The 461,373-nt window shown below is 44.6% G+C and carries 372 protein-coding genes, 22 pseudogenes, 1 riboswitch and 1 other annotated feature (2 of these 396 cut by a window edge); of the genes and pseudogenes, 301 read left to right on the top strand and 93 right to left on the bottom strand.

Annotated elements, in window-relative coordinates:
* The 3 genes from ACBP55_RS31130 to ACBP55_RS31120 all read left to right on the top strand — a co-directional run.
* On the top strand, positions 1–830 hold the 3' portion of the coding sequence (locus ACBP55_RS31130; RefSeq protein WP_464647203.1) for a DNA sulfur modification protein DndB. Its footprint begins 355 nt before the window's first position; only the last 830 of its 1,185 coding nucleotides appear in the window; its start codon lies off the left edge, out of view; the stop codon is at positions 828–830.
* A 402-nt stretch (positions 831–1,232) separates the two neighbouring features.
* Positions 1,233–1,511: a hypothetical protein gene (locus ACBP55_RS31125; RefSeq protein ID WP_029194099.1), complete on the top strand. Its 279-nt coding sequence runs from the start codon at positions 1,233–1,235 to the stop codon at positions 1,509–1,511.
* 13 nt (positions 1,512–1,524) lie between these two features.
* Positions 1,525–1,875, top strand: a complete 351-nt coding sequence (locus ACBP55_RS31120) for a spore coat protein (RefSeq protein WP_029194100.1) — start codon at positions 1,525–1,527, stop codon at positions 1,873–1,875.
* 313 nt (positions 1,876–2,188) lie between these two features.
* On the opposite strand, the pseudogene ACBP55_RS31115 reads toward ACBP55_RS31120, so the two are convergent.
* Positions 2,189–2,530 (bottom strand): annotated as a pseudogene (locus ACBP55_RS31115) (transcriptional regulator); the annotation flags it as partial.
* 117 nt (positions 2,531–2,647) lie between these two features.
* Here ACBP55_RS31115 and ACBP55_RS31110 point away from each other — a divergent pair.
* The 8 genes and pseudogenes from ACBP55_RS31110 to ACBP55_RS31075 all read left to right on the top strand — a co-directional run bounded on the left by ACBP55_RS31110 (position 2,648) and on the right by ACBP55_RS31075 (position 13,118).
* Complete coding sequence (locus ACBP55_RS31110) at positions 2,648–2,875, top strand: DUF7667 family protein (RefSeq protein ID WP_464647200.1); 228 nt, start codon at positions 2,648–2,650, stop codon at positions 2,873–2,875.
* Positions 2,876–2,958: 83 nt separating this feature from the next.
* A complete protein-coding gene (locus tag ACBP55_RS31105; RefSeq protein ID WP_464647199.1) occupies positions 2,959–6,135 on the top strand; it encodes a glycosyltransferase family 39 protein in 3,177 nt (1,058 codons plus the stop codon).
* Positions 6,136–6,193: 58 nt separating this feature from the next.
* On the top strand, positions 6,194–6,742 hold the full coding sequence (gene ssuE / locus ACBP55_RS31100) for an NADPH-dependent FMN reductase (RefSeq protein ID WP_464647197.1): 549 nt from the start codon (positions 6,194–6,196) through the stop codon (positions 6,740–6,742).
* 204 nt (positions 6,743–6,946) lie between these two features.
* Positions 6,947–8,764 carry a sensor histidine kinase gene (locus ACBP55_RS31095; RefSeq protein WP_464647195.1) on the top strand — a complete coding sequence of 606 codons (1,818 nt, stop codon included), beginning with the start codon at positions 6,947–6,949 and terminating at the stop codon, positions 8,762–8,764.
* Between the two features lies 1 nt (position 8,765).
* Positions 8,766–10,388 (top strand): response regulator, encoded by a 1,623-nt coding sequence (locus tag ACBP55_RS31090; RefSeq protein ID WP_464647193.1) that lies wholly within the window; start codon positions 8,766–8,768, stop codon positions 10,386–10,388.
* A gap of 126 nt (positions 10,389–10,514) precedes the next feature.
* Positions 10,515–11,360, top strand: a complete 846-nt coding sequence (locus ACBP55_RS31085) for a PstS family phosphate ABC transporter substrate-binding protein (RefSeq protein WP_464647191.1) — start codon at positions 10,515–10,517, stop codon at positions 11,358–11,360.
* Positions 11,361–11,412: 52 nt separating this feature from the next.
* Entirely contained in the window at positions 11,413–12,042 is a 630-nt protein-coding gene (locus tag ACBP55_RS31080; RefSeq protein ID WP_464647189.1) for a copper amine oxidase N-terminal domain-containing protein, read from the top strand.
* 175 nt (positions 12,043–12,217) lie between these two features.
* Positions 12,218–13,118: pseudogene (locus ACBP55_RS31075) on the top strand (5'-3' exonuclease).
* A 47-nt stretch (positions 13,119–13,165) separates the two neighbouring features.
* Here the strand turns inward: ACBP55_RS31075 and ACBP55_RS31070 are convergent.
* Both ACBP55_RS31070 and ACBP55_RS31065 read right to left on the bottom strand, forming a co-directional pair.
* Positions 13,166–14,140 carry an aldo/keto reductase family protein gene (locus ACBP55_RS31070; RefSeq protein ID WP_464647187.1) on the bottom strand — a complete coding sequence of 325 codons (975 nt, stop codon included), beginning with the start codon at positions 14,138–14,140 and terminating at the stop codon, positions 13,166–13,168.
* 101 nt (positions 14,141–14,241) lie between these two features.
* Complete coding sequence (locus ACBP55_RS31065; RefSeq protein ID WP_464647185.1) at positions 14,242–15,087, bottom strand: AraC family transcriptional regulator; 846 nt, start codon at positions 15,085–15,087, stop codon at positions 14,242–14,244.
* A gap of 176 nt (positions 15,088–15,263) precedes the next feature.
* On the opposite strand from ACBP55_RS31065, the gene ACBP55_RS31060 reads away from it, so the two are divergent.
* Complete coding sequence (locus ACBP55_RS31060) at positions 15,264–16,748, top strand: tagaturonate epimerase family protein (protein ID WP_464647183.1); 1,485 nt, start codon at positions 15,264–15,266, stop codon at positions 16,746–16,748.
* Between the two features lie 437 nt (positions 16,749–17,185).
* On the opposite strand, the gene ACBP55_RS31055 is transcribed toward ACBP55_RS31060, so the two are convergent.
* Positions 17,186–17,494, bottom strand: a complete 309-nt coding sequence (locus ACBP55_RS31055) for a hypothetical protein (RefSeq protein WP_464647181.1) — start codon at positions 17,492–17,494, stop codon at positions 17,186–17,188.
* A gap of 53 nt (positions 17,495–17,547) precedes the next feature.
* On the bottom strand, positions 17,548–17,841 hold the full coding sequence (locus ACBP55_RS31050; protein WP_029194108.1) for a DUF3055 domain-containing protein: 294 nt from the start codon (positions 17,839–17,841) through the stop codon (positions 17,548–17,550).
* 198 nt (positions 17,842–18,039) lie between these two features.
* Between ACBP55_RS31050 and ACBP55_RS31045 the strand changes: the two genes are divergently transcribed.
* A complete protein-coding gene (locus tag ACBP55_RS31045) occupies positions 18,040–19,053 on the top strand; it encodes an HRDC domain-containing protein (RefSeq protein ID WP_464647179.1) in 1,014 nt (337 codons plus the stop codon).
* Between the two features lie 72 nt (positions 19,054–19,125).
* Positions 19,126–19,378, top strand: a binding site (T-box leader).
* A gap of 55 nt (positions 19,379–19,433) precedes the next feature.
* Positions 19,434–20,690 (top strand): tyrosine--tRNA ligase, encoded by a 1,257-nt coding sequence (gene tyrS, locus ACBP55_RS31040; RefSeq protein ID WP_464653469.1) that lies wholly within the window; start codon positions 19,434–19,436, stop codon positions 20,688–20,690.
* Positions 20,691–20,764: 74 nt separating this feature from the next.
* Here the strand turns inward: tyrS and corA are convergent, their stop codons facing one another.
* Positions 20,765–21,700 carry a magnesium/cobalt transporter CorA gene (corA, locus tag ACBP55_RS31035; protein ID WP_029194111.1) on the bottom strand — a complete coding sequence of 312 codons (936 nt, stop codon included), beginning with the start codon at positions 21,698–21,700 and terminating at the stop codon, positions 20,765–20,767.
* 303 nt (positions 21,701–22,003) lie between these two features.
* On the bottom strand, positions 22,004–22,231 hold the full coding sequence (locus ACBP55_RS31030; RefSeq protein WP_029194112.1) for a hypothetical protein: 228 nt from the start codon (positions 22,229–22,231) through the stop codon (positions 22,004–22,006).
* 246 nt (positions 22,232–22,477) lie between these two features.
* A riboswitch (SAM riboswitch) is annotated at positions 22,478–22,606 on the top strand.
* Positions 22,607–22,708: 102 nt separating this feature from the next.
* On the opposite strand from ACBP55_RS31030, the gene metA reads away from it, so the two are divergent.
* From metA to ACBP55_RS30980, 10 genes and pseudogenes are all read left to right on the top strand, one after another.
* A complete protein-coding gene (gene metA / locus ACBP55_RS31025) occupies positions 22,709–23,653 on the top strand; it encodes a homoserine O-acetyltransferase MetA (RefSeq protein ID WP_029194113.1) in 945 nt (314 codons plus the stop codon).
* Between the two features lie 34 nt (positions 23,654–23,687).
* Positions 23,688–24,858: pseudogene (locus tag ACBP55_RS31020) on the top strand (aminotransferase class I/II-fold pyridoxal phosphate-dependent enzyme).
* Positions 24,855–26,027 (top strand): trans-sulfuration enzyme family protein, encoded by a 1,173-nt coding sequence (locus tag ACBP55_RS31015; protein WP_464647176.1) that lies wholly within the window; start codon positions 24,855–24,857, stop codon positions 26,025–26,027. Before ACBP55_RS31020 ends, ACBP55_RS31015 begins: the two are co-directional and overlap by 4 nt.
* A 136-nt stretch (positions 26,028–26,163) precedes the next feature.
* Positions 26,164–27,300 carry a cyclic dehypoxanthinyl futalosine synthase gene (gene mqnC, locus ACBP55_RS31010; RefSeq protein ID WP_464647174.1) on the top strand — a complete coding sequence of 379 codons (1,137 nt, stop codon included), beginning with the start codon at positions 26,164–26,166 and terminating at the stop codon, positions 27,298–27,300.
* A 496-nt stretch (positions 27,301–27,796) separates the two neighbouring features.
* Positions 27,797–28,738 (top strand): putative sporulation protein YtxC, encoded by a 942-nt coding sequence (locus ACBP55_RS31005; protein WP_464647172.1) that lies wholly within the window; start codon positions 27,797–27,799, stop codon positions 28,736–28,738.
* A gap of 374 nt (positions 28,739–29,112) precedes the next feature.
* Positions 29,113–31,047 carry a threonine--tRNA ligase gene (thrS, locus tag ACBP55_RS31000; protein ID WP_464647170.1) on the top strand — a complete coding sequence of 645 codons (1,935 nt, stop codon included), beginning with the start codon at positions 29,113–29,115 and terminating at the stop codon, positions 31,045–31,047.
* 188 nt (positions 31,048–31,235) lie between these two features.
* Positions 31,236–31,889 carry a 3D domain-containing protein gene (locus tag ACBP55_RS30995; protein ID WP_464647169.1) on the top strand — a complete coding sequence of 218 codons (654 nt, stop codon included), beginning with the start codon at positions 31,236–31,238 and terminating at the stop codon, positions 31,887–31,889.
* A gap of 82 nt (positions 31,890–31,971) precedes the next feature.
* On the top strand, positions 31,972–32,100 hold the full coding sequence (locus ACBP55_RS30990; RefSeq protein WP_268614266.1) for a hypothetical protein: 129 nt from the start codon (positions 31,972–31,974) through the stop codon (positions 32,098–32,100).
* Between the two features lie 147 nt (positions 32,101–32,247).
* Positions 32,248–33,771 carry a methyl-accepting chemotaxis protein gene (locus tag ACBP55_RS30985; RefSeq protein ID WP_464653468.1) on the top strand — a complete coding sequence of 508 codons (1,524 nt, stop codon included), beginning with the start codon at positions 32,248–32,250 and terminating at the stop codon, positions 33,769–33,771.
* 78 nt (positions 33,772–33,849) lie between these two features.
* Positions 33,850–34,227, top strand: a complete 378-nt coding sequence (locus ACBP55_RS30980; RefSeq protein WP_171646250.1) for a hypothetical protein — start codon at positions 33,850–33,852, stop codon at positions 34,225–34,227.
* Positions 34,228–34,267: 40 nt separating this feature from the next.
* Here ACBP55_RS30980 and ACBP55_RS30975 read toward each other — a convergent pair whose 3' ends face one another.
* On the bottom strand, positions 34,268–35,557 hold the full coding sequence (locus ACBP55_RS30975) for an ammonium transporter (protein WP_464647167.1): 1,290 nt from the start codon (positions 35,555–35,557) through the stop codon (positions 34,268–34,270).
* A gap of 269 nt (positions 35,558–35,826) precedes the next feature.
* Between ACBP55_RS30975 and liaF the strand changes: the two genes are divergently transcribed.
* From liaF to ACBP55_RS30860, 23 genes are all read left to right on the top strand, one after another.
* A complete protein-coding gene (liaF, locus tag ACBP55_RS30970) occupies positions 35,827–36,942 on the top strand; it encodes a cell wall-active antibiotics response protein LiaF (RefSeq protein WP_464647165.1) in 1,116 nt (371 codons plus the stop codon).
* A gap of 9 nt (positions 36,943–36,951) precedes the next feature.
* Positions 36,952–38,019, top strand: coding sequence for a HAMP domain-containing sensor histidine kinase (locus ACBP55_RS30965; protein ID WP_464647163.1), 1,068 nt, complete (start codon positions 36,952–36,954; stop codon positions 38,017–38,019).
* Positions 38,009–38,659, top strand: coding sequence for a response regulator transcription factor (locus ACBP55_RS30960; RefSeq protein ID WP_464647162.1), 651 nt, complete (start codon positions 38,009–38,011; stop codon positions 38,657–38,659). Before ACBP55_RS30965 ends, ACBP55_RS30960 begins: the two co-directional genes overlap by 11 nt.
* Positions 38,660–38,746: 87 nt before the next feature.
* Complete coding sequence (locus ACBP55_RS30955; RefSeq protein WP_173189009.1) at positions 38,747–39,160, top strand: YugN family protein; 414 nt, start codon at positions 38,747–38,749, stop codon at positions 39,158–39,160.
* Positions 39,161–39,302: 142 nt separating this feature from the next.
* The gene (locus tag ACBP55_RS30950) at positions 39,303–40,919 is read left to right on the top strand and encodes a S1C family serine protease (RefSeq protein WP_464647160.1); all 1,617 of its coding nucleotides are present in this window, start codon (positions 39,303–39,305) and stop codon (positions 40,917–40,919) included.
* 141 nt (positions 40,920–41,060) lie between these two features.
* Entirely contained in the window at positions 41,061–41,750 is a 690-nt protein-coding gene (locus tag ACBP55_RS30945; protein ID WP_464647158.1) for a response regulator transcription factor, read from the top strand.
* Between the two features lies 1 nt (position 41,751).
* Positions 41,752–43,224, top strand: a complete 1,473-nt coding sequence (locus ACBP55_RS30940) for a sensor histidine kinase (protein WP_464647156.1) — start codon at positions 41,752–41,754, stop codon at positions 43,222–43,224.
* A 47-nt stretch (positions 43,225–43,271) separates the two neighbouring features.
* Entirely contained in the window at positions 43,272–44,228 is a 957-nt protein-coding gene (locus ACBP55_RS30935) for a 4-hydroxy-3-methylbut-2-enyl diphosphate reductase (RefSeq protein ID WP_464647154.1), read from the top strand.
* Between the two features lie 60 nt (positions 44,229–44,288).
* On the top strand, positions 44,289–44,810 hold the full coding sequence (locus tag ACBP55_RS30930; RefSeq protein ID WP_464647152.1) for a DUF2062 domain-containing protein: 522 nt from the start codon (positions 44,289–44,291) through the stop codon (positions 44,808–44,810).
* A gap of 130 nt (positions 44,811–44,940) precedes the next feature.
* Positions 44,941–45,984 (top strand): 3-deoxy-7-phosphoheptulonate synthase, encoded by a 1,044-nt coding sequence (gene aroF / locus ACBP55_RS30925; RefSeq protein ID WP_464647151.1) that lies wholly within the window; start codon positions 44,941–44,943, stop codon positions 45,982–45,984.
* Between the two features lie 242 nt (positions 45,985–46,226).
* Complete coding sequence (glnA, locus tag ACBP55_RS30920) at positions 46,227–47,651, top strand: type I glutamate--ammonia ligase (protein ID WP_464647149.1); 1,425 nt, start codon at positions 46,227–46,229, stop codon at positions 47,649–47,651.
* Positions 47,652–47,832: 181 nt separating this feature from the next.
* Positions 47,833–48,387: an NADPH-dependent FMN reductase gene (locus ACBP55_RS30915; protein ID WP_464647147.1), complete on the top strand. Its 555-nt coding sequence runs from the start codon at positions 47,833–47,835 to the stop codon at positions 48,385–48,387.
* A gap of 246 nt (positions 48,388–48,633) precedes the next feature.
* A complete protein-coding gene (gene bioA, locus ACBP55_RS30910) occupies positions 48,634–49,965 on the top strand; it encodes an adenosylmethionine--8-amino-7-oxononanoate transaminase (protein ID WP_464653467.1) in 1,332 nt (443 codons plus the stop codon).
* Entirely contained in the window at positions 49,962–50,297 is a 336-nt protein-coding gene (gene bioD, locus ACBP55_RS30905; RefSeq protein WP_464647145.1) for an ATP-dependent dethiobiotin synthetase BioD, read from the top strand. Before bioA ends, bioD (ACBP55_RS30905) begins: the two co-directional genes overlap by 4 nt.
* Positions 50,272–50,700 carry an ATP-dependent dethiobiotin synthetase BioD gene (gene bioD, locus ACBP55_RS30900; RefSeq protein ID WP_464647143.1) on the top strand — a complete coding sequence of 143 codons (429 nt, stop codon included), beginning with the start codon at positions 50,272–50,274 and terminating at the stop codon, positions 50,698–50,700. Before bioD (ACBP55_RS30905) ends, bioD (ACBP55_RS30900) begins: the two co-directional genes overlap by 26 nt.
* Positions 50,701–50,753: 53 nt before the next feature.
* Complete coding sequence (gene bioB / locus ACBP55_RS30895) at positions 50,754–51,752, top strand: biotin synthase BioB (RefSeq protein ID WP_464653466.1); 999 nt, start codon at positions 50,754–50,756, stop codon at positions 51,750–51,752.
* A gap of 13 nt (positions 51,753–51,765) precedes the next feature.
* Positions 51,766–52,944, top strand: coding sequence for an 8-amino-7-oxononanoate synthase (bioF, locus tag ACBP55_RS30890; protein WP_464653464.1), 1,179 nt, complete (start codon positions 51,766–51,768; stop codon positions 52,942–52,944).
* A complete protein-coding gene (locus tag ACBP55_RS30885) occupies positions 52,941–53,714 on the top strand; it encodes an alpha/beta hydrolase (protein WP_464647141.1) in 774 nt (257 codons plus the stop codon). Before bioF ends, ACBP55_RS30885 begins: the two co-directional genes overlap by 4 nt.
* Positions 53,689–54,552 carry a malonyl-ACP O-methyltransferase BioC gene (gene bioC / locus ACBP55_RS30880; RefSeq protein ID WP_464647139.1) on the top strand — a complete coding sequence of 288 codons (864 nt, stop codon included), beginning with the start codon at positions 53,689–53,691 and terminating at the stop codon, positions 54,550–54,552. Before ACBP55_RS30885 ends, bioC begins: the two co-directional genes overlap by 26 nt.
* A gap of 112 nt (positions 54,553–54,664) precedes the next feature.
* Entirely contained in the window at positions 54,665–55,984 is a 1,320-nt protein-coding gene (locus ACBP55_RS30875; RefSeq protein ID WP_464647137.1) for a DUF1800 domain-containing protein, read from the top strand.
* A gap of 15 nt (positions 55,985–55,999) precedes the next feature.
* On the top strand, positions 56,000–57,229 hold the full coding sequence (locus tag ACBP55_RS30870; RefSeq protein WP_464647135.1) for a DUF1501 domain-containing protein: 1,230 nt from the start codon (positions 56,000–56,002) through the stop codon (positions 57,227–57,229).
* Positions 57,230–57,336: 107 nt separating this feature from the next.
* The gene (locus ACBP55_RS30865) at positions 57,337–57,858 is read left to right on the top strand and encodes a mismatch-specific DNA-glycosylase (protein WP_464653462.1); all 522 of its coding nucleotides are present in this window, start codon (positions 57,337–57,339) and stop codon (positions 57,856–57,858) included.
* Positions 57,855–58,475: an NUDIX hydrolase gene (locus ACBP55_RS30860; RefSeq protein WP_464647134.1), complete on the top strand. Its 621-nt coding sequence runs from the start codon at positions 57,855–57,857 to the stop codon at positions 58,473–58,475. Before ACBP55_RS30865 ends, ACBP55_RS30860 begins: the two co-directional genes overlap by 4 nt.
* A gap of 15 nt (positions 58,476–58,490) precedes the next feature.
* Here the strand turns inward: ACBP55_RS30860 and ACBP55_RS30855 are convergent, their stop codons facing one another.
* Positions 58,491–59,345, bottom strand: coding sequence for a DUF421 domain-containing protein (locus ACBP55_RS30855; RefSeq protein ID WP_464647133.1), 855 nt, complete (start codon positions 59,343–59,345; stop codon positions 58,491–58,493).
* A 101-nt stretch (positions 59,346–59,446) separates the two neighbouring features.
* On the bottom strand, positions 59,447–60,196 hold the full coding sequence (gene thpR / locus ACBP55_RS30850) for an RNA 2',3'-cyclic phosphodiesterase (RefSeq protein ID WP_464647131.1): 750 nt from the start codon (positions 60,194–60,196) through the stop codon (positions 59,447–59,449).
* A gap of 141 nt (positions 60,197–60,337) precedes the next feature.
* On the opposite strand from thpR, the gene serC reads away from it, so the two are divergent.
* The 4 genes from serC to nrdF all read left to right on the top strand — a co-directional run bounded on the left by serC (position 60,338) and on the right by nrdF (position 65,457).
* Entirely contained in the window at positions 60,338–61,426 is a 1,089-nt protein-coding gene (gene serC, locus ACBP55_RS30845) for a 3-phosphoserine/phosphohydroxythreonine transaminase (protein ID WP_464647129.1), read from the top strand.
* Positions 61,427–62,017: 591 nt separating this feature from the next.
* Entirely contained in the window at positions 62,018–62,377 is a 360-nt protein-coding gene (nrdI, locus tag ACBP55_RS30840) for a class Ib ribonucleoside-diphosphate reductase assembly flavoprotein NrdI (RefSeq protein ID WP_464647127.1), read from the top strand.
* Positions 62,364–64,448: a class 1b ribonucleoside-diphosphate reductase subunit alpha gene (gene nrdE, locus ACBP55_RS30835; RefSeq protein WP_464647125.1), complete on the top strand. Its 2,085-nt coding sequence runs from the start codon at positions 62,364–62,366 to the stop codon at positions 64,446–64,448. Before nrdI ends, nrdE begins: the two co-directional genes overlap by 14 nt.
* A 22-nt stretch (positions 64,449–64,470) precedes the next feature.
* On the top strand, positions 64,471–65,457 hold the full coding sequence (gene nrdF, locus ACBP55_RS30830; RefSeq protein ID WP_464647123.1) for a class 1b ribonucleoside-diphosphate reductase subunit beta: 987 nt from the start codon (positions 64,471–64,473) through the stop codon (positions 65,455–65,457).
* Between the two features lie 245 nt (positions 65,458–65,702).
* Here nrdF and ACBP55_RS30825 read toward each other — a convergent pair whose 3' ends face one another.
* From ACBP55_RS30825 to ACBP55_RS30805, 5 genes are all read right to left on the bottom strand, one after another.
* Positions 65,703–65,924, bottom strand: coding sequence for a hypothetical protein (locus ACBP55_RS30825; protein ID WP_464647121.1), 222 nt, complete (start codon positions 65,922–65,924; stop codon positions 65,703–65,705).
* Positions 65,921–67,111: a Ger(x)C family spore germination protein gene (locus tag ACBP55_RS30820; protein ID WP_464647119.1), complete on the bottom strand. Its 1,191-nt coding sequence runs from the start codon at positions 67,109–67,111 to the stop codon at positions 65,921–65,923. The genes ACBP55_RS30825 and ACBP55_RS30820 overlap by 4 nt, the downstream gene beginning before the upstream one ends.
* Positions 67,108–68,217: a GerAB/ArcD/ProY family transporter gene (locus ACBP55_RS30815; RefSeq protein ID WP_464647117.1), complete on the bottom strand. Its 1,110-nt coding sequence runs from the start codon at positions 68,215–68,217 to the stop codon at positions 67,108–67,110. Before ACBP55_RS30815 ends, ACBP55_RS30820 begins: the two co-directional genes overlap by 4 nt.
* A gap of 74 nt (positions 68,218–68,291) precedes the next feature.
* Positions 68,292–69,389, bottom strand: a complete 1,098-nt coding sequence (locus ACBP55_RS30810; protein ID WP_464647115.1) for a GerAB/ArcD/ProY family transporter — start codon at positions 69,387–69,389, stop codon at positions 68,292–68,294.
* Between the two features lie 19 nt (positions 69,390–69,408).
* A complete protein-coding gene (locus ACBP55_RS30805; protein ID WP_464647113.1) occupies positions 69,409–71,010 on the bottom strand; it encodes a spore germination protein in 1,602 nt (533 codons plus the stop codon).
* Between the two features lie 142 nt (positions 71,011–71,152).
* On the opposite strand from ACBP55_RS30805, the gene ACBP55_RS30800 reads away from it, so the two are divergent.
* The 6 genes from ACBP55_RS30800 (at position 71,153) to ACBP55_RS30775 (ending at position 80,152) form a co-directional block, all read left to right on the top strand.
* Positions 71,153–73,471: a helix-turn-helix domain-containing protein gene (locus ACBP55_RS30800; RefSeq protein ID WP_464647111.1), complete on the top strand. Its 2,319-nt coding sequence runs from the start codon at positions 71,153–71,155 to the stop codon at positions 73,469–73,471.
* 196 nt (positions 73,472–73,667) lie between these two features.
* On the top strand, positions 73,668–75,314 hold the full coding sequence (locus ACBP55_RS30795) for a type 2 periplasmic-binding domain-containing protein (RefSeq protein WP_464647109.1): 1,647 nt from the start codon (positions 73,668–73,670) through the stop codon (positions 75,312–75,314).
* A gap of 108 nt (positions 75,315–75,422) precedes the next feature.
* On the top strand, positions 75,423–76,379 hold the full coding sequence (locus ACBP55_RS30790) for an ABC transporter permease (RefSeq protein ID WP_464647107.1): 957 nt from the start codon (positions 75,423–75,425) through the stop codon (positions 76,377–76,379).
* Between the two features lie 15 nt (positions 76,380–76,394).
* Entirely contained in the window at positions 76,395–77,273 is an 879-nt protein-coding gene (locus tag ACBP55_RS30785) for a carbohydrate ABC transporter permease (RefSeq protein ID WP_464647105.1), read from the top strand.
* A gap of 13 nt (positions 77,274–77,286) precedes the next feature.
* Entirely contained in the window at positions 77,287–79,485 is a 2,199-nt protein-coding gene (locus ACBP55_RS30780; RefSeq protein WP_464647103.1) for a glycosyl hydrolase family 95 catalytic domain-containing protein, read from the top strand.
* 31 nt (positions 79,486–79,516) lie between these two features.
* Positions 79,517–80,152, top strand: coding sequence for an SGNH/GDSL hydrolase family protein (locus ACBP55_RS30775; protein WP_464647101.1), 636 nt, complete (start codon positions 79,517–79,519; stop codon positions 80,150–80,152).
* A gap of 96 nt (positions 80,153–80,248) precedes the next feature.
* Here the strand turns inward: ACBP55_RS30775 and ACBP55_RS30770 are convergent, their stop codons facing one another.
* Positions 80,249–80,962: a response regulator transcription factor gene (locus tag ACBP55_RS30770; RefSeq protein ID WP_029196820.1), complete on the bottom strand. Its 714-nt coding sequence runs from the start codon at positions 80,960–80,962 to the stop codon at positions 80,249–80,251.
* A gap of 143 nt (positions 80,963–81,105) precedes the next feature.
* Between ACBP55_RS30770 and trmL the strand changes: the two genes are divergently transcribed.
* On the top strand, positions 81,106–81,570 hold the full coding sequence (gene trmL / locus ACBP55_RS30765) for a tRNA (uridine(34)/cytosine(34)/5-carboxymethylaminomethyluridine(34)-2'-O)-methyltransferase TrmL (protein ID WP_029196821.1): 465 nt from the start codon (positions 81,106–81,108) through the stop codon (positions 81,568–81,570).
* A gap of 183 nt (positions 81,571–81,753) precedes the next feature.
* Complete coding sequence (locus tag ACBP55_RS30760; protein ID WP_029196822.1) at positions 81,754–82,008, top strand: AbrB/MazE/SpoVT family DNA-binding domain-containing protein; 255 nt, start codon at positions 81,754–81,756, stop codon at positions 82,006–82,008.
* Positions 82,009–82,311: 303 nt separating this feature from the next.
* On the opposite strand, the gene ACBP55_RS30755 is transcribed toward ACBP55_RS30760, so the two are convergent.
* Genes ACBP55_RS30755 through ACBP55_RS30730 form a run of 6 tightly spaced genes read right to left on the bottom strand, consistent with a single transcriptional unit; the run spans position 82,312 to position 87,325 of the window.
* On the bottom strand, positions 82,312–83,385 hold the full coding sequence (locus ACBP55_RS30755; RefSeq protein ID WP_464647098.1) for a phosphodiester glycosidase family protein: 1,074 nt from the start codon (positions 83,383–83,385) through the stop codon (positions 82,312–82,314).
* Positions 83,385–83,819, bottom strand: a complete 435-nt coding sequence (locus ACBP55_RS30750) for a hypothetical protein (RefSeq protein WP_464647096.1) — start codon at positions 83,817–83,819, stop codon at positions 83,385–83,387. Before ACBP55_RS30750 ends, ACBP55_RS30755 begins: the two co-directional genes overlap by 1 nt.
* Positions 83,820–83,871: 52 nt before the next feature.
* Complete coding sequence (locus ACBP55_RS30745; protein ID WP_464647094.1) at positions 83,872–84,144, bottom strand: helix-turn-helix transcriptional regulator; 273 nt, start codon at positions 84,142–84,144, stop codon at positions 83,872–83,874.
* Positions 84,059–85,501 carry a response regulator gene (locus ACBP55_RS30740; protein ID WP_464647092.1) on the bottom strand — a complete coding sequence of 481 codons (1,443 nt, stop codon included), beginning with the start codon at positions 85,499–85,501 and terminating at the stop codon, positions 84,059–84,061. Before ACBP55_RS30740 ends, ACBP55_RS30745 begins: the two co-directional genes overlap by 86 nt.
* A complete protein-coding gene (locus tag ACBP55_RS30735) occupies positions 85,498–86,484 on the bottom strand; it encodes a sensor histidine kinase (RefSeq protein WP_464647090.1) in 987 nt (328 codons plus the stop codon). The genes ACBP55_RS30740 and ACBP55_RS30735 overlap by 4 nt, the downstream gene beginning before the upstream one ends.
* Positions 86,408–87,325: a cache domain-containing protein gene (locus ACBP55_RS30730; RefSeq protein ID WP_464647088.1), complete on the bottom strand. Its 918-nt coding sequence runs from the start codon at positions 87,323–87,325 to the stop codon at positions 86,408–86,410. The genes ACBP55_RS30735 and ACBP55_RS30730 overlap by 77 nt, the downstream gene beginning before the upstream one ends.
* Positions 87,326–87,483: 158 nt before the next feature.
* Here ACBP55_RS30730 and ACBP55_RS30725 point away from each other — a divergent pair, with 158 nt between their 5' ends.
* The 5 genes and pseudogenes from ACBP55_RS30725 (at position 87,484) to ACBP55_RS30705 (ending at position 93,035) form a co-directional block, all read left to right on the top strand.
* Positions 87,484–88,368, top strand: a complete 885-nt coding sequence (locus ACBP55_RS30725; RefSeq protein WP_464647086.1) for a carbohydrate ABC transporter permease — start codon at positions 87,484–87,486, stop codon at positions 88,366–88,368.
* Positions 88,368–89,204 (top strand): carbohydrate ABC transporter permease, encoded by an 837-nt coding sequence (locus ACBP55_RS30720; RefSeq protein WP_464647084.1) that lies wholly within the window; start codon positions 88,368–88,370, stop codon positions 89,202–89,204. The genes ACBP55_RS30725 and ACBP55_RS30720 overlap by 1 nt, the downstream gene beginning before the upstream one ends.
* A 161-nt stretch (positions 89,205–89,365) precedes the next feature.
* Positions 89,366–90,685 carry an ABC transporter substrate-binding protein gene (locus ACBP55_RS30715; protein WP_464647082.1) on the top strand — a complete coding sequence of 440 codons (1,320 nt, stop codon included), beginning with the start codon at positions 89,366–89,368 and terminating at the stop codon, positions 90,683–90,685.
* Positions 90,686–90,786: 101 nt separating this feature from the next.
* The gene (locus tag ACBP55_RS30710; protein ID WP_464647080.1) at positions 90,787–92,016 is read left to right on the top strand and encodes an MFS transporter; all 1,230 of its coding nucleotides are present in this window, start codon (positions 90,787–90,789) and stop codon (positions 92,014–92,016) included.
* Between the two features lie 69 nt (positions 92,017–92,085).
* A pseudogene (locus ACBP55_RS30705) lies at positions 92,086–93,035 on the top strand (NAD(P)/FAD-dependent oxidoreductase).
* Here ACBP55_RS30705 and ACBP55_RS30700 read toward each other — a convergent pair.
* The gene (locus tag ACBP55_RS30700) at positions 93,032–93,778 is read right to left on the bottom strand and encodes a DUF2161 domain-containing phosphodiesterase (protein WP_464647078.1); all 747 of its coding nucleotides are present in this window, start codon (positions 93,776–93,778) and stop codon (positions 93,032–93,034) included. The pseudogene ACBP55_RS30705 and the gene ACBP55_RS30700 sit on opposite strands and share 4 nt — an antisense overlap.
* A gap of 144 nt (positions 93,779–93,922) precedes the next feature.
* Here ACBP55_RS30700 and ACBP55_RS30695 point away from each other — a divergent pair, with 144 nt between their 5' ends.
* From ACBP55_RS30695 to ACBP55_RS30575, 25 genes and pseudogenes are all read left to right on the top strand, one after another.
* Positions 93,923–95,245: a sn-glycerol-1-phosphate dehydrogenase gene (locus ACBP55_RS30695; protein WP_464647076.1), complete on the top strand. Its 1,323-nt coding sequence runs from the start codon at positions 93,923–93,925 to the stop codon at positions 95,243–95,245.
* Between the two features lie 531 nt (positions 95,246–95,776).
* A pseudogene (locus tag ACBP55_RS30690) lies at positions 95,777–97,162 on the top strand (family 4 glycosyl hydrolase).
* A 13-nt stretch (positions 97,163–97,175) separates the two neighbouring features.
* The gene (locus tag ACBP55_RS30685) at positions 97,176–97,415 is read left to right on the top strand and encodes an MATE family efflux transporter (protein ID WP_464647074.1); all 240 of its coding nucleotides are present in this window, start codon (positions 97,176–97,178) and stop codon (positions 97,413–97,415) included.
* A gap of 24 nt (positions 97,416–97,439) precedes the next feature.
* Positions 97,440–99,650, top strand: coding sequence for an alpha-galactosidase (locus ACBP55_RS30680; protein ID WP_464647072.1), 2,211 nt, complete (start codon positions 97,440–97,442; stop codon positions 99,648–99,650).
* A gap of 4 nt (positions 99,651–99,654) precedes the next feature.
* The gene (locus ACBP55_RS30675) at positions 99,655–100,026 is read left to right on the top strand and encodes a cupin domain-containing protein (protein ID WP_464647070.1); all 372 of its coding nucleotides are present in this window, start codon (positions 99,655–99,657) and stop codon (positions 100,024–100,026) included.
* Positions 100,023–101,801, top strand: coding sequence for a glycoside hydrolase family 36 protein (locus ACBP55_RS30670; protein ID WP_464647068.1), 1,779 nt, complete (start codon positions 100,023–100,025; stop codon positions 101,799–101,801). Before ACBP55_RS30675 ends, ACBP55_RS30670 begins: the two co-directional genes overlap by 4 nt.
* 571 nt (positions 101,802–102,372) lie before the next feature.
* The gene (locus ACBP55_RS30665; RefSeq protein WP_464647066.1) at positions 102,373–103,572 is read left to right on the top strand and encodes a glucuronate isomerase; all 1,200 of its coding nucleotides are present in this window, start codon (positions 102,373–102,375) and stop codon (positions 103,570–103,572) included.
* Positions 103,573–103,693: 121 nt separating this feature from the next.
* The gene (locus ACBP55_RS30660; protein WP_464647064.1) at positions 103,694–104,650 is read left to right on the top strand and encodes an ABC transporter permease; all 957 of its coding nucleotides are present in this window, start codon (positions 103,694–103,696) and stop codon (positions 104,648–104,650) included.
* 28 nt (positions 104,651–104,678) lie between these two features.
* The gene (locus ACBP55_RS30655) at positions 104,679–105,548 is read left to right on the top strand and encodes a carbohydrate ABC transporter permease (protein ID WP_464647062.1); all 870 of its coding nucleotides are present in this window, start codon (positions 104,679–104,681) and stop codon (positions 105,546–105,548) included.
* 87 nt (positions 105,549–105,635) lie between these two features.
* Positions 105,636–107,144 carry an extracellular solute-binding protein gene (locus ACBP55_RS30650; RefSeq protein ID WP_464647060.1) on the top strand — a complete coding sequence of 503 codons (1,509 nt, stop codon included), beginning with the start codon at positions 105,636–105,638 and terminating at the stop codon, positions 107,142–107,144.
* A gap of 383 nt (positions 107,145–107,527) precedes the next feature.
* Complete coding sequence (locus ACBP55_RS30645; RefSeq protein WP_464647058.1) at positions 107,528–109,102, top strand: type 2 periplasmic-binding domain-containing protein; 1,575 nt, start codon at positions 107,528–107,530, stop codon at positions 109,100–109,102.
* Positions 109,103–109,269: 167 nt separating this feature from the next.
* Positions 109,270–110,292: a glycoside hydrolase family protein gene (locus tag ACBP55_RS30640; protein WP_464647056.1), complete on the top strand. Its 1,023-nt coding sequence runs from the start codon at positions 109,270–109,272 to the stop codon at positions 110,290–110,292.
* A 23-nt stretch (positions 110,293–110,315) separates the two neighbouring features.
* The gene (locus tag ACBP55_RS30635) at positions 110,316–111,278 is read left to right on the top strand and encodes a Gfo/Idh/MocA family protein (RefSeq protein ID WP_464647054.1); all 963 of its coding nucleotides are present in this window, start codon (positions 110,316–110,318) and stop codon (positions 111,276–111,278) included.
* Between the two features lie 18 nt (positions 111,279–111,296).
* Positions 111,297–113,417 carry a TIM-barrel domain-containing protein gene (locus ACBP55_RS30630; RefSeq protein WP_464647052.1) on the top strand — a complete coding sequence of 707 codons (2,121 nt, stop codon included), beginning with the start codon at positions 111,297–111,299 and terminating at the stop codon, positions 113,415–113,417.
* 79 nt (positions 113,418–113,496) lie between these two features.
* A complete protein-coding gene (locus tag ACBP55_RS30625; RefSeq protein ID WP_464647050.1) occupies positions 113,497–113,619 on the top strand; it encodes a hypothetical protein in 123 nt (40 codons plus the stop codon).
* A complete protein-coding gene (locus tag ACBP55_RS30620) occupies positions 113,607–114,518 on the top strand; it encodes a response regulator transcription factor (protein ID WP_464647049.1) in 912 nt (303 codons plus the stop codon). Before ACBP55_RS30625 ends, ACBP55_RS30620 begins: the two co-directional genes overlap by 13 nt.
* Positions 114,515–116,329 carry a cache domain-containing sensor histidine kinase gene (locus tag ACBP55_RS30615; RefSeq protein WP_464647047.1) on the top strand — a complete coding sequence of 605 codons (1,815 nt, stop codon included), beginning with the start codon at positions 114,515–114,517 and terminating at the stop codon, positions 116,327–116,329. Before ACBP55_RS30620 ends, ACBP55_RS30615 begins: the two co-directional genes overlap by 4 nt.
* A gap of 33 nt (positions 116,330–116,362) precedes the next feature.
* Positions 116,363–117,385: a glycoside hydrolase family 95 protein gene (locus tag ACBP55_RS30610; RefSeq protein WP_464647045.1), complete on the top strand. Its 1,023-nt coding sequence runs from the start codon at positions 116,363–116,365 to the stop codon at positions 117,383–117,385.
* Positions 117,354–118,652 (top strand): glycosyl hydrolase family 95 catalytic domain-containing protein, encoded by a 1,299-nt coding sequence (locus ACBP55_RS30605; protein ID WP_464653460.1) that lies wholly within the window; start codon positions 117,354–117,356, stop codon positions 118,650–118,652. The genes ACBP55_RS30610 and ACBP55_RS30605 overlap by 32 nt, the downstream gene beginning before the upstream one ends.
* A 198-nt stretch (positions 118,653–118,850) precedes the next feature.
* Positions 118,851–120,746, top strand: a complete 1,896-nt coding sequence (locus ACBP55_RS30600; RefSeq protein WP_029196844.1) for a PrkA family serine protein kinase — start codon at positions 118,851–118,853, stop codon at positions 120,744–120,746.
* A 375-nt stretch (positions 120,747–121,121) separates the two neighbouring features.
* On the top strand, positions 121,122–126,275 hold the full coding sequence (locus ACBP55_RS30595) for a bacterial Ig-like domain-containing protein (protein ID WP_464647043.1): 5,154 nt from the start codon (positions 121,122–121,124) through the stop codon (positions 126,273–126,275).
* Between the two features lie 668 nt (positions 126,276–126,943).
* Positions 126,944–127,165 carry a hypothetical protein gene (locus ACBP55_RS30590; RefSeq protein WP_464647041.1) on the top strand — a complete coding sequence of 74 codons (222 nt, stop codon included), beginning with the start codon at positions 126,944–126,946 and terminating at the stop codon, positions 127,163–127,165.
* Positions 127,137–127,454 (top strand): hypothetical protein, encoded by a 318-nt coding sequence (locus ACBP55_RS30585; RefSeq protein ID WP_464647039.1) that lies wholly within the window; start codon positions 127,137–127,139, stop codon positions 127,452–127,454. The genes ACBP55_RS30590 and ACBP55_RS30585 overlap by 29 nt, the downstream gene beginning before the upstream one ends.
* Before the next feature lie 122 nt (positions 127,455–127,576).
* Positions 127,577–127,969 (top strand): hypothetical protein, encoded by a 393-nt coding sequence (locus ACBP55_RS30580; protein WP_464647037.1) that lies wholly within the window; start codon positions 127,577–127,579, stop codon positions 127,967–127,969.
* Between the two features lie 284 nt (positions 127,970–128,253).
* Positions 128,254–129,384 carry a glycosyltransferase gene (locus ACBP55_RS30575; RefSeq protein WP_464647036.1) on the top strand — a complete coding sequence of 377 codons (1,131 nt, stop codon included), beginning with the start codon at positions 128,254–128,256 and terminating at the stop codon, positions 129,382–129,384.
* A 1,246-nt stretch (positions 129,385–130,630) separates the two neighbouring features.
* Here ACBP55_RS30575 and ACBP55_RS30570 read toward each other — a convergent pair.
* The 3 genes from ACBP55_RS30570 to ACBP55_RS30560 are packed head-to-tail and all read right to left on the bottom strand — an operon-like array spanning position 130,631 to position 134,341.
* A complete protein-coding gene (locus tag ACBP55_RS30570) occupies positions 130,631–131,749 on the bottom strand; it encodes a Ger(x)C family spore germination protein (protein ID WP_464647034.1) in 1,119 nt (372 codons plus the stop codon).
* On the bottom strand, positions 131,746–132,852 hold the full coding sequence (locus ACBP55_RS30565) for a GerAB/ArcD/ProY family transporter (protein WP_464647032.1): 1,107 nt from the start codon (positions 132,850–132,852) through the stop codon (positions 131,746–131,748). The genes ACBP55_RS30570 and ACBP55_RS30565 overlap by 4 nt, the downstream gene beginning before the upstream one ends.
* Entirely contained in the window at positions 132,839–134,341 is a 1,503-nt protein-coding gene (locus ACBP55_RS30560) for a spore germination protein (RefSeq protein WP_464653458.1), read from the bottom strand. Before ACBP55_RS30560 ends, ACBP55_RS30565 begins: the two co-directional genes overlap by 14 nt.
* Positions 134,342–135,743: 1,402 nt before the next feature.
* On the opposite strand from ACBP55_RS30560, the gene ACBP55_RS30555 reads away from it, so the two are divergent.
* From ACBP55_RS30555 to ACBP55_RS30520, 8 genes are all read left to right on the top strand, one after another.
* A complete protein-coding gene (locus tag ACBP55_RS30555; RefSeq protein ID WP_464647030.1) occupies positions 135,744–136,775 on the top strand; it encodes an AraC family transcriptional regulator in 1,032 nt (343 codons plus the stop codon).
* 215 nt (positions 136,776–136,990) lie between these two features.
* On the top strand, positions 136,991–138,355 hold the full coding sequence (locus ACBP55_RS30550; RefSeq protein ID WP_464647028.1) for an MFS transporter: 1,365 nt from the start codon (positions 136,991–136,993) through the stop codon (positions 138,353–138,355).
* Between the two features lie 8 nt (positions 138,356–138,363).
* Positions 138,364–140,808, top strand: a complete 2,445-nt coding sequence (locus tag ACBP55_RS30545) for a glycoside hydrolase family 2 TIM barrel-domain containing protein (protein WP_464647026.1) — start codon at positions 138,364–138,366, stop codon at positions 140,806–140,808.
* 30 nt (positions 140,809–140,838) lie between these two features.
* Positions 140,839–141,024: a hypothetical protein gene (locus ACBP55_RS30540; protein WP_464647024.1), complete on the top strand. Its 186-nt coding sequence runs from the start codon at positions 140,839–140,841 to the stop codon at positions 141,022–141,024.
* Between the two features lie 699 nt (positions 141,025–141,723).
* Positions 141,724–142,647: an NAD(P)/FAD-dependent oxidoreductase gene (locus ACBP55_RS30535; RefSeq protein WP_464647022.1), complete on the top strand. Its 924-nt coding sequence runs from the start codon at positions 141,724–141,726 to the stop codon at positions 142,645–142,647.
* Positions 142,648–142,676: 29 nt separating this feature from the next.
* Positions 142,677–142,916 carry a glutaredoxin family protein gene (locus tag ACBP55_RS30530; protein ID WP_029196850.1) on the top strand — a complete coding sequence of 80 codons (240 nt, stop codon included), beginning with the start codon at positions 142,677–142,679 and terminating at the stop codon, positions 142,914–142,916.
* A gap of 36 nt (positions 142,917–142,952) precedes the next feature.
* Positions 142,953–143,519 carry a peroxiredoxin gene (locus tag ACBP55_RS30525; RefSeq protein WP_464647019.1) on the top strand — a complete coding sequence of 189 codons (567 nt, stop codon included), beginning with the start codon at positions 142,953–142,955 and terminating at the stop codon, positions 143,517–143,519.
* 120 nt (positions 143,520–143,639) lie between these two features.
* Positions 143,640–143,915, top strand: coding sequence for a hypothetical protein (locus ACBP55_RS30520; protein WP_464647017.1), 276 nt, complete (start codon positions 143,640–143,642; stop codon positions 143,913–143,915).
* Between the two features lie 73 nt (positions 143,916–143,988).
* Here ACBP55_RS30520 and ACBP55_RS30515 read toward each other — a convergent pair whose 3' ends face one another.
* From ACBP55_RS30515 to ACBP55_RS30495, 5 genes are all read right to left on the bottom strand, one after another.
* A complete protein-coding gene (locus tag ACBP55_RS30515; protein WP_029196853.1) occupies positions 143,989–144,228 on the bottom strand; it encodes an AbrB/MazE/SpoVT family DNA-binding domain-containing protein in 240 nt (79 codons plus the stop codon).
* 947 nt (positions 144,229–145,175) lie between these two features.
* The gene (locus tag ACBP55_RS30510; RefSeq protein WP_464647015.1) at positions 145,176–146,189 is read right to left on the bottom strand and encodes a S8 family serine peptidase; all 1,014 of its coding nucleotides are present in this window, start codon (positions 146,187–146,189) and stop codon (positions 145,176–145,178) included.
* Complete coding sequence (locus ACBP55_RS30505) at positions 146,155–146,631, bottom strand: hypothetical protein (protein WP_464647013.1); 477 nt, start codon at positions 146,629–146,631, stop codon at positions 146,155–146,157. The genes ACBP55_RS30510 and ACBP55_RS30505 overlap by 35 nt, the downstream gene beginning before the upstream one ends.
* Before the next feature lie 53 nt (positions 146,632–146,684).
* Positions 146,685–148,004, bottom strand: a complete 1,320-nt coding sequence (locus ACBP55_RS30500; protein WP_464647011.1) for a hypothetical protein — start codon at positions 148,002–148,004, stop codon at positions 146,685–146,687.
* 165 nt (positions 148,005–148,169) lie between these two features.
* The gene (locus ACBP55_RS30495; RefSeq protein WP_464647009.1) at positions 148,170–148,901 is read right to left on the bottom strand and encodes a hypothetical protein; all 732 of its coding nucleotides are present in this window, start codon (positions 148,899–148,901) and stop codon (positions 148,170–148,172) included.
* 246 nt (positions 148,902–149,147) lie between these two features.
* Between ACBP55_RS30495 and ACBP55_RS30490 the strand changes: the two are divergent.
* From ACBP55_RS30490 to ACBP55_RS30480, 3 genes and pseudogenes are all read left to right on the top strand, one after another.
* A pseudogene (locus ACBP55_RS30490) lies at positions 149,148–149,414 on the top strand (IS6 family transposase); the annotation flags it as partial.
* Positions 149,415–149,472: 58 nt separating this feature from the next.
* On the top strand, positions 149,473–149,661 hold the full coding sequence (locus ACBP55_RS30485) for a hypothetical protein (RefSeq protein WP_464647007.1): 189 nt from the start codon (positions 149,473–149,475) through the stop codon (positions 149,659–149,661).
* A 286-nt stretch (positions 149,662–149,947) separates the two neighbouring features.
* Positions 149,948–150,190, top strand: a pseudogene (locus ACBP55_RS30480) (transposase zinc-binding domain-containing protein); the annotation flags it as partial.
* On the opposite strand, the gene ACBP55_RS30475 reads toward ACBP55_RS30480, so the two are convergent.
* From ACBP55_RS30475 to ACBP55_RS30465, 3 genes are read right to left on the bottom strand one after another with little or no spacing between them, the layout of a single operon-like run.
* The gene (locus tag ACBP55_RS30475; RefSeq protein WP_464647005.1) at positions 150,156–151,025 is read right to left on the bottom strand and encodes a transglutaminase family protein; all 870 of its coding nucleotides are present in this window, start codon (positions 151,023–151,025) and stop codon (positions 150,156–150,158) included. The pseudogene ACBP55_RS30480 and the gene ACBP55_RS30475 overlap by 35 nt on opposite strands.
* Positions 151,022–151,981, bottom strand: a complete 960-nt coding sequence (locus tag ACBP55_RS30470) for an alpha-E domain-containing protein (protein WP_464647004.1) — start codon at positions 151,979–151,981, stop codon at positions 151,022–151,024. The genes ACBP55_RS30475 and ACBP55_RS30470 overlap by 4 nt, the downstream gene beginning before the upstream one ends.
* 31 nt (positions 151,982–152,012) lie before the next feature.
* Positions 152,013–153,470, bottom strand: a complete 1,458-nt coding sequence (locus tag ACBP55_RS30465; protein WP_464647002.1) for a circularly permuted type 2 ATP-grasp protein — start codon at positions 153,468–153,470, stop codon at positions 152,013–152,015.
* Between the two features lie 353 nt (positions 153,471–153,823).
* On the opposite strand from ACBP55_RS30465, the gene ACBP55_RS30460 reads away from it, so the two are divergent.
* The 21 genes from ACBP55_RS30460 (at position 153,824) to ACBP55_RS30360 (ending at position 183,972) form a co-directional block, all read left to right on the top strand.
* Positions 153,824–156,025: a methyl-accepting chemotaxis protein gene (locus tag ACBP55_RS30460; RefSeq protein WP_464647000.1), complete on the top strand. Its 2,202-nt coding sequence runs from the start codon at positions 153,824–153,826 to the stop codon at positions 156,023–156,025.
* A gap of 131 nt (positions 156,026–156,156) precedes the next feature.
* Positions 156,157–156,687 (top strand): hemerythrin domain-containing protein, encoded by a 531-nt coding sequence (locus tag ACBP55_RS30455; RefSeq protein WP_464646998.1) that lies wholly within the window; start codon positions 156,157–156,159, stop codon positions 156,685–156,687.
* Between the two features lie 300 nt (positions 156,688–156,987).
* Complete coding sequence (locus ACBP55_RS30450; protein ID WP_464646996.1) at positions 156,988–157,116, top strand: hypothetical protein; 129 nt, start codon at positions 156,988–156,990, stop codon at positions 157,114–157,116.
* 344 nt (positions 157,117–157,460) lie between these two features.
* Complete coding sequence (locus ACBP55_RS30445; RefSeq protein ID WP_464646994.1) at positions 157,461–158,138, top strand: GntR family transcriptional regulator; 678 nt, start codon at positions 157,461–157,463, stop codon at positions 158,136–158,138.
* Between the two features lie 51 nt (positions 158,139–158,189).
* Positions 158,190–159,158: an ABC transporter permease gene (locus ACBP55_RS30440; RefSeq protein WP_464646992.1), complete on the top strand. Its 969-nt coding sequence runs from the start codon at positions 158,190–158,192 to the stop codon at positions 159,156–159,158.
* A gap of 28 nt (positions 159,159–159,186) precedes the next feature.
* The gene (locus tag ACBP55_RS30435; protein WP_464646990.1) at positions 159,187–160,065 is read left to right on the top strand and encodes a carbohydrate ABC transporter permease; all 879 of its coding nucleotides are present in this window, start codon (positions 159,187–159,189) and stop codon (positions 160,063–160,065) included.
* Positions 160,066–160,124: 59 nt separating this feature from the next.
* Positions 160,125–161,651: an extracellular solute-binding protein gene (locus tag ACBP55_RS30430; protein WP_464646988.1), complete on the top strand. Its 1,527-nt coding sequence runs from the start codon at positions 160,125–160,127 to the stop codon at positions 161,649–161,651.
* Between the two features lie 37 nt (positions 161,652–161,688).
* The gene (gene dgoD / locus ACBP55_RS30425) at positions 161,689–162,849 is read left to right on the top strand and encodes a galactonate dehydratase (protein WP_464646986.1); all 1,161 of its coding nucleotides are present in this window, start codon (positions 161,689–161,691) and stop codon (positions 162,847–162,849) included.
* A gap of 31 nt (positions 162,850–162,880) precedes the next feature.
* Entirely contained in the window at positions 162,881–163,633 is a 753-nt protein-coding gene (locus tag ACBP55_RS30420; RefSeq protein WP_464646984.1) for an SDR family NAD(P)-dependent oxidoreductase, read from the top strand.
* 20 nt (positions 163,634–163,653) lie between these two features.
* A complete protein-coding gene (locus ACBP55_RS30415) occupies positions 163,654–164,505 on the top strand; it encodes a hypothetical protein (RefSeq protein ID WP_464646982.1) in 852 nt (283 codons plus the stop codon).
* On the top strand, positions 164,466–165,614 hold the full coding sequence (locus ACBP55_RS30410; protein ID WP_464646980.1) for a DUF6259 domain-containing protein: 1,149 nt from the start codon (positions 164,466–164,468) through the stop codon (positions 165,612–165,614). Before ACBP55_RS30415 ends, ACBP55_RS30410 begins: the two co-directional genes overlap by 40 nt.
* Positions 165,615–165,755: 141 nt before the next feature.
* A complete protein-coding gene (locus ACBP55_RS30405; protein WP_464646979.1) occupies positions 165,756–171,110 on the top strand; it encodes an Ig-like domain-containing protein in 5,355 nt (1,784 codons plus the stop codon).
* A 241-nt stretch (positions 171,111–171,351) separates the two neighbouring features.
* The gene (locus ACBP55_RS30400; RefSeq protein WP_464646977.1) at positions 171,352–171,768 is read left to right on the top strand and encodes a DUF6843 domain-containing protein; all 417 of its coding nucleotides are present in this window, start codon (positions 171,352–171,354) and stop codon (positions 171,766–171,768) included.
* Between the two features lie 207 nt (positions 171,769–171,975).
* The gene (locus ACBP55_RS30395) at positions 171,976–173,250 is read left to right on the top strand and encodes a response regulator transcription factor (RefSeq protein ID WP_464646975.1); all 1,275 of its coding nucleotides are present in this window, start codon (positions 171,976–171,978) and stop codon (positions 173,248–173,250) included.
* A gap of 22 nt (positions 173,251–173,272) precedes the next feature.
* Complete coding sequence (locus tag ACBP55_RS30390) at positions 173,273–174,997, top strand: sensor histidine kinase (RefSeq protein WP_464646973.1); 1,725 nt, start codon at positions 173,273–173,275, stop codon at positions 174,995–174,997.
* Positions 174,998–175,088: 91 nt separating this feature from the next.
* On the top strand, positions 175,089–175,991 hold the full coding sequence (locus ACBP55_RS30385) for an ABC transporter permease (RefSeq protein WP_464646971.1): 903 nt from the start codon (positions 175,089–175,091) through the stop codon (positions 175,989–175,991).
* Positions 175,992–176,002: 11 nt separating this feature from the next.
* Positions 176,003–176,929: a carbohydrate ABC transporter permease gene (locus tag ACBP55_RS30380; RefSeq protein WP_464646969.1), complete on the top strand. Its 927-nt coding sequence runs from the start codon at positions 176,003–176,005 to the stop codon at positions 176,927–176,929.
* A 117-nt stretch (positions 176,930–177,046) separates the two neighbouring features.
* Positions 177,047–178,573, top strand: a complete 1,527-nt coding sequence (locus tag ACBP55_RS30375) for an ABC transporter substrate-binding protein (protein WP_464646967.1) — start codon at positions 177,047–177,049, stop codon at positions 178,571–178,573.
* 92 nt (positions 178,574–178,665) lie between these two features.
* Positions 178,666–181,698, top strand: a complete 3,033-nt coding sequence (locus tag ACBP55_RS30370; protein WP_464646965.1) for a discoidin domain-containing protein — start codon at positions 178,666–178,668, stop codon at positions 181,696–181,698.
* A 34-nt stretch (positions 181,699–181,732) separates the two neighbouring features.
* On the top strand, positions 181,733–183,652 hold the full coding sequence (locus ACBP55_RS30365) for a glycosyl hydrolase family 28 protein (RefSeq protein ID WP_464646963.1): 1,920 nt from the start codon (positions 181,733–181,735) through the stop codon (positions 183,650–183,652).
* A gap of 134 nt (positions 183,653–183,786) precedes the next feature.
* Positions 183,787–183,972 carry a hypothetical protein gene (locus tag ACBP55_RS30360; RefSeq protein ID WP_464653583.1) on the top strand — a complete coding sequence of 62 codons (186 nt, stop codon included), beginning with the start codon at positions 183,787–183,789 and terminating at the stop codon, positions 183,970–183,972.
* A 5-nt stretch (positions 183,973–183,977) separates the two neighbouring features.
* Here ACBP55_RS30360 and ACBP55_RS30355 read toward each other — a convergent pair whose 3' ends face one another.
* On the bottom strand, positions 183,978–184,469 hold the full coding sequence (locus ACBP55_RS30355; RefSeq protein WP_464646962.1) for a TetR/AcrR family transcriptional regulator: 492 nt from the start codon (positions 184,467–184,469) through the stop codon (positions 183,978–183,980).
* A 683-nt stretch (positions 184,470–185,152) separates the two neighbouring features.
* On the opposite strand from ACBP55_RS30355, the pseudogene ACBP55_RS30350 reads away from it, so the two are divergent.
* Together ACBP55_RS30350 and ACBP55_RS30345 are read left to right on the top strand one after the other, a co-directional pair.
* Positions 185,153–188,842: pseudogene (locus ACBP55_RS30350) on the top strand (fibronectin type III domain-containing protein); the annotation flags it as partial.
* 3 nt (positions 188,843–188,845) lie between these two features.
* A pseudogene (locus ACBP55_RS30345) lies at positions 188,846–190,264 on the top strand (OmpL47-type beta-barrel domain-containing protein); the annotation flags it as partial.
* A 1,076-nt stretch (positions 190,265–191,340) separates the two neighbouring features.
* Here ACBP55_RS30345 and trhO read toward each other — a convergent pair.
* Positions 191,341–192,246: an oxygen-dependent tRNA uridine(34) hydroxylase TrhO gene (gene trhO, locus ACBP55_RS30340; protein WP_464646960.1), complete on the bottom strand. Its 906-nt coding sequence runs from the start codon at positions 192,244–192,246 to the stop codon at positions 191,341–191,343.
* An 86-nt stretch (positions 192,247–192,332) separates the two neighbouring features.
* Complete coding sequence (locus ACBP55_RS30335) at positions 192,333–196,088, bottom strand: response regulator (protein ID WP_464646958.1); 3,756 nt, start codon at positions 196,086–196,088, stop codon at positions 192,333–192,335.
* A gap of 162 nt (positions 196,089–196,250) precedes the next feature.
* Between ACBP55_RS30335 and ACBP55_RS30330 the strand changes: the two genes are divergently transcribed.
* The 8 genes from ACBP55_RS30330 to ACBP55_RS30295 all read left to right on the top strand — a co-directional run bounded on the left by ACBP55_RS30330 (position 196,251) and on the right by ACBP55_RS30295 (position 205,677).
* A complete protein-coding gene (locus ACBP55_RS30330; RefSeq protein WP_464646956.1) occupies positions 196,251–197,897 on the top strand; it encodes a methyl-accepting chemotaxis protein in 1,647 nt (548 codons plus the stop codon).
* Between the two features lie 169 nt (positions 197,898–198,066).
* Positions 198,067–199,200 (top strand): stalk domain-containing protein, encoded by a 1,134-nt coding sequence (locus ACBP55_RS30325; RefSeq protein WP_464646954.1) that lies wholly within the window; start codon positions 198,067–198,069, stop codon positions 199,198–199,200.
* A gap of 126 nt (positions 199,201–199,326) precedes the next feature.
* A complete protein-coding gene (locus ACBP55_RS30320) occupies positions 199,327–199,647 on the top strand; it encodes an SPW repeat domain-containing protein (RefSeq protein WP_029198434.1) in 321 nt (106 codons plus the stop codon).
* A 92-nt stretch (positions 199,648–199,739) separates the two neighbouring features.
* Positions 199,740–201,836 (top strand): class I SAM-dependent methyltransferase, encoded by a 2,097-nt coding sequence (locus tag ACBP55_RS30315; RefSeq protein WP_464646953.1) that lies wholly within the window; start codon positions 199,740–199,742, stop codon positions 201,834–201,836.
* Positions 201,837–201,948: 112 nt separating this feature from the next.
* On the top strand, positions 201,949–202,716 hold the full coding sequence (locus ACBP55_RS30310) for an NUDIX domain-containing protein (RefSeq protein WP_464646951.1): 768 nt from the start codon (positions 201,949–201,951) through the stop codon (positions 202,714–202,716).
* Positions 202,717–202,785: 69 nt separating this feature from the next.
* Positions 202,786–203,325 (top strand): cysteine hydrolase family protein, encoded by a 540-nt coding sequence (locus ACBP55_RS30305; protein ID WP_464646950.1) that lies wholly within the window; start codon positions 202,786–202,788, stop codon positions 203,323–203,325.
* 70 nt (positions 203,326–203,395) lie between these two features.
* A complete protein-coding gene (gene nadE, locus ACBP55_RS30300) occupies positions 203,396–204,229 on the top strand; it encodes an ammonia-dependent NAD(+) synthetase (protein WP_464646948.1) in 834 nt (277 codons plus the stop codon).
* 5 nt (positions 204,230–204,234) lie between these two features.
* Positions 204,235–205,677 (top strand): nicotinate phosphoribosyltransferase, encoded by a 1,443-nt coding sequence (locus ACBP55_RS30295; RefSeq protein WP_464646946.1) that lies wholly within the window; start codon positions 204,235–204,237, stop codon positions 205,675–205,677.
* A gap of 31 nt (positions 205,678–205,708) precedes the next feature.
* Here ACBP55_RS30295 and ACBP55_RS30290 read toward each other — a convergent pair whose 3' ends face one another.
* Both ACBP55_RS30290 and ACBP55_RS30285 read right to left on the bottom strand, forming a co-directional pair.
* Positions 205,709–206,503 carry a hypothetical protein gene (locus ACBP55_RS30290; RefSeq protein WP_464646944.1) on the bottom strand — a complete coding sequence of 265 codons (795 nt, stop codon included), beginning with the start codon at positions 206,501–206,503 and terminating at the stop codon, positions 205,709–205,711.
* A gap of 918 nt (positions 206,504–207,421) precedes the next feature.
* A complete protein-coding gene (locus ACBP55_RS30285) occupies positions 207,422–208,759 on the bottom strand; it encodes an S-layer homology domain-containing protein (RefSeq protein WP_464646942.1) in 1,338 nt (445 codons plus the stop codon).
* Between the two features lie 219 nt (positions 208,760–208,978).
* Here ACBP55_RS30285 and ACBP55_RS30280 point away from each other — a divergent pair, with 219 nt between their 5' ends.
* From ACBP55_RS30280 to ACBP55_RS30255, 6 genes and pseudogenes are all read left to right on the top strand, one after another.
* Positions 208,979–210,022: a BMP family lipoprotein gene (locus ACBP55_RS30280; protein ID WP_464646940.1), complete on the top strand. Its 1,044-nt coding sequence runs from the start codon at positions 208,979–208,981 to the stop codon at positions 210,020–210,022.
* A 94-nt stretch (positions 210,023–210,116) separates the two neighbouring features.
* Entirely contained in the window at positions 210,117–211,616 is a 1,500-nt protein-coding gene (locus ACBP55_RS30275; RefSeq protein ID WP_464646938.1) for an ABC transporter ATP-binding protein, read from the top strand.
* Positions 211,609–212,677 (top strand): annotated as a pseudogene (locus tag ACBP55_RS30270) (ABC transporter permease). Before ACBP55_RS30275 ends, ACBP55_RS30270 begins: the two are co-directional and overlap by 8 nt.
* A 28-nt stretch (positions 212,678–212,705) precedes the next feature.
* On the top strand, positions 212,706–213,584 hold the full coding sequence (locus ACBP55_RS30265; RefSeq protein ID WP_464653456.1) for an ABC transporter permease: 879 nt from the start codon (positions 212,706–212,708) through the stop codon (positions 213,582–213,584).
* 24 nt (positions 213,585–213,608) lie between these two features.
* Entirely contained in the window at positions 213,609–214,280 is a 672-nt protein-coding gene (locus ACBP55_RS30260; RefSeq protein ID WP_464646936.1) for a sulfite oxidase-like oxidoreductase, read from the top strand.
* 1 nt (position 214,281) lies between these two features.
* On the top strand, positions 214,282–215,010 hold the full coding sequence (locus tag ACBP55_RS30255; RefSeq protein ID WP_464646934.1) for a nucleoside phosphorylase: 729 nt from the start codon (positions 214,282–214,284) through the stop codon (positions 215,008–215,010).
* A gap of 463 nt (positions 215,011–215,473) precedes the next feature.
* On the opposite strand, the gene ACBP55_RS30250 is transcribed toward ACBP55_RS30255, so the two are convergent.
* From ACBP55_RS30250 to yhbH, 3 genes are all read right to left on the bottom strand, one after another.
* Positions 215,474–215,686, bottom strand: a complete 213-nt coding sequence (locus ACBP55_RS30250) for a hypothetical protein (RefSeq protein ID WP_029197871.1) — start codon at positions 215,684–215,686, stop codon at positions 215,474–215,476.
* Positions 215,687–215,869: 183 nt separating this feature from the next.
* Entirely contained in the window at positions 215,870–217,264 is a 1,395-nt protein-coding gene (locus tag ACBP55_RS30245) for a SpoVR family protein (protein ID WP_464653454.1), read from the bottom strand.
* A gap of 33 nt (positions 217,265–217,297) precedes the next feature.
* The gene (gene yhbH / locus ACBP55_RS30240; protein ID WP_029197873.1) at positions 217,298–218,455 is read right to left on the bottom strand and encodes a sporulation protein YhbH; all 1,158 of its coding nucleotides are present in this window, start codon (positions 218,453–218,455) and stop codon (positions 217,298–217,300) included.
* Between the two features lie 315 nt (positions 218,456–218,770).
* Between yhbH and ACBP55_RS30235 the strand changes: the two genes are divergently transcribed.
* From ACBP55_RS30235 to ACBP55_RS30200, 8 genes are all read left to right on the top strand, one after another.
* Complete coding sequence (locus ACBP55_RS30235) at positions 218,771–224,368, top strand: S-layer homology domain-containing protein (RefSeq protein WP_464646932.1); 5,598 nt, start codon at positions 218,771–218,773, stop codon at positions 224,366–224,368.
* A 232-nt stretch (positions 224,369–224,600) separates the two neighbouring features.
* Positions 224,601–225,776: a DUF4272 domain-containing protein gene (locus ACBP55_RS30230; RefSeq protein WP_464646931.1), complete on the top strand. Its 1,176-nt coding sequence runs from the start codon at positions 224,601–224,603 to the stop codon at positions 225,774–225,776.
* Between the two features lie 153 nt (positions 225,777–225,929).
* Positions 225,930–226,970 (top strand): Wadjet anti-phage system protein JetD domain-containing protein, encoded by a 1,041-nt coding sequence (locus ACBP55_RS30225; protein WP_464646929.1) that lies wholly within the window; start codon positions 225,930–225,932, stop codon positions 226,968–226,970.
* Positions 226,958–228,484 (top strand): replicative DNA helicase, encoded by a 1,527-nt coding sequence (locus ACBP55_RS30220; RefSeq protein ID WP_464646927.1) that lies wholly within the window; start codon positions 226,958–226,960, stop codon positions 228,482–228,484. The genes ACBP55_RS30225 and ACBP55_RS30220 overlap by 13 nt, the downstream gene beginning before the upstream one ends.
* Positions 228,468–229,229, top strand: coding sequence for a DUF6063 family protein (locus ACBP55_RS30215; RefSeq protein ID WP_464646926.1), 762 nt, complete (start codon positions 228,468–228,470; stop codon positions 229,227–229,229). The genes ACBP55_RS30220 and ACBP55_RS30215 overlap by 17 nt, the downstream gene beginning before the upstream one ends.
* Positions 229,213–233,643: a coiled-coil domain-containing protein gene (locus ACBP55_RS30210; RefSeq protein ID WP_464646924.1), complete on the top strand. Its 4,431-nt coding sequence runs from the start codon at positions 229,213–229,215 to the stop codon at positions 233,641–233,643. Before ACBP55_RS30215 ends, ACBP55_RS30210 begins: the two co-directional genes overlap by 17 nt.
* A 213-nt stretch (positions 233,644–233,856) precedes the next feature.
* Complete coding sequence (locus ACBP55_RS30205) at positions 233,857–234,243, top strand: MarR family winged helix-turn-helix transcriptional regulator (RefSeq protein WP_464646922.1); 387 nt, start codon at positions 233,857–233,859, stop codon at positions 234,241–234,243.
* Between the two features lie 58 nt (positions 234,244–234,301).
* Complete coding sequence (locus tag ACBP55_RS30200; RefSeq protein ID WP_464646920.1) at positions 234,302–235,387, top strand: saccharopine dehydrogenase family protein; 1,086 nt, start codon at positions 234,302–234,304, stop codon at positions 235,385–235,387.
* 81 nt (positions 235,388–235,468) lie between these two features.
* On the opposite strand, the gene ACBP55_RS30195 is transcribed toward ACBP55_RS30200, so the two are convergent.
* Positions 235,469–235,546, bottom strand: coding sequence for an SEC-C metal-binding domain-containing protein (locus ACBP55_RS30195; protein ID WP_464653453.1), 78 nt, complete (start codon positions 235,544–235,546; stop codon positions 235,469–235,471).
* Between the two features lie 114 nt (positions 235,547–235,660).
* Between ACBP55_RS30195 and ACBP55_RS30190 the strand changes: the two genes are divergently transcribed.
* The gene (locus ACBP55_RS30190; protein ID WP_464646918.1) at positions 235,661–236,476 is read left to right on the top strand and encodes an RQC-minor-1 family DNA-binding protein; all 816 of its coding nucleotides are present in this window, start codon (positions 235,661–235,663) and stop codon (positions 236,474–236,476) included.
* Between the two features lie 2 nt (positions 236,477–236,478).
* Here ACBP55_RS30190 and ACBP55_RS30185 read toward each other — a convergent pair whose 3' ends face one another.
* Together ACBP55_RS30185 and ACBP55_RS30180 are read right to left on the bottom strand one after the other, a co-directional pair.
* Positions 236,479–237,279: a WYL domain-containing protein gene (locus tag ACBP55_RS30185; protein WP_464653451.1), complete on the bottom strand. Its 801-nt coding sequence runs from the start codon at positions 237,277–237,279 to the stop codon at positions 236,479–236,481.
* Positions 237,254–238,579, bottom strand: a complete 1,326-nt coding sequence (locus tag ACBP55_RS30180; protein ID WP_464646916.1) for a helix-turn-helix transcriptional regulator — start codon at positions 238,577–238,579, stop codon at positions 237,254–237,256. The genes ACBP55_RS30185 and ACBP55_RS30180 overlap by 26 nt, the downstream gene beginning before the upstream one ends.
* Before the next feature lie 156 nt (positions 238,580–238,735).
* Here ACBP55_RS30180 and ACBP55_RS30175 point away from each other — a divergent pair, with 156 nt between their 5' ends.
* The 12 genes and pseudogenes from ACBP55_RS30175 (at position 238,736) to ACBP55_RS30120 (ending at position 255,259) form a co-directional block, all read left to right on the top strand.
* Positions 238,736–240,154, top strand: a complete 1,419-nt coding sequence (locus ACBP55_RS30175; protein WP_464646914.1) for an RtcB family protein — start codon at positions 238,736–238,738, stop codon at positions 240,152–240,154.
* Between the two features lie 501 nt (positions 240,155–240,655).
* Positions 240,656–241,771: a slipin family protein gene (locus ACBP55_RS30170; protein WP_464646912.1), complete on the top strand. Its 1,116-nt coding sequence runs from the start codon at positions 240,656–240,658 to the stop codon at positions 241,769–241,771.
* Positions 241,772–242,081: 310 nt separating this feature from the next.
* Positions 242,082–242,864 carry a nucleotidyltransferase domain-containing protein gene (locus ACBP55_RS30165; RefSeq protein WP_464646910.1) on the top strand — a complete coding sequence of 261 codons (783 nt, stop codon included), beginning with the start codon at positions 242,082–242,084 and terminating at the stop codon, positions 242,862–242,864.
* Between the two features lie 15 nt (positions 242,865–242,879).
* Positions 242,880–244,301, top strand: coding sequence for an RtcB family protein (locus ACBP55_RS30160; protein WP_464646908.1), 1,422 nt, complete (start codon positions 242,880–242,882; stop codon positions 244,299–244,301).
* A complete protein-coding gene (locus ACBP55_RS30155; protein WP_464646906.1) occupies positions 244,298–245,605 on the top strand; it encodes an AAA family ATPase in 1,308 nt (435 codons plus the stop codon). Before ACBP55_RS30160 ends, ACBP55_RS30155 begins: the two co-directional genes overlap by 4 nt.
* A 45-nt stretch (positions 245,606–245,650) precedes the next feature.
* Positions 245,651–245,884, top strand: coding sequence for an RNA 2'-phosphotransferase (locus ACBP55_RS30150; protein WP_464646904.1), 234 nt, complete (start codon positions 245,651–245,653; stop codon positions 245,882–245,884).
* A 57-nt stretch (positions 245,885–245,941) separates the two neighbouring features.
* A pseudogene (locus ACBP55_RS30145) lies at positions 245,942–246,752 on the top strand (TatD family hydrolase).
* Positions 246,753–247,364: 612 nt separating this feature from the next.
* The gene (locus ACBP55_RS30140) at positions 247,365–248,804 is read left to right on the top strand and encodes an SWIM zinc finger family protein (RefSeq protein WP_464646902.1); all 1,440 of its coding nucleotides are present in this window, start codon (positions 247,365–247,367) and stop codon (positions 248,802–248,804) included.
* Between the two features lie 24 nt (positions 248,805–248,828).
* Entirely contained in the window at positions 248,829–250,643 is a 1,815-nt protein-coding gene (locus tag ACBP55_RS30135) for a HEAT repeat domain-containing protein (protein WP_464646900.1), read from the top strand.
* A pseudogene (locus tag ACBP55_RS30130) lies at positions 250,619–251,711 on the top strand (ATP-binding protein). Before ACBP55_RS30135 ends, ACBP55_RS30130 begins: the two are co-directional and overlap by 25 nt.
* Positions 251,669–254,044 carry a DUF5682 family protein gene (locus ACBP55_RS30125; protein ID WP_464646898.1) on the top strand — a complete coding sequence of 792 codons (2,376 nt, stop codon included), beginning with the start codon at positions 251,669–251,671 and terminating at the stop codon, positions 254,042–254,044. The pseudogene ACBP55_RS30130 and the gene ACBP55_RS30125 overlap by 43 nt, the downstream one beginning before the upstream one ends.
* A gap of 3 nt (positions 254,045–254,047) precedes the next feature.
* On the top strand, positions 254,048–255,259 hold the full coding sequence (locus ACBP55_RS30120) for a VWA domain-containing protein (RefSeq protein ID WP_464646897.1): 1,212 nt from the start codon (positions 254,048–254,050) through the stop codon (positions 255,257–255,259).
* A 74-nt stretch (positions 255,260–255,333) separates the two neighbouring features.
* On the opposite strand, the gene ACBP55_RS30115 is transcribed toward ACBP55_RS30120, so the two are convergent.
* Positions 255,334–256,974, bottom strand: a complete 1,641-nt coding sequence (locus tag ACBP55_RS30115) for a PhoX family protein (RefSeq protein ID WP_464646895.1) — start codon at positions 256,972–256,974, stop codon at positions 255,334–255,336.
* A 271-nt stretch (positions 256,975–257,245) separates the two neighbouring features.
* On the opposite strand from ACBP55_RS30115, the gene ACBP55_RS30110 reads away from it, so the two are divergent.
* From ACBP55_RS30110 to ACBP55_RS30075, 8 genes are all read left to right on the top strand, one after another.
* Positions 257,246–257,590: a GNAT family N-acetyltransferase gene (locus ACBP55_RS30110; RefSeq protein WP_464646893.1), complete on the top strand. Its 345-nt coding sequence runs from the start codon at positions 257,246–257,248 to the stop codon at positions 257,588–257,590.
* Positions 257,587–257,886, top strand: a complete 300-nt coding sequence (locus ACBP55_RS30105) for a DUF6916 family protein (protein WP_464646891.1) — start codon at positions 257,587–257,589, stop codon at positions 257,884–257,886. The genes ACBP55_RS30110 and ACBP55_RS30105 overlap by 4 nt, the downstream gene beginning before the upstream one ends.
* Position 257,887: 1 nt before the next feature.
* Positions 257,888–258,388: a phage tail protein gene (locus tag ACBP55_RS30100; protein WP_464646889.1), complete on the top strand. Its 501-nt coding sequence runs from the start codon at positions 257,888–257,890 to the stop codon at positions 258,386–258,388.
* A gap of 20 nt (positions 258,389–258,408) precedes the next feature.
* Positions 258,409–258,909 carry a phage tail protein gene (locus tag ACBP55_RS30095; RefSeq protein WP_464646887.1) on the top strand — a complete coding sequence of 167 codons (501 nt, stop codon included), beginning with the start codon at positions 258,409–258,411 and terminating at the stop codon, positions 258,907–258,909.
* A gap of 12 nt (positions 258,910–258,921) precedes the next feature.
* On the top strand, positions 258,922–259,446 hold the full coding sequence (locus tag ACBP55_RS30090; RefSeq protein ID WP_464646886.1) for a phage tail protein: 525 nt from the start codon (positions 258,922–258,924) through the stop codon (positions 259,444–259,446).
* Positions 259,447–259,489: 43 nt separating this feature from the next.
* A complete protein-coding gene (locus ACBP55_RS30085) occupies positions 259,490–266,605 on the top strand; it encodes an Ig-like domain repeat protein (protein WP_464646885.1) in 7,116 nt (2,371 codons plus the stop codon).
* Positions 266,606–266,744: 139 nt separating this feature from the next.
* On the top strand, positions 266,745–267,920 hold the full coding sequence (locus tag ACBP55_RS30080; protein WP_464646883.1) for a stalk domain-containing protein: 1,176 nt from the start codon (positions 266,745–266,747) through the stop codon (positions 267,918–267,920).
* 96 nt (positions 267,921–268,016) lie between these two features.
* Complete coding sequence (locus ACBP55_RS30075) at positions 268,017–268,973, top strand: 3'-5' exoribonuclease YhaM family protein (RefSeq protein WP_464646881.1); 957 nt, start codon at positions 268,017–268,019, stop codon at positions 268,971–268,973.
* Between the two features lie 63 nt (positions 268,974–269,036).
* Here ACBP55_RS30075 and ACBP55_RS30070 read toward each other — a convergent pair whose 3' ends face one another.
* Positions 269,037–269,498, bottom strand: a complete 462-nt coding sequence (locus ACBP55_RS30070) for an Lrp/AsnC family transcriptional regulator (RefSeq protein WP_464646880.1) — start codon at positions 269,496–269,498, stop codon at positions 269,037–269,039.
* Between the two features lie 269 nt (positions 269,499–269,767).
* Here ACBP55_RS30070 and ACBP55_RS30065 point away from each other — a divergent pair, with 269 nt between their 5' ends.
* From ACBP55_RS30065 to ACBP55_RS30020, 10 genes are all read left to right on the top strand, one after another.
* Positions 269,768–271,153: an amidohydrolase family protein gene (locus tag ACBP55_RS30065; protein ID WP_464646878.1), complete on the top strand. Its 1,386-nt coding sequence runs from the start codon at positions 269,768–269,770 to the stop codon at positions 271,151–271,153.
* A gap of 57 nt (positions 271,154–271,210) precedes the next feature.
* Entirely contained in the window at positions 271,211–272,206 is a 996-nt protein-coding gene (locus ACBP55_RS30060; protein ID WP_464646877.1) for an aromatic ring-hydroxylating dioxygenase subunit alpha, read from the top strand.
* Between the two features lie 200 nt (positions 272,207–272,406).
* Positions 272,407–273,498, top strand: a complete 1,092-nt coding sequence (locus tag ACBP55_RS30055; protein WP_464646875.1) for an ABC transporter substrate-binding protein — start codon at positions 272,407–272,409, stop codon at positions 273,496–273,498.
* A 37-nt stretch (positions 273,499–273,535) separates the two neighbouring features.
* Positions 273,536–274,915: an amidohydrolase family protein gene (locus ACBP55_RS30050; protein ID WP_464646874.1), complete on the top strand. Its 1,380-nt coding sequence runs from the start codon at positions 273,536–273,538 to the stop codon at positions 274,913–274,915.
* 139 nt (positions 274,916–275,054) lie between these two features.
* Positions 275,055–275,876, top strand: coding sequence for a creatininase family protein (locus ACBP55_RS30045; RefSeq protein ID WP_464653449.1), 822 nt, complete (start codon positions 275,055–275,057; stop codon positions 275,874–275,876).
* A 47-nt stretch (positions 275,877–275,923) separates the two neighbouring features.
* On the top strand, positions 275,924–276,721 hold the full coding sequence (locus ACBP55_RS30040; protein ID WP_464653448.1) for an ABC transporter ATP-binding protein: 798 nt from the start codon (positions 275,924–275,926) through the stop codon (positions 276,719–276,721).
* Positions 276,722–276,742: 21 nt separating this feature from the next.
* Positions 276,743–278,080 (top strand): FAD-binding oxidoreductase, encoded by a 1,338-nt coding sequence (locus tag ACBP55_RS30035; protein ID WP_464646873.1) that lies wholly within the window; start codon positions 276,743–276,745, stop codon positions 278,078–278,080.
* 134 nt (positions 278,081–278,214) lie between these two features.
* Positions 278,215–278,994, top strand: coding sequence for an ABC transporter permease (locus ACBP55_RS30030; protein WP_464653446.1), 780 nt, complete (start codon positions 278,215–278,217; stop codon positions 278,992–278,994).
* Positions 278,995–279,047: 53 nt separating this feature from the next.
* Positions 279,048–280,274 carry an amidohydrolase family protein gene (locus ACBP55_RS30025; RefSeq protein ID WP_464646872.1) on the top strand — a complete coding sequence of 409 codons (1,227 nt, stop codon included), beginning with the start codon at positions 279,048–279,050 and terminating at the stop codon, positions 280,272–280,274.
* A gap of 168 nt (positions 280,275–280,442) precedes the next feature.
* Complete coding sequence (locus ACBP55_RS30020; RefSeq protein WP_464646870.1) at positions 280,443–281,774, top strand: hypothetical protein; 1,332 nt, start codon at positions 280,443–280,445, stop codon at positions 281,772–281,774.
* 102 nt (positions 281,775–281,876) lie between these two features.
* On the opposite strand, the gene ACBP55_RS30015 is transcribed toward ACBP55_RS30020, so the two are convergent.
* A complete protein-coding gene (locus ACBP55_RS30015; RefSeq protein WP_464644886.1) occupies positions 281,877–283,328 on the bottom strand; it encodes an IS1182 family transposase in 1,452 nt (483 codons plus the stop codon).
* Between the two features lie 115 nt (positions 283,329–283,443).
* Between ACBP55_RS30015 and ACBP55_RS30010 the strand changes: the two are divergent.
* Positions 283,444–284,037, top strand: a pseudogene (locus ACBP55_RS30010) (ATP-binding protein); the annotation flags it as partial.
* A 48-nt stretch (positions 284,038–284,085) separates the two neighbouring features.
* Here ACBP55_RS30010 and ACBP55_RS30005 read toward each other — a convergent pair.
* Both ACBP55_RS30005 and ACBP55_RS30000 read right to left on the bottom strand, forming a co-directional pair.
* Complete coding sequence (locus tag ACBP55_RS30005; protein WP_261302164.1) at positions 284,086–284,325, bottom strand: NHLP leader peptide family RiPP precursor; 240 nt, start codon at positions 284,323–284,325, stop codon at positions 284,086–284,088.
* A gap of 76 nt (positions 284,326–284,401) precedes the next feature.
* Complete coding sequence (locus ACBP55_RS30000) at positions 284,402–285,334, bottom strand: hypothetical protein (protein ID WP_464646867.1); 933 nt, start codon at positions 285,332–285,334, stop codon at positions 284,402–284,404.
* 159 nt (positions 285,335–285,493) lie between these two features.
* On the opposite strand from ACBP55_RS30000, the gene ACBP55_RS29995 reads away from it, so the two are divergent.
* The 6 genes from ACBP55_RS29995 to ACBP55_RS29970 all read left to right on the top strand — a co-directional run bounded on the left by ACBP55_RS29995 (position 285,494) and on the right by ACBP55_RS29970 (position 291,236).
* Positions 285,494–285,934 carry a MarR family winged helix-turn-helix transcriptional regulator gene (locus ACBP55_RS29995; protein ID WP_029194417.1) on the top strand — a complete coding sequence of 147 codons (441 nt, stop codon included), beginning with the start codon at positions 285,494–285,496 and terminating at the stop codon, positions 285,932–285,934.
* A 36-nt stretch (positions 285,935–285,970) separates the two neighbouring features.
* Positions 285,971–286,891: an AEC family transporter gene (locus ACBP55_RS29990; protein WP_464646866.1), complete on the top strand. Its 921-nt coding sequence runs from the start codon at positions 285,971–285,973 to the stop codon at positions 286,889–286,891.
* Between the two features lie 89 nt (positions 286,892–286,980).
* Positions 286,981–287,283, top strand: a complete 303-nt coding sequence (locus ACBP55_RS29985) for a hypothetical protein (protein ID WP_464646865.1) — start codon at positions 286,981–286,983, stop codon at positions 287,281–287,283.
* Positions 287,284–287,322: 39 nt separating this feature from the next.
* Entirely contained in the window at positions 287,323–287,685 is a 363-nt protein-coding gene (locus tag ACBP55_RS29980) for a DUF423 domain-containing protein (RefSeq protein WP_029194414.1), read from the top strand.
* Between the two features lie 135 nt (positions 287,686–287,820).
* On the top strand, positions 287,821–289,356 hold the full coding sequence (locus ACBP55_RS29975; protein ID WP_464646864.1) for a PAS domain-containing sensor histidine kinase: 1,536 nt from the start codon (positions 287,821–287,823) through the stop codon (positions 289,354–289,356).
* Between the two features lie 14 nt (positions 289,357–289,370).
* Positions 289,371–291,236, top strand: coding sequence for a sensor domain-containing protein (locus ACBP55_RS29970; RefSeq protein ID WP_464646863.1), 1,866 nt, complete (start codon positions 289,371–289,373; stop codon positions 291,234–291,236).
* A 44-nt stretch (positions 291,237–291,280) separates the two neighbouring features.
* Here ACBP55_RS29970 and ACBP55_RS29965 read toward each other — a convergent pair whose 3' ends face one another.
* A complete protein-coding gene (locus ACBP55_RS29965) occupies positions 291,281–291,778 on the bottom strand; it encodes a hypothetical protein (protein WP_464646862.1) in 498 nt (165 codons plus the stop codon).
* Between the two features lie 180 nt (positions 291,779–291,958).
* Here ACBP55_RS29965 and ACBP55_RS29960 point away from each other — a divergent pair, with 180 nt between their 5' ends.
* The 12 genes from ACBP55_RS29960 to ACBP55_RS29905 all read left to right on the top strand — a co-directional run bounded on the left by ACBP55_RS29960 (position 291,959) and on the right by ACBP55_RS29905 (position 305,115).
* The gene (locus tag ACBP55_RS29960; RefSeq protein WP_029194411.1) at positions 291,959–292,261 is read left to right on the top strand and encodes a YunC family protein; all 303 of its coding nucleotides are present in this window, start codon (positions 291,959–291,961) and stop codon (positions 292,259–292,261) included.
* A gap of 236 nt (positions 292,262–292,497) precedes the next feature.
* On the top strand, positions 292,498–293,286 hold the full coding sequence (locus tag ACBP55_RS29955) for a transporter substrate-binding domain-containing protein (protein ID WP_464646861.1): 789 nt from the start codon (positions 292,498–292,500) through the stop codon (positions 293,284–293,286).
* A gap of 82 nt (positions 293,287–293,368) precedes the next feature.
* The gene (locus tag ACBP55_RS29950; protein WP_464646860.1) at positions 293,369–294,016 is read left to right on the top strand and encodes an amino acid ABC transporter permease; all 648 of its coding nucleotides are present in this window, start codon (positions 293,369–293,371) and stop codon (positions 294,014–294,016) included.
* Between the two features lie 13 nt (positions 294,017–294,029).
* Positions 294,030–294,752 carry an amino acid ABC transporter ATP-binding protein gene (locus ACBP55_RS29945; RefSeq protein ID WP_029194408.1) on the top strand — a complete coding sequence of 241 codons (723 nt, stop codon included), beginning with the start codon at positions 294,030–294,032 and terminating at the stop codon, positions 294,750–294,752.
* A gap of 255 nt (positions 294,753–295,007) precedes the next feature.
* On the top strand, positions 295,008–295,676 hold the full coding sequence (locus tag ACBP55_RS29940) for an ABC transporter ATP-binding protein (protein ID WP_173187405.1): 669 nt from the start codon (positions 295,008–295,010) through the stop codon (positions 295,674–295,676).
* Positions 295,666–296,700: an efflux RND transporter periplasmic adaptor subunit gene (locus tag ACBP55_RS29935; RefSeq protein WP_464653444.1), complete on the top strand. Its 1,035-nt coding sequence runs from the start codon at positions 295,666–295,668 to the stop codon at positions 296,698–296,700. The genes ACBP55_RS29940 and ACBP55_RS29935 overlap by 11 nt, the downstream gene beginning before the upstream one ends.
* Before the next feature lie 20 nt (positions 296,701–296,720).
* On the top strand, positions 296,721–299,606 hold the full coding sequence (locus ACBP55_RS29930; protein ID WP_464646858.1) for an ABC transporter permease: 2,886 nt from the start codon (positions 296,721–296,723) through the stop codon (positions 299,604–299,606).
* 2 nt (positions 299,607–299,608) lie between these two features.
* Positions 299,609–300,487, top strand: a complete 879-nt coding sequence (locus ACBP55_RS29925; protein ID WP_173187290.1) for an ABC transporter ATP-binding protein — start codon at positions 299,609–299,611, stop codon at positions 300,485–300,487.
* Between the two features lie 193 nt (positions 300,488–300,680).
* Entirely contained in the window at positions 300,681–301,976 is a 1,296-nt protein-coding gene (locus tag ACBP55_RS29920; RefSeq protein ID WP_464646856.1) for a homocysteine synthase, read from the top strand.
* Between the two features lie 192 nt (positions 301,977–302,168).
* Positions 302,169–303,005 carry a M15 family metallopeptidase gene (locus tag ACBP55_RS29915; RefSeq protein ID WP_464646854.1) on the top strand — a complete coding sequence of 279 codons (837 nt, stop codon included), beginning with the start codon at positions 302,169–302,171 and terminating at the stop codon, positions 303,003–303,005.
* Between the two features lie 104 nt (positions 303,006–303,109).
* A complete protein-coding gene (locus ACBP55_RS29910) occupies positions 303,110–304,129 on the top strand; it encodes a Gfo/Idh/MocA family protein (RefSeq protein ID WP_464646852.1) in 1,020 nt (339 codons plus the stop codon).
* A 29-nt stretch (positions 304,130–304,158) separates the two neighbouring features.
* Positions 304,159–305,115, top strand: coding sequence for an AraC family transcriptional regulator (locus ACBP55_RS29905; protein WP_464646850.1), 957 nt, complete (start codon positions 304,159–304,161; stop codon positions 305,113–305,115).
* Positions 305,116–305,587: 472 nt separating this feature from the next.
* On the opposite strand, the gene mtnA is transcribed toward ACBP55_RS29905, so the two are convergent.
* Both mtnA and mtnK read right to left on the bottom strand, forming a co-directional pair.
* A complete protein-coding gene (mtnA, locus tag ACBP55_RS29900) occupies positions 305,588–306,679 on the bottom strand; it encodes an S-methyl-5-thioribose-1-phosphate isomerase (RefSeq protein WP_464646848.1) in 1,092 nt (363 codons plus the stop codon).
* On the bottom strand, positions 306,676–307,902 hold the full coding sequence (mtnK, locus tag ACBP55_RS29895; RefSeq protein WP_464646846.1) for an S-methyl-5-thioribose kinase: 1,227 nt from the start codon (positions 307,900–307,902) through the stop codon (positions 306,676–306,678). The genes mtnA and mtnK overlap by 4 nt, the downstream gene beginning before the upstream one ends.
* Positions 307,903–308,110: 208 nt before the next feature.
* Between mtnK and ACBP55_RS29890 the strand changes: the two genes are divergently transcribed.
* The 8 genes from ACBP55_RS29890 (at position 308,111) to sufB (ending at position 315,515) form a co-directional block, all read left to right on the top strand.
* Positions 308,111–308,563 carry a Dps family protein gene (locus ACBP55_RS29890; protein ID WP_464646844.1) on the top strand — a complete coding sequence of 151 codons (453 nt, stop codon included), beginning with the start codon at positions 308,111–308,113 and terminating at the stop codon, positions 308,561–308,563.
* Between the two features lie 100 nt (positions 308,564–308,663).
* Entirely contained in the window at positions 308,664–308,834 is a 171-nt protein-coding gene (locus ACBP55_RS29885) for a hypothetical protein (protein WP_464646842.1), read from the top strand.
* Between the two features lie 655 nt (positions 308,835–309,489).
* The gene (locus ACBP55_RS29880; protein ID WP_464646840.1) at positions 309,490–310,059 is read left to right on the top strand and encodes a DUF1802 family protein; all 570 of its coding nucleotides are present in this window, start codon (positions 309,490–309,492) and stop codon (positions 310,057–310,059) included.
* Between the two features lie 167 nt (positions 310,060–310,226).
* The gene (sufC, locus tag ACBP55_RS29875) at positions 310,227–311,057 is read left to right on the top strand and encodes a Fe-S cluster assembly ATPase SufC (protein WP_029194394.1); all 831 of its coding nucleotides are present in this window, start codon (positions 310,227–310,229) and stop codon (positions 311,055–311,057) included.
* Between the two features lie 54 nt (positions 311,058–311,111).
* On the top strand, positions 311,112–312,407 hold the full coding sequence (sufD, locus tag ACBP55_RS29870) for a Fe-S cluster assembly protein SufD (protein ID WP_464646837.1): 1,296 nt from the start codon (positions 311,112–311,114) through the stop codon (positions 312,405–312,407).
* Entirely contained in the window at positions 312,404–313,630 is a 1,227-nt protein-coding gene (locus ACBP55_RS29865) for a cysteine desulfurase (protein WP_464646835.1), read from the top strand. The genes sufD and ACBP55_RS29865 overlap by 4 nt, the downstream gene beginning before the upstream one ends.
* Positions 313,617–314,051: a Fe-S cluster assembly sulfur transfer protein SufU gene (gene sufU / locus ACBP55_RS29860; protein ID WP_056834496.1), complete on the top strand. Its 435-nt coding sequence runs from the start codon at positions 313,617–313,619 to the stop codon at positions 314,049–314,051. The genes ACBP55_RS29865 and sufU overlap by 14 nt, the downstream gene beginning before the upstream one ends.
* Before the next feature lie 66 nt (positions 314,052–314,117).
* Positions 314,118–315,515 (top strand): Fe-S cluster assembly protein SufB, encoded by a 1,398-nt coding sequence (gene sufB / locus ACBP55_RS29855; RefSeq protein ID WP_464646833.1) that lies wholly within the window; start codon positions 314,118–314,120, stop codon positions 315,513–315,515.
* Between the two features lie 64 nt (positions 315,516–315,579).
* Here sufB and ACBP55_RS29850 read toward each other — a convergent pair whose 3' ends face one another.
* Positions 315,580–316,008, bottom strand: coding sequence for a PH domain-containing protein (locus ACBP55_RS29850; RefSeq protein ID WP_464646831.1), 429 nt, complete (start codon positions 316,006–316,008; stop codon positions 315,580–315,582).
* A gap of 216 nt (positions 316,009–316,224) precedes the next feature.
* On the opposite strand from ACBP55_RS29850, the gene ACBP55_RS29845 reads away from it, so the two are divergent.
* The 6 genes from ACBP55_RS29845 to ACBP55_RS29820 all read left to right on the top strand — a co-directional run bounded on the left by ACBP55_RS29845 (position 316,225) and on the right by ACBP55_RS29820 (position 320,561).
* Positions 316,225–317,331, top strand: coding sequence for a C40 family peptidase (locus ACBP55_RS29845; RefSeq protein WP_464646829.1), 1,107 nt, complete (start codon positions 316,225–316,227; stop codon positions 317,329–317,331).
* A 114-nt stretch (positions 317,332–317,445) separates the two neighbouring features.
* The gene (locus ACBP55_RS29840) at positions 317,446–317,667 is read left to right on the top strand and encodes a hypothetical protein (RefSeq protein ID WP_029194388.1); all 222 of its coding nucleotides are present in this window, start codon (positions 317,446–317,448) and stop codon (positions 317,665–317,667) included.
* Positions 317,664–318,329, top strand: coding sequence for a hypothetical protein (locus ACBP55_RS29835; protein ID WP_464646826.1), 666 nt, complete (start codon positions 317,664–317,666; stop codon positions 318,327–318,329). The genes ACBP55_RS29840 and ACBP55_RS29835 overlap by 4 nt, the downstream gene beginning before the upstream one ends.
* Positions 318,330–318,355: 26 nt before the next feature.
* Positions 318,356–319,531, top strand: coding sequence for a glutathionylspermidine synthase family protein (locus ACBP55_RS29830; protein WP_464653442.1), 1,176 nt, complete (start codon positions 318,356–318,358; stop codon positions 319,529–319,531).
* The gene (locus tag ACBP55_RS29825; RefSeq protein WP_464646824.1) at positions 319,528–320,175 is read left to right on the top strand and encodes a signal peptide protein; all 648 of its coding nucleotides are present in this window, start codon (positions 319,528–319,530) and stop codon (positions 320,173–320,175) included. The genes ACBP55_RS29830 and ACBP55_RS29825 overlap by 4 nt, the downstream gene beginning before the upstream one ends.
* The gene (locus ACBP55_RS29820; RefSeq protein WP_029194385.1) at positions 320,172–320,561 is read left to right on the top strand and encodes a DUF350 domain-containing protein; all 390 of its coding nucleotides are present in this window, start codon (positions 320,172–320,174) and stop codon (positions 320,559–320,561) included. The genes ACBP55_RS29825 and ACBP55_RS29820 overlap by 4 nt, the downstream gene beginning before the upstream one ends.
* Here the strand turns inward: ACBP55_RS29820 and ACBP55_RS29815 are convergent, their stop codons facing one another.
* From ACBP55_RS29815 to ACBP55_RS29805, 3 genes are read right to left on the bottom strand one after another with little or no spacing between them, the layout of a single operon-like run.
* Positions 320,562–321,611 carry an HD-GYP domain-containing protein gene (locus tag ACBP55_RS29815; RefSeq protein ID WP_464646822.1) on the bottom strand — a complete coding sequence of 350 codons (1,050 nt, stop codon included), beginning with the start codon at positions 321,609–321,611 and terminating at the stop codon, positions 320,562–320,564.
* 44 nt (positions 321,612–321,655) lie between these two features.
* The gene (locus ACBP55_RS29810) at positions 321,656–322,714 is read right to left on the bottom strand and encodes a ThiF family adenylyltransferase (RefSeq protein ID WP_464646820.1); all 1,059 of its coding nucleotides are present in this window, start codon (positions 322,712–322,714) and stop codon (positions 321,656–321,658) included.
* A gap of 22 nt (positions 322,715–322,736) precedes the next feature.
* Positions 322,737–323,438: a molybdenum cofactor biosynthesis protein MoaE gene (locus tag ACBP55_RS29805; RefSeq protein ID WP_464646819.1), complete on the bottom strand. Its 702-nt coding sequence runs from the start codon at positions 323,436–323,438 to the stop codon at positions 322,737–322,739.
* 128 nt (positions 323,439–323,566) lie between these two features.
* Here ACBP55_RS29805 and ACBP55_RS29800 point away from each other — a divergent pair, with 128 nt between their 5' ends.
* From ACBP55_RS29800 to ACBP55_RS29745, 12 genes are all read left to right on the top strand, one after another.
* A complete protein-coding gene (locus tag ACBP55_RS29800) occupies positions 323,567–324,037 on the top strand; it encodes a hypothetical protein (RefSeq protein ID WP_464646817.1) in 471 nt (156 codons plus the stop codon).
* Positions 324,038–324,105: 68 nt separating this feature from the next.
* Complete coding sequence (locus ACBP55_RS29795) at positions 324,106–325,566, top strand: bifunctional metallophosphatase/5'-nucleotidase (protein WP_464646815.1); 1,461 nt, start codon at positions 324,106–324,108, stop codon at positions 325,564–325,566.
* A 112-nt stretch (positions 325,567–325,678) separates the two neighbouring features.
* Entirely contained in the window at positions 325,679–326,491 is an 813-nt protein-coding gene (locus tag ACBP55_RS29790) for an undecaprenyl-diphosphate phosphatase (RefSeq protein WP_464646813.1), read from the top strand.
* A gap of 118 nt (positions 326,492–326,609) precedes the next feature.
* On the top strand, positions 326,610–327,743 hold the full coding sequence (locus ACBP55_RS29785; RefSeq protein WP_464646811.1) for an HD-GYP domain-containing protein: 1,134 nt from the start codon (positions 326,610–326,612) through the stop codon (positions 327,741–327,743).
* A gap of 64 nt (positions 327,744–327,807) precedes the next feature.
* Positions 327,808–330,036, top strand: coding sequence for an MMPL family transporter (locus tag ACBP55_RS29780; protein WP_464646809.1), 2,229 nt, complete (start codon positions 327,808–327,810; stop codon positions 330,034–330,036).
* Positions 330,037–330,171: 135 nt separating this feature from the next.
* On the top strand, positions 330,172–331,293 hold the full coding sequence (yfkAB, locus tag ACBP55_RS29775) for a radical SAM/CxCxxxxC motif protein YfkAB (RefSeq protein WP_464653441.1): 1,122 nt from the start codon (positions 330,172–330,174) through the stop codon (positions 331,291–331,293).
* 25 nt (positions 331,294–331,318) lie between these two features.
* A complete protein-coding gene (locus ACBP55_RS29770; RefSeq protein WP_464646807.1) occupies positions 331,319–332,656 on the top strand; it encodes a hemolysin family protein in 1,338 nt (445 codons plus the stop codon).
* 14 nt (positions 332,657–332,670) lie between these two features.
* On the top strand, positions 332,671–333,717 hold the full coding sequence (gene ytvI, locus ACBP55_RS29765; protein WP_029194375.1) for a sporulation integral membrane protein YtvI: 1,047 nt from the start codon (positions 332,671–332,673) through the stop codon (positions 333,715–333,717).
* Between the two features lie 29 nt (positions 333,718–333,746).
* Entirely contained in the window at positions 333,747–334,448 is a 702-nt protein-coding gene (locus ACBP55_RS29760) for an HAD family hydrolase (RefSeq protein WP_464646805.1), read from the top strand.
* Positions 334,449–334,703: 255 nt separating this feature from the next.
* Positions 334,704–334,928, top strand: a complete 225-nt coding sequence (locus tag ACBP55_RS29755) for a spore coat associated protein CotJA (RefSeq protein WP_464653440.1) — start codon at positions 334,704–334,706, stop codon at positions 334,926–334,928.
* Positions 334,925–335,191: a spore coat protein CotJB gene (locus tag ACBP55_RS29750; RefSeq protein WP_464646803.1), complete on the top strand. Its 267-nt coding sequence runs from the start codon at positions 334,925–334,927 to the stop codon at positions 335,189–335,191. Before ACBP55_RS29755 ends, ACBP55_RS29750 begins: the two co-directional genes overlap by 4 nt.
* 15 nt (positions 335,192–335,206) lie before the next feature.
* On the top strand, positions 335,207–335,776 hold the full coding sequence (locus tag ACBP55_RS29745; RefSeq protein WP_464646801.1) for a manganese catalase family protein: 570 nt from the start codon (positions 335,207–335,209) through the stop codon (positions 335,774–335,776).
* Positions 335,777–335,937: 161 nt separating this feature from the next.
* Here ACBP55_RS29745 and ACBP55_RS29740 read toward each other — a convergent pair whose 3' ends face one another.
* From ACBP55_RS29740 to nagB, 3 genes are all read right to left on the bottom strand, one after another.
* Positions 335,938–336,696 carry a YdcF family protein gene (locus ACBP55_RS29740; protein WP_464646799.1) on the bottom strand — a complete coding sequence of 253 codons (759 nt, stop codon included), beginning with the start codon at positions 336,694–336,696 and terminating at the stop codon, positions 335,938–335,940.
* 521 nt (positions 336,697–337,217) lie between these two features.
* Positions 337,218–338,390, bottom strand: a complete 1,173-nt coding sequence (gene nagA, locus ACBP55_RS29735) for an N-acetylglucosamine-6-phosphate deacetylase (protein ID WP_464646798.1) — start codon at positions 338,388–338,390, stop codon at positions 337,218–337,220.
* Positions 338,387–339,115, bottom strand: coding sequence for a glucosamine-6-phosphate deaminase (gene nagB / locus ACBP55_RS29730; RefSeq protein WP_464646796.1), 729 nt, complete (start codon positions 339,113–339,115; stop codon positions 338,387–338,389). The genes nagA and nagB overlap by 4 nt, the downstream gene beginning before the upstream one ends.
* 265 nt (positions 339,116–339,380) lie before the next feature.
* Between nagB and ACBP55_RS29725 the strand changes: the two genes are divergently transcribed.
* From ACBP55_RS29725 to ACBP55_RS29710, 4 genes and pseudogenes are all read left to right on the top strand, one after another.
* The gene (locus ACBP55_RS29725) at positions 339,381–340,052 is read left to right on the top strand and encodes an HAD family hydrolase (protein ID WP_464646794.1); all 672 of its coding nucleotides are present in this window, start codon (positions 339,381–339,383) and stop codon (positions 340,050–340,052) included.
* A 74-nt stretch (positions 340,053–340,126) separates the two neighbouring features.
* Positions 340,127–340,351: a spore germination protein gene (locus ACBP55_RS29720; RefSeq protein ID WP_173187223.1), complete on the top strand. Its 225-nt coding sequence runs from the start codon at positions 340,127–340,129 to the stop codon at positions 340,349–340,351.
* Between the two features lie 211 nt (positions 340,352–340,562).
* Positions 340,563–341,562: pseudogene (locus ACBP55_RS29715) on the top strand (cation diffusion facilitator family transporter).
* A 29-nt stretch (positions 341,563–341,591) separates the two neighbouring features.
* On the top strand, positions 341,592–341,966 hold the full coding sequence (locus tag ACBP55_RS29710; protein ID WP_464646792.1) for an ArsR/SmtB family transcription factor: 375 nt from the start codon (positions 341,592–341,594) through the stop codon (positions 341,964–341,966).
* 47 nt (positions 341,967–342,013) lie between these two features.
* On the opposite strand, the gene ACBP55_RS29705 is transcribed toward ACBP55_RS29710, so the two are convergent.
* The 6 genes and pseudogenes from ACBP55_RS29705 to ACBP55_RS29680 all read right to left on the bottom strand — a co-directional run bounded on the left by ACBP55_RS29705 (position 342,014) and on the right by ACBP55_RS29680 (position 348,268).
* Entirely contained in the window at positions 342,014–343,159 is a 1,146-nt protein-coding gene (locus tag ACBP55_RS29705; RefSeq protein WP_464646790.1) for a YheC/YheD family endospore coat-associated protein, read from the bottom strand.
* A 6-nt stretch (positions 343,160–343,165) separates the two neighbouring features.
* On the bottom strand, positions 343,166–344,293 hold the full coding sequence (locus ACBP55_RS29700) for a YheC/YheD family endospore coat-associated protein (RefSeq protein ID WP_464646788.1): 1,128 nt from the start codon (positions 344,291–344,293) through the stop codon (positions 343,166–343,168).
* Positions 344,293–345,656 (bottom strand): annotated as a pseudogene (locus tag ACBP55_RS29695) (YheC/YheD family endospore coat-associated protein). Before ACBP55_RS29695 ends, ACBP55_RS29700 begins: the two are co-directional and overlap by 1 nt.
* A 97-nt stretch (positions 345,657–345,753) precedes the next feature.
* Positions 345,754–346,710, bottom strand: a complete 957-nt coding sequence (locus ACBP55_RS29690; RefSeq protein WP_464646786.1) for a YheC/YheD family endospore coat-associated protein — start codon at positions 346,708–346,710, stop codon at positions 345,754–345,756.
* On the bottom strand, positions 346,685–346,882 hold the full coding sequence (locus tag ACBP55_RS29685; protein ID WP_464646784.1) for a hypothetical protein: 198 nt from the start codon (positions 346,880–346,882) through the stop codon (positions 346,685–346,687). The genes ACBP55_RS29690 and ACBP55_RS29685 overlap by 26 nt, the downstream gene beginning before the upstream one ends.
* Positions 346,883–346,891: 9 nt before the next feature.
* Complete coding sequence (locus ACBP55_RS29680) at positions 346,892–348,268, bottom strand: YheC/YheD family endospore coat-associated protein (RefSeq protein ID WP_464646783.1); 1,377 nt, start codon at positions 348,266–348,268, stop codon at positions 346,892–346,894.
* A gap of 172 nt (positions 348,269–348,440) precedes the next feature.
* Between ACBP55_RS29680 and ACBP55_RS29675 the strand changes: the two genes are divergently transcribed.
* The 6 genes from ACBP55_RS29675 to ACBP55_RS29650 all read left to right on the top strand — a co-directional run bounded on the left by ACBP55_RS29675 (position 348,441) and on the right by ACBP55_RS29650 (position 355,169).
* On the top strand, positions 348,441–348,776 hold the full coding sequence (locus tag ACBP55_RS29675; RefSeq protein ID WP_464646781.1) for a YlbF family regulator: 336 nt from the start codon (positions 348,441–348,443) through the stop codon (positions 348,774–348,776).
* Between the two features lie 179 nt (positions 348,777–348,955).
* Positions 348,956–350,011 carry an acyltransferase gene (locus tag ACBP55_RS29670; RefSeq protein WP_464646779.1) on the top strand — a complete coding sequence of 352 codons (1,056 nt, stop codon included), beginning with the start codon at positions 348,956–348,958 and terminating at the stop codon, positions 350,009–350,011.
* Positions 350,012–350,447: 436 nt separating this feature from the next.
* The gene (gene ltrA, locus ACBP55_RS29665; RefSeq protein ID WP_464646777.1) at positions 350,448–351,860 is read left to right on the top strand and encodes a group II intron reverse transcriptase/maturase; all 1,413 of its coding nucleotides are present in this window, start codon (positions 350,448–350,450) and stop codon (positions 351,858–351,860) included.
* Positions 351,861–352,142: 282 nt separating this feature from the next.
* Positions 352,143–352,871 carry an oxygen-insensitive NADPH nitroreductase gene (nfsA, locus tag ACBP55_RS29660; RefSeq protein ID WP_464646775.1) on the top strand — a complete coding sequence of 243 codons (729 nt, stop codon included), beginning with the start codon at positions 352,143–352,145 and terminating at the stop codon, positions 352,869–352,871.
* A gap of 511 nt (positions 352,872–353,382) precedes the next feature.
* On the top strand, positions 353,383–353,661 hold the full coding sequence (locus tag ACBP55_RS29655) for a hypothetical protein (protein WP_464646774.1): 279 nt from the start codon (positions 353,383–353,385) through the stop codon (positions 353,659–353,661).
* A 179-nt stretch (positions 353,662–353,840) separates the two neighbouring features.
* Positions 353,841–355,169, top strand: coding sequence for a DRTGG domain-containing protein (locus tag ACBP55_RS29650; protein ID WP_464646772.1), 1,329 nt, complete (start codon positions 353,841–353,843; stop codon positions 355,167–355,169).
* On the opposite strand, the gene ACBP55_RS29645 is transcribed toward ACBP55_RS29650, so the two are convergent.
* The 3 genes from ACBP55_RS29645 to ACBP55_RS29635 form a co-directional block, all read right to left on the bottom strand.
* Positions 355,166–355,459 (bottom strand): YtpI family protein, encoded by a 294-nt coding sequence (locus ACBP55_RS29645; RefSeq protein ID WP_029197085.1) that lies wholly within the window; start codon positions 355,457–355,459, stop codon positions 355,166–355,168. The genes ACBP55_RS29650 and ACBP55_RS29645 overlap by 4 nt on opposite strands.
* Positions 355,460–355,551: 92 nt before the next feature.
* A complete protein-coding gene (locus ACBP55_RS29640) occupies positions 355,552–356,043 on the bottom strand; it encodes a hypothetical protein (protein ID WP_029197084.1) in 492 nt (163 codons plus the stop codon).
* On the bottom strand, positions 356,040–356,372 hold the full coding sequence (locus tag ACBP55_RS29635) for a YtrH family sporulation protein (RefSeq protein ID WP_464646770.1): 333 nt from the start codon (positions 356,370–356,372) through the stop codon (positions 356,040–356,042). The genes ACBP55_RS29640 and ACBP55_RS29635 overlap by 4 nt, the downstream gene beginning before the upstream one ends.
* Positions 356,373–356,496: 124 nt before the next feature.
* On the opposite strand from ACBP55_RS29635, the gene ACBP55_RS29630 reads away from it, so the two are divergent.
* The 8 genes from ACBP55_RS29630 (at position 356,497) to ACBP55_RS29595 (ending at position 365,745) form a co-directional block, all read left to right on the top strand.
* Positions 356,497–360,126 carry a DNA polymerase III subunit alpha gene (locus tag ACBP55_RS29630; protein ID WP_464646768.1) on the top strand — a complete coding sequence of 1,210 codons (3,630 nt, stop codon included), beginning with the start codon at positions 356,497–356,499 and terminating at the stop codon, positions 360,124–360,126.
* A gap of 71 nt (positions 360,127–360,197) precedes the next feature.
* Complete coding sequence (locus ACBP55_RS29625; RefSeq protein WP_173187199.1) at positions 360,198–360,698, top strand: phosphatidylglycerophosphatase A family protein; 501 nt, start codon at positions 360,198–360,200, stop codon at positions 360,696–360,698.
* A gap of 174 nt (positions 360,699–360,872) precedes the next feature.
* Positions 360,873–361,061, top strand: a complete 189-nt coding sequence (locus ACBP55_RS29620; protein ID WP_029197080.1) for a hypothetical protein — start codon at positions 360,873–360,875, stop codon at positions 361,059–361,061.
* 67 nt (positions 361,062–361,128) lie between these two features.
* Positions 361,129–361,995, top strand: coding sequence for an acetyl-CoA carboxylase, carboxyltransferase subunit beta (gene accD, locus ACBP55_RS29615; RefSeq protein WP_464646765.1), 867 nt, complete (start codon positions 361,129–361,131; stop codon positions 361,993–361,995).
* Positions 361,985–362,959, top strand: coding sequence for an acetyl-CoA carboxylase carboxyltransferase subunit alpha (locus ACBP55_RS29610; RefSeq protein ID WP_173187195.1), 975 nt, complete (start codon positions 361,985–361,987; stop codon positions 362,957–362,959). The genes accD and ACBP55_RS29610 overlap by 11 nt, the downstream gene beginning before the upstream one ends.
* The gene (gene pyk, locus ACBP55_RS29605) at positions 362,952–364,706 is read left to right on the top strand and encodes a pyruvate kinase (protein WP_464646763.1); all 1,755 of its coding nucleotides are present in this window, start codon (positions 362,952–362,954) and stop codon (positions 364,704–364,706) included. The genes ACBP55_RS29610 and pyk overlap by 8 nt, the downstream gene beginning before the upstream one ends.
* A gap of 164 nt (positions 364,707–364,870) precedes the next feature.
* Positions 364,871–365,335: an acyl-CoA thioesterase gene (locus ACBP55_RS29600; protein ID WP_464646761.1), complete on the top strand. Its 465-nt coding sequence runs from the start codon at positions 364,871–364,873 to the stop codon at positions 365,333–365,335.
* A gap of 14 nt (positions 365,336–365,349) precedes the next feature.
* The gene (locus ACBP55_RS29595) at positions 365,350–365,745 is read left to right on the top strand and encodes an FxsA family protein (RefSeq protein ID WP_464646759.1); all 396 of its coding nucleotides are present in this window, start codon (positions 365,350–365,352) and stop codon (positions 365,743–365,745) included.
* A 24-nt stretch (positions 365,746–365,769) separates the two neighbouring features.
* Here the strand turns inward: ACBP55_RS29595 and ytvI (ACBP55_RS29590) are convergent, their stop codons facing one another.
* Complete coding sequence (gene ytvI, locus ACBP55_RS29590; protein WP_464646757.1) at positions 365,770–366,906, bottom strand: sporulation integral membrane protein YtvI; 1,137 nt, start codon at positions 366,904–366,906, stop codon at positions 365,770–365,772.
* A 193-nt stretch (positions 366,907–367,099) separates the two neighbouring features.
* Between ytvI (ACBP55_RS29590) and ACBP55_RS29585 the strand changes: the two are divergent.
* A pseudogene (locus ACBP55_RS29585) lies at positions 367,100–369,231 on the top strand (RNA degradosome polyphosphate kinase).
* On the opposite strand, the gene ACBP55_RS29580 reads toward ACBP55_RS29585, so the two are convergent.
* Positions 369,197–370,729 (bottom strand): Ppx/GppA phosphatase family protein, encoded by a 1,533-nt coding sequence (locus ACBP55_RS29580; RefSeq protein WP_464646755.1) that lies wholly within the window; start codon positions 370,727–370,729, stop codon positions 369,197–369,199. The pseudogene ACBP55_RS29585 and the gene ACBP55_RS29580 sit on opposite strands and share 35 nt — an antisense overlap.
* A 300-nt stretch (positions 370,730–371,029) precedes the next feature.
* On the opposite strand from ACBP55_RS29580, the gene citZ reads away from it, so the two are divergent.
* From citZ to ACBP55_RS29545, 7 genes are all read left to right on the top strand, one after another.
* Positions 371,030–372,142 carry a citrate synthase gene (citZ, locus tag ACBP55_RS29575; protein WP_029197071.1) on the top strand — a complete coding sequence of 371 codons (1,113 nt, stop codon included), beginning with the start codon at positions 371,030–371,032 and terminating at the stop codon, positions 372,140–372,142.
* A gap of 345 nt (positions 372,143–372,487) precedes the next feature.
* Positions 372,488–373,786: an NADP-dependent isocitrate dehydrogenase gene (gene icd / locus ACBP55_RS29570; protein ID WP_029197070.1), complete on the top strand. Its 1,299-nt coding sequence runs from the start codon at positions 372,488–372,490 to the stop codon at positions 373,784–373,786.
* Positions 373,787–373,837: 51 nt separating this feature from the next.
* Positions 373,838–374,779 carry a malate dehydrogenase gene (mdh, locus tag ACBP55_RS29565; protein ID WP_029197069.1) on the top strand — a complete coding sequence of 314 codons (942 nt, stop codon included), beginning with the start codon at positions 373,838–373,840 and terminating at the stop codon, positions 374,777–374,779.
* Between the two features lie 337 nt (positions 374,780–375,116).
* A complete protein-coding gene (locus tag ACBP55_RS29560; protein WP_464646752.1) occupies positions 375,117–375,251 on the top strand; it encodes a hypothetical protein in 135 nt (44 codons plus the stop codon).
* Positions 375,252–375,347: 96 nt separating this feature from the next.
* The gene (locus tag ACBP55_RS29555; protein ID WP_464646750.1) at positions 375,348–375,848 is read left to right on the top strand and encodes a DUF421 domain-containing protein; all 501 of its coding nucleotides are present in this window, start codon (positions 375,348–375,350) and stop codon (positions 375,846–375,848) included.
* 265 nt (positions 375,849–376,113) lie between these two features.
* A complete protein-coding gene (locus tag ACBP55_RS29550) occupies positions 376,114–377,697 on the top strand; it encodes a DNA-binding protein (RefSeq protein WP_464646748.1) in 1,584 nt (527 codons plus the stop codon).
* Positions 377,698–377,912: 215 nt separating this feature from the next.
* Positions 377,913–378,347, top strand: coding sequence for a hypothetical protein (locus ACBP55_RS29545; protein WP_464646746.1), 435 nt, complete (start codon positions 377,913–377,915; stop codon positions 378,345–378,347).
* Between the two features lie 97 nt (positions 378,348–378,444).
* Here ACBP55_RS29545 and yfbR read toward each other — a convergent pair whose 3' ends face one another.
* Both yfbR and ACBP55_RS29535 read right to left on the bottom strand, forming a co-directional pair.
* A complete protein-coding gene (yfbR, locus tag ACBP55_RS29540) occupies positions 378,445–379,026 on the bottom strand; it encodes a 5'-deoxynucleotidase (protein ID WP_173187169.1) in 582 nt (193 codons plus the stop codon).
* Positions 379,027–379,072: 46 nt separating this feature from the next.
* Positions 379,073–380,209, bottom strand: coding sequence for a polysaccharide deacetylase family protein (locus ACBP55_RS29535; protein ID WP_464646744.1), 1,137 nt, complete (start codon positions 380,207–380,209; stop codon positions 379,073–379,075).
* A 116-nt stretch (positions 380,210–380,325) separates the two neighbouring features.
* Here ACBP55_RS29535 and ACBP55_RS29530 point away from each other — a divergent pair, with 116 nt between their 5' ends.
* From ACBP55_RS29530 to ACBP55_RS29520, 3 genes are all read left to right on the top strand, one after another.
* Positions 380,326–381,876 (top strand): fumarate hydratase, encoded by a 1,551-nt coding sequence (locus tag ACBP55_RS29530; protein ID WP_464646742.1) that lies wholly within the window; start codon positions 380,326–380,328, stop codon positions 381,874–381,876.
* A 147-nt stretch (positions 381,877–382,023) separates the two neighbouring features.
* Positions 382,024–383,820: a two-component system histidine kinase PnpS gene (pnpS, locus tag ACBP55_RS29525; RefSeq protein ID WP_464646741.1), complete on the top strand. Its 1,797-nt coding sequence runs from the start codon at positions 382,024–382,026 to the stop codon at positions 383,818–383,820.
* Between the two features lie 96 nt (positions 383,821–383,916).
* On the top strand, positions 383,917–384,633 hold the full coding sequence (locus tag ACBP55_RS29520) for a response regulator transcription factor (protein WP_029197063.1): 717 nt from the start codon (positions 383,917–383,919) through the stop codon (positions 384,631–384,633).
* 34 nt (positions 384,634–384,667) lie between these two features.
* Here ACBP55_RS29520 and ACBP55_RS29515 read toward each other — a convergent pair whose 3' ends face one another.
* Positions 384,668–385,768, bottom strand: coding sequence for a MerR family transcriptional regulator (locus ACBP55_RS29515; protein ID WP_464646739.1), 1,101 nt, complete (start codon positions 385,766–385,768; stop codon positions 384,668–384,670).
* A gap of 190 nt (positions 385,769–385,958) precedes the next feature.
* On the opposite strand from ACBP55_RS29515, the gene ACBP55_RS29510 reads away from it, so the two are divergent.
* A complete protein-coding gene (locus tag ACBP55_RS29510; RefSeq protein WP_464646738.1) occupies positions 385,959–387,041 on the top strand; it encodes a Gfo/Idh/MocA family protein in 1,083 nt (360 codons plus the stop codon).
* Between the two features lie 71 nt (positions 387,042–387,112).
* Here ACBP55_RS29510 and ACBP55_RS29505 read toward each other — a convergent pair whose 3' ends face one another.
* Positions 387,113–387,985 carry a helix-turn-helix domain-containing protein gene (locus ACBP55_RS29505; RefSeq protein ID WP_464646736.1) on the bottom strand — a complete coding sequence of 291 codons (873 nt, stop codon included), beginning with the start codon at positions 387,983–387,985 and terminating at the stop codon, positions 387,113–387,115.
* A gap of 174 nt (positions 387,986–388,159) precedes the next feature.
* On the opposite strand from ACBP55_RS29505, the gene ACBP55_RS29500 reads away from it, so the two are divergent.
* Together ACBP55_RS29500 and ACBP55_RS29495 are read left to right on the top strand one after the other, a co-directional pair.
* Positions 388,160–388,474, top strand: coding sequence for a hypothetical protein (locus ACBP55_RS29500; protein WP_464646734.1), 315 nt, complete (start codon positions 388,160–388,162; stop codon positions 388,472–388,474).
* Positions 388,455–389,009 (top strand): phytanoyl-CoA dioxygenase family protein, encoded by a 555-nt coding sequence (locus ACBP55_RS29495; RefSeq protein WP_464646732.1) that lies wholly within the window; start codon positions 388,455–388,457, stop codon positions 389,007–389,009. The genes ACBP55_RS29500 and ACBP55_RS29495 overlap by 20 nt, the downstream gene beginning before the upstream one ends.
* Positions 389,010–389,325: 316 nt before the next feature.
* On the opposite strand, the gene ACBP55_RS29490 is transcribed toward ACBP55_RS29495, so the two are convergent.
* On the bottom strand, positions 389,326–389,502 hold the full coding sequence (locus tag ACBP55_RS29490; RefSeq protein ID WP_464646730.1) for a hypothetical protein: 177 nt from the start codon (positions 389,500–389,502) through the stop codon (positions 389,326–389,328).
* 439 nt (positions 389,503–389,941) lie between these two features.
* On the opposite strand from ACBP55_RS29490, the gene ACBP55_RS29485 reads away from it, so the two are divergent.
* Positions 389,942–392,728, top strand: a complete 2,787-nt coding sequence (locus tag ACBP55_RS29485) for a glycoside hydrolase family 3 C-terminal domain-containing protein (RefSeq protein WP_464646726.1) — start codon at positions 389,942–389,944, stop codon at positions 392,726–392,728.
* A 163-nt stretch (positions 392,729–392,891) separates the two neighbouring features.
* On the opposite strand, the gene ACBP55_RS29480 is transcribed toward ACBP55_RS29485, so the two are convergent.
* The 5 genes from ACBP55_RS29480 to ACBP55_RS29460 all read right to left on the bottom strand — a co-directional run bounded on the left by ACBP55_RS29480 (position 392,892) and on the right by ACBP55_RS29460 (position 396,613).
* Positions 392,892–393,185, bottom strand: a complete 294-nt coding sequence (locus ACBP55_RS29480; RefSeq protein WP_464646724.1) for a helix-turn-helix transcriptional regulator — start codon at positions 393,183–393,185, stop codon at positions 392,892–392,894.
* Entirely contained in the window at positions 393,182–393,658 is a 477-nt protein-coding gene (locus ACBP55_RS29475) for an AraC family ligand binding domain-containing protein (protein ID WP_464646722.1), read from the bottom strand. The genes ACBP55_RS29480 and ACBP55_RS29475 overlap by 4 nt, the downstream gene beginning before the upstream one ends.
* A 136-nt stretch (positions 393,659–393,794) precedes the next feature.
* On the bottom strand, positions 393,795–394,079 hold the full coding sequence (locus tag ACBP55_RS29470; RefSeq protein ID WP_464646720.1) for a DUF6171 family protein: 285 nt from the start codon (positions 394,077–394,079) through the stop codon (positions 393,795–393,797).
* A 14-nt stretch (positions 394,080–394,093) separates the two neighbouring features.
* Positions 394,094–395,572: an alpha-N-arabinofuranosidase gene (locus tag ACBP55_RS29465; protein ID WP_464646718.1), complete on the bottom strand. Its 1,479-nt coding sequence runs from the start codon at positions 395,570–395,572 to the stop codon at positions 394,094–394,096.
* A gap of 9 nt (positions 395,573–395,581) precedes the next feature.
* Complete coding sequence (locus tag ACBP55_RS29460) at positions 395,582–396,613, bottom strand: GntR family transcriptional regulator (RefSeq protein ID WP_464646716.1); 1,032 nt, start codon at positions 396,611–396,613, stop codon at positions 395,582–395,584.
* Between the two features lie 178 nt (positions 396,614–396,791).
* On the opposite strand from ACBP55_RS29460, the pseudogene ACBP55_RS29455 reads away from it, so the two are divergent.
* Positions 396,792–397,145: pseudogene (locus tag ACBP55_RS29455) on the top strand (IS6 family transposase); the annotation flags it as partial.
* A 32-nt stretch (positions 397,146–397,177) separates the two neighbouring features.
* Entirely contained in the window at positions 397,178–397,297 is a 120-nt protein-coding gene (locus tag ACBP55_RS29450; RefSeq protein ID WP_464646714.1) for a hypothetical protein, read from the top strand.
* 144 nt (positions 397,298–397,441) lie between these two features.
* Here ACBP55_RS29450 and ACBP55_RS29445 read toward each other — a convergent pair whose 3' ends face one another.
* Positions 397,442–398,335 (bottom strand): carbohydrate ABC transporter permease, encoded by an 894-nt coding sequence (locus ACBP55_RS29445; RefSeq protein WP_464646712.1) that lies wholly within the window; start codon positions 398,333–398,335, stop codon positions 397,442–397,444.
* Positions 398,336–398,354: 19 nt separating this feature from the next.
* Complete coding sequence (locus tag ACBP55_RS29440) at positions 398,355–399,326, bottom strand: ABC transporter permease (RefSeq protein WP_464646710.1); 972 nt, start codon at positions 399,324–399,326, stop codon at positions 398,355–398,357.
* A gap of 178 nt (positions 399,327–399,504) precedes the next feature.
* Between ACBP55_RS29440 and ACBP55_RS29435 the strand changes: the two genes are divergently transcribed.
* The 4 genes and pseudogenes from ACBP55_RS29435 (at position 399,505) to ACBP55_RS29420 (ending at position 406,703) form a co-directional block, all read left to right on the top strand.
* Positions 399,505–401,055 carry a response regulator transcription factor gene (locus ACBP55_RS29435; RefSeq protein ID WP_464646708.1) on the top strand — a complete coding sequence of 517 codons (1,551 nt, stop codon included), beginning with the start codon at positions 399,505–399,507 and terminating at the stop codon, positions 401,053–401,055.
* Positions 401,033–402,811, top strand: a complete 1,779-nt coding sequence (locus ACBP55_RS29430) for a cache domain-containing sensor histidine kinase (protein WP_464646706.1) — start codon at positions 401,033–401,035, stop codon at positions 402,809–402,811. Before ACBP55_RS29435 ends, ACBP55_RS29430 begins: the two co-directional genes overlap by 23 nt.
* 130 nt (positions 402,812–402,941) lie before the next feature.
* Positions 402,942–404,568, top strand: a pseudogene (locus ACBP55_RS29425) (ABC transporter substrate-binding protein).
* A gap of 23 nt (positions 404,569–404,591) precedes the next feature.
* Positions 404,592–406,703 (top strand): alpha-galactosidase, encoded by a 2,112-nt coding sequence (locus ACBP55_RS29420; protein ID WP_464646705.1) that lies wholly within the window; start codon positions 404,592–404,594, stop codon positions 406,701–406,703.
* A 54-nt stretch (positions 406,704–406,757) separates the two neighbouring features.
* Here the strand turns inward: ACBP55_RS29420 and ACBP55_RS29415 are convergent.
* Positions 406,758–406,877: pseudogene (locus ACBP55_RS29415) on the bottom strand (helix-turn-helix domain-containing protein); the annotation flags it as partial.
* A gap of 187 nt (positions 406,878–407,064) precedes the next feature.
* Here ACBP55_RS29415 and ACBP55_RS29410 point away from each other — a divergent pair.
* From ACBP55_RS29410 to ACBP55_RS29400, 3 genes and pseudogenes are all read left to right on the top strand, one after another.
* Positions 407,065–409,122 (top strand): alpha-galactosidase, encoded by a 2,058-nt coding sequence (locus ACBP55_RS29410; RefSeq protein ID WP_464646704.1) that lies wholly within the window; start codon positions 407,065–407,067, stop codon positions 409,120–409,122.
* Between the two features lie 72 nt (positions 409,123–409,194).
* Positions 409,195–412,683, top strand: coding sequence for a discoidin domain-containing protein (locus ACBP55_RS29405; protein WP_464646703.1), 3,489 nt, complete (start codon positions 409,195–409,197; stop codon positions 412,681–412,683).
* A gap of 240 nt (positions 412,684–412,923) precedes the next feature.
* Positions 412,924–413,448, top strand: a pseudogene (locus tag ACBP55_RS29400) (IS6 family transposase); the annotation flags it as partial.
* A 133-nt stretch (positions 413,449–413,581) separates the two neighbouring features.
* Here ACBP55_RS29400 and ACBP55_RS29395 read toward each other — a convergent pair.
* The gene (locus ACBP55_RS29395; RefSeq protein WP_464646701.1) at positions 413,582–414,400 is read right to left on the bottom strand and encodes an AraC family transcriptional regulator; all 819 of its coding nucleotides are present in this window, start codon (positions 414,398–414,400) and stop codon (positions 413,582–413,584) included.
* A 198-nt stretch (positions 414,401–414,598) separates the two neighbouring features.
* Between ACBP55_RS29395 and ACBP55_RS29390 the strand changes: the two genes are divergently transcribed.
* On the top strand, positions 414,599–415,423 hold the full coding sequence (locus tag ACBP55_RS29390; RefSeq protein WP_464646700.1) for a phytanoyl-CoA dioxygenase family protein: 825 nt from the start codon (positions 414,599–414,601) through the stop codon (positions 415,421–415,423).
* Between the two features lie 64 nt (positions 415,424–415,487).
* On the opposite strand, the pseudogene ACBP55_RS29385 reads toward ACBP55_RS29390, so the two are convergent.
* Positions 415,488–416,979 (bottom strand): annotated as a pseudogene (locus tag ACBP55_RS29385) (NCS1 family nucleobase:cation symporter-1).
* Between the two features lie 616 nt (positions 416,980–417,595).
* Here ACBP55_RS29385 and ltrA (ACBP55_RS29380) point away from each other — a divergent pair.
* Complete coding sequence (gene ltrA, locus ACBP55_RS29380; protein WP_464646698.1) at positions 417,596–419,008, top strand: group II intron reverse transcriptase/maturase; 1,413 nt, start codon at positions 417,596–417,598, stop codon at positions 419,006–419,008.
* An 83-nt stretch (positions 419,009–419,091) separates the two neighbouring features.
* Here ltrA (ACBP55_RS29380) and ACBP55_RS29375 read toward each other — a convergent pair whose 3' ends face one another.
* On the bottom strand, positions 419,092–419,973 hold the full coding sequence (locus ACBP55_RS29375; RefSeq protein ID WP_464646696.1) for a glycosyltransferase family 2 protein: 882 nt from the start codon (positions 419,971–419,973) through the stop codon (positions 419,092–419,094).
* Positions 419,974–420,251: 278 nt separating this feature from the next.
* Entirely contained in the window at positions 420,252–420,365 is a 114-nt protein-coding gene (locus tag ACBP55_RS29370; protein WP_464646695.1) for a hypothetical protein, read from the bottom strand.
* A 641-nt stretch (positions 420,366–421,006) separates the two neighbouring features.
* On the opposite strand from ACBP55_RS29370, the gene ACBP55_RS29365 reads away from it, so the two are divergent.
* From ACBP55_RS29365 to ACBP55_RS29325, 9 genes and pseudogenes are all read left to right on the top strand, one after another.
* Positions 421,007–422,350: an extracellular solute-binding protein gene (locus ACBP55_RS29365; RefSeq protein ID WP_464646693.1), complete on the top strand. Its 1,344-nt coding sequence runs from the start codon at positions 421,007–421,009 to the stop codon at positions 422,348–422,350.
* 115 nt (positions 422,351–422,465) lie between these two features.
* The gene (locus ACBP55_RS29360) at positions 422,466–423,359 is read left to right on the top strand and encodes a carbohydrate ABC transporter permease (protein WP_464646691.1); all 894 of its coding nucleotides are present in this window, start codon (positions 422,466–422,468) and stop codon (positions 423,357–423,359) included.
* A 41-nt stretch (positions 423,360–423,400) separates the two neighbouring features.
* The gene (locus ACBP55_RS29355) at positions 423,401–424,228 is read left to right on the top strand and encodes a carbohydrate ABC transporter permease (RefSeq protein WP_464646689.1); all 828 of its coding nucleotides are present in this window, start codon (positions 423,401–423,403) and stop codon (positions 424,226–424,228) included.
* A 49-nt stretch (positions 424,229–424,277) separates the two neighbouring features.
* Positions 424,278–424,526: pseudogene (locus tag ACBP55_RS29350) on the top strand (alpha-amylase family glycosyl hydrolase); the annotation flags it as partial.
* 82 nt (positions 424,527–424,608) lie between these two features.
* A complete protein-coding gene (locus ACBP55_RS29345) occupies positions 424,609–426,342 on the top strand; it encodes a glycoside hydrolase family 66 protein (protein WP_464646687.1) in 1,734 nt (577 codons plus the stop codon).
* A gap of 51 nt (positions 426,343–426,393) precedes the next feature.
* The gene (locus tag ACBP55_RS29340; protein WP_464646686.1) at positions 426,394–427,455 is read left to right on the top strand and encodes a Gfo/Idh/MocA family protein; all 1,062 of its coding nucleotides are present in this window, start codon (positions 426,394–426,396) and stop codon (positions 427,453–427,455) included.
* A 100-nt stretch (positions 427,456–427,555) separates the two neighbouring features.
* Positions 427,556–429,376 carry a cache domain-containing sensor histidine kinase gene (locus ACBP55_RS29335; RefSeq protein ID WP_464646684.1) on the top strand — a complete coding sequence of 607 codons (1,821 nt, stop codon included), beginning with the start codon at positions 427,556–427,558 and terminating at the stop codon, positions 429,374–429,376.
* Positions 429,366–430,973, top strand: a complete 1,608-nt coding sequence (locus tag ACBP55_RS29330) for a response regulator (RefSeq protein ID WP_464646682.1) — start codon at positions 429,366–429,368, stop codon at positions 430,971–430,973. Before ACBP55_RS29335 ends, ACBP55_RS29330 begins: the two co-directional genes overlap by 11 nt.
* Before the next feature lie 27 nt (positions 430,974–431,000).
* Positions 431,001–432,281 carry an extracellular solute-binding protein gene (locus tag ACBP55_RS29325; protein ID WP_464646680.1) on the top strand — a complete coding sequence of 427 codons (1,281 nt, stop codon included), beginning with the start codon at positions 431,001–431,003 and terminating at the stop codon, positions 432,279–432,281.
* Between the two features lie 74 nt (positions 432,282–432,355).
* Here the strand turns inward: ACBP55_RS29325 and ACBP55_RS29320 are convergent, their stop codons facing one another.
* Positions 432,356–432,715 carry a helix-turn-helix domain-containing protein gene (locus ACBP55_RS29320; protein ID WP_464646679.1) on the bottom strand — a complete coding sequence of 120 codons (360 nt, stop codon included), beginning with the start codon at positions 432,713–432,715 and terminating at the stop codon, positions 432,356–432,358.
* Positions 432,708–433,226 (bottom strand): cupin domain-containing protein, encoded by a 519-nt coding sequence (locus tag ACBP55_RS29315; protein WP_464646677.1) that lies wholly within the window; start codon positions 433,224–433,226, stop codon positions 432,708–432,710. Before ACBP55_RS29315 ends, ACBP55_RS29320 begins: the two co-directional genes overlap by 8 nt.
* A gap of 140 nt (positions 433,227–433,366) precedes the next feature.
* On the opposite strand from ACBP55_RS29315, the gene ACBP55_RS29310 reads away from it, so the two are divergent.
* The 3 genes from ACBP55_RS29310 (at position 433,367) to ACBP55_RS29300 (ending at position 436,958) form a co-directional block, all read left to right on the top strand.
* Positions 433,367–434,140 (top strand): phytanoyl-CoA dioxygenase family protein, encoded by a 774-nt coding sequence (locus ACBP55_RS29310; RefSeq protein WP_173185422.1) that lies wholly within the window; start codon positions 433,367–433,369, stop codon positions 434,138–434,140.
* Positions 434,141–434,530: 390 nt separating this feature from the next.
* Entirely contained in the window at positions 434,531–436,081 is a 1,551-nt protein-coding gene (locus ACBP55_RS29305; RefSeq protein WP_464646675.1) for a phytoene desaturase family protein, read from the top strand.
* A gap of 265 nt (positions 436,082–436,346) precedes the next feature.
* Entirely contained in the window at positions 436,347–436,958 is a 612-nt protein-coding gene (locus tag ACBP55_RS29300) for a DUF975 family protein (protein WP_464646674.1), read from the top strand.
* Between the two features lie 323 nt (positions 436,959–437,281).
* On the opposite strand, the gene ACBP55_RS29295 is transcribed toward ACBP55_RS29300, so the two are convergent.
* The gene (locus ACBP55_RS29295) at positions 437,282–438,076 is read right to left on the bottom strand and encodes an HAD family hydrolase (RefSeq protein WP_464646672.1); all 795 of its coding nucleotides are present in this window, start codon (positions 438,074–438,076) and stop codon (positions 437,282–437,284) included.
* A gap of 221 nt (positions 438,077–438,297) precedes the next feature.
* On the opposite strand from ACBP55_RS29295, the gene pbfA reads away from it, so the two are divergent.
* The 7 genes from pbfA (at position 438,298) to ACBP55_RS29260 (ending at position 446,652) form a co-directional block, all read left to right on the top strand.
* Positions 438,298–439,659 (top strand): (R)-1-hydroxy-2-aminoethylphosphonate ammonia-lyase, encoded by a 1,362-nt coding sequence (gene pbfA, locus ACBP55_RS29290; RefSeq protein ID WP_464646670.1) that lies wholly within the window; start codon positions 438,298–438,300, stop codon positions 439,657–439,659.
* A gap of 35 nt (positions 439,660–439,694) precedes the next feature.
* Entirely contained in the window at positions 439,695–440,492 is a 798-nt protein-coding gene (phnX, locus tag ACBP55_RS29285) for a phosphonoacetaldehyde hydrolase (RefSeq protein WP_464646668.1), read from the top strand.
* Positions 440,493–440,509: 17 nt separating this feature from the next.
* Positions 440,510–441,616, top strand: coding sequence for a 2-aminoethylphosphonate--pyruvate transaminase (gene phnW / locus ACBP55_RS29280; protein WP_464653439.1), 1,107 nt, complete (start codon positions 440,510–440,512; stop codon positions 441,614–441,616).
* Positions 441,617–441,748: 132 nt separating this feature from the next.
* Positions 441,749–442,861 carry a putative 2-aminoethylphosphonate ABC transporter substrate-binding protein gene (locus tag ACBP55_RS29275; protein WP_464646666.1) on the top strand — a complete coding sequence of 371 codons (1,113 nt, stop codon included), beginning with the start codon at positions 441,749–441,751 and terminating at the stop codon, positions 442,859–442,861.
* 187 nt (positions 442,862–443,048) lie between these two features.
* Positions 443,049–444,095 carry a putative 2-aminoethylphosphonate ABC transporter ATP-binding protein gene (locus ACBP55_RS29270; protein ID WP_464646664.1) on the top strand — a complete coding sequence of 349 codons (1,047 nt, stop codon included), beginning with the start codon at positions 443,049–443,051 and terminating at the stop codon, positions 444,093–444,095.
* Positions 444,095–445,816 carry a putative 2-aminoethylphosphonate ABC transporter permease subunit gene (locus ACBP55_RS29265; protein ID WP_464646662.1) on the top strand — a complete coding sequence of 574 codons (1,722 nt, stop codon included), beginning with the start codon at positions 444,095–444,097 and terminating at the stop codon, positions 445,814–445,816. Before ACBP55_RS29270 ends, ACBP55_RS29265 begins: the two co-directional genes overlap by 1 nt.
* 50 nt (positions 445,817–445,866) lie before the next feature.
* On the top strand, positions 445,867–446,652 hold the full coding sequence (locus ACBP55_RS29260) for a DeoR/GlpR family DNA-binding transcription regulator (RefSeq protein ID WP_464646660.1): 786 nt from the start codon (positions 445,867–445,869) through the stop codon (positions 446,650–446,652).
* A gap of 163 nt (positions 446,653–446,815) precedes the next feature.
* Here ACBP55_RS29260 and ACBP55_RS29255 read toward each other — a convergent pair whose 3' ends face one another.
* Complete coding sequence (locus ACBP55_RS29255; RefSeq protein ID WP_464646658.1) at positions 446,816–447,256, bottom strand: hypothetical protein; 441 nt, start codon at positions 447,254–447,256, stop codon at positions 446,816–446,818.
* A 283-nt stretch (positions 447,257–447,539) separates the two neighbouring features.
* Here ACBP55_RS29255 and ACBP55_RS29250 point away from each other — a divergent pair, with 283 nt between their 5' ends.
* The 14 genes from ACBP55_RS29250 to ACBP55_RS29185 all read left to right on the top strand — a co-directional run bounded on the left by ACBP55_RS29250 (position 447,540) and on the right by ACBP55_RS29185 (position 458,861).
* Complete coding sequence (locus ACBP55_RS29250; RefSeq protein ID WP_464646656.1) at positions 447,540–447,995, top strand: DUF2798 domain-containing protein; 456 nt, start codon at positions 447,540–447,542, stop codon at positions 447,993–447,995.
* A gap of 13 nt (positions 447,996–448,008) precedes the next feature.
* Complete coding sequence (locus ACBP55_RS29245) at positions 448,009–448,209, top strand: hypothetical protein (RefSeq protein WP_464646654.1); 201 nt, start codon at positions 448,009–448,011, stop codon at positions 448,207–448,209.
* Between the two features lie 35 nt (positions 448,210–448,244).
* Positions 448,245–448,439, top strand: a complete 195-nt coding sequence (locus ACBP55_RS29240) for a hypothetical protein (protein WP_464646652.1) — start codon at positions 448,245–448,247, stop codon at positions 448,437–448,439.
* A 601-nt stretch (positions 448,440–449,040) separates the two neighbouring features.
* Positions 449,041–449,343, top strand: a complete 303-nt coding sequence (locus ACBP55_RS29235; RefSeq protein ID WP_464646651.1) for an ATP-binding cassette domain-containing protein — start codon at positions 449,041–449,043, stop codon at positions 449,341–449,343.
* Positions 449,343–450,545 (top strand): alpha-D-ribose 1-methylphosphonate 5-triphosphate diphosphatase, encoded by a 1,203-nt coding sequence (locus tag ACBP55_RS29230; RefSeq protein WP_464646649.1) that lies wholly within the window; start codon positions 449,343–449,345, stop codon positions 450,543–450,545. Before ACBP55_RS29235 ends, ACBP55_RS29230 begins: the two co-directional genes overlap by 1 nt.
* Positions 450,542–451,396 carry a PHP domain-containing protein gene (locus tag ACBP55_RS29225; RefSeq protein ID WP_464646647.1) on the top strand — a complete coding sequence of 285 codons (855 nt, stop codon included), beginning with the start codon at positions 450,542–450,544 and terminating at the stop codon, positions 451,394–451,396. The genes ACBP55_RS29230 and ACBP55_RS29225 overlap by 4 nt, the downstream gene beginning before the upstream one ends.
* Before the next feature lie 1,127 nt (positions 451,397–452,523).
* Positions 452,524–453,543 carry a hypothetical protein gene (locus tag ACBP55_RS29220; RefSeq protein ID WP_464646645.1) on the top strand — a complete coding sequence of 340 codons (1,020 nt, stop codon included), beginning with the start codon at positions 452,524–452,526 and terminating at the stop codon, positions 453,541–453,543.
* Entirely contained in the window at positions 453,543–453,986 is a 444-nt protein-coding gene (locus tag ACBP55_RS29215) for a putative periplasmic lipoprotein (RefSeq protein WP_464646643.1), read from the top strand. Before ACBP55_RS29220 ends, ACBP55_RS29215 begins: the two co-directional genes overlap by 1 nt.
* Positions 453,880–454,359, top strand: coding sequence for a hypothetical protein (locus ACBP55_RS29210; RefSeq protein WP_464646641.1), 480 nt, complete (start codon positions 453,880–453,882; stop codon positions 454,357–454,359). The genes ACBP55_RS29215 and ACBP55_RS29210 overlap by 107 nt, the downstream gene beginning before the upstream one ends.
* A gap of 277 nt (positions 454,360–454,636) precedes the next feature.
* Positions 454,637–455,302 (top strand): Crp/Fnr family transcriptional regulator, encoded by a 666-nt coding sequence (locus ACBP55_RS29205; RefSeq protein ID WP_464646639.1) that lies wholly within the window; start codon positions 454,637–454,639, stop codon positions 455,300–455,302.
* A gap of 26 nt (positions 455,303–455,328) precedes the next feature.
* A complete protein-coding gene (locus ACBP55_RS29200; protein WP_464646638.1) occupies positions 455,329–456,168 on the top strand; it encodes an ABC transporter ATP-binding protein in 840 nt (279 codons plus the stop codon).
* Positions 456,101–456,856, top strand: a complete 756-nt coding sequence (locus tag ACBP55_RS29195) for an ABC transporter permease (RefSeq protein ID WP_464646636.1) — start codon at positions 456,101–456,103, stop codon at positions 456,854–456,856. The genes ACBP55_RS29200 and ACBP55_RS29195 overlap by 68 nt, the downstream gene beginning before the upstream one ends.
* 34 nt (positions 456,857–456,890) lie before the next feature.
* Positions 456,891–457,919 (top strand): ABC transporter substrate-binding protein, encoded by a 1,029-nt coding sequence (locus ACBP55_RS29190; RefSeq protein ID WP_464646634.1) that lies wholly within the window; start codon positions 456,891–456,893, stop codon positions 457,917–457,919.
* 24 nt (positions 457,920–457,943) lie between these two features.
* On the top strand, positions 457,944–458,861 hold the full coding sequence (locus ACBP55_RS29185) for an MBL fold metallo-hydrolase (protein ID WP_464646632.1): 918 nt from the start codon (positions 457,944–457,946) through the stop codon (positions 458,859–458,861).
* A gap of 81 nt (positions 458,862–458,942) precedes the next feature.
* Here ACBP55_RS29185 and ACBP55_RS29180 read toward each other — a convergent pair whose 3' ends face one another.
* Positions 458,943–460,625, bottom strand: a complete 1,683-nt coding sequence (locus ACBP55_RS29180) for a DUF2339 domain-containing protein (protein ID WP_464646630.1) — start codon at positions 460,623–460,625, stop codon at positions 458,943–458,945.
* A 226-nt stretch (positions 460,626–460,851) separates the two neighbouring features.
* On the opposite strand from ACBP55_RS29180, the gene ACBP55_RS29175 reads away from it, so the two are divergent.
* The 3 genes from ACBP55_RS29175 to ACBP55_RS29165 form a co-directional block, all read left to right on the top strand.
* Positions 460,852–461,085, top strand: a complete 234-nt coding sequence (locus ACBP55_RS29175) for a hypothetical protein (protein WP_464646629.1) — start codon at positions 460,852–460,854, stop codon at positions 461,083–461,085.
* 16 nt (positions 461,086–461,101) lie between these two features.
* Positions 461,102–461,275, top strand: a complete 174-nt coding sequence (locus ACBP55_RS29170) for a hypothetical protein (RefSeq protein WP_464653438.1) — start codon at positions 461,102–461,104, stop codon at positions 461,273–461,275.
* An 84-nt stretch (positions 461,276–461,359) separates the two neighbouring features.
* Positions 461,360–461,373 carry the beginning of a hypothetical protein gene (locus ACBP55_RS29165; RefSeq protein WP_464646627.1) on the top strand. It continues 265 nt past the right edge of the window, so the window shows 14 of its 279 coding nt (coding positions 1–14); its start codon is at positions 461,360–461,362; its stop codon lies beyond the right edge, outside the window.

The raw sequence follows: 461,373 nt of genomic DNA, 5'->3' as shown, positions 1-461,373 counted from the left end.
ATGAGAAAAAATTAGTGGTTCTAAAGATCAAACAACGGAAGTTCCCAGAGGATGCTGAAATTAAGCAAGAGGTTGAGGAAACAGAAGGTACCATTAATCAGCTTGAGGGAAGACGTCTAGATTTGATGGAAACACAGCTTGCTGTACAAATCTATATTGGCTTAACCGAGGAAGAAGAGCAGCAGTTGTTCGGCGACATTAACTCTAAAGTCCAGCTGGTGAGTAAAGAGCTTGGTCATTCCTTCGATTCCATTGACCCGTTAAATCTGGTTATTCAACAAGTTGTCGATCATAATGTGTATCTCAAAGCAGCCGGTGTTGAGCGTCGCAACAACTTGACTTCGTTCAATCGGAACTTTACTTGCTTCAGCTGGTTATATGCGACGGCGACGATGCTCTTTTCAGGCAGAATGCAGCCATCTTATGAGCTTCAGCGTAAAATTCGCCACGATCCATCGACGTATGTAGAAATTTTGCACCAATTTTTTAATACGCTCCTGCCGATGATGCCAGAGCAACCAGGCTTGGCGCAGTATACATCTGCCAATCGTGTGATTCAAGAAAGTATCGCGCTGTATGCTAATCGCTTCTTATTCCCGAACGGGGAGTATAACGAGGAATGGACGAATGCCTTGCAGATTCTGGATGGCTTCGATTGGTCTCATGACAATGAGGAATTGATTTACGTATTTGGCGCGTTGGATAACGGTAAGATCAATCTCATCCACGAGAAATCGCTGAAAAAGCATGTAAAGCTTGTTCAATTCTTCCTTGAAGGCACGGATAGCGGAAGTGCAAATGAGGATGATGTAGCTTCGTCTGCTTCATAAAACATTAGACAAATGAGAGATTTGATCTCATTTGTCTTTTTTTTGTTTAAGGGGCTTGGGGGGAGAATGAATGCAAATGTGACTGACTTTTTCCCATTTTTGGGGAATTGTTGTATTTCCTGCAACATTCTCCCTGGACAGAGATGATTAGTTGAATAATGTTGTACAAAACACAACATTGCTTTCAGCCACAAAGTGGTCAAAATCCAAGGGTTCCCGCGTGAAACTGTTCACCTAAAAAGGTTGGGAAATGAACGGAAAGAAGCTGACTGTGCCTGTTTACACGAGAGTGATTTTAAATTTGAACTGGAAGAGGGCTGTTCCTGATTATCCAAACTTTGTCATAAAAATTTATTAATATGTGCATGCTATACGTATTCTCAAAAAAACAAAGGAGACAACATGCAAACTCAACAAGAACAACAACAAAACGCCATTATGCAGGTACCACCTCAGGTAATTACAACCAAGGACTCTCAGTATTTAAAGGACCAATTATCGTGGGAGCTCTTAGCCATGAAAAAATGCCGCCATTTTGCACAGGAATGCTCGGATTCAGAAATTAGACAATTGATTGATAAGGCCGGTCAAATGCATCAAAAACATTACATGCTCTTATTGAAACACCTGCAAAACAATAATACAGAGGAAATGAAAAAAGTTCCTCAAACACAACAATGAAGGAGGATCGTATATGAATCAGAATCCACAAGTCATCAAGAATCCTAAACCTGCCAATGAGCCGCAAGTCAAAGGTCCCGAATTGAATGATCGTGACCGGGTAAACGATATTTTGGCGACGGAAAAATACTTAACGGATAGCTTTAACGTATCTGCCAGAGAAGCAAGTCACACTTCCCTACACCAGGATATTATGACGATTTTGAACGAGACACATCAATGTCAATATGAACTATTTGAAATGATGTTCAGAAAAGGGCACTACAAATTAGAGGCCGAAGAACAAACGAAACTGGATCAAGCCTTTCAACAGTTTTCTAATTATTCAACGCAATTCCCATATCAAGGCACAACCATTCAGTAGAGGTTGCTTGCGGCAGGAATTGATGCTCTCATCGTGAACACAAAAAGACACCATTTTTGGTGTCTTTTTGTGTTCATTGGAAATGTGCTACTCCGATCTGTCTACGTCGAGTTTTCTTCGTCAGCCCCACTTGTAATGTCATTGCTAACGAACCGTATTGTACTTATACATGAGAATACACCTTCTCGATTGATTTAACGAACACCAGTGACGTTATGGAGTAGAGTATAGGCTGAATGCTAATCTTTTGCTTAAAATAGCGCATCTTGAATTCGTAACAACTCCAGATCTATGCTCTTTGATCAAATTAGAATTATTGAGTTCGTAAGGCGTAAGAACGATAACGTTGCCTACCGCTGGCTACAAACAGAAGTTGGTACTCAACTAACTTGTGAAGAATCCGCCTCGCATGCTGGTCTGTAATTCGTAAATGGGAAGACAACTCTGATGGCGTAAATGGACGAGGTATCTGTCTCGCGTAACGGATCGTTTCAGTTTCAAGCCAGGTCAAATTTTTAGGCACATCCATCGCAATGAACTTCCCACTAAAGGAAAGAACAAACTGCTGGCAACGTTTGGGTTCATCCGTAATGGAAAGATAGGCAATCGGCATAAAGATCCAATCGTCAAGTGCTAATCAACAATGCCGCCAACATTGCTTTTCCGAAGTTAGACCAGATGATCAAAATGCTGCACATATTGTTTCAGTCTTCCCATTTTTGACCATACTGCATAATGTAGCTACTCAACTAGCAGGAGGGTATCCCAGACCATGTTGGCCGTTCATCAACGTATGGCGGAGTTATGGACATTACGCAGAGCGCGAGAGTTAACACGAGCAGAGCAAGATGAATTACTGCTGTGTATGGAAGCTAACGCGACATATGTATGGCACCGTTTGAAACTGGAAAATTTATCGCTCTGTGCTTCGCTAACCGGAGACTATGATTGGCTGCATGAAATTTGCGAGCGCATCGAAAAGCTTGAACCCAAGCACTGACCTATCCGGTCGGTGCTTTTTTCCTTTTCTGCAAGAGAGTGGACAGGTATAATGGTAGTAGTCTAAATCTAAGGAGCTGTGACATGGTAAGCTGGTTCAAGCAATTGTGGGGGGCTCCCCATAAATTCTTTCTTCTGGGTTTACTGCTATTAACCGCGTTATTACTAAGATTATTTCTAGCACCTCTTTGGATGGGCTATGATACTGACGTACGAACGTTCCTAGCGTGGTCGGATCGCGCATATACGGTAGGCTTATCCGGATTGTACACGAACGCCAAAGATTACTTTCTCGATTATCCTCCTGGGTATATGTATGTCCTATACCTCGTTGGTTTACTGCACCACAAACTGTCAATTCCCTGGGAAAGCGCAGGGTCACTGGTCATTCTGAAGCTTCCTGCCATTCTGGCTGATATAGTCACAGCATACCTCTTATTTCAGCTAGCGATTAGCCGCCAGGGCGGGGCACGGACGTGGATACAAGCTATTCTAATTGCTGCTTTGTTTGCCTTCAATCCAGCGATTTGGTCGAACTCCGCAATATGGGGACAGGTTGACTCTTTTTTTATGTTATTTATTCTTGCAACTTTGTTGCTGCAACAGCGGGGGAAGCTCCCACAAGCCGCGGTTTTTATAGCGTTGGCCCTTCTTCTTAAGCCGCAAGCCCTTCTTTTCGGTATTTTTCTACTTATCGACGTAATACGAAAGCGGAGCATGATGGTATTGTTGCTCAGTGTTCTTAGCGGAGCTGCAACGATGGCCGTGATTTCACTCCCTTTTGCCGTTGGCAGAGGGTATGGCTGGTTGATCGGACTATACTCAGGCACCTTAGCTTCCTATCCATACGCCTCTTTGAACGCATTCAATCTTATGGCCCTCTTGGGCGGCAATTTTATCGATATGAATAGCAAGTTCCTGCACATCTCTTATCAATGGATTGGATGGGTGCTTATGGCGCTCTCCATCGTTTATGTTTGCTATTTATATATTCGCAGCAAAGATCAGCGTGGCGCCTTATTGTATGCGGCTTTCTTATTTATCACGGCCGTATTCATATGTATGACCAAAATGCACGAGCGTTATTTGCACTACGGATTATTGCTGGCGCTAACCAGCTTCATTTACATAAAGGATCGCCGAATTCTATGGCTCTTTATTGGTTTTAGCATCACTCATTTTATTAATATTGCCGATGTGCTGTTGCGCAGTTTTCATCAGGATTATCACATTCCGAGATATGATCCTCTGATGTTGGTCGTTTCGGCCATTAATGTTATGATGTTTGCCTATGCATGTTTATTGGGATGGAGGCTTTTCGTGGAATCACAACAAGAACAGAAGGTGGAGGAGCCAGTTCCGCTGCCAACCGAGCAAGAAATTGACGCAGAAATTCATACAGAGTCCGAACGGTGGAAGGCGATTTTCAAACCAAGTAGGGATGAGGTAGAAAGAAGCACAAAGGGACGTTTTTTCACCAAAAAGGATGCGCTTTATCTTGGCGCTTTAGTGTTGGTTTACACGATAATTGCTTTATTTCATCTAGGTGGGCATAAGGCTCCCACAACGTTCTGGAAGCCAACAAGCGCAGGAGAAACGGTCATTGCGGACCTTGGCAGCTCGCACAATATTACGAGAATTAACACCTTTGCAGGTGTAGGTGAAGGGGCTTATTCGTTCTGGTTTTCACAGGATGGTACACAGTGGCAGGATCAAATATCGGTAAAATCCGACCACACCAAGGTATTCACATGGAACACAGTCGAGCCTAAGAAAGATGCGCGTTACGTTAAAATGGTCATGGATGCGCAGGAAGGAGCGGCGCTTCATCTTCATGAAATTGGTATTTTCGGAGATGGCAGCACGGCTATCTTGCCGATTGCTAAGCTATCGGAACAAGATGTAAACGCGGCTGACGAAGGAACGACAGCTAATTTGTTCGATGAACCTGCCACAGTACCGTATACGCCTACGTATATGAACGGGTCGTATTTTGATGAGATCTACCACGCAAGAACCGCCTATGAGCATCTTCATCAAATAGAGCCGTATGAAAGCACGCATCCACCGCTTGGTAAAGTACTAATGTCGATTGGCATTTATGTGTTTGGCTTGAATCCGTTTGGCTGGAGAATCATCGGAACACTGTTCGGTGTTGGCATGATTCCAATCATGTATGTGTTCGCTAAGCGAATGTTCGGCCGTTCAGAATATGCCTTTATCGCTGCTTTTCTGCTTACCTTTGATTTCATGCACTTTGCGCAGACGCGCATCGCGACGATAGATGTTTACGGCGTATTCTTCATCATGCTGATGTTCTATTTCATGTATCGTTACACAACGCTTAGCTTTTACAGGGAAAAGCTTTGGACCACGTTAATCCCTTTAGGGCTATCCGGTCTTTTCTTCGGCATTGGAGCTGCATCCAAGTGGATTGTTATCTATGGCGGAGCAGGGCTTGCTGTGCTGCTGCTCTTATCCTTATTAGAGCGGTTCGGCGAATACCGATTCGCACGAAATTTGCTGCGAAAGGCGGAAATTGAGCCTCCACTTTCAGAACCGGAGCACACCCGTCTACAGCTTGTAGAGAAGCTTTTCATACGAAACACGCTGCTTACTTTGTTGTGGTGCGTACTCACCTTTATCATCATTCCGCTAGGTGTTTATACGTTATCCTATATTCCGTTCATGATGGTTCCCGGAACGGGGCACAATCTGAAGGATGTGGTCACCTATCAAGTGCACATGTACAAATATCATAAAGATTTGGTCGCAACGCATCCTTTCTCTTCCCCTTGGTGGGAGTGGCCGATGATGCTCCGTCCGATATGGTATTATCAAGCCAAGCTCATGCCGCAGGGCATGCTTTCGAGCATCGTCTCCTTCGGGAATCCGCTAGTATGGTGGCCGGGCTTCATTGCCGTTATCCTTTCGTTTTATGTGGCAGTTACACGTAAAGATAAGCGGCTGCGGATGCTGCTAATCGCTTACTGCTCGCAGTATTTACCGTGGATTTTAGTACCAAGGCTGACATTCATTTATCACTATTTCGCAATGGTTCCATTCCTTGTGCTGATCTTAACCTATTACATCAAAGAGTATTTAGAAGAAGGACCAATACATAAGAAAAGATGGGTCTACGGATATTTAATTGCCGTATTCGTTCTGTTTGTTCTCTTCTATCCGATTCTTTCGGGGATGATCATTCCATCTAAGTATTCCTTCTTCCTCCGGTGGCTGCCGGGTTGGAATTTCTTTTAAGCAAAAAGTATTGACGTTTGTCTTTTTTTCATCCAAACCCTAATGGAGAGTGAATCACATGGCTAAAGTGGTTATTATTTCAGGAAGTCCAACACCTACATCCCGTTTGCATGGCGTTATCGAGGTGGCAAAAAGTGAACTATTGAAAGCGGGCTTGGAAGTGGAATGGATTAAAGTACGTGACATCCCGGCAGAGGATTTGTTATACGCCAAATTTGACAGCGAAGCTATTGTGAAAGCAAATGCGCATGTTGCTGAGGCAGATGCCGTATTCGTCGCTACGCCGGTCTATAAAGCCTCTTACACAGGTGTGTTAAAAGCTTTCCTCGACCTGCTCCCGCAAAAGGGCCTCGATCGCAAAGTCGTGCTTCCGTTAGCCGTCGGAGGGACGATATCTCACTTGCTCGCGATAGATTACGCTTTGAAACCAGTGCTATCTGCATTAGGCGCGCAGAATATTCTGCAAGGTGTTTATGTACTTGATAAGCAAGTGACGTGGGGGGATCAAGGACAAGCCATACTGGACGATGACATTGCAGAACGACTGCAAGAATCCGTGACGGAATTTATTCAAGAAATTAAATGGCATACGAGCCGTAACGCGTAATACATGAATTTTTTAACCAACTACCGTCACTAGTAGCTTTTACCAGTGGCGGTTTTTTGCTGTTGAAGTCAGTTATCCTTGGACCGATTTGGGGAGTGATTGCTCTAGAATAAAGGAATCACTTACTTGAAGAAGAAATTAAGTAGATGTAAGGTTATAACTTTCAGATGAATAACTACCGTATCAAAGATCGGGGGAGCGAATTTGTTATACAAACTGGCCGATCATTTCCGATTTCGTCGATGGGGCATAGCCAAAATTATGTATATTTCCTTTTTCCTTATGATTTTGCTGCCTATTTTTCTAATAACCTTCATTTCAGCGACATTGTATCATTCCATTTTAATGGAAACGATTACTTCACGGGCTACGACGACGCTTGAACTCGTTTCCTCTTCCGTAGACAATGAAGCAGTTCGAATCAAGAAGACGATAGCCTCGTTCCTTGAAAATCATGAAGTTCGTGACAATATCTCACGCATTCAAGCGAGTGGAAACTCTTCGCAAAACAGTGACTATACACAAAAACTTGACCAGCAGTTGGCAAGTTATTTTCACCACTATGCCCCTGATTCAGTTTCGGTACTCTTTTTTTACAAAAATGAAGGAGCTTATTACGATCATCAGAATCTCGGCTTAAATGAGAAAGAAATTCGAGAAAGTTCCTGGTATAAGCAGGCATTAGACTCCAAAAATAAAGTGCATATATTTGGCGCTCAAGATCAGGGAATTAAGGCTGAAGGTCTGGGAACCTCCGTCATAGCTGCGATTTCCCCAGGAGGAGACAACCCGCTACTTGATGGTATTGATTTGATCTTGTTCGTTTTTGCGGACAAAACACTGCAACAGCATTTAGCATCTCAGGTAGCGAAGTCAGGTGAATTGCTTGTTTTGAATGAAAACGCTTCCTTTGTGGTGTCTGGAAATGATATTCAGAATGATCATGGATTTTTTGAAGATCCGTACTTATTGGAGGCAATAAAGAAGGAATCGGGTTATTATGTCGCTGAGATCAACCATCAAGAGTCGTTCGTCGTATATTTGACCTCGAAAATAGGGTGGAAGTATATACGTATTATCCCTTATGAACGCTTTATCAAAAAGGTAAAAGGCGTCTACGAACAAACAATTGTAATCGGCACTGTTGGAATTATTATTTTTATTTTACTCTCGATTGTTATCGTACACCGCATTGTGAAGCCGATTCTCTCTCTGGTGAAGCAAATGAGTATAATGAAAACCGGAAATCTCAATGTACAGATGGGAGAACGCGGCCCTTTGGAAATATTTTTATTGACCAAAACATTCAATCAGATGGTGCTGCGAATGAAAGAGTTAATTTTAGAGGTTGAAGAGAAAGAAAGACAGAAAAAGCATGCGGAAATTACAGCGCTTCAATCGCAAATTAATTCTCATTTTCTATTAAATACATTAAATACAATCAAGCTGATGGCGGTCATGTCCAAGTCGCAGCATATTCATAAAATGACAGAGTCGCTGACGAAACTGCTCTCTTTTACATTCAATCGTGGAGGAGCCTACATCACAATCGAAGAAGAAATCGGACTGTTGGGGCATTATTTGAATATTATGAAGGTTCGGTACGGTGATAGCTTCGACGTTGAGATTCAAGTAGAGGAGTGTTTAAAAAGACTGCATATCCTGAAGCTGCTGCTTCAACCAGTTATTGAAAATGCGGTCATACACGGCCTCCATCGTGTAGAAGGAAGAGGGAAACTTAGCATTACAGGGGCCTATATCAACGAAAAGCTCATATGCTTTTGCATTCAGGATAACGGAGTCGGCATGTCCGAGGAGGAGCTCGTAGCCATAGAACCCCAATTCCCTAAGAAAGAGAGTTTCAACGGAATAGGGCTGCAAAACGTGCATCAACGAATTCAATTGAATTATGGTTCTGAGTATGGACTTAAAATTTCTAGCATATCTGGCGCGGGAACAAAGGTAAAGCTCTATTTACCTTTATTAATGGCACCTTTGCACCTGACTTCAGGAGGCGATTAGTATGTTACGAGTATTAATAGCGGATGACGAGCCGTTGTTTCGAATAGCGATACGGGAAATCATTTCCTGGGAGGACTATGATTGTGAGATTGCAGCGGAAGTATCCAATGGGTTAGAAGCTTTACGATATATGGAGCGATATCCTGTAGATATCGTGATTCTGGATGTTCAGATGCCGATCGTGGGTGGAATCGGTTTTTTAGAGCAGCTGGAGGAATATGAAGTGAAGCATAAACCGACGGTGATCGTGCTCAGCGCGTATTCGGATTATAGCTATGTTCGGAAGGCCTTTTTATTGGGTGCAAGCGACTATATCGTAAAAGAGGATTTGGAGGAGGCGTATGCCGCACCTATTATTGCGAAGGCGGTTGCCCATCGGAAAGAACACATGGAAGAAACAGAGCAGCAGCTTCGAGATTCGCGAATTCAACATAAACGTATGAAGGAACAAGCCTTTTTACTGGCACTGCAAAATCAAACGGTATATGAAGGTTTGCCTGATGAACAAGTAAATATGATCACGGAGTGGCGCTCAGCTTCGTTTCAAACACGCCAGGTTGTGATAAGCTTATTGGTTGATAAAACGTTCTCTGAAGAATCGAAAGATCTCGACTCCCAGAAACTGAGGTATATTTCAGTCACGATCATGCAAGTATTGGAGGCCAACTATACGGAGTCCGTCATTATTTCCCTCAATAAGGCCGAATTTGCCATCTTGGTGGTTTATCCGGGAAACGAAGGCGTGCAGCATGCGAGGCACCGAATGATCGAAACGGTGAATAAGGTCAGCAATCATCTCAAACAGTATTTGAATATATCCGTTAGTATAGGCGTATCACTTCCTTGTGCGGGGTGGACGCAATGGTTTGAGCAATATCGTACTGGAAAGCAGCTGGCCTGCCTTCGTTTTTATAACGGACTCGGACACGTTTATTTCCCGGAGGATCATTCATACAAGGCTCAAAACACGGCAGTTCCGCCTCCATGCAGCACGGGAGAACTTCTATATAAACTTGAAATGGGGGCACCAGATTGGAAGGCGGAATTCCACAAATGGATTCAACAAATTAAATCCCTCGGGGTCGTTCAGATCGATGGCATAGATCAGCAGTACAAATCGTTTCTAAGAGAATTAAGTATGTTAATTCACGCTAAAGGCTTTGCTTGGACGGATATATTGGATCTTGCTCAGTCCCCGTATGAGCAACTGGAACAGTTGGAGTGGATGCCCCAAATCCATGATTGGCTTTTGGAGGTGGTCACGAAAACTTGTGAGGTTTTGGATCACGGTAAAAAAGCGGCGGAAAGTATGCCCAGGTTGATCGATAAAGCTAAAAAATTGATTGAACGCCATTATGCGGCACCAATTTCGCTTTCTTTGGTCAGTCAACAGGTGGGGGTCAGCGAAAGCTATCTAAGTAAAGTGTTTGTAAAAGAAACGGGGGAAAATTTTAGTGACTATGTGACTCGTATCCGAATAGAGAAAGCCAAACAAATGTTGTACAGTGGTATGAAAATTTATGAGGTCGGCGAGACAGTAGGTTACCCGAATCAGACGCATTTCAGCCGAATTTTTAAGAAGGTTACCGGTAAAACGCCCATTGAGTACAAAAATAGAAAATGACCCCATCTTATATGCTTCGTGCAAAAACAGAAAAGAAAAGGACAAAAATATGCATTTGAAAGCGTATTCAGCTGCGTTAGAATTTGCATGTAAGCACACAAGCACATAAGCGAAAGGGGTTAAAAAATGAAGAAACTGCTAAAAGGATTGACAATTTTTTCTGTTGCATCCACTTTTCTAGTAGGCGGTTACGGCCATAGTGCCAAAGCGGCTGATTCGGGCATGGCTGAATGGGCGATCCCAACTCTTCCAACAAACGTAAAGCAGACGGAGGAACAAGACGCTTTTAATAAAAAGAACGGCCGTCCGCTGCCTACGCCGGAAATTTTGCAGCCATCGCTTGATCCGGAGCTGCCATCTTATAAGCCGCGTAAGGATGTCGAGCTCTCCGGCAGCTTTAAGGGCGCTTCTTCCGACGTTTTACCCGGGCAAGTTAATCTCTGGATCGACGAATTTAAGAAGTACTATCCGAAAGTGAACATAGAAATCGTACCTCCCTATGCGGGCAGTCTTGGGGCACAAGAGCTGCTTAAGGAAACTGTCCAATTCGTCTTCGTATCTCGGGAGCTAAAGCCTGAGGATGTCACAGGTTTCAAGGGGAAGTATGGATATGATCCTCTGAGCGTACCCATCTCCGGAGCCTCCTACCGTCACTTTGGGTTTCTCGATTCGATGGGATTCTATGTGAACAAAGATAATCCGATTGAGAAGCTAACGTTTGACCAGATTGATGCGCTGTACTCGTCCACCAATTATCGAGGAGGAACGGCTGCCAAAACATGGGGAGATCTCGGAGCAACCGGGGACTGGGCGGATAAACCCATACATCTCTACGGGATAAAGCCTTGGAACGGTTTCGAGGAGTTCATTCGTCAAAGAGTTTTGAGCCGTGACGGGCAGCGGGGCGAATGGAATGAAAGCATCACATTTGACAAGCTAGTTTTCCCTGGCGGCTGGCCGGGTTGCGGATGATCCTTATGGTCTTGGATATTCAGGCCTTGCTTACATCGACAGAGGCGTGAAAATGATTGCACTCGGAGAAACGGAAAGTGGACCCTTCTTTTCTCCGACTTACGAGAATGTGGCAAGTAGCAAATATCCGTTAAGCCGCCTTATTTACTTTAATGCCAATAAGCAGCCAGGTAAGGAATTGGATCCGGTGCTTAATGAGTTTTTGAAGTTTATCTTGAGTAAGGAAGGACAGCAGTTGATTCTCAAACAGGCGATCTATCTCCCGCTACGTTCAGAGCAAGTAAATGATAGTATTGCTATGGTGACCGGTGTTCCGGAAGTGAAAGTATTAATGGATAATGCCCAACAAACCTTTGTCCAGGCCCCTGTCATCAAAGACGGCAATACGTTAGTACCGCTAGGAGATATCTTTGAAAAGTTTGGAGCCAACGTTACGTGGGACGACAGCAAAAAATCTGTAACGGCAAAGAAGGGGAACATACAGCTTAAACTAACCTTGGGATCCACAAAGGTTCTAATCAACGGGGTTGAAAAATCGCTTGAGGTCCCCGTCCAAATTGTTAGAAATCCATCGAACTACAATAGCACCATGGTTCCGGTAAGATTCGTAAGCGAGGCGTTTGGTGCCAAGGTAACTTTTGATAAAGCTGCCAAAACAGTTACTGTTATTACTCAAAAATAGGACACAAATAATAAGGCGGCGAATTGTAGCTCAAGATTTCAAGTAGCCTACAAGCCGCAAAATTGAATACATGCATTATTAACCATCTACCGTCACTAGTAGCTTTTACCAGTGGCGGTTTTTTGTGTCCTGAACAACCGTTCCCATGCTATACTACAGGTAGAACTTATACGTTATGATTTATAGAATAGGAGCGATTATTTTGTCTGAAACATCATCTGAATCTGTGCTGCTGGTCGATGGCATGGCTTTATTATTTCGTGGTTATTACGCCACTTCTTCCGGTGGTTACATTATGAGAACAAGCGCCGGCACGCCGGTTAACGGGGTTTATGGTTTTCTCAAATATTTGCTAGATGCGATTCAGACGTTCAAGCCTACACATGTTGTTTGCTGCTGGGATATGGGAAGTAAGACGTTTCGTACGGAGAAATTTGATAATTACAAAGCGAATCGCGGACCTGCTCCGGAAGCTGCTCCCTCAGTTTGATTTAGTGAAGGAAGTAACAGCTAGCTTCAACATTCCAAACGTAGGTGTAGTCGGATACGAGGCGGATGATTGCATAGGCACATTGGCAAGTACATATAGTCCATCTACGAAAGTGCAGATTCTCACAGGCGATCACGATATGCTTCAGCTTGTAAATGAGAATACGGAAGTTATTATTATGAAAAAAGGTCAATCCAACTATATGGTGTATACGCTGGAGACCTTGATGGAAGAGAAAAGTCTAACTCCTGCTCAAATTATTGATCTGAAGGGTTTAACCGGAGATACGGCGGATAACTATCCTGGAGTTAAAGGAATTGGTGAAAAAACAGCGACCAAGCTGCTCATAGAATATCAGGATATTGCCGGGATTTTGGAAAATTTAGCGGCACTTCCCAAAGGTGTTCGCGCTAAAATTGAGGCGGAGATCGACATGCTGCATTTATCACGTGATTTGGCTACGATTCGCTTGGATGCACCTGTCGCTTGTGCGCTTGAGGAATGCGGATGGTCGATGGAGCGGGAGAAGGTCATTAGCAAGTTCGAGGAATTGGAATTCAAAGGTTTGATGAGATTAATTGGATAAATTCATAAAGAAGGGACAGGGCTATTATTGGCCCTGTCCCTTTATTTTTAACGTGCAGGTGAGAAATTGGCTGCTTGTTTGAGGATGACTTCGATTTGTTCCAATGTCTCGGTTCCAAGCTCAACATCAACAGCTTTCACATTCTCTTCGATCTGTTCAGGTCTAGTCGCACCGATGAGTGCAGAGCTTACGCCTGGTTGACGGAGTACCCAAGCTAGAGCAAGCTGTGCGAGAGAGATATCGAGCTGCTGAGCAACCTGTTCCAGGTCATGAACAACCTGAAGCACCTGATCATTCAGATAGCTGTTAATGAAGCTATTCACAGAATCATTAGCGGCACGACTCTCAGTCGGAATCGGCTGTCCCAACTTGTATTTACCGGTTAAAATACCTTGAGCAAGCGGTGAGAACACGACTTGACCCAATCCTTTTTGCGCTGAAACAGGCAATACTTCCCGTTCGATATAGCGCTCAAACATATTGTAAATCGGCTGATTAGAGATCAGCGGTCGTAGGCGCAAACGTTCGGCAATGCCAGCTGCTTCGGTAATTTGAGCACCGTTCCACTCACTGACAGCGGCGTACATAATTTTGCCTTGGGCAACTAAGTCGTCCAAAGAGCGAAGCGTCTCTTCCAGCGGTGTATGGATGTCATAGCGATGGCAGAAGTACAAATCGATGTACTCGACACCTAATCGTTTTAAGCTCGCTTCACACTGTTCGAAGATGTGCTTGCGGGATAAACCTCGATCATTCGGACCCTCTCCCATCGGGAAGTAGACCTTTGACGAGAGCACATAGCTTGATCTCTCATAAGGCTTCAGCGCCGCCCCCATCGCTTTCTCGCCTTCACCACGATTATAAGCATTGGCCGTATCGAAGAAATTAATACCACTTTCGAAAGCTTGCGCGATGCATGCATCTGCTGCCTTTTGTTCGGCTGCTGTTCCGTAGGTAAGCCAGCTCCCCAAGCTAATTTCACTCACTTTTAACCCACTTCGACCCACGTTCCTATACTTCATGAAATGTTATCATCCTCTCATTATGCTGCTTTGAAGTCATTATAAGAGTGGAGAGGATAGCTTGACAATGACGCACTATTTGTTGACTTAGTTACTTCCACTTAAGTAACCGCCGATTGCCGGTAGCGAAGAGGTGTCGTTTTGGTCATTTGACGGAAAACACGTCCGAACTGCACAAGTGACCCGAAGCCTACCTGCTCAGCGATCAAAATAACTTTAAGTTTCGTTGTTGTCAGAAGTCGCTGCGCTTCTTGCACACGAACGAGATTCACATATTCAACCAGTGAAAATCCGGTAATTTCCTTGAACATTCGGCTTAAATAAGCCGGGCTGATTTCGAATTGCTCAGCGAGCTCTTCCAGACGGAGAGGTTCAGGATAATGCGTATTGATGAATCTCACGATGGTAGAAATTTTCCGGTGCAGAGGGGAAACGTGTTCGGGCGATGTGGATGGATGCAAAAGGACGAAGCGGGCTGTGAATAGCAGCAGCTCAGTTAAATATTGCCGCAAGGCGAAAGTTTGCCCAAGCTGGGGCTCCTTCGCTTCATGAATCAATTTACTAAGAATGTCTTCGACCAATCGCCGAGTAGGTAGATCCAGTCGTAGAACGGGTGAAGCATGCGTGAAAGCATCAAGAAGAAATGGAGCATCCTCTTTGCTTTTTGCTACAAAGCTATCATCAAAATTAATCACAACACGTGCATGTCCTAAGTTGCCCGAGTCCGATGTCGCATGAAGCTCACGCCGATTTATAAGCACAAGGTCCCCCGGAAGAATGAGATACGAGCGATCACGAATGAAATACATACGCTCACCTTCGTACAAATAGTAAAGCTCGTACATGTCATGCATGTGTTGAGTCCTCTCGAACGAACCTGATCGATGAATATGTTGGATATAAAAGGGGCCTTCTTCTTCATTGCCGAAGGTGACAGTTCGTGACATAGGTAAGACTCCTTAGGTTCTCTATGATTATTTGAAGTATAGCATGTATTTTGTGAAAAATATGAATAGTTTTTACGGGAAATAAGAAGAGATGATGAGAAAATTTTCGTACCTTGCGATATGATTAAGCTATGAGAAATGAGTAAACGCTTGCATAACAAGGGAGGATGTTCACAATGAAACAGCTTATCGAAGCTATAAAATCAGGAAATATAACTACATTTTCTTCACCGGATGTGAAAGTGTATGCATCATCGTACACGCTGGTAGGTAATACTTCCCTTGTAATGGTGCAAACAGCAGAAGGAAAGAAGCTTATCGCTGCAGGAGAGGGAGAACTCTACGACCAGCTCATTGGGGATAACGTAGACGGCGGCAAAGTGGCTGCTTTATCACACGAAAATCGTCTGACGATTAACCAATTTATTCCATATACAGTTCCACAGGCATTTGGTACACAAGTAGCTACAATGGGTTTAGGTGATCGACTTGGGATTGCAAGCCCTGGACATATTCAAACGATTCGGGGCAAGGACATTCGCCCTGTCCTAGCGCAGCAAAGTATTCGTGAGCTCGCGCTAACAGGTCGAACTTATGAGGATGTTTTGGATGCGGCTGCTTATGCTGTATTCCAAGAGGGCTATAAGGATGGGTATGGCGCAGACGGCGACCATTTGAAGAAAGAAGAGGACATCGAGTACGCGCTGCGTCTTGGTTTTACGATGTTAACACTGGATTGCTCGGAAAATATCGACAATACCATTGAATCTATGTCGGAAGCAGGAATCGCTGCAAAATATGAACAGCTGCCAGTTAGTTTGCGCAATCATTATGAAAAGCGTTACCTAGAGACAGCAGCTAATGTTCCCGGAGCAATGTTAGCGTATACGTCACAGGCGCTTAAGAAAGATGTGCTAATCTACGACGCAGCAATCAATTTCATGGAAGGCATCTTCCGTAAATATATCGCGCCGCTTGATCGCGCTGTCGATTTTGAAATCTCTATCGATGAAACGGCTACGCCGACATCGCCTGAAGCGCACTATTTGGTAGCTAATGAGCTTCGCGACCGCGGTGTTACGATTTTCAGCATGGCGCCGCGCTTCTGCGGGGAATTCCAGAAGGGCATTGACTATATCGGCGACATCGCTCAGTTTGAGCGTGAGTTAGCAAGCCATGCCGCGATTGCCGTGCATTTCGAATACAAGCTGAGTATTCATTCCGGCAGCGATAAGTTCAGCGTATTCCCGCTTATAGGGAAGTACACGAACGGCCTGTTCCATATCAAAACAGCAGGAACGAACTGGCTCGAAGCGGTACGTGTCGTAGCGAAGGTTAATCCTTTCCTGTACCGCCGCATGCATCAGTATGCGCTTGAGCATTTTGCAGAAGCAACTGCTTATTACCATGTTACGACAGACATCGGGGCTATCGCTCCACTTGCTGATGTGACGGATGCGGGTCTGCCGGATTATATGGAAGACAACAATGCTCGCCAACTGCTGCACATTACGTATGGCTTGCTCCTTCAAGCGAAGAATGCCGATGGTAGCAAGCAATTTGCGGACGAATTCTTCCAGACGCTAGCTGAGCAAGAAGAGACCTTCGCAGAAGGTCTTCGTTATCACATTGGCAGACATTTAGAGCTGTTGGGTAAATAGAGGGAATAAGCAGATTTTCTGATACATGGAGGGAATTTTAACCCTGCCCCGGCCGGGCAGGAAGTTTCGGTTGCTGTGGACCCTGCCAATGCTTCATTGGAGGTTAATCCCCGATGACTCATTTGCATTTCAGCACTCCCCTTTTTCAAGTAAAATATGTTAGATTGTTGTAGTAAATACAACAATAGCTCCCTCTAAAAGGGTAGAAGGTAAGAGATGTTATACGCCATACAACAATTTCTATTAAATCGAGTGAAATAACCCCTTTTTAGGTAAAAATGTTGCATTTTCTACAACTATGGTAAGCTTTACTCACTAAAGTGAAGAAAATTGTTGTACGTTTTGCAACTTGATGGGTTCTATCTCACATCTAATAAACAAAAAGCGAGCCAAACATTTGAAATTTCAACGTTTGGCTCGCTTATTTTTATAAGAGCTTACTCTTCATTTGTAAGCTCATTTCGATAATCGTCTTCACCTGGATAGTCCCGCTTAATGCCTTCATGCAGCTCGCGATTTTCGTAAGAAAATGGATTCGACGGACGTTGATCCTTGCGCCAGGGTGAGCTCTTTCCCAGCGATTCTGTATTTAGGCTAGTGCCATAAGGACCCTCTGGGAATTCCTCTGGAATTAAGTCATTACGCTGCGACTCAACCGTCTCCAGATCAATAAAGTCATCGCGGTATTCAGGGATGAAGCCTTTTGCTTCTGATTTCTTAGCTAGTTGGGGGGATTCGTCAATCATGGATAAAGCCTCCTTATGTTGCTATGCTTTTTCCAGTTTCCCCCGCAGACAGCTTAAATATCCGTGAAATGAATGGAACCAATAATTTGCGACAAGAATTCATTAAGTTCTTGCGCTTGTTCCTCATTCAGTTTATACACATGTTCTAAATACCCTTCTTCAGCCAGATCATCTGGACCAATAACAGCGCTGCGTCCGGATTGCAAATCAATAACAAGCTTCTTGCCGAAATAACGGGATGTAGTCATAATTGCAAGATCAAATCGGTGTAATGCGTTGCCAACAAAACAAACGAAACGCGTTGTTGTTTCTTCCTGATGGTCGTATAAAAAGTCATAATCAGACATGAGGGCCCTCCATTCACTTTCTAGTATGTACCCCATTATAACCGAAAAAAGCTCGTCAACAAAACATATCTTGCGCCCATCTGACAAACATGGTATGATTTGGATATTAGAAAAAGGGAAGCACCTTTTCAGCTAACGCTGAAGGGGTGCTTTTTCGTTTTTCTGAACTATTTTTAGTTACCGTTTGGAGGAGAAGGCATGAATATTGTATTTCTGAACACATTGGAGAAAGAAGCGGGGGATCATCGCGTTACATCGGCCCAAGTGTCGATTGGGGAAGAACAAGGCATTTGGAATGTTTATTGGAATGAGCCTGATAACGCTGGCAAAATTCAGCAAGATCAGTGGTATCAAGGGGTGAGCTGGGATGAGATGCTGAGTGCTTTCCGTCAGGGGCTGCGGGATAAAGTACGTTCCGGTTTCCGTCCGCTTGTTAGTACAGATTTGGAATCAGCGCAAGGACTGTCAGGCAAAGCTAGAATGACACAGATGCTGACCTACTACTGCGAAGAAAATCCAAGTGAGGAAGTGTACGAAACGCTCCGCGCTTGGCGGCGCGAACAAGCTGCTCGTGAGGGGAAAGCACCGTATATTCTCGCTACGAATCGTGTCCTTCGCATGATCTCCGTCTTCCTGCCTCAGAGCAAGGAAGAGCTGCAGCAAATTCCTGGCTTCGGCGAGCAGAAGACGACCATGTACGCAGCAGATGTGCTCAATCTCACTGCTGAGTATACACGTTCGAATGGCTTTCCGTTAGATTGGGTAGCTAAAAGCGTAGACACAGTGAAGTTCGAGGCTTGGCTCCACGCACAGAAGGAGCAAAAGCTGCGTACTGAGCTTGACCGCGAGGTTAGCAAGCGCAAACTTCTTGAGGTTGTTGCCGGCGGAGGAAGCTTGGCGGATTTGCAAGCCGTGCTAACGATGCCGCGCAGGGAACTGCTGCTTTGGGTGGAGGATTTGGAGCGTGAGGGATACGATATGGATCCGCTTGTAGAGGCGGAGCTGGCTTCGATCCCGGAAGAAGAACAAATCAAAGCCTGGAATGCCTTCGAATCGGAAGGTGATCGCTACCTGAAGCCGGTGCTGCAGCGCATCATCGGCACGGAGGAGCTCAAAGGCAAAGAACTCGACCGCGCCTATGAGTGGCTGCGCTTGCTTCGTTTGCGCTTCCGCAGGGAGAAGGAAAGGTTTGCTTCTCAAGCAGCGAGCTAGTTGGTGTTGACTTTGGTTAGGATTATATGATTAAATGGTCATTAATCTAAATATCAAGGAAAGCGATGACGAACATGGGCTATGCCCAAAGTAGGAGAAATGCCGCTGCTGCAGAGAGTCGGTGTAGGGTGCAAACCGATGCAAGTATGGCTCCGAATTACAGTTCTGAGTTGGTTAAGGGAACATGCTCGTTAGAGCATCAGTAGCTTTTACCCGGCATTCATTTGTCGTTATGAAACTAAGTGAAAGAGAAATTTGCGAATGAGAGCGCGAATCCTTCTCTTTAATTAGGGTGGTACCGCGAGACAACCTTCTCGTCCCTTTGTGGACGCGCAGGTTGTCTTTTTTGTTTTATCATGATGAGGAGGGATTAAACAATGTTGACATGGGATCAGCTTACCGAAATACAGCAGCAGGAAGTGGAACGACAATTGCTTGTCATTGGGCGGGGCGCTGCCGAAATTGTGCCAGAGGATGCACTAAAGCAAAAGATCATGCACGCTGTGGTTACCGGAAATCCGTTAAAAGTGAAGCTCGGCTTAGATCCATCTGCGCCCGATATTCACATTGGTCACACCGTTGTTTTGCAGAAGCTGCGTCAATTTCAAGATTTGGGACATGAGGTTCAACTCATTATTGGTGATTTCACAGGGCGCATCGGGGATCCAACCGGAAAGTCAGAGACTCGCAAACAGCTGTCAGAGGACGATGTTAAGCACAATGCGCAAACGTATCAGACGCAATTATCCAAAATATTAGATTTATCCAAGACCACCTTTTACTACAACTCATCTTGGCTTGGAGCGCTTAAATTCGATGATGTGCTGAGGCTGGCAGGTAAAGTAACTGTTGCCCGAATGCTGGAGCGGGACGATTTTGCCAAAAGGTACGCGGCTAATCAGCCGATTCATGTTCATGAGTTTTTCTACCCTTTAATGCAGGGCTATGACTCAGTTTCTCTAGAAAGTGACATTGAGCTAGGCGGAACGGATCAAACCTTCAATATTTTGATGGGCCGAACGCTCCAAAGTGCTTATGAGATTAAAGATGGACAAGTGGCGATTCTAATGCCGCTGCTCGAAGGCTTGGACGGTGTTCAAAAAATGAGCAAAAGCTTGCGAAATTACATTGGCATCGATGAGCTTCCTAACGAAATTTTCGGCAAAACGATGTCGATTCCGGATTCGCTTATGACCAAGTACTACGAATTAACAACATCCATCTCGAATGATTCTCTGGATGATCTCAAACGAGGGTTAGAAACAGGTGCCATCCATCCGAGAGATGCCAAGATGAAGCTGGCTAAGGAATATGTACAAATGTATCATGGTGCGCAGGCGGCAGAAGAAGCAGAGCAGCATTTCATTACTGTGTTCCAAAAGCGAGCTTTGCCCGAAGACATTGAAGAAATGACTCTAAGCATCAGCCAGTTGGAAGATGGCCAAATCTCCATCATTAAGCTTCTCGTCTTATTAGAACTCCAGACTTCCAACGGAGAAGCAAGACGCAGTGTGGAACAAGGGGCAGTGAAGATCAATGAACAGAAGATTATGCAAATTCATGAACAAATAACCCCAAAGGATGGGGATATTATTCAAGTGGGGAAACGTAAGTTTGTTAAATTGAAGCTGATTTAAATAAGCAAAAAGGGCTCCTTGATAGCAGCATTCTGCTCCAAGAAGCCCTCACTCTTTCCACGTTGAAAATGGATTTACAGCCATTCTTTTTTACGAAATAAGACATACATGCCTATGCCCAATGCGGCCATGAACGCCAATACAATTTCATCGCCATGAGGGACACGAAGCCCGAGAATGTTATCGAAATTCATTCCGAATACGCCTGTTATGAATGTCAATGGCATGAAGATGGTCGTGAGTGCGGTAAAAACGCGCATGATCTCATTCGCTCGGTTAGCGACGCTAGACTGATAGGCTTCTCGTAAGTTGCCCATGAGATCGCGCAGCGTATCAAAGGTATCCACGATCTTTACGGCATTTTCATAAATGTCTCCGAAATATTTTTGCAGCTGATGGTCAATCAGTCTAAGCTCTTTCTTGCCAAGTGTTCCAATGACATCACGCTGAGGAACAAGCACTTTTTTGAGCCATAGAATCTCTGAACGAAGCCCGATAATTTCATTCAAATGTGACTTTTTGGTTGCCACCAGGATATCTTCTTCCAGCTTTTCAATCTTGGCCTCGATACGGTCGCCGACCGCCACATAATTATCGACGACAAGATCGACCAGATGGTATAGGAAACGATCGGCGCTATTTACTTCCTCTTCCCAAAGGAAAGGTTTCAAAGCCCGAAGTTCATTTATTTTTTGCCTAGTAACTGTAATAATGACATGTTTGCTTAGAAATAGATTAAGTGCGCGAAGAAAAATTTCCTCATCATCAAATCGAATACTATTAATAACGATAAAATAATGGGAATCGTAGAACTCAATTTTGGGACGTTGTTCTTCTTCGCTTAAGCAATCCTCCACGGCCAAATCATGAAGATGGAACAAAGGTTGAAGGATCTCTAAGTCCTCTACCCCTGCATCAATCCAATAAAAGCCTCTTTCTGGAGGTGTAAGGGCGACAGTCACGTCATCAACCAACGTAAAAATGCCATTCTGAACCCACCGTGTTTTCATCTGATCCACCCCTTTGAATGGAATCAGTCGGTTAGTTCATCATTTTAGAGCAAGGCTCCGAATGAAGGAATAACCGACTGCATTCCTACACTATTAAATTGTTTAAGATCCTTGCAGGTTCTACTCCTCGGTTCTCCGTCCAAACGTATGCCCTCCTTTTTCGTCCGTGTCGAATACTTGTCTAGTATAACCCTTCATATATCACGTTTCAAGCTATAAAAGTTTGCAGAAACTGGGTAAATTGTTGTTTAGATAACGTATGGAAATAACGCTCAGTCGGTGTCAAAAAAATAGCCACCATGATTACATGGCGGCTTTCAAAATTTTGTTTTTAATTTCTTTGTAAATTTCAATTAATTCAGGATCACCGCGCTGCAGCAGTTCTTCTTCACTGTTAGCACCATAGATACGGCATAACAGGGCAGCAGCATCCTCTGCTTGTTGAATCGTTGGTTTTGTGGTTTCAATCAGGGTGAAAAAGCGATTTAATGAAGCAAAAGCGGAGAAGCTATCGATCGTTTGGGTTGACATAAATGACCTCTTTTCATGAAAAATGATTTTATCCACAGAGTGTTGTTATATATATGAACGATTTAATATCATATAACCCGTTTTTAATCGTGTTTAAACATATTTGTTTGATACATTTTGTATCAATGGTATCATAAGGGGACAAACTGTTGCAATTTCTTTGCCCGAATTTCTTTTGAGAAGCGTTTCATGCCTTGACTTTGGGTGAATTTATAGTATGATAATTTTAATCGCATACGTTACATTTTCTTATCAAGAGTAGGTGGAGGGACTAGCCCTATGACACCCGGCAACCGACAAACCTTTGCAAGCAAAGGGGAGCACGGTGCTAATTCTTGCGGAAACGCTGATTACAGCGAATCTGGGAGATAAGAGAAGGACATTGACTTTGATTTTCCATGGCCTTTCTCTGATTCCAGAGAAGGTCATTTTTGCATTTATTTTCCAAAATAAAACTTATGAAGAGGAGTGAACAGGATGCCGATCAAGATTCCTGACAACCTGCCTGCCAAAGAAATTTTAAACCAAGAGAATATCTTCACCATGGACGAATCTGTCGCGTATCACCAGGATATACGTCCACTTCGGATTGCTTTATTGAATTTGATGCCAACCAAAGAAACGACGGAGACGCAGCTGCTGCGCTTAATCGGGAATACGCCATTGCAGGTGGAATTCGTGCTTCTGCATCCTAAAACTCATACTTCTAAGAACACTTCCGTCGAGCATTTGGAAATGTTTTATAAAACATTTGACGATATTAAAGATGAAAAGCTGGATGGTATGATTATCACGGGTGCTCCTGTGGAACAGATGGAATTTGAAGATGTGAATTACTGGGAGGAATTGACGCAAATCCTGAATTGGAGTAAGAACAACGTCACTTCTACCTTGCATATTTGCTGGGCAGCACAAGCAGGCTTATATCATCATTTTGGTGTGCGAAAGTTTGCGCTCGATAACAAGATGTTCGGTGTATTTCCTCATACCGTTCAGGTACCGAATACTAAGCTGCTGCGCGGCTTTGATGAAGTATTTTATGTACCGCAATCTCGTCATACGGATATTCGTCGTGAAGACATTGAACAATGTCCAGATTTGGAGATTTTATCGGAATCTGAAGAATCCGGTGTTTATATCGCTGCAACGCGAGATGGGAAGCATATTTTCGTAACAGGACATTCCGAATATGATGCTTGTTCATTGAAATGGGAGTACGATCGGGATGTGAGTAAAGGGCTTTCGATTGATATCCCCAAAAATTATTATCCGAATAACGACCCGAGTAGACAGCCTTATAATACTTGGAGAGCGCATGCGAATCTCCTGTTCTCTAATTGGTTGAATTACTATGTCTATCAAGAAACACCATTTGAATTGAACGCTAATATCAACGAAAGCTTGGCAAGCTCGCAATTGTAATCAGAACCCATACCCTGAGGAGGAACTCCCTTTGTTGAAAATCGAAAGTCGTCTCGCCCAAATTGGCTCTATTCAAGAACCCGTTACTGGAGCTGTCAGCTTCCCAGTCTACCAAGCTACTGCGTTCCGTCATCCGAAGCTTGGGCAAAGTACAGGATTTGACTATGCACGTACCAAAAGCCCGACTCGCAAGGTGCTCGAGGATGCTATTGCTCAGTTGGAGTCAGGAGATGCGGGCTTTGCTTGTTCCTCAGGAATGGCTGCGCTGCAAACCATTTTCGCTTATTTCAGCCAAGGAGATCATCTGATTGTTTCCTTGGATCTATATGGCGGTACGTACCGTCTGCTTGAGAAAATCATGTCGCGCTTTGGTGTGACCGCTACTTATGTAGACACGAATGATTTAGACGGATTGGAAGCGGCTTATCAGCCGAATACCAAAGGGCTTGTCATTGAGACACCAACGAATCCGCTGATGATGATTACAGACCTTGAGCTTGTGTGTACTTGGGCTCGTAAGAAAGGCATCGTTTCAATTGTCGATAACACGTTATTAACGCCGTATCTTCAACGCCCAATTGAACTTGGTGCTGATATCGTCATTCATAGCGCAACCAAGTACCTCGGCGGTCATAATGACGTGCTCGCTGGTCTCATCGTGACCAAGGGCAAAGAGCTTTCGGAGCAGATGGCTTTCTTGCACAACTCCATTGGTGCTGTGCTTGGACCGCAAGACAAGCTGGCTCCTTATGAGGGGAATGAAGACGCTCGCACTTCGCATGGAGCGTCATGAGCAGAATGCAACGGCCATTGCGAAGTTCTTATTGGAACACCCGCTGATCGGTGAAGTTTACTACCCGGCGCTTGAAACGCACCCTGGTTATGCGATTCAAAATAAGCAGTCGAGTGGGAACACGGGCATTTTCTCCTTTAAAGTAACGGATGCAAGACTGATTGAACCGATTCTTCGTCACATAGAGCTTATTGCTTTCGCAGAAAGCTTAGGAGGGGTTGAATCGCTAATGACCTATCCGGCTGTACAAACCCACGCGGATATTCCACTCGAAATTCGTCAGCAGATCGGTGTAGATGACCGTCTTTTACGCTTCTCTGTTGGCATCGAGCATATTGATGATCTGATTGCGGATCTATCGAACGCCCTCAGCAAGGCGCAGGCCGAATTGGAAGGAGATTCGTTATCATGAGCCATCCACAAGATGATAAACGTAAGCCGCATGGCAAATTCGCAACGAAGCTCATTCATTTCGGTGGTGAGATCGATGAAGCGACAGGGGCATCCAGCGTGCCTCTGTACCAAGCTTCGACTTTTCATCAAGCGGACTTAGAGGTCTCGCCCGAATATGACTATACGCGTTCAGGCAATCCAACGCGCCAAGCTTTGGAAGACTACATTGCATTACTCGAAGGCGGTACGCGCGGATTTGCTTTCGCTTCGGGTATGGCAGCTATTTCATCAGCCTTCATGCTGTTATCGCAGGGTGATCATGTTATTTGTACCGAAGATGTGTATGGTGGTACCTATCGCTTGCTCACAACAATTATGAATCGTATGGGGGTTGAGTCGACATTCGTTGATATGACCGATATCGCCCAAGTACGTGCAGCACTGCGATCTAACACAAGAGCCGTATTTATCGAGACACCTTCGAATCCGACACTCCGGATAACAGACATCGCCGAAGTAGCGGCTTTTGCTAAAGAACACGAATTGCTTACGATGCTGGATAATACGTTCATGACACCTTACCATCAGCGTCCAATCGAGCTGGGTATAGATATTGTGCTGCATAGTGCAACGAAGTTCCTTGGCGGACACAGTGACGTTCTTGCTGGGCTGGCTGTGGTCGCAAACGACAGTCTAGGTCGCAGAATGAAACAAATCCAAAATGGCATGGGGAACGTACTAGGCATTCAAGATTCTTGGCTGTTGATCCGTGGTATGAAAACCTTGCGAGCTCGTATGGAAATGTCCGAAACAAGCGCCCGTAGATTGGCGCAGTGGCTTTCAGAGCAGCCTGATATTGATGTTGTTTATTACCCGGGACTTCCGAACCATCCTGGTAGAGACGTTCATGAAAAACAGTCTCTAGGCTATGGAGCCGTTGTTTCGTTCGATGTTGGTTCCGGCGAGAAAGCGAAAAAGCTATTAAGCAAAGTACGTATTCCACTCGTTGCGGTAAGCTTGGGCGCAGTGGAGAGCATCCTGTCCTATCCAGCTATGATGTCGCATGCCTCGATGCCGAAGGAAGTTCGCTTACTGCGCGGCATTACGGATGGTCTTGTGCGATATTCGGTAGGTCTTGAAGATATCGAAGACATTATTGAAGATTTGGAACAAGCCCTTCGCGGTTAGACCTCCATGAATTCGAAAAATAGTCATATTTGAAATGGAATACGCCTTGGTAAAAGCAGCATATTGCTGCTTTTTTGGCATGAATATGGTACGATGAGTGGATACAAGCCTTCAGAAAGTAAAGGAGTGAGTAGCTTTGAAACCGATTGATCGTATTTTAAATAAAGCACAGTCAGGCGGACGAATTGATATAGAAGAATGTATTACGCTTTTCGAGTCCGATCAAATAGAGAAGATTGGCGACACCGCCAATCAGATTATGAAGAAATGGCATCCCGATCCCATAACGACATTCGTCATTGGACGGAATATTAACTATACGAATATTTGTGACGTTTATTGCAGATTTTGTGCGTTTTACCGTCCACCCGGTTCATCAGAAGGTTACGTATTGCCGGATGAAACCATTTTCCAGAAGATCCAAGAGACTCTGGATGTTGATGGCACCGAAATCCTTATGCAGGGCGGCACGAATCCGAATCTTCCATTCAGCTATTACACGAATATCCTTAAAGAAATTAAGAAACGTTTTGACATTACGATGCATTCTTTCTCGCCAGCCGAAATTATGAAAATGAAAGATGTTTCAGACGGTTTATCTTTAGAGGAAGTCGTTCGTCAATTGCATGAAGCGGGACTTGATTCCTTGCCAGGCGGCGGTGCTGAAATTCTGGATGATCGCACTAGACGCAAAATTAGTAAGCTAAAAGGTTCATGGCGCGATTGGATGGACGTTATGCAAACCGCTCACAAAATTGGTATGCATACAACAGGTACCATGGTTATCGGTTTTGGCGAATCCATGGAAGAGCGCGCGCTTCATATGCTGCGTATCCGTGATGCGCAAGATGATGTTCTGTTCCAGAAGCTCAATACACCAGGCTTCCTAGCTTTTATTCCGTGGACATTCCAACCGGATAATACGAACATGAAGGCAGAGAAAGTCACGCCTGAGGAGTATTTGAAGACGCTGGCCATTAGCCGAATTATGTTGGATAACATTCCTAACTTCCAATCCTCGTGGGTGACGATGGGACCTGAAGTGGGCAAGCAAACGCTCAGCTACGGCTGCAACGACTTTGGAAGTACGATGATTGAGGAGAACGTGGTTTCCGCGGCGGGCACAACGCACAAGGTCAACGTTAACTCCACACTGCGAATCATCCGCGAAGCTGGCAAAATTCCAGCACAGCGGAATACGAAATACCAAACATTGCGTGTATTTGATGACGAGTCGCTCGTTATTGATAAGGATTTCGTGATGCAAAACTAACGAATAAAAGTTGGAGAGCAGCTTGCGGCTGCTCTCTTTTTTATTTCAAATTTTAATTGAACAAGTTATGAAAAAATTAATGTTATTTTCATGTTTTTTTCTGAAAAAGGAGTACAATTGAAGTAGTTCACAAATTAGACAAAAACGATAGGAGATGATTCTTGTGAAACTATTCAAAAATTTTCTTCAAGGATTTTTTTATGCTTTTGTCTCTATTGGTGCACTTCCGTTCTTACTTATCAAAAGTATTTTTGAATCATACTTAGGATAATACCTACAAAAAAGCCTCCAACTTGGAGGCTTTTTCTTTTAGGAAAAAGTAGAGTGGACCATTTTAACATCATGATTGAAATAAAATATCTGCGAGATTGGAATATATGAACGAAAGAATTGACAAAAAATTAATGAATGGAAATGGCAAATTGTTCGTTGTATATCTGATTCCTATCGACCATATACTCTTAGGAGGAGGACGATTGATGAAAGGAGTTAGTCTATGGAACTGTTTGCCATTGTTGTAATGAATGCCGATGAGGCCTATGTACGTTCGCTAAGCGCTCAGATAGAACGTGAGCTGCAGCTTTTACATATCGCTGAAAGTGGAGTAACAGCCCCTTTTGATTTACACGATACACATGCTTACATTCGAATAGAAGTGAGGATGAAGGATAGAGATATATCTTCCATTCACAAGGAAGTAAGGGAGGGACTAGCTAGCGTTTTGGCTGATCACATCATCGCAGAGAAAGAGTTGCCTATTTTGCGTGATTTGATCGTTAAAGAATTTAAATATGATGCCATAGACGATTTGGAAGCAATTGAAGGGTATTGTAAGCAATCCATGTGTGTGGAGACGGTCATTGATGAATTGCCTATTTTGAATGGCAGCTCAGCAAAACTTCGCCGCAAACAAATGTTAACGGAGCAGCTCGTGCAGTCTCTGGAGGAAACCCCTCGGCTAAGCTTGGATGGCTTTCTTACATTCCGTTTACAGGATTACACCGAGGAGCTGCGAGAAATAGCTGAGTATGCCATTGATGAATTTATGATGGATCGCCAGTATCAGGAGTTTATTTCTCTACTGCAGTACTTTGTTTATATTCAGGAAGCCAAAATACCCGTTGCTCATCTTATACATAAAGGCGGGCATGAGTTTGTCATTCTGAATGATCAGCTTGAACTCATAGACGCGAATGAATTCGATACAACCTTTAAGCTAGAAGTGCTTGAGAAAGATATTAATTTCGAGGATATGATTGTTAGCACACTCATTACGGTATCTCCGGCAAATATCTACATCCATACACGAGATCCCGAATTAACGATCATCAAGACGATTAGACAAATATTTGAAGATCGAACAACGGTCTGCTCCTATTGTCGGACTTGTGACATCTTCTTGGGTGAAGCCAAGAAGCAAGATCAACTGTCCCCTTGACCTTAAGTGAAGAGGCAATTATAATAGTGATCGAAGGCGTTAATATCAAAGACATGAACTTTCTGCAAGAACTGCTCAGAGAGAGGAGACTAGGCTGCAATCTCCTTCAGCTATTCAGATCGTTTACCCCTTTGTAGCCGTATTGTGGAATTCGACCTGATTTGCAGGATCGTTAGTATACAATACCGGAATCATTCCCGTTACCGAATGCTGATGAGGATTCGCCTTACCCGTGTGGGTATGCAGCGAATCGAACTAGGGTGGAACCACGAGCTGAGCGCACTCGTCCCTTTTGGGATGCAGTGTGCTTTTTTGCGTTCAAAAATAAGAGTACAGATAGCTATCCTAAGGATAAGCTCAGAGGAGGAACGAAGATGGTTGTTCAAGTAAAATTACCAGATGGCGCAGTTAGAGAGTATGCAGTTGGAACGACCATTGAACAAGTGGCGGAATCCATTTCATCCGGATTGAAGAAAAATGCCATTGGCGGTAAAGTAAACGGGAAATCGGTCGATCTGTCATTCGCTTTGGAAAATGATGCTGACGTTGAAATTCTTACGCTCGATTCTGAAGCAGGATTAGAGATGTATCGTCACAGCACAGCGCATTTGATGGCTCAGGCCATTAAACGTATTTATGGTGACAAAGCTGTTAAATTAGGGATTGGACCTGTTATTGAAGACGGATTTTACTATGATATCGATTTGGATACACCGCTTAATCCTGAGGATTTGGTAAAAATCGAGAAGGAAATGGAACGTATTTCCGGTGAGAACCTGGCGATTACTCGCCGCGTTGTTTCTCGTGAGGAAGCGATTCGCATTTTCACTGAAATGGAAGATCCGTTTAAGCTGGAATTGATTCGTGATCTACCGGAAGATTCAGTACTAACCATTTATGACCAAGGTGAATTCTTTGATTTATGCCGCGGACCGCATCTTCCATCAACAGGCCGAATCAAAGCGTTCAAATTATTGAGCGTTGCTGGTGCTTACTGGCGTGGGGATGCAAAGAACAAAATGCTGCAACGCATTTACGGCACAGCTTTCCCTAAGAAAGCGCAGCTGGATGAGCATTTGCATCTGTTGGAAGAAGCGAAGAAACGTGATCACCGTAAGCTGGGCAGAGAGCTTAAAATGTTTGCTTTTTCACGTGAGGTTGGGCAAGGATTACCGCTTTGGTTGCCGAATGGCGCTAAATTGAGACGTACAATGGAACGCTATATCGTCGACTTAGAAGAGCGTTTGGGTTACCAACACGTCTACACTCCTGTACTGGCTAATGTTGAGTTGTACAAAACATCGGGTCACTGGGATCATTACAATGAGGATATGTTCCCCAAAATGGTGATGGACAACGAAGAGCTTGTCCTACGTCCAATGAACTGTCCACATCACATGATGGTATATAAAAGCGATATGCGCAGCTACCGCGATCTGCCGGTTCGGATTGCTGAGCTTGGCACTATGCACCGTTATGAAATGTCAGGAGCTTTAACAGGTCTACACCGTGTTCGTGCCATGACACTGAATGACGCTCATATTTTCTGTCGTTTGGATCAAATTAAAGAAGAATTCTCCCGCGTTGTGAACCTGATTCGTCAGGTTTATGCAGATTTCGGAATTACAGAATACCGTTTCCGTCTTTCCTATCGGGATCCTAAGGATACAGAAAAGTATTTCCAAGATGATCAAATGTGGGAAACTTCCCAACGCATGCTGCGTGAGGTTGTTGAAGAGCTAGGACTTCCTTTCTATGAGGCTGAAGGTGAAGCTGCTTTCTATGGTCCTAAACTTGACGTTCAAATCAAAACAGCGCTCAAGAAAGAAGAAACACTTTCAACAGCACAAATTGATTTCTTGCTGCCAGAACGGTTCCAGCTTGAATACACAGGTGAAGATGGTCAAAAACATCGCCCAGTCGTTATTCACAGAGGGATTATCAGTACTATGGAGCGCATGACTGCCTTCTTGCTTGAGAATTTCGCTGGTGCGCTGCCAACTTGGTTAATGCCTGTCCAAGCCAAAGTTATCCCAGTATCTCCAGCATTCGAAGAATTCTCGAATCATGTGACTGAGCGTCTGCGCGAAGCCGGTATTCGGGTTGAAGCTGATAATCGCAACGAGAAGCTGGGTTATAAGATCAGAGAAGCGCAGCTGGAAAAGATTCCTTATATGCTAGTCGTCGGTGAAAACGAAGTGAAGAGCGAAAGCTTATCTATTCGAAAACGTGGTCAAGGGGATCTAGGTACCCATCCGATTGACCAAGTGATTGGCATGATTAATGAGGAAATAAGCAAGAAACTTTAAGCGCATAATTTATAAATGAAGCAGAGAAGATAATCTTCTCTGCTTTTTTGTGTTTTCAAATTCAGTTAATTGGGTATGTATAGGGGAGTGTGAATTGGACACCTTAAACAGTGAGTCTGCATCCGGAGGTTTAAAGGTGGTAGGTATTGGACAACCTGCAATAGTAGGGGAGGTATTAAATAATAGTAATGTTAACCAATTTTTTGACTCAGTCTAAATGGTTTAGTGCGTCGATCATCGTTGTTCTGATGGCACTTTTCGGACAAGAGACGACGGGCAAAAGCAACCAAAGCTACATGACGGCAAATACCGTCACCCATATAAAAGATCAGCAGCAAACGGTTATTCCGGCCAAAACGGCACCAGTTTCACAGCCGGTTGCGCAAGAAAACCTACAACAAATCAACTATCGTTATGTTCCGAAGTTAGACTCAGATTTGTCCAAGCTCAAGGCAGTCGAAGTGACAGCCACCGGTTATTTTGCAGGTAAGGAATCAACAGGGAAAAATCCGGATCATCCTGAGTATGGGATCACATATTCAGGTATTAAAGTAAGGCGGGATGATAAAGCTTTATCAACGATCGCAGCAGACACGAACGTTTTTCCGCTTGGAACTGTCTTGTTTATTCCCGGTTATGGCTATGGGGTTGTTGCTGATACAGGCAGTGCAATTAAAGGAAAGAAGATTGATCTTTATTTCGATACAAAGGATCAGGTTTATAAAGAATGGGGCAAGAAGACGGTTAAAGTATTTATCGTCAAAGAGGGAAATGGGAAAGTGACCGAACTCATCTGGAATCAACTAAAGGATGAGATCATCGCACCAACCAAAGCGCTTTAACGCGAGCTCATCACTAACCGAACATTTCCATCATAAAATCTCCTGTTTGGGAAATCCTATGTTTACAGGAGGTGATTTGAACATGGCTAAGAACAAGAACAACAAGAATAACAATTTGAGCTCTAAAACAGCTCAAGACGTAGAGTTTGCTGCGGAAACATCTGTACCGAGCAAACAGCAACAAACGAATACACAAAACCAAAATAAATAAGGCAAGATCAATAAGCTAAAAAGTGATGGAAGAACAGAGATCTGAAAAGGTCTCTGTTTTTTTATTTCTTTTCAACATCTCCTCTTTTCGTTATAATGTAACAAAAACTAACATTTAGGTTCCTTTTGGGAGGAGTTCCAATTGCTTATGCGCGCAGAAATGAAACACAAAGCTTGGTTGAATGCTCTTATTCTCATTGGTATTACGGTAAGTGTACTCGCGTTAATGACTTCTTCTCGATGGTTTACGGCTGCAAGTTTGGCTGTTTTTTTGTTTATAGGTATTCTTACTTGGCTTCGCACGAGATCAACAAAGTCATCAAATAGCCAAGATAATAATGGCCAACACGAACAATTCCGAACGTTTATACAAGAATCTCAGGTTGTTGCGGACAGATTGGCAGCTGCAGTTGAGGAAGTCAATCGCTCGATCGGACATTTGCTGCACATAGCTGATGCTTCAATCCAAGGAGAAGAGGATCTGAAGATTCGAAGTAATCATGCTGTCGGACAGCTGCAGGAAGCATTCGCTGCGATTCAGCAGGTAGCGGCTGCTGCAGACCAAATTCTAGACTCATCCTTACATATGCATCAAGAGAGTGAACAAACCAAAGATACAGTGGTTGATGTTTGCCGGTCACTGAATGCCACGGATGAAGTCATGAATGATCTACATATGAATAATGATACGATGCAGAAGAAGATTCAGGATTTGACAGGACATACTTCAAAGATTGAAGAAATCAATACCTTCGTTGCTGAAGTAGTTTCTCAAACCTCGCTGCTCGCGCTTAATGCATCCATTGAAGCGGCCAGGGCGGGTGAGCATGGACGAGGCTTTTCTGTGGTCGCTCAGGAAATAAAGAAGCTTGCTACACAAAGTCATGAAGCGGTTACGAAATCTTCCGAGCTATTGGCATCCATCGAGAGCGGAGTTTCCCAAGTTGTGACAGCGGTTGCTGAAGAAAAAGCATCTGTCGCTCATGGGATCGCTGAGATGAAAATAATTAAAGACAAGATCGATACCATCTTCGGGTTGATTATAAATGTCAATAATCTTGTATCGAGTACAACTAGCTCTACCCAGCATCAGTCCTCGCTTGTTTCAGGCACAAGAACATCACTCGCCCAAGTGGTTGATTTGATGAATGAGACGATGTCTAGTGTGGAGATGACCTTGGATCAAATGAAAAAGCAGCGCCATGAAGTATCGATGCTGCAGCTTATCAACCAAAATCTTGATCGTTCCTCTAAGGAATTGATACAAGCGATTCAAGCCGTAGGGATGCAAAATAAAGAAGGTACGATTCATGTAAATATCCAAGAAATGAAGCAACTACTTAGCTCACTTGTGGTAATACCTGACATAACTTCATTGCTTGATGTTAAGCATGCTTCCCATTTAGGCACTATCTTACAGAAAACGGCCGGAATTGAAGCAATTTGGTCTAACCGCGCAGATGGAACCTTCATTTATTCAATGCCTGAGGCAGGTCTAGTTAATGCTAAGGGCAGAGAGTGGTGGAAGCGTGCGATGGGGGGAGAACTCTTCGTTTCTCCGGAATACGTGTCAGCTATTACTAAAAAACCATGCATCACGATGTCAAAAGCGATAATAGATGACACGGGAACCCCTGTTGGTGTTATAGGAATCGATTTAATATTGAAATAAAGGTTCTCAAATCGCTTATTTTGGTGTAAAATAAGATTACTGTTATAAATCTTGACACGGGGAGATAGGTGAGTGATCATGCTGAATGCTTTGCGATTGGACGGAAAACCTCAAAGAACACCAAGGAAAGCTGCAGAGGTACTTCCTTTCTTGGAAGCTTACATTGTCCGCAAGGAACAGCAGGTCCTGGATATTGAGCAGGTAGTAGAGCGCTACGAAATCAAAAGAATGAAAGAAGAGCGCGCTTATCAGACGATGTCATCGTTGCGCCGCATGTTTTCTGGTAAGAAACCTGACCATCATCTTGCTGTCGAGTATATCCACTATGTGAAGAAACCTATGGAGCAAGTTAGGAAGCTTCGAGCTGAAATTGCCCATGCAAGACAAATTATGAATGAATCCAAACCAGGCGATGTGATCTCCGTACCGGATGAGATTGAAGAGCTGCTTTCTTAATACAAATAATAAAAAACCTTCCATTAGGAAGGTTTTTTGTTTATTGGCCTTTCTTTAGATGTTCTAAGTCCAGGAATCCATCCTCTTGGCTATAGGCTGGAACACCGTGGATACCGACGTCTAATCCAACTAATTCTTCATCTCTACTAACTCGCAGTGGAACAATAAGTTGAATTAGCTTCATGCAACCCCATGTTATAACGAATCCCCATATACAAATGGTAACAAGCCCTAACGCTTGAACACCTAGAAGGCTGAAGCCCCCGCCATAGAATAATCCAGCAGTGCCTTCTCGAATGGCGTCAGGCTGAGCGAATAAACCTACAGCGAGAGTCCCGATGCTGCCGCTAATACCATGAACGGGAAAAGCGCCGACGGGATCATCAATCCGTCTAGCTTCAAGCATTTCTGTTGCATAAACCATGGCGATCCCGCATACGGCTCCGATGAAAATGGCCGCAGCGTCACTAACGAATGCACAGCCTGCGGTAATGCCAACGAGCCCAGCAAGGGCGCCGTTGATAACCATGGGGGGATCGGCTTTGCGGTAACGCATCATGGTGAATAGAATGCAAGTTGCGCTGCCCGCTGCTGCTGCGAGCATGGTGGTTACGGCAATGTGGCCGATCGAAGTATTGGTGGCACTTAGCGTGCTTCCTGAGTTAAAGCCAAACCAACCGAACCAAAGAATAAATGCGCCTACCGAAGCAAGAGGCAAATTAGACGGTGGTACAATATTAGCCGTGCCGTTAGCGGAAAATTTGCCAATCCGTGGACCAATGATCATCGCTGCGGCAAGAGCAGAGAAGCCGCCAAGTGCGTGAATGACAGCGGAACCTGCGAAATCAACCATGCCTAATTTGCCGAGCCATCCATTAACGGCCCAAATCCAGTGGCCAGCAATCGGATAAATTAAACCAGTCATTGCGATGGTGTACAGAATGTAAGCACGAAAATTGATGCGTTCGGCTACAGCCCCAGAAACGATCGAGATCACAGCGATAACAAAGGCGCACTGGAATAGCCAATAAGTTTCATGTGAGATAGTTAAAACGATATGTGTTAAATCTCCTCCCATGAAAAAGCCGGTAGTTCCAAATAGTCCGGAAACATCTTTCCCATACATAAGGGCGAAACCGAATAAGTAAAAAATAAGTGCTCCAAAAGAGATATCAACAAACACTTTCATAATGATACTTACGGCATTTTTTTGTCTGACGAAGCCTGCCTCCAATAAAGCGAAGCCGCCTTCCATCAATAGAATCATGGCAGCTGTCAGAACCACCCATATGGTATCTAGGCCGCTAGAAAGCTGTTGGATTGCATCCATAAACTGATCTCTCCTTATGTTTGAGGAATTCTTTGCACCAATTATACGGTTCTGATGATAAGCATGTCAACGAAATGCGTAAGAATACATAACATCAAAGGGTTATTGTTCGTTTTTATTATTTTGATGTTAGTTATTCATCTGATTCTGCTAAAAACTCAGTCTCTAGACTGAGGTAGCCTTCAATCTCTCGTCTCTTTTCATTCAGGGCTGTATCTTATAAACTAGAAGTATCTTAACGACGTTGTACTCAAATGGAGGAAGAAAGTATGAATCCGCATATGTTTCAAAGAATAATTTGGGGGCTTGTCCTCGTAACGGCAGGTGTCCTTTTTTTACTTAACCAATTAGGGGTTATTGATATTGATCTTGCTTATATGTTTTCCACTTATTGGCCTGTCATTCTTATATTCTACGGTCTAGTTGGTTTTGTTTGGCAGCGTAAGTACCATTGGGGAGGTTCTATTTGGAGCTTACTCGTTTGCTGTATTGGAACGATCTTTCTCCTCAAAAATTTAAAGCTGACCGATCGATCGCTTGGAGAGATGTTTCAAATTTTGGGACCTATTGCCTTAATTCTGTTTGGTTTGAATGTGATTTTTAAGCCTAGCAAGAAAGAGTCACCGGATTGGCCCTCTATTAAAGAAGCGAAAGAGCAAGCAAAGCAGGCAAGACGTGAAGCTAGAAGATTGCAGCATGAAAAATACAGAAATCCATGGGATCAACCCAAGTGGAGTGATGGAGCGCCATCGCCTACAAAGGATAAGGAGCATAACAGTAAATCTACTTTTAATGAAGCAAAGCATGAACTCAGTGACGAGGAGAAAGCCGTACTCAAGGATATTCATGGCGAGTTTCATGATAAACATTTGTGGGATGTGCCTGAAGCACCGGGGGTACCCGATCTAAGTAAACCACCTCAGCCACCGGGACAACCGCAAACGCATGCTTTTAACCATCATGGGCATAAATACGATGATTTCGTACGTAACTTCGACTCTGGTGATGTACTTCATCGGCATGGATTTATCGGAGATGTGCATCTGGGACAAGAAGCTTGGGAACTAAAGCCGATTCAGATCTCACATTTCATTGGTGATTCCGTCATAGATCTTACTCGTGCAGCCATTCCCTTGGGAGAAACAACGATTCATGTTACAGCATTTATTGGTGATGTGAAAATATTCATTCCTAATGATATTGATGTTGAAGTTCGCGTAATGGCAAGTTCTTTTATCGGAGATATGAAAGTGCTTGATCGGCGGGAGAGCGGGTTTCTGCGCAGCGTGAGAACTCAGACCTCGCAATATGAAGAGGCTGAACGAAAAATTATTGTAACTACGAGTATGTTTATTGGTGACATTACAATTAAAAAGATAGGGTAAGGATGGAGCATGTACAAATTGCGAATGTTCAATATGAAGTGGCAGCTGCTGAATTACTTTCTGATCTCGAGTTTACTCACGGTATCTAGCATCTATATTGTGCTTGAATATTATAAGGATGAGCTTATTTCATGGCAGTTCCGCATGTGGTTCCTCATAGCCATTCTCTTGGTCTGTCTAACGGTGGGTTATGTTGCGACCAAAAGATGGCAGCGCAAAGTTGATGAACTTCATGTAGCCATGCTCGAATTGTCCAAAGGGAATTTCTCCAGTCGGATTGAAATGGAACCCGTAGAACCATTCTTGTATTTGTATGATGCTTTTAATAACATGGCCTCTGCCGTTGAAGAGCGTATTCAGCTGCTGCAAAAATTGGGTGAGGCCGAGGCCATTCGGGATCAGGAGCTCACGGAAAATGCTGTGCTTGAGGAAAGACGCAGACTCGCGCGGGATTTGCACGATACCGTTAGTCAAGAACTGTTCGCCATTCATATGTCAGCATCCTCTTTACCCAAGATTCTGGAGAGAAACCCAGATGCTGCACCAGGCGTCATGAATCAGCTTATTCAAATGTCTCACCATGCCCAGAAGCAGATGCGCGGACTCATTTCGCAATTAAGACCCATCGAATTGGGAGATATGAGCTTACAAGAAGCCCTGGAGAAATGGTTTCCGGAATATTGCCGAAACCATGAGCTGCAGGGCAAGCTTGATGTTTCACTGCATGAATCGATATCTGAAGCGATTGAACATCAATTTTTCCTCATTATACAAGAAGGTCTTGCGAACGTAGTTAAGCATGCTTCTGCCAAACAAGTTCGCCTAGCTATATATGAAAGAGAGCATCAGTATGTACTTCAGCTGCAGGATGACGGTCAAGGCTTTGAACGAAGAGACATTCCATCGGCTTCACATGGTTTATCGACAATGAGAGAGCGAGCGCAAAAGCTTGGTGGCGAAGTAGAGATAGACAGCAAATTAGGATCAGGAACACGAGTTAGAGTACGCATTCCGCGGTTTACGGGACAGTCGAGCTTGCTAATGAAGGAAAGAGAGGGAGAAACAAATGAACAGTAACATTAAAGTGATGATCGTCGATGATCACGATATGGTACGGGTTGGGCTTCGAACCTACATCTCGTTGGAACCCGGATTGGAAGTTGTAGGGGAAGCAAGCAATGGCCAGGATGCGTTCGATAAGTTAAATCAGGAACTCTCTCATCTTTTGCCGGATGTTATTTTGATGGATCTGACCATGCCGGTGCTGGATGGAATTGGTGCCACCAAGTTGATATGCGGAAAATTTCCACAGATCAAAGTAATTATGCTGACCAGCTTCTTGGAGGAAGCGAAGGTTCTCGAAGCTGTCGAATCGGGTGCCATCAGTTATATGCTGAAGACAGTTTCATCCGACCAATTGATTCATGCGATTATGAGCGCTTACCGCGGTATGCCGGTTATGAATTCAGAAGTGTCCTTGGCACTTACAAGAGGGATTAGACAGCGTAATAGTGTGCCTGAGGAAGAAGGGTTGACTTCGCGCGAGAGAGAAGTATTGCTTTTGATTGCAGAGGGAAAGAGTAATAAGGACATTTCAGAAGAGCTTTTTATTAGTATCAAAACGGTCAAAACACACGTCAGCAACCTCCTAATGAAGTGTGAATTAGAGGATCGGACTCAGCTTGCTATCTACGCACACCGCAAAGGCTTGGTTTGACAATAAGGAACGAAACACACATAAAAACTAGATTTTGACACATTCTATGCGTAAGTAAAATAATATGAGCGCTTAAGGAGTGTCTGAATGAAAACTTTATCATCATCTTTGGAGCAGGTTCAAGAATCTTTCGACAGTGTCCGTGAGCACCTGCATGAATTCGATTTTGCTTTGGGCGGCAATTGGGATTACGATCATGGCTATTTCGACCACTACTTAGATGAAGAGCATCTAGTTTGGCTGCGTATACCTTTTCAAGTTATCACAGGAAGGATTGATGGCGATTCCGAATCAACGGATGCGATCGTCGAAATGGGAACTCCTTTCGTGCTGAAGCATGTGTATAATGAAGGACTTAGCCAGGATGCGGAAGCAGAAACCTATGGCGCAATGATCGATCAATTCCAAACTCCGCTTGATCCTGATGCCAAAATCGAAGATAAATGGGTGAAAGAAGCAGCTGGGTTGCTCCACAAAGTGGAACAAGCTTGGATACAGTGAATTAGCCCTTTTTTTACCTCCATTTTATTGTTTTTTAATATTCGTTTAAGGTTGTAGGTGCATGATAGAACTACAGAGAACAAGACATAACCCTTCAAGAACATGCACTTATAACTTTATTAATCAAATGGAGGTAAGAACTATGGAAGACAACAAGAAAGATTATAGCGACTTCTTTAAGTCGCAGAACAACAATAGCAATAACAACGATGGCGTAAATCGAAATGATACTAATCATCAAGACCCGCAAGACCCACAAGATCCACAAGATCCTAACAAAGCAAGACCGTCCTACTATTATTCGTATGGCCCTTACAAGTCGGCTTTTAACGAAGAAAACGAAGGACATTCGCTAACAACTTCTGCGTCGGGTACTGAAGGAACTTCCAGTGTTGAAGTTACTCCTCCTAAGAACTTACGTCCTTTCAGTTTTGGACCGGAAGCAGGCGCTCCGCAAGGCTCGGGACCCTGGGATCCGAACGCAAAAAAGCGTTCATCTGTGAAAAGCATTTTCGCGGCTTTCATGGCAGGCGCCTTGGTCGTAGGTGCACTTATGTTCAGCGCTGATAAAATGAATTTGTTTACTGGCAATCAGCCTCTAGCTTCGGGCAGCTCCACAGCAGCTGCAACGAAGAGCGGAAGCAGTAACGGAGGCGAAGTGAAAAATGTCGGGCTTGATGTTGTTCGCCCGGGAAACATCTCAGCTATTGCACAGAATGCTGGACCTGCAATTGTTAAGGTTGAGTCTCTCGTGAAGCCGAAGCAAACAAGCCGTGGCGGCAACTCCCTCTTTGATGATCCGTTCTTCCGTCAATTCTTTGGAGATAATGGCGGCGGCAACACAGCGCCTAAGAGTAATCAGAATAACTCTGGAAGCGGCGAACTGCAGCCAGCAGGTATGGGAACAGGGTTTATTTTCGAAAAAACCGGATATATTTTAACCAATGAGCACGTTGTGGACGGCGCTGATGAAATTCAAGTTACGGTTGAAGGTTATGATAAGCCATTTAAAGCTAAATTGTTAGGTAACAGCTACGATTTGGATTTGGCTGTCCTCAAAATCGAAGGCGATAAAGAGTTTCCAATCCTCCCGCTTGGTAAAGCTGAAGATGTGAATGTAGGGGATTGGGTTGTTGCTATCGGTAATCCATACGGATTCGACCACACGGTTACTGTAGGTGTGCTTAGTGCGAAGGAGCGTCCTATCAGCATTCCAGATGCGAAAGGAACTCGCGAGTATAAGCACTTACTGCAAACGGACGCATCCATTAACCCTGGTAACTCCGGCGGACCTTTACTGAACTTGAATGGTGAAGTTATTGGTATTAATACGGCCGTTAGTTCTCAAGCGCAAGGAATTGGTTTCGCCATTCCTACTAGCACCATTTCTTCGGTTCTTGAAAATCTTAAAAATAATGTTCAAATTCCTAAAGAACCCGTTCCTTACTTAGGTGTAGGTCTACAAGATATCGGTAAAGACTGGGTAAGTGAATTGAAGCTTTCGAACACAGATGGGGCATTAGTTGGCAGCGTTCAACGTAAAAGCCCTGCTTTCCAAGCGGGTCTGCGTCAATACGATGTCATTGTAGATATTAACGGAACCAAGGTGAAAAATTCGCAGGAATTGATTACTAAGGTTCAGGCATCGAAAGTTGGCGACAAGGTTACTTTGGGACTTATTCGAGACGGCAAGCGCATGGAAGTACCAATTACAGTTGGGGATAAAAACGCGTTAGCAGAGACGCCTGCCCAACAATAAAAGGGAAATTTGAGAGATAAATAAAGGTTAGTTCGGAATAAAAGGAAGTGGAGTCCCGCGGCCGCAAGCTTGCAGGCTCTGCTTCTTTTTGCATGGATAGCTGAATTTGTTACAATGGTTGATAGAAGGGTGGTTTCGTCGATGAGAGAGAACATAATGGTTATTGATGATGATGAGAAAATTACGTCTATGTTGAGACGAGGTTTGGCCTTTGAAGGATATTCGGTCATCACTGCCGCCAACGGTTCGGATGGCCTCAAGCAAATGTTGACAGCGGAACCGCATCTGCTGATCTTGGACGTTATGATGCCGCATATTGATGGCTGGGAGGTCGTTCGTCGAGTGCGTGAAAGCGGCAGCGAGGTACCGATTCTTATGCTTACAGCCAAAGATGAAATCAGCGATCGTGTGAAAGGCTTGGATCTTGGTGCTGACGATTATTTGGTCAAGCCGTTCGCGCTTGAAGAGCTGCTGGCTAGAGTACGTGTACTTCTTAGAAGGAGAACGGAGCGTCCTGAGCAGCAGACGAATAGATTGAGTTATGAGGATACAATCTTGGATTTGGATACACGTGAGATTTTTCGCGGCGAGAAACTGATTGAGTTAACAACCAAGGAGTTTGATTTACTTCACTTGTTCATGCAGAATCCGAAGCGTGTCCTTTCACGAGATATTATTATGGAAAAAATATGGGGCTACGATTATAGCGGAGAATCCAATGTTTTGGAGGTTTATATCGCGCTGCTGCGCCAAAAGACCGAAGAATATGGCCATAAACGATTGATTCAAACGGTGCGGGGGGCAGGTTACGTATTGAGAGGGGAATCTTAATATGTCACTTCGCTTGCGACTAACGCTTTGGTATTCAGGTATTTTGGCTCTAACTATGCTGCTCTTCGGCATTCTTCTTTATTTTTTCTTGAATTATTTCCTATACGATCAAATTCGCCAAGATGTGAAAAGGGAAGCGAGCAATACCTCTTTGCGTATTCAAAAGAGCTTCGCCCTTTCACAGAAGGGACTCGTTGTTGATCTGGAACTGGAGAGTAGAGATTTCTACTCTACGAATACGTTTCTGCAATTATATAATATTGCACTCAAAAAATTTAATCGCTCGGCTAACTTACAATTCTATGATGTTACATTGCCTTTAGCGAAAAATACGATTGATAAATTAATGAATGAGGATGGTTTTTTCGAAAAGACCAAGGTACTGGGGCAAGACTTCCTCATCTACAATCAAGCGATCAGGTCTGATGACCAGAACCAACTCATCGGGGTTCTTCAAGCTGCTGTACCGATTGGCAGTTATGAAAAAACGTCCGTTACCCTCGGGTATACGCTGATGGTTTGGGCATTACTCACGATTATTGTGGCAGCTTCACTTGGCTGGTTCTTGGCGCGTAAAGCGCTCAAGCCGATAGAACGCGTCATTGATGCCGCGAATCAAATAGGAAGCAGCGATGATCTAGAGAAGCGTATCCACTATGACGGCCCGCTTGATGAGATTGGGCGCTTGACGGAGACGATCAATGGGATGCTCTCTCGTATTGAGATCACCTATCTAGAATTAGATGAAGCGTACCGCGCTCAGCGCAGGTTCGTATCGGACGCATCTCATGAGCTTAGAACACCGCTTACAACGATTCGAGGAAATGTCGACTTGCTTGAAAAGATGTGGAAGCAAACTTCGGGGAGTACAGAACTTGCTACGCCTGATCAAATGCAAATGTCACTCGAAGCTATGCATGATATCGCAGGTGAAGCACAGCGAATGAGCAGACTAGTCAATGATCTTCTGGCTCTGGCGAGAGCAGATGCCGGCGTTCTTATGGAAAAGAGGCCAGTTGAGATCATGCCGCTCGTTCAAGAAGTGGTAAGGCGGGCTCAATTGCTCGAGCATACCGCTGATTGGCAAGTGGGTGATCTAGATGCACTAGAACATGCGGCTGTACAAGGGAACCGGGATTACTTGCAGCAGCTGTTGTTTATTTTCATCGAAAACGCGTTCAAGTATACCCCAGTTGGAACCGTAAGATTCGAGGCATCGCGAACCGATAGCTTTATAGGTATTCGGATTGCCGACACCGGAATTGGCATGGATAAAGAGGATGTTCCTCATATTTTCGATAGATTTTATCGCGCAGATTTATCCAGGGGACTGACGTCTGGAACTGGACTTGGCTTATCGATCGCCAAATGGATTATAGATGAACACGGTGGGTCTATTGAAGTGACAACGCGCAAAGACGAAGGAAGCACCTTTATGATTTGGCTTCCAGCAAACTTTCCTCTCCCTGTATAATCAGCTATAATGAAAGAAAATAATGATTTCTTAGGCAGGTGGAAGAAATGGAAGTAGTCCGAATAACACCCAGAGGCTATTGTTATGGCGTTGTAGATGCTATGGCGCTTGCTATGCAAACTGCTAAAAACTTAAATCTTCCCAGACCTATTTATATATTAGGCATGATTGTTCATAATGCGCATGTTACTGATTTCTTCAAAGAAGAAGGTGTCATCACCTTAGATGGTGAGAACCGGCTTGAAATATTAGAACAAATCCAAACAGGGACGGTCATTTTCACAGCTCACGGGGTATCTCCTGAAGTAAGACGCCGAGCTCGGGATAAGGGTTTAACCGTTGTGGATGCAACCTGCCCAGATGTGACGAAGACACACGATTTAATTCGAGAAAAAGTAGCCGACGGCTATGAAGTTATCTATATCGGGAAGAAAGCTCATCCTGAGCCTGAGGGCGCAGTAGGTGTAGCTCCTGACAAGGTGCATCTCATCGAAAAGCTTGAAGAGGCCGAACAACTAAATATTAAATCCGAACGTATTATTATTACTAACCAGACAACAATGAGCCAATGGGACATTAAGCATATTATGAATCGATTACTGGAACTATTCCCAAAAGCTGAGATCCATAATGAGATATGCCTAGCCACACAGGTTAGACAAGAAGCGGTAGCTGAACAAGCGAAGGAAGTTGATTTAGTTATCGTAGTTGGAGATCCGAAAAGTAATAATTCGAACCGCTTAGCGCAAGTTTCAGAGGAAATTGCAGGCGTTAGAGCGTATAGAATATCTGATATCACTGAGCTTAATCGCACGTGGTTAACCCATGTACGCAAGGTCGGTGTTACCTCAGGTGCTTCGACACCAACACCGATAACCAAAGAGGTAATTTCCTATTTGGAGGCTTATGATTTAAAAGATGAAACCAGTTGGGATATTACGCGTACTATTAATATGAAGAAGCTCATTCCGGCTGTTAAATCCAAAGTGGCTAGTAGTGAGTGATCCTTATTTATTCCACAGGGCGGGATTGAGACCAGCATGCAAAGCACTCAGAAGGTGAAAATGATGAAAGTGAAAGCTCGCTACGATTGGAAAAGCATGAAGCGCTGGTTTAGATATAAATATTTACTTCTCTTACGTGCCAAAGGCGGTCCTTCCAAGGTAGCACGCGGCTTTTCAATTGGATTGTTTGTAGAGATGTTTACACTACCTACAGCCGGTTTTGCATTCGCTCTTATCTTTCCGTTGGTTTATTTATTAAGAGCTAATTTACCTGGAGCGTTAATTGGATTTGTGTTTGGAAAAGTGATTTATATTCCATTCTCGATTCTCAATAAGCAAGTGGGGGATTGGTTGGTACCGAAGCACTTTAAGATTTATCTGATCCATCATTTACCCCACATGCTTTCTAACATTATTAGAAGTGGTTTGGATTTGATTGTAGGCGGTATGGTGGTTGGGTTGATACTCGGAATTATTTCTTACTTCCCAATTATGCTCTTACTTAAATACCATGCGAATCGCCGCAAAGAAAAACGTAGAATCCGTAAAGATCAACTTGCGCCTTCGAATACAAATGAATAGCAAATAAATTAAGGCTTGACGGAAACTCGTCAAGCGTTGTATATTTACTTTAGCGGTTAAAAGCGTAGAAGCGAACAAGCGTTGAAGTATTCAAGTGATTCAACCCATATAAATAAGGAGCGTGTTTAAGATGATCGCCATTACATCCAACAAAACGTCAGATGAGCGTATTCAGGAAATTGTACAATTTATAGAAAAGCAAGGTGTTCAAGCTCACGTCTCCAAAGGTGAGGATCGCACAGTAATCGGAATAATCGGCAAGGCCGATCCTAAATTAGCTGAACAGCTGCGTCAAATGTCAGGAGTGGAGCAAGTCGTGAAAATTTCAAAATCGTATAAATTAGCAAGCCGTGACTTTCATCCGGCTGATACCGTTATCAAAATTAAAGATGTTGAAATCGGTGGCGAGCAGCTTGTTGTTATGGGCGGCCCTTGTGCTGTAGAAACGCCAGAACAGATAGATGAGATCGCACGTTTAGTGAAAGCAGCGGGAGGTCAAGTTCTTCGCGGCGGCGCATTCAAGCCAAGAACAGGTCCTTACAGCTTCCAAGGTGTTGGCGTAGAGGGCTTGATCATGATGGCTGAAGCGGGTAAGAAGCATGGACTTCTTACTATTACAGAAGTTATGACTCCTGAGTATGTTGATGTATGTGCCCAATACGCGGATATTTTGCAAGTAGGTACACGTAATATGCAAAACTTTGATTTGCTTCGCAAGCTTGGGACTATTCAAACACCAGTATTGCTTAAGCGTGGTTTCAGCTCCACTTACGATGAATTCTTGAATGCTGCTGAATATATCCTTGCTGGCGGTAACCCGAATGTTATGCTCTGTGAACGCGGAATCCGAACATTCGAAACGTACACTCGGAATACACTAGATTTATCGGCTATTCCTGTTCTTAAACAATTAAGTCATCTTCCGGTAATCTCAGATCCGAGTCATGGTACTGGCCGTAGAGAGCTTGTTGTTCCTATGACTAAGGCATCCGTAGCCGCAGGAGCAGATGGTTTGATCATCGAAATGCACACAGATCCAGACAATTCAATGACTGGGGACGGCGTTCAGTCCTTGTTCCCGGATCAATTCGCTAATTTACTTGTTGATCTTGAGAAGCTTGCTCCGCTGCTTGGTAAAAAGTTTGATACACATAAAGAAGTTATCTTGGCGTAACGGTAATAGTTCTAAGATGACTGGCTTCCTCGAATGAGGAAGTCAGTTTTCCTGTTTATGGATATAAGACGGACAAATATGTGAATTAGTGTGAGCATAGCTTACACATCTTTAAAAAATACCTGACATAAGTATTGACTGTGTAAGCTTAATCGCTATATAATATGTGCAAGATAACAACCAAAAGTTGAACATTAATCATGCAAAGTACGTTGAATGTACGGAAATGGGAGGGTTTTTAAATGTCAGTTCAAAACGTGTTGAACCTTATCAAGGAAAAAAACATCGAGTGGGTAGATTTTCGTTTCGTAAGTCTTTCCGGTAAAGCCCACCATATTTCTTTGCCTGCAACAGAAGTAGATGAAGAAACTTTCGTAAATGGGGTAGCTTTTGATGGTTCCTCCATCGCGGGATTCCGTGGTATTGAACAATCTGATATGGTTATGATGCCAGATCCAGAGACTGCTTACGTAGATCCTTTCACTGCTCACCCAACTTTGGTCATTATGAGCAACATTCATACGCCAGAAGGCGAACGTTATGATCGCGATCCACGCAGCATCGCTCAAAAAGCAGAAGAGTATTTGCAAACAACAGGTGTTGGTACAACTGCATTCTTCGCTCCTGAGTCCGAGTTCTTCATTTTTGACGATGTTCGTTATGAGAACGGCATGAACAAATCCTACTTCGAAGTTGACTCCGAAGAAGCAGGTTGGAATACAGGCCGCAAAGAAGAAGGCGGAAACCTAGCTTATAAGGTTCCAGTCAAAGGCGGTTACGTTCCTGTAGCTCCAGTTGACTCCCAACAAGACATTCGTTCCGAAATGTGTAATAAGCTTGCTGACGCAGGTCTTCGTATCGAACGTCACCACCATGAAGTAGCTACAGCTGGTCAAGCTGAAATTAACTTCCGTTTTGACACATTGACTAAAACAGCAGATAACCTGCTCAAATACAAATATATCGTTGCCAACACGGCTAGAGAATACGGTAAAGTAGCAACTTTCATGCCTAAACCACTGTTTGGTGATAATGGTAGCGGTATGCACGTACACATGTCCATTTTCGACGGAAGCGAGCCTTTGTTCTATGAAAAAGGAGCATACGCAAACCTAAGTGAAATGGCAATCAACTATATCGGTGGTATTCTTTACCACGCACCAGCTTTGATTGCATTGACAAACCCAAGTACGAACTCCTTCAAACGTCTGGTTCCTGGTTACGAAGCACCGGTTAACCTTGTATTCTCCAAAGGTAACCGTTCCGCAGCAGTTCGTATTCCAATCGCAGCGGTGACACCTAAAGGTTGTCGTATCGAATTCCGTACACCGGATAGCACGGCTAACCCATACCTCGCTTTCGCAGCAATGCTGATGGCAGGTCTTGACGGTATCAAAAAGAAAATCGATCCGCGTGCTCTTGGATACGGTCCTTTTGATACAAACATCTATGAAATGTCCGATGCAGAGAAAGCTGAAATCCGCAGCGTTCCTGGTACATTAGATGAAGCTTTGGATGCTCTTGCAGCTGATTCCGACTTCTTGATCGAAGGCGGCGTATTCACACAAGATTTCATCGATAACTATATCGAATTGAAGCGTGGCGAAGCGAAAGCTGTAGCCATCCGTATTCACCCACACGAGTACAACCTTTACTTCGATTGCTAATTCTTTAGCACTTATACATCAATAACATACGAGCTGCTTCTTCCATAGATTTCTATGGAGGAGGCAGTTTTTTCATTTTTCAATACTAATACTCTTTTGATAATTATTATAATTAGTGATGTTATTTGATTGAAATTGAGGTATAATGAATGCATGAATCAGATCTGGAAGGAAGATTAATATGAAAATTACCATGATAGCAGGAAGTAACCAGAGATCAGCGACAAGCACAAGACTTACTGAATATATCAAGCATCTTGCGACCCAAGAGGGCCACGAGGTGACGTTGATTGACTTGTATCAAACACCGCTCCCTTTCTATACACCAGATGATGCAAACGAGGGGCACGAAGCTCTAGAGAAATTAAAAGAAGCTATGCTTAAAGCAGAGGGGATCGTACTGGCAACACCGGAATATCATAGTGGAATTTCGGGTGTTTTGAAAAACGCGCTTGATCATTTGGGACAAGACCATTTCAGCAACAAGGTTGTCTTATCTGTAAGCTCAGCAGGCGGAGCAATTGCTGTCAGCTCTCTGACGCAGCTGCAGACGATTGTACGCAATCTGCATGGCATTAACTGCCCAGATTGGCTGTCTATTGGAGGCGACCAGCGGAAGAGCTTCCATCCGGGTGTCACCTATCAAGATATCCATCCAGATGTCGATAAACGTGTTCGTCGAGTTGTTGGTTCCTTCCTTGAATTGACCAAACAGTTAGCAATTAAACCAAGATAAAGTTTCCGAAAACAATACGCTATTACATATATTGTGAGTAATGCAAAGTGTAAACTACGCTTTGTGTTGCTCATTTTTTTATGTTTAACAACATGTTGCGATGAATTGGAATTCTCTTTACAGGGACGTTCCGATCTGCTAAGATAACCACAAATCAATTGTCAACCTTAAATACGATTTTAAGTTGACAATCAAATATATGGATGGTGATCATTTGTGACAACGGATTACGAACGTCTTGCTGCAATGAACAAGTCGTACTTATGGCATCCTTTTACTCAGATGAAAGACTACAACAGCACAGATCCTCTCATTATCGAACGCGGCGAAGGTATCAGGCTTTATGACGTCCAGGGAAGATCTTATTACGACGGTTTTTCATCAATTTGGCTAAACGTACATGGACACAACGTACCGGAGTTAAATCAAGCGATTGCGGACCAGTTAGGGCGAGTCGCCCACTCCACCCTTCTAGGAATGGCCAATATACCGGCAATCGAACTTGCAGAGAAGCTGGTAGGGATCGCTCCGAAAGGGTTAAACAAAGTATTTTATTCGGATTCAGGAGCAACCGGTGTCGAGATTGCGATCAAAATGGCATTTCAATACTGGCACAACCGGGGATCACGGGGAAAAACGACGTTTATTACGATGAATCAAGCGTACCACGGAGATACAATTGGCGCGGTTAGTGTAGGTGCGATACCGCTGTATCATGATGTGTTCCGTCCCATGCTGTTTCCATCGCACGTCATTCCATATCCTTACGCTTATCGCCATGAAGGCGGTGCAGCGGAAGCATTGGAAGCTACGCTAACCGCACTGCGTAAGTTGCTCGAGAGAAGAGCAGATGAGATCGCAGCTCTCATTGTGGAGCCGATTGTGCAAGGGGCCAGCGGAATGATTGTCATGCCGCCGGGCTGCTTACGTGAGATGGCAGCACTCTGCAGCAAGTATGACGTACTGCTTATTGCCGACGAGGTGGCGACCGGCTTTGGTCGTACTGGCGCTATGTTCGCCTGTGATCTCGAAAGCGTATCACCTGATTTGATGGTGGTAGGGAAGGGGCTGTCCGGCGGTTATTTGCCTGTGGCCGCGACACTTGCAACGGATGAGATCTACGAGGCGTTTTATGCGGATTACCATGAGCAGAAAACATTTTTTCACGGTCATTCCTACACGGGAAACCCACTTGGCTGTGCCGTTGCTCTGGCCAGTTTGAAGCTGTTTGAAGAGCGCAAGATCATTGAAGGAGTTAGAGCTAAGGCGTCCTTTGTCGAGAATAAGCTCGCAGCACTTAAGGAGCGACCGCATATTGGTGACATCCGGCAAAAGGGATTGATGATCGGAATCGAGCTCGTACGTGATAAAGGTTCACGTGAGCCCTACGATTGGGTAGAACGAATCGGCGTTCGTACGAGCATGAGGGCCAGAGAGCTCGGGATGCTGACGAGGCCGCTCGGCAATGTGATTGTCTTCATCCCTCCTCTTGTTAGCACAGAAGCTGATCTTGATGCGATGATAGATATTTTGACTGAATCGATTGTTAACGTCACAGAAGGCAGCCGAGCTTTATGAACAAGATGGACATGGGTTCGATACGCGGATTATTTGTAACAGGTACGGACACCGGCGTTGGGAAGACGATTGTGACTTCAGCAATCACCGCTGCGCTTCGCGCCGAAGGATTGAACGCAGGTGTATGGAAGCCGGTACAGTCCGGTGCACTTCTTGGCAGCGGAGTTACCGATGCTGAACGGCTGCTGCAAAGCACGGGAATCTATGAGTGGCCAGAGGCGGTGGCGCCATTTACATTCGAAGCTCCGCTTACTCCAATGCTCGCCGCAAAGCGTGCAGGTGTGACCTTAACGCTGAAGGAGTTAATTGCGGTCTGGGGAACCGCTCACTAATCGTTATGAAGCGCTGCTCATTGAAGGCGCAGGCGGTGTTGCAGTTCCTCTGACCGATGATGCCCTTGTAGTGGACTTGATCGCGGAACTCCATGTGCCCGCTCTAATAGTAGCCCGTTCCAGCCTCGGCACGATTAACCATACGCTTTTGACGGCGTCATTTCTGAGGTATCACGGAATCCCGATTGTAGGCGTCATAATGAACGACGGCGAATTAACGGAGGGGCATGACGATCCGAGCGTTGCTACGAATGCGGAACTAATCGAGCATTATAGCGGTCTTCAAGTGCTCGGCCGATTTCCCCATTTGCAAACCAACGCGAATTCAGAAACTTTGATACATACCATTCGAAAAACGATACAAGTCGCGCCTATCAGAAAGGCTTTGAATTTTAAACGATAGCGAATGTTTACGAGAAAGCTTTCCTGCGGAAAGCGCTAAGGAGGACGATAATGATGGAAATTATTGCTGCCGATATGGAGTGGCAAGCGCTTGCCCAAAAAGCGTTGAGTGGGGAATGTTTAACACTAGAGGAAGGGCTATCTGTACTAGAAGCCGACAATGATGAGGTACTGCCCTTGCTGCAGGCTGCATTTAAAGTGAGAAAACATTTTTATGGTAAAAAAGTGAAGCTGAATATGATCATTAACGCCAAAAGCGGCCTTTGTCCCGAGGACTGCGGCTATTGCTCACAATCCATTGTTTCGACGGCGCCAGTTAATAAATACACCTTGCTCGATAAAGACACGCTGCTTGCCGGCGCACGTGAAGCTATGGCACGCAAAGCTGGAACTTATTGCATCGTAGCAGCCGGAAAAGGTCCTACAGACAAGGAACTAGATCAAGTGGTGGATGCGGTTAGAGAAATCTGTGAAACGATGCCGCTAAAAATTTGCGCATGCCTGGGCATTTTGAAGGATGAGCAAGCCGAACGTCTTGCGGAAGCGGGCGTACATCGCTATAACCACAACCTAAATACCAGCAAAGCCAATTACCCATCTATTACTAAAACTCATACCTATGACCAACGTGTTGAAACAGTGGAAAAAGTAAAAACATACGGAATGTCACCCTGCTCTGGTGTCATTATCGGCATGGGCGAGACGAATCAGGAAATTGTTGAAATGGCTTATGCGCTTCGCGATATCGATGCGGATTCGATTCCGATTAATTTCCTAAATGCGATTCCAGGAACCCCATTGGAACATGCAGGCCGCACGCCGTCGATGAAAGCTTTGAAGGTACTGGCTCTGTTCCGTTTCATCTGTCCTTCTAAAGAAATCCGAGTAGCGGGCGGTCGTGAGGTCAACCTCCGTTCACTGCAGCCGCTATCACTGTACGCTGCAAATTCACTTTTTGTTGGTGATTATTTAACAACAGCAGGCCAAGAGGTTGGAACGGATCATCAGATAATTGAAGATTTGGGGTTTGAGATTGAATTAAGTGCCTTTTAAGGTGGTGCCGATGATGAATTGGATGGAAAAAGAACTTGCGGCCATGACGGACGCCTCGTTGATTCGTTCTTTGCGTGTAAGCAGCCTGGTTCCGGAATGCCCTGGTTATACGGTTTGTGGAGAACGCTCACTGCTCAATCTGTCTTCCAATGATTATCTTGGACTCTCGCAGCATCCCGCCATTGTGGAAGTGATGCGCGAAACGCTGCTGAGCGAAGGCGTAGGCTCAGGTGCATCGCGTCTTGTGACAGGCAACCGGGCGCCTTATGGCCGACTTGAGGAAGCACTGACCGGTTGGCAGAACTGCGAAGCAGCGCTAGTTTTTGCAAATGGATATATGGCGAATTCTGGTGTGATTAGTGCGCTAGTAAGCCGAGATGATGTTGTTTTCAGCGATCAGCTAAACCATGCCAGCATTGTGGACGGTACGATATTGAGCCGTGCGGAGCTCGCTCGGTATCGTCATAACGATATGGAACATTTGCGTTTCTTATTGAATAAGTACCGTGATAAACGGCGAAAGCTGATCGTTACAGATGCCGTCTTCTCCATGGATGGTGATCAGGCACCTTTGCATGAACTCGTTCTACTCAAACACGAATACGGAACGATGTTGATGGTGGACGAGGCGCACAGTGGGGGGGTATACGGGGGGCGCGGCGAGGGATTGTGCCATGAGCTCGGGGTGCAGGATGAAGTGGATGTCCATATGGGAACGTTCAGTAAATCTTTCGGTGTGTATGGAGCCTATGTGTGCGGTAGCCGCACACTCATTCGTTGGCTGATAAATAAGGCAAGGCCGCTTATCTATTCAACAGCGTTGCCTCCTTCTCTTATAGCTGGTATTTCAAAAGCTTTGGATTTGGTACAGACTGAGCATTGGCGCCGTGAACGACTTCATGAGGCTATTAGGCTGTTTCGGTCCTCGCTTTGCGCGACAGGTTTTGATGTAGGTACTGGCGATTCTCCAATTGTGCCGATAGTCATCGGTGATAATGATACGGCCCAACGTTTCAGTGGTGCTCTTGAAGAGGAAGGGATCGCGGCGGTTGCCATCCGCCCACCTACGGTGCCTGCTGGTTCAGCTCGTATTCGCTTCTCATTGACAGCTGTTCATTCGAATAAGGAATTGATTGATGCTGCTGAGCGAATCCGTACCGTCGGACTTCAACAAGGAGTGCTAAGACTATGATTGCATCGACAAGCGGCACCATCTTATGGCTGACCGGATGGAGCATGCCGGATACGGTTTTCGATCGACTTCGCGAGTTGCTCCCGGATTTTCATCATGTTTCCGTTGATTACAGTGAGGCCGACTCTCTGGAGAAAATGCTGCTGCTTACTGAAACGGCGGCAGAAAACATGAGGTTTTCGGATATTTCTACAGGTAAGACTAGGGATTTCCGTGGTCCACTGTTAATCGGAGGTTGGTCGCTCGGTGGATTACTTGCGTTGAGGCTAGCGGTTAAAGGTTTCGCCGATGGGCTGGTGTTATTTGCGGCTACAGCTCGTTTTACCCGTTCCATTGAAGAGATGGACCGCGGCTGGGCAGATGCCTACGTTAGGCAGATGATTATAGAACTTAAGAAGGATCCACAAGCCGTTGAAACAAAATTTCGGCAGGTTATGTTTACAGAAGCAGAATGGGAGGCCGGTCTCGGCAAAAGATTTCCTCTCATTGGCAGCTGGACAACTCCAGCACTAATTGCTGGTCTTCAGATTTTGCGAAGTGAGGAAGTCTTGTCTGGGCTGCCGGAAATTAAATGTCCGGTTCTGCTTATTCACGGCACGGAGGATAGGATTTGTCCTTACAATGCTGCGGAAGAGCTTGCAGCACAATTGCCTCAAGCAGAGTTGCTTTCCATACCGGACAGCGGGCATGCGCCTTTTTTGGGAAGAGAAGTTGAGATAGCTGAGAAACTGAGGCGATGGTGGGATGAGCAGAAGGATAACGGATATTGAGCGCCAATTTAATCGTAGTTCAGCGGGTTCGTATGATGTTCACGCCAATGTGCAGCGCAATATGGCAGAGCAGCTTGCTAAATCTCTCATCGCGTGGAAGGGTGAAGAGACGACTAATATTCTTGAGATTGGTTGTGGCACGGGTACTCTGACCAGAATTCTGGTTAACGAATGGTCCAAAGCGTCTATTACTGCACTAGATATTGCACCTGGCATGATCAAAGTGGCGGAGCAACGTGTCCGATCAGGTGCGGCAAGCCATTTGGCTGTCAGCCAAAGTCAACCGGATCGATTAAGCTTTATTCATGCCGATGTAGAAAAGTGGTCGGCAGATGCGCAAGAAGCCTCGTTCGACCTCATTGTCTCGAGCGCCTGCTTTCAATGGCTTAAGAATCCGAGGCAAACGTTACGTCACCTTCGGCAGATGCTTCGTCCTGGAGGCTTACTGGTGTTCACAACATTTGGGCCGAGAACGTTTTACGAGCTGCATCAGTCATTTCATGACGTGTATCGAACCATGGACATGGAACCACAGCGGCACGGACTGTCGTTTCAAACCGATTATGAGTGGAAAACCTCGCTCATGGAAGCAGGATTTTCAAGTTTTCACAAAGAACGGTTGATTCAAAAAGAAATGTATGCTTCCGTAAGAGATTTTCTACTATCGGTTAAAGCAATGGGAGCTAGCACTTCGGAAGCTGCCGCTACGCCTGGACTCAGCTCGCGAAGGCTGTTCGCAGGCATGTTTAAGGCATACGAAGAAAAGTTCAGCCTACAGGGAGGCATCGCAGCCACTTATGATCTTCTCTTAATCCAAGCTAGGGTCTCTCATGAATAGGTTCACGGATAGAGAATCAGATAATTCTGATAGCTCTATCCTTTTTTCATTTCCACACACTTTTGACATATTTATGTGGTACAGTTTGGAAAATAGGGCGAGGGGGGAGATCATGGGAGCACCATGGACTAACAAGGAAGTCGTTCATTTATTACATCGAGCGGGATTTGGTTCCACTGGGGAAGAAGTTACTGCTTGTGTTGCACTAGGTCGTGAGGAAACGGTGCGACGTCTTATTGCAGGAGAAGCGTTGATCGATCAGGCACCATCGCTAACTCCATTTGACCAACTAACTGCTGATGGCAAGAAGTCACTAGATCCGCTGCAATTAGCTGATCAACAAATGTACTGGTTATATCGAATGGTATATTCCAATGCTCCGCTCATTGAAAAGATGACATTGTTCTGGCATGGACATTTTGCAACGGCGAATTATAAGGTTAATGATGTCACGTTAATGGTTCAACAAAATACCCTTTTTCGCCAACATGCACTAGGAAATTTCAAAGAACTCGTACTCGCCATAGGTAAAGATCCTGCCATGATGGTCTGGCTAGATGTGAATCGGAATAAAAAAGGGAAACCGAATGAAAATTATGCCCGCGAAGCCATGGAGCTATTCACGCTAGGTATCGGTCACTATACAGAGACTGATGTGAAGGAAGCGGCGCGCGCTTTCACGGGATGGACTTATGACAAGAAGGAAAATAAAGTAGCTTATAATCCTAAACAACACGACAATGATACGAAAACGCTGCTTGAAGAAACGGGAAAGCTGAATTCGGAAGATGTAATTGAAATTATTTTTCATCAAAAAACGCTGCCGATCTTTCTTGCTACGAAGCTGCTCAAATATTTTGCAACGGACAGCCCCTCAGATAGTTGGATTCAAAAAGTTGCCGAACAAATATCAAAAAAGGTTACTGTGGGGGAAGTACTGCAAGAGTTATTCCTATCGGACGAATTTTACGATGAGAAATTGCGGTTATCTCTCATCAAAACACCTGCTGACTATGTGGCAGGTATTCTCAAATGCTGTAAGCTAACTGTGTCGAAGGGGCATGAACAAGCGATGAGGAGGATGGGACAGGAGCTATATTCTCCGCCGGATGTTGCAGGTTGGAGAGGAGGCACCTCTTGGCTGAATACAAACGCCTTATTAGCCAGGTACCAGTTTGCCGAGTCCATTGCCAAGCAGCTGAACGGGAAAGTGCTCTCATCGGCAGACTATACACCTGAACAACAGGAGCGTCCGGAAGAGTGGGTGAAAATGTGGAGTCAGCGTATGGGAATCACGGATTTATCGGATAAAACATTGCAGGGTTTACGTGCATACGCAGACGATACCATTATACATACAAAGCAAAAAAATGTGGGATTGAGAGGCTTGCTTCAATTAGTGCTGATTAGCCCGGAAGCTCAAATGAAATAGCAAGGGGTGAGAAAAATGAAATTATCGCGAAGGGATTTTCTGCTGAAAGGTACAGCCATGTTTGCGACTTTAGGCCTAGGCGGGGCTTTATTTACAGCAACGGGAAAATCGATTTTTGCTGGCGGTGTTGACGATAATGTTGATGAACCCATGCTTGTTGTTGTTCAGTTAAGCGGCGGGAATGATGGCATTAATACGCTAATCCCTTATGGACAAGGAATTTATTATGATGCGCGCCCGACGCTGGCTTACCAGCAGAAGGATGTGCTTGCGTTGGATAATCAAGTAGGTTTGCATCCGAGTTTAGTTGGCCTCTCTGCACTTTATAAGCTTGGGAAAATGGCTGTCGTACAGGGAGTTGGATATCCGGAACCCGATCACTCTCATTTCCGCTCTATGGAAATTTGGCAGACAGCTGAGCCAGCGAAGATGAGTCGAAGCGGTTGGCTTGCACGCTATGCGGAGTCTTCTTTAAGAGATAGCAGCAATCCGCTCAAAGCTATACAGATTGGCGCAGGTGGCAAGGCATTTGCTTCAGAGAAGATGAGCTTTCCTGTTATCCAATCTTTAGAAACCTATCATCTGATTGATCCGAAAACTGCGATGATGGACAAAAATCGGATCACCAAAGCATTCTTGGAGATGTATGGTGTGCAGAATCAGACGGAACAGCTGCGCGTCGTATCAGGGCGTGGATATGAAGCCTTCAAAAGTGTTGAAGCGATTCAAGCTTTAACGGCTGCTTATGCGAATAAAGTGGAGTATCCGAAAACTAATTTTGCAAGGGATCTCCAATTAGTATCTAAGCTGCTGGCCGGTAAATCAGGCACAAGAATATTTAATGTGCAAATCGGCGGTTTTGACGATCATGCCGATGAGAAGGTACAGCATGCCAAAGTGCTGACTCAAGTTGACGAGGGTCTGACAGCGTTCTATAAAGACTTGGAGTCACAAGGACTGCAGGACCGTGTTGTGGTGATGATGTTTTCGGAGTTTGGTCGCAGGGTGAAGGAGAACGGAAGCGGCGGAACCGACCATGGAACGGCAGCTCCGATGTTTATTATTGGAGGCAAAGTGAATGGCGGTCTCTATGGAGCGTACCCGAGCCTGAGCAATTTGGACAATGGGGATTTGAAGTATGAGGTTGATTTCCGCTCCGTTTACAGCACGGTTATTGATAAATGGTTAAAAGGCGATACCACTGCTGTACTAGGCAAGTCCTATGAGTCTTTAAAGTTTATCTAAATGAAAGCCGGGGTCCTGTGCCTCGGCTTTTGGTTTTTAGTCGTTCATGGTAACCTGTTAAAAAGGAAAAAATTCTTCGTGCTAGTGGAGGTGCTTTAACGGTGAGCATAGAGCCTATTTCGGATCATCTGCAGGAGGATTTAAGGATACTTTTCGTGGGCTATAACCCTAGTTTACGATCCGGAGAAACGGGTCACCATTATGCGAGTCCGAACAATCGTTTTTATCGGATCCTTTTCCAAGCGGGATTAACACCTCGGCTGTATAAACCTCAAGAGGATGGGGATCTGTTGAAGCTCGGTTACGGGTTTACGAATATCGTGGCTCGACCTTCTTTAACGGCTGCAGAAATTACGTCAGAGGAATACCGGGAAGGTCGACTTATTTTGAAAGAAAAGATCAAAGCCTATCGTCCAAGTGTTGTCTGTTTTGTAGGGAAAGGTGTATATGAACAGTATAGCGGCCGTAGGGGAATGAGTTGGGGGACTCAACAGGATCCGATGGTTGAAGGTGTGATCGACTATGTATGTCCCTCTTCTAGCGGGCTTGTTCGGATGAAGCTTGAGGAGATGGTTGCTATTTATAGCGGCATTAAGAAATATATCGGAACGGAGTTGGGGAACGGATGAATATCCCATGGTTGGGGTGGGCCAAAGAGATTCAGGCCATTAGTCAAGCGGGGCTTACTTACGGTGAGAATGGGTATGACTTGGAGCGATACGAGGCGCTGCGCAAGATCAGCGTGGAGATGATGAGTTATTTCTCGGAGACACCGATCGATAAGGTGACAGCTTTATTCGCTAGCGACACAGGGTATCAGACGCCGAAAGTGGATATTCGGGCAGTCGTATTGAGAGAGAACAAGCTGCTGCTGGTGAAGGAAAGAGCCGACGGTGCTTGGGCTTTGCCTGGGGGCTGGGCGGACATCGGCCTCACACCGACGGAGGTCGCCGTCAAGGAGACCCGCGAGGAGGCCGGCTATGATGTCAAGCCGGTGCGATTGCTGGCGGTCTTCGATAAGAAGCGCCACGCGCACCCGCCCTCGGCCAACCACGTGTACAAGATGTTCATCTTGTGCGAGTTGGTGGGCGGGGAAGCACTTGAAGCTGGTCTGGAAACGACCGGCGCTCAGTTCTTCGGCGAGGGCGAACTGCCGCCGCTCTCGGTGGAGCGAAATACCGCTGAGCAGCTGCAGCGGATGTTCGAACTTGCCCGCGACCATACAGCGCAGACGCTGCTCGATTAGCCAAACGTGGAAGCTTTAACGCTTAAGTACGGGTTTCAATTGTGCGATGATTTCCTCCATTTGCTTCGAGCATTGTTCGTACATCTCTTTGGCAGCTTTATTATTCGTAGTAAGCCCAAACAGCATCAGATCGCTTTCGCACTTTTTTAAAGTTGCAAATAGGCTTGCTTTCTCCTGTGGCACAGGTACCATGATCTTGTCGTCAAATAAATCCACATACAATTGGCTGTAAGTATCGACTTGACCTAGAAATACATTTTCAATCGTCACACCCAATTTATCAAGTTCTGTTTTAAGCCATCCTCTGTTTAAACCGATGGTGGCCAATGCTTCATCCATGATTTCACCGTCCATGATAACCGCTTGGGGCTCCTGTTCAGGTGCAACTTGGATGCCCAAATGTTTGGCAGTCAACGGTTGGTTTTTTCGAGCCAATAGGACATTAATATCCCCATCTGGTTCCATGATCGCAAATTCAACATCAGCCACTTTAAATACCGATCTCTTTCTTAATTGCTCCATAAGTTCATCGGTGGTGAGTCGTTCTTTCTTTAAATTATCTTCCAAAACTTTACCGTCTCTAATGAGCACGGTTCCTTTCCCATCAATAAAATCCCGCATTTTTTTGCTTTTTAGCTGTAAAAATTCAATTCCTAAAGAGCACGCGACCCAAGCGGCTAAGGACACTAACCCTAAATACCAATCTTTCTCCAATGATATGTAAGCCGCGAGATTACCAATTGTAATACCAGTTATGTATTCGAACAAGGAAAGTTGAGAAACTTGTCTTTTTCCCAACAACTTTGTCATAAAGAAAAGCACGACAACTGACAATAATGTGCGTAAAAAAATTTCAATCCATTCGGGCACACCGGATCCTCCTCTTTTATAACATCTAATTCAATCGGTTAAATTATTTGTAGAATTCTTGAAAGTTATACAAAAACAAGATATTAATTCCAGTGTGGGACTCATGCCTCAAACGGGAACACGCCTATTGGCTCGTACGCCGGCTGGCGGCCCAAGTGGCTGCGGTAGAGGACAATGTCCTCTACCCGCCACGCGGGCCAGCCGCCGGCAGGCGCCCCAGCCGCTGCTAGGGCGGAGCGCTTGAATGGCCCCGCCGCTGTGCGGTAGCGGCGGGCTAGGGTGAGATGCGGCCGATAGGCGCGAGCCTCGGCCGGGAAGCCGTGGCGGGCGCAGACGCCCGCGACCTCGTGCTGCAGCGCAGCCAGCGCGTTGAGGTCGCCGGCGAGGCCCGCCCAGAGGATCGACGGCGCCGCCGGAGGTCCGAACACGCCGAGGCCCTCGGCGTGCAGGGTCAGCGGCAGCGCAGCTGCTGCAAGCTGGCGCAGGTCGGCCGCCAGCGCTTCGGCGGTCTCGGCGGATGCGTCGCCGAGGAAGCTTAACGTAACGTGGACATCCTGCGGATGGGTCCACTTTTGGAAAGGCAGCACCTCTTGGAGGCTGCTTTTCCATATATCAAGCACCCGCTGGACGTCTTGCGGGAGCTGAATGCCTACGAACAGCCGATACTCTGAGGCGTTCGTCGAATTTGAATTGTTCGTCGAACTTAAGACGTTCGTCGAATTTGAATTGTTCGTCAAACTTGAGGCGTTCGTGAAACTTAAATTGTCTGAATTTGCAGAGTTCAAGCTGTTTTCGTTTGCTAATTTTACAGCGTATGTAGAACTTTCTCCTATCATATCGAGCAATGTCATAAGTAAATTAAGCTCCTTTTGTATCCAAATCTGTTCTCTTCTTCGTACTTCTCCTAGCATTTCCAAGTGAGGTTTTACTTGATGCATGAAGAGAATATTGCTATCATAGCGATAATACAAAAAAGCAAAGGTGTGGTCATCATGGGAAATAGGGCTTATAACTTTAACGCAGGGCCTGCGGCATTACCGCTCGAAGTACTGCAGAAAGCACAAGAGGAGCTTGTCGAATTTAAAGGCATCGGCATGTCCATCATGGAAATTTCGCACCGCAGCGCGGAGTTCGAACAAGTACATAATGAAACACAGCAATTATTGAAACAAATTTTCAGCATCCCTGACGGGTACCAAGTGCAGTTTCTGCAAGGTGGTGCGAGTACACAATTCGCCATGATTCCGCTTAATTTTCTAAAGCCAGGTAAAGTAGGTAGCTATGTGCTAACAGGTGCATGGGCGGAGAAAGCTATTCAGGAAGCAAGCTTGTTCGGAGAAATTGCCATCGCAGCAAGCTCGAAAGAACAGAAATTTATGAAAATTCCGGACTTAAGTGAAATCAACATTCATCCGGATTCCGCTTATCTGCATCTGACTTCGAACGAAACGATTGAAGGCGCTCAGTTCCAGAGCTTCCCGGATACAGGGGCTGTACCTTTAATTGGGGACATGTCCAGCGATATCTTGAGCCGTCCTGTTGATGTTTCGAAATTCGGCATGATCTATGCAGGAGCACAAAAGAATCTAGGTCCTTCTGGAGTAACTGTGGTTATCGTTAAGGAAGATTTATTACAAGATTTGCCTAAAACGATTCCAACCATGCTTCGCTACGAAATCCATAGCAAAAACAATTCCCTTTACAATACACCACCCGTTTATTCCATCTACATGATGAATCTAGTATTAAAATGGATTCAGGAACAAGGCGGACTAGCGGTTATTGAAAAAAATAACCTTGAGAAATCAGGCCTAATTTATAGCGCAATTGACCAAAGCGGTGGTTTCTATCGTGGACCTGTTGATGCAGGCAGTCGTTCAGCCATGAACATCACGTTCCGTTTGCAGGATGAAGAGTTGGAGAAGAAGTTCATCAAGGAAACCGAGCAGAACGGATTTGTTGGGTTGAAGGGTCATCGCAGTGTAGGCGGTTTGAGAGCATCTACGTATAATGCTGTTCCCTATGCCTCATGCAAAGCGCTCGCTGAGTTCATGAGTGATTTCCAAAAACGCAACGGTTAAGAAATAAGATTAAGCTATTCACGGCACCCTCGTGTGCGTGTGAATAGCTTTTTTTATTTCTGGATAGATATGTAGAATCTTCGCTATTAACGACCTTAGACGGACTCTGAGAGGGCTTAATGAGCCTGTAATTGGGATGTGTTGGATCTATATCTAGTGAGCTCAAAGCCCTATACTAGCTTTCGACAAATTTGAAAATTTCAAGTCAAAATTGAAAAAATATTTTCAAAGCCTTCCGAGCCACGTCCTGTATAGGTTTACGTATTTTACTAGTCAAAATAAGCCTTTTTACTCGTTGACAAACACAATATATTGATATAAATTTGAATCTATCAACTAGATATCGTAAAAAAAGCGATACACACAACTGCTAGAATTTGTGAAAAAATAGAGTCAAAACCCGTGATAAACCGCATGATTGAAGCCTTTTTCCTAGGATGCCTACTCCTAAAATTCGCATATTTTGTCGAAAGGACAACGGCGTATTCGATCTCGAATTGCACGGAATGATTCATTTGTTTACTACATATAGGGTTACTTACATACGCGGTACTAGATAGAGAATAAGAGAGTGTTAGGAGACGGAAACCTATGCTGATTGCTTACGATTCGAAGACGGGAAATGTTCGCCGATTTATTGCTAAGCTCAAAATGCCAGCGATTCAAATTGAGGAAGCGATGAAGATGGATGAGCCTTTCGTGCTCGTTACTTATACAACCGGTTTTGGTCAAGTTCCACCGAAGGTAGCTTCTTTCTTAGAAAGCAATGCCTCTCGTCTTCTCGGAGTAGCAGCAAGTGGTAACCGCAACTGGGGAGACGGATTTGCCAAAAGCGCAGATACGATCTCACAGCAGTACGATGTGCCCGTGTTAACGAAGTTTGAGTTATCCGGCACCAAAAATGACGTAGAACGATTTGTTCAGGGGGTACAAGCAATTGCGGCACATTGAGCTGAATAATTTATTGATGCAACGCGGAGCGGATGGCTTTTTTCAACTAGAGAAGGATAAAGAAGCCGTTGAAGTTTTTATGAAGGAAGTCCACAGTAAAAGCCTCACTTTCCCCGATACTTCTTCTAAAGTTCGTTATATGATCGATCATAACTATTACGAGAACGTATATGAGCGCTATACGCAAGACGAAGTTAACAGTGTTTATCAAGTGGCCCACGATAATCAATTCGAGTTCGCCTCCTACATGGCAGCTTCGAAATTCTATACAGACTACGCTTTACGCAGTGATGACAAATCCTTATACCTGGAACATTTCCCAGATCGCGTTGCTATCGTTGCTTTGTACTTGGGACGTGGAAACGTAGAAACGGCGCGTGTTCTTGCTGTATCGATGATGGAACAACGTCTGCAACCGGCGACACCGACGTTCCTTAACGCAGGCAAGAGCCGTCGAGGCGAAATGGTATCCTGCTTCCTGCTTGAGATGGACGACTCGCTTAATTCAATTAACTACGTGCTTGCTACCTGCATGCAGCTTTCTAAAATTGGCGGCGGCGTAGCCGTTAACTTGTCCAAGCTTCGTGGACGCGGTGAAACGATTAAAGGTGTGGAAAACGCCGCAAAAGGAATTATGCCGGTTCTTAAGCTCATGGAGGATGCTTTCTCCTACGCAGATCAAATGGGTCAGCGCAAGGGTTCAGGAGCTGCTTACTACAACATTTTCGGCTGGGACGTAATGGAGTTCCTAGATAGTAAGAAGATTAATGCGGATGAGAAATCTCGTCTGAAAACATTATCTATCGGCCTTATTGTACCAAACAAGTTCTACAAGTTGGCTGAAGAGAACAAGCCGTTGCATGTTTTTGCTCCTTACACGGTCCTGCAAGCTTATGACAAGCATTTGGACGATATTGATCTCGATGAGATGTACGATGAACTCTTGGCCAATCCGAAAGTGAAGAAGAAGGTTGTCATGAGTGCGCGTGACATGCTCGTCAAAATTGCGACAACTCAACTGGAATCCGGTTACCCATATATGATGAACCGTACGAATGCGAACAAGGATCATGCCTTGAAAGGTATCGGTACGATTAAAATGTCTAATCTCTGTACAGAGATTTTCCAACTGCAAGAAACTTCAGAAATCAACGATTACGGTCAAGATGACCTTATTCTTAGAGATATCAGCTGTAACCTCGCTTCCATGAATATTGCGAACGTAATGGATCGTAAGAAGCTGCGCGAAACCGTTCACGAGGGCATGATTGCCTTGACTTCTGTTAGTGATATGACGACGATCAGCAATGCGCCGGGGGTTGCCAAAGCGAACCGTGAGCTGCACTCCGTTGGTCTCGGTGTTATGAATCTTCATGGCTACTTGTCTAAGAACAAAATTAGCTATGAGAGTGATGAAGCCAAAGATTTCGTCCGAACGTTCTTCATGGCTATGAACTATTATTCGATTGAGAAAAGTATGGAAATAGCCAAAGCGTCGGGGCAAACCTTTGAAGGCTTTGAGTTATCCGAATATGCGAATGGCGCCTACTTCAACCGTTATACAGAGACAGATTATCGTCCGCTGACTGACAAGGTAAAAGCCTTGTTTGACGGAATGCCCATTCCATCACCAAGCGATTGGGCCAAGTTAAAAGAAGATGTAAGAACAAATGGTCTCTATCATGCTTACCGATTGGCGGTTGCTCCAACCCAAAGTATTTCTTATATTCAAAATGCTACTTCGAGTGTTATGCCGATCGTTGAGCCCATCGAGACTCGAACTTACGCGAACTCAACAACGTACTATCCGATGCCTTTCATGGCACGCGATAATTTCTTTTACTATAAATCTGCTTATCAAATGGATCAGTTCAAGATTCTTGATCTTATTGCTGAAATTCAAACGCATGTGGATCAAGGGATTTCGACCATTTTACACGTAAATAGTGATGTTTCAACGAGACAACTTGCTAAACTATACCTCTATGCTGCACACAAAGGACTTAAATCGCTCTACTACACGCGAACAAATCAGCTATCCGTTGAGGAATGCGTCAGCTGCTCGGTGTAATTTGGAAGGGGATTGATTATAAATGAGTACGGCTACTACCCTAAATAATGCCAAGAAAGCTGTGAACTGGAATCGTCCCGATGATGATTTTACGATCACTTTCTGGAATCAAAATATTATGCAGTTCTGGACAGATGAGGAAATCCCATTATCTGATGACAAAATGTCATGGATCACGTTAAGCGGTGCTGAGCGTGAGCTTTACATGAAAGTACTCGGCGGCCTTACGCTGCTCGATACGATGCAAGGCGGCGTTGGCATGCCGAAGATTCTTGAGCATGTCGATGGGCTCCAGCGCAAAGCTGTGCTCAGCTTCATGGGGATGATGGAACAAATACATGCGAAGTCCTACAGCAGTATTTTCACCACATTGTCAACAACGGAAGAAATTAATGAGCTGTTCCTTTGGGTGGAACGTAACCCTTATCTACAGTTCAAAGCGAACAAGATTTCTCACTTCTATGAGAACATTGGAACGACGAAAGAGCTGTATCTAGCTATGGCAGCATCTGTCTTGCTGGAAAGCTACTTGTTCTATAGCGGCTTCTATTATCCGCTGTACTTGGCTGGGCAAGGTAAAATGACGAGCAGTGGCGAAATCATCGATTTGATTTTACGCGATGAGAGTATTCATGGTTTGTATATCGGTGTATTGGCACAAGAGGTTTATGCGGAGTTAAGCCCTGCTGAGCAAGATGAGGCGTATGCGACATTGTGTGCCCTACTGAAGGAGCTTCATGCCAATGAAGAAAGCTATACAGAGAGCCTCTATGGAACTTTGGGCTTGGCAGAAGAAGTGAAAGCTTTCTTACGCTACAACGCGAATAAAGCGTTCATGAATCTTGGTGTAGACCCCCTTTTCGAAGAAGAGGAGATTAATCCGATTGTTCTTAACGGTCTAAGCACGAAGACGAAGCAGCATGACTTTTTCTCGAAAAAGGGGAACGGATATGTCCGCACGATTCACGTTGAAGCGCTGACGGATGATGATTTCCTTTTTGGGGATTGAACATAAAGAAGGACCTGACGGTTTTCGTCAGGTCCTTTGTTTGTTGTTCAGCGGGGATGGTTTTGGGGTAAGTAAGGCTGCCCTCACCTTCGGTTCATTCATCCATCTAGATCCCGCCACTTTCCCTTGATGCTAAGCGATAATCAGCAGGATAGGGGGTTTTGAACAGAAAGTTGACCTTAGCGAACTCGGCATACTCTTGAGAAATGATTTCGTTGGCATAGTTATTGGACTGCAAGAGGCACTCATTGTTCAAGAAGTCCCTTGAACGGTTTAAAGATGAACTGAAGGAGCGTGGTTGGACCCGGCGTTTGGGGCAGATCCAACATGGACAAAAACCAAACGAGAAGAATCAGCGACACAAAGACGGCCTTATCCCGTTTCGGCTTTTGTTTAAGTTTAGGCCATTCAAACCAACAGATCAGTAGTACGGCGATCGTGACGCCACAGAAAAAACTCCATCTCATTTTTCAATTACCTCTTCTTTAGGCATCCCCCCTGGCGAGTTAATAAGTCCGGGTCTGAGGATCTGTGTTTTAATGTCAAGATTCACTTCAACCTTGGGAAACAACTCCTCCCAATTGTCTTTATTTTTCTCCCATTGTTTAGGGTACTTCCTGTGAAATTCGGTAGCGAACCCCAATATGTCTACCTTTAACCGCTCCTGAATCTCTTGAAGCGCTAGCTGGATGCGTCCTCTGACGTCATTCGCGAATGCCTTATTCATATTGCTTAACAAGTCTGGATTCATAGGATTCAATAGGGTACTATTTTGAACGATATCTCCTTCTGTCTGCACTTTTAGGGTCATCTTCCATTTTTCCCCTTCGATTTTCGGAATCAGCTTTACGTTTGCTTTAACTGGTTTTAAGGAAACGAGCCCTTCCGCCTCATTAGCCTCATAGGTAACTGTGTACTCTTTAATTTCATTTTTAATCCACATCACCCCCCGCGTTACTTTTTCTGAAATTTCCCCAACCATCTTGTCTTTTTTGAATACAGCGGTCCCGAAGATGTAAGGAATGGTTTGGAATGGTTCTGCCGATTTATTTTTCGGGAGAATATAGAGAAGCGGGAGAGCGGCCGTCTGAGAATCTCCTTTTAACATGATGCTCATTTGTTCAATGGTGACACGGATTCCAATCTGCAATTCGCTTAACTTCCGTAGTACTTCCGCTGAAGAACGTTCGATTGGAGGAAATAATTCGAGTGCATCCGCCGCTTTGCCTTTACTGATAAACATAAAAGCTCTTTCTCTCGGTTGGGGATGACGAACCAAAAAATCAAATTGTTCCCGAATACCTGTCTTTGCAAGCGATTCGCTGAATATAAATATTTTGCATTGTCCCCAAAACAGTTTCCGTGGAATTTTCCGTTGAAGCTTGGACAGCGCGTCAGCCGTATCGAATCCGTGTTCCTCTGTTCGAACGGTTGTCTTTTTTGCCGTACCGCTACCACCACCACCCATCATCCCCACGCCGCCCTGGCTCTGAGGGATGACGATTTGTACGGTCACTTTAATCTGGTTATTCTCCGATTTGTCGAAGGCTAACGCGGTTATAAGCGCCAAATCATTGAGTTCTGTACGATCCCAGCAACCACCAAGTAAGCTAATAAGAAGGATCAGGATTAATGACTTTATGCATACTTTCATGGAGACGGCTCTCCTCCACCAATCATTTTTCTTTTACGTAAAACGGCAGCAATGAACAAACACAAAGGGATGAGCGTCATGAGTAACGGTTTATAGAAAGGAGGTAAAGTCTTTGCCATAAATCCTAATATCGAATAATTAGGTACGGCCCATATACTGAAAACAACAATAAGAATTCCGAGAGGAAAGACAGCAGGACGATAATCCGATAATTGAAAGCATTGTCCAAATGAAAGGACAGCCGCATAGTAAAGTATGCTAATTCTAACAAAGTTCCCAAGTACCCACATCGCCAAGAGTAAGGCCTCCAAATTTTCAAAGAAATAGCCGGCGCTAATATAGCGGAAGAGCGTCAAGACGGGATTAATTTTGTTGCTGGTGTCTGGCCCAAGCAAAAATAAGGTGATTAGCCCAATATAAGTTATACTCAACATGATAGTACAGAGCGAAATTAGTCCCCACTTCCTCCCTTTTTCCGAATCCGCCAAGTAGGGCAGGAAGAATGCCATCATAAACATATCGCTTACCGCGGCATACACTTGGAATGTTCCTTTGACAATAGGCGTAATTCCATGGCTAAAGATGGGGAACATGTTCTTAACATCCAGTTCGGGGATTAGAAGCAAAAGAAAAAATAAAGGCAAAATAAAGAGAGGAGTGAGAATGACAGCACACCTTGCCAACAGCTCCACTCCGCCGCGTACGGCAAAAGCGGAAAGCAGGATAATGGAGGAAATAATTATCAAAATTGGCGTTTTAAACAGAAAACTGCCCGTAACGAATTCGGCATACTGTCGACTAGCCACTCCACCGACATGCACAAAATACAGAACGTAAACCATTCCCAAGATTTTCCCGGGTATTTTTCCAATAATATGTTCGATGTATTGGATAAAGGTCATCTTCGGAAATAGCTCGTGCAACCTGGTAGCCAAATAAATGGGAATCAAGCCCATCAAAGCTGCCAAAATGTACGACATCCAAAGATCGTTTTTGGTATATTGGGCCGTAATGGTTGGCAGGGAAAGAAAGGCAGTAGCTGACACATTCGGATACATCATGATCCCCAATTGAAAGGCAGAAATTTTTCCTTTCTCCAACATCATCGTTCACCACACTTTGGTTAGTTTTCAATCTATGTGCTAATTGTTCTTCTAATGATCGATATCAGAATGGCTGATTATCCTTCTCCAATCGATTTTCCTTTACGTAATAAGGCCACAATCAGTAAAAGCAGGGGGATAAGCAGCAGAACCGACAGTAAATAGAATGTATCAAAGTACGTTATAAAAAATGCCAACCTAGTGAAGCTCGGTAAATCCCACATGCTTAACGCTACAATGAAAATTCCAAGAGGAAAGACAAAAGGACGATATTCCGACAGATTCAGCCATTGCCCGAATGAGAGTACGGCCGCATAGTAAAATACCCCGATTTTAATGAAGTTTCCGACGACCCACATGGTCAAGAGTAAAGCCTCCATATTTTCAAAAATATTGCCGACGCTGATATAACGGAAAGCGGCAAAGACGGGATAGGTTTTGTTGCCTGCGTCCGGTCCCAGCAAAAATAAGATAAGCAGGTTGACATAAATCATACTCAATGTAATGGCGCTGAGTGAAATGAAACCCCATTTCCTTCCTTTTTCTGGATCTGCCAAGTAGGGCAGGAAAAAGGTCATGATAAATAATTCACTTATCCAGCCCTGCGGCGCGGCGGATCCCTTGATCACGGGGATTATCCCATGACTCAGGATGGGGAAGATGTTTTTAACGTCCATATCGGGGATTAGAACCAAAAGAATGAAAATAGGAAGTATGAAGATAGGTGTAAAAATAACTGCGCTTCTTGCCAATATTTCCACCCCGCCGCGTACGGCAAATGCAGTAAGTAGGATTATGAAGGAAATGACCAACAAGATTGGGGATTTGAAAAGAAAGTTGTCCTTAACAAATTCGGCATACTGACGAGAAATAATTCCGGTTGAATGTAGAGTAAAAACGAAGAAAACAAAACCAACGAGTTTTCCAGGGATTTTTCCGAGTATGCGTTCACTGTATTGGATAACGGTCATCTTCGGATAGAGCTCGTGCAACCGGGTCGCGATATAAACCGAAATAAAGCCCAAAATAGAGGCGAAAATACTCGTTAGCCAAAGATCATTTTTGGCATATTGGGCTGTGATGGTCGGCAACGCAAGAAAGCCTGTGGCCAGTACAGTCGGATACATCATAAGTCCCAATTGAAAGGCTGAAATTTTCCCTTTATCCAACAACAACGTTCACCCCCACTCTGGATTATGCCTCATCACTTCGCTCAGGTCCCGGTTTTTGACCAGGCGACTGGCGGTACTCGTTGTAATCTCCCGTAAAGTGCGGACGTTTATCCATCATCCACCATGGAGCTCTGATCAAAACGTCTTTCAGTTCGTCTATTTTCGGAGCTCCGATAGAGGCCAAGTAAGGAACACCGAACGAGCGCAAGCTGCACAAATGAAGAACAATGGCTATGATCCCCATCATAACGCCAAGCAGGCCCAACGTCCCTGCGAGAAAGATCAACGGAAAGCGCAGCAACCGAATAGCAATTCCGGCAACGTAGCGTGGAATCATAAAGGAAGAGATGCCGGTGATGGCAACGATGATGACCATCGGCGCAGAGACAAGTCCAGCCTGAACCGCTGCTTGTCCGATGACGAGCGCCCCGACAATGCTAACGGCAGCGCCTACCTGTTTGGGCAATCGAACTCCTGCTTCACGAAGCGCTTCAAAGGTAACTTCCATGATTAGCGCTTCGATCAATGCCGGGAAGGGGACTGATTCCCGAGAAGATGCCATACTGATTAACAATGAACCTGGCACCATCTCTTGATGGAAACTAATAATCGCCACATAAAGTGAAGGAAGTAACAGAGAGATCAAAGTAAAGATATAACGCAGCCACCGTATGACGGTACTTACCCAAAAACGTTGATAATAATCTTCCGCTGCCTGCAATAAGGAAAAAAAGGTGGTGGGAGCTATTAAAACGAATGGGGTTCCCTCCACAAGAATGGCTACACGCCCTTCCAAAAGACTGCTGCAAGTTACATCGGGGCGTTCCGTACTTAGCAACTGCGGAAAAGGAGAGTAGGGACTGTCCTCAATCAATTCTTCGATATTTCCGCTTTCCAGAATTCCGTCAATGCGAATGCGATTCAGCCGATTCTTGACTTCTTCTACCAGCGTCTCATCGACAAGCCCTTCGATATAGGAGATGACGACATTCGTTTGGGTATAATCGCCGATTTTCATGGATTCCATTTTGAGGCTGGGACTTTTGATAATACGGCGTATTTGGGAAGTGCTGATTCGCAAGGTTTCCGTAAAGCCTTCGCGCGGGCCGCGAATTCCTGCTTCAGCCGCTGGCTCTTCGATGGCTCGCTTCTCCCATTGAGTTAATCCTAAAGCAAGGCCGCATGCTTCATGATCACGCAGCAGGATCGGATTGCCGTTCGATAAATATTCAATGCATTTTGAAAATGTAGGACATTCATTCGCATGAGAAACAGATATTTTTCGCTCGATTAATTGTCGTATTTCGATTGTTTCTTCTGTGTCCTCTTTCATAAGAGGGGCAATGACATATTCTTCGAGCCCTGTAGAATTAGTTAAACCTTCGATGTACATTAAGAGGGCTTTCGTTTTTCCGCTAATCAAAAAAGAACGGTAGATGACATCCGAACAATTGGCATAGATGGAGCGAAGAATTTGTTCATTTTGCTGCAAATTAGGATAAAGAAACTGCTGGTGCTCATTATCGGCAGGATGCTGCTGAACAAGCTGCTGAGTGTGTTTGCTTTTCAGTAATTTAAAAAAGTACTTATTCAAGAGTTCTCCCTCATTTGGAATTAATTGCATGGATTGAAGTTCAACAGTAGGTTGAGCTTAACATTCCATTTTTATACAGTAGACAACGTTTCGAATTTTACCTTCAAACCTTCCATATTTTCTGTATAATGGTGGTGAAAGCAGTTACAACATGGCGATGAGGGGTAATCTAATGAGTCTTGCTCGAATCCGGTTCAACAAACGAAGTGTAATCGTCACATGGCTTATATCTTATATCTCTGTACTTCTTATCCCGATTATTATAAGTGGGATTCTATACGCAGCGGCCTGGCATGTCGTGGAATCGGAAGTCAACCGTGCGAACAATTCAGCCTTGGAGCAGATGGAGCAAGCGATCGATAACAGCCTTCGCGGTATTGAACGGTTAAGCTTGGAGATTGCTTTGAGTAAACAAGTAACCGGTTTCATGAATACGGTGAAGCCATTGACGGATAGCGATTATTACGATTTGGTTAGCATTTCCAATGATTTAAGGGTGTATCAGACAGCGAATGATTTTATTGAGCAAATTTACATCTACTACCGGAATAGCGACACGGTGATATCCACTCGTGATCACACGGACAGCCATGTACTATACGAAAAGATACGTGAAAAAGACGGAATGAGCTACGAGGAGTGGTCGAAGTTTTTTGAGAAGCCTTATATCCAGGAGTATGCCCCAATTACATTTAGGGAAGACGGTCATGCAGTCAAAGCTGTGATGTACGCCAAATCCGTCATACTCGCTAACCCGGATCATCCAGGCGCAGTCATTTTATTTGTCATTAAGGATTCCAAACTGCTGGATAATATCCCATCCACGTCGGATAAAACCTCGATAGCGGTCTTAGATAAGGAAAATCGTCTAGTTGCTTCAACAGGCTTTGAATTTAGAACGGACTTTCTCGATTACGGCAAGCTTTCTGGTAAAAATGGAATGTTTATTAGCGCGGATTCCGGCAAACGGGCGGCCGTTTCTTATATCACTTCTGGCAGCACGGGGTGGAAGTACATATCGACGATTCCTGCCGAATTATTTGACGATAAGATGAAATACATGAAGAAGTTGATTTACGCCAGTGTGATCTTGAGCCTTATCATGGGCGGTCTTGTTACTTATCTCTTTTTGAGAAAAAATTACAACCCCATCAACCTGCTTATTCGGAGCTTTTCTCTGAAATCAGGGATATCCTTTCATGAAGGTTCGAACGAGTACGGATTTTTGCAGGATGCATTGAACAATACGTTCGCAGAAAAAGAACAGATTGACCGCCGGCTGCATCAGCATCGTGATGCTATCCGTTCGCATTTTCTTCAGGGGCTGCTGAAAGGTCGTTTGGAACAAAATGTCCCGATACACGAATCGCTTGCAGCCCACGATATTCAGCTGGCATCGCCTTATTTTGCTGTTCTGTTATTCCATATCGAGCATTACGGCAAGTTTGAGATCGACGAATATGCCGCGCCCGAGAAGGTGAGGATGCTGCATTTCATTATTATGAACGTCGCTGAAGAAGTGATTGGTCATCACAATCGAGCTTTCATTACGGAAGTAGATAATATGCAAGCGTGCATCGTCAATTTCGGGACAGATCCGGATTCGCAAGAGTTGAAGCGGATTGCCGAGCAGGTGAAATCATTCCTGCTGGACCATTTCCATGTCCATTTGACCGTGGCAATTAGCAGCATCCATCAGGAGCTGTATGGGATCCCTCCGGCTTACCAGCAAACCTTAGCGGCTTTGGAATACAGGCTCGTTATGGGAAGCGGGGAAATTATTGGGTACGATGATTTACCGAGCTCTGAAACGGTTAGACAATCCAGAAGTTATTACTATCCATTGTCTGTAGAGCATCAGCTGATCAATTTTGTGAAATCGGGCGATTTTGAGAAATCGAGCGCAATTATAGACGAAATCATCGAGATTAATGTATCGGATGCGTCCCTGTCCGTACCGCTCGCCAAATGTCTCATGTTCGATTTGACCAGTACCTTGCTGAAAACGATGGATGAAATCGGTACGAGCAGCAATAATCGGACGTTTATTGTGAAAACGGATCAAATCGATCGTTTGATGAGCAGTTCAACCATTAAAGAGATGAAGGTACAGATTCGAGAAGTGCTGAGTCAGGTATGCCAATTCATTCAAGAGGATCGTCAACAGGAGCACAACCAACTTAGTCAGCAGGTCATCGATTATGTCAAAAGCAATTACGCCGAGGAAAATCTGAACATCTCGATGGTGGGCGATAAGTTCGGATTAACGCCTTCTTATTTATCCAAACAGTTCAAAGCACAGACGGGTGAAGCGCTGCTTGATTTTATCAGCAGAACCCGATTAGAAGAAGCAAAGCGGCTGCTTTCTCTTCAAGTCTTATCTGTCACGGACATTGCGAAAAAAGTCGGATACTCCGACATGAATACGTTCAATCGGATTTTCAAGAAATTTGAGGGCATTACACCTGGCAAATATAAAGATATTCAATGACATAAAAGGAGCCGTACAAGCATGCTTGCGCGGCTTTTCCGTTTTTACATAGCGATTGCGTAAATTGAAGGTTGATTATTAGCGATTTTAATGATGCAGTTTCGGTTTTAACGATATCCGATCCATCGTTTTCGTTACATAATGAAACCACGGCGCACCGAAGTGCCTAGAACCAATTCATCTGAGGGGGATTTACATGGGGAAATATGTGAACAAGAAGTCTTTAAGTATGGCATTAAGCGTTGTTGTCGCATCTAGTATGTTCGTGGGTTGTTCCAAACAAGAGGCGGGTGTGAGCACATCTTCGCCTAAAGCATCTGCTGCTCCAACAGCGGCTGGAGCTAAGTATCCAATTAGTACGCAAGAAACGTTAACGTCTTGGGAACAGATCGACACCAACTTGGCATCTTTCGTTCCTAATCTGGCCGAATCACCTTTTGGCATGCAGCTTGAGAAAGAAACCGGTGTGAAAGTGAAGTACACACATCCGGCAGACGGGCAATCGAAGGAGCAATTCAATCTGCTTATTGCATCTAATAAATTGCCGGATGTGATTGAATATAACTGGAGCGGTGGCGGTGGTGGGAACGGGAACGCCGCTTATCCGGGCGGACCTGAGAAAGCTATTGCAGATAAGGTCATTCTTCCACTTAATGATTTGATCGACAAGAATGCGCCGAACTTAAAGAAATTGCTTCAGCAAGACAAGGAATTAGACAAAATGATCAAAACGGACAGCGGCAAATATTACGCCTTCCCGATGATTCGTCCCGACAATGGGTTAGTGTTCCGAGGACCGATGATTCGCAAGGACTGGTTGGACGAATTGAACCTGCAGGTTCCGACGACGATCGACGAATGGTATACGGTATTAAAAGCATTTAAAGAAAAGAAAGGTGCATCCGCACCATTTACGGCTCAGTATAGTAATGAGCTGAACATTCAGGACGCATTTATTGGCGCCTTCAAAACGGCCAATCGATTCTATATCGATGATCAAGGAAAGGTGAAATACGGTCCAATCGATCCGCAGTTTAAAGATGCTTTGACTCTGCTGCGTAAATGGTATGCGGAAGGACTGCTTGATAAAGACTTTGCACTTAACACGGATTCCAAAGCGCTGGACAACAAATTAATGAGTGACAGTGCGGGAGCAACGGTAGGTCTTTTAAGCGGCGGGATGGGCAGATGGATGGATACCGGGAAGAAGAAAAACCCGAAATTCCAGCTGGTTGCAGCTCCATATCCGACTTTGAAACAAGGGGAACGCGCTTTTATCGGTCAGCGCGATTTCAAATACAACCCAGTTGCGAGTAAAGCTGTAACGGGTGATTCGAAGAATGCTGAGCTTGCGGTTAAATGGTTGGATTATGCTTATGGTGAAAAAGGCAGCCTGCTGTTCAACTTCGGTATTGAAGGCGACAGCTACAAGATGGAAAACAATGTCCCTAAATTTAGCGAGAAAATAACTAAAAATGAGAAGTTTAACCTTCAACAAATGGTATCTCAATATACGAAACCGAATGGTCCTTTCCTAGGTGACGCACGAAAAAGCTTCAATACGTTCAAGGAGCAGGACGAAGCGATTAAAATTTGGGGTGAAACGGATGCAGCCAAGCATGTTATGCCGCTTTTCATTACACCAACAATAGACGAAAGCAAGGAAGTTGCCAAATTGAATACAGCGATTTCGAGCTATAAAGAAGAAATGTTCGTGAAATTCATCATGGGCAAGGAACCCATCGAGAAGTTCGATGAGTATGTAAAACGCATTAACGAAATGGGTATCGATAAGGTGACGAAAATTTATCAGGATGCGCTTGACCGCTATAACAAAAGATAACACCTTTTGGGCATCTTGCAGGTGAATACGGAATATTACGCCTCTATAGTAAGCGGCTTGTATTCAACCTGCAAGGAATTTGCCTAAGGAGAGAGAGGGAGCAGAGAAATGAACACAATCAGTCCTGAAACGGTCATTCCCTTCACAGCGAAAAAGAGATCCCGACTAGGGATATTGATCGATATCCGTAAAAATAAATTGCTTTATGTGATGCTCCTTCCCGTGCTGCTTTATTATGTAATCTTCCATTATGGACCGATGTATGGGGCTATTATCGCCTTTAAGGATTTCTCTCCACGCCTGGGCATTTGGGGGAGCGAATGGGTAGGCTTTGAGCATTTTCAAGCATTCTTTACCGGGCCTTATTTCTGGAGGACAATAAAAAACACAATGCTTATCAGCTTCTATCAGCTATTGTTCGGATTCCCGGCACCGATCGTGCTAGCGCTTCTTCTCAATGAAGTGAGACATGCCTTATTTAAACGCACGGTGCAGACCGTTACGTATATGCCTCATTTCATTTCACTAGTTGTCATCTGCGGCATCATCAAAGATTTCACCGTTAGCGATGGCGTAATGAATGACATCATTGTCTTTTTCGGCGGGGAACGAACGACATTTTTACTTGAACCGAGCTTTTTCCGTTCCGTCTATGTATCGTCGGGTGTGTGGCAGCATATCGGGTGGGGAACGATCATCTTTTTGGCGGCTTTGACTGGCATTGATCAGGAACAATACGAAGCGGCTAAAATAGACGGCGCAGGCAGGTGGAAGCAGATGACGAATGTGACGCTTCCTGGCTTAATGCCGACGATTATCATTTTGCTCATTTTGGAGATCGGAAGAATGATGAACGTCGGGTTCGAAAAGATCATTTTGCTTTATAATCCAGGCACTTATGAAACGGCAGATGTGATATCTTCTTACGTGTATCGGGTCGGTTTACAGGATTTCAATTATAGCTTCAGCTCGGCGGTTGGCTTGTTTAATTCGGTGATCAATTTTATTCTGCTCATTTGTTCCAACTGGTTAAGCCGTAAATTTAATGATACTAGCTTATGGTAGAAAGGAGGCATAGTCATGCTGAATCGGGCAACATTTTCAGAAAAAAGCTTTGATTCTATCAATGTGATTTTCTTGACATTCTTGATGATTATTACGATATATCCCATCGTTTATGTGGCATTTGCCTCGATTAGTGACGCTGGAGCTCTGATGGGGCACAAAGGCATTTTATGGCGGCCGCTCGGATTTTCACTGGATGCTTACACGAATGTGTTTCGCAACCCCATGATCCTGAAAGGATACGGGAATACGTTTTTTGTTGTGTTGGTGGGACTGTTTATCAATATCGTGCTTACAGCTTTCGGGGCCTATGCCTTATCGAGGAAAAGCTTGGCCTACCGTAAACCTCTGCTGCTGTTTATCGTGTTTACGATGTTTTTCAGCGGTGGACTGATTCCTCTCTATTTGACGATTAAAGGAGTTGGACTCGTCGATTCGCTATGGGCGCTCATTATTCCTCAAGCAATTAATACCTTTAATCTGATTCTGATGAAAACTGCGTTCGAAGCGATTCCTGATGCCTTGGAGGAGTCGGCCAAAATAGATGGCGCGAATGACTTTGTCATTTTATTCAAGATCATTTTGCCGCTTTCCATGCCGGTTATTGCCGTTATGCTATTGTATTATGGCGTTAGTCATTGGAATTCTTGGTTCAATGCGATGATTTTCTTGCAGGACCGGTCGCTCTATCCACTGCAGCTTGTGCTGCGCGAAGTTTTGCTCCAAGGGGAAGCAAGCTCAAACTTAGGGGCCTCGGACGGCGCCTCGGCCATGCTCTCGGTGACATTAAAGTACGCGACTATTATTGTGGCAACCGTACCGATTCTGCTTGTTTATCCGTTTCTCCAAAAATATTTCGTCAAAGGCGCTCTAATCGGAGCGATTAAGGGATAAGGAGCTGCTTGCAATGAATGACATAGAATGGGAACATTTTATGGCCGACAACGATATGGAATGGGTTGTGAAGCCAGTCAGTTGGGAGGAAGGGGCCTTCATTGGCAATGGTTCGATCGGCGCGATGGTATATGGGGAGGAAAATGCGAAGAAACGGCATGTGCTCCGTTTTGTCACGGGACGCACAGATGTAACAGCAAACCGGACGGATAAACCCGGATTCCCTCCACGTGTGCCGATTGGCGAACTTGACCTAGAGATGGAAGGCATGATCTATCATCCGACGAGCATGCGAGTGGACTTATGGAACGCGGAGCTGCGTGCTCATTTGACGACGACTCGGGGTGAGGTAAAGCTTCGCTCTATTGTCCATAGCGAGGAACCGGTTATGGCTATCGAGATGGAGACATCAGAAGGGGAGTGCGGCACGCAGTTCGCGTGGTATGCCTACCCGGAAGTGGATCACGTGCTGAAAAATGCGGATGGCTTTAATTTAAATCAATATATACCTGCAACGGATATGGAAAAAATGGTTAAAGATGGCGTAAATCTTTGCATTCAGCGATATTCAGGCGAGGATGGGTGTGTGACAGCCTGGAAGGAAGTCCATGTGTCGCCAAATCGCCGGGTTTGCTACATGTCCGTTATTAATGGGCATAACGAAGCCGCAGTTGATAAAGCGGTAAATGCGGTTGTGCAAGCCTCCAAAGTTGATTTCGATGCATGGGTGGACGTTCACCGTCGGTGGTGGTACAACTATTATCAGCAAAGCTTTGTCTCGATTCCGGATGGGCGGCTCCAAAGCTTCTATTGGATACAAATTTATAAATTGGCCTCAGCCACGCGAGCGGATCAGCCATTGATTGATAATCAAGGCCCGTGGCTAACTTCAACGCCATGGCCTGGCGTTTGGTTCAATATGAATGTACAAATGAGCTATTCTCCGGTGTATACCGCCAATCGATTGGACATAGGGATGTCGCTGGTTCGCGCATTAGACGAAAACAGGGAAAATCTAATAACGAATGTTCCGGAGTCCTGCAGGCATGATTCTGCAGGACTTGGTCGCAGCTGCAGCTATGATTTGCGGGCCAAAGTAGATGATGAAGTAGGGAATTTGAACTGGATTTGCCATAATGTGTGGCGGCAGTATCGGTACAGCATGGATGATGAGATGCTCAAAACCATCTTATTTCCGCTTTTACGCAGAAGTGTGAATTATTATCTTCACATTCTTGAAGAAGGCGATGATGGCTGTCTGCATCTTCCGCCTACCATTTCACCTGAATATGGCTCCTTTATGAAAACTAAGGTACATGACTGTCATTATGACCTTGCTTTGCTGCGCTGGGGCTGCCAGACGCTTTTGGAGATATGCCAAAGGTTGGCGGTGGAAGATCCGCTTATCGGGAAATGGGAGGAAGTACTGGAAAGGCTGGCACCGTTACCAGTAGATGAGACTGGATTTATGATAGGACAAGACACACCTCTTGCATACGGTCATCGACATTTCAGTCATCTGCTTGCGATTTTTCCACTCCACCTGATTGGAGCCGACAATGAAGAGGATCGGAAGCTGATCGCAACCTCGCTGCGTCATTGGATCGGAAAGGAAGGCGACTTACGCGGCTTCAGCCTTACTGGGGCGGCTTCCATAGCTGCTATTCTTGGCTCAGGAGATGAGGCGCTGCGTTATTTGCAATCGTTGATGTTGATCTTGAAACCCAATACAATGTATAAAGAAGCAGGGCCCGTCATTGAGACGCCCCTCGCTGGTGCAGAAGCGATACACGACATGCTGCTTCAAAGCTGGGGCGGCAAGATACGTGTATTCCCAGCTGTGCCGGGCGAGTGGCAGGAGGCATCTTTCGAAAATTTGCGGACTGAAGGAGCATTCTTAATCAGCGCGGTGCGTCGTAATGGTGAAACCCAAATGATTCGAGTGAAAAGCTTGGCTGGGGAGCCGTGTATCATTAAGACAGGCATGACCGGTGTATTTCACTGGAAGATATCAGGAACTAGAGCTGCCGAGCATACCGTCTATGTAAAAGCAGGTGAAGATGAAATCGTTTTGGATTTGAACGAGGGGGATGAAGCGCTTCTCTCCCGAGGTGCCGAGATGCCTGATTGGCGAATCTTTTCCGTGGAATCACCCCGGAAGGTTGTCCGTTTTTTCGGCGGACATAAGCCTTGGCGTCTTTACGGATTTTAACAGGTTAAATTCAGATTAGGAGGATGTGCAAATGGGAGTGCCATTCAAGCAAGGCGACATCGTATTATTTCAAGGGGACAGTATTACAGACGCCGGTAGGGTTAGAGATAATCCAACCGATTTGGGCAAAGGGTATGCTTTGATGACGGCAGCCCTGCTCGGTTCTTCTTATCCGGAAAAACAAGTCACATTCCTGAATCGGGGGATTAGCGGGAATCGAGTGAAAGACCTCCAGTCTCGTTGGGAAGAGGATTGTATCGCACTGAGGCCGAGCTGGGTATCAATCTATATCGGTATTAACGACTGCTGGAGACGATATGATCGGAATGATCCTACATCTGTGGAACAATTCGAAGAAGGCTACCGGGAATTGCTTAATCGCACGAAAGAGGAGCTTGGAGCCAACCTCATCATGATCGAGCCATTTGTGCTGCCAGTGCCGGAAGACCGCAAGCTGTGGCGTGAGGATCTCGATCCCAAAATCAATGTCGTCCGGGAGTTGGCGCGGGAATTTGGTGCCCTTTTGGTTCCGCTTGACGGCATATTCGCACAAGCTTCGATGCTCGCACCTTCCAGCTACTGGGCGCCAGACGGCGTACACCCGTCGCCGGCAGGGCATGCGCTAATAGCCAAAGCTTGGCTTAAGGCGGTCGGGGCTGCACAATAAGTGAATGCAAAACGAAATAAAGAAAAGCCCCTGAGTTCTCAGGGGCTTTCGTATTGGTGCTCCGCCGAATGCGGAAGGGGAAAGGCGAAGAGGCAATTACGCCAGCGATTCCTTCACAACAGGCTCAGTTAGCTTATAGCCAACGTTCCTGATGGTCATAATATATTCCGGATTGCGTGCATTGTTCTCAATTTTATCTCTTAAATGAGAGATATGCACATCGACGATTCGGGTATCTCCGAGGAAGTGATAATCCCACACCCCATGGAGAAGCTGCTGTCTGCTAAGAACTTTGCCGCGATGCTTACACAGGAAGAGCAGCAGCTCGAATTCCTTAGGTGTAAGTTCAATCGGGGAGCCATTCACCATGACTTCGCGTTGATCGGCTTTTATTGCGATTTGGCCAATTGTGATAGGCGCATTTTCTGTCGTGGACGGTAAGGTTTGGATTCGCCGATGTATGGCCTGAATACGAGAAATGAGCTCCTGCGGTGAAAAGGGTTTGGTCATATAATCGTCAGCGCCGTTATCCAAGCCGGCAATTTTATCCGTGAGATCCTGCATGGCTGTAAGCATAATAATGGGAACGAGGTTATTCTGGTTTCTAAGCTTGCGGCACACTTGAAACCCGTCCATCTTCGGCAGCATTAAGTCGAGAACGATGAGATCCGGGCGAAACGTTTGGATAGCATCGAAGACAGCTTCGCCGTCGAATACGCAATGGACTTCAAAACCTACAAGTTTCAAGTTGAATTCTATAAGCATGGAAATGGAAGGTTCGTCGTCAACAACTAGAATTTTCTTTTTCATCGATGGGTGGACTCCTTTTATCGAGGATAACTCTATTATGACAGCGCTCTATCATCGAGATATTAAGATAAAGTTAACCCTGTGTAAAATTGCAATCCGCATTCGCTTATAATAGGATAGAGAATGAGGTGAATTTGACAGAGATGGCTTTCCATATTGTATTAGTAGAACCTGAGATTCCTGCAAACACAGGTAACATTTCCAGAACCTGTGCAGCGACAGGCACGTATCTCCACTTGGTTAGACCGCTAGGCTTTCAGACGGATGATAAGACGTTAAAGCGCGCTGGGCTGGACTATTGGCACTCGGTTAAGCTCGAGTATCATGACTCCTTTGATGAGGTGCTGGAGGCTTACAAAGAGCATCGTTTTTTCTTTGCAACAACGAAGGCAACCAAGCGTTACACAGAATTTACATTTCAGGACGGAGATTTTTTTGTATTTGGCAAAGAAACCAAAGGACTTCCTGAGGAACTGTTAGCTCAGCATCCCGAAACCTTGCTGCGATTGCCGATGTCCGATGCGGTCAGATCGCTTAATTTATCAAATTCGGCAGCGATCATGCTGTATGAAGGCTTGCGTCAGACCGGTTTTGTAGGTCTTGATTAAACCATAAGCCCTATCCATACTAGGGCTGTGCCGACATATTTGACAGGAAAAGAAAGTTTCAGCATGTTATTAGCAGGAGTTTCTTAAATAACGGCGAATAGTTATCGGTATCAGTCCGTATAGATATGCTAGATGAAGTAGAGAGCATGGAAAACGTGAGCGGAAGAGAGGTGAAGTCCTATGATGAAGCCAGCCGGAGTCGTTCGTAAAGTCGATCAATTGGGACGCATTGTACTGCCTAAATCATTAAGAAAACGATATCAAATGAATGAAGGAGATCCTGTCGAAATTTTGGTGCAGGGTGACCATATCATTCTGGAGAGATATCGTCCAAAATGTGTGTTCTGCGGAAGTATGGAAAGTGTCAATGAATTCAAAGATCGCTATATTTGCGGCGTATGTGTAACTGAAATGAACTTGTTAAAGGTTAGAGCGTAATAGGAATAAAAGAAAAAGCATCTTTTCTCTTAATGGAGAAAGATGCTTTTTTACTTGAATTTCAATTGTCTACAGACCTTTTGTTTTGTCCTCGTTATAGGAAGCCGTCATCATAGCGACGATGAATAATAGAAAAACGGTGTTAACGAGCCAAAATGTTGTTGATAAACCAAACATTGCTGCACCTCCATATATAGGGATCTTTGAGCTTGCTCAAAGTCTCTCCGCTTTGGGATCTTTATTAAGGCTTATTATACCCAACCAATCTAAAAAAAGAAACGAATAAAGTGTGAATAATTTCGGTTATTTAAAAAATAGAAAGTTGGTGGCTAGCGGCCTAAGCTTCCCATCGGACGGGCGATTGAGGACGCTGCCCCCCCAAACTAAAGTGGTAGAGCCGCCCCCATCCAGATTATACGCATCTACTATGCCTAATTGCTGCATTTTGTCCTGCAGCTCTGCAAGTGTTGCTCCAGAATTACCACTCTCGTCATAGCCGTCGGTCACAATAAACAACAGCTGGTCGTGCTTGTAGTTGGCCATGACGGTCCGCGCTGCTCTTGCCGGTGAGCTTTGCCACTGATAGGGAATCGACATCTTGTTGCCATTCTTCAGGAGAACCGGAACGAAGGTAGATCCCATAAGCGGGTTCAACTTGTCGAGCTCAGACTGAGAACTGAACTTACCGCCAATGAGTTTGCGGTCTTTATTCAAGCCAATGAAGGTCGTATCGTTGTTGGTAGGAAAAAAGCCATTCACATACTTCCCATTCATCATGGTTGTGTCGAGCGGATAGCGTTTGCCTTTACTATCATCTGCGAAGCCGCCTGCATTCACACCAGCGATAGCCCCATAACGTGTAACTGCATCTAATGTTGTTTCACTGGAGCCAATATTATCCTTGCCAAGCACAAGTTTAATGGCTTTATCACTCTTGAGGTTTACTTTAAGTGCATAACCTTTATAATTGCTTTCATTTAAAGCGAAAAGTTTCAAGTCGATATTCCCGGAAGAAGCTTGTCTAATTGGGCTGCCGAGCTTGGCCGTTATCCGCGTATCATAGATAATGCCGGGTTTGGCAGCTTGTGCTGCAGCATTCTGGAGCATGGCTGCTACTTCCGCGGAGCTTTTCTCATAAAGTTGGAAATATTGCTGAATGATGGACTTGGTTTGCACAGCATCCATATTCGCTTTGGTCAGCAAATTATCAAGCGTAAGTGTTTCTTGTTGAAAAGAGATCGGCCTAGACGCGTTATGTACCAATGGGTTGATAGGGACGTTCGCCGAAACAAAAAGCAGCCAAATTAGCATCCCCAGGAACGGGGCGCTTGCAAGTAGAAGGACGCGGTTAATCTGTTGAATGCTAATTACGTTCATTACTTTAACACATCCAGATTTTTTTGCAGTTCTTCCAGCTTCTTCTTAACGTCGGCAAGCTGCGTATAGAGTTGGTTGCTGTTATCGGTTTTGCTGTTAGCGCTGTCCTTCGTGAAAGCCAGTAATTCATTCAGTGAGTCTACCTTTGTCTGTAAAGCTTTCATATCGGTCGTAACGCTATCTTTCAATTGGGCAACTTGCTTCTGATAGTCTTGTTGAACCACTTGCAATTGTTGCTGGGTTTGCTGTGCGATATCGGCTGAAATTTTTTGCCTCAAATGCTCTGTATACATCATAGCTGCGGCCACTCCGATTGCGATCAGCATGACCCAACCCACAAACAAGTATACGTACGTTTTCTTTCTTACCTTGGTAGCCTTCGAAGCAGCGAGAGGGAAAGAATTCGCAGTCGTAGTCTCGATGGGCATGTTCATGAAAATCACCTCTGATTACTAGTATAACATATTCCATATTTTTTACAGAATTTTAGATAGAATTCGCTGTTTTTCGATATTCATTTGGGGTGAGCCCTTCTAGCTTTTTGAAAACTTTGCTGAAATATTTCTCGTCCTGGTAACCGACCATTTCAGCTACTTGTGAAATCCGAAGATGTGGATTACGCAGCAAGACCTTTGCTTTACTCATACGAATTTGACCTAAATAGTCAGAAAGGTTAACCTCGAACTCTTGTTTGAATTTCCGTGAGATGTACTCGCGGTCTGAGGTAGAATCGATTCGCGATATCCTGAAGAGAGACATCTTCGTGATAGTGCTTCTCAAGGAACTCAGCGATTTCAAAAATAACACTTTTGTCCTTCTGCTGACTCTCAAGAAGCAGCTTCGATAAGTGAACAACGCTCCGAGTGAGTTCCTGCTGCCACAGTGAAAGAGATAGAATCCCATATTCATCCAGCGGAACGATCAAACTGGATGGCTCATCCAGGAGCAGTTGTTTGACCTGATCTTCACTAATGTTAGAGAAAAATTGCTGCACCCAGCGGCGCTTCATCACCCTGTACTCCCGCCACCAATGGTCGAGCTGTTCAAGGGTAATGGCTTCGCTCATTTTGACAGCGTCCATCCACTCTTGAACCGTTTCTTGAATTTGGTCAATGCTGCCGCTGCGTATAGCGAGTTGAATTCGTTCCTCATATTGGCTGAACGTAAGCGCAGGCTGAACGGTTTTGGCTGTTTGCAATGTACTATGAATCCATGTTTCCTTGGATTTGAGATTTCGCTGCCTGAGGGCATTGCGAGCTTCCTGATACGATAATGCCAAATCCGTAGGAAACGACTGAGAGCTTCCAATACCGAAGTCCACGCGGGTATGAAGCGCGGTGCGTATACCTTCATTGATTTTTGCGAGAAATGACTCAGAGCCAGGTTGATCCTTCCATAGAAGCAATACAATTTCGTTATCGCTGTTCCAATGGCGGAAAGCATAACCGCGCTGATCGTTAACGAGAAATTCATTACATATGTTAATAAGCGAGAAGAGCAGCAGGTCCAGATTATGGCTGAACTTGTTCTTCACACTACGTTCCATCGTATCTAACGATAAAATTGTGACACGACATTCTCGAATCGTCCGAGATAAATGAAGCTCTTTCTCCAGCTGCTCGGCCGCTTGCTCATAAGCGGAGGGTTCGGCAATTAAGTTCGATAGCAACTTGTCCCAGTACATGGGCTTAATTTGGTTCATTTCTATATTTAGTTCTCGATTGGTATGACGAAGCTCCTCATCCTTTTTCCAAGTTTGTATGGCTTTATCTAACGCTTCATTTAATTGCTCGGGATCAATCGGCTTCAATATATAGTCCGTTCCCCCATACTTCAATGCATGGCGAAGCAGAGAGAAGTCGTCATGGCCGCTAATGACAATGGTCTTCGAGTTAGGAGCATGCGTATGCAGCCACTCGAGCAATTTTACGCCATTCATAATTGGCATCATCATATCGGTCATAATAATCGCAGGATGTTCACGACTTACGATCTCGATGGCCGATTCACCATCTTGAGCTTCTAAGATCGTTTCTATGCCATGCTGCTTCCAGTTTACAAGCAGGCGGATAGCATCCCGGACATGTTTCTCATCATCAACAAGTAATACTTTCATTCAAGTGCTCCCTTTTTCATAGGAATATGGATCACGATCCTTAGACCTTGGGGCTGTACGTGTTCAACATCTAGAAATGCATCATCAGTGAAGTACAATTGTACTCTGGTCAGTACATTACTAAGCCCAATACAAGCCTCATCGGTTATCGATGGGGCATTCAGTCTGTTTCTTACTTCGCGGAGCCGCTCCTCGCTTATACCAATCCCGTTATCCTCCACGATAAGTTTCAAGTATTCATCTTCATGAACGATAAGCTTCATCGCTTGAATACGTAATAAGCCCGATGCTGCGGAGCTAGGTTTAAAGCCATGCTTGAAATAGTTTTCAACGAGAGGTTGAAGGATCATCTTGGGTACAGAGATTGCTTTCGTGCTTTCTTCGATATCATAAATAATTTCGAATTGGTGCTCGAAGCGCTGTTTTTGCAGTTCGAGATAGGCTTTAATATGATCGAGTTCTTTACGTAAAGGGACGATGGATTCATTCGTGTTCATGCTGTAATGCATCATTTTGGCGAGGGACGCAATCAAAGCATAGACCTTTGGTGCATCATGCTGCAAAGCTAGTGTTCCGATCGATTGGAGCGCGTTATTCAAAAAGTGCGGATTGATCTGAGCTTGCAGGGCCATAAGCTGATTCGATTTGTTCGCAAGCTCAAGACGATATTCACGCATGACCATTTGATTTAAATCCTGCATGAGGTTATGGAAGCGGTTGGCCAGGATACCCATCTCATCCGTTCGAGCTAGTTCAATATCCACGTTCAATTGGCCTAACTGAACCTGCCCAGACTGTATGCGTGTGATGTAACGAATCAATTGTTTAATAGGAGCTGTAAATCGAATACTGATATAAATGGTTCCGGCAATAACGATCAACATGAAAAAAGTAAGTACTAAAGAGTTAATTAATGCTAACTGTCTGGCATTTTTCGTTAATTGCTCGTAAGGAAGACGCTTGACGATCGTCCAGTCTGACATAGTCAGTTTTCATTTTTTCATACACATTTATTCCCGCATAGGGGCCTTTGGTCCATTCGTACGAACCTTTATCGAGCCCGCTGTGAATAGCTTCATTTCCCCAGCTTCCTTCAAGAGGCTGTCCCCATTTCGCAGCATCTGGACCGAAGACAATGAACCCGTCATCATCAAGGATGTATAGCTCTTCTTGGTTATGGGTGAATAAGCTTTGGGATATGTCAGAGATTAAATTTAGCTGAAGATCAATAACCAGCTCACCAATCGAGGTGTTACTAGGTGAGTACATAACTTTACGATGCATAGATAGGACAGGGGTTGGAGCAGAATACACGTTAAGTACCATATTGTAATTATGGCTTGGATGGGTCGTTTCAAAATAAACACTTTTGTTATCAGGAAAAGGACGAAGAGACTCATATTTGCCTTTTGCGCTATTTTGATAGTCGTTGCTTGCCAAAAAAGAACGGTCACTAACGGAGGCGTAAAGGTAAATTTGTTTGATCTCTTTAACCGAATGGGACATGACCTGCAGTCCGTTTTTGATAACCTTATCACTCATGTAGTTGATGTCTCGCTCGGTTTGCAAAATTTCGTAAAGTTGACCAAGCTCAGACAGATGCTGTCCTGTATAAATCGTCGTTGAAGCTTGGACCACACCATTTAAGTAATTCAATATATTCATTTTTGCTTGGGAGATCAGGGCAGAATTATTCGTAATCGTGTCTTCCGTGACTCTTTCTTTGGTAAACAGGTACGATACCACGATCGATGTAATAAACGGGACAAGGGTCGCAATGAGTAAAAATAGAATTAATTTATTGCGCATACTATGTCGGAACAATCGGCATCAGCTCGGTTTCATAATAGAAGTTTTCACCCTACATTGTAGCAGGAGAGGTCAACAAATTCCACCTAATGCATCACGAGAATCTGTGTTTTACCAAGAATAAGGGATTTATACTTAAGGTATAGTTACATAATCGTAAGGGGGAAATTCCCATGAAGAACAACAAAGGGCTAGCAGGACTTATCCAACAATGGGTGTTTATCGGACCGGCGTTGATCTTTTTCGCGCTCATTGTTGTTACTCCTTTTCTCATGAGTATTTATTATTCATTTACCGAGTGGAATGGTGTGACAACAACCGTGAAGTTCAACGGCTTAGATAATTTCAAGCACCTTCTTTTTCATGACACCGACTATCGCAACGCATTCTGGTTTACAACAAGAATAACCGTGACGGATGTCATTCTCACGAATCTTGTCGGGTTTCTTTTGGCGCTCTTGCTCACTCAGGCACTGAAAACCAGAAATGTACTGCGTACTATTTTCTTCATGCCGAACGTGATTGGCGGACTTCTGCTTGGTTTCATTTGGCAGTTTATTTTCGTCAAAGGGTTCGCGACGTTAGGCGATTTGACCCATATCAGTTTTTTCCAACTTCCTTGGTTGGGTGATTCACCTACAGCCTTCTGGGCAATCGCCATCGTCAGTATATGGCAAGGTTCGGGCTACTTAATGATCATTTATATTGCGGCGCTATCGAATGTGCCCAAAGATATGGTTGAAGCGGCTTATATTGATGGTGCTACGCGATTACAAGTGCTTAAGAACATTATCATACCACTCATTATGCCGGCTGTTACCGTATGTTTGTTCCTGACCATTTCATGGAACTTCAAGATGTTTGACCTGAACTTTGCCTTGACCAAAGGTGGACCGTTCAACTCAACAGAATCGGTTTCCATCAATATTTATCAAGAAGCTTTCCGCAATAACAACTATGGTTTAGGAACAGCAAAAGCGTTAGTATTCTTCGTTGTAGTGGCCATTATTTCGACCATCCAAGTCATTTATACGAAACGCAAGGAGGTTGAAGTTTAATGGAATCCGTCAAAAAATACTCTGGACGACTATTCACTCTCGAGGTGCTGGGCATCTTGATTGGACTCGTATTTCTAGTCCCTTTCTACTTTGTCATCGTCAACTCCCTTAAGACATTTCCGGAGCTGGCGGCCAGCACAGCGAAGCTTCCGTCTAGCTTATATCTAGACAACTATACGAAGGTATGGACAATCATGAAGTTCCCAAGTGCCTTTATGAACTCTTTAATTATTACCGTGCTCAGTAATGTGGGGCTTGTGTTGATTAGTTCTATGGCCGCTTATCGAATGGTGCGCAAATCAAGTAAATTCAACAATCTCGTATTTATAGCTTTCGTTGCTGCCATGGTGATTCCGTTTCAATCCATTATGATTCCGCTTGTGCGTGTTGCGAGTCAAGTTGGACTTATGGATAGCAAGATTGGATTGATTATTTGTTACTTCGGATTCGGTGTATCATTGAACGTATTCTTGTTTCATGGTTTTATTAAATCCATTCCGCTGGAGATTGAAGAGTCAGCCACTGTGGATGGTTGCTCGCCATATGGGGTATTTTGGCGAATTGTTTTTCCTTTGTTAAAGCCGATGTCTACGACAGTCATCATCTTGAACAGCTTATGGATATGGAATGATTATTTGTTGCCTTCCCTCGTGTTAAATAGTCCTGAGCTGAGAACAATACCTCTAGCAACGTTCTCTTTCTTTGGTCAATATACGAAGCAATGGGATTTGGCCTTGGCTGGTCTTACACTAGGCGTCCTGCCGATCGTTATTTTCTTCTTAGCCATGCAGAGACATATTGTTGAAGGCATTACGGCTGGCTCGGTAAAAGGTTAACAATTTTGCAAATATGTTCAAAATCTTCCACCTTTATGTTCAATATCCTCTGTGTTAAGGGTTTAAGTAAGTGTTTACAATAAACCATGTAAGCTGATGACGAGCTAACGAACCGTTATCAGGGTAAACTGATTGAAACTTAAAAGGGAGGCTTTACCTAAATGAAAAAATTAACAATGATCAGTATGGCAGCTGTACTTTCTCTATCTTTAGTTGCTACTGGCTGCGCGAAGAAAGAAACAGCGCCAACTCCAAGTGCAACTACGGGTGGAGCGGCAACAGCAACACCTGCTGCAGGCGGTAAACAAGTTACGATTAAAATGTTCCAATTCAAAGTAGAAATCGCCGATCAACTTGGCAAACTCGTTCAAGAATATCAAAAGCTAAATCCAAACGTTAAAATTCAAGTGGATACAGTTGGCGGCGGTGCTGACTACGGCGCAGCTTTGCTTGCGAAGTTCAACTCCGGCGACAAACCGGATATTTTCAACAACGGTGGTTTCACGGATCTCGATAAATGGATCGAAAACCTAGAAGATCTTTCCGATCAACCATGGGTCAATGATCTTGTAGACGTAGCGAAAGAGCCAATGACGAAAAACGGTAAAATATATGGGCAACCGCTGAACCTTGAAGGTTATGGTTTCCAATATAATAAAGACTTGTTTGCACAAGCTGGCATTACGGAATTGCCAAAAACACTTACACAATTGGAAGATGCAGCTAAAAAACTTCAAGCAAAAGGAATTACACCTTTTGAAACCGGCTATGGCGAGTGGTGGGTACTAGGAAATCACTTCGTAAACCTTCCGTTTGCCTACCAAAAGGATCCGAATGCTTTCATCGACGGTTTGAACAAAGGAACGGCTAAAATTCCGGGTAACGAAGTATTTAACCAGTGGTCAAAATTATTTGATCTACAATTGAAATACGGTAACAAAAATCCGCTTCAAACAGATTACAATACGCAAGTAACTGACTTTGCTACAGGTAAAGCAGCAATGACACAACAAGGTAACTGGACACAAGTTCAAATTACCAAAACAAATCCAAACATCAAAATTGGCTTCTTGCCAATGCCGATCAACGATGACGCTGCAGCGAACGATAAATTGTTCGTTGGTGTACCAAACAACTGGGTTATCAACAAAAACTCTGCTGTGAAAGACGAAGCGAAGAAATTCTTGAACTGGATGGTAACTTCCGATATCGGTAAGAAATACATTACAGAAGAATTCAAATTTATTCCTGCATTCAAATCCATTCCTGCTGACGAGAAAGTTCTAGGACCTTTGGCAGCTGACATTATCGCTTACAGCAAAGCTGGTAAAACACTTAGCTGGAACTGGTTCAAATTCCCAGGCGGCGAAGCTTCCAGTAAAAAATTCGGCGATATTATGCAAGGCTATGTAGCGAAGAAGTATACGAAGGATCAAATGCTTGAGGAATTCCAGAAAACATGGGATAGCCTTAAGAAGTAACTCAATAATGGGTGGTAATAAAGCCTCAGCGCCAATGCTGAGGCTTTTTGCTGTTTAACAGAAAAGGAATAGGCTGTTACAATGAAGAGGACTGGAGGTCTATGATGATAATAAGAATCAGGTCTTGGCTGCATAGCAGAGGAAATTCACTTCCGCGTGAGAAGCAATTGTCTCGTGAGGCCGTAATTTCATTAATTATTCATTCTATTTTTCAGTTTGGCGCTTCCATGTCGGGCGTGTTCTTAAACTTGTACTTATGGCGGTTAACGCACAGTGTCGTAGTGAATGGTACATACAGTATGATCGTTTTTATCTTAACACCGATTGGCTTTGCACTTGGCGGCCTCATGATTAAGAAGAAAGACCGAATGGTATCGTATCGTCTAGGTATCATGCTCATAGGTCTTTTCTATTTGAGCGTCATTCTAGCACAAGAGAAACTGGTCGAATATTATATCCTATTTGCCATATTTAATGGACTTGCCGGTGCTTTTTACTGGGTAGGTTATTTGACCCTGATGTATGATGTGTCTAACGAACAGAACCGGATTCGGTATCTTGCATTTAATATGATTTTTTTCACAGCAGCAACCTTAGCAGGGCCTCTTGCCGGATTCATTATCCGTTTAAAAGAAGGACTTAGCGGTTACACCATCGTCTTCTCAATAGCATTCTGTATGTTCTTACTAGCGGCGCTGATTTCTTTGAAAATTAAAGCTTCAGGTGGACATCATCGCGTTTATTACTTGAAGCTGACTGGTCTTATTATGAAGAAAGAACGTGACTGGTTGAAAGCGCTGCTTGGATTTATGGGAATGGGCTTGCTCCAAGGGACGATGCTTTTCTTACCGAATATTCTACTGTTCAAAGTAATGCCGCGTGAAGATATTGTGGGCTATCTCGGTGTATTATACTCAAGTCTATCGATCGTAATGGGCATTTTTATATCTAAATATGCAAACGCTAGTAAATCTCGTCTTTATTTAGGGGTATCAACACTAGGCTACCTCATTGGGGTATCTTTTTTACTAGGAAATGTTAATGTATGGACGGTTGTAAGTTTCATGATTTTGTACTCTATTTTCGCTCCGCTGCAAGGGAATACAATGACAGGCTATTATTACAGCCTTATTGCAAAGCTGCCGCTTAAAGGCCAATTGAAAGTAGAAAGTGTCGTTGTTAGGGAATTTTTCTTAAATGTTGGGCGTGTGATTTCCATTATTTGTTTACTCTCATTTGGCAGTGATTTGGATGGGGGCTTAATTCCATGGATTTTAATGATGGCAGCGATGTCACAAATTGCCCTTGTATGGTCGATTAAGAATCAATGAGATGAGCATGAAAGCGCGTTAACTCGGATATCCTAGGAAGTAGATGACAGGAGAAGAGGACGTGCGGTTATGGAGCAGTATGACAGCATGATTGTTGGCGGAGGGATTGCTGGACTTCAAGCGGCCATTCAATTAGGGAGATATGAGCATCGTGTGCTTGTTATTGATGCCGGCTATGGCCGGTCTACACTATGTAAAAGCTATCATAACCTCTTGGGGTGGCCGGATGGTGTATCGGGGGAAGACTTCGCCGGTTAGGAAGGCTTCAAGCTGAGAAGCTGGGTGTAAGTTTCGTCAAAGATGAAGTTGTGCAAGCTGTAAATAAAGGTAAACCTGGGGATGGATTTGAGCTGTGGGGGAAGTCAGGTAAGGTGTATGAAGCCCCAACTTTACTCTTGGCTACAGGACTCCTAGACCGTATTCCCGAGCTGCCCAAGCTGAAAGACTGTCTAGGGTTGACTGTTTACGTCTGTCCAGATTGCGATGGCTATGAGATTAAAAACAAACAGACCATCGTGATGGGATCTGGTGATTCCGGAGCGGGAATGGCCTTGACGCTTAGTTCTCGTACGGACAGGCTGACCTATGTGAATCACCAGCAAAGGGCTGTGAGCAGCGAGCTTTTAGCTAATTTGAAGGAAAAAAGAATTACCTATGTCGCGGAAGATATTCTAGAGGTGATGGCTGAAACCAATGGGTTATTTCGCGGGATCGTTTTGGCAAATGGGGAGCGAATCGGTGCGGAGCGAGGGTTCATAGCCTTCGGCGGGAATGAAGTGAAGTCGGATTTGGCACGACAGTTAGGCGCTGAGCGAATGGAGAATCGCCACATTGTAACGGATGCTCGCAGTAAAATGACAAGTGTGCCTTTTGTGTGGGCAGCTGGGGACGTAGGTGTTCACGCGGAGCAAGTGACCATTGCCATGGGAGAAGGGGCGCAGGCGGCGATTTGGATAAACAAAGCGCTGTTGATGTTGAAGGAAGAAGCGAACATACATCGAGTTATTGTTCGCTCTTAAGAGTTTAGCGTAGATAGGTGAGTAGATGAGTCGGACGTCTCCGCCTCTGGAAAAGCAGTTACAACATGGGCATACTCCGCTAATGCCTGCTCCCCCAGTGGGGTAATATGATAAATGCCGCGGCTTTGGCGTATGAACCAGCGGTAGTAGTTTTTTTGAAGAAGAGAGCTCACGGCTTTATTGCTCGTGAATTCGCGAAGCTGCCGAGGACTGAGTGGTCCATGTTGACGCATTAGGTAGGCGCAATGAAGCGATTTCTCACGGTAGGCGGTCATGAGCTTCTGCTGAGAGCTGCCTCCGACGTTGTAGTCCCCACTGCGTTCATGAAATTCATTGACGACTTTCAAGGCTGCCCTTTTATTTGGGCGCAATAGATAGGGAGTAGGCTCGCAGACGAGATCCACTGCGGGCTGTTTGCGTTTGAAAAATTGAACTGTCAGGACACCTAGGCCGAGCATGCGGCATAAACGTCGAATCTCTTCCCATTGCAATCGATGCGGCGCTCGCCCTTTATTGGGCAGCTCGAAAGCGACATACACCTGATCCGTCAGCCGCAAACGATCGATGCCTTGCACGAGGAGCGGAATATTGAAGCTTTTTTTCAATTCGACAATGATGGGCGGCTCATCACCGCGAATGGCAACTAAGTCGCAATGCTTAATCTCGGCGCGAACGGTGTATCCCCGCTGCTCGAAATATTGTTTAATCGGAGCGTAAAGCTCCGTTTCTGTTTGGATAGGCATGAGGTTAATGATCTCCTCTCTAGTTACAAGAATTGCAGCCAGAATGTGTTCCATTATAGCACAGCTTTTGCTAGAATAGGGGAAGAATCACTTGTACGTACATGTTGGTGCCTTAGAGCCAGGAGACAGAGGAGGATGCGTGGGATGAGTGAGATATTGGATACCTGGCTAGGAAAGAGTATAGATTGCACTTGCGGGTTGCGGCACGAAGTGCCGATTCGGCGCATCGTTATTGAACGGGATGCGCTGGCGCAGGTGGCCGGGTATGTGAAAGCAGCCGGCTATGGGGAAGTGACGCTTGTCGCGGACGGGAGGACGTATCAAGCGGCTGGAGAGAAGCTGCGCGAGCTGCTGGAAGCCGCGCAGGTGAAGGTAAGCATCAGCGTGATTCGTGAGAACGCGATGGGGGAAGTGGCGGCCGATGAAGAAGCGATTGTCCAGGTGATGCTGGACACGCCGCTTTCATCGAAGGTGTTGGTGGCCGTGGGCGCGGGCACCGTCCACGACATCGTGCGCTTCGTGGCGCATCGCACGAAGCGTCCGTTCTTGTCTGTTCCGACGGCGCCGTCGGTGGACGGCTTCGCGTCAGTAGGCGCGCCGCTCATCGTCCGCGGCTTCAAGATGACGATCCCGGCCTGCGCGCCGGAGGCCATCTTCGCCGACCTCGCTGTGCTGGCGAAGTCGCCGCAGGCGATGATCGCGGCCGGCCTCGGCGACATGCTCGGCAAGCACACATCGCTGGCCGACTGGTCGCTTGGCCGCGTGCTGCTCGGCGAGCACTACTGCGAGCTGAGCGCTCGGTTGACGCTGGAGGCCGTGGAGCTCTGCACGGCTCACTTGGCCGAGATCGCGCAGCGCACGGATCTCGGCTTGCTCCGGCTCATGGAAGGCCTGATCCTATCGGGCCTTTCCATGCTCTTGGTCGGCCATTCACGGCCGGCCTCCGGGGCTGAGCACCATCTCTCCCACTACTGGGAGATGGTGCTTCTGCAGCAGCGCCGCCGGGCGCTGCTGCACGGCGCGAAGGTCGGCGTCGCGACCGTGCTCATGGCGCAGCGCTATGAGGCGCTGCGGGGGCTCACGGCCGACGCGGCCGCTGCGCGCCTAGCGCAAGGCCATGTCCCCAGCGAGCTTACGGATGCGCAGCGCATCCGGCAGGTCTACGGGGACATGGCCGAGCAGGTCATCGCCGAGAATTTCCCGGCGAATGGCACGGCTATTGATGCGCAGGCGCTGAAGGCGCGCATCGTAGAGAAGTGGGGCGATGTGCAAGCCATCGCCCGGGCGGTCCCTGAACCGGCGCAGCTCATCGCATGGCTTGAGGCCGTGCAGGGACCGGTAACGCCTGGAGCAGCTCGGCGTGGAGCCGGAGCTGGTGGAGGCGTCCCTGCAGGATGCGCTTTTCGTGCGCAACCGTTTCACGATCCTGCGTTTACAGCGTCTGCTGTAGACGTTTCATCCTTATAAAAGGCTGTTCCTCAAGGAGATAGATGAACTTGAGGGGCAGCCTTTTTGCTTGGTCCTCATGGAACATCCGAATTGGTTTTCAGGACGAAAATTGCAACTCCATTGGAGCAAATCCAATCAAATGCTCTCTCAAGCTCTGAAAATCGCAATTCCATTGGATTTTATCCAATCAAATAGCCTATTCCTCGACTGGAGACGGACTTCTATTGGATTTACTCCAATGAAATCGACTCCCGTGTTTCAAGTTGCATGTTAACTATCGTAATTTACTACAATAGTCCATTAATTTAGCACATCCAAATACAAGACCGCAGGTGGTAAGATTTGAGTCGTAAGAATTTAGTCTTAAGATTTGAATGGTAATATTTGGATGACCCCTGCCAACTAAAGCCTTTCCTTATATCTTCATCCTTCGTACTTAAAAGTGTAAAAAATCACAACCTGACTTAATTTTTGCCATCCCTCAATGTGGAATTGTTTTCTATACTGGTACGTATGCAAGACGCTTCCAGGACAAGAAGGAGGGGCAATATGAAATTTGCTAATGAGAAAGTCAGCGATATTCAAATCGCTTATATTGGTGGAGGCTCGATGTATTGGGCCAAAAATCTGATTGCCGATCTGGCGCTTGATGGTCAATTGTCGGGCACCATTCGTTTGTTCGATCTTGATTACGGCAAGGCCAAAAATAATGAAAAGCTGGGAAACTCGGTTTCCGATTATGCGGAGACGAAATCCAGATGGACTTACAAAGCGTATCCGACGCTCCAAGAGGCGCTTAGCGGATGCGATTTTGTGTTTATTTCAATCCTACCAGGTACGTTCAGGGAGATGGAATCCGATGTGCATGAACCGGAAAAATACGGCATTTATCAGGCCGTTGGCGATACGACTGGACCAGGGGGCCTTGTCAGAGCGCTGCGCACCATTCCCATGTATGTAGAAATTGCACAAGCGATTGAGCGCTTTTCACCGGATGCTTGGGTGTTCAATTACACGAATCCAATGACGCTTTGTACGCGGACGCTTTTTGAAGTATTTCCCAAAATTAAAGCGCTCGGCTGCTGCCATGAGATTTTCGGTGTGCAAGGACTTTTGATTCGTATGCTGCGCGATATGGAAGGGATTGAAGGTGTGCATCGCGATCAAGTGAAAGTGAATGTGCTGGGTATTAATCATTTTACTTGGATCGATCAAGCGACGTATCAAAACAGGGATTTACTTCCGATGTAGCGGAAGTTTGTTGATAAATACTTTGAATCCGGTTTTGAGCACAACAAAGATGCCTGGGTCACGAATACGTATACGGCGGCTAACCGCGTGAAGTTTGATTTGTTTAGACGTTATGGCGTTATTGCAGCGGCAGGTGATCGCCACTTGGCGGAATTCATGCCTCCTTGGTATTTGAAAGATCCAGAGACGGTTCGTTCCTGGAAATTCGGCTTAACGACGGTGCAGAGCCGGGTCGAAAAGCATGCAGCAACGGAGCTTTTTTACGGGAAGCTGCTACGTTCCGAGGAGAAATTGCCGCTCAAGGCATCAGGAGAAGAAGAGGTCAGACAGTTAAAAGGTCTAATCGGACTGGAACAGTTTGTAACCAATATTAACGTTCCCAACGTTGGACAAATGAAGGGAATTCCTCTGGGAGCCGTTGTAGAAACGAACGCGGTGTTCTCAGCGAACAGTTTGCGTCCGGTCTACGCCGGCGAGCTTCCGATGGAAGTTAATAATCTGGTTTTGCAGCATACGATGAATCAAGAGCTTATTTTGAAGGCTGCTCTTCAAAAGGACAAAGACTTAGCATTCAAGGCGTTTATCAACGACCCGCTTGTGACTATCGATATCCACGATGCTGAGGTATTGTTCGATCAGATGTTGCAAAATACGAAAGCGTATTTACCAGGATGGAACATCTGATGGAGGGCCGGCCATGAGTGCGGGGTTAGAATTATTCGGCGAATCCGCCTCCATGGATCCGCAGGATGATAAAGCCGTTCGCCGGATGACTTTCAAACTAGCAGGTCCATCTTTGATGGAAATGCTGCTAATGAATATGACCCAAATGGTGATGATGATCCTGGTTGGGCACCTTGGGGCCATTGCGGTGGCTGCAGTGGGCTTAACAAGCCAATCTTATTTATTACTGACTGTCAAGCATCTAAAGGTTTAATACGTAAAAAGGAGAAGCGGAATAATGGGGATTGTGTACGATTCGAATTCGCAAACTTTCCATCTTCAAGGGAAGTCATCGAGCTATATCATGCAGCTGATCAAATCCAAATATCTGGCTCACGTTCACTGGGGACGCCAAATCCGGGGAACGAATCCGGGAAGTTTGCTCGCAATAAGACGTCGCTGCTCATTCTCGCCGTCCACGGACCCAAATGATCTAACACTGTCTTTGGACACATTGCCTCAGGAATTTCCGGCATACGGAGGCAGTGATTTTCGTGTTCCGGCCTATCAGGTTCAGATGGAGGACGGGACGACGGTTAGCGAACTCGTCTATGAGTCCCATCGAATTTATGCGGGAAAAACATCGTTAGAGGGACTGCCGTCCACTTATACGGAGGATGACAGCGAAGCGGAGAGTATCGATATCGTGTTGGCCGATCCGATGATCGGGTTGAAGGCCGTTCTCACGTATACCGTATTTCGTGATTTGGATGCGATAACCCGGTCTGTTCGATTCGTAAATGTGGGTAATCAGTCGATCAAGCTGCTTCGAGCATTGAGCTTTGGTATCGATATATCCCACAGCGATTTCGATATGCTTCATTTATCAGGCACATGGGCGCGTGAACGTCATATCGAAAGACGCCCCATTCTTACAGGCGGGTCTGTGATTGAGAGCCGTCGTGGGTCTAGCAGCCATTCGCTCAACCCCTTTATGGCCCTGCTTTCCAAGCAAGCGGACGAAGACCAAGGTGAAGCCTATGGATTCAGTCTTGTCTACAGCGGCAGCTTTGTTGCTCAAGCGGAAGTGGATCCTTACGGGACAACTCGCGTTGTGATGGGGATCAACTCGTTTGATTTTTCATGGCTTTTGGAGCCTGGGCAAGCCTTCCAAACGCCGGAGGCAGTTCTCGTCTATTCCGCAGAAGGCATCGGCGAGATGTCGCGAACGTATCACAAGCTGTACCGCACACGGTTATGCCGTGGAAAGTTCCGTGATTGCCACAGGCCGATTCTCATCAACAACTGGGAAGCTACTTATTTCAATTTTAACGCGGATAAAATGGAAGGGCTTGCGCGAGTCGGCAAGGAGCTCGGTTTGGAGCTTCTAGTGCTGGACGACGGTTGGTTCGGCAAGCGTGATAATGATAAAAGCTCGCTCGGAGATTGGTTCGTTGATCGTAACAAGCTCCCGCTAGGCATGCCGGATTTGGTAAGCCGTGTGAAGCAGCAAGGGCTGGAGTTCGGTCTATGGTTTGAGCCTGAAATGGTATCCCCGGACAGTGAACTGTACCGAGCCCATCCCGACTGGTGTCTGCACGTGCCAGGCCGGCGCAGGACTGAAGCGAGGCAGCAGCTGATTCTCGATTATTCGCGTCAAGATGTAAGAGACTACATCGTTACGGTCATCACCGATATTCTTGCAAGCAGTCCAATCACTTATGTGAAATGGGATATGAACCGCAATATGACGGAAATCGGCTCCGCCCAGCTCCCGCCTGAGCGGCAGCGTGAAACGGCTCATCGCTATATGCTTGGGCTGTATGACGTTTTGGAGCGGATAACTTCCGCATTTCCGAATGTGTTGTTCGAAAGCTGCTCCGGCGGTGGCGGCCGATTCGATCCTGGGATGCTCTACTATATGCCGCAGACGTGGACGAGCGACAATACGGATGCGGTGGAACGGCTGAAAATTCAATATGGAACAAGTATTGTGTACCCGATCAGCACGATGGGCGCTCATGTTTCCGCAGTTCCTAACCATCAGGTGCATCGTACGACGCCGCTCGATATGCGGGGGAATGTGGCGATGTCGGGTAACTTCGGCTATGAGTTGGATTTAACTGCTTTCACAGAAGCGGAAAAGGAAGCCGTGAAAAAGCAAGTCGAGCTTTATAAACAATTGCGGCCACTGATCCAATTCGGTGAGTTTTACCGATTGATCAACCCCTTTGAACATGTTAGCGCTGCTTGGATGTTTGTTTCTGAGGACAAGAAGGAAGCATTAGTCGCTTTTTTCCAAGTGCTGTCGGAGCCGAATGCACCGCTCAGGAAGCTGCGATTAAAAGGGTTAGCAGCAGAGTGCAATTATTTCCTTTACGATGCGGAAGATCAGGGTGAGGATGCGGAGATTTTTGGTGGCGATGAGCTTATGCATGCAGGTCTAAATTTACCGATCTGGAAAGGCGATTTCCGAAGCCGCCTTTACCGCTTGAAAATGGAGGAGTGACAAGATGAAAAAGCTGCGTTTGAGCGATTTGCAGGATAAGAGGAACGGTCACATTTTGCAGGATGTTTTACCAGGTGCTTATTTATCTTCAGGCGGTCTTTCATTCGCGAAACGGGGAGAACGCAGCCACAGTAACAATGGTCCGGATGGAAGGGACTACCATGTCCACGAGGATTGTGAAGCGTTCCTTATTTTGCAGGGAACCGGAACGATGGAAGTTAACGGGGAGCATATTCCGGTGATAACCGGGGATATCATGATTGTTGAACCCGGCGAGGATCATCACCTCAATTCGAATGAGGACGACCCGATTGTCACCGTATGGTGTCATGCAGGCCCGAATCGTCATAAGAATCAGCAGGAGGACGCAGTATGAACAATATCATAAACACGGATACCCATGCCTTTACTTTATCGAGTGAAGATCATGGGTTCACCGTTACCCTGTTTACGAAAAAACTTCAGGAGGGAATCGATCTTCTCACGCTGCGATTGGAAGCGGTGGAGGCGCTGACGCCTCCTGTTTTTACGCTTCAATGGTCGCATCCCGCTTGTGATATTCAAGCCAGCTGGCATCCGGCCCAGGATCGGAATAAGAGCTTTAAGGCCGATTGGATGCGCACTTTACGTTCAAACGCGGCTGCATCGGCTCCTGTTTACGCCTTGTTTAATAGTCAGGGCCGTAATAGGCTGACATTTGCTTATTCGGATGCACTTAACACGGTGCACTATTCGGGAGGCATCAGTGAGGAAACGGTCGATTTCCATTGCCGCGTTCAATTGTTTACAGAAACGACGGCGCCTTTCACTTTTTATGAGGCAAAGCTTCTCGTAGACACGAGAGATATTCCTTATTATGAAAGCCTTCAGGGCGTTCAAAAGTGGTGGAGCGCCATGCCGGAATATCGTCCGGCGTTCGTTCCTGCGGGTGCCAAGGAACCGATGTATTCGACCTGGTACAGTATGCATCAGAATGTAAGAGACACACATATCGAAGAACAGTGTCGTTTGGCCAAGAAGTTGGGGATGGAAGCCGTCATTGTGGACGATGGCTGGCAGACGGAAGATAACCGCAGGGGGTATGCGTACTGTGGCGATTGGGAGACTTATGACGGCAAATTCCCCGATATGAAGCGGCATGTTGATGCAGTTCATGAGTTAGGCATGAAGTTTATCCTTTGGTACTCGGTACCTTTTATCGGTAAATACAGTAAGGTGTGGGATCGATTCAAAGATAAGATTCTGCGATTTAATGAAAATCATGGGGCAGCCGTGCTCGATCCGAGATACCCTGATGTCCGAGAGTATATCATAAATAAATATGAAGAAGCGGTAAAAGAATGGGGCTTGGACGGCTTCAAGCTTGATTTCATTGATACGTTCTACTCGCCTGAACTGCAGCTTCCATCAACGTTTGAAGGTAAGGATTATGAGTCCATACCGGCAGCCGTTGACCGTCTATTGACTGACTCCATAGGTAGATTGAGAGAATTGAATCCCGATATCATGATCGAGTTCCGCCAGATGTACATAGGTCCTGCGATGCGCAAATACGGCAATATGTTCCGTGCAGCCGATTGTCCGAATGACAGCATCCAGAATCGGGTGCGTACCTTGGATATTAGGCTTATTTGTGGTGATACGGCAGCTCATGCCGATATGATCATGTGGCACCCGGAGGAACCCGTGGAAAGCGCCGCCTTACAGTTGATTAACTGTCTATTTTCGGTGCCTCAGGTATCGGTCCTCTTGGATAAGCTGCCTTCCAACCATTTGAAGATGCTCGACTACTGGCTTTCCTTCTGGAAGGAGAACCGTGATTTGTTATTAGACGGTCGTATTGAGCCTTTGAATCCGGAGCTGTTGTATCCGATAGTCCGTGCAGTTAAAGAAGATAGAGGGATTGTTGCCGCTTATCATGAGCAAATAGTACCTATTGACGCAGGGACACCGGTATCACAGTGGATCGTTGTCAACGGCAGAAGGCAGGATGGACTCTATCTAGAGGTTACCGGTGAGGTTGGAACAGCGAAGGTGATTATTAAAAATTGCTGCGGAGACATCGTGGAGGAGCTGTCTGCCATGTTGACGCCAGGCATTCATAAGCTTGCGATTCCGGCCTCGGGCCTAGCAACCATCTTTATCCAATAGAACTTATGGTAAGCACACTGGGAGGATGATGATTACTCTCTTATTACTTTAAGTTTTTTTCAAATATTCATAGGTTAATTTACTTAAGGTGCACTATCCTCAATTAACGTGTGTACAGGCTCCACTCCAATCCACGCCTCCTTTTTTCACATAAGATATCTTGAAAAAGGAGGCTTCACCATTCGATGTAGTAACGGGAAATGTAAAGGCCCCGACTCTATCAAATTTAAAAACAAATTATCCAAAGAAGTCCAAGCCTTCCTGGATAAATTACCACCGCAAGGAACATGTGAGATTGCCTGTATTGCCGCAGGAGGTGCCTGTACGGCCGCTTGCTCGGTATTATTCCCACCTTGCATAATTGCCTGTGCAGTCGCACAAGCTGCATGTATAGCCCTTTGCTAGTTTAAAAATGCTAGAACCACCATGATGTTGGTGGTTTTTTTGTTTTGAATAAAGAGTATATGAGTGACATCATAAAAAATCACAACCCAGCGGAAGTTATCCCATGGAACAGATACAGCAACCATTGTACCATCAGGACATGGTTGTGATAGGAGGAGGAAAAGGAATGAATATGGAGATGAAGCACGGTAAGGAAGCATTTGAGGAGCACATCATGCAATTGCCTGTTTTGGATACGCACACCCACCTTGTGGGGAATCGTCTCTGTGCTAGCGGCTTCTGGGAGATTGCGCATTATTTCTGGCTGTTTCGCGAGCTGCAGGCAGCAGGCTATCCGGCGAATGCCATGGAACTCCCAGAGGATATACGAATCGCTGCCTTTTTGGAAGCGTACCATGGATCAAGAAACACGATGATGAATGTGGTGTTGACCCAGATTTTCAAAAATCTATATGGCATTGTGATCAGCGACGCTGCCTCGGTACTGAAAGCCGACGCTGCTGTCAAACAGACCGCGCAAAGCGCCACATGGGCGCAAGAGGTCGCGGACCGTATGAACGTGAGCAGGTTCGTTGTAAATATACCCGAGTATGCGGAGTTCCAAGGCATGCGAGAAAATGCCATACTGATCCCGCGAATCGACGGGAAATTAGGCGGGTGGGTCAAAGAAGTTGAGTTGTCGCATAACCCGGCGGAGGCATTCGCTCAAGCGCGTGAGAAATTGACTCAGCTATTGGACACATACAAGGAAGCCGGTTACGTGGGCATCATGACCACATTGCCGAGTTATGAAACCAGGGCGAACCGCAAGGTTGTGATCGGCCAAGGCAGCACGAAGGATGAGATACTAATGATGCTTCTGCACGAATTAGGCGCCGCTGCTGAGCAGAGGGGACTTCTCATTCAGTTGTTTCTAGGCGTGGAACGTTCCTGGTGTGGAACAGCCACCCCGGTCAATGACCCGGCTCGTATCTTAAAGCTGTCTGCTTTGTTTGAAGCTTATGCCTGTACCTTCGAGCTTGTGGTGGCCTCGGAGCTTAACAATCTGGATATTGTGCAAGCGGCATGGAATTTTCCGAATGTTCATGTGGGCGGACATTGGTGGTTTAACTTTCGGGCAAGTACTTACCGAGACAGCATGCAATACCGGTTAGAAGCGCTTCCAGCGATCAAAAGCTCGCTCATTGTATCCGATGCCCGCTGTATGGAGTGGAGCTACGGCAAGATTTTACTTGTCAAACGGATTGTGAGCGATTTCCTGTGGGGGCAGGTCGAAGCAGGCTGGATCGATCATGACACGGCCTTATTTGTTGCGGAGAATTGGCTGTACGGAAGTGCAGCGAAGCGCTATGGCATCACTCGTTGATTCTGATTTTTCAATCGTAAAAAAACACAATCCTCTATAAGTTTCACCATCGCTACCCCCGGACAACCCTAGTAAGATGAAGAAGTCAAATTGATGCAGCATGCAAGAAGGGGAGGACAACATGGCCAGTAAAATTCAGCCATCCGATCGAACGGTTTACGATTTCTCATCGCAGAGTCAGAAATGGGCTTTTATACGAAAACATTGGCCGATTTATGTGATCTCATTACCGGGAATTATTTATTTCTTACTTTTTAAATATATCCCGTTATTTGGATCCGTCATTGCGTTTCAAAACTACAACATTTTCAAAGGAATTAAAGGAAGCAAATGGGTAGGCTTAGAAAATTTCCAACGCATGTTCACGTATACAGATTTCCTTCAGATATTGAAAAATACGATATTAATCGGTATTTACGATATGTTCTTCGCTTTTCCGATACCGATCATTTTGGCTCTTCTCATCAATGAAGTGCGCGTTATGATGTATAAGCGAATTGTTCAAACCGTGGTTTATATGCCGCATTTCCTGTCGTGGGTCATCGTTGGCGGAGTTGTCGTAGGAGTTTTATCGCCTTCCACGGGAATCGTCAATCATTTGCTGTCCTTATTTGGTGTAGAACCTATTTATTTCTTAGGGGAAAATACATATATTCGGACCATTCTAATCAGTTCTGGGGTGTGGAAGGATAGCGGTTGGGGGACCATCATCTATTTAGCCGCAATTGCTGGCATCAATCCCGATCTGTATGAAGCTGCACAAATTGATGGAGCCAACCGGATTCGTCAAGTGTTTTCCATCACAATTCCAAGTATTTTACCTACGATTGTTATTTTATTTCTGCTTCATATTGGGAATTTTCTCGATTTCGGCTTCGAACGAGTCTTTGTTTTCCTTAACCCGCTTAACAATGAGAATGGGGAGATTATCGATACGTTTGTGTACCGGGCAGGTCTTGTTGATCGGCAATATAGCTACACGACCGCCATCGGGCTGTTCAAGTCGGTTGTGGGTCTTATGTTGATCATGATCAGTAATACGTTTAGTAAAAAGATGACCGGGGAAGGTTTGTACTGATACGGAAGGAGACCGGAGGTGAATCGCTATGATTATGACAAGAGGCCATAAAATTTTTAATGTATTCAATATCATTTTGTTAGGTTTGATCGGACTCAGCATGGTACTTCCTCTTATTCACATTATTGCACAGTCATTAAGTAATAACGTTGCTATTAATGCGGGTAAAGTTTCGTTGTGGCCTGTTGGCTTCACACTGGGCAGCTACAAACTTATTTTACAGGATCCAACGATATGGATTGGGTTTCGAAATAGTGTCATTATTACGGTTTTTGGAACCTTGATCAACCTGTTTATGACAACAACATTAGCTTATCCTTTATCCAGGCCTGAATATTTGTTCCGTAAATCCATTCTGGTGATGGTACTGTTTACCCTTATTTTCAGCGCACCATTAATTCCGAACTATTTATTAGTGAAACAGTTAGGGCTTCTTAATACGCTTTGGGCTTTAATGCTTCCTATGGCGATTAGCGCTTTTAATTTATTCGTTATGCGTTCATTCTTCCTGAACTTACCGACGGAGCTGCTGGATTCGGCAAGAATTGACGGGTGCGGCGAGTTTCGGATATTGTGGAATATTGTACTCCCTCTTTCTAAGCCTGCTATGGCTACGATGGGTATCATGTATGCCGTGGGTCATTGGAACCGTTATGCCGAGGCCGTGTTTTATATCGATCATCGCAATTGGATTCCGCTTCAGGTGCGGCTAAGAGAAATTGTATTTACAGATCAGATGGGGCAATCCGATGTATCTTCGGAATTAATGATGTTACTATCACCGGAAGGGATTAAGATGGCGGTCATTGTCGTGGCTACGATCCCGATCCTTTGTGTGTATCCGTTCCTGCAAAAGCACTTTATCCAAGGGATGATGGTGGGTTCAGTGAAATCCTGATATTTTCATTTGGAAAGAAGGGGTTCTTTTGAAAAAAGTTGCAAGTTTCGCGCTCGTCGCTGTATTGTCTGTTGGTACTTTAGCGGGTTGTTCAACGGGAAAAACCGATCAGTCACAAGCAACGCCGTCATCAGTCACAACAGCGGCAAAAAGGCACCGACCCAGTTTTCTATTTCATATCCGACCACGACGAACACTGGATACCACACGCGTGTTGACATTAACAATGACAAATGGGTAAAGAAATTGGAAGAGCTGACGAATACAGACCTTACACTTAGAGTAACTGAAGTAAGCAAGATGGGTGTTTTGTTCGCGAGCAATGACATTCCAGATGTGGTTGGCAGTTTGGGCACAGCAACAGACAAAGTGATGTCAGGTTCCGTAGAAGCTGGAATGTTCTTGCCACTGGATGACTTGCTGAAACAGAATGCCCCTAATTTAATGAAAACAGTACCAAAAGAAGCATGGGACGCCGTCTCCTATAATGGGAAAATTTATGGAATCCCCAACTGGTTAGAGAATCCTTCCAGACGAGCTACTTTTATTCGTACCGATCTGCTTGAAAAGGCAGGCTTACAGCCACCTAAAACAATTGATGAATTCCTGAACGTTCTCAGGAAGTTTAAGGCAATGGGCGTTAAATATCCCTACGGTGCGCGTGAAAATTTGAAATATGCCGATACTGTTCTGGGTGCATTTGATGTGCTGCCTTATAAAGAACAATTCGAGGTTGTAAATGGTCAAGTTGTGCCGAAGTTTTTTGATGTGGACAATATGACGAAAGCACTTAACGTGATCAAGACCATGTTTGATGAAGGTTTGATGGCCAAAGAGTTCGCGACGACAACTTCCACCGATTGGTTGAAAAATATCCGCTCCGGCGATGTTGGTATCTGGTCCTCTAACTTAGTCAGCTTGAATGACTTTCGGACGAACGTTCCGAATGCGGTGAAAGATGCGAAGATTGATGTTATCACTTCGCCGAAGGGACCGGATGGCAAAGGCGGTTATCTGATGTACCAACCAGTGATTGGTGCTCATTACATCAACAAAAACGTGAAGCCCGAAACGGCCGCAGAAATCGTTAAATATTTCGACTGGATGACGTCAGAGGAAGCATTCAAGTTCTTTACCTTCGGTATCGAAGGCGATACGTATACGGTCGTTGACGGTAAAGTGAAGTATAAAGAGCCGACCAACAAAGAAGAACAAGAAGAGCAGGATCACCGTGGAACGCTGCATTCCTCCCATGAAAGTACCGTTAACCGTCTGAAAATGCAAACGGATCCTAACGGACCCTACATTTTGAATGCATTTGACAATATTTTAGCCAAAGAAGGCTTATCGGGTATTGGCTTTTCTCCTAATCTGGAGGCCGATGCCAAGTACCCCGATGCCGCTTCCCCAGCTTCTGATGCTGCGCCGAAGATTATTATGGATCATATGATTAAAATGATTTACGGCAAGGAACCGATTTCCGACTGGCCGAAAGTCATTGAAGAATATAAAACCAAAGGCGGCAACGAGATCATTAAAGAAGCGACGGACCGCTACAACAATAAAAAAGGCGTGCTTTTTCTGGGTAAGAAATAGTGATAGCAAATTGATATGAAACTGCTCTGTGTGTGAGCAGTTTTTTGTTTTTTGGTGGGGTTTGCTTATGAGCCTCCCAATCTTAAGCCAAGGCCAAGGACAAGCCCGAGGCCAACCAGCCCCAAACCGTAAACCGCTCAACCGTCCATTTCGCATCGACTTTCCAAAAAAGACAAAATAGCGCCCTCGCATTCAACTTTATACTAAACACTCCAGTCACCATATACTTAGCGAAACGTAGAGTGCGCTAAAACGTTTATTTTTAATCGTATAAAATGACAGGGCGTCTTAAATTTATACATACAGGAAATGCCAGCTTTTCGTTATGATACATACAGAGTTGTGAAACCGCTTGCACATTGAATGGAAAGAAGGGGTGTTATATGAAAAAAACAATCAGTCTTACCCTGGCTGTCGTGTTGACGGCTTCATCTTTAACCGCATGTTCTTCGGATGGAAAGGTTGCTGTAAATGGTTCACCACAGCCATCAGGTAACGTGAAGAAAGCTCCAGTGAAATTCTCCATGCTCTATCCAACGACGGTCAGTACGGGATATCATACCCGGGTACCTGATTTGAACAAGGATAAATGGATATTGAAGCTGGAGGAGTTAACGAATACGGATGTGGACGTCAAGGTTGTGGAGGATGCCAAATTCGGCGTTATGTTCGCAAGTAACGATATTCCCGACGTTGTTGGCAGTATCGGCGGTCCTGGCAGTAAGTCGATGTCCGGTTCTGTTGAGAACGGTGTTTTCATGCCGCTGGACGAGCTTTTGAAGCAAAATGGGCCGAATTTGTTAAAAGTGGTGCCCAAAGCAGCTTGGGATAGTGTTTCGTATGAAGGGAAGATTTATGGCGTTCCTGAATTTTTGAGCAATCCATCCCGTCGTTCCACGTACATTCGTACGGATTTGCTGGAGAAGGCCGGGCTTCAACCTCCTAAAACCGTAGATGAATTTCTGAATGTGCTGCGGGCATTTAAGAAGATGGGTGTAGAGAATCCCTATCAAATGAGGGAAAACTTCAAGTATGCGGACATTATCCTAGGAGCTTACGATGTTTTGCCTTATAAGGATCAATTTGAGCTGGTAAATGGTCAAGTCATCCCGAAATTTTTCGATGTAGAAAATATGCAGAAAGCACTCACCACGTACAAAACGATGTATGACGAAGGTTTGATTCCAAAGGAATTCGCAACCATTACTTCGACTGATTTTACGAAAAGTATTGAGTCGGGCAAAGCGGGAATCTGGTCGCAAAATGCTTCCGGATTGCCAGGTTACCGCACGAAAGCTCAACAAGCTGTTCCAGGAGCAAAAATTGATATTATTGCTTCGCCAAAAGGTCCGGAAGGAAAAGGCGGGTACTTCTATTATGCACCTGTTATTCGTTCCTTTTTCATTAATAAAAATGTGAAGCAAGAAACAGCGGCGGGAATTATTAAAATGTTTGATTGGATGGTTACTCCAGAAGCTGAAACCTTCTTTACCTTCGGAATTGAAGGCGATACCTACACGAAGGACAGCAGCGGCAAAATTACGTATAAATTCCCGACGACCAAGGAAGAAACCGATGAAGAAGGGTTCCGCAGCGGAACGATGTGGGCGGTGCATGACTCCACTTACAATAAACCAAGACTGCTGCTGAATGAAGATGGAAAAGCGACCTTGAAAGCATTCGATGAAGTTCTGACGAAGGAAGGTCTGTCTGGTATCGGGTTTTACCCTGATTTGAGCAGCTTCGCAAAATTTCCGGATCTTGCAGCTCCTCAGCCTGACGTTGGCCCGAAAATCATTATCGATCACATGATCAAAATGATTTACGGCAAAGAGCCAATCTCCGATTGGCCGAAGGTGATCGAAGAGTATAAAGCGAAAGGCGGCAACGAGATTATTAAAGAAGCGACCGATCGCTGGAACAAGAAGCAAGGTGCGATTTTGATCGATACGAAATAAACGGTCTTTCAAACGAGGCATCCCTTACGCAGAGCATTCAGCGGAGGGATGTTTTTTCATAGGCTGAATCGTAAAAAAACACATGTTATCTTAAGTTTGTCCGTTCTACTAGAGTGAATAATCTCCTATAATGAAGGCAACAAAACGATGGAAAGGTGAGTGTCTGAATGGAAAGTATCGCAGAACGTATGCTGCCGGCGCCCCGCGAAGGCGGATTTCGAATGGAAGGTTATTGGGTATGGTGCGGTTCGGTTATTCGGGGAGAGGATGACCGCTATCATATGTTTGCTTCCCGTTGGCCCAAATCGCTGCCCATGCATCCTGGTTGGCTGGTTGCTTCGGAAATTGTGAGAGCGGTTTCGGATACTCCGGAAGGACCATATTCCTTTCAAGAGGTCGTTCTGCCGGCTAGAGGAGCCCAGTATTGGGACGGGCGCAGCACACATAATCCACATATCACCAAATTCGGAGATAAGTTTTTACTCTACTATATGGGTTCTACGCACCCGCTACCTGATGTGGTCGCCGGTGATGGATTCGGGTTGGAAGATCCGCGATGCATCGTAGCACGTTCTAATAAACGAGTGGGTCTCGCTATGGCAGACAGTGTTTTCGGACCTTGGGAAAGAAGCGAGAAACCGATACTCCCCGTGCGCCCAAACCGGTTCGACAGTTATTTGACCTCTAATCCGGCACCTTGCTTACAGGAAGACGGTTCCGTGCTGCTTGTCTACAAAGCTCGTCAATACGAGGGTAATGTTCATGGGAAAATGATGATCGGGGCAGCTGCAGCAGACAGCTATCAGGGACCCTATCGCGTATTAACAGAGGAGCCTATTTTTCCACCAGATCAATTTCATATCGAGGATCCTTTCATTTGGAAGACGCCGGAAGGGTATGAGCTGTTAGCCAAGGATATGGAGGGGACGCTTTGCGGGGAAAGGCATGGAGGCATTCATGCTGTTTCTCCAGATGGGTTGAATTGGCAATTGTCTAAGACGCCAAAAGCTTATTCACGTACGGTTCTTTGGGATGATGGAACGGAGCAGACGATGGGCAATCTTGAACGGCCATTTCTGTTATTTCATGACGGGAAACCGACTCACCTGTTCGCAGCAGTTGCCGACGGACCCGGGGGATTTCTGGGCGCAGTGAACACTTGGAATATGGTTATTCCATTGAAGGATTGAAGCTTAGGGAGGTTAATTTACATATGAAAGCTATACTGGTTGGTTTGGGATCTGCAGGGTTCAGTTGGTATAAACGTCTAAGAGATCAAGGATTATTAGCAGCCGTTGTTGAGGTGGATATGGCCATGAAGGAGAAAATGATGGATGATCCGTTCCCCTTCTATACCTCGTTAGATGAAGCTTTGCAAAACGAGCAGGCGGATTTTCTCGTCAATGTGACCTCGCCGATGATGCACACAGCTGTGAACCATGCGGCGTTTGACAGTAAGCTGGCTGTTTTGTGTGAAAAACCGATTTCCTTTGATTATGAGGAATCCATCGAGGTCGTAGCTCGAGCTGCACGGGAAAACATTCCTTTTATGATCGCAGAAAATTACCGCAGGATGCCTTATGTTCGTAAAATGAAACAGCTTTTGGACGAAGGTGCGATTGGCAGCATTTCTACTTTGGACATACAGTTCTACAGATACCACCATGTGCAGCGGAGATATACCGTTAGTATCCTGGATGACATTGGGGTACATCACTTTGATATGATCCGTTATTTTACCGGAAGAGAAGGGAAATCGGTCCAGGCCAAACTCTACAATCCAATTGGCGCCTGGGAAGAGGAAGGGGCTATTATCAATGCTTATGCCTTCCTTGAAATGGACAATGGTATCACAGCTGCCTACAATGCATCCATCGCAGCAAGAGGGACAGAAACACCGTGGAGCGGCAATTGGAGAATTGAAGGAACCAATGGGGCTATGGAAGTCATCGATAAGGAAATCCGCCTAATTCGTGACGGAGAGGTCTTACTCGTCGATGATCTTAGCGGAGTGGATGAAACGGATACACTGGCTGAATTTTTGGCGTCGCTTCAGGAGGGACGCGAAGCGGAAACAAGCGGCAGGGACTATTTGAAAACTCAAGCACTTGTTCATTACACGAAGCTGGCAAGCGAATCCGGTCAGACGAAGGCCATTAAGGTTCCAACTCTATAGGTGAATGGGGAAACTAATATGCAGATAACGAATTGGCAACAATCGGCACCTGGCGTATGGCGCCTTACGATCGGAGAACCGCAAGGAATTACACCGCTCTCCTTAATGGGCGTTTTGCCGAAAACCGAGGCTCTGCAACAAATGCCGCAGGTACAGCCGCCTTTTGCCTGGGAAAGTATTCAGCTTGAGGAAGCAAGTGGCTGTCTAATTCTATCTATTCCGCTTGATCGTACAGAAAAGTTGTATGGTACTGGCTTGCAATTATTAAGAATGAATCAACGGGGAAGAAACCGTTATTTGCGTGTGAACAGCGATCCCAAGCAGGATACGGGAGAGACGCATGCTCCTGTGCCTTTTTATGTAAGCGATCTCGGGTATGGCGTTTTGGTGGATACCTCACGGATTGTGACAATGTATTGCGGGTCAACGATAAGGCAGGAGGAAACGCAAAGCGAGGATATTCGTGATCGCAACACCGATAAGGAATGGAAAGCAACACTAGTTGCATCGCGGGTGGAGATCCGGCTTCCTGCTGAAGGTGCAGATGTGTATGTATTTGGCGGACCAACCCTTTCGGATGCGGTCGCTAGATATAATTTATTTTGCGGTGGCGGCCTACTTCCTCCGAAGTGGGGACTTGGCTTCTGGCACCGTGTTCCGACGCTGTATACGGATCAGCAAGTGCTTGAAGAAGCGGAGCAGTTCCGTAAGCATGATATTCCCTGTGATGTGATCGGACTCGAGCCCGGTTGGCACAGCCAAAGCTACCCAGTCAGTTATGAATGGGAAAAGAGCCGATTCCCTGAGCCCGAAAAATTCGTAAAAGATTTGGACCAAAGCGGTTTTCGAGTGAACCTGTGGGAGCATCCCTTTGTATCACCTAAGAGTGAGCTGTACGAAGAACTTAAGCCTTTTTCGGGGAGTCATTCGGTATGGGGTGGGCTTGCTCCGGATTATTCACTTCCTGCAGCAGTGGAGCTTTACAAGAAGCAGCATGAAGAGCAGCATATTAATATCGGAGTATCAGGGTACAAGCTGGATGAATGTGACGGTAGTGATTTGACCAACAATTCCTGGATGTTTCCAGGACATGCTCAGTTTCCGTCCGGTCTGGACGGTGAGCAAATGAGACAAATGTACGGGTTGATGTTCCAAAAAATGACAGCTGAACTGTTCCGCAGCAAAAATCGTAGAACGTACGGGCTTGTTAGAGCTTCGAATGCCGCAGCCTCAACGATGCCTTATGTTCTATATTCGGACCTCTATGATCACAAACAGTTTATTCGGGGTCTATGCAATTCCTCCTTCAGTGGGCTGTTATGGACGCCAGAGGTTCGCAGAGCCCGAAATGCTGAAGATTGGGTACGGCGGATGCAGACGGTATGCTTCTCGCCACTCGCCATGCTGAATGCATGGGGAGATGGAACGAAGCCATGGTCTTTCCCGGAAGTGGAAGGAACAGTCCGTCATTATATCAAGCTGCGGATGAGATTGCTGCCTTATTTATATACGGCTTTCGCCACCTACCGAGAGCAAGGTATTCCTCCTTTCCGGGCAATGCCTTTCGTTATGTCCGCATCAGAAATCGCGGAAGCCGAGGCGCTGTATGCCGAAGCAGCTGAGCAAACCTTGAATACGACAGATGCCGCTTACGGCAAGAAAAAAGTAAGAGAATGGGATGATCAATACATGTTCGGCGATGCATTGTTAGTAGCTCCACTGGTTGAAGGAGAGTCCGAGCGGGAGGTCCTGCTGCCATCCGGCATCTGGTATGGGTTAGAGACAGGGGAACGCTACACCGGCGGATGTATTATTCGCGTTCAAGCAGGTTTAGAGCGAATTCCGGTATTTGTTAGAAACGGGTCCGTCATTCCGATGATGCCTGCGTTGGCGCATGTCCCCCCTTTAGGCACGCGTGTTCCGCTTGAATTGGTTCATTTCGGTGATGGAATGGGTGAAGGCAATCTATACGACGATGACGGGGAATCGTTTGATTATGAACAAGGCAAGTTCGGCTGGTGGAAGGCAGCAGTCACGCAAAATGCAACTGGCGTCTACTCCGGGGAACTGATAGGGACTGACGGGGAACCGACATCCTTTAGCTCTGTCACGTGGCGTTTCGCACAAATTCGTTTGTGATTCCTTCCGTTGTAGAACCAATTTCCGTGAGTTATCATAATTGGAAAGCGATTCTGAGAAACATAGGGGAGGTCTGGACATGCATGTACTGATTGTAGACGATGAACCTGTCATTCGCAGAGGAATGGTCAAGATGGCAGAAATGTACGCACCTTCTTTCTCGAAAATACAGACGGGCTCGAGAACGGCGTGGCTGCTTTAGAGCGGATTCGCGCCTGTGAACCTGATCTTGTGTTGACGGATGTTCGCATGCCCAAAATGGACGGATTGGAGCTCTGCAGAATCATTCATGAGGAATTTCCGCAAATTAAAACCGTTGTGATATCCGGTTACAGTGACTTTGAATATGCCCAAAAAAGCATGAATTATGGTGTTCGTCACTATATGTTGAAACCGGTTACCAAATCGGATGTACATGGTATGCTGGATCAATTGATCAAAAAGCCATCACGCAGCTATATGCCGCCTTCTCGTTATATCGAGTGGATCGATCAAATGGAACAGCAGATATGGGCTTTGCAAATGGAGGAACTAAGCAGCTTAATCAGCCGCTGGCGGGAATACTGCCTATCTGCCAATTTATCGTTGGCCCAGCTCAAGGAGCTGTTAGATGATTGCAATGCGCTTCTTGTCAAACGCTTTCAAGCCCGCAGTTACTCCCCTTCCTCCGTGCAAGCTCACTTGCAAGCGGATAGTGTGAAGGAAGCCCTCGAAGCGTTCGAGAAGGGTTTGATTCACATGGCGAAAGGACTTCAAGACGTTCGAAGCGGGAGCTTCAAAGATCCCATGGAAGAGGCCAAATGCTTTATCGACAGCCGTTTGTCAGAAGACATTTCGCTGGATCAAGTCGCTGCGATGGTCGGTTTGACACCTACCTATTTCAGTTCGCTTTTTAAAAAAGTAACGCAAGAGACCTTTGTTCAGTACCGAATCAAAAAAAGGATGACCAAAGCGAAGGAAATGCTGGCTATCCCTTATGTTCGAATCGTGGATGTAGCCTCCGATGTCGGGTATGACGATTACCCTCATTTTACTAAAACATTCAAAAAAATTGTTGGCGTTTCGCCTTCTGAATATCGCGCAGGGCTCGGTATCAAATGAAAATTAGAGGTTTAACTAAAAAGTTATTCGTCTATTTTCTGATTGTCATCATTCTTTCTCTTAGCAGTGTCGGTATTTTCTCTTATATGACCTCTTCCGATGAGTTAGCGGAAATGGTTGAGAACCAAATGAATCAAATCGTCGGAAACGCGGTTCATCATACGGATCTGTATTTGAAAGACTATGAGCGCTCCATTGTCTCTATGTTGACGAACAGACAGGTGATGGAGTTTATTGACCTGAAGGCCAATCGAGAGGAATATGACTTTTATACCTATCGGAAAATGATTCTCGAAACGAGTGTCGATCCGTTATTTATTCGCAACCCTAAGTTAGCTTCCGTTTATTTGCTCAGCGATAAGCTGAATGCGGTCTATTACTATAATGGGGTGAACGAGCAATCCTTCAATGCGGAGGATAAACGGAAACAACGAGAGTACTTTCTCGCCAATACAGAGGCTGACGGCAAATTAAGTATTTTGAACCACACCATTATTGAAGGTCAAGAGAATCAAATGCTCACACTAGTCCGTCGTATCCGAGGCTTCACCTCGCCTGAATTGAATGGCTTGCTCGCCATTGAGATGAGATCCGCTGATTTGTCTGCCCTATGGAAAGGGATTGATTTAGGTAAATACGGGTACCTGTTTATCATTGATGATAAGGGGCGCTATGTGTATCACCCCGATGGAAGTAAAGTCGGATCAGATGTTCCCAATGAATTTGTGCAAAAGCTTCAAGAGGCTGGGAATAGATCCTTTATTGACAGCAATGAGGGGGATCAGCGCATGTATCTAAGCCGCACATCCGATTACTCGGGTTGGCAGTTTGTTGTCTCCATGCCGCTTCATGAGCTCCGTAAGCCGGTGGCTAACATTCGTTCAACAACGCTGGTAGTCGGATTATTTACACTGGTACTAGCGATCTTACTTGCTTATAGATTCGGTAAGTCGATTACCAAGCCGATTCAAGTACTTAAATCCGGGATGAGAGAGACGGAAAAAGGAAATTGGGCCACCATCCCACTCCCCTCTCACAGGGACGAAATTGTCGAACTCATGGTACGCTATAACGTGATGGTCAATCGGCTATCTGAAGCGGTTGATCGTGTGGTTCAAGTCGAATTAAGCAATTCAGAAATTCGGATGGAGCGGCAGAAGGCTGAGTTTCAATCTCTTCAGCTGCAAATCAATCCTCATTTTATGTACAACACACTGGAGACGATTATCTGCTATGCCACGATTCAGGATTCAGAGGAAATATCCGAAATCGTTAAGGCACTGGCGTACATGCTGCGGTACTCGGTCCAAACCAATCTGGAGGAAATAACGGTTGCGAACGAGTTGAAACACGTTTTGTATTATCTGGTCGTTCTAAGGCATAGAATTGGCCAGGAGTTCGAGATTGATGTTGCTATTAAGCCCGAATACTTGCTTCATGTCATGGTTCGGCTGACTCTTCAGCCTCTTGTCGAAAATGTGTTCCAGCACGCATTTCCGGAAGGATTGGAAGATTATCATTTCATCCGAATCGACGGAGGGGTTGAGGACGGAATCTTCTGGATCAGCGTAGAGGATAATGGTTCAGGGATGTCGGAGACACAGCTTGCGCAGCTACAAGAGAAGTTGAGTACGAACAGACTGGCAGATGCTGAAATTGATGAAGCGGGTAAAAAAGGCGGCATTGGCGTGCTGAACGTCCATCGCCGGATTCAAATGGTTTATGGGGAGAATTATGGACTTAGGATTGAAAGTGTGGCTGATCAGGGAACTAAAATGATCATGGTGATGCCCGCATCGCCTAAAACATGAAGAAAAACCAATTCCTATACAGGGGGCATAAACTTGAACAATCGCGAGAAATTGTGGTACCTTCAGCCTGCTAAGATGTGGGTAGAAGCGCTACCGATCGGCAACGGTCGACTAGGCGGGATGATTTTCGGTCATGTGCAAGAGGAAAGAATTCAGTTGAATGAAGATTCCATCTGGTACGGAGGTCCCAAGGATGGACTCAACCCTGATGGTTCTCGATATTTAGACGAAATCCGGGAGCTGCTTTTTGCCGGAAACGTTGCGGAGGCCACGCGATTAACACGAATGGCACTCTTTTCCACACCTAAATACTACAACCCTTATCAGCCTTTGGGAGACCTGAGGCTTTATTTTCATGATCAGAAAGGTGAGGTTGAAGCTTACAGGCGAGAACTGGATTTGAAGCATGCAATCGCTCGCACAACCTATAGGGTGGGCGGAGTCACCTACCGTCGTACGATGTACGCCAGCTGCCCTGATCAAGTGATCATGATTCAATTGGAATGCGATCAGCCAGGCCAGCTTAATTTCTCTGCGAATCTGAATCGCAGGCCGTTTGAGGGGGAAACGGGTGCTTTGTCGGCGGATAGTATATGGATGAGCGGTGATTGCGGGAAGCATGGTGTTGAATATGCCTGTGTGTTGAAAGCGAAATCCCAAGATGGTCATGTGTCCGTGATTGGCGACTTCCTGTCTGTGGAAGGGGCTAGCTCTGTAACATTAATACTTGCTGCAGCCAGCACATTTCGAGAGTCTGATCCATTAACAGCATGCCAGCTTCAAATTGAAGGCGCCGATCGGTTCCATGCTGATGAGATTGAACGCCGGCATATCGAAGATTATCAGGAATTGTATAATCGGGTGCGTTTGCGTTTGACGGTAAATGATCCATTCAATGATTTGCCGACGGATGAGCGTTTGAAGCTTATACAAGAGGATCAATCGCGTATGGATAGCGGTTTGGCTGAGCTTTACTTCGATTACGGCCGTTATTTGTTGATCGCCAGCTCCCGGCCAGGGATGTCTGCCCGCGAACCTTCAAGGCATTTGGAATGACAGCTTTACACCTCCGTGGGAGTCCAAATATACGATTAATATCAATACACAAATGAATTATTGGCCGGCTGAGGTTTGCGGATTATCGGAATGCCATGAACCGTTGTTCGACCATATCGAGCGGATGCAGGTCAGCGGTCGACAAACTGCGCGGGAGCTGTATGGCTGCTCGGGCTTTGTCGCTCATCACAACACGAACATATGGGGGGAGACACGGCCTGAAGGTTTATTTCCGACATGTGTGATATGGCCGATGGGAGCTGCGTGGCTAAGCCTTCATGTATGGGAGCATTTTGTGTTTACCGAAGATATGGATTTTTTACGGGATAGAGCTTACCCGATCTTGAAGGACGCTGCCGCATTTTTCCTTGATTATTTGGTGGAATCGCCAGATGGACAGCTTGTGACTGGACCTTCTGTGTCTCCAGAAAACCTCTATGTATTGGCAGATGGAACCAGAGGGGCACTAACCATGGGGCCTTCTATGGATACGCAGATCATCCGAGAATTGTTCGAGGCCTGTAAACAGAGCAGCCTCCTGCTGCAGGTAGATAATGAGCTCAGTGAACGGCTTTCCTCGCTGCTGGAGCGTTTGCCTAAGCCGCAGATTGGCAAACACGGACAGATCATGGAGTGGTTGAAGGACTATGAGGAGGATGATCCAGGTCATCGCCATATTTCACAGTTGTTTGCGCTGCATCCGGGAACCCAGATCACTCCTCATCGCACACCGGAATTAGCCAAAGCAGCTGCAGCCACACTGCAGCGCAGATTGGAAAATGGAGGAGGGCATACGGGTTGGAGCAGTGCATGGATCGTCAATATGTTTGCAAGACTGGAAGATGGCGAACAATCGTATGCGCATTTGAGCCACATGCTGCGCAAATCAACGTATCCCAATCTCTTCGATGCGCATCCTCCTTTTCAAATTGACGGGAATTTCGGTGCTGCGGCTGGTATTGTTGAGATGCTGCTGCAATCCCATGCTGATGAGCTGAGCTTACTTCCTGCGCTGCCGCCTGTCTGGTCTGAGGGAGAAGCGATCGGCTTGAGGGGGCGCGGAGGTTACGTCGTCGACCTGAAATGGACCGATGGGAAACTATCGGAAGCTATCATAAGCGCGGCGAAGGATGGCTTATGCAGAGTCCGTACACGCCATGCGGTTCTGGTCCGCTGCAAAGGAGAAGATATCGCCTTGGGCGGGGATAAATCGGTTGTAGAGTTTAGCGTTGAAGCGGGAAAAATGTATGAACTTTTTAGTAAATAATTATCTGTGATTCAGAAGGGCGAGCAGCTTATTCGTGACTGCTAATCCATAACGTTAACCAAAATTGTAATGTGAGAAATCCATTAGAGTTAAAAAATTTCGGGCAAGTTATCTTCCATGAGTGCATAGGATTGTAGTACACAATTCACCATCACGAGCTGACCTAGTTAAGAAAGGCAGCAGTGAAAGGAGGTACCCATGGACATATTCAAAAGAATTTCGGAGCATCGTACGGAGAAGGATTCATTGAGCTGGACCGGTACGTTCGCGGAGTACATAGAATTGCTTCGCAAAAATCCTGGACTCGCGAGAACAGCGCATTCAAGGGTCTATGATATGATTGCTTCGCAAGGAATCAATGACCAAGTCGGGCACAAATCCTACAAATTCTTCAACAAAGAGATTTTCGGCCTGGATCGAGCCATTGAGAAGCTGGTGGAAGAATATTTCCATTCTGCTGCCCGTCGATTGGATGTTCGGAAGCGGATATTACTGCTGATGGGTCCTGTAAGCGGTGGTAAATCAACCATTGTGACCATGCTGAAAAGAGGGCTGGAGCAATTTGCTAGAACTGACTTAGGGGCTGTCTATGCAATCAAAGGTTGTCCGATGCACGAGGAGCCACTTCATTTGATCCCTATGGAGCTGCGTCCTGAGATCGAGCGAGAACTGGGCGTAAAGATTGAAGGCAGCTTATGTCCTTCCTGCCAGATGCGTTTAAAGACCGAGTACAACGGCTGTATTGAAGATGTTCATGTTGAGCGTGTATTCGTTTCAGAAGAATCGCGTGTAGGTATCGGTACGTTCAGTCCATCCGATCCGAAATCACAGGATATTGCCGATTTGACGGGTAGTATCGACTTCTCTACCATCACGGAGTTTGGTTCCGAATCCGATCCGCGTGCCTATCGGTTCGACGGGGAGCTGAATAAGGCAAATCGGGGTATCATGGAATTCCAGGAAATGCTGAAATGCGACGAGAAATTCCTCTGGAATTTACTGTCTCTCACACAAGAGGGGAACTTTAAGGCAGGACGGTTTGCCCTCATTAGTGCTGATGAGCTGATCATTGCGCATACGAATGAAACCGAGTATAAATCATTCATTGCGAACAAGAAAAATGAGGCTCTGCAATCGAGGATGATTGTGATGCCAATTCCGTATAACCTGCGGGTTTCAGATGAAGAAAAAATTTACTACAAGCTCATCGGGCAGAGTGATATGTCCCATATTCATATTGCTCCGCATGCGCTCCGAGTTGCTGCGATTTTCTCCATTCTTACCCGCTTGAAAGAAACGAAAAAGCAAGGGATGGATTTAGTCAAGAAAATGCGCATGTATGATGGTGAAGTTGTGGAAGGTTACAAAGAAGCAGACCTCAAAGAAATGCAAAACGAATACCAAGAAGAAGGTATGAGCGGTATCGATCCGCGTTATGTCATTAACCGCATTTCAAGTGCATTGATTCGCCAAGATCTTCAGTGCATTAACGCGCTGGATGTCCTGCGGGCCCTGAAGGATGGTTTGGATCAGCATCCGTCGATTACGAAGGATGAGCGTGAACGGTTCCTCAATTTCATTTCCGTGGCGCGCAAGGAATACGATGATATTGCTAAGAAAGAAGTGCAGAAAGCGTTCGTCTACTCCTTCGAAGAGTCAGCCAAAACTATTTTCGATAACTATCTCGATAATATTGAAGCTTACTGTAATTGGGGGAAAATTAAGGATCCGCTAACCGGTGAGGAAATGGATCCAGATGAGCGGCTGATGCGCTCGATAGAAGAGCAAATCGGCATTTCTGAAAATGCGAAGAAAGCATTCCGAGAAGAAATACTGATCCGCATTTCATCCTATTCCCGGAAAGGCCGAAAATTCGATTACAGCAGCCACGAACGGCTGCGTGAAGCGATTGAGAAGAAGCTCTTCGCTGACTTGAAAGACATCGTGAAAATTACGACTTCCACGAAGACGCCGGATGAGAAGCAGTTGAAGAAAATTAATGATGTGACGAAGCAATTGATAGATGAGCACGGGTATTGCCCTGTATGTGCGAATGAGCTTCTGCGTTATGTAGGGAGCTTGCTGAACAGATAAAGGAATTGATTTAAGGCCATGGTAGCGATCCATGGCTTTTTTTTGCTTTTTTGAGTGTGTTACATATTTCTATTATTTTGCTACTTTAGAACTAATGGTGGTGGTCTTTCGTATCAGATTGTTACTCAGATGTTTACAAAAAAAGTTCTTTTTTAGGACTTAATGTAATCTTTATGCAATCTTTATGTAACTTAATGACGGTTTTTAAAGGTATATAATGGAAATTGTCGTATATTACTTACTATGAGTAGGTAATTAGGCGTAGTATATTTATCTCTAATTACTAAGCTCAACTTAGAGTCAGGGAGGAAAAATGGCTGAACTCACGCCAAATACCCAACTATAGACTCAGACAAATGGATCCAGGAGGACAACATGAATCAATCTAAGAACAAAATGATGAAAAAGATGCTCCCAGTATTGGTGGGCTCCAGTATGGTGATTTCCATGCTTGGAACAGCCGCAGCAGCAGCACCGTCGGATGTCAGTGGACATTGGGCAGCCAAACAGTTGAATGAATGGCAAGGTAAAAGCTGGATTCAAGGCTATGAGGATGGAAAAGTAAAACCAAACAACACCGTAACTCGTGCGGAATTTATGGCGTTTGTCAATAGGGCGTTTGGATTGACTGCGGCAGCAGATGTTACGTTCAAAGACGTTAATAAATCTGGTTGGGAATATGCTGAAATCAGTAAAGCTGTTAAGGCAGGCTATATCAGTGGTTATGAAGACGGCACGATTCGTTCTGGTAATGAGATCAGCCGTCAGGAAGCTGCCAGCATTATCGCGAAGCTGCTTAATTTGACTGCTTCTGATGCGGAGAAGGCACTGGGCAAATTTGCTGACTCTCAAAAAATTGCCGTTTGGAGTAAACATGCGATTGCAGCGTTGTCTGAAAAAGCGATAATTAACGGCTATGATGATGGATCTTACCGCCCTTCGGCTTCCATAACTCGAGCTGAAGCAGTAGTAACCATCGATCGCGCGCTAGCGGCAAAAGCAACTGTTTACGATAAAGCTGGAACTTTTGGTCCAGAAAGCGGAACACAGACAATCGAAGGCGACGTTGTCATTTCAGCTCCTGGTGTTACTCTTAGAAATGTGACCATCACTGGGAACCTGCTGTTCGCCGAAGGAATCGGTAGCGGCGATGCGTTCTTGGATGGTGTAACAGTTAAGGGGTCTACAACAGTTAAAGGTGGGGGCGAGAACTCCGTTCACTTCAAAAATACGGTGCTAGTCACTGTTATCGTCAACAAGAAGGACGGTAGTGTTCGTATCGTTGCCGAAGGTTCTACAACTGTCCAACATGTGACCGTACAATCCAGTACGAAGATTGAAGAATCTAGCGTTACGGGCAGCGGATTTAACAACGTTGATTTAAGCGCTGAACTTCCAAAAGACTCCAAAGTCACGATGGTTGGAGATTTTGAGGATGTAGAAGTTTTCGCTAAATCGATTGTCGTTGAAGTTTCAAGCGGGTCTATCAACAAGTTCGGTGTAGGCAAAGACGCTGGAGATTCTTCAATCAATTTGAGCAAAGATGCCAAAATTGTAACGCTTGTGCTGGATGCAATCGCTAAAGTTCTCGGAGATGGTAAAGTCGAGAAGGCGACTGTTAATGACGGTGCAAAGGGCTCATCCTTCGACAAGAAGCCGGACAAAGTTGATGGTCCACAGAAGGACAGTACTTTAGTTAACAACCCGTCTACTGGCGGTGGTGGATCTAGTAGTGGTGGGTCAAGCAATAGCGGTTCTACGCTTCAAGCTAGCAAAGCTCCTGCTGCGGAATTGATATTTACCGCTAACTATTTCAGCGGTAGTGATATTGTCTTTATCTATAATACCTATACAAACAATAATGATGGGACTGTTAGCGATGCTGTTTACACCGTTCCTGCCGGTGCAACCGTAAAGGTATATGATGCAGGAGGTAATCTGCTCGGCTCGAGGACGGTAACAGCGTTGCCAGTCGATCCGCGTTCATCGACAGTCGTTTTTATACCAGACGGTGGTTTTGGATCCACGGTTAATAAGATTTATGTAACGATCACAGAATCTGGTAAGTCGGAGAGCACGCGTGTAGAACAAGCGGTACTTCACGTTAATGTACCTAAGCCAGAGGTTTCAGATGTTAATAATCATTTAACGGGAAGTGACGATGTTTATTTAAAGAATGTGCCTATGGGCAATTACGCTAACTTCTATGACGAAGAATTCCGTATTATTCCGGCAATGTCCATGACGCCAGAACATTATCAAATTCTCAATGGCTTCAATCCTAATCAAAAGTACTTTTATATTGCTTATAGGCAAGTTCTTGGTCGAGCGGGTGTCGAAAGTGATCTTACGAGAGTAGATATACCTGCAAAAACAACATTAAGCAGCATAGCCATTACAACACCAGCAACTAAACTAGTTTACACCGTAGGAGATATGCTAGATATTACTGGTTTGGCAGTAACTGGAACTTACAGCGATGGTAGTACAAAAGCTGAAACAGTAGCATTGGCAAATGTAACAGGCTTTGACAGTACAGCACCTGCAGCTAGCCAAACATTAACAGTCACAGTTGGTGGACGGACAACTACGTATACAGTAGAAATCAAAGCACCAGTAACATTAAGCAGCATAGCCATTACAACACCAGCAACTAAACTAGTTTACACAGTAGGAGATACGCTAGATATTACTGGTTTGGCAGTAACTGGAACTTACAGCGATGGTAGTACAAAAGCTGAAACAGTAGCATTGGCAAATGTAACAGGCTTTGACAGTACAGCACCTGCAGCTAGCCAAACATTAACAGTCACAGTTGGTGGACGGACAACTACGTATACAGTAGAAATCAAAGCACCAGTAACATTAAGCAGCATAGCCATTACAACACCAGCAACTAAACTAGTTTACACAGTAGGAGATACGCTAGATATTACTGGTTTGGCAGTAACTGGAACTTACAGCGATAGTAGTACAAAAGCTGAAACAGTAGCATTGGCAAATGTAACAGGCTTTGACAGTACAGCACCTGCAGCTAGCCAAACATTAACAGTCACAGTTGGTGGACGGACAACTACGTATACAGTAGAAATCAAAGCACCAGTAACATTAAGCAGCATAGCCATTACAACACCAGCAACTAAACTAGTTTACACAGTAGGAGATACGCTAGATATTACTGGTTTGGAAGTAACTGGAACTTACAGCGATAGTAGTACAAAAGCTGAAACAGTAGCATTGGCAAATGTAACAGGCTTTGACAGTACAGCACCTGCAGCTAGCCAAACATTAACAGTCACAGTTGGTGGACGGACAACTACGTATACAGTAGAAATCAAAGCACCAGTAACATTAAGCAGCATAGCCATTACAACACCAGCATCTAAACTAGTTTACACCGTAGGAGATATGCTAGATATTACTGGTTTGGCAGTAACTGGAACTTACAGCGATAGTAGTACAAAAGCTGAAACAGTAGCATTGGCAAATGTAACAGGCTTTGACAGTACAGCACCTGCAGCTAGCCAAACATTAACAGTCACAGTTGGTGGACGGACAACTACGTATACAGTAGAAATCAAAGCACCAGTAACATTAAGCAGCATAGCCATTACAACACCAGCAACTAAACTAGTTTACACAGTAGGAGATACGCTAGATATTACTGGTTTGGCAGTAACTGGAACTTACAGCGATAGTAGTACAAAAGCTGAAACAGTAGCATTGGCAAATGTAACAGGCTTTGACAGTACAGCACCTGCAGCTAGCCAAACATTAACAGTCACAGTTGGTGGACGGACAACTACGTATACAGTAGAAATCAAAGCACCAGTAACATTAAGCAGCATAGCCATTACAACACCAGCAACTAAACTAGTTTACACAGTAGGAGATACGCTAGATATCACTGGTTTGGAAGTAACTGGAACTTACAGCGATGGTAGTACAAAAGCTGAAACAGTAGCATTGGCAAATGTAACAGGCTTTGACAGTACAGCACCTGCAGCTAGCCAAACATTAACAGTCACAGTTGGTGGACAGACAACTACGTATACAGTAGAAATCAAAGCACCAGTAACATTAAGCAGCATAGCCATTACAACACCAGCAACTAAACTAGTTTACACCGTAGGAGATACGCTAGATATTACTGGTTTGGCAGTAACTGGAACTTACAGCGATGGTAGTACAAAAGCTGAAACAGTAGCATTGGCAAATGTAACAGGCTTTGACAGTACAGCACCTGCAGCTAGCCAAACATTAACAGTCACAGTTGGTGGACGGACAACTACGTATACAGTAGAAATCAAAGCACCAGTAATATTAAGCAGCATAGCCATTACAACACCAGCAACTAAACTAGTTTACACAGTAGGAGATACGCTAGATATCACTGGTTTGGCAGTAACTGGAACTTACAGCGATGGTAGTACAAAAGCTGAAACAGTAGCATTGGCAAATGTAACAGGCTTTGACAGTACAGCACCTGCAGCTAGCCAAACATTAACAGTCACAGTTGGTGGACGGACAACTACGTATACAGTAGAAATCAAAGCACCAGTAACATTAAGCAGCATAGCCATTACAACACCAGCAACTAAACTAGTTTACACAGTAGGAGATACGCTAGATATCACTGGTTTGGCAGTAACTGGAACTTACAGCGATAGTAGTACAAAAGCTGAAACAGTAGCATTGGCAAATGTAACAGGCTTTGACAGTACAGCACCTGCAGCTAGCCAAACATTAACAGTCACAGTTGGTGGACGGACAACTACGTATACAGTAGAAATCAAAGCACCAGTAACATTAAGCAGCATAGCCATTACAACACCAGCAACTAAACTAGTTTACACCGTAGGAGATATGCTAGATATTACTGGTTTGGCAGTAACTGGAACTTACAGCGATGGTAGTACAAAAGCTGAAACAGTAGCATTGGCAAATGTAACAGGCTTTGACAGTACAGCACCTGCAGCTAGCCAAACATTAACAGTCACAGTTGGTGGACGGACAACTACGTATACAGTAGAAATCAAAGCACCAGTAACATTAAGCAGCATAGCCATTACAATACCAGCAACTAAACTAGTTTACACAGTAGGAGATACGCTAGATATTACTGGTTTGGCAGTAACTGGAACTTACAGCGATGGTAGTACAAAAGCTGAAACAGTAGCATTGGCAAATGTAACAGGCTTTGACAGTACAGCACCTGCAGCTAGCCAAACATTAACAGTCACAGTTGGTGGACGGACAACTACGTATACAGTAGAAATCAAAGCACCAGTAACATTAAGCAGCATAGCCATTACAACACCAGCATCTAAACTAGTTTACACGGTAGGAGATATGCTAGATATTACTGGTTTGGCAGTAACTGGAACTTACAGCGATGGTAGTACAAAAGCTGAAACAGTAGCATTGGCAAATGTAACAGGCTTTGACAGTACAGCACCTGCAGCTAGCCAAACATTAACAGTCACAGTTGGTGGACAGGTAACTACTTATACAGTAGAAATACAGTAGAATCGTATTAGCAGGTTAATATTGATGATATTGAGTTAAAGGGGTTGTCCTAAGAGTCATTTTCGGAAATTACAGCCCCCACTTTGTACCTAATATTCGGTTGTAAAAGAACCTTTATTTCCACTTTCATAGTGGTTTTGAAGGTTCTTTTGCACATTTTACGGGACTCACTTGGGTTTACCCTTTTGGGTCTCTAGAACAATTAGAATAAGTAGAGTTCAAATAATGTAAAAAGTGTGTACATCAAGAAAAGGTAACCCCAGTTGGTTAACTTTTCTTGATGCGCTTCACAGTCGAACAAACCGGGTGCTTCAATCGACTCTGTAACTTTACCATTTAAAGTGCCGTAGCCGAAGCAGAGTTCAATACTCCGCAAGGAGAAGGACTCGCAGGTGTGTCCCTTGAGAGACAAAATCTGAAGGGCCTGCTGGTAATGTCTAGCAAAGAATGCGATTAGATAACCGCTCCTAAGATAGAACGATCAAGTGTGATTGTAGACCAATTCCCTCTATATGCTGAAGGAGGAACTAAAGAAAGAAGCAAAAGAAGTTACTATTTTAGTCCGTTCCTCTCCTTACGCTCATGAAAAGAAACATTTTTTCCTATCACCGAATCTAGTAATCTCTCATATACTATAAGATCTTACGATAAGGGAGGTGCAAGAGAGTATGATAGGCAACTCAATGAAAAAGACAGGTGCATTTCTTTTACTTTTAGTGAGTTTACTAGCTTTCGTGATGACTTGGGAGGTGGGGTTATTATCCCCTTTGGGGGGAATATGTATAGCGGGGTTTAGCTTCGGCGGAGCCATTCTGATGTGGTTGGATGTCCATGAATCGATGCAAGGTGCTGGCAAGAAAGATGCAAAACGAGCAAAAGCCGATCTCTGATCGGCAAGAGGACAATTCCCCCCAGAAAAAATCCAACCAACCTGGAAGATGGTCAGACGTCTTTGGATTCGGCAAAATGTTGGACAAACTACCGCTTCATAAGCTTTCAGCTCGTATGGCCTACTGTATGTTTTTTGATTTAGTGCTGCTATTATTTGTTCTTGTTCTCCGTGCTTCGGGTACGAAGGTAAATGATTTTCCGAACGCATGGGATATTCGATTTATAGTGATCACGACAATTGTTGTTTTTTTCGTCGGTCTTTGCGATATCTGGAAAGACCGGAAGTAATAAGCTTGTTACAACGCAAATGAAAATAAGCCCAATTTCGGGGAAGCGGTCACCAACTAGGCAATCGCACACATACTGTATAATAGGCAATTAACTATACAGGAATGTGAGTGATTTAGAAGATGACGAAACCAGAAGAGCAAGAATTTCGTCCACCAGTAGGTGGGCACGGAGGCGGTCCAGGCCATGGTGGCCCCGGACATGGTGGTCCTGGCGGTCCGGGAATCGGAGGACCTGGTCATATTGGCCCCGGTCATGTTGGGCCAGGATTCGGTGGTCATGGTCATCATGGCTTCCCAGGGCATGGCGGGTTTCATCACTTTGAACATGAGGAAGTGGAAAATCTGCTGCCTTTTGTTGTTGTAGCCCCTTATTTATATCAACAGCCTTACTATCCATATCCATATCCAACATGTCCATGTCCATATCCATACCAGGATTATCTATGTCAATGTCCATATCCAGACCAGACTTATCCATACCCACCATATTCCCCGGGTTATCCAGGTATTTGAAAAAATTTACTTGCACACTTAAACAAAACAGAGAAACTTTCTGTCCAGAGAGTTTCTCAGTATTTTGCTATTTTCTACTAAAAATGGGTGATGAGTACTATAAAACTTTATCAAATCTTTATATTCCTATAGGCATTGTGTCGTTTTCATGCTACAATTCAATTTATACAGCGTTTACATTAATTTCCCTCTCGTTTACTCAGCCTTCATCGGTACGATGATTAAACCATCTTGGCTTTTGCTTATGAGGAATTCACTTGTGCAAATCTAAGGGGGAAAGTGTGTTGAGCAATCAACCCGTTCGGATATTACATCATATTAGTGATATGAATCGTGGAGAAGCGCAAAGCTTTATTATGAATGTGTATCGGCATATGGATCGATCTAAGATTCAATTCGATTTCGTTGTCCACTCCTATAATCCTTGTGATTATGAGGAAGAAATACGAGCATTAGGCGGGAGGATTTTCATCCTGCAGAATCCAAGAGCGGGCTGGATGGGTTACCTATATGAGTTAAAGTCGACGATTCAGCATCACGGTCCTTTCCATGCTCTACATAGCCATAACTTTGAGGCTAGTGTCTTAACTTTGTTAGCATCAAGGCTGTTTGGCATTGATATTCGTATTGTACATTGTCACAGCATCAGTGATTATACATACTCTTCCTTAATAACTAAAATATCTCGATGGCTAAAAAGGAACATGATACGACGATTTGCCACCAATTGGCTTAGCAGCTCGATTACGGCAAGTCAGTCGTTCTTCGGGTATCAACGGTCCAAAGATAAACGCGGCAGAATGGTGCGCAATGGGATAGATGTCGGTCGATTTACAAGTAGAATGTACAAACCCATGACGCTCCGGGAGGAATTGCATATTTCATTAGAGGAGCCAATTATTGGCCATATTGGACGGTTTAGCTCAGCAAAAAATCATACATTCCTGATTGAGATTTTTGAAGAGCTGCTGTACCGTGTGCCAAATGCGAGGCTTATTTTGGTGGGGGATGGTGCATTGCGACCTCAGATTATAGCGCTGATCGAGCAAAAAGGGATCCAAAACCGCGTTCATCTATTAGGGCTGCGAGACGATATTTATGAGCTTCTTCAGGAATTTGATTGCATGGTCCTTCCTTCATTCAAAGATGGTTTACCTATGGTATTGATAGAAGCGCAAGCCGCGGGTGTTCCCTGTGTGGTATCCGATGCTTTGCCGGCAGAGGCGAATCTGAGGGCAGGTTTTTTCACATTCGTGTGTTTGAAACAAGACATTGCCGTATGGGTGCAGTGGTTAATGAGGGCATTGCGCAGCGATCCTGTTCCGGTTGATGAACGAATCCGTGCGATTAGACAAGCCGGGTATGATATTAAAGAAGCAGCTCTAGAATTAGAAGAAGTCTATGCTTTCCAATAGAAAATATTGAGAGCCCTTATGGATGACATGAGGGTTCTTTTCTAATGGTAGTCTAACGACATGAAAGTCCCTATTAAGAACCTTGATAAATCAAGGATTTTTTCAGTTTGAGGGATATTCTTGTCGTTTTTTTTGCGACAAGAAAATCCCTCGAATGTAAGCAATTAGATATGAAATGAGGCTATACCCAAATGTGGTAAAAAAAACTCAAAGAAAAACTGCTAAAAAAGTAAAAGGGATGACTAAAAAAACGGGCATATGAAAAAGCCAATAGTACGGCTGGCAACAACAAGGAGGTGTCCAATGACACAAAAGTGCCTACATAATTTTATAAATAAACGCCTAAGAAATCAGGCTTTTTTATTTTTATGTGGGAAGATTTGTGTCATCAAAAAATGCACAAATGTCCTTACATTGTAGTCTTACGACACAAATTCACCTACTTTATAGAAGCTCGAATTCGGGATAGCTCCTTATTTCATTAAGCAAACGGGAGTTTTGTGGAGAAGACCATATAGATTTTCCTTCGTCAATCGTTTCTAAATTGGAATCGACTAAGTTCAAACCAATAATAGTGGAACGAGAATTTCTATTGTAACGACATTAGTTTTCTAAATTATGGTAATATAATAAAAACATAAGTTAAAGAACCTGTATTAAACGTACCAATAATTCAAAAGGAATGGATTGGGGAGGGATAAGTATGTCGTTTACGATTTTTAAACGCATATTCGATGCCATAACACAAAGAATCCGAGTGTCTTTGTATATAGCCCTAAACGATGAGGATTATTTTTTGTTATCGGTCAATTGCAAAAAGCAAACATTCGTTTCACGGTGAAATCACCTATCAACATGAAAACACCAAGAGGGACAATCTTTTCCACAGAAACGGATACATAGTTACGAAATATACGTGAAGCAAGAAGATGAAGATAAAGCCCGGGAGGCCCTTAGATAACCCTTACAGACTGCCATCATTGACGGCGGTCTGTTTCAACTAACGGGAGATTAGTTGAAGATGAAGTGCAGGGAACCGTATCATAAATGACGGCTAAATTTTTTTGATAATTGAACAAAGAAACGCTGCAATGTAGATTGCAACAATGGATCTTGAGGTTTGAATAGTTATATCAAGGGATCTGAGTATTTCGTACTGAGGTCTCTAGTTGCCATTTTGCAAATATAAGAATTTCAATGATATATTAAGTCGGTTTTTCTTAATAAAGAATACCAATTTTCGATGTCAATTAAAAATCCCATGTTTCGTAATTTTAGCATCTACCTTTACTTCAAAGTTAACATTCGGGTATTCTTCTTTCCAATTGATCTTTTCCCAAGTATCATGATGAAAGGCGATAATTTGTCTCCCAATACTCAGGCTATCCGAATTCGCTTTTTGCATTTTTTTAATAATTTGATTTGCTTTTTTCGTCATCTCTTGGGATATTTTGTTATTCAGATCATTGATTTTTCCCTCCGATTCTAGATGGTCTTCTGAATACTCCAGGATTTCGACTTTTAAATCTAACCGTAAGTTAACGGAAATATGATCGGGATTTTGAGCGGTTACTTTTAACTCGCGTTTTGATTTTAATACATTGATATAAATGAAGTTTTTTCTCTGTGGTACTCGATTTTCATCAACTTTAACTTTGATCCATGCCTTTTTGCTCTTATGATTGGCCATCAACATATATAAAGTTGATTCCTGAAGTGTTAAATAGTGCCCGGTATACTGACGCCCATTAAACATAGCCAATCCAATAATTTGTGCTTCTTTTTCTTGTGCTTCTATAAGGGGTAATATGATATCGGTTCCAGGATCAAAAAAATCGGAGAACATAGGCCTAGTTTGCCGCGGTATGACGGTGTTTGCTTGAGCGCTTTCAAATACACCGTTCAGGTATTCACTCATGCTTGACTTCTCCTTGAGGGGGAGATTGAGCAGGTCAGCAGCTTGTCCTTTTACAACCGCGGCGTTTGCTACAAGGGAACCTCTCGGATCTCTGTAAAATACGTCAAGCCCGGAGTAAATGTCCTGCTTTGCGTATTCTTCTCCCAACAAGAGGACAATGAGTTTGGAGGCATTAAATTCTCCTGAGATTTTAAGATTAATTTCTTTCCTTACATCCCTTGATGTATCGCCCTTCCCCGATACGACATGACTCACTGTTTCTTTCGTTCCTTCCCCGCCTCCTTTAAAAGAAGGAATGGTAATCGTACTCATTACTTTACCGTCCGATGTTAAATCGAACCCGGTCGTCATCACCAGTTTTACATCCTTTAGCATATTTTGATCCCAGCAGCCGGTTAAAAGGGAGACACACAGCCCAGCTAAAAGGAGCACTTTCGACATCTTCATGATTTAACATCTCCCGATAATTTTTTTTTGCCCTGTACCATAGAGACGATTAATAGGATGCAAGGCAATATTAAAATGAATACATATCTGGCTAGATCAATCAATTCACTTAATGATTTAATCACTTTTTCGTCCGTGGGTAGCGTTAGAGCACAAATAATCATTAATGCCGCGGCGTAAAAAACGAGTAGGGAATGGTTCTTTTTACGAAACAAATGGGTTAAACCATTGGAAGTTAAATAAAGATACATCATAAACGAAGTTGCAACGGAAACAATCCAAATTGAAAAAAAGAGTAGATCCACTCTATCAATGATTTTGAAATATTTGAATTTCATGATGTATAAGATAGGTTCAGGGATGAACTTCATTGCCGAAGGGCCGAAATAAGTGAGAACAACCATTGTTAGATAGGTATAAAAGAAGGTGACAAATCCGTTAGCCAGGAAGGCAACCTTCAATTTCCCTACTCCTTTTCCCAAGCAATAGGGGAATACAACTAACAAGAGCTCAACGCCTTGATAAGCGAAAGTGGCATTTGTCGCCCCTTTTACCATGTTGGGTAGGCCGCTTTGTCCTACTGGAAGAATATAGAGATAGTTAAGATCCTTTAAAACGACCAATGTAAATGTGAACAAAACAATCAACAAGATCGAAACCACAACAAAAAAACGAGCAATTACTCTTAAATTTTCTTTTACACAAAGGACACTTATAACGATTAGGAGGACACTCACTATCCATATCGGCGTACGTGGGAGTATCCAAATATTGACCTTTTGTCCAAACTGTAAAATGATTAATATGGCTGTTGCGAAAAAATAAAAAATATAACCGATTTTCAACAAAAAGGCCACATGTTTTCCGACAACTTCACTCATCATTTCGAAAATAGTTAGAGCTGGGAATCGCCGATATAATAACCAGATAAGATAAATAGCAACCTGTATTAGGCACCCTGCAACAAAAACCGAAATCCACGCATCACTTTGTGAGATCTTAAACACATCATAGGGTAAAGATATCACCCCAATTCCAATTTGTGTTTGAATGATGATAAAGAAAAGTTGAAACTGCGTAATCTTGTTTTCACCTTTTATCATTTTTTTCCCACTCTCTTGATGCAGATTGTTGCTTCATTTTGTCAGGGTGAGGGTCTAAAGGCCTGCTATCCATCCGCCATATGGGTACTCTTACCAGCGCATCCTTTATATCTTTCCAGCGAAAAGGAGCAATGGGGGCGAAATAAGCGGCCCCAAAAGATTCCAATTTACATAAATGGATTAACAAAGCCATCAGCCCAAATACAATTCCTACAAAGCCTAACATTGCAGCTGCAATCATCATCGGGAACCTCAACAATCGAATAGCAGAACTCATTTCATTCGAAGGCACGACATAGCAAGCAATAGCTGTCATTGCGACAACCACAATCATCGGATTCGATACTAATCCGGCCTTCACAATCGCATCTCCAATAACGAGACCTCCGACAATGCTTATGGTGGGTCCGATTGCAGAAGGGAGCCGTATCCCGGCTTCTCTGATCAATTCAATGGTTAATTCCATGATGAGGGCTTCGATTAATGGCGTGTACGGAATCTTATCAATCGATCCTTTGACGGTAATGACGAGTTGATACGGCAACACTTCAAAATGATAGCCGACCACTGCAATATAGATAGCGGGTAATGTAATGGCAATCATAAAACTGAATAGTCGAATGACTCGAATGAAAGTCCCAACGTACGATCGGCTGTTATAATCATCAGGCGATTGATAAAACGAAAAGAAGGTTACGGGTATTATGAGTACCGTTGGGGTTCCTTCCGTAAATAAAGCTATTCTACCCTCCATTAAATTGGCTTCTACTCGATCTGGGCGTTCCGTATTTAACATTTGAGGAAATGGAGATGAAGAGGAGTCTTCAATGAATTCTTCTAAATATCCTGAGCTGAAAATCATATCTGTCGATATACTTTCTAATCTTCTTAGAGCTTCATTCACTACTTCTTCGTTAGCGATTCCTTTCATATACGCAATTGCAATTTTTGTGTTGGTTTTTTTGCCAAGGGTTATGTATTGAATATAGAGGTTTGGATCCTCAATTCTGTTACGAAGAAGGTTTAAATTGATGTTTAAATTTTCTGCAAACCCCTGATGAGAGCCCCTTATGACCTTTTCGTTCTGAGGCTCATCCGTGCTTCTCGCAATATTTGCAGCCGTGTCGATTAAAAATGCATGTTGGTCTCCATCGATATAGACAACTGAAAATCCGTTCAGCATTTTTCTGGTAATCTGATCTAAGTTCGTTGAATCAGGAAAATGACCGAAGGTAAAAAAGCCTGCGATATTGTCGTTTGAGCATTCAGATAATGGCACAAAAAATCTTTGTTCAAGCTTGTCCTGATCAACAAGGGTTTCGAAATAAAAAACAATACACTCTTTCTGTTGAAACATAAATAGATGGGTCTTTAAATCCTGCGATTGGAGAAAAAATTCTTCCATGTAGTTAACATTTTCTATTAATGAGGGGAAAACTGGTGTGATTTCGGATTCAGATTTTTGTATCTTCTTATTATGATTACTCATACGTAGAGATTTATGTTTATGAAATCTCAAATTTACACATCCCGGGGAATCAGTATGTAACGATTTATCATATATAAATTGTTACAATTTACGGGAAATTATACCTATTCCTGTCCTGCAATTGGCATTATCGGGCAGAAAGCAGGCCTGTAATCGGATTAATCATGTGCTCGATCAGGTTGGGGATCGCTTTGCGCCCTTAGATATATAAATCCTATGCTCAAACATAACTTTGTGCTTGAGTATACAGCGGTGAACGGTAGGGTGGAGGAAGGAATAGATGAGGCTCGATTAGCTTGTTTGGAGGCTAATACGGGCCTTATTATTCGAGATATTAATCTGAAGGGGAATTCGAGGTGTCGGACCTGCTATTTTTGGTTTGCAATTGCAATAGTTTTTCTCCCGGATAGTGAATTTCGTTATTTTTCGCACTTGTTTTAATCTCTCAATTTTTTGAAAATATTGATTTAGCTGCTTATTGGTCATTCTTATATTTACGACAATTAAGTACGATATATGTTCTTGTCAAAAGCCAATGACAAGAACATATATTGTTTGCCGAATGATGACAAGAACTTGTATTGTTATGCGTAACTGAAAACCTTTCTCAACACCTGTTAAATTGGATGAATTTGACACGTAAGCTGGAAAGGGGCAACGATTGAGCTAACGGCAGGATTGTGTAAGGGACATTTGTGTCGTTAGATTAGCTGATTGTTCGTTTTTGAGGTATGTTCCTTGTCATGAAATTCTGCGATTTTAATTATTGTAGGGAATATTCTTGTCGCGCTAGCTAGAAGTATAACGACATGAAAGTACCTATTATGGAACTTTGTTAAATCAAGGTTTTTTGCGTTTGTAGGGATATTCTTGTCGTTTTTTTTACGACAAGAATATCCCTACATAACACGCAGACGACAAGAAAACCCCTCATATATGTGCAATGTGAGTTAAATTGTGATGAAAAATGGAAATTGCCTTAATTGAAAGATAAGCACATCATCAATTAAGTGATGAAATTCGAATTATGATCCTGCCGCGTGGTAGCCCTTCACTCCGAGGGATGGGCAGATTTGCTCAACGAACGAGCTGTACTCACTCTAAGAATGTTAAAATAGATAATAAGTATTAATATGCTTTGATGCTTTGAGAAGGTTATTATAGGGGAATAAAAGTATGGCAAAAAGAAAATGGACAAAAAAAGAGATTGTAGAATACAGAAAAATATACGGTGCTTTTTTCTTGTGATTATATCCCATTTATAACATGCATAAGCCCTCAGAATTGCTGAATGTTTATATTACATCTACTATTGGTTACAATGGAACTATGCAACTATTAATTCATAGTATTTAGTGTATAAAAGCAAGCTTATAACACTTACGAATAAGGCTGATGAAAAATGAACGTAATCGAAGAATTTGAATTCAAGTCAACATTATTTCCGATCATGAAAGATCAACAACTCCTAGAATTTACTATGCCAAACTTAAACACCATTCACGAAATTAATATTCACAGTATTGATGAGCCATTAACTATTATTTTATGGAGAAAAACAAGCAGTGATAAGCTCTCCCTATCTATAAATTTTGAATTGACTGCAAATTTATACACTGATGATGATACAGATTGGTCCGTTACGCATAAACATGACTTTATTGAGTTGACCTATGTTGCCAAAGGAGAATTGAATCAGTTAATCGCCGGCCAGAAATATACCTTTGTGGCGGGAGATGTATGTATTATAGACAGGAATAGCGAGCATGCGGATTCCGCTAGAGATCAGGATAACTTCATGATTAGCATATGCATGAAGGAAGAATTCTTCGATGAGTTGTTTATATCCGAAATTGAAGAAGATGAATTTCAAAAGTTCATTCGAACCGCGCTACTAAAACAAAAAAGCTTCAAACAATTCCTTAAATTCACACCGCGAGGCAAGGAAAATGTCCTCTTCCCTATCATCGAACAAGTCGCCAAGGAGAAGAAGGAGAACAGGAAAGGATCTTCCCATATCATCAAGGGTCTCATGATTCGGATATTCGAGCTATTGACGAAGCATTATGAATTAAGTTTAAATGAAACGCAGTCAAAAAAAATGAATCAGCTGCTATTTGTCAAAGTGGAAGAATATCTTCGAAAACATTATAAAGATGCCTCGATTAAAGAACTCGTAATCCATTTCCACTTCCAGGAGGACTATTTTACAAGACTGATCAAAAAACAAACGGGCATGTCCTTCTCTCAATTTCTTAGACATATCCGTCTCTCCAAGGCAGTCGAATTGCTTCTAAATACGAATTTGCCCGTTAATCAGATTATAGAGACGGTAGGCTATGAGAATCGGTATCACTTTTATACTTTATTTAAGGAACAATACGGCATGACACCCAAAGAGTTTAGGCAAACCCGAGGGATTTCAAATCCATAGTCACAACGAAAGAGAGCTCTGCTTTCTTTCGTTTTTTTATTTAAATAGTCGCAAATCGATACAGTATTTTTTTTATTCATCGAGAAGCGGCAACGATTCCATTGGCGGTTTGTTTTATTCTTATTGAAGAAGCGATGTGTTGTGAGAGCGCTCTCTAAACACTTAGGTGTCTAAATAAATGAGTAGGATTTGCTTGATTTAAAGGGGGGGTTGCCTTGTATACTAACGTTGAAAACCAGAACAGAAAAGTAACAAAAACACAGCAATTAGGTCACGCAATCGCAGGTGTTGGCCAAAACTTTGTCTTTAACTTTTGGAACGGTTTCATTATGATTTTTTTTACAGATGTTTTTAAACTTAGTCCGGCTTTTGTTGGTACTTTACTTTTTGCGACACGGCTCGCCGATGCTTTTGTGGATCCCATTGTCGGGTTTGTAGCGGATCGTACGCGAACGAGATGGGGACGGTTCAGACCATGGCTGCTATTTTTACCTGTGCCTATGGCTATAGGTCTTATTATGAATTTCTCAGTTCCTCATTTAACAGGCGTTTCGGCTATGGTCTATGCTACAGTAACCTACTTAATTATGAGTGTCCTGTTCAGCTGTATTGAAATTCCGTATTGGAGCATGCCTGCAGCTATGACTAAAGATCCCAATGTCAGAACAAGCATCATTGCCACCTCCAGGCTTGCTACTACAGTTGCAGGGGTGGCAGTAGGTGTCGGGGTTGCTCCTATGCTTACTGCTTTTGGACATGGTGATCCAACAAAAGGTTACCAGATGGTTGCGATTATTATAGCGATACTTGCAGGGTTATTATATCTTACGGGATTTGCATTAATCAAAGAGCATGTGTTACCTGCAACAGAAAAAATTGAATTTAAAAAAGCTGCTAAGGCCGTTCTCTCTAACAAACCGTTGTTGTTGCTAGCTATATTTAATTTACTTAATTCGACAGCGATATTTACCAAGTTTAATATCCAAAATTATTATGCCCAATATAACCTTGGTTCATTGAATTATGTTGCGCTTCTCTCCATAGTTTTACTGCCTGGCGCGATTATCGGATCATTACTTGCAACGCCATTGTGTAAGCGCTTTGAGAAGAAAACGATTCTGATTGTAAGCAATCTATATACCGCAATTCTAGGACTTATTTTATTCTTTGCAGGCTATAACAGTGTAACGTTTGTGTTAATTATCCTTGGCTTACAGGGGCTTCAATTGGGTGTCATGTCGGTTATTATCTCTTCCATGGTGGCTGATACGATCGAATATGCTGAGTGGAAGACCGGTCAAAGAAACGAAGGCGTTATTACTTCATCAAACTCGTTCGTTACTAAATTTTCAACAGCTATTTCTGCAGGGTTGATCGGAGTCATACTTTCCATAACGAACTATGTTCCGAATGTACAGCAACAGGCAGGAACTTTGATGGGAATACATGCAACCATGTCCATCGTACCAGCGATTACTGCGTTAATCAGTATTCTACCTCTACTAATTTATGACTTAAACAATAAAAAATATGCTGAGATTGTTGCCATCCTAAAAGAAACAAGAGTCGGTAAGGAGTGAATGAGCGCATGAGAAAGAAAATGAATTTTAACAGCAACTGGTATTTTCACATGGGTGAACTGGAACAAAAAGTTGAAAAAATTACAAGTAAAACAGGGACATGCGGAGGTGCCAGTAATCTAACGAGAGAAGAGGGATTTGTGTATAAGAATCCTCGACATATTGCGGATGTCATTGGTATCGAGGATGGGAACCCCCTTTATAAAATCGCAGAGCGCCTTGAGGGAATTTGGGACATGGTCGATCTCCCACATGATTGGAAAATCAGACAGGATTATGTAAAACCCAGCAATTACTCTAGCATGTTTGATAAAGACGGACAAAAAGGGTATTTACCGGATGGAGTGGGATATTACAGGAAGAAATTTTCACTGTCGAAAGAGGATTTGGGAAAAAGAATTGTGATTGAATTTGAAGGCGTCATGCGGGATGCCATCGTATGGGTTAACGGCAGCTACATCGGTTCACACTTATCCGGTTACACAGGGTTTGCTTACGATATAAGCGCGTACCTGAATTATGGAGATGAAGGTGAAAATGTCATTCTGGTGAAGACCGATTGTACGTATGAAGAAGGCTGGTGGGCGGAAGGTGCCGGTATTTACAGGGATGTATGGTTGTATCAGCTGAATACGGTGCACGTCAAAAGACATGGAACCTTCGTCTATTGCAAGGACATCACGGACAGCAATACAAAGGTAATGATAGATACAGAAATTGAAAACAAGGTTCATTCGGATTGCACCGTAACTGTCAGACAATCTCTTGTATCTCAAGAAGATCAGATTTTGCATCATCAGGAAAAGGAACTTACGGTAGGATCTCTTTGCGTAGGCACAATATCCTTTGATTTTATGCTTGAAAATCCGATTCTTTGGGATTTAGATCACCCGTATCTCTATAAGATGGTAACAGAGATTGTCAGAGAGAATGAAATTATTGACCATTATGAAACATTATTTGGTGTGAGAGATATCAAGTATACAAGTCAGGGCTTGCTGCTTAACGGAAAATGGATTGAAATCAAGGGCGTGTGCGAACATCAGGATTTTGCCGGCGTAGGCATTGCATTAACGCCAGATATTATCGATTATAAATTAACCCGGATTAAAGAAATGGGGGGTAACGCTTACCGCTCTGCCCATCATCCGGCAACCGATTATCTATTGCAGGCCTGTGATAGAATGGGGATTCTCGTCTTAAATGAAAACAGAAGGTTGGATGTAGGTCCGGAAGGCCTAAATGACGTGAAAGAGCTGATTAAAGGATCCCGGAATCATCCTTCTGTGTTTATGTGGTGTATGGAGAATGAGGAACTGATCACATTGCTCCCTCCAGGAAAAAGATTGCTGAAAGAATTAATGGCATACGCCAAAAAACTGGATCCCACAAGGTTATTTACGGTCGCAGGACAATTTGCGAAAGGCGATTCGGAATACGAATCCATCCCCGATGTCGTAGGGTTCAATTATGATTCCGGTCATGCAATAGCAAGGCTGGAGAATTACCCCGGTTCATTGGTCATGGCTTCTGAAGATGCAAGCTTCGTATCAACAAGGGGTGTCTATGAAGATAACCGGGAATTGGGGGTATGCGACAGCTATGACAGCGGCAGTTATTATGAAAAAGTATTGAAAGGCTCGGATGTGGAAGTCTCTTCAGGAACAGTAGGCGGTGCCTCCTCTCTATTTAACCTAGTATATTGCTGGAATCATTCTAAACACGAAGTGCCTGATTTGGGCGGAATATTTATATGGACTGCTTTTGACTATCGCGGAGAAACTTTCCCATGGAATTGGCCTACTATTAATTCCCAATATGGGGCAATGGACATGTGCGGATTTGAGAAAGACGTTTACTATTATTGGCAGAGTGTATGGATGGATCAGCCTATGGTTCATATGCTGCCGCACTGGAATTGGAAAGGCAAGGAAGGGCAACAAATACACATCGATGTGTACAGCAATTGTGAAGAAGTAGAGCTGTTTATAAACAACGAGTCTCAGGGCCGGAAAAAACATACCAAAGGTTTAATCACAAGATGGGAACCTTTATATGCACCTGGTGAAGTTAAGGTAGTCGCGTATAAAGATGGAAAACCAGTCGCGGAGGATCAAAAGATTACAACAGGAGAACCGTTTGCTATAAGACTGAGTAAAATCTACAGCGGCAAAGATAACGATCTAATTAAGGTTGAAATCGTTGATAAGTCTGGGCTGTTGTGCCCAACTGCAGATAACCATATCCAATTCTCTGTGATAAATGGGGAAATCGTTGGTGTTGGTAACGGGAATCCATCCAGCCATGAACCTGATGTTGCGGATCAAAGGAAAGCTTTTAACGGTCTCGCCTTAGTAATCCTCCGTAGACAGAGTGATAACACTACATTGATGGCTGATTGTAGTGGTTTAGAGAGCGCTAGAATTTCTTATACAAATGGCTCGTCTAAGTAAACGCAAATCTTATTTAAGGAGATGGAGGAAATGGACTTAAAAAGAAAAGTCGCGATCGTGACTGGAGCTGCATCAGACATTGGTTATGCAACCAAATTGATGTCAAATGACGGCGCATTCGATGCCTCTGAATTTATTACAGGACAGACGATTCAAATTGATGGTGGAGCGGGCATGCACGCTCTTACATTTGCGGACTTTTCTCAAATGGGCTAGTAAAAAGGGAAGATAGGATAAGACGGATTACACAAAGAGGAAATTGATCATATATTGTTAAAAAGAGATCGGGAATATGTTCCTGGTCTCTTTTTAACGTAAGGTTATTGGCACAAAAAAACACAACAGGGAGAGATACACGTTTTAAGATATATGTTCATGTCTTTTAAGGATATATGTTCTTGTTTTTTGAAAGCTGTGGCTTTGAAACAATAAAATTATTGTCTTCAACAGGTATTGGTGGCGGTATGTATATATTTGATAAAAATCTTTTATGTCGCAATAAATATATGTTATCAATTTTAATAAAGTTCTGAGGATATCATCAGAGGGTGGTAACAAATGTGGAATTCTTTCAGCCGGTTAGAGACAAACAGTAATTCCAGTATTGGGGAATATTCATGTCGCTTGACTCCTCCGATCTGCATTGCAGTTATTCTTTACTGCTTACAATAGCGGTACTTTCATGTCATGTTGTTTGCATTAGTGGTATTTTCATGTCCTGAAAAATTCAGTATTTTATGATTAATGGGATATTCATGTCGCTAATGGGATAGTTTCTTGTCGTTGTACTTTTTCTTATTTATAATAATTATTAAAAAGGATTGACTTTTATTATTATTTATTTATAATAATTATTATCTGATATGAGTTCTCATTGGACAAGCCGTCTTAATGGGCTAAAAGGAGTGCACAGCGATGTATGATGTCATTATTATTGGGGCTGGACCAGCAGGAGCCTCGGCTGCTATCTATACAGCAAGAGGAAATCTGAAGACACTCGTTATTGACAAGGCACCGAACACAGGGGCTCTGGCCATCACTCACAAAATTGCGAATTACCCGGGGGTCATTGGGGAGTTATCAGGTAAAGATTTGCTCGATACGATGCGGGAGCAAGCGAAGGGCTTTGGGGCGGAGTTCATCCAAACAACGATTACAGCTGTGGATGTGGAAGGCGATACGAAGTATGTATTTACGGCTGACGGAATCTATGAAAGCAAGTCGATCGTTATCGCGACGGGGTCCAAAGGACGCAACCGTATGCTGCCGGGGGAAGAAAGCTTGTTAGGGCGCGGCGTTAGTACATGTGCAACGTGTGATGGAGCCTTTTTCGATGGCAAAACGGTCGCTGTCATTGGCGATTCAGAGGAAGCCTTGGAAGAAGCGCAAGCGTTAAGTAAATTTACGGATAAAATATACTTCATAGTTCCACGACCTGAACTGCAGGGCGTTCATCACGTTCCAGAATTGCCGGGCACTGACTTTCTATACAAAGCCAAACCGCTGGAAGTGCTTGGAGACAAGCATGTAGAGGGGCTTAGAGTACGTACGAGCTCTGGTGCTGAGGAAGTACTCCAAGTGGATGGTGTGTTTGTCTTCCTATCCGGCAGTAAGCCAGGCACAGATTTCCTACAGGATCAGGTTCCGCTGGACGCGGATGGCTTTATGATTCTGGATAGCTCGATGCAATCACCTGTTGCAGGCGTATTCGGGGCTGGAGAAGTTAGACGCACACCGGTGAAGCAAGCGGTTGTTGCAGCTGCTGATGGAGCCATCGCAGCCATGGCGGTTGATAAATTCATTAATAAACGGGCTCAGCTGATCCCGCAATACAAATAATCTTATACCCTACAAGGAGATGAATTCCGATGTCTAATGTCATTGTTTATTCAAGTACAAATTGCCCATATTGCCAACAGTTGAAGAAGTATTTAACAGAACAAAATGTCTCCTACGAAGAAAGAAACATTGATCTGAATGATCAATTTGGACAAGAGCTTCACGATTTAGGCTTGATGTCTTTGCCTGTGACGGTCATTGGCGAACACAAAATTTTGGGTCTCAACGTTACCAAACTCAAAAAAGCTTTGGCTGAAATCGCAAGCTAATTTCATACCATATAAATAGATAGAGGAGAGCAAACCATGACACAATTAACCGTACAACCTGCACATACTTTTGCTAAAATAGGGCTTCCAGCACCTTCATTTTCCTTGCTGTCTACGAAGAATATGGAAACCTTAGAAGAGAAAATAACGCTTGAAGATTATAGAGGAAAATGGCTTGTTTTCTTCTTCTGGCCATTCGACTTTACTTTCGTTTGCCCAACCGAAATTACAGCATTCAGTGACAATTACGAGCAGTTCCTTGAACTGGATTGTGAAATTGTAGGGGCTTCTGTAGACAGTGTGTTTACACACAGAGCTTGGACTCAAACGCCGCGCGACCAAAATGGTATCGGTCCTGTGAGGTTCCCATTGGTCAGTGATTTCTCCAAAGAAACTGCACGCGCATATGGCGTGTTAGACGACGAAAGCGGTGCTGCGCATCGCGGATTGTTCATCATCGATCCGGAAGGCGTGCTGCGCTATCAAGTGGTTACGGATATGAATGTTGGGCGCTCTGTAGATGAGACGCTGCGCGTGCTTCAAGCCCTTCAGGCTGGTGGACTTTGTCCAGCGAACTGGAAGCCAGGCGATAAAACACTTTAAGCTGCACAAAAAATTAAGCCCCCATCGACTCTCACTCGATTGGGGCTTTTGTATGTATTCAATGTCTGTTTTGAAGTATAATAGAAGAACTATATAGGTGAAGACAGAGAGGTTAGATGCATGATGCAGTCCTTATCGGACAAACTGTTTATGGGTTCTTTGATTTTACTCATGATTTCCATCGTTGTTAGCGGAATTGGATTTCAATTCGTTAATTGGCGTACACAAGTGACAGATGAGTTAGATGGGGAGACGCAAGAAAGCGGTTCTCGCAAGAAAGCCGTATTGGATCGGCAGGATAAGAGCTTGGGACGTGTGCTGCGGTCAAAATTATTTTGGATCGCGATAGCAGGCATTCTCATATCCATTGGACTTTCTTGGTTTAGCTCTAAATAAAAATATAAGGCGTATAGCCCTCGGGATGAGTGTTATACGCCTTTTTGTATCCTATTTTAACCGGAATGAGGATTTAAACAACAATTTCTTCTACGCATGAGCTGCAGACCAGCTTGCCTTTGAAATAGGTCATATTCTCGAAATTACCGCAGAATACACAGGCTGGCATATACTTCTTGAGTGTAATACGCTCTGGATCGACATAAACCTCGATCGCGTCGCCGATATCGATATGAAGTGTTCGCCGCAGCTCAATCGGTAAAACAATCCGGCCCAACTCGTCTACTTTTCTCACTATTCCTGTCGATTTCATCTGAAAGCCTCCTAATTATTTCATTAGACTTCGATCAATTATGTTGTATATTCAATTCCACATATAAACTTGAATTCCTTTTATTTACTTCAAATATTTTAGTGAATTATCTGTAAAATGCATGAAAGTAAACGACAAATAGAGGGCTCCACGTATTTCATTTAATACGTGGAAACCCTCTATATTTATTTTTTTCATCATTTCCGCATGGTTGCGCGAGAGAGTCTGCTGAGAAGTCGATTTCCGGCTTATCGGGCTCTGTGGGTGTCGGGTGACAAATTAGTTTTGAAGTAAACAATAAAGTCTTGAAGTGACAAATAAAGTTCTGAAGTATAGAAAAACTACGCTGTTTGTAACGATTTTCATCCGAAATGTATGGAAATGCCGATCTCGTCCCTGTAAAATATACAGGCACTTTGTGCTGCCCGTATCGAACAGCCTTTCTCCTTACCGTGAATCTGGATCTCATTAAAAACCATTGTAAAGACAGACTTCCGAGAAGAAAACAGTTCTATGAATCAGTCTTTATAATGTCCATCTGCCACGCCCACTCAACGAAAACACCTAACCTGATAACATTGGGGGGAGTCCTCTCACACCGGCACCTTCGGGTGCCCATTTTTTCTGCCGGGGTGGTCAACAGTCTGGTTAATAACAAAGCCTATGCTCAAAAGTCTTTAAATTCTTTTTATTGATGTTCCTCGTTCTTGGTGTTCTTTCTTTTAAGTTCTGACTTGAGACAATCAATAATTAACAAAATACTAAAGTAAATAACAACTAATAGCCCTAAACGAGATAGAAAATTCCCAATAAAACTGCTTACAAACCCTTGGAAGTTCCCTAATACTTCATAAAAGTAAACAGACGGAAGTCTAATACAAATTAAAAATATTCCACCCAAAACTCCAAATAATAAATTCAGTTTACGCTCCATAAATTCACCACTTTCAATTAGTAATAAAATTAATTTGTCCCATTCCTTGACATAATACGTTACAATCAGATAGTTTCTCAGCATGACTATTCAAATATGTTTCTATATTTGATATGTGCTGATCCCTATTGCTTTCAATTAATACAGCTAATGCTCCGGATAATATAGCAGCTGCATATGATGAACCCGAGGCTAATTGATATCCTCCCAGGTCTTGGTAATCCAAAGATAAAACATCGACTCCTAAAGTAACTAAATTGGGTTTTAAGTGATTTGCATTTTCAAAACCTCTACTTGATAAGTAAGCTATTTTGTCATCGGAATGAGAATATGTACCATTATTATTTATATATCCCACTGTAATTACATCTGGACTATTTGCTGGATAAAGTACCGTGTCTGTATTTGGCCCATTATTTCCAGCAGACATCACAATCAAAACACCCATTTTTCTTAACGCTTTTAATTTCTCGAATATTTCATCGGAAGATAACTCGTAGTTATTATATGTTTCAATACCTAATGATATGTTAATCACATTAATATTATATTTAAACTTATTTTCGATAAGCCACTTAAGTGATTTCTCTAATAAATCTATAGTTGTATTTCCTTTAGAGTCAATTACTTTAAGAATGACTAAATTTGCATCAGGTGCTATACCTCTCAATTTACCATTAGCACTTATTATTCCTGCGATGAAAGTACCATGACCGTAATCATCATAAAGCTCTTCTTTACTATTTACAAAATCCTTAAATACCAATATTTTTCCTTTATTGAGGTCTTTATGAAGTTCAATACCCGAGTCGATAATGGCAACTGTTACATTTTTACCATTACTTTGTTTAAAGGGAGGTTTATCTAGACCTACATAACTCCTCACGCTTAAACCTTGAGCAGTAACGACTTTATATGATTTCACATCATAACTAATCAATAAAAGAATAATAACAATTATTATAACAATTATTATAAAATAATACTTTTTATTATTCTTTGTACATTGAACTAAGTAGAGTAGCATAATATAAATCTCCTAGTTCTAGACTTTGATAATTACCACGTAAACCCATAATACTATCCCCTGACAAGGCTACCTCAAGAAATTTCTTAATTTCTTCTTTCTTAACGTCATCAAAATTACCACTTTTTTCCACGATACTGTATCCCATATAAGTAGAATATATATTTGGATATTCAGACATTTTATTAGATCTAATTCCATTTTGGCTTTTTAATTCATTAATACTGCTAACCATCTTTTCTAATATTCTATTAACACTTTTTTGTCTTTTTCTATCTGTTGCTAGGATAAGATCATACATATAACAAATATCAATACGTGTATAAGAATCAGGATATCGGTCTATTATTAACGCTAGTTGAATGACTTTCTCCTGAATATCCTTTGGAATCGATTGTTCTAATATTTGGAGTGATCTTACTCCAATATAAAATCTTTTCAAAGTCTTTGATAGTTCCTTCTCATCTATATTATCATTTATTTTCGTATATTTTGTTATATAATTTGCAATGCTCTTTGAGAGACTTCTTGTCTTTGAATTTCCATCTTTAAAACTTTGAAGCTAAGTAATAAATAGTATATTTCATTTAACTTTTCGTCATCTTTTATTGTAATGTTATCTTCAATAAGTACCTTTGAGTAATTCGAAAGACTTTCTTTTATATTTACCTTATCGTAACTGAAACCATAATATTCAGATAATGCAATTCCAAAAAAATTATCCTTAATATTCCCATCTATCTGACCTATTTTATTAAAATCGCTTTGTATTGAATCATCAATGTAATTAGTAATTTCGTGATTTAAGGGGATTGTATTAATGCCGAATTTTTGATAAACGTCAATCATTGCACTTAAAAAAAATGGTTCGAGTGGAGTATTATTTAAGGCGTAAATTTTATTTACTGATTTATCTAATGTCTCTTTTGGTACCTTAAAGTCATGTTTGAGAAATTCATTAATATTAATTATTGTTTTCAAATATAAAAAATAACTTGGGTTTCCTTCGTCTAACGAATTCAATAAGTTAGAATTTATGAGGGAAAGCCAATTGCTGCGATTTTTTAATGTAGTAATTTTAGCAACACTATCAATATCATACCCCAGTAAATTAAAAATAGAAATAATAACTCCTCCAGAACCTATTGAAGACCCAAGTTCATTCTCATTAAAAAGAGAATCTTGTTGGTAAAGCTTGATACACGTATTTAATATCTCATCTGCATTCGGAATACTACTTCTAATATTCTTGAAAGTTTCAAGCACTTCACGAGTTGCGATAAGCTTCATATTAATATCGTCATCTTTACTTTTGAAAAAAAACAGATTGTTTTCTCTGTCGTAATTCATAAATAACAATGAAGTATATTTTTCTACATCATTATTAGCATAATTTAGATTTGAATAGATTCTGATTTTATAATTTAACTCCCAAAAATCCTTTGACTCCTCTAGAAAATTCCTTGAACTTAATAAAGTTTTATATCTCTCTTTATCTAGTTCACTATTCCCATTGTGTAAATCATTCTTTAAATACAGTGACCAGTACATTATATATGGGTTAGGATAAGGAAATTTCAGCCCGTATGAGCTAAAATATTTAATTTTTTGGTTATTTATATAAGATTTATATAAAACTCTCTGGATGTCATTCTGTTTTAATAAAGAATTGGTCAATTTCTCAGTAAGTAGATCTGTTCTATAAATTGAACTATTTTCACTAGGAATATTACTGGAATATGTATATGTTAGCGATATGAAAACAAAACATATTACAAAAGTAATTATCAGTCCTAATAGCAGTCTTCTTAGCATACTATTTATTACCTCCCAACCGAGTGAGGGCGTGAATACCGAATAGCTGCGATCTCAATGGATTACCGCTATCTCCAGTAACCACGCCCACGGAAGTTCTGAATCAACTCTTAAAATTGATTAGTAGATCTTGCAAATAGCCCTATAAAGAGCAGTAGAGTTATTTTACGACACAGTCACAGATTTATAAGCATTAGTTAATACCTGATAGCCTGCAATTGATGCAGTAGCGGAAGCACTGTGACTATAACTTGTTACATCTGGAGCTGTTACTGTGATTGTTCCATAACTTGCTCCATAAAAATAGTATGGCCCTTTACCACTCCATTCAACAGGGATTGTAGCTGTTGTATTAGTTGCAGTTACAGTACCGGACCCACTAACTGTTGTACCAATCGTAACTGAAGTTCCTACTGAGCTAACATAATTATAACCAACTACAAATGAATCTTTTACACTATATAGTGAATCCCAATTGGTATTACTATTAGTTCCTTTAAACCATTGATGTGTCCATTGACCTGTAATCGTTATCGTTTCGGGGTTAGCCCCCCATGGATCAGTATCAACAGCATTATCTTTAAACCAGGTTTCCATGTATCCACCAGAATAGTTGGTCTTATTCACTGTTTCGACGGTTTGTTGCGCTTTCAACTTGTTTACTTTGATTGCAAATCTCTCCTTATCCTCCTTTGACTTAATGTTTTCAGAAGCAGTGTACGTGAACGTACCACTTCCGTAATCATCCAGTATTTTAAAATCAGGATCATTTTTAATAGTTTTATAAAACTCCTGCTGTTCATTAAGTTTCTCTGTTTGTGCGAATGCTTGACTACCAATGCTAGAAATTGCTATTACCATTGCAGCTAATAATGTTACACCTTTTCTCAATTTCATTGATATATCCAGCCTCCAATATATTATTTTTTATGGGTGCGCACCGCATTAATTTATAATATCTTAATTTTCAATTAATGTAAATATATTCCTTGGATAAAATAGGAAAAAATTCATTTTTTATATATAATCCAAGGAAAGATACTAGTGATAACTTGATAGAATTCACTGTATTTATCACATTTTTGTAAAAACGCAAAACTATAATCAAACAATCAAGTGGATCCTTTAAGCTCAATAAACACCATTAGCGAACCTGAGAGGATCTCGGGGAAGCAGTATGAATCAGTAGTTATCTTACTAACAGTAAGATGGTATTTGAAATATAGCCTGAGTTATCGTGATTTAGTTGAGATAATGGAAGAATGGGGTCTTGATATGGCTCATACAACAATCATGCGATGGGTTCATGAGTTTGGGCTGGAATTAGAAAAGCTGACAAACGATTCCTTCCGGACTGATGAAACCTATATTAAAGTCAAAGGACAGTGGAAGTATCTTTATACTGGTATCTTGTACTTCAAAACTTTATTGTCTCCCAACAGAAGAATACCCATATGGTATCCATACGATGAAAAAACTCAGTGAATCCTATAAGTTTCTTTATTTGGGATTCATAGTGGAAGGTGCACTCACTGCAGAGACTGACACCACCTATGCCTTTAATGCAGCGGCCTTGAGGGATGAGAAGACCGGCGAGAACGTACAGATGCTGCTTCAGTTTGTGGAGATTGTAAAAGATATGGCAAAAGTATTGTAATCAAAAGTAAGAAGGGCTACCGGGAAATTGCCCAGGTAGCCCTTCTTTTCACAAGGAGGTAATGACACTTTGATGCAATTGCTGCTTGAGGCGGTTGAAGGACAATAAAGTTTTGAAGTATAAAAGGATTATATTTGTCCATATCGGTATTAACAATGCTTAGATTAGAGTAACAATAATGAAGTGCGGCAGTAGAGATCTGGGCATTATGTTGTATGAGTGTAAGGGATGTAAAGAAAGAGAACCGGAACCGGTATATCTATGTTTCACCTGAAAGAGCCGGTTTTGTCACGGCTGTGGGAAGAAATATACGGACGAATGGACAGAGAAACAAGTTGAGCGGATCATAAACGTGCCTCATCGGCATACGGTGTTTATGGTGCCAGACTGTGGGCGAACTTCGGCTCGCAGAGCTCTCGCGTTAAGCACGTTTTCCGAGCTTAATCTGAATGGAAGCGCGAGACGGTCTGCTGAGAAGTCGATTTCGGCAATAGCTAGCTGTTCTCAATCAGCTTTACATCGACAATGACTTCCAGGTCTTGCTGACCGGCACCGCGATAGACGCCTTTGACGGGAACGATATCGTTGTAGTCGCGGCCGTGTCCGAGCTTAACATAGCGCCAATTGACCTCACAATTGTTCGTAGGGTCGTAACCGAACCAACCGGTTCCTGGGATCAGGCACTCCACCCATGCGTGGGAGGCTTGGGTGAATTCCGTGCTGCCTCCTTGTAGATCGCCAACAAAGTGATAACCGCTAACGTACCTAGCAGGAATCCCTTTATCTCGGCAAATGGCAATCATGAAATGAGAGTAGTCCTGGCAAACGCCACGCTTAAATTGAAGCATTTCTCCGACGGTGGTCTGTACAGAAGTGGCTGAGGGATCATAAGTGAAGTCACGATGAATCGTTGTGTAGATCGTACGCAGCAATTCGTATAAACGGATATTTTGATCGGAAATGGCATCTGAGTAAGCCTTGAGTTCAGGGGTCAAACCTGTATAACTGGTAGGCAGCAAGTACTCCGCATGCTGATTTTGGAAGTCATCGCTAAGTCTCATCGTTTTCTCCTCGAAGGGAGAAGCGACGTTTGACGGGATGTTGTCGTTGTCGTTCGTGACGACAGTGGACACCATTTTAATTGTTAGCTCGCGATGAAGTTTATTGACGGTAAAAGCATGTACGCGATTATGAAAAAAATCCGAATACGTAAAGAAAGCTGAAGCAGGTTCCGTGGTGATGGCGTGGTGATAACAGGCTTGACGATTATCAGTGAGAGGCGTTAAACGAACTTCATTGACACTGTCCTGCGCTGTATCGGTGTAGGAATAGCGTGTGATATGCGTAATCTCCAGCTTTTTCATGCGATGACCTCTTCCCTGGAGGGAAAAAAGACTTTGGACATCCTTAAACCCATCACGTTACAGGATTCCCGAAGCGCACTTAAAGTCATTTCCAATTTGCCGGATAAAATATCCTCTTCGTCCATGCAAGCAAGATTAGCTTTTACTTTTCCCGCTAGCTTAGCGAGCCTGTGTACAGTAAGATTTAAATCTGGGTCCTCTAATTGAATGCCCTGCAAGGAACGCTCTAAGGATTGGAAGGAGAAGCTAACCGAGCGTGGAAAAGTTTCATGGAGCATCAGAAATTTAATAATGCTGCTTAGATTAATCGTGTCTGCATGTTCCCGGCGAAACGACTCATATCCGCTAACCGACTTCAAAACGGAAAGCATGAGCGGGTAAGAAGAGAGCTCTTCCCTAGCGTAATCATGACATAACGATTGGAGTAAGCGCAGCAAGTTCTCAGCACGCTCCAAATATCTTCCGGCTTCCACGAAGTGCCATTCATTTTGACGGGGCATGACGGATGTGGCTGCTCCTTGAAACATAGACAAGGTGTCGCGAATGAAGCGATAGAACAAATGAGGTGATTCGTTTGTGATATCTCGGACTTCTTTTTCTTTTAGCCACAGATATAAGCCATTCATAATATCCCACAGCTCCGCGGGCATTTTCTCGCGAATATTACGAAGGTTGGAGCGAGCATGGCTGGTGCAAGCGAGCAAAGAATTCGAATTATTTTTATCGAGTGTAATATACTGGAGGACATGCTGCTCGGTGAAGCTCCCATATTGCTCAGTAAATGCGGCGCGATCGCCAATCGTATCAATTAAGCGGCTCCACGATTGATCGCTGCTATTCTCCTTCTCCTCGCGAATATGATAATACACGTCGATTAGCCTCGCGTGATTCTCCGTTCTCTCCGTATACCTGCCGATCCAGAATAAAGCTTCCGCTGTACGTCCCATCATCACCATGAACGCTAGCCTCCAATCTATAATTGTTTCACTACGAATTAGTGACCCACGTGTCCTTGCATCCCCCGCCTTGCGAGGAGTTCACCACAAGTGAACCTTCTTTAAGCGCTACCCGAGTGAGTCCGCCAGGTATAACCTGAATGCTCTCGCCAGCGATGACGAAGGCCCGAAGATCGATGTGCCGCGCAGTCATTTGACCGTCCATCATGACTGGAGCTCTGGAAAGCTGGATCGTGGGTTGAGCGATATAACGATCGGGATTCGCTATAATTTTGAGCCGAAAATCAGCCAACTCACTCTCAGAAGCCGAAGGCCCAATGAGCATACCGTAACCGCCGGAGAGCGAAGTCTCTTTGACGACCATTTTATCTAAATGCTGCAATACGTGATCACGTTCTTCCGGTGTAGAAAGGATATAAGTAGGCACATTATTCAGGATAGGTTCTTCGTTCAAATAGTAACGAATCATGTCTGGAACAAAGGCATAAATGGCTTTATCGTCAGCCACGCCGGTCCCAGGGGCATTCACGATGTTAATATTACCGGCGCGATAGGCATTCATGATCCCAGCAACACCTAACATCGAGTTCGGATCAAAAGCGAGCGGATCCAAGAAATCGTCGTCGATTCTTCGATATAAGACATCGATTTGGCGGAGTCCCTTGATCCCGCGAATATATACCTTATGATCAATGACGACGAGATCGTGTCCTTCAACAAGCTGGATGCCCATTTGCTGTGCAAGGAACGTATGTTCGAAGTAGGCTGAATTGTAGCAGCCCTGGGTCAGTAAGCCAATGACAGGATCGGATTTGCCCGAAGGGCTTAGCCTGCGCAATGCGGATAGAAATACATTTAAACTATGCTCAATATCTTGGATCGAATGGCTAAAAACAAGTTCAGGGAATAAGTGCGTCATGATGGAACGGCTTTTGTACAAATAGGAGAAGCCTGAAGGTGACCGCAGATTATCCTCTAGAACGAAATATTCGCCATGCTCATCACGAATTAAATCGATACCTGATACGGTTACGTAAACATCATTCGGGATGGATAAACGCATCATTTCAGGTCGGAAATAGCAGTTGGAAAGCACCATTTTCCTAGGGATAATACCGTCCTTTAAGATGCATTGGTCATGATAAATATCCTTGAGAAATAGATTAAGCGCCTTAACGCGCTGTTGAAGCCCTCGTTCTAGCTTGAGCCATTCATCCCGTGGAATGATTCGTGGGATCGGATCGAAAGGGATGGTTCGTTCCAATGCTTCCGCTTGATCAGGGCTGTAGAGTGTAAACGTAATTCCTTCTTCCATCATGCGTTTCATGGTGGCCGTCTGGCGCTTGCTCAAATTCCCCGCCTTCATGGACATGAACTGAAGGAAAACATTTTGATAATGTGATCTTACCGAATATGAGTTCACAAACATCTCATCAAAAAAAGGACGGGGATCATAGGGGGTGGTGACCAGATTCTCAGGTTTGGACATCGCAGCTCCTGGTTTCTTAGCTATACTTCGAGTGGAAGCTACGTTAGGATAAGGGCCCGAAGCAGAAACCAGGCCTCCTTTCTGATCTAAGTTCTTATTTTGCGTTAGGTAATATGACGCGAGTTAATGGAAAAAATAATGATTTTTCTTATATTGTAAATTTATCAGAAAATTATGTCAATATACATGACGTATAAATTAACTAACATGAAATGCGCAAATAGATCAAATAGTTGAAATTTTCAAGAATTTTCTGTTTTTATCTTGCTTTACGTCGGAATCAGCTATAGAATGTCGAATAAGTAAATGTTATATAAAGTCACATATGGATTGTGAATATAGGGGGTTTGGGTATGTTTGATTGGCTGGGATTTCGAAAAGGTCTGCCGTTGTGGTGGTCTTATCGTCTGAATCGTCATCTCAAGGAAGATGTGGAACATATCTTCGAAGGGATTGCGCATACGAGAACTGAAATTTTACGAAGCTGGGTGGAAGCCTATTGGTCCAATTTGGATCGTCTGCTCGAGCAGCTCTCTGATTCTGAATCTGGACCAACGATACAGGATGACTCGATGGTTCAACGGTTGCTGGCAGCTGCGTTAAAGAGCGGGGCTGATTTATCGGAAATCTTCATTGTGGATGAAAAGGCAGCAGTGATATACTCTACGTCCCCTACTCATGTTGGGAAATCTTATGATTCAAGTAGTGAACTTACAAAAGGGCTAGAGGAAGCACGTAAAGGCAAGAAATGCTTATTCGGACCGTATTCCGATCCTCTTACATTAAAGCTAGGTCCAAGCACTTCGCCGTTTCACGATGCTATGACACTTGCTTTTATCGCTCCTATTATGGTTAACGGAATATGGAAAGGGGCCATTTGCGGACGTGTCCCGAACGATGTGCTCGGGGATTTGATCCAGCGTGAATCTGGACATGTTTATCCGGACTCTGGAGATAATTATTTATTTATGGCGAAGCCTGTGTTAAATAAACAGATTGCTCCAGGCACAGCATTATCTCGCAGCCGTTTTGAGGATCTTACTTTTACGCATGGTGATAATTTAAAAGATGGCGTGCGCACAGATTACGGTATTGTCGGTGTAAAGAAGCATACGGAGCTTGAGCTTATTTTTACGGATCCGGCAACGGGACAGCTTCATCCGGGGGTTGCGGGAACGATTGCAAAGGGACATAACCTATTCGTGGAGTTTCCAGGTTATTCCGATTATCGGCACATTTCTGTCATTGGCAAAGGGGTTACCTTCCAGCTTCCGCACTGCCCTGATGTTTGGGGGATGATGTGTGAAGGCGATCTAGAGGAAGTATACCGGATTCGCAGTATCGACTGGAAATTGTTTAAGCTGCAGTTGCGGTTCATTGTAGGTTATATATTACTCTCGGCAGGGGGCTTTTGGCTGCTGAATGGACATGTTTCTAGTAGCTGGGGATCCGTAATTGTGGCAGCTATAAGTCTTGTGTATGGAGGAATAGGCGCAAGCATTATAAGGCAAAAAGGCAGCAGGCCGATCGTTAGGCAGCTCGCGCAAATGAATAAGTTCATTCGCATTAACGCAGAGGGCAGCGGAGATTTGACACAACGCCTGCAAGTGCAGGAGTTCGCTGGCGATGAGACGCGGGAATTAGCGAAGTGGATTAATAATATGATCGATTCCCTTGAGGGGATCATGCTGCAGGTGAAACAAGCAGCGGCGGAAGTTCAGCTAAGCCAGGAACGAATGAATGAATCAACCGGTTCAACGGAACAGTCGACAGGACGCATGAGCACCAAGATTCATGATATGATTCGTTCGCTGCGCGGTCAGCTCAAGGACATTGATGTTGCGAAGGATGTAACGCAGAATATGAGCGGGACACTGCGCGAATTGGAAGAGAAGGCTTCGGATCAAATTGCGGTGGCGCAGGATGAAGTGGATCGTATTGGCGAAAAGATGAATCATATTTCAGCGAAAGTAGCTGAAACGAATCGTACCATCCAGACTTTTTTGCAAACGACGCAAGAAATTCCGAAGCTGCTCAAGGTCATCGAAGAGATTTCGGCACAGACGAATCTGCTCTCCCTGAACGCTTCCATTGAAGCCGCGAGGGTAGGTGAGCACGGAAAGGGCTTCGCAGTCGTGGCCGGAGAGATTCGCAAGCTGGCTGATTTGACCAAGAAGTCGACTATGGAGATCAATGATACCATTGCGCACATTGAACGTCACGCGAACGAAGCCTTCATCTCGATGGAAGAAGGCACCAAGGTTGTACTGGAAGGGACGCAAATTGTGGCGGCGGCATCTGAAATTCTCAGCAGCGCGAATGCGCACGACACCATGAAGACACAGGTGGTGGGTGAAGTGGTGGCGCTGATGGAGAAGGTAGCGGCGGTAAGCATGGAGAACCGCCAAATATCGGCGGAGGTTGAGCGTAACGTGCAAGAGCTGCTGCAGGATATGCTTCACGTGCGCCAAACGACGGGGGATGTAGGCGCGATTACGGAGTCTCTGCTCCTGCTTGTCAATCAGTTTCATTTAACGGAAAGCCGTATTCGATAAAGGTTTGCTTCTAAGACATTTCCTGCGCATGTAAGCTAACTCATCTTGCATACAATGATAATGCGGAATGGGTTAGCTTTTACATGTTTGCGAAGTTAGTTTTCATAAGAAAACTCGAAGGAGGATGTCTAATGAATGACCGCTTGAGCATTCGAACGAATAGGGAGTACATGATGGATCCCGGCAATTTTCCAATGCTCGTAGAGCGTCTGAAGGAGGAGCATGTGCAGATGCGCGAGCAGCTCTCCGAGATCCGAGCGATGGCTGCTTCCTTGTACTCCCTCGAGGATTGCTCAATAGGAATGTGTAAGCTGATTGAACTCCAAGATCTGATTCTCTCCCTTGTTGAAGAGCTGGAACAGCATTCGGAATGGGAAGAAAAAGAATTATTTCCTCTTCTGCAATCTTATTTGCATCCAACTACAGCGCTGTCTGTCTCTCGTTCCATGACGGTTTTGGAGCAGGATCATGACTTGGCGAAAAGAGTGGTGCAGGCTTTCGTTGATGGTGTGAATGCGATGAAAGTACCGATAGATGAGGAGTTTTTACATTTGATGGCATCGGAGCTAATGACGGCTTGCTTAATACTGCTCAAACATTTCACCTTAGAAGAGGAGCTTGTGTATCCGCTCACCGATCGCATCGTCGAACAATTAGCCTAAGTACATAAAGAAGGGTCTTCTACTAGTCAAATGACTTGTAGAGGACCCTTTTTTGCTGAGAAGAATTTATATGTTTTCTGAGGCATGAGAGATCTCCTTTTGGCTAGGTTCGTCAATACTAGTACTGGAAAACGTACAGAAGAACTCTTCTTCTCAGCCACCTTCCATTAGAATACTGTACATTTTCCAATAGGAGTGGATGTATCTAATTCAGATTTATATTGTTGCAAAGCGTGCATAGCCAATGCATAAGCTGTAAAGATATTTTTCATCGTTACAGATGCGAGGGGATGTGGATTCGTGTCTGTAACGATATATTTCATCTTTACATACGAGAAGATGAATTGGTATCAATCCGAGCGAGTGGTAGCAAAGAGAAGTTCGCTCCTCCGCAGCAAGGTAGAAAAAGTAGAAGGCAGCACAAAGTAGAATAGAAGAGGGATGGGTGTGAGGGTGGAAAGGCGCCTTGCGGTGTGCCGCCTTTGAAGTCGTGTTTATACCGCATAATAAATTAAAAGAACACGACTTCAACAGCGGTTGGAACCCCACATCCATCCCTCCCCATGCACAAAAGTAAGGGTTTGCACGCAAAAGAACCGTCAGGATGATCTTCCCTGACGGTTTTTCTCATCGAGCAAGATTAACTATCGGGAGTCAAACATGCATAATGACATTTGATATTTGATCAAATATCAAATTTACGTTTACATAGTCAATTCGGATGTGATATTATATCAAATATCAAATAAGATAAATTAAGAGGAGAAAAAACCATGGATGTAACTCAGGAATCAGCATTAAATGAAACGACTTACTCACGAGTTCGGGATAAGTTGCGCGAAGATATTTTATCCGGTGAATTTAAACCTGGCGTACGTTTGCGGATCGTCGATTTATCTAATCGTTACGGCGTTAGCCAGATGCCGATTCGGGAAGCTCTCCAGCAGCTTCAAGGGGAAGGACTCGTTAGTTTGCTGCCTCATAAAGGAGCAAGCGTACGGGAGGTAAATGAGAAGTTCGTATCTGATATGTACGATATTCGAATGGCGATTGAAACGATGTTGGTTCATAATGGAGTACCTTACATGACGGATAGCGATTACAACAGACTTGTTGCCATTCAAGAGCAATACGAGAAGGCATCTGAAGAAGGTGACTTGGGATTAAGCCTGAAACTGAATGAGAGCTTTCACAAAATCATCAATAATCTGGCGCAAAATCCCGAAGCGATTAGGATTATTGATCGGCATTGGGGACTGATTGACAGCATGCGCCAAATATTCGGTTCGAACCGTGGGGCCGATATTAGTAACGATCATCGGATGCTGCTGGAGGCTTTGAAAAATCGAGATGCAGAAGCTGCCGCAAATATTGCCAGAGATCACGTCATTAAGGCCAAACAGGATTTGATTGCAAGAATGAAAGCAACGGGAAAACCATCTAAAACCTAGATGTCGTTTTCGTCCACAAATTAAAACGCTTACAAGAGAAGGGGGTTGAGCGTGTTGTATGATCAAACGGTGACGAAACTTAATGGGTCTTCAAAGTCACTAGAGCGGAAGCGGAAATGGTCCCATATTCGGAAAGATAAGCTATTATACCTCATGGCTATTCCAGGGATTTTGTTCTTTATCGTGTTCCATTACATACCGATGTACGGCATTTTACTCGCATTCAAAAAGTACAATATCTATCAAGGATTTTTCGCCAGCGAATGGATCGGGTTGGATAATTTCAAAACGTTGTTCACCATGTATGGATTCGACAGAGCTTTCAAGAATACCATTATCATTTCGATTTACCAATTGGTATTTGCTTTTCCGTTTCCGATTATTTTATCTATTCTACTGAATGAAATCCGGCATCAATTGTATAAGAAATTCGTTCAAACGTCGATTTACCTGCCTCATTTTGTGTCATGGATTATTATCTCGGGTATTTTGTTTGCCATCTTATCTCCTTCTACCGGTGTAATTAAAGAAGTAGCTGGATTTTTCGGGTATGAGAATTTCACCTTCAACTTGTTGAGCAGTAAGGAATATTTCCGGAGCCTGCTTGTCATATCGAATATCTGGAAGGAAGCGGGCTTTGGTACGGTGCTATATCTCGCTACCATTGCAACGATTGATCAACAGTTGTACGAGGCAGCCAAAGTGGATGGAGCAAAGAAATGGCAGCAAATTTGGCATATTACGCTGCCAGGTTTACGGACGACGATTGTTATTTTACTTATTTTCCGCGTGGGCAGCATGCTCAACACGGGTCTGGATCAAGTGTTTGCACTCTATAACCCTCAGGTCTACGAGGTTAGTGAAATTTTAGACACGTATATTTATAAACTGGCTTTCCAAGAAGCGAAATATGATTTGGCTACCGCATCAGGTTTGTTCAAATCGTTGATTAGTCTAGTCCTAGTTTTATTTACAAACTTTATTGCCAAAAAAATTGATTCAGATAGTGGTTTGATGTAACCGATTTTGTACGAAGGAGGTTCGTCTGGTGAGAGAGTCATTTGGGGAACGTTTATGGTATTTCATTTTGAATGTAGGCATGCTGCTGGTATCGATCGTTACCTTGTATCCATTTTGGCATGTTTTGATGTATTCGTTAAGTGATCCAAGGCTTGCTATGGGTGGAGGGCTATTTTTATGGATGAAAGGATTTTCTCTTACTTCATATGAACTGCTGCTTCAGAGCAAAGGGATTTATTACGCTTATGGAAACTCGATTTTTCGCTTAGTTATCGGAACCGCGATCAATATTGTGTTGACCGCCATGTTGGCATATCCCCTATCCATTCGAAGATTTGTGGGAAGAAACTTCATTACGCTCATGATTTTTTTCACCATGCTGTTCAGCGGAGGGATGATCCCGACTTACTTAATTGTCAAAGAGCTCGGTTTGATCGATTCGATTTGGTCGCTCATTATTCCAACTGCTCTAAGTGCATGGAACCTGATAATTTTGAAAAATTACTTTCAGAGCTTGCCCGCCGAGCTTGAGGAATCGGCAAACATCGATGGAGCTGCTCCGATTCGTATATTATTTTCGGTAATTCTGCCCGTATCCGGTCCTGTTATCGCCGCAATTGCTTTGTTTTACGGTGTAGCTCATTGGAACTCGTATTTTGATGCTATTCTTTACATCAACTCTGATGCGAAACAAGTACTCCAAGTGTTTCTGCGAACGATGCTGCAGAGCAGTTCGCTGCAGCAGGTTCAAGGGGCGGAGAGCCTAGCTTCCTCCATCGGGATGGTCACCGAAGAATCTGTCAAAATGGCAACAGTTGTTGTTTCTGTGCTCCCGATGCTGCTCGTGTATCCGTTTTTGCAGAAATATTACGTTAAAGGCGTGATGGTAGGATCCATCAAAGGTTAGATTTTGAAGAGTGCTAGTTAAGCTCTCAAAATAGATTTATTACTCAGGGGGGTATATATATGGTGAAGTTGAAGAAGACAGTTACGTTAGGGTTGGTCAGCGCGATAATGCTGAGTACAGTCGCTTGCTCTGTTGGTGGAAACACAGGCAAAGAAGGCAATAAAGCAGGTGAGAGCAGCAAACCAGCAGCACCAGCAACGGTACGAATTTTGATCGACAAGACGACTAACTTTCCAGAAGATAATGCGGTAGTCCAGGAAATTCGCAAAAGAACAGGTGTAAATGTTCAGTTCTTGACGGTAGACACGGCAGACCTGGAAACGAAGTTAAATACGATGATTGCGTCCAACGATATGCCCGATGCCTTCCTAAACCCGAATAAGGCGAAAATTAAGGATTTAGTTCGCAATCAGGCTATTATTCCGATGGATGATTTATTGAAATCCAACGGCAAAAATATTTTGGACAACAAAGGCTCCATATTAAAAGGCGCTACGCAAGTTGATGGCAAAGTGTACGCCATTCCGCGTGGTTGGGGATTCGGAAGTGCACTGGCTATTCGCAAAGACTGGCTGGATAAATTGAAACTGCCCGTTCCGAAGACGATTGATGAATACTATACAGTGTTGAAAGCATTCGCTAATCAGGATCCTGATGGCAATGGTCAGAAGGATACGCTTGGTGTGGGGGCTTACTTCGGAGGAGGAAGCGGTTACCAAACGTTCATACACTTCTTTGCGGCCTACGGTGTTCCGATCGGAAGAGGTAAAATGGTTGATGGAAAAGTGCTTCCATGGGTATTGCAGCCTGGATTTATGGATGCCATCAAGTTCCTGAACAAATTGAATAAAGAAGGCTTAATGGATCCCGAGTTTGCTACGATTTCCAATTTGAAAGAATTTGAGAAGCTATGGAACGGCAAGATGGGGGCTTTCGATTTCACCCCGAACGGGACTACGCAAAACTGGTTGACTCGTTATGTTGAAAATCCAAAACCGGAATTTGAGTATACCGTTATTAAGGGACCAAACAATCAAGGAGGCACGCTTAATTTATACCTTGAGGACTCAGGTCCGTGGATGCACATCAGCAAATCATCCAAACATCCTGTTGAGGTAATGAAAGTTTTGGATTTCTTGATTAGTAATGAAGGCGACAAATTGACGTGGGCAGGTATTGAGGGCAAGCATTACTCGATGGAGAACGGCAAGTTCTCGTGGATTAAACCTTATGATGATGCAACTAGCTTGCGTAATGAGGGAGGATTCGCTTACAACGGAGTCATGAATCGAATTAATGGTTTTTCAGTTCAATTGTTGAATGATAAAACGAAAGCCGGATTGAAACTTGCTGCTGACAATGTGATCGAAGACGCTTATCTTTACGATATTCCTGCCGTTGAATTGGAGAAAAAGAAAATATTGGAAGACATCATGAATGAAATCTTCATTTCCTTAATCGTGTCCAAAGGCGATCTTGACAAAGAATACGAGTCGCTCAAGAAAAAATATTTGGATGCGGGCGGTCAGAAGTGGATCGAGCAAGCTACGGAAATTTACAAAAAGGAACATCCAGAGAAGAAGTAGAGTGATTAAATAAAACAAGGTTCATAGGGGTGCGTAGATGAAAATTACTGGCGTGAATACGTTTGTCGTTGATTGTTACCGTACAAACTTCGTATTCGTCAAAGTTTACACAGATGAAGGTATTTCAGGGGTTGGCGAAGCAACGCTGGAGTATAAAGAGAATGCTGTAGTTGGGGCAATTGAAGATATAAAACGGTATCTGATCGGTAAAAGCCCGCTTGATATCGAAGCCCATTATCACAATATATATCGCGATGCCTACTGGCGGGGCGGAGCCGTTCTGATGTCAGCGCTCAGTGCAGTGGAAATGGCATTGTGGGACATTAACGGTAAATCACTTGGCGTTCCGGTTCACAGGCTGCTTGGTGGCAAGGTTCACGACAAGGTGAAGGTGTATGCCAATGGGTGGTTTGCCGGTGCCACTTGCGTAGCGGATTTTGGTGTAAAAGCCAAGGAAGCGATGGATCGAGGATTCAAGGGGTTGAAGTGGGATCCGTTCGGCAAAGCATACATGACCCTCTCGAATGAGGAACTGGATAAGGCTCTCGAATGCATTGGCATTGTGAGAGATGCCGTCGGTTATGATATGGATCTGTTCATTGAAGGGCATGGCCGTTTCAATGTACCAACAGCGATCAAGATCGCTAAGGAGATTGAAGTTTTCAAGCCAGTATGGTTTGAAGAACCAGTTCCACCAGATAACTTGGATGCGATGGTAGATGTAAGGCGGAAATCTCCGGTGGCCATCGCAGGCGGGGAACGATTGTTTACGCGACAAGGATTCAGCGAAGTGTTCAAGCGAAGAGCGCTTGACTATGTGCAGCCGGATATTAGCCATGCCGGCGGCATTATGGAATGCCGCAAAATTGCTGCAATGGCGGAGACCAACTATATTCCATTCGCCCCGCATAATCCAAGCGGCCCCGTAGCTAACGCAGCTACATTGCAATTGGCCGCCTGCACGCCTAACTTTTTTTATCTGGAGATTATGGCAAGTGATGTGCCTTGGCGCAAAGAGATCACGGACGAACAGCTGCATTTCGAGGATGGCTATATGACGATCCCGGATAAACCTGGGTTAGGCATTGAACTGTATGAAGATTCAGCCATTAAGCATCCTTTTGTCCCCCACGATTTACGGCATTATAACGGGCAACTTATTCAAATTCGGCCACCGGCTGCCGAGCACTATTTTTAAGTCATATCAGAAACCGAGGTGAAGCATCGTTATGTTTGATTTATCTAGCAAAGTGGTCATGGTAACGGGGTCATCGCAAGGTCTCGGACGCGGGATGATCTTAGGTATGGCTGAAGCGGGAGCTAATGTGATTATTAACGCTCTGGAGATCACGGAAAGCGCACTTCAACTTGTTGAGCAAGTCAAGGCGTTAGGGCGGGATGCCATTGTGATCCAAGCGGATGTCAGCCAAGAAGAGGATGTCCAGAGATTGTTTCATATGGCGGTAGAGAAGTATGGACGCCTAGATATACTGGTCAACAATGCCGGCACTTCTAGGGCGGAAACGATTGGCGAAACGTCGCTGCAAAGTTGGAATGAAATCATCAACAACAACTTGACGAGCACCTTCTTATGCTCTAAGTATGCCATGGACATCATGATGCCGCAAAAAAGCGGAAGGATTATTTCCATCAGTTCGGTCGTTGGACATCAGGGTGCCTTGTATGGCCATGTTCACTATGCTGCTAGTAAAAGCGGACAGATCGGCTTCACGAAAACGCTCGCTCGGACGGCCGCTCCTTATGGCATTACCGTTAACGCGATCGCTCCGGGCATCATAGAAACCGAATTATTGCTTCAAACGCATGGGGATGAGAAGGTTAAGACTTTAACAGAATCTGTCCCCCTAGGCTTAGGGAAGCTTGAAGATGTTGCGGCAGCGGCAGTATTCCTGGCAAGCGACGAAGCTAGGTACATTACAGGAGTTATTCTGGATGTGAACGGCGGTCTATATTTAAGATAAGGAAAGGACAGATTGGGACAATGACTCATTCAATTAGGGCAGGACATTTACAGTTTGCCGTAGATCCGCAGGGGCGGTTCATACGTTGGTCGGCTGAGGGACTTCTATTACAAGAGAGCGCAGGAGCGGATTTCTGGAGAATTCAACTCGACGACGGTGAGTTTCGCGACATGTCCGTTCGTTCAAGTCTTCAGAGCGGGACCGTAACTGAAATTGAGGGTGGATTGGTTATCCAATACAATCAGCTCGAAGCCGAGGATGGCAATACGTATCCAGTATTGTTTCGGGTGCAGGTCCTGGTAGTAGGAGAACAATTGCACTTCTCATACAAGGTAACTAATCAGAGCAAAGTACGGGTTAATGAGGTCAAACTTCCGTTCGTAGATGTAGCTGTCGTTGCAGATGAACAGCGTAATCGCGATATCCTGTACCGCAGTCAGGGGCATGGACACAGACTTGCAGATCCTTGGAAGGCAATTGACAAGGCTCACACGGAATACATGTCCAGTGATGACCATGAGATTTGGCTCGACATGACCTATCCGAGTTTTGGCAGCATGGCTTGGTTTGGCGTGCAGAGCGGTTCGCATTTCCTCTATGTAGGTCGGCATGATGATAACTTCACTACGTGTGTGTTGGCCGCAGGAATAGGCCCGCGCAACAGCGATCCGCGTCTCGTTCTAGCCGTTTCTCAGTTCCCATTGGTGCAAGGAGGAGAAGAAGTTTCCTCCCCGACCTCTGTAGTAGCGTTCGTTCCAGGGGATTGGCGACAAGGCTCGGCCATTTACCGGCAATGGGCGGACGGTTGGTTTAATGAACCGCAGAAACCCGAGTGGGTACAAGACTTCCCGGTTGGCAGCGCATTATCATGAAGCATCAGTTCGGCAAAATTTACTTCCGTTATGAAGATTTACCGCGAGTTTATGAGGAAGGCAAGGCTGTCGGGGTGGAAATGATTCTGCTCTTCGGTTGGTGGAAAGGCGGCTTCGACAACGGTTATCCCGTCTATGAGCCGGATCCTGCTCTTGGCGGAGAAGAAGGGTTTAAAGCAGCGATTGCTGAAGTGCAGCGACGAGGGGGACGTGTTGCGCTTTACACAAACGGTGTACTGATCGATGTAAAATCAGACTATTACAAGGAAACTGGGCATCGGATTTGCCGCAAAAATATTGATGGCATGGAGTACAGGGAGCATTATAAATTCAACAATGACGGCATGCTGCTGCGCAATTTTGGCTATAAAAGCTTTGTGTCTGCCTGTCAGGCCACCGATGAATGGAATAAGCATCTAATTGAGATCGGTCAACAAAAACTAAGCTACAATCCGGACTCCATTTTCTACGATCAGATCGCTGGGCATTTTCCGCATCTCTGTTTCGATGCTTCGCATGATCATGGGAACCGGGGAGATAACGAGACGGTTTATCGGCGGCGCAATTTGCAGCAAATGCGTGAATTATGCATAGGGGATAAAGCTTTCGGCTCTGAATTCGTTGTCGACTGCTATGCGCCTCTTCTGGATTTCCATCATAGCTGCCAATATGCGAGTTTTAAAGACGAGGAGTCGTTCCCTGAGCTTTATCGGCAAACGTTCCCCGAGACGATTATGTCCAATCGCTACATGCATGATGAAAGAAGCGATTTTAAACAGCAGCTAAACTTCGCTTTTGTGTATGGATACCGCTTTGACATTGCCATTTACCGCTCTCGGGCAACAGTGACTGCGGCTCCGGCCTATGCGAGCCACGTCAAGGAACTGATCGCCTTACGCGAGCGCTACTCCGAATTTTTCTATCACGGCACATTCTCACTGGATTCCAACATGGAGCTGCCTGAGGGAATTATCAAAACGGAATACGTTCATAATGCGAGAAGACTCTTCGTTTTCTGGAATGATTCCAAGGAGGAGAAGATGATCTCTTTCCAAAATCGAGTAATTCGTTTGGGAGCTAATGAATTTGTTTGTGAAATTGTGGAATAGGTAGCTGCAAAGAGGGAACAGCAAGGATGCTTTGTGTTCAAGTCGGCACGGAACAACCTTGTTGTTTTCGCTTCACGATAAAACTAAAGCGCTTACATTTTATGTTAAATTTTCATATTCATAGAGGAGGCTGTTTATAATATGTATAAAAAGGTTATCTGGGGTGTGATTTTTAGTATATGTTTGGCTGCATGGTTATTCCGAGCACCAGAAAGTCTGGCTGTTGGTGCTGGAGATACTGGCGTACTGCAATTTCAAGATGATTTTAGCGAGGGCATGTCGTTATGGAAGGGGGTAAAAGGATCATGGGTGGTTGACAACGGCGCTCTTCGGGTTACCTCGGGCAGCACGAACGAAATAGAGCCGAAAGGATCGAATGCTGTTTGGCAGGATCAAATTGTCGAGTTTCGAGTCCAAATCGTGGGAGCGCCAGGAGGCGGTTTTACAAGAGTCTTTACAAGGTATGTGAGTGGCTCGAGCAATTTGGGATTGTTGATCAGGCCTACGGGGTTAAGTTATTCGTTAAATGGAGCTGCGGAGTCGTACCTTTCCAGTTATAAATTTACCGTGGGTACTAACTATGACGTAAAGATGATCCTTTCAGGAAGTACGGCAACCATCTATGCCAAAACGGAAGGGCAATCCAATTACACGAGCGCAGGGACGATTGCAGGCCTGCCTGTACAAAGCGGTAAGCTGAGATTCCAAACCTCCAACGACAAGGTGCTGTTGGATAATGTTAAGGTATCGAATACGCAATCTTCCCCTTTTATGGCGAATGGAAGCGTGTTGTCATCTTTGAATTTGGGAAGTCAATCTGCTTTGCAGCTAATCAATACAACCGGAAAAACGGTTGTCTGGACTTCTAGTGATACGACGAGAGCAACCGTAGATGGTAATGGTGTGGTCACTGCTGCAGGCAGGGGGCTGGTGACGATTACGGCTTCCACGGCTGATAATCTGGAACAAGTCAGATTTGATATCTATGTGAAGGATCCCGTTGTTTCGCCAGGGGTCTTGCAGTTCCAGGACGAATTCAGCAACGGCATGAGTTTGTGGAATGCCGTATCCGGAGCATGGGGAATCGACCATTCGCAGCTTATTTCTCCGGCCGCTTCATCCTCACTGCTTGAGCCGAAAGGGACATTTACCAAATGGCGGAACATGACGGTAGCCATGAGGTTTAACAGACTCGCTACAAGCTCAAACGACAACTTCATTTCGATCAAATTGAGGTATGTCAGCGAAGCGGATTATACACGATTGCTGATCAGAAGCACGGGATTAAGTTATATCCAAGCAGGTGGAACGGAGCAGTCTTTTTATGCAACGACATTCAACACAGGAACGGATTATGATATCAAGCTGGTAGCCTTGGACGATTTGGTGCAAGTATATGTAAAAAGCGCTGCAGATCCTGATTACATCGTTGTGGGTGCGATTTCCAATGCTTCCTATAATTTCGGCAAGGTACAACTGACAACGTTCAATGTAAAGGCAGCTTTAGATAACATTCAAATATGGAACCATGAAAGCTTGCCGTTTATGCTAGGTAAAAAGTTAAGCGTTTTCAACAAGGGGGATAGCCAAACGCTGCAGTTGACGAATACGACTGGGAAAAGTGTGATCTGGAGTTCAAGCGACAACCAGGTAGCGACTGTAGATCAGACTGGAGCTGTTACCCCGCTCGCGCGCGGACAGGTGACTATTACCGCAGCAACATATGACAGTACCTCTCAGGATAAAGCTGAAATCGTGGTCAAGGATCCGATTAATCCTACCGGTATCTTGCAGTTCGAGGACGATTTCACCGAGGGCATGAGCGTTTGGAAAGCGGTGTATGGGACTTGGACGGTTGATAATTCTCGGTTATCTTCCACCTCAACTGCCTCCTCTTTGATCGAAATGAAAGGGGCAGAAACAACGTGGAGGAACCAAACGATTGCTATGAGGTTTAATCGGGGTGAAAACCTGGCTGGCAACTTTATTTCTGTGAAGTTCAGGTATGTCAGCGAAGCCGAATATACACGTTTATTGATCAGAGGTACCGGATTAAGTTACGTCAAAGCGGGCGGCACGGAGCAGTCGATGTATGCCATGACTTTTAACGCGGATACGGATTACTATATTAAATTGGTCGCCTTGGATAATTGGGTTCAGGTTTATGTGAAAAGCGCAATCGACCCCGACTATACGTATGCTGGTGCCATATCCAATGTATCCTATGTATTCGGCAAGGTGCAGCTGACCACGTATAATGTAAAAGCTACTTTTGATAACATACAAATATGGAATCATGAAAGCTCGCCTTTTGTCTTGAGTGCCAAACTAGCTGCTATCGCAAGTGGAAATAGCGAACCGCTGCAGCTGATCAATACAACAGGAAAAAGTGTGGTGTGGACTTCAAGCAATACGCAGGTGGCGACAGTAGACCAGATGGGAGTGGTTACAGCTTTAGCGAAGGGTCAGACAGTAGTTACTGCTGCAACGTATGACAATTCTTTTCAGGAAAAGAGCGATATCGTTGTCTATGTCCGGCCTACAGGTGTTAGCCTTAACAAACCTAGTACTTCCCTGTACATGGGGGAAGCGGAGGAGCTTACAGCTACGGTTAGTCCGGTGGATGTAGATAATCCGTCAACCATATGGACTTCCAGTAATCCTTCCGTGGTAAGTTTGGTAGGAGGCTCCAGTACCTCCAGAGCCATTAAAGCCTTGTCTGCAGGTACGGCGATAATCACCGTTACTACCGTAGACGGTGGATTCTTGGCTTCGACGCAAGTGGTTGTGAATCCCGTGCCGGACCCAACCGTATCGATGGCTGAATTCGCGATTGATCCGACTCCGAATGCTCTGCCATCCCATTTCTTAGGAGCACATAACGAACAACTGGTTAAGGTTGGAAGGGTGACTGATTTTCAACTGGCAAGCTTTGATAATCTGGGCATGGACCTCAAGCTTCAAAATGTTCGTGGACCCGATGGTACGGGTGCAAATTACTACTTGTACAATGAGGGCACGGTCATGAATTCCAAAGATCCGCGTTATCAGCAATTCTATGGGAACCGAACCGTTGGGGCGGTAGAGGGTGTGAATCTGCAGCCTGGATACCCAGGGTTATTTCTGGCGGATTCCTACCATCTCCCCAATACGCTAGAGGTTCCCTACGTATTTGTACTAAATGTAATCTCTCAGTCGGTAAGTGAAATTCTGACACAGGTCCAACAGATGAAGCAGCAAACTACACAACCCATCTATGTGGAAATGGGGAACGAGCTTTATTCCATCTTGTTCGATGCAAGCTTTCCATCAGTCTCTGAATATATTGCCAAATGCAAATTGATCTATCAGGGTATCAAAGGTATAGATCCGACTATTAAAATCGGGATTGTGGCTGTGGCCAAGGATTTGGAAGACCGAATAGCAGCTGACCCCAATAATCTGCCAGACCCCAATGTGGATTGGGGAGCTACTCAAGGGGGACGCGTAGCACTTTGGAATCAAACGCTAATGACGGACAGCAGTTTCTACGACGCCATCATCGTCCATGTGTATTCACCCATTCCAAATCTATCGGATCTAACGAACAGCAAAATGATGAGATACTTATATACGTATAATCAAAGTGCATTAGAAGGTCTGTCTATTCAGAAAAACCAATTCCCAGGCAAGGAAATATGGGTTACGGAATGGTCTTCTCTTCCAACCGTCCTATTTGGCGAGAAAGACCCTAACGAGAAGGCACGCAAACAATTTATGAAAACCCCAGGATTTGCGATGCACAATATGGAACGGGTGCTGCAAATGATCGAGTCAGGTGCCGTGACGATTTCCGACGTACATGCGATGGTAGATCCCCAAGGGTTTGGCATCGTGCAGCAAACCGTGGCTGGAGATCTCACTAAATTACCGAATTATTATGTATTTAAAGCTTTGGGAGGTCTGCTCAATACCCATAGCAGCTTTTACAAACTCAATCTTGCACAAGGCAATGTTCAAAATGAAAAGCTGCGGTTCATCGCAACGGATGTCTATTATAACGTTGCGGATGTTGGCGCATGGGGTTTCGGTGACGCTAATGGCATTAAGCAGGTTGTTTTTGCCAATCGGACCATGAACCCTGTCAATGTTTCCATACCGGGGTGGGATCTCAAGACAAATTGGGTATATGGGGGCTCAGATCCTTTGCCCTCGTTTCTGACGAACCCGAATGCGAGTTGGTTGGACGCGCCACAAGTTAATCCATTACCGGAGACGCCATCTTCCATTTTCGCTGGAGAGATCCAATTGAAGCCTTATTCGATGACGATCGTGGACATTACAAGTGTTGCTGCACCAGTTACGACGGCTTCCGTGTCTCCGGCACAACCGGATGGACAAAATGGTTGGTATGTAAATCCGGTAACGGTAACATTGACCGCCACCGATCATGTATTGGATATGGAGAAGACGGAGTATAGTTTGGATAACGGGACTACGTGGCAGCCGTATACGGCACCCGTAACGTTTGATCAGAGCGGCAATTATGGCATACTGTATCGATCGACCGATAAAGCGGGGAATGTTGAACCTGACAACCTTGTTAGTTTTAAAATAAATATGACAGCCGCAGTCGTTAAGCTGCAAGACAGCAGCGGTAATCCGATAAGCGGTGGAATCGTTACATACTACGATGGCGGATGGAAGGATTTTGGGGTAACCGACGCTTTTGGATTGATTAGTAAGGACTTACCTGATAAAGCATACACCTTTAGCATGACATACGAAGGAACATACATGGAAAAGACACAGAATACAGGCGATAGCCCCATCGTTGTATTCCAGACGGTGAACACGACGGTACAGCTGAAGGACAGTTCGGGGAATCCGCTCGACGGAGGAACGGTGAAATATTACGCCGGAGGGTGGAAGGACCTTGGGACTACTGTTGGAGGAATGGCAAGCAAGGAATTATTGCCTGGCAACTATACCTTCAGCATGTCTTACTTGGGCACCTATCAGGAGAAAATGCAGAACACAGGTTTGTCTGCGACGATTGTATTCCAGACGATGAACACAACGGTACAGCTGAAGGATAGCTTGGGGAACCCGCTCGACGGAGGAACGGTGAAATATTACGCCGGAGGGTGGAAGGACCTGGGGACTACGGTTGGCGGAATGGCAAGCAAGGAATTATTACCTGGCAACTATACCTTCAGCATGTCCTACTTGGGCACCTATCAGGAGAAAGTTCAGAACACGAGTTCGATTGCGACGGTTGTATTCCAAACGGTGAACACAACGGTACAGCTGAAGGATAGCTTGGGGAGCCCACTCGACGGAGGAACGGTGAAATATTACGCCGGAGGGTGGAAGGACCTGGGGACTACGGTTGGCGGAACGGCAAGCAAGGAATTATTGCCTGGCAACTATACCTTTAGCATGTCCTACTTGGGCACCTATCAGGAGAAAACGCAGAACACGGGTTTGACTACAACAATTGTATTTCAGAAGTAATATCCGTATCAAATTGTGCGCTCAGAGCGCCTGTAAATCCTATATCCGGCATTCAAAATTGATAGAATTGTACAGGAAATGTTGCCACCCGTATCCAATTGGATGCGGGTGGTTCTGTTCTACGATGTTATGCTAGCTTTCCTGTTAATAGGGGGTCAGCATGCTAGCTTATCGAAGTGTTTTATGGCAAGATTAGTGGATGCATCATCAATAGAGAACGAGTTCGGGGGGGGGAGTTCTTTTGAAAAGAATTAGCTCACAAAAATGGGTTTTTGTAGCCTTAGCTATCTTCTCTATGTGCGTAATCTTTCTAATAGCCACAATCAATAAAAACCCACTTCATATTTATTTATTACCCGAAAATTTCAGGGGAGAGGTAGAAATTACTTTTTCACAGGCGGATTACCCACCGCTTGAAAAAAGAAGAAATACTTATATCTATCATGTACCTATGTCAGGGAAGTTGAAAACTTCATCTGATCTGAAAGGTGGAGCTGTTGAGGTATATTATGTTGACAATAAAGGTCACCGTAAGAAAGTTAGCTATAATGACTTTTCAGGAGTGTCCACTGGTGGCGGCGGCACAGATAACTTAACAATGGCACATTTTTTTATAGGTACAAAAGAACAAGCTGATCTTTACAGAGAACCTAAATAACGGGTGATAATCTCCAATTTCCTTCATTGTATCAACGGTGTTCCGAACCGATAACCATGCTCTTCCGAATCTAATAAACGATCTTGAAATTGCTGGGGGCTGATGCTTTCCAGCCTTTTGATTATGCGGGAGTAAAGGGATGCCAATAGAAAGTCGGTATGCTTGTGCGTTATAATGGGTTTATTTACGCGAAAGGGGGCGTCAACAGTGAGTCAATTATTGCTAGTTGATGATGAAATCTATGCAATTGAGGGACTTAAATTCAACTTAGAATGGGAATCCCTGGGATTCACTGAGATTTTTGAAGCCTACAATATCGACATGGCCAAAAAAATCTTAACTGATCATCCGATTGATATCATGATCTGTGATATTGAGATGCCAAATGGCAATGGACTTCAATTAATGGAATGGGTCAAACAGTATTATCCTTCGATTGTTGTCGTGTTTCTTACTTGTCACTCTGAATTTGATTACGCTAAAAAAGCTCTTCAATTGGGAGTCTTTGATTATATGGTGAAACCTGTGATTTTCTCCGAACTGGAAGAAATTATCGTAAAGGCGTTGGAGATTCGGAAAAAAGAGCTGGGCTATGAAGAAATCAAGGAGTCTTATGACAGGTTCTATCCTTTGTGGGAGGCCAAAAAGCCTTTACTCATCGAACGCGTTTGGCAGGATTATTTGGACGAACGTATATCCAATGATCCAATAAAGATCGAAGGGGAGTTAAACGAAGTTGGGCTAACCATTTCCGGCAATTTTAAAATTCTTCCTATCCTGATCAGTGTGGAAAAGTGGCATAAAGAATTCAGCTCCAGAGATGAGGAAGTACTTGAGTATGCATGCCGAAACGCAGCGGTGGAGATGGTGATCAAGCAGGATAACGGACTTGCGTTTCAGGATCATTCTGGAACCAATATGATATTTATCTATTCCGAGGGTATTCAAACGCTTTCTCAGGAAGACTGGTGTCTAAGATGCGAGGCGTTTATTCGGGCATGCGGCGAATATTTCTATTGCAGTTTATCTTGTTATATAGGAAATTGGACGTCCATACAAGACTTATTTCGTGTATACCAAGATTTAATAGCGATGGAAAGCAACAATGTCACTTTATCCAATCAGACATTTATTTACCAGAAACAATATGCTAAAAAAGGAGAAAAAACAATCATTGAAATGGTAAAAAAGTATATCAAAGAAAACTTAACCTCGGAAATAACCCGAGAAGAAATAGCAGCGTCTGTACATTTAAATCCAGCCTATTTATCTCGTTTTTTTAAAAAAGAAACAGGCGAAACACTCACCGATTTCATGACTTCCGAACGGATGAAGATGGCAAAGGATCTAATCACAGGCACGGACGATACAATCAGTCAAATTGCAGTTTCTCTTGGCTATTCCCATTTCTCTCATTTTTCCAAAATGTTTAAGCGCACCTATCAGATGACACCGTATGAATTCCGGAAAATGCAGAATTAAGGAGTTGGAGAGGGGGATGAAGATGAACTACCGAAGTTCTCTTATTTTTAAGTTTGTAAGCGTTTTTATATCAGTGTCCCTTCCTTTGCTTATGTTATTGTTTTTCAGTAATCGCTATGCGATGAATTTGGTTCGCGATCAAGTAGCCCAAACCAATTCAAGTCTATTAAGCGGGCAAATGAATCAAATTGACAATAAATTATCGGAAATCAATAAGTATATGTTTCGATTGGCACTCCAAGATCCGGCTATCACTTCATTAGAAAAGCAGCCTCATGGAAGCGATGAGTATTTAATGACGCGAATAGCCGCTGCGAATACGATGGAGAAGGATATTAATTACTACAGCGAAATAGGCGCTTTATTCATTTATTCTGCGAAAACGGAAGATTATGTGATTACAAGGTCTAACGGGTCTGAGATTCTACAAAATAAATTCACGGAAAATGCCATTTTTGAGTGGTTGCAAAAGGACGGCCAATCCTTGGGACAATGGGATGGATGGAGAACGATAAAGGTCGCAGACATTCCCTGTCTCATTCATGTTGTAAAATCAGGGGCAAATCTATATGTGGGGAGCATTGTCCCCATCCAGAAGTTAGCGGAGCCATCCAACAAGGTCTCTTTAGTTGCCGATGAACAAATTATGTTCTTCTCTGATCAAGCAGAACCGTTAACGAAAACAAATCTATCCCCTGCCTTTTTGAACCAACTTACAAACAAGATTCTTATGAATAACAAACCCTTTCAAACTGTGGAGATCCCTGATAATTATTTAATGGTCACGAATCATTCGCAGGTTTCAAATATGATTATGATCGTTCTCTTGCCAGAGAAACATGTATATAAACAGCTCTCTTTGCTGCAAAAGTTAATTTACTTCTTGCCCTTTGTCATGGGGGGCTTTCTCATTTTAAATTTAATTTTACTTAAAAAAATCGTGGTGAACCCCATTGTTCGTGTCATTCATGCCATGAGACGCATACAAGGCGGAGATCTGAAATACAGAATGCCTCCCAGCAACTCCAAGGAATTGACGTTGCTTTCTGAGACATTTAACAGCATGTCCACCGAAATTTCATCTTTAAAAATTAACGTTTACGAAGAGCATATCAAAACGCAACAAGCCGAAATTAAGCATTTGCAGCTGCAAATTAATCCGCATTTCTTATTGAATTCTCTAAATATAGCCTATAACCTGATTGCCACTAAAAAATCCGAGCTTGCGCAGAAAATGATGGTTCATCTCATGAATTATTTCCGTTCCATGATCCGAGGTCGACAAGAAATGGTCACGATCACGGAAGAAATGAAGCACATCGACCATTATTTGCAAATTCATAAATTACGATTTCCCATGCATTTCGATTACGCCATTGAAATAGACGAATCCGTCGGCGAATGGCTTGTTCCTGCTTTAATTTTTCAGCCTTTTGTAGAAAATGCGATTATCCATGGCATGGTTATCCAAGAGGAGGGTTTTCGTTTGAAAATTACTTGTCACCAAGAACGTGTGGAAAATAGCCGTGGGATATGGATACAGATTGAAGATAATGGCAATGGATTTTCAGAGCAATCCTTACAGAAGCTTATGGCGAGCAACCAGGATCTACAAGGTGATCAGCATTTAGGCATTCAAAATGTGAAACAAAGGCTACAAGCTTATTTTGCAAATGAGGCCTCTTTAATGATGGGTAATGGCTTGGAAAAAGGGGCAATCGTTCGTCTTTTTATACCTAAGAAGTAACTTGAGTGATAGTTTCGGTATCTTGAACGCTATCTGAAGAACACCATTCTCTCTAAAATAAGTAATAGAAGAACAGAGTGGGGGTAGCGGAATGGCAAAGAAGCATAGAAGTCTTATTTGGATGGCATTACCCGGGGTCATCTATTTATTTATTAACAATTACTTACCCATGCTTGGCGCGTTCATTGCGTTTAAGAACATTAACTATACCAAAGGAATTTGGAATAGCGATTGGGTTGGATTTAAGAATTTTGAGTTTCTTTTCAAATCTCATGACGCCTTCATCATTACCCGAAATACGCTCCTCTATAACGGAACGTTTATACTGATCAACAATTTAATTATTGCCTTGTTGGTAGCCCTACTTTTGAACGAAATTAAAAATCGATTTGCGCGCAATCTGTACCAAAGCATCATGCTGCTTCCTTTCTTAATTTCCTTTAGCATCGTTGGTTATATTGTCCTTGCTTTCTTTAGTATAGAGCACGGTTTTATCAATGAAGTTATTTTTCCGCTATTGCATATACATCCGATTGAATGGTACTTGGAGCCTAAATACTGGCCTTACATCCTTGTCATGGTTAACACGTGGAAATATGTTGGTTATTCAAGTCTAATCTATTTCGCGGCTATTATCGGAATTAATCAAGAGTATTATGAGGCTGCCCGAATGGATGGAGCGAATCGCTGGATGCAAATGACGAAGATCACGCTTCCTCTGATCCGTCCAGTTGTAATCGTAGTGGTGCTTATCTTGATTGGTCGAATATTTTATGCGGATTTTGGCATGTTTTTTCAAGTGCCTTTAAATACGGGGATTCTGTTTTCGACTACGAATGTTATTGATACCTACGTCTACCGAGCGTTATTGGTAACGGGAGATATTGGTATGTCTTCTGCTGCCGGCTTATATCAATCGACGGTTGGTTTTGTGCTCGTATTATTTGCCAATCTGTTGGTAAGAAAATGGGATAAAGAGAGTGCTTTATTTTAAGGGGGATAAAGATGGAAGCTAATATTGCGAAACGAAATCGTTTTCGAAGTGATAGAGAAGGATCATCCTTGGTGAGCGGTTTATTACATACTTTCTTCGTAGGTATGGGTATATTTTGTATACTTCCAATTGTTTTGGTGCTGATCGCTTCTTTTACAGATGAAAGTATTATACGCACAGGCGGTTATACCTTTTTCCCAAAGATGTTTAGTTTAGCAGCTTATCGCTACTTATTTTTAGATATAGGTCAATTAATTCGGGCTTATGGGGTTACACTTTTCATCACTGTGGGAGGTACTTTAATCAGCTTACTCCTATCAAGCTTAATTGCCTATCCGATGTCTCGTCTTGATTTTCCGTATCGAAAGATGCTCTCGTTTTATGTGTTTTTTACCATTTTATTAAATGGCGGTTTGGTTCCATGGTATTTGGTATATACCCAAGTCATTGATTTGAGAGACACGATATGGGCGCTCATTATTCCAGGTTTACTTATGAATGGATTTAATGTGCTGATCATGCGAACTTTTTTTTCGAACTCAGTGCCTATTTCCGTGATCGAGTCTGCTCGAATAGACGGCGCTGGAGAGTGGCGAATATTTTTTCAACTGGTTCTGCCGCTCTCGGTTTCCGTGATTGCAACGATAGGTATGTTCACCACGCTTGCTTACTGGAATGATTGGTTTAATGGACTCATTTTTATTAGTGAATCGAAATACTTCAGCGTTCAATACTTAATGACGAAGGCGCTATTGAATATTCAATTTCTATCGTCACATACGGAAAATGCCAATTCCGCAAAAATGATTTCCGAAATGCCCCAAAACTCCGTCATCATGGCAATGGCTGTTATTGGCGTAGGTCCCATTCTTATTTCGTATCCCTTTTTTCAGAAGTATTTGGTAAAGGGCCTCACTGTGGGTTCGGTGAAAGGTTAGTGCCGGATTACTTTAAGGAGGTGATTGAACAAAACGATGTATGGGATAGTGCTAGTGTTTCATTGTTTGGATGAAGCTGTAGTTGAATGAAAAACATTCGGGGGAGACTTGGTAAATATGAAAAAGTATATCGGCATGATGGTGACAATTCTTACATTAGGTGTCATAATCTCGGGCTGTAGTCCTTCAACAACGAAGGAGAATGACGCAAAAAGCAGCACGGAAAGTACGAAGGAGACCAACAAGACTTCATCTTCTAAACTGGATCCATATAAGCTTACGATTGTTTATGCGACAGGAGCGATTCCCAAAGACTTAAAAGCTGTTCAAGACAAAATGAATGCCTATTTAACCGACAAGATGAACGCCACTGTTGAATTGAAACCGATTGAGTGGGGAACTTGGGTCGAAAAAACCAATCTGATGATTGCTACAAATGAACAAATGGATGTTATGATGACTGCCGGTGGACTTGGTTATTCCCAAAATGTAGCAAAAGGAGCGTTCTTGCCTTTAGATGATCTCATTGCTAATTACGGTGGAGATGTAACGAAAGCGTTGCAACCCCAATTCTTAGATGGAACTAGGATTGGCGGTAAAATATATGGACTTCCAACGAATAAAGAATTCGCAAGTGTTGATGGTGTTTTGTTTAATAAGGAATTAGTCGATAAATATAAATTTGATATTAGCAAAGTTAACAAGCTCGAAGATATAGAGCCGATGTTGCAAATCATTAAAGACAACGAACAGGGTATCGTTCCTTTCTTTGGACAAGAAGGGCGTCAAATGAGTAATTTTGCAATTAGCTCTTCGTCCTTTGATAATCTTGGTGATTATTTGGGTGGTTTAGATCGTTCTAGCAAGGAATTAAAAGTAGTTAATATTTTTGAATCCCAAGTATTCATGGATTATGCGAAGCTAGCGCGTAAGTGGTATCAGGCTAAGTATATGAATCTTGATGCGGCAACAGTTAAAGACTTTGGCGCCATGCAAGCAGGAAAAGCATTCGCCATGTATTCGGAACTGAAACCTGGCAAAGACGCTGAAATGTCCTCAACCTGGGGTATTAAGGTGATTCAGAAAGAAATGGTGAACAAGCCGATTACTTTGAATACGACGGGAATTATGACGGCTATTCCTAAGTCTTCCAAAGATGCTAAACGGGCTATGATGTTTTTGAACCTGCTCTACGGTGATAAAACGTTACTGAATCTGTTTGATTTCGGAATTGAAGGAACTCATTATGTGAAAAAAGATGCGACAACCATTGATTTCCCGGCTGGAATCGACGCTACAACCGTTGGTTATAAAAACGAGCCTTGGATGTGGGGAAATCAAATGTTAACTTATTTATTTCCAAATGAAGATCCGAAGAAATGGGAGAAATTCAATACATTTAACGAAACTGCTGATAAATCGCCTGCACTCGGTTTTGCCTGGAATTCGGAATCTCTAACGCAGGAAGTGGCAGCGAGCGGCAGCGTGCTCAAGCAGTATCAACAAGCTATTATGTCTGGTTCAGTGGACCCAGAAGTCTACATTCCTAAATTAGTTGCTGGACTGAAAAGCGCTGGCATTGACAAAATTATTGCTGAGAAACAAAAGCAATTGGACGCATGGAAATTGACAGCTAAAAAATAATGAATTGTTGGAGGGGGACCTATCGGTTAGGTTCCCTGATTATTATCCATTACGATGACCTGATCACTAATTTGAAACGGGGGGAAATTAATATGTTCATTATTAAGCGATTGCCATTATTTTTATTGGTGTTTAGTATGGTATCAATTCTAAGTCTCATAGGTGTATCGCATGCTACGGCCGCAGGTACAAATATAGTAAATTTATGGTCTCCACCTACAGGCACTGCAGCAAATACGACATTCACGGTCCAGGTTAAACCATCGGATGAGACCACTTGGATGGATGTATATGAATACAATGTAAAAGTTGGTCATCAGGATGGTACTAATTTTAATTCTTCCTATGTAAATTTCGATTTTTCCGGCTACATAGATGTGAAAGTAACCTACAATTCCGGAACGATTAGCTCTTATAATATTACGCCGACTTCGTATGGCGTTAATGCCATTCAGACGGGAAATACGCTTACTTTCTCAATAGCACAAGACAATCTTTCTCCGCGTAAAATAGTAGTTCGTATAAATGATAGTTGGGATACGGGGGATTTGCATATTCTAACCAATACGCCCGAAGTAAATGCGCCATCTCAAACGGCTTCAAATGTCTATCTGATTAATCCTGGGGATTCAATTCCACTGGAGCTGCCCGCTGGAAAAGATACCTATTATTTTAAAGCAGGTGAACATACGCTGCCAAAAGGTTCATGGGCGGAGGTTGATCTTGGCGCGACTTATTCGATCGATAAGATCGGTCTTGAGCAGGCTCCCTTATACACGAATGGCCCGGAGTACCCGAATAAGTTTATCGTCGAAACGAAAGTGAATTTAGGCGACGCCTATACGACAGCCTATGATGGGACAAACAATGGGCTTCTAGGATCTATAACCAAGACGTTTCCAGCGCGCAATGCGAGATATGTTAGGCTAAAGCTATTGGGAAGCAATGTAAATACAGGCTATTTATTTAGTAATACGGTCACTGAATTTAAGGTTATTCAAGCTAGCGGGACAACAAACCTAGCTTTAAACCATGGCATAGCTGGAGCCTTCCCTAGTTACATCAATTTATTCGATGGAAACACAATGACCACATTTGGTACAAAAAATGGATATGGTAACTGGCACCCGGGAGAGTCGTTCTATATCTCAAAAAATAATACAACGGTTTATATGCAACCAGGTGCAATTGTACATGGATCCATTTCATCTGATGGCGTGAGTAATGTGACGATCAAAGGCCGTGGCATACTGGATGGCAGCCTTTTGCAGCACGCGAATCCAAGTCCCGGGGAAGGAAGAACAGGCGCTATTTGGTTAAATAACGGAAGTGACAATACCATTGAAGGCATTACGATTACAGACGCTTGCATGTGGACAGTCGTTATGAACTTTTCAACAAGGCCTACAGTAAGAAACGTAAACATTATAACGTATGTGGCGAATGCGGATGGCATCCATTTCTCTGGCAGTAATAACGGGTTGGTTACAGGCTCATTTGTAAGAACTCCTGACGATAATATTGTGATGTATCACTATGGCCCGACTTCCTTTAATACGGTTCAGAACAGTGTTCTGTGGGGAGATGATGCTCATACCATTCTCATCGGTTTAGGAACGGTGCCTAATGCGAATATAACGGATTTAACTTTTCAAAATTTGGATGTCCTTGCCCAACAAGGGGTCGTAGATCTTACTAAATTTAATGGTGTGATGAAGTTATGGCCAAATGGCGGAAACGAAATTAAAAATGTTTTATTTAAGGACATAAGAATAGAAGCGTTCAGAGATCCTGCCAAATCTGTCGTATTTCAATTTAGAACAGATGAACGATTCGCTGGAGAAGGGAATGGCAAAATCTCCAACGTCACGTTAGATAACATCAGCTATAAGGGCAGTGGAGAATTGACATCTTTATTGTCTGGCGCAAGCAGTACGAATGATGTCAAAGATATTTATATCAACAACTATACAAGAAATGGCAGTCTTGTTACGGATCAGACCTCTGGCAATATAATGAGTACGGGCAGTGTATCGAATGTCAATTATTCTTATACAGCCAATTTCAATAGCGATACGACTGGAAACGCGCCCTATGGTTGGACGAGCAGCTCAGGAATAACGGTACAGCCAGATCCGAGCGCGAGCGACAAAAGTGTGCGTATGAGCAAGACGACAAGCGCTGCCATAAGCAGTTCCAAATCCATACCCCCATCGTCCGGTATCGTTTCTGTGCAAGCCAAGATGAAAATAGTCGATAAAACAAACTGGAAATCGTTAGCTGTGCTGAACGCCTCGGGAACGGAGCTTATGCAGGTCGGTTTTGACTCGGCAGGCAACATCTACAGCAATAATGGTTCGGTCTGGACCGCTTTAATGCCTTACAGTACAAATCAATGGTATGACGTCAAGGTAGAATTAAATACCGCAACGGATCGATACAGCCTTTTTATTGACGGTGTTCTCAAAATATCTAACCAGTCACTTGAAGTATTGACAAACAATGTTGGCGCTTTAATGTTTACCTCGGGTGAAGCTGCTTCGGGAACTTATTATTTTGATCAAGTGAAGGTTTCTTTTCTGCATACGATTGTTGATAGCGATTTCAACTCGGATACGATCGGGAACGCGCCAAGCGAGTGGACGAGCACATCGGGAGCCACTGTCCAAGCGGTACCGAGTTCGACGGATAAAAGTGTGAAAATGTACAAGACGACAAGCAGCATCGTCAATTCTTATAAGTCCATAAGCGCTATGTCCGGAATCGTGACGGTACAAGCCAAAATGAACATATCCAATAAAACCAACTGGAAATCGATGGCGATATACAACTCCGCAGGAACAGAACTTACCCAAGTTGGTTTCGATAGCGGCGGAAATATATACAGCAACAACGGTAATGTCTGGACAGCCTTAATGCCTTACAACATCAATCAATGGTACGATGTGAAGCTAATTATCAATACGACTACAGACACTTTTGACTTGTACGTCGATAATGTGCTGATCAATGCGAATAAATCGCTTGAGTCAGCTACCAATGATATAGGCAGAGTAGGTTTTGTATCGTCCGAGGCACCTACAGGCGGAATCTTTTATTTTGACAGTGTAATCATTACAAATTAGTTTCGTATCATATCTAAGTTTCATAGGAGGAAAAATGCCGAATATTGTTCATGTATGGTCTCCGCCGGTAGGTACTGCAACGAACCCTACTTTTACGGTTCAGGTTAAGCCATCGGATGAGTCTGTTTGGATCGATTTATTTGTATATAACGTAAAATTGGGTCATCAAGATGGGACTACTTTTAACTCTTCGATGGTCAATTTCGACTTCTCTGGTTCCATAGACGTGAAAGTCACTTATCATGGTGAAACCATTAATTGCTATGATATCAGGCCGAACTCATACGGAATCAATGCGACACAAATGGGGAAGAGCCTTATTTTTTCAACTGCACAAAATGATGCTTCTCCACGCAAAATCGTTATACGTATCAATGATAGCTGGAACACGGAAAACTTACATATTCTAACCAATCCGTTGGAAACCAATGTGCCATCTGAGATCGATCCAAATGTGTATCTCATTCATCCAGGAGATGCAATTCCTTTGCAATTACCCGCTGGAAAAGATACGTATTATTTTAAACCAGGCTTTCATACGCTGCCAAAAGGTTCCTGGGTTGAGGTTGATCTTGGGACCCTGTATTCAATTGATAGAATTGATCTCGGGCAGTCTATGATTAAAATGCAAGGCGTAGGCATGGAACCTCATTCGTATCCCAATAGGTTTCTAGTGGAAACAAAAGTGAATGAAAGTGAATCGTATACGATTGCTTACGATGGTACAAGTAATACGCTTACGGGATATGTGACAAAGACTTTTGCGCCAAGAAAAGCTAGATATGTGAGGCTCATGCTTTTGGGAAGTAATGTTCCTACAGGTTGGGTGTTCAGTAATTCAATCAGTGAGTTTAAGGTTTATGAAACCGGCGGTACGATAAATCTGGCTCTGAATCGCGGGGTAGCGGGAGCTATGCCGAGCTACGTTCACGCAGTCGACGGAAATGAACATACGCATTATGGCACAAGCTCAAATTATGGGAATTGGCATTCTGGCGAGTCTTTCTTTATTTCCCAAAACAACACTACGGTATATATGGCGCCCGGCTCCGTTTGTTATGGATCCATTTCTTCTGATGAAGTGAATCGTGTGACGATAAGAGGTCGGGGCATATTGGACGGCAGTCAATTGCAGCATACGAACCCTCAACCTGGCGAAGGCCGAACAGGCGCCGTTTGGTTAAGCAGCGGTAGTGATAACCTCTTGGAAGGAATCACGATTATAGATCCAACGATGTGGGCAGTTGTTATGAACTTTTGCACAAGACCGATCGTCAAAAACATTCATATTATTGCTTACGAAGTGAATGCGGATGGCATCCATTTTAGTGGATCAAGTCACGGTCTAATTACAGGTGTATTTATTAGAACGCCTGATGATGATATTGTGATGTATCATTATGGCCCCACTTCCTTTAATACGGTTCAAAATAGTGTTCTATGGGGAGATGACGCACATACCATTTTGATAGGTTTGGGAAGTGAACCAGGTGCCCATATAACTGATTTGACATTTCAAAATATAGATGTGCTTAATCAACAAGGGGTTTATGTGATTGATAAATTCACTGGCGTATTGAAGTTATGGGCAAACGGGGGGAATGATATTCGAAATATCGTATTCAAAGATATAAGAATAGACGCTTTCAGAGATCCCTACAAAGCCACCGTGTTTCAATTCAGAACGGATGAACGGTTTCCCGGTGATTTAGATGGAGGAATCATACAAAACATTACGCTAGATAACGTCACGTATCAGGGTAGTGGAGAACAGAAAGCTTTATTAAAAGGTATAGATAGTGATTCTTATGTAAAAGATGTTTATATTAAAAATTATAAAAGACAAGACATACTTATTACAGATGTCATTTCCGGGCATATAGAAATGCAAGGTAATGTATCGAATGTTAATTTTATTACTCGGGAACTTATCAGGAGAAAACGCAGAACATGAGTTTGAATACAACGATTGTATTTCAGTAATTTCCGTTTCAAATTGTGACTTATTACGCCTAACCGAAATTGATACTTTTATTTGAATCTTGAAAACAACCTCCCGCGGGCCGTCTAGTCTTTGGGAGGTTGTTTTTGTCGAGATTGCGTCGGCGTGATGCCAACCGCTTTTTTGAAATTCACAGCGGGGAGTGGATATTATTATGGTGTTCTTTTCGGAAAGCGTCCAAACTTGAACCGATGATACGTTGGGTTGGGAATGAAGACGGTATGGCTCCGTACCCATGTTGGAATACGGCAGAAAAGGCCAGACCAGAATAGAATAGTTAACTTCTCTTCTTATAATGATCTAAAAGAAGGGAGGCTATTGCTTTGGCATCCTTAGCGGATAATTGGTTTCTATAAAGAAGCTCATTTACGGTAGCTCCGTCAATCAACAGCATGAATTGTCTCGCAAGATCGTCGGGTTGTTGTAAGTTTGCCTGATCAGCCAACTGACGAATATAGTTATAGACATCCGATTTCCGTGTTCTGGAAGATAAATGGGCGCTGTGCGTTGGTTCTGCCAGCTCGGTTACGATATTGATGGCCCCGCAGCCTCTGAAATGGGGGGCTTCAAACCATAAATGGATTGCGTCAAAAACAGCAATCAATCGCTCTTCGGGATCAGAAGCTAATCGCTCGACGGTGCTCATAAACCAGTGTAACCAAAGTTCCCCCCCTTTGAGTACGACTTCGTTGATGAGATCGTTTTTAGAAGGAAAGTGTTTGTAAAGAGTCATTTTTGCCACGCCGGATTGCTCAACAACTTCATCCACTCCGAAACTAATTATTTGGTTTTGGAAAATAAGTAGAGTAGATTAAATAATTTAGCGAATTAACAGCTCAAACAGAGTGAATGTGATCCGGCTTATTTTTTGAGTTTTGGATGAAACTAAAGTTAAACTAGTTCCTCTGTTTCAACGGATTATAATGAGATTAACTCCGAGGATGTAGATTTAATCATGGTTAACCATGTGCAAGCGAGTGTTGAAGTTTCAGCTAAGCCTCCTGTTTCCTATATACCGGTTGTGGTCGCAGTGGGTGTTGGAGCAAAGGTGATCTGATTTGCTCTGTTAAAAGCTGGGCACTTATACGTAAATTGAAAGGGGAATGTAATGTGAAAGTGAAAAAATTTAGAAAGCAAATTGTAAGCGCATTCATTTTACTCGCTCTACTTTTGGGAATATTCATAGATCAACGAAATCTCGTTCATGCCGCAGATTATACAGCCATCATTAATATAGACTCGAATGTTGAATCGAGCTTAAGTGAAAACTTCGGGGGATATAATGGGGATTTTCAAACTTATGGCATCTTATACACGGATCAAACGGCCATCGATTTGGCAAAAGGATTGAATAGCCGTGTGTTTCGATTTCCCTCCGGGACGGATAGTGACTATTTCGACATTAGGAGAGGGGATGACGATGACGAATGGGTATCGCAATTTTTCGGAAAAATGCCTACATTCCATGCTGCCGTTAACGACGGGCAAATTTTGAGAGCCAAGCCTGACAAACAAAATCTTCAGGATTGGAAATATTTTCTGGATCAAGTGCAAGGAGAAACCATGATTATTATCAATGGATTCACCGATACGCCAGAAACGGCAATGGCGATTGCGAAATATTGCAAGGATAATCATATTAAGGTTAGCGCCTACGAGCTGAGCAACGAAGCTTTTTTATTCAGTAAATTTTTTCCGACTGCAACGGATTATGCGGATAAAATGAAACCGTATTATGATGCAATCAAATCGGTAGATTCGAAAGCACAGATTAACGTCATGTTTTCTCAAGGCGAAAAAGCCGAGTGGGATAAAGAACTGGCTGCTTATCCGAACAAATATTGGGATGGCGTATCCTACCATTTTTATCGGGGCGGTGATCGGTATTCAACGTTCGATCAAGCGCGCAAAGACCTGAATTCCGCCTTGGCCGAGCGCACCAATTCGTATATCGATTCTTATTACCTTGCCAAAGGAAGACCTGATATGCCTGTAACGATAAGCGAGTTTAATACGACTCCTTCAACGATGACCAGTTTATCCACATCCGGGATGATAAAAACGCTGTATAATGGCATATTCGCCGCTGAATATACGACCAGATTGTCGAGCCATCCCAATGTGAAACGTGTACTTCTTCATGCGATGATGCAGTTTGGCACCCAACCTACCAATAACTATGCTGTCGCCATGCGAGATGCTTATGAAAAAAAGACGACATTAGATACAACGGGTTACGATTTCGGCATTTATAAAAGCGGTGCCGCTTTAGGTTTGCAAATCGCTTATGAAGCCATCAATAACAGTTCCCACCTATGGAAAACAACGACTACGGGAGGGGCAGAGGTTAACAAGTATTCAGGCAGTAATATACCTGCTTTATATTCGCAGGCCTATAAGGGGAAAAACAATAAAAATTATGTTGTGATCACAAACAAATCGGACAGTACTCATACCGCAACAATCAACATGAATGGAGTACCGGTAGCATCCAATATGACGAAAACGTATATTTCATCTACAGACCCAGAATTAAAAAATACACTGGCAAATCCTAATGCTATTGCTATTCAAACGGAAGGCACACTCAATCCGGTAACGATTCCTCCATACAGTGTGATGAGAGTAGAATGGGATGCTTACGGAGGACAACTGCCGCAGCCTACTCGTATTGTTCGATCTATTGTCGGTAATAGTCAGGTTGAGCTCACTTGGCTTGATTCGCTGCTTGCAGCAGGCTATGTCGTGAAGTATGGGACGACACCCGGCGTTTATACAAATACGATAAATGCAGGCCAGTCAAAGAACTATACCGTGACGGGCTTATCCAACGGGGCAACCTATTACTTTGCGGTAAGCGCTAAGAATAGTGCAGGTTCAAGTGTTAATTCGAATGAAGTAGCTGCGAAGCTTGCAAAGCCAAGTGCACCATTGCTGGAAAGCCCGAAAGCAAAGGAAGGTTCCGTTGTACTCCATTGGAATAGTTCAGCCAACGCTTCCGGATATTATGTAACGGTTAGAACAGGATCTGGCAACAATATAACGGTTAAAGACGTTGGCAATTCTATAGGCTACGAAATGACCGGATTAACCAATGATACTGCCTATTATTTTACGGTATCCGCGTATAACGGTATGGGAGAAGGATTAAACTCTAGCGAATACAGCGCGGTTCCGAGGGGGAATATGCCCTATTCTCCTCACACTGTAAAAGCCTCCGCAACCGGAACGGGAGTCGATTTAAGCTGGAGCCCCTCGTATTCAGAGCGATTTTATGAAAACTTTGAACTTGGAGACGGTTTATGGACGGTATTAAACGGTGAATGGGGGATTGTTCATAGTACGGAAGGCGGTCTTGGCAGTACCAACGTGTACCGAAGCAGTAATTCTTCCGGTTATGGAATGAGTGTTGCTGGAGACAGCACTTGGAAAGACTATGTTGTTGAAGTTGGCATCGTAGCGCCTGGTTCCGTTACGGGTAACTATGGCGTGGCCGCAAGATATGTGGACAACAATAATTACTATTATGCTTATTACGATTCTCAAGAGAAAAAATATAAAATTGTTAAGCGATTTCAGGGGGCAGAAGCGGTTTTGGCTTCTTCTGAACCAATAGCGGACCCCTATTTTATTCTTGGAGCAAATACGAGTAATAAATTTAGGCTTGAGGTATCAGGCGATAAGTTGACCCTATATAGGGACGCAAATGTAATAGCTTCAGTGACGGATGGAAGTCATCCGATTCTTTCCGGAAAAATAGGTCTTTACACGAACAACCAGCAAGCTGATTTCGACCGGTTATCCGTGAGATTGGATAATGCAACTGGTTATGCTATCAAAAGAAGTACGAGTCTAAAAGGCGTTTATACGACTGTAGCGACAGGAGTAACAGGAAGTACCTACAAAGATACTAGCGCAAATCCGGCACTGCATAATTATTATGTGATTTCAGCGTTAAATGACAGTGGAGAGAGCACAGATACTTCTCCACTATCGATTGCTTATCCAATAGAACCGTTAATCAATATCGCGCCAAGCGCTATATTATCGGTTGATTCCACTAATGGTTCGTTCAGTGCGAATAAAGCGGTAGATGGCATTAAAAATGACAACGCCAGCAGATGGCTTTCTTTAAGCGGAGAGCCGCATTATTTTCAGATGGAATGGCCGACGGACAAATTGATCAGTAGTATTCAAGTTTGGAGCGGACTAATCGGTGGATACGGGTTCCAAATCAAAGATTATACGATTCAATACTGGGACGGAGAAAAGTGGAAGACGGCGGCCGCCGTTACCGATAATAAAAATGACGCCAATGTTCGTTCTTATAACATATTGGAATTGGATGCTCCGATTATTACCAAAAAATTAAGAATGAACATAACGAAAGCCTCTGGTGCAGCCGGTTATACGGACGCCAGATTGTTAGAAATCGAAGTATTCGGTACAGATCGATATAAAAATATTGCGCCAAGCGCTGTATTAGCTGTTGATTCGACGAATGGTTCATTTAGTGCAAATAAGGCCGTAGACGGAATTAAAAATGACAACAGCAGCAGATGGCTTTCTTTAAGCGGCGAACCGCATTACTTTCAGATGGATTGGCCGGAGGATAAGTTGATTAAGGGCATTAACGTCTGGAGCGGATTGATCGGAGGCAACGGATTTCAAATCAAAGACTATACGTTGGAGTATTGGGATGGGGCCAATTGGACAACCGCAGCGACTGTAACTAATAACACCTATGATGCTAACGGTGGTTTGTACAATTCTATGAAGTGGAGTACCCCCATTTCCACCAAGAAAATAAAAATGAACATAACGAAAGCCTCTGGTGCAGCGGGCTATACGGACGCTAGATTGTTGGAAATTGAAGTGATTGGCGCAGATTTACCAACTACGACATCGAATTTATCGCCTTCACAGCCGGATGGACAAAATGGGCGATACATGAATCCGGTAACGGTCACTTTGTCTGCTCCGCAAACATTATGGGGGGTTACACAGTCCGTATACAGTCTGGATAGCGGGAATACGTGGCTGGCATACACGGGACCGATCACGTTTGAGCAGGATGGCTCCTATCATATCAGCTTCAGATCGGTAGATCAGGAAGGCAATTCAGGGAGCATTCAGACGGTTTCATTCATCATCGAAAGGAACGCAATGGCACCAGTGACGACAGCGGCATTGTCGGGTGCTCCAAATAGCGAAGGCTGGTTTAAAGAAGATGTGACGGTTACCTTGACAGCGGTGGATGATTCAGCGGGTGCGGTGGGGACCGAATACAGTATCAATGGTGGGACTGCAGCTCCTTACGTAGCACCTATTGTTATTCAAAACGAAGGAACGAGTACGATTGGATATTTCTCTACAGATGCCGCAGGGAATGTGGAAGCGGCGAAATCTTTGCAGGTGAAATTGGATAAAACAGCACCCATTGCTGTTTTGACGGAGTCTGGTCACGCAGTGGCAAATGTAACAGATGCAGATACACTGAGATTTGATTTGAACAGTACAGATGCACACTCCGGTGTGGCTGCGCAGACGTTGACTTTGGATGGCGCTGTGATTAACAGCGGTCAAACCATTGCTGCAGGTAGTCTGGCACTAGGTGCACATACGGTGCAATACAGTGTAGTGGATGCAGCAGGCAATTTGGTGCAATCGACACAAACTTTCAACGTGAGTGCGAGCGTTACATTCACTCAAGCTACCCTTGCTGCTGACTCGGTGTCTCTGAAGCCAGGCGAAACAACGGCTACTCACCTTTCAGGCACATTAAGCAACGGAGCGCCTGCTGATCTTAGTAGTGCTGTAGTTGCCTACAACACAAGTAATGGAGCGGTAGTTACCGTAGATGCACAAGGTAAAGTTAGCGCTTTGGCTGAAGGTACTGCGCAAATTTCAGCTCTCGTTACCATGAATGGTAAAACAGTACAAACGAATGCTGTGACTATTACGGTTGTGAAGCCGTTATCGGTTGGGGCACCTGGTCAGCCCGTTTTGTCAGATAACAGTGGCTATGCTACTGGATTAAAAGATGGTAACTACACCGTCGCGATGAACATGTGGTGGGGGAATAACGGCTCCGTGTTCAAGCTGTACGAAAATGGCGTGCTCATTAGTACGCAAACTTTGACGGATGCGTCCCCGGCAGCACAAGTGGCTAAAGTAGATGTGATAGGCAAAGCGAACGGTACCTACACCTATACGAGTGAACTTATTAATTCCTTCGGAACGACAACCAGCAGCCCACTTGTGGTCAAAATTACAGACGCATTGCCAGGTAAACCGGTATTATCTCAAGATAATTGGGATGGAGATGGCAACTACAAGGTGACGATGAACATGTGGTGGGGCACCAATGCTACCGAGTATCGCCTATACGAAAATGGCATCTTGATCGATACCAAGACCTTGAACACTGCTTCTCCAAATGCACAAAGCGCAGTGTCGACGATTGCCGGCAGAGCGATTGGCGTGTATGAGTACCGCAGCGAATTGGTCAATGCGGGTGGTGTCACTTCGAGTGACAAGATTACGGTGAAAGTAACGAAGTAAGAGATGACGTGAGTGACGAAGTAAGTAACTGAGAGTGATGAAGTAAGTAACGATGAAAGAAACTAAGCGAGCGATGAAGTGAGTAACGAAGTAAGAGATTACGTTTTGGAAAAAGGGCCTTTAACAACTCCGGCTGGAGTTGTTGGAGGTTCTTTTTAGTTGGGTTGTCAGAAACCGATCGTGTTTACAGCAACAGATGCAGAAAGTGCAGTAAATTATGAGTTTTTTACCGATTTGAGTAGAAAAGATGCATTTAGGAGTTAGTACATCAAATATCAGCATTATAGCTTGAATATACTTTTATTCGTTGAATTAGCTGCACTTTTTGCATGTTTTCTCATGAATACGTCGATAGAGGTGAGATTAGCTGTACTTTTTGCATCAAAAGATGTTAACCTAATCCTCATACCCATCCCCGACTACAGATAAAGAACAAGCTACTCCAAATAATTTAATAAATCTGCGCACGAGCTAATATTGGGCGAGGTACCCTTTAGGTTCTCCGCGAGCGACTTAATTAGTTTACAAGCAGTTCTTCCACAAACGAGTATTCATCGACTGGAGTGTATGAGTACCGCAGCGAATTGGTCAATGCGGGTGGTGTCACTTCGAGTGACAAGATTACGGTGAAAGTAACAAAATAAGAAGCAACCTATCTCCTTGTAATGAAACCGTCTAGAGTTCGTCATTGTCGTTGAACGGCTCCCTTTCCTAGCGAATTCAAGCGCCTTTTAGCCAAATAGCGTACGTTAGCACCGCAAAAGGGGCTGTCCCAAAAGTAGAGAATCTACTTGAGGACAGCCCCTTAAGGCCTATTGACCCTTGGAACACTCGAATCGGTATTCAGAACAAAACGAAATTCATACTCCCATTGGATTTTTCCAATGGAAACTACTCTCAGGCTTCGAAATTCGCGATTCTATTGGAATATTCCAATGGAATTGACTTTTAGGCCGCCAAATCCCTACTTCCACTGGATTAATCCAATGGAAGTAGTAGTCAGACTGCGAAATTCACAAACTGGGGGCTGAATTTTCCCAATATGACTTTTGGGAAAGCCAGTTTCGGTACTAAAATCAAGCCTCAAGCGTGCTCATCGTTTTCTCTTCGCATTCCTTCGAGCAGAAGCTATTATGCTTCTCTTCACAGGCTTCACAGCAGATATGCTTCAAGTGGCAAGCATCGTTCGCGCAATTGATGTAGCGATCTTCTGCTGTTCCGCAGTGGTAGCATTTGCCTACGACGATATCTTCGTCTGTACGATTGATGGGGACAGAAATCCGCTCGTCGAAGACGTAGCATTTGCCATCGAATAAGCGGCCTTGAACATCTTCATCTTTCCCGTAGCTCACAATACCGCCATCCAGCTGGTAAACCTCTTTGAAGCCTTCCTGTAAAAGGAAACCTGACAGCTTCTCACAGCGGATACCGCCGGTACAATAGGTCAGAATGGGTTTGTCCTTATATTCCTGGAGATTATTGCGAATCCATTCAGGGAATTCCTTCGTCGTTTCCACCTCAGGACGAATAGCGCCTCGGAAATGTCCGATATCGTACTCGTAATGGTTACGGCCATCAAGGACGATGACATCTTCTTGCTGGAGCTTCTCGTAGAAATCCTTTGGCTTCAGATGTGTGCCGGTTAGTTCGTTCGGATTCACGTCTTCTTCAAGCCGGAAGGTGACAAGTTCCTTTTTAGGACGAACGAATAGCTTTTTGAAAGCATGCTGTTCACTTTCATCTATCTTGTAGATCATGTCTTTGAATAGTGGCATTTGACGCATCATCGCCATGTAAGCATCGGTTTGCTCAACCGTTCCTGAAAGCGTGCCGTTAATGCCTTCGGGAGCGATGAGGATACGGCCTTTGATTCCGAGTTTTTTGCAAAAAGCCAAATGTTCTTGAGCCAAAGCTTCATGATCTATGACGGTAACGAATTTATAATACAACAAAATGCGATATGGAGCGCCTTCTACTGTCATGATTAACTTAACCACCTATACATATAAATTGCATGCTCAAACAGAAAAAAAGCATAAGCATATAGTGACATAAATCAGCGTATTTTTCAATCTAACAGCAATTTTTGGATAGAATGAAAAACTTCCTCCAGAGCAATGGCAACCGATTGAAGCTGGTTCTGGATCATGCTGGTATTTGTTTCATCGGACCCAGCGTTATGTTCTAACATTTCTTCTAGGACAGTTGCCGCGGCGAATACGCGATTGGCAGACAGGTTGCTGGAAGAGCCGCGCAGCGCATGCAGCTGACTTATGGCTTCAGCATAATCCCCTTTCTGAATCGCAAGGGTTAATTGCGAAATCATAGGAGCGGATTGACTATAAAATGTTCGAAGCATTTCGTGATAGATCTCGGTTTTTCCGCCAAGCCGTCCAAGTGCTTCTTCCATATCTAGTCCAGGGACAGCCATCCGATTCTTCTCGCTAAGAACAGCATCGATGGCTGCAAACAATCGGCTAGGAATGATAGGTTTGGAGATCACTTCGTTCATACCAGCGCGAATACAATCTAAACGCTTCTCCAAAGTAGAGTCTGCAGTTAATGCAATAATAGGAATTTGCCTCCATTTAGGCTCAAGACGAATTCGTTTGGTAGTCTCAATGCCTTCTAGAACGGGCATATGGATATCCATTAAGATCAAGTCATACTCGTTATTCTCTAAGTCATTTAATGCTTCGAAACCATTGGAAGCCAATTGAACGTCACAATTCATACGGCTTTCCAGTAACGAACGAGCTACCGTCTGATTAATTTCATTATCTTCGACTAACAGAATGCGATTGAATTTTGTCATTATTTCTGCTGTTTGTATCAAGTCTGTCGTAGATAGGAGTTCCTTATCGGCATGTGTGCCTGTTAGTGTTTGCAGCGTCTGGTACAGTACGATCCGTGAGATAGGTTTGACCAAGATGGCATGCGGAGCCCATGCTGCAGGCAGCTGCTCCAAGGCATCCCTGCCCGATAAAGTGGTGTAAATAATCGTTAGAATGTTCATTCGATTGCATTTTTCAAGCATGCCGAGCCATACTTCCTCTCCGTACATATCAAAAGCTTCCATATCAAGCAGGATCACATCTACGGGAATAACTTCAATGGCATTCCTTGCTTCTTTCCAAGAATAAACGCCGGCTGCTTCTGTGCACATGGATTGAAGGGTATGGACAAGTACTTGGTTCAGATCAAGGTGGTCTTCCACAATTAATGTGCGCAGCGGGAGGTTTTCCTGAGACTTCATTGGTTGTAAGGACAACGAGAAAGGCAAGCTAATCCGGAATTCACTGCCATGCTCGGGTTGGCTTGACACCTCGATGGTGCCGCCCATATTCTCAATGATGTTCTTGGAGATAACAAGACCGAGGCCCGTACCCCCGAATTTTCGATTCGTTACTTCATCTGCTTGAACAAACGGCTGGAACAGCTTGGATAGCTGCTCTTCATCCATCCCGATGCCTGTATCGCTGACAGTAAAGCCAATTTGGACTTCTTCTTCTCGAAGTTGTTCCAAAAAAACGCGCAGCGTGACTGTTCCTTGCTCCGTGAATTTTATCGCATTGCTGGTAATATTGAGCAAAACTTGATACATGCGCAGTGAATCCCCAATAAGTCCAAGCGGCACATTGTCACGGATATCACAAATAAAATCAACCGGCTTGTGGCCAAGCAGCACGCTAAGAGTTTCACAGACACGGTCAATGGTCTCATCTAGCTGGAACGCATGATGTTCTATGGCCAGCTTGTCCACCTCGAGCTTCGAGAAGTCCAGAATATCATTAATAATATTGGAAAGGGACACCGAGGATTTCGCTATTTTACTTATATAATCACGCTGTAGCGGAGACATGATCGTTCGTTCCATCAAGTAGGAGAGTCCGACGATTCCATTGAGCGGTGTCCGAATTTCATGGCTCATACGAGCCAGGAAAATCCCTTTAGCCAGATTGGCTTCATCCGCTTCTTGCTTCGCTCGAATGAGCTCCTCTTTGGAATGCACTTGGTCCGTAATATCGCGCGTAATGGCAGAGAAATAACACTCATCTTTGTCTGCTGGGCAATGGGGCACGATGATCACGGAAATGAATATTTGCCGTTGTTCCTTCGTTAGGACCTCTGCTTCGAACTCCCAGAATCCTTCCCGAATGGCTGTAAGCAAGCCCTCTTCAAAATTAATATCATTCTGGATATCTACGTACTCACTGAAATGTTTGCCGACGGTTTGCTGTTTGTCTAATCCAATTATGCTCTTGCATGCTTGATTCATATAGAAAATATAGCCTTTCTCATCAAATGAGAGAATGGAATCACGCGCACTTTCTACAATCGTTAACAGCCTCTCCCTAGACTCGTTGCTCTCCTTAATATCGCTAATGTCTCGAGCGATGAATACGAACCCTTTCAGCTCACCATTCGGATGTGTAATGCTGCTGACACTAACTTGAACGAAGAAACGAGTGCCATCTTTGTGATGCCAAGTCCATTCAGAATCCTCTTTGAGGTGACGTAATGAACGAATCACGAGGGCTGTACAATCAGCTGGAACATATTCCCCAAGCTCAGACGAGTATTGCGCGGCTCTTTCAATCAGTTGTTCTTGATCCAACCACAGAAGAGGCGTTGCTTTCTTATGAACTTCTGCTAAAGAATAGCCAAGAAGCTGTACGGCTCTAGTGTTGAGATGATTAATGGTAAAGGAAGGATCGGTCACGATCATGGCATATTGATTGTGATGAATAAAAGCTTCGAACGGCTCGAATAGTTCACGTAAGTTTTCAATCATTCCATTCACAGAATGGGCAAGAGCACCCAACTCATCCTTGCTTTTGAAAACAAGCGGTTTTATGTAGAAATCACCTGCAGCGACTGATTCTGTGACATGAAGAATCTGCTTGATGCGTTTAATAATCAGTGTATTAGTCGTCAAATAAATGAGGAAAAAAATGACCACAGCCGTCATTGCAATTAAGCCGATAGTCGACCAAAGCAAGGGGCTCGTTGGGGCTTCGAAAGCGGAAAGGGGCATGGAGTAAGCGAGGTACCAATCTAATTGAGGTACACGCGCATAAAACCACCGAGCCTTTGGGCCGCCATAATAAGATTCATCTAGAATTCCTTGATTCGACTGCAACGCTTTTTGAAAGGCTGGTACAAGTGAAGGGTATTCTCTGAAAATATTAAGGTTCAAAATTTGAGGCGTATCGGTATGATACAGAATGAATCCCTCTTGGTTCACGACAAGTATTTCGCCCTTCTCCAAGGGGGTATGAAGATGCTCGTAAAAGGTTTGTTCCGCATCAAGCGAAATGTTTATGATGCTCGTAACTTCGTTTTTCTCATTAAAGACAGGTGCGGTTATGGAAATGATGTATTTCCCGTTTATTTTACTGATTTCAGGATCAGAGATGAAGGTTTTCCTTTTTAGAGCCTCTTGGAATCTTCGTTCCCCTGCTGCATAAAGTGTTTGTCCGGTAGTGAGAGTCATATAGCCATTAAGATCAATAATTCCCATGGAATGATAGCGATTAGCGCCTGTTTTTAATTCTTTGGTCAAAAATTGGAGCCGCTGCTCAAGTGTCCCATGCTTCATAACATCTACCCGGCTTAGTAGTTCCGCTTCGGCCAAACGAATGGATAAGAAATCGTATAAATTTTGCGCGGAATTGGAAACAGAAGTTATCGATTGCTCCTTCATTTGTTGAATCAGTTTATCTCTCGAAAGCCGGTAGTTTGTAAGCCCTACAACAGTTAGGGGAATGCAAGTGATAAGAACAAGCAATGAGACAAGTTTGAAACGTAAAGATGATGACATGAGTAACCTCCGTGAAAATTATAAACTGTTAGCAAATCTAACAGTTTCACAATGAATGTAAGGTAAGAAATTTAATGAATAAAGTTTATGATGATCGTAGCCGATGAATTGAGTATACATCATAGTTGAATCATTCATTTATTATTTGGGAGGAATTGGCACATGCGACTAACAGTGCGAACTAAAATGATTATGGTATTTGCAATCATCTTTCTGATGATTGGGGGTTTAAGCTGGACAGATATGAGTCGAATGGGCGCGTTGAAGGATAATACCAAGAAGCTAGCTAGCAATTGGATGATGGGTATTCAAATTATTGAAGAGATTCACTACAACTCGGAGCATCTATTGGCTGTGTACAACCAGAAGAAATTAGAACCAGATGTAAAGAAGCAAGAGCCACTAGATGCTGGAATGGCAGCATCAATCGCAAGTATTGATAAATTGTTAGCAGATTATAAGGAATCCCTCGCCGGGGAAGAAGATGCCAATAACTTCACCGAACTTACTAAGAATTGGGAAGATTTCAAGGTTGCTTTTGCGAAAAATAAACAAAATGCCTCGGATCCAAGTAAAGTAAAGGAAGCAGCAGATAGCTTTCAGGTGATGGCAACTGCTTTTGGTAAAGCGCAAAAAACGATGGCGGATATGGTTGTGTTTAATCAAGAGGGAGGAAAACAAGCGGAGCAGGAAAGCTTGAATGTATACAAAACAAGTGTGAACACATCACTTATTGTGCTTAGTGTCATCATTGCTTTCATGCTAATTACTTGCTACATACTTGTTAGAAACATTTCCTCACCTGTTCGTATAGCCTCACAAGCCTTAACTCGGATAGCGAATGGGGATCTTACGGTTGAACCTATCATCGTAAAAAATAAAGACGAGATTGGCGTGTTAGTCGGTTCTGTTAATCAAATGGTTAGCCATTTACGTAAGTCGGTAGAGCAAATGATGGCAGCCTCGAATAGCGTAGCAGCATCGTCTCAGCAGTTGTTTGCCAGCTCTGAGCAGAATACATCTGCCTCGCAGCATGTTGCAGCAGCCGTTCAGGATTTCGCAACTGGAGCTGATCAGCAGGCCCAAAGCTCGATGGAATGCGGCAGAGCGATGGAAGAAATGGCTGCAGGTATTCAACGGATTGCAGAAACAACATCGGATGTATCTGATTTATCGATTTCTGCAACGCAGCTTGCTGAGCAAGGGAGTCATTCGATGGAACGTGTAGTGAACAAGATGCAGGCCGTGAGTCATTCTGTGGACGCTGCAAACAAAGTCATCAAAGAGCTGGAAAAACATACGCAGAGCATCGGTCAAATCTCAACGTTAATTGGAAATATTGCCTCGCAAACCAATCTTCTTGCTTTGAATGCTGCCATTGAGGCTGCTCGTGCCGGGGAAAGTGGAAAAGGTTTTGCTGTTGTAGCTGGTGAAGTCCGAAAGTTAGCGTCACAGACGGATGATTCTGTACGTGATATTTCCGAACTCATTTCGAACATTCAAAGAGACTCCGCACGTGCTGCTATAGTTATGAATACTGGACAGTCGGAGGTGCAGGAAGGTCTTAAAGAAGTAGGGATCGCGGAGCTCGCATTCGGTAAGATCGTCAACGCATCGCAAGAAGTAGCCAGCATGATTCAAGAAACAGCTGCAGCGGCACAGCAAATGGCTGCAAGCTCAGAAGAAGTATCGGCAACCGTAGCAAATGTTGGATCTGTTGCGCAGCAAACTGCAGGGACCGCTCAGTCGGTAGCGGCTGCAACGGAAGAGCAGTCTCGCGTCAACAGAAGAGATTACAGCTTCTGCTGAAAGTCTTGCTGGTATTGCTCAAGATTTGCATCAAGTTGTGAGTTCATTCCGAATTTCATAAAAAGAATGTTTACTTTCAGACTTTCTTGAACGTTGGCGCGTCTTGTTATCGTAAAGGTTAAATTAACCGAAAGATTACTTACGATAACGAATGAGGAGTGAACATGAAATGAAAAAAAATCCGTTTAACATGTTGAAACTTGGTGTAGTCGGCTGTGCAATGCTGGTGGGAGTTAGTGGTGCCGTATTACCATTAACAGGTATGGCATCAGCGGAAACTGTTACCGTAGTTCCAATTCTTGCACCCGCTGCATCTGAGTCAACTTTTCCAGTGCAAGTGAAAGAAGTAAATCTTACGTCTAAAACGCAGGATCTAAAAACCAATATCAAAGTGCCGCAGCTTTCAGGCATGTTGGATACGAAGTATCAAGAGCAAACAAATGACCTCATTTTATCCCAAGCGAACAAAGATTTGGCGAATTGGGAGAAAGAGGCTGCTCAAGCCGCTGCTGATGCCAAAACAAATGGTTTCACTTATCGCCCCTACGAGCTGACGATTAATTATGTGTTGAAATCGGATGGTTCGAGCAACCCGGCAGGTGTTATCTCACTTGAAGTCACGACGTATGCTGCAACAGGCGGTACAGGTATGCCTCGCGTGGATACGTACAATGTGCTAAATAGTGAACAAGGGCAGCGTGTTACTTTGCAGGATCTGCTTGGTGATCACTTCAAGGAGAATGTCAATGCCGGAATTCAGGCCAAAATCAATGAAAAACCAGAGAGTTATTTCAAAGATGATTTTAAAGGCATCAGCGAAGAGCAAAACTTTTATGTGGAAAAAGGCGAAGCGGTTATCGTGTTCCCGAAATATTCGATTGCTCCGGGCTCCACAGGCACTCCGGAATTCCGTTTTAACTTGCCTGAGAAATGGACAATGACAACAAAACCCGTTGCGCCTAAGCCTGTTGAAAAAATGAAGCTAGATTTAGCGGGGAGCGATAGCCTAACCAATGCCGAAGGCGTGAGTCTGGTGCCTATACGTAAAGTAGCAGAAGGACTTGGCTACGAAGTGAAATGGAATCAAGAAAAGTACGCGGCCGAATTGACAAAAGGTGCTGGGTGGACGAATGTTTCCGTAGGCAGCGACAGCTATTTCTATGCGAAAATGACTCCGGTTACGCTAGGGACAGCTCCAGTTATTCTTAAAGACACGCTATATGTACCTTTGAAATTCGTAACGGACATCCTGCATGCTGATGTGAAAACAGGCGATGCAGGCGCCATTCATATTGAACAATAAGACATTTAGAAACATAAGCCTCTTGCTGCCTATTTATTTGGGTGAGCTGGAGGCTTTTCCATTCACAATATTGAAAGCGTTTGCATATACTGTTACATATCGTCATGTAGGAGGTGGAAGCAAGCGATGTATTGGAAAAACTTATTGTCCGCTTGTATGGGTCTTTGGTTTGTGGTAAGTCCCTGGGTGTTCGGATTTGAAGCTCATACGAATGCACTCTACACTTGCGCTCTGCTTGGCAGCTTGCAATTCGTAGGTTCTCTATTGGCCCTTGGAAAAACGGGTAAAAAGGTTTGGCAAAATTGGTTTTGTTTTATTATTGGTGCTGTTTTTATTGTTGTTCCCAACGTCTATCATTTGGATATAATGGCCTTTTTTTCATTTGTCGTATTGGGCTTTATGACCATCCTAGTCAATTACGCGAATCTATATGCCGATCAACAATGAAATCGTAGTGTGATAGTAAACGTGAGATTGCCATGAGGTTGGTTTATACTAGTCATAAAGTGATTGGTAGGAATGGGAGGATATATACCTGCATGTTAAGTTCATTAGAATTAATAAAAAGGTATCGGGCAGGGGACACAAATGCCGCAGACCAACCTAAATGGTTAACTTATATCGTTTCGGCGGAGGAGCGCATCGTTAACTTCGAGCGGATTCAGTCGATCCAGGAGCTGGCACAGGCGAACCCTGTGCTAGATTATGTTGAGCGGACTTTGCACATTTTGGACGGGCTAGCGTTGTCCTTTTGGAAGAAAGATTTACTAGAAGAGGTGTTGATTTGGTCTGAAGTAGCGAAGGGTGGTACTTCAAGAGACCGTTTCAAGTGGCAAGAAGCAGGTATTCATCTTTCCGTCCATAACCTAGGTTCAGCGCAGTTATTTAAGCTCGATAAAGGAGATACAAGCGATAAGTCAACTGTCATACATACGTTAATCTACACACATGGGCTAATTGGCCAAACGATCCGTGGCGAAGTTCCATTTAAAGAACATGCACCTTTAATTCATTTGATGAAGGATAATTTGCTTACAGCTGATGAATTAAGAGGCTTGCTCTTGCCGCTAAATCAATGCATTATTGCAGGTGTCTCAGAAGAACTCTGGCATTCTGTTCGTAATGAAGTGGAGTCAATGATTGAGCAGATCATATCCGATTCTTTGAAAAAAGAGCCTGCCATAAAGGATCGCCTTGCCAGACTACGGGGAAACACGATTCAAAAGGGAGAAAATTTCGACGCTGAATATGGGAAGCTGCTTGAGGAAGTTCCATTAGAAGGATTGACGGCATTTATGGATGGTAGAACTCTGTGGTTTGTGGAAGCGGCACTACAAGAATTTTCTCTGGAGCAAATGGTGAAAGTATTCCTGATTATTCAGTTTTCAATGGGTCAAGCGGATTCCATTCAACACATTAGCTTCGAACCCTTGATGAATACGATGTATTACGATTACAAGGGCAGCAAAAAGGTAAACGTATATAAGAAGAGGATGATTGAGAAATATTTGGGTGAGCTTACTTGGATTGATTTGATGAAGGATCCGAGTGAATCATCTCAAAAGTTCAAATCCGATGCTATGTGGGGCAATGCCCATCTGAAGCACCTCATGGATCGAAAGCCGCTGCTCCCGGACACGATATTCTTTAACTTTCAATTTTCTCCTGCTGCTGAGAAGCTGATTGAATTTTGTGTAGAAGCCGAGAAATCTCCACTATATGAAAAGGCGGTTCTGCTTCTGTTCGATCTGTTCGAATTGCGCAGAGATGCCTATGACCGGTTTCATAATGAAGAAGAATACTTAGCCACGATGAACCAAACGGCTGACTATAAGAAGATGATGCTGGATTACGTTGTTGGGAAGCGGGTCGTCGATATCGGACCTGGCGGCGGGGTTATGCTGGATCTCATCGAGCAGTATTTACCGGACAAGCATCCGATTGGGATCGACATTTCGTCGAATGTAATTGAAGCGCTGGAACGCAAAAAGCAACTGGAGGGGCATCGATGGGACGTCATGAAGGGGGATGCACTTGATCTCAAGCAGTATGTAGAGCCGGGCTCCATCGATACAGTTATTTTCTCATCGATCCTGCATGAATTATATTCCTACATCCCTTTTGGCGGAAAGAAGTTCAACCATGCTACTGTTGCTGCGGCGCTGCGAAGCGCTTTCGATGTACTAGCACCCGGAGGCCGAATCGTTATCCGCGATGGTATTATGACGGAACCTGCCGAGCAGAAGCGGACCATTCGCTTTCTACAAGAAGGGACGATGGCTTGGCTGCAGCGGTATGCGAAGGATTTCGCAGGGCGATCAATTGAGTATGAGGTCGTTGCTGTGGATGAGGTCATCATGCCCGTGAATGATGCGATGGAATTCCTTTATACATATACATGGGGTGAGGAAGCTTATGTGCATGAAGTGCAAGAGCAATTCGGTTACTTTACCCCAAGCGAGTTTACGGCGTTCATCCTGGATACATTAGGTAATGAGGTCAAAATTGTAGAGAACAAACACTTCCTCCAGGAAGGGTATACGGACGCATTGGCGGATAAAGTAAGGATCATGGATCAAGATGGAAACGCGGTTCCGCTGCCGGATAGCACGTGTTTGATTGTGATAGAGAAGTAAACTGCAGACCAACCGCCGAATTCCTATTGCAAAAGAATTTTAATTATGTCATAATGAAATTATCAAATTGACAATATAAAAGAAATGCGACTAAACAGGTGATGAAATGAACATGCCATTCGAGAATGAAACCAACTACCAAGCGAGTAAATACCGCACACCTGACGGCGCGCCTACGGATATCGTCATCTTTACGATTACCTCGGAAGGAAAAGGATCAGTGAAGAAGTCGCTTCCTACTCGGGGACTGCAAGTGTTACTGATTCAAAGAAAGCAATGGCCATTCGAAGGCCAGTGGGCGCTTCCGGGTGGGTTCTCGATGGAAACCGAAACGATTCAAGAGAGCGCCCGACGCGAGCTAACGGAGGAGACGGGGGTTTCGGACGTGCACATTGAATATTTCAATGTGTATAGTACGCCGCAGCGCGATCCACGGGGGTGGATGATCTCGCACGCTTTCTTCGCACTCGTGCACGAACGTTATCTCGAGAAACGTCAAGCCGCTGATGATGCAGCTGACGTTCGCCTCTTCCCTATCGATGAGGCGCTGGCAATGGATCTCGCTTTTGATCATGAAATCATCATGAGAGATGCACTTGCTCAAATTCAGCAGAAGATGCTGATGACGACGATTGCCAGAGAGTTCCTGTCCGAGGAATTCACGATGAGTGAGCTGTATCAAGTCATTCAAACGGTCGTTCCGACCTTCGAGGAACGGAATTTTATTCGTAAAATTACATCGACCCAAAGTCGCAAAGGGATTATCGAAGAGGTGCTGGATCATCAAGGACAGGGCAAGATGTCTAACCGTTACTCCCAGCGAGCTGCTCAGTTATACCGATTTACCGATTATGTGCCTCAGCTGTCTATTTACAGCTAGGCCTCTCTTTTCCTTTTTGATATTGTCTTAATAATACTATCAAATACACAATATGAAGGAGTGTTTAGGATGAGAGCTCTTATAATCATTGATTATACGGTGGATTTTGTTGTTGGGAAGCTTCCTTGTGGGGAACCCGGCGCTCTGATTGAAGCGAGAATTTGTGAAATTACAGAGCAATTTTTGGCCCAGATGGACTTTGTGGTTATGGCCGTTGATCTCCACGATGAACAAGACCCTTTCCATCCAGAGACGAAGTTGTTTCCTCCACATAATATTCGAGGCACGGCGGGTCGCGATTTATATGGAAGGTTGAAAACTGTATATGAGCATAATGAGAGCGAGATTTATTGGATGGACAAAACAAGATACAGCGCCTTCTGTGGCACCGAGTTGGAGCTTAATTTAAGGGCAAGAGGCATTCATGAGCTGCATTTGGTTGGCGTTTGCACAGATATTTGTGTTCTGCATACAGCGGTGGATGCTTACAACAAAGGCTTTGAAATTGTTATTCATGAAGATGCAGTCGCTAGTTTTAATCAGACGGGGCATGAATGGGCCTTGCAGCATTTTCAACATACATTAGGGGCGAAAGTCGTTCGTGGTTAAAAGTGGCAGCTGCGATGGCAGCAATGGTATGAATTGGACAAAATTCACAGAGAATGAGGAGATGGTGTAATTGAGGAATCTTAGACAGGAAACGATTCAAGCTTCATTGTTTGTGCAGGAAAGCATCGACGTGGCCTACGAAATCAAGCGCCGAGTACAGTTCCTCAAGGACTATCTGGTTCATACAGGAGCCAAAGGCTACGTGCTCGGGCTTTCTGGAGGTCAAGATTCCACATTAACTGGTAAGCTGGCCCAAATAGCTATCCAAGAGCTGAATGCTGAAGGCGGCACTGAAACCTTTCAATTCGTGGCTGTAAGGCTGCCTTACGGCATCCAAAAAGATGAAGCAGATGCACAGGCGGCGATTGACTTTATTCAGCCTAGCCGTGTTATTACGGTCAATATACAATCAGCTGTGGATGCATCCGTACGGCAATTTGCCGAAGCTACGGGAGAGGTCTTGAGTGATTTTCACAAAGGGAATGTGAAGGCTCGCGAGCGTATGAAGGTGCAATATGATTTGGCCGCGCACTATCAATTGCTTGTTTTGGGTACGGATCATGCGGCTGAGGCGATTACCGGATTTTTCACAAAACATGGAGATGGTGCATGCGATGCGGCTCCGATCTATGGCCTTAATAAGCGGCAAGGCAAGCTGCTGCTGAAGCAGTTAGGATGCCCTGAGCATTTGTATTTGAAAAAGCCTACGGCAGATTTGGAAGATTTAAAACCAGGTCTTCCGGATGAAGAAGCACTGGGACTCACATACGATCAGTTGGATGACTACTTGGAAGGAAGCCCCCTGCTCGCTTCTGCTGTGCAGAAGATTGAGGAGCGCTACGCTGTTACCGAACATAAACGCAGAGGTCCAGTAACGTGCTATGACAATTGGTGGAAAGGATGAATCCTATGAAATACGAAAACTTGACGCTTCACACAGACAAATACCAAATTAATATGATGTATGCACATTGGCTTCAGGGCACTTATAAGCAGAAAGCTGTTTTCGAAGTATACTTCCGTAAGCTGCCTTTTGGGAGCGGATATGCGGTCTTCGCTGGTTTAGAGCGGGTGATTCAATACATTCAAAATCTGCATTTTGGCGATGAGGAGATCGCCTACTTGCGGACACAGGAAGAGAATTATCGGGAGGATTTCCTGGAGGCGCTCCGCGCGTTTAAATTCGGAGGAGATTTACAAGCTGTGCCGGAAGGCACACTTGTATTCCCGAATGAGCCGCTCGTACGCGTAGTGGCGAGCATGTTCGAAGCGCAGCTGGTTGAGACGGCGATTCTCAACTTTGTGAACTACCAGACGCTTGTCGCGACGAAAGCTTCGCGGATCAAACAAGTTGCTCCGCGCGATGTGCTGCTCGAGTTCGGCACTAGACGCGCCCAAGAGGCTGACGCCGCAATCTGGGGCGCAAGAGCGGCCTATGTCGCAGGGTTCCATGCGACATCCAACCTCAGAGCCGGGATGCTGTTCGGCATCCCGACCAAAGGCACGCATGCGCACGCATGGGTGCAGGCCCACGACACGGAAGAGGAAGCCTTCCGTGCTTATGCTGAGGCGCTGCCGGAGCAAGTGACGCTGCTCGTGGACACGTACGATACGCTGCGCAGCGGCGTACCGAACGCGATCAAGACGGCGCGTCTGCTGCAAAGCCGCGGCAAGAGCATGAACGCCATTCGCCTGGATAGCGGCGATTTGGCGTATTTATCCCAGCAGGCTAGGCACATGCTGGATGAAGCGGGCTTTCCCGAGGTGAAGATTGTCGCATCCAATGATTTGGATGAGAACATCATCGAGGGGCTGAAAGCCCAAGATGCCAAGATCGACGTCTGGGGCGTCGGTACCCAGCTCATTACCGCAGCTGATCAACCCGCGCTGGGCGGTGTTTACAAGCTGGTTGCCCGCGAGAAGAACGGCGAATTCGTGCCGGTCATTAAGATCTCGGGCAATCCCGAGAAAGTAACCAATCCGGGCTTCAAGGAAGCCTACCGGATCATAAACAAAAAGACAGGCAAAGCGGAAGCCGACTATCTGGCTCTTCAGCATGAAGTCGATATCAAGAAGGGTGAACGAATCAAGCTGTTCGATCCCATCCACCCGTATATCTACAAATTTATTGATGACTATGAAGCAGTTCCACTGCTCCACCCCATATTTCTCCAAGGAAAGCTTGTCTATGAGGAGCCTACGTTGGACGAAATTCGGGATTACCATACGCAGCAGAAGCAGTCATTTTGGCCGCAATATTTGCGCAAGCTTAATCCGGAGGTTTATCGTGTGAATTTAAGCGCGGCACTGTGGAAGCTGAAGATGGATTTGATTCATGAGCATCAAGGGTAGTTGTCGCACCATGCGATCGCCCCTTCTCGCTTCAATTCAACAACGCAATCATCTGATACACCTCGCGATGATCGCCGGGGAGCAAGTAATTGGCGACTTTGAGCTGGGAGGAACCGTCGCCGTCCAGGAACAGCCCATCAACCAGCTGTCCATTGCCAACCTGCTCTTGGACGGCTGTGCGGAACTCCTCTCCGGTGCACGGCGTTGGAGCTACGACTAGATAAACGTTGTTATTTCTGTCGTAGACGATACCTGATCGCATGCGTTTCTCGTTAATGACGGGCATCTCTTCCGATATCGCTTGTTCCGCCCATCCCTCTGGATTCGTAAGCCCCATGCTCACGCCTCCCTGTGCCCAATAATGAGCGCGATCCATCACCCTCAGCTCGTCCGCATGTTCAACGACTTGAATGGTGAAGGTTTGAGCCTTCTCATCCCATACGAGCGTTCCCCGCTTGCGATCAATATTAAACCAGCCAGAGCCGTAATCACCGGGTTCCCCTTTGACAGGACGATCATTAATGACAGCAATGCTAAGGAGATAACCCTGCCAGAAAAACCCGCCGTTAATCCCGTTTTCCTGCCTTTCAGTCACATTGCCTGTAATTGCTTTCAGCCCTATGTTCTGTGGTGGAGTCCGAATGCTATGGAGCGTAACGCCATTGCTGGCTTGATGGATGCTATATTCGGAAACAGGGAGTTTCGGCGGTGGTTTCACCGCGACATGGGTTCCCCAGATGATCGTCCATATAAAACTAGTTATCATTATAAGGAGATAGATAAGTAGGTAAGCTGCTTTCATTTTTACAAGTCGTAACATGTACATGGGGCAACTGCTCCTATTCTCTTAAATCAGATCCTTTCTATGAGTCTATGAATATGAAATTCGAAATATGCTTATAAATATAAAACAGTTGAGCGGGAAGCTATGGACTATGACCCCATTCCTGGACACGTAAAAGAAAGACCCTAGTTTAAGCTATTAAAGAGGGCTCCTGTATTCGGTAATCGCCGGGAGTCATCTTTTTTAATGTCCAATGAGAACGATTTCTAATTCGATATAATGAATTCAGAGCGCTCAGAGGGTGTCAAAATTCGTTAAGCAAGTCTCGATGGGCTACCGTGATTACCAATGTTGTAGTTTCTACAACAATTCAGACGCCAAAAGGCTATTTTGCAAGTAAAAATTGTAGTTTGGAGACCATCGATTCATTCGACCAATATTACTCCACATAGATTTGTCTTAAATCGGGATCCTCGTCATATAGGCAGAATTTAGGTTGCTAGATGATTGAATTCATATTAGCTGTTGAATGATGTTGTAGAAAGTGCAACAATTTATGCCTAAATCTCGCCACTTCAAGTTGCAAAATAGCCTTTTAGCGTGTGAATTATTGTAAAAAATACAACATCTTGGGATAAAAAAGAAAGAGATCATAAACTGTGAATTTCCGTGCAGAGTCAACATATCCAGCCTCTTTGATGAGGGGAAGCACTTCTTCTTTCGGTATAATTGTTTGCAGAAAGTTCGAGAACATAGTAAACTTTTTCATGAGGTCGCCTTCTTTCGGATGTTTGTAGGGGTACAAACAGTTAACCGAATGAGCGACCTTTTTTCCTACCATTTTGTGGATAATCAACAGGCCTGTACTTTCTATAAACGTCAAAAGACCCGAAAGAGGTCACTTTTTTCAAAGTGTCCATCTTTCGGGTCGCAGTTCATGGATCCCGTCCAACTGTCTTTTTATTTAAAATCGCCTAGTAAATAATTATAGAAAGGTTCGTCTACCCAGAACTTATAAGAATCGACGTTCAAGCTGGCGTTGATTTTCTTTAAGCCAGTAACGACATCGCTAGATTTATCGCTGAGAGAGAAGGACTGTGCATAATAATGGCCTTTGCTGACTTTATTATTCGTAATTACTTTGTAGTCTTTCACATCGGTTAATGAATAGTAGAGCGGCTGCCACCAGGAAGAATAAATAAGTCCTGTCTCGTCTTTACTGTTCTTTTTAGCATATTGGAAAATGACCTGCTGGAACTTATTCTTTTGCTCGGCGTTATCGAATTCGAACTCAATGTCGTATTCCTTGGCGTAGGCGATGAAATTGCCATTCTCGATTTGGACGACTTGATAATCATCGGATTGTGTGGGCTCGCCCCATTCCTTCAAATAGATGAAGGCAGACGTTTTGGGCTCCAGTTGTACTTTCGCCTGGATGTTCTCGCTGCGCAGCAGTCCGATTAACTGAATCGCATGCGTAATGTCAGAATGTCCATAGGTGAGAGAGCGCGTTGGATCAAAGTTCGCATCGAATCGAGAATCCTTCAAGTTGTAGCCGGTAACGAGATTCTTTTTCAAGGCTTCATCGAAGACAGCACGCAAATCTGTTGATGAAATAAGATCCTCCGTACGCCAGGTGTCGTTAATTTTGCGGAAAATATCATCATCGGAAGTCGTTCCAATGTAGTGCTTGTAATGTCCTTGGAAAGTAAGTATCTTACCAAGCAGTTCGCCAGCAAAGCTTTGGCTAGCAGCAGCATCCGCTTCGAAATCGGAGGAGACAAGGCCTGTATCAATAGCGGCGGCCAGCTCCTGAGCAGCTTGCAGCGTTAATTGATTGTTTTGATCGTAATCGATATGTACTTTAGCCAGGGCGGCTTTGATTTTATCCTTGGAATAGGTATAGGCGAGTTCTTTTAAGCCTGCGGCTTTTAACGCTATGAAAGTGGCTTGCAGCTGGGTAAGCGGCTGATCACCCTGCAGCTTGCCTTCGGATAGAATGCCTTTCTCGTGCAAAGCAAGCGCAGCTTTATAATAAGGGCTGTCCTTCTGCAAGTCTGTGAATGCATTGGTCTGATCTTTGGCTTCGGCATTCAAGACGCGGTTAACTGCGACAACGAAATCGCCTTTTGATAAGGAGTCTGACAAGCTGATGGCATACTGATCTTTCAAGAACTGCTTGTAAGAGACTGCGGAATCACTCGCTTCAGCGGCACTGCTTAAGGTGCTCACAGAGGAGAAAAGAACGGCTGTTAATACAGCTACTTGCAGGGGCTTGCGGGATTTCAATGGTTTCATAAGATGAAAGCACCTCCTTTTTTTTATTCATATAGGAATAGTATGGTTTATTGAAATATATCAGCTAGGCCTATAGGTGTCAATATATAATGGTTGTCGTTTTTATTCTTGACATGACTTAGGGAATCCACTACTATCAGTCTTAGTTGAAAAGTCGCACTTTGTCGAATAGGATAAAAAAATATTTAATAAAAACAGATCAAAAGGGGAGAACCACACATGAAAAAAACGTTATTGTCTATTTTCGCCGTTACATTAATGCTGACTGGCTGCGGCACCGCTAAAAATGATACAGCAGCTCCGGCAGCTACGAAAGCTGCAGAAGCAACAAAAGCGCCTGAAACCAAATCATCCAAAAAAATCATTCTAATAACACCAGAAAAAATTGGTGTGAACCCTTTCTTTGCTCAAGAGGATGAGGGTGTTAAAAAAGCTGGTAAAGAATTCGGCGTAGATGTAAAAACGGTAGAATCTACGGATGCCAGCGCGATTGAACAAAACCTGCGTGCTGCAGTTGCAGACAATTATGATCTTATTATTACCAGCTCCTTTGAATCCGAGGATGCTTTGAAAAAGGTAGCTGCTGAAAATCCGAAGAAATCTTTTGCTATTATTGATACAGTTGTAGATTTACCGAACGTTAGAAGCGTAGTATTCCGTGAACATGAGGCAGCTTACTTGCTTGGTGCGGCCGCAGGCCTTGCAACTAAGAAAAATGTTGTCGGTATGGTGGCAGCAGTTGATATTCCTTTGATCAAAAAATACACAGTCGGTTTCCAAGAAGGTTTGAAATCAACGAATCCGAATGCCAAATTCATCGTTAATTATGTAGGAAGCTTCACAGATCCAGCAAAAGCGAAAGAGCTGGCATTGACGCAATTCTCTCAAGGAGCAGATTTCATCGCAGCGGCTTCAGCTGTTGGTGATTTGGGCGTATTCGAAGCAGCTAAGGAAAAGGGCTTCTACACATCTGGTCAAGATATCGACCGTACGGTGACAGACCCTGAGCACATCGTTCTCTCTCAATTGAAAGGTACAGACAGCGTAGCTTACCAAACCGTGAAAGATTTCGTAAATGGAACCTTTAAATTTGGCGCTATGGATTACGGCTTGAAAGAAGACGGAGTAGGCCTTACTTTTGTAACAAAAGAAAGCAAATCCAAACTAAGTCCATTTATTGGACAAGACGTTGTGAATAAAGTGAAAGCCATCAAAGACGATATCGTAGCTGGCAAAGTTACGGTTCCGAATCCTCTGAAATAGTCGTAAGTCCTTACAAACATCATATAACCCCGGAAACTGTTTACGGCGACGTAGACAGTTTCCGCATTTCTAGGAAAGGAGTGCGAAACCCGTTATGCTGCTTCAAATGAACCAAATTACCAAAACCTATGGAAGCTTGACAGCTAACTCCAACGTAGATTTCTCACTGCGCGAAGGTGAAATCCATGCGCTAGTCGGCGAGAATGGGGCAGGTAAAACAACCCTGATGCGCATCCTTTACGGCATGGAACAGCCAACGTCGGGAGCGATTCTTTTACGCGGAAGAAAAGTCCAGTTCGTGAATCCAACGGATGCGATTCGTCATGGCATTGGGATGGTGCATCAGCATTTCATGCTGTTCCCTTCTTTTACAGTGGCTGAAAATATTGTCATCGGCAATGAACCGCAAGTCGGCGTGAAGTTCGACCGCAAGAAAGCTGCGCAGCAAGTTAAGGCATTGTGTGACATGTACCGGTTACCCATTGATCCACTCAGGAAAGTGGCTGATCTTCCGCTAGGACTACAACAGCGTGTTGAGATTCTAAAGGTGCTCTATCAAGGTGCGGATATCATTATTTTGGACGAGCCGACTGGCGTTTTGACACCGCTGGAAGCGAAGGAACTGCTTGTCATTATGAAGAGCTTAGCGAGTCAGGGTAAAAGCTTCATTGTCATCACGCACAAATTACATGAGGTCATGGAAGTTGCGGACCGAGTTACGGTGCTTCGAGACGGTAAAATCAGAGGAACAGTAAATACTTCGGCAACTAACGCAGAAGAACTTTCTAAATTAATGGTAGGAAGAGAACTGGTGCAAACGAGCAAAAGTGCCGCTAGACTTGGTGAAACGGTTCTCGAAGTGAAAGAGATTACCATACAAGGCAAGAAAGGAAAGCCTGTATTGGATCGTATCAGTCTTGAGGTGAAGGCTGGTGAGATCTTGGGCGTCGCTGGCATTTCCGGAAACGGACAGTCTGAGCTGATTCAAAGCATTACAGGACTCCAGTCGATTGATCAAGGTCACATTCGTTTAATGGGCAAGGACATTACAGGCCGTTTGGTTCGTGAGATCAGAGAGAGCGGGCTTTCGCATATTCCTGAGGATCGTTACCAATGGGGGGCTGCCAAGGAAGGCAGCGTACTTGAAAACGGTACAATGGGACATCACAGAACGCATCGGCGTAACGGATTTTTGCAAGGCAAGTCGCTGCGAAATATGGTTGACGGCTTCATCCAGCAATTCCAGATTAAAACGGGTTCCCAGGATACGAAAGTCAAATTCCTGTCTGGAGGCAATCTTCAGAAACTGATTGTAGCCAGAGAAATAGCCCAAAAACAACCGTTCCTTATTGCAGCTGAACCCACGCGTGGCGTGGATGTTGGGGCGATGGAAGTGATCCATGATGAGCTGTTGAAAAAACGCGATGAGCAAGGTGCGATTCTATTGGTATCTTCGGAATTGACGGAGATTCTTAAGCTTTCTGATCGCATTATCGTGATGTATGAAGGACGAATTGCGGGAGAGCTGTCAGCGCAGCATGCGACTGAGGAGCAAATCAGTCTGTTGATGGCAGGAGGTCATTCCCATGCTTAATTGGAAAGGAAACATTGGCGCACTGCTGCAGCCTCTTATTGCGGTATGCATCGGTTTACTGGGCGGGGCCATTGCCATCGTCTTGATTGGCGGTTCCATTTCGGACACATACGCACAAATGTGGAAAGGCGCCTTCGGTAATTTTTACTTTTTTACCAATACATTGACGCGCGCGACACCGCTTATATTAGTTGGATTAGGCGTTTCAATAGCCTTCCGCGCCGGATTTTTCAACATGGGTTCGGAAGGTCAAATGATCCTTGGTGCTTTAACCAGCGCGATGATTGCGCTCTATTTTCCTGGACCTGCGCTTTTTAAATTATTCGCTGCGCTTCTAGGCGGTATTGCAGTCGGCGGCATATGGTCAGCCTTAGCTGGTTGGCTTGACGCGCGATTTAAAATGAATTTGATTGTCACCACACTCTTGCTCAATTATATTGCAGCTTTGTTTGCAGGCTATTTGGTCGCCTATCCGCTCAAGGATAAAACAGGATCAGACTGCACTCGCACAAACGATGATGGTTGATAAAAGCATTTGGCTGCCCAAGCTTTTCCAAGGGATGAGCATGCATGCGGGCTTCATCATTGCCATCGTTTTAGCGATTCTCTTATTTTTGTTTATTAAATACAGTGCTGCCGGTTACGAGATCCGCATGCTTGGCTACAATCCGCTGTTTGCCGCTTATGGAGGCGTAAACCGCGGGAAATTAATGCTCGCGAGCATGTTCGCGAGTGGTGGCTTTGCTGGTCTTGCAGGCGCTGTAGAAGTGCTAGGCATGCAGTATCGCTATACGGACGGCATGATAACGAATCCGGGGTTCGCTTGGTCCGGGATTATGGCTACACTGCTATCTGGCGCACATCCGCTCGGTACGACGGTTGCCGCAGTCCTTCTGGCCGCACTGCAGACAGGCGGTATGGGTGTTGAACGTAATACGAGCATTCCCCTCGAGATATCAAGTGTCATTCAGTCTCTCTTGATCTTGTTCGTCACGGCTAGGTTCAGTTATACCCTATGGAAACGTAAGAAAGGAGGAGGAAGCGGTGCAGCATCTTCTTGATGTTTCGTTATTTAATTCCATGATTCGGATGGTTGCTCCGATTCTCCTCGCTGCGCTCGGCGGTGCAATCTGCTCAAGAGTTGGGTTGTTTAATGTTGGTTTGGAAGGCTTCGTGCTTGTAGGTGCGTTCTCTGCAATTGTAGGCAATCATTATTCCGGCAATGTCTATCTAGCAGTCTTGATTGCGATAGCGGTGACGATGTTATTTTCACTCGCATTTGCGTATATTAGCATCCATTTGCAAGCGAACGTCATCGTCGTTGGTATTTCATTTAATTTTCTGGCGCTTGGCTTAACAGCGTTTTGCCTAAAAGCCATTTTCCATGTGAAAGGCGCCTTCTACGATAAAAATATGATGGGGCTGCCAAAGTGGAACATTCCTTTTGTACAAGATATTCCTGTAATCGGCGGTATTATATCGGGCCATTCCCCGCTTGTTTACTTGGCCTTTGTACTGGTGCTTGGCTTGCAGTATTTTATGTTTAAATCAGTCCTTGGCTTCCGTTTGCTGGCCGTGGGTGAAAACCCTGTTGCAGCGAAAAGCATAGGCATTAAAGTGAACCGTATGCAGTATTTGGCCGTGTTAATTTGCGGCTTGCTTTGCGGGTTGGCAGGCGCTCAGCTTTCACTAGGTCAAGTCACGATGTTTACCGAAGGCATGACGGCGGGAAGAGGCTTTATTGCGCTGGTCGCAACGATGTTAGGACAAGCCAATCCGCTTGGCGTCATGGCATCAAGTCTGCTATTCGGACTGATGGATGCATTCAGTATCAGGCTGCAGGGCTTCTCGCTGCCGACTCATTTTACACAAATGCTTCCTTATATTGTGACGCTGCTCGCGATGCTCTTTTTTAGAAAGAGCAGCTACATGGCAGATGCTCAGAAAGCTAACGGAAGCTCGCGCTAGGCTGCTAAAAGGAGATAATAACAGATGGCAAAAGACACCAAAGCTGATCGAATTAGAAAAATGAAGGTTCCCTCCGTAGGTGCCTCCATGTCAGACCGAGTCCCGCCGGGACAGGTTTTGACAGACCGGTTTCCGATTTTGCATGAAGGAGAAGTGCCGGAATACGACATGGCGGAGTGGACATTGCGAGTGTTTGGCGAGGTCGAAGAGGAAAGAGTTGTCACATACGAACAATTGTTGGCGATGCCTCAAACGCAAGTCCTGTGCGATATTCACTGCGTAACCCGTTGGTCTAAGCTTGATACAGCCTGGGAAGGGATTCTATTTCGCGATTTTCTTCGCCTGCTGGATATCAAGCCGCAAGGTAAGTTCGTCATGCTGCATGCCGACAACGAGTATGAAACGAACGTTCCGCTCGAGGATCTGATGGGCGATCACGTTTTGTTGGCTTTGAAATATGATGGGAAGCCGCTGACGCCGAAACATGGTTGGCCTCTACGGTTGATTGTACCTCATCTGTATTTTTGGAAAAGTCCGAAATGGATTCGAGGCGTCGAATTTATGACAGCTGACCGTGAGGGCTTCTGGGAACAAAATGGCTTCCATAATGTGGCTGATCCATTCCAAGAGCAGCGCTTCTCGGGGGAAGCGATTCCGATTCCTGAAGATGAATGGGAAAAGAAGGAGTTTGATTGACATGATATTGCCAATTTTACAGGTTCATTCAGAGGATTTATCACCCTACGCGATCGTATGCGGTGACCCTTTTCGCGCGGAAGTCATAGCCAGCAAGCTCGAGCAAAGCAAAGAACTCGCCTTCAGCCGTGAATATCGCACGTTTGTCGGTGAATTCCAAGGCGTTCCGATTACGGTTGTCAGCCATGGCGTTGGCTCGCCAGGAGCAGCCGTTTGCTTCGAGGAACTGATCAAAGGCGGCGTAAAGACACTGATTCGCGTTGGCACAGCAGGCTCGTATTCCGCTGATGTGCCGCCAGGCAGCTTAGTCGTCAGTACGGCAGCTGTGAGGGAAGAGGGCTTAACCCGCCAGCTGGTTCCGCATGGCTTCCCAGCAGTTGCTGACTTGGATGTCGTGCAGGCGTTGTACGAAGCCGCATCAGAGACGGATGGTCTTGTGCGCAAAGGGATTACCGTGACCTTGGATGCCTTCTTCCAAGGTGTCGAGGAATTTCCGCACCGCAAGTACAAGCAAGCCGGAGCTCTTGCCGTTGAGATGGAAATCGCAGCGCTCTATGTGATCGCTTCATTGCGTGGCGTGCGTGCGGGTGCGATTGTTGCGCTAGACGGTTACGCCGACGCTGATTTGAGAGAAGTCTACAACCCTCATACCGATGTAGTTGCTCAAGCGGTTGAACGTGAAATTATGACGGCGATTCATGCGGTTATCAAACTTCACGCTAAGGTTTAGATACATTGGAGTGACCATGCCGCAACTGTTGCTAGTTTAAGCTTGTTTAGAAGAGGCTATGCTAAAAGGTGTTTTTGGAAGTTATGACTCTTTGCCCATAACTGTAATGTGCTATGGTTTGCTTTGCTTTGGTAACCAAAACTTATCGAGGGAACGTAGATGCACTATTTGGGCGAAAACAGCCGAAATCCTGAGGAAGAGGAACGACGATGTGTTATTTCACGTTTTTTTGCCTCCGGATCGCTCATATAGATCAAATAGCGCACTCACGTTCCTCTTATTCTATTTCACGCACAGATTTCCCGAAATAACGCATCGACGTTCCGCCAACTAGAGATCGGGTGACTTTCCCTTCGAAAGAAAACAAAAAAAATGAGAAGGCAAGAATCTTGCCATCTCATTTTTTTGTTTTCTGTGCCCCTAATTTTGGTCAGATCTTTATGCGTATGTAACAAATATGTAATTAAAAAATTGGGATTCTTGCTTTATTCCCATCTTTGGCATATAAAATGGCTTCTGAACTAAATAAATCAACGTGCTCCAACGGTTGAGCAAGGTTCATCGTTGTAAATTTGTTATAACGAAGAGCGTTGATCAGAGAGGGAATTAATTTGTGGTCCGTTCCAACGAAATTGACAGAAATCGGTGTTTTGTTAAATAAAATATTCATTCTCAACTTCAACTCATCTCCTATCAAAAAAATAAATATAACAACTGAGAGTTAAGAATATCATCTATTAACGAATAAGTCCGTCGATTATCGTTGTCGGATTAGCACTAGTTCTGTCGAGGCTCGGGAATATAAAACAGGTGCAAATAGAGGCCGCTTGAACCTATGCGTTCAAGTGGCCTCTTCGTATTACAGAAAACGACGATGATGCTTCTTCCCGTCAAAAGTGAACAAAACCGGTTTATCCTCGACGATGGTATGCATATGAATGGATTTGCCCCAGAGCTTGTAAATGTAGGGGAGCGTTCGCTCGACGTACTTGAGGTCAAGTTCGACCCCCTCAAAAGCGTGCTTCAAATACAATTCCCCGCTGCGCTGGTAATCGCCATCTTCCACAACAATGTAGGGGAAGCCACCATTCACTCTAGAGTAAATGAGCTGATCCCGCGTGTTTTCCCACGTTTTATCCGTAATCTTCCACTCAGGACCTTTCTTTTCAAATATATATAAATCGAGTTCTTCCACAAGCGGTTTATTCAAATAATTTCGGATAAAAGAGGTATCTGATTCGTATTCGCGAACCTCGAATATTTTATTCCGGCCATCTCCGGGCTTGCGTCCATGCCTTCTTATTTCTTCTTCTGTCGGATTATCCCAGTGCTTCTCAATATCTTCAAAAATTTTAAGCCCAAGATAATAAGGATTTAAGGTATGACGAGATGGAACTACAACCGAGGAGTTGAGCTTGGAGTACTCAATCGTTTCCTCTTCAGTCAAATCCAGCTCGCGCAATATGTGTTGATGCCAGTAGGAAGCCCAGCCTTCGTTCATGATTTTCGTTTCAAGCTGCGGCCAGAAATAGAGCATTTCATCGCGGAGCATCGTCAGAATATCTCGCTGCCAATCTTCCATATAGGGGGCATTCTCCTCAATGAAAAGCAAAATATCTTTTTCAGGTTGAGGTGGAAAGCGTTTGTTTTCCTCTTTTTCAGGTGCAGAAGGTTTGTTCTTAACATCTAGATCCCATATATCCTCATATCCATAGGTTGCTACAGATCGGGCGTTTGGTGTGGAGGCTTTATGGGTTTCCTGACGCTTACGCGACTGTCGATAGGATAAGGTTAACACAGGATCAATGTGCTCTTGAATAGCTAGCACGGCGTCAATGAATTGCTCAACTTCGTCAATGCCATGTTCGAGTTCATATTGCCGAATTCTTTCGGCGGTAGCGGACATGCTTTCTACCATATTGCGGTTCGTATTTGCGAAGCGAGCGTTATTTTTGAAAAAATCACAATGGGCAAGAACGTGTGCGACAATCAGCTTATTTTGAATGAGAGAATTCCCATCTAATAAGAAGGCATAACAGGGGTCAGAGTTAATGACCAATTCGTAAATTTTGCTCAAGCCAAAATCATACTGAGTTTTCATACGGTGAAAATTTTTGCCGAAGCTCCAGTGACTGTAACGCGTCGGCATCCCGTAGGCACCGAAGGTGTATATAATTTCGGCCGGGCAGATTTCATACCTCATCGGGAAGAAATCAAGTCCAAACCCTTTCGCTATTTCCGTTATTTCATCAATGGCGTATTCGAGACTGCTGAATGTCGGATTTACTCACTGAACAGCCACTCCTTCCTGCTTGGTAAAAAAGGTTTTCAGTGCTTTGTACACTTCACCTTTCTCACGAATGACATAATGAAGAAATTTAGGATCATGAATATGGCGGAAAGCGGACATGAGTGTACTGCTGCGATTGTACTGGTTGACCTCTCCGTAACCGAACATGTTGGAGCGCTCCATCAACTGCGTAATGAGCTTCACACAGCGTTCGTTATCTGATGTCAAATTATCTCCGTCGGAGAAATGAAATGGATAAATATTAAATTGTGACGGTGGATACCTTTTGTCGATAATATCAATCGCTGCTTGGTAAGCCGAGGAGCAAATCGTACCTCCACTTTCGCCTTTGGTGAAAAACTCTTCCTCCGTGACCTCTTTAGCTTCAGTATGATGAGCAATAAATACAATCTCGACATTCTCATACTTCGTGCGCAGGAAGCGCGTCATCCAGAAAAAGAAGCTTCGGGCTATATATTTCTCAAAGGAACCCATGGAACCGGAGGTATCCATCATCGCAATAATCAGCGCGTTCGAGTGAGGCTTCTCTATCTCTTCCCACGTTTTGAAACGAAGGTCATCGGGACTGATATGATGGATCCCAGGGGAGTTCGAGCGTGAATTACGCCGCATGTTCTCCAGAATTGTCCGTTTCTTATCGATGTTGGACATAATCCCTTTTTTACGGATATCGTTGAAAATCACTTCCGTCGTTGTCATATTGCGCTTATCTTTTTTCTTCAAATTGGGCAGCTCCAGCTCAGAGAACAACATGGCTTGCAGTTCCTCCATGCTCACTTCCGCTTCATAGTAATCCTCGCCGGCTTGATCGCCTGCACCCTCACCTTTCCCGGGGGCTTGGGCTGGCTGTGGATCTGTACCCAAAACGTCTCCGACCTGAGAGTCCCCGTCTCCCTGACCAACATGTTTTCCTTTACTGAAGTTATAGCGGAATCGGTATTCATCCAGGCTCTTAATAGGTACTTTCACGACCTGTTTTCCATTGGACATAACAATGCTTTCGTCGGTAACCAGATCGGGAAGATTCTGTTTAATGGCTTCTTTCACCTTCTCTTGGTGCCTGGTCTGATCCTGATATCCTTTGCGATGCAAGGACCAATCCTCTTTGGAAACGATAAATAGGGGTTCTGTCATGAGGACACCTCCTTTAACATATAAAAAAAGCTTCTCGCTTCGTAGCAGTCAACTCAAAAAATGATGCTCATTACTAACTATATTCAATTAGAAGGGGGATATGAGTATCTAAAAATATCACAACTTAGTATGGGAAAAGTTCTATGTCCATTGCTCTGTACGTGATATAAAAAAGATAATTATTTGCAAAAAATGTTGTATTTCTTTTTTCTAGAGAGGGGATAGAAATTTGGAGTAGTACTTTCCAAATGAATTTGAAAGCGTTTTCCATAAAAACTAGTTCGATTTTATCAATGATCAAAAGGGGTGTTAGGAATGAGTATACAATTCATTAGAAAAAACATAAGTGTTCTTCTCTGTATGACGCTGCTAATCATGTTTATACCGCCAATACAGTTGGTGTCAGCTGCTACGTTAAGTACTGCAAATGAATGGTCTGAGGATTTTGAAAACTTTACGACTGCAGCAACGTTTGGAACAAGCGGCAATGGGGACACACAATTCGGCTGGAAATCAAATTCCGGTACGAATCCTTGGGGTATTGTACAAGATGGAGCTTCAAAAGCATTAAAAGTAACGAATCCAAGCACATCATCCACAACCGTATTTATTGGGGGAACAGGAAGTTACGTGTTTGATGCAACGGATGTTTTAGTATCGGCAGATATTAAAGTAGTGACAACAGGAACAATCCCAAGCCCTTCGGGTCAAGTAGGTATTGATGCAAGACAGGCTAGCAACAGCGATTACTACAGTTTGGTCATTAAAAGTGGGAATTTGCAGCTTCTTAAAAGAACCAGCAGTACTACTGCAATTATAACTCAGCAGCCTATTCCCAATTTTACTCCTAATAAATATTATACCTTAACACTGCTTGTAAAAGGCTCTCGATTGATCGGCTCCATAACCGGCGGACCGACTCTCACAGTTACGGATACCAGCATTACGACCGCTTCGACTAAGGTTGGAGTTAATGCAACTTCGTCCATCGAAGCCTATATAGATAACTTCCATGCTATGAAAGTGTTTCCTAATGCGCCTACTGGCTTAACTGCGGTAGCATCTGTGGACAATCAGGTTAATCTGAATTGGTCTGGAGCGGTTGGAGCGGAACAATACACGGTAAAGCGGAGTACAACAAGCGGTGGTCCGTATACGACCATTGCAACCGTCACCGATGGGGTTTACACAGATAGCAGCGTCACCAATGGTACCCAATACTATTATGCTGTAAGTTCTGTTGCCAAAGCTAACAATGGAGCCTACATCGACGGGTTGATTTCTTCCGAACTCCAAGTCAAACCTCAGGCCTCTACACAAGCTCCACCTGCTGCGCCAGCACAATTCAATGGGACGCCTGGTGATGGACAAGCTTCCTTATCTTGGAATTCAGTAGGCCAAATAACAGGCTATCACATCAAACGAAGCGTAGTAAGCGGTGGTCCATATGGCCCCAACACTGTAGTTGGTACGGTATATCCCACATTGACAAGTTTTATTGACACGGGACTAAATATAAACAGCCCCTATTATTATGTGGTTTCCGCTTTTAATTTGAACGGAGAGAGCCCAAATTCATCTGAGGTTCCTGTTTATATAGCACCGGCCCTAGAGGCACCGAAAAACTTAACTGCCATCCCTGGATATAAATCAGCTAAGCTGCAGTGGGAGCCTGTAGCCGGCGCTGTCAGCTATATGGTGAAAAGAGCGAGTACGTCTAATGGTTCTTACAGCATTGTTGCATCTAATGTTACGGATGCCGCTTACACGGATACAAATCTTCAGAATGGAACGACTTATTTTTATGTAGTTCAGGACGTAAACGTAAGCAGCATTCATAGTGCGAACTCCAATGAGGCTCCGGCTACCCCGCAAATGAAATATGATTTAAGTGATACACAAATCACAGCCAGTAGCTATGATGGTACACGGGATCAAGATCCGGCTTCTGGAAATAAGCAAGTAAATGTTAAGGATGATTTAACTACGCGTTGGGGAGCTGATGGGAAAGGCCAGTGGATTCAATTCGACCTGGGTAAGATTTCATCCATTGGATTTATAGGTATCGCCTTTTATAAAGGGAATGAAAAATCTTACTTCTTTCAAGTTCAAACCTCCAACGATGCTGTAACGTGGCATACCGTTTATAACGGAAACAGTAGCGGAACTACATTGCAGATGGAAAACTTTGATCTACCTGACATGGATGCGCGTTATGTCAGGATTATTGGGAACGGGAATTCCGCTACAGACTATAACGGTTACACCGTAGTGCATCTGTATTCACCTAATCCGAACGGTCTGGTCAATGCTCCATATTCACAAGGAACTCCTGTGACTCCAAGTACAGTCGTACGCCCATCGAAAGCGGGTTTGTATAACCCAGATGGTATGGTACATCTACTGCCTACACCCAATCAAGTAATGGGAAGAACATTGAATGTCAAAGACGCGGCATATGGCGCAAAGGGAGATGGCGTGAGCGATGACCGGGCAGCCATCCAGAAAGCAGTTGACGATGCCCAACCCGGGGATGAGGTTTATTTGCCAAATGGCGTGTATAAATTACTCTCTGCTCATCCTACGGATGCAAACTCCCATATCCGATTAAAGACTGGGGTGAATTTCAGAGGAGAAAGCCGTGAAGGTACAGTTTTGCTTTCAGACATGGATAACGGATTTGTCCCTCCTAATGCCACAGGTCATGTTACAAGTACCGGCATTACTGCAGGAAGCGGTAGGGTACTACTGATATTTAGTCTAAATAATATTGTCGTCTCTAATTTAACGATTACTTCTACTTGGAACAACACGTATTCGACCGACCCGGGCATTTTAAGTCTTACCAGTGGCGGTCCTAAGACCGGAATTTATATCGATCAAGCGAATGCATCGTCTCCCGGGCCAAATAACATTGTGATCGATAATGTGATTTTCGAAAAATTCCAACAAATGGGTATACGGCTCAGTAAAGCTAGCGATGTTACAGTGAGAAATTCCATCTTCCGCAAGGCTACCGATATAGGTCCAAGCGGATCGGGCTATGGAATATCCATCCAAGGAAAGCCGAAGGACGACCATTTCGGTATGAATGATGATTCGCTGTTCGCCTTGGTGGAAAACAATTTTTTTGATGGAACGGTTGCTTTGCGGCATGGAGTCATTATTGAGTACTATTCTCATAATAACGTTGTGAGAAATAATCAATTTTCCAGCACGACATTGGACGCTATCGACCTTCATGGAGAAAATGAGTACCTGAATGAAGTGTACGGAAACACGATTGTCGGAGTACGCATAGGTGCCGGTATTGGGTTGGGCAATACAGGCGGCGGCTTCCCGAGCAATCATAGTGAATCAGGTCCATACAACCATATTCACGATAATACGATTAGAAATTCAGCTGAAGGCGTTTCTCTAACGATGAGTTCGCCTGATACCATCATTGAAAACAACACGATTGAGCTTGATAATACCTTAATTCGTACAAGCTACAATCAAGATATCAAGGGGATTAGCATTTTGAATGCACCTAGAAGCATTGTCAGGGGCAATATCATACAAAACTTTACCGATACAGACCATCCGATTGTAACTGACTATGATATAGGTGATAAGAATGCCAATTTCATCGGAGCTGGAGATCCGAGAGATATTCAAATGATCGGCAATACAATAGTCGGTAATGTCAGTGGAATTAAGATTGTCAAAGGGTATGGCATGGTCATGCAAAATAACCATTTAAATAACACACTTTTTAACGTGGATAACTCTTCTGGAAATATAGTCTATGACTCGCTGATTCATGCTTCTGAAGATGCATGGGTAGAGGCTGCGAATCCACAGCAGAATTATGGCACAGGTTCTTCCGACAAAGTAAATAACCTTACAGTGAAAAGCACAGTAAATGGTAGTGGCAACGGCATAGCTTATTTCAAGTACGACTTGAGCGGTGTGAACGGGAAAACGAGTGCCGCGCTTCAGTTAAGCGGAAAGCTAACAGACAGCAATCCAGGTGATGAAACAGTCACCCTAAGCGTTTATGGATTGAGTGATGATAGCTGGACTGAAAATACGATAAATTGGAGTCATTCACCCAATCATAGCCCTGTCAGCACGGATGTAGTAGGTGAAGGTCAGACGGCTTTTTATCTCGGTAGCTTTACAATGAAAGGTTATAAAGTAGATTCTTATGATGTATCTACAAAAGAATTATCTGATTTTGTCTTATCCAAGCAAGGTGGTACGGCAACATTTATGGTCGTAGATCCTAAGAAACAAGGAGTAAATTCGGAAATATACTCTAAGGAAAAAGAATTTGAATCGCTTAGACCAGCGTTGAAATTATCTTCTTCTGTGTCAATGAACGCCGATTTAAGCAATTTGACCGTAAGTGCAGGAACAATGACTCCTGTGTTCGACGCAGGAGTAACCGATTACACGGTTAACGTTGAAAACAGCGTGAACAATATTAGCGTGACACCAACTGCAGATGACCCAGGCGCAATATTGAGGGTTAACGGTGTATCAAGTGTTAGCGGAAATACGTATGGGCCTCTTAACCTGACAGTCGGAGTTAACACGATTCGTATCGACGTTACGCCAGTAAGTGGATATGCCAAGACCTATACGATCAGAGTGAATCGTGCGAATTCGTCGGGTTCCGAGACTCCACATGCTATACCAATCGATTCAAGTAATACTAAAACTGATCAAGTCACTACAATTAAATCAGAAGTTAAGAGCGTTGACGGGAAACAGGTAGCCCTAGCTCAAGTAAACGATCAAATCATTGATGCTGCGCTGAAGAACAGCAGCACCGGTAAGCTCATTCTATTAGTAGACTCTAGTGTGAACGTAGATCAAACTAGGGTGTCCCTAACGAACAACGCTCTGCAAAAAGTTGCAGCGGAGGAAACTATCAAATCCGTGAGAGTGGGAACCAAAGCGGGGAGCTATGAGCTTCCGGTGAAACAGATCAATGTTCAAGATTTGGCAGCCAAGCTCGGTGTATCGAAGGACCAAATCACTGTAGAAGTGACCATTAGCAGAAATTCCGCTGCAACTGAGAAGGCGAAAGCTTCCGGTCAAAAAGCGCTTGGAGCAGTGGAGTTTACAATTAAGGCCATGTCTACGGACGGAAAAAGTGTAGAGGTTTCTAGCTTCACGCAATATGTGTCGCGTTCCATTAACACGGAGACCGATTTAACCGGACGTCATATAGCGGCGGTTCGCGTGGTGACGGATAGCAAAGGAAATATCGTGTACCAACCGGTTCCTTTTACTGTTTCCGGAACGGAAGTTTCGATCTACAGCAGAACGAACAGTACCTACTTACTGTTGGAAAACAATGTCACTTTTGTTGATGTGAATAATCATTGGGCAAAAAAAGACATTGAACGTATGGCGAACAAAATGATTGTTCAAGGCGTATCCAAGGAAGATTTTTTACCAGACCAAATGGTAACCCGTGCGGAGTTTGCTGTACTAATCGCTCGGACAATCGGATTGAACGCTGTCACATTGCCGAAAAACCGATTTACCGATGTTCGCGCTAGTGACTGGTTCGAGGGCCAAGTGTACGCTGCTACGGAAGCAGGTATCGTAACTGGTTACGAAGATCAGACATTCCATCCGAATCAGTATATATCTCGCCAAGAGATGGCAGTAATGATCTATCGTGCAATGAACTTTGCCGGATACTCCGTCAGCAGCAATGCAGGCGAGAAAATAACGTTTGCAGATGAGAATTTGTTTGGAAATTGGGCGAAGGAATCCATTTTTATAATGGCTAATAACAAAATTGTAGAAGGTGTTACTTCTGGAAAATTCGATCCAGCGGCGATGGCTACTCGGGCTCAGAGCTCAGTCATTTTAAGTAGAATGCTGTCCAAGCTTCAATTCACTAATTAATAAATATAAAAGTCTGCTTGAGCTTTTATCATAAGCTTAAGCGGACTTTTATTCTTATCAGCAAAGCATCTAGTTACTTCTGAAATACCAAGTTGGGTTGGATATTCTTCCTTATGCGGTTTTCAGAACCACAGCGATATTACATGCTGTTATAAGTACATAAAAATGTTATTATCCATGTATTGGATTAATGCGAAATGCGAACACGGCCAACATGATCGGAGGAAATCACATGAAGTATTTCACCATATACGCCTCGAGGAACGACACACAAGGCATTGAAGAGTACATAGCTGACATATTCGATGACGGTTTTAAAATAGAAAGAAATGACAACGAGTACGCGATCCGCTCCAAGAAGTTGTTCAATAAGAATCATATCTTCATCAAAATAGCTTCAGAAGAAAGTGAACCCGATTACTTCAGCAGAAATATCCCAGGTATGATGGGGTTTTATGAAAGCAAACAAATGCAGGATGAACATACAAAATCATTGGTGTTTACGCAAATCTCCGTCATTAATACAATGATCGCTATTCAAACGGACAAAGAGTACGATGATGGCTACTATGAACGTTTTCTCGCCTTGACCAGCCGAGTAAGTGGAATCGGCTTTTTGCCTGATGGTACCCTGCTGGGGCAAGACGGACTTGTAATCGTGCACCCCGATGGGACAACCGGGCCTTCGAAGTTCACACCTCATGCTTGTACGAATAAAATAAGAAGCGCGGAGTCGAAGACTACGGAAGGTGAAGAACGTAAACAAAAGTCGATTGCTTATCTAAGGGAAAATCATATTCCGTTTATTGAACATTTGCCGGAGCTGCCGCCATTGGCAAACAGTCAGTTTCGCTCTCAAGAGGAAATAGCCAAAAGAGCTGTTGCACTGCTTTTGGTGATCCAGTTTGCGTGTGATGTCGCGAATGGGGCAGAGTTGAATCAATCCAGAGAAGTCATTCTCAATTTGTTGAAGCAGTATGAAGTGGAAAACGATATGACGGAAAAGGAAAAGCACTTGCTATTTGGAAACCAGCCGAGTAGAGAAGAAGCCATCCCTATTAGTTGGCAATACGAGGCGTTCTGGACTCTGATTTGGGCGCTCGGGTTGGTTGAAGCACTCCAATTGCCGAATCAGCTCTGTGACTGTGATTATGCGATCCAAACGGTTTCTAGCTGTAACACGTTCGAGGAATTTGTAAGTCGGATCCAGATGCGAAGTGGTCAGGAGATTCAGGACGAAGCTGACAAGGTCTATCGGCTCCATTGGGCTTGTGTCAATGCTAGAGTTCGTGGGGAAGCGACTGCCAATGACTTAAACGAAAGTATTGTCATGGAAAGACGCAGGGCGTTGTTTTGGTTAATTCAAGCTGACCAGAAATCCTGGGATCAAATCAGCATGGACACCTAGCTTGAAATCGTAATTCTGATAAAGTCTGTCTGGGCTTAGTCGCTCAAACAGGCTTTTTTTATTGGATGGAACTACTTCCCAATAGCCCATCAATCCTTCAACCTTTGAATTTTGATATAATAGGCATATATTCTCAAACAGGAGCAACTTTACATGGATCTCAATTCGAAAATACGATCGCATTTACAATCATTAAAGAAAAAGACAGTTTCTCTTCAAGAATTAGAAGACATGGGACAACCATGTACCTATGAAGACTTCTCTAGGTCGGTACTGGAGCTTGAGGCTGCTGGAATTCTTCAGATGGTTCAAAGCCAAGGGAGAACGGGGAAACAACTATCCCTTGCCTATCAATATAGTGTGCAGAAGAATCGTTTAAAGGAAGATACTCATAAGGAAATCCATCGAGCCAGATTGCAATTGCACCCGTTCATAAACCTCGATGCCTACTATTCATTGAAATCTAGCATTTGGGAGAAAGATAGACCTTTTATTGAACGAATAGATGCTTACTTGAAAAAGAATATGCTCCCAAGCGCTCCCGCACCAGAACCGGAGAGAAGCTTTGAGCTTGTTGCTGATGAGAAATGGATAACGGAGAAGCAAGGGAAAAGACTGCTGATCCGAATTGGTTTGTGGGATAAGCTGCTTATTCTCCCTGTGGATGATCCCTTGATGTTTGCTGTGAATCCGTATGGCCTAACCAATGCGGTTCATAAGCATCTCATCGTTGAAAATAAAACAACCTATCAAGCGCTGTTGCAAGTTTTGCCGGATGTCCCGTTCGCGACGCTAATTTTTGGCGGCGGTTATCGTGTAACGAAGAGCATTGAGCTGCTGCCGATGCAGCTTCCGCTCAGGGACCCTGCTCATGAGTTTTACTATTTTGGCGATATAGATAAGGAAGGAATCCACATTTGGCATCTATTCAATGAGCGTGTGCTCGCTCTTTTTGGCAGGCCGGCTAGTTTGGCCCTTCCCTTCTACAGAGCATGTCTGAGCAGGGACTTTGCTTCCGGCAAAGAAAACCAACGTGATTTTGAGCAGGCTTTACAGGCATTTGTGTCTCATTTTACAGAGGAGGAACAAATGATAATCAACCGCAGTTTAGCAGCCGGCGGTTATTTCCCCCAAGAAATATTACCTACACACGAGCTTTGTATGATTTGGAGGCACACAGCATGGATTACGTAGAAATTGGTCAGGTTGTTTCCGGATTTCGGGAACGCATGACCAAGCTGGCACTTTTTGATCCTCTCTATGAGCTTCAGAGAAAGCGCCAAACTGATCGGCAAAACAAACCGATAGATTTCATGGAGCTAGGGCTGTTGACGCTGCTTTACTTTTTTGAGCAGAAGTTGATGCGCAATAACAAGGCGGGTGTCAAAGACTTAGCCGAGTTCCTTTTGAAGGTGACGGGGATTTTCATCGATTTGGACGATGTCGGTTTTGAAGATCTTGCCCGGCAGATTACGCAAGTTTTTCGCCCGACGACAGGGAAGAAACGGGATTTTACGTTTATGAATTGGGAATCCGGTCATACGGAGCATATTTACATATCTATTTTGAAAGCTAATGCATTCGACTTAAAAACGAATACGCAGTACTACACGCTCGACGAAGATGGGTTGGAGCTTATTTTTGCGACTAAGGAATTTTATACCGAATTTCAATTGTCGATTCATCAGCTGGTGCTGCGCAAGCAATTGGAAAAGGGCGAGTTTGAAGGAGCACTGCGGCAAATTAATGAGATGCGGATAGATGTGGAAGCTTTGCAGGAGCGAATGGTCAAGCTGGAGCATGAGTTGAAAAGAAATATCGTATCCGAAGAAACATTCGGACGTTATAAAGGTTTGCTGGAAGATATTTATTTGCGCTTGCAGATGGAGAATGAAGAGTTCGAAGAGCTGCGGCAATTTGTGAAGGAGACCAAGGATCGCGTTCAGGCACAGACGGTTAGACAGGCTGATCAGCGGCCATATGAGTTAATTTTACGAATATCCAATGAGTTGGAGAAGGTACATGGCGAGCATTCTGTTCTTTTTCACCAGAGTATGGTGTTGAAATCACAAGCACTCAGCGCAGCGCAAGAATCCTTATACTATACCGGGTTGGACTCTTTTAACTTTGATCAGGATATTGCTTCTCTTATTTTTAGTACGCCATTGCCTTTGGAAATGATGAAAGGTGTGCTGGCCCCGTTCCTGCCGGTTCAAGAGACGAAGATGTGGTCGCTTTTGACGGTGTGGGCCGAACAAAATATGCTGGAAGACGGCAGCGGACAGGAGCGGGATGACAAGTTTCTGGAAATTGGCGGAGACAGTGACGAATACCGGTACCAAACGATGCAGAAAAAGCTGTATATGCTTCTTATGGAGCTGCTGCTGCAAAGGATGGAAGAGCAGGGGCAAGTCGAATTGAAACCGTTTATTCATTGGTTCGGAGAGAGCGAACATGCAAGATTGCTGGGCGAAAGAGCTTTCTATGATTTTTGGATTTATTTGCATCAAAGAAGCCCCCTACGGGCGGATGATAGGGATAAGCAGCAGAATGAAGAGCCGGGGACGTTGCTGGAAGACATGTATATGCTTCTGGGAGGCCGCTGTCTGGTTATCATTGAGCAAAAGGATATTATGAAGGTAAATGACAGGTTTAGCATACAGAATATGTTGATTTCGTGGGGAGAACAGGATGACAATGGGACTTGAAAATGGGACAGTAATGAGAGCTTTTCGCATCTATACCTTGCTCGCTCGCGATAACGCGGTTGGCAAAGAATGGCTCCAAGAATATATGGCGGACGATGTAGTACGCGGGCTTGTGGATCAATTCGCGCGAGAAGTCGATTGCGTAACGATCATTGCCGGAGAACAGTTGTATATGATTCCAGAGACAAGGCTATCGCCTTTTCATATGAACAATGAAGTGATTAAACGCACCTATCTGCGGGCGAATGCCGTTAATGCGGATCTTTATCTGATGTATGTCAGCATTATTGTGCTAATTGGCGCCTTCTATGATAGCTATCAAACGATGGAGCCCACGAGAAGTTTCATCGGGATTGAAGAATGGACGGCGCTTGTGAATGAGCGAATTGCGTTGTTGAAGACGCATCCTGAAGCCGAATTAAGAGAGATGGAACAGGAATTTTCCTATAACTGGACGGCCTTGATTGAAAAATGGAGCGCCATGGACGATATCAAGGAGACAGCCGCGAGACAAAGCGGGAATACGATTAGCCGGGTTAGCTTCATGGACTCTGTCCGCAAGTTTCTGGTTGCGCAAGAGCTGGTAATCGATATTGGCAACCAGGAAATTGCCTTGACCGAAAAGGCCAAAGTGGTTGTGCAGCGTTATTTTATGGAGCTGGAGTATAACCGCGGTATTTTGGAGTTTTTATATCAAAGCGATTCGTTTGAGGGGGAGGGAAGCGAACATGCCAGCGATCTCTAAAATACGTTTTACGAATGTGGTCTATGAGGATGGAAATAAGCGCTATAACGATGAATTGTTTCATTTCGATGGGCATAATGGCGCAATCCTGCTCGAAAATGGAGGGGGCAAGACGGTTTTCATCCAGTCTGCCATTCAAGCTATCCTTCCGCACGCGGAGCTTGCAGGACGTAAAATGAAGGATACGTTAAGTCTCGAAAACGGTCCTGCGCATATCGCGATTGAGTGGATTCTGAGTGAAAGGCCACGGAGATATGTGGTGACTTGCGTCAGCTTGTTTCTGACAGCAACAGGGATAGACTCTTACCGGTATGTCTATGATTATCAGGAGCTTGATGCCGATGCTATTGATCGGATACCTTTTGTCAAGGAAAGTGCAGGCAATCTTAGAGCAGCGGATAAAGGCGAAATTCATGATTATTACCACCAAATGACGTCGAAAAAAATGAACGCGAAGCTGCCGTCCACATTGAAAGAGTATAAGAAAATATTGGAGAACGATTATCACATTATCTCATCAGAGTGGGATCGTATTGCTAAGATCAATAGCTCAGAGGGCGGTGTAGAGAGCTTTTTTGATGAATGTAAAACAACGAGCCAGTTGTTCGATCGCTTGTTGATCCCAACTGTAGAAGATGCGATGGCCGGATATGAACAAGGCGAGTTCGCGAATAATTTTGAAATGCATAGGGACAGCTTCAAAAAATATAAAGAATTAAAAGAAAAAATCGAAGAAAATAAAAAAATCCTCGTGGAACTGGATGGCTATGTGCGCCATTTTGCTAAAATGGATACCAAACAGATGGCTTATGCAGCCGCTCAAGCTGAAACGAAGGCCTATTGGCTGCTCGTGAATGAGCAGAAGAATGAGGAAAGTGCCAAGCTCTCGCAATGGCATCATCAGATGTCAGAATGCGACCAGCAATTGCAGGTATTGGCTCGGAAGAATGAGTCGCTTCATATTGCCAAGCAAAAGCAGGAGCAATCCGCTTTGGAAACAAAGCTCAGATTGGTTGAGGAAGACGTTGAGCTCAAAGAAACGCTGGTGCGAAGTGCTAAACAGCACTACTACTCTTTGCGTTTAGCCGAATACAGGCAGCAGTTAACCTCAACCGAGGAGCGCATGAACTATTTGCAGCGTGAACTGGATCGATTTGGCAATACCGAGGAAGAGGCTGATCTGAAGGAAGCATGGCTCAATAATGGCGGGCAAATTCGCAGTATTTACAGCCAGATGGAGCAAGAGTGGCAGGTTGAAGAAGAGAAACTGAGTCAGGAATTAGCTGCTTATCAGAATAGGACCGACTTAGAGGAAACGATGCTTAGAGAGCTGTCAAGCGAACTAGAAGAATTAAATAAGCAGCTCATTGAACATAGATCTATCGTGCAGGCCCGCGAGAAAGATAAAGAGGCGCTGAGAGCCAATGTTTTGGCCAACCCGGCCGTCGAAAGCATGGAAGGCAGCATGGCGGACTGGATTCAGCGTTATCAGAAGTTGGATGACAGCAATGTGCTGCTTGTGCAGAAGAACAAGGATTTGGCATTCGGTAAAGAAGAAAGCGAGCGAGAGCTGGAAGGTGTGAGTGAAAGCCTCAAGATCGCCTACGTAGAACGTGCAAGTTCAGAGCAAAATCTCGAAGCGTTTAAAAAAGAGCATCAATCCATGCTTGACGAAATTGCTGCGTACAAGTCTTCATGGGGGAGACTCTCCACCGTTTATGAGAAGCAGAGTTCAATTGAAGAGCGGCTTAGAGAAGATACGGAAAAGCAGCAGCTGGAGAAGGAAGCTTACTTATTGAAGGAGCGTCTTGCTTTCCGTTACATCGATGATTACAGCTACCAGGATACATTTTTTGCTGATGTCTATGTGGCAGGCTTAGTGGACAAATGGAGAAATCAGTTCGCCTTATTGGAGACAGGCATTCAATATTTGCAAGGCTTGGAGCTAACCGAACGGGCGATGACTCATCCTCTTTGGTCTGTGACGTTAATTACGACTGAGGGTGAGGTTGGGTTAGTAGCGAGCAAGCTGCGGCAGTATGCGGAGGATATGCAGTTCCCGATTCAAGTGATCTCGTCACAGGAAGCAGCGCGTCTTGCCAATAGTGATACACCGGCAGCTGTCGATGATAACGCTTGGGTTGAACCGCAGCATTGGCGTGATAATACGGATGAAGCGGAATTCGTGAGCTGGAAACAAACGATATCGCAAAAAGGGGAAGAAGTTCGGACCACACGAAAAGCAAAGGAACACGATTTGCAGCGCACTTCTGATCTACAAGCTTCTTTCAGTCGATTCATTGCTTCTTATCCGCTTGAGGTCGTGCAAGAAATTGAAAGACAAGTTGGACTTAAACGCGAACGTGTGCGTGAGTTAGAGAGCCAGGGGGATGCCATTCGGAAATCCATTCGCCAGGTTGAGCAGACGATTGGGCAGCACAATTCCGTCATGGACGAGCAAAAAGGTGAGATAGTCCAGCTCCAGCAGTGGATTGAAAAAGGGCGAAAATATGTCGAGTTGGGCAAAGAAATCGAAACTTTGAATGGGGTCATCGAACAGCTAGGTGAGCAGTCAGAAGATCGGCAAAGCAAGTGGGAGAGCAGACAGCGCTCCATGGAGCAAGTGAAGCTGCAGATCGAAGACGTGAAAAGCAGAATGAACTATTTGAGAACGGAGAAAGCGAGTCTTCAAAGTCAAGATTTGTATATCGAAATGCTGGATATGCAGCCGATTGAAGCGAAACATAGCTTAGATTGGTTGAAAACGGAAAGAAAAGATTTGCATCTTAAGATAAATCACATATCCCAAGGGCGACAGCAGCTTGAAGCTGAATGGAGCCATGCCAAGTCCAGCAGAACAACGCTGGAGAAAGAGATGAGCAAGCTCCGGCTGGAACAAGCAGACTTGGAATTGAATGAAGATCTTGCCTTCACGGTGACCGGCGAAGAACAGATGTCGCAGCTGTTATCGGAGCTGAAGGAATATGAATCACGATTGTCTCGTGACAAAGAAGAATTCGTGCGAGTCGAGAAGCAATTTGATGCGCTGGCGACGAGGATAAAACTATTGATTGAGCAGTATAGCGCTGCGCATTCAGGTGGGCTCCCTCTAACCTTTACGGAGTCTCTGACTGATGTGGATCAGCAGGTCCACAGTGAGGATACGCGTCTGCAACAGCTGAAAACGGGCTTACAGCAGCAGCATGCGCAAATCCAAGCCCAATTAAGCAAAATTGAAGAGGTTATCCAATATTTAAATCAATACAAAATCATGCATGGGTTTGAAAATCCGCTCATTCAGGCAGCCTTCATCGCTCAGGAGCAGAAAGCGGAGTTTCCGTATGACAGAATGAAGATGGTCCGAAAATCAGTGACTTTGCTATCCGCCGTTATAAAAGAACTGGAAGTCGAAGAGTCATTGGTGAAAAAGGCCAGACTTCACTTTATTGATTTTTGCCGGAAACAGATCAAAGATGTCAAAATGAGAGATATGGCCGAGCAAGGTGTCGAGAAAAAAGACAACTACCAGGAGCTAACGCAATTTCAGCAGAAAATGCACAGCCGGATTGAACGTGTCAACCATGTCGCAGAAGAAACGATGCGCACCCATAATCAGCAGCTTGAGCAGTATATCATTCATGTACACAGCCATATTAAGCTTATTGCTTCTGAACTTCGAGATATCCCTAATAAAACCAGAGTCAAGGTTGAGGACCAGTGGAAGCACATTTACTCGTTCCAAATTCCCGAATGGGATGAGCTGGAGGCCAAGGACTATCTGCGCAAGCATCTGGAATGGATTTTAGCCGAATTGGAAAAAGGTCACTATCGGGATGACAACGGGCAGGAAGTGAAATCCACCGTTCGTAAGGAGATCGAAAAATGGCTGGATACCAAGCAGCTTCTGCACATTGTGTTGCAAGAAAGACCGATGAAAGTCTCCTGCCGCAAAGTAACCAATGAAAATAACGTAACGAAGGCTTCCTTCTCCTGGGAGCAGTCTAATAATTGGTCCGGCGGGGAAAAATGGAGCAAGAATATGACCTTATTCTTGGGTTTACTCAACTATGTCGCTGAAAAACGTCAGCATATTCAAGCGAATATGAAAAGACATCGTACCGTAATCCTGGATAATCCTTTCGGGAAAGCGTCGAGTGATCATGTCTTGAGTCCTGTGTTTTTTATTGCAGAGCAGCTCGGTTTCCAAATTATAGCGCTCACCGCGCATGCGGAAGGGAAATTTCTTAAAGACTATTTCCCTGTCGTCTTTAGCTGCAGGCTAAGACAAGCGGCTAATGGAAGCAAGCTAGTGATGACGAAAGAGAAGGAGATTAATCAGGCTTATTTCCGTGATTACGCGCCGATTTCCCTCGAAAGATTAGGGGATGTTAAGCAGATGGAGTTATTCATATAGCGGCTTGAAAAGCAAATAAACCTTAAAGAAAGTCTGCCTGATCTCCCTTGGTTACGCATCGGAGATCAGGCAGACTTTATTGTTGCTTCCTTCAGAAATTGACTCGACTTGACAAACAACAAGTTTAGCAACTAAACTAAAATTATGGATAATATAAATGTCTCTCCGTCACATAGTAGGAATAAAGGAAGCCATAATCTTGGAAGGTTAATCATGCAGCTTAGGAGGCTCGAACGTCATCCTCAAACTTTTGGAAACGCGGGATCCCTGACTCCGAGTGAAATTCACACGATCGAGGCGATCGGTTACGAGGGTGCGGTATTAATGAGCGAACTCGCTGCCCGTCTGGGCGTTACGAAAGGCGCTGTATCACAGCTTATCGTCCGATTGGAAGATAAAGAATTGGTAACACGAGCGTCGCATCCACATGATTCGAGGGGAATTGTGATTTCACTTACCGAGAAAGGGAAGGAAGCATTCACAGCTCACGAAGAAGTACACGTTGATTTTTACGATCAGCTTCGTACTCAGGTAAGCGATCAAGAGATCGAAATATTTGAGAAATGCATTGAAAAATTAAACGAGTTTTTACAGAAATAATTTTTTTTGATTATTTAGTTTAGTAACTATACCAATTAAGTTGACGGGAGAGATGGTTATGAAGAATGACATTATAGTGGTTGGCGGATATGGGCATGTAGGAAAAATGATTTGCAGGGATCTGGGTGAGTTATATCCAGGTAAGGTATATGCGGCGGGAAGAAACTTTAGCCGGGCTGAGCAATTCAGCAGCACAACCAATGGGAAGGTAAGGCCTTTACAGCTAAATATCAAGGAGGCGGTCGATCCGGACATTTTGAAAGACGTCATGCTGGTCGTGATGTGTCTGGATCAGGCGGACACTGCATTTGTTCGAACTTGTTTCAAAAGCGGGGTTCATTATGTGGATGTTTCTGCGAACGATTCGTTTCTATCGCAGTTGGAAGGATTGCGTGCGGAAGCCGCCGCAAGTCATGTAACGGCCGTGTTGAGTGTTGGACTCGCTCCGGGGCTGACAAACTTGCTGGCTCTTCGTGCCAAACATCTGATGGATCAGACGAATGCCATAGATATATACATTATGCTGGGAATGGGAGATCAACATGGACAAGCCGCTATAGAATGGACCGTTGATAATCTGAGCACGGATTTTGGTGTCGTAAAAGATGGGAATAGAGTTGTCGTATCTAGTTTCACGGACGGAAAAAAAACGGATTTTGGATCAGAGTTGGGACATAGAAAGGCATATCGATTTAATTTTTCTGACCAACATGCACTTACGCGAACTCTTGGAGTGCCAATTGTTTCCACACGTCTCTGTTTCGATTCGATTGCGGTGACTGGTTTACTCGCGTGGTTGAGAGTATCGGGAATGTTCCGATTATTGAAGTTAAAGACGATTCGTAATGCCGCGATTCAATTGTTCGGTAAGATGCGATTCGGAAAAGAGATGTTTGCCGTAAAAATCGATACATGGGGAAAAAGGGGGCAAGAAGATGTGTTGGTTGAGAGCTTTTTACAGGGAATAAACGAAGCCAAGATTACCGCTATGGTGGCCGCTTCTGTGTCGGATAAAGTTTACAGTTCAGTGTTATCACATGGTGTATATCATATTGATCAGTTATTTGAGTTGGAGAGCCTACGTCCTTCCCTTCCTCCAGAGGCTACCATTGAAACCCGGATCAACGGCAAGGTGATTTATTGATTTCTTGCTTGTACATATTAGAAACAAAATCCCAAACCAAATGTCAACGGTTGGGATTTTGCTTACGAGAGCCAAATTTATCTATGCATTGCTGAAGCACTTCTTGTATTTCTTACCGCTGTCGCAAGAACAAGGGTCATTACGTCCTATTTTATCCATCTTCTTGGAGGGGGCTGATACTGGTATTGGTACTGGACTTTTACCCTTAAAGAGCCGATCTATCTCATTGTTCGTTTGACCCGAAAAAAGTATGGCGAGGAGGAACAGTTGTTCATGGCCGCGTTGAATCATAAGAATAAGCAGTCGAAACCGGAGCTGACAGCTAGTTTAAGAGAAGAGGAAATCCGTTATATCCTTCACGCGGCAGATAGTTTGATCGGTAGCGGAGGAAGGAGCATGTTAGCCAAAATTCTAAAGGGCTCACGTGATAAAAAGCTGTTGGAGCTGGAATTGAACACGAATGTGGCTTATGGCTACTATAGTTACTTGACTCTAGAGCAAATTACAGAACGAGTCGATTGGATGATCAAGAATGATTTTCTTGAATTGGAGTACAACCGAGATATGCCCCTGCTTATTTTCACAGAAAAAGGATGGCTGATCCAGTGTGATCAGTTGACTGACCTGCTGCTGCATCAGTGGAACCAGTGGATTGAAGCTGGAATTGGCGATATAGATATGTCCTATCTGAAAGATCGCAACCGAGGCATGATTCTACTATTTTTACAGAAAGTTGCCGGCACTTCGGATGAAAGCTTCATTCCACTACTCAAGCAGTGGCATCTTGTCGATTATCAAAAGGTGAAGAAAGCGATAATGGAGGTTATTGCTCATCTTCAGAATAAGGGGGAGAGTCGCTTAGTTCTAGAAGGTGCCGCGCCTCAAGTGGGAATTACCTCCGATCTGTTCCATCAACCGCGCGAAGCAGAACGACTTAAATGCTGGGAATGCGGAAAACGTTTTGAATGGAAGATAGAGGAACAGGATGTATTCCGCATGCGTGGCTGGGATCCGCCAAAACGTTGTTCTTCTTGCCGGGATGAGCGCCGTAGTCAAAAAGAAGGCTTCACATGGAATGATTTTGATTAAGCTTAGGACTCCCCATACCTAGCTAAAGCTTTTTTGGCCGATTCAAGCATTCTCTTTTGCAAATATTCGCCTTGGGTGACGCGCACGCGCTTACCCAAGAAGCGAAGTTTGCTAAGGACATATTCGGCTTCATTGTTTTGAAAGGTTAATCGGATTGTATACGTTTCTTGAATTTCATCGTAGTCGACTTGCTTCTCAAAGCAAGAGAAGGCATATAAAATCCGCGACAATTCTCGATTGTACTCTTTTATAACCTCAATCGTTGCATGAATCTGACGTTTTTGCAGCAGTTTCTCTATGTCTAAACCAATTTGGGCAACTCGCTCAGGAGAAATGGACAACTCTTTGATCGATTCAATTTTTTCCAGTTTCGTACTCATCATCGCCCGATGTCTGATGTGATACCATAGCAAGTACCATTCTTTTTTCACCAAAGAATACTCAAGCTTATAGGGAAAAGCCATTTCATTGGTAAAAGTCCGATCATCCTTCACTTTGAATGTAAGTTGGATAGCGGCTTGACTCGTAATGAATCGACGTAATGCGCGAAGCATCGGGTGATAGACTAGCTTCTCCTTGCTTCGAGCTTTCTCAATAAAGGCATCAGAAAAATCCAAGGGGTTCTCATCAACAAGCACAGATTCAAGCTTTTTGAGTGTCACTGGGGTGAAAGCATGGGACGCCGAGGGGTGATTAAGCATGGTCTTCAGCCATGACCTTTCCTGTGAGGTGATCATGAAAGTGCCCGAATTCTCTAGGCGCGTAATCATTTGATAGTTAAATATTTTCTCGAACAGGTTCATAATACGTCTCAAGCTCCTTCCACTCCGCAATCATCTCATTCCGAAAATAGATCGGTTCAAGCACCTCGCAGCTAGATCCGAAGTTTCTAATCCAAGGCTTAATTTCCGTAGTTCCATTAACCTTAATTTCGAAAATAAACGAATCGAGCTGTTCTTCTGTAATTTCTCCCCACTGCCCCTGAAGAAGGACACGATCTTTAATGAAATTCGGCCCCGTATCGCCAGGATTAAAAAATCTTACTTTCAAGATAACCGATCGTCCGGTATCAAGGACCCAACTATGCTTTATACTCTCTTCCAATACACTTTTCTTCTCATCAAAAAGGATGGAGTCGACAGTCTCACCCTGCTCAATCTGAGTCATGCCTTCCATGCGATATTTCTTGATACCATGCCGGGAGTCATAAGCAAGAAGGTACCATCGTCCATATTGGTGGTCGTAGACAATTTTGAGCGGTAATGTTTTCTGCAGTTTCCCTTCCATTTCCCGTTCAAATAATGGGTTTGTGTTTTTCGATGAATAAGACTGCGAATTTTTGGGCGAAAAGTATAAGAATTCGATCTTGCGACGATTTTGAATGGCTGATAGAAGGATGGATAGATGCGCTTCATCCAAAATACGTGAATGGTAATGATATTTATAAAGGAATGGCTCTATGGATGCCGGTTCCGATGAAGTCCGATTCATATGCTTTTTTAGCCCGTCTCGCAGTAAATATCCTTGTACCGACGGTACCTGTGTATTCGACATCACATCAATGAAATCATAGAGATCAAGAAGCTCATCCTGGCTAAGTTCATGGATTAAATCATTATGTATGCGATAACGGTAGGGGCGTGGTCCTGGCACTTTTTTGATGACACCGACTTCTTCAAGATATTTCAAGTCGTTTCGAACCGTTTTCTCATCAGGAAGTGAGGAATCAGGCTGGATATCTTTACAACATACATCCAGCAGCTCAATAGCGGTAAGTGCCTGCTCATTCAAAGCAGCAAGAAGCGTAGAAATTCGCTGACTTTCGGATTCTTTCAATGACTTCGCTCGAAATAAGAACAGCAGCATAGGGTCCGTTGAATCGAAATAGCTGTATCGCAGCATCTCAGTGAATTCTTTCCTTTGCGTGTCCGGTGCCTGTTGATACATCGTGGCTACGATTTCTTTTAACCGGCGTAATGTTTTATCAAAGGTATGTACCGAGATCCCCAGCCTCTCCGCAAATTGCTGACGACTATACGCGCCACTAGTGAGGACAAGCATTCGTAGAAATTGAATTTCTTTATCAAAGCTTTCCTTAGCCATTTGTATCCCTCACTCTTCATTTCAACCTTATCTTATTGTAACAGGGGAGAGATATGGAGAAAATGGAAAACTTTTCACTGTCGTCATACTTCCACCATGTTCGTTTGCATGGAAATCAGCGAAGATAGCTTTAGAAGATAAACGGAGGTTAACCAAATGGATATGATAACAAAAGCTCACGGAAGTAATCATTATGAAATGGAACTAGAGCATGGCAATTTGCACGTTTTTGCTAACACTGATGTGTTCCAATCCTTTGAGAACAAAGTATTCGAAATGGCAGATAATAACCTGCGGATTCCGCGTAATGTGCATATGAGCTACACCCCTGACGCCCATGTTGGAATTGGTACTTGCATTGGTACAACGGCAGTTTGGAGCATGAAAGACGGGTTCGTTTCTCCTTCCATCGTTGGCGTAGATATCGGCTGTGGCATGCGCGTGCATACGACATCTCTGCATAAACGTGATATTCAAGACAAGAGTGTTCGTAGAGCACTAATTAAAGCGATCGAGAAATATGTTCCAACGAATGAGCGCACGAATACGAATTATTCAGATATCGATATCATGAATGTCGTTCAAAACGGCTTAAAAGGACTTCCTGAGAAATATGTTCCGAATGAGCAGTGGCTTACGCATGTAGAAGAATCTACGTTCAAGTTCGACCACGCCTACCTTGAGAATTTGCCAGCAAAAATCCGTAAATATGCCCATGGGCAACTTGGGACGCTCGGTGGCGGGAACCATTTTATAGAGATTCAGTATCTAGAAGTGGCGGAGGCTCATAAGGATTTGGCAGAAAAATGGGGCTTGTTCGACGGTCAAGTTGTCGTCATGATTCATTCTGGATCACGTGCGTGGGGAGCTATGTTGGGTCAAGAATTCACCAAGGTTTTCAGAGAAGCAATGAACAGTTGGGGAATTGAAAATCCCGATCGGAATCTCTTATATGCCCCTATTGTAAGTCAAGAAGGGCAAACCTATTTAAATCTGATGTATTCCGCTCTCAACTTTGCAGTAAGTAATCGACATATGATTGCTTATGGCGTGCGTGAAGCTTTCAGAGAAGTTTTTGGAGGGGATGAAGAACTGCCTGTTCTCTATGACCTTATGCATAACTATGCATTAAAGGAGTTTCACCGCAATCAGCCGATGCTCGTCCATCGGAAGGGAGCGACAAGAGCGCTGCCGCCAGGTCATTTCCTGAATACAACGGCCTATAAAGAAACGGGTCATCCGGCATTAATCCCTGGTTCTATGGGAACCTCATCGTACATTATGGTTGGGAAAGAGGAAGGGCTGAAAAACTTCTACTCCATTTGTCACGGTGCCGGCAGAGCGAGATCACGGAAAGCGACAAAAGAGCTTGTCACTGTGGATCAATTCGCGCAATCGATGAAAGTTGGGACGGATGATGAGATTCTCGTTAATCATCGTTCCCTGCAAACCATCCTTGATGAATGTCCGCAAGCCTATAAGGATGTGGATCAGATTATAGATAGCGTTGTTGGCGCATCGCTAGCAGATGTGGTGGCGACTTGTAAGCCGATGGTTGCGATTAAAGGGGTTTAGGAAATTGTAGTGATGATAGACGTCAATGGACGTATAATCATAAATTTGGATGTATGTACGGATGACTTTACCAAGGCTAGGATTTCAAATAGTCCGGCAGTGCTCACACATCCCTATGTGTTTGTATACTGTAATGTTCATTTCGGCGTACATTCCCCAGGTGCAGGGGTTCGAATCCCCTATCGTGTGGAACGATTAGCTCAGTGGTAGAGCACTCGACTTTTAATCGAGCAAAAAACATCCCAATTGATCGTGTACTGGAGTCTTCTGTGGCTTTCAAATTGCACACTGCACTAAGGCTATGCAGTCTGCAGATACCGATTGCAAGAATGTTAACAACCTTTTGTTAAGAATTGGACGATAGACGGTTTGCTAGTGAAACCCGACAACTCCAACTAGTTTTCAAATGGCTATTATTCATTTCTTGTACTCTTAAGCAGGATTCCGCCCTACTCGCAGGAGGACTCCAAATACGTGATCTATCATTCAAGGAGGTATAACATGTTAAAAAAAGTGACGATACAAAATGACGAACGAGGCCTGCTTTTTCGTAAAGGCAGCTACTATAAAAGTTTACAACCGGGCACTTATCGGTTTTCTCCATTTTCGGAAGATACTGTTGTTGTTCTAAATATCATGACCCCTTTTAATGTAAAAGGGAAAGATCTTCAGTTGTTTATACATGACGAAATACTCATACAAGAGCTGAATATTGTGCAAGTTCAAGACTATGAATATGTACTACATTATGAAGATGGCAAATTTGTTGGTTTGTTGACAGCTGGAAGCTATGCTTTTTGGAATGTTCTGAAAAAACATACCTATCTTCGTGTGGATATTCGTAATCCTGAATTGCCAAAGGAAATTGATCCAGCTATCATTCCTAAGCTGATTGGTTATTATCAGACATTTGATGTGGCTAGTCACGAAAGTGGAGCATTATTTTATAACCATGTCATGCAAAAGGAGCTTGCTCCTGGCAAATATTATTTCTGGAAGGGGCCTATAGGAGTCGCTGTGAAAACAGTCGACCTGCGCCAACAGCAAATGGATATGACGGGACAAGAAATGATGACGGAGGATAAGGTAACACTACGACTTAACTTTGTGTGCCAATATCGCATTTTGAATCCGCTTCGTGCGCTTGAAATCAAGTCGTTTGAAGAGCAAATGTACATTCAATTGCAACTTGTTTTGCGTGAGTATGTAGGTGCATTGAAATTAGATGATTTGCTGAAAATGAAACAAGAAATCGCTACCTATGTTTTGTCGCGCTTGAATGAGAAAAGCCTAGAGTATGGCGTGCAGTTCTTGTCCGCAGGTGTGAAAGATATTATTCTGCCGGGCGATATTAAGGATATACTGAATACGGTCCTGTTAGCTGAGAAGAAGGCTCAAGCTAATCTCATTACGCGGCGTGAGGAGACTGCTTCTACACGTAGCTTGCTCAATACGGCTAAACTTATGGATGAGAACCAAACCCTGTTTCGCTTAAAGGAGCTAGAGTTTCTGGAGAAGATATGTGAGAAAATCGGGACAATTTCATTCAACGGTGGAGGTAACTTACTAGAGCAGTTGAATTCGCTTGTTGGAGATAAAAACATTTCTAAGCAATGATAAATTTTATTAATAAGCACGATCATTATAATTAATCTTTCCGCCGCAACGGATTGACAGTTCTTAGGTTTGACTCGTATGATGTTTGTAAATGAATGGAAAGGAGGCCGACGCTATGATTTGCAATCAAATTTCTATGAAAAACCTGACAATTGAAGAGCACAACATACCATCGGTCTCAACCGGACTAATGACGAATACGTAGGTACTCTTTGAGTAAGCCTAGTTTAAATTTGACATGATAAAGCCGTAGACGATGTTGGTCTATGGCTTTTTTGCGTCCACATAATACGAAGAAAGGGTGAGTCCCATGACATTTGATGTGAGAAAAATAGATAGTGAGCTTAAACGAATTGAGCAAGAGGAAGGCGTACGGATTCTCTATGCCTGCGAATCGGGTAGTAGAGCGTGGGGATTTCCATCGAAAGACAGTGATTATGATGTTAGGTTTATCTACGTAAGACCTGTGGATTGGTACTTATCCCTATTCGAGAAACGAGATGTCATTGAGCGTCCGATCAGCGATCAACTGGACATCAACGGGTGGGATTTGAAAAAGGCGCTGAATTTGTTTCGCAAGTCGAACCCACCATTGCTCGAATGGCTGCAGTCGCCAATTCAATATTTGGAGCAATACGGTGTGACGGAGCAAATCCGCCAGCTGTCACCGTTAACCTTTTCACCGCGGTCCAGCATGTATCATTATTTGCATATGGCCAAAGGGAACTTTCGGGAATATTTGCAGGGTGAGTATGTGAAAATCAAAAAGTATTTTTATGTGTTACGCCCCATACTGGCTTGCCAATGGATTGAGGAGCACGGCAGCATGCCGCCGATGGATTTTGAAGATCTGGTGGAGCAAATGCTGCCAGAATCGAAGTTAAAACAAGAAGTGTATACGTTGTTGACGCGTAAGAAGGCTGGTGTCGAATTCGATTTAGAGCCGAAAATTACGGTAATCAACGATTATTTAGATCGACAAATCGCTTATTTTGAAGAAACTGCCAAACATATCGCTGTCTCTGGTGAAAAGCAAGAAGCAGCATTAGATGCTTTATTCCGAGATGCGCTGAGGGAGGTTTGGGGTTCATAGAGAGGATTAAAACGAATGAAAGAAAATTATATTCAGCAGGTTCAGCTCCCATCGGGAGTCGTGCATGTATATGCAGGACCTGAGTTGTTTAAAGCTTTAGATTATCAAGTTTTTCAAATGGCCAACAACAATTTGCAGATTCCAAATCAAGTGTATATGAGCTATACGCCTGATGTACATGTTGGTATTGGTACTTGCATAGGCACAACAGCAGTATGGAATACGCATAACGGATATGTATCACCGTCTATTGTCGGCAGCGATATTGGCTGTGGCATGAGGGTGCATATGACGAATTTGCACAAGGATGAACTGAAGGATGTGAAGCTGCGCCGCAAGCTGGTGAAGACGATCGAGAAGTATTTGCCCGTTGAAGATCACGCACGTGGACATTTCTCGGACATCCGATTGGAACACATCGTCACCAAAGGACTGCATGGACTCCCGAAGAAATACATCCCTGATGGTTATACGCCCCGAAAGGCAACGTCGCTTACGCATGTAGAAAGCAGTAAATTTACTTTGGATGAAAATGCATTGAATCGATTTCCGAACAATGTTTGGCATCGGTCACACCGCCAGCTTGGGACGCTTGGGAATGGGAACCATTTTGCGGAGATTCAGTCGATAGAGATTGCGGAAGATAACCGGGAAGTGGCTGAAGCCTGGGGACTATTTGATGGTCAAGTGGTCGTGATGATTCACTCGGGCTCGCGTGCATGGGGCGGCTCTGTGAGTCAATATTGCAGCAGTGACATGTTGAAGGTGATGCGGATGAATGGATTGGGAACGGCTGATCCTAAGCTGTTATTTGCACCTTTAGAACATCTGGCAGCCCAGACTTACGTAAATCTCATGTATTCAGCGCTCAATTATGCTGTTGTAAATCGCCATCTCATTGCCTATGCCATTCGTGAAGCTGGCAAAGATGTGTTTGGGTCGAAGTTTGAAATGACCACCCTGTACGATCTTATGCACAATTATGCATGGGAGGAAGAGCATGAAGGGCAGTCCTATTTTGTCCATCGCAAAGGGGCGACGAGGTCGCTTCCGGCAGGCCATTCAAGTAATCCGCAGCCTTATCAAAATACAGGTCACCCTGCACTGATTCCGGGTTCGATGGGGACAGCTTCCTACATTATGGTAGGAGCTCAGGGTGGCAAAGCCAACTTTCACTCCATCTGTCATGGAGCGGGACGGATTCGCTCTCGCAGCGCGACGAAAAGGCTGATTACGCTAAATGAATTTGCCTCTTCCATGGGAGTAGGTACGGATGAGGAAATTGTCGTTAACCAAAGATCGTTAGAATCGATTCTAGATGAATCGCCGCAGGCTTACAAAGATGTAGATCAAATTATTGAAAGTGTCGTCGGAGCGGGATTGGCTGAAGTTGTAGCCAAATGTAAGCCTTTGGCGGCAGTAAAAGGTGCCAAATGAAACAATTACAAAGCGTAAAAATTAATGAAGAATCAGCGGCAGTATCGGCTCCGATCAGGTCTGAAGGCGGCTCGCTTGCAGCGTATAGGGACTATGCCTATGTATTAGAACGCATTCAATATGTGCTGGGAGATAAATTTGGACACCGCTTTGAACCCTATTTAAGTGATGATGGGAAAGAAGAGTATTGGGAGCTGCTTGAACAGGATGTGAAGGCTGAAAGTGATAATGTGCTGTTCGTCTCTAGAATCTTCGACCATATGGAGTCACGTGCATTCGGATTGGATGCGGAAAGTGAAGTATCGGCTTATCGCACGTTTCCTACACTGCGCAATAACGTTTTCGCTTACCCATCCTGGGGAATCGCGTTAGCTAGAGTACCTATCTTTCGCATGAATGGTATCGGAGAAGAGGATTTTGTTTTTGCTGTGGATGATGAGAGTCTGTTGCATTTTCTAGAGCATGCTCGGCAGCGCCGTAGGGATTTGGACCGAAGGCAAGTGACAGTTTTCACGGATGGACCTCATGGCATGGAGAAGGAATTAGCTCCTATTACTCGCATGGTCGACCGTTCGGAAGTCATTATGAAGGACGAAGTGAAGACAGACATTTATCGCTCAATCGATCAGTTTTTTGCTGAGGATCGTGCTTTTTTCAAAGAGTATCAGCTACCTTACAAAAGAGGTATTTTGCTTTACGGCAAACCGGGCAATGGAAAAACGACGCTCGTCAAATCGATTGCCGGCAGCGTGAAAGCTCCTGTTGCTTATTGGCAAATAACGGAGAATACGGGTAGCGAATCTATTCAAGAGGTGTTTCAAGCTGCGGCTAACATGGCGCCAATGATTCTCGTTATTGAAGATATCGACGCTATGCCTCAGCGGGCGAGGTCGTACTTTTTAAACATTTTGGATGGTGCGACTTCCAAAGAAGGCATTTTCCTCATTGGGACAACGAATTATCCGGAGCAAATTGATCCGGCTATGAACCGGGCAGGGAGATTCGACCGAGCTTATGAAATCAAGCTTCCAGATCTTGAGCTTAGACAGATCTATTTGGAGCAAAAGGGGATAGGGAAGCTTTTGAACGAAGAAATGATTCACTTAACGGCGAAGCAAACGGAAGGGTTTACTTTTGCCCAGTTAAATGAGTTGTATGTATCGGCTGCGCTTCAGTGGCATTATGAGCAAAACGTGAATATGGAAAAGCTGGTGAAATCGATGAAGTCTGATCTGCACAAAGGGCAGACGATGTCATGGATGAAAGAGGATGCGGATGTGAGGGTTGGGTTTTTGGTTAGTTGAGAAGTGTGATTATAAATATGGATTAGATTTGAGGATGTGATTGTCATGTTGCAAGATAATGTACAAACAAAATTAAGTAAGTTTATGAGTAAAATACTTCGGCACTCGCCTGAAGATTTCGGACTGAGCTTGAATCCTGTTGATGGTTCATGTGCGATTACTGATTTACTCGAAATTCTTCGTTTACAGACGAAGTGGTCAGAGCTTAAAGTAAGCGATATTGTTTGTCCGAAGGACTACATTTTGCAACGCTCGCTGATAAACGAAGAGGGGAATTAGTTATTTTAGCCATTGATGCAGAGCAAGCTTATGAGGACGAAAAGGAGGGGCAGTTAAATGAATGATCAACTCATCGATATTGGTGTTAATTTGATGCATCGCTCTTTTGATCAGGACCGCGATGAAGTGGTTGCAAGAGCGCTGGAAGCGGGAGTGTCCCCACTTCTTTTGACCGGCACAAACGTGAGAAACAGCGAGGGGGACTGCGCGTTATGCCGATAAATTTCCGGGGAAATTATTTGCAACGGCTGGGATTCATCCGCACGATACGCGCAATTGCACGGCGCATACCATTGATAAGCTGCGTCAATTGGCGAAGCTGCCTCAAGTCGTGGCCATTGGTGAATGCGGACTGGATTATAACCGTGATTTTTCACCACGCGACGTGCAGCGCAAATGGTTTGAGGAACAAATTCAGCTTGCCTGCGAGCTGGAAATGCCGCTTTTCCTACATGAACGTGAAGCGCATTATGATTTCGTTCGCATAATGAAGCCTTATATTAGCTCAATGAAGAAGAAAGCTGTGGTCCATTGTTTTACAGGGTCACTACAAGAGCTTCAGGTTTATCTGCAGCTAGGATTTTATATCGGAATCACAGGCTGGATCTGTGATGAACGAAGGGGGAAGCATCTGCGTGAGCTAGTAAAGCGTATACCGCTAGATCGTCTGATGCTAGAAACCGATGCTCCATTTCTTACACCGCGGGATTTAGCCTCAAAGCCACAGGGTGGCCGGAATGAGCCGGCTTTTCTACCACACATCGCAGCGACAGTTGCTGCATGCCTTGGTAAAACGGTAGAGGAAGTCGCCGAATCAACGACGCGGACAGCAAAGGATTTTTTTGGATTGAATGAATTCAATATGTGAGGATTTCCTCTCAATACACGATTTTAACGTCATTCAGCTTTCGTGAGGGCAGATGGGCTATTGTTGTTACCAATGTTGTATTTTTTACAACAATTCACACGCCAAAAGGTTATTTTGTAACTTGAAGTTGCATTTCGTACAACATTTTGAGCACTTTTGTTGCGAAATGGTCTATATTGGGCCAAATTGTTGTACATGATGCAACAATGAAGGGAGCAAGGCGAGAATTAGGCATCAATTGTTGCACTTACTACAACATGATTCAACAGTGAATATGAATTCATTCATCCAGCAACCTAAATTCTGCATATTAAACGATTGATCCCGATTTAAGACAAATCAATGTAGAGCAAGATTGGTCGAATGAATTGACGCTCTCAAAGATACAACATTACACGGATAAGCAAATGAATGTTTAAGCATTTTCCTCTTGAGCGTAGCTTGCTTAGTATCAAACTTTATAAACACTCTCATCCATGGACGGCGTAAGCCGTTTATTTAGTTTTTCGAGTTCTTCGTTCTATTCACAGCTGAAATTCCATACCCATGAAAAAGGAAAAATTAGGAACAGTGTGGAAACTGTTTGTATAACCAAGTTATGAGGGGTACAAGATGAATTATTTAACGGAATCGTATGTAGATAGTCTGGCGCTTAACAGCAGTGCGATTAAGAATGGCAAGGATTTGGTGAAGAAAAACAGTTTTCCGCTGCTCTGTCAGTCGGAGGACGGGACGATCATTTTTGGGGAGTGTAAAGGCAGCGGGAAGGACCCATATCGGTGTTCAGTTGATGTGGCGAAAGAGGGCGATCCCGTATTCCGCTGTTCATGCCCGAGCCGTCAGTTTCCGTGCAAACACAATCTCGGTTTGATGTATGCCTACACGTCAGGTAAGACGTTCATCACTGCACCTATTCCACAATATATTGTGGATAAAAGGGAAAAGGCGGAGAAGCGGGAAGAGAAGAAGAAAGAACCTGTCGACCCGGATGCTCCAGTTGTTAAGCGCAAGACGAACAAGTCAGCATTAGTGAAGAAAGTAGCTGCACAGCTGGAAGGAATCAGTATTGCTGAGAAGCTTATCCTGCAGCTAGTACAGTCAGGACTAGGAAGCCTGGACAAAAAGGCGCTGCAAACCGCTGAAGAGCAGGCCAAACAGCTCGGCAACTATTATATCCCGGGGATCCAAGCGGCGCTTCGTGATTTGACGCTGCAGTTTCGCGCAGAGGAAGATCGGGAGACCGTTTATACAAACGTGATCGAGCAGCTCACTACACTGCAAGCGTTGATCAAGAAAAGCAGGGAGTACCTCAACAGCAGATTGGAAAATCCAGATCATCCTATGGATACGGAATCAACGTTGGAAGAATGGATTGGGCATGCCTGGCAAATCGCAGAACTGAGGGAGTATGGTCGCGTTCGCAGCGAGTCCTCGGAATTGCTTCAGTTGTCGTTCCGATCCTATACGGATCAGGCGAGAGGCGAGTTCATAGATGAAGGATACTGGGCGGACCTACTAAGCGGACAGCTCCACATCACAAGAACGTATCGGCCATTCCGTGCAGCGAAATACATACGAGAAGAAGACTCTGTATTTCAAGTCGTCGAAGCAAAAGAACTTGCGCAATATCCCGGAGAGCTTAACACGAGGGTGCGATGGGAAGAAGCGATGTTCCGCGAAGCTGATTCACAAGATTTTCAGAAGATTCTTGCGTCAGCTCACAAGTCATTCCCAGAAGTCATTAAACAAGTGAAGAATCAGATTAAAAATCCACTTTCGGACAAGCGCCCTGCCGTACTGCTGCAATTTGCTGAGATCAAGAAGTCGGAAACTTCCTTTGTGCTATTAGATGAACAAGGTAAACGGCTTCCACTTGCAGACATTCCATATCTCAGCGAGCCTACGACTCATTTGCTGCCTATGTTAAATAAGACGTTCTTACAGAATCAGGCGATTCTGGTTATGTTCGAACACAATTGGAAACATAACAGGCTTGAGGCACAGCCATTAAGCATCGTAACGACAAATGAAGTCGTTCGCTTGCTTTATTGACGAATAGAATTAGGAGACGAACCTATGAGTATAGATCTATTGTTTGAGCTGCAGCATGAGGTGCGGCGTTTGTTTATAGCAGGGAGCGGGATGGCGGCGGGCGATTTGCGGTTGCAGAAAATGCTTCCCCAACTGCAGAAGTTGGGCGAGTCAGCACCGGTGTTTAATCGAATAGCTCAGGCGGTTAGTCAAGTTCTAGAGGCAGAGATGAGTAGCTCAGCGAGCAGACTTTTAGAATTAGGTACACTGTTGAATTCCGTTCTGTACACACAGGGGAAAACGGAGACGAAAGAGGATCTAGTTCCTGTGGAAGGAACGGGAGCGAAGCTTCCGACGTCAATTCCTTACCGCAAGCTGCACCCACTCATTGAGGCATTGACGCAAAAAGGTCAGGGCCGAATGGAGCAGCTTCGTCAAGGGTACGACGATGGGTTGTTTGATGATTTCCGCGTCATACCTGCGGCCGTTTCTGCGTTAGACGACAGTTATGTAGAAATACCCGATTTTCTTCATCGAAAGGTGCTGCCCGCACTCGGTATGGAGGCGCTCCCCGCGCTTCAGCAGCAATTCCGGCTGGATGGCGGAAAAGGTGACGCCCGCAGATTGGAGCTTATCCATGAGTTGCTTCCCCTATCTGCCTCAGATCTCCTTCTTACAGCTGCCAAACAGGGCTCAACGGAAGTTCGCTCCACGGCGATTGAGCTTCTGGGCGATTATCCTGATCAAGAGGAATTTATTTTGGAGCAGGCTGACGATAAGAAAAAAGAAATACGCAGAGCCGCCTTATTCGCCTTATCTCGTCTTGGAACGGAGCAAGCAATCGCTCGCCTTTACAAGGCACTGGGTTCGAAGGATCAGGATCTTGCGATAGAGCCGATTCAATTATGCAAAGCCAACGATTTGACACTCAGCATCATCGGGCATGCGGAAAGCGTGTTGGAGCGAATCGTTCAACGTACAAACGTGGAAGATTCCGCACAACAGTTGTTAGCGGACATCCGCAGCTTACAAGGCAAAAGAGTACCGGAAGTCGTGAATTTCCTAGAAAAATTACTGTCTACGCCTAGTTTTATTGTTCCAGAAACGGAAGCTGTCCAGGAAGCTGCTGCTGATCTTCTGCTGCAATTGGATCTACCGGAGGCAGACCGTTTTGCTGTTTCTTTACATGAGGCGTACAATCGCAAGTTTATTGCTTATAGCTTTAGAGCGGCCATCAAGATTCTTCCTCCAGAGGACGTCTACGAACGCTTTTGCCATGATCTTAAGGATAAAAAGCAGCCGGCTGCTAAGGATTTACTGCGAGTATTGTATGAAGTGACACCTCCGCTGCTACACCAAGTAGATGAACCAAATGAGGCTGCAACACCTGATTTTGTAACATGGGATCCACGATGGGCGCATCTGTTTGTGAAATTGGACGAGGAAGAGCTCGTGTGCAGATTTGCTCAAGACCCGGATCCGAAAATCACGGCTTATCTAGTCAAGAAATGCGAAGAGCTGCCTAATTTTAACCGAAATAAAACAGCTAATATGTTGTTGATTCTTTTCAGCCAAAACTATCAGGATGCGCCTAGGCTGCTCATGGATATTTTGGAAAAAGGCGGAGCAAAGCAGTTCTATTACTTGGATCGTGTCCAGCTTACATTGCTTTCTTTACTGCCAAGGCCTTATGCAGAGAGATTGCAGCTATTCGCAGAAGGGTTATCCTATCAAGGCATGAAAAATCAACTGTTAGAAATTGCGGAAACGATAGCTGCGAAGCCGGAACAAACCGAACGCTCAGATAACGAAGAGAAGGGACAGGGATTATGGGGATGGATCAAAAGCAAGATGTCGTAAGGTTACCTTCTGAACGTTTATACATCGACGAATTGGAAGCTTTGAAGAAATTGGATCAAGATGCGAAGCCGGCCGGGTGGCAGCTTTCTCCGAAGGCCGTACTGACGTTCCTGATTGGTGGAAATGAAAAAGGGGTCGCGATCACGCCCAAATATATTGGCAACAAGCGGTTGGTAGAAATGGCGATAGCCACGCTGCTGACAGACCGTGCTCTCATGCTGATCGGGGAACCGGGAACGGCTAAATCTTGGCTTTCGGAAAATTTGACGGCAGCGATCCATGGGGATTCTGGCAAGGTCATTCAAGGAACGGCAGGCACGAGCGAGGAGCATATTCGTTATTCATGGAACTATGCCATGCTGCTGGCGCAAGGACCTTCCGATCAAGCGATTATCAAAAGTCCGATTTTCCGTGCAATGGAAACAGGTGGGATTGCCCGATTCGAAGAGATCTCGCGCTGTGCGTCCGAAGTACAGGACGCTTTGATCTCCATCCTGTCGGAGAAGACGATCTCGATTCCGGAGCTGGGCAGAGAAGTGTTTGCTGCAAGAGGATTCTCTATCATCGCAACGGCCAACACGCGCGACCGTGGAGTGAACGAGATGTCAGACCGCCTTGAAGCGGCGATTTAACATCATCGTGCTCCCATCCCCTTCGGATATCGATACGGAAGTGGAGATTGTTCGCAAACGTGTCAGAGAGATTTCGACGAGCTATGAGTTGAGAGCCTCGCTCCCAGAGGAGGAGGCGGTGCGGAAGGTTGTGACGATTTTCCGTGAGCTGCGCAGCGGGATGACACTCGACGGCAAAGAGAAGGTGAAAGGGCCAAGTGGTGTGATTTCGACGGCTGAAGCGATTTCGCTGTTAACGGGCAGTATGGCGCTTGCAGGAAGCTTTGGCAGCGGACAGATTAGTGAGGAAGACATAGCCGCCGGGCTGCAGGGAGCTATTGTGAAAGACGAAGAAAAAGACCGCCTCGTATGGAAGGAATATCTAGAAAATGTGATGAAAAAGCGGGGATCGACATGGAGAAATCTGTACTTCGCGTGCTCGGAGATGAACAACTAGATCGCAGTCAGGGGTTTCATGTTTTCGGTATACGGCATTTATCTCCTGCAGGCGCTTTCCACCTGCTTGCTTTCTTAGATGAAGTGAAGCCTACGGCAGTGCTCGTTGAAGGACCGAGCGACGCAAGCGGGTTTATTGCTGAACTGACCTCTAATGGTGTTGTCCCGCCAATTGCTATTTTGGCGTATACGGATCAACTGCCCGTAAGGACCCTGTTGTACCCGTATGCAGATTATTCTCCGGAATATCAGGCGTTTCAATGGGCTAGCCACAACGGTGCGCAGGCTGAGTTTATCGATTTGCCATCCGAGCATGCTTTGGCCTTATACGAGCAGAGGCAGCAGCGGAGATCATCTTCTGCTGAGGGAGAGAGCAATCAGACTGATGGCGACGATTTTCAGGCATATGTCCTTGGACAGAGGACGCTGTATCAGCAGTTTGCCAATCTTTCGGAAGAACCGGACTACGAGGCTTACTGGGAGCGGCATTTTGAACATAATCTGCAAAAAGACGCCTACCGCCATGGCATTTATCAATTTTCGGCTCAAATGCGGGAGCTGACCGCGCAGCAGGAGTGGCAATATGCGCCACAGGAAGCGGCGTACAATGAGATTCGGGAAGCTTACATGCGGCGCAAAATTCAGGATACGATTGAAGCAGGTCACGCTCCTGAGAAAATTGTAGTCGTAACTGGCGCGCATCATGCCTCCGCATTAGATTTCCGGTTTCCGGTGATGACGGATGAAGAGATGAAGGGGCTGCCCAAGACGACAACCAAGCTTACGCTGATGCCTTATTCTTATTATAAGCTGTCTTCGCACTCGGGCTATGGGGCAGGGAACCAGGCACCCGCTTATTTCGAATTGTTTTGGCAGTGCCTCCAAAAGGGTGACTTGAGCAGGCTTCCTTCCTTGTATTTTTCTCAGGTAGCTGCTTATCTCAGGGAACATGGCACTTATAGATCCACAGCTTCGCTCATCGAGGGTGTGAGGCTGGCAGAGGCTCTAGCTGCTTTGCACGACGGTAGTCATCCTACGTGGAAAGACCTTCGGGACGCTGCAACGGTATGTCTCGGTCAGGGGGAGCTTTCGACGATTGCGGAAGCTTTGGCAAGGACGGACGTGGGCACGGCCATCGGCAGATTGCCAGAAGGAGTTAGCCAGACACCGATTCAAGATGATTTGAACAGAGAGCTCAAGCGACTCAAGTTGGAGAAATTCAAATCTACGGTTGCTACAACCTTAGAGCTTGATTTACGTGAGAACCGCAGGGTGAAGTCGGAGGAAGCCGCGTTTCTGGATTTGAAGCGGTCTGTTCTTCTGCACCGTCTGGAACTGCTGGGCATTAACTTTGCCAAGAAGCAAAGAGTGAATCAAGACTCCGCATCCTGGGCGGAGAATTGGGTGCTGCAGTGGTCGCCGGAAGCTGAGATCCAAGCGGTGGAGTCGACCTTGAAGGGGGAGACGATTGAGCTTGCGGCGGCTTTCGTACTGAAGGAGCGGCTCGACGTTTGCGGCGATATCGCGGAAGCTTCGCGCATCATTCGGGTCGCTTGCGACTGCGCGTTGACGGAGCTGATGGAGCAGGCCAAATCCACGCTGCAAGGGCTTGCGGTGGATGCCGGCAACTTCGAGCAGGTCGCGGGGGCGGCTTACGAGCTGTCGGTGTTGATCCGTTATGGATCGATTCGCCGAATCGAAACGGATACCCTTGTTCCGCTGCTTCAGCAGTTATTCCTGCGCGGAACGCTGCTTCTCCTAGATAGCGCGGGCTGCAACGATGAAGCTGCTCAGGGCATGGTTCGAGCGATGCAGTTGCTGCACACAATTGCTCAAGACCATTTTGAAACGGTAGACGATAGTTTATGGTTGAGTAAACTGCAAGAGTTGGCTTCACGTGATGACCGCAATGCCAAGCTGTCGGGCTACGCTTTTGCTATTTTGCTTGAGCGAAACGAAATACCGGATGAGCGTGTTGCTCAGGAAGTTTCGCGCCGCCTATCACCTGGGATTCCCGTTGATCTAGGAGCGGGATGGTTCGAAGGGATGTCGATGCGCAACCGATATGCGCTGCTGTCAAGACAAACGTTGTGGCAGCAGCTTGATACCTATATCAGATCGCTGGAAAAAGAGGCCTTCCAACGTTCACTTGTGTTTCTACGCCGTGCTTTCGGTTCATTCGAACCGAGGGAGAAGGCAACGGTGGCCGAGATGATGGGCGATATTTGGGGCGTTGGTGCAGATAACGCCGGGACTGCTTTGCAGCAGCCGTTAAGCGAGGAAGAGAAGGAGAAGCTGGATGAGCTCAACGATTTTGATTTTGGGGATTTGTAGCCTATGACCATGATAGATCAAGAACAACTGAAGCGTTGGCGGTTAATTCTGGGTGCTGCTTCTGAAGAGAAGCTGCAGTCATTTGGTTCTGGTGAAGGAATGCTCGACGAGGAAGCGAGGCTCATGGATGAGGCGCTTGCCGCGATCTATGATGAGACATCCGGCAGTAGTGCTGATGATGTATCGAACGCGGGAGGCCCCCGCAAAGCGGGGCTTGGTCCTTCGTCCCCGAAGCTTGCCAAATGGCTGGGCGATATCCGCACCTTTTTCCCGCCGGATGTGGTCTCCGTCATTCAGTCCGATGCCATTGAGCGCAAAGGCTTGAAACAGCTGCTCTTCGAGCCGGAGCTTCTTTCCCAAGTGAAGCCAGACATCCAAATGGTAGCCACGCTAATGGCGCTCAAAGGGAAAATTCCGGAGAAAACGAAAGAAACAGCAAGGCAATTAGTGAAGGCCGTTGTAGATGAAATCGTGAAGTGGCTTTCGCAGGATCTGCGCCGAGCAGTTACTGGTGCCTTGAATCGCAGGCAGCATTCGCCGCTGCCGTCGTCCACAGGACTGGACTGGAACACAACCATCCGCAAAAATCTCAAGCACTACGACATGGAGCGCGGTCTCCTGCTGCCCGAAAAAGTCTACTTCTTTGACCGAGCACGTCGGAGCAAAGAGTGGACGGTCATCCTGGATATTGATCAAAGCGGTTCGATGGCGGGCTCTGTTATTTACGCGTCCATTATTGGTTCTATTTTCGCTAGTATGCCGGCTCTGGACACGCGAGTGGTTGCTTTTGACACCGAGGTCGTTGATTTAAGTGAGCAGTGTGCAGAAGATCCCGTTGATATGCTGTTTGGGATTCAGCTTGGCGGGGGGACGGATATTAACAAATCCATCGTTTATTGCGAGTCTTTTATCACGGAGCCGAAGAAAACGCTGTTTATCTTGGTCTCAGATTTATATGAAGGCGGCAATCGGACAGAGATGATTCAAAGGCTTGTCGACATGCATCAGGCTGGCGTGAAGACGATCTGCTTACTCGCTTTATCTGACCAGGGCGTGCCTTCTTATGACGATGCTGTTGCTAAAAAACTAGCACAATACGGTATCCCTTGTTTCGGATGTTCTCCTGAGAAGCTCCCGGAATTCATTGAAGGTGCATTAAAAGGGCATGATCTTGCGGTGCTTGCTGAGAGGGTAAAGCATGGTAAGGGGATGTAGCGCTATAATGATAGACGGCTCTCCATCGCATCTAATGTGATAGAGAGCCGTCTTTTTCCAGTATTTATGAAAAGCTATCCGTGGATGGCCACGACCGCAGAACGAGGAACTTCGTTACCTAATTTGTTTGGCCATAAAGATCCCGCGCCAGGGTGATTGACGGACACGAACATTGTCTGCCCGTTTGGGACGAAAGCAGGGCTTGAGAAAGCCGCGTCTTTCGGCGCTGAAGCGAACTGCGTGATTGAAATGCTGGAACCGTTGTTCCCTGCGGCAATCACATACAGTCCATTGTTCCCGAACGATTGATAAGTGCCTGCATGTAGTTTGTCCACGGTGATATCCGTTGCAACCCACATCTGGCCGGAACCATCGAAGGTAAGACCATCCGGTGAGCTCAGTCCGCTTTGACGTCCACCGGTTATGAGAATGTCGAGCTCGAAACGACCGCCATCGGAACCTGTAAGCTCTTCGATACGAGCCACTTTACCGTGGATATTGCCTTGTGCATCATTGTTGACGAAAGAGACGTAAAGAGCTTTATCATCCGGTCCGATCACTAGGTCGCCTTGACGGTCAAGAGGGGTGGCCCCCAAGATGAGAGCAGCATCTGTCGCATTAACGTAAATATCGGCGTCCTCTTGAAACAGTGCAAGCAGTTGGTCTTGACTGTAACCGATCGAGCGCGGCATGAGGAAGTCAGGACGCTCCAATTCCTTGCGAACAGCTTTCACGTTAAGCGGAATCCACTCTCCCCGAGCCAATTGTGCCGCGTACAGAGTACCCTCTGTCAAAAGATCCGAATTATCTCGCCCTTTTGCAGCGTTGAAGGTACCTTGAGAGACGAATTTGAACAGACATCCGCCTTGAGAGTCTCCCAAGTAGACAACTAGACGGTTGTTCTCAGATAACGTCATGGCGGCGCCTGCGTGACGGAAGCGACCGAGCGCCGTATGCTTGCGCGGCTTAAACCCAGCATCAAACGGATCGACTTCGGCCATCCATCCATAATGTGTCTGATCGAATCCGGCGTATCGGCTCGTTAAATCATAGGAGCTCTCCCCGCTTAGCGCTGTACCCCACAGTGTTTGCGTCAAGGATCGGTTTGCAATTGTTCCCTGCACGCGGGTTGCGTTGCGAACGGATTTGGCGCCTTTAGCTGGCCCTGTCAGTTCAATCACATCCAATCCGGTTACCCGGCGGGCATAAGCCGAATTCGTTTCTATCTTCCAGCGGCCGTCTGTACCGCGGTAAACCTCTAACACGGATAAACCTTGATCCGCCAAAAGGCTACGAATTTGTGGAACGGAGTAGCTTCCGTTCAGCTGTTCCCCTTGCTCCAATAAGGAATGGGAGGATTCATGGGCCGCCACGAGTAAGCCATGTACGGATGAGCCTTCGATCGGCAAGTAAAGCGTAGCCGCATTTTCATAGCCAAGTACATCGCCTTTGGTATTAATAGGGTCTCCGTATGCGGCGATGACATCGTAAGTGAAGCTGGACGAGACGTTCAACTTGTCGTTTGACGGAAGTTTGTCGATGGCCGCCAATGTTGAAAGAAGGGCTGTCTGTTTCCCGAAAAAGGGCTCTGCTGCGCTCGCTGTTCCTTGTCCCATAAACAATTGAAGGCCGGATGAAGCGGTCACCACCGTAGCTGCGCTAGTTCCTAAGTACCCCAAAAAAGCACGTCTTGAAATCGTCTTCTTCGAATTCATGCTAGTCCTCCTAAAATTTCAATAAATTACCGGAAAGTTGTTATATGTATCTATGAACATATGATAGTATGTAAATATATGGAGTTATATTTATTCTAATATAGAAGTACGAAATTTAATAGATGAAATGTCAGAGGAGGAACTAGTTCTGGAGACATGTGACGTTCGGCCAGGGGATGAACCTTTTCTTTATCGGCTGTACGCTTCAACGAGAGATGAGGAAATCACAGCCTGGGGCTGGGATCAGCATGCTCGGGAAGCCTTCCTGAACATGCAGTTTAGACTCCAGCAGCAGTCGTATCGAAATCAGTACCCTCAGGCAGAGCACCGGCTCGTGCTTGATCAAAGTATTCCTATAGGGCAATACCGATTGTTTCGAGGAGATGAGGAGTTCGTAGTCGTTGATATTTCATTTGAGCCTAATTGGAGAAATAAAGGCTTTGGCTCTTCATTGTTTCGCCTTTGGCAAATTGAAGCGAGTCGGTCCGGCAAAGGCATTCGTCTTCATGTGCTGCAGGGCAACCGTGCGCGCAAGATGTACGAGCGTTTCGGATTCGTAACCGTCAAACAGGACGGGCTATATGTAGAAATGATGTGGGAGGAACGGACAGAATGACAGTTTCCGTGCAACAATTTAAGGATCAGGTGGGCAGTGTTTTTCATGTAAAGTTAGGGGAGGGCTCCACATCTATTACCCTGAAAGAAATAGAGGATAACAGTGATTCTGTAACAGAGAGATTTACACTCACATTTCAGGGACCGATCGACCGTTTCCTGGAGCAAAATACATATGTGCTGGAACATTCTGCACTCGGCGAGGAAACTATTTTCTTTGTCCCTGTCGCCAAACAGGCAGACGGTTACATCTATCAAGCTATATTTTATCGCATTCACTCGAAGGAGGCAGACTAAAATGGCACAACCATATCTTGGAGAAATTCGCATGTTTGCGGGCAATTTCGCTCCGCTGGGATGGGCATTTTGCATGGGGCAGCTCATGTCTATCTCGCAGAACTCAGCCCTTTATACTTTACTTGGAACGACGTATGGGGGGGATGGTCAAACGACTTTCGCTCTACCAGATCTGCAGGGCCGGATTCCGGTTCATTTGGGTAATTCATACAATCTAGGACAAAAGGGTGGGGCAGAGACTGTTACTCTTACAGTGAATCAAATGCCTGCCCACACGCATAGTGTCAATGCGCGATCGGAAAACGGTATGGTCGGAAATCCGACAAACGCAGTGTGGGCTTCATCTTCAATAAAGCCTTATGGCACGGGAACTCCCAACGAAGTAATGAGCGCGTCGGCTATTTCCACGGTAGGGGGAAGCCAACCTCATGACAACATGATGCCGTTCGTTGCCATTAGTTTTATTATTGCGCTAGAAGGTGTGTATCCTAGTCAGAACTAGAAGGATAAGGAGGTTTTCTTGTGTCAGATTCGTATTTAGGTGAAATTCGTTTGTTTAGTTTCGGGTTCGCTCCGAGAGGGTGGGCTCAGTGTAATGGCCAGATCTTGCCAATCAATCAGAATGCAGCTGTTTTTTCAATATTAGGCACCACCTATGGAGGGAACGGGCAAACCACTTTTGCGCTTCCCAATCTAAATGGGAGAGTTCCCGTACATCCGGGTCAAGGTATTATGCTGGGACAACTCGGAGGAGAATCCAGTCACACCTTGTCGATAAGCGAAATACCGAGTCATACGCACATTGCCAATGCAAAGACGGCGGCTGCATCTTCGGCAGAACCGACTAATCAATTATGGGCATCACTGCCGGTATCCGGTTATAGTAATGCCGCCCCTAACGTAAGCATGAATTCCCAGGCTCTAACGGTCATAGGGGGATCGCAGCCTCATGAAAATATGCAGCCTTATACGGTCCTTTATTTTTGTATCTGTTTACAAGGGATATTCCCATCAAGAGGATAGGAGGTTTGAATAATGGCAGATGCATTTTTAGCGGAGATTCGTTTGTTCGCAGGGAATTTCGCGCCGACAGGCTGGGCCCTTTGCAATGGACAGATTCTCCCCATTTCACAAAATACAGCGTTGTTTTCGCTTCTAGGCACAAATTACGGAGGAAACGGGACTACAACCTATGCACTCCCCAATTTACAGGGGGCTGTGGCTATGGGCACCGGGAACGGTGCAGGAATAACCCCTCGTTCAACAGGTGAAACCGGTGGAACTTCTGTGTTGACGCTGGTATCATCCCAAATGCCTGCGCACACACATACTGTCTCTGCAAGCTCCGTGTCATCGCAAACAAGCCCGGAGAATGCGGTTTGGTCGAAGACTGCAGGCCGCCGGGGAACGCCCGTGTACGACTCAGGATTTCCCGATACCATGATGAACGTGAATGCGATCGGAATCGCTGGAGGTAACCAGCCGCATAACAATATGCAGCCTTATCTTGCTTTGAATTACATTATCTGTATGAGTGGTATTTTCCCAGCGAGAAGCTAAACAACATCGAGGAGGTCGAAAACCATATCATGAAGGAGGAACTATGGAAACGGATGTCCGATATTTGAGGCGATCAATTCCCGCTAGTTGGGTTTTGAAATGGATTATATTTATATTTGTCACTGTAGGCGCATTTTGGGTCACAGCGGGTGTGGCGCAAGCTGCAACGCTCACCGTTACTTCTTTTTCAGATGACGCGAATCCCGGAACACTACGAGCAGCGGTTATGGAAGCGAATTCGACCACAGGCGCAACAACCATCATTGTGCCTGCAGGTACTTATACGTTATCGAGTTCACTTTCGATAACGAGCAATCTGACGATTATCGGGGCCGGGGGTGATTCGAACGGCGACCCTAAGTCTACCATCATTCAAGCGGGAAATTCCGCGGGGAGCGGTACAGATCGTATCTTCAATATTAACCCGAATTTGGACAAAGAGCTGAACGTTACGATTCAATCCGTTTGGCTCCGTTACGGTAAAGCAACGGACGGTTACGGCGGAGGTGCCATCCTTGCCGATGTGGGCAAGAATTCGGGCGTGACGACAATGATCCAAATCGATAACGCCTATATCAGCGAAAATAGTTCGACAATTGGTGACGGTGGCGGTCTCAATTTGACCGGAGGGAAATCGAACGGCACGTTGAAAGTAACCCGATCGACGGTGACAACCAACACCTCGGCAGGAAAAGGCGGCGGCATTTACGTACAATCGTGGGGACCTTTCAAGCTGGATGCTTCGACTGTGGAGAAAAACACGGCGACGGGCGATAACGGCGGTGGTCTTTATATGGAAGGGACCGGAAGCAGCGCCATCACGTCCAGCACCATAAACGAAAATAAGGCCAACTCGAACACTTCCGGATATGGTGGCGGTATATACGCCAATCAAGCTTTGACTTTGGAGAATTCCACTATTTATGGGAATACATCCGCTCTTGATGGCGGCGGCATCTATGTCAACTCGATAGGGACGAACTTGTTCCGTAACAACACATTGAACGCGAATGTATCGACTTCCGGAAATGGCGGAGGGATTTACGTTCAATCGAACGTCGGAAACGTCGAGCTGCATAACAATATCGTGGCAGGCAATAGCAAGGGCGGAGGAACGGCCAGTGACATTGAAGGCTATTCTGTCAAGGTTGCAACCAGTACGAACAACTTAATCGGTACTGGCGGCGCTGGCGGACTGAGCAATATAAGTTTAGGCAACCAAACAGGAGTGGCAAATGCGCTTCTAGGTCCTCTTGCCAATAACGGCGGCATCACGAAAACGCAAGCCTTGTTACCGGGTAGTCCGGCTTTGGATAAGGGCGACAATGCAAACGGTCCTGCTGGCACGTCCGATCAGCGTGGGAATGGATTTGCCAGAAAAGTTCATGCCGCTGGAGCTGGAACATCGCAAATTATCGACATCGGTGCTTTCGAAGCGAATCCGACGATCCAAGTGATTTCTAATCAAACAATGAACAGCGGCGATATGTTGCCGATAACTTTTGATGTAGGGGATGTTACGCTCGGAACGGTTACGACTACGGCAGTTTCAGGGGATAAGACACTGTTGCCTGATGCGGGCTTGAGCATTTCTGGAACTGGCGCGAGTCGTACACTTAAAATCACACCGACCCCGGGAGAACACGGAACGACTATTGTATCCATTACAGCTGTCTCTTCGGTCACCAATCAATCTGTTCTTTTAACATTCAATCTTACAGTTCAAGCATCACCCGATTTAACGATCTCGATGACTCACACGGGTAATTTCCATCAGAGCCAAACAGGAGTTCAGTACACTATTCGGGTGCAGAATAACGGTAATACGAATACGAGTGGGGCTGTTGTTGTGACAGAAACACCACCGCCTGAGTTAACCATAACTGAATTTGATGGCACTGGATGGACATGCCAAATTTCGCCTACGTATACTTGTACGAGAAATGATTCGCTCGCTATGGGAGCGAGTTATCCGAGCATTACCCTAACGGGGAATGTTGCAAGCAACGCTGGCACAAGCATTACGAATAGGGTATCCGTTTCGGGTGGTGGCGAAACCAACACGACGAATAACTCATTCTCTGATCCGACGACTGTGGATACTAAGACCGTGACGAATACGACGGCAAGTTCGACTGCTTCACCAATTGTTTACGGACAAACCGTGCAATGGACGGCGACGACCACATCATCCAGCGGTACACCGACGGGTACGGTGACATTCAAAGAAGGCTCAACCGTGGTCGGCTCAGGTACCTTAGACAGGTCTGGGCATGCAGTGATTACTGCAACTTCGCTTACAGTCGGTACGCATACAATAACGGCTGAATATAGCGGTGATAGTCTGTATTTTGGAAGTACCTCGGCAACATTTACGCAAGTAGTTAGTCAGGCAACTGCCAGCGTAGCTCTTACTAATAACCCGTCCGCATCAGTATATGGTCAAAGCACCACGCTGACGGCTGACGTGACCGCTGTCGCACCGGGAAGCGGTATGCCAACAGGCTTAGTAAGGTTCAAGGAAGGGACTGCAGTGCTGGGTAACGGAACACTTAGTTCCGGCAGCGCGACGTTAACGACTAGTATGCTCGCCGCAGGTTCCCATACGATCACCGCAGAGTATGTAGGCGATGGCAACTTTGCAACCGCGACTTCAGCGGGAGTTACACAAGTTGTTAGTGCAGCCAGTACGACGACGACGCTGAGCAGTTCGGCAGCTACAAGCTTTTTCGGCCAATCTGTAACGATTACGGCGGATATTGCGTTAGTTGCGCCTGGAAGTGGGGCGCCGACTGGTACCGTAACGTTTAAGGAAGGCTCTACGGTGCTTGGCAGCGAAACACTGAGCTCCGGTAGTGCTTCGTTCACAACGACTGTTCTAGCGATCGGATCCCATACCATTACCGCAGAGTACGTCGGCGACGTCAGTAATGGGAATTTTGCAAGTAGTACGACGGCAGCTGGGATCACGCAAACGGTTAATGCCGCTAGTACAACAACGACGTTGACCAGCTCAGCAGCCATCAGCGTGTCCGGTCAATCAGTGTCGATTACGGCAACGGTAGCAGCCGTTGCACCAGGAAGCGGTACGCCAACCGGCACGGTAACGTTCAAGGAAGGTGCTACGGTACTTGGCACCGGAACGCTGAGCTCAGGCAGCGCAGCGTTCACGACGAGCACACTTGCGGTCGGAACTCATAGCATAAGCGCGGAGTACGCAGGCGATGGGAATTTTGCCAATAGTACGACTGCGGTTGGGATCATGCAAACGGTGAATGTCGCTAGTACGACAACGACATTGAGTAGTTCCTCTTCGACAGCTGTAGTAGGGCATGAAGTGACGTTCACAGCAACGGTGACGGCAGTTGCGCCTGGAAGCGGCACGCCAACCGGTACGGTTACTTTCAAAGAAGGGGCTGCGACGCTTGGTACTAGTACTTTAAGTGCAGGAATCGCTACGTTCCCATTTAGCGCACTGACGGTTGGATCTCATACGATTACCGCGGAGTATAGCGGGGATGGCAGTTTTGCGATTAGTACGACAACGGCAGGCATCACACAAATCGTGTCACCGACCGATACAGGGACGACGTTGGATAGTTCATCGCCAACCAGTGAGTACGGTCAATCGGTAAGCTTTACAGCAACGGTCATTTCTCAAGGAGGCGCTATCCCGGTCGGCTCGGTGACGTTCAAGGATGGGTCGACAGTTCTCGGTACTGCCGTTCTGAATGGAACGGGTATTGCGGTATACTCGACAACCGTATTGTCAGTCGGCTCACATACGATTACTGCTGTGTATAGCGGCGATAGCACGAATGCGGCAAGTACCTCAACAGGATTCGCGCAGCTCGTTAAAGCAAAGTCCATGGTTTCCCTTAGCAGCAGCGTTAGTACATCGGTTTATCAGCAAGACGTTACGCTGACAGCTACCGTTACGACAACTGCACTGGGCAGTGGAACACCAAGCGGTACTGTGACGTTCAAGGCCGGCTCTACAGTGCTTGGTACCGGAACATTGAACTCCGCAATCGCGATGATTACTACCAATGTATTAACAGTCGGTACTCATACCATTACGGCTGAGTACACAGGAGATGGCACCTTTACGGCAGGGATGACGGCAGCTGGGATCACGCAAACGGTTAATGCCGCTAGTACAACAACGACGTTGACCAGCTCAGCAGCCATCAGCGTGTCCGGTCAATCAGTGTCGATTACGGCAACGGTAGCAGCCGTTGCACCAGGAAGCGGTACGCCAACCGGCACGGTAACGTTCAAGGAAGGTACTACGGTACTTGGCACCGAAACGCTAAGTTCCGGCAGTGCTACGTTCACAACGAGCGTACTTACGGTTGGAACTCATAGCATTAGTGCGGAGTACACGGCAGAAGACGGGAATTTCATCAAAAGCATGACGACTGCTGGAGTCACACAAACGGTTAATGCGGCCAGTACAACGACAACATTATTGCCAAGTTCTGTGACTAGCAGCGTGTATGGCCAACAAGTGACATTTGAGGCAACGGTAACTGCTGCAGCACCAGGCAGCGGGACGCCAACCGGCACAGTAGCGTTCAAGGAAGGCTCAGTGGTTCTAGGTAGCGGAACAATGAACGCTGGTATTGCATCGTTTAAAACCAGTGCGCTTATAATTGGCCTTCATAACATAAGTGCGGAATACAGTGGAGACGGCAACTTTTCTGGTAGCATAGCTACAGCTGGGATTTCGCTAACAGTAGCAAAGGCTGATACCACAACGACACTGCCAAGCTCGACGATCAATGGATCATTCGGTCAACCGGTGCTGATAACAGCGACAGTAGCGGCTGCCGCCCCTGGAAGTGGGACGCCGAGCGGCACAGTTACAGTCAAGGAAGGTGCTGTGATACTTGGTAGTGGTACATTGAGTTCTGGTAACACAACTATTGCAATAAGCACACTGGCAGTGGGTTCCCATACTGTTGACGTTGAATACGGTGGAGACAGTAACTATACAGCAAGTTCTGCGAGCGCATTAACTATTGAAATCGGCAAATATACAACAACAACCGCGTTATCGACTTCTGTTACTGAACAAGTTTATGGTCAGCCTGTCAAACTAACGGCAACGGTGCAATCTACGGATCCTACCGGCGGTATTCCTAACGGAACGATCGCCTTTAAAGACGGGGGGCATGCTCTCGGAGTTGCAGTTCGGCTTGACGGCAATGGAGTTGCAGTGTTGGAAACAAATGAACTTAGTGTGGGCGTACATGCCATAACTGCCGAGTTCATTAGCGGCGGGGCATTTACTTCAAGTATCTCTAACGCACATCAGGTAACGGTGAAATACGGAACAAGCACTACGGTTACGGCAGTAACCTACGGTATTTCCGCAGAACTGTCTGCCATTGTTACTGCTCCTTCCGACAGAAGTCGTGTTCCTGATGGCACGGTGACGTTTACTAACACTGGTACTGGAATAGAACTTGGCAAAGCCACCCTACAGCAAGGAAAAGCGGTACTTCCTCTGACTTTGGCTCCGGGAGTTTACAAAGTTCAAGCTCTTTACGATGGAAGTACATTGTTTGCGAACAGTGTATCGTCCAATACAGTTACTTTATCTGTATACGGTACTGGTCTTCTTCTAGATAATGTTAGCTATCAACTGAACGTCGGTGATTCGCACTCGACTGTCGTACAGGTCGTGTATGGCGCACCACCGTACAAGAACGTAACCAACTCGGCGATTTATGTTTCTTCACATCCTGATATCGCATCCGTGGATAGCAAAGGTAAGGTAACCGGATTGAAGTCAGGTGATAGTCAAATAACCGTTACTTATGGAGGCTTGCCACCGGTCAACGTGCAGGTTCATGTTGTAGAGCTGAGCTCGTCTCCTGGTCCTTCGGGTGGGGCTTCAACGCCTGAACCTTCAATTGAACAGAATTGGTTTACATTGGATCGGACTTCGCAATTGAAGCTAAACAAAGTATCAGTAACTGTGCAAATGATAGGGAATGTACAAGTGGTGATACTGAATGAAAATGATTTGAAGAAAAAGCTGCTGCTTTCCAGTGAACCGCAATTGTTCGCCGTTGAGTTTCCATCAGCATCACAGGAAATTCAAGTAACGCTGGGGATCGATTTGATGAATCAAATCAATGCTGCGAACTCCGCAAACGTGATCGGTTTGCATACTGAAGGGACGGAATTCCTACTCCCTGCCAAATTGTTCACCATTGATGCGATCAGCCGCCAACTCGGTATTTCCAAAGATGATGCGGCAAAAGGTTCTCTGAATGTGCAAATCGTAGAAAAATCTGCTCCAACAGGTTCCAATCCGATTACAAAGGTCATTGACATTAACATTAGTGTGAAGATCGGTAATCAGACGATGGATCTGAATGCGTATCATGGAAATTACCTGGAGCACTCGTTCTTGCTTTCATCCGAAGCAGATCTGAGCCAAACGGTTGGCGTTGTTATTGACAAGGACGGTAAGATTTACCCAGTTCCGACGCTATTCCAAAAAGCTCATGATGGCAAAATAATCGCTTCCTTAATGGCTGATCATCATGGAACATTCACAGTCATAACGAACAAAACGTCATTTAACGACATCTCATCCTCTTGGGCTAGTCAAAGCATCCTGAAGCTGGGGAATCGTCTAATCGTAACAGGTTATCCTGACGGATCGTTTCATCCCAATGCTCCTGTCACGAGAGCGGAATTCTCGGCTATTCTCGGCAGGGCGCTTGGAATTATCCCTGAGACAATTCTGAATGCTACGTTTAAAGATGTAAGTCAAGCAGACTGGTACGCTGCGTTTGTGCAGCCTATGATTCAAGCGGGCCTCATCTCTGGTTATGAAGATGGTACGTTCCGTGGAAATCAGCAGATTACGCGAGAGGAAGCTGCGATTTTACTGAGCAGAACTCTCAAGTACATTCAAACTAATTTGAAATCGAATCAGGTCGACTCTAGCGCAAATAACTTCACAGATAGCGGACAAATTGCCGACTATGCGAAGGAAGCGGTACAAACGGCCAAAAACAATGGCTTCATTAGTGGCTACGAGGATGGTAGTTTCCGGCCAAACGGTAAGACGAACAGGGCAGAAACGGTCATGATGATCATGAATCTTCTGCAACATACAGGCTTAATGAATCCATAAGTTTTTAGCAGTGGCCACTCCTTCAATAGGGGTGGCCATTTTTTTATTATCTATATTTCGAAGGAGTTTTTTGGAAACTTTTTACAACCATAAGCGTAAATTCAATGAGCAGTATTTTTGTGGGAAAGGGAGTGCGCTCTTGAAAGGTAGGATTCACGGATTGTTGTGCTTTGTTTGTATGTTCGGTTTGTTTATCAGCTTTATGGCGCCTAAGGCGTATGCTTGTTCCCGCGGGCCGACAACGTTTGAGGAAGATTTTCTGGAAGCGAGTGCGATCTTTACGGCTAAAGTCACGAGCGTGGATGCTGTGTATCCATCGCAGAAAGCGGCAGTAGTGGAACCTGATAAAGTATTCAAGGGACAGTCTCCGTCCTTTGTTGTGACCAATGATGATTCGGACCAATGCGGTGCCGGTATCGAAGTTGGAGAAACCTATTTATTTTACTCCCAGAGATGGGATTTACCTTACGTTAGTGTATTTGATACGCATCTTCTTAGTACAGAAAGAGCAGAAAAGCTGACGCATTGGCTCTCAGATAGGACTGAGAAACAACAACCTAAGCCTCCCCGCACGGAGACTATTCTTGCCCACAGGCAGGGAGAGATCCGGATATTTTTTGAACATCATGATAGAGGGTACTCGAAAAAGTCGTTCATAACGAACAACTCCATTTATGTTCCTCTTTCCTTTTTCAACGATACACTCTGGCATTCGGCGAACTGGAATGAGGATAAGAATGAAATTGTCATCGATACAACGAACCGTTTAGAATTCGAAGAGCCAGATCCCAATGCCCTCCTTGCTCCCCATAGAGGGGCGCCTAAAGAAATCAGCGCAGCGTATAATGAGATTAAAATCAAAGTGAAAAGTGAAACCCTACAGGAACATCCGGAAGCGTTTGTTTCGGGTGATGAAATCTTTGTCCCTTTACGCGTCGTCGCAGAAAAGCTTGGTTATGAAGTCGAATGGGTAGACACTTCTTCTTCTGTCATACTTCACATCCCTCTTGAAAAGCAGAGTGGGCCCAAAACTTTGGCCATGAGATATATCAATAATACCGGGTTGGAAGTCGAAGTTAAGCCGGAAACGGTTCCTTTTGCGGAAATGTTAAAAGATGAGCTTGGATATCGAAAGTATGGAATACAATTTTATTTGAAAATGGATAAACAGGATATTCGGCTGTTAGTGCCTTATGAACTCCTTCGCAAAATCGAAAGTGACGCTTCATTTCGTGAAAAGGTCGGGGCAAAATTAGGAAAGCCGATGAGCGAGATACCCCGCAACAGGATGCTGACAGTAAAAGACTTTGAGTGAGAACAGCAGCACTTTCTCAAATTTCTATCATTTTCTATTAATTAATTCCATCCTATTCGTAGTATAATGTTCCTAATGACATATGGAGGAACTAAAATGACGTTAATTAAGCAACTGCAAGCACCAGAAGAGTTTGTAGGTTACTACCTCATTAAAGAGTTAGAAGTCAAACAAACGAATACCACGCCTGCCAAGGATTTCATGGACATTGTTCTATGCGATGCTAGTGGGCAGATCTCCGCAAAACTATGGGATGTTAGCGCGACCGATAAAGAAACCTTTTTCCCGATGACGTTGGTCAAAGTTCAAGGCTTAGTCCAAACCTATCGAGATAAACTACAGGTGAAAATCGGTAGATTGCGCAAGGCGCTGCCAGAGGATGGCGTACATATTACGGATTTCATTCGTTCAGCACCAATTAGTCCAATCGATCTTATTCATACGATAAATCAAGTTTTGGAAAGTATTACGAATCCGACCATCAAATCGATTGTTTCGTTTTGTGTGAGCAAAGTAGAGGAGAAGTTAAACCATTCCCCAGCCGCCAAGACTCATCATCATGCCTATTTCGGCGGCCTTGCTTATCATATCGTACGAATGCTGGAGATTGGTGAATTTATTTGTAAACAGCGGCCATTTCTCAATGCCGATTTAATTAAAGCGGGCATCATTTTGCATGATATCGCCAAACCCGAAGAGATGATCGCGCAGCTAGGAATCGTTTCGGATTACAGTGTGCAAGGAAAGCTGCTCGGACACATCTCGATGGCGTCGAACTGGATTACGGAAGCTGCCCTGCATCAGGGGATTGATCTTCAATCGGATGTTGTCATTGGTCTGCAGCATATTGTGCTGTCCCACCACAACTTGCCTGAATGGGGGAGTCCGGTGCTGCCTCAAATTCCAGAAGCTGTTGCTTTGCACTACATTGATTCGATGGATGCGAAGCTGCAAATGGTTGAGGACACCCTGCTGACAACGCCGGAGACAGAAGCATGGACGCCAATGATCCGCGGACTAGAAAATAAGGCGATGTATCGTTTGAACTTATAACTTATATTAAAATAACGAAAACTGCGTGAGCACAGATGCTCACGCAGTTTTTTTTGTCTTTTTTCACAATTCCAATCCAGTTCCTTGTTTAAACCGTTTAATGACGACTTGCGTGTTAACGCGTACGACGCCTTTCAATTTGTAGATATTTTGGTAGAGGAAGTCTTCGAGCGCAGCATCGTCTTTGAGCAAAGCATGCATATGCAGAGAGCTGCTCCCTGTCATTTGATAAATACTGATAACGTTGGAGTCAGCGGAAAGCAGATTGCCTACTTCCTCAGCAAAACGCGGCTCCACTTCGACTTCGAAAAAAGCGCTGACTACTTTACCTAACTTCGTCGCGTTCAACCGAATCGTAAAGTTTTCGATGACTTCTTTCTCGATGAGGCTTTCGACTCTTTTTTGAATCGCAACACGTGAGAGATTGAGAATTTCCCCGATTTTTGCATAGGATATCCGGCCGTTCTCGTGTAGTAACTTGATGATTTCTTGATCGACTTGGTCGAGGTGAGGGAGTTCTAACACAGGCATGACTCCTTTTTCGTGAAATATATACAGTTGTTAATATTATCACAGTATTCTCATGGAAAGAACAAATTTAACGCGAAAAATCAAACTATGTTAATCGAATAAACTAATATTATGTTAAAAACGCAACTATATACAGTGATTTCATTTACAAATGGAGTTGACGGTAAAAAGGTTTATTCATATAATAATGTCAATTAACATAACACATAAATAAAATAAACAAGTTTATGTTAGATTATATAACATAATAGAGAGGTGGTAACATGTCAAATAAGTTAATTTACAACGGTACAGTGTTGACCATGAATGCCACCAATCAGATTTTCAAACCCGGCTATGTGTATATGGAGCATGATGTGATCCGTGAAGTGGGGGAATGGAGATCCGATGGGAGCTTGGACCATTTAATCTCACAATCTTCGTATACGTACAATGCTTCGGGTAAAGTCGTCATTCCCGGGATCATCAATGGTCATACCCATTTGTTTCAAACGTTCATGAGAGGGGTATCGGATCACTCCCCGCTCGCACAGTGGTTGAAGGAGATTATTTGGCCGATGAGTCTCGCGATGGAGCCTGAAGATTTTTATTTGGCTGCTTTAATTGGGTGTATTGAAAATTTGAAATCGGGCGCGACATATATGATGGATCACCATTATATCCACACGTATCCAGAGAATGATGCAAGTGTACTGCAAGCGATGGTGGATTCAGGGATTCGCGGACATTTGGCCAGAGGTGGCTCGGATTTGGCTGGTGAAGTCCGCTTGCGGGAGACAGAGGAACAGATCTTCCACTGCACAGATCGTTTGCTCGATGAATGGGATGGGGCTGCGTCCGGCCGGATTCGAATTGCACTAGGGCCGCTTAATTTATATGGATGTTCCCGAGGGTATCTCGAGCGGGCGGCTGTCTTTAGCCGGGATCGCAAGCTGATTTCTCACATTCATGTTGCTGAAACAAGCGAGCAGATCGACACGACGATGGCCCGTTATGGCCTGCGCAATTTGGAATTGCTGAATGAAGTTGGACTGCTGGGCGAGCAAACTCAGGTTGTTCATGGTGTGTGGCTTGATGATGGAGAACTAGAAATGATTCGTACAAAGCAAGCTTCCGTCATCCATTGTCCAGTATCCAATATGTACTTAGCTTCTGGTGTTGCTAGAGTACCTGAAATGCTGCGTATGGGCATTAACGTTGCCTTAGGTACGGATGGTCCTGGCAGTAATAATTGCCAAGATAACTTGGAAGTGCTGAAGTTCACGGCATGCTTGCATAAGGTGAATGAGCTGGATGCTACCTTATTGCCGCCGATGGATGTGCTGCGTATGGCTACAGTGAATGGCGCAAAGGCCGTTGGAAGGAGTGCTGATTTGGGTAGTCTCGAGCCAGGCAAGAAGGCAGATCTAGTGACCGTAGATATGCTCAAAGCACACATTAGTCCTGTGCATCGCGCTTCTTCAGCGCTAGTTTATAACGCGAACGGCAATGATGTCGATCTCGTAATTGTCGGCGGTCAGGTTGTTGTAGAGAAGGGGATAAGCACGTGGATCGATGAGCAAGAAATTCTGCAAAGGGCCCAAGCAAGGGTTGATGCTCTGCGTAATAAACTGGCTGGGCAATATCCTATTTTTTCAAATATAGAGTAATTCCTCTTAAAACTTGCGCTAAACAAATTTTCAGAAACGATAGGGAGGATGATTTCAATGGCTTTACAACGTCTACATGATCCTGTACTTGAAAATGATTGGCATGCTGTGTACCTCGCGTCTGAGCTGAAAGACCAACCTGTGGGTGTCATCATTTTGGGTGAAAGAGTAGCCATTTACCGCTCTAGCAAAGGGGTTCATGCGATGCAAGATCTATGCGTTCACCGTGGAGCTATGCTTTCCAAAGGGTGGGTACAAGATGATGTCCTTGTCTGTCCATACCATGGCTGGCAGTATGATTCATCTGGGCAATGTGTCTGTATTCCAGCGCAGCCTAAGGGAGAGAAAATTCCTCTCAGAGCTAAAGCGCAAACCTATGCCTGTGAAGAGAAGTATGGCTTCATCTGGGTGTGTATAGGTGAACCCGTGGCATCTTTGCCTCATTTCGAAGAGTTTGCTAATTCGGAGTTTCGTCCATTACCATGCGGCCCCTACAAAGTTGAGGCAGCTGGGACAAGGGTTATTGAGAATTTCACAGACTTTGCACATTTGATGTTCGTCCATCAGAATCTGCTCGGACACCCCGACTATGCGGAGCTGCCCGACTTTCAGGTTATCAAAGAGAAGGAACGCATTTATATCGAAAATATTCCGATCTTTCAACCGGTTGCCCATTCTGGCTCGGATAAGAGTGAAGGGACGACTTACGTCTATATGAAAGAAGTTTATCGGCCTTTATCGGCTCGATTGTCCAAAGCAGATCCGAGCAATGGCCAAACTTTGTGGATTATGTTGACGGTATTGCCTGTAGCCGCAGAAGAATGTGTCGTGTTCATGATGGTTTCGCGGAATTATGCCTATGACGTTGATGATGCCAATTTTATTCGCTTCCAGGATATCGTGTTTGAACAAGATGCGAGGGTAATCGAGACTCAGAAGCCGGAGCTGCTTCCGCTGGACCTGCAGATCGAACTCAACCATAAGGTAGATCGTTTCTCCATTGCGTATCGTCGTTGGTTGAAAGAATTAGGTGTGGTTGTTGGTACAATTTGAGTGAATGTTCGTGTTTTATGATATATTAGTGCATTTATTCAAAATAACTCTTGAAAAAGTAATAAAAAGACGTACTTTTATTGTGTGAAAATACAAAACGTTAGTCTATTCGTTGACTTGAACAGGCTATCAACTCTATATTTGACTAAAGATTGATATGTTCTTTTGTAGAGAAACCAAATATGGAGGGGAAGTTTAATATGAAACCATTTAATCTTACTAACCCGCTTGCAGCGAAACGCCCAGTTGTTTTGTCCATTAGCTTAGTTATGATCTCAAGTATGCTCGCCGCATGCGGAAACGCGGGCTCATCGGTTTCAACGTCAGCGCCAACTACAGCACCAACGGCAGCAACGACGGCTTCCGCTGCTCCAGCAGCTTCAACTACAGCTACCAAAGCTGTCGTACCTGCAACGGTTGTTTTAAACTGGTTCGCCGAACCCGAACATGGTGGGAACTTTGCGGCTTCCGCCAAAGGATTCTACAAAGATGCAGGATTTGATATGACGCTCATGCCGGGTGGTCCGCAGGTTTCTTCTACACAAATCGTCGCTTCAGGCAAAGCGCAATTCGGTATGGCGAATGGTGATGATATCCTAGTAGCCAGACAAGAGGGTATTCCGATTGTAGCTATCGCAACCTCCATGCAAAAGAGTCCACAAGCTGTGTTTTATCATAAAGAAGATACTGCGATTAAAGATTTTGGTGATTTAAACGGACATAAGGTGTATGTGGCTTCAACGGCCAGCTTCTGGCAATTTATTAAGAAGAAATACAAATTAGACAGTGCTCAAGAAATGAAATATACAGGTCAATTAGTTAACTTTGTCAGCGATCCCAAAGCTCTTACGCAAGGATATGTAACTTCTGAACCATTTACTCTTTCTCAGCAAAAGGTAGAGCACGGCACGCTTTTAGTTGCCGATTCCGGTTATAACATCTACGCTGGCGTATACTTCACTACGGAGAAAATGATTGCTGAACATCCAGACCAAGTGAAAGCTTTCGTTGAAGCTACGGTTAAAGGTTGGGATTATTACAAGGATCATTCCGAGGAGATTAATCCTTCCATTCAAGTGAAGAATCCAGATATGGGCTTAGATATGATGAAATATAGTGCTGCTAAAGAGATGGATTTTGTATTCGGCGGAGATGCAGCGTCCAAGGGAACAGGAGTAATGACCAAAGAACGCTGGACAGAAGTTCAGAAGCAGCTTGTTGATGTAGGTGTTCTGAAAACAGCAGAGAACATCGACAAAGTGTTCACAACGCAATTTTTACCTAAGAAGTAAGGGATAAAGAATAGGAAATAATCAGGAGGTGGCGGCATTGGCTTCTAATATGAATATGGATTTAGTGAACGTACGATTGCCAATGGAGGATGAGGGGCATTTGTTTCGTCTCTCGATTCGTGAAGGCATTTGGACTCAGATTCAGAAGCAAGAAGCTAATGCTGCCCATTCTGATGCAGTGTTATTGGAACAATGGAACCCGCAGCTGGGTATAGGCGAATCGAGCGTCTCGTTCATTGATCTTGAGGGAAAAGTAATACTGCCTGGCTTCGTAGATTCTCATATGCATTTAGACAAATCTTTCTCGCTAACCTCGGTTGAGAACCGGAGCGGGACATTAGAAGAGGCTGTACGCAATTACTCATGTGCATCACCGTCTTTTACCAAAAATGAGATTAAGTCAAGAATCATGCGTTCGGCATTGCAAGCTTTGTCTTTTGGTACAACTCACATTCGTACACATCTTGATTTTAATTTGAGAGCCTCTCGTGAAGTAGCATTACGCACAATTGAGGCTGCTTTGGAAGCCAAAGAAGCATTAGCGCCGTTTATCAGCTTGCAGCTGTTTCCGATGTGTCCCTACAATTTCATGTCACTCGATGTTGATGCCGTGGAGGAAGCACTAAAGATGGGCGTTGATGGGATTGGTGGAGCACCGCACTTGTCATTAACCCCTAAGGAAGATATCGATTATATATTCAAATTAGCAGAGAAATATGATGTGCCAATTGATCTGCATTGTGATGAAACAGACAATCCAGCCATGCGTACCATTAATCATATTGCTTTGCGAACGAAATCAGAGGGGTATTCAGGAAGAGTTACCGTCGATCATTTATGTGCGTTAGCTTCGATGACGGATCAGGATGCTCACGGCATTATTGAGCGCATGGCTGACGCGAGGCTCAAAGCAGTCTCATTACCCGCAGTCAATTTGTATTTGCAAGGAAGGCATGACGGATTCCCCGTTAGACGTGGTGTAACTCGTTTGAAGGAAATCTGGGAAGCAGGCATTCCTATTGCCGTGGCTTCTGATAATATTCACGATCCTTTTCACCCTTTTGGCAGAGGCGATTTATTGCAAATTGCTCTTATTGGCTCTTATGCCGCTCATATGGGGCGACCGGATGATCTTCGCACACTGCTGCGCATGATCACAGATGTGCCCGCCAAGGTGCTGGGTCTCACCTCCTATGAGGTGAAGGCTGGCAACATGGCGAATTTTGTTATCTTGGACGGAAGTACGCCAGAAGAGCTCTTTACTATGCTGCCTGAACGCCGATGGGTATATAGTCAAGGAAGCTTTGTGCGGATGGCTGCAAAAAAAGCAGAGTGGCAGGATAAGGCCTTAGCTCATTTTTGGCAAGAAGTAAGTGAGAATGTATCCTTCCATAAACATGAATTCGCGAAAGGGTGAGCGGCTTAATGGCTAACCTGTTAGTCTCTCCTTAATTTTGAACGATGCTAATTTGAAAGCTTAAGATCCGCTCTTCACTCTGAGTCTGGGTCTTTTTTCATAAGAGCTTATGCGTACAATAATGTCCACTCATTCGGAGGTGCTCAGCTTGTCATTCAATCGCTATCAAGGTAAGGCGTGGGATCACTGCTTTTTTCCCCGCTTAAGTAAGCTCGAGGTTGCTCAGGTTCCCAAAGATGATGCGCTCATCGTTCTGCCAGTTGGCGCGATAGAGCAGCATGGTCCGCATATGCCGGTGTTTACCGATACGTTAATTTCCGAAGTGCTCTTGACCGAGGCTTTCGAACAGCTTCCCGATGATGCGAATATATGGCTGCTTCCAGCCATTCCGTATGGCAAAAGTACGGAGCACCTTGGCCATCCAGGGACCATAACGTTATCAGCAACTACTTTAATGGCTGTCGTGATGGATATAGCGAAAAGCCTGAGTAAAAGTGGGTTTCAAAAATTGGTGCTTGTGAACACGCACGGGGGCAACACGGATTTATTAAATATGATGGGCCGGGAAATCCGCATTGAAACGGGACTGGCTGTATTTCGATTAGATCCTGGCGGACTTGGTGCCGCTGATGAGTGGATAACGCCGCTGGAGAAGCAGGCTGGTATTCATGCGGGTGATATGGAAACTTCCTTAGTGATGTCTGCTAAGCCTGATTGGGTCCATATGGAGCTTGCTCCTACGGAATATCCGAATTACCCGGATTCGCGTTATTTGAGCTTTCGCAACCGTGCTTTTGCTTGGGTCATGGATGATTTATCTCATTCGGGCATTTCTGGTGATGCCACGCAGGCAACGATAACGAAAGGCCATGCGATGGCTGCAAAGTACGGTGCACATATTGCCGAGGCGCTGCTCACCTTTCAAGCTTTTGAGATGAAGTCATTGAAAAAGAAACAATAACGGAGGAAAGTTCCAAAAATCACATACAGGAGATGAAGTAAATGGCTATGAATTCTTCTCTGATCCATACATCCAGTTCACAAGTAGCAAGCCCTAAATTCGTAAGCATGGAGAATCTCTCTAAGACGTACCCAAACGGTACTATTGCCTTGCAAGATGTGAATTTAACGATACAAGAAGGGGAGTTCCTTTGTTTTGTTGGTCCGTCTGGATGTGGGAAATCAACGATTTTCAAAATGATCACAGGTCTTGCCAAGCCGAGTAAAGGGACATTAGACGTATTCGGAACGACGCCCAAAGAAGCGCGCAAACAAAGTGATATCGCCTTTGTTTTCCAAGATCATACGCTGCTGCCTTGGTCTACGGTAGAAGCTAACGTAAGATTGCCGCTTGAATTGCGCGGAGTAGATAAGAAGACACAGAAAGAAGAGGCACAGCGCGTGTTGGAGCTGGTTGGCTTGAAGGACTATATGAAGGTGCTGCCTAGACAGCTCTCCGGAGGGATGAAGATGCGTGTCTCCATCGCGCGTGCCCTCATTTCGAGACCTAAGCTGCTTCTGATGGATGAGCCCTTCGGCGCCTTAGACGAAATTACGCGTCAAACCTTGCAAATGGAGCTGCTCAATATTTGGCAGCAAGATAAATCCATGACCGTGTTGTTCGTTACTCATAACGTATTTGAATCGGTATTCTTATCCACAAGTGTTGTTGTCATGACACCGCGTCCCGGTAAAATATCGGCGAGGATTGATATTCCCGTCCCTTTTCCTCGAGATGAAAACTTCCGTACAACGACGCAGTTCAGTGATTTAGTTCGTGAAGTATCTGCCGCTTTGGATCATTGATACGAAAGGGTGAATAAGCTCATGGCCATGAATATTAGCTGGGAGAAAGAGATACAGGAGCAGCTTGCTAAAGAAATCGTGTTTGTCGATGGCGAAACGAGAGAAAAGCTCTCTAAAGATTATTACTGGTACTCACCTGTACTTAATCGCCAATTGCAGAATATGAAGGCGGCTGATGTCGTTGCCATACCGCGTAATGAAGCCGAAGTGGCAGAGGTATTAGCCTTCGGTTACCGCTATAACATTCCCGTTACAGTTCGTGGAGCTGGTACAGGTAACTATGGTCAGGCGGTCCCTCTGCAGGGCGGCATTGTCTTAGATTTAAGCCGAATGGATGAGATTCTTGAAATCGGACCTGGGTTTGGTCGTTTACAATGCGGAGTTCGTCTAGGTGTCATTGATAAAAAGGCTCGTGAAGTTGGGCAAGAAATTCGCATTTACCCCAGTACTTATGTCAAAGCGACGGTGGGCGGCTTTGTAAGCGGTGGTTCCGGCGGAATCGGCTCGATTACCCACGGAAACCTGTGGGATGGCAATGTGCTGGAAGCCGTTATTTTCACCATGGAAGAATCTCCGCAGCGCTTGGTTATCCAAGGCCGTGACTTATTTGATTATATTCATAATTATGGGACGACCGGTATTTTGACTGAGGTGACCATCCCGCTTTCTCCTCGCACAGAATGGGCTCAGGCTATTGCTAATTTCGATACCTTCGAGCAGTCGATGCAATTCGGTGAGGCTCTTGCCAGAGAGGAAGCTATTCTGAAACGATTGATTGCTCCCATGGAGTGGCCGATTCCCTCGTATTTCGTTCCGTTTGCCAAAGTGATTAAGCCAGGCATGGCCGCTGTTATGCTTGAATTTGCTGAGGATACGCTGCCGCTAGTCGAAGCTCTTGCCCAAAGCTATGGCGGGCACATCGGTCATCTGATTGAGGCTAAGAATTACCGGAAAACGATCGGCGTGTCGGATTTTACATGGAATCATACAACGTTATGGGCAATGAAAACGGACCCTTCGATGACGTATCTACAAGCTGGCTTTAAGCTGGATTCCTATATGGAACAAATTCGGAAGATTAAAGACCAATATGGGGATGAAGTGTACTTGCATTTTGAATGGGTACGCAGCGGTGGGGAAATCTCGCCTAATTCGCTTCCGGTTGTTCGCTTTGAAAGCGAAGAACGCTTATACGAGATTATTCAATTTTGTGAATCCATCGGCGTGAAAATATTTGATCCTCATACCTGGGTGCTGGATCATGGCGGACGCGGTGAAGTTGGCAGCATGGAGCGTAAGAAACGTGAGAATGACCCGCGTGGGCTGCTGAATCCAGGGAAAATCATTTATGAGATGTAAATGAAGGGGGACGTACAATGGCTGTAGATTCTAAATACTTGCAAATACTACCGGATGAAATATTCCCTGCCAGAGAACGGGCGGCGTGGGCTAATCGATTGGAAGACGGGGCTTCGCCAGGGCGTAGGCTTCTGATGCTGCTTAAACATCTTTTGCCACCGCTGGTTGCTTTTGTTGTTATCATTGGAGGCTGGGAACTCATCGCTTATTTAGTGAAAGCACCTGTTTATCTGGTGCCTAAGCCTTCCGATATCGTCGCAGCGGCCGTAGAGAACAGACATTCACTTTGGGTATCCGTTAGGACGACGACGCTGGAAGCTGTGCTTGGATTTTTCCTCAGTATTATATTAGGCGTCACAGGCGCCATTCTATTGGCAAGCTCCAAATGGATCGAGAAGAGTGTATATCCTTATGCGATTATTTTACAAACGATTCCAATTGTCGCCATTGCCCCTCTCATTGTGATATGGTTCGATGCGGGTGTGAATGCGATCGTCATTATTACATTCTTAATCGGATTTTTCCCCATGCTTTCGAATACGTTAATCGGTCTAAATTCCACGGATCAAAATATGAGCAACCTGTTTTATTTATACAATGCGAATCCGATTCAAACGATGTGGAGGCTGCGCATACCAGCTGCCCTGCCTTATATCGTAGCAGGTCTGAAAATCTCTTGTACTTTATCCGTAGTCGGGGCTATTGTCGGTGAATACATTGCCGGTATCGGCGGTGGTCAAGGCGGACTTGGTTATGCAATAACATATGCCGCTGCTCGCTTAAAAACACCTTACTTATTCGCTTGTGGACTTTCAGCATCAGCGCTAGGCATTATTTTCTTCCTATTAGTCAATGCTTTTGCCAAATGGTTGCTTAGTTCGTGGCATGAATCAGAGATGAAAAAGGATAACTAAACGGCACCAAGGTAAAGAGGGTGAGTTAGCTGCTGGATATTGTATTTCGTAATGTGCGTAGGCTTGGACATTCAGAGGACCTCGGTCCTGTAGATATCGGTGTAAAAAACGGTGAAATCGCCATGCTTGGACATATTAACGAGCAAGGGGAACGCGAAATCGATGGCATTGGTCATCTGCTGCTCCCTCCGTTTGTGGAGTCCCATATTCATTTGGACACCGTCCTAACGGCGGGGGAGCCAGCATGGAATGAGAGCGGGACCCTATTCGAAGGCATCGGATTATGGCAAAAGCGGAAACAAGCACTCACCTACGAAGACGTCACGGAACGAGCAGAGAAGGTGCTTCGGATGCAGATGGCTGCCGGTATCCTTCACGTGCGAACACAAGCAGATATCTCAGATCCGAATCTGACTGCACTACGTGCACTTCTAGCTTTGCGCGAGCGCATTAAACCATACATGAACCTGCAAGTTATCGCGTTTCCTCAAGATGGCATTCGCGCGTGTCCCGATAATGAGCGCCGGCTGGAGCAAGCGCTTGAGCTTGGCGCTGATGGAATAGGAGCGATTCCGCATCTTGAGCCTACGCGTGAGGAAGGTTTGGCTTCGCTGGAAATTTGCTTCAATCTAGCCGAAAAGCACGGCTGCTTCGTCCATGTTTTTTGCGATGAGATGGACGATGCTCACTCCAAGTTCTTAGAAAACGTGGCCTATCTCGCGATTCGTTCTGGACTGCGCGAGCGAGTAACAGCTGCGCATGCGAACGCAGCAGCCTATTATAGTGAAGCTTATTTCCAGAAGGTGCAGGGACTGCTGGCGCGTTCGGGTGTGAATGTTGTTTGTTGTCCGCTTATCAATAGTGCCATGCAGGGCAGATACGACGGATATCCCAAAGGTAGAGGCATTACCCGGATAAAGGATTTATGGTCGGCTGGCGTTAATGTAAGCATCGCGCATGATGATATTCAGACGCCGTTCTATCCGCTGGGTACAGGGAATATGCTGCAAGCAGCTCATATCGCTGCTCATTTAGCACATATGACGGGGCGCGAAGAAGTGGCGGAGCTTGTGCGTATGATCACGACACGTGCAGCGAACACCTTGCATCTCAAGGAATACGGGCTCAAGCTTGGCCAGCCCGCCAGCTTCATTATGCTGCCTGGAAATGATGCTATGGATCTTGTTCGCGAGCAGCCTAGTTGTCGGTATGTGGTGAGCCGAGGCCGCATTGTTGCTGAAACTGTGCCTGCAAGGAGTCAATTGTTTACCACATTATAAATGTAAAAATTTATACAATTAGCAGCACCCCCTGATGTTATTACACAGGGGGTTGTTTATGTTTTGTTTTTCAAATGTTTACCATGAAATAAAAAGGGAATGAAAAGAAACCTGTCGAATTTATTATATTGTTAATTACTTACAGTTTTCTTCGGGGGAGGAAAATGAATGAAACGGATATCTCGAGTATTCTGGAAAACGATGTTGGTTATGATTATTTGTTGTGGCTTCATGTCTTCCCATACTTATGCCGATGAGCAAGCAGATTTGAAACCGATTCCAGTGTGGAGTATATTGTGGAGTGATTCAGCTGAAGGAAATGATAATGTTGTGATTCCCTCACCTACATATAAATGGATAACAGTCAGGAATGGCGACATGCCTCCCGAGAAACCGAAAGATATTTCTTCGGCATGGGTTCGATTTCAGCTTCCGACTCATGTACCCAAAGACTATGGCATTTACATTGAACAAATATATGCCCAGCAACTCTGGGTATATATTGGTGATCGATTAGTTCGAGAAATAAATTTTGATTTTCCAACTGATGAACAGAGAAGCTTATTTCCTGTAGGTAGTGAAGATGGGGGGGAGTTCGTATATCTAAAGCTGGGGACATCGATGGATCGCTTGGGTTTACGTTCAGAAATTAAACTGGATCATTATTCAGCTTTGACTCGATCATTTATATTTCGGGATTTGCAGAACATCATTCTAGGCTGTGCATTTCTTTTTATTGCGGCGATTATGCTGATATGTTCTTTCTTTTTGAAGCAAATTCAACTTGCAAGCTGGATTTCACTTAGTTTACTTATTTTAGCGTTAGGAACAATTTTTATTACATATTCACCTTTCATGTACGCAAATTTCATGAAGTATGGTGACCTATTTCTTGATTTATTTGATATTTCACTTGCTGTTTTTTTACCAACACTCACCTATTTCTTTGAAAAAATATTTGATAACGGGAATTTTAAGTGGATCAGGGCATTTAGGAAATTCCAGATTATTTATTCCGCTATTTCAATTGCCTTTATGTTTATTAATCAACTCAACGATTATCGATTTATCAAAGCGTATTTCTTTGCGTCTGTTACAGTTTTGGGGTCTATTATGATTATTCAATTCATTTTAATTATTGGATTATCCATTGTATTCGTGAAAAGAGGGAACAAGGAAGCAGTCATTTTTTCATCCGGTTTTGCCATGCTGGCTTTAATGAGTGTCCTAGATTTAATATTCTACTATGCTAGTTCTCAAAAATATCAATTTTTCTTGTGGAAATGGGGCGTAGTAGGATTTATAATAGCCCTCATTGTTATATTAGGTAGACGCTTTGCCATCAACCAGGAGCATATGATCAACTATTCCAAGGAATTGGAATTTTATAACCATCAACTTCAGCTCTCAGATAAGATGGAAATGATAAGCTCGTTGGCGGCATCTGTCGCTCATGAGGTAAGAAACCCTTTGCAAGTAACGAGGCCACTGAAGAACTAGCCTTTTAGTTTAATTGGTGGTTCATTTACAGAAAAAAGAAGACATCCTCCTAAGTGGTCGATGTCTTCTTTCGCTGTTTTTGGCCTTTTGGGACTTTCAATTTTAATCATTTAGCTTCAAGATTCGTTTTAGATTCACCGCAAAAATCGCCATTGCTCCCTGAAGTTCCATACCTAATAGACCCGCGGAAGTGGCTACATCATACCCGTGTCTGTGCTTCAATTCACTGTTCTTCGCTTCAATTTTGTAGCGTTCTTTCGACTTCGCTTTGAAATCTTCACTCTCTTGAAATGCCATTTGGTCGGAATGTTCGTCGGACTTTATGCTGACGGAGTAGCTCTTTGACTTGGCTCCTTCCTTGTAACACCCTTCCCGAAGAGGACATCGCTTACATTTCGACACATCAAAATAATAGGTAGTCACTTGGTTCTTGCTGACACCTTTTTTCCCCTGCCTCGCTTTTCGCGTCGCCAAATGACCTGCTTTGCAAACATACAAACCTGCGTCTTTGTTAAACTCAAACTCCTCTTCTTTTTTCCGGTTTCCCTGGGTAACCACGGGATTCAGTTTGGCTATTAATTCAATATGGTTTGTATTGCTGTAGATGAGATTGTCCTTCTCCGAGTACGCCATGTCGCCGATCACTGTTCGGACATCCATGCCTGCCACTTTACTTTTTTCAATGAGTTCTTGTAGTTGCTTACCGTCGTTCTTTTCACCTGTTGTAACGATGGCTGCTGTAATAATTCGTTCCTCGGTCATGGCCAGATGTGTCTTGTACCCAAAAAAAGCGGAGTCCGCACTCTTGTGCCCAACCCGTGCGTCAACATCTTCTGAAATTCGAAGCTGCTCTACATCATCTAGAACGGTTTCCTTCAACATGTTGAGGGTCTCTTGAAGTTTGGGCACTAAAGCAATACCTAGCTCATTTTCTACGGTATGTATGAGTTTTTGGCAATAACTGATCTCATCTTTCAAATCTGCATTGGTATTTTTGGCTGGGAGCTTGCCCTTTAAGCTTTCATCTATCATATAGAGAGCTTTGCGCACCTTACGTGCCCGATCCTGCAAGATTTCTTGAGGAGACTTCTGGTTGTAACGCGCTTTGGTGTGGGTGGCATCAACAATAATAGCCTTGCTCTTAATAATTCCCTTTTCGGTGGCAAGTTGCACAGTTTTCTGAATGAGCAAATCCAGCAAATTCATGTCTTTCAAACGAAGTTTGCGAAATTTGGTCAAGGAACTAGGATCCATAACAGGGTCTTCTGGCGCCATTCCAAGAAAATATTTGAAGGACATATCGTAACGAGAACGGTCAACAATGTCCACATCGGACAAATCGAAAATAGCTTTCAACAACAAGTATTTAAACATTCGGATTGGATCAATGGCATTACGACCATTATCGAGACAGTAATTTACCTGAAGTTCTTCGTATATGAATGTAAAATCCACGAGTTCATTTATTTGTCGAAGCAAATTATCCTTAGGCACAATCAAATTATAGAGTTCAACATAAGGACTTAACAGCAAAGTTTGTTGTTTTTGGATCACTCGACTCACCCTTATTCCAATGATAATAAAAGTATACAAGAAAAAGGTGCAGTCTCCTCACATTTTTCGCGAGAATACTACACCTTTGTTTGGTTTTACTTTTTCAGTGGCCTCGCAAGTAACAAGAGGATTTTTACAGCTTGTCGCAGCTAGAACAGATGATAAGAACAAAGAATATATGGGAATAGCCATAGAAGAATTAGATCGAGCTTCGCTAATCATTACGGACTTCCTGACATTTGCAAAGCCACAGCTGGATGAACTCGTTGACTTAAATGTTTCGAAGGAAATCAGTCAAATTGAAGGTATTATTGTGCCATTGGCCACATTACACGGTGGGCGGATTACGGTTAGTATTCCTAATGATTTGTTTATACAAGGGAACTCATCTAAATTGAAACAAGTGCTTATTAATATTATAAAAAATAGTATCGAAGCCTTTCAGGTTGATGGTCAGATTCATATATGGGCATATGAGAAAGATGGAGAGGTCAACATTCATATCAAAGACAATGGAGAGGGAATTGAAGCTGCGCAGTTAACTAAATTAGGAGAGCCATACTATTCTACCAAAACGAAGGGGACCGGACTAGGACTCATGGTTACTTTCCGAATTATTGAAATTATGAAGGGGCACATTGAATTTAAAAGTCAAAAATACATTGGTACTGAGGTAGTCCTTAGGTTTCCATCCATAGCTGTAAAATAAAGAAAAGGTGCTACGCGTAATTACGTGGCACCTCTTTTATGTTTTGTTTTACCAGATACTTTCAACGGCATTCGTAGTAACTAATACTTTTGCAGGATTCGTAGGAATGACGAGAACAAACTCAGTTGAAGTTTCTTCTACGGCTTTAACTTTGATGTCATCAGGAAGAGTGATGCCAAATGCTTGTTTTAGCGCGGCTTTGGGATTAGCAATAAGTTGGTTCTTGAATGCTTCATCTTCCCAAGCTTTTTGAATAATTTTCTCTTTTAAAATTCCATTGTTCGACATTACTAATCACTCCTCAATTGGGTAAATTTACCTGCAAATGAATTATAGCATGAATATTCAGAATAATCTATTAAAATTAACTAGTTTTCGACAAGAAATAATAGAATCCACCTAATGTTAACATTTTTCTATTTTCTTTGATTTCCAGTGCGACTTTTTGTATGTTTTGCACAAGAGAATCATGGAAATTGATCATTTGTGTCATAGAAATCTGCAAGTCTAGTAATTGCTCATGATGAGTAATAGCGATTTGCCCATAGAAATCCAGAAAGTCATGTACATACAGCTGCTGCTTCACCATTTCAGGCAATATAGTACTATCCGTTGAAAGCTGTAAGTGCTTATGCATCGAAGCTAATAAGCAGTTGTAAGATCCTTCTTCGAGATCTTCTTCCCAATCAGCCCAATCATCCAGCATTTGTAAAGTGATAAGCGTTTGTTCAACAGCTGAAGTGACGACAGGGATAAGGTGATCTTGATTGGCTAATAGAAGAGCGCCGGTGCTGGCATTTTTGACTGGACTTGCTTTCTTAGCGACCTTGACAATGTCTTGATGGAAGTAATCGGATTGCTGCTCATTGGAAACAGCTTCAGACCATTCTGTGATATACGTCTCATAGTAACTCCAGAAAGGCGACCCCGCAGGGAACATTTCTCTATAAATGGATAGGAACTGCATATGAAATAAATTGGCGAGCGGCAGCTTGTCCTTATGCTCACCCTTGGCCGAATCCATGATATCGTCTTGTATAAAATAGTAGAGCATTACGAATACATTCGCTAAAGAGAGTTTATTCATTGAAGCTGGAGGCAGTTCACTGATGTCTTTCATCCAATATGGAAGAAGATAACAGATATAATTTTTAGTGCTTTCTTCTTTTCTCCCGTCAAATGTAGCTAGATAGGCAAGTCCGAGGTGATCTAACGGTGTTGGAAATGTGCTAATGATGTGTTCTGCCTCTGCAAATACGTCAGCGAGATCTTTCTCATGAGCAAGGAACCAGTTCACAGGTCATTACCCCCTTTATTGGTAGATTCTTGAAAATAGACTAGCACGAATTCACGGCGTATACAATTAGTATTTTTCTTGACAGAGGGATTTATTTTATATACATTTGAAACAAATCGATTGTTTACAATATGACTGAACAGAAAGGAAACCAATCCAATGAGCAGCAGTGAATTTTTAAAGCTAGAAAATCAACTGTGCTTTAGTCTATATGCAAGTTCTAGAGCCATTACTCGGATGTATCGCCCTTTTCTAGAAGGTTTGGGGATCACCTATCCGCAATATTTGGTACTGTTGGTTCTTTGGGATCAAAAGGAAAGCACGGTCAAAGAGCTTAGCGAGAAGCTTGATCTTGATTCGGGGACTTTGACACCTATGCTTAAGCGGATGGAAGCTCAGCAATTGGTTCAAAGGAAACGATCTTCGGAAGATGAACGTGTCGTGAATATTCAAATCACAGAAGCGGGTCTTGCCCTTTACGAGAAGGCGCTTTGTATACCACAGTCGCTGCTTGCGTCAAGCGGGCTATCTCCTGAAGAAATTTACAAATTCAATGAACAGTTAAAACGTATTATTAGCAGCGTAAATGCGTTCGATTAAGGAACGACTATAGGTTTTTTGAATTGAGGATCTGGAATGAGTTATTTCATATACATTTTAGTGAATAACATTGTACCTATTAGTATAATGATCGCGATTGGCGCGGCGATGTACCGCGCTTTTCAAATCGATATTAAGACATTGTCGAAGCTTAATTTCTACGTTTTTTCTCCTGCGCTCGTTTTTGTTAAGCTGTATGAGTCCGAAATGAACTTGCATGTATTATTGCAGGTTCTCTTGTTTTTTGTCCTTTTCTTTAGTCTTCTTTTTGCCAGCATTGAGGTTATCATTCGGTTGAAAAAGATGAAGCGCGGTATGCGTATCGCCATGCGAAATAGCGTGATTTTTTATAATAGCGCTAATTACGCACTGCCGCTGAATCAAACTGTTTTTGCTGGGAATGCTTATACCTTATCTATCCAAATCGTGATCATGATTATGCAAACGCTAATTCCCAATACATATGGCATCTATACTTTAAATGCACATAAATCGACCTGGAAAGCAACGATGAAGACCATTCTTTCCTTACCGGTTATTTATGCCATTCCGATTGCGCTTCTGCTGCGATATTTCCATTTACCTGTTCCAGGATCGATTCATATTCCGCTGCAGTATATTTCAAATGCCTTTATGGCGACAGCCTTATTAACCCTAGGAGTGCAACTTGGCGGCATGAAATGGGAATTTCATTTTTCCAATGTGCTTGTTTCAAATATATTAAGACTTGCCATAGGACCGCTGCTTGGATTTTTCGTTGTTTGGCTGCTCGGAATTGAAGGAATTACGGCCAAAGCATTGATCCTCTCATGCGCTGTGCCCACCTCTCTAAGCAGCGTGCTGCTGGCCATTGAATATGAGAATGAACCGGAGTTTTCTTCACAGGCAGTCTTTACTTCAACTTTATTTAGCATGTTTACAATCCCAGTTGTTATCTTTTGTTTGAATTTTATATGAACATAGAGGGGAATCATGAAATTAGCAGGAATTTCGACATTTTTCAGCGAATGGGTAACCATACTTATCTATAAAGGGGGACATCCTTAATGCGTTACCAATTTTGCCAGTATGTTACGATAGTGGATATGAATGAAGAGATTTTGTCAGAGGTATTATTTGACCATGGCGATTTTGAAACAAATGCCTTATCCATTGGTTCATCTGTTGTGATTTATCAGCTTGGTCTGAAGCAATTTGATGTTGTTTATGACAAAAGAGAAGGCAAAACGGCTCGTAACAAGGTTGTAGACATTGAACTCGATCTTATCAAAAAGCCTTCGGTAACTCGTGTGTTTTTGGAGCCCGTGCGGTTAATTGTCGGACAGCATGATATTGGCGAAGTAGAGTAAGTAAATTCAATCGTTACGGAAGGAAAGAAGACGAAAATGATGAAACTTTTTTTACTGTTAGGCAGTGTGAATGCGTTTCTTTCTGTTGCACTAGGCGCGTTTGGGGCTCATTACTTGAAACAAAGAATTCCGGATAAGATCGATGTGTTTCAGACTGGTGTACAATATCACATGATTCATGCTATAGCGCTCATCCTTATTGCTTTATTGTCGGATAAACTGGCAAATAGCTCTATGGTGAACGCCTCAGGGTGGGCCATTTTTATTGGGATTATCCTATTCTCAGGAAGTTTATATGCGCTGAGTTTGACTGGACTCAAGGTTTTTGGACCCATTACCCCGCTAGGCGGGCTGAGTTTCTTGGTTGGATGGATACTTCTGGCCATAGCTGCTTACAAATAAAAAATTGGAAAGAGTCAGGGAATCTGACTCTTTTTTCATTGTTTTGTGTCTGCTTAGCAGGAAAAAGCGCGGATCATGTAGAAAGTAGTCCATGACGAATACGATCATTCTTCCTTAATTGAGAGGATGTAGCGCATGGTTGATTTCATGGGGAACCAATCAAAAACGGGAAAGCCAATTGCTTCGGAACTAAAGCTGCTCACAAGCCATGAGCTGTATCATCAATTGTTTGGCTGCGCACTCATCGCAATGGGAATCGTTAGTCTGGACGGCAGGATACTCAGGGTGAATACATCATTTTGCCGCCTGTTAGGCTACACAGAGGAAGAATTGATTGGTCTTCCTATTCAAGAGATTTCTCATCTTGAGGATGTGGCAATCTTTGAAGAACTATGTAAACAGACCCTTCGTGGCGAGCTGGTATCTTCTCAAAAAGAGAATCGCTATGTCCACAAGGATGGCTCCATGATATGGGGGATGGTTCAAGTTTCCATTGTTCGTGATACGGATGCCTGTCCTAACCTTGCATGGATTCAGATTCAAGATGTATCAGAAAGAAAGCATTTGGAGCAAAAGCTTGAGGAAAGCATGCGCAGCTATCAATCCCTGCTGAATCAAAACCAAAATCAACTCATTCTAAATGCCGTCTCAGAGGGCTTGTTTGGCATCGATGAGCATTTTGGCACTACGTTTTGGAATAAAGCGGCGGAGTGCTTAACGGGTTACACCTATGAAGAAATGGCGGGAAAGAATCCATATCTCGTTTTGACACGTGCTTATGGATCTGATGAAGATTTGCAAATCAAGAATGAAACAGTTTTATATCGAACGATGCTAGAAGGGGTTTGTGAGTGTTCAAACGAGATCTTTTACAAAAAAAATGGAGACTCGTTTCCGGTTGAATATATGACTTCTCCGATCTTGGATCAAGATCAAATCATAGGAGTTGTCCTATCATTCATTGATATTACTGAGCGGCAGCGCACAGAAGAGCTGCTCCACAGGTCAGACAAGATGTCCCTTATCGGGCAGCTTGCTGCTGGGGTTGCTCACGAAATTCGTAATCCATTGACAACGCTCAAAGGCTTTATGCAATTTCTGCAGCAGGGTGCTGCAAATAAGAAAGAATACTACGATATTATGATGTCCGAACTAGAACGGATCGAGCTGATTACGACTGAAATGCTCGCTCTGGCTAAGCCGCAATTCATACACTACCAGCCCAAATGTATCGAGAACATTATCCAAAGTGTTATGACCTTGCTTGAAACACAGGCCATTATTAATAATATTCAATTCGCTGTCGTTATGGAGAATCATCTGCCGCTTGTTCTTTGTGAGGAAAATCAGATGAAGCAAGCCTTCATTAATTTGCTCAAAAATGCGATGGAAGCAATGCCAGATGGCGGACAAATCGATATTCAACTATGTTCAATTAAAGACAAGGCTGTTCGAGTATTGTTCCAAGATAGAGGGCATGGGATACCGCATGATGCACTGGCTAGACTTGGAGAGCCTTTCTATACAACGAAGGAAAAAGGGACTGGGCTTGGCATCATGATTACAAATAAAATCATTGAGGATCATCATGGCCAGTTTGTTGTTGAGAGTAAAGTGGGAGAAGGAACGGTTGTCAGTGTGACGCTTCCTATTACCTATAGTGAGCAGTAAGAGGAGGCTAATTTGTGAAAAACCGGCTCTATATTGGCGGATATTTGTTAGTCGCGATATTCGTAAGCTTTTACGTAAAGCCGTATGCTGTATGGATTTGTTTACTTGCCTCACTATTGCTGTTAGTCGTGCTGTTTAGAAAGGGTGGAAGTTCACAATCCTTAAAAAAGGACATGTCGCGAGATCACACTTATTTGAATGTGCTTGATTCCTTATTCGAGCACAATCCGAATGCGATTGGAATTTTTGATCAAGCGGGCAAGTTTATTCGGATTAATCTAGCCGCAGAAACGATCCTAGGCTACTCCGTAGATGAGCTGCTTAATCAACCATTTATCAGCTTTGTTACACAAGAGCAGTTGGAGCGGACAAGCAGCCAGCTTGAACAAGTGAAAAGCGGGACTCCTGTTACCTTCGAAACAGCTGTCATTCATAAAAGCGGCTACCGAGTGGATTTGAACGTTACCGCTGTTCCTGTTGATTTGCAGCCTAATTCCAAAGGCAATATACTGATTTGCCAGGATATCACTGAACGTAAGCGCGGCGATGAACAAGTTCGCTATATGGCTTATTATGATGATATGACAGGTCTGCCAAACAGGCGAATGTTCAGAGATAACTTGAATGAGCGGCTAAGTATTTCCAAATCCATTGGCCAAAAGGTAGCAGTCTTCTATTTGGACATCGATCGCTTCAAGCTGGTCAATGACAGCTTCGGGTATGATTATGGAAACATGCTGCTGCTGCAGCTGGCGGAGCGTTTCACGAGATGTGTAACGGACAATGATTATTTGGCCCGCACCGAAGGCGATGAATTTGCCTTTTTCTATACGAACGTAGCCGATTCTAATGACGTAATTGCGGTTATAGCAGAGATTAATCGTGTCCTCGAAAAGCCGTTTCTTTTAGAACAATATGAATTACATGTAACAGCTAGTATCGGCGTTGCGATATCCTCGGATGATGCCGATGACGCGGATATACTTATGAAATATGCAGACATTGCTTTAGCCAGAGCCAAAGAGAAGGGGCGCAACGACTTTCAGATCTTCAATACGGACATGAAGTCCGTTTCAATAAATCGACTCAAGCTGGAGAGTGAGCTTCGCAGGGCGATTGTCGGGGATGAGTTCGTCTTATACTATCAACCACAGGTCGACATTGAGACGGGGCGTATTGTCGGTGTTGAAGCTTTGATACGGTGGGATCATCCGGAGAAAGGCCTCATTTCCCCAAACTATTTCATTCCCTTTGCTGAAGAGTCCGGATTGATCGTTCCGATCGGTGAGTGGGTACTGCGCGCTGCATGTAAGCAAAATAAAGCATGGCAGAATCAAGGGTATCCGATGATGCCGATATCTGTGAATCTGTCTATGCGGCAATTTTTCCAGCATAATCTTAAAGGCAAGATCAGACATGTTTTAGAACAAACAGGACTTGATCCGCAGTATTTGGAGCTTGAAATCACCGAAAGCATGACAATGGATGTTGATCATGCCATTCAGTCCTTGCTAGAGCTTAAGGAGTTAGGTGTGAATGTAAGCATTGATGATTTTGGAACAGGCTACAGCTCGCTGTACTACTTAAAGAAATTTCCGATTGATAAGCTGAAGATTGATCGTTCCTTTGTTCGAGATATCATGGTGGATCCGAATGACGCGGCTATCGTGGCCACGATTATTGCGATGACGCACCATCTGAACTTGAAGGTCATTGCAGAAGGCGTAGAAACCGAAGATCAACTGCATTTCCTGCATGAGAATCGCTGTAATGAGGTGCAGGGGTACTGGTTTAGTCCACCCGTAAGTGCGAATGAACTAGAAAAAATGCTAAAATCGGGTATTCCGAACGCTTCAGCTGCGTCTGTTCATGCCAAATAAAAGCAAGAGGGTATCCTTATTCTAGGATACCCTCTTGCTTTTGTTTAAAATGCGACATAATCATCAATTTCATTCAATTTGAATAAGTAGACCTTCTTCTCATCTACATGATACACCGATACATTTTGATTACTGCTATCAAAATTCAAAATACGACAAGGAAGATTAAGCTTGATTCCTTGTCCTTTGATCACCGTTAAACGGATTAACGTATTATTCGCTTTGAAACTTTCCAATTGCTCAATAATTTTATCTGAAGCTCCATTATTGGTGGTGGCTTTCGCCGGAACTGTTTCCTTTGAAGGTGGGACAGCAGCCGTCTTTTTACTTGGTTGTAACGGAGGGGGGCTCTCATTTTTCGTGTTAAGTTCAATCAACTTGCCAAGTTGAATGCCTTTAATGATCTGGTAATCCTTGACTGTATCCACATTCAGAAGATGAAGGAGCTTTTCCATGGCAAGGCCATTGGTGGCCTCTTCAATCAAAATTTCGACGGTAAATAGATGTCCATTCGGACTTGTGTTTGCTTTCCCTTGACTCATAAAGCCTCCTTGCGGCCAAAAACTACTCTTGCACTTACTATATCATGATATCATGCCCAAAAATAGCTTGCTTTTTACATGAATCTGGGAATTCACCTGAAATTTTTCAACCTTTCTTACACCGTACTAGCCGAGCGCGCATATACTACCGTAAGACTGCGAAGAGGGACTGTGCAGAGCATGATGCGCGTAGAACCCATTCTCCTTGAAGGACATACAGCAATTGCTATAGAAGTTAAACTGCCGAAAACAACGCTGCTGGTTGTGACTACGGACAAAGGTTACATTATGTGTGGCGCACTCGATGTTGCGCTGCTCAATGAACGCTTAAGGGACAGGAATATTGTGGCGGCACGGGCAACGGGGGTTCGCACGATTGAGGAACTTCTGGAAGCGCCGCTTGAATCGGTAACACACACCGCAGAGGATTTGGGCATTGTTGCTGGGATGACAGGAAGGGAAGCCATTTTGAAAATGATGTAAAGGTATTTTGAATGATAAAATTAGAGCGCTGGGGATCTTAGGATCTCGGCGTTTTTATTTATTTGAGCATGCATGATGACCAACCAGCTTTCATACCTTTGTGCATATATCTAAATATGTGAAAAATGAGTCATTTTCAATATAATTCTAACAAATTTCCTTAACAAAGGCGTTGTTATTTTATTGACCAAGTGTTAAAATATGATTCGTCCATTACATAGAACGGGGGAATAATTTTGAAAAAAATAATGTTTTTATTACTAAGTGCAGTTTTAGTTGTTGCTCTAGCAGGTTGTGGTTCTAAGGGAGCTAGTGGTACGAAGTACAAATTTGCTACTGATGCTGCCTATGCACCAATGGAATATATGGATAAAGATAAAATGACAGGCTTTGATATCGATTTTCTTGCAGAAGCGATGAAGGAAGCAGGTCTTTCCTACGAGGTAGTGAATACAGGTTGGGATACCATGCTAACAAGTGTGAAGCAAGGTAAAGAGTTTCAAGGAGGAATTTCCAGCGTATCAATTACAGATGAGCGTAAACAAACTTACGATTACTCCATCCCTTATTTTGAATCTACGAACATGATTCTTGTTAAAGAAGGCAGCCCGATCAAAAGCGCAGCAGACTTGAAAGACAAGAAAGTAGCTGTTCAAATTTCTACAACGGCGGATACGCTGATGAGCAAAATTATGGGTGAGAAGAACCCATCTTTAAAACGACTGGATAATAACACATTAGCTTTAATGGAGCTTGAAAATAACGGTGTAGATGCAGTTGTTGCTGATATTGCGATAGTTCGTGAATATGTGAAAAATAATCCGAATAAGAAATTCACTACGATTTCTGATCCGAAAAACTTTGAGTCTGAGTACTACGGTATTCTGCTTCCAAAAGGCAGCGAGCTTAAAGCGAAGCTAGACCCAGCAATCAAGAAAATCATTGAGAATGGTGCATATGCAAAAGTGTACAAAAAATGGTTCGGCCAAGAGCCAGATACTAAGAAATTACTTGAACAAAAATAATAGGCCAACAGCATGCGTGACTTCAACCTTGCGCATGCTTTTGTTCTGTAAAGGCAGAATAAGTTAAGAAAGGAAGTGTGGAATGGATTTTCGTTTTGACATCATTATTGAATATATACCTTTATTACTGAAGGGTACGCTTTGGACCATTGGCATATCCATTCTTTCCATCCTCTTAGGCTCGGTTTTAGGGTTGGCTGTTGGGTTGGGTAAAATGTCTCACCGTGGCTACCTAAGATGGCCAACTAGTATTTATGTAAACTTCTTCCGCGGCACACCGTTGCTGGTTCAAATATTACTCGTCCACTTTGGGGTTGTTCCGTTATTCTTAGGAACGACTAATGCGATTGTCGCATCAATCGTTGCTTTATCTCTGAATTCAGCAGGCTACATGGCCGAGATTTTCAGAGCTGGTATTCAATCCATCGATAAAGGCCAAACAGAAGCCGCGCATTCGCTAGGTTTGACCCATTATCAAACCATGAAATCGGTTATTTTGCCTCAGGCGATTAAACGTATGATTCCTCCATTTGGGAACGAATTTATCGTGCTTATTAAGGACTCTTCCCTGTTCGCTGTCATTGCAGCGCCAGAATTGATGTATTGGTCCAATGCGATGCGCAGCCAATATTTTAAAGTATGGGAACCTTATTTGACAGCAGCTCTTATTTATTTCATTCTCACTTACTCTCTAAGCAAGCTGCTTGCTTATCTGGAAAGGAAAGTGTAGAGCTATGACCGCTATGATTGAAGTGAGAAATCTTAAAAAATCGTTCGGGGATAATGTCGTCCTGCGAGATATTAGTGCAGACATTCAGAATCAAGAGGTTCTTGTTGTGATAGGACCTTCCGGATCAGGGAAATCGACATTTCTACGTTGTTTGAACCTGCTTGAACAGCCGGATAGCGGCAGTATCTTGATTGAAGGTAAATCGATTATGGATCCGATGAATAAGATCAATGAGATCCGTATGGAACTCGGTATGGTTTTCCAACGATTTCATTTGTTCCCGCATATGAAGGTCATTGATAATATCATGTTAGCACCTCTTCAAGTGAGAAAATGGCCGGAAGATAAAGCACGTAAGAAAGCGCTGGAGCTTCTTGATAAAGTAGGGCTGGCGGATAAAGCCAATGCCCTTCCAGACTCGCTTTCTGGCGGTCAGGCGCAGCGTGTTGCTATTGCACGGGCGCTTGCTATGGAGCCGAAGATTATGCTGTTCGATGAGCCTACATCAGCTCTTGATCCTGAGATGGTTGGGGAAGTGCTTGCTGTCATGAAGCAGCTCGCCAAAGAAGGGATGACCATGGTTGTCGTCACACATGAGATGGGCTTCGCTCGCGAGGTCGGCGACCGCGTAATGTTCATGGAACAAGGCGTTATTGTCGAAGTAGGAAAGCCAGAGCAAATCTTTGAAAATGCCAAGCAGGAACGCACGAAATCATTTTTGTCTAAAGTGCTATAGCACTTTTTAAAAGCATAGAAGCAAGCAGGGAGGATCACATGTTGATCCTCTTTTTTATTTGTATCTTTTTGGCAAAAGATAGATTTATAATGAAGTTAACTATCTTGTATTGAAAATAAAGGTGTTTTATTCCATCCCTTCAATTCATTCATTTAAGCGCTTCCAATGAGGTGTATTTCTCTTTCCATGCCTGGTCATTTCGATTCCAATTCTAAAGAGGTGCTAGCTTTGAAAACGTATGAAGAACAAGTACCCATGGTGCAAGCAATTGGCGTTACGCGTGTTTTTGGGAAAGGATCGGGAGCTGTTCACGCATTGCGTGGAGCTGATTTAAGTATTCCTAGAGGCAGATTAGTCGCATTGCGCGGGAGATCCGGATCCGGTAAAACAACGCTGCTTAATATATTAGGGGCGCTCGACCATCCGTCGGAAGGTACGGTTTATTTAGAAGGGATGGAGATTAGCCGTCTATCCGAGTCCAAGCGCAATGAAGTCAGGCGGAAGCAGATCGGTCTTATTTTTCAATCCTTTGCCTTGGTGCCTCATATGTCCGCCTACGAGAATGTAGAGTTTGGATTGCGCATTTCGGGTATTCACCCCAATCAATACAAGCGTTTGGCCGAAGAGGCATTAGATTTCGTTGGATTGAAGCCGAGAATGAAGCATCGTCCCTACGAACTTTCTGGCGGAGAACAGCAGAGGGTTGCGATTGCTAGGGCCATAGCGCACAAGCCGAAGTTAATTTTGGCAGATGAGCCTACAGCTGAGTTAGATAGTAGAATGGGACTCCAGGTGCTTAAGCTGTTCAAGGATTTGGTACAGGAAGGAATGACTATTATTTTGACCACGCATGATCTCGCAATTATGGAAATTGTAGATGAAGTGTATGCATTGGAGGATGGTACCATTGTCGATGAAGGTTAATAAATTCGTTTCCCAGCTTGTTCTAATAACAAGTGCAGTGCTTTTATTAGCAGGTTGCTCGCTGCTGCCCAAAGAAGAGGAAGCGCTTAAACCGCCTTTAGTCAAACCGGTGAAAGAAAATTTCGACCTTTACGAAGTGAAGAAAGGCAGTATAACGAGGAAGGTCAGTGTTGTTGGGACTTTTAAGTCCAGCAGCACGACCAACTATTATTTTAAAGAGTCAGGTCATCGGTTAGCAGCATTGCGCGTTAAACTAGGCGACACTGTTAAGCCTGGGGATGTGCTTGCCGAACTGGAAAAGGGCGATTTGGAAACCCGGATTGCTCTCCAAAAACTGAATCTGGAGAAGGCCCAGATTGCTAGCGTGCAAACGAGGCAGGTTGATCCCGACCAAGCGCTGCTGAATCGTTTGAAAGCCATAGATGTTGAAGCCGCGCAGCTTCAATTGGCAGCCCTCCAAGACCAACTGGACAAGACGATGCTGACGGCCGATTCCGCGGGAGTTGTAACTTACTTAACCGATGCACAGCAGGGAGCTGTCGTGGATGCCTTCAGTACGCTTGTAGTCCTCGCTGATCCTACAAAGCTGCAGCTATCTTACGAATCTACAGATACAGGTGCTCTCTCTGGTATTGAAGTTGGCATGGATGTTGAAGTGAAGATCGGATCCTCTGGAAATAAAATACAAGGTAAAGTGCTGCGAACGCCTTCAAGTTCTCCTCCAACCGACAATAAAGCGCAAGCTGAAAGAAATGCTAAAACGATCATTGTTGGCGTTCCCGATGGAACCGAAGGAGCGGTGATCGGTGCATCCGGAGACATAACGATTATCGTTGAGAAAAGAGAAGATGTCATCGTCATTCCAAGAACAGGTCTTCGGAGCTACCTAGGCAGAGATTACGTTCAAGTGTTGGTTGGTGAAAGTCGAAAGGAAGTCGATGTAGAGAAAGGGCTTGTAACACCGACGGAAGTGGAAATCCGAACCGGTCTAAAGGAAGGTCAGAATGTTATTTTAAATAACTAGCATTCTTTAGGAGGAAAGCAATGGCTTTATTTCTGATGATTCTCCGTAAAATGGTCAAAAACCGCTGGCTGGAGCTTAGTTTATTAGTAGGGCTTATTATATCTGTCGCACTTGCTAGCTCAATGCCCATTTATACACACGCCATTTTACAGCGCATGCTGATCAAAGATTTGGAAGTTCTACAAACCAACACGCAGCAATATCCAGGGAATGCGTATAATTCTGCCTACTTAATGGGAGAAAACGGAGATCAACTTTTAGCGGAAACAGATGCCTTTATGGCAGAACAAAGCCAGCAGTTTGGCTTGCCGATTCTCCTATCCACGATAACGCGCAGCACCGTAAATTTCGAGCTTACACCTAGCGATCCAAGTAAAGTAGATCCTAAAGTGAACCGGTCTGCTGAATTAACAGCCATGTCAGAGTTGGAAAAGCATATTCGCATCGTTGACGGTGTCATGCCTTCTACGGAACCTGTGGATGGTGTTTATGAAGCGTGGGTATTTCCTGAACTGTTGACGCAATTAAAAATCGTACTAGGCAATGAATTAACCATCGTTAACAAAGAATTAAAACAAAATATTCGAATAAAGCCGGTTGCTGTCATCGATCGTGCCGATTATGCGGATCTTTATTGGACGAATAATATGAGCGACTCGCGCACAAAATTTTTCCTTCCCTTTGGCTTATTTGAGAAAGATTTTACGAAGAACAAAAGTTTTCCCAACACATTTTCCTATTGGAATTACATGCTGGATTATCATCAATTGAAGTTGGAAGGACTTGAAGCCTACGCCAACACTCATGCAAGGATAACCAGCTTTTTAAGCAGTCATTTCAATACATATACGGTCAAAAATTCAGCGATTACCACATTGAAATTGTATTGTGAGAAAGAGAAAAAGCTCAGAATTATGCTGTGGTCGCTTAATGTACCCATTAGTATTTTATTGGCCTTCTATTTATTCATGGTTGCCAATTTGATTACAGAACGACAGAAAACAGAGATTGCCGTGCTGCGCAGCAGAGGAGCTAGCCGGACTCAGATTCTTCTGGGATATGTGTTAGAAGGTATTTTATTAGGAGGAGTTGCCCTTCTAGTCGGCCCTCTTATTGGCCTGCAATTAACGAAAATATTGGGTGCATCGAATGGATTCCTATTGTTTGTCCAACGCGCAGCGATGGAGGTCAAGCTGAATAAGGAGGCTTATCAATACGCTTTAATTGCCGTAACCGCATCGGTCGGTATGACTCTTATTCCCGCTGTACTCGCCACACGCGCTACAATTGTTAGCCATAAACAAACGATGGCGAGGAAGAACAAGCTCTCTTTTGTACATAAAATGTTTCTCGATGTTGTCTTATTGGCCGTTTCTATTTATTTATTACAAAGCTTTAACCGACGGATGAATGATCTGGTAGCCTTAGGTCTTGACTCTATGGACATGAAAGTAGATCCACTTCTTTTCGTAGTCCCGGCTTTGTTCATTTTCGCCATGGGCCTGTTCCTACTGCGGGTATACCCATGGGTCATTCAGCTGCTCTATCTCATCGGCCGAAAATGGTGGCCTCCCTATTTGTATTCAACGCTGCTCCAAGTTGCCAGATCAACCACACAATATCAATTCATTATGCTGTTTATCATCATGACACTTGCAACGGGATTGTTTAGTGCCAGCGCAGCGAGGACGATGAACAAAAATATTGAAGAGAAGATCCGTTATAAGAATGGGGCGGATATTGTTCTGCAAACCAAATGGGACAATGATGCACCGCCTCCGCAGTCAGGGCCGTCTGGCTTTCCGGGGGAAGCGAGTTCGGTCCCTCTCGTGAAGAAGCGTGTCCAATATACGGAGCCTCCGTTCTTGCCCTTTACACAGTTGGCTGGCGTAGAATCAGCGGCTCGGGTGTTTAATAAGAAAGATGCTTATTTCGCGCTTGGCAAAGAAACGAAAAAAACAGCATTCATGGGCATTGATACCGATGAATTTGGTCAAACGGCCTGGCTCCGCGACCATTTGCTCGATCATCACTTTTATGAGTATTTAAACCTACTTGCTGGAAATTCCAAAGCCGTGCTGATTTCCAAGTCGATTGCAGAGGAAACTGGAGCTAAAATTGGCGATGTGGTGCACTTAGGATGGAGTGATATAGAGGGAGCAACTTGTGTTGTGTATGGGATTATTGATTATTGGCCGAGCTGGAATCCCAATCCGATCTTAACCGCAGGGACCAAAACTGGGAGCAGCTCTGACTCGACGAAGCAAAGTAAAGTGGATGCACCGAAGCTAGTTGTTGGGCACCTGTCCTACATTCAAAATAACATGGCTGTAGAGCCGTATGATGTCTGGCTTAAGCTAAAACCGGATATGACCAGTCAAGCTTTGTATGAGGAATTAGAGCTTAAACATATCTCCCTCTCAAGTTTGATAGATACGAAACAAATGTTGGTTCTCTCCAAGAATGATCCATTCCAACTGGCTGTGAATGGCGTTATGACGCTTGGTTTTCTGATTGCGATTGGCATAAGCTTTATTGGGTTTCTCCTGTATTGGGTGCTTTCATTGTCCGGAAGGATCTTACAATTCGGTGTGCTTCGGGCGATGGGTATTTCTTTTGCGCAGCTGATTGGAATGCTTGTCGCTGAACAATTATTAACTTCTGGCGCAGCTGTTCTAATAGGCATGATTACGGGGAATACAGCCAGTCGATTGTTTGTTCCGCTATTCCAATTAACTTTCGATTCATCCAGTCAAGTGCCGCCTTTTCAAGTGAGCTTTGATCCGAAGGATCAGCTGCATTTGTACGTTATTGTCACTGTGATGATAGGGGCGGGTCTGCTCCTACTCGGCACGATGCTGTCCAGAATTAAAATTCATCAAGCCGTGAAGCTTGGGGAGGATTAAGGATGATTCACTGTGAAAATCTAGTTAAAATTTATAAAGCGGCTGACATTGAAGTCGTCGCTTTACAAGGGCTTGATCTCCACATTGAGGAGGGAGAGCTGATGGCGATTATCGGCAACAGTGGCAGTGGCAAATCGACGCTGTTGAATATGCTGGGAGGGTTAGATCGACCTTCGGCAGGCAATCTCCATGTAGATGGGAAGGATTTGTTGAAATTTAAAGAATCCGATCTGGTGAAGTATAAAAGAGAAACCGTGGGCTTCGTCTGGCAAAATAATGCACGCAACCTGATTCCCTATTTGACAGCTTTAGAAAATGTAGAGCTGCCCATCCTGCTGCAGGGACGACGCAAGCGCCATCGAGCATTAGATTTACTGGAAGCTGTAGGTTTGAGCCACCGAAGAAGAAATAAGCTAAATGAGCTTTCTGGCGGTGAACAGCAGCGGGTGGCAATTGCTATTGCGCTGGCAAATCAGCCGAGGCTCTTGCTTGCTGATGAACCGACAGGGTCAGTTGATACGAAGATGGCAAATCAAATTCTCGATCTGTTCCGAGAGCTGAACCGCAGCTTCGGTTTAACGGTTGTAATCGTTACACATGATCCGCTTCTAGCTAAGAAAGTAGACCGCGTCGTTGCGATTCGTGACGGTAAAACCTCCTCGGAGATACTGCGGCGCAAATCATATCAAGAGGAATTGCTGGAGCTTGAGCAAGGTATCATTGCAGCTGATGGCGATTCTCATGTCGAATATGCGGTCATTGACAAGGCAGGTAGACTGCAAATTCCAGCTAACTTCCTAGAATCTATTGGCGCTTCTACTACGAATAAAGTTCGCGTTGCGATGGAAGATGGACGAATTGTCCTTCTTCCGCCAGACTAATCTTGAAAAAGGCCGTTCTAGCTATGAGTATCCACAGTCTATCGAAAATGGTATAGAAAAAAATCCTAATATGTTATATTGACTTTACCTAGATATTTCCATTAGAATAATTGTATACTATTCCAGTGGGGATTATAGGATTTATCCGTTTCAGCTCTAATTCAATTTATTTTTATCCTAGGAGGCATGTGCAATGTCAGATTCAGAACGCCAATATTTACCGGAAACGCTAGCAATTCATGCAGGTCAACAGGTTGATCCGACAACCAATTCAAGGGCTGTACCGATTTATCAAACGACATCCTATTTGTTTAACGATACGGACCATGCTGCAAATTTATTTGCGCTCAAAGAATTCGGCAATATTTATACGCGTATTATGAACCCTACGACCGATGTATTTGAGAAGCGGATTGCCGCGTTGGAAGGTGCCCCAGCCGCTCTTGCTGTAGCATCAGGGCAGGCAGCTATCACCTTCTCAATTTTGAACATTGCAGAGGTCGGAGATGAAATTGTTTCAGCTTCTTCCTTGTATGGCGGTACATATAATTTATTTTCAAATACATTGGCTAAACTAGGCATTAAAGTGAAATTCGTTGATCCGAGCAACCCGGAAAATTTCCGAGGAGCGATTACGGACAAGACCAAAGCCATTTATGCGGAATCGATCGGTAATCCTAAGGGGGATATACTCGATATTGAGGCTGTAGCAGCTATAGCACATGAAAATGGCATTCCTTTAATTATTGATAATACATTCCCGAGTCCTTACCTGCTTAGACCGATTGAGCATGGGGCCGATATTGTTGTTCACTCTGCAACCAAGTTCATTGGTGGACACGGAACTACTATTGGCGGAGTTATTGTAGACAGCGGTAAATTTGATTGGGCTGCAAGCGGTAAATTTCCTGGTTTGACGAAGCCTGATCCAAGTTATAACGGTGTCGTATATACCGAAGCTGTCGGTCCAATTGCCTACATCATTAAAGCACGGGTTCAGCTGCTTCGAGATTTAGGCGCTTCATTATCCCCTAATAGTGCGTTCCTATTATTACAAGGTCTTGAGACGCTGCATTTGCGTTTGGAACGTCACAGCTCAAATGCGCTTAAGGTTGCTGAATATTTAGAGTCACATGACTCCGTAGAGTGGGTTAGTTATGCGGGCTTAGAAAGCCATCCTTCCTATAAGCTTGCTCAGAAGTACTTGCCGAAGGGTCAAGGCGCTATCTTGAGCTTTGGTATCAAAGGCGGTATTGATGCAGGCAAGAAGCTGATACATGCTGTAAAACTATTCTCACATTTAGCGAATGTTGGAGATTCCAAGTCGTTGATTATTCATCCGGCAAGCACGACGCATGCACAATTGAATGAGCAGGAACAAGTATCTGCGGGTGTGTCTCCAGGACTTATTCGATTGTCCGTTGGTACGGAAGCGATAGAGGATATTATCTATGATTTGGAACAAGCGATTGCATCAAGTCAAGGCTAGAAGAGCAAAGGAATTATTTTACGAATGATAAACTTGTAACCTTAGACGAATACGCATAAAATAAGAAGGTTGTAATCTAGGCTCAAAACCTAAAATTACAGCCTTTTTCATTTGCGATGCAACTTTTGCATGAGCTCAGAAGTCTATTTCTATGTAAGTTTTTTTATTAGTTGAGGAGGCATTCCAAAGATCATGAACAACAAGATGACATACTCACTCGCCATATTTGTGGCGTTATCTATAGCATCAGGATGCAGTAAGGGGGAAGTAGCTCCTTCGGTTAGCCCTGCTGCGACGGCTACTCCACCGGTTAGTGCGGGAAGTCCTACACCTTCTCCGAGCCCTTCTCCATCGCCTTCCATTACTCCGAAACCCTCAAATACTCCTACGGCTTCCCCATCAACTTCAGCTGTTCCGCCAAAGAGTGGAGCTATTCAAGTTGTAGCCAAACCAGAGAGTATAACTGTTCTAGTAAATAAGCAAAATTCATTGCCTTCTAGCTACGAGCCGACGGATTTGGTATACCCCGATATCCCTTTTACTTTTGCTGAGAAAAATGAAAAACGCAAAATGCGCAAAGACGCTGCCAGCGCGATCGAAAAGCTTTTTGCTGGAGCTGATAAGGATGGCATCCACCTTGCTGGCGTTTCGGCGTATCGCTCTTATGCGACGCAGAAATCTATTTTCCAGCGTTATGTGCTTAAAGATGGCGAGGAGAAAGCCAAAATGTACAGCGCTGTTCCTGGAACGAGTGAGCACGAAACTGGGCTAGCGATAGATGTAACGGGCAGTGACGGGAAGTGCGCGGCGGAAGATTGCTTCGGTGGAACCAAGGAAGCGAAATGGCTTGAAGCACATGCGGCGGAGAATGGTTTTATTATTCGTTATCCCAAAGGAAAAACATCGATTACCGGTTATCAATACGAGCCATGGCATATTCGCTATGTGGGTATAGATGTTTCGAAAGAACTAGCAGCCAAAGGCTTGACAATGGAAGAGTATTACAATGCGATTCCTGTAACCAAGTAATGAAAGATGTCACTATTTTGTACCTCTATCTGTCGCTAATTCGAAATTTATCAAGATGTTATGGCATGTTACAATGAGACCAAGTCACTTATTTGGAGGTTAACATGATTAGAGTAGCGATGTTAAGTTTTTGGCACGTGCATGCAAATGACTATGCAAAACAGGTAGAGGGACATCCGGATACCCAGATTGTTGCGGTTTGGGATGAGCTTCCAGAACGTGGGCAAGATGAGGCTGCGAAGCGTGGAGTGAGCTTTTACTCAGATCTAGCAGAGTTATTAGCGAATAAGGAAATTGATGCTGTTGTTGTGGATACACCGACCAACCTACACAGAGACGTAATGATCGCTGCTGCGAAGGCAGGTAAACATATTTTCACAGAAAAAGTTATTGCACCAACCTTACATGAAGTGAATGAGATTCTGAATGCTGTTAATGAAGCGGGTGTGACCTTGACCGTTTCATTGCCTCGTTTGAATCCAACGTATACGTTAGCGATTCAAGAAATTGTCCAAAAAGAATTATTGGGTCAGATTACACTCGTTCGAACACGCTTATCACACAATGGCGGCATTTCCACGAATGAAAATCCGAACGGTTGGCTGCCAGCGCATTTCTACAATGCAGAGCAATGTGGCGGAGGCGCCCTAATTGATCTCGGTTGTCATCCTATGTATTTAACTCGTTTATTGTTGGGTCTTCCTGAAGCTGTAAGCGCTTCTTATGGCTACGTAACAGGCAGAGAAGTTGAAGATAATGCTGTAGCAACACTTCAGTATGCAAATGGAGCATTAGGCATCGTTGAAGCTGGTTTTGTGAACGCAGTATCGCCGTTTGTGATTGAAGTTCACGGTACGGATGGCAGTGTTCTTTATTCCGACCATGACGGAAGAGTCTTGCTTCGTACGAGAAAGCTTGCAGAGGCAAGCACGCAATGGGTAGCCTATGAGAACGGACCAGAAGCGAAGCCATCTGCGTTTGATCAATGGGTAGCGCATATTCAAAATGGGACTAAAGCAGTTGAAAATATTGGGCTAGCAGTGGATCTCACGAAGCTGATGGAAGCTTCTAATCGTTCCGTTGCAGCCAAACAGCAAGTGCGACTTGATTCTCTAAACCAGTAATTTTAGCAGGTAGGAAAGGAGGGCTACAGATGAGCCAGCCATTTTACTTTGAACCCATGGTCGAGAATCCAATGGCATTGGATCGCTTGGAGTTAAGTTTCAGGTGGGGTTCTTATGGACTTCGGGTACTGCGCTGTCATCTGACTTCCTTTCCTGCAGGAACGATCATAGATTTTCATCAACATTCCGAGTATGAAATTCATTACATCCCCTATGGCAAAGGCCGGGTAATACTGGACGGGGTCACGCATCCCCTGCAAGAAGGCATGCTTTATGTGACGGCACCAGGCGTTAGTCATCGCCAAGAGGCCGATGAGCGGGAAGCGATGGGCGAACTTTGTCTGCATGTGGATATCGTTAAGCTGGATCAAGATGAAGATGAGCGAGGTTCTAGGCCCGTCTCTGAAGCATGGGGAGAAGCTTGGGAGATTGCTGAGGCAGATGCATGCTTAAGACAACTGAGCGAGCTTCCTCATGTTCCTGCATTAGACCGACAGGAAGCCATGAAGTGTTTTCTTGTCGCTTATGAAGCCTGGCGAAGCAATCAATTAGGGCAGTACACGATCATTAAGCAATCCATTGTGCAAATGCTGTTAAGAACAGTGGGGGCCTATAAGGCGGACCAGCAGGGGTTGAACCTGCCTGCACGCGATATGAAGAGCTATAGGTATCAGCTTGCTATTCAGTTTATTGAGGATAACTTCCGTCGTCCACTGACGCTTGAAGGCGTAGCTGAACGCTTACAGATCAGTTCAAGGCAGCTTCAGCGCATCTTCAAAGAGCAGGCGAGCATCTCGTTCAGCGAATACTTGGAACAAGTGCGTTTGAAACACGTTTGCAGCGAACTGCTTCAAACCTCGTTGACCCTTGACAAAATTGCGGAAAGCAATGGCTTTGCATCAAGTAATTATTTGCATTATGTCTTTAAGAAAGCACATGGTGTCACGCCGAATCAATATCGTGATCAACAATTAAATCCTGTTTAAAAGAATAAGGCTGTTCCCTCGTAGAGTTGTCTACGCAGGGAACAGCCTTATTTTATGGAATATAGAAGTCCGTCGATCCAATCATCCCATCTGGTCATACATATAGGTGTCTTAATCGAAATCCAATCGACACGGATGCTCATTTGAGGTTGCTGGATGAATGAATTCCTATTCTCAGTTGAGTGATGTTGTAAAAAGTGCAACAATTAGTGCCTTGATTCCGCTGAGCTTCCTGCGTTGTTGCATAATGGAGACCGTCGATTCATTCGACCCATCTTACTCCACATAGATTTGTCCTAAACCGGGATCAATCGTCATATATGCAGAGTTTTGGTTGCTAGATGATTGAATTCATATTAGTTGTTGAATGATGTTGTAGAAAATGCAACATTGGTAACAACAACGAAAGCCCATCGATCTCCATGACGCTACTTAACGACCTAATTAAAATTTTGGAGTTAATCTTAGGTTTCTATTCGAACAACTTCCGCAAGTTTTCCGTATAAGGAGCTTGTATAATACCTTTTTCGGTAATGATGGCTGTCACATATTCGTTAGGTGTCACGTCGAAGGCTGGATTAAACACTTTCACCCCAAGTGGAGCTGTACGTTTCCCAAAGCCTTGCGTAATCTCATCCTCATGACGCTCTTCAATGGGGATGTCTCCTCCCGTAGGCGTATTCAGATCGATCGTGGAGAGAGGGCTCGCCACGTAGAACGGAATGCCGTGTGCTTTCGCCAGCACGGCTACGCTGTAGGTGCCGATTTTGTTGGCTACGTCACCGTTAGCCGCAACACGGTCTGTCCCTACGATGACAGCCTGGATCCAGCCCTTCGACATGACCGCGCCGGCCATGTTGTCACAGATCAGCGTCACGTCAACGCCGGCTTGATGCAGTTCAAAGGCGGTCAACCGTGCGCCTTGCAGCACGGGCCGGGTCTCATCGGCGAACACTTTGATGTTCATGCCTTTTTCCTTAGCCAAGTAGAACGGCGCTAGCGCCGTGCCGTACTTGGCTGTCGCTAAGCCCCCGGCGTTGCAGTGCGTCAGCACGCCGAAGCCATCCTCGAACAGCGTCAGCGCATGTTCGCCGATCAGGCGGTTCGTCTCCTCGTCCTCGGCTTGAATCTTCTGCGCTTCGTCCAGGAGAGCTTCCTTGAAGGCAGCCGGGCTTCCACCAGCAGCTGCCAAAGCTACGGCCTGCGCTCGCATGCGATCGAGCGCCCAGAACAAGTTCACAGCTGTCGGACGCGATGTCGCCAGGTAATCCGCTTGCTTCTGGACTTCCGCCAGAAGCCCGTCGAGCGGAGCATCCACTTCACGGATGCCGAGGTAGACCCCATACGCGGCGGCGATTCCTATCGCTGGTGCGCCGCGAACCTTCAAATGCCGGATCGCTTCCCACACCTCTATCGGTGTCTCCAACGGCAAATACACAATCTCTTCCGGCAGCAGCCGTTGATCGAGCAGATCAAGCTGCTTGCCATTCCAACGCAAGGATTGCAAGGCACCTTGATTCTCAAGGTTTTGCACGTCTAAATTTTTGTTGTTTGTGTTTGTCATAGGACAAGTCCTCTTTCTGCAGTAGATTCTTGGGTGGCGATGGCAATAAGCTCATCGATGGATTTCACTTGACGATTAGTACGAATGAATGAAGTGCCAACGGCTAATGCCAAGCGCTGTGCACGCTCTCTTGCAGCTGCATCTTCGATTTTATCAATATCAGCCACATGTGCAAGTCCCACAATGCGGCGCACCATTTTGGCTCCGGCGAATCCGACTGTGTCTTGAAGCAAATTGGCCATGAAGAAGTTTTGATAGCCAGGCGTTTGGAATACACGATCTACACCATGCTCATCCCATAAAGCGCGGAAATTCGTTTCGAAATGAGTCCATACGTCTTTCACTGTTTGAAGCAAATACGCGCGATAGGAATCACGGCTCTCACTATCCGTACTCCAGCCCTCTTGAGCAGCGAAATTGAGGAGCAGGTTCGCGAGAACTGCACCGATATCGAAGCCCATCGGCCCATAATAAGCGAACTCTGGATCAATAACCTTCGTGGAATCGGGTTTGATAAAGATACTTCCTGTGTGCAGATCGCCATGAAGGAGCGCTTGTGCACTCGTAAGGAATTTGTTGCGAAGGATAGCTACCTCAAAGTGAAGTTCGCTGTCCGCCCAAAGCTGTTCTGCCGCATCGCGGATGTGCGCTTCGATATTATTCGTATCTGCATCGCGGTACGGATCATCGAAGATCAAGTCCTCAGTAATTTTACAAAGCTCGGGGTTGATGAATCGGCCTTGCTGGATTTTCTTTTCTTGTTGGTTTTTGCCTAGATCGGAAGTGAAAAATAACGTATTTGCTAGAAACCGACCGATATGCTCAGCAAAGAGCGGGTACTGGTTATGTTCAATTAGCCCTCTGCGCATAATGACATGATCGCTCAAATCTTCCATCACGGTAAGCGCCAAATCAGCATCATAGGCATAAACGTGAGGTACAAGGTCAGGATTCAGGCCTTCTTCAATCAAAAGCGCTTCACTTTCAATTCGTGCACGGTCCAGCGTTAACGGCCAGGATTCACCGACAACTTTGGCATAAGGAAGGGCTTGTTTTAAAATAATACTCTTTCCTGTAGCTGTTTCCGATATGCGAAAAACGAGATTTAAGTTGCCGTCGCCGATTTCATGACTAGTTAAGTCTGAGCCCGGTTGAAACAGATTTGGAATTTGACGTGCGTATTCAATAGCTTGAGCTTCACTTAAAGGATGATATTTGGACATATAGTAACCTCCTATGATTCATTGGATTTAATTCCAACTAAATTACTGTGTTTTAATCGTCTTTTCCTAGTATAAGACAAAATGTAGCTGCTTGAAATACTAACTTTGGAAATGTTGCACAAATTACATAAAATAAGTGTTTCTAACGTAAATTAACGCGTACATGAACAGAATATTACCGATTAATCAAAGATCAGGAGGCTTAAATATGGTGACAACGTCCTTAACCCAATCTATCCAAGTTATTCTGAATAAGCAAATTGCAAACTGGGGTTTGCTTTATGTCAAGCTGCATAACTTCCATTGGTATGTGAAAGGCAATCAGTTTTTCACGCTGCATGTTAAATTTGAAGAGTTATACAATGAAGCTGCCCTTCACGTGGACGAGCTGGCTGAACGTTTGCTTTCTATCGGTGGTCAGCCGGCGGCTACAATGAAAGCTTTTATGGAATTGTCCTCCTTAAAAGAGGCATCGGGTACAGAAACCGCCACGAAAATGGTTGAAGCTGTTATCGAAGATTTCACGATCCTTACGCAAGAATTAAAAGCGGGCATGCAGGCTTGTGAAGAGGTTCAAGATGATACGACCTCCGACATGCTTTTGGCCATTCAAACTTCCTTGGAAAAGCACCGCTGGATGCTTCAGTCATTCCTAGGATAATCGATTTCGATCTTTACAAAATCTTTAATCTGAACAAACATCTGGTTGATGAAACTTGGCTATACTTGGAGCAAAACAAACAGTTCTGGAGGATATCAATGTGATGAAAATCCTGAATCTGCTGCTCATTGTGGCCGCTTGCTGCTTCTTGCTCCTAATGGCTTTCGATGCAGACTCTCCTAGCACGGCTGCTGATCCTAACCCCATGAAACAAAATCAAGACCAGTTTACCCGTATGCAGCCAACCTATTACGCTGAAACTTCGAAATAAAAAACATGTAAAGGGATGGCCTATAGGGCTATCCCTTTTTAATACGCCAGATTGAGTTGTCTTACATCGGGATCAATTGTCATATATACTCTCTTAAGGTTGCTGGATGAATGGATCCCTATTTGCGGTTGAACGATGTTGCAAAAAATGCAACAATTGCTGCCTAAATCTCGTCTATCTCCCTTCGTTGTTGCATAATGTACAACAATTTGGCCCAATATAGTCCATTTCGCAACAAATGTGCTCAAAATGTTGTACGAAATGCAACTTTAAGAAGCAAAATAGCCTTTTGGCGTGTTAATTGTTGTATAAAATACAACATTGATCACCACTAGAGCCCAGCTACCCTCGTGGGCGCTCAAATGACTCTAAAATCGCATTTTGGAGTCATGAATACCAGTTGTGAATGAATCGACAGTCTCCAAAGCAAAACTTTACATGGATAAGTAAGCATAAGAATTACGTTCTTGGGAGTAGCTTACGATACTTCAACCTTTATAAAAACTCTCACCAAAGGAAGGCAAAAGCAGGTTATTTTATAGTACTAGTAACTGGTGCTATCTAAACTTTATGTCCCAAGATGCGGCACATTGTTTTGCTTCCTTAGATTCCTTATAATAAATAAGATTAATGAGGAGAACGAGGTGTTTGCTTGATGGGGAAACCAAAGGCTCTGAAAGAATGGGCATCGGCTGTTAAAGCATTGGAAGATGGAACGCAAATTTTTATTATGCGCAAGGGAGGAATTGTTGAGGAAACAAAAGATTTTCAAGTGGAATCCGCAGATTTCTTTCTATATCCAACTTATGAACATCAGAGAAAAGAATTATTAAAGGAAAATTATCGCGGGGTTATCGATGAATCCCTCATAGGCTGGAGTGCAGCGGATACACACGTAACGATTAACAGCTTTGCTCGAATGGTTGAAGATATGGAGATCAGTGATCAAGAGCAGTTGAATAAACTGTATCCTTATCACATTTGGACAGAAAATTTCACGGAAGAAAGATTAAAGTGGAAACGCAAAAATCCGCTGCATATTATGCTGTTAAGGGTATATACATTGGTACAACCCTTGCAAATTCCGATCGAACAAGCCTATATAGGCTGCAAATCATGGATTGAGCTTGGGGTAGACATGCCAGAAGAGTCTTTCATGGTTCCCGTCTTGAGTAATGAGGAGTTTGCTGCGAGGGTTGCTGAAATTAAGCATACTTTAGCGTAATTAAAAGGTAGCATTTTCAGAAAATGACCTTCTTTTTCATGCAATTGCCCTTTCTTGATTTAACATAGTAAGTTATAATAGAATTATTCTAATGAGAATCAATGATAATCATTTGAAATGGTTGTCGTTTAGCTTGTACATTCCAACACATTATGGAGGCTTAAGAAATGGCGAATTCATCAACATTTACAATAGACGGTCTAAAAGCGAACGTCGAAGGAAAGGAAATTTTGAAGGGTCTTAGCCTGGAAATCAAAGGCGGAGAAATTCATGCCATCATGGGACCAAACGGGACAGGTAAAAGTACTTTGGCTTCTGCTCTGATGGGGCACCCGAAATATGAAGTAACTGAGGGTTCTGTAACCTTAGATGGTGAAGATGTTCTTGAAATGGCTGTTGACGAGAGAGCACGCGCTGGTTTGTTCTTGGCTATGCAATATCCAAGCGAAATCACAGGCGTAACGAACGCTGACTTCTTACGCAGCGCAATGAACGTTCGTCGCGGCGAAGGCAACGAAATCTCGTTGATCAAGTTCATTCGTCAAATGGAAGCGAAGATGAAGCAGCTAGAAATGAACCCAGAGTTCATGCACCGTTACCTGAACGAAGGCTTCTCCGGCGGTGAGAAGAAACGTAACGAAATTCTTCAAATGCTTTTGCTTGAGCCTAAATTCGTTATTTTGGACGAAATTGATTCCGGTCTTGACATCGATGCATTGCGCATCGTAGCTGAAGGTGTTAATGCTATGCGCAGCGAAGACCGCGGCTTCTTGATCATTACGCATTACCAACGTTTGCTGAACTATGTTAAACCTGATTTTGTACATGTTATGATGCAAGGTCGTATCGTGAAATCCGGTGGTCCTGAGCTTGCAGAGCGTCTGGAAGCGGAAGGTTACGATTGGATCAAAGAAGAACTCGGCATCGTTGATGAAACAGTTGGTCAAGACACGGAAGAGTTCAAAGTTCCAATGAACACGCCTGGACCGAAGTACTAAAGAGAGGAGAGACTTTGATCTAAGGGTCAAAGATCCCTATAAATGGAGGAAACCATGAGTAGTCAAACAACACTTTCCATAGATACTAATGCTGTCATCGAGCTCTCCCGCAGCAAACAAGAGCCGGAGTGGGTGACTGCCCTTCGTACAGAAGGGTTAGCGTTAGCGAATTCTTTGGAATTACCTGCGCTAGAAAAGACGAGAATTGACCGTTGGAGCATCTCCTCCTATGGTTCCTATAAATCGCAAGCCCCTTTGGCATCCCTCGATGCTTTACCCGAAATTGCCAAAGGTTTAGCTAATTCCGAAAACTTGATCGTACAACGCAACTCCGGTATCGTGTTCAACCAAGTTTCGGCGGAATTGAAACAGCAAGGCGTTATTTTCACCGATTTGGAAACAGCCATTCGCGAGCATGCGGATTTGGTGAAGCCATACTTCATGAAAGCAGTAGAAGCTAATGAAAATCAATTAACAGCTTTGCATGCTGCATTATGGAACGGTGGTATTTTCCTTTATGTACCGAAAAACGTTCGTGTGGACCTTCCACTGCAAGCGTTATTTGTAACTGATGATGCTGAAGCGACTTTTGCACCGCATGTCTTGATTGTTGCTGAACAGTTTAGTTCAGTAACTTATGTAGATAATTATGTATCTGCCGTATCAGGCGTTCCGATGGTACAAAACGGAATCGTTGAAGTATTCGTGAAGCCAGGTGCGCGCGTTAACTATGCATCCGTTCATAACTTGGAAGAATCCGTTACGGACTTGACTTACCGCCGTGCAATCATCGATAACGATGCGAGCATTCAGTGGGTCGTTGGTGAAATGAACTACGGCAACACACTTTCGGATACAACATCGATCCTCAAAGGCAAAGGTTCCGACTCCGATGCGAAAGTGATTTGTGTAGGAACTCAGGAGCAGAAGTTGAACCTGACAACACGCGCTGTTCATTGGGGCAAAGCTTCGACAAGCGACATGATTACTCGTGCCGTAATGAGAGATGGCTCAACAGCGATCATCAACGGGATTACGAAGATCGAAAAAGGCGCAACAGGCTGTAACGGTCAACAAACTGAGAAAGTGCTTATGCTCAGCCCGAAAGCGCGCGGTGACGCGAATCCGATTCTTCTTATTGATGAGGATGATGTTAAAGCTGGTCATGCAGCGAGTGTTGGTCAAGTCAATGCTGAGCAAGTGCACTATCTGATGTCTCGCGGGATTACGAAGGAAGAAGCTCAGCGCTTAATTATTTACGGATTCTTGGCGCCAGTCGTTTCAGAAATTCCAATTAAGAGCGTTGAAGAACAGCTGCAAAGCTTAGTAGAGAGGAAGCTGGGACAATGAATACCTCGGAGATACGTGAACTTTTTCCCATTCTGAAGCAAGAAGTGAACGGTCATCCGCTGGTGTACTTGGACAGTGCTGCAACCTCCCAGAAGCCTATTCAGGTGATTGAAGCACTGAAGCACTACTATGAGTGGGACAATGCGAACGTTCACCGCGGGGTTCATACCCTAGGTTCCCGTGCAACGGATGCATACGAAGGAGCCAGAGCCAAAGTGGCTAAGTTCATTGGTGCATCCAGTGAGCAGGAAATCATTTTCACAAGAGGCACGACAACGGCAATCAATATTGTAGCAAGCAGTTATGCGAAATCTGTCTTGCGTGAAGGCGATGAAATCGTCCTTACACCGATGGAGCATCACAGCAACCTGATTCCATGGCAGCAAGCTGCTAAGGCAACAGGTGCTACTTTAAAATATATTCCTTTACAGCCTGACGGTTCGATTTCGCTTACTGACGTCGAAAACACGATAACCGATCGTACGAAAATCGTTTCGGTTGTGTATGTATCCAACGTTCTGGGTGTCGTTAATCCGATCAAAGAAATCGCCCAAATCGCCCATAAACATGGTGCGAAGATGATGGTCGACGGCGCACAAAGCACACCGCATATGAAGGTGGATGTACAAGATTTGGATTGCGACTTCTACGCGCTTTCCGGTCACAAGATGTGTGGCCCTACCGGAATCGGGGCATTGTATGGAAAGAAGGCCTTGCTGGAGAATATGGAGCCCGTTGAATTTGGCGGCGAGATGATTGATCATGTGGATCTCTATGAGTCAACATGGAAAGAACTGCCTTGGAAATTTGAAGGTGGGACACCCATCATCGCAGGCGCTGTTGGCCTCGGCGCGGCCATCGATTTTCTACAAGAAGTCGGTATGGACAATATTTATAAACACGATATTCAGCTCACGAATTATGCGATGGAGCGTATGACCCAGATTGAAGATCTGGTTGTCTATGGCCCTACTGCGAACCGTGCTGGACTCGTAACGTTTAATCTAGGCGATGTGCATCCTCATGATGTGGCAACCGTTCTGGATGCGGAAGGGATTGCTATACGCGCCGGTCACCACTGTGCTCAGCCATTAATGAGATGGTTGGAAGTAAGCAGTACGGCTCGTGCCAGCTTTTATCTGTACAATACAGAAGCAGATATTGACCGGCTTGTGATGGCCTTACAAAAAACAAAGGAGTACTTCGGCCATGCAATTGGATGATTTATACCGTAGAGTGATTATGGATCACTATAAAACACCGCGCAACCGTGGGAAGTTTGAGTCTGGCGAAGCTGTTACCATTGATCTTAATAACCCGACCTGTGGCGATAAGATATCCCTGCAAATGCAAGTAGAAGATGGTATTGTGAAGATGGCTAAATTCACAGGTGAAGGCTGTTCGATTAGCTTATCCTCTGCATCCATGATGACAGATGCGGTTAAAGGTAAGACCATCGAAGAGGCGCTGAAGATGGCTGATAATTTTTCCGGCCTGATGAAAGGCGAACCTGTCGAATTTGAATATGAAGATATTGAGGCGCTATCTGGAGTAAATAAATTCCCAGCACGAATTAAATGTGCAACCCTGGCATGGAACGCACTTCGCAAAGGGATTGAACATTCCCAAAAAACCGATAACTAACGCAAAAGCGATGCATAGATTGAAAAGCAGTTTTTGCAGCACAAAAATTCTAAGGAGGAATCAACCATGGCTAAACAAATGCCAGATCTCGAGGATTATAAATATGGTTTTAGAGATGAGCACAAATCGATTTTTCAATCGGGTAAAGGCTTAACTCGTGAAATCGTTGAAGAAATCTCCAGAATTAAAGGCGAACCGGACTGGATGTTAGAGTTTCGTCTGAAATCCCTGGAACAATTTTTCAAAATGCCAATGCCGCGTTGGGGCGGAAACATGGATGATCTAGATTTCGATGATATCCAGTACTATGTAAGACCATCCGAGAAGCAAGGCAAAACGTGGGAAGAAGTTCCTACAGAAATTAAAGAAACATTCGACAAGCTCGGTATTCCTGAAGCGGAACAAAAATTCTTAGCTGGTGTATCGGCTCAGTATGAATCTGAAGTTGTTTACCACAGCATGCAAAAGGAGCTCGAAGACCAAGGCGTTATCTTTACAGATACCGATACGGCGCTTCGTGAGTACCCTGAGCTATTCAGACAATATTTCGGAACTATTATTCCGCCGAGCGACAATAAATTCGCGGCGTTGAACAGTGCTGTATGGTTCGGTGGTTCCTTCATTTATGTTCCTAAAGGCGTAAAATGTGAAGTGCCATTACAAGCATACTTCCGTATTAACTCCGAGAACATGGGTCAATTCGAGCGTACATTGATCATTACCGATGAAGAAAGCTTTGTACACTACGTAGAGGGCTGTACAGCTCCTATCTACAGCACAAACTCCCTTCATAGTGCGGTAGTTGAAATCGTATGTCTCAAGAACTCCCGTGCACGTTACACAACGATTCAGAACTGGGCACCTAACATCTACAACCTCGTTACCAAACGTGCGGTTGCAGAAGAAGGCGCTACAATGGAATGGGTCGATGGTAACATTGGTTCCAAGCTGACGATGAAGTACCCAGCTGTTGTGCTGAAAGGCCGCGGCGCTAAAGGGATGGTTCTTTCCATCGCTGTAGCTGGCAAAGGGCAACACCAAGATGCTGGCGCGAAAATGACGCATCTGGCGCCTGATACAACTTCGACGATCGTATCCAAATCGATCTCCAAACACGGCGGTAAAGTAACATACCGTGGTCTAGCTTCCTTCGGACGCAACTCCCAAGGTTCCAAAGCAAATATCAAATGTGATACCTTGATTCTCGATAACGAGTCAACGTCAGATACGATCCCTTATAACGAAATCATGAATGACAACATTACGCTTGAGCACGAAGCAACAGTATCCAAGGTTTCTGAGGACCAATTGTTCTACCTCATGAGCCGCGGCCTTACTGAGGCTGAAGCAACGCAAATGATCGTTATGGGCTTCATCGAGCCGTTCACGAAAGAACTTCCAATGGAATATGCCGTTGAAATGAATCGTCTCATTAAATTTGAGATGGAAGGTTCTATCGGTTAATCTATATATACAAAAAAGCGTGCCCGAATTACTCGGGCACGCTTTTTTTTGTTAGTCTCTCGGTTTAGGCATTAATACGTTTACGATTCTGTGTTGCTAGAGTCAGAATAGCAACATAGAAAGGTTGGAGGTTGAATTTTTTTCCGAACTCAAATTTATAGGCAGTTGTCACGGCATTGTTGGCTTTGTAATAAGGAGATGTGATGTAATGGATCGTTAATTCACTATCATCGAAGCCTGTGCCGGCTGTTTCCATCGTGACATCATAGATGGAGTCGAGATCAATGGAAGCGATCCTTGTTTTCTTACCGGTGACACCTTGATGGTCGATCAGAATGATTCTTTCATCCGTCACGATAAATGTATCTCGAACTAGTTTGAATCCTGTTGTCACCTTCTCACCTGGCATGAGATAAACGCCATATTGCCTTGTAAGGTCATCTACGGAAACCTCTGAAAAATTGCCTAAAAGTCCATTCAAAAAACCTGCCATCTCGATCACTCCTTCATTCAATATATTCCCATATTCGACAAATAGGATGGATTACCTTCTTCTCTCCCTTCCTCGGTATGAGATTGGTAGCGTATCATTTCGTCTAATGCTTCCAAGATGATCCAAGCCGTCCAGATAACCTTTTATGCATATTTGCAAGCCGCTTATCTCACTCTATAGAGGATAATTATGTGTCCTTAAAGGAGAGTAGAAGCGATGCGGAAAAGGCTGAGGGTAGCAGCAATTGGCAGCATAGTAGTCATGATGGCAACTTCAACCGCTTGTGGAAGGATTAATGTCAGCCCCAATAAAGCAACACCCACTCAGAATCCTTCAGCACAATCAGGTACAGGAAATATGCAGTCTCAAAGTTTGTCACAAACAGGACAAGGAACGACATTAGGTAATGATGACGCTGTTATACCAATAAAAGTGATCAACAATGTAAATTATGTAGCTGCAAATGAACTCATCCAAACACTAAAATTTAACTCCGACTGGGTTGACTCTAATCAAAAGCTGTTAATTGGCGATAACGACGCAAACTTCGAAGTGACAATGAATTCAACGAAAGCCAGGAAGGAAGGTTCAGATATCCAAGTTAGCCAATCGTTTATTAAGGAAGGGGATTCCGCTTACTTGCCAGTCACCGCTTTGGCAGACTTGTTTCAAGAAGATATGGCATATGAAGTGCGGAATGGTCAATTATTGATTCATGCCGCTCCGGTCGCACCAATTGAGCATGAAGATGACAATGATCCCCGCGGTAACTCTGCGGAGCTTGATTTTAAAGATGATCCAACGGATCCTTTCAAAGGTGAAGGTACGGGGGCGAACCCGGCTTCTATGCAACAAAAAGAAAATGATCTTCTCGAGGTGTGGTCACCCGCTAATCATGAAGAAGTAATTCCGGTTCTAAAAAACATTGATATGAATGCAGTGATTAACAAAGGCAAGCAATATCTAGGTGTGAAATATCTATTCGGTACTGGACCTTATCCGCAAACAGGAAAATTTGACTGTTCGACGTTTACCCAATATGTATTTGGAAAATATGGCGTAAAGCTGCCAAGGCTTGCACGTCAACAAGCGTTGCAAGGACAGTTGGTTAGCCGGAACTCATTGCGCAAAGGTGATTTGATGTTTTTCTATGTACCAGGTCGATTCAAAACCAATAAAACAGTTGGACATGTTGGTATTTATATAGGCAACATGCAAATGCTGCATTCTTCACCTGCGCCAAAGGATGGCGTCCAGATCAGTAACATTGATAAACCGTATTGGAAATCAACGTTTCTACGAGCAAAACGCATCGCATATTAATGGTTTAAAGTCTATCCTTAGGATAGGCTCTTTTTATTTTTCACTAAGTTGAAACAAATACTCTGCTCGTGCGTTTTATCTAGTATAAAGATTTGGATGGAGGAAGATGAATCGATGACGATTACGCTCTTCGAAAAATTAGCGGACGGACAACTGCAAAAAATTAGTGAACGCCCATGGGATGAAAAGCTAATACAAGCCTTAAATGTAGCTAACTTTGTTCTTATTGGCGGTAAGGAATATGAAATGATCGAAGGAAGATTGAACTTAGATCTTAATATTTTTGAACTTCTGTTGGTTACGGTAAGCTCAGAAGGGGGAGGGAACAGGCAGTGAAACGACCGCTCAAAGTGCTTTCGACCTCTATAGGCATCATGCTCGTTAGTCAAATGCTGCTGCTATCAGCTTATGCCGAAGAGTCTCCTAATCCGAGTGCTGGGGGAGCAGGAGCATCTAAGCTGGTTGAATGGTCTTCAGAAGACGTCAAAGCCTATTATGACCCTTCTGTTGACTGGAGTTTGCCTGTGCCCGTGCTATCAGATCTTAAAACGACGTCGCCTTCTCCGTCTCCTACGCCATCTGCAGGGGGAAGCTCAACAGGCTCTGGAGGAGGAAGTACGACCCCCATCATTGTGAATCAGGTAACCGGCGGCGGTGGTTTTGGTTGGGATGATCTCCTGTTGTACCATCTGATCTTTAATACGGTAAGTCCTTACTCATCGAGTAGTTGGGGAAGCAATCATCGCTCCTATTATTATCGTTCCAATACACCGTATGTGACGAAAACCTATCAACCGAGTTCGTTCTCGAATCGATCCACAACGAAGACACCAACAACCTCGAGTGGAACCGGCTCTTTTACATCGAATAAGTCCTCGTCAAACAGTACGAGTGGCGGAACAACATCAAGTTCCAAATCGACCTCAACCTCTTCCGGAAGTATTGGCGGTAAATCAAGTGGTTTCAGCTCTTCATCAAGCTCCAGCTCAGGAGGTTAATTGCTGTGATATATGAAGTCATAGGGATGCCTTCTGCCGACAGAGATCAAAGGGTGCTGCAGCTGGCGTGCCTTGGTTTTACATGGGCAGATATGGAGGAGGAAGCGTACTGGATTGACCAAATTGTGGTCATGGAACGACAAGCATACGATGAACTTATTCATGCGGCTGGAGCTTTGTGGCGCGTGTTTGATAAGACGGTTCGTTATGTGAAAGGGAAGAGGGAGTTTTATGAGCTTTTGTCTATTCCTGAAGTGCTATGGGATGGGTTAGATAGGCTCGAACCTGGTGCCGCAGGCTTTATTAGCCGATATGCCAGATTTGATTTTACTGTGAATCAGCAAGGTGAAATTAAGTTATTAGAGCTGAATGCAGATACACCTACGGGATATGTAGAAGCAGCGATCGCTACCCCCTGGTTATGTGATCAAATGGGAATAGAATCACCAAACCATGTAATGAAAGAACTAATCCGCTCAGCGTGGGAGATCGAAGCGCCAGACTTTGCGACCTGCATCGCGTATGGCAAGCATGTTGAAGATACAGGAACGATTGATGCTCTTGTAGCGCATAGCGGAAGAAATATGACTTGTGTCGACTGTTTGGATTTATGGATTGATGAAGGCGTTGTTAAGGTTGGAGAAAACCAGATCATCACGAAATTGTTCGCGCTATATCCGAAGGAATGGATGGGCATTGATGATGGAGGAGAGGCCTTATCTTATGCGATTGAAGAACAATTCATCCAAGTTTTCAATCCATTACACGCGGTCATCTTGCAGTCAAAAGGCTTGCAAGCCGTCATATGGGGCTTGCATGAGGAAGGCGCAGAATTGTTCACCTCTGACGAGCATAAGGCAATAGGGACCTACATGCTGCCTACCTATATGACGCCCGAGCTTACAGGTGATTACGTATCCAAATCCATGTTCGGTAGAGAAGGCGGCTCGGTGGAATTGTATAACACACAGGGGGAATTAGAGGTCAAAGATGAAGTTGGCTTTGATACGAGTGTGTTTTTCAAGCGTGTTTATCAGAAGCGAGCCGATTTGCCCGAGCTATCTTTTGCTCATGGAAATAAACACTTATTAACAGGTCTGTTTGTCCTCAATGGAACACCGTGCGGGTTGTTAGGGAGAGCAGGTGGGATGATTACAGGAAATGTGAGTCAATTTGTAGCGATAGGAGTGAAAGCACCTTGAAACAAGGACGATTTTGGCTTATGGCCGCGGGCTTCGTTATATGCATCTTTATCATTTGGGGCATTAGCAGTGCTTTCAATAAGAAGCCAGCTGTCCTGAGCAAGGCGGCGCTGGGAAGTCCAGCAAGCACAAGCAGTATAAACGGTGAAGTACCTTGGGATTATCAAGTCCATCAGGCAAAAGTCGGGGATTTATTGGATGGCGATATGGTTCTGCTGCCGAATAATGAACGGATTTCGAACGATCAGAATTTTGCTACAGGGGACCAAGTGTGGATACTGAGCTATATGCAGGCAACAATGAAAACGGATAATCAAGGGAAGAACGATGTAACACTTTCGCAATGGAAGCCAATTAAGACGTTTAAAACGAAAGAAGAAGCTGAAAAAGATTTGGCGGAGTTAAAAATAGAAATTAAGACGGATGTGAAATTAATAGGGGTTTACAAAACAGAACAGGATGGCAAATTCCGCTATTTCGCGGTAGCTGATCTACCAACAGGTCAGAAAGTGAAGCAGCCCATTCCAGAGGAACGTTATGTAAACTTTAAAAACAAGAAGGAAGTACAGGTTATTCTGGAGGAAGTACATGATTACAGCAATTTTGATCAATCCATGGCGAAGTTTCGGGGGTGGGCAGAATGATTGTTTTGGATATTGTCATTAGTTTATTTGTGATTGTCCTGCTGCAATTCGCAGGAATGTATGTGTTTAGTTTAATGACACCCTACCGCGATATGGAAGAAATAAACAACGGCAATGTAGCCGTCGGCATCACCATGGGTGGCAAATTTGTAGCTACGGCGATTGTTTTGTGTATTGCAGCGTACACGAATTCATCGATTTGGCATATGAGCTTATGGTTCGCGGTAGGGTATGTATGTCTGGTTGCTACGTATTGGATCTTTGATTGGCTCACGCCTGGTGTAAAGCTATCTGATCAACTAAAGGATGGGAATGTAGCTGTAGGCACCCTGCTGGCTGCTGTCTATATTGGAATCGCAATTGCGGTCAGCAGTCTTATTATTTAATTAGATCGCGATCTGCGTTATTTCTACGTCGCCAAGCTGGGACAGATCCAAGAATTGATTATCAATGTTAATGAGCGGTCGGAAGAAATCAGTTGGATTTGTCATGACAATTGTACCGACGCGTCCGTCACTGAGTGACACTTTCTTACCGATAAAATTAGGAATCATGTTGCGGATAAATATTTGCGTTATTTTCGGATCAAGTTGGCCAAAACTCATTCGGTGCAGTTCCTTCAGTACGATTAGAAGATCACGCTTTTGCTGGTAAACCCGGTTGCAGATCATAGCGCTATAAACGTCTGCAACCGCAATTATCAGCGAGTACGAATGGATTTCTGTACTCTTTTTGCGTAAAGGATAGCCTGTACCATCCATACGTTCATGGTGCTCTAGAGCAACGAGAGCAAGGATATTGTCATTTAAGGATTGTTTGATGATTTCATAACCGTAGATCGTATGTTTCTGAATTTCACTGTACTCATCGTTGGTTAGTTTTGAGGGCTTATATAGAATGTCCGTATGGATTTTACTTTTGCCAATATCGTGCAGATAGCCGGCTTTTCCAATATGAAGGGCTTCTTTCTCACTTTTATTCATCCACTTGGCAATATAATAGGATAACATACCTACTTGCACACTGTGCTGGTAGGTATAATCATCTTTGCTGTTCAAAGAGAGAAGTAATGAAACAACGTCTTTCTCCTCCTGAAAGCTTTGGATCATCGGATTGAAAGCGGATTCTATAGTTTCATTTTGAATAGATCCACCGTTTTCGATGATCGAAAATAAATCTTTTATACCGGAGATTGCACCGTTAAAAGTGAGTAATTGCGTGTTATTTGCGTGCCGGACTGTAGTCTCATCAAATTCGCTAATGGCTTCACTCGCTCTAGGCTGTATATCGACATAATCCACATTGTGGCGATTGAGCATCAAAATATCTCCCGCATCGACAACTGTGCCTGATGAAAGAAGATGAAGTCCTACCATATTGTAGGAATCTGAAATTAGTTTATCACCAACAATAAGTTGAAGCACATGTATACGCATGGAAGCTCCTCTCCTAGTCCTACATCCGTAGGTATATAGTTATACTACATCCCAATATATCGGCTGTAAAGACTTTTAGCTTGAATTAAATCTTCGGTGCCTTGGATGAGTACACGGCCATCTGGAAAGATGATCATGTGCAAATCCGGGGCTGCTTGGAACTTTAAAAGAAAGCGATTTTTATCAACTGGACCCAGTGGTTTTAAACGTTCTTCCCAGTATTCAAGCGGTTTGTCGGAAGGGATTACCGGATGAATCTGGACGGAATTACGACCGCATAAGGATTGAATCGTGTCACTTTCCACACCGACTTCTAAGTAATCGTACTGCTTCATTGCACAAGCGGGACAGTCTGATTTATGAGCGCCGGCTACACTAATTGCTGAGTTCTGGTTGAACCATAAGTCCCATTGCTGCATTCGGAGATTAAGCTGATCGTTCGCGCCAACAAGCAATTTAAGAGCTTCCGTTGCTTGAAAGGAAGCTACGACATGAATGATCCCGCCAATAACGCCAGCTGTATCGCATGTTTCAGTCGTACCTGCTGCGGGTGCTTGTGTGAAAAGGCAGCGAAGGCAGGGGGTTTGTCCCGGTATGATCGTCAAAGAGACTCCTCTAGAGGCGACCGCACCGCCATAAATCCAAGGAATCCCTAGTTTGATACTCACATCGTTAATTAGGAAGCGAACCGAGAAGTTATCGGTTCCATCTAGTATTAAATCTACGTCACTTAACAGCTGTTCAGCATTCAAGGAATTCAGATCGGTTACATGAGGCTCAATCGTTACCTGTGAATTCACGAGTTGTAACCGTTTTGCTGCTGCAATCGCTTTGGGTGTTGTGGCAGCAGCGTCCTCTTCATCGTAGAGCATTTGTCGTTGAAGGTTGCTAGTATCGACAAAATCACGATCGATCAATCGTACGTAACCAACCCCTGCGCGAACCATATGGTTGGCAAGAACGGTGCCTAGCGCACCCATGCCTACGATAGCAACTCGACTTCCCCCGAGCTTGCGCTGTCCATCTAGGCCAATGGGGGAAAATAGGACTTGTCTGGAGTAGCGTGAATCAACGTCATGATCTTTATGTAAATGTGTGTCCAAGTGAGGTCATCTCCAGTCTGGTTTATTCGAATTGAGGCGTTTGGAGCGGGTTCCAGGGACCTGTTTGGCTGCCTTTCCACTCCGAACCATCTTCCCATATTTCTTTTTTCCAAATAGGTACGATTTGTTTTAGACGTTCAATCGCATACCGACTCGCTTCATAGCAATGTGCTCGATGCGGGGAGGAAACGGCAGTAACGACGCTAGCTTCAGCAATAGCAACCTTACCCAAACGGTGTGTTATTGCACAAAGCGTGCCTGGCCACTGTTTTTCTATCTCTTCGCCAATGGTTTCCATGGTTTTGAGTGCCATCGGTATGTAAGCTTCATATTCCAAAAGGACGGTCCGCTGTCCATAAGTCATTTCTCTTGTTGTCCCGATGAAAGCAAGCGAAGCGCCGTGGTTAGGGTGATTGACTTTAGAAACTACCGAGGCGGCATCAATCGTATCATAGGTGATTTCATACATAGAAGGTTGTCCACCTGAAACAGGAGGAATTAGTGCAAGTTCATCTGCAGCTGTGACCATTTCCTGATCTCCCGCATAAGCTTGGTTTTTAGCAAAGAAACAGGTCGTCAATTGAGAAGATGCTTCCGGATAGGCTGCTGTGATCTGTTGTTTGAGCTGCTCTATAGAAATGGATTCTTGTTCGATATCTATTTTTAGGACGGAAGTCCCGAATAGGTCTACCAGACCTGCAAAGAGTTGGATGTGTACTTTCATGGCTCTGCTCCTAATGGCTTCGTTAGTGGAATTCCTTACAGCATATCATATTTTGACCTGAAAATGGTATAATGGGTAGAGCCTTTGGAAGAGAAATAGAGCTTAGCTATGAGAGGAGAAATGTATGTATGCAAGAGGATTTGCGTATACAAGTGTCAGACCTACATATAAAGAATGAAACATTTACAATAAGCGAGATGGTTGCTCTTGCCGAGCAGCAGTTAGCACTTCAGGAGCGTGTACCGAATGTGCAGGGAGATGCCTTTGATTTGAAAATGTGGTATCGAAGCTGGAAGAGCAGCCATAATAAGGAGCATGCTGAAGAACCTACCCATGTGAAAGTGGAGGCAATAGACGAATTTCAAGCACTTATGCCTTGGTCTCAATTAGATTCTGCCTTGTTTCTATATGCTCAAGATGGACAGGCGCTCAAGAAAGGTTATCCGATTCGCCTTTATGTGCCTGATGGCAGCAGTGAATGTCTCAATGTCAAGAGTGTTGTTAAAGTGTGGTTTCTTCATGATCAGACGCTCGGAGAAGAAGCAACCTTCGGCTTCAAGAACAAAGTTGCACTAGATGAGCTAAAATTCAAGAAATGAGAGGGGATTCTGCTGCATAAAATTAGACATGCTTCGGATCTGACTTACAACGAAAAGAGGTGAACGGTGTGTCTGAGCCCTTGCAACGACTCGTTATTTTACATACGAATGACATTCATAGTCATTTTGAACAAATGCCCAAAATTAGCGCGTATTTTGACCGCGTACGTCGACTGTGGCCGGCTGATCAGGTGTTGACCCTTGATATTGGCGATCATATGGACCGGATGCGCCCTGAAACGGAAGGCACGAATGCTTCTGCCAACTTGGAAATTATGAACGCGACCGGCTACGAAGCGATGGTCATGGGTAATAATGAAGGGCTAACGTTCACACCGGAATTGTTAAGAACGGTTGTGAAAGAGCATGCCAAATTCCCAATTATCGGCAGCAATATTGTAGAAGTGGCGACGAATAAGACGCCGGATTGGATGCTTTCTACACTCACGATTGAGAAATCGGGTCTCACCATTGGCATCATTGGGGTAACAGCAGCTTACCAAGCGTACTATGAACTGCTTGGATGGCATGTAACGGACCCAATCGAAGCTGTAAAGACCTATGCGAGGCTTCTGCGCCCAAGTGTGGATATCATTATTGTCATGTCCCACTTGGGATTGCGTTCAGATCAACGGATGGCTGAGGAGCTGGAAGGCATCGATGTGATCCTCGGCGGCCATACGCATCATGTGCTTGAGGAGCCGCTCTTGCTCAGCGGCACCTATATTTGCGCGGCCGGCAAGTTCGGTCAGTATGCCGGCCATATCGAACTTGCTTACGATCCGGCGCAGCGCCGGATCGTAGAATTAAGCGGCCGCGTCGTCCCCATGACAGACGCAAGTGAAGAAGACAGCAGCGTGACCACGCTGCTGGAGCACTACCGCATCGCCAGCGCAGCGGCGCTGGATGCGGAGGTGGCGCAGCTGCGGGAACCGCTGCGCCTCGATTGGTACGGCGAATCCCCGCTCGGCAACTTGCTTGCCGCAGGGATTCGCCGCTGGACCAGCGCCGAGATCGGGCTGGTCAATAGCGGCCAGCTCCTTCAGGGACTGAAGGAGGGGCGCCTGACACGCGGCAGATTGCTGGAAATCTGCCCGGGTCCGATCAACCCCTGCCGGCTGCTGCTCAGCGGGGCGGATCTGCTCCAAGCGCTCGAAGAGTCGCTGCTTGGCGAATTTATGGAGAAGCCGATTCGCGGCTTCGGCTTCCGGGGCGAGGTGCTGGGTGTGCTGTGTGTCGACGGATTAACCGTCATGACCGACAGCACCCGTGCACCTTACGAACGCATCATCGCTGTGAACGTGGGCGATGAGCCTTTAGACCCTAGCCGTGACTATGTCGTTGGCACGATTGACATGTTTACATTCGGCTCAGGCTATTTATCGCTCAGTCGCGGTAAGCAGGTGAAGTATATGCTGCCTGAATTTATCCGTGATGTACTAGCTTCTGAGCTTAGGGATGAAGACGCAATCCTAAGCAGTCATTTCCAAAGATTTACGGATAGAAGACCTCCTGCGCGTATAGAATAAGTCGAACAACCACAACTTTTGTCGAAATAGTTGTCAGATCCACCAACTTACAGGTAGAATAGATAATTGGACAGGAGTACATCTATAAACTCTCAATTCATAGGGGGAAAACATGCATACTATTTTTGAAGCGATCATTATCGGGATTGTAGAGGGATTGACCGAGTTTTTACCGGTTTCTTCTACGGGGCATATGATTCTAACACAAAGCCTATTAAACACACAAAATGATGATGTAATGAAAACCTTTGATTTTGTCATTCAACTTGGCGCTATCATGGCCGTCGTCCTTATTTATTGGAAACGAATTTTATCTTTATTCGGGTTAGTGAAAAGGAAAAGCGAGAGTAAGACTGGGAAGAAATTGAACTTGCTGCACATTCTTATCGGTATCATACCAGCTGGTGTCATTGGAGTTATGTTTCATAATTTCGTCGATGAGAAGCTGTTTAACACAACAACCGTGCTGATTGGACTTGTTCTAGGCGGTATCCTGTTGATTATCGCAGAGAAGAAAAAGGAACAGCCGAGTGCTGTAGTTTTGGATGATTTGTCTTATCGTCAAGCATTCTTCATCGGTTTGTGGCAATTGATATCCATTTGGCCAGGATTCTCCCGGTCTGGATCGACCATTGCGGGTGGAATGCTGTCCGGTGTAAGCCGCGCTGCTTCTGCAGATTTCACGTTTATCATGGCGATTCCAATTATGTTTGGAGCTTCCGGCGTTTACTTTCTCAAAAACTATCACGCACTCTCTTCGAATGACTTAACTTTCTTTGTAGTCGGCTTTGTCGTTGCATTCATCGTTGCTTTGTTAGCAGTTGTTACTTTCATTAAGCTTGTTCAAAATATGAAATTAACGTATTTTGCCTACTATCGATTTGCAGTAGCCATCATTTTCGCACTCTATATGTACCTAAAGTAATAATCACTCTTTCTTTTATCGAACCGCGTCGAATGATGCGGTTTTTTTTATTGAACTTTTTTGTGAAATCTATTACATTTAGATAGAAAGTAACGCTCACCTATTCGGGGGTCCTGAAATGCTGTTAATGCCGATCAACATGTGTCATCCTGGAATGAGGTTGGCCAAGAATATTTACAACGACGATGGTATGGTCCTGCTGGCCGTTAATGTTGAGCTTTCACAGAGACTCATTGATCGACTTTTTACATACGGAATCGACTACATATATATTCAAGATTCTCGCACCAATGACATCATTCAAGAGGATATTATTCAGGATGAAACGAGATCCAAGGCTGTTCTCGAAATCCGTAACACCTTTAAGAAGGTTATGGAAGATTCGAACAAACGCGGTGCCGTTAATTATTATGATATCGGACGTAATTTTCGTGATGTGATGAAAATGATTATTGACGATCTAAGCGCTCATCAAGGGGCTATGGTTATGCTCAATAATATGAACGTTAAAGATAATTACTTATTTCAGCATTCTGTGAATGTAAGTATTTATGCGATTATGCTGGGAATTAGCTTTGGATACAGTCGTGAGAACCTCGAAACACTCGGATTAGGTGCTCTGCTTCACGATATTGGCAAGACGAAAGTACCGCTGGGTATTCTTCGTAAGCCTTCGCAATTGACCGAGCAAGAGTTTACCGAGATGAAGAATCATACGACATACGGTTTTAACATTTTGAAAGACGAACCGAACATTCCTCTTCTGTCAGCGCATTGTGCTCTTCAGCACCATGAGCGAATTAACGGAAGCGGTTATCCGCGCGGGATTCAAGGTGCAGAAATTAATGAATTTGCCAAGTGGGTTGGGCTAGTCGATTCTTATGATGCTATGACGACAACAAGAGTATATAGAAGGCCTTTACTGCCGCATGAAGCTATGGAGCAGTTGTTCGCTGGCTCTGGCACGATGTATGATCAAAGCCAGATTGCCTTATTCCGTGATAAAATCGCGATTTATCCATTAGGCATAACCGTTCGATTGAATACCGGGGAATTTGGCATCGTATCCAAGTTAAATGTAACTGTTCCTCATAGGCCGATCGTTCGCGTTCTGCAGGATGAATCCGGTCAAGAGCTAAAGGAACCGTATGAAATTGACCTGTCTACGAAGCTTTCTACATTAATTTCAGAAATTGGGGAAATTAATGTAGGCGAATTTGATCCAGATGAAAGTATGCCAACCATATTTTAAGATAAAATATAGATAAGAATCATGAAGAACCTGGGATTCCAGGTTCTTTTTGCAAATTAGGGGGATGCCTGTGAGAGAAACAGCTGTGAAAGGGAAGTTCTGGAGATGGGGATATGCGATGCATCGATTTCGATGGCTCGTACTGGTGATTGGTGTACTTCTGCTTCTCAGCTTTGCCATTTTTGCTCAGAAAACACCGGGTATGCTCAAAGATAATGGCTTTACGCCTAAAGGCAGTGAGTCCGATCGCGGCCTCATTCAACTGCGGGATGAGCTTGGTGTCCCACTTACGATGCTGAACCTGGTTTATACAGGGGAAGGGCTCGATATGACGGCCAAAGACCATCAGCAAGCCATTATGGATTCGCTTAGCGATTTGAAGAAGCTGCCGTATGTTGAAAGTGTGAAATTTGTCGGGACACCTCGTAACGAAGGTCATTTGGATGTACTCGCCGTTACCGTATCATTAAATCTAGATACCGACCCTGCTCTAGAGAAATATCCGGAGCTTAAAGAGCATGTGCATCCGCCAACTGGCATGAAAGTATATGTGACTGGTGGACCTGCTATTTTGCATGATATGCAGGAGGCGAGTAAGCATGATATTGCCAAATCAGAAGCGATTGGTTTACCGATTGCACTGATTGTATTATTAATCGTGTTTGGCACCCTAGTCGCGGCGCTATTGCCTATGATTGTAGGGCTTATGAGCGTTACCCTTACGTTAGGGATAACCTATTTTATCGCCCAGCACCAATCCTTATCGAACTTCCTTCCGAATATGGTGACGATGCTCGGTCTTGCCGTAGGCATTGATTACGCCTTGTTCCTAGTCAGTCGCTTTCGAGAGGAACTCAAAGTACAGAAGAATGTGGCTGATGCTGTGGCCATGACTTGTCAGACGGCTGGGAAATCGATCTTTTTTTCCGGTATAGCTGTGCTGATTGGGCTGCTTGGCATGCTGTTCGTAGACCTCACCTTCTTCCGCTCCTTGTGTTTGGGCGGCGTAATTGTCGTGTCAATATCCGTTATCGTCGCGAATACGATGCTGTTGTCGCTTCTCGGTATACTGGGTGAACGGATTAACTCTCTTCAGGTCGTTCCTAAACGCTTTCGCAAGCAAGAAACGTCCCGCTTTTGGGAACGAATCGCTTATGCTGTAATGAAACGGCCCGTGCTGCTGGTTGTCATCGTCGGCGGTGCCCTAATCTACACCATGACTCCAATGGGTCATATCAAGTTAAATGTACCGAATGCGGAAGTGCTGCCTCCCAGCTACGAGTCTAGATATGGCTCGGAATTATTGAAGGCAGCCTATGATCCGCGGATGATGGGTCCCATCCAAATTGTTATTCATACGGAAGGAGAAGTGTGGGAAGAGGGTTCGATTCGTCAGCTTCGGGCTTATAGTGAGCAGGTGAAAGGGGTATCCGGTGTAAAAGAAGTACAGAGTTTCATCAGTTCCCTAGGTCAACATTCGGATGCTGAGTTAGCAGCTATGCTAAGGGATTCAAGTGTCAAAGCACAAATTGAAGGCAATAAATTGGCAAAAGATCACACAGCTCTGATGGTTGTAGTGCCTGAGAAAGATACCGATGATCCTTCGACGGATAGCCTTGTCCGAGAACTTCGCAGCTTAAGTAAGGATGGACTTGGTATTGCAGTCACAGGCGGACCGGCCTATAGACTGGATATTATAGATCGAATTCAGAACGAGATACCTAAAGTATTAACTTTTGTGATGGGGATTACCTACATCGTTTTATTGCTTGCCTTTAGGTCCGTTTTGCTTCCGCTCAAAGCTGTATTAATGAATATGCTCAGTCTTGGCGCGAGCCTCGGTGTTGTTGTGTTAGTATTCCAGCATGGCTACCTGGCTGATTTGCTGCATATAACGTCTATTGGCTATGTCAGCGCAACGCTGCCAGTTATCATTTTTTGTGTCGTGTTTGGCATATCCATGGATTATGAAGTATTCCTGATTTCTCGCATTATGGAGGAGTATGAGGCAAGCGGAGACAATGATAAGAGTACAGCTGAAGGACTTAAGAAAACGGGAAGCTTAATTACAAGTGCAGCTTTCATCTTAGTTGTAGTTGTAGGTTCTTTTATTTTTACAGATATCGAAATCATGAAGGCGTTGGGGCTCGGTCTAGGGCTCGCCGTTCTGATCGATGCGACTATCGTGCGAGTGATGCTCGTTCCTGCCCTTATGAAACTGCTTGGGGATGCGAACTGGTGGGCACCTAAGTGGCTGCGAATGAGATCGCAATTGAAAGCAGAGAAGGAGTAGAGGAGCTTCTCATTAACTTGCAGCCGTTTCCTTTTTTGCGAATCATAAGTTACAATAAAGGGCATAGGTATAGGCAAGATAGGAACAATTAGCTAGTGAATAGGAAATGATAGGTCAGGTGTAAACAGCATGAATATGAATGGAACAAGCTCCATCTTACAGGAGCTAACCCCCGCTTACGATCCATGGGACCCGATTCGGTCTTATCGCAAATACGGGAGACACGTACTAACAAGTGTAGAGCTTACGATAACGAATTTGTGCAATATGCGATGTGAGCATTGTGCGGTTGGGGATTCGTTAACCATGACGGAAGGGCCTCGTATTCCCTTGCCCATCATTCTGAAGCAGCTCGACCAGGTTGAGCATTTAGAAACGATCAGCTTGACCGGCGGAGAGCCTTCGTATCACATCAAGATTGTCAAAGACTATATGCTGCCAATTCTTAAATATGCACGAGAGCGCGGTATCCGTACACAAATCAATTCCAATTTAACACTTGACTTAGCCCGGTATGAGCTTCTCGCTCCTTATCTGGATGTCATGCATATTTCTTTCAATTATTTGAATGCTGACGATTTCCATCAAGTCGGCTTTGTGAATAGCGGCCATCCGGTTGGTCAAGACACCGCGGCACGGATGTTTGAACGAATGGTTGATAACACGGTCGCGCTCAGCAAAGGTGGACTTTATATCTCAGCGGAATCGATGATTAATACACGCACACATGAGAAATTGCCGCAGATTCACAAGCTGATTGACGAAATGGGCTGCAAGCGCCATGAGGTTCATCCGATGTATGCCAGTTCCTTCGCTTCTCATCTACCCATGGTATCTCTGGACGAGTTAAGAACGAGCATTCATCGGTTGTTAGACAGCCGGAATCGTGACATGTGGATGCTGTTTGGCACACTGCCATTCTTTGCTTGCAACGATCTACAAGAGGACAGAATATTGGTTAAAAGGCTTCGCGAGGAGCCGAATGTAACGGTTCGTAATGATCCGGATGGACGCAATCGCTTGAATGTGAGCACTTTTACAGGCGAGGTGTTCGTTACAGATTTTGCAAATGAACCACCTCTCGGCAACATCCATGATGACCTGTTAGATACCATTTTTGCCCGTTGGGAAAACAATCCGCTGAACCAGCGCGTAAACTGCTTCTGCAGCAGCGCTTCTTGTTGTGGCCCTAACCTGCTGGTAGCCGACTCGTATTACCGTTCTGTTGATTTCAAAAGCCGCAAAGCTATCATCTAATCATTTTACTGAAGGAGATATACGCTTGCCACACACTTCGTTTGATTTCGGTTCCATTGCTCTTAACCTGATAGTCGTCATTATATTAGTCCTGCTCAATGGTTTCTTCGTTGCTGCTGAATTTGCGCTTGTGAAGGTTCGGCAATCGCGCATCCAGCAGTTAGTCAATGAAGGCAGCGGCAAAGCAAAGTATGCCATCAAGGTAACGTCGCAGTTAGATACTTATTTATCAGCAACACAATTGGGGATTACTCTTGCCTCTCTGGGACTAGGCTGGGTTGGTGAACCTGCCATCGCGGAGTTGATTATGGAGCCCCTCTTACATAAGCTTCAAGTAGAGGCTTCGGTTTATACAACGACCTTGTCTTTCATTGTTTCATTTGGATTTATTACGTTCCTCCACATTGTTCTTGGCGAGCTGGCTCCGAAATCATTCGCGATTCAAAAAGCGGAATTAACCTCGCTATGGCTTTCAGCGCCGCTGCTCTTCTTCTACAGGGTGTTTCGCCCGATTATCTGGGTGCTGAATGGTGCAGCAAATAAATTTCTTTCATGGATTGGTGTAGATCCGGCAAGCGAGCATGAGGCTGCTCATACAGAGGAAGAAATTCGTATCTTAATGGATGAGAGTGTCAAAAGCGGCCATATCGATCAAGATGAAATGGTGCTTTTCGATAATATTTTTGAATTCTCAGAACGTATTGCCCGTGAGGTGATGCTGCCGCGGACAGATATGGATTGTCTATACCTTGAGCTAAGCTTCATTGATAATTTGCGTATGGTTCATGAGACCAAGCATACACGTTACCCTGTGGCTGATCAGGATAAGGATAACATAGTCGGTTTCGTTCATATTGCTGATTTACTAACAGCAGATCCGGACGAAGAGCAGGAAATTAAAAACTTTATACGTCCAATTCTCAATGTTCCAGAGTCGATGGAAATCAGCCGCGTATTGAAATTAATGCAGAAAAAACATTCTCAACTTGCTATCGTCATTGATGAGTACGGTGGTACTGCAGGACTTCTAGCACTAGGGGACATTCTGGAGGAGATTGTTGGCGAGATGCACGATGAGTTCGATATCGATGAACGGCCAGGTGTTGAGGTGAAAGAAAAGTATACGTCCGTAGATGGCCGTGTTCTGATTGAAGACTTGAACGATATGCTGGATTTGGACATCGAAGACGATGATGTGGACTCTATCGGCGGTTGGTTGTTTAAGAAGCTTGAAGGTGCACCTGTAAAAGGCAAAAGAGTGGCTTTCGGTAATCACGTGTTTGAAGTATCCGAAGTAGATCGACTGCGTATCGTGCGCATTCACATAACGAAAATCAACCCTATCAAACCAGTAGAAGAATAATCGGAGGAGTCCTGATGTCGCCTAAGTCGATCATAATCATGGTGCTTGGATTGCTGCTATTGTACGGATTGTTCACCATAGGTTTGCCATTCTTACTAGCGCTCGTGACAGCTATTTTCTTGGACCCTTTAACCGTGCTTCTCATGCGTGCTGCCAGAGTGAACCGATTAATTGCAGCTACAATCATTTGTACCGTGTTTACGCTGCTGACGCTGACCTTATTTTATTTCATTGGGTTAAATGTCGTCACAGAGCTCATTGACCTAGGCCGCAAAGCGCCAAATTATATGGATGAAGTGAATAAGTACATGGATCAAGCTGTAGACCGCACACAGTTGTTCTATGATTCTTTGTCACCAGATATAGCGGCACAAGTGCAAACTTGGTTGGCAAGCAGTACGGAAACCTTAACCAGAGCGTTAACCAATGCATTAAGCGGTATTTCTGGCTTCTTTTTAAATATAGCTGGAAAAATCCCGAATTTATTTATTTTAATGCTCATGTATGTCATTGCTTTATACTTGTTTATGTTTAGTTTACCAAAGCTCAGGTTGTCTTTTCTGTCCATGTTTGAAGAGTATTCCAAAAGAAAGATGGAAAACGTGCTGACTTACCTGCGGGAAGCTATTTTTGGCTTCATTCGAGCGCAGCTTATCATGGCCGTGTTGACCTATTTGGTCACTTTTGTGGGCTTATTGGTCTTACGAGCAGAATATCCGCTAGCCATTTCCTTATTAGTGATGGTTATGGAGTTCGTTCCTGTGATTGGCACCGGGCTAGTGTTTATTCCATGGCTAGTCTATCAACTGCTGATTGGACACACCGGAATGGGTATAGGTTTATTAGTCCTATTCCTTGTTTTGACGATATTCCGCCGCATTGTAGAGCCTAAAGTGCTCAGTGATGCTGTAGGAATTAATGCGCTTGCTGCTCTGATCAGTTTGTACGTTGGCTTCGAGTTATTAGGAATAACAGGTCTCTTTCTAGGGCCGTTGGTTGTTATTATTTATCAAGCTATGCGTAAAGCTGGCCTGTTGAACTTAAATATTAAGCTGGACTGAGCCACAGTATATGAACAGGGTGGTAGGGTATGAAGTTAATTTTATTTGATTTGGATGATACGCTGTTTGACTTCTCAAGTACGTGGAATGTCGTGATGAAAAAGATGTTTGCGGAACATGAAGTGACCAAAGAGTATGACAACGAGACGTTCTTCACGGCATTTCAAAAGAAAAGCGACGAGCTATACTACCTGTATGAGCAGCGCATTTGCACGGTTGAAGCATATCGTAACCGAAGGCTGATCGAAACATTAGCTGATCATCAGTACACGATGTCGGAAGATGAGGCAGATGCTTTCAACCTCCAATACATCCAACAATATGCAAATAGCTTAGCGCCCGATCCTCACGTGCTGGAACTGCTGATGAAGCTTAAGGAACGCTATAAGCTAGGAATCATTACGAATGGACCCCACGATATGCAAGAGGGTAAAATAATGCGTTTAGGTCTGAAGGAATTGTTTCCTCCCGAGCAGGTGTGGATCTCTAATGTCGTTGGAATGGCTAAGCCTGATCCGCGAATTTATCAACTGGCGCTTGATTATTTCAATGTGCTGCCAGAGGACACCTTATTCGTAGGTGACAATTGGGAGGCAGACGTAGCTGGCCCTCTGCAAATAGGCATGAAGGCCGTTTGGCTCAATAAATATGGTAAAACGCCTCCTTCCTCCGATAAGAAACCGTTAGCGATCGTTAGTCAGCTTCATGAACTTATTCCTTATCTAAATTAATGCGTCCTCGATAGCTGCTTCCAAAATAGAAGTCCCTGCTTTGTTGCCAAATGGCAATGCGGCAGGGATTTTTTTTCAATATCTGGACGATTGATTTCATCGTAGCCGTCAACGTTTAACCCATCAATATTGAAATGTTGGAAACATGTGATTTTGGCCAAGTCATGCCGCATATAACGAGCATATAGGCCTTTGTCGCTAGGTAGATTTCATTTGCTCCCAGTACTGAAGAGGAGGAGAGATAAGCATATGCATATGCATTCGCAATTTAAAAGATATTACCCATTTATCGGTCCCTTTGATCCTTGTCCACCCATTCGAGTGAAGCTTTATAACACAGCGCCTCAATTATATATCCACTTTCAACCGCCGGGCTTGCCACAGTATAGCCCCTATGAAGCACTGAAAATAGGAACGCTCTGGCCGGCGCTTTACGGGCCTTATGAGTCTAAAGCGGTAGAAGGAGGCCCATTGACATGAGTGAACCCATGTTGCCAGACTCGTATTACAGACAGCTTCACGATCTGCAAGCCGTAGATTTCGTCTTAGTGGAGCTGACGCTGTATTTAGATACTCATCCTGATGATCTGGGTGCCATTCAACAATACAATCAATTCGCACAAAAGAGGAAACAAATTGCTGGACAGTTTGAAATGGAATTCGGCCCCCTCATGCATTTCGGTCAAAGCTTTACCAAACACCCTTGGCAGTGGTGTGAACCTCCATGGCCATGGCAAGTCTGAGAAGGAGGAGAGCGCATGTGGATTTATGAAAAAAAGCTGCAGTATCCGGTCAGAGTCAGTAAGTGCGACCCTCGGATGGCTAAACTGCTCCTTGAACAATATGGGGGTGCTGACGGGGAGCTTGCTGCGGCATTGCGATACTTAAATCAGCGGTATACGATCCCAGACAAGGTGGTGGGGCTGTTAACAGACATTGGGACAGAGGAATTCGCCCATTTAGAAATGATTGCAACGATGGTTTATAAGCTTACTAAAGACGCAACCATCGATCAACTGAAAGCCGCGGGTCTGGATGACCACTATGCAGCACATGACAGAGCGCTCTTCTATCAGAGCGCATCCGGTGTACCTTGGACGGCTACCTACATACAAGCCAAAGGAGACCCTATCGCGGATCTCTATGAGGACATTGCCGCCGAGGAGAAAGCAAGAGCGACCTATCAATGGTTGATTGATCTAACCGACGATGTTGATCTGCAGGACAGTCTAAAGTTCCTCCGAGAGCGGGAGATTGTACATTCCCTGCGTTTTAGAGAAGCTGTTGAGATTTTGAAGGACGATCGGGAGGCACAGAAGGTTTTTTAAGCAGGTAGTGAGGACGAGGACGTCGAGGTCGAAAGAATTGGGGATACAAAAAGCGGGCCGAGAGGGCCTGCTTTTTGTTTATGCAAGAAAGCGCGGTATCCGAGCCTATTCGCCAATTCTGAGTATCATCCTCGGCTGAAAGGGATAAGAGGCTATCCTTTTTAATTGTTCCTGGCTGCAAACAAGCCTAAGAATTCCTTCAGCGCTATCGTTGTGGTGGATAAGCCGCTGGAAGATGGAACGAATTTGCTGATACTAAGCTGCTGATTTTGCTGGGAAATATAGTCGGTAGGGTAGGGGACTACGTCAATTTTGAGTTTTTGGAATTGCTTCACAGATCGAGCCATGTGGAAGGCTGATGTGATGAGAATGGGAGCCTTCCAGCCTTTTTCGCTGAGAATAGCTGTTGTATTCACAGCATTTTCCTCGGTATTGCGACTCTTATCGTCCATGGAAATGGACGATTCGGGAACGCCAAGCGCGAGAAGGTGCCGTTTGGCAATCTGAGATTCATTGCCTGTGTCAGGAAACACTTGACCGCCAGATAAAAGAATAGGCAGCTTTGTGCTTCGGTATAGCTCAGCAACGGTTAATACACGCGCGGCTGTGTTCCCTGTCAGATATCCCTCCCCTTTGGTAAGAGGGTCAGCATGATCTAGGGTGGCGCCTCCAGTTAGTAGAACTAGTACATCGCCAGACACTATAACTGGTGGTGTGTACCTTCTTTCAATAGAATTTAGTAACGTATTGCCGAAATAAGGCATAGAGGATACGCCTAGAATTAGTGCGGATAGGCCTACTAGTAGCGTACCGAGGTACTCTTTTTTTTGCTTCAGCCATAAAGCGACAGCCAAGAGAAGAAGTATGATAATTCCAGGAGGGAATAATAGGGTGTAAACGATTTTTATCAAATAAATCATGTCAGGCGTCAAACCCTTTCTTGTACGAGCTCAAGTATGGTGTTAGGGATTTTCGACAAATGTTGGTATTTTCCTGCCAATTTACATGAGCTTCAAAGAAGTGAGATGAAAAAGCCCCGTCTTCGCAATTAGAACGAAGTCGGGGCTAGTATTTTAGAAACATTCAGCTTTACGTGAGGGCTGAAGGGCTATCTTGGTTACCAATGTTGTATATTCTACAACAATTCACACGCCAAAAGGCTATTTTGCAACTTGAAGTTGCATTTTGTACAACATTTTGAGCTCATTTGATGCGAAATGGTCTATATTGGGCCAAATTGTTGTACATGATGCAACAATGAAGGGAGATAGGCGAGATTTAGGCATAAATTGTTGCACTCTCTACAACATCATTCAACAGCTAATATGAATTCAATCATCCAGCAACCTAAATTCTGCATATAAGACGATTGATCCCGATTTAAGACAAAACAATGTAGAGCAAGATTGGTCGAATGAATCGACGGTCTCCATTAGCCAACTTAATCTGTCATTTCTTTGCCGCGAACCCAAACATGTTCGAGCTCTAAATCAGGGCTGACAAGCAGCAAGTCAGCCTGCTTGCCCTGCGCGATCGAGCCGTGCGACGCCTCGAGGCGCAGCAGCCTCGCAGGATTGCCGCTTGCGAAGCGGCTCGCGTCTTCGACGCTGACACCGACCTCGCGCACCATATACCGGAGCGCCTCGATCATCGTCAGCGTGCTGCCGGCGAGCGCGCCGCCTTCCGTCAGCCGGGCTACGCCCGACTGTACGGTCACGGCTTGCCCGCCAAGCTCGTACTGCCCGTCGCCGAGTCCCGCGGCTGACATGGCGTCCGTTATCAGCAGCAAGCCATGCGGCTGCTTCACCTTAGCCAGCAGGCGAATCGCTGCTGGGTGCACGTGGTGCCCATCAGCGATCACTTCGCCGCTGATGCGTTCGTCGGTGAGTATCGCACCGACGGTTCCAGGTTCGCGATGATGCAGCGGCCTCATCGCGTTGTAGGTATGCACCGCATGCGATAGCCCCTCACGAACCGCCGACTGAATGTCGGCATAGGTCGAGTCGGTATGGCCGCAGGCGGCAACGATGCCATGGTCGCGCAGCCACGCGATCATCTCAAGCCCTCCCTCGCGTTCGGGGGCGAGGGTTAACTGCTTCATGAGCTGCGGATAGCGCTCGTGCCAGTCTTCGATCCAAGACAGCTGAGGCGGTACCATGAGATTCGGATCTTGCGCGCCCGCCCATTTGGGTGAGATGAAAGGACCCTCCAGATGTACGCCGAGCAGCTGAGCGTATGGCATCTCCTGGCTCTTATAGCGGTCCACTTCACCAAGTACCCGGTCAATCGCATCTCGAGTCGCTGTCATCGTTGTAGCTAGCATGGAGGTTGTGCCGTGTAAGGCATGAAACCGAGTAATAATGTCAAGTGTCTCTGGATTCGCATCCATGAAATCGGCGCCGTATCCACCATGAACGTGAACATCGATGAATCCTGGCAACAACCAGCTTCCATGGGCATCGACGAACTTAGCGGCAGAACTTGCAGCGGACGGGTCCCATTGCGACATTTCGCCAACAAAAGCGATAAAGCCATCCTTCACATGAAGGATGCCTTGCTCGATGATTCCCTGCTCAGTTACGATCTTTGCTCCCGAAATCACATGTTCACTCATTCAAAAAGCCTCCCCGCCTCAGCATCAAGAAGTACGACAAGGTGTGGGTGAGTTTGCAAAAGAGTTGCCGGAATTTCCGTTGTAATTGGACCCGTAAGTGCGCGATGTACGATTTCAGCTTTATCGGCTCCACGAACGATCAACAAGATCGTTTTGGCTTTCAAAATGGTGCCTACTCCCATGGTTAAGGCATGAGACGGAACTTCGTTTATGGAGTTAAAGTAACGTGCATTCGCTTCGCGAGTCTCCGCTTTTAATTCTACGCGGTGTGTACCGCTGATTAAGGAATGATCGGGCTCATTGAAACCAATATGTCCATTATGGCCTAGGCCAAGAATTTGCAAATCGATCTGCTTCGCTTCATCCAAAAGTTGATTGTAACGCTCGCATTCCGCCTCTAGATCCGCTGCATTTCCGTTTGGGATATGGCCTTTAGCAGCAGGTAAGTCGATATGTGCGAATAAATGCTGCTGCATATAAGCGTGATAACTTTCGGGGTGATCTACGGGTAAACCGCAATATTCATCCAAATTAAAGGTAGTGACGGATTTAAAGCTAACTCGTCCTTTATCGTAAGCTTTAACTAGCTCCTCATAAATGCCCACAGGTGTTCCACCTGTAGCTAGCCCCAATACCGCTTTAGGCTGCATTTGCACAAGCGAGGTAATAATGCCGGCTCCAGCTTCATTCAACTCTTGTTGATTTTGAAAAATATGAAGATTCATGATCGTCTTCCTCACTTTCATGGACAAGTTATCAATTCGGATACTTCTAAGGAATGAACTATTTTTTGATCAATTATGAAGTATTTTTGCAAAAAAGTATCATTTTTAAAACAAATTACTCTCATTTCAATCATAACTGAATTTATTCTTATCGGCAACAGGCTTTTTCCCAAATCTGATGATTGACTTACATGGGTATGTTTGCCATTCTTATCTAAGATCATTTCAATCATTTTCGATAACTTAATGGAGAAGGAGCATGAGAATGAGTAATCAGAGCAAACAACCCGAAGCGATGCTTTTTGACTTGGATGGAACCTTATTTCAGACGGAGACCTTACTTCTGCCTGCTTACCATAAGACGTTCGATGAGCTTCGAGCCAAAGGCCTTTTTACTGGGGAGACTCCGCCGGAAGAAAGAATCCTAGGGGCGCTAGGCATGCTTCTTGAGCACATCTGGGAACGGGTAATGCCGAATGAGCAGCTTGCAACTCGTCTGGAAGCAGACAAACTACTGATTAAATATCAATTGGAGGGACTGCAGCAGGGGCAAGGCGATCTATATAAAGGAGTGGCTGAAACCTTACAAGTATTACACAGTAAAGGAATTCGTTTATTTGTCGCAAGCAATGGACTCGAAGATTATGTGCGGCATGTTATTGAAGCCAAAGGTTTAGCGCATTTATTCGAAGGATTGTACAGTGCAGGACAATATCGAACGAGATCCAAGGTGGATTTAGTAAAAATACTGCTGGAAACACATCATATCCAATCTGCATGGATGGTTGGCGATCGCTCCTCTGATGTGGAAGCAGGACTCCAGAATAACCTAACCGTAGCCGCTTGCGATTATGCAGGTTTTCGAGAGTCGGGAGAGCTGGAGGGTGCGCATATACGTATCTGCAGCTTCGCTGAACTGCTTGAATATTGTAATTAAGCGTAGGCTGTCGCAAATATGGGGAGTTGGGCATACACTGTAGAACTTTGATAGATAAAGGGTGCTGATCAGAAATGCCTTCTTTTATAGGAATATTCAATGTTATTAGGAATGAAGGAAATCTGGTGAATGGCGACACTGCTGTCATTGCTCCGACATCCGCATCCAAAACCTATACAGGTGCAGGCGGCGGAATAACGGGAGATTTCGGGGTATCCAATTCGCTGTTTAGTGCAACGATCACGTTTGACCCGGATGTAGTAGATGCAGGCGCGAACAAAGTCGCAACAGGGACATAGCTAGCAGTTAGACAATCATTCGTTAGATCGATTCAGGCTCATGTGATGCTGAGCAGATGAATCGATCTTTTTTTTGCATGAGCTGTATTGACATCAGCCTGTTTTACTCACTATTATGTATATATGAGTAAATACTCATATATTAAATGTCACTCATAAATCAAATAGCGGCACAACATTCTAAAGGGTTGAGACACAGGGAGGGAATTCTATGCAGCATCATGAGTCTGAAGTACAATCACATCAACACAAAGATCACGCTAATTGCAGCGGTCATGTAGGTCATCAAGGGCACGATCACACTCACCATGGGCATCATCATGGACATCATCACCATGGTCACAGCGGGAATAAACAAGGACTCCTTATTGCGCTATGTATAACAGCGAGCATCATGATTTTAGAGTTCGTAGGCGGATTATGGACCAATAGTTTGGCGCTTCTCTCTGATTCTGGCCATATGTTAAGTGATGCTGGTCTCTCTTGTATTAAGTATCACCGCCCTTTGGTTCGCGGCCAAGCCATCTTCAGCTAATAAATCCTATGGTTTTCATAGAATTGAAATCTTAGCGGCTCTCTTCAACGCTGTCACGCTTTTTGTAATAGCCGGGCTCATTATCTGGGAAGCAGTTGGGCGATTTATGGATCCTCCTGCTGTTGCCAGTGGTTCAATGATGCTCATTGCTTGCGTCGGTTTAATAGCTAATTTACTTAGTGCTTGGGCACTTATGCGCAAAGGGGATGTGCATGGCAATCTCAATCTGCGCAGCGCATATTTGCATATCCTAGGTGATGCTTTAGGCTCTGTAGGGGCTATTTTAGCCGGTGGGGTTATGCTGATCTTCGGTTGGTATGCGGCTGATCCAATTATTAGCATCCTTGTGTCTCTATTAATACTTAAGGGGGCTTGGACCGTCCTGAAATCGACGATTCATATCTTGATGGAGGGCACTCCCGCCGCTGTTTCTTATGAAGATGTCAAACGCGTACTTGAGGGCATTGATGGTGTTATCAATGTTCATGATTTACATATTTGGACGATTACTTCAGGGCTTGATTCTCTGAGCTGCCATATACTCATTGCGGACGATCGTGATAGTCAGGTAGTCCTTCAGGAAGCTATTCATCAAATAGAGGAACGATTTCATATCACTCATGCTACTATTCAAATTGAAAACTCAACTAACGCCCATCCAGAACTAAAAGTATAGCTAAAGCAAAACACGAAGGAGGGATGATAATGGAAAAAATATGGATAGAAGCAAGTGAAGGCGAGGACACATGTGCTTGTACAGGTGTTGACTCGGTACAGCTTAGTCAGGAAGCTCAAATTACGGAGGAGCAGGCGGTAGGGATTGCGGAGGTATTCAAAGCTTTAGGCGATCCGACCAGGGTTAAAATGATCTATTACCTGCTGCAAAGGGAGCTATGCGTGCATGATCTTGCAACGCTGCTTGCGATGGGGCAGTCGGCAGTCTCACATCAGCTTCGCTACTTGCGGGATCTGCACATTGTCAAAAGACGCAAAGTGGGAAAAACGGTTTTTTATTCGCTTGACGATGACCATATTGAGCAAATTTTTGTTCAAACTTTGGGACATCTTCAGCATATGTAGGCCGGAAGCTGGCTATAGCCTTTAGCTGACGCTTCCGATCGTTTACGTTAAGATTCGGCTTGTTTGTCTTCGGTCTTTTCTTCTTCTTTTTGTTCTTCTCTTTTTATTTTCTTCTGTTTCATCATCCAGACAGCATATTCAAGTGGCCTTGTAACCGCCTTCTGATAAACCGAATGTTGGCCAATTTTGCGAAAAACTTCTCGTGATGGTTTAGGATTGACTTCAAGCAGCCAAACATGACCTTTGGGATCTACGGCAATATCCATGCCTAACTCGCACAACTTACCGAATTTCGTTTCCAAATAATTAGCGAGCGTAAATGCGAAGCTGTTCATCTCTTTTTTAATTTCATCCATTTTTGCTTCAGAAGTAAAACGGTAGGCTAACAATTTATCCTGGGTTACCGCACTTCCGCCGCCATGAAGATTCGAAGTGATGCTGCGTTGAGGCCCAATACGGCCCGCACACCCTGTCACTTCCCACTCGCCATTGCCATTTTTCTGTATCAGCAAACGATAATCATGCACACGACCATCTCTAAGAGTTAAGTGGATTCCTTGCTGCACCACATAATCTGGGCTCAATTTCAGGGTATGCAGCTTGATCGCAAGCTGTTTTTCCGTAGCGCGGAATGGAGCGATGATAGTTCGCTGCTGGTTCCTTCCTTGCAATAGATAAAGATCTGAACCGAGCTGTTCAATTCGTAATATTCCTCTTCCACCCGTGCCATTCTTCGGTTTTACGTAGATTAGCTTATGCTTCTTTAGAACTTTCAGCAGCTCCTGCACAGAGCTAAATCGTACTGTAGCTGGTAAATAGGGGCGGATGCTCTCATTCTCTGAAAGGATTTGATGCATCGACCATTTGTTAGCTAAAGGTTTACTTAAATAGATAAGTTTGGCATGTCGATTACGAAATGCTTTAAGCATCTGATAATTGGCTGCCGCTTTATACCGGCAGCGATCATAAATAACAGGGGGGAAAGAAGTTCGCTTCCGAATCCATTTCCCCAGACCGGAATCATAAGTCAACGTACGAACGGCGTTGTCGCCTTCGACGTCATCCGGTGTAAAGATCTCAACTTGAACACCAAGTTTCTTTCCTTCCTTACTTAGCCGCTGAAAGTAAGAAAGCTCTTCGAGCCGAGACTTACTTAAATAGATAGCGAGTACGCCCAGTCGTTTCGAAGACAAGCATAATCACCTTCTTCTCCCATTATTAATCAGGTAAAGGCTGTAACGGATAATGCGTTCAAGGGATTTTTGACGAATTTTTGGCTCATCGAATTTCATTGGTTTCGAATTAGCTTCGAAGAACCAGATATGACCAGCGGTATCGACACCAATGTCCATAGACATTTCGCCTAGTTGATTGCCGGATGACTTCTCAATTTGTTCAGCGAGTGTTACAGCGGCTTTGCGAACTCGCTTCAAAATTTTGTTGGCTTCCGTCGCACCAAACACACTCGCAAGCAGTTTGCGCGGCTCGTCAATGGATCCGCCCCGTGGTACATGAGTCGTGATGCTGGCTCTACCCGCTACACGAGCTCCAATACCTGACACACTCCAGACACCTTTGGACGTCTTCTGGACCAAAGCGCGTAAATCGTAAGCGCGCTCTTTGTATCTCGTTAAAGCGATACCTTGCTGCACGATGTAGTCATGGGTGCCACGGTGTTTATTCCATTCATTCCAAAGTTCATCTGTGGAATTATGGTAACTATAAGCCATCTTCTTATCATCTTGGCGGCTCAGCCGATAATTACGGCGGCCATTTACAGTTGTTAATCGATCAATGCGCATAATGCCTCTTCCAGCTTTACCTTTTACTGGTTTTAAGTAGAGAACGGCATGTTTACGCAATAGCTGAGTGAGATCATTAGCCGAGTTCAATTGCTGCGTATCGGGCATGTAAGGTTTGCTTTCTTTGGCACTGCTTAACCATCCGAACAAGGTCCATTTGTTGAAGAAGGAAGGATTAAATAACTGAATGCTGGAGCTGCGATTGCATGATTGAATGGTCTGCTGGACTTCAGGCTTCATTTCCATCTTGCGATAGGGAATACGATTGTATACAACTTGTGGAGCGGGAACGAGTTCCCTGCTCCATTTTTTGGTTTCTTGATTAAAGCGATAGCCATATATTTCAGGGCTGGTTAAGTTGAAGTCCTTCGTAGTCACGATGTAAACATCAACACCAAATCGTTCGCCAGTTTGAATTAAATCCCGGAAATTGTCCAGATTGCCGCGAAATACACGATTACTATCCTTTACTGTGAGAATGGCAAGAGTAGGCATTTGTCGGATCTCATGAAGGAAGAAGCCCATTAATTTTCCCTCCTAGAGCGGAAGCGACTCAAAAAGAGGCAGTGCTCATATATATTTTGTAAGGTGGCAGTGTCTCCTTCTTTCAGCGAGGGGTGTTTGAAAATGGATCTCCCGGTTTAGCATTAGCTTCGAACATCCAAATATTTTCGCTCTGATCAATACCTATATCGAAACCAAGCTCACCAAGCAAATGATTATAGTTATTCTCAATGCCTTCGGCAAGCTTAATGGCTGCCTCCTTGGCATTAGCAAGTATCTGCTCTGCACGAGATCCGTAAATTTGACGAAGCACCTGTTCGGGTGTCATCAATTGACCGCCATTGCGGATATGGGTTGTGACGCTGCCTTTCCCGGATTTCTTTGCGCCGATCGCAGCTACGACCCAACTGTTATTGCCGTTCTTCGTTAAATGGAAGCGGAAATCAATAGGGCAGCTGTCAATTTCAATGAGACGTATGCCTTGCTGTGCGACATAATTCGTGAGGCGGCCACGTCCAGTTCCAAGCATTTGCATTAAGCCTTCGAATTTTCCGTAACGGATGAGAACATTTTTACCGCCTTTGCGGTACCGAACAAAGTAACCTCGTTTGGGATTGTACGTTACGCGGAAAATACCGATACCTAAGCTCCCTGCCGTGGGCTTCAGGTAAATGAATTTATGTTTATCAAGCATTTCTTTAATTTGATCAGCAGACGGATTGATCCGGGACTCTGGGACGAAACGGAAAGCATCATCACCATCTAACATTTTGTAAACATCCCATTTATCAAAAAAGCTCCAGTTAAAGAGGGGAATTCCTCTGCGTACAAATCGTTCCTTAAAGCCCTCAATCCCTGCGGATTTCTCAGCTTTACGGCTGGACAGACGATTATAAACGACATCAGGCAAAGGAAATGTTTTACGAGTCCAGCCTCCATCTTCTTTTGGGATAATCCCAGTAACGGTTTCTTGGATCCAGTTCACACTACTTGGGCTAAAAGCAAAAATAAAGGACTTATTAGAGCCGGTATTCATAATTTGGCGAATGAATCCGGTTTTTGTACCAAATGGAGATGAACCGCTCACTACGTTAGTTAAGATACCGATAAGTGGACCGATGCGAAGTTCTTTATTACTGTTATTGGCGACTAATACACTCCCTATTCGAGGAATGCGTAAAGAAGCCATCAGGGAAAGCGGTATATACATATGCTGACCACTCTTCTTGATCAAACGAATCGGTAGAGTTGAGCTTTTGCTGCCGACCTTTACAGTAATCGATTTATTGCCGGTTAACCGTAAAGCTTTGACGAGTTCACTTGTTAAGTAGACCGATCTATCTGTTCGTTGTACGGCGTGGAGCATACACGTTGTCAAACTCATTAGGTTACCCTCCTAAACTTGTTGCCCTACGGGCTTTCCGTGTCAAAGCAGGCAGACATAACCTTCTGCCTGCTCGGGCACTTCACAATAAACCAAGCTAGCTCAGCCTTTTGTAAAGTAAAAATCCAGCATAATGGATAGGGTTTGCGATGGATTTTATGCGTGCTTTTTCGTTACGCGTTCGCGCAAAAATCGATCTTCCCGGTTTCGAATTCACTTCAAGAATCCACACGCGACCACACGTATCGATGCCAAAATCAATGCCAAGCTCAGCGAGCCGCCCGTGATGAGCTTCCAGAAAAGGGGGAATCCGGCTTGAAAGCATGGCGAGTGTGGTTAATAGCTCATTTGCCTTCGAGTCACCAAACTCTTTGGTAAGGAACGAGGACACATCTTCCGCAGTACCCCCGCCATGTAGATTGGAGGTGATGCTTCCGGGTTTGCCAATACGCACGGCCATGCCGGTACTTTCCCATAAACCACGGCCGTTTTTTTGCACGAGGGAGCGTACATCGTAAGCCATTCCCTCTGTTGAATGGAGAGGTAGGTATTCTTGTATTAGATAGGGTCGCATACCAATCAGGCTGCGAAGCCAAAACCAGCACGAATGAAAATCTTCAAATTCACGCTCTAAAGGGAGATTGTGGGCATCGCGCCCTTTTATATGATAAGAACGGTTATCGTCTTTTGTGCTTATCTTGTGAATGTGCAATGCCCCCCTGCCTTGACTGCCTCCCTGTGGTTTGAGAAAGACATCGCTTTTTGTACGAAGCCAATTCCTCAACTCAGTGCCGCTTGTCAGCAAGTTCGTTTCAGGTAAATAAAGTTGCAAAGTGGGATCTTTTTGTAGGATTTGATCCACTTCCCACTTCCCGCTCAAGCCATAGCCGAGAAAGCGAATATGAGGTGTCTCACGCAGCTTGCGCACATGATTACGGTATTGTCGATAGTCCTCTTTGTTGGTAAAAAAACATCGATCATAGATGATCGAGGGAAGAGGAAAGAGCTTCATCACCCATTCTTGTTTTTCACTTAAATAGGCGTACCCCCGCACCAGCTTCTTGCTTCCAATCGATTCGATTCGGTGAGAAAACGAACACGTCAAGACCCTTGGCGGCACCATGATAGGTGAGATGCTCATAGAAGTCAGAACTTCCAAAGGGCAGCTCTCGATTCAATTCCGTAACCATAATCCCTAACAAGGGACGATGTGATCTTTGCTGCATGCTTTCACCTCAGAACTTCGCTAAATAACGTGAATATTGCACAATTTGTTTCACAGATGGCCTAATTTTTCGTTCATTGTTAAGTGGGGTATTGTCGTCCTTAGATGGTTTGGAGTTCACCTCGATCAACCAAACCTTCCCCATTTTATCTACAGCAAGATCGATTCCTAGCTCTCCAAAATGATTAGGTATATTGGTTTCAATCCCTTTAGCAATATCCAGAGAAGCCTTGCGCAAACGTCCTATGACAGAGACACGAATAGCTGACGAAAAGGGTGTTTTTGCCAACGCTTCAGCCACGGTTGTTAGACTTCCACCTCGTGCCAGGTTAGAGACAAAATGCTGCGTTCCTGCAATACGGGCAACAATCGAGGTTATAGCCCATTCACCTTCAGCCCCTTTCTGTACAAGTGCTCGGAAATCAACAGGATTACCGTCGGCAGTGATGAGATCAAGTCCTTGTTGTAATTGAAAACGTTGCGTCTTAAGCTTGCCGGATAAAGCCTGGAACACAGCAGTTAATGAGGCGAAAGATTGTTTGCGGACGCCGGCGAGATTCGTATAATGACAGGTGTAGGCTTCCCCCGCCTCTTTACGAATGCGAATAATCCCCTTACCTAGACTTCCGGTAATCGGTTTGAGGAATAGGACACTATGGCGGGCAGCCATGGATTTCAGCATCTGATAGTTTTTGAAGAGGTAGGATTCGGGTAAATATCCATGGAGGCTGTTATTTTTGCTCAAAGCTTCGAATACTTCCGTTTTGTCCAAATATTTCTCATTGAAGATTTCAGTGGCAAAGTGTGCTTTGGCATCATTCATGAATTGTTGAACATTCGACTTGTTCTCGAATTTGCGCGAGGTGAGCCGGTTATAGATAACATTGGGAATCGGATACGTTTTTTTGCTCCAGGAACCATTGGAATACGAATATGCAGATATGGATTGGGCATTGGCATGCATTTCTTCAGGCGGAAAAAAGCACACAATAGCCCCAAAAAGGTCACACGCGTCCGTCATTTCTTTACAAAAAGCGGTGATAGCACCGAATGGACGATCATTTGAGCCTGCATAAACACGGCTAATCATTACGCCAATCAAAGGTCCAATCGACAAGGTTCTTGTATTTTGTCTATAATGGAGATTGAGTTGAGCGCCATGATGCAGTCCGATTTTGGAAGCGAGAGCAGGGTTTACACGTAAACTGTTCGACGTTGAGGCAGTGACAACCTTGACATCCTGCTTGACAGAGCCAAATCGCATAGTAATCGTTTGATTCGACGGAACTTTCCATTTTTTTGCAATGGCTTCACTTAGAACAACGGTCCGATCATCCAAATAGATGCTGGTGCCTTGAATGGATATTCCAACTTTCGTCCGGGTCAATAGCGAACACTCCTTCCAGCATCAAAAATGGCATTGTTTGCTTAAGCAAAGTAAACTACTCCATCATATGAGGACATATTTCCCTTGGTGCCTAGGCATCTGTCCGAAAGTGCCCATTTATTCGTTGAGTAAGTAGGTAGGCCGTACTAATAGAAAATGAGGAGGAAATAAAATGAATGTCCATGATAAGGCTTACGAATTGGCAAAAGCAATTAAGGAAAGCAGCGAATACAAGGATATGAAGGAGTTCCGCTCCATCATTGATGGCGATGCATCCAGTAAAATCATGTTGGAAGATTTCCGCAATCGCCAAAATGAGCTGCAGCAGAAAATGGCTGGAGGCGTGATGCCGCCGCAAGAGGATATGGAACAATTGCAGAAACAATATGAGGAGCTCGCCCGCAATCCACGTATTAACCAGTTATTCGACGCGGAGCGCCGTTTGTCGATCGTGCTGGAAGATGTGCAGCGGATTATTGCCGAGCCGTTACAAGCAATGCTGAAATAAAAGAGTGTATCCCTCGTAGAAGTCTAGCCGTCTAGAAGTCTACTCCTGGGATACACTCTTTTTTTAGTAAACAATCGAGGAAGAGAGATATCTTTTTGCTAGGCACACTGTTGCGAAATAGCTCGAAACTGTCTATAGTAAAAAGGGTATTTATTAGGAAAAGAGGACTTGAAACCGTTATGGCAAAAGCAAAAATCACGGAGCTCGATATCGTTAGAGCCTTCGCCATCCTTGCCGTCGTTCTGATTCATGTTACCGCGGACTGGACAGTGGATCCGGCTTTGAAGGGGAGCAGCACAGAGCTAGTTATTTTATTTTTGAACAAAATCAGTTATTTCGCCGTTCCGGTGTTTATTTTTTTGAGCGGCATCGTATTGTTCTACATTTATACGGATAATTGGAGCGCGAAACAGGCTGGCATTTTCTACTGGAAACGTGTCCGCCAAGTGTTAGTTCCTTATATCGTCTGGTCCTTCTTCTACTATATATATAATCCTTGGCTTTGGACGCCGGGGCACCCCATTAAGATTGATCTACGTGTTTTTCTGGAACAGTTAAAATGGGCAGATTCCGGTTATCACTTGTATTTCATGATCATAATCGTACAGTTCTACTTGCTATTTCCGCTGTTAGTATTGGCTGTTAGAAGTGCGCCATGGTTTCGCCGAACGCTGGCACTTTGGGGGCTAGCCATTCAAGCGGGCGTTTACATTTACACCCACTGGTTCGGTACGATTGATCATAAACCAGAGCTTTGCATAACGTACTTCGGGTATTTCCTCGTTGGCGGTGCAATTGGCATGAACTACGGGGCCTTTCGTTCTTGGATGGATCGGAACAAGGGCTGGGTGCTGCCAGCTGCACTCCTCAGTGGTTTGGCCTATGTGATGCTTTACCTATTGGGACTAAAAGGTTATAAGTTTGAAAATACGTGGTACGAAATTTTATGGCTGCTCTACAGCATTGGCATTGGTGTAAGCTTTATCTGGTTCGCGAAATGGCTTCTCCAGAAATCTACCAGATTGGCAAGCTTCTTCATCTCGCTAGGCTCGGTGTCATTTGGCGTCTACTTGATGCATCCAGCGTTGTTATCCTTATGGAAATATAAAGTAAATATGCCCGGCTCGATTTTGCTTTTTAACTTGTATAATGGGATCGTTTTTGTGCTGATTGTTGCGATACCGTGGGTACTTACGCTGTTGTATAGAAAAGTACGGAAATTGTTGTCGATATGAGGAAAAAGACCCAGTTGGTTGGGTCTTTTTTTATGTGCGCCACGCATGGCGATTAACTAGGTGGTGAAAGTCCACTGTGGGGGTTTGTAGTTACCAACCACTAGCCAAGAGCAAGGGTGTCCATCGTAAGGTGGAATCTGAAGGAAGCTGGAGGCAAAATTCCGACCCAAGGAACACGAACATTATCAGGCATAAGGTATGGGATGAGTTTGCATAACAAAACGAAGTCCAATAACTACACGGACATACCAATGTAAATGATGTGGGTACATGGAAGGAAAGTGAATCGTCTTACCGTGGGAGATCTCATGGACGTGAGAAGATCATTTCGAATCACGGTTGAAATAAGATTTATCATGAGAAGTCAGCAGAGGCCATAGTACCTGATGTAGTCGACGACATGAGGGAAGGGCTGAACCTTAGGAGGTGTTAGTCAATGAAAGTTACCAATACAGGAATAAAGGGCAGCCAACTTCGAGCAGAAGGATCCAAGCAGAAAGATAATGCGGAACATGAAGGATATGCGGGAGTGCACAATCCTGAGAGGATAACTGAAACAGGCAACACCAACGCAAACGAGTCGAAGAAGGGACTGCTTGAGGAAATCGTTAGCAGAGACAACATGAACCAAGCGTTCAAAAAGGTCAAAGCGAATAAAGGCTCTCATGGTATCGACGGGATGAAAGTAGATGAACTTCTGCAATATCTCAAAGAGAACGGAGAGAACATCAGGCAGTCCATTCTGGACGGAAACTATCGTCCGAATGCCGTTCGAAGGGTAGAAATACCGAAAGAGAACGGAAAGAAAAGAAATCTAGGAATCCCGACCGTCGTGGACCGAGTTATCCAGCAGGCAATTGCCCAAATACTTACACCCATCTACGAGAAGCAGTTCTCAGAGAACAGTTTCGGATTCCGCCCCAAGCGGAGCACACACGATGCCATCAGGAGAAGCCAAAATAACATAGAGGAAGGATACAAATATGTAGTCGACATGGACCTAGAGAAATACTTTGACACGGTTAACCAAAATAAGCTCATCGAAGTGCTATCGAGAACCATCAAAGACGGGCGAGTCATTTCGCTCATACATAAGTATCTGAGAGCTGGCGTCATCGTGAAACATCACTTTGAGGAATCCGAAGTTGGCGTACCGCAGGGCGGAAACTTAAGTCCAATACTGAGCAACATCATGCTAAACGAACTGGATAAGGAGTTGGAAAGCCGCGATCATAAGTTTGTGCGATACGCGGACGACCTTCTCATCTTTTGCAAAAGTAGAAGGAGCGCCGAGCGGACACTAGAGAACATTCTTCCTTTCATCGAGAAGAAGTTATTTCTCAAAGTGAATCGGGAGAAAACGGTAGTGGACGAGGCGACGAGAGTCAAATTTCTTGGATTCTCATTCTATCCGCGAAAAGGAGAAACAAGGGTCAGAATTCACACGAAATCCATTGCAAAGATGAAAGCTAAAATAAAGGAGCTTACATCCAGAAGTAATGGAGTAGGAAATGAAGATCGTGTAGAGAAACTTAGACGCTACATAATGGGATGGGTTAACTATTTCAAAATAGCCGACATGAAGAAACTGCTCCAAACTACGGACGAATGGATGAGAAGGCGAATCCGCATGATCTACTGGAAACAATGGAAACGAGTGCAGACAAAGTTCGCAATGTTGCAATCACTCGGAATCCAGAAACAGAAAGCATGGGAGTACGCCAACACAAGAAAGAGCTATTGGAGAACCTCCAATAGCCCAATCCTCAACAAATCCCTCGGAAATAACACGATCAAAGGACTCGGATTCTTATTCTTTTCAGATTATAATCGACAAGTCACTGCGTAAACTTAGGAACCGCCGTATACCGAACGGTACGTACGGTGGTGTGGGAGGTCGGCTATTCAATTAATGGATAGCCTCCTACCCGATTTAGCTTCGCTGTTGAGTTTTCGCGTTGTTTGAAAATTCCACGCGAGTATCGGATAATTGCAGAGACGGAATGTTGGACAGTCGGGTCCAATGAAGTCGAGTTCGAGGGCGAGGTTGCTCAAATCATGACAGTTTGTCGACCACATCGGTGGAGACTTTCTAAATATAAGCTATATATAGAAGAAAGGTTGTTGAAGGATGAACGAAATCATTTCTTTATTACAAAAGCATCGCTCAATTCGTAAGTTTACGAATGAGCCAGTAAGCTCAGAACAGCGTGATGCTATTCTGGCAGCGGCTCAAGCTGCATCTTCATCCAGCAATATGCAAGCGTACAGCGTTATCCACATTACGGATAACGGGTTGAAGAACCAGCTTGCCGCGCTGGCCGGCAATCAAGCTTATGTCAGCGAGTGTCCGCTGTTCCTTGTGTGGTGCGCGGATTTGCACCGATACGCGCAGGCTGTCCACCGTCACGGGGACACTCCGGTTACTGGCAACGCTGAGAATTTCATCGTTGCCACGGTAGATGCTGCATTAGCTGCGCAAAATGCAGCCATTGCCGCCGAGTCACTCGGACTCGGCGTAGTGTATATTGGCGGGCTGCGCAATAAGCCCGCCGAGGTTTCCCAGCTGCTGGGCTTGCCGCAGCTGGTGTACCCGGTCTTCGGCATGTGCATCGGCATGCCGGATCAAGAGCCGCTGCTGCGCCCGCGGCTCCCGCGAGAAGCCGTATACCATGAAAATCGGTATACGGATAACGAAGGAGCGGTCGACGTGTACGACGAGAGCATCCGCGACTATATGAAGGTCCGATCGGGTGGCAAGGTCGATACGACCTGGTCCAAGGATATGGCTGCCAAAGCGCAGCGGCCGCGAGAGCACATGAAACCATTCCTAAGCACTCAGGGCTTCGAGATTGAATAAGCGAGACCGTCGATTCATTCGCTTGCTCTACATTGATTTGTCTTAAATCGAGATCAATCGTCTTAAATGCAGAATTAGGTTGCTGGATGAATGAATTCATATTCGCTGTAGATTGATGTTGTAATAAGTGCAACAATTGATGCCTAAATCTCGCCTTGCTCCCTTCATTGTTGCATAATGTACAACAATTAGGCCCAATATAGACCATTTCGCAACAAAAGTGCTCAAAATGTTGTACGAAATGCAACTTCAAGTTGCAAAATAGCCTTTTGGCGTGTGAATTGCTGTAAAAAATACAACATTGGTAACAAAGCAACGATAACCCTTCTGCCCTCACCAAAGCTGAATGACGCTAAAATCGTATATTGGAGTTATGAATACCAGTTGTGAATCAATCGACAGTCTCTAAGCCTTAATCTTTCGCTTTGAACATATAAAAAGAACTTGTCTCATACAATGAAATTAGGATGAGATAGGTTCTTATTTATCTAAAGCGAAAGGAGTGATCAGTTTGAAAGGCTTTAAAAATGTTGTCTACATGAGCTTAGCGTTAGGCATGCTATTTTACTCCGTTCCACAATTGGAATTTCGGAATGCAGGGTCGCTGCCGATGGTGTTCAGTATCATCTGGGTCGTGATGGCCCTGCTTGTGACAGCCGCTCATTTGCATCAAATACTTGGGGTAGATGAAGAGAAACGCAAAGAAATGAACCGCATCAATCGGATGAAAAAATGGCAATTGGAGCAGCTTGTTCAAGGTCGCCGGAAACTTCTGCAGTTTCGCAAGTAGCCAAGAAGAGATTTCCATTTTGACAACGAACGTATGTTTGCTATAATACAAATAAAGCATCCAATCCATAAGGGTTGGATTTTTTATTTAGGAAAAGCTGATCTCATTGTTCTTGCGCTTTGGAACGATTATACTAGTAGTACAGAGTAATACAGGAACAAGCGAGTGAGGTGTAACAGTTGGATACACAATCCGTGGATACGTTAACGAAGCATGAACAGATTTTGCGCTATATTGAAAGCTTGAAGCTTGGCAGCCGGATCTCTGTTCGCAAAATTGCCAAGAACATGGAAGTCAGCGAAGGAACGGCTTATCGAGCTATTAAAGAGGCTGAGAATCAAGGTCTGGTCTCGACCAAAGAGCGAATCGGAACCGTAAGAGTCGAGAAGAAACTGCGGCAGAACATTGATAAGCTCACATTTGCTGAAGTCGTGAATATGGTCGATGGGCAAGTACTCGGTGGCTCTCGTGGACTCCACAAGACGCTGCACAAATTCGTGATCGGCGCGATGGAACAGGATGCCATGATGCGTTACATTGAGGCAGGCAGCCTGCTTATCGTTGGTAACCGCAACCGTGCACATATCTGTGCATTGGAACAAGGTGCAGGCGTACTGATTACGGGGGGATTTAACACCAGTACAGAGGTGAAAGTCCTTGCAGATGAACTGGAGCTACCGATTATTTCAAGCAGCTACGATACATTTACAGTTGCCTCCATGATTAATAGAGCCATATACGATCGTTTGATCAAGAAGAAGATTATGCTTGTCGAAGACATCCTGGCATCAGGTGCTTCCCTATATGCCCTAAAGGCAAATAGTACACTGAAGGACTGGCAGCGCATGTCAGAGGATACAGGGTACAGCCGTTTTCCAGTTGTAGATGAGTGGAACCGAATTATCGGTGTTGTGACCTCTAAGGATATGGTGGGGGCTAATTCTCTACAAACGGTAGATAAGCTTATGACGCGCAATCCGCTTACTGTAACACCCCAAACATCGGTTGCATCAGCAGCCCATATGATGGTGTGGGAAGGCATTGAACTGCTGCCCGTCGTGGATACAAGCCGCAAAATCCTAGGCGTGCTTAATCGCAGTGATGTGCTGAAAGCCATGCAGTATATTCAGAAGCAGCCGCAGAATGGTGAAACATTTGAGGATTTAATCTGGTCCGGACTGGAAGAAGTCAGGGATGAGAAGGGGACGCTGCAGTTTCATGGCGTTATTACACCACAGATGACGAATCATTTGGGGACGGTATCGGAAGGTGTTCTTACAACACTCATGACCCAAGCGGCTTATCGCATCGTCCAGGAACATAAGAAAGGGGATCTCGTCATGGACAACATGTCGACCTATTTCTTAAAACCGCTGCAAATTGACTCCAAAATAGAAATACGACCCACCATCATTGAGGTGAGCCGTAAATTTGGCAAAATTGATGTAGAAATTTATCATGCTGGGACTTTGGTGTCCAAAGCGATGCTAACCGCTCAAGTCATTTAACGCAGCATGCGATCGAAGTGCCCGTGATTGCGAATGCCGGCGAATAAGTTGAACAGGCCTAGCAAGACCAGCACGGTGCCGAAGATTCGGCGAAAGCTGGATTCACTAAAGAAGAAGATTTGGGTGATGGCAATCAGAACGAGCATCAAACCCATGCAAATATTCATGCGAGCCGAGTAGAGACCGCGTTTGGCAGTTTCCTTTTCACGGCGCGCCCGAAAGCTGAAATACACGGATAAGGCAAGGAGCAGGCAAATAAGTGAGAATAATGTGATTTGAATCGCGAACATGTGGAATCCGTCCTTTTAAGCAAGTTTACTGTTAACTTTAGCGATTTTAGGAGGAGATTGCAATCACATCTCGCTTAAATCTTGCCAATTCTTCATGTTCGTTTCTCTTGGGCTGTAATCCAAACCGTCAATTCAGTCTGAATTAACACGATCGATTTCACTTCAACGATATATTTTTTATCATGCAAAATGTAGGTCTTTTGGGTGATCAATTTCTCATAGAGAGGTTGAGCATCCTTTACGTATGTAGCTTTTTGACCGATGACGAGCTTGAGTTCGCTCTTAATGTCGCTCTCAATTTCTTTTTGAATATCTTCGCTAATGAGTTCTTCCTGATTTTTCGGAACCAAATGTACGTTGACGACATTAATTAAGGATTGCTTATTTTTTGTCTTGTTTAAGTTGTCGATATCGGCACGCAAATCCCGATTTTCTTGCAAATATTTATGCATCTCCACATATAGCTGCGTGTAGTTATACTGATGAATGCTCATATAGACCGCGCTCCCAATGATGGCTCCCGAAAGCATCAGTCCTAAGCTCGAAAGCAGACGTTGATATCGGGCAAAAGGAGGGATCCTCAAGGCTGACTGCCTCCTTTGCAGATCATTTGAATGAGTGAAGTGCCCATTTGAGCGCCAATAAAGGCCACAATAATCAGAACGATTTGCTTAATAGCGGGATTCAAATGCCCTATAGCTACATGGCTTTCAATATAGCGTATCGGATCAATCGTGCCGCCAACTGCAGCTACCATGGCCCAGATTTTAATGTTTTCTGCAATGGTCATCATTTTTTCCGTAGGTGATTGAAGCGTGAGCACGGCTGCTATTCCACTTAACATGCTGCCTCCAAATACGACCCCGAATGCAATACAGAAATATACGATAATATTTGCCCAAAAGACATACATGTCCTTATCGCTTCCTTTCCAGCTTAGTTAATGAGGACAAACTCTCTATACTTAATGTATGGGAATGCCTAGCACCAATATGATAAAATATAAGGAATAAAATGAAAGAAGGGAGGACATGCTGATGAGTTCGTTTGTACACTTGCATGTTCATAGTGAATACAGTTTATTAGACGGTGCGGCACGTATGGAGGAGCTTGTTTCCCGAGCGGCTGATCTTGGCATGACCTCTCTGGCATTGACGGATCACGGTGTCATGTACGGGGCAATTGCCTTCTACAAAGCCTGCAAACAGCGAGGCATTAAACCAATTATTGGTTGTGAAGTTTATTTCACAGCAGGATCAATTCGTGATAAGGGGACTAGACAGGAACAGCCGATCTATCACCTCATCCTGCTTGCCAAAAATTTTCAAGGCTATCAAAATTTAATGAAGCTCTGTTCAATCGGACATTTACAGGGCTTTCACTATAAACCGCGTATCGATTTGGAACATTTAGCCAAGCACTCAGAAGGGCTTATTTGTCTAAGCTCTTGCTTAGGCAGCGAGGTTTCCCAGCATTTGCTGCACAATCGTCAGGATGAAGCCCGAAAAGCAGCTGAGCGCTATCGTGACATTTTCGGCGATGACTTCTTTCTGGAAATTCAAGATCATGGGATGATTGAGCAGAAAAAAGTAATGGTCTCGATGATCGAGCTGAGCAAAGAAACCGGCATCCCGCTTATTGCCACGAATGATGTGCACTATGTGACAGAGCCGGATCATGTGATGCAGGACATTCTCATCTGTATTGGTACGGGCAAAACGGTGGAGGACACCGATCGGCTTAAGATGGGGACGAGTCAGATGTATTTGAAAAGCGAGGAGGAGATGAGGCGTTTATTCGTCCATGTCCCCGAAGCGCTTACGAATACAAGTGTTGTAGCTTCACGCTGTGAACTCGAACTTACGTTCGGCAAATCGATTTTGCCAAGCTTTCGTCCGATTCCAGAGCACTTCACAGCTGGAGAATATTTGCGTGAGCTCTGTGCGCAGGGGCTGGAGCAGCGTTATTCTGCTAAATCGGAGTGGCATACAGCGGATTCACCGCTGCGGCGACAAGCAGAAGAACGTCTAGCTTACGAGCTCAGCGTCATTGAGAAAATGGGTTTTTCCGATTACTTCTTAATCGTATGGGATTTTATTCGGTTTGCGCACGAAAAGAGTATCATGACAGGGCCGGGCAGGGGATCTTCTGCCGGAAGTCTAGTGGCTTATGTACTGCGCATTACGAATGTGGATCCGCTTAAATATAAGCTGCTGTTTGAACGTTTTCTTAACCCAGAGCGGATTACGATGCCGGATATTGATATCGATTTTAGCGATGAACGCCGGGATGAAGTGATTGACTACGTGGTTGCCAAATATGGGCACGAGCATGTCGCGCAAATTATTACCTTCGGAACGATGGCGGCCAAAGCAGCGGTTAGGGACGTCGGACGCGTATTAAATGTCCCCTATGGGGATGTTGACCGTGCGGCTAAGGCGATTCCGAATCAACTAGGTATGACCTTATCGGAAGCACTGCAGGTTAGCTCAGATTTAAAAGGACTGGTCGCCAGACAGCCGAAGACAGCAGAACTGCTTGAAATGGCGATGCGTGTTGAAGGAATGCCGCGCCATGCTTCAACGCATGCTGCAGGGGTTGTCATTTCCAGAGAACCGCTAACGCAGTATGTCCCTCTCCAGGAAGGCACCGCTCAGACAGCTCTTACTCAGTATACAATGGAGCATTTGGAGGCCATCGGATTGTTGAAGATGGATTTTCTCGGCTTGCGGACGCTGTCTATTATAGAACGAACGGTTGATTGGATTGCGCAGATGGAAAATGTGCGCCTCAACTTTGATAAACTGGACATGGATGAGGATGCCGTGACCTACGGTATGCTTAGCAAGGGAGAAACGACAGGCGTCTTCCAGTTGGAATCCACTGGTTGTCGCAAAGTGCTGAAGGATTTGAAGCCTTCTGAATTTGAAGATATTATTTCTGTTGTGGCCTTATACCGTCCAGGTCCAATGGAGTTTATACCCAAATATATTAATGGAAAGCACGGACAGATGGAGGTCGTCTATCCGCACCCAACGCTAGAACCTATCCTAAAGGATACGTACGGCATTATCGTGTATCAAGAGCAAATTATGCAAATTGCTTCATCAATGGCGGGTTTCAGCTTAGGCGAAGCAGATTTGTTAAGACGAGCGGTATCCAAGAAGAAGCGGGAAGTGCTGGATGAAGAACGGGCTCATTTCGTTTCGGGCAGCTTGCGTCAAGGTTTTAACGCCGATGAGGCTAATCATGTGTATGATATGATCGTACGTTTTGCTGATTATGGTTTCCCGCGGGCGCATGCAACGGCTTATGGGGTGCTGGCCTTCCAAACGGCTTATTTAAAAGCGCACTATCCGATTTATTTTATGGCTTCTATGTTAACGGCTGTTATGGGGAATCATCGGAAGGTAGCCGAATATGTGGATGAATGCCGGCGGGTAAAGTTGGCCGTGCTGCCGCCTGATGTCAATGGCAGCGGAACGGTATTTACACCGGACCCTGCGGCCGGGGCGATCCGCTTCGGACTTGCTGCGATTAAGAATGTAGGCACTCAAGCAATCGATGCTATTCTTAATGAACGGAAAAAGTCACAGTTCGAGAGCTTGCTTGATTTCTGCAGACGTGTTGATTTACGCGTATGTAATAAGCGAGTAATTGAATCGCTCATTCAAGGTGGAGCCTTTGATACGCTAGGCGGGCATCGCGCTCAGCTGATGGCTATTCTCGATGAAACCATCGCCTCTGCAACCAAATGGCGCAAGGAACGGGATGATCTGCAGCTTCACCTCTTCGGCTTCGTGGAAGAACCGAACTGGGAGGTGGAGGTTCCGAACATTCCTCCGATGCCGCAAAGTAAACAATTGGAGCTCGAGAAGGAGCTTCTCGGCATGTATATCTCTGGACATCCGCTTGATGCCTATGCGGAACAGCTGGGTGAGATGGAAGCGGTTATGCTTCATCAACTAGGCGAGCTGCCAGATAACAGCGAGGTTCTTGTAGCTGGGATGATCCTCTCGAATAAGACGATCGTCACGAAGAAAGGGCAGCCAATGGCGTTCATGGAGCTGGAGGATCGCATCGATAAGGTCGAGGTGGTATTGTTCCCCGAGACCTGGAAGAATGCGGCTCCGCTCGTGCAGAAGGGCAGACTCGTCCTCGTCCGGGCGAAGCTGCAGCTTCAGGACGAGGACCCGCCCAAGCTGCTCGCGGAGCAGCTTGTCGCGCTGGACGACCCTGCGGGCGTCCAGCGGCTTCGCCGGCAGCCAGGGGCGCATAGGCGATCTGCTGACGCAGTCAGCGATCGGCCTGCGCGCGCGGCTGCCATCTCAGGCGGCGCACGCAGCGCCGCCGCTGTCACCCAGGCGGCCCCTGCGGCGGGCCGCCAGGAGTCCCGCGCTGCGGCGCAGCCGGCGCGCACTACCGCTGCGGAGCCGAAGGCGCAGCGGGTGTTCGTCAAGATCTCGGCTGACTGCGAGCAGCCGGACAAACTGCTGCAGCTTAAGGCGCTGCTGAAGCTGCATAAGGGCCAGCTCGCGGTTGCGCTATTCTACGAAAGCAGCAACAAGCTCTTGGCCCTGAGCGACCAATATTTGGTCGATCCTTCGAAGGATTTGTTCCGTGTGATTGAGACCATCATGGGTAAAGATTCGGTCAGAGTGAAATAAAGATGGCATCCTCCGCATATGAATAGGAACCCGGCATTTCAGGGGCTTAATACATGCGTAGGAGGAGACTTATGACCGAACAACATATGATCCAGTTGCTTCAAAAACGTGGTGTAACGGTAGAGCAGATCTCTGAAATTGTGTTCAAGCTGCAAAAGCCCTATAATGATCAACTTTCGCAAGAAGAATGTATCGAGAGTGTGCTGGCTGTTCTCGCCAAGCGGGAAGTGCAGTACACGCTATATACGGGTATTGCTCTTGATGAATTGGCAGAGAAAAAGCTGTTGCCCGAGCCTTTGCAATCGATTCTTGAAGCGGATGAGCCTCTGTTCGGCGTTGATGAAACTCTGGCCCTAGGTATTGTTCATGTCTATGGGATGATTGGCTTAACTAGCTTTGGCTATTTAGATAAGGAAAAAATGGGTATTATCCGAACATTAAATGATGATAAAAGTTCTGTGCATGTTTTTCTGGATGATTTGATCTGTGGTTTAGCGGCTGCCGCTTCTGCCAGAATCGCTCATCAGAATGAGCATGCGCCTGATTATAGCAGTAAATTGCGTCTGGACTAGCTCAAATAGTTCAGACTTCACTTTTTTTCATGAACGTGCTCTGTTGCGGGAAAAAGAGAAATTATGATATCATTATTCCATTGTGTGCGCCTATGCTTATGTAGGATGTTAATTATCATCGTTGCTAACTTGCCCTAATCCATGTAGTTGCACGTCATAGGAGGTTTTTTTTTCATGTGGACGGTGATATACATAGCTCCTACCGCGAAGATTGCAGAGCGGATTAAACAGAGGCTGACGGAAGAAGGATTTCTCGTACAAGTTCGGGGTATCTCCTTATCCAAAAATCAGTTCGAAATCGTCGTACCCGAAGGCGAAGTAGAGGAAGTACAGGAAGTGCTCAATTCTATTTTACATAGATAATGAAAAGTAGAAGCAAGTAACGTGGCTTGTCAGAAGTTCAAGATAATAGCCAATTAGAGGTGGAAATGTGCTAAAGGATTTATTTCAAAAGCGTAAGTATGCAACGATTCCTTCTGAGAAAACAAAACGGGATATTCCCGAAGGTTTAATGAATAAATGCCCGAAATGCGGTACGATTCAAACAAGCAAAGAGCTTGAAAAAAATCTAAAAGTCTGTACAGCTTGTGGCTATCATTATCGTTTAAGCGCGTTGGAGCGTCTCCAAATAACGCTTGATGAAGGTCATATTTTGGAATACGACGCAGATATGATCTCTGAGGATCCTTTGGAGTTCCCTGACTACGTAGAGAAATTGGATAAAGCGAAGAGCACAACGAAATTACAGGATGCAATTATGACCGGGGAAGGTACGATTGGCGGCTATCCGGTTATTGTTGCTGCTATGAGTTTTGACTTCATGGGTGGATCACTAGGTTCCGTTGTTGGGGAGAAAATAACCAGAGCGGTCGAAGCTGCAACTCAAAAGAAAGTTCCAATTATCATATACTCCACATCAGGTGGAGCTCGTATGCAAGAAAGCATTCTAAGCTTGATGCAAATGGCGAAGACAAGCGCAGCTTTGTCCAAGTTCAGCGCGGAAGGCGGATTGTTTATTTCTATTATTACAGATCCGACTTTCGGCGGTGTATCTGCAAGTTTTGCGATGCTGGGCGATATTATTATTGCTGAACCAGCAGCACCTTTTGGATTTACAGGCCGTCGTGTTATTGAACAAACGATTAAACAGAAGCTGCCTGACAATTTCCAGACATCTGAATTCAATCTCGAGCATGGTCAGCTCGACAAGGTCGTGAGCCGCAAAGATATGAGGCCTACGTTAATCAAGCTGCTGGACATGCACGGAGTGAAGGGGGAGGCGACTTATGGCGAGTGAAATGCCGTTTGAACAGCCACTGGCGGAACTAAAGAAGAAAATTGCGGAACTGCGTGCTTTTGGCGCAGAGAAGAAAATTGACTTTTCTGAAGAAATCCGCCGTTTGGAAGAAAGATATGTTGAACTCGAAAATGAGCTTTATGCGAATATGTCTTCTGCTGAGAAAATGCAGTTGGCTCGCCATCCGCAAAGGCCGACAACGATTGATTATATTGGCACCATTTTCACAGATTTCATAGAATTTCATGGCGATCGCCTATACGGGGATGATCTTGCGATTGTAGGTGGATTAGCCAAGTTGAACGGCATTCCAGTTACGGTTGTCGGTCATCAAAAAGGGAAAGACACGAAGGACAATATTGCTCGTAACTTCGGTTGTCCGCATCCGGAAGGTTTCCGTAAAGCGCTTCGTTTGATGCGTCAAGCGAACAAGTTTAATCGTCCTATTGTGACGTTTATTGATACCAAGGGGGCATTCCCTGGGAATGCTGCAGAAGAGCGCGGCCAAGGAGAAGCGATTGCCAGAAATTTACTGGAAATGGCCTCTTTTCGTGTGCCGATCATCTGTATTGTTATTGGAGAAGGCGGCAGCGGCGGCGCACTCGCGTTAGGTGTAGGTAACAAGGTATTAATGTTGGAGAATGCTATCTATTCGGTTATTAGTCCCGAAGGCGCGGCTTCCATCTTATATAAAGATGCTTCCAAAGCTTTACACGCGGCAGAAGCTATGAAAATTACAGCGGATCATATCCTGGATCTTAAGGTGATCGACGGTATTATTCCAGAGCCTAAAGGTGGCGCACACCGGGATTTAGCCGCACAAGCAGAATTGATCAAGACAGCTATCTGGGAACAGCTTCAGCATTTGCTAAGTATGAACGAACAGGAGCTGCTCGAGGACCGTTACCGCAAATTTAGAGAGATCGGCCGGTTCACATTCACTCAGGAGGGAAACCATGCGTAAAACGAAAATTGTCTGTACCATCGGACCTGCAAGCGAATCACAAGAGAATTTGAAAAAGCTTCTAGAAGCGGGAATGAATGTTGCCCGTCTTAACTTCTCCCACGGAGATTTTGAGGAGCACGGCGCACGTATCCGCAACCTTCGCGCAGCATCCGCTGAGACAGGCAAAGTAGCTGCTATTTTGCTTGATACCAAAGGACCGGAAATTCGTACGGGAAAATTGAAAGAAGAGCCGATTGAGCTTGTTCAGGACAAGCACATCATTTTGACAACAGAAGAAATCTTGGGCGATGCAGATCGCATCTCAGTTACCTATTCGAATCTGCCGCGTGACGTTGCTGTTGGATCTACCATTCTAATCGATGATGGTTTAATTGGTCTTTCGGTTGTTGATATTCGTGGAACAGAAATCGAGTGCCGCATTGTCAATGGCGGAACGATTAAAAGCAAAAAAGGCGTAAACGTGCCAGGTGTGAAAATCAGCCTTCCAGGGATCACGGAGAAGGATGCGAATGACATCGTCTTCGGTATCGAGCAAGGCGTAGATTTCATCGCGGCTTCTTTCGTACGTAAAGCAAGTGACGTTATGGAAATTCGTGAATTGTTGGAAAGACACAATGCTTCGCACATTCAAATCATTAGTAAAATCGAAAACCAAGAGGGCGTTGACAACTTAGACGAAATCCTTGAAGTATCCGATGGTCTGATGGTTGCTCGTGGGGATCTTGGCGTTGAAATTCCAGCTGAAGATGTTCCAGTTGTCCAAAAATCGATGATCAAAAAATGTAACATCGTAGGTAAGCCGGTTATTACGGCAACGATGATGCTCGACTCCATGCAGCGTAACCCGCGTCCAACGCGTGCAGAAGCAAGTGACGTAGCCAATGCGGTGTTCGACGGAACGGATGCTGTGATGTTGTCTGGTGAAACGGCTGCTGGTAAGTATCCAATTGAGTCCGTGCAAACGATGGCTCGTATTGCTGAGCGTGCGGAAGCAGCTTTGGAATATAAAGAAATTTTCCTTCGTCAAGCGCAAGCGCAACAAGTTACTGTAACCGAAGCGATTTCTCAAGCAGTAGCTAACTCAGCTTTGGAGTTGGGTGCGAAGGCGATTTTAACAGCTACGGAAAGTGGATATACAGCAAGAATGGTATCCAAATACCGTCCGAAATCACCAATCATCGCCGTTACGCCTAGCGAGCAAGTCATTCGCCGCTTATCCCTCGTATGGGGTGTTATTCCGGTGATGGGCGTGCAAGCAAAAACGACGGACGAGCTGTTCAACCTCGCGGTAGAGAGCAGCATCAAAACAGGTATCGTATCTCTAGGTGATATCGTTGTCATTACGGCTGGTGTACCTGTTGGACGCTCCGGAACAACGAACTTGATCAAGGTTCATCACGTAGGTGAGATGATTGCCAAAGGAACGGGTATCGGCATGCAAACGGCAACGGGTATCGTTGTAACGGCTCGCACACCAGAAGAAGCGAATGCGAAAATGGTAGACGGTGCTGTACTTGTAACGGTATCGACAGACAAAGAATATATGCCAGCTGTACAAAGAGCTTCAGCGTTGATTACCGAAGTAGGCGGAATTACTTCCCATGCGGCAGTAGTCGCTTTAAGCCTTGGAATTCCGGTCATTGTTGGCGTTGAGAACGCAGTAGAATTAATCAAAGACGGCACAGAAGTTTCGATCTATCCAGAAGTTGGCGTTATCTACTCTGGTCAAGCGAGCGTTCTGTAGGTATAGCAAAGAGTGAAGCGAGATTAGTCTCAGCTTCACTCTTTTTTATTTTCTACTATAACCTCATTCCTTCCAATCCTGAGCACACCATCAGCATTACCCATCCCTAGTCCTAGCTGTGTTATAATTGATCTAAGAATTTGTTACTGGAGGCGTACATCATCATGAATCAGGAGCGCTGGCATCAGCATCAGTTTCGTGTGAGATATGAAGAAACGGATCAAATGGGGGTTGTGTACCATGCCAACTATTTAACGTGGTTCGAGATGGGGCGGACTGAACTTATTAGGGAGCTTGGTTACCCATACCGGCGGATTGAGGAGAAGGGGTTATTGCTGCCGCTTGTTGAAGCAGAGGTTAAGTTCAAAAAGCCTGCTCGCTACGATGACTTGGTATGCGTGAACACGCGAGTGATTGATATGAGTAGTGTTCGGCTCCATTTTGCCTATGAAGTCCGTAAAGTTTCGGAAGAAATGATGGCTCTAACCGCAGATTCTGCTGCTCTACCTACCGGTGAATTACTTGTGACGGGAGCAACTCGACACGTTTGGGTGAATCCTTCTTGGAAGCCAATACGTATAGAGAAGGAAGCTCCAGAATTATGGCAGCTGTTAGCTAAGTATTCTTAAAAGGGGCTGAGATTATGTTTCGCATCATTCTTGCCATTCTTATTCTAGTACCTGCTATAGAAATTACGATTCTCATAGCACTGGGACATTTTATAGGTAGCTGGACAACATTCGCGCTTATTATAATAAGCGGCTTCTTAGGTGCCTATTTCGCCAAGCGGGAAGGACGCAAAGTGCTGGAGTATGCCAAGTTTGAGTGGTCTCAAGGCAAACTGCCGACGCAGCATTTATTAGATGGAATCTGTATTTTCATTGGCGGCATTTTATTAATTTTGCCTGGATTCATCACGGATATTTTCGGATTTCTACTTGTTTTGCCTTACACAAGACCGATCTTCAAAGTGATGCTGCTTGCACTGATTCGAAAACAAATCGGCAGAGGCGGAATCAATATCATCAAACGTAGATAGAGAACAAAGGCTCGGTCACCCCGTTTATTTGGGAGGAACCGAGCCTTTTTGTATATAAGCCGCCGTATCATGAAAGATTCTTGCCCGATAGAACGCTGAAATCAGAATGAGAGTCACAGGACCAATAATGAGCCCGAGTAATCCGAAGAGTTGTAATCCAACGAACATGGCGATTAACGTAGCTAGAGGGTCTAACCCGACGGAGGAGGCGAGCACCTTGGGTTCCATGATCTGTCTGGCAATGACGATGACGCCATAAAGCACACTGAGGCCAATTCCGAGAAAATAGTCTCCTTGCGCAAAGAAAACATACAAAATCCAAGGCACCATGACAGCACCTGTCCCCAAATAAGGCATGAGATCAGCTAAGCCTGTTAATAAACCGATGGTAATGGCATAGTCAACACGCAAAACCAGCAAGCCAATGATGACCACAAGAGCGGTAAGCGAAACAAGAATCAGTTGGGCGCGAATGTAGCCGAACAGTGCTTTTTGTAAATCCGTTCGAATCAATTGAGTGGTCTTCACAATCACCTCGGAAAAGATTCCTTTATACCGTTTGATAAGCTGATACCAATCTTTACTAATGAAAAAGGTAGCCAGCATAACAATAATGGTGATGGTTGCGATATTCGGCAGAGAAGTTAGCAATCTTTTCAAAGTATCAAATACATAGCCAATAATGAACTTGCTCACATCTGCTATTGAGCCTGCTGTCGATGATAAATTGTTGTTGACGGTTTCTTGATATTTCGGGTTATTTTCAAAAAACTGATTAATACGTTCAATCCAATCTTGAAAAGCTGTAGAATTAATGAATACATTGAATTGCTCCACCCACAGGTTAATCTGAATCTGCAAGGTATCCGCAAGTGAACCTAATTCTACGACTATATTCGCAACCAGTAAGGTTATGGCCGTAACCATGGCACCTAGAAATAACATCATGGACAGGGTCACCGCAAGCCAGCGCGGCAATTTCAACTTGAATTGGAAGAAGTTAACAAGAGGATTAAGCATAAGTGCTAGAATCCAGCCGAAAATAAATGGGTAAATCAGTGGAATCACATAGAAGAAAGCGAGTCCGATTACAATAATAATTAGTGCCACCCAAATGCCCCTGAAAATCTGGTGAACTAAACGCGGATTCAGGATACCCATGGTTTTTCTCTCCTTGTTTCAAGTCTTTTTATTGTAACACGTTCTTGGATAAATACGGAAATAACATCATCTTTACAAAATCTTCATAATTTATAACAGGGGATTCTGCATTGTCGGTATAAAGTACGCATAGTACAATGTAGATATAATTGGCACAAATTAGAAAACATAAGAAAATATAAGTGGAGGCTTTATGAGTATTGCGCGCGAACCTGATTTGAAGGAAGTTAAAGAGCTGAAGGAAGTCAAGGAAGTCAAAGAGATTTCGACCAAGTACTTGAACCGGGATTTAAGCTGGATCGAGTTCAATTGGCGTGTTCTGGAGGAAACTCAAGATCCGAGCACTCCGCTGCTTGAACGTGTGAAATTTCTGTCAATCGTATCCAGTAATCTCGATGAGTTCATGAGTGTTCGCGTCGCAGGACTGAAGGATCAGATCAAAGCTGGGTATACCAAGAAAGACTTCACAGGCTACACTCCTGCCGGACTTATTAAACGAATTATGAAGCGCACAGCCAAAATGGTAACCGAACAGTACAAAACATATCGTGAAGTTACGAGATTGCTAACCAAAGAAGGTATTGTTTTTACGGAATATGAAGATTTGAATACGGCACAGAAAAAAGCCATGGATGCTTATTATCATGATATTATTTTTCCTGTATTAACGCCGATGGCCGTGGATCAAAGTCGTCCATTTCCACTTGTACATAATCAATCCGTCTATTTAGCCGTCTTGCTTGTGCGGGAAGGGGATGATCCGGATGATGAGCCTTATTTTGCCATCATTCAAGTACCGAGCAATTTATCCCGTTATATCTCTGTGCCAACACGGCCAAATAGTAAAAAAACAGAATTTATTCTTCTCGAAGAATTAATCGAGCATCATATCGAATCGCTTTTCAGTGGATACATTCCGATTTCGGTACATGGGTTCAGGGTGACTCGAAATGCCGATTTAACGCTCAATGAAGAAGGGGCGGAAGATCTGCTTGAAGAGATCGAGAAGGAGCTTAGACGCAGACGCTGGGGCGCTCCTGTTCGACTTGAAGTACAAGAGGGCATTCATCCCTATGCGCTAGCACAGCTTCAGGATGAGTTCGAGATTGAAGAACAAATTTTTGAAATTGATGGTCCGCTGGACATCACTTATTTCATGAAGCTGGCCGGTACACTCAATGGTTATGAAAATCTGCGCTATCCGCGAGTTGCTGCCAAATACCCAATAGAATTTGAGGATACGAACGACTTCTTCGAGGTTCTTAAGCAAAAGGATGTCTTGGTACATCATCCCTATGAAACGTTCGACGCCGTAACAGATTTCATCATCCATGCTGCCTATGATCCGAAAGTGCTCGCAATCAAAATGACTCTGTATAGAGCAAGCGGAAACTCTCCGATTATTCAAGCGTTAGCTAGAGCCGCGGAGTCGGGAAGCAAGTTACCGTTGTTGTTGAGCTGAAAGCCAGATTTGACGAAGAACGCAATATTGCATGGGCAAGAATGCTTGAAAAGTCAGGCTGTCATGTGGTTTATGGCCTAGTGGGGCTCAAAACACATGCCAAGATCACACTCGTCGTAAGACAAGAAGAGCAGACGCTCCGCCGATATGTGCATGTGGGAACGGGGAATTATAACGACAGCACAGCCCGTCTTTACACAGACGTAGGGCTATTCACTTCAAACAGTGTGATTGGAGAGGATGCCTCCGCGCTTTTCAATGAAATTACGGGCTATTCCGCGCCTCATGATTGGCAGTCTTTCGCAGTGGCTCCTACAGATTTGAAGGATAAGCTATTCGAGCTTATCGAACGTGAAGCTGAGCACGCTAGAGCGGGCAGACCAGCCCGAATTATTGCGAAAATGAACTCTTTATCCAACCAAGAGATGGTAGATGCCTTGTATGCGGCGTCGCAAGCAGGTGTAAAGATTGAATTGATCATTCGCGGCGTATGCTGCTTACGGCCAGGGGTGCCAGGGATTAGCGAGAATATTACAGTTCGGAGTATCGTAGATCGTTTCTTGGAGCATTCCCGCATTTATTATTTTGAAAATGGCGGACTCGTTGATGTATATTTATCTTCGGCCGACTGGATGACACGTAATTTGACACGTCGTATTGAGCTGATGTGCCCGGTTCTTGACCCTGAAATGAAGAAAATGATGATTCAAATTCTGAATGTCACCCTGCATGATAACGTCAAAGCTAGAGAACTTATGCCGAATGGGATGTACAGTCGCATAAAAAATGAACTGACCCCTTATCGGAGCCAGTTCGAGGCGATGAAAATTACTTCATGGAAAAAACTCCGGCTTGAGTCTTAAGCTTCAGCCCCCAGATTTTTTCGAAATCTTTGCTGATAACTGCGAGTTCCTTTAGCTCCATAATGGGGTTGTGGATACATAGCAGCTTAAGCGTTAAGGTTGAATCGGTTTTCGTTGTTTGCAGCTCTTGAACAGGCTGTGTCTCACTCTGATCCAAGGCCATTGCTAACTTAAGCAGCGTGCCTAGCTTCACAATTAATGCCTGGTCGGATTCCATCAAAAGGTCCTTGTAAGCTAGAACTTGTTGGTGGGTCCGGCTTTTTGTTTTGTAAGTAGCAATCAAAGAGCAAATAACAATTTCTCGATGACTGAGACCGTCGATATGTGCTCCAGTCATCATGTACTGCGTATGCTTGAGGTATTGATAGTAATGAACGCTGGCTCCAATTCGATGCAAGAGGGCAGCGGTATGCAAGTATCGTTGGCTTCGATTTTCCAATTCAGAAGGTGCAGTGATTGTCTGATAAAGCTGCATAGCAAATTTATCTACGTGAGAGACATGCTTCACAGCGGCGTTCGGGTGGAGCAAAAGCAAATTGTTGATACTTGCTTCAAGAACATCTTCCTTGATTGGGTGCTTAGGGTCGAATGTTTCATAGAAAAGGCCATCGCGAAGTCCTGATCCGCTGATAATGCATGCAGATGAACCCGCTGCTTCGAATATGGTGTCCATAATGATCAATCCCGGAACCATGATATCCGCACGCTCTTTGGAGAGACCATCTATTTTTTTTCGTTTTTCCAATGGTAATGAGGATAACAATAGGAGGGATTCTCGAAGCTCTCCAGGTTTCAGTGTGTAATTATGGGCCAACTGAAGCGAGTATTTGCTGCGTTTTTGGCTTATTTTTCCTAAAGTTCGAATCGTTCCGCCTAGACCTATCATAGGTAGGTTAGGGGAGCCGGCAATCCAAGGATGAGCCACAATCGCATCTTCAACCATCCGACGAATGTCACCCATTTCCTGCTCAGTCAGATTCCCATTTTTCATAAATTGGCGTGTGGTGTTCACCGCACCGAAAGGAAAGGAAACGCTGTGCACCAATTTCCGGTTTCGAAGCAATGTGACTTCCGTGCTGCCTCCGCCAATGTCAATGATCAAGCCGTCCCGTATATCAATGGAATTGATTACGCCTAAGTAGCCATAACGAGCTTCTTCTGTACCGCTCAGAACTTCAATATGAAGTCCGCTCTGTTCCTGGAGAATTCGAACAATTTCAGCTGAATTGGCCGCGTTGCGTATGGCTGCCGTTGCTACGGTTCTGATCGTCTGAACCTCATGAACTTTGCATAGCAGAGAATAGTGGGATAGAATGGGAACAATAGAAATAATATCTTTGCTATGTAAAATGCCATCGGAACCGATGCGTTCGCTTAGTCTAGCGGAATCCTTATGCTCACTGACAACACGGTATGCCCCGTAGGCATTAATTTCGTAAATAACAAGTCGTATCGAATTGGATCCGATATCAATGATGCCGATACTTCTGCTGCTCATGTATTTGCTCCTTTTTCAGAGAAAAATCACTTTTACTTTGCCTACATTGTATCAAGCTCAACACGACTCGACAAACTTTTCCTTCTAAGGTGAATAATTCGGAGGAATTAACAAAAACTTGTATCGTGTGTTTTGAAAAGATGGCTAAAAAACAGTGACGATTTCCGCCAAAAAGATTCTTTATGATAGTGATAATGAAGTTTTATGTCTGCTTTTGTTCACTTATTAAACAAAATACTTTATTATTAAGTTAGGAAAAAAGCAATTTTTTGCTAATAGAGTAGCTAAGGAGAGATTCCCATGTCTGCAACCAAAGGTTTAGAAGGAATTGTAGCCACGACCTCGTCGATCAGCTCCATTGTAGATGGTGTGCTAACGTATCGCGGGATTGATATTGATGACCTCGCAGAAAATGCGACATTTGAAGAAGTTATTTATTTGCTTTGGTTCGGCAAGCTGCCTAACCAAGCTGAGCTTGAGAAACTGCAAAGCGACCTGAACGCTTACAGCAAGGTGCCTGATGCGGTTATCAACCAGATTAAAGCATTCCCGAAAGATGTTAATTCCATGGCTGCCCTTCGTACGGCAGTATCGGCTCTTGCATTGTATGATGAAGAAGCGAACGATTTGAGCCCTGAATCCAATGTGCGCAAAGCGATCAAGCTGCAAGCACAAATTCCAGGCATCATCGCAGCATTCGCACGTATCCGTGAAGGTAAAGAACCTTTAGCTTCCCCAGGATATGCTTCTGTTGCTGCTAACTTCTTGTATCAACTAACAGGTAATGAACCGGATAAAATCGCGATCGAAGCTTTGGACAAAGCATTGGTTTTACACGCTGACCATGAGCTAAATGCTTCTACATTCGCTGCACGCGTTACTGTTGCAACTCTGACAGACATCTACTCCGGTATTACTTCAGCGATCGGCACGCTCAAAGGACCTCTTCACGGCGGTGCGAACGAAGCTGTTATGGCGATGCTGGAAGAAATCGGTACAGTAGAGAACGTAGTTCCTTACATCAACGATAAATTAGAGCGTAAAGACAAAATCATGGGCTTTGGACACCGTGTTTACAAAAACGGAGATCCGCGTGCGAAGCACTTGCAAAAAATGTCCTATGAGCTTGGTAAATTAACTGGCAACCTGAAGTGGTACGAAATGTCCATTAAAGCAGACGAATTGGTCACCAGCCTCAAAGGCTTGAAACCAAACGTTGATTTCTACTCTGCTTCCGTTTACACAACGTTGGAAATCCCACGCGACCTGTTCACGCCGATCTTCGCGATCAGCCGTACATCCGGTTGGGCTGCCCACATCTTGGAGCAGTACGAAAACAACCGTCTGATCCGCCCACGTGCTGAGTACACAGGTCCGGTTAACCAAAAATACATTCCAATTAGCGCTCGCTAATTATCGCTTCAACTCCATGTGCGGGCAGTTCGGTACCCGTCCTCGGCTTCATCCCGAGGGAGTACCGCAACTCCCGTCACTTTTTGTGTGTTTACCTACACTACTACGGTGACGAGTTAAATTTCTTAGGAAGTTTCTCGCAGCAGTTATGTAGCTAAGTGGAGTGCTTGGCAGTGCCTGGAGAAACGAAAGTGGCCGCCTTTAGAATCCTGTCCATCCCATAAAATTAATTCAATTGGACAGGATGATAACAGCGGTCGGAAGGCATTGCCAAAAGCACGCAACGAAATGCGCAATAGTAACTTTTTGATAAACTAATCTACATAAATTTTAGGAGGAACTATCATGCCACAATTCGAATCTTACGAACTTCCAACAGAAGGACAAAAAATCACCATCGAGAATGGTGTTCTGCAAGTACCTAACAACCCAATCATCCCTTACATCGAAGGTGACGGAACAGGTCCTGATATCTGGGCTGCTTCGGTACGCGTTCTGGATGCTGCCGTTGAGAAAGCATACAAAGGCGAGAAAAAAATCGCTTGGTACGAAGTTTTTGCCGGCGAGAAAGCTTTTAACAAATACAACAACTGGTTGCCTAATGATACATTAACAGCTATGCGCGAATACATCGTGTCCATCAAAGGACCTTTAACTACGCCAATCGGTGGCGGTATTCGTTCCCTGAACGTTGCACTTCGTCAAGAATTAGATCTTTACGTTTGTTCCCGTCCAGTTCGTTACTTCAATGGCGTTCCATCACCGGTTAAACGTCCTGAGCTTGTTGACATGGTTATTTTCCGTGAAAACACAGAAGACATCTACGCTGGTATTGAGTGGGAAGCTGGTTCCGACGCAGTTAAGAAAGTTATTAAATTCCTTCAAGACGAAATGGGCGTTAACAAAATTCGTTTCCCAGAAACTTCAGGAATCGGTGTTAAACCAGTATCCTCTGAAGGTACTGAGCGTCTGGTCCGCGCTGCAATCGAGTACGCGATCAAACATGGCCGTAAAACGCTAACTTTGGTACACAAAGGTAACATCATGAAGTTCACAGAAGGCGCGTTCAAAAACTGGGGTTATGAACTTGCTGAACGTGAATATGCTGATAAAACATTTACATGGGCACAATATGATCGTATCAAAGAAGCAGAAGGCGCTGAAGCAGCTAACAAAGCTCAAAAAGACGCTGAAGCAGCTGGCAAAATCATCGTAAAAGATGCAATTGCTGATATCGCGTTGCAACAGGTATTGACTCGTCCAACTGACTTCGACGTAATCGCAACATTGAACCTGAACGGTGACTACCTGTCTGATGCACTTGCTGCTCAAGTTGGCGGTATCGGTATCGCTCCAGGAGCAAACATCAACTACATTACAGGTCACGCGATCTTCGAAGCTACACATGGTACAGCTCCTAAATACGCTGGTCTTGACGTAGTTAACCCAGGATCTGTAATCCTATCCGGCGTTATGATGCTTGAGCACCTTGGCTGGTTGGAAGCGGCTGAATTGATCTACAAAGGTTTGGAAACATCCATCAATAACAAAACCGTAACTTATGACTTTGCTCGTTTGATGGAAGGCGCGAAAGAAATCAAGTGTTCCGAGTTCGCGAACGAAATCATCAAAAACATGGCTTAATCGTTTGTGAAAATGTTGATCGACTAAAAACTTTTAGGAGGTACATCTCAAATGGCCATTCGTCGTAATAAAATTACCGTTGTCGGCGCAGGTTTCACCGGCGCTACAACTGCTCTAATGTTAGCCCAAAAAGAACTTGGTGACGTTGTTCTTCTCGACATCCCACAACTAGAAAACCCTACAAAAGGGAAAGCGCTCGACATGCTTGAAGCAGGTCCAGTTCAAGGCTATGACGCTCAAATCACAGGTACTTCCAACTATGAGGATGCTGCTGGTTCCGATATCGTCATCATTACAGCGGGTATCGCTCGTAAACCAGGTATGAGCCGCGACGATTTGGTTAACACAAATGCGGGTATCGTGAAATCCGTTTGTGAGAACGTGAGAGAAGTAGCTCCTGATTCCATCGTTATCATCTTGAGTAACCCAGTTGACGCGATGACATACGTAGCTTACCAAGCGCTTGGTTTCCCAAAAAACCGTGTAATCGGTCAATCCGGTGTACTTGATACAGCTCGTTACCTGACATTTATCTCCCAAGAGTTGAATGTATCCGTTGAGGATGTTAAAGGGGTTGTTATCGGCGGACACGGTGATGACATGGTTCCACTCGTTCGTTATACATACGCTGGCGGCGTGCCAATCGAGAAGCTGATCCCAGCTGACCGCATTGAAGCGATCGTTCAACGTACACGTACTGGCGGCGGCGAAATCGTTAACCTACTTGGTAACGGTAGTGCATACTACGCACCAGCAGCTTCTCTTGTGCAAATGACAGAAGCGATTCTGAAAGATAAAAAACGTATCATTCCAACCATCGCTCTTCTTGAAGGCGAATATGGCTATGATAACTTGTTCATGGGCGTTCTCACTGTACTTGGTGCTAACGGTATCGAGAAAATTCTTGACATCGAGCTTACGGAAGATGAGAAAACAGCGTTGGACAAAACAGCAAACTCTGTTCGCAATGTGATCAAAGTTGTAACAGGTTAATCGAATCGAACTTTCACCAAAGAACCAACAACCTATGCAAGTAGGCGGTTGGTTCTTTTTTTGTCCTTTTTATTTATCAGCGACTACCCACGTTCGCTCTGTTCTGGGTTATTTGATAAGAAGTGGTACGATGGATATGGCTTAGCGAATACGAGGTAAGGTAATCCAGCCCAAAAGAATTAATCTTGACTTTTTAGGAAATGGGAAATGTGAGAAAACGCTTGTTAATGATTTTTTTAAAAAACAATAGGGAACAATTCATATAGTGGAACCACAATAGGATAAGAAAGAATTTGCGGTCCAAACGACGGGGAATTTAACAGGAGCTATAGGCGTAATGGCCGGTATTGAATATGGAGAAATTCTTGGGACCACGCTGATATCTGGGGGAGGAACGATCATCGGATCAGTTGTCGGTGGGCTATTGGGAAACAGATTGGGACAAACTATTGTATTAATAGAGAAAATATAATCAGCATAGCAGGGTGGACACTTCAGGTGGGCACTTCTGACATTAACACCGCAAATTGCACTGGTTAAATTAAATAATTTTCCAAAGGAGATCCAAATGTCAATGTTACATACTATTGAAATTATCATTAGATCCTTTGTAGCCTTTTTGTGGCTTTGGGTCTTCATTAAGTTAATTGGAAAACAAATTATTACACAAAATACTAATCACTTATTTGTTCTTTCCACTATACTAGGTACGATTGCGGGTAATATGGCTTTTAATATCAACATTAATTTTATATATTTTCTATTGTCCTTATTCATTATGAGTGTTATCGGTTATTTGTTAACATTGATCTCGCTTAAAAGTAATAAAGCAAGAAAATGGATTTCAGGAGAACCCACAATTATTATCAAAGATGGTAACCTATTGGATCAAAACATGAAGAAATGCAAATATACGTTGGATTCCTTAGAACAAGGGCTTAGAAGTAAAGATATTTTTGACTTGAAAGAAGTGGAGTATGCTGTACTTGAAACCAATGGCACTCTGTCTGTATTAAAAAAGCTAGATTATCGGAATGTAATGAAAAAAGACTTAATCGCAGACCTTTGAATGCATGTCCTAAGTGTCGAAGGACAACAACGTACATCCACTAGAAGCTGCAAATGTTGCGGCTTTTTTTCTTTTATGATAGTTGTTCTTGTCCTGACTGTCAGGAATGATATTCCCAGACGGTTTTTTTTGGTTGAATGCATAGAAATTTATTACTTTTGTAAAATCGATCATAGACGCTATTCCAAAGTACTTTCCCTGTGCTACGATACATTTAGGACAAATGAAATGGCTAATTATTCCAATGGATGGACGGAGGGATTTGATGTTGTTAAGAAGTTTGTTTGGAACCAAGAGATGGAAAAGCCTCATACTAACGGTAACATTGTCCGTGTCTTTAATGGGAGCTATACCGCAAGCATTCGCTGAAGGACCCAATGACCCAGCGCCATCGATTACGCCGACTTCGGCGAATGGCAAAAAGGTGCTGTTCGATAACACACATGGTCAAACAGCTGGCGCAGCGGACTGGGTGATTGACGGCGGTTTTTCTGACTTCGCTAACGCTTTAGGCAATGCTGGTTATTATGTAAAAGAACTGCGTAAAAATACGGCGATCACGCTCTCTGATTTATCAGCGTACGATGTGTTCGTGATTGGCGAAGCAAACATTCCATACAAGACGACAGAACAAAACGCTATGCTGCAGTACGTACAAGGTGGAGGCAGTATTTTCTTCATAGGTGATCATTACAATGCTGACCGTAATAAGAATCGTTGGGATGCTTCGGAAGTGTTCAATGGCTTTCGTCGCGGTGCATGGACGAATCCAGCTGCGGGCATGAGTACAGAAGAAGCAGCTTCAGCAGCGATGCAGGGTGTTGCAAGCTCCGATTGGTTGTCGGACAATTTCGGAGTGAAGTTCCGTTATAATGCCTTAGGTGATATTACAGCGAATAATATCGTGAGCCCATCTCAGGCTTTTAACATCACGAGCGGAGTCTCCACAGTCGCAATGCATGCAGGCTCGACTTTAGCCGTAACAGACCCGAACCAAGCAAAGGGTATTGTATACCTGCCAGCGACAACGACCAAATGGGCTAGCGCTGTGGATCAAGGTGTATACAACGGCGGTGGTGTTGCTGAAGGTCCTTTTGTCGCAGTTTCTAAAGTGAGTGCAGGCAAAGCCGGATTCATTGGCGATTCCTCACCAGTCGAAGATGCGACGCCAAAGTATAAGAGGGAAGAGACAGGCGCTGCGAAAACCACGTACGCGGGGTTCCAAGAGCAGAATGATTCTACTCTTTTAGTAAATATGGTGAACTGGTTAGCAACCAAAGAAAGTTATACAAGTTTAGCGCAAGTGCCAGGTCTTACATTGGACTCCGCAACTACACTCTACTCCTGGGAACAGCCGGCTAATACAACAGAGCCGCAGGCCGAGCCTTGGGCAGCACCTGCAGCTGGTTATAAGTGGTGGGATCCTTCGACATTTAAAGCAGGATCTTACGGATATAGCACCGCTACGAATACAACAGATCCGTTTGCTTTTGTCCATCAAGCGCAATTGCCTAATCAGGCCGTTTTTCAAGTAAAGATTATTCTAAATGGCTTAGCAGCAAATTCAACAACTACCGGCTATAATATTGGCATTTATAATGGTTCAGGTACCCAGGTCGCTAAGGTTCAAAATAGCAATGGCACATGGCCTACCAGCTATGGTTACAGCACGAGCTTCTCATTAACAGCTGATGCAAGCGGGCATGCGGAGAAGATTGTGAGTATTCAAATTAATCCTAGCACCTCCGGCTCTGCTAATATGCGATTGAGACAGAACACGACAAACAAATTTACAGAGGCCGTTACGATCGCTAACGTTCCAGCTGAGACCACTGCCTTAAAACGTTAAGTGGACAGGCAATTGGCTTGATCAATAGGAATTGAAAATAACCCTGCGGGCTCATGATCGAGATGAGTTCGTTGGGTTGTTTTGCGTAAAATTGGTCACAGGTTTGTGTAGATATAGTGAATTAGCAGAATTCATGGGATCGCTTTCTTGTCGGGACTGTTCCAGTTCGGTTATACTTAATAAAACCATTACATAAAATTGCGGAGGTTGTCCAAATGTATCCAGTTATGATTTTTTTACATGTCGTTAGTGCTTTATTGCTTGGTTCTTATGTCATGTTCCCATTCTTAGTGGGACGAACTGCAACCTTATCTGGGGCTGCCCAAGAGAGTTTTGTCGGCGTGATAGCTAAGATCAATCGCATTGGTCAATTTTCACTGATTGTAACCTTCCTTACAGGTGGCGCAATGATCAGTCAAGTGGATCCAAAGCCGTCTGTCCTATGGATGATCTCCTCCATTGTTCTTCTTCTGATTGTAGGAGCAATCACGGGAATGATCGGTGGTAGAATTAAAAAGCTGATTGCGAATAGCAAAGCAGGTAAAAGCACGGCTTCTGATGTTGCCAAAATTAAATCCTTCAGCTGGATCGCAGCCATCGCTGTTATCGTGGCAGTATTGATTATGACGAATCCGCAGCTGCTATCGTAAGTTTAAGGAAACAGAAAAGAAAGAGCATGTTCATCTTCTGGATGACATGCTCTTTCTGCATTTTCGGAACTTGGATCATGTTCGACAGGTGCGTCGACTAATCCAATGTGATTTCATCTAATGTTTTCTCAAATGATGCACTCATATGCTCGAGGAAATAATCAATTTCAGGCATGTTCATTTTCTGTAAGCTTTCCAGAATTTGCTGCTTTGCGACGACGAATTCACGGTTGCCAGTGGAGAGCTCAGTTAAGCATTTGATATAAGCTTCAAGCAAGTCGGCGGCTTTCACCCAGCGGTAGAGCTCAGGGTCTGGATCTTGAATTAAGCTGCGGTAGATGCCGCTGATTTCAGGTGGAATCGTTTGAATAAGCCGTTCGACTGCGACATCTTCGATCTCACGGAAGTTCCGCAGTATTTGTTCATTGTTATGCTTCACAGGCTGGGGGATATCCCCCGTTAGTACTTCGGAAGCGTCGTGGAACAAGGCAATGGATACCACACGATCCGTTGGTACGTTGCGTCCATATACTTCGTTGGCAATAGTACACAACATATGCGCAATTGTCGATACATAGAAAGAGTGCTCAGCTACGTTTTCTCTACGCATGTTCCACATGAGACTCCAGCGATCAATATATTTAAGGCGGTATAAGTAAGCGAAAAAGTGATGATTCATCGGGTTAACTCCTCTTCGTTCTTATCATTCTAAAGGATAAGACAGCTTATTTGACGCTCGGCGTCACCCTCACAGCCACCTTGCCGGTGGCCGGGGTGTAGACGAGCGGTTGCCCGATCAGCGCGCTAAGATCGTCCAGCGCGATCGTGACCAGCCCGTGCTCGCGCAGCACGGGCTGCTGCAGCGTGACGCGCGCATTCCCGCGCGTCGCTTTAGCCGCATTCACCTGCAGGGTGAATGCCTCTTGCCCCAGGCGGAGGCGAAGCGCTCCGCCTTCCGCACTTGCGCTGCCGCCGAGCTGCGCTGCGGCAGCAGCCGCGTCCACGCGCAGCGGGGCGCTGCCCGGCTGCGCCAAGACCCGGCGCTGGATCGATCGGTGCAGCAGCTCCGGCGTAATGCCGGGGCTGCCCGCGTTGATCCGCGGGATCAACAAGCGATCGGCGCTTCGCGTCGCCATCTCCGGCGAAATCGTGAAGGCGTAGCGGATGCCCGCCTTTGCAACCAGCTCGGTCGCCGCCGGCGACGTGATGCCGAACGGGTACGCCATCGTGTCGATCGGCGCATCCGTTAAGCCTGCAAGCTTGCCGATACAAGCTTGAGTATCTTTGTAAACGCGCTGCTTATAGGCATCATCGCTCTCGGCGTCCAATCTTCCTACCAACGCTGCTTCACCGCTAGGAAGCTTGTGGTGCAGATTGTTGGTATGGCAGCCAATATCGATGAAGTTCGTGGCATGCGTCATCTCGCTGATTTGCTCCTTCGACATGGAAGGAATGTAAGACCCAAGCGGATTCGTTAAATCATTGGTAATCACGAAGTTCACAGCGGGAATTCGCAAGCTTTTCAAAATCGGATAGGCCGATGTGTAAAAACTTTGATAGCCATCATCGAACGTGACAAGCACGGCATTGGATGGAACGGTAGCGCCCTCCATGTACTGTTTGAACTCTTCTAAGGAAATGAAATGATAGCCTTTGCTAAGCAGCGATTGAAGCTGATTTTGAAAAAGTGAGCTTGTAATGGTGCTGGAGCTGGTGTCCTTATCATGCACGTGATGATACATAAGAACGGCCACTTGGTCTTGGTAGTAAATATCCCCGGAGCGCTTTGCCTGCAGCGGCGTAAGCAGAAGGGTGAGCCCAATCAGGCTAACTAGAATCGAAACAGCGATTCTTTTGTACATGTCAGCGAATCTCCTTGTTTTCCTCACAAGAAGCATCGAACTCTTCATGGGAGGTATGTTATAATAGTTTGTAATTATTATTAAGTGTGTATTTGAGAGAGGAGCCAGACCTAGTCATGCAGCATTTTTATCAAAGCGTCTACGATTTGATTGTCGAAACTTCCACAAACCTTCCCGGTGATGTGCGCCGTGCGGTACAAGCCGCTCAGGAAAATGAGGACAAAGGAACGCGTTCTGCATTATCTCTATCTCGCATTGCGGATAACATCCATATGGCGGAATGCAATGTATCCCCCATTTGTCAGGATACGGGTATGCCAACGTTTATTATACACTGTCCGGTTGGGGCAAACCAAATTATCATGAAGAAACAAATCTTAGAAGCGGTTGCTAATGCAACCAAAGCTAGCAAGCTGCGCACGAATTCTGTAGACTCCCTTACAGGTGCAAATAGCGGAGATAATCTGGGGCCTGGTACGCCGGTTGTTCATTTTGAGCAATGGGAACGTGACGATATCGAAGTGAAGTTGATTCTAAAAGGCGGCGGCTGTGAGAACAAAAATATTCAATACAGTTTGCCTGCTGATCTTGAAGGGGTAGGTAAAGCAGGACGTGATCTTGACGGCATTCGCAAATGTGTGATGCATGCGGTTTATCAAGCGCAAGGTCAAGGATGCAGCGCGGGTTTCATCGGCGTAGGTATTGGAGGCGACCGTACAAGCGGGTACGAGCTGGCTAAGCATCAATTATTCCGTCATGTTGACGATGTGAATCCACATCCGGAGCTGCGCAAGGTGGAAGAGTACGTCATGGAGCATGCCAATACGCTTGGTATTGGAACAATGGGCTTCGGCGGTCAGGTGACACTGCTTGGCTGTAAAGTTGGCGTAATGAACCGATTGCCAGCAAGCTTCTTCGTTTCTGTTGCTTACAACTGTTGGGCATTCCGTCGTCAAGGCGTCGTCTTGAATGCGGAAACTGGCGAAATCAATGGCTGGTCCTATCCAAGAGGGACAGAGGTTTCTTTCCAGGAGGCTTTCGAAGCGAGTGCAGAAGAAGCCAAGAATACGCCAAAAGAAGAGCGTCGTGAGATCGTATTGACGACGCCAATATCGGAAGAGCAAATCCGCAGTCTCAAAGTCGGTGATGTCGTCGTCATTAATGGTACGATGCACACAGGACGCGATGCGCTGCATAAATATTTGATGGATCATGATGCGCCGGTAGATCTGAATGGAGCAGCGATTTATCACTGCGGACCGGTAATGAGTAAGGATGAAACTGGTGAATGGCACGTTAAAGCGGCGGGACCGACAACAAGCATTCGCGAGGAGCCTTACCAAGGTGATATTATCAAGAAATTCGGTATTCGCGCGGTTATCGGTAAAGGCGGAATGGGACCGAAAACGTTAGCAGCTTTGAAAGAGCACGGCGGCGTCTATTTGAATGCTATCGGTGGTGCTGCGCAATACTACGCACAATGCTTCAAGAAGGTTGAAGGGGTTGATTACATGGAATTCGGAATCCCTGAAGCGATGTGGCACTTGGAAACAGAAGGATTCGCGGCTATCGTAACGATGGATTCACACGGTAACAGCCTGCATGCAGATGTAGAGAAGAATTCACTTGAGAAGCTGGCAGCTCTGAAAGAGCCTGTTTTCAAATAATTTTATAAGCGACGCACTTATCCTTCATCTTTACAAAAAAAATACTGGATTAGGCATGGAAGAAAGGGTTACTATGAAGAGTAGCCCTTTTCTTTTTGTTTTTTACCCATGAAATGGACAGACTTAACCATCGGAGGCTTGTATCAGATGACTAAATTCCGTGCCAAACTAACTTTTATTTTGATTTTATTGATTGGTTGTTCGATGCTGGTTGCGGGCATTTTCATGGCTAAGGTGCTTGAGAATTCTCACATAAAGTCTTTACAGGACAATATGGAACGCGAGCTCCAAGTCATAACGGCAACTGGCGATTGGAACCGTAAAGGAACCGATGCAGAGTTGATTGCTTACTATACGGAACAAGCCATACACCTTAAAGGAGTTACGAATGAGAGATTGACGTTTGTTCGAGCGGACGGAAAAGTCCTAGGCGACTCTGATCAAAAACCCGAACAAATGGATAATCACTTGAGTCGGCCGGAAATTGTATCGGCAGCTGCGAATGGAGTCGGCTATACGACTCGTTACAGTGATACTCTGAAGGAAAATATGCTGTATGCAGCTATTCCAGTGAAGAATGAAGCGCAGGAGACAACAGGGTTCTTACGCATTTCCATGAGCTTGGAACAGGTAGGGAAGTCGATTCGCAGCTTATGGTATTTTCTGATTTCCGGGTTGATCATTTTGTTCCTGATCGCAGGAATCGTTAGCTATCGGATTGCGAAAGGGATTACTCACCCTATTGAGAAGATGACGAAAGTAGCCCAGCAAATAACGAATATGAATTACCAATCTCGTGTTCCGACTTATAATAATGATGAGGTTGGACAGCTGGGGCAGGCGATTAATCGCATGTCAGAAAGTTTGCAGCAGCAAATGGCACGGATTCAGGAGAATGAACGCAGGCTTCAAGGCGTCATGGAAAATATGATGAGCGGAATTATGATGATTGACCGTGAAGAGCGGATTATACTTTTAAATCCTGCTGCGGAATACATTTTAGGTTTCTCCTCTCAGGAGCTGCTGGGGAAGAAATATAATGAAGCCAAACAGCAATATGAGTTTACAAAGTTGATACAAGAATGCATAGAGTCACAAGATCCGATTCGCGATGAGATGGTTTTCTATTATCCGGCAGAGCGAATTCTCGATATTCATTTGAGTCCGATTGCCCATGAAGATGAGGAATGGTCAGGTGTTCTGATCGTTATTCACGACATCACGGCTGTGCGCAGACTTGAGAGGATGCGCAGTGAATTCGTAGCGAATGTATCGCATGAATTAAAGACGCCAATTGCCGCGGTGAAAGGCTTTGCCGAAACGCTGCTAGCTGGTGCGCTTAACGATAAGGAAACGGCCGTGTCGTTCTTACAAATCATTTTTGATGAGAGTGAGCGGTTGAATCGATTGATTGGGGATATTCTGGAGTTATCCAAAATTGAATCGAAGCGGATTCCGATGAATTTTTCGCCGATCTACTTGCCTGAATTTCTAGAGAGATCGTTAAGTGTGCTGCGAAAAGAAGCGGAGAAGAAGCATATTGAACTAAGTATGCAGGTTGATGACGATATCTATATCGAGGCGGATGAAGACCGGTTACGGCAAATTATTATCAATCTGCTTTCCAACGGTATTACTTACACCCATGATGGCGGCAAGGTAAAAGTGCGTGTAGAACCGCTTGATAAGAATGCTGATGGGGATTATGAACGGCTTCGGTTAATTGTTTCGGATACGGGCATGGGTATACCTAAGAAGGATTTACCGCGAATTTTCGAGAGATTCTATCGTGTAGACAAAGCTCGCTCCAGAAGCTCAGGCGGTACGGGATTAGGATTATCGATTGTGAAGCATTTAGTTGAGCTGCACAAAGGAACAATTCGGGTCGATAGTGAGGTTGGCGTCGGCACAAGATTCACGATAGAATTGCCTGTCATACACTAATTTACACGACGATGATGAAACATTTACATTGTTTTTACAAACTTGTGGTAAAATGAGGTTGTGCAATGTAAATAAACTGTAAACGCGGGGGATCCCATGGCACAAAAAATACTAGTTATTGAAGACGAGCCAACATTAGCTCGATTGCTTTCGTACAACCTATCTCAGGACGGGTATGATACGAAGGTTGTCGATCATGGTGGCGATGGACTTCAAGAGGCGTTACAGCAAACTTACGACTTAATTATTCTGGATATTATGCTGCCTGGACTGAATGGATTCGAGGTATTGGCGAAGCTAAGGCAGAAAGGGAACAGCACACCAGTTATTATTTTAACGGCACGTAATGCCGAGGATGAAGTAGTGCAAGGTCTTAAGCACGGTGCTGATGATTATATAACGAAGCCCTTTGGAGTAGCGGAATTGCTTGCCCGCGTCTCTGCCGTTCTGCGAAGAACACAATCGGAGGACGTGGCAGCGGACAAACTTAAGAGCAATGAGAAAGTGATTCAGGCGGGTGAATTGTTCATTTATCCGGAGAAATATGAGGTCGTTCTGAATGGGGATTCCATTCCGTTAAGACCTAAGGAGTTCGAGGTCCTGCTTTATCTCGTGCAGCGCCCGGGCGTTGTTGTCACAAGAGACGATCTTATGAATATCGTTTGGGGTTTCGACTATATTGGCGGTCAGAGAACCGTAGATGTTCATGTAAGCTCGCTTCGTAAGAAGCTGGAAATGAATCAACAGTCAGTACAAATTGATTCAATCCGCGGCGTTGGATACAAGTTGGTAGCGAGTATGGTCAAAAAATAATGAGCCTTGGGTGCTGGTTAACAGCGGCCCAGGCTCATTTTTGTGCATAAACAACGTAGATGCTGTTCCCCAATGCTTCTGATTTTACTTGGCTTGTATGAGAGAGTAACCACTCCGTTATATGGGTATGCGTCATGTAGAGATCGACCTGCTCATGCATCATAGGCAGCTTAGAAGCCTTAGATGAGATGAGGTTGGCTAAAAAAGCATCAGCCTCATTTCGATCTTGCATCATATAATCGGCTAAGCACATGACTCCCCCCGGCTTCAAAACCCGCAGCATTTCACCCCAGGCAAGCTCTCTCTGTGCTTCTGTCAGATGATGAAGAGCAAATGAACTGACAACATAATCAAATGTACTATCCATGAATGGAATGGCCAGTACATTGCCGAGCTTGAGTTCGATGTCCGCATATTTGGCCGCGCAAAGCTTGAGCATTTGCTTGGATTGGTCGATCGCGGACAAGGTGAGGCCGATTTGCTGCAGCTTGCCGGCCAAGTTGCCTGTGCCTGTTCCTACATCAAGCCCCTTAAGGCCATGCGCAGGAGAGATAAGCTGGGCGATTTTGTCTAATGCTGCCTCGTAGCTTGTATATATGGGAGGGCTGCTCCTATCGATGTCGCTTAGCGGGCCGTTTTCTGTGGTATCTACAAACGAGGAAGCAGGCTGGAGCAGCTCATCAAACTGTAGGGCCTTTCGATCGAAATCCCAATGGTCGCGCCAGCTTCCCCTTAGGTCTCGCAGCTCCTTGCTTTGCTGGGCTAGCTCGTAAAGCAGTTCAGTCGGCAGATTGCTGCTTCCTTGAGCGGCATGGATCATCTGATCCATGGTTCCGATGATTTGTTTCATTTCTGTCCATTGTTGAAACAGCATTGAACGCTGCATTTGCAGGGCGCTTAGCACCTCCTCTTGTTGATTTAAATCGGTTTGGGCTAAGGTTTGACGAATATCTTCGAGTGTCATTCCCACTTCCCGTAGTGAAATAATGGTTTGCAATCTCCACGCATCTTGTTCTGTGTAGATTCGATAGCCATTCTCTTTCTGCTTTGCAGGCGTTAGTAGTCCTTTTTGCTCATAGAAGCGAATGGCTCTTGCTGTGATGCCGAGTTTACGGGAAATTTCATTAATCAGCATGTATGGTCCTCCATCATGGCACAATTGCATACAATTTTCGCCAGATCAGAAATTTTATTTTTGTTGGTATTTGTTATACTCTTATATAGTACTAGCTATGAGCAATTGTGAGAAGCCTAACGGTTATACATATCTAAGGCTTATATTATGAAAGAAGTTTTACTAAAGTAAAACTCCAAGGAGGATTATCATGTCAAAAACGTATCGTATAGCCATTATTGGTTGTGGAGGTATTGCCAATGGCAAGCACATGCCAAGTTTGAACAAATTGAAGAATGTAGAAATGGTTGCTTTCTGTGACATCGTTTCTGAAAAAGCGCAGGAAGCTGCTGCAAAGTATGGCAAAGAAGAGGCTCGTGTATATGAAGATTACCGCGAGGTTCTGAAAGACAGCTCCATTGACATCGTTCATGTCTGTACGCCAAATGATTCGCATGCGGAAATCACGATTGCTGCATTAGAAGCAGGCAAGCACGTTATGTCTGAGAAACCGATGGCAAAAACAGCGGCAGATGCACGCCGTATGGTGGAAGCAGCTAAGCGCACGGGTAAGAAGCTGACAGTTGGTTACAACAACCGCTTCCGTGGCGATAGCCAACATTTGCACCAATTATGCTCGGAAGGCGAACTAGGTGAGATTTATTTCGCTAAGGCTCATGCGATTCGTCGCCGCGCGGTACCTACTTGGGGAGTTTTCCTTGATGAAGAGAAGCAAGGCGGAGGCCCGCTGATCGATATCGGAACGCATGCACTGGATTTAACCATGTGGATGATGAACAACTATGAGCCGAAGGTTGTACTAGGTACTTCTTATCATAAATTATCCCAGCGTGAAAATGCAGCTAATGCTTGGGGACCTTGGGATCCTTCCAAGTTCACCGTTGAGGATTCCGCATTTGGTATGATTACAATGAAAAATGGAGCTACGATTATTCTTGAATCAAGCTGGGCACTGAACACACTCGAAGTGGATGAAGCGAAATGTACACTTAGCGGAACTGAGGGCGGCGCTGATATGAAAGGCGGACTTCGCATTAATGGTGAGAAGCACAGCCGTTTATACACGACCGAAGTTGAATTGAATGCTGGCGGAGTAGCCTTCTACGATGGTGAAACAGAAAGTGCGCCGGATTTGGAAATGCGCCTATGGATTCAAGCGATCGAGAATGATACAGATCCAGTTGTAACTCCTGAGCAAGCATGTGTCGTATCTGAAATCTTAGAAGCCATTTATGAATCAGCAAAAACAGGGAAAGCCGTTTATTTCGACTAGTTTCGACTATTTCCTGGGAAATGAAGGATCCCCTTCTTCGATATGATTATCGGAGGAAGGGGTTTTTTGTGCTAAATAATGCTCTTGCTAGCTTTTCGATGTTCACCAGGTGTAGAGCCCGTTCTTTTTTTAAACATTTTGGAGAAATGATGTAAATCAGCAAAACCGCAATAGAGTGCAATGGATTCGAGACTAAGATCTGTATTCGTAAGCAGTTCCTTGGCGTGATTAACCCGCATGTTGATTAAATACTGGTGAGGCGAGATACCGTATCGCTGTTTGAACATGAAACTGAATCTGGAAACGGATAAGCTGGCTCGATTCGCCATATCCTCTAATGAAATGGGTTCGCTTAGATGATTGGAAAAGTAAGAAGTAATCCAGTTGAACGAATGTACAAGTGTCTGTGTCGCCTGATAGTAAGTCTCAAGAAGCGAAATGATAATTTCCGTAACGAGATGTTGGGTTTTCAGCTGTATGAGCGGGTCCTGCTGTTGGGCATACTCAATAACCTGAAAAAGAGTTTCTTTTAATTTAGATGGGTTGGAGGGATGGACATGCGTCGGCATTTGAATCCCATATAGATCGTTGATTGTTGGCTGTATCAGGTGCATATAAGCTGATAAATCAATCTGACCGGGTCGGGTGGGGAAGCTGTTTTCACGTTCGGAATTATAACATAAATCAAAATGAATAAAAGGCGTAACGGTGTTAGTCAGCCCTTCGAGTGTTAGTAAACTTCCCGGTTGAACGAGGCAGAATTGACCGGCTTGAAACATATATTTCTTATGATCTACCCAAAAACAGCAAGTGCCCTCTTGAATATAAACGAGTAGATAATCAAGCAACCTACGCTCCGGATAAGACCACGGCTTACGAACAGCAAACTCACTTTGCCTAACAAAAGGAACAATCGAATGTTGTTTCAATAATTCGGTGTACATGCTTGAATCCTTCTCTCCACAATTGAAAATTAATTCTTCTTATCTCTTATTGTAGTACTTCGATGTACATCTAATCCAGTTGTTTTTGACAATAATAAAACCTTGTTTGACAAAGATTTTGAACCATTTGACTCCTATAATAAAGCTATAATTATACAAAGAGGTGAGCAGAGGATGAGCATTCCGGAAACAAATCATAGCAATGATTTACCCTCTATGGAAGACAACTATGAATTGTCTGCGCAGCAAATAGAAAGCTTTCAGAAAAAAGGACATATTGCGCTTAGACAGGTCGCAAGCAAGTCAGAAATCGCTTCCTACGAGCCTGTTATTAGTCACTTGGTGAAAGAGTTGAATAAGCATGACAAGCCGCTCGAGCAGCGAGATACGTATGGGAAGGCCTTTATCCAAATCTCAAATCTGTGGGAGAAAAGTGAAGCGATAAGGCGATTCGTGCTAGCTAAACGATTTGCTAAAAATCGCGGCTGATTTAATGGGGGTGGATGGGGTACGAATTTATCATGATCAAGCCCTGTTTAAAGAACCTCACGGAGGCCATACGCCTTGGCATCAAGATCAAATCTATTGGCCGCTCGATACAGATAAGACGATAACCATGTGGATGCCGTTAGTTCCCATTTCTCAAGAGGTGGGATCTATGACATTTGCATCGGAGTCCCATCTTATGGGCTATATTAATAAAATGGTCATTTCCGACGAATCCCACCGAACGCTTGCTGGCTACATTGAAGGCAAAGGCTTCGAAACGATGTCTCACGGTGCCATGGAGGCAGGCGATGCAACGTTTCACTCCGGATGGACACTGCACAGTGCGCCTGGAAACCCTACGGACACCATGCGTAAAGTGATGACCGTGATTTATTATGCCGACGGAATAAGAGTAGCCGAGCCGGATAGTAAAGCGCGTGAGAATGATTTGAAAGCGTGGTTTCCCGGCATTCAACCAGGCGATGTGGCGGCAACTTCGTTAAATCCATTGGTTTACAGCCGCTCAGCAAATTAAACAAAGCTCGCTCCCTTTATATTTTGACAAGGGGAGCGAGCTTTGTTATAAAAAGAGTCACCATTTACTCCCTTGCGGAGCCGGGCAACGGGCGGCTGTTAGTTTGGCCTTGATCGCCATGAGACAACCGCACCAGCGGCATGTTGTTCCGATTTGATAGTCTTTGCAGCCATCGCATATCGCGATACGACGATCATATTCCTCTTCAATAGGATTTTAAAGCAACAGCTGAGAATAGACAAAGAGTATTTCAATTCAAAGAAGTAGCGATGCTCGATATACGCGATAGTGTCATACTGCATGAAGCCATTGATAGTTATTGAGGGTTCGCTATGATTTTACCATTTAACCACTCAAATTCGTATTCAAAATGTTCTGTTGAGTCATAAAATTCCGGTGAGTACGGACGAACAACATGACTCTCTGTTGCACTTACACCTAAAACGGATAGGGATAATAAACAGGTAAATGCAAAAATTATTTTTGCTGTCATATTTGGATGCCTCCGTCACATTAAGATAATTTCATTGTACGGTGCATATGTGATTGGAGTATTATCACTAAGTAAATAACTTGTTAACACAAAGGGAATGGGTTACGCCCTATGTGGCGATATTTTCGGACAGGACTCGGCCCCCCTCGCTTACCTGAACCAGTGTCCGATTAATACCACTATCATTTAATTCTGGACAGGGGTTCGACATGCTTTCATGGTGGAATCTTAACCTTTAGCGGAGCTACAGTAAGTCAAGTGGATTTTGCTTTTTTAGAAGCAGTGCTTGTATAGTTATATTATAGTATTTATTTTTTTAAGAACTATATAGAGAACATGCATAGGTTTGCGAAAAACTAGCTCTATGAGAAAGGGAAGAGATGCCTGTCTATAGAGCTAACAATATGTATGGAAATGACAACAATCGGGAGGAAACAACATGAGTACACAGAGTCTGGGAGTTCCATTAGAAGGTTTTGCTGAATTTAGTCGAACGGTAGCCGCAGAAGGCGCGGTGCTGTTGAAGAATGAAGATCAGGTGCTTCCGCTTCGATACGGCGAAAACGTTTCAATTTTTGGCAGAACCCAAGTTAATTACTATCGCAGCGGTACAGGTTCGGGTGGGAGTGTCCATGTTTCTTATACGACCAATTTGTTGGACGGTCTTCGCAGTAAAAAGAACCTTACCGTCAACGAAGAACTGGCAGCTGTTTATGAAAAGTGGATTGAGCAAAATCCATTTGATGATGGCGGAAAAGTATGGGCGGCAGAGCCGTGGAACCAGAAGGAAATGCCTTTAACCGATGAACAGGTATCGAAGGCAAGGAGCCAATCGAGCAAGGCGGTCGTTGTAATCGGCCGTACGGCTGGAGAAGACCAGGATAATGCTGACGCATCGGGCAGCTACCAATTAACAGCCGATGAACAAGCAATGCTGAAGCAGGTCACTGCCTATTTTGAACAAACCGTTGTTATACTGAATGTATCGAATATTATTGATATGAGCTGGCTGAACGATGATAGTTATGTACACCCGATTCCGTGCGCTATTTACTCTTGGCAGGGCGGTATGGAAGGGGGCAATGCGATTGCCGATGTACTGGCAGGAGAGGTGACGCCGAGCGGTAAATTAACGGATACGATTGCTTATTCTATAGAAGATTATCCATCGACCCGCAATTATGGTAATGAATTTAAGAACTTGTATCAGGAAGATATTTATGTGGGCTATCGTTATTTTGAGACGTTTTGCCCGGATAAGGTGCAGTTTGAGTTTGGTTACGGTATCTCTTATACCTCATTTAAAGTCGAGCCTCAAGAGGCCAAGCTAACCACCCAAGAAGGAGAAACATACGTTGAAATCGGTGTAACGGTAACCAACACGGGAGCTGCTTTTGCGGGAAAAGAGGTCGTGCAGGTCTATTACGAAGCGCCGCAAGGAAAGCTGGGGCAACCGACTAGAGCGCTGGCGGCATTTGGGAAAACAAAAGTCCTTCAGCCGGGCGAATCGCAGTGTCTTACGGTTAGCTTCCCTGTTCATTCTATGGCCTCCTATGATGACGCCGGTGTGACGGGCCATTCTTCTGCTTATGTGATGGAAGCCGGGGCGTACCGCTTGTATGTGGGAACCAGTGTCAAACAAGTGGAGGAAGTCGGCGTGGAAGGTCAAAGCGGCTATGTTGTGGAAACTCTTCAAGTTGTGGAGCAGCTGCAAGAGGCGATGGCACCAACAGAAGACTTTACGAGAATGAAGCCGGGCGCTCGTATGGAAGACGGTTCGTATGAACTTATTTTTGTAGAGGTACCTAAGCGCAAGATTTCCATGGAGGAACGGATCGAGAAGAACCTTCCCGAAACTTTGGAGCAGACCGGTAATCAGGGACATCAATTAAGAGATGTTTTGGACGGAAAGATCGGTATGGGAACCTTCATCGCCCAGCTCAGCGATCAGGATCTGGCTGCGATCGTCAGAGGAGAAGGCATGAGCAGTCCGTTGGTTACACCGGGTACAGCTTCAGCTTTCGGGGGAGTAAGCGATCAGTTGTTCAATTACGGTATTCCAGTAGCTTGTACCGCAGATGGTCCGTCCGGGATTCGTATGGACAGTGGGGACAAGGCGACTCAGGTTGCCATCGGAACCTTACTCGCGGCCACCTGGAATGCGGAGCTGGTCGAAGAACTGTATGTCATGGAAGGCCAGGAATTACTAAGGAACAAAGTAGACACTTTGCTTGGGCCGGGCCTCAATATCCGGCGCAGTCCGCTTAATGGACGCAACTTTGAGTATTTTTCGGAAGATCCGCTGATTTCCGGAGTATTTGCCGCTGCATGCACGCGAGGCATTATGAAGGGCGGCTCTAACGCTACGCTGAAGCACTTCGCCTGCAACAACCAGGAAAAGCATCGCAGTAAGGTAGATGCCGTCGTTTCCGAACGCGCTCTGCGGGAGATTTATCTGAAAGGCTTTGAAATTGCGGTGAAGCAAGGCGGCGCAAATTCGATTATGACCTCCTATAATCCCATCAATGGGCACTGGGCAGCGTCCAATTATGATCTGAATACCACGATTCTTCGCGGGGAATGGGGCTTCACAGGAATCGTAATGACGGACTGGTGGGCTATCATGAACGATGTCGTCGAGGGAGGGGCTGCAGATCGGAAGCATACGAACTGGATGGTCCGTGCCCAAAACGATTTGTACATGGTTGTTCCTAACTATGGGGCAGAAATCAACGATTGGGATGACAATACGATCGAATCTCTGGAAAATGGTTCGTTAACCCGTGGGGAACTTCAGCGCTCCGCCATGAATATCTGCGAGTTCATCATGCACGCACCGGTGTTCTCCAGAAAACACGAGATGATAGAATCGATTGCTGCATTCAAGGCAAATCCATCTCTTTCACTAGAGCGGGCGCAGGCACTATCCGAAAATGCACAGGTTAACCCTGCCAAGGCCGGGGCCACCTATGTGAAAGTGGATCAGGCTGGCCAATACCGGATCATCGTCCACATCATGTCGCCAGAACCCGAACTCGCTCAAAGTGCTTGTAATGTGAGCCTGAACGATCAATTGATGACGACCATTCAAACGAATGGGACGGAAGGCAAATGGATCAGACAGAAGCTTGTAAAAATCGAACTGGAAGCTGGCCTTTATGAATTGAAATTGGATTTCGTTAAACCAGGCTTGCAGATCGACTGGATCGAATTTAAACAAGTGTAAATGTAGGAACGGCAATGAGCTGATTAAGCGGCCAAACTGCCTCGCCAGACGACGAAGTCGACACGTGGCGGTGAATTGTGGGTTTGTACAGCCACGGCTCACCTCCATACAATGAAGAAGCACCCGATGAGGGTGCTTTTTTTGGGTTAGCCTGATTAAAAGCTTACAAACGATTCTTTTCCTGTTGGCGGAATTTGCCTGGTGGTAACTTCTTCTCTTCCATAAAAGTACGAGAAAAATAATGGACAAAAGAAAAGCCTGTGACTTCGGCAATTTCTTTAATGGAAAGCTCGCTTGTCAGAAGCAGGTGGGCCGCTTGACGTATGCGTTCACTTCGAATGAAGTCGGTGAAAGTCTCGTGTATGCCCTCAGAGAACAAGCGTGATAGATGACGTTCGGAGACGTTGAGATAGCCAGCGACATGCCCCAGTTGAAGCGGTCTGGGATAAGTTATCACTGATATAAAGCTTGGCGCGCTGCAGCAGGCGGTAAGCTCCCCTTTCCTTCTCGAATCAAGAGTGACTTCCACAAGTGGGCAGTTGGGTGATGATCTGCTTCATGAATGCAAACCTCGGCATGCTCAGCTAGATCGCTGAAGGCTTCACGCATAGTATCATCGCTTTGTGTTTCATCTAATTCGAATGCAACATAAACAATAAATAAGCCCTCTTTCGTACGAATTTGATGATTAATCCCCGGTCTCGAACAAAAGTGTGTACCTGCCCTGAGCGGATAGACAACACCTTTTTCCGTATACTCACCCTCACCATCCAAGATATAGCAAACCTCAAAGAAAGAATGCTTATGGGGTTGATTATCAAACAGGCAAGGGTTAACTCCCCAATATTGAAGCTTGAAGCAGGCGGCAGGTCCATGAATGACATTCAGGACTTCATTAAGCATGGATTCGGTGTCTTTACATAGATACATTGGCTTCATCCCCGGTATTCGACCAGGTGATTTGGCGGCGACTGCGTTAAATCCATTGGTTTATAGTCGTGCAGCAAATTAAAAAGCTCGCTCCCCTCATATTTTGAAAAGGGGGGCGAGCTTTTTCTTGAGTGAGTTACCATCTGCTCCCTTGCGGGGCCGGGCAACGGGCAGCCGTTAGTTTGGCTTTAATGGCCATGAGACAACCGCAAAAGCGGCATGTTGTTCCGAATTGATAGTCTTTGCAGCCCTTGCAAATCGCGATACGACGATCATACTCCTCTTCCGTAGTCAGCTTAAGATTACGTACTTTGAGCGTTTCGCCAAAAAGCTTGGCGATTTCTTCAGGCGTCACATGTACCGTTGCGGAACAACCTTTGCATGCAGGCATAGCTTCCATTTCGTTATTCTGGCTCTCCATATCGGATAAGCTCCCTAAGAAAGACGAAGCGTGACAACGGATTTGGCAGGAAGTGTAACGATGAGCTGATCATTTTCAAACCTGTAGTTGGTGAAATTCGTTAGTTTTACCGTTTCAGGTTCATCGAAGGTGTTATGTGATTGAATGTTGTCTGAGGTTAGAATACGACCCGTGACAGATCTCACCGTACGTCCGCGAACATCACAGTTTACTTCAAGATGCTCCGAATGGTGCAGATTACAAAGCGAAATATGTAATTGGTTAGCCGTATCTAAGGAGGCGGATACGCTGAGTTGATCGATTCTTTTACCATCCATCTCATAAGATGGGCTTTCTGCATGAGTGCTAATAAGGCTAGCACCTTGATGAACCTTGTACATATCAAAGACATGATAAGTAGGTGTAAGAAGCATGTCGGCGCCTTCGGTTAATATGACAGATTGCAGGACATTCACGACCTGAGCAATGTTTGCCATGCGAACACGATCACTATGCTTATGGAAAATGTTCAAATTAATTCCGGCGACGAGCGCATCACGCATCGTATTCTGTTGATATAAGAAGCCAGGATTCGTTCCAGGCTCTACATTGAACCATGTTCCCCATTCATCGACAATGAGGGCAACTCGTTTCTCAGGATCATATTTGGTCATAATGGTATCATGGCGTGTAATGAGTTCGTCCATAAATAAGGTTTTCTCAAGGGTTTGGAACCATTCTAGTTCCCCAAAGTCTGTTGCGGAGCCTTTATCCTTCCAATTCCCAGTAGGAAGGGTATAGTAATGAAGACTTAAACCATCCATATATTTGGCGGCTTCTCTCATTAATACTTCCGTCCAATTGTAGTCGGCACTATTTGCACCGCAAGCGATTTTGAAAATACGGTTATCCCCATAATTTCGCACGTAACACGCATATCTGCGGTAAAGATCAGCGTAATATTCCGGACGCATGTCACCGCCGCAGCCCCAGTTCTCATTCCCTACGCCAAAATAGGTAAGCTTCCACGGTTTTTCACGACCATTCTCCTGACGCCAGTTCGCCATGGGTGACTCGCCATCAAAGGTCATGTACTCAACCCATTCGGACATTTCAGCAACGGTACCGCTTCCAACATTTCCGCTGATGTAAGGCTCCGCTTCAATTAGCTCGCATAATCGCAAGAATTCATGTGTCCCGAAATGGTTGTTTTCCAAGACACCGCCCCAGTGCGTATTAATCATCCGCTTACGTTTCTCAGCTGGACCTACGCCATCTTTCCAGTGATATTCATCGGCAAAACACCCGCCCGGCCAACGCAAAACAGGAATTTGCAGTTTTTTCAAAGCTTCGATCACATCGTTTCGCATACCTTCCGTGTTCGGAATCGGAGAATCCAGACCAACCCAGATCCCTTCATAAATACAACGTCCCAGGTGTTCAGAGAAATGACCATAAATATTACGATCGATCGTGCCTTTCGGTGAATCCGCGTTTATTATGAGCTTGGCCATAGTAGGTATCTACTCCCTTAATAGTTTGATATTGGCAACCGACTCACGACTAACGTAAGCAGCCGAAAGTACGATTTGTTCCTTAGAATCAGTCTGATTGGAAATGTTTCGATGAATCGCTGAAAGCAGGACTTCCTCAACTAAATGCTTAGCATCTAAACTAAAAGTCGTAAGTCGTGGAGAAATTTGAGCAGCGAGTGGAATATCATCGCATCCGATAACGGAAACATCCGCTGGCACCTGATAACCATTTTCGCGTAAGCCTTGAATGAATCCAGCAGCCATCCAATCGTTGACGGCAAAAATGGCATCTGTAAGACCGACTGAAAGCAACGTGTCGGCTGCTCGCCGTCCGCCTTCCCAATTCATTTTCTCGGTAATGACCTGTACGTCGACACCTTGATGCTGGCAATACTCTAGAAAGCCTTGCTTTCTTAAGCGAGAAGAGTCGTATTTATCAGGTCCTCCAAGAAGTGTGAAAGTACGATGTCCACTGTCGTAAAGCGTTTTGGCGGCTTTGCTGCCGATGCGATAGTCATCAAAGTAAATTTGGATGATATCATCGCGATGCGCATAACGTTGAATGGAAAATAGCTGGCCGGATGCTGCCTTGAGCTCATCTAATGTCTCGTCATCGATCTGACCGATGATAACAAGCGGACTAGGAATAGAAGATTCCATAGGATGTTCAGGGTTAACCATAGAGATCTTAATGGCTTGTTTGGCAGCCAAGTTGGTGATCTCAACAAGGAAATTCGTATAGAAGGGGTCATTTCCTTTAATATCCCGAGAGCACAATACATACAACGTTTCTAAGAGGATAGAAGGGACAATATAAGTTCCTTTGCCGCGCAGTTGAACCAATAGGCCCTCGTTAACGAGAGTTTTAATCGCAGCACGTACGCTAACTCGGCTAGCATCAAAGCTTTCGGCCAAATCACGCTCAGAAGGAATCTTAACAAGTTGATCAGTTTGTAAGGATTGAATCTGATGGCGCAGCTGTTCGATCAGTTTTTCTTTGACAAGCGGAGATTTTTCCATGCAAAATGACCACCATTCAATACCAAATTCGAAACTATTTAATACCAATAAGATACCACTTGGGACGGAGTTAGTCCATCATTATTTTGTTGGTTGTGTGATTTTTCAGGTTGTGGTGCAAAGCTCTAATTCATGATAACGTAATTGAAAATGAAGTCATGGGATGGAGCAACTTAGTATGGAAACCAAATTGGATTTATTTAAATGGAAGCAATATGAATCAGCAATCATCTTACTAACCGTGAGATGGTATCTAAAATATAGTTTAAGCTACCGAGACATTGTAGAAATGATGAGTGAGCGGGGTTTAAAGATATCCCATACAACGATCATGAGATGGGTCCATGAGTTTGGGCCCGAAATAGATAAACGAATCCGAAGCTATTTGAAACCCTCAAACGATTCGTGGCGTGCGGACGAAACCTACATCAAAGTAAAAGGTCAATGGAAGTATTTATATCGGGCAGATGATTCTATGGGGAAAACGATTGATTTCATGTTATTTGAAAATCGTGATATTTCGGCAGCTAGGTTTGAAATATTCGGTGCAGGATAAAAGCCGACTTGCCGTATGTATTTGATCAATTTTATCGCGTAGACCCATCGAGAAATCGGGAAATTGCCGGCACCGGACTCGGATTATCCATCGCCAAGCAGTTCGTACATATGTATAAGGGGAATTGAGTATTCAGAGTGAGGATAATAAAGGGACAACGGTAAGCATACGATTCCCCTTAACCGCGGCGTCAGACGCATAGCAAAAGCCCCTCATCAGAGGGGCTTTCTTAAAAGACCTATAGGATAGCCCCTTCAGAAGATGTCGCAATGTTAACTCTTAATCGCGCCCATCATCATCCCTTTAACAAAATACTTCTGAAGGAATGGATAGACGAGAACGATCGGCAACGTAGCAACCATGGTGACAGCCATACGAATACTTTCGCTTGATACCGGAACGCGTGTAGAGCTTTGAGCGAGCTGTTGAGCGTCGGACATCATACCTGTGGTTTGGAATTGATTCAATATTTTTACCAAGACGGCTGGTAATGTCTTTAACTCTGGCTTGTAGGTATAAATATAGGAGTCATACCATGAGTTCCAGTGCCCAATGGCCAGGAATAAACCAATTGTTGCTAGAACAGGAACACAGAGCGGAAGGATCATGCGAAAGTAAATTTGCAGTTCATTCGCGCCATCCATTTTGGCAGACTCTTCAATTTCGACCGGCAGTTGCTCGATAAAGGTACGGACAAGAATCATCAAAAATACGCCGATTAAACCTGGGAATATGAACACCCAGAACGAATCAATTAATCCAAGTGATTTGATAACCATGTAAGTAGGGATCAGTCCACCGCCGAAATACATCGTGAGTACGAAGAAGAACGAGAAGAATTTCCAACCTAGCAGATGACGCTTACTGAGTGTGTAAGCAAGCATGGAAATGCAGAAGATGGATATTGCTGTCCCGATCACAGTACGTAGTACGGTGACGCGAATGGCGCTCCAAATTTCCGGATTTCGGAAAATCGTAACATAGCTCTGAAAGGTGACCTCTCTTGGCCAGAAAAATAAACCTCCGCGCAGCGAGTCGGTCGCATCGTTCAAAGAGATAACGAGAATATTCCAAAATGGATAAAAGGTAACGAAAAATATAAAGGTTAGAAAGACATATAAGGAAATGTCGAATAGGCGTTCAGCCATACTTTTTTTGCTTTTCATGCTTGTCCCTCCAAGTAGACTAGAATAGTGACTGGCCGTTTACTTTTTTAGCAATGAAATTCACGATAATTACAATGATGAAGGCAACGACAGAACTAAACATTCCCACTGCAGATGCATAAGAGAACATGCCGTTTTGAATACCATAACGGAACGAGTAGGTAGACAATACATCGGAGTAGTCTTTCGTAAGTTCATTTCCTAATAAAAAGTGTTGATCAAAACCGGCATTCAATATCCCGCCAAGTGCTAGAATAAGCAGAATGACAATGGTTGGTTTCAAGTGAGGCAACGTAATATAACGAATTTGCTTAAATCGATTGGCACCGTCAACTTTTGCAGCTTCATATAACTCAGGATTGATCGAGGAAATCGCCGCCAAGTACATAATCGAGCTATATCCCATGTCTTTCCACGTATTTCCTAAGGCTACGATCCACCAGAAGTACCTGCCATTTTGCAAGAACAGTATGCTTTCATTCGAAATGTGGAAAAACTTGAGCAAACCGTTGATTGCTCCGTCTGAAGATAAAAGTGTTACAATGATGTTCGCTGCGATAACCCAGGAAATAAAGTAAGGCAAGTACGAAGCGGTCTGCACCGTCTTCTTAAAGCTGACGCTCTTAATTTCATTAATTGCGATAGCGATAATAATGGGCATGGGGAATGAGAATAATATCGTAATTAGCGTTGAAGCCAACGTATTACGCATAATTTGCAGAAAATCACCGTTCGTAAAGAAATAATTGAACCAATATAATCCAACAAATTTACTATGGAATAAAGTGGACCAAAATCCGCCGAGACTGGGCTGGAAATTGACAAAAGCCATGTACAAACCAATCATTGGCGTATAAGCGAACAAAACAGCCCAAATTAATGCAGGCAGCATCATGAGGAAAAGGTATCTTTGCGCTTTAAATATGGACCAAATTCTACGTCGAGGAATCTTGAGTTCTCTTCCTTCGTGTACATTCATGTTAGTTTGCATTCGTGACACCTCTCAGTTCTTGTTATATCTAAAATTATAAAACCTGCAAAAAAGTGAGTCGATATGATAATGTACCGAATCATGCTTGAAAATAACTTTCATTTTAAAAGGGGATTCAGAAACGATATATTAGATTGGTATAATAAGTTGTAAGCACATCGACAAGGGGTGGAACATCATGTACAGCATTTTTCTAGTTGACGACGAGGAAATTGAATTAGAAATGATGCGAGATATCATTCGCTGGAACGAGATGGGAATCTATGTTGCGGGCACAGCCGTCAATGGCAAGGACGCCATCGAAAAAATACAAGTGATTCAACCGGATATCATTCTCACCGATGTCCAAATGCCAATAATGAATGGAATAGAGCTAGCGAAGCTTGTAAACGAACAATTTGACTGGATGAAAATTGTCTTTCTCACGGGACATGATGAGTTTGCCTATGTGAAATCTGCGCTAAACGTAGGGGCAGTAGGCTATTTATTGAAACCGCTTGATCTCGAAGAGATTGTTATCGTCATGGATAAAGTGAAAGAGAAGTGCGAAGAAGTACACCTCAAGAACACATCGATCCAAGTCACGAAGGCCCATATTATTAAAGAATTAATGTATGAAAAAAGTAAGGAAAGAAAAGATAATTTAGTAAACAGCTTCTACCGATTGGAACGAAGAATAGCGCCGACATCTTTCACGCTCGTGCTTTGTAGTATCGATGACGATCACTTGCAGGAACTTGAAATTTTTATTGATGATGCCATCATTCAGCTAAGTGCTTTTACGGATCAATTCTGTAAAGAGAGCAGCATTCATGGGACCTATATATCGCTCAAAGAGGGCGAATTGGCAATTCTTATTGATGCTGAGCAGCGTAATATCGATAGAGATCTATGGGACAGTTTGCTACAAGCCATTCAACAAACACTACCTTTCACGGTAACGATTGCGGTAAGTGAAAGGTACGATGAGCTTATCAACATCTATTCGTTATATGAACATACCAAAAAGGTTCAAAGTGAACAGTTTTATTCGGGCTATGGGAATGTCATATATGCTAGCGATATTCAGGTGAATTTCGATAGTGATCAAATCCCGCCATTCTCGGAAGGCGAACTATTTGAAGCGGTTAAGGAGCTTCATGAAGATCAGATCGTTCCTATTCTACATGAATATTTCTTAAGGTTAGTTCGTCTGCGAATCCGTAAAAAGTATATTTATGATTGGGCCATTGATCTAATCGATCGATTAAATGAGCAAATACGTACTCAGAACGCAGATGCGAATGCGGGAACCAGAACGGATTTATATCATTCCATTTATGATTGCAAGACGATCCAGGAAATTGAGGAAGCTGTTACGCAAACGTTAAAGCATACCATCGATTCGTTGAAAGATCGGTTTACGGATAAAAATTTGAAGTTGGTGCATCAGGTGAGTTCGATCATTCAAAATACGTATCATGAACAAATAACAATTACAAGCTTATCGAGCCAAGTGTATTTATCTCCGAATTATATGCGTTCGATATTTAAAGAAAAGACAGGTACGACTATTCACGATTACTTAACAAAGATTCGATTGGAAAAAGCAAAGGAAATGCTTAGTGACCCTTCTCTCAAGGTTCAAGATATCGCCCAAAAGGTCGGCTATGAAAGCACCTCGTACTTTATTTCGTTATTTCTAAAGAGCCAAGGAGTTACCCCCAATGAATATCGAAAGAACTTATGAGAAGTTACGATTCTGGAGAAATTTGAACAGCAAAATGGGGTTAATCTCTAACTTGCGGTTAAGGAATAAGTTCTTCTTTATTTTCCTATTGATTTCAATAATCCCGTTTTCGCTGTTGATTTATTATTCTTACACTTCGACCAGAGATCAAATTACAGAGCAGACTTATTCCAATCTAAGCGCAACATTGAATCAAATTAATGCGAATATCGAGAATCGGCTGGATTACTATCATCAGCTTTCGAATCTGTTATATATGGATTCCCAGCTTCGAAATTATTTATTGAATAACTATGAACGAGCTTTTTATTATTTAGATGCTTTTGAATATATTAACCGAACATTTTCCGAAATGATGACGCTTAATTCTAATGTAAAGGGGATTACGATATTCACGGATAATAAAACGCTGTATTCGGACAGTGTTTTTATTAAGTACATGGAAGAACTGCCGAATGATATTAAATTAAAGGCTATTCAAGCTGCAGGAGATACGATTTACACGCAAACGAATGAACAGCATACAGGTGACCATTCCATCACGCTTGCCAGGTCGTTGAGTTATATTAGTCTGACGCATCCCTATGGTATATTAACCATCAATATCAGCAACGAAGAATTGTATTCATTGATGGATAAGGAAAATAATAATAAAAGCGTGTATATCATTGATTCGTATGGGAGTATCCTTACATCTTCAGATAAAGGCATGATTTCTAAATCTCTGTATGACAGCTTCCCTATCCAAAATAAAATGGTATCCTCGTCCGGCAAGTTCGACAGCCTGATCCATGGAGAAAAGAGATTCTTTACGTACAAGCAATTAAGCAACGGCTGGAAGATCGTCATTACCGTAGCTTATAGCGAATTGCTTGCCAATACGAATAAGGCTACAACGCGGTTGATTTGGATTTCAGTCATCGCGTTCGCTGCTTCAATTCTACTCATTTATTTAACCACGAAGGTCATTACCAAAAGAATTGAGCAGCTTCTGCTTCAAATTCGCAAGGTAGAACGCGGTGACTTCCAAGTATCCGTTCAGTTCATGGGACACGATGAAATTGGTCAGCTCTCGTTCGCATTCAATAAGATGGCTTCCAAGATTCAAGAATTAATTGATGATGTCTATGTGAAAGAGATCTCGACTAAAGAAGCGGAATTGACGACGCTACAAGCACAGATCAATCCTCATTTCTTGTATAATACGTTGGCCTCTATCTCTTCTTTAGCGCTGAAGGAAGGAGGCACACAGGTGTATCAAATGGTCAACCATTTGGCAAAATATTACCGTGTTTCACTGAATAAAGGGAAGCGTATCATACTTGTAGATCAGGAAATCAATCTTGTAAAAAATTATATTTCCATTCAGGAGATTCGGTTCAGAGGCATGTTACACATGCATTATGATTTGGATGAAGCGTTGTTTAAATACACCACGATAAAGTTAATTCTTCAACCGTTTATCGAGAACTGTATTAATCACGCGATTTGTCATGAATCGGGGATTAATATTATCGTAAAGTTGAAGTCAGATGAGAATGACATCCTGTTCCAGATCATTGATGATGGGATAGGCATGTCATTGGGAAGTTTAGAAACGGCATTTCATAAGGCTAATAATCTTTCGGGATACGGCATCAAAAATGTAGATGATCGAATCAAGCTTACGTATGGGGAGCAATATGGCGTAGTGGTGTTCAGTCGGCTAGGGATCGGTACGTCGGTCAGCGTACGCATTCCCAAAAGATATGATTGAAGTGAAATATGAAAGACGCTTTCCATTATGAATAGTAACATTGCGATATAGATAAACTGGTCAAAGCTTCTTATACTAAATTTAGATCACAGCACAAACATCATTGCTAACTTTAGAAAGGGGCAAATGTATGAAGAAGTTAAATGTAGTATTGACGGCAGCAGTAGTGCTAACCATGCTTGCAGGATGTGGAGAGAAGACGGCTTTAAATGGGAACCAACCATCACCAGGAAGTACAACTAAGGCGTCAACGAATGATAAATCTCCAATTCAGTTGAAATGGTTCGACAAAAACACAGGAGATCCATTTACGAATCCAGTTGCTAAAGCGATCACGGAAAAGACAGGCGTCACGGTTGAAATTCAACAACCGACAGGCAATCCGCTTGAGAAATTAAACTTGATGCTGGCAAGTAATGATTTGCCTGACGTACTCATGCTGGATCGTGGAAGCGATATCATGAACAAATATATTGCGACAAGCGCTATTATACCTTTGAATGATCTCATCGATAAGTATGGTCCGAACATCAAGAAAATGTACGGAGACACATTGAAAAAGACGAGAAGCGAGGATGGAAAGAACTACTACTTGGCGAATTGGTATGGGTTAGAGAAGTACCCTGTATTCGGATTCCTGATGCGAATGGACATCATGAAAGAATTGGGTGTTGGCGACAAAGTGAATAATGGCAAGCCATTTACATCGCAGGAGTTCGAAGACCTGCTCGTTAAATTTAAAGAGAAGTATCCAACGATTGACGGTAAACCTTCCATTCCGATGACACTGAACGGAGAAGACATTGGTAGTGTTCAATGGACATTCAAAGGGATGTTCGGCATGAAGCCTTATTATGAAGTGAATGGTGAATTGAAAAAAGATATTCGCGATCCTCGTTATCTGGACATGATGAAGTTTATCAATTCGTTATATACCAAAGGGCTGATCGACAAAGAATGGGCAACACTTAAAACAAAACAATACGAGCAGAAAATTGCTGCGGGTAATGTATTTGCAACAGCGAATGCGTCCTGGAATGTTGGCGCTCCGAATACATTGCTCAAAGCGGATGCGAAAGAAGGAACGAACAAAGACGAAAGACAATTATATCAATATAAAGTATTAGCTCCCGGTGTTAATGCGGATCAAACAACATACGGACCAAAGAAGCTCATTAGGTTGGGATGGCGTTGCGATCTCCAAAACGAACAAGGATCCTGTTAGAACGATTAAAATGTTGGACTTCTTGGCAAGCGAAGAAGGACAGTATTTGTTGATGTGGGGTATTGAAGGTAAAGACTGGGATATGAAAAATGGCAAACACGTGCCTCGTCAAGAAGTACTCGACGCATTCACGAAAGATTGGAATGAAGCATCCAAAAGCACAGGAATTCGTAAATGGACTTGGGCAATCAAAAATGGTCCGGGTTCGGACGGAACGCCGTATGACTTAATAGGTCGATATAAAACAGATCCTACAACAGATTTAGCGATTAAGAATCTGGCAGATACCTCCTATGACACTGCGCCTTACGATAGCTTAGGACCTGCTGGAGGAACACCGGAAGCGATCATGGATCAAAGAGTAAACGAAACCATTAAAAAATATTATTTGAAAATGGCATTGGCTCCTTCGGGGCAAGAAGTAACCGATTTGTACAATCAAATGATAAAAGAAGCAGAAGCAGCAGGTCTGTCCAAGCTGGAGCAAGTGTACAACGACAACTATAAAAAACGTATGGAATTGTGGAAATAAAGTCTAACAAGCAGGTGATTATAATGGCAATTCAGGTTAACGAACAACATAGAATCTTTGCGATCCAAATGAAAAAAACGTCCTATATATTTGGATTAAATGAAAAAGGGAGTTTGCAGCATTTATATTGGGGAGCTTCGGTTGATGTAGAAGATTGCATTTCATTGCTAGGTTCCCGGTCTCATAGCTCCTTCGATGCAGAAGTAGAGCGGGAAGTGGAAGAGTATAGCTTCTGGGGCGGACTTGTCTATACGGAGCCTTCGCTCAAAGTTACATGGCACGATGGCGTACGCGATCTCTGTATGAATTACGCAGGTCATCAAATCACGGAGCAAGATGGAAATGAAGCGCTCATTATTACCCTGAAGGATGAGGTATATCCTTTAGAAACGCATTTATCTTATATGGTTATCCCTGAGTTTGACTTGGTGGTACGCTCCGCGAAAATCGTAAATACAGGCACGCATGACGTCATCTTGGAGAACGTGCAATCGGCAGCGTGGTCGATCCCTCATTTGCAAGATTATCGGTTGACGCATGTAACAGGGAAGTGGTCGGGGGAATTCCAGCTTCGTGACACCGTGCTATCCCAAGGTAAGCATGTGATCGAATCCAGAAGAGGATTCACGGATGGACATGCGAATCCATGGTTCGCGATCGATAACGGTCAGGCAACCGAAGAGAACGGGAATGTATGGTTCGGCGCCCTGGCATGGAGCGGTAACTGGAAGATCACAGTCGAGAAGACGGTATTCAATCAAGTGAAAGTAACCGGCGGGATCAATGATTTTGATAGTGAATGGACGCTAGGAGCTGGCGAAAGCTTTGAAACGCCTACGTTTGTTGGAGGCTGCACAGCAAGTGGTTTTGGTGAAATGAGCCGTCATCTTCATCAATATCAATACGATTATGTCATTCCTAGTCAAGAATCAAGAAAAGTCCTTTATAACTCTTGGGAAGCGACCTATTTCGATGTGAATGCCAAGGATCAAATGGCGTTAGCGGAGAGAGCGGCAAAGTTAGGCGTGGAGCTCTTCGTTGTCGATGATGGTTGGTTCGGGCAACGAAACCATGACCGTGCAGGTCTAGGTGACTGGTTCGTGAACAAGGAGAAATTCCCGAATGGGTTAAATGAATTAATTCATAAAGTTCATGATCTTGGCATGGAATTCGGGATTTGGGTGGAGCCGGAATCGGTCAATCCGGACAGTGATTTGTATCGTGAGCATCCAGACTGGGTCTACCACTTCCCTACACGCGGACGTACGGAATTACGTAATCAACTGCTGTTGAATATCTCCAAACCGGAAGTGAAGAGCTATATTCTTGAATTCATGACTGATCTCTTATCGAAGCATGACATTACATTTATTAAATGGGATATGAACCGAACCATTACACAGCCGGGGATGAAGGATCATCCCTTGAATCGACAGAAGGAAATTTGGATCCGGCATGTTCAAACCATATATGAAATATGGGCTGAACTTCGGGAACGATTCCCGCATGTTGCATTTGAAACCTGCGCGGGCGGCGGTTCACGGATTGACTTGGGCATTCTTCGTTATGCAGATCAGTCGTGGCCGAGCGATAATACGGACGCATTCGACCGTTTAAGTATTCAAGAAGGATTCTCTTACGTCTATGCGCCGAAGATGATGACCTGTTGGGTAACCGAAGCCATCAGCGGGATGAACAAGCGCGTAACCTCCTTGCAATACCGGTTCCATAGTGCAATGATGGGGACGCTCGGTATCGGTTCTAATTTGAATGAGTGGAGCGACGAATGGATTGAGGAGTCTGCAGGCTTCGTCCAACAGTACAAAGAAATCCGTCCATTGGTACAATACGGTCTGCAATACCGTCTAGATGCGCTGAAGAAACAAGGGGTTACGGCCGTACAGTATGTAAATAAGCAGTCATCCGAGACGGTGTTATTCGCCTTCCTTCACTCGCAACGACTGGGTGAACCGCTACCTCGTCTTCGCTTGCAAGGACTATACCCCGATAAGACGTATGTGATCCAGCAACTTCCGGGAGAATGGACAGGCAAGGCACTAATGAACATTGGGATAGAACTGCCATTACGTGGCGATTTTGATAGTCTGATGTACCGCATTCAAGAAAAAGCATAAGAGAGCAAGTAGAAACGCCTCCAGTGTCTTTTCAAGAACGGGAACAAGGGGAAGTCACCCCTTCCGAGTATTACGATACTCGGAAGGAGACTTCCCCATTATTTTTTTGAAGATTCGTAAGAAATAGTAAGGATCCTGAAAACCGAGTCGAATGCTAATTTCTTTGATGCTTTGCTCGATGGTTGGCTGTACGCACCAGGATTACAGGGATTATCACGAAATGCGTAAGATACGTCACTTCCCGATATAGATCGGAAGATCGTTGTATAGAAAACGCTTTATTTAGTCTTTTATAATGGTAGCAAGCTGTGAATACAGGCAGATTTTGCAGCTTAAGATGCAATGAACAGGAGGCAAAAGTATGAACGTGAACAATGAAAATAGGGTGAGCATGAAAGTGGAGTCTAAGTCACTTATTTGCGTGGATAATGGTCTGGTGCACATCGAAATGGATCTGGAAAAAGGCGAGTATTCTTGTGCGTGGCAAGGTTTGCTTATATTGAAAGAAGTACGCAGCGCCTTTCGCTGGAACGGTCGGGAATATCATACGGGAGCTTATGAACGCCATGTCATGAATGAACAACCTGAGGAAATTGAGGATGGTTTCGGTAAAGGCGTGCATGTGGTTATTCTACACGAATCGTCCAGCCTTCCCAATCTGGAGCAGCACTTTTATATGTACGAGGATGCATCTTACTTTTTGACCAAAGTCGTTGTGATCCATGAGGAAGAAACAAAGTTAAACCGAATTGCAGTTATGAAGACGAATGTATTGTCATTTGACAATGGAACCGCACCGGAGGATGAGCTTCAAGTGCTGCGGGTTCCTTATGATAATGACAAATGGGTGCGTTATGTCGCGCAACCATTGCCGCTTGAAACCGAAAGCTATGAAGTTACCGCCTTGTATCAGCCCGGTAAGCGGCACGGGTTCATCTTGGGCTCCATCACGCATGATGTATGGAAAACAGGCATTCGGATCAAAGGCGAGCAAGCTGGAAAACTGGATGAGATCGAATTGTATGGCGGGGCAACGGGCGTAATGACGCGCGATTCACAACCGCATGGCTATGTGTTGGGTTCACGTATCGAATCTCCGCTTGTTTTTGCAGGATTCTATGAAGATTACCGGGAGGGGCTTGAGACGTATGGATGGGCCAACACCCGCATAGCCGCTTCGCTGAACTGGGATGGCGGCGCTCCGTTTGGCTGGAACAGTTGGTCTGCAGCAATGAGCGAGTTGGATTATGACTTGTATATCTCGACTAGCGATTTCTTGAAACAGGAAGTGCAATCGCTAGGTTTTCAGAACGAGGATACTCTTTATATCAATTTTGACGCCTTCTGGGACAAGTTGACGGCTGAAGAAATGGAAGATGCATTGAACAGAGTCCGGCAGAACGGCCACAAACCTGGCACGTACTGGACCCCATTCGCTTTCTGGGGGAGTCCTGCACAGTTCAGTCAAACTGTCGAAGGAACGAATGGCAAGTACACGTACAGCGACATTCTGCTCCGGGATGCTGACGGGGAGATCCTGCCGGATATTGCCGGAGGGCTAGCGATCGATCCGACGCATCCCGGAACGCTTGAGAGAATCGATTGGTTCACGAGCAAAATTATCTCGGAAGGCTTCGAATACATCAAGTTGGATTTTATGGCGCATGGTGCGCTTGAAGGAAGACACCACGATCCGAAGATTACGACGGGTATTGCCGCTTACAACTACGGTCTGTCCTATTTGACGAATAAGCTATCTCCGGAAGAGGCGGGAAGAAGGGTGTTTATCAACTTGTCCATCGCACCGTTGTTTCCTTATGCGTATGCCCACAGCCGTAGAATTTCCTGCGATGTGTTCGGGACGATAAAGGATACAGAATATTTGTTGAATTCACTGACGCACGGATGGTGGATGAACGATACCTTGTACCGATTTAATGATCCGGACCATTCTGTGCTGTATAAGAGCTTCAATCAGGAATCGACGACCCGGCATGAAGGGCGAAGCCGCCTGACGGCTTCCGTTATTGCGGGGACTGTGCTATTGCTGGGAGATGATTTTCGCAATGAGGAAGCGGCTTGGCGAGCCAAATCCTGGCTTCAAAATCAGGAAGTCATGGATATTGCGCGTTTGGGGAGAACTTTTAGGCCTGTCGAGGGGAACTTTGGCGACAAGGCTTCTGATACTTTCATCCTGTACAGTGCGGACCAGGACCATTCCGTTTATCTCGCTGTTTTTAATTTCGATGGGGAACAGTCTGCTAGGAAATCGATTTCTCTGGAACGGGCGGGGCTCGATCCTAGTCAACGATACACCGTATCCGATTTGTGGGAAAGCACGAGAAGCGAGGTTCAGGAGGAGCTTACGGTAGATTTGCAACCTGCGGAATCCAAGATTTTCAAGCTGAGCAGAACATAATGTTTCATGTTCAGCAAGCGTTAAAGAAACAAGGCGAATCCGAAAAAATTTCTGAAAATTGGGAGGTTAATTATGGCGGCTAAAAGAAGATTCAAAAATGTGGGTTTTTATTGTTTAATGCTTGTATTTCTATTACCTAATTTGATGGTAGGAGCTACAATGAATCCGACAAAAACTCTAGCAGCGGAGACAAACAAATCATATGAAGCGGAAGCATCTGGAAATACGCTTTTGAATGGAGCTGGTATAGGAGATTGCGCGGGTTGTTCGAATGGGAAGAAGGTAAATAACCTCGGAAATGGCGCTGTAATCATTAACCATGTTAATGTTCCTGTCAGCGGCAATTATACAATGAACGTTTATTATATTGTTGGGGATAACAACCGCTCGTTTTACTATACGGTAAATAATAATGCAGATGTGGTATATCTAACAACGCCATCTACAGGATCCTGGAATACGGTAGGATCGGTTACAACTACTGTAGCCCTTACAGCAGGAGATAACACGATCAAGTTTGATAAGGCGGGGGGATATGCGCCGGATTTGGATCGAATAACCATTTCAAACGAACCAGTGACGGGTTCTGGGGGGAATCCAAGTGAACCTGTCATTTACCCAAATAGTCATTTTGTTAATATCATCAATGGAAATGTGAAAATTGAATATGATCTAAACAACGGAGTAGCCAATTATTATGCAAGAGGCGTTAAAAAAATAGCGAACTTTTATGCAAGCGTCCAGTTGGATAACTATATTACAAGCAAGGATTATACGACTAGAACAGTTTCAACATCAGGCTCAGAAACAACAATTACACTTGAAGGCAGCGGGCTGCCTACCATGAAGCAGCATTTTTACATGGTTAACGAGGATTATTTCAATACACTTGTAGAAGTAGATGGTGCTAACTTAAGTGCGAACCGGATTGCACCCATCGTAGTGGATCCTACAGGCAATGTAGATATAGGTCAATATTCAAATGTTAGGGCGTTATGGGTTCCATTTGATAACGATGCTTGGGTCAGCTATAATGCAATGTCGATAAATAATACGGCAACGAGCAATGAAGTAACAGCCTTCTACGATAATACCAGCAGGAATGGATTGGTTATCGGGTCGGTTGTACATGATACATGGAAAACCGGCATTTACTATAATGGTGTAGGCAATAAGCTAATCAACCTAAATGTGTTTGGCGGGAGTACTGATTATAATTCGACCCGCGATGTGATGCCTCATGGCAAGGTTACCGGGAACACGATAAACTCTCCTAAGGTATTTGTTGGGTATTTCATGGATTGGCGAAATGGAATGGAAACCTATGCCAATGAAAATGCAGCTCAAGTTCCAAAGTTCACTTGGAGCGGAGGCGTGCCTTTTGGATGGAATAGCTGGGGAGGGCTCGGAACCAAGTTAAATTATACGAAGGCCACGGCTGCAGCGAACTTTATAAAGAAAAGTCTGATGAACAACAACTTTAGCAATAACGAAACTGCTTATGTAAATCTGGATTCGTATTGGACTAACCTTACTGATACGCAACTGAGTAATTTTGTAACTGCCACTCATAATAACGGTCAGAAGGCCGGGATTTACTGGGGACCTTTTGTGTATTGGGGTTCGGATCTAAATGCACAGGTTGAGGGAACGAACTATAAATATAGTGATATTGTGATGAGAAAGAGTGATGGTACACCCATATCGCTTGATGGGGCCTTTGCCCTCGACCCGACGCACCCTGGAACAATAGAAATGAATAATCACAAATTTTCATACTTGAAAAGTAAAGGTTTTGAGTATATTAAATTGGATTTTCTAACCCATGGTTCCCTTGAAGGTGGTTCTAACAATGGCATACATTACGATCCAACTGTTCAAACTGGTATTCAGGCATATAATAAAGGCATGCAATCTATTAAAGACCAAATTAATGGGTCTATGTTCATAAGTCTATCTATTGCACCTTTGTTCCCGTACCAATATGGGCAGGCGAGACGGATTGCAACTGATACCTTTGGGAAAGTGAGTGAGACGCAATACACGTTGAACTCCGTATCCTATGGTTGGTGGATGAATGAAAAATTATACAATTATAATGATCCTGATAATATGGTGCTGTATAAGAGTAATTCCGGGGCCATATATAGCGATACCGACGCCAAAACTAGAGTCAACGGCGCTGCCATTGCCGGGACTGTTTTCTTGGATGGTGATGATTTGAGTGATGTAAATGCCCAAAACAAGGCGTCAATATACCTGACAAATCCAAACATTAATAATCTGGCAAAGAGAGGCAAATCGTTCAAACCTGTTGAAGGCAATACTGGGGTAGGGGCAGCTGATACGTTTACACTTGATGACAAAGGAGAGCATTATATTGCCGTATTCAATTATGATATAAATTCAAGCGCTACAAAAACTATAGATTTATCAAGAGCTGGTTTAAACGGAACAACAAATTATACCGTAACGGATTTATGGACCAACACCACAACAAGCGCGACTGGAGCACTTAGCTTAACGCTTAATCCAGGAGAATCAACAATCGTCAAGCTGGATGAGACAAGCGAGAATACAACATTAAGCGGTATAACAATGGATGGAGAGGCATTAAAGGGTTTTGCGCTTAATGAGACAAACTATTCTATTGTACTCCCGTACGGTACAACGAAAGTACCTAAGATTAAAGCAACAACAACAACTATAAACAGCCGAGCTAAAGCAAAAGAAACGAAAGCTAAAAGCTTACCGGGAACAACGACAATAGACGTAACATCAGAAAGCGGAAGGACTACAAAGACATATACAATCTATTTTACTGTTGTGCCGGAAGCAAAGACAGAGGCAGCATTGGCTGATTTAACAGTAAATGGAGCAACGATAACCGGATTCACTGGAAATATTGAAAGCTACGACATAGAATTACCCTTTGGAACGACTATAGTTCCAACAGTAGCCGCAACAGTAAAAGCTGAAAATCAAGCAAATGCAGTAGTGAAACCAGCTTTAAGCTTGCCTGGAACAACAACTGTCGTGGTCACAGCATTAGATGGCATTACAACAAAGACATATACAATCCATTTCACCGTTAGTCAAGATATACCGCAATCACAGATGACTGCCTCTGCAACAAGTGCGCAAGAGACTTGGAATCCGGCTACAAACGCTATTGATGGCGATCCAGGAACGCTTTGGCATACATCATGGAGTCCTTATGATTATCTACCACAGGCTTTAACACTAAAACTGGGCGGTTCCTACAATGTTAGTAGCTTAAAGTACCTTCCAAGAAATGACGGCCCAAATGGGATCATTACTGAATACAATATCTATGTAAGCAATGATGGTTTGAACTTCACGAAGGTTGTACATGGTAATTGGGATAATAATGCTTTGCTGAAGACGGTTACCTTTACACCCGTAATGGCACAATTTATTAAGCTTGAAGCTTTAGTCGGGGTTAATGGATATGCTTCTGCGGCAGAAATTAATGTTGGGGTGGAGACAACCGCACCAGAGCTGCTGCAAAAGATGGCTCAGGTAAATTCGGAGCATTGACCGTTACTATATCTGGGCAAAAGGCCAAAACCAACAACGAAGATGACGACGATAAAAAAAATAACAAAAATAACAAAGATTACGATAATAACGGTAATGGACAGCACAACTAACAAAGGCAATGACAGCACAAATGAGGACACCAACGTGCCGTAGCTACAACTTTGAGTTTTAAAATTGTTACAGTAAAAATTTAATTAGATGTGGAGAGAGTTATCTCAAAGACAAGTACTTTGTTGTTTAAGTTATCGAGATATAGTTGAAATGATGAACGAACGAGGATTAAAGATTTCTCATACAACGAACATGAGATGGGTCCATGAATTTGGACCCGAAATCGACAAACGAATCCGTCCCTTTTTGAAACCTACAAACGATTCTTGGAGGACTGACGAAACCTACGTCAAAGTCAAAGGTCAGTGGAAGTATCTATACCGGGCAGTTAATTCTATGGGGAAAACCATTGATTTCATGTTATCTGAAAATCGGGATATGCAGGCAGCTAAGCGTTTCTTTATAAAGGCTTTGTCCTGTCGACATACTCAAATCCCACGTGTAATATCTAAACAACATTGTGGAGCAAGATCATCGGTTCATAAAGAAAATCACAAAACCAAATCTTGGGTTCAAATCGTTTCTTACAGCGGATCAGACGTAAAGGGAATTGAGGCCTTGCATATGATAAGGAAAGGGCAGGCTGATGATAATTCGTCTGTCCTCTCAGCTGTTGAATGGCTCAATAAGATATTTGGTTTAGTGGCATAGACAAAGTATAGTTTGTCGGGTAACTGTGAATTTTTTTAATCCTTGCACCAGAACCCTCAGTTATAAGGTTTCCCACTGATGGTTAGATCTGAGCAGACGGTTAGTATTGAAGATAGTTGTCCCTATGGGGTGACTATCTTTTTTTATCATCGTTCAGACGGCGAAATGCGCTTGGGGAGAGGCCGCAGGTTCTCTTAAACAGCTTAGAAAAGTGAAATTCGTCATAAAAATGTAGGTTAGCTGCGATTTCTTTAACTGATAAATTTGTCGTCTCGAGAGATACTTTCGCCGACTCTAGTTTTAGCTTCAACATATAATCGCTAGGGGATAGTCCGGTTATGGAACGAAAACGGGTAAAGAAGGACGTACGGGACAAGCCGCTAAGTTGTACGAGTTCTTCGACTCGGATCGGTTTGGCCATATTTTTATGTATATAGATGAGTATTTTGTCGAGCTCCGTATGACGGGAGGCAGACGCAACCGATTGCTCTCGGGCGAAAAGGAGTAGTACTTCCTGCAGCAGTATGTTAGCAGAGTAAGCGTATCCAGTTGGTTGTGCAATCAGGTTGTTGATCATTCGCTCACATATTTGAACGGCTTCAGCGATTTTACCCGTTGAAACGATCTCACAGACGGGAAGCTGGAGAAGGAGCGGCATGTCCAGGCTGCTAAAGTCAAGAAAATAAAACTTCCAATCATTATTTTGACATCTATACGTAGACGGAATTGCCTCCTGAACGAAAAAAAATGTGCCTGCGTGTAGTTCATAGGTGTCATTTAATTGAGAAAGGGTTCCTTTTCCTTCATAGGTGATAAACAGGCCGGGGGTGTCGAATCCCTCCTTTTTACTAATTTGATATGCGTCGTCTGCCTGCACTTCCCAAATGGAAATAAATTTGCAAAGGGGAACATCCTTTTCCCCTAATCCATACGGGATATTCATGTAGGACATCGATTTCCACCACCTCAACTTCGTTCTATAATACATTAGATCAGTTGTTTATACTCAAATTTAACTCATAATATGTACAATTATACATGAATTAAATACAGCTATCCATGGATGAATTCGTCGATTTCCCCTACACTTAATACATAAGCCATAAACGAAATGACTTGATCTTGAATAAGCAGAGGAGTGTATGTGCAAATGATGGTGAAGGTAGGCAGTCGCGAATTGGAGATGGATGGTCAGCACTTAACGGAGCTCAGAAGTTCGAATGATATTTTGCACGATGTGGGGGCACTTCGCGAACGTATGGAGGAAGATGGGTATTTGTTGATCCGCGGATTCCATGATCGAGATAAGGTGCTCAATGCCCGAACAAGTATTTTGGAAAAAATGGACCGAATGGGCAAGTTGGATCGGGACACGCTGTTGGAAGAGGGCGTCATGGCCGACGGCAGCAAAAGCATTTTCATGGGGGGGACAAATGAGGATCTGCCCGCTTTGCTTAATGTATTAAATGGAGATCATATCATGCGCTTTTTTGATGAAATCCTTGGCGAACAGTCGTTAACGTATCATTACAAATGGCTTCGTGCGGTTGGTAAAGGGGATTTCACAGGGGCCCACTATGACATTGTCTATATGGGTAGAGGAACACAAAACGTCTACACCGTATGGTCTCCACTGGGAGACGTTTCGTATGAAATGGGTGGTTTGGCTATTTGTCTCGGTTCACACCGTTTCGAAGAATTGAAACGTTCTTACGGCACAATGGATTCGGATAGGGACGGTATTGGACACTATACCGATGATCCGCTGGTCATTACGGAGAAATTTGGCGGCCAGTGGGCGACAACGGAATTTCATGCAGGAGATGTTATCATTTTCGGTATGTATTTAATGCATTGTTCACTCGAGAATACGACGAACCAGTATCGGATCAGTGTAGACGCGAGATACCAATCCGTGAGCGAGAAAGTAGACGAAAGATGGAGCGGCAAAAAGCCGAAGGGTCACTCTAAATAAGGGCAAATCGAGGCTGTCCCTAAAGGTCCACAGCAACCTAAGAGACAGCCTCTTCAGCATCTCGTCACACAGAGGTTTTTTGGCCAATATGTTTAGTGACGGATTTATATTCCGTAGGGGAAACCAAAGATTCATCGTTGTTCATAAACCATGTATAAAAGAACATGGAGAGGATTAATCCGAAAATCCATGCCCCGTCCCAGACGAAAGTTAATGGGGTTATGAATTTACATACTATTGGGATGATAATACCAATTAAGAGAGCATAAATTGCTTTTTGATTAAAGCCTCCGCGGTAGGAATATCTTCCGTCAAGTTGATAGAGCTCAGATAAATGGATTCTGCTCTTACGAACGAACCAGTAATCTGCAATCGCAATTCCATCTATGGGACCTAATAATGCGCCGTATGTTCCAAGCCAGATGAAAATATAGTTCCCAAAATTCTCAAGGATGTACCACGGCTGCATGAGAAGTGCAACAAGACCTGTAATAATAACGCCAGTACGGTAGGTTAGCTTTTTAGGCATTAGATTTTCTACGGCGCGAGCAGGTGCAATGACATTTGCCGCTACGTTTGTGGTGACTGTAGCTAAAATAATCCCTAAGGTTCCAAGGAAGATGACAAAGGGTGAAAATTTAGCTAATATAGCCGCGGGATCCCAGATGGCTTCGCCAAAAATAACGACTGTGGCAGAAGCAACGGCGACGCCGATGAAGGAGAACAGGCCCATTGTTGTAGGCATCGAGGTAGTTTGACCGATAATTTGCGCTTTTTGGCTTTTGGAATACCGACAAAAATCAGGAATGTTCAGTGCCAAAGTTGCCCAAAAAGCAATCGCTCCTGTTAAGGATGGGAAGAAGACTTTCATGAATTCTCCTGTGGAGGTCAATTTAGAAGGAGCGGATAGCATCGGACCCCAGACCCCCTGCAGAAGTTAAAGCCCATACCAATAACGCAAGACTCATCACAATTAAAGTGGGAGCCGCCCAGAATTCCATCCGGCGAATAGCATCAGGTCCTCTGTAAGCAATCCAGACATTCAAGATCCACATGATTGCAAAGGAAATTCCAAGGTGTCCGGCTATATTTCCCCAGCCGCTCATGGCGACTAGAAGGGTATCAAGCGCTCCTGCGGCGAACCAACAGTTAATACCGAACCAGCCTGCGCCAATAATGCCTCGAGCCATCGATGGAATATGCGCGCCTCTTGAGCCGAACCAGAGACGAGCATAGACCGGATATGGAATTCCATACTTTGTACCGGCATGAGCATTTAATAAAATGGGGATGAGTACAATCAGATTGCCCAGAATAATCGTTCCAACCGCTTGCCACCAATTCATCCCAAGAGAAATTAACCCTGCAGCAAGCGCGTAAGACGGAAGACAAATGCACATGCCGATCCACAAGCTGGCAAAGTTGTAAGCTGTCCAGTTATGTTCATTTTTTCTCGTTGGACGCAACCCTTCGTTATACATGGGGCTGTCTTTAATGAGTTCTTCACCTTCCGGAGTCAGTGTCACAATGCCATTCTCTTCAACCTGCAGTTGCATAAAGATTCCTCCTAATAAAATTGTAAATGCTTTTTGGAAGGTTACGGCCGGATGGAGAACCCAGTCCATTAGTAGATTATATTTTGTGGTTCTAAATACATTCAGCATTTTATTTATGTTTTTTCGAGCCCAGCAGGGGTATGTAGGGGGATCGATATACAGCAGGTGCCAAATAGACATACAAAACACCCCGAAGAGGGGTGTTTTAATTTATGTGCGCCACGCATGGCGATTAACTAGGTGGTGAAAGTCCACTGTGGGGGTTTGTAGTTACCAACCACTAGCCAAGAGCAAGGGTGTCCATCGTAAGGTGGAATCTGAAGGAAGCTGGAGGCAAAATTCCGACCCAAGGAACACGAACATTATCAGGCATAAGGTATGGGATGAGTTTGCATAACAAAACGAAGTCCAATAACTACACGGACATACCAATGTAAATGATGTGGGTACATGGAAGGAAAGTGAATCGTCTTACCGTGGGAGATCTCATGGACGTGAGAAGATCATTTCGAATCACGGTTGAAATAAGATTTATCATGAGAAGTCAGCAGAGGCCATAGTACCTGATGTAGTCGACGACATGAGGGAAGGGCTGAACCTTAGGAGGTGTTAGTCAATGAAAGTTACCAATACAGGAATAAAGGGCAGCCAACTTCGAGCAGAAGGCTCCAAGCAGAAAGATAATGCGGAACATGAAGGATATGCGGGAGTGCACAATCCTGAGAGGATAACTGAAACAGGCAACACCAACGCAAACGAGTCGAAGAAGGGACTGCTTGAGGAAATCGTTAGCAGAGACAACATGAACCAAGCGTTCAAAAAGGTCAAAGCGAATAAAGGCTCTCATGGTATCGACGGGATGAAAGTAGATGAACTTCTGCAATATCTCAAAGAGAACGGAGAGAACATCAGGCAGTCCATTCTGGACGGAAACTATCGTCCGAATGCCGTTCGAAGGGTAGAAATACCGAAAGAGAACGGAAAGAAAAGAAATCTAGGAATCCCGACCGTCGTGGACCGAGTTATCCAGCAGGCAATTGCCCAAATACTTACACCCATCTACGAGAAGCAGTTCTCAGAGAACAGTTTCGGATTCCGCCCCAAGCGGAGCACACACGATGCCATCAGGAGAAGCCAAAATAACATAGAGGAAGGATACAAATATGTAGTCGACATGGACCTAGAGAAATACTTTGACACGGTTAACCAAAATAAGCTCATCGAAGTGCTATCGAGAACCATCAAAGACGGGCGAGTCATTTCGCTCATACATAAGTATCTGAGAGCTGGCGTCATCGTGAAACATCACTTTGAGGAATCCGAAGTTGGCGTGCCGCAGGGCGGAAACTTAAGTCCAATACTGAGCAACATCATGCTAAACGAGCTGGATAAGGAGTTGGAAAGCCGCGATCATAAGTTTGTGCGATACGCGGACGACCTTCTCATCTTTTGCAAAAGTAGAAGGAGCGCCGAGCGGACACTAGAGAACATTCTTCCTTTCATCGAGAAGAAATTATTTCTCACAGTGAATCGGGAGAAAACGGTAGTGGACGAGGCGACGAGAGTCAAATTTCTTGGATTCTCATTCTATCCGCGAAATGGAGAAACAAGGGTCAGAATTCACACGAAATCCATTGCAAAGATGAAAGCTAAAATAAAGGAACTTACATCCAGAAGTAATGGAGTAGGAAATGAAGATCGTGTGGAGAAACTTAGACGCTACATAATGGGATGGGTCAACTATTTCAAAATAGCCGACATGAAGAAACTGCTCCAAACAACGGACGAATGGATGAGAAGGCGAATCCGCATGATCTACTGGAAACAATGGAAACGAGTGAAGACAAAGTTCGCAATGTTGCAATCACTCGGAATCCAGAAACAGAAAGCATGGGAGTACGCCAACACAAGAAAGAGCTATTGGAGAACCTCCAATAGCCCAATCCTCAACAAATCCCTCGGAAATAACACGATCAAAGGACTCGGATTCTTATTCTTTTCAGATTATTATCGACAAGTCACTGCGTAAACTTAGGAACCGCCGTATACCGAACGGTACGTACGGTGGTGTGGGAGGTCGGCTATTCAATTAATGGGTAGCCTCCTACCCGATTAATTCCATTCAGATAAACTAAAGAATTGAGATAGGACCCGATTTAATGTTTCGTGATCATATTTTTGTTTTTTATAATTTGCTTCTAATATTTTATGTGCCCATGCAAGGCAATTTGAATAATGAACGAAATCATGAACGCGAATCTTAAAGTCAGAGAAATCTAAATGTAACCGGTACTCTTCCTCCGTTGGATATAAATCAAGTTGATGCAGTTGATACAATCTTATAGCATCGGCGTTACGATCTTGTATCCACTTCGAGGCTACAGATACTTGGTTGCTATGCTGTCTGAGAATTATTAATACTTCGGGTAAATTAGTGAGCTGAGTAAAATCCGCAAGACGATTCCAAATATCATAGTCCTCCGCGTGTTTGTAAGGGAAATACCTTACTCCGTAGGTATCAATAATAGACTTTCGAAGGATAACGCTAGGATGCGCAAAAGTACAGTGAAAAAGTTGAAAACATCTGATTTCCTCATGACTTAGTGGCACCCTTGTTATTTGATTCTTCCCCATGAACTGGGCTTGCCCACCACAAACTCCAATATGTTGATTTAAGTCCATGAAAGCTACTTGACGCTCTAATCTATGCGGCAGACTAACATCATCGCCATCCATTCGTGCAATATAATCTCCCGTGGATAAGGAGATACCCTGATTCAAAGATTCTACCAATCCCATGTTAGTAGAATGAACGATTAACTTAATTCTGCTATCATGGTACTTTTGAATTTTTTCTAAAGTCCCGTCCGTTGAACCATCATCAATAATAAGAAACTCGAAATCCTGGAAAGTTTGCTGCAATATACTAGAAATAGATTCATCGATATATAATGACACGTTGTAAACAGGCATTAGCACAGTTACTCTAGCCATAGTAACACCTCCCACTTGTTATCTCTATTTATTTTATGTGAGAGAGTTATAAATCGATACGTATAACTGTCATATCGGACGAAAGAAATGCACGTTTGGCTACCTCCGCTCTAGTATTCATTGAGCTACAGAATATAACAAATCCAACGGTCGTATTGCAGATGTAAAAGTGGTTGGAGCTTACAAAAAATTCTTTTCCTGCTGTCGGAACTTGCCTGGTGGCAGATTCTTCTCTTCCATAAAAGTACGTGAAAAACAATGCACAGAAGAAAAGCCTGTCACTTCGGCAATTTAATGGAAAGCTCGCTTGTCAGCAGCAGGTGGGCCGCTTGGCGTATGCGTTCACTTCGAATAAAGTCGGTAAAAGTCTCGTGAATGCCCTCTGAGAACAAGCGTGATAGATGACGTTCTGAGACGTTGAGATAGCCAGCGACATGCCCAAGATGAAGCGGTCTGGGATAAGTTATCGCGGATATAAAGCTTGGCTCGCTGCAGCAGAATATGTGTATTTTTACGGTGAAAGTAAGGTTTAGTCATGTCTTTCCGAATAATGAAAGAAAGGAAACTATCTAAAAGGGCAACCTGTTGAATTGGGGGGCTACACGAAAAAGAAAAAGCCGCAAATTTCGCGGCTTTTCCAATCCAATAAGGTCAGTATAAAGATTCGAATCCGTTGCCGGATATTGAACAAAATATTGATCTGCTTAAGAGCTTGCAAGCCTAAAACAATGCGGGTGTAATTCGGCACACCTATTTTGTAATTCAGACCGTAGTTGTTGTCTCAATACGTTTATCGGATATTTCCGTAAATCCATTGGTCGTTCGGTGCAAGTATTCTAACCAGTTGATGACACTGTGGTGTCTTTTTTTCTGTCTTAGATGAATAAAGAATACCTTTAACTGCTGAAATTATAGGGTTAGAACAAATCCTTAACATAGCATACTAAAACGGAAAAATGGGTTATCTGCTAGTAATGGATTTGTCATTATAATAAAAAATGTAATACAAAACTAGTCATAGGGGGAAAAGAAAATGAAAGCGTTATACAAAACCGTATCGAAAACTTTAATTGTATCGGTGGCTGCAACCGCTTTCTTGTCTGCTTGTAGCAGCAAGACAACAACAACGCCTGATGCTTCCGTTCAACCAAGCGCTGAAGCAGTGAAACAGGCAGAAAGCCCTAAAGTACCGATCACCATTGAATTCTGGGATACTTATAGCGAGGACAAGGACAAAGGAACCGGTGAGAGACCTTTCTTCTTAAAAGAAATCATTCCAGCTTTTGAAAAAGCAAATCCAGGCATTAAGATTCATGAAGTGAATATGCCAACCGAAAATCTTGAACAGCAAGTTCTTACTGCTGCAGCTGGAGGAGCGGTTCCAGATCTGATGCGGATGGACCTTACGTGGGTTGGGGAATTTGCCAAGCTGAAAGCATTAAAAGAACTGGGGAAATTCCCTGAATTCAATCAAATTAAATCGGGTGTATTCGAAGGGCCGATGTCCTCCAATGTTTATAAAGGAAAGTATTATGGATTACCGCTGAATACGAATACAAGAACGGGCATTTACAATAAAGAAATATTGACTGCGTCGGGAACAACCGAGCCTCCTAAGACTATGGATGATCTCGTTAAATCGGCAAGAGCATTAAAAGCCAAAGGCCAGTTCGGAATCGTTATTGGTGGTACGGGTACATGGGATTTCCTTCCTTGGTTCTGGACGCTAGGCGGTAAAATCACCGACGATCAGTACTCCAAAGCAACGGGCTTCCTAAATAGTCCAGAGAGCATTAAGGCTGTGGAAACGGTTGTAGGTTGGAATGACGAAGGTCTAGTGGCTCCGACAATTACTGGTGGCAAGCCTTCAACATGGGATGGTTTGCGTGATCAAGATGGCGGAGTTAAAGCGAAATACATGATGGTTAATGACGGCCCTTGGTTCTTCAGCATCTTAGGAGACGGTGTGAAAAATACGATGACTCCTGCCAAAATGCCTGCAGGACCTGACGGAAAAAGCCATTCCGTTGTAGGCGGCGAGGATCTCGTCATGTTCGAAGGCTCCAAACATCCGAATGAAGCTTGGAAATTTATGCAATTCATGTTATCAGAAGAAACGCAAGTGAAAATGGCATCTGTTGGATTAATTCCTACCGTTAAAAAGGCTGCATCCTCTGATAAATTGAAAGATGTGTACTACCTCCCAACTTTCGTTAATGAATTGGAAAGTGCATATACCAGAACACCTAGCGCACAATGGTCCAAAATCAGTGATCGACTTGGTTTGGCCTTCGAAACGATTATTAAGAAAAAAGGCACAGCTAAGGATGAGTTGGATAAGGCTGCCAAGGATATCGACGCATTGTTAACAGATTAATTATTTCTTAAGCCAAATAAATAGTATAAAAACGGGGCTGGCCAAAGAGAATTTAAAGTTGGTCGGCCCTAATCAATAGAGAAGTGAACCAAGTTATGGGAAAGGAGCGTTATCAATGAGAAAAGCGATTAGGCAATACAGGGATGTAGCGCCATATCTTTTACTAGGTACTGTTCTGACGTTAATTTTCGCATTTTATCCGATGTTAAAAGGGATTTATATGAGTTTTTTTGACTATAACATCATCAATCCTTCAGAGAGCGAATTTTTGGGCTTGGATAATTATACGAAATTACTTCATGACGCTAAGTTTTATAGCGCTCTTCTGAATACAATCGTATTTGCTTTAGTTACTGTGCCGGGACAATGGTTAATTGGCCTTATACTTGCCATTGTAATCAATCTGAAATTTATCCGTTTCAAGGTATTTTTTCGCGCAATCTACTATGTGCCTGTCATATCTTCATGGGTTGTAGTCGGTTATTTGTTCCGCTATTTGTTTGAATCCGGCTCTAGTGGATTTATCAATACGCTGCTGGTTAACCTACATATCCTCTCTACCCCGGTGGACTGGCTGCAGCACACATGGACGGCGAATTTAGTCGTTTGGGTAGTCAGTATTTGGAAAGGAATCGGCTATGTAATGGTGCTTTATTTGGCAGCCTTGCAATCCATTCCTAAATCTCTCTACGAAGCAGCGGAAATTGATGGCGCCAAGGGAGTACAATCTTACTTCTATGTCACATTGCCGCTCATGAAGCCGATGACCGTTTTTGTATTCGTAAATTTAATCATTGGCAGTATGAGTTATTTCCTGCAGGTCTACTTAATTACTCGCGGAGATCCGCTTTATACAACCCACTCGATTAACAGCTATTTATTTAAGCAAGCTTTTGATTTTTTTGAATTTGGATATGCTTCTGCAATAGCGATGGTCTTGGGAATCATCATTTTTGTACTTACCTATGGATTTCAAAGGACATTCGGGAAAGAGAAAATTGAATATTAGGCGCAAGAGGTATTTTTGAAATCGGGAGGAGTCAATCACCCATGATCTATATTAAAAAAAGTTTGACCTATTTGCTGCTTGTTTTATGCATTGCTATCGTCGTTGTTCCTTTCTTATACATGTTTCTTACATCACTCACTGCGGATAATTATACATTGCCTTCGCCTGAAACACTCTTAAAGCAAAGCAAAAATTTCGCGAATTATTTAAATGTATGGAGCAATAACAATTTCGAAAGATATTTTCTTAACAGCCTGTTTGTTTCTTTTACGACCATGATTCTATCTATCTCTGTAGCTTCACTTACCGCGTATGCGTTTGCGCGTTTTCCGTTTCCCGGAAAAGAAATGCTGTTTAAGATCTTTTTATTTACGCTGTTCGTTCCTTCCATTATGAGTATTATCCCGCAGTTCACGATTATCAAAAGTCTGGGTTTAGTTGATCACTACACCGGATTGTTTCTGATTTATGTAGGCACAGGAGTTGTAGGCAACACGTTCTTTTTAAGAGGCTTTTTTGAACGCATTCCGGTTGAATTGGAAGATTCGATCGTGATGGACGGTGGAAGCAGGTGGACCATTTTTAAGACGATTTATTTACCTTTATCGCTTCCAGCTCTGGGGACGCTGGGAATTTTCTCATTTTCAGGAACTTGGGATGAGTTCGTTGTCGCCTTAACCTTGATCAAGACGGAAATTCACCGTACGCTGCCGATTGGACTGCAATTGTTTCGGGGTCAGTATGCTACTCAATACGGCAAGTTTTTTGCGGGTTCAATCATCTCACTCATTCCGATCTTTGTCATATTTATTATTTTTCAAAGGCAGTTTGTGCAATCGAATCTTAACGAAGGAAGTATCAAAATCTAAGTAATGAATGCATTTGATATAGAGGAGAGGAAGTTAGGCATGGTCTGGTGGCAAATGGGATTTACAGCCATGGAAGCTAACTGATTTGAAAGCGAAAATGACCAAATGGCAAAAGCAGTTGAAAGGAAAAGCGTGGAACAGCAGCGAGAATGCCGGATTCACCACCGCTACTCCGTGGATACAAGTGAATCCGAATTATCGGTCCATTAACGCCGAGCAGGCGCTTCAAGATCCCAATTCCGTTTTCAGATATTACCAAAAGCTGATGCAGCTTCGTAAGAAATATCCCATTATCGTGTGAGGTCCGATGAACCGATTTCGTCTATTGAACTTAAGCCTTTTGATGCAAAAGTATATCTACTGAAGGAGACAAATACTAAATGACAGATATGAATCGCTTAAAGCTTATTCCGAGTAAAGCACAATATAAACCCAGTGAAGAAATTGGTTTGCAATTACGATTGCGGACAAACCAGCAAGCTAAGCTGGCCTTTCAATGGACCCTTTTTGAGCTGGATCGCCCTATTCTCAAGGGAGAGGGGAAGCTTGCATGCGCAGAGTCAGGAGAATCGGAGATCAGCTTCGTAATACCTGCTCAGACGAATGGTTCCGGCGCTTATGGAGTTTTTGTCACTGCAACAGATGAACATGGCGGAACGCTGGAAGCGGAAACTGCTTTTGACGTGGCTGCGCACTGGAATGAAGCGCCCAGATACGGCTTTCTAAGCGATTTTGCGCCTGGTGATGCGGGTGATAGCACGGATATTGACTTTTTAAACGAGAACCATATTAATATTGTTCAATTTTATGACTGGATGTATCGTCATGATCAATTGATTCCGGATACGGATGAGTTTACTGATCCATTAAATAGACGCATCTCTCTCGGAGTTGTTCGCGAGAAAATGCAGGGTTTGCGAAAGCACGGCATTGCTTCGATTGCCTATGCTGCTGTATATGCGAGCCTACGAGACTATTTGGAGAAGCATCCGGAACAGGCGTTGTATAGGAATGATGGGGAACCGTATTCGTTAGGCAACTTTTTCTATATTATGGATATTTGTGCTGAATCGGAATGGACGGATCATATCATTGCAGAGTTCATAAAGGTAATAGAAATGGGCTTTGATGGACTTCATTTAGATCAATATGGTTTGCCTAAAAAAGCGATCCGCAGAAAAAATAATCAAACAGAAGTCGTATCGCTAAAAGAGTTGTATCCTGAATTTATTAATCGAACTCGGGAAGCTGTAGCGCAAAAGTGGCCGGAGGTAGGGCTGATTTTTAACAATGTCAGTAATTATCCTGTTCATACCACGGCCCGCGCAGAGCAAGATGTGATCTATATCGAGGTCTGGGATCCGATGACCCATCTGCGAGATATCAAGCAGCTTATCGACAGAGCAAGGGAACTGTCTGGAAAACAAGTGGTTCTTGCTGCCTACCTGCCTGCCTTCCATCCTGAACGTCCAATTGCGCAGGAAGAAGCGGAAATTGGTGCAACGGTAACGATGGCCACCATTTTTGCAAGCGGTGGATACCACCTTCTGCTGGGCGAACATGAGAATGTATTAACTGAGGGTTATTATCCGAAGTACGGCTCGATTTCCAGCAGCTTTAAACAGACGTTAACCCATTATTACGATTTTATCGTGATGTATCGCAATCTGCTTTTCGACCTTCAGTTAGAAGATATATCGATGACGTTCACAGGCGGGATCAATACCGAAGTATCCTTCGTGAAGGAAGGCTATCAGTTTTCTCCCAACCAACAATTGAACTCCGTATGGACGATTGTGAAGGAGAAGCCTGGCTTTACAATTATGCATGCGATCAATTTATACGAGCTGGACAATGATGTTTGGCATCAAGGAAAGACACAGGCGCCGCCAGTTCTTACGGATATTGAGATGACAGTAGAAGTACTGGAAGAAATTGAAGGTGTGTTTTGGTCATCCCCTGACGATTCGACGATTCAAGCAAAACCGCTGGCGTATGAATGGGTTACAAAAGATGAATATAGCGGCCGATATATCCGTTTCACATTGCCGCTCCTTGCTTATTGGTCGATGGTATATATCAAGACGAAGCATGGGATTTCAACTAGCGGTTAGGTCGGGAGAGTGGACAAAGTACGGATTAAGCACTAAAGGGAGGCTTACCCTATGAGCGGTAATTCAATGGGAATTGGCATGATTGGTTTGGGCGGCATGTTCCGGCATCATTTAAAGTTAGTAAATGAGTTAGAGTATGTGGAAATTGAAGCGTTGTGCGACGTGAATGAAGAACAAATGCGTATAGTGGCAGAAGAGCTGGGAATCAACGAAGATAAGCTGTATACAAACTATGAGGCCATTATTAGAGATCCAAAGGTGCATGCAGTCATTTCGATCGTTCCTAATCGATACCATGCTGAAATTCTGAGGCTATGTATCGCTCATGGGAAGCCTGTGATGTCGGAGAAGCCGTTTACCCGTAACTATGAGGAAGCCAAGGAACTTAAAGATCTTTACGATCTTCATCCCATTCCTTGTATGGTGGGATTTTCTTATCGGTATGTCCCCTCCTTTCGACTTGCCAAGCAGCTGCTGGCGGACGGCAGGCTTGGGCCTATCCAGCATATCTTCGTGCAATATTTGCAGGAGTGGGGAGCAGCCCCCTTTAAGACTCCTTATTCCTGGCGATTCTCCCAGACGGAATCGGGAACGGGCGCTCTCGGGGATCTAGGTTCTCACATGATCGATTGTGCCCGATATTTGGTGGGCGAATTCACATCCATATCAGGACAGCTCAGCACGATGGTGGAGAAGCGCAAGCTTTCAAAAACAGATGATACGCTTATTCAGGTGGACGTAGATGATTTCTCCAGCTTCCAAGCTGATCTAGAAGGGGGAGTGAAGGGCGTCTTCCAAACCTCCCGCAACGCGATTGGATGTGGCAACCAATTGGAGGTTACTCTTTATGGTGAGCAAGGGGCCATTCGCGTGTGTTGTGAGCGGCCGGAGCAGTTGGACTATTGGAGCATTGTTCCTGGCGAAGAACGAGCCGTTCATGAGACGCTTCAAGTGCCAAGTAAGTTTAGGCGGAATCAATTGGATGATTTTCTGGATCTCCTTCATTGGCGGGAGGTACCAGGTGCACCTAGCTTTAAGGATGGATATGAGAACCAGCGTGTGCTGGACGCAATCATCCGCTCTTCGGCTACAAGAGCGTGGATAGAGCTTTAAGATTAGGGGGCCAGCCGACCCCCTTTTACTCGATTCCTGATCTGGGAAGCTTATGTTATAATATGGCTACTTATCATGTAAGAACGGCTGTGAACCCATCATGCGAAAATGGATCAAGGAACTCTTATTTGAGCGAGTTTCGACTAAACTGATTACGATGGTACTGCTATTGCTCATATTGTGCGCCACTTTTATCAGTACGTCTTATTTCGGCTCTACTGTTTCCATTATCGGCAATCAAGTAAGGGCTTCTACGCAGCAAGGAGCCAAGCAAACCGCCGATTATTTATCCTTAATCTTGACGGTCGGAACTGACATGGGGCAGCAAATATTCCGGAACTCCAGACTGCAGGAAGCTGTCGACCGCGAAATGCATGGGAACCTGACGGTAGATGAAAAATTTGCCATTCTGGGCACTGTAGGGCAAACCTTAAACAATTCAATCTATACGAGCTCCTTTGTGAGAAGCATTTATATTTTAAAGGAAAGAGGCGACAGCTGGGGCAGCGGGTCATTCAACGCTTCGAAAGTAAAACGGTATACGCTCTCAAGCCATCAATGGTACAGTGATGTAGCTAACGACAGGACCAACGAGCTATGGCTGCCCTTAAATTACGATCCTTTCAGTGGCGGAGGGGAAAATACCGATTTGGTCCTGACGCACGTAGAACCATTCAGAAATTTGAAGACTCGGGGAACAGAAGGGGTCATTTCGGTCAATTTGGACGGAAAGCTGATCTTGGATGCGATTCAAAGAATTAAATTGGGGAAGACAGGCACTTTTTTCGTTGTCAATTCGGAAGGAACGGTCATGATTCATCCCGATCCGAATACTTGCGGGAAACCGCTCGCCGATGAGGCGATCCGTACGAAGCTTCTCAAGCAAAAGACGGAGGAGCAGGAATTCGAGATGTCCATCGGCGGCATGAACCACTACTTCATTTCACACAAGATGAACAACGGTTGGATGCTTGTCGGGCAGGTCCCTGTATCGGAAATTATAGGCGATATCCAAACACTGCAGCATAAAATAACGGTGTATACAGTCCTTTTTCTTGTTTTTGCTCTCCTCATCGGTTTTCTGTTTTCCAATCGAATTACCAAGCCGCTGAAGGAACTAACCGTGCAAATGAAGGAAATCGAGAAAAGCAACTTTCAAGCGCGTTCCCGGATTCGTTCTCGTGACGAGCTAGGCAGATTAGGCCTCAGCTTCAACCATATGGCCGATAAAATCGAATCTCTGATCCACGAGGTCAACGAGGCCGGCGCTAAGAAGCGGGAAGCCGAAATCAGGGTGCTTATGCATCAAATCAACCCGCATTTCCTATATAATACATTGTCTACTATCCGTTGGATGATTAAGCTTCACAACTACGACGGGGCTTATAAAGGAATCGCTTCGCTTGTGGAGCTGATGGAAGCCAGTATGGGGAAAAAGGGGATGTTCAGCACACTCCGTCAGGAACTTGATTTGATCCAGAAATACATGATCATTCAGCGCTTTCGCTATGGCCCCGTTTTGCATTTACAGATAGAGGCGGAAGAATCACTGCTCGATATCCCGATCCCTCGAATGCTGCTCCAGCCAATCGTTGAAAACGCTATTTTCCACGGTTTAGCCCCTAAAAGCGATGGGGGGACGATCAGCTTAAAGCTTGTTTACTCAGAATGGCCCTCGACTTTATTGATCGTCATTAAGGATGACGGGATCGGAATTTCTGAAGATAAAATCAGATCGCTTCTACAAACGAGAAACTCTTCAAAATCCGGGATGTTCGGTATAGGATTGTATCATGTACATGAAACGTTACAGCTCTATTACGGTCACGAAAGCGGAGTGAGTATCGAAAGCGAGCCTGGACAGGGGACGAAAATTCAACTAAAGCTGGTGTGGAAGGAAGATATCTCATATGGCCTATAAAGCTCTCATTGTAGATGACGAGGCGATGATCCGATTCGGATTATCTTCCTGTATACCGTGGGATGAGGAAGGAATTGAACTTGTAGGGGAGGCGAATAACGGAGAAGCCGCACTGGAGCTGATCAAAAGGCACCAGATCGATATTCTGATCACCGATATCAAAATGCCCATTATGGACGGCTTGGAATTGACTCATTTCGCCAAGGAAATCAGACCTTACATCAAAGTCATCCTTATCAGCAGCTATAACGACTTCGAATATGCCCGCAGAGCGGTTCGGCTGGGGGTTGTTGTGGACTATTTGTTGAAGCCGACTATGGAGCCAGAGGATTTGCAGAGGCTTTTAGGCGTATGTAAAGCCCAATTAGATAAGGAATTAGCGAAAGAACAAAAATCTGATCTTTATTTACAGGAAATGCAAAAGAAAAAACTTCACGTTTTTGGTCAACAGATCAAAAAAGCCATAGCAGGTGAGGACGTTGACCTTAATTGGATTCCAGAGTCCATGAAACCGCCCTTCCAGCTATCGATTTGGCGGATGGAAGCCTCCCCCTCTTTCGATGCTAAGGATCGAATGAACCGGATCGAAACCATTGCCGAGAAGCTTGCGGATTTATGTGATTACGGGACCGTGTGTATCATGAAGGAAAATGAAATTGTGCTCGTCATGGCCTATAGGAACGGAAAAGCGGAAGCGGATATCCTGTCTTACCATAACCTGCTTAAACAACAGGAGTATCGGTTCACCGTAGGAATAAGCCCCTTTTTCCATCAGTGGAATCGTTTGGCAGACGCTTTCGGTTGGGCGGAACATGCGCTCTTGCAAGCTTTTTTCAAAGGGAAGGGCAGCTGTTACACAGGTGAAATTATCAATTCTCAGTCCGTCGGTATCCTCCCTAGCACTTCGGAAATTCCAGAATGGATCGTTATTCGTGACCGCTTTTCCCGCGCGCTCGCCGTATCCGATCGTCACAATAGCGAACATGCGCTGCGGGAATTGTTTGCGTTATGGCGAACTGAACGTTTTTCTCCGGCTGATATCATGACACAAGCTAATGGCATTCTGATCATGATGTTCTCGAATCAGTATCATCTTAAGGCAGAGGAGAAAATGCTGAGCCTGATGAACAATCTGCACCAGACTCAGCACGCATACACGCTGGATGAGGTAATGGAGGATCTGAAAAGCCAATTCCACTCTCTTTGGGAATTTGCGCCGATCCATTTGGTTGTAGAAGAAACGGGAGGACTGCATGCGATCCAAATCGCTTTAACTTACATTCAGGAAAATTACCGGCGCAACCTTTCCTTGCAGGAAGTCGCGGATCAAGTGCACATGAGCAAAAATTATTTTAGTGAACTCTTCAAAAAAAGAACCGGTATGAATTTTATCGATTTTCTTATCCGATTACGTATTTATTATGCGAAGCATCTGCTCGAAACTACGGCCTTAAAAATTTACGATGTCGGCGTGCTATCCGGTTTTAACAGCCCCAAGCATTTTCTCAAGCTGTTTAAACGCGAAATGCTCTGTACGCCTGCCGAGCATCGTCAAAGATCAGGAGAGACGAAGAATCATGAGGAAATCGCGGAATAATGCTTATAAATCGAGGTGGAAACTATCATGAAATATGGCATTGTTGCGGTTGTCGCTGCCGCCGCCCTTCTCCTGCTAACCTCCTGTTCGAATTATTCGCTCGTATCCGATTCATCTTCCTCGCCGAAAGAGGAAACGTCAAAAGATAAAGTTACTCTGCAATTTTGGCATACATACAGCGATATCGAAACCAAAGTATTCACGTCCGAGGTTTTGCCTTTATTCGAAAAGGAATATCCCAATATATCCATTAATGCGGTTAGGCAAAATTACACGGATCAGTTGAACGATAACATCGTCGCATCGATTGTCGATAACAAGCAGCCAGACTTGATGCGCATGGACATCATTTGGGTGCCGCAATTCGCCATGTATGGGGCCCTCGCGGATTTATCCTCACTGCCAGATTTTCAAGATATTAAAGATCAATTCACCGGATCACTTATCCAAACCAATCAGTATCACGGCAAATACTATGGTTTGCCTCTAAATGCAACAACCATGGTTCCCATATATAACAAAACTCTGCTTGCGCAATCAGGCTTAAGCCATCCGCCTAATACCTTCAGCGAATTGATTCAGGCAGCAGAACGGTTAAAACGTCAGAATTCCAGTCTCTACGGCATCAGCATTTGTTGTTCGAGCCCATGGGGAATATTGCCGTACTTTTGGACATTCGGTGGGCAGCTTATGGATCCTACCTACACAAGGGCAAGCGGCTATCTGGATAGCCAGCAAAGTATTCAAGCGATGAATAAAATAAAGATGCTTTTTGACCAAGGAGTTATAAGTCCTAATATTATAGGCGGACAGCCTGGCGGATGGGATGGGCTTTTCGCACGTAAAATTCTAATGATCGATGAGGCACATTGGTTCTATACGGCAAATGATAACGATGAAAATCGGGAGGGGCTCTCGGATACGATGCCTGGATTATTCCCCTCGGACATCAACGCGGGTACTTCCATCATCGGTGGCGAAAATCTGGTGCTGTTCAAAAATTCAGCGCATCCGAAGGAAGCTTGGATTTTTATGAAATGGTTGGTATCGGAGCGAGCCCAGGAAATTATGGCGCATACAGGCTTAATTCCATCGATCAAGAATTTCAACACCGACAAGCTTTCACCGGTTAACCAAATGTATGTGAAGCAATTGCAGCACGCCAATCCCAGACCTCCGGTTCCAGAATGGAATGAAATTGACGTCAAGATCTCTCAAATGGTGAAAAAAATATTGGTTAATGAACTGCCGCTGGAATTGGCCCTGCACGAAACGGCTCAACAGATCGATGAATTGTTGAGGGAATGAGAAAGACTTTTCAACGTTATAAGGCGAGCTTACAGACTGCCGGAAGCAAAGTGATTGTTAGCATGATTACAACCTTACAAAAGATTCTTTTCCTGCTGTCGGAACTTGCCTGGTGGCAGATTCTTCTCTTCCATAAAAGTACGTGAAAAATAATGCACAGAAGAAAAGCCTGTCACTTCGGCAATTTCTTTAATGGAAAGCTCGCTTGTCAGCAGCAGGTGGGCCGCTTGGCGTATGCGTTCACTTCGAATAAAGTCGGTAAAAGTCTCGTGAATGCCCTCTGAGAACAAGCGTGATAGATGACGTTCTGAGACGTTGAGATAGCCAGCGACATGCCCAAGATGAAGCGGCTGGGATAAGTTATCGCGGATATAAAGCTTGGCTCGCTGCAGCAGAATATGTGTATTTTTACGGTGAAAGTAAGGTTTAGTCATGTCTTTTCCGAATAGAGTCAGAAAGGAAACTAGCAGTGCGTAGGCAAGTGAGGGAATCGCAGACTGGCGGCAAGCTTCCCTTCCCTTCTCGAATCAAGAGTGACTTCCACAAGTGGGCAGTTGGGTGATGATCTGCTTCATGGATGCAAACCTCGGCATGCTCAGCTAGGTCGCTGAAGGCTTCACGCATAGTGTCGTCGCTCTGTGATTCATCTAATTCGAATGCGACATAAACAATAAATAAGCCCTCTTTCGTGCGAATTTGATGATTAATCCCCGGTCTCGAACAAAAATGTGTACCTGTCCTGAGTGGATAGACAACACCTTTTTCCGTATACTCACCCTCACCATCCAAGACATAACAAACCTCAAAGAACGAATGCTTATGGGGCTGATTGTCAAATAGGCAAGGGTTAACTCCCCAATATTGAATTTTGAAGCAAGCGGCGGGTCCATGAATGACGTTCAGGACTTCATTAAGCATAGAATCGGTTTCTTTACATAGATACATGGGCTACATCCTTTAGATTAAAATGTCCTTATTTTACAAAAAGGTGTCCTTTGGAGAAAAAGACAGAATGCCATTCATTTTCCTATAATTATAAATAAGAAAACGAATAAATATCAACCAGATAAATGGAGGAATGGCCTGTGATCGAACAAAAAGATGTAGATTTTTATAAAGAAAATGGGTATTTACTTGTTAAGGGAGTTTTCAATCAACAGGAAGTTGAAGAAATGAGACAAGGGGTAGAGGGGATCATTAGCCGTGCTGCACAATCAAAGAATGATCATAATTCAGCCTGGCAGGGCGACTTTCTTCCGCCAGAGGAGCTGAAAAAGCTGGTCTTAAAAGGTTTTCATGATGTGCATTATCACGATGCCGCGTTTATGCGCGCCGTGATTCATCCGAATATGGCTGCTGTGCTGACGCAGATTATTGGTCCTAACGTGCAGCTGCACCATTCCAAAATGCTCGTTAAACCGCCAGAGAATGGCGCAGCTTTCCCGATGCATCAAGATTATCCTTATTTTCCGCACGAAAAACACACTATGCTAGCTGCAAGTGTACATCTGGATCATGCAGACGAAGAGAACGGCTGCCTGCGTGTCATTCCAGGATCGCATCGCACCGGCTCCTTGCCGCATGTTGGCTCGTATTATTTGAATCATAAGGAATATCCGATTAAAGAGGGGACGCCTTGTGTGGCTGAAGCGGGTGATGTTCTGTTCTTCAATTACTTGACCATTCACGGATCAGAGTCGAATAAGAGCTCTAGAACAAGAAGGAATGTGTTGTTCCAATACCGCGACGCCAGTGATTTTCCGACTGAAAATACGCATTTTGACTGGGGAATGGGTCTTATGGTTAGCGGGAAGAATCCAAATTTCACGAAGGTGAAACCAGATTTTAAAATCATCTAATACAAGGAAGTAGGAGGCGCCTTAGGGTGGCCTCTTTTTTTTCGCATTACTTCTGTTGGGAAGCTGCTTTCGGTTCAAAATTCATACAGGGCTTGCCAGAAGATGAAAGTACGTTAAGACTGAGCATTGTCTGTGTTTTGAAGCCGTATGCTTTGCAGCCTCTAGGGAAATTGGCATCCCATGTAATGTAGAAGTGTTGGCATTTCATGCAGTTGATACGTTGTGTTTCTGTCATATCTATCCCTCTTATTTTAAGATAACTCTATTATAACCTATGAAAATTACGAATGGATAATAGGATTGGATCTGTCGACAAGAAGGGGCAAACCTTTCACAGCCATTAGGTTAGTATTATCCATGATGGAAGTAACTATGAGGAGGGAATGGGAGTTGAAAACATTCGATGTCATCCTAATTGGGAGTGGCCACAATGCTCTAATTACCGCTGCTTATTTAACACGCGTGGGGAGGAGCGTACTCGTTCTGGAGAAAAATGATCGTCCTGGCGGTTTCCTTCGTACGGAGGAGCTTACTTTACCGGGGTTCAAGCATGATGTTTATGCAGCGGCGCACCCTCTTCTATTGACAGGCCCTGCCTATGCCGATCTTGGTGAAGCTCTTGAGGCTCGAGGATTACGCTACTTAAACACGGACCTGCCAACTGGGGTCTCCATGGAGGACGGGCAAACGGCTGTATTCTCACGATCGTTCGAGGCGTTAATTGCAGAAGCCGAACGACTTGCTCCTGGCGATGGAGCTGCTTTAGCGGCCATGTTCGAGGCATTCAATCCTTATGCAGCGGATGTTTTTGCTTTATTTAATTTGGATCTATCGCGCTCCAAAGCCTCAGCTATCATCGAGAAGCTTTTACATAATAAGGGAAGTAAAGGATACTCTGAATTTGCGGCATCCATCTTCTCGACCGCTCGTAATACCGTAAGTTCCTTTCAATCACCTGTACTCCGAGCGATGTTGGCGCCGTGGGTTTCTCATCTTGGGCGTACGCCTGATGAAGTTGGCAGCGGGATTTGGGTACCTCTTACAGCCATGGCATTAATGGGTGGGGGAATGCCAATTCCCGAAGGTGGAAGCGAGAAGCTTGCCCAAGCACTTGCCCGGCTTATTCAGGATCAAGGCGGGATCATCCTTACGGAGCAGGAAGCAGTGCGAATAGAAGTGAAAAACGGACGTGCAGTTGGTGTGCGGACTTCGAAGGGAGAGGAGTATCGGGCGAAGCAAGCCGTCGTTGCGTCTACAAGTCCAGATCGGCTATATCTCTCACTTTTGGCTGATGCTGAGATTAGTCGACAGCTGCTCGAACAAGCAAAGCGGTTCCGCTATGGCAGGGGCTGTGTACAGATCCATCTCGCTCTGAGTGAGCCGCCGCAATGGCCAGATACCCGCTTTGATAAGGTCGGCCAGCCGCATTTAACGGATGGGCTCGATGGATTCACACAGGCCATTGCACAAGGAATGGCGGATTTGCTTCCAGCCAAGCCGACTTTCACTGTGGATTGTTCCACGAATCTGGATCCGTCTCGTGCGCCTGAAGGAAAGGCTATCATGCGTATTCAGGTGCTAGAGGTACCATGTCGTCCTCGCGGCGATGCCGCTGGACTTATCGATGTCGGGGATGGCAGTTGGACACAGGAGCTAACAGAGCGTTTCACTGAGCGAGTACTTTCGATTGTAGGCAAGCATATCCCTAATATTCCAAGTGCCATTATTGGCCATGCCGTTGTCACGCCTGATACGATTGCCAGATTTAATCCTAATTCCGGTCCAGGTGATCCGTATGGCGGGGCACATGATTTGGCGCAAAGCTACCTGTTTCGTCCCCTACCGGGTAGCCCAGTCATCAAACAGAAATTCCAAACGTATATATGTTGGGGGCGGCAACTTGGCCAGGACACGGGATTAATGGAGGATCGGGTTATATAGTCGCCCAAAAGCTGCTGAAATAAAGAGGAATAGCGAAGTGTTCTGAGGGTATATCGCTTTTCTGATTTATGCTGTACGATAAGTGGTGGTAAATATAGTAAGTTTAGGGGGAAATAATTTGTATTGGACTCGTAGTGAGTTAAAAAACAGAGCCAAAAACGTGCTGCGGACATCGTATTGGAAAGCTTTTCTTGTCAGTTTGGTATTAGCTGTAGTTAGTGGAGGGGTATCAAGCTGCTCAGTTAATTCGGGTGGAGGCACATCAATGAGTCTTCCTGGGTTTAACGGCGGCGGAATGGGTGACGTCTCCGACGGAGCAGGTCTCGCTATTATCCTAATCATTGCCTTCTTCGCAGTCCTAATTGGACTAGTGGCAATAGCTTTTAATATCTTCGTTGTGGCTCCGCTTGAAGTGAGCGTACAGCAATATTTTAAACAGGCTGCACAAGAAGATGTAAATATGAATTACCTCGTTTACTCGTTTGCGAAAGGCAACTACTTAGCAATTGTTAAAGGTATGTTTTGGAGCGGCTTGCTTAATTTTTTATGGTTTTTGCTGCTCATTATTCCAGGCTTCGTGAAGTTGTACGCGTACAGCATGACGCCTTATATTTTGGCAGATAATCCTGGGATTGGGATGAAGAGAGCTGTTGACCTAAGTAATCAAATGACACGCGGGCACAAGTGGAAGATGTTTGTGTTGGATCTTTCCTTTATTGGTTGGTTTATTCTAGGAACGATAGCACTGGGAATAGGCGTTTTATTCGTACTGCCATACTATAACTCAACCAAAGCGGAGCTTTACTTGGTCCTTCGTAGGCAGGCATTGCATGACGGGTTAAGCAGCAGCGCGGAGTTGAATTTGCCTTATGTTTAGTTTGTGAGGGATATAGTAAAAGAGCCTGTCGATGAATCGATAGGCTCTTTTTGCTGTAGCTCATTGCTGGGATAGAAAGGTGTTCCAAAGAACAATGCATGAGCTTGAGAGGTAAATAGGATTAATCCATTGGAGCAAATCCAATGAAATTCAATATGTCCTTCGTGAATACATCATTCTATTGGACATTATGCAATGGAATTTCCTAAATAAGCCTATTCATGAGCCATGTTCGGAAAAAGCATTGTATTTTATCCAATGGAATTGCATGTGAACACTTCAATTAAGAGATTCCATTGGATATTGTGCAACAGAATCGATTACTACTCCGGTTTCAAAATACCCAGCAATTCAGGCAATGTGGCGATCTCATAACTTGGGCGATTGTGAATCGGCGCCGTTCGGTTATGATGATTGATCCAAACATTCCGCATGCCAACCGCTAACGCCCCTCTAATATCCGTATCTAAATTATCGCCAACCATGATGGTTTCTTCCACAGTGGTACCTAGCAGATTCAGCGCATGCTCAAAAATCGTCGGATCAGGTTTCCCTTTGCCGAAGGAGCCGGAGATAAGAATGTGATCAAAGTAAGCCGCTAAACCAGGAATGCTGTCTACTTTTTCCTGCTGCAAATCGGGAGCACCGTTCGTCATTAGCAGTAGTTGATACTTGTGATGCAAAGTATTCAAGACCTCGAAAGTTGTCTCATAAACCAAGGGACGCTCTCTTCGCTCGCGAGCAAATCGCTCGGCAAGCACTTTGCCTAATTGGGGATCATCGATGTCCAATTTACGTAAGCCTTGTGTCCACGAGTCCTTCTGATAGATGGGGGCGAGCTGTTCCAGCTCCAGAAAGGATGGATGCTCTTTCGAATCGAATCGTCCCCAAAGGGCTTCCAAGTGAGTAACCTCAATCATTTTGGCAAATTCATAACAGGCCATTGTACGAAATAGGTGCTCAGATGACTCGCGTACTGCAGCCTCAAGTGCTGCAGGATCCACGTTGACGGACTCGAAAGCCACACGGCATGTTTCTTGAAATGCTTCATTTATACTTTGCTCATCCCACAGTAACGTATTGTCTAAATCAAAAATAATCGCTTTTATCGCTTTCATTGTCCATAATCCTCTCCTATGTCCTATACATAATTTGCTTCATAAATAAAAGGAAGTCAACAGTAAAGTTAGGTGAAATCATTTGAAAAAAGAAAATTTAACAACTAAAACAAAATAAAACAAATAAAAAACACAAATTTTACATGGATTTAACCTTGCGATTACAAATGCTGTGTAAGATATAAATAAGACGCAACCAAATCCACATGAGGTGATACCAAATGCCAACCAACCATGAACCAAAGACCTACATGAAGACGGAAGGCGATATTAATTTGACCGAAGCACGGTCAGCATGGTGGACCGAGCAAGTTGATGATGCTGCGCGAGCGTATCTGCAAGAGGATGAGGATGTATTTTTACACCAAACCTTATCAACACCGTGTTTGAATGTGCTCACATCCTGCGAGGGCATTTATGTGGAAGATTTGCAGGGCAGGAGAGTCATGGATTTCCATGGCAATAACGTGCATCAGCTCGGCTTTGGCCATCCCGCTGTTATTGAAGCGGTCAAACAGCAGCTTGATCAGCTTTCCTTCTGCACAAGACGATATACGAATTTGCCTGCCATTGAGCTTGCCAATAAATTAGTCACATTAACCGATGGAGCACTGAATAGGGTACTATTCGCTCCAGGTGCAACTTCTGCTATTGGCATGGCTTTGAAGCTGGCACGCGCAGTAACAGGGAAATATAAGACTTTATCCATGTGGGGAGCCTTCCACGGTGCATCGCTAGATGCCATCTCCGTTGGCGGAGAGGCTGCATTTCGCAGAGGTTTAGGGCCTATGCTGCCTGGTTCGGAGCATGTCATTCCATTTAACTCTTACCGCTGTGAGTTTGGTTGCCAAGATGAGGCTCACTCCCTTTGCTTGAAGCCGATTGAGTATGTCCTTGAGCACGATGGAGAAATCGGTGCAGTCGTTATTGAGACGGTTCGCAATACTGATGTACAGATTCCGCCTATCGCTTATTATCAGAAGCTGCGAGAGCTCTGTGATCAATATGGCGCCTTGTTGATTGTGGACGAGACGGCGACAGCATTCGGTCGAACCGGCAAGATGTTCGCCTATCAGCACTATGGGATTGAACCGGATATGATGGTTCTTGGCAAAGGATTAGGCGGAGGAGTTTTCCCAATGGCTGCTTTGCTAGTAAAGGAAGAACTGAACAAAGCGCAGGAGATGTCCATTGGACACTACACGCATGAGAAGTCTCCAGTTGGGGCTGCCGCAGGGCTTGCCACCATACGTGTTATAGAGGAAGAGAATTTGCTGGATCATACAAATCGGTTAGCAGCTTTCATGAAGCAGCGTCTGCAAAACATGATGGAGAAGTATTCAGTTATTGGCGATATACGTCAAATCGGTCTGCTCGTTGCGGTTGAACTGGTAACAGATCGTAAGACGAAGGAGCCTGCTGTCAAAGAGGCAGAGCGTGTAATGTACAGCTGTTTGGCAAGAGGACTTAATTTCAAAGTATCCAAGGGAAATGTTCTTACTCTGTCTCCGCCTTTGATCATTACCGAAGATGAGCTTAGTGGGGCATTGGACATTTTGGAGGCATGTATTGCTGAGCTTTAACAAACAATGAGATCAGTCAAACAGGAGGTATTTCAATGATACAAGCAGTTGTTTTTGATTGGGCGGGGACGATGGTGGATTACGGTTGTTTTGCTCCGTTAAATGTATTTATGGAAGTTTTCCGCAAACGAGAGATTGCGATCACGATTGAAGAGGCAAGAGCGCCGATGGGGCTGCTCAAGCGAGATCATATTCGTGAAATCCTACGAATGGAGCGGGTAGCCAGCTTATGGCGTGAGCGTTACGGCCAGCTTCCACAGGAATCCGACATTGACGCGCTTTATGCTGATTTCGAGCCTATGATGCTTGCCGTCGTGCATCAATATGCAGAGCCGATTCCCGGAGCCCTAGCTCTTGTAGATCGCTTGCGTCAAATGGACATCCGCATAGGTTCAACAACGGGCTACACAGCTGAGATGATGGCAATTGTAACCGTCGAGGCGAAAAAGCGAGGCTATGCACCTGACCATCTGGTCACACCGAATGATGTTCCTGCGGGACGTCCTTATCCATGGATGATGTACGAGAACGCAGCCGCTCTCAACGTCTTCCCTATGTATAACGTAATCAAAGTAGGAGATACGGTGAGTGATGTTCAAGAAGGCGTTAATGCCGGTGCTTGGACAATCGGTGTAGTAAAGGGTGGCAGTGAGCTGGGCATGAGCGAAGATGAAGTAGCGACTTGTCCTCCCGATAAGCTGCAAGAGCGTATGGATGTAGTTGCAGCTAAATTTCGCCAAGAAGGCGCTCATTATGTGATAGATTCAATCGGGGAGTTGGATATTTTAATCCCTGTTATCAATCAAAGACTTCAAAGAGGAGAACGACCATGACGATAAACATCAATCAATTGCCAGATAATCCGTACCTTTTGTTAACCCCAGGACCTTTGTCCACAAGTAAAAAAGTAAAGGCAGCCATGCTTCGCGACTGGTGTACATGGGATCAAGACTATAATCAGCTGGTTCAGTCGATACGCAGCCGCCTTGTAACGATGGCATCCAGTAAACCGGATGATTACACGACCGTGCTTATGCAAGGGAGCGGCACTTTCTGTGTAGAATCCGTGATTGGTTCGGTTATTCCTAGAAACGGCAAGCTGCTCATTTTAACGAATGGCGCTTATGGAAAACGAATAGCTCAGATGGCGGAAGTCCTCGGTATTTATTCAATTGTATTGGATTCAGGGGAAACAAAGCCGGTGAATGTGAAACAGATGGAGGAAGTTCTGAAGGTGGATACGTCCATCACGCATGTGGCTGTTGTTCATGTTGAAACGACCACGGGGATGATGAATCCCATTGCTGATGTGGCTCGCATAGCTAAGCAGTACGGAAAAACAGTCATTGTGGATGCGATGAGCTCCTTCGGCGGTATTCCGATTGATGTGGCAGAGCTAAGCATTGATTATTTAATCAGCAGCGCAAATAAATGCATTCAAGGTGTACCAGGCTTTGGTTTCATCATTGCTCGCAAAGAATCCTTGTACACATGTAAAGGCATAGGCCGCTCCTTGTCCTTAGATCTCTATGATCAATGGGAAACGATGGAACAAGGTAACGGCAAGTGGCGATATACGTCGCCTACGCATACTGTTCGTGCTTTTGATCAAGCGCTTCAGGAGTTAGAGGAAGAGGGAGGCGTTTCGCGTAGATTCGCAAGGTTCACGAGCAACCAACAGACATTAGTTGCTGGTATGCAGCGGATGGGTCTGCAGACTTTATTGCCAGCTGAGCTCCAGTCGCCAATCATTACTTCTTTCTTATATCCGGATTCACCTGTGTTTTCCTTTGATGAGTTCTATACACGTATGAAACAAGAAGGCTTCGTCATCTATCCGGGCAAAATAACAGCTGCCGCTACGTTCCGAATTGGCAATATAGGTGATGTTCATCTCCCTGACATTGAACGATTGTTAATAGGTATGGAAAAACAGTTATTTTGGAAAACAACTTAAAAACAACTAAAGAAATATAAAAACAATAATTTAACTTGTATTTAATACTGGTTTTACAAATCTATTTTATAATGAATCTATCAGGCAGATGTTAACCAACTGATACCTATAAAAAAGAGTGGGAGAAAAAAGATGAAAAAATCGATTGGTAGTGCAGTAGCGATGTTGACGGTTGTATTTATGTTAGCAGCTTGTGGTGGGAAAGCAGTAAATACGGACGGAGCGAAAACAAGTCCAGCGGCAACGCCGGCAGCAAGTTCAAGCGCAGAATCCACGGTGGATACCAAAAGCAAGGATTTAACGGTGTATACGGCTTTGGAAGATGATCAAATCAAAACGTACCTGACGACTTTTAAAACGAAATATCCCGATGTGAAAGTAAACATTGTTCGTGATTCGACAGGGATTGTCACAGCAAAATTGCTTGCCGAGAAAGAGAATACCCAAGCAGACGTTGTATGGGGCTTAGCAGCAACAAGCTTGTTAGTGCTTGATCAAAATAGCATGTTGGAGCCTTACGCACCTAAGGGTGTAGAACGTATTCTTCCGGAGTTTAAAGATAAAAACTCGGTAACCCACTGGGTAGGTATTGATGCATGGGAAACTGCGTTCATTGTCAACAAAGTGGAGATGGAGAAACGCAAACTGGCGATTCCACAGTCCTACGAGGATTTGGTGAAACCGGAATACAAAGGGCTTATCACGATGCCGAACCCATCCTCTTCTGGAACTGGCTTCTTGACTGTATCCGGCCTCGTTCAATTGAAAGGGAAAGATGCAGCTTGGGACTATATGAACAAATTGCATGACAACATTGCGATGTACGTTCACTCCGGTTCCAAACCTGCTAAATTAGCAGGTACAGGCGAATATCCAATCGGTATTTCCTTTGGTTACCGTGGGATTCAAGAGAAAAAAGCGGGTTCGCCGGTTGAAGTCGTATTCCCTAAGGAAGGTTCCGGCTGGGATGTTGAAGCCAATGCACTTATGAAAAAGAAAGTGGTTAAACAAGTCGCAAAAGACTTCCTTGATTGGGCAATTACCGACGACGTTATGAAAGAATACAACAAAAACTATGCAATTTTAGCCATTAAAACAGATTCAGCTAAAGTACCTGATGGTTACTCGGTAGATCCAGTGAAACAACTGATTAAGAATGACTTGAATGACGCTGCGAAAAATCGTGATGCGGTTTTGGCAGAATGGGACAAGCGTTTTAACGCGAAAAGCGAACCGAAAAAATAAAGGGAAAACCATAAAACGGCTGACTGCGAACTAAGCCTTGCAGCCAGCCGTTTTTGCATCAAAAGGAATGATGAAAGCATGAAACACAACCAAAACAAACAAATTACACAGAAAAGACACTAGCTTAACAAAATGATAACAATCCAAGCTTATACTAAAACTATCAAGACTAAGGAGGCTGCTTGCCATGACACAAGCTTACCTGTCCATTCAAGGTGTAGATAAATCATTCGGCTCTTTCAGCGCTTTGAAAGAGATTAATATCGATATTCAGAAAAATGAATTCATTTGTCTGCTCGGCCCGAGCGGCTGCGGGAAAACAACTTTACTTCGAATTATTGCTGGCCTTGAGAAACCAACGCATGGCCGTATTACCGTCGGTGGCAAAGACATTACTTCACTGCCTCCAGCCCAAAGAAACTTCGGTATGGTGTTCCAATCGTACGCGCTATTTCCAAATCTAACGGCTTATCAGAATGTAGCTTATGGCCTGCAAGGTAAGAGGTTCTCGAAGAAAGATATCGACGAGAAAGTTCGGGAAGTCCTCACATTGGTTGATCTGATGCACCTTCATGATCGTTATCCAGCACAGCTATCCGGCGGACAGCAGCAGCGTGTTGCGCTTGCTCGTGCTATTGTGCTTTCGCCAGATTTTCTGCTGCTTGATGAGCCGCTTTCCGCTTTGGATGCCAAGGTTCGGGTTAAGCTTCGGGAGCAAATCTGCGATTTGCAAGAAAAGCTCGGCATCACGACCGTTATGGTCACGCATGATCAAGAAGAAGCGCTCACGATGGCTGATCGCATTGTGGTGATGAAGAACGCGGAGGTCGTACAAATTGGTTCGCCAGAGCAAGTGTACGATGAACCGAACTCACCTTTTGTTGCTGATTTTATTGGATCCATTAATTTCTTGAAGGGTAATCAGCAGGGAGGGGGGCACACATCGCAAAGGAATTTTGCTGTCAGGCCTGAACATATCCGCTTGTCTGCTCCAGGCTCAAGCAATGGCATTCAGGCGATTGTCAAGCATGTCGAATTTAGAGGCGCTTTCTACAGACTGCTGCTTCAACCAACTGATGTATTTGGAAGTGAATATGGAGATGAGCTTTTAACTGTCGATGTCTCCGCCCATATCTCGCACCATCTCGGGCTTGCGAAGCATGCTGAGGTTACGGTTGAATTCCCGCAGGAGAAAATGATAACTTTCTCATCTGAAGCTATGGTAGGTGCCTAATGAATAAGGGAACAGTCATCATGAATCCGCCAATTCGCCGTAACTGGGGAGCCTTTTTTTCTTTGCAAAATGTGTTGATCATTGTGCTTGTGCTTACCTTAACAACGAGTACACTAATCCCATTATTTCTGCTATTCAGCAAGGCTTTTCTGAACAAAGATGCGGAATACATTGGAATCGCCAACTTTATCCAATATTTCTCAACACCATCTTTAATCCAATCATTAACGAATACAATTTGGATTTCGGTGCTTTCCACGGCCATCGCGGTCGCTCTCGCTTTCGCCTATGCCTATGGAATAAGCCGGACCGCCATTCGTGGCAAAAGTTATTTTCATTACGTAGCGCTGCTGCCGCTCTTTGAGCCGACAATGATGCATGGGATTGCGCTAACGTATTTGTTTGGGAATCAAGGTATCATTACGAATGGGTTTTTCGGTCTCTTGCCAGGGCTGCGGATTCCAATTTATGGACCGATCGGTATCGTCATATCTGAGGTCATCTATTTATTTCCACAAGCATTTCTCATCTTTATCACCGCATTGTCGATTACCGACCAGCGCCTTTATGAAGCAGCGGAATCGCTAGGCGCTAATAAAGTGAAAACCTTTCTTACGGTTACGCTGCCGTCAGTTAAATATGGCTTAATCAGTGCTATTTTTGTTTGTTTTACAGCTAGCTTTACGGATTTCGGGGCACCTCAAGCTATCGGAGGAAAGTTTAATGTGCTAGCTACGGATATTTACAAACAGGTCATAGGCCAGCAAAACCTATCCATGGGTGCAACGGTAGGCATCTTACTTACGATTCCTGCTGTCATTGCTTTCGCTGTAGACCGATTCGTTGACAGGAAGCAGCGTTCGATGCTTTCTTCCAAGTCGACACCGTATCGGGTTCCGGATGGACGTACTAGGGACAGGTTTTATCGTGTGTTGTGCTGGGTGATCTCCATCGCGATCTTGATCCCATTATTGACAATTTTATTTGCTTCACTAATCAAGGTATGGCCTTATAATTTAAGCTTTAGCTTGAAGCATTTCGATTTCTCAAGTGTGGCGGGATCGGGTTTGGAACCCTTTTGGAATTCCCTTAAAGTATCCTTCATTACGGCAATTATCGGGACCATGATGACCTTCATTTTTGCCTATTTGATTGAAAAATCAAGAACGATGAAAGGACTTCGGCAAGTTGGTTACTTCCTCTCGGTGCTTCCGCTTGCGCTTCCAGGCATGGTGATCGGTTTGGCTTATATTTTCTTCTTTAACGATCCAAGCAATCCGTTCAATTGGATGTATGGAACGATAGCGATCATTGTGCTAGCGAATATCACGCATTTCTATGCGGTTCCATTTATTACGGCTACGACAGCTTTGAAAAAGCTAGACAAAGAATTCGAGCTCGTTTCGGAGTCGATGCGCATACCTTTTTACAAAACATTTCTGAAGGTAACGGTCCCCATGTCCTTGCCGGCAATCGTAGAGATTGCTATGTACTTTTTCGTTAACTCCATGGTTACTGTTTCTGCGGTTGTATTCCTCCGGTCTGCGGATATGAACTTGGCGGCTGTTGCCTTGGTGAATATGGAAGATGCAGGAGACGTAGCTGCCGCTGCCGCGATGTCTACACTTATTGTTGTGACGAATATTATCGTTCGTATCGTGTACGAGCTCATTTTGAATAAAGTGAAAAAGAGAACAGCTGCTTGGCAAATGCCTAAATAAAGACATATAATTACATTAAATGCTGCACATATATTGGGGGCCTAAACGACATGTCGTTAATCGGTGAAGAGCGGAAGGATTATATTCTTAACCAGTTGAACCTGGAAGGCAAAGTAAAAACGAATGATTTGGTTGAGAATCTGAATGTTTCTTCGGAGACGATTCGTCGTTATCTGGAGGAGCTGGAAGAGGAAAATAAGCTCAAGCGGGTATATGGCGGCGCGGTCAAGATTAATTTATCCCGTGATGAGCCGTCCCATCTCAAAAGGGAAGTCCTGCACGCGGATGAGAAGCGCAAGATTGGTAGAGCTGCTGCCACGCTTGTGGAGGACAATGATGTTATCTTCATTGACGACGGAACAACGACTCTCCACATGATTGATTATTTGCTGAATAAAAAGAACATTACCGTTCTAACCATTTCGATTCCTGCCTTGTACTTATTGATCGATTATAAAAATAAAGAGCTGTACTCAGGCGACATCTATTTGCTTGGAGGCAAGGTGAATTCCTTGCATTCTCGAGTTACCGGTACATTAGCTGAGAAGATGGTGGAAAACTTTTATGCAGATAAAGCTTTCCTTTCTGTTGACGGTTTGATGGTTGAGAAAGGCATAACAGGCTTTGATGAAGAGAAAGGTCAATTGACTAGACAATTCATTAAAAATGCCAAGCAAAATATTGTTCTGTCCGATCAATCGAAGATTGGTCTTGTGCAATTTTATAAAATTGCTGACTTAAAAGAGATTGACATTATTGTGAGTGACGCTGCTGCACCTAAAGAATGGGAAGATTATTTAGTCAAAAAAGATGTGACCTGGATTGCAGCTCAATAACTCATAGTGATAGGAAGAATCTGGCCGTTGGCTGGGTTCTTTTTTGGTATACAGGCCTGATAAAAGAACGCAGCGGCTGCCAGGGACGTGAAAAAACTCCTAGACTACCGCTGCCTTTGTTAGCTTAACTCAAAACGATCAAGACGCTTAGTCTTTTCTCGCATTAAAAGTCGCAATAGGCGGCAGCATTAAAGCTTTCCGGGCCGATCCGACTTAGCATCGTGCTGTTGGCACTTACAAATGCGGTATAAATAAGCTGGTCGTCAGGCGGGGCTGGAACGTTGTAATCGGATCCGTTTACGTTAAATGGAAAGATAAGCGCTCCATCGGTTCCAATTCCGGGTATGGTTAAGTTGGCGGAATAGACCAATAGATCGGTTAACAGTGTTCCCCTTACGATCTGAATGATAATGGTAACTACTGGTGTGTTAATCGGAAACAAAATAGTCATTGAAGCGTTAAAATCAACACGTATAACTCCACCTGGTTTTATGCATTGCAGCCCTACTTGTCCGAACATTGTAGGGATGCTATCTGTTCCGATGCTGATCGATTGTTCGTAGCTGGCATTTTGTGATGTTCTTGCATCTAATAACCTAGTCATTGAAATGCACCTCCTAACTGTAAAATTGCTATACTATATGAAACTAGCAAAAGCAATTCTTGTATGATAGTACTCCTTTAAAAGAGAAAAATGCCCGCATTTGTTGAGCTCATCTGTGAGACTCCGGACATTAGATTCCGGTAGGTGATTTATTTTCCGAATGGTGGGGATGATTTTAAAATGAATGACAAAAAACTAAAACTGTCACTTGATTTTTGTTTAATCGAGAGTTATACTAAGTCCATAATCAAGGAAAAATAATCTAACTTACAAAGGAGTTATTATGATGAGAATCCATCCTAAGTATCGTCAGCTTACGTTTGTATCCGTTATGTCATTGATTATGACATTTATCATGTCGGGAATTATGACTTTTGTACTTGAAGGTGGCTTTATTCAACATTTTGTTCGTGCATGGATGAAAGATTGGGGAGTCGCTTTTGTGATCGCATTCGGACTCAACCTTTTCTTACCAGCTTTAGTCCGTAAATTTGCAAATAGATTCAAAAAAGCTCAATTAATTGTCTATATTTTTGTCATATCGCTCATTATGACATTTGTCCTCTCCTTTGCTTTAACTGCTTTTGCCATGAATGGTATCGTCCCGCATTTTGTGAGTTTTTGGACGGGCGCATGGCGCATCGCTTTCATCATTGTTTTCGTATTAAATTTCTTTTTACCAAAATTCGTGGGCAAACTTGTCAGTAAACTAATGGTCCAACAACCTGCAGGACAATAAGGAAGTTGGAACAGTGAGAAGCAAAAAAAGCACAATGGATCAGGTTCTCCTGGTTCGTTGTGCTTTTTTGGTATCGGCGCGTCCCACCGAAAGCAGCGCTGAGACGATGAAATTCATCGCTAAAGTGTGGGAAACGCGTGGAATCAGCGTCGGAGCGATGAAAAACATCCTTAAGTCCGCGAAGGCGGTGCTTTGCACCGATATTAGCGGCTGAGACGATGAAATTCATCGCTAAAGTGTGGGGAACACGTGGAATCAGCGTCGGAGAAAGCGGATTTGCAGCCTGAGAAGGCTGAAAAGGCGGTCTCAGAGGATCGTGAGCAGCGAAAGTGGAGCGAGACGCCTGAAAAGGCGGTCTCAGAGGATCGTAAGCAGCGAAAGTGGCGCGAGACGTCTGAAAAGGACTTCTCAGCTGCTTGTCGTAGCGATGAAAAACATGCTTAAAGTCCGCGAAAGAGGCACTTTGCGCAGATAGTAGCGTCCGAGACGATGAAATTCATCGCTAAAGTGTGGGAAGCGCGTGGAATCAGCGTAGTTGAGATGAAAAACATGCTTAAAGTCCGCGAAGGCGGTGCTTTGCACCGATATTAGCGTCCGAGACGATGAAATTCATCGCTAAAGTGTGGGGAACGCGTGGAATCAGCGCCGTAGTGATGAAAAACATGCTTAAAGTCCGCGAAAGCGGTGCTTTGCGCAGATATTAGCGTCCGAGACGATGAAATTCATCGCTAGAGTGTGGGGAACGCGTGGAATCAGCGCCGTAGCGATGAAAAACATGCTTAAAGTCCGCGAAAGCGGTGCTTTGCGCAGATATTAGCGGCTGAGTTAAGTCCGCGAAATCGGCAAGAACATCCAACACCACCACTTGAAAACACAACAAACCTCAACATTTACACAAAATTAACGTGTTTTTAGTTGTTTTTAATTGTATATTGAGTGTGAGTAAGCAAGATAGACAAGAAAACACACACATGTTGGCCAAGGAGGAAAAGAGCTTGGATATGAGAGAGCGAACCGAGATTGCCGCTGGAGTCCCAGAAGCCATTTGGGGGCCATGGAAGCAGTGGAATCGTTGTGGGATGCTTATCCGAATACGTTCAGCGGAGGGGAAAAGCTGCGCCTTAATCTGGCTAGAGCGATGGTTAAGCGACCCAAATTTCTTCTGCTGGATGAGCCGACAGCTTCACTTGATCATGGCTCCAAGGCTTCCGTTCGTGACATGATTATCGAATTGAAAAAAGGCGGCACGAGTATGATCGGCATTTTTCATGATCTGGACTTCATGGAGACGGTCGTGGATAAGGAATTTAATATGAAAAATGGCATTATGGTTGGAGGACTCGTGTGATGAAAGCTCAGGAAATGTTAATAGCGAATGCTCAATTGATTTTACCGGATGAAATAATTGGGGGACATGTTCACATTAAGGATGGAAGGATTAAGGCGATTTTTACAGGTGCTGCAGGTGATTTGGCTATAAAAGGAGCTGAGACGGCCAACATACAGGTTGTTGATGCAGCCGGCTTACATCTGATGCCTGGTATGATCGAAACGCATAGCGATGCGATCGAGAAGGAAATTCAGCCTCGTCCGAATTCTGTGTTCCCGTTGGAAATGGCCATGCATGAGTTGGAGAAGAAGATGGCAGGCGTTGGTATTACAACGCTGTATCATTCCATATGCTCCTCGGATGGAACGCCTGTGCGAAATGATGAGGTTGTTGCTGACATTATTGCGTTTGCGGCACGCCGCCGCATGGAGCCATCGATGCTTAGACACCGCGTCCATCTTCGCTATGAGATTACCAATATTGCTGGCATTGCTATAGTCAGGAAGATGTTGGAGCAGGGACAAATCGATCTGCTGTCTTTTATGGATCATACGCCTGGTCAGGGCCAGTACAAAACAAAAGAGTCTTTACGAGATTATCTTATTGCGACAGAGCACATGAGTGTGGAAGAAGCAGAAGCAACAGTTGACCATTTGATTGCTTGTCAGAAGCTCGTCGATTTGGACCGCCTAAGGGAATTGATTCTCATCGCGAATAAGCATCAGGTTGGACTAGCTTCACATGACGATGATACATCGGAGAAGGTCCAGTTTATGAGGGAACTTGGCATTCTCATCAGTGAATTTCCCGTCAGCATGGAAGCGGCGAAAGCAGCGAAAAAACTAGGCATGTATGTCAGTGTTGGTGCACCGAACATTGTACGAGGGGCCTCGCATAACAAAAATTTACGTGCAATGGATGCAATTGAAGAAGGGGCTGTAGATATTCTTTGTTCGGATTATCATCCTCCGTCTCTCTTGCCAGCTGTATATAAAATTGGTGAAACGGCCGTTGGCTTGCCTCATGCAGTTAAAATGGTCACATTGAACCCTGCGAAGGCGCTTCATCTTGATGAAGATTACGGCTCTATTGAAGTTGGCAAAATAGCTGATCTCGTTCTTTTGGAAATGAGGAACGGATATCCGCTTGTTCGGAAGACACTCATTGCTGGACAATTCGTTTATCAATCTGACTATTTCGGAGGAGGGGCAGCGGAATGATCGATTTGCATTGTCATACCAATATCTCAGATAACTCCCTTACTATCGAGGAGGTCATTCGAGAAGCTAAGGAACAAGGCGTCGAGCACTTAGCGATAACAGATCATGATACAACGATCGGGCTTTCAACGGCCATCCAGTTTGGTGTTTATTATGATGTGAATATTATACCGGGAATCGAAATTTCGGCCTATGATGTAAAGCGAGAAACTAGGGTTCATTTATTAGGCTATTATGTTACGCCTGGGCATGAGGCGATTTCTCAGCTTTGCGACCCTCTTATCCAAAGAAGACACGAAGCATCCCAAGAGATGGTGGAGCGGATTATCGCTGCTGGTTATAATATCTCGTGGCAAGATGTTACGCGTTATGCGGCAGGAGGAACGGGCGTATACAAGCAGCATATCATGCATGCTTTACTTGATGCTGGGTACACAACAACGATTTATGGTGAGTTGTATCGGAAGCTTTTTGCCCGAGGAAATCAGGACAAGGGGATCTCTACCGGGATTGCGTATATGTCCATCGCTTACATCGATATGTTTGATGCCATCAAAGCGATCACGGAAGCGGGAGGCATTCCTGTTCTTGCTCACCCAGGTCAAATGCATAATTTTCCCGCAGTAGTGGACTTGGTTGATGCAGGACTTCAAGGAATTGAAGTTTGGCATCCTTCCCACGATGCTGGCTTGGAGCAGCAGGCTAGAGATGCTGCGGCTGCCTACAACCTTTTGCAAACAGGCGGCTCTGATTTCCATGGCTTTTACACCGATACACCAGGTTTCCCCTTGGGAAGCAAAAGTCCGGGATTTCAGCATCTGGAGGCTTTGTTAAAAAGAGCCGGAAGTTAAAATTTGTAATCAAAAAGAAATGTTTTATTCATCTGGGCTTAATGAAACAAGCTTATAATAAAATTCGACCCCCTTTAAAATATATATACCTTAAGACCCACGGCCCGTTGCTGTGGGTCTCTTTTATTGAATAGGAAATTATGATAGATGCCGATCTTTGGATAAGTGTTGTAAAATGAAAACGGAAATGGAAGGGATACAAGTTGTGAGGCTGTCTCACGGGGACGTGAATACAAATTACGGATATCTTCTAAAACCTAAAAGGACTGTCAGGGTGATCTTCCCAGCCGTTCCTTCTACCAAGTAGCCAAACCATAATTGTTCCTCCACCTGTGAACATAGGGTTGGATGATCCGTCGGCTAGAAGTATATATTCACCCGTAGGGTGGTTTTCTCATTGAACGCCAGAATTGCTTTTTGGGTGAGCGAAGCTTACTCCTTATTTAACCTCGCCAGCGAAAGCCTGCTGAGAAGTCGGAAAAAGCCTTCTCAGTCCACAACCCAGACCTCATGCGCCGTAGTCGGCAGCTGAGAGGTCTTTTTTGTCGCTCTTGCGAAGCACGCGCCAGCGAAAGCCTGCTGAGAAGTCGGAAAAAGCCTTCTCGGTCCACAACCCAGACCTCATGCGCCGTAGTCGGCAGCTGAGAGGTCTTTTTTGTCGCTCTGGCGAAGCACGCGCCGGCGAAAGCCTACTGAGAAGTCGGAAAAAGCCTTCTCAGCCCTCAACCCAGACCTCACGCGCCGTAGACGGCAGCTGAGAGGTCTTTTTTGGCGCTCTTGCGAAGCACGCGCCAGCGAAAGCCTACTGAGAAGTCGGAAAAAGCCTTCTCAGCCCTCAACCCAGACCTCACGTGCAGTAGTTGGCAGCTGAGAGGTCTTTTTTGGCTCTCTGGCGAAGCACGCGCCGGCGAAAGCCTACTGAGAAGTCGGAAAAAGCCTTCTCAGTTCCCTTTTTTGTACCAAATATGGCTTCTGAGACGCTGAAATTCAGCGCAAAAGTGTGCGAATCGCGTTCAAATGATGCCGTAGATCCTGCCTTGCATGAAGTCATTTCCCATTATTCTGTCTATGTCATTGTCTATGACATATAATATCGGTATAAAGACAAATTTGAGGAGATGATGGGTTTGTCAGTCCTGGTACATATGCCGCCGCAATCGAAAACGAATATCGGTAATTTCAAGCATACGATCACGATGTTGATGGGGATGTGGCTTATTATTGGTTTGTTTATTGACGGCTTTGCTCATAACCACGGTGCCGTTGAAACCTTTTTTACGCCTTGGCATGCCATTTTGTATTCGGGGTATCTGGCATGTGCAGTGTGGATTTTCTATCTGACTTATCAGAACAAATCTAGGGGCAATCATGCAACTTGGATACAGGCAATCCCGACAGGTTACAAGCTTGGTGTGGCAGGAGTGATCATCTTTTTCTTAGGCGGTCTTGGTGATATGTACTGGCATACTGTGTTTGGAATTGAGAAGAATATCGCAGCGTTGCTGAGCCCAACCCATTTGATCTTATTGACAGGTGCACTTATGATCCTGACCAGTCCATACCGCGCGATAAGTCACGCTGAAGATGAGGTTTCACCTACCTTTCGCCAACTGCTGCCTGCTTTGACCTCGATTGCATTAACTTTTGCTGTCATGGCCTTCTTTCTCATGTATGCTTGGTCATTCCGTCAAAATCTATGGATGGCAAGGGAAGAAGATGCGATCGCAAGAGCCGTCGTGGATTTCCTGATTACTACGATGCTGTTAGTCCTACCTGTCATGATGGTTTTAAGGAGATGGAAGTTCCCATTCGGTACCGCCACTTATTTCTTTGTTTTCCAAGCGGCGCTTATGGCGATACTTGATGGCTTTTCTCATTACGGATCTATTGTAATTCTATTGATTAGCGGGATTGCTACTGATTTGATGTTTAGATTTATTAAACAGTTGGAAGCGAGCGATTGGCGATATAAGATTGTTTTCTTTGTTATTCCTGTTTTAATCTGGGGCTTATATTTTGCGGATTTGAGCATTTTTCATACATTGGACTGGGCGCCGGAGCTCTGGGGAGGAACGATGTTCATCTGTGGGCTCTGTTCGCTGGGGTTAAGCATTCTCGCGGCTCCAATGGTGCATAGAAAAAGCTGATGAAAACAACGGTAATTGTCCTCATAGCTATGACAATCCTTTTAACCGCTTGCGGTACGCAGCCCACAAAACATGACATGATGGGGATGCCGATGACGACAACATCTCCTTCAACACATGTCCACCAAAATGATGCGATTGCTCATTTTTCAGTCGAATCGAAGCAATATTTGCCTAATGAGGATGCATCTGTGACGATTCTTATCCAAAATAAATGGAATAAACCGATTGATAAATTTGACATCATGCATGAAAAGCTGCTGCACTTGATTGTTGTCAGTAAGGATCTTACCTATTTTGACCATCTTCATCCCGAATATGTCGGTGGAGGTCGATTTGACATCAAGACAAAGTTCCCGGCTGGTGGCAACTATCAGTCTGATCGCCGACTTCATGCCTCAAGGCATGGGGGAGACGATTCAAACTCACTGGGTAACGATTAACGGGCAGCAAAAGAAAGAAGAAAAACTTCTTCCTGATACGAATCTTACGAAAAGAGTTGGCGACAAAGAAGTAACGCTTTCCTTCGACCATTTGATGGCTGGTATGGATTTAAAAATGAACTTTGACATTAGAAGTGCTGAAACGAAGAAGCCTATAACTGATTTGCAGCCTTATTTAGGCAGTCTAGGTCATGTAGTGGCTATAAGTTCAGATGCCAAGGAGTTCGTCCATGTGCATCCGAATGATTCACAAGATTCCGGACCTGATGCAGCTTTCACCATCCACTTTCCCAAAAGTGGCATCTACAAAATCTGGGGTCAATTTCAGCATCAAAATGAAGTGTTCATTGTCCCTTTTATCATAAAAGTATAATTTGTAATCAAAAAGAAATGTGTTATTCATCTGGGCTTAATGAAACAAGCTTATAATAAAACTCGACCCCCTTTAAAATATATATACCTTAAGACCCACGGCCCGTTGCTGTGGGTCTCTTTTTGCGTTTAGACGCGCATAGCCTAAGATTTTTTTTGAATTTGTCGGGAATCCGACATTCTAACTCGGCATCTTGTGATAATATGACAATAACACATCGGAATAGTCAACATTAATAATATAGCATCAAATGAACTTGGCAAAGGGGTTTTCACATATGGACCAATTCAATGAACTTGCCGATCTCAAGGAGAAGGACCCTACCAAGGAAATCATGATTGAGGTATTTCGTAAACATGGGGCTATCCAAACCTACAAGAAAAATGAGTTTGTTTTTCAGGAAAATGATCAACCCAGCGGTGCTTATTATGTTGACTCGGGATTAATTAAGATATCCCAGTCCTCTGAAGAGGGGCAAGGGATTACCTTATTTCTACGCTACGAGGGGGAAATATTCGGTAATGCGGAAGTTTTGACGAACATTCCCCGGAAGCGTTACGCCAAGTGTTTGGTAGACAGCCAAATCATTACGCTAGACGCGCGGAAATTTCTCGAATTAGCCAAGGAAAATGCCGAGTTTTCTTATTCTGTTGCCGTTCTAGGTGCTCGCCGACTTCTACAAACCCAGAAGATGGTTGAAACACTCATTTCCCGCCCTGTCGCTTGGAGGCTAGCTTGGTTCCTCATGCAGCTGGGCAAACCGACGGATATAAAGCTTGAGGTTCAGGTGCCGCTCAGTCATGAAGAAATCTCTTATGTCATTGGCTGCAGCAGACAAACTGTCACAGAAACACTCAATAAATGGCGCGATAAGGGGCTCATCGACTACGCCAAAAAGAAGATCGTTATTTTTCATCCGAACCGTTTTTTTACAGACATATGACGGAGATTGGCTTGGAGGGAATTCAGATGATTACGATAAACAATGTGAATAAATCCTTTTCACAGCGAAAAGGCACTTCCTACACGGCGTTGGATCAAGTTTCGCTCACGATTAAGAAAGGGGAATTCGTCTCCATTGTAGGACCCTCAGGTTGTGGGAAGTCGACGCTTTTGAACCTGATAGCAGGGTTTGAAAAAGTGAGCAGCGGAATGATTACCGTCAATGGACAAAAGGTTACGGCCCCGGGGGCTGATCGGATCGTTGTTTTTCAAGAGCACGGCCTGTTTCCTTGGCTTACGGTTCTCGATAATGTGGCCTTTGGTTTGAAGCAAAAGGGGTTATCGAAGAAAGAACGGTATGCACTCGCTTTTGAACAGATTAAAGCCGTTCATTTGAGCAAATTTGTCGATCGGTATCCACATGAGCTGTCCGGAGGAATGAAACAACGGGTAGCTATTGCCAGGGCGCTCGTTATGGATCCCGACATCCTGTTGATGGATGAACCTTTTGCGGCTTTGGATGAACAAACGCGATTTATTTTACTGAAGGATTTGGAAGAGATTTGGCTTCAAACAGGTAAAACGATTTTATTTATTACACATAACATTCGCGAAGCCGTCATTTTGTCCGATCGGGTTATCGTGATGGCGACGCAGCCAGGCAGGGTCAAGAAGGAATTTGCCGTCCAAGCAGCAAGACCTCACCAAAGCGGCGATCCACTCATTCATGCATTGGAAAATAAAATTATGGAAGCTCTGACGGATGAGCTCGAGAAGGTAGTCAGAGAGGAGCTCGGCCATGCATACAGCCTTAAGAAGAACCCTATTTCTAATTCTTCTGCTGATCATATGGGAGTTGGGATTTAGGATTTTTCAGTGGGGGTGGAAGTTTCCTTCACCTCTGCAAACCTTTCAAGCGTTCTATGATGGTTTTGCACAAGGGCATCTCCTAAACGCGATTGCTGCTAGTCTTCGTCGCTTGCTCATTTCATTCGTGATTTCAATTGGGCTTGGGACGATTTTGGGCTATTTATTTGCACGTTATCGATATTTTGACGAGACCTTTGGCTTTGTGGTTGTTGCCCTGCAGACGGTTCCGAGTATAGCTTGGCTGCCTTTCGCGATTATCTGGTTTGGGCTAAATGATACTTCCGTCATTTTCATTACAACGATAGGTGCGACGTGGACGATGTCCATGGCAAGCAGGACGGGGATTTTGAACATTTCACCGATTCATCTGAGAGCTGCGCAAATGCTAGGAACAGGCAGCGGTTACCGATTGTTCTTCCAAGTACAGCTGCCGGCGGCATTTCCCCATTGGATCACTGGCATCCGAGTGGCTTGGGCCTTTGCATGGCGGGCACTAGTAGCTGGGGAGCTTATTGCCAAGGGAGTGGGTCTGGGGCAAATGCTGCAGGATGGACGCGGTCTCGGGGATACGGCATCCATTCTGTGTGTGGTTATCATTATTGCCGTTATTGGCACGATTTCGGATCATTTCTGTTTCAAACAGCTGGAGGATAAAATCGTGCTTCGCTTTCAGCTTAAGAAATAAATGGCGTTCATCGAACAAATCAGGGGGAATTATTTTGAGAAAATTAGGTTGGGTCATGGGCTTGGTATTAACCGGATCACTGCTATTGTCAGCTTGCGGACAGAGTAAAGAAACAGCTTCAAGTGCAGCCAGTACAACAGTGAAAATTGGTATTTTGAAAAATGTGACACATGCTCCGGGATTTGTAGCACTGCAAAATAATTACTTCCAGCAAGGTTTTGGTCAAAATGCCAAGATTGAAGTCACGGCTTTTGACAACGGAGCGGATTTCGCAACGGCGATTGCAACTGAGCAGATTGATCTTGGTTATGTAGGTCCGGGACCGGTCATCAATCAATATTTGAAAAGTAAAAATATCAAGGTGATCGCTGGAGCGAATAACGGTGGAGCGGTATTGGTGGCTCGCAAGGATGCTGGCATCCAATCGGTTAAGGATCTCGTAGGCAAAACCGTTGCTGTTGCGGCCAAAGGCGGCACGCCTGATCTGTCTCTTCGCTTGCTGCTGAAACAGGAAGGATTAAAAGTATCCACAGATACTTCCGGTGTACAAATCGTTACACGTGCTCCGGCAGATACCTTGGTTGCGATACGGCAGAAAGAAGTGGACGCTACTTTAATTGCAGAACCTTGGGGGACACAAATCATCCAAGAAGGTTCTGGAACGATTCTAGTCGACTGGAATAAAATTCCGCCAAAAGACGGGGATTATCCTTTAACGATTCTCGTAGCGAGCGATAAATTTCTCAAAGAACACCGTGATTTGGCCAAAAAAGCCGTGAAAGCAAACAGACAAGGCATTGAATTCATTCAGCAAAACCCGAGCAAAGCCTATGGTCTGATTAGTGATGAATTGAAGCAGTTAACGGGCAAAGGGATGGATCCGGCGCTCATTAAAGCGGCCATCGATCATTTGAAACTAACGGAAGATATCACTTTAGAGGATATTAACGAGCAGGCCAAAGCCTCTTTTGACGCTGGGTATTTAAAAGTGAAAGCGGAAGAACTAGACTTCAGCAAATTCTTGGATCTAACGCTTTTGAATGAAGTGAAAAAAGAAAAATAGTCGTTTACTTAGGAGGTCATTCATTTGCACATACAACCGCAGGAAAACCTTTTGCCCGATTTTCATGAGAATATCAAAGTAGTGATACTAGGTACGGGTACACCGCGGGCCTTTTATGGTAGAGCCAAAGCAGGTGTCGCCATTCTCGCAGGGGATAAAACCTTTCTGTTCGATTGCGGTGGCGCGACCGTTGATCAACTGATTAAGGCAGGGATTATGCCGCAGCGAATTTCGGATGTCTTTTTCACCCATCATCATAGCGATCATAATTCTGGATTTTTCGATGTATTCATTACGAGCTGGCGTACGCATGTGATTGCGGATCGGGTATTTGAGGGGCGGAAAGGTCCAATGAACGTGTACGGACCAACAACGACGAAGGCGATTATTAGTAAAATGAGAGAGTCTTTCAACTTCGACGTGAATCTTCGGTTGAATTATAATTTCTCGACCGGGGCAGGGGCGGACATTCACTATTTTGAAAGCAATGAGGGTATTGTTTACGATCAGGGTGGCGTTAAAATCACCGCGTTCGAAGTGGATCATAAGCCTGTTTATCCAGCTATTGCTTATAAATTCGAATACAACGGCAAATCGGTTGTTATTTCGGGGGATACGATCCCGGTTGAAAATATGGTTAAACATAGCCAAGGTGTCGATTTGCTTGTGCATGAATCTTACAATAAAACGTGGCTGGACGCGCTTATTGCCAAATTCCCCGAGCAGACGATTGGCTTGTCCAATCCTGCGAAGTATCATTCAACGACGCTGGAAGTAGCAGAAATCGCACGAGCAGCTGGGGTTGCCCATCTGGTGCTCACTCACCATATACCAGCGCCTGCAGCAAATGATGAGGCCGAGGCCGATTACACGGAAGGCATGCGAGATATCTACTCGGGCCGAATCACGATGGCTAGAGATTTAATGGCATTTGATTTTTGATCGTTATATGGAAAAGCCGCCTCGAGTATTGGCTCGGGACGGCTTTTTTTGATATAGGCGATTTTGCACCATTTTAGCCCATTATTCCTTCCGCTTATAAAACAATCTAGAAATACCAACACCAATGGCTCCAAGTCCGATGAACAGAATAGCGCGAACTGCTGTAGAAACATCAGGTAAATCGATGAAAATAATTTTGAGTAATGTAACGAATAAGAAGATGATGCTCACTAGCCTTGCTTTGGGCTTTTGAACAATGAACCCAAAGACAATGAGAAGAATGGCGTAAACGACCCATACGGCTGAAAGGATCAAATGCTGGTAATCGTAAGTGAGCGTTCGTGTCAGGGAATTGGTCACTTGTGATAGATAGATTAATAAGAGGATTAACTCCATCCATAACAGGAGAAGGCTGATTTCAGTTCTAGCACGGCCTTCTTCAAGTGTGGAACGGAAGAAAGCATACAGACCGCCAATGGTTGCGACAAGTACAAGCCACGCAAAGGATTCGGCTGACAATAGATCACGTATCGGATGAGTTAGGACGAACAAGATTCCGATTGAATAAGTGATGGTTCCACTGATTTGCTGCAGTTTGCTTTTGAATTTAGCTCCTAAACATAGCGCAATTGCCCCCTCTACAAGAATAGCGGAGCCGGCTTGATCCGCGTGCAGCACGTAGATGAGCCAAAGGAAAACGCTGAACGTTGCAATGGATAGCTGAACGGAAAAGGCTCTCTTTTGATGAAACAGCCAGAAAGAAGTACCGCTATAAAGAAGTGACCATATCGCTAGCATCCATTCATAGATGACGCGGTCTTTTAAACCGCCATATAGGCCATACGTCCACGCTGCGAGCAGGCCGAAACTTAGGAATAAAGTGATTCGCTGCCCAATCAGGCTGTCTTTGGAACGGAGAACAGATATCGCAAAGAGGAGCAAATGCTGCAAAATAACGACGGTAAGGATCGCAGGTCGGCTGCCGAGGTCATAGGCAAACAGAGTTGAGAAGAGTAAGGGAAGATGCAGGACCCCAAACGCTGTAAAATAAGCGACGCGAAAGGAATAACGTAACGATAACAAGATCATCACCATTGAAAATAACCCTTCATAACCTGCAAATACCCAAATATTCGGTTTGGCTGAGTCGACTAGGAAAGGCACTAGATAACCGGCGAGCAGGGTTATGATCATAAGTGTCTGAGAGCGGTGACGGATTGCCGTAAATACGCTTATTGCAATCGAAACGACGTATAGGAGGAACGCAAGTGTGGACGGGATCAATGCGAATAGCATATGCGCTGCGAAAAGAGATAGAATAAGGACCCCGCTGGATCCGCCGAGCAGCACTTGCCCCAGAGCCATGTGTTTGCGGCGAATTTGGACTTCTCCTTGCCAATACATAAAGCCAGCGACGATTACGCCAAGTAGGCAGCGAACAGGTTTGGTGATAATCCCCGCATTAACGGCTGCGGTAAAGCCCCATAGGACACCTAACAGGAAGACGACGATGAAAATCCGCGGCAGCCAGACGCGAGCGATCAAATGCTCCCAATCTCTTGGGGGCGCCGGTTGCTTGCTGGGTATTGTAACCTCTGACTGACGCAGCTGCTGTGTAGATTGCGGTTTTTCCTCTGATATTGGTTGTGTCGTAAGTACTTCCTGAGCTTGTGATTTGGTTTCTCTTTCAAGCAGGACGCTCAGTTGTTCCTCGAGTTCTTTGACCTTCAATTCCAGTGCCTCAACACGTAAATCCAAGTTCATACAATCCCCCCTTTTTAACTCTACTTTAATGCTAATCACAATGAGAAACAATTAGAAAATCCATATCTTGTAAATGGTTTATGGGAATATGGGAATAGTATAAAAACAAAGACAACTGGAAGAAGCAATTCTTAGACTTACCTGTACATGTGAATACGCAAGTGAAGATTCGTCGACTGGGCACCGTAAGTGATTCTCTGGTACAAAAAACAAAGGAATGATCAAAATGTGGACTATTGCTGCGATACTTTTGGCTGCTGCAGCTATCGCGATACTGGAGATTCCATCTCTTATGAAGAAAAGGCAGTATAAAGAATTCGTTATTGTTTGTTGTTTATTAATGCTCGGTACATTTCTGAGCATTGCTCAAAGTTTGCATATGAAGCTGCCAAACCCTTTAGATTTCATCACTTTTGTTTTTCAACCTTTTAGCAAGTTCATACTCCCGCTTTTGCAATGAAATTGGATAGAGATGGATAGCCGCCATTCTGGTCGTTTGTCTTGGTTTACTGACTGTCTATCTATATCATGCATTAGTAAGGCAATTTCCTAACCAAACATTAGAGATGTGCGAGACAATATTCGGAATTTGGATAGGTAAAATAGTTTCCTTAAAGAAGTTAATAAAGCGTTTCTTGTGGGAACAATGATCATGTCATTCGAAAGAGGGTATAAAATAAACAGTTTCAACTATGCTACAATAGTCATAAACAACCATTAGGAGATGACATCACATGACAGAGCAAGT

The organism is Paenibacillus sp. WG02 (assembly GCF_055396115.1).
The sequence above is the reverse complement of the archived record's forward strand: the minus strand, read 5'-3'. Positions and strand labels throughout refer to the sequence as shown.

Excerpts from the sequence above, each read along its gene's own strand:
- ACBP55_RS31125 (WP_029194099.1), top strand. The coding sequence starts at position 1,233 with ATGCAAACTCAACAAGAACAACAACAAAACGCCATTATGCAGGTACCA.
- ACBP55_RS31120 (WP_029194100.1), top strand. The coding sequence starts at position 1,525 with ATGAATCAGAATCCACAAGTCATCAAGAATCCTAAACCTGCCAATGAG.
- ACBP55_RS31110 (WP_464647200.1), top strand. The coding sequence starts at position 2,648 with ATGTTGGCCGTTCATCAACGTATGGCGGAGTTATGGACATTACGCAGA.
- ACBP55_RS31105 (WP_464647199.1), top strand. The coding sequence starts at position 2,959 with ATGGTAAGCTGGTTCAAGCAATTGTGGGGGGCTCCCCATAAATTCTTT.
- ssuE (WP_464647197.1), top strand. The coding sequence starts at position 6,194 with ATGGCTAAAGTGGTTATTATTTCAGGAAGTCCAACACCTACATCCCGT.
- ACBP55_RS31090 (WP_464647193.1), top strand. The coding sequence starts at position 8,766 with ATGTTACGAGTATTAATAGCGGATGACGAGCCGTTGTTTCGAATAGCG.
- ACBP55_RS31085 (WP_464647191.1), top strand. The coding sequence starts at position 10,515 with ATGAAGAAACTGCTAAAAGGATTGACAATTTTTTCTGTTGCATCCACT.
- ACBP55_RS31080 (WP_464647189.1), top strand. The coding sequence starts at position 11,413 with ATGATTGCACTCGGAGAAACGGAAAGTGGACCCTTCTTTTCTCCGACT.
- ACBP55_RS31070 (WP_464647187.1), bottom strand. The coding sequence starts at position 14,140 with ATGAAGTATAGGAACGTGGGTCGAAGTGGGTTAAAAGTGAGTGAAATT.
- ACBP55_RS31065 (WP_464647185.1), bottom strand. The coding sequence starts at position 15,087 with ATGTCACGAACTGTCACCTTCGGCAATGAAGAAGAAGGCCCCTTTTAT.
- ACBP55_RS31060 (WP_464647183.1), top strand. The coding sequence starts at position 15,264 with ATGAAACAGCTTATCGAAGCTATAAAATCAGGAAATATAACTACATTT.
- ACBP55_RS31055 (WP_464647181.1), bottom strand. The coding sequence starts at position 17,494 with ATGATTGACGAATCCCCCCAACTAGCTAAGAAATCAGAAGCAAAAGGC.
- ACBP55_RS31050 (WP_029194108.1), bottom strand. The coding sequence starts at position 17,841 with ATGTCTGATTATGACTTTTTATACGACCATCAGGAAGAAACAACAACG.
- ACBP55_RS31045 (WP_464647179.1), top strand. The coding sequence starts at position 18,040 with ATGAATATTGTATTTCTGAACACATTGGAGAAAGAAGCGGGGGATCAT.
- corA (WP_029194111.1), bottom strand. The coding sequence starts at position 21,700 with ATGAAAACACGGTGGGTTCAGAATGGCATTTTTACGTTGGTTGATGAC.
- ACBP55_RS31030 (WP_029194112.1), bottom strand. The coding sequence starts at position 22,231 with ATGTCAACCCAAACGATCGATAGCTTCTCCGCTTTTGCTTCATTAAAT.
- metA (WP_029194113.1), top strand. The coding sequence starts at position 22,709 with ATGCCGATCAAGATTCCTGACAACCTGCCTGCCAAAGAAATTTTAAAC.
- ACBP55_RS31015 (WP_464647176.1), top strand. The coding sequence starts at position 24,855 with ATGAGCCATCCACAAGATGATAAACGTAAGCCGCATGGCAAATTCGCA.
- ACBP55_RS31005 (WP_464647172.1), top strand. The coding sequence starts at position 27,797 with ATGGAACTGTTTGCCATTGTTGTAATGAATGCCGATGAGGCCTATGTA.
- thrS (WP_464647170.1), top strand. The coding sequence starts at position 29,113 with ATGGTTGTTCAAGTAAAATTACCAGATGGCGCAGTTAGAGAGTATGCA.
- ACBP55_RS30995 (WP_464647169.1), top strand. The coding sequence starts at position 31,236 with ATGTTAACCAATTTTTTGACTCAGTCTAAATGGTTTAGTGCGTCGATC.
- ACBP55_RS30990 (WP_268614266.1), top strand. The coding sequence starts at position 31,972 with ATGGCTAAGAACAAGAACAACAAGAATAACAATTTGAGCTCTAAAACA.
- ACBP55_RS30985 (WP_464653468.1), top strand. The coding sequence starts at position 32,248 with ATGCGCGCAGAAATGAAACACAAAGCTTGGTTGAATGCTCTTATTCTC.
- ACBP55_RS30980 (WP_171646250.1), top strand. The coding sequence starts at position 33,850 with ATGCTGAATGCTTTGCGATTGGACGGAAAACCTCAAAGAACACCAAGG.
- ACBP55_RS30975 (WP_464647167.1), bottom strand. The coding sequence starts at position 35,557 with ATGGATGCAATCCAACAGCTTTCTAGCGGCCTAGATACCATATGGGTG.
- liaF (WP_464647165.1), top strand. The coding sequence starts at position 35,827 with ATGAATCCGCATATGTTTCAAAGAATAATTTGGGGGCTTGTCCTCGTA.
- ACBP55_RS30965 (WP_464647163.1), top strand. The coding sequence starts at position 36,952 with ATGTACAAATTGCGAATGTTCAATATGAAGTGGCAGCTGCTGAATTAC.
- ACBP55_RS30960 (WP_464647162.1), top strand. The coding sequence starts at position 38,009 with ATGAACAGTAACATTAAAGTGATGATCGTCGATGATCACGATATGGTA.
- ACBP55_RS30955 (WP_173189009.1), top strand. The coding sequence starts at position 38,747 with ATGAAAACTTTATCATCATCTTTGGAGCAGGTTCAAGAATCTTTCGAC.
- ACBP55_RS30950 (WP_464647160.1), top strand. The coding sequence starts at position 39,303 with ATGGAAGACAACAAGAAAGATTATAGCGACTTCTTTAAGTCGCAGAAC.
- ACBP55_RS30945 (WP_464647158.1), top strand. The coding sequence starts at position 41,061 with ATGAGAGAGAACATAATGGTTATTGATGATGATGAGAAAATTACGTCT.
- ACBP55_RS30940 (WP_464647156.1), top strand. The coding sequence starts at position 41,752 with ATGTCACTTCGCTTGCGACTAACGCTTTGGTATTCAGGTATTTTGGCT.
- ACBP55_RS30935 (WP_464647154.1), top strand. The coding sequence starts at position 43,272 with ATGGAAGTAGTCCGAATAACACCCAGAGGCTATTGTTATGGCGTTGTA.
- ACBP55_RS30930 (WP_464647152.1), top strand. The coding sequence starts at position 44,289 with ATGATGAAAGTGAAAGCTCGCTACGATTGGAAAAGCATGAAGCGCTGG.
- aroF (WP_464647151.1), top strand. The coding sequence starts at position 44,941 with ATGATCGCCATTACATCCAACAAAACGTCAGATGAGCGTATTCAGGAA.
- glnA (WP_464647149.1), top strand. The coding sequence starts at position 46,227 with ATGTCAGTTCAAAACGTGTTGAACCTTATCAAGGAAAAAAACATCGAG.
- ACBP55_RS30915 (WP_464647147.1), top strand. The coding sequence starts at position 47,833 with ATGAAAATTACCATGATAGCAGGAAGTAACCAGAGATCAGCGACAAGC.
- bioA (WP_464653467.1), top strand. The coding sequence starts at position 48,634 with ATGAACAAGTCGTACTTATGGCATCCTTTTACTCAGATGAAAGACTAC.
- bioD (WP_464647145.1), top strand. The coding sequence starts at position 49,962 with ATGAACAAGATGGACATGGGTTCGATACGCGGATTATTTGTAACAGGT.
- bioB (WP_464653466.1), top strand. The coding sequence starts at position 50,754 with ATGGAAATTATTGCTGCCGATATGGAGTGGCAAGCGCTTGCCCAAAAA.
- bioF (WP_464653464.1), top strand. The coding sequence starts at position 51,766 with ATGAATTGGATGGAAAAAGAACTTGCGGCCATGACGGACGCCTCGTTG.
- ACBP55_RS30885 (WP_464647141.1), top strand. The coding sequence starts at position 52,941 with ATGATTGCATCGACAAGCGGCACCATCTTATGGCTGACCGGATGGAGC.
- bioC (WP_464647139.1), top strand. The coding sequence starts at position 53,689 with ATGAGCAGAAGGATAACGGATATTGAGCGCCAATTTAATCGTAGTTCA.
- ACBP55_RS30875 (WP_464647137.1), top strand. The coding sequence starts at position 54,665 with ATGGGAGCACCATGGACTAACAAGGAAGTCGTTCATTTATTACATCGA.
- ACBP55_RS30870 (WP_464647135.1), top strand. The coding sequence starts at position 56,000 with ATGAAATTATCGCGAAGGGATTTTCTGCTGAAAGGTACAGCCATGTTT.
- ACBP55_RS30860 (WP_464647134.1), top strand. The coding sequence starts at position 57,855 with ATGAATATCCCATGGTTGGGGTGGGCCAAAGAGATTCAGGCCATTAGT.
- thpR (WP_464647131.1), bottom strand. The coding sequence starts at position 60,196 with ATGACATTGCTCGATATGATAGGAGAAAGTTCTACATACGCTGTAAAA.
- serC (WP_464647129.1), top strand. The coding sequence starts at position 60,338 with ATGGGAAATAGGGCTTATAACTTTAACGCAGGGCCTGCGGCATTACCG.
- nrdI (WP_464647127.1), top strand. The coding sequence starts at position 62,018 with ATGCTGATTGCTTACGATTCGAAGACGGGAAATGTTCGCCGATTTATT.
- nrdF (WP_464647123.1), top strand. The coding sequence starts at position 64,471 with ATGAGTACGGCTACTACCCTAAATAATGCCAAGAAAGCTGTGAACTGG.
- ACBP55_RS30825 (WP_464647121.1), bottom strand. The coding sequence starts at position 65,924 with ATGAGATGGAGTTTTTTCTGTGGCGTCACGATCGCCGTACTACTGATC.
- ACBP55_RS30820 (WP_464647119.1), bottom strand. The coding sequence starts at position 67,111 with ATGAAAGTATGCATAAAGTCATTAATCCTGATCCTTCTTATTAGCTTA.
- ACBP55_RS30815 (WP_464647117.1), bottom strand. The coding sequence starts at position 68,217 with ATGATGTTGGAGAAAGGAAAAATTTCTGCCTTTCAATTGGGGATCATG.
- ACBP55_RS30805 (WP_464647113.1), bottom strand. The coding sequence starts at position 71,010 with ATGCAATTAATTCCAAATGAGGGAGAACTCTTGAATAAGTACTTTTTT.
- ACBP55_RS30800 (WP_464647111.1), top strand. The coding sequence starts at position 71,153 with ATGAGTCTTGCTCGAATCCGGTTCAACAAACGAAGTGTAATCGTCACA.
- ACBP55_RS30795 (WP_464647109.1), top strand. The coding sequence starts at position 73,668 with ATGGGGAAATATGTGAACAAGAAGTCTTTAAGTATGGCATTAAGCGTT.
- ACBP55_RS30790 (WP_464647107.1), top strand. The coding sequence starts at position 75,423 with ATGAACACAATCAGTCCTGAAACGGTCATTCCCTTCACAGCGAAAAAG.
- ACBP55_RS30785 (WP_464647105.1), top strand. The coding sequence starts at position 76,395 with ATGCTGAATCGGGCAACATTTTCAGAAAAAAGCTTTGATTCTATCAAT.
- ACBP55_RS30780 (WP_464647103.1), top strand. The coding sequence starts at position 77,287 with ATGAATGACATAGAATGGGAACATTTTATGGCCGACAACGATATGGAA.
- ACBP55_RS30775 (WP_464647101.1), top strand. The coding sequence starts at position 79,517 with ATGGGAGTGCCATTCAAGCAAGGCGACATCGTATTATTTCAAGGGGAC.
- ACBP55_RS30770 (WP_029196820.1), bottom strand. The coding sequence starts at position 80,962 with ATGAAAAAGAAAATTCTAGTTGTTGACGACGAACCTTCCATTTCCATG.
- trmL (WP_029196821.1), top strand. The coding sequence starts at position 81,106 with ATGGCTTTCCATATTGTATTAGTAGAACCTGAGATTCCTGCAAACACA.
- ACBP55_RS30760 (WP_029196822.1), top strand. The coding sequence starts at position 81,754 with ATGAAGCCAGCCGGAGTCGTTCGTAAAGTCGATCAATTGGGACGCATT.
- ACBP55_RS30755 (WP_464647098.1), bottom strand. The coding sequence starts at position 83,385 with ATGAACGTAATTAGCATTCAACAGATTAACCGCGTCCTTCTACTTGCA.
- ACBP55_RS30750 (WP_464647096.1), bottom strand. The coding sequence starts at position 83,819 with ATGAACATGCCCATCGAGACTACGACTGCGAATTCTTTCCCTCTCGCT.
- ACBP55_RS30745 (WP_464647094.1), bottom strand. The coding sequence starts at position 84,144 with ATGTCTCTCTTCAGGATATCGCGAATCGATTCTACCTCAGACCGCGAG.
- ACBP55_RS30740 (WP_464647092.1), bottom strand. The coding sequence starts at position 85,501 with ATGAAAGTATTACTTGTTGATGATGAGAAACATGTCCGGGATGCTATC.
- ACBP55_RS30735 (WP_464647090.1), bottom strand. The coding sequence starts at position 86,484 with ATGTCAGACTGGACGATCGTCAAGCGTCTTCCTTACGAGCAATTAACG.
- ACBP55_RS30725 (WP_464647086.1), top strand. The coding sequence starts at position 87,484 with ATGAAGAACAACAAAGGGCTAGCAGGACTTATCCAACAATGGGTGTTT.
- ACBP55_RS30720 (WP_464647084.1), top strand. The coding sequence starts at position 88,368 with ATGGAATCCGTCAAAAAATACTCTGGACGACTATTCACTCTCGAGGTG.
- ACBP55_RS30715 (WP_464647082.1), top strand. The coding sequence starts at position 89,366 with ATGAAAAAATTAACAATGATCAGTATGGCAGCTGTACTTTCTCTATCT.
- ACBP55_RS30710 (WP_464647080.1), top strand. The coding sequence starts at position 90,787 with ATGATGATAATAAGAATCAGGTCTTGGCTGCATAGCAGAGGAAATTCA.
- ACBP55_RS30700 (WP_464647078.1), bottom strand. The coding sequence starts at position 93,778 with ATGCCTATCCAAACAGAAACGGAGCTTTACGCTCCGATTAAACAATAT.
- ACBP55_RS30695 (WP_464647076.1), top strand. The coding sequence starts at position 93,923 with ATGAGTGAGATATTGGATACCTGGCTAGGAAAGAGTATAGATTGCACT.
- ACBP55_RS30685 (WP_464647074.1), top strand. The coding sequence starts at position 97,176 with ATGAGTGCGGGGTTAGAATTATTCGGCGAATCCGCCTCCATGGATCCG.
- ACBP55_RS30680 (WP_464647072.1), top strand. The coding sequence starts at position 97,440 with ATGGGGATTGTGTACGATTCGAATTCGCAAACTTTCCATCTTCAAGGG.
- ACBP55_RS30675 (WP_464647070.1), top strand. The coding sequence starts at position 99,655 with ATGAAAAAGCTGCGTTTGAGCGATTTGCAGGATAAGAGGAACGGTCAC.
- ACBP55_RS30670 (WP_464647068.1), top strand. The coding sequence starts at position 100,023 with ATGAACAATATCATAAACACGGATACCCATGCCTTTACTTTATCGAGT.
- ACBP55_RS30665 (WP_464647066.1), top strand. The coding sequence starts at position 102,373 with ATGAATATGGAGATGAAGCACGGTAAGGAAGCATTTGAGGAGCACATC.
- ACBP55_RS30660 (WP_464647064.1), top strand. The coding sequence starts at position 103,694 with ATGGCCAGTAAAATTCAGCCATCCGATCGAACGGTTTACGATTTCTCA.
- ACBP55_RS30655 (WP_464647062.1), top strand. The coding sequence starts at position 104,679 with ATGATTATGACAAGAGGCCATAAAATTTTTAATGTATTCAATATCATT.
- ACBP55_RS30645 (WP_464647058.1), top strand. The coding sequence starts at position 107,528 with ATGAAAAAAACAATCAGTCTTACCCTGGCTGTCGTGTTGACGGCTTCA.
- ACBP55_RS30640 (WP_464647056.1), top strand. The coding sequence starts at position 109,270 with ATGGAAAGTATCGCAGAACGTATGCTGCCGGCGCCCCGCGAAGGCGGA.
- ACBP55_RS30635 (WP_464647054.1), top strand. The coding sequence starts at position 110,316 with ATGAAAGCTATACTGGTTGGTTTGGGATCTGCAGGGTTCAGTTGGTAT.
- ACBP55_RS30630 (WP_464647052.1), top strand. The coding sequence starts at position 111,297 with ATGCAGATAACGAATTGGCAACAATCGGCACCTGGCGTATGGCGCCTT.
- ACBP55_RS30625 (WP_464647050.1), top strand. The coding sequence starts at position 113,497 with ATGCATGTACTGATTGTAGACGATGAACCTGTCATTCGCAGAGGAATG.
- ACBP55_RS30615 (WP_464647047.1), top strand. The coding sequence starts at position 114,515 with ATGAAAATTAGAGGTTTAACTAAAAAGTTATTCGTCTATTTTCTGATT.
- ACBP55_RS30600 (WP_029196844.1), top strand. The coding sequence starts at position 118,851 with ATGGACATATTCAAAAGAATTTCGGAGCATCGTACGGAGAAGGATTCA.
- ACBP55_RS30595 (WP_464647043.1), top strand. The coding sequence starts at position 121,122 with ATGAATCAATCTAAGAACAAAATGATGAAAAAGATGCTCCCAGTATTG.
- ACBP55_RS30590 (WP_464647041.1), top strand. The coding sequence starts at position 126,944 with ATGATAGGCAACTCAATGAAAAAGACAGGTGCATTTCTTTTACTTTTA.
- ACBP55_RS30585 (WP_464647039.1), top strand. The coding sequence starts at position 127,137 with ATGCAAAACGAGCAAAAGCCGATCTCTGATCGGCAAGAGGACAATTCC.
- ACBP55_RS30580 (WP_464647037.1), top strand. The coding sequence starts at position 127,577 with ATGACGAAACCAGAAGAGCAAGAATTTCGTCCACCAGTAGGTGGGCAC.
- ACBP55_RS30570 (WP_464647034.1), bottom strand. The coding sequence starts at position 131,749 with ATGAAGATGTCGAAAGTGCTCCTTTTAGCTGGGCTGTGTGTCTCCCTT.
- ACBP55_RS30565 (WP_464647032.1), bottom strand. The coding sequence starts at position 132,852 with ATGATAAAAGGTGAAAACAAGATTACGCAGTTTCAACTTTTCTTTATC.
- ACBP55_RS30560 (WP_464653458.1), bottom strand. The coding sequence starts at position 134,341 with ATGAGTAATCATAATAAGAAGATACAAAAATCTGAATCCGAAATCACA.
- ACBP55_RS30555 (WP_464647030.1), top strand. The coding sequence starts at position 135,744 with ATGAACGTAATCGAAGAATTTGAATTCAAGTCAACATTATTTCCGATC.
- ACBP55_RS30545 (WP_464647026.1), top strand. The coding sequence starts at position 138,364 with ATGAGAAAGAAAATGAATTTTAACAGCAACTGGTATTTTCACATGGGT.
- ACBP55_RS30540 (WP_464647024.1), top strand. The coding sequence starts at position 140,839 with ATGGACTTAAAAAGAAAAGTCGCGATCGTGACTGGAGCTGCATCAGAC.
- ACBP55_RS30535 (WP_464647022.1), top strand. The coding sequence starts at position 141,724 with ATGTATGATGTCATTATTATTGGGGCTGGACCAGCAGGAGCCTCGGCT.
- ACBP55_RS30530 (WP_029196850.1), top strand. The coding sequence starts at position 142,677 with ATGTCTAATGTCATTGTTTATTCAAGTACAAATTGCCCATATTGCCAA.
- ACBP55_RS30525 (WP_464647019.1), top strand. The coding sequence starts at position 142,953 with ATGACACAATTAACCGTACAACCTGCACATACTTTTGCTAAAATAGGG.
- ACBP55_RS30520 (WP_464647017.1), top strand. The coding sequence starts at position 143,640 with ATGATGCAGTCCTTATCGGACAAACTGTTTATGGGTTCTTTGATTTTA.
- ACBP55_RS30515 (WP_029196853.1), bottom strand. The coding sequence starts at position 144,228 with ATGAAATCGACAGGAATAGTGAGAAAAGTAGACGAGTTGGGCCGGATT.
- ACBP55_RS30510 (WP_464647015.1), bottom strand. The coding sequence starts at position 146,189 with ATGCTACTCTACTTAGTTCAATGTACAAAGAATAATAAAAAGTATTAT.
- ACBP55_RS30500 (WP_464647011.1), bottom strand. The coding sequence starts at position 148,004 with ATGCTAAGAAGACTGCTATTAGGACTGATAATTACTTTTGTAATATGT.
- ACBP55_RS30495 (WP_464647009.1), bottom strand. The coding sequence starts at position 148,901 with ATGAAATTGAGAAAAGGTGTAACATTATTAGCTGCAATGGTAATAGCA.
- ACBP55_RS30485 (WP_464647007.1), top strand. The coding sequence starts at position 149,473 with ATGAAAAAACTCAGTGAATCCTATAAGTTTCTTTATTTGGGATTCATA.
- ACBP55_RS30475 (WP_464647005.1), bottom strand. The coding sequence starts at position 151,025 with ATGAAAAAGCTGGAGATTACGCATATCACACGCTATTCCTACACCGAT.
- ACBP55_RS30470 (WP_464647004.1), bottom strand. The coding sequence starts at position 151,981 with ATGGTGATGATGGGACGTACAGCGGAAGCTTTATTCTGGATCGGCAGG.
- ACBP55_RS30465 (WP_464647002.1), bottom strand. The coding sequence starts at position 153,470 with ATGTCCAAACCTGAGAATCTGGTCACCACCCCCTATGATCCCCGTCCT.
- ACBP55_RS30460 (WP_464647000.1), top strand. The coding sequence starts at position 153,824 with ATGTTTGATTGGCTGGGATTTCGAAAAGGTCTGCCGTTGTGGTGGTCT.
- ACBP55_RS30455 (WP_464646998.1), top strand. The coding sequence starts at position 156,157 with ATGAATGACCGCTTGAGCATTCGAACGAATAGGGAGTACATGATGGAT.
- ACBP55_RS30445 (WP_464646994.1), top strand. The coding sequence starts at position 157,461 with ATGGATGTAACTCAGGAATCAGCATTAAATGAAACGACTTACTCACGA.
- ACBP55_RS30430 (WP_464646988.1), top strand. The coding sequence starts at position 160,125 with ATGGTGAAGTTGAAGAAGACAGTTACGTTAGGGTTGGTCAGCGCGATA.
- dgoD (WP_464646986.1), top strand. The coding sequence starts at position 161,689 with ATGAAAATTACTGGCGTGAATACGTTTGTCGTTGATTGTTACCGTACA.
- ACBP55_RS30420 (WP_464646984.1), top strand. The coding sequence starts at position 162,881 with ATGTTTGATTTATCTAGCAAAGTGGTCATGGTAACGGGGTCATCGCAA.
- ACBP55_RS30415 (WP_464646982.1), top strand. The coding sequence starts at position 163,654 with ATGACTCATTCAATTAGGGCAGGACATTTACAGTTTGCCGTAGATCCG.
- ACBP55_RS30405 (WP_464646979.1), top strand. The coding sequence starts at position 165,756 with ATGTATAAAAAGGTTATCTGGGGTGTGATTTTTAGTATATGTTTGGCT.
- ACBP55_RS30390 (WP_464646973.1), top strand. The coding sequence starts at position 173,273 with ATGAACTACCGAAGTTCTCTTATTTTTAAGTTTGTAAGCGTTTTTATA.
- ACBP55_RS30385 (WP_464646971.1), top strand. The coding sequence starts at position 175,089 with ATGGCAAAGAAGCATAGAAGTCTTATTTGGATGGCATTACCCGGGGTC.
- ACBP55_RS30380 (WP_464646969.1), top strand. The coding sequence starts at position 176,003 with ATGGAAGCTAATATTGCGAAACGAAATCGTTTTCGAAGTGATAGAGAA.
- ACBP55_RS30375 (WP_464646967.1), top strand. The coding sequence starts at position 177,047 with ATGAAAAAGTATATCGGCATGATGGTGACAATTCTTACATTAGGTGTC.
- ACBP55_RS30370 (WP_464646965.1), top strand. The coding sequence starts at position 178,666 with ATGTTCATTATTAAGCGATTGCCATTATTTTTATTGGTGTTTAGTATG.
- ACBP55_RS30365 (WP_464646963.1), top strand. The coding sequence starts at position 181,733 with ATGCCGAATATTGTTCATGTATGGTCTCCGCCGGTAGGTACTGCAACG.
- trhO (WP_464646960.1), bottom strand. The coding sequence starts at position 192,246 with ATGACAGTAGAAGGCGCTCCATATCGCATTTTGTTGTATTATAAATTC.
- ACBP55_RS30335 (WP_464646958.1), bottom strand. The coding sequence starts at position 196,088 with ATGTCATCATCTTTACGTTTCAAACTTGTCTCATTGCTTGTTCTTATC.
- ACBP55_RS30330 (WP_464646956.1), top strand. The coding sequence starts at position 196,251 with ATGCGACTAACAGTGCGAACTAAAATGATTATGGTATTTGCAATCATC.
- ACBP55_RS30325 (WP_464646954.1), top strand. The coding sequence starts at position 198,067 with ATGAAAAAAAATCCGTTTAACATGTTGAAACTTGGTGTAGTCGGCTGT.
- ACBP55_RS30320 (WP_029198434.1), top strand. The coding sequence starts at position 199,327 with ATGTATTGGAAAAACTTATTGTCCGCTTGTATGGGTCTTTGGTTTGTG.
- ACBP55_RS30315 (WP_464646953.1), top strand. The coding sequence starts at position 199,740 with ATGTTAAGTTCATTAGAATTAATAAAAAGGTATCGGGCAGGGGACACA.
- ACBP55_RS30310 (WP_464646951.1), top strand. The coding sequence starts at position 201,949 with ATGCCATTCGAGAATGAAACCAACTACCAAGCGAGTAAATACCGCACA.
- ACBP55_RS30305 (WP_464646950.1), top strand. The coding sequence starts at position 202,786 with ATGAGAGCTCTTATAATCATTGATTATACGGTGGATTTTGTTGTTGGG.
- ACBP55_RS30295 (WP_464646946.1), top strand. The coding sequence starts at position 204,235 with ATGAAATACGAAAACTTGACGCTTCACACAGACAAATACCAAATTAAT.
- ACBP55_RS30290 (WP_464646944.1), bottom strand. The coding sequence starts at position 206,503 with ATGTACATGTTACGACTTGTAAAAATGAAAGCAGCTTACCTACTTATC.
- ACBP55_RS30285 (WP_464646942.1), bottom strand. The coding sequence starts at position 208,759 with ATGAAACCATTGAAATCCCGCAAGCCCCTGCAAGTAGCTGTATTAACA.
- ACBP55_RS30280 (WP_464646940.1), top strand. The coding sequence starts at position 208,979 with ATGAAAAAAACGTTATTGTCTATTTTCGCCGTTACATTAATGCTGACT.
- ACBP55_RS30275 (WP_464646938.1), top strand. The coding sequence starts at position 210,117 with ATGCTGCTTCAAATGAACCAAATTACCAAAACCTATGGAAGCTTGACA.
- ACBP55_RS30265 (WP_464653456.1), top strand. The coding sequence starts at position 212,706 with ATGGTTGCTCCGATTCTCCTCGCTGCGCTCGGCGGTGCAATCTGCTCA.
- ACBP55_RS30260 (WP_464646936.1), top strand. The coding sequence starts at position 213,609 with ATGGCAAAAGACACCAAAGCTGATCGAATTAGAAAAATGAAGGTTCCC.
- ACBP55_RS30255 (WP_464646934.1), top strand. The coding sequence starts at position 214,282 with ATGATATTGCCAATTTTACAGGTTCATTCAGAGGATTTATCACCCTAC.
- yhbH (WP_029197873.1), bottom strand. The coding sequence starts at position 218,455 with ATGACAGAACCCCTATTTATCGTTTCCAAAGAGGATTGGTCCTTGCAT.
- ACBP55_RS30235 (WP_464646932.1), top strand. The coding sequence starts at position 218,771 with ATGAGTATACAATTCATTAGAAAAAACATAAGTGTTCTTCTCTGTATG.
- ACBP55_RS30230 (WP_464646931.1), top strand. The coding sequence starts at position 224,601 with ATGAAGTATTTCACCATATACGCCTCGAGGAACGACACACAAGGCATT.
- ACBP55_RS30225 (WP_464646929.1), top strand. The coding sequence starts at position 225,930 with ATGGATCTCAATTCGAAAATACGATCGCATTTACAATCATTAAAGAAA.
- ACBP55_RS30220 (WP_464646927.1), top strand. The coding sequence starts at position 226,958 with ATGGATTACGTAGAAATTGGTCAGGTTGTTTCCGGATTTCGGGAACGC.
- ACBP55_RS30215 (WP_464646926.1), top strand. The coding sequence starts at position 228,468 with ATGACAATGGGACTTGAAAATGGGACAGTAATGAGAGCTTTTCGCATC.
- ACBP55_RS30210 (WP_464646924.1), top strand. The coding sequence starts at position 229,213 with ATGCCAGCGATCTCTAAAATACGTTTTACGAATGTGGTCTATGAGGAT.
- ACBP55_RS30205 (WP_464646922.1), top strand. The coding sequence starts at position 233,857 with ATGCAGCTTAGGAGGCTCGAACGTCATCCTCAAACTTTTGGAAACGCG.
- ACBP55_RS30200 (WP_464646920.1), top strand. The coding sequence starts at position 234,302 with ATGAAGAATGACATTATAGTGGTTGGCGGATATGGGCATGTAGGAAAA.
- ACBP55_RS30195 (WP_464653453.1), bottom strand. The coding sequence starts at position 235,546 with ATGGATAAAATAGGACGTAATGACCCTTGTTCTTGCGACAGCGGTAAG.
- ACBP55_RS30190 (WP_464646918.1), top strand. The coding sequence starts at position 235,661 with ATGGCCGCGTTGAATCATAAGAATAAGCAGTCGAAACCGGAGCTGACA.
- ACBP55_RS30185 (WP_464653451.1), bottom strand. The coding sequence starts at position 237,279 with ATGAACCTGTTCGAGAAAATATTTAACTATCAAATGATTACGCGCCTA.
- ACBP55_RS30180 (WP_464646916.1), bottom strand. The coding sequence starts at position 238,579 with ATGGCTAAGGAAAGCTTTGATAAAGAAATTCAATTTCTACGAATGCTT.
- ACBP55_RS30175 (WP_464646914.1), top strand. The coding sequence starts at position 238,736 with ATGGATATGATAACAAAAGCTCACGGAAGTAATCATTATGAAATGGAA.
- ACBP55_RS30170 (WP_464646912.1), top strand. The coding sequence starts at position 240,656 with ATGTTAAAAAAAGTGACGATACAAAATGACGAACGAGGCCTGCTTTTT.
- ACBP55_RS30165 (WP_464646910.1), top strand. The coding sequence starts at position 242,082 with ATGACATTTGATGTGAGAAAAATAGATAGTGAGCTTAAACGAATTGAG.
- ACBP55_RS30160 (WP_464646908.1), top strand. The coding sequence starts at position 242,880 with ATGAAAGAAAATTATATTCAGCAGGTTCAGCTCCCATCGGGAGTCGTG.
- ACBP55_RS30155 (WP_464646906.1), top strand. The coding sequence starts at position 244,298 with ATGAAACAATTACAAAGCGTAAAAATTAATGAAGAATCAGCGGCAGTA.
- ACBP55_RS30150 (WP_464646904.1), top strand. The coding sequence starts at position 245,651 with ATGTTGCAAGATAATGTACAAACAAAATTAAGTAAGTTTATGAGTAAA.
- ACBP55_RS30140 (WP_464646902.1), top strand. The coding sequence starts at position 247,365 with ATGAATTATTTAACGGAATCGTATGTAGATAGTCTGGCGCTTAACAGC.
- ACBP55_RS30135 (WP_464646900.1), top strand. The coding sequence starts at position 248,829 with ATGAGTATAGATCTATTGTTTGAGCTGCAGCATGAGGTGCGGCGTTTG.
- ACBP55_RS30125 (WP_464646898.1), top strand. The coding sequence starts at position 251,669 with ATGGAGAAATCTGTACTTCGCGTGCTCGGAGATGAACAACTAGATCGC.
- ACBP55_RS30120 (WP_464646897.1), top strand. The coding sequence starts at position 254,048 with ATGACCATGATAGATCAAGAACAACTGAAGCGTTGGCGGTTAATTCTG.
- ACBP55_RS30115 (WP_464646895.1), bottom strand. The coding sequence starts at position 256,974 with ATGAATTCGAAGAAGACGATTTCAAGACGTGCTTTTTTGGGGTACTTA.
- ACBP55_RS30110 (WP_464646893.1), top strand. The coding sequence starts at position 257,246 with ATGCAGTTTAGACTCCAGCAGCAGTCGTATCGAAATCAGTACCCTCAG.
- ACBP55_RS30105 (WP_464646891.1), top strand. The coding sequence starts at position 257,587 with ATGACAGTTTCCGTGCAACAATTTAAGGATCAGGTGGGCAGTGTTTTT.
- ACBP55_RS30100 (WP_464646889.1), top strand. The coding sequence starts at position 257,888 with ATGGCACAACCATATCTTGGAGAAATTCGCATGTTTGCGGGCAATTTC.
- ACBP55_RS30090 (WP_464646886.1), top strand. The coding sequence starts at position 258,922 with ATGGCAGATGCATTTTTAGCGGAGATTCGTTTGTTCGCAGGGAATTTC.
- ACBP55_RS30085 (WP_464646885.1), top strand. The coding sequence starts at position 259,490 with ATGGAAACGGATGTCCGATATTTGAGGCGATCAATTCCCGCTAGTTGG.
- ACBP55_RS30075 (WP_464646881.1), top strand. The coding sequence starts at position 268,017 with ATGACGTTAATTAAGCAACTGCAAGCACCAGAAGAGTTTGTAGGTTAC.
- ACBP55_RS30065 (WP_464646878.1), top strand. The coding sequence starts at position 269,768 with ATGTCAAATAAGTTAATTTACAACGGTACAGTGTTGACCATGAATGCC.
- ACBP55_RS30060 (WP_464646877.1), top strand. The coding sequence starts at position 271,211 with ATGGCTTTACAACGTCTACATGATCCTGTACTTGAAAATGATTGGCAT.
- ACBP55_RS30055 (WP_464646875.1), top strand. The coding sequence starts at position 272,407 with ATGAAACCATTTAATCTTACTAACCCGCTTGCAGCGAAACGCCCAGTT.
- ACBP55_RS30040 (WP_464653448.1), top strand. The coding sequence starts at position 275,924 with ATGAATTCTTCTCTGATCCATACATCCAGTTCACAAGTAGCAAGCCCT.
- ACBP55_RS30035 (WP_464646873.1), top strand. The coding sequence starts at position 276,743 with ATGGCCATGAATATTAGCTGGGAGAAAGAGATACAGGAGCAGCTTGCT.
- ACBP55_RS30030 (WP_464653446.1), top strand. The coding sequence starts at position 278,215 with ATGCTGCTTAAACATCTTTTGCCACCGCTGGTTGCTTTTGTTGTTATC.
- ACBP55_RS30020 (WP_464646870.1), top strand. The coding sequence starts at position 280,443 with ATGAAACGGATATCTCGAGTATTCTGGAAAACGATGTTGGTTATGATT.
- ACBP55_RS30005 (WP_261302164.1), bottom strand. The coding sequence starts at position 284,325 with ATGTCGAACAATGGAATTTTAAAAGAGAAAATTATTCAAAAAGCTTGG.
- ACBP55_RS29995 (WP_029194417.1), top strand. The coding sequence starts at position 285,494 with ATGAGCAGCAGTGAATTTTTAAAGCTAGAAAATCAACTGTGCTTTAGT.
- ACBP55_RS29990 (WP_464646866.1), top strand. The coding sequence starts at position 285,971 with ATGAGTTATTTCATATACATTTTAGTGAATAACATTGTACCTATTAGT.
- ACBP55_RS29985 (WP_464646865.1), top strand. The coding sequence starts at position 286,981 with ATGCGTTACCAATTTTGCCAGTATGTTACGATAGTGGATATGAATGAA.
- ACBP55_RS29980 (WP_029194414.1), top strand. The coding sequence starts at position 287,323 with ATGAAACTTTTTTTACTGTTAGGCAGTGTGAATGCGTTTCTTTCTGTT.
- ACBP55_RS29975 (WP_464646864.1), top strand. The coding sequence starts at position 287,821 with ATGGTTGATTTCATGGGGAACCAATCAAAAACGGGAAAGCCAATTGCT.
- ACBP55_RS29965 (WP_464646862.1), bottom strand. The coding sequence starts at position 291,778 with ATGAGTCAAGGGAAAGCAAACACAAGTCCGAATGGACATCTATTTACC.
- ACBP55_RS29960 (WP_029194411.1), top strand. The coding sequence starts at position 291,959 with ATGATGCGCGTAGAACCCATTCTCCTTGAAGGACATACAGCAATTGCT.
- ACBP55_RS29950 (WP_464646860.1), top strand. The coding sequence starts at position 293,369 with ATGGATTTTCGTTTTGACATCATTATTGAATATATACCTTTATTACTG.
- ACBP55_RS29945 (WP_029194408.1), top strand. The coding sequence starts at position 294,030 with ATGATTGAAGTGAGAAATCTTAAAAAATCGTTCGGGGATAATGTCGTC.
- ACBP55_RS29940 (WP_173187405.1), top strand. The coding sequence starts at position 295,008 with ATGGTGCAAGCAATTGGCGTTACGCGTGTTTTTGGGAAAGGATCGGGA.
- ACBP55_RS29935 (WP_464653444.1), top strand. The coding sequence starts at position 295,666 with ATGAAGGTTAATAAATTCGTTTCCCAGCTTGTTCTAATAACAAGTGCA.
- ACBP55_RS29930 (WP_464646858.1), top strand. The coding sequence starts at position 296,721 with ATGGCTTTATTTCTGATGATTCTCCGTAAAATGGTCAAAAACCGCTGG.
- ACBP55_RS29925 (WP_173187290.1), top strand. The coding sequence starts at position 299,609 with ATGATTCACTGTGAAAATCTAGTTAAAATTTATAAAGCGGCTGACATT.
- ACBP55_RS29920 (WP_464646856.1), top strand. The coding sequence starts at position 300,681 with ATGTCAGATTCAGAACGCCAATATTTACCGGAAACGCTAGCAATTCAT.
- ACBP55_RS29915 (WP_464646854.1), top strand. The coding sequence starts at position 302,169 with ATGAACAACAAGATGACATACTCACTCGCCATATTTGTGGCGTTATCT.
- ACBP55_RS29910 (WP_464646852.1), top strand. The coding sequence starts at position 303,110 with ATGATTAGAGTAGCGATGTTAAGTTTTTGGCACGTGCATGCAAATGAC.
- ACBP55_RS29905 (WP_464646850.1), top strand. The coding sequence starts at position 304,159 with ATGAGCCAGCCATTTTACTTTGAACCCATGGTCGAGAATCCAATGGCA.
- mtnA (WP_464646848.1), bottom strand. The coding sequence starts at position 306,679 with ATGACAAACACAAACAACAAAAATTTAGACGTGCAAAACCTTGAGAAT.
- mtnK (WP_464646846.1), bottom strand. The coding sequence starts at position 307,902 with ATGTCCAAATATCATCCTTTAAGTGAAGCTCAAGCTATTGAATACGCA.
- ACBP55_RS29890 (WP_464646844.1), top strand. The coding sequence starts at position 308,111 with ATGGTGACAACGTCCTTAACCCAATCTATCCAAGTTATTCTGAATAAG.
- ACBP55_RS29880 (WP_464646840.1), top strand. The coding sequence starts at position 309,490 with ATGGGGAAACCAAAGGCTCTGAAAGAATGGGCATCGGCTGTTAAAGCA.
- sufC (WP_029194394.1), top strand. The coding sequence starts at position 310,227 with ATGGCGAATTCATCAACATTTACAATAGACGGTCTAAAAGCGAACGTC.
- sufD (WP_464646837.1), top strand. The coding sequence starts at position 311,112 with ATGAGTAGTCAAACAACACTTTCCATAGATACTAATGCTGTCATCGAG.
- ACBP55_RS29865 (WP_464646835.1), top strand. The coding sequence starts at position 312,404 with ATGAATACCTCGGAGATACGTGAACTTTTTCCCATTCTGAAGCAAGAA.
- sufU (WP_056834496.1), top strand. The coding sequence starts at position 313,617 with ATGCAATTGGATGATTTATACCGTAGAGTGATTATGGATCACTATAAA.
- sufB (WP_464646833.1), top strand. The coding sequence starts at position 314,118 with ATGGCTAAACAAATGCCAGATCTCGAGGATTATAAATATGGTTTTAGA.
- ACBP55_RS29850 (WP_464646831.1), bottom strand. The coding sequence starts at position 316,008 with ATGGCAGGTTTTTTGAATGGACTTTTAGGCAATTTTTCAGAGGTTTCC.
- ACBP55_RS29845 (WP_464646829.1), top strand. The coding sequence starts at position 316,225 with ATGCGGAAAAGGCTGAGGGTAGCAGCAATTGGCAGCATAGTAGTCATG.
- ACBP55_RS29840 (WP_029194388.1), top strand. The coding sequence starts at position 317,446 with ATGACGATTACGCTCTTCGAAAAATTAGCGGACGGACAACTGCAAAAA.
- ACBP55_RS29830 (WP_464653442.1), top strand. The coding sequence starts at position 318,356 with ATGCCTTCTGCCGACAGAGATCAAAGGGTGCTGCAGCTGGCGTGCCTT.
- ACBP55_RS29820 (WP_029194385.1), top strand. The coding sequence starts at position 320,172 with ATGATTGTTTTGGATATTGTCATTAGTTTATTTGTGATTGTCCTGCTG.
- ACBP55_RS29815 (WP_464646822.1), bottom strand. The coding sequence starts at position 321,611 with ATGCGTATACATGTGCTTCAACTTATTGTTGGTGATAAACTAATTTCA.
- ACBP55_RS29805 (WP_464646819.1), bottom strand. The coding sequence starts at position 323,438 with ATGAAAGTACACATCCAACTCTTTGCAGGTCTGGTAGACCTATTCGGG.
- ACBP55_RS29800 (WP_464646817.1), top strand. The coding sequence starts at position 323,567 with ATGCAAGAGGATTTGCGTATACAAGTGTCAGACCTACATATAAAGAAT.
- ACBP55_RS29790 (WP_464646813.1), top strand. The coding sequence starts at position 325,679 with ATGCATACTATTTTTGAAGCGATCATTATCGGGATTGTAGAGGGATTG.
- ACBP55_RS29785 (WP_464646811.1), top strand. The coding sequence starts at position 326,610 with ATGCTGTTAATGCCGATCAACATGTGTCATCCTGGAATGAGGTTGGCC.
- ACBP55_RS29780 (WP_464646809.1), top strand. The coding sequence starts at position 327,808 with ATGCCTGTGAGAGAAACAGCTGTGAAAGGGAAGTTCTGGAGATGGGGA.
- yfkAB (WP_464653441.1), top strand. The coding sequence starts at position 330,172 with ATGAATGGAACAAGCTCCATCTTACAGGAGCTAACCCCCGCTTACGAT.
- ytvI (WP_029194375.1), top strand. The coding sequence starts at position 332,671 with ATGTCGCCTAAGTCGATCATAATCATGGTGCTTGGATTGCTGCTATTG.
- ACBP55_RS29760 (WP_464646805.1), top strand. The coding sequence starts at position 333,747 with ATGAAGTTAATTTTATTTGATTTGGATGATACGCTGTTTGACTTCTCA.
- ACBP55_RS29755 (WP_464653440.1), top strand. The coding sequence starts at position 334,704 with ATGCATTCGCAATTTAAAAGATATTACCCATTTATCGGTCCCTTTGAT.
- ACBP55_RS29750 (WP_464646803.1), top strand. The coding sequence starts at position 334,925 with ATGAGTGAACCCATGTTGCCAGACTCGTATTACAGACAGCTTCACGAT.
- ACBP55_RS29745 (WP_464646801.1), top strand. The coding sequence starts at position 335,207 with ATGTGGATTTATGAAAAAAAGCTGCAGTATCCGGTCAGAGTCAGTAAG.
- ACBP55_RS29740 (WP_464646799.1), bottom strand. The coding sequence starts at position 336,696 with ATGATTTATTTGATAAAAATCGTTTACACCCTATTATTCCCTCCTGGA.
- nagA (WP_464646798.1), bottom strand. The coding sequence starts at position 338,390 with ATGAGTGAACATGTGATTTCGGGAGCAAAGATCGTAACTGAGCAGGGA.
- nagB (WP_464646796.1), bottom strand. The coding sequence starts at position 339,115 with ATGAATCTTCATATTTTTCAAAATCAACAAGAGTTGAATGAAGCTGGA.
- ACBP55_RS29725 (WP_464646794.1), top strand. The coding sequence starts at position 339,381 with ATGAGTAATCAGAGCAAACAACCCGAAGCGATGCTTTTTGACTTGGAT.
- ACBP55_RS29720 (WP_173187223.1), top strand. The coding sequence starts at position 340,127 with ATGCCTTCTTTTATAGGAATATTCAATGTTATTAGGAATGAAGGAAAT.
- ACBP55_RS29710 (WP_464646792.1), top strand. The coding sequence starts at position 341,592 with ATGGAAAAAATATGGATAGAAGCAAGTGAAGGCGAGGACACATGTGCT.
- ACBP55_RS29700 (WP_464646788.1), bottom strand. The coding sequence starts at position 344,293 with ATGGGCTTCTTCCTTCATGAGATCCGACAAATGCCTACTCTTGCCATT.
- ACBP55_RS29685 (WP_464646784.1), bottom strand. The coding sequence starts at position 346,882 with ATGCAGCAAAGATCACATCGTCCCTTGTTAGGGATTATGGTTACGGAA.
- ACBP55_RS29675 (WP_464646781.1), top strand. The coding sequence starts at position 348,441 with ATGAATGTCCATGATAAGGCTTACGAATTGGCAAAAGCAATTAAGGAA.
- ACBP55_RS29670 (WP_464646779.1), top strand. The coding sequence starts at position 348,956 with ATGGCAAAAGCAAAAATCACGGAGCTCGATATCGTTAGAGCCTTCGCC.
- ltrA (WP_464646777.1), top strand. The coding sequence starts at position 350,448 with ATGAAAGTTACCAATACAGGAATAAAGGGCAGCCAACTTCGAGCAGAA.
- nfsA (WP_464646775.1), top strand. The coding sequence starts at position 352,143 with ATGAACGAAATCATTTCTTTATTACAAAAGCATCGCTCAATTCGTAAG.
- ACBP55_RS29645 (WP_029197085.1), bottom strand. The coding sequence starts at position 355,459 with ATGTTCGCGATTCAAATCACATTATTCTCACTTATTTGCCTGCTCCTT.
- ACBP55_RS29635 (WP_464646770.1), bottom strand. The coding sequence starts at position 356,372 with ATGTATGTCTTTTGGGCAAATATTATCGTATATTTCTGTATTGCATTC.
- ACBP55_RS29630 (WP_464646768.1), top strand. The coding sequence starts at position 356,497 with ATGAGTTCGTTTGTACACTTGCATGTTCATAGTGAATACAGTTTATTA.
- ACBP55_RS29625 (WP_173187199.1), top strand. The coding sequence starts at position 360,198 with ATGACCGAACAACATATGATCCAGTTGCTTCAAAAACGTGGTGTAACG.
- ACBP55_RS29620 (WP_029197080.1), top strand. The coding sequence starts at position 360,873 with ATGTGGACGGTGATATACATAGCTCCTACCGCGAAGATTGCAGAGCGG.
- ACBP55_RS29610 (WP_173187195.1), top strand. The coding sequence starts at position 361,985 with ATGGCGAGTGAAATGCCGTTTGAACAGCCACTGGCGGAACTAAAGAAG.
- pyk (WP_464646763.1), top strand. The coding sequence starts at position 362,952 with ATGCGTAAAACGAAAATTGTCTGTACCATCGGACCTGCAAGCGAATCA.
- ACBP55_RS29600 (WP_464646761.1), top strand. The coding sequence starts at position 364,871 with ATGAATCAGGAGCGCTGGCATCAGCATCAGTTTCGTGTGAGATATGAA.
- ACBP55_RS29595 (WP_464646759.1), top strand. The coding sequence starts at position 365,350 with ATGTTTCGCATCATTCTTGCCATTCTTATTCTAGTACCTGCTATAGAA.
- ytvI (WP_464646757.1), bottom strand. The coding sequence starts at position 366,906 with ATGGGTATCCTGAATCCGCGTTTAGTTCACCAGATTTTCAGGGGCATT.
- ACBP55_RS29580 (WP_464646755.1), bottom strand. The coding sequence starts at position 370,729 with ATGAGCAGCAGAAGTATCGGCATCATTGATATCGGATCCAATTCGATA.
- citZ (WP_029197071.1), top strand. The coding sequence starts at position 371,030 with ATGTCTGCAACCAAAGGTTTAGAAGGAATTGTAGCCACGACCTCGTCG.
- icd (WP_029197070.1), top strand. The coding sequence starts at position 372,488 with ATGCCACAATTCGAATCTTACGAACTTCCAACAGAAGGACAAAAAATC.
- mdh (WP_029197069.1), top strand. The coding sequence starts at position 373,838 with ATGGCCATTCGTCGTAATAAAATTACCGTTGTCGGCGCAGGTTTCACC.
- ACBP55_RS29560 (WP_464646752.1), top strand. The coding sequence starts at position 375,117 with ATGGCCGGTATTGAATATGGAGAAATTCTTGGGACCACGCTGATATCT.
- ACBP55_RS29555 (WP_464646750.1), top strand. The coding sequence starts at position 375,348 with ATGTCAATGTTACATACTATTGAAATTATCATTAGATCCTTTGTAGCC.
- ACBP55_RS29550 (WP_464646748.1), top strand. The coding sequence starts at position 376,114 with ATGTTGTTAAGAAGTTTGTTTGGAACCAAGAGATGGAAAAGCCTCATA.
- ACBP55_RS29545 (WP_464646746.1), top strand. The coding sequence starts at position 377,913 with ATGTATCCAGTTATGATTTTTTTACATGTCGTTAGTGCTTTATTGCTT.
- yfbR (WP_173187169.1), bottom strand. The coding sequence starts at position 379,026 with ATGAATCATCACTTTTTCGCTTACTTATACCGCCTTAAATATATTGAT.
- ACBP55_RS29535 (WP_464646744.1), bottom strand. The coding sequence starts at position 380,209 with ATGTACAAAAGAATCGCTGTTTCGATTCTAGTTAGCCTGATTGGGCTC.
- ACBP55_RS29530 (WP_464646742.1), top strand. The coding sequence starts at position 380,326 with ATGCAGCATTTTTATCAAAGCGTCTACGATTTGATTGTCGAAACTTCC.
- pnpS (WP_464646741.1), top strand. The coding sequence starts at position 382,024 with ATGACTAAATTCCGTGCCAAACTAACTTTTATTTTGATTTTATTGATT.
- ACBP55_RS29520 (WP_029197063.1), top strand. The coding sequence starts at position 383,917 with ATGGCACAAAAAATACTAGTTATTGAAGACGAGCCAACATTAGCTCGA.
- ACBP55_RS29515 (WP_464646739.1), bottom strand. The coding sequence starts at position 385,768 with ATGCTGATTAATGAAATTTCCCGTAAACTCGGCATCACAGCAAGAGCC.
- ACBP55_RS29510 (WP_464646738.1), top strand. The coding sequence starts at position 385,959 with ATGTCAAAAACGTATCGTATAGCCATTATTGGTTGTGGAGGTATTGCC.
- ACBP55_RS29505 (WP_464646736.1), bottom strand. The coding sequence starts at position 387,985 with ATGTACACCGAATTATTGAAACAACATTCGATTGTTCCTTTTGTTAGG.
- ACBP55_RS29500 (WP_464646734.1), top strand. The coding sequence starts at position 388,160 with ATGAGCATTCCGGAAACAAATCATAGCAATGATTTACCCTCTATGGAA.
- ACBP55_RS29490 (WP_464646730.1), bottom strand. The coding sequence starts at position 389,502 with ATGACAGCAAAAATAATTTTTGCATTTACCTGTTTATTATCCCTATCC.
- ACBP55_RS29485 (WP_464646726.1), top strand. The coding sequence starts at position 389,942 with ATGAGTACACAGAGTCTGGGAGTTCCATTAGAAGGTTTTGCTGAATTT.
- ACBP55_RS29475 (WP_464646722.1), bottom strand. The coding sequence starts at position 393,658 with ATGTATCTATGTAAAGACACCGAATCCATGCTTAATGAAGTCCTGAAT.
- ACBP55_RS29470 (WP_464646720.1), bottom strand. The coding sequence starts at position 394,079 with ATGGAGAGCCAGAATAACGAAATGGAAGCTATGCCTGCATGCAAAGGT.
- ACBP55_RS29465 (WP_464646718.1), bottom strand. The coding sequence starts at position 395,572 with ATGGCCAAGCTCATAATAAACGCGGATTCACCGAAAGGCACGATCGAT.
- ACBP55_RS29460 (WP_464646716.1), bottom strand. The coding sequence starts at position 396,613 with ATGGAAAAATCTCCGCTTGTCAAAGAAAAACTGATCGAACAGCTGCGC.
- ACBP55_RS29445 (WP_464646712.1), bottom strand. The coding sequence starts at position 398,335 with ATGAAAAGCAAAAAAAGTATGGCTGAACGCCTATTCGACATTTCCTTA.
- ACBP55_RS29440 (WP_464646710.1), bottom strand. The coding sequence starts at position 399,326 with ATGCAAACTAACATGAATGTACACGAAGGAAGAGAACTCAAGATTCCT.
- ACBP55_RS29435 (WP_464646708.1), top strand. The coding sequence starts at position 399,505 with ATGTACAGCATTTTTCTAGTTGACGACGAGGAAATTGAATTAGAAATG.
- ACBP55_RS29430 (WP_464646706.1), top strand. The coding sequence starts at position 401,033 with ATGAATATCGAAAGAACTTATGAGAAGTTACGATTCTGGAGAAATTTG.
- ACBP55_RS29420 (WP_464646705.1), top strand. The coding sequence starts at position 404,592 with ATGGCAATTCAGGTTAACGAACAACATAGAATCTTTGCGATCCAAATG.
- ACBP55_RS29410 (WP_464646704.1), top strand. The coding sequence starts at position 407,065 with ATGAACGTGAACAATGAAAATAGGGTGAGCATGAAAGTGGAGTCTAAG.
- ACBP55_RS29405 (WP_464646703.1), top strand. The coding sequence starts at position 409,195 with ATGGCGGCTAAAAGAAGATTCAAAAATGTGGGTTTTTATTGTTTAATG.
- ACBP55_RS29395 (WP_464646701.1), bottom strand. The coding sequence starts at position 414,400 with ATGTCCTACATGAATATCCCGTATGGATTAGGGGAAAAGGATGTTCCC.
- ACBP55_RS29390 (WP_464646700.1), top strand. The coding sequence starts at position 414,599 with ATGATGGTGAAGGTAGGCAGTCGCGAATTGGAGATGGATGGTCAGCAC.
- ltrA (WP_464646698.1), top strand. The coding sequence starts at position 417,596 with ATGAAAGTTACCAATACAGGAATAAAGGGCAGCCAACTTCGAGCAGAA.
- ACBP55_RS29375 (WP_464646696.1), bottom strand. The coding sequence starts at position 419,973 with ATGGCTAGAGTAACTGTGCTAATGCCTGTTTACAACGTGTCATTATAT.
- ACBP55_RS29365 (WP_464646693.1), top strand. The coding sequence starts at position 421,007 with ATGAAAGCGTTATACAAAACCGTATCGAAAACTTTAATTGTATCGGTG.
- ACBP55_RS29360 (WP_464646691.1), top strand. The coding sequence starts at position 422,466 with ATGAGAAAAGCGATTAGGCAATACAGGGATGTAGCGCCATATCTTTTA.
- ACBP55_RS29355 (WP_464646689.1), top strand. The coding sequence starts at position 423,401 with ATGATCTATATTAAAAAAAGTTTGACCTATTTGCTGCTTGTTTTATGC.
- ACBP55_RS29345 (WP_464646687.1), top strand. The coding sequence starts at position 424,609 with ATGACAGATATGAATCGCTTAAAGCTTATTCCGAGTAAAGCACAATAT.
- ACBP55_RS29340 (WP_464646686.1), top strand. The coding sequence starts at position 426,394 with ATGAGCGGTAATTCAATGGGAATTGGCATGATTGGTTTGGGCGGCATG.
- ACBP55_RS29335 (WP_464646684.1), top strand. The coding sequence starts at position 427,556 with ATGCGAAAATGGATCAAGGAACTCTTATTTGAGCGAGTTTCGACTAAA.
- ACBP55_RS29330 (WP_464646682.1), top strand. The coding sequence starts at position 429,366 with ATGGCCTATAAAGCTCTCATTGTAGATGACGAGGCGATGATCCGATTC.
- ACBP55_RS29325 (WP_464646680.1), top strand. The coding sequence starts at position 431,001 with ATGAAATATGGCATTGTTGCGGTTGTCGCTGCCGCCGCCCTTCTCCTG.
- ACBP55_RS29320 (WP_464646679.1), bottom strand. The coding sequence starts at position 432,715 with ATGACTAAACCTTACTTTCACCGTAAAAATACACATATTCTGCTGCAG.
- ACBP55_RS29315 (WP_464646677.1), bottom strand. The coding sequence starts at position 433,226 with ATGTATCTATGTAAAGAAACCGATTCTATGCTTAATGAAGTCCTGAAC.
- ACBP55_RS29300 (WP_464646674.1), top strand. The coding sequence starts at position 436,347 with ATGAGTCTTCCTGGGTTTAACGGCGGCGGAATGGGTGACGTCTCCGAC.
- ACBP55_RS29295 (WP_464646672.1), bottom strand. The coding sequence starts at position 438,076 with ATGAAAGCGATAAAAGCGATTATTTTTGATTTAGACAATACGTTACTG.
- pbfA (WP_464646670.1), top strand. The coding sequence starts at position 438,298 with ATGCCAACCAACCATGAACCAAAGACCTACATGAAGACGGAAGGCGAT.
- phnX (WP_464646668.1), top strand. The coding sequence starts at position 439,695 with ATGATACAAGCAGTTGTTTTTGATTGGGCGGGGACGATGGTGGATTAC.
- ACBP55_RS29275 (WP_464646666.1), top strand. The coding sequence starts at position 441,749 with ATGAAAAAATCGATTGGTAGTGCAGTAGCGATGTTGACGGTTGTATTT.
- ACBP55_RS29270 (WP_464646664.1), top strand. The coding sequence starts at position 443,049 with ATGACACAAGCTTACCTGTCCATTCAAGGTGTAGATAAATCATTCGGC.
- ACBP55_RS29265 (WP_464646662.1), top strand. The coding sequence starts at position 444,095 with ATGAATAAGGGAACAGTCATCATGAATCCGCCAATTCGCCGTAACTGG.
- ACBP55_RS29260 (WP_464646660.1), top strand. The coding sequence starts at position 445,867 with ATGTCGTTAATCGGTGAAGAGCGGAAGGATTATATTCTTAACCAGTTG.
- ACBP55_RS29255 (WP_464646658.1), bottom strand. The coding sequence starts at position 447,256 with ATGACTAGGTTATTAGATGCAAGAACATCACAAAATGCCAGCTACGAA.
- ACBP55_RS29250 (WP_464646656.1), top strand. The coding sequence starts at position 447,540 with ATGATGAGAATCCATCCTAAGTATCGTCAGCTTACGTTTGTATCCGTT.
- ACBP55_RS29230 (WP_464646649.1), top strand. The coding sequence starts at position 449,343 with ATGAAAGCTCAGGAAATGTTAATAGCGAATGCTCAATTGATTTTACCG.
- ACBP55_RS29225 (WP_464646647.1), top strand. The coding sequence starts at position 450,542 with ATGATCGATTTGCATTGTCATACCAATATCTCAGATAACTCCCTTACT.
- ACBP55_RS29215 (WP_464646643.1), top strand. The coding sequence starts at position 453,543 with ATGAAAACAACGGTAATTGTCCTCATAGCTATGACAATCCTTTTAACC.
- ACBP55_RS29205 (WP_464646639.1), top strand. The coding sequence starts at position 454,637 with ATGGACCAATTCAATGAACTTGCCGATCTCAAGGAGAAGGACCCTACC.
- ACBP55_RS29200 (WP_464646638.1), top strand. The coding sequence starts at position 455,329 with ATGATTACGATAAACAATGTGAATAAATCCTTTTCACAGCGAAAAGGC.
- ACBP55_RS29195 (WP_464646636.1), top strand. The coding sequence starts at position 456,101 with ATGCATACAGCCTTAAGAAGAACCCTATTTCTAATTCTTCTGCTGATC.
- ACBP55_RS29180 (WP_464646630.1), bottom strand. The coding sequence starts at position 460,625 with ATGAACTTGGATTTACGTGTTGAGGCACTGGAATTGAAGGTCAAAGAA.
- ACBP55_RS29175 (WP_464646629.1), top strand. The coding sequence starts at position 460,852 with ATGTGGACTATTGCTGCGATACTTTTGGCTGCTGCAGCTATCGCGATA.